At 37.9% G+C, this 461,373-nt stretch carries 407 protein-coding genes, 6 tRNA genes, 4 rRNA genes and 2 riboswitches (2 of these 419 running past the window's edge); of the genes, 164 read left to right on the top strand and 253 right to left on the bottom strand.

Annotated features, from left to right (window positions below; genetic code table 11):
• Positions 1-3,549, top strand: partial view of an ABC transporter substrate-binding protein gene (locus RGQ13_RS14670; RefSeq protein ID WP_348390493.1) — the 3' portion only. The gene continues 1,908 nt to the left of window position 1, outside the view; the window shows 3,549 of its 5,457 coding nt (coding positions 1,909-5,457); its start codon lies off the left edge, out of view; its stop codon occupies positions 3,547-3,549.
• Between the two features lie 22 nt (positions 3,550-3,571).
• Here the strand turns inward: RGQ13_RS14670 and RGQ13_RS14675 are convergent, their stop codons facing one another.
• Together RGQ13_RS14675 and RGQ13_RS14680 are read right to left on the bottom strand one after the other, a co-directional pair.
• On the bottom strand, positions 3,572-4,303 hold the full coding sequence (locus RGQ13_RS14675; protein WP_348393412.1) for a Crp/Fnr family transcriptional regulator: 732 nt from the start codon (positions 4,301-4,303) through the stop codon (positions 3,572-3,574).
• Between the two features lie 195 nt (positions 4,304-4,498).
• Positions 4,499-5,923 (bottom strand): aminotransferase-like domain-containing protein, encoded by a 1,425-nt coding sequence (locus RGQ13_RS14680; RefSeq protein ID WP_348390494.1) that lies wholly within the window; start codon positions 5,921-5,923, stop codon positions 4,499-4,501.
• Positions 5,924-6,082: 159 nt separating this feature from the next.
• On the opposite strand from RGQ13_RS14680, the gene ccoG reads away from it, so the two are divergent.
• Complete coding sequence (ccoG, locus tag RGQ13_RS14685) at positions 6,083-7,444, top strand: cytochrome c oxidase accessory protein CcoG (protein WP_348390495.1); 1,362 nt, start codon at positions 6,083-6,085, stop codon at positions 7,442-7,444.
• 92 nt (positions 7,445-7,536) lie between these two features.
• Here the strand turns inward: ccoG and RGQ13_RS14690 are convergent, their stop codons facing one another.
• From RGQ13_RS14690 to RGQ13_RS14715, 6 genes are all read right to left on the bottom strand, one after another.
• The gene (locus RGQ13_RS14690; protein ID WP_348390496.1) at positions 7,537-7,965 is read right to left on the bottom strand and encodes a hypothetical protein; all 429 of its coding nucleotides are present in this window, start codon (positions 7,963-7,965) and stop codon (positions 7,537-7,539) included.
• A gap of 102 nt (positions 7,966-8,067) precedes the next feature.
• Positions 8,068-10,413, bottom strand: coding sequence for a TonB-dependent receptor (locus RGQ13_RS14695; RefSeq protein WP_348390497.1), 2,346 nt, complete (start codon positions 10,411-10,413; stop codon positions 8,068-8,070).
• A gap of 471 nt (positions 10,414-10,884) precedes the next feature.
• On the bottom strand, positions 10,885-12,255 hold the full coding sequence (locus RGQ13_RS14700) for a sodium-dependent transporter (RefSeq protein ID WP_348390498.1): 1,371 nt from the start codon (positions 12,253-12,255) through the stop codon (positions 10,885-10,887).
• Between the two features lie 44 nt (positions 12,256-12,299).
• Positions 12,300-13,544, bottom strand: a complete 1,245-nt coding sequence (kynU, locus tag RGQ13_RS14705) for a kynureninase (RefSeq protein ID WP_348390499.1) — start codon at positions 13,542-13,544, stop codon at positions 12,300-12,302.
• Positions 13,545-14,128: 584 nt separating this feature from the next.
• On the bottom strand, positions 14,129-15,901 hold the full coding sequence (locus RGQ13_RS14710; protein ID WP_348390500.1) for an LVIVD repeat-containing protein: 1,773 nt from the start codon (positions 15,899-15,901) through the stop codon (positions 14,129-14,131).
• A 158-nt stretch (positions 15,902-16,059) separates the two neighbouring features.
• Positions 16,060-17,580: a sigma 54-interacting transcriptional regulator gene (locus RGQ13_RS14715; RefSeq protein WP_348390501.1), complete on the bottom strand. Its 1,521-nt coding sequence runs from the start codon at positions 17,578-17,580 to the stop codon at positions 16,060-16,062.
• 282 nt (positions 17,581-17,862) lie between these two features.
• On the opposite strand from RGQ13_RS14715, the gene megL reads away from it, so the two are divergent.
• Positions 17,863-19,080: a methionine gamma-lyase gene (megL, locus tag RGQ13_RS14720; protein ID WP_348390502.1), complete on the top strand. Its 1,218-nt coding sequence runs from the start codon at positions 17,863-17,865 to the stop codon at positions 19,078-19,080.
• 20 nt (positions 19,081-19,100) lie between these two features.
• On the opposite strand, the gene RGQ13_RS14725 is transcribed toward megL, so the two are convergent.
• The 5 genes from RGQ13_RS14725 to RGQ13_RS14745 form a co-directional block, all read right to left on the bottom strand.
• Positions 19,101-19,949 carry an RluA family pseudouridine synthase gene (locus RGQ13_RS14725; protein WP_348390503.1) on the bottom strand — a complete coding sequence of 283 codons (849 nt, stop codon included), beginning with the start codon at positions 19,947-19,949 and terminating at the stop codon, positions 19,101-19,103.
• Between the two features lie 47 nt (positions 19,950-19,996).
• Complete coding sequence (gene msrQ, locus RGQ13_RS14730) at positions 19,997-20,593, bottom strand: protein-methionine-sulfoxide reductase heme-binding subunit MsrQ (protein WP_348390504.1); 597 nt, start codon at positions 20,591-20,593, stop codon at positions 19,997-19,999.
• Between the two features lie 30 nt (positions 20,594-20,623).
• Positions 20,624-21,622, bottom strand: a complete 999-nt coding sequence (gene msrP, locus RGQ13_RS14735) for a protein-methionine-sulfoxide reductase catalytic subunit MsrP (protein ID WP_348390505.1) — start codon at positions 21,620-21,622, stop codon at positions 20,624-20,626.
• A gap of 135 nt (positions 21,623-21,757) precedes the next feature.
• A complete protein-coding gene (locus tag RGQ13_RS14740; protein WP_348390506.1) occupies positions 21,758-22,117 on the bottom strand; it encodes a glutaredoxin family protein in 360 nt (119 codons plus the stop codon).
• Between the two features lie 98 nt (positions 22,118-22,215).
• The gene (locus tag RGQ13_RS14745; RefSeq protein ID WP_348390507.1) at positions 22,216-22,767 is read right to left on the bottom strand and encodes a DUF2058 domain-containing protein; all 552 of its coding nucleotides are present in this window, start codon (positions 22,765-22,767) and stop codon (positions 22,216-22,218) included.
• A gap of 241 nt (positions 22,768-23,008) precedes the next feature.
• On the opposite strand from RGQ13_RS14745, the gene pheA reads away from it, so the two are divergent.
• Positions 23,009-24,190, top strand: coding sequence for a prephenate dehydratase (gene pheA / locus RGQ13_RS14750; RefSeq protein ID WP_348390508.1), 1,182 nt, complete (start codon positions 23,009-23,011; stop codon positions 24,188-24,190).
• A 70-nt stretch (positions 24,191-24,260) separates the two neighbouring features.
• On the opposite strand, the gene RGQ13_RS14755 is transcribed toward pheA, so the two are convergent.
• Together RGQ13_RS14755 and RGQ13_RS14760 are read right to left on the bottom strand one after the other, a co-directional pair.
• Positions 24,261-27,344: an efflux RND transporter permease subunit gene (locus RGQ13_RS14755; RefSeq protein ID WP_348390509.1), complete on the bottom strand. Its 3,084-nt coding sequence runs from the start codon at positions 27,342-27,344 to the stop codon at positions 24,261-24,263.
• The gene (locus tag RGQ13_RS14760) at positions 27,344-28,411 is read right to left on the bottom strand and encodes an efflux RND transporter periplasmic adaptor subunit (RefSeq protein WP_348390510.1); all 1,068 of its coding nucleotides are present in this window, start codon (positions 28,409-28,411) and stop codon (positions 27,344-27,346) included. The genes RGQ13_RS14755 and RGQ13_RS14760 overlap by 1 nt, the downstream gene beginning before the upstream one ends.
• A 173-nt stretch (positions 28,412-28,584) precedes the next feature.
• Between RGQ13_RS14760 and RGQ13_RS14765 the strand changes: the two genes are divergently transcribed.
• Entirely contained in the window at positions 28,585-29,325 is a 741-nt protein-coding gene (locus RGQ13_RS14765; protein ID WP_348390511.1) for a DUF748 domain-containing protein, read from the top strand.
• A 196-nt stretch (positions 29,326-29,521) separates the two neighbouring features.
• Here RGQ13_RS14765 and RGQ13_RS14770 read toward each other — a convergent pair whose 3' ends face one another.
• From RGQ13_RS14770 to acs, 4 genes are all read right to left on the bottom strand, one after another.
• On the bottom strand, positions 29,522-30,088 hold the full coding sequence (locus tag RGQ13_RS14770) for a thioredoxin family protein (protein WP_348390512.1): 567 nt from the start codon (positions 30,086-30,088) through the stop codon (positions 29,522-29,524).
• On the bottom strand, positions 30,075-31,202 hold the full coding sequence (gene tyrA / locus RGQ13_RS14775) for a bifunctional chorismate mutase/prephenate dehydrogenase (protein ID WP_348390513.1): 1,128 nt from the start codon (positions 31,200-31,202) through the stop codon (positions 30,075-30,077). The genes RGQ13_RS14770 and tyrA overlap by 14 nt, the downstream gene beginning before the upstream one ends.
• Positions 31,203-31,228: 26 nt before the next feature.
• Complete coding sequence (locus tag RGQ13_RS14780; protein ID WP_348390514.1) at positions 31,229-32,299, bottom strand: 3-deoxy-7-phosphoheptulonate synthase; 1,071 nt, start codon at positions 32,297-32,299, stop codon at positions 31,229-31,231.
• Between the two features lie 487 nt (positions 32,300-32,786).
• Entirely contained in the window at positions 32,787-34,727 is a 1,941-nt protein-coding gene (gene acs / locus RGQ13_RS14785; protein WP_348390515.1) for an acetate--CoA ligase, read from the bottom strand.
• Between the two features lie 318 nt (positions 34,728-35,045).
• Between acs and RGQ13_RS14790 the strand changes: the two genes are divergently transcribed.
• Together RGQ13_RS14790 and RGQ13_RS14795 are read left to right on the top strand one after the other, a co-directional pair.
• The gene (locus RGQ13_RS14790) at positions 35,046-35,510 is read left to right on the top strand and encodes an OmpA family protein (protein ID WP_348390516.1); all 465 of its coding nucleotides are present in this window, start codon (positions 35,046-35,048) and stop codon (positions 35,508-35,510) included.
• 88 nt (positions 35,511-35,598) lie between these two features.
• Complete coding sequence (locus RGQ13_RS14795) at positions 35,599-35,991, top strand: hypothetical protein (protein ID WP_348390517.1); 393 nt, start codon at positions 35,599-35,601, stop codon at positions 35,989-35,991.
• Positions 35,992-36,173: 182 nt separating this feature from the next.
• Here the strand turns inward: RGQ13_RS14795 and rplS are convergent, their stop codons facing one another.
• The 4 genes from rplS to rpsP are packed head-to-tail and all read right to left on the bottom strand — an operon-like array spanning position 36,174 to position 38,128.
• Entirely contained in the window at positions 36,174-36,524 is a 351-nt protein-coding gene (rplS, locus tag RGQ13_RS14800; RefSeq protein ID WP_348390518.1) for a 50S ribosomal protein L19, read from the bottom strand.
• 31 nt (positions 36,525-36,555) lie between these two features.
• Positions 36,556-37,302 carry a tRNA (guanosine(37)-N1)-methyltransferase TrmD gene (trmD, locus tag RGQ13_RS14805; protein WP_405054200.1) on the bottom strand — a complete coding sequence of 249 codons (747 nt, stop codon included), beginning with the start codon at positions 37,300-37,302 and terminating at the stop codon, positions 36,556-36,558.
• A 19-nt stretch (positions 37,303-37,321) separates the two neighbouring features.
• A complete protein-coding gene (rimM, locus tag RGQ13_RS14810) occupies positions 37,322-37,843 on the bottom strand; it encodes a ribosome maturation factor RimM (RefSeq protein ID WP_348390520.1) in 522 nt (173 codons plus the stop codon).
• A gap of 39 nt (positions 37,844-37,882) precedes the next feature.
• Positions 37,883-38,128 carry a 30S ribosomal protein S16 gene (gene rpsP / locus RGQ13_RS14815; protein WP_033078455.1) on the bottom strand — a complete coding sequence of 82 codons (246 nt, stop codon included), beginning with the start codon at positions 38,126-38,128 and terminating at the stop codon, positions 37,883-37,885.
• A 246-nt stretch (positions 38,129-38,374) separates the two neighbouring features.
• Between rpsP and RGQ13_RS14820 the strand changes: the two genes are divergently transcribed.
• Positions 38,375-39,343 (top strand): DMT family transporter, encoded by a 969-nt coding sequence (locus RGQ13_RS14820; protein ID WP_348390521.1) that lies wholly within the window; start codon positions 38,375-38,377, stop codon positions 39,341-39,343.
• Positions 39,344-39,458: 115 nt separating this feature from the next.
• Here RGQ13_RS14820 and RGQ13_RS14825 read toward each other — a convergent pair whose 3' ends face one another.
• Positions 39,459-40,250 (bottom strand): hypothetical protein, encoded by a 792-nt coding sequence (locus tag RGQ13_RS14825; protein WP_348390522.1) that lies wholly within the window; start codon positions 40,248-40,250, stop codon positions 39,459-39,461.
• Positions 40,251-40,311: 61 nt separating this feature from the next.
• On the opposite strand from RGQ13_RS14825, the gene RGQ13_RS14830 reads away from it, so the two are divergent.
• Positions 40,312-40,581 (top strand): hypothetical protein, encoded by a 270-nt coding sequence (locus RGQ13_RS14830; RefSeq protein ID WP_348390523.1) that lies wholly within the window; start codon positions 40,312-40,314, stop codon positions 40,579-40,581.
• Between the two features lie 127 nt (positions 40,582-40,708).
• Here RGQ13_RS14830 and ffh read toward each other — a convergent pair whose 3' ends face one another.
• The gene (gene ffh, locus RGQ13_RS14835; RefSeq protein WP_348390524.1) at positions 40,709-42,118 is read right to left on the bottom strand and encodes a signal recognition particle protein; all 1,410 of its coding nucleotides are present in this window, start codon (positions 42,116-42,118) and stop codon (positions 40,709-40,711) included.
• A 189-nt stretch (positions 42,119-42,307) separates the two neighbouring features.
• On the opposite strand from ffh, the gene RGQ13_RS14840 reads away from it, so the two are divergent.
• The 4 genes from RGQ13_RS14840 to RGQ13_RS14855 all read left to right on the top strand — a co-directional run bounded on the left by RGQ13_RS14840 (position 42,308) and on the right by RGQ13_RS14855 (position 47,380).
• Positions 42,308-43,381, top strand: coding sequence for an SO_0444 family Cu/Zn efflux transporter (locus RGQ13_RS14840; protein WP_348390525.1), 1,074 nt, complete (start codon positions 42,308-42,310; stop codon positions 43,379-43,381).
• A 96-nt stretch (positions 43,382-43,477) separates the two neighbouring features.
• Entirely contained in the window at positions 43,478-44,278 is an 801-nt protein-coding gene (locus RGQ13_RS14845; RefSeq protein ID WP_348390526.1) for a cytochrome C assembly family protein, read from the top strand.
• A gap of 76 nt (positions 44,279-44,354) precedes the next feature.
• The gene (locus tag RGQ13_RS14850) at positions 44,355-45,632 is read left to right on the top strand and encodes an HlyC/CorC family transporter (protein WP_348390527.1); all 1,278 of its coding nucleotides are present in this window, start codon (positions 44,355-44,357) and stop codon (positions 45,630-45,632) included.
• 140 nt (positions 45,633-45,772) lie between these two features.
• Positions 45,773-47,380, top strand: coding sequence for a GMC family oxidoreductase (locus tag RGQ13_RS14855; protein ID WP_348390528.1), 1,608 nt, complete (start codon positions 45,773-45,775; stop codon positions 47,378-47,380).
• A 67-nt stretch (positions 47,381-47,447) separates the two neighbouring features.
• Here the strand turns inward: RGQ13_RS14855 and RGQ13_RS14860 are convergent, their stop codons facing one another.
• Positions 47,448-48,083 (bottom strand): transglycosylase SLT domain-containing protein, encoded by a 636-nt coding sequence (locus RGQ13_RS14860; protein ID WP_348390529.1) that lies wholly within the window; start codon positions 48,081-48,083, stop codon positions 47,448-47,450.
• A 384-nt stretch (positions 48,084-48,467) separates the two neighbouring features.
• On the opposite strand from RGQ13_RS14860, the gene RGQ13_RS14865 reads away from it, so the two are divergent.
• Together RGQ13_RS14865 and RGQ13_RS14870 are read left to right on the top strand one after the other, a co-directional pair.
• On the top strand, positions 48,468-49,400 hold the full coding sequence (locus RGQ13_RS14865) for a DUF808 domain-containing protein (protein WP_348390530.1): 933 nt from the start codon (positions 48,468-48,470) through the stop codon (positions 49,398-49,400).
• Between the two features lie 126 nt (positions 49,401-49,526).
• Entirely contained in the window at positions 49,527-49,874 is a 348-nt protein-coding gene (locus RGQ13_RS14870; protein WP_348390531.1) for a hypothetical protein, read from the top strand.
• 78 nt (positions 49,875-49,952) lie between these two features.
• Here RGQ13_RS14870 and ribBA read toward each other — a convergent pair whose 3' ends face one another.
• The 14 genes from ribBA to trmJ all read right to left on the bottom strand — a co-directional run bounded on the left by ribBA (position 49,953) and on the right by trmJ (position 62,013).
• The gene (gene ribBA, locus RGQ13_RS14875; RefSeq protein WP_348390532.1) at positions 49,953-51,062 is read right to left on the bottom strand and encodes a bifunctional 3,4-dihydroxy-2-butanone-4-phosphate synthase/GTP cyclohydrolase II; all 1,110 of its coding nucleotides are present in this window, start codon (positions 51,060-51,062) and stop codon (positions 49,953-49,955) included.
• A gap of 6 nt (positions 51,063-51,068) precedes the next feature.
• Positions 51,069-51,737 (bottom strand): riboflavin synthase, encoded by a 669-nt coding sequence (locus RGQ13_RS14880; RefSeq protein ID WP_348390533.1) that lies wholly within the window; start codon positions 51,735-51,737, stop codon positions 51,069-51,071.
• Between the two features lie 22 nt (positions 51,738-51,759).
• Positions 51,760-52,902 carry a bifunctional diaminohydroxyphosphoribosylaminopyrimidine deaminase/5-amino-6-(5-phosphoribosylamino)uracil reductase RibD gene (gene ribD, locus RGQ13_RS14885; protein WP_348390534.1) on the bottom strand — a complete coding sequence of 381 codons (1,143 nt, stop codon included), beginning with the start codon at positions 52,900-52,902 and terminating at the stop codon, positions 51,760-51,762.
• An 11-nt stretch (positions 52,903-52,913) separates the two neighbouring features.
• On the bottom strand, positions 52,914-53,369 hold the full coding sequence (gene nrdR, locus RGQ13_RS14890; protein WP_348390535.1) for a transcriptional regulator NrdR: 456 nt from the start codon (positions 53,367-53,369) through the stop codon (positions 52,914-52,916).
• Positions 53,370-53,455: 86 nt separating this feature from the next.
• Positions 53,456-54,712, bottom strand: a complete 1,257-nt coding sequence (glyA, locus tag RGQ13_RS14895; RefSeq protein WP_348390536.1) for a serine hydroxymethyltransferase — start codon at positions 54,710-54,712, stop codon at positions 53,456-53,458.
• A gap of 199 nt (positions 54,713-54,911) precedes the next feature.
• Positions 54,912-55,250: an ISC system 2Fe-2S type ferredoxin gene (gene fdx / locus RGQ13_RS14900; RefSeq protein WP_348390537.1), complete on the bottom strand. Its 339-nt coding sequence runs from the start codon at positions 55,248-55,250 to the stop codon at positions 54,912-54,914.
• A 2-nt stretch (positions 55,251-55,252) separates the two neighbouring features.
• A complete protein-coding gene (gene hscA, locus RGQ13_RS14905; protein WP_348390538.1) occupies positions 55,253-57,118 on the bottom strand; it encodes a Fe-S protein assembly chaperone HscA in 1,866 nt (621 codons plus the stop codon).
• Positions 57,119-57,150: 32 nt separating this feature from the next.
• Positions 57,151-57,675 carry a co-chaperone HscB gene (hscB, locus tag RGQ13_RS14910; RefSeq protein WP_348390539.1) on the bottom strand — a complete coding sequence of 175 codons (525 nt, stop codon included), beginning with the start codon at positions 57,673-57,675 and terminating at the stop codon, positions 57,151-57,153.
• A 24-nt stretch (positions 57,676-57,699) separates the two neighbouring features.
• Complete coding sequence (gene iscA, locus RGQ13_RS14915; protein ID WP_348390540.1) at positions 57,700-58,023, bottom strand: iron-sulfur cluster assembly protein IscA; 324 nt, start codon at positions 58,021-58,023, stop codon at positions 57,700-57,702.
• 9 nt (positions 58,024-58,032) lie between these two features.
• Positions 58,033-58,413, bottom strand: coding sequence for a Fe-S cluster assembly scaffold IscU (gene iscU, locus RGQ13_RS14920; RefSeq protein ID WP_348390541.1), 381 nt, complete (start codon positions 58,411-58,413; stop codon positions 58,033-58,035).
• A gap of 60 nt (positions 58,414-58,473) precedes the next feature.
• Positions 58,474-59,688, bottom strand: a complete 1,215-nt coding sequence (locus RGQ13_RS14925) for an IscS subfamily cysteine desulfurase (RefSeq protein WP_348390542.1) — start codon at positions 59,686-59,688, stop codon at positions 58,474-58,476.
• A gap of 32 nt (positions 59,689-59,720) precedes the next feature.
• A complete protein-coding gene (gene iscR / locus RGQ13_RS14930) occupies positions 59,721-60,227 on the bottom strand; it encodes a Fe-S cluster assembly transcriptional regulator IscR (protein WP_348390543.1) in 507 nt (168 codons plus the stop codon).
• A gap of 173 nt (positions 60,228-60,400) precedes the next feature.
• A complete protein-coding gene (cysE, locus tag RGQ13_RS14935; RefSeq protein WP_348390544.1) occupies positions 60,401-61,213 on the bottom strand; it encodes a serine O-acetyltransferase in 813 nt (270 codons plus the stop codon).
• Between the two features lie 32 nt (positions 61,214-61,245).
• Positions 61,246-62,013 carry a tRNA (cytosine(32)/uridine(32)-2'-O)-methyltransferase TrmJ gene (gene trmJ, locus RGQ13_RS14940; protein WP_348390545.1) on the bottom strand — a complete coding sequence of 256 codons (768 nt, stop codon included), beginning with the start codon at positions 62,011-62,013 and terminating at the stop codon, positions 61,246-61,248.
• Between the two features lie 348 nt (positions 62,014-62,361).
• Here trmJ and suhB point away from each other — a divergent pair, with 348 nt between their 5' ends.
• Positions 62,362-63,165 (top strand): inositol-1-monophosphatase, encoded by an 804-nt coding sequence (gene suhB, locus RGQ13_RS14945; RefSeq protein ID WP_348390546.1) that lies wholly within the window; start codon positions 62,362-62,364, stop codon positions 63,163-63,165.
• A gap of 203 nt (positions 63,166-63,368) precedes the next feature.
• Here the strand turns inward: suhB and RGQ13_RS14950 are convergent, their stop codons facing one another.
• Positions 63,369-64,715 (bottom strand): M24 family metallopeptidase, encoded by a 1,347-nt coding sequence (locus tag RGQ13_RS14950; RefSeq protein WP_348390547.1) that lies wholly within the window; start codon positions 64,713-64,715, stop codon positions 63,369-63,371.
• Between the two features lie 286 nt (positions 64,716-65,001).
• Here RGQ13_RS14950 and cobA point away from each other — a divergent pair, with 286 nt between their 5' ends.
• On the top strand, positions 65,002-65,853 hold the full coding sequence (gene cobA, locus RGQ13_RS14955) for a uroporphyrinogen-III C-methyltransferase (protein WP_348390548.1): 852 nt from the start codon (positions 65,002-65,004) through the stop codon (positions 65,851-65,853).
• 123 nt (positions 65,854-65,976) lie between these two features.
• Here cobA and secF read toward each other — a convergent pair whose 3' ends face one another.
• From secF to RGQ13_RS14985, 6 genes are all read right to left on the bottom strand, one after another.
• Complete coding sequence (secF, locus tag RGQ13_RS14960; RefSeq protein ID WP_348390549.1) at positions 65,977-66,924, bottom strand: protein translocase subunit SecF; 948 nt, start codon at positions 66,922-66,924, stop codon at positions 65,977-65,979.
• A 14-nt stretch (positions 66,925-66,938) separates the two neighbouring features.
• Positions 66,939-68,789, bottom strand: a complete 1,851-nt coding sequence (gene secD, locus RGQ13_RS14965) for a protein translocase subunit SecD (protein ID WP_348390550.1) — start codon at positions 68,787-68,789, stop codon at positions 66,939-66,941.
• A 9-nt stretch (positions 68,790-68,798) separates the two neighbouring features.
• On the bottom strand, positions 68,799-69,131 hold the full coding sequence (gene yajC, locus RGQ13_RS14970; protein WP_348390551.1) for a preprotein translocase subunit YajC: 333 nt from the start codon (positions 69,129-69,131) through the stop codon (positions 68,799-68,801).
• A 61-nt stretch (positions 69,132-69,192) separates the two neighbouring features.
• The gene (gene tgt, locus RGQ13_RS14975; protein WP_348390552.1) at positions 69,193-70,329 is read right to left on the bottom strand and encodes a tRNA guanosine(34) transglycosylase Tgt; all 1,137 of its coding nucleotides are present in this window, start codon (positions 70,327-70,329) and stop codon (positions 69,193-69,195) included.
• 83 nt (positions 70,330-70,412) lie between these two features.
• Positions 70,413-71,453: a tRNA preQ1(34) S-adenosylmethionine ribosyltransferase-isomerase QueA gene (gene queA, locus RGQ13_RS14980; RefSeq protein WP_348390553.1), complete on the bottom strand. Its 1,041-nt coding sequence runs from the start codon at positions 71,451-71,453 to the stop codon at positions 70,413-70,415.
• A gap of 135 nt (positions 71,454-71,588) precedes the next feature.
• Positions 71,589-71,768, bottom strand: a complete 180-nt coding sequence (locus RGQ13_RS14985) for a hypothetical protein (protein ID WP_348390554.1) — start codon at positions 71,766-71,768, stop codon at positions 71,589-71,591.
• Positions 71,769-72,063: 295 nt separating this feature from the next.
• On the opposite strand from RGQ13_RS14985, the gene RGQ13_RS14990 reads away from it, so the two are divergent.
• A tRNA-Trp gene (locus RGQ13_RS14990) sits at positions 72,064-72,139 on the top strand.
• A 161-nt stretch (positions 72,140-72,300) separates the two neighbouring features.
• Here the strand turns inward: RGQ13_RS14990 and RGQ13_RS14995 are convergent.
• Positions 72,301-73,647 (bottom strand): sodium-dependent transporter, encoded by a 1,347-nt coding sequence (locus RGQ13_RS14995; RefSeq protein ID WP_348390555.1) that lies wholly within the window; start codon positions 73,645-73,647, stop codon positions 72,301-72,303.
• 231 nt (positions 73,648-73,878) lie between these two features.
• On the opposite strand from RGQ13_RS14995, the gene RGQ13_RS15000 reads away from it, so the two are divergent.
• Entirely contained in the window at positions 73,879-74,055 is a 177-nt protein-coding gene (locus RGQ13_RS15000) for a hypothetical protein (protein ID WP_348390556.1), read from the top strand.
• Positions 74,056-74,267: 212 nt separating this feature from the next.
• Here the strand turns inward: RGQ13_RS15000 and RGQ13_RS15005 are convergent, their stop codons facing one another.
• Positions 74,268-74,750 (bottom strand): YajQ family cyclic di-GMP-binding protein, encoded by a 483-nt coding sequence (locus RGQ13_RS15005; RefSeq protein WP_348390557.1) that lies wholly within the window; start codon positions 74,748-74,750, stop codon positions 74,268-74,270.
• A 136-nt stretch (positions 74,751-74,886) separates the two neighbouring features.
• Between RGQ13_RS15005 and RGQ13_RS15010 the strand changes: the two genes are divergently transcribed.
• Both RGQ13_RS15010 and RGQ13_RS15015 read left to right on the top strand, forming a co-directional pair.
• On the top strand, positions 74,887-75,240 hold the full coding sequence (locus RGQ13_RS15010; protein WP_348390558.1) for a VanZ family protein: 354 nt from the start codon (positions 74,887-74,889) through the stop codon (positions 75,238-75,240).
• Positions 75,237-76,130: a ketopantoate reductase family protein gene (locus RGQ13_RS15015; protein ID WP_348390559.1), complete on the top strand. Its 894-nt coding sequence runs from the start codon at positions 75,237-75,239 to the stop codon at positions 76,128-76,130. The genes RGQ13_RS15010 and RGQ13_RS15015 overlap by 4 nt, the downstream gene beginning before the upstream one ends.
• Here RGQ13_RS15015 and RGQ13_RS15020 read toward each other — a convergent pair.
• The 16 genes from RGQ13_RS15020 to RGQ13_RS15095 form a co-directional block, all read right to left on the bottom strand.
• Positions 76,127-76,552 (bottom strand): HIT domain-containing protein, encoded by a 426-nt coding sequence (locus RGQ13_RS15020; protein ID WP_348390560.1) that lies wholly within the window; start codon positions 76,550-76,552, stop codon positions 76,127-76,129. The two genes, RGQ13_RS15015 and RGQ13_RS15020, sit on opposite strands and share 4 nt — an antisense overlap.
• 34 nt (positions 76,553-76,586) lie before the next feature.
• The gene (gene ylqF / locus RGQ13_RS15025) at positions 76,587-77,540 is read right to left on the bottom strand and encodes a ribosome biogenesis GTPase YlqF (RefSeq protein ID WP_348390561.1); all 954 of its coding nucleotides are present in this window, start codon (positions 77,538-77,540) and stop codon (positions 76,587-76,589) included.
• A gap of 277 nt (positions 77,541-77,817) precedes the next feature.
• A tRNA-Arg gene (locus RGQ13_RS15030) sits at positions 77,818-77,894 on the bottom strand.
• A gap of 173 nt (positions 77,895-78,067) precedes the next feature.
• A tRNA-Arg gene (locus RGQ13_RS15035) sits at positions 78,068-78,144 on the bottom strand.
• Positions 78,145-78,243: 99 nt separating this feature from the next.
• Positions 78,244-78,320 (bottom strand) — tRNA-Arg (locus tag RGQ13_RS15040).
• A gap of 41 nt (positions 78,321-78,361) precedes the next feature.
• Positions 78,362-78,453 (bottom strand) — tRNA-Ser (locus RGQ13_RS15045).
• Between the two features lie 330 nt (positions 78,454-78,783).
• Positions 78,784-78,978 (bottom strand): carbon storage regulator CsrA, encoded by a 195-nt coding sequence (gene csrA, locus RGQ13_RS15050; protein ID WP_348390562.1) that lies wholly within the window; start codon positions 78,976-78,978, stop codon positions 78,784-78,786.
• A gap of 122 nt (positions 78,979-79,100) precedes the next feature.
• Positions 79,101-80,321, bottom strand: coding sequence for an aspartate kinase (locus RGQ13_RS15055; RefSeq protein ID WP_348390563.1), 1,221 nt, complete (start codon positions 80,319-80,321; stop codon positions 79,101-79,103).
• Between the two features lie 31 nt (positions 80,322-80,352).
• Entirely contained in the window at positions 80,353-82,974 is a 2,622-nt protein-coding gene (gene alaS / locus RGQ13_RS15060; protein WP_348390564.1) for an alanine--tRNA ligase, read from the bottom strand.
• Between the two features lie 24 nt (positions 82,975-82,998).
• On the bottom strand, positions 82,999-83,439 hold the full coding sequence (locus tag RGQ13_RS15065; protein ID WP_348390565.1) for a regulatory protein RecX: 441 nt from the start codon (positions 83,437-83,439) through the stop codon (positions 82,999-83,001).
• A 122-nt stretch (positions 83,440-83,561) separates the two neighbouring features.
• Entirely contained in the window at positions 83,562-87,260 is a 3,699-nt protein-coding gene (metH, locus tag RGQ13_RS15070; protein WP_405054201.1) for a methionine synthase, read from the bottom strand.
• Positions 87,261-87,308: 48 nt separating this feature from the next.
• Positions 87,309-88,220, bottom strand: coding sequence for a homoserine O-acetyltransferase MetA (metA, locus tag RGQ13_RS15075; protein WP_348390567.1), 912 nt, complete (start codon positions 88,218-88,220; stop codon positions 87,309-87,311).
• Between the two features lie 234 nt (positions 88,221-88,454).
• Entirely contained in the window at positions 88,455-89,483 is a 1,029-nt protein-coding gene (gene recA, locus RGQ13_RS15080) for a recombinase RecA (RefSeq protein WP_348390568.1), read from the bottom strand.
• Between the two features lie 908 nt (positions 89,484-90,391).
• On the bottom strand, positions 90,392-91,141 hold the full coding sequence (locus RGQ13_RS15085; protein ID WP_348390569.1) for a hypothetical protein: 750 nt from the start codon (positions 91,139-91,141) through the stop codon (positions 90,392-90,394).
• A 105-nt stretch (positions 91,142-91,246) separates the two neighbouring features.
• On the bottom strand, positions 91,247-91,684 hold the full coding sequence (locus tag RGQ13_RS15090; protein ID WP_348390570.1) for a hypothetical protein: 438 nt from the start codon (positions 91,682-91,684) through the stop codon (positions 91,247-91,249).
• 55 nt (positions 91,685-91,739) lie between these two features.
• A complete protein-coding gene (locus RGQ13_RS15095) occupies positions 91,740-92,144 on the bottom strand; it encodes a hypothetical protein (RefSeq protein WP_348390571.1) in 405 nt (134 codons plus the stop codon).
• A 303-nt stretch (positions 92,145-92,447) separates the two neighbouring features.
• Between RGQ13_RS15095 and RGQ13_RS15100 the strand changes: the two genes are divergently transcribed.
• Together RGQ13_RS15100 and RGQ13_RS15105 are read left to right on the top strand one after the other, a co-directional pair.
• Positions 92,448-93,944, top strand: a complete 1,497-nt coding sequence (locus RGQ13_RS15100; protein WP_348390572.1) for a DUF1254 domain-containing protein — start codon at positions 92,448-92,450, stop codon at positions 93,942-93,944.
• Positions 93,945-94,426: 482 nt separating this feature from the next.
• Positions 94,427-95,737 carry a DUF3427 domain-containing protein gene (locus RGQ13_RS15105; protein WP_348390573.1) on the top strand — a complete coding sequence of 437 codons (1,311 nt, stop codon included), beginning with the start codon at positions 94,427-94,429 and terminating at the stop codon, positions 95,735-95,737.
• On the opposite strand, the gene RGQ13_RS15110 is transcribed toward RGQ13_RS15105, so the two are convergent.
• The 12 genes from RGQ13_RS15110 to RGQ13_RS15160 all read right to left on the bottom strand — a co-directional run bounded on the left by RGQ13_RS15110 (position 95,738) and on the right by RGQ13_RS15160 (position 104,192).
• Positions 95,738-95,995, bottom strand: coding sequence for a hypothetical protein (locus tag RGQ13_RS15110; RefSeq protein WP_348390574.1), 258 nt, complete (start codon positions 95,993-95,995; stop codon positions 95,738-95,740). It lies immediately after the preceding gene.
• Positions 95,996-96,493: 498 nt separating this feature from the next.
• Entirely contained in the window at positions 96,494-96,877 is a 384-nt protein-coding gene (locus tag RGQ13_RS15115) for a DUF6573 family protein (RefSeq protein ID WP_348390575.1), read from the bottom strand.
• A 121-nt stretch (positions 96,878-96,998) separates the two neighbouring features.
• Entirely contained in the window at positions 96,999-97,400 is a 402-nt protein-coding gene (locus tag RGQ13_RS15120) for a hypothetical protein (protein WP_348390576.1), read from the bottom strand.
• Between the two features lie 101 nt (positions 97,401-97,501).
• Complete coding sequence (locus RGQ13_RS15125) at positions 97,502-98,002, bottom strand: ParB N-terminal domain-containing protein (RefSeq protein ID WP_348390577.1); 501 nt, start codon at positions 98,000-98,002, stop codon at positions 97,502-97,504.
• 69 nt (positions 98,003-98,071) lie between these two features.
• Complete coding sequence (locus RGQ13_RS15130; protein ID WP_348390578.1) at positions 98,072-98,734, bottom strand: hypothetical protein; 663 nt, start codon at positions 98,732-98,734, stop codon at positions 98,072-98,074.
• Positions 98,735-98,857: 123 nt separating this feature from the next.
• Positions 98,858-99,295, bottom strand: a complete 438-nt coding sequence (locus tag RGQ13_RS15135; protein ID WP_348390579.1) for a hypothetical protein — start codon at positions 99,293-99,295, stop codon at positions 98,858-98,860.
• 281 nt (positions 99,296-99,576) lie between these two features.
• The gene (locus RGQ13_RS15140) at positions 99,577-100,110 is read right to left on the bottom strand and encodes a terminase small subunit (RefSeq protein WP_348390580.1); all 534 of its coding nucleotides are present in this window, start codon (positions 100,108-100,110) and stop codon (positions 99,577-99,579) included.
• Between the two features lie 58 nt (positions 100,111-100,168).
• Positions 100,169-101,023, bottom strand: coding sequence for a helix-turn-helix transcriptional regulator (locus RGQ13_RS15145; RefSeq protein WP_348390581.1), 855 nt, complete (start codon positions 101,021-101,023; stop codon positions 100,169-100,171).
• A gap of 112 nt (positions 101,024-101,135) precedes the next feature.
• Positions 101,136-101,948 (bottom strand): HNH endonuclease signature motif containing protein, encoded by an 813-nt coding sequence (locus RGQ13_RS15150; RefSeq protein ID WP_348390582.1) that lies wholly within the window; start codon positions 101,946-101,948, stop codon positions 101,136-101,138.
• Between the two features lie 117 nt (positions 101,949-102,065).
• Positions 102,066-102,278: a helix-turn-helix domain-containing protein gene (locus RGQ13_RS20175; protein WP_405054140.1), complete on the bottom strand. Its 213-nt coding sequence runs from the start codon at positions 102,276-102,278 to the stop codon at positions 102,066-102,068.
• Positions 102,279-102,348: 70 nt separating this feature from the next.
• Positions 102,349-102,918 (bottom strand): hypothetical protein, encoded by a 570-nt coding sequence (locus RGQ13_RS15155; protein WP_348390583.1) that lies wholly within the window; start codon positions 102,916-102,918, stop codon positions 102,349-102,351.
• On the bottom strand, positions 102,918-104,192 hold the full coding sequence (locus RGQ13_RS15160) for a tyrosine-type recombinase/integrase (protein WP_348390584.1): 1,275 nt from the start codon (positions 104,190-104,192) through the stop codon (positions 102,918-102,920). Before RGQ13_RS15160 ends, RGQ13_RS15155 begins: the two co-directional genes overlap by 1 nt.
• A 272-nt stretch (positions 104,193-104,464) precedes the next feature.
• On the opposite strand from RGQ13_RS15160, the gene mutS reads away from it, so the two are divergent.
• Positions 104,465-106,993 (top strand): DNA mismatch repair protein MutS, encoded by a 2,529-nt coding sequence (mutS, locus tag RGQ13_RS15165; protein ID WP_348393413.1) that lies wholly within the window; start codon positions 104,465-104,467, stop codon positions 106,991-106,993.
• 71 nt (positions 106,994-107,064) lie between these two features.
• Here the strand turns inward: mutS and rpoS are convergent, their stop codons facing one another.
• From rpoS to RGQ13_RS15225, 12 genes are all read right to left on the bottom strand, one after another.
• Positions 107,065-107,991: an RNA polymerase sigma factor RpoS gene (gene rpoS, locus RGQ13_RS15170; protein WP_348390585.1), complete on the bottom strand. Its 927-nt coding sequence runs from the start codon at positions 107,989-107,991 to the stop codon at positions 107,065-107,067.
• A 69-nt stretch (positions 107,992-108,060) separates the two neighbouring features.
• Positions 108,061-108,870 carry a peptidoglycan DD-metalloendopeptidase family protein gene (locus RGQ13_RS15175; protein WP_348390586.1) on the bottom strand — a complete coding sequence of 270 codons (810 nt, stop codon included), beginning with the start codon at positions 108,868-108,870 and terminating at the stop codon, positions 108,061-108,063.
• Between the two features lie 61 nt (positions 108,871-108,931).
• Positions 108,932-109,510 carry a YqaA family protein gene (locus tag RGQ13_RS15180; protein WP_348390587.1) on the bottom strand — a complete coding sequence of 193 codons (579 nt, stop codon included), beginning with the start codon at positions 109,508-109,510 and terminating at the stop codon, positions 108,932-108,934.
• On the bottom strand, positions 109,507-110,157 hold the full coding sequence (locus RGQ13_RS15185) for a protein-L-isoaspartate(D-aspartate) O-methyltransferase (protein WP_348393414.1): 651 nt from the start codon (positions 110,155-110,157) through the stop codon (positions 109,507-109,509). Before RGQ13_RS15185 ends, RGQ13_RS15180 begins: the two co-directional genes overlap by 4 nt.
• 2 nt (positions 110,158-110,159) lie before the next feature.
• Positions 110,160-110,912, bottom strand: a complete 753-nt coding sequence (surE, locus tag RGQ13_RS15190) for a 5'/3'-nucleotidase SurE (protein WP_348390588.1) — start codon at positions 110,910-110,912, stop codon at positions 110,160-110,162.
• Positions 110,913-110,927: 15 nt separating this feature from the next.
• Entirely contained in the window at positions 110,928-111,980 is a 1,053-nt protein-coding gene (truD, locus tag RGQ13_RS15195; protein WP_348390589.1) for a tRNA pseudouridine(13) synthase TruD, read from the bottom strand.
• Positions 111,973-112,470 carry a 2-C-methyl-D-erythritol 2,4-cyclodiphosphate synthase gene (gene ispF, locus RGQ13_RS15200; protein ID WP_348390590.1) on the bottom strand — a complete coding sequence of 166 codons (498 nt, stop codon included), beginning with the start codon at positions 112,468-112,470 and terminating at the stop codon, positions 111,973-111,975. Before ispF ends, truD begins: the two co-directional genes overlap by 8 nt.
• Positions 112,461-113,168 carry a 2-C-methyl-D-erythritol 4-phosphate cytidylyltransferase gene (ispD, locus tag RGQ13_RS15205; protein ID WP_348390591.1) on the bottom strand — a complete coding sequence of 236 codons (708 nt, stop codon included), beginning with the start codon at positions 113,166-113,168 and terminating at the stop codon, positions 112,461-112,463. Before ispD ends, ispF begins: the two co-directional genes overlap by 10 nt.
• A gap of 2 nt (positions 113,169-113,170) precedes the next feature.
• Positions 113,171-113,449: a cell division protein FtsB gene (gene ftsB / locus RGQ13_RS15210; protein ID WP_348390592.1), complete on the bottom strand. Its 279-nt coding sequence runs from the start codon at positions 113,447-113,449 to the stop codon at positions 113,171-113,173.
• 98 nt (positions 113,450-113,547) lie between these two features.
• The gene (locus tag RGQ13_RS15215; protein WP_348390593.1) at positions 113,548-114,192 is read right to left on the bottom strand and encodes a hypothetical protein; all 645 of its coding nucleotides are present in this window, start codon (positions 114,190-114,192) and stop codon (positions 113,548-113,550) included.
• A gap of 158 nt (positions 114,193-114,350) precedes the next feature.
• Positions 114,351-115,649: a phosphopyruvate hydratase gene (gene eno / locus RGQ13_RS15220; protein WP_348390594.1), complete on the bottom strand. Its 1,299-nt coding sequence runs from the start codon at positions 115,647-115,649 to the stop codon at positions 114,351-114,353.
• A 214-nt stretch (positions 115,650-115,863) separates the two neighbouring features.
• A complete protein-coding gene (locus tag RGQ13_RS15225) occupies positions 115,864-117,501 on the bottom strand; it encodes a CTP synthase (protein ID WP_348390595.1) in 1,638 nt (545 codons plus the stop codon).
• 226 nt (positions 117,502-117,727) lie between these two features.
• On the opposite strand from RGQ13_RS15225, the gene RGQ13_RS15230 reads away from it, so the two are divergent.
• A complete protein-coding gene (locus tag RGQ13_RS15230) occupies positions 117,728-118,147 on the top strand; it encodes a secondary thiamine-phosphate synthase enzyme YjbQ (RefSeq protein ID WP_348390596.1) in 420 nt (139 codons plus the stop codon).
• Positions 118,148-118,178: 31 nt separating this feature from the next.
• Here the strand turns inward: RGQ13_RS15230 and RGQ13_RS15235 are convergent, their stop codons facing one another.
• Genes RGQ13_RS15235 through rlmD form a run of 4 tightly spaced genes read right to left on the bottom strand, consistent with a single transcriptional unit; the run spans position 118,179 to position 123,224 of the window.
• Positions 118,179-118,790 carry a hypothetical protein gene (locus RGQ13_RS15235; protein ID WP_348390597.1) on the bottom strand — a complete coding sequence of 204 codons (612 nt, stop codon included), beginning with the start codon at positions 118,788-118,790 and terminating at the stop codon, positions 118,179-118,181.
• A 9-nt stretch (positions 118,791-118,799) separates the two neighbouring features.
• A complete protein-coding gene (mazG, locus tag RGQ13_RS15240; RefSeq protein ID WP_348390598.1) occupies positions 118,800-119,606 on the bottom strand; it encodes a nucleoside triphosphate pyrophosphohydrolase in 807 nt (268 codons plus the stop codon).
• Positions 119,607-119,638: 32 nt separating this feature from the next.
• A complete protein-coding gene (relA, locus tag RGQ13_RS15245) occupies positions 119,639-121,834 on the bottom strand; it encodes a GTP diphosphokinase (protein ID WP_348390599.1) in 2,196 nt (731 codons plus the stop codon).
• A gap of 55 nt (positions 121,835-121,889) precedes the next feature.
• Positions 121,890-123,224 carry a 23S rRNA (uracil(1939)-C(5))-methyltransferase RlmD gene (gene rlmD / locus RGQ13_RS15250; RefSeq protein ID WP_348390600.1) on the bottom strand — a complete coding sequence of 445 codons (1,335 nt, stop codon included), beginning with the start codon at positions 123,222-123,224 and terminating at the stop codon, positions 121,890-121,892.
• Positions 123,225-123,317: 93 nt separating this feature from the next.
• On the opposite strand from rlmD, the gene barA reads away from it, so the two are divergent.
• Positions 123,318-126,107 (top strand): two-component sensor histidine kinase BarA, encoded by a 2,790-nt coding sequence (barA, locus tag RGQ13_RS15255; RefSeq protein ID WP_348390601.1) that lies wholly within the window; start codon positions 123,318-123,320, stop codon positions 126,105-126,107.
• A gap of 260 nt (positions 126,108-126,367) precedes the next feature.
• On the opposite strand, the gene RGQ13_RS15260 is transcribed toward barA, so the two are convergent.
• The 12 genes from RGQ13_RS15260 to rpoE form a co-directional block, all read right to left on the bottom strand.
• On the bottom strand, positions 126,368-127,600 hold the full coding sequence (locus tag RGQ13_RS15260; RefSeq protein ID WP_348390602.1) for a glycosyltransferase: 1,233 nt from the start codon (positions 127,598-127,600) through the stop codon (positions 126,368-126,370).
• A gap of 20 nt (positions 127,601-127,620) precedes the next feature.
• On the bottom strand, positions 127,621-128,001 hold the full coding sequence (acpS, locus tag RGQ13_RS15265; protein WP_348390603.1) for a holo-ACP synthase: 381 nt from the start codon (positions 127,999-128,001) through the stop codon (positions 127,621-127,623).
• Positions 128,002-128,039: 38 nt separating this feature from the next.
• Positions 128,040-128,783, bottom strand: a complete 744-nt coding sequence (gene pdxJ / locus RGQ13_RS15270) for a pyridoxine 5'-phosphate synthase (protein WP_348390604.1) — start codon at positions 128,781-128,783, stop codon at positions 128,040-128,042.
• Between the two features lie 17 nt (positions 128,784-128,800).
• On the bottom strand, positions 128,801-129,526 hold the full coding sequence (gene recO, locus RGQ13_RS15275) for a DNA repair protein RecO (RefSeq protein WP_348390605.1): 726 nt from the start codon (positions 129,524-129,526) through the stop codon (positions 128,801-128,803).
• 25 nt (positions 129,527-129,551) lie between these two features.
• On the bottom strand, positions 129,552-130,490 hold the full coding sequence (gene era / locus RGQ13_RS15280) for a GTPase Era (RefSeq protein WP_348390606.1): 939 nt from the start codon (positions 130,488-130,490) through the stop codon (positions 129,552-129,554).
• Positions 130,480-131,163, bottom strand: a complete 684-nt coding sequence (rnc, locus tag RGQ13_RS15285) for a ribonuclease III (RefSeq protein WP_348390607.1) — start codon at positions 131,161-131,163, stop codon at positions 130,480-130,482. Before rnc ends, era begins: the two co-directional genes overlap by 11 nt.
• Positions 131,164-132,084 (bottom strand): signal peptidase I, encoded by a 921-nt coding sequence (gene lepB, locus RGQ13_RS15290; RefSeq protein ID WP_348390608.1) that lies wholly within the window; start codon positions 132,082-132,084, stop codon positions 131,164-131,166.
• A 9-nt stretch (positions 132,085-132,093) separates the two neighbouring features.
• Positions 132,094-133,884, bottom strand: a complete 1,791-nt coding sequence (lepA, locus tag RGQ13_RS15295; RefSeq protein ID WP_348390609.1) for a translation elongation factor 4 — start codon at positions 133,882-133,884, stop codon at positions 132,094-132,096.
• Positions 133,885-134,033: 149 nt separating this feature from the next.
• The gene (locus tag RGQ13_RS15300; protein ID WP_348390610.1) at positions 134,034-134,507 is read right to left on the bottom strand and encodes a SoxR reducing system RseC family protein; all 474 of its coding nucleotides are present in this window, start codon (positions 134,505-134,507) and stop codon (positions 134,034-134,036) included.
• Positions 134,508-134,515: 8 nt separating this feature from the next.
• Complete coding sequence (locus RGQ13_RS15305) at positions 134,516-135,523, bottom strand: MucB/RseB C-terminal domain-containing protein (RefSeq protein ID WP_348390611.1); 1,008 nt, start codon at positions 135,521-135,523, stop codon at positions 134,516-134,518.
• A 5-nt stretch (positions 135,524-135,528) separates the two neighbouring features.
• Positions 135,529-136,119 carry a sigma-E factor negative regulatory protein gene (locus RGQ13_RS15310; protein WP_348390612.1) on the bottom strand — a complete coding sequence of 197 codons (591 nt, stop codon included), beginning with the start codon at positions 136,117-136,119 and terminating at the stop codon, positions 135,529-135,531.
• A gap of 60 nt (positions 136,120-136,179) precedes the next feature.
• Positions 136,180-136,758 carry an RNA polymerase sigma factor RpoE gene (gene rpoE, locus RGQ13_RS15315; protein WP_348390613.1) on the bottom strand — a complete coding sequence of 193 codons (579 nt, stop codon included), beginning with the start codon at positions 136,756-136,758 and terminating at the stop codon, positions 136,180-136,182.
• A gap of 256 nt (positions 136,759-137,014) precedes the next feature.
• On the opposite strand from rpoE, the gene nadB reads away from it, so the two are divergent.
• A complete protein-coding gene (nadB, locus tag RGQ13_RS15320) occupies positions 137,015-138,637 on the top strand; it encodes an L-aspartate oxidase (RefSeq protein WP_348390614.1) in 1,623 nt (540 codons plus the stop codon).
• On the opposite strand, the gene RGQ13_RS15325 is transcribed toward nadB, so the two are convergent.
• Both RGQ13_RS15325 and RGQ13_RS15330 read right to left on the bottom strand, forming a co-directional pair.
• On the bottom strand, positions 138,634-139,173 hold the full coding sequence (locus RGQ13_RS15325) for a protein YgfX (protein WP_348390615.1): 540 nt from the start codon (positions 139,171-139,173) through the stop codon (positions 138,634-138,636). The genes nadB and RGQ13_RS15325 overlap by 4 nt on opposite strands.
• Positions 139,073-139,324 carry an FAD assembly factor SdhE gene (locus RGQ13_RS15330; protein ID WP_348390616.1) on the bottom strand — a complete coding sequence of 84 codons (252 nt, stop codon included), beginning with the start codon at positions 139,322-139,324 and terminating at the stop codon, positions 139,073-139,075. Before RGQ13_RS15330 ends, RGQ13_RS15325 begins: the two co-directional genes overlap by 101 nt.
• Before the next feature lie 157 nt (positions 139,325-139,481).
• Between RGQ13_RS15330 and ygfZ the strand changes: the two genes are divergently transcribed.
• From ygfZ to RGQ13_RS15345, 3 genes are all read left to right on the top strand, one after another.
• Complete coding sequence (gene ygfZ, locus RGQ13_RS15335) at positions 139,482-140,474, top strand: tRNA-modifying protein YgfZ (protein ID WP_348390617.1); 993 nt, start codon at positions 139,482-139,484, stop codon at positions 140,472-140,474.
• A gap of 32 nt (positions 140,475-140,506) precedes the next feature.
• On the top strand, positions 140,507-140,995 hold the full coding sequence (locus RGQ13_RS15340; protein ID WP_348390618.1) for an FKBP-type peptidyl-prolyl cis-trans isomerase: 489 nt from the start codon (positions 140,507-140,509) through the stop codon (positions 140,993-140,995).
• Positions 140,996-141,258: 263 nt separating this feature from the next.
• Positions 141,259-142,719, top strand: coding sequence for an amidohydrolase family protein (locus RGQ13_RS15345; RefSeq protein ID WP_348390619.1), 1,461 nt, complete (start codon positions 141,259-141,261; stop codon positions 142,717-142,719).
• Positions 142,720-142,805: 86 nt separating this feature from the next.
• On the opposite strand, the gene RGQ13_RS15350 is transcribed toward RGQ13_RS15345, so the two are convergent.
• From RGQ13_RS15350 to dsbC, 9 genes are all read right to left on the bottom strand, one after another.
• Positions 142,806-143,120: a hypothetical protein gene (locus RGQ13_RS15350; RefSeq protein ID WP_348390134.1), complete on the bottom strand. Its 315-nt coding sequence runs from the start codon at positions 143,118-143,120 to the stop codon at positions 142,806-142,808.
• A 116-nt stretch (positions 143,121-143,236) separates the two neighbouring features.
• Positions 143,237-143,647 (bottom strand): hypothetical protein, encoded by a 411-nt coding sequence (locus RGQ13_RS15355; protein ID WP_348390620.1) that lies wholly within the window; start codon positions 143,645-143,647, stop codon positions 143,237-143,239.
• Between the two features lie 606 nt (positions 143,648-144,253).
• Positions 144,254-144,586, bottom strand: a complete 333-nt coding sequence (locus tag RGQ13_RS15360; RefSeq protein ID WP_348390621.1) for a hypothetical protein — start codon at positions 144,584-144,586, stop codon at positions 144,254-144,256.
• A 4-nt stretch (positions 144,587-144,590) separates the two neighbouring features.
• Positions 144,591-144,833: a hypothetical protein gene (locus tag RGQ13_RS15365; protein ID WP_348390622.1), complete on the bottom strand. Its 243-nt coding sequence runs from the start codon at positions 144,831-144,833 to the stop codon at positions 144,591-144,593.
• Between the two features lie 420 nt (positions 144,834-145,253).
• Positions 145,254-148,097: a PKD domain-containing protein gene (locus RGQ13_RS15370; RefSeq protein WP_348390623.1), complete on the bottom strand. Its 2,844-nt coding sequence runs from the start codon at positions 148,095-148,097 to the stop codon at positions 145,254-145,256.
• Between the two features lie 855 nt (positions 148,098-148,952).
• Complete coding sequence (lysS, locus tag RGQ13_RS15375; RefSeq protein WP_348390624.1) at positions 148,953-150,491, bottom strand: lysine--tRNA ligase; 1,539 nt, start codon at positions 150,489-150,491, stop codon at positions 148,953-148,955.
• Positions 150,492-150,519: 28 nt separating this feature from the next.
• Positions 150,520-151,618, bottom strand: a protein-coding gene (prfB, locus tag RGQ13_RS15380; RefSeq protein WP_348390625.1) for a peptide chain release factor 2 whose coding sequence is annotated in 2 segments (ribosomal slippage) — positions 150,520-151,542 and positions 151,544-151,618 — 1,098 coding nt in all. Because the reading frame shifts where the segments join, the coding sequence is not laid out codon by codon here.
• A gap of 120 nt (positions 151,619-151,738) precedes the next feature.
• Entirely contained in the window at positions 151,739-153,460 is a 1,722-nt protein-coding gene (gene recJ, locus RGQ13_RS15385) for a single-stranded-DNA-specific exonuclease RecJ (protein ID WP_348390626.1), read from the bottom strand.
• Between the two features lie 162 nt (positions 153,461-153,622).
• Positions 153,623-154,357 (bottom strand): bifunctional protein-disulfide isomerase/oxidoreductase DsbC, encoded by a 735-nt coding sequence (gene dsbC / locus RGQ13_RS15390; RefSeq protein WP_348390627.1) that lies wholly within the window; start codon positions 154,355-154,357, stop codon positions 153,623-153,625.
• 297 nt (positions 154,358-154,654) lie between these two features.
• On the opposite strand from dsbC, the gene fldB reads away from it, so the two are divergent.
• The 3 genes from fldB to RGQ13_RS15405 all read left to right on the top strand — a co-directional run bounded on the left by fldB (position 154,655) and on the right by RGQ13_RS15405 (position 157,878).
• Positions 154,655-155,176 carry a flavodoxin FldB gene (gene fldB, locus RGQ13_RS15395; protein WP_348390628.1) on the top strand — a complete coding sequence of 174 codons (522 nt, stop codon included), beginning with the start codon at positions 154,655-154,657 and terminating at the stop codon, positions 155,174-155,176.
• 151 nt (positions 155,177-155,327) lie between these two features.
• Positions 155,328-156,596: an ATP-dependent RNA helicase SrmB gene (gene srmB / locus RGQ13_RS15400; protein ID WP_348390629.1), complete on the top strand. Its 1,269-nt coding sequence runs from the start codon at positions 155,328-155,330 to the stop codon at positions 156,594-156,596.
• A gap of 253 nt (positions 156,597-156,849) precedes the next feature.
• Positions 156,850-157,878, top strand: a complete 1,029-nt coding sequence (locus RGQ13_RS15405; RefSeq protein ID WP_348390630.1) for a S1C family serine protease — start codon at positions 156,850-156,852, stop codon at positions 157,876-157,878.
• Positions 157,879-157,945: 67 nt separating this feature from the next.
• Here RGQ13_RS15405 and RGQ13_RS15410 read toward each other — a convergent pair whose 3' ends face one another.
• The 3 genes from RGQ13_RS15410 to yaaA form a co-directional block, all read right to left on the bottom strand.
• Positions 157,946-159,745 (bottom strand): TIGR03545 family protein, encoded by a 1,800-nt coding sequence (locus tag RGQ13_RS15410; protein WP_348390631.1) that lies wholly within the window; start codon positions 159,743-159,745, stop codon positions 157,946-157,948.
• The gene (locus RGQ13_RS15415) at positions 159,742-160,263 is read right to left on the bottom strand and encodes a TIGR03546 family protein (protein ID WP_348390632.1); all 522 of its coding nucleotides are present in this window, start codon (positions 160,261-160,263) and stop codon (positions 159,742-159,744) included. The genes RGQ13_RS15410 and RGQ13_RS15415 overlap by 4 nt, the downstream gene beginning before the upstream one ends.
• Positions 160,264-160,342: 79 nt before the next feature.
• Positions 160,343-161,116, bottom strand: a complete 774-nt coding sequence (gene yaaA / locus RGQ13_RS15420) for a peroxide stress protein YaaA (RefSeq protein ID WP_348390633.1) — start codon at positions 161,114-161,116, stop codon at positions 160,343-160,345.
• Positions 161,117-161,374: 258 nt separating this feature from the next.
• Between yaaA and tal the strand changes: the two genes are divergently transcribed.
• The 4 genes from tal (at position 161,375) to RGQ13_RS15440 (ending at position 164,987) form a co-directional block, all read left to right on the top strand.
• Entirely contained in the window at positions 161,375-162,328 is a 954-nt protein-coding gene (tal, locus tag RGQ13_RS15425; protein WP_348390634.1) for a transaldolase, read from the top strand.
• A gap of 169 nt (positions 162,329-162,497) precedes the next feature.
• Positions 162,498-162,668, top strand: a complete 171-nt coding sequence (locus tag RGQ13_RS15430) for a DUF3545 family protein (RefSeq protein WP_348390635.1) — start codon at positions 162,498-162,500, stop codon at positions 162,666-162,668.
• Positions 162,669-163,135: 467 nt separating this feature from the next.
• Positions 163,136-163,789 (top strand): PAQR family membrane homeostasis protein TrhA, encoded by a 654-nt coding sequence (gene trhA / locus RGQ13_RS15435; RefSeq protein ID WP_348390636.1) that lies wholly within the window; start codon positions 163,136-163,138, stop codon positions 163,787-163,789.
• A gap of 121 nt (positions 163,790-163,910) precedes the next feature.
• On the top strand, positions 163,911-164,987 hold the full coding sequence (locus RGQ13_RS15440; protein ID WP_348390637.1) for a ketoacyl-ACP synthase III: 1,077 nt from the start codon (positions 163,911-163,913) through the stop codon (positions 164,985-164,987).
• A gap of 139 nt (positions 164,988-165,126) precedes the next feature.
• Here RGQ13_RS15440 and RGQ13_RS15445 read toward each other — a convergent pair whose 3' ends face one another.
• From RGQ13_RS15445 to RGQ13_RS15455, 3 genes are read right to left on the bottom strand one after another with little or no spacing between them, the layout of a single operon-like run.
• A complete protein-coding gene (locus RGQ13_RS15445) occupies positions 165,127-166,146 on the bottom strand; it encodes an ABC transporter permease (RefSeq protein WP_348390638.1) in 1,020 nt (339 codons plus the stop codon).
• On the bottom strand, positions 166,139-167,026 hold the full coding sequence (locus tag RGQ13_RS15450) for an ABC transporter ATP-binding protein (RefSeq protein ID WP_348390639.1): 888 nt from the start codon (positions 167,024-167,026) through the stop codon (positions 166,139-166,141). Before RGQ13_RS15450 ends, RGQ13_RS15445 begins: the two co-directional genes overlap by 8 nt.
• A gap of 16 nt (positions 167,027-167,042) precedes the next feature.
• Positions 167,043-169,163: a tRNA(Met) cytidine acetyltransferase TmcA gene (locus RGQ13_RS15455; RefSeq protein WP_348390640.1), complete on the bottom strand. Its 2,121-nt coding sequence runs from the start codon at positions 169,161-169,163 to the stop codon at positions 167,043-167,045.
• 193 nt (positions 169,164-169,356) lie between these two features.
• Here RGQ13_RS15455 and napE point away from each other — a divergent pair, with 193 nt between their 5' ends.
• Genes napE through RGQ13_RS15485 form a run of 6 tightly spaced genes read left to right on the top strand, consistent with a single transcriptional unit; the run spans position 169,357 to position 173,889 of the window.
• Complete coding sequence (gene napE, locus RGQ13_RS15460) at positions 169,357-169,518, top strand: periplasmic nitrate reductase, NapE protein (RefSeq protein ID WP_348390641.1); 162 nt, start codon at positions 169,357-169,359, stop codon at positions 169,516-169,518.
• A 9-nt stretch (positions 169,519-169,527) separates the two neighbouring features.
• On the top strand, positions 169,528-170,037 hold the full coding sequence (gene napF / locus RGQ13_RS15465; protein ID WP_348390642.1) for a ferredoxin-type protein NapF: 510 nt from the start codon (positions 169,528-169,530) through the stop codon (positions 170,035-170,037).
• Positions 170,034-170,285, top strand: a complete 252-nt coding sequence (locus RGQ13_RS15470) for a chaperone NapD (protein ID WP_348390643.1) — start codon at positions 170,034-170,036, stop codon at positions 170,283-170,285. Before napF ends, RGQ13_RS15470 begins: the two co-directional genes overlap by 4 nt.
• A 15-nt stretch (positions 170,286-170,300) precedes the next feature.
• Complete coding sequence (gene napA, locus RGQ13_RS15475) at positions 170,301-172,802, top strand: nitrate reductase catalytic subunit NapA (RefSeq protein WP_348390644.1); 2,502 nt, start codon at positions 170,301-170,303, stop codon at positions 172,800-172,802.
• Positions 172,803-172,813: 11 nt separating this feature from the next.
• Entirely contained in the window at positions 172,814-173,293 is a 480-nt protein-coding gene (locus RGQ13_RS15480) for a nitrate reductase cytochrome c-type subunit (protein ID WP_348390645.1), read from the top strand.
• A gap of 8 nt (positions 173,294-173,301) precedes the next feature.
• The gene (locus RGQ13_RS15485; RefSeq protein ID WP_348390646.1) at positions 173,302-173,889 is read left to right on the top strand and encodes a cytochrome c3 family protein; all 588 of its coding nucleotides are present in this window, start codon (positions 173,302-173,304) and stop codon (positions 173,887-173,889) included.
• A gap of 85 nt (positions 173,890-173,974) precedes the next feature.
• Here the strand turns inward: RGQ13_RS15485 and RGQ13_RS15490 are convergent, their stop codons facing one another.
• The 4 genes from RGQ13_RS15490 to moeA form a co-directional block, all read right to left on the bottom strand.
• Positions 173,975-174,751, bottom strand: a complete 777-nt coding sequence (locus RGQ13_RS15490) for a hypothetical protein (protein ID WP_348390647.1) — start codon at positions 174,749-174,751, stop codon at positions 173,975-173,977.
• 118 nt (positions 174,752-174,869) lie between these two features.
• A complete protein-coding gene (locus tag RGQ13_RS15495) occupies positions 174,870-175,529 on the bottom strand; it encodes a DsbA family oxidoreductase (RefSeq protein ID WP_348390648.1) in 660 nt (219 codons plus the stop codon).
• A gap of 35 nt (positions 175,530-175,564) precedes the next feature.
• On the bottom strand, positions 175,565-176,110 hold the full coding sequence (locus tag RGQ13_RS15500) for a hypothetical protein (protein WP_348390649.1): 546 nt from the start codon (positions 176,108-176,110) through the stop codon (positions 175,565-175,567).
• Positions 176,111-176,201: 91 nt separating this feature from the next.
• Complete coding sequence (moeA, locus tag RGQ13_RS15505; protein ID WP_348390650.1) at positions 176,202-177,446, bottom strand: molybdopterin molybdotransferase MoeA; 1,245 nt, start codon at positions 177,444-177,446, stop codon at positions 176,202-176,204.
• 271 nt (positions 177,447-177,717) lie between these two features.
• Between moeA and RGQ13_RS15510 the strand changes: the two genes are divergently transcribed.
• From RGQ13_RS15510 to RGQ13_RS15560, 11 genes are all read left to right on the top strand, one after another.
• Positions 177,718-178,929, top strand: a complete 1,212-nt coding sequence (locus RGQ13_RS15510) for a porin (protein ID WP_348390651.1) — start codon at positions 177,718-177,720, stop codon at positions 178,927-178,929.
• A gap of 113 nt (positions 178,930-179,042) precedes the next feature.
• Positions 179,043-179,194, top strand: a riboswitch (molybdenum cofactor riboswitch).
• On the top strand, positions 179,183-180,154 hold the full coding sequence (gene moaA / locus RGQ13_RS15515; protein WP_348390652.1) for a GTP 3',8-cyclase MoaA: 972 nt from the start codon (positions 179,183-179,185) through the stop codon (positions 180,152-180,154). It overlaps the preceding riboswitch by 12 nt.
• Positions 180,155-180,162: 8 nt before the next feature.
• Positions 180,163-180,759 (top strand): molybdenum cofactor guanylyltransferase, encoded by a 597-nt coding sequence (locus tag RGQ13_RS15520; RefSeq protein WP_348390653.1) that lies wholly within the window; start codon positions 180,163-180,165, stop codon positions 180,757-180,759.
• Positions 180,760-180,761: 2 nt separating this feature from the next.
• Positions 180,762-181,301, top strand: coding sequence for a molybdenum cofactor biosynthesis protein B (gene moaB / locus RGQ13_RS15525; protein ID WP_348390654.1), 540 nt, complete (start codon positions 180,762-180,764; stop codon positions 181,299-181,301).
• Between the two features lie 3 nt (positions 181,302-181,304).
• A complete protein-coding gene (moaC, locus tag RGQ13_RS15530) occupies positions 181,305-181,778 on the top strand; it encodes a cyclic pyranopterin monophosphate synthase MoaC (protein WP_348390655.1) in 474 nt (157 codons plus the stop codon).
• 10 nt (positions 181,779-181,788) lie between these two features.
• Positions 181,789-182,043, top strand: coding sequence for a MoaD/ThiS family protein (locus tag RGQ13_RS15535; RefSeq protein WP_348390656.1), 255 nt, complete (start codon positions 181,789-181,791; stop codon positions 182,041-182,043).
• A gap of 1 nt (position 182,044) precedes the next feature.
• Positions 182,045-182,500 carry a molybdopterin synthase catalytic subunit MoaE gene (gene moaE / locus RGQ13_RS15540; protein ID WP_348390657.1) on the top strand — a complete coding sequence of 152 codons (456 nt, stop codon included), beginning with the start codon at positions 182,045-182,047 and terminating at the stop codon, positions 182,498-182,500.
• A 23-nt stretch (positions 182,501-182,523) separates the two neighbouring features.
• Positions 182,524-183,318 (top strand): molybdate ABC transporter substrate-binding protein, encoded by a 795-nt coding sequence (gene modA, locus RGQ13_RS15545; RefSeq protein ID WP_348390658.1) that lies wholly within the window; start codon positions 182,524-182,526, stop codon positions 183,316-183,318.
• Position 183,319: 1 nt separating this feature from the next.
• On the top strand, positions 183,320-184,012 hold the full coding sequence (gene modB, locus RGQ13_RS15550; RefSeq protein WP_348390659.1) for a molybdate ABC transporter permease subunit: 693 nt from the start codon (positions 183,320-183,322) through the stop codon (positions 184,010-184,012).
• Complete coding sequence (gene modC / locus RGQ13_RS15555; protein WP_348390660.1) at positions 184,012-185,097, top strand: molybdenum ABC transporter ATP-binding protein; 1,086 nt, start codon at positions 184,012-184,014, stop codon at positions 185,095-185,097. The genes modB and modC overlap by 1 nt, the downstream gene beginning before the upstream one ends.
• Before the next feature lie 17 nt (positions 185,098-185,114).
• Entirely contained in the window at positions 185,115-185,858 is a 744-nt protein-coding gene (locus RGQ13_RS15560) for a HesA/MoeB/ThiF family protein (protein WP_348390661.1), read from the top strand.
• 147 nt (positions 185,859-186,005) lie between these two features.
• On the opposite strand, the gene rmf is transcribed toward RGQ13_RS15560, so the two are convergent.
• Positions 186,006-186,179, bottom strand: a complete 174-nt coding sequence (rmf, locus tag RGQ13_RS15565; protein ID WP_348390662.1) for a ribosome modulation factor — start codon at positions 186,177-186,179, stop codon at positions 186,006-186,008.
• Between the two features lie 396 nt (positions 186,180-186,575).
• The gene (locus RGQ13_RS15570; RefSeq protein WP_348390663.1) at positions 186,576-186,791 is read right to left on the bottom strand and encodes a DUF3820 family protein; all 216 of its coding nucleotides are present in this window, start codon (positions 186,789-186,791) and stop codon (positions 186,576-186,578) included.
• A 110-nt stretch (positions 186,792-186,901) separates the two neighbouring features.
• Here RGQ13_RS15570 and msrA point away from each other — a divergent pair, with 110 nt between their 5' ends.
• Positions 186,902-187,447: a peptide-methionine (S)-S-oxide reductase MsrA gene (msrA, locus tag RGQ13_RS15575; RefSeq protein WP_348390664.1), complete on the top strand. Its 546-nt coding sequence runs from the start codon at positions 186,902-186,904 to the stop codon at positions 187,445-187,447.
• Between the two features lie 65 nt (positions 187,448-187,512).
• On the opposite strand, the gene RGQ13_RS15580 is transcribed toward msrA, so the two are convergent.
• From RGQ13_RS15580 to RGQ13_RS15590, 3 genes are all read right to left on the bottom strand, one after another.
• Positions 187,513-188,361, bottom strand: coding sequence for a co-chaperone YbbN (locus tag RGQ13_RS15580; protein WP_348390665.1), 849 nt, complete (start codon positions 188,359-188,361; stop codon positions 187,513-187,515).
• A gap of 103 nt (positions 188,362-188,464) precedes the next feature.
• The gene (locus tag RGQ13_RS15585; protein ID WP_348390666.1) at positions 188,465-188,959 is read right to left on the bottom strand and encodes an LURP-one-related/scramblase family protein; all 495 of its coding nucleotides are present in this window, start codon (positions 188,957-188,959) and stop codon (positions 188,465-188,467) included.
• Between the two features lie 8 nt (positions 188,960-188,967).
• The gene (locus RGQ13_RS15590; protein WP_348390667.1) at positions 188,968-189,294 is read right to left on the bottom strand and encodes a hypothetical protein; all 327 of its coding nucleotides are present in this window, start codon (positions 189,292-189,294) and stop codon (positions 188,968-188,970) included.
• Between the two features lie 134 nt (positions 189,295-189,428).
• Here RGQ13_RS15590 and RGQ13_RS15595 point away from each other — a divergent pair, with 134 nt between their 5' ends.
• The 8 genes from RGQ13_RS15595 to RGQ13_RS15630 all read left to right on the top strand — a co-directional run bounded on the left by RGQ13_RS15595 (position 189,429) and on the right by RGQ13_RS15630 (position 200,256).
• Positions 189,429-189,779: a DUF2750 domain-containing protein gene (locus tag RGQ13_RS15595; RefSeq protein WP_348390668.1), complete on the top strand. Its 351-nt coding sequence runs from the start codon at positions 189,429-189,431 to the stop codon at positions 189,777-189,779.
• Between the two features lie 187 nt (positions 189,780-189,966).
• The gene (locus RGQ13_RS15600) at positions 189,967-190,917 is read left to right on the top strand and encodes a dihydroorotate oxidase (RefSeq protein WP_348390669.1); all 951 of its coding nucleotides are present in this window, start codon (positions 189,967-189,969) and stop codon (positions 190,915-190,917) included.
• Between the two features lie 432 nt (positions 190,918-191,349).
• Positions 191,350-194,331: a TonB-dependent receptor gene (locus tag RGQ13_RS15605; RefSeq protein ID WP_348390670.1), complete on the top strand. Its 2,982-nt coding sequence runs from the start codon at positions 191,350-191,352 to the stop codon at positions 194,329-194,331.
• A 220-nt stretch (positions 194,332-194,551) separates the two neighbouring features.
• Positions 194,552-196,114 (top strand): tryptophan halogenase family protein, encoded by a 1,563-nt coding sequence (locus RGQ13_RS15610; protein WP_348390671.1) that lies wholly within the window; start codon positions 194,552-194,554, stop codon positions 196,112-196,114.
• Positions 196,115-196,141: 27 nt separating this feature from the next.
• Positions 196,142-196,873 (top strand): SapC family protein, encoded by a 732-nt coding sequence (locus RGQ13_RS15615; RefSeq protein WP_348390672.1) that lies wholly within the window; start codon positions 196,142-196,144, stop codon positions 196,871-196,873.
• 48 nt (positions 196,874-196,921) lie between these two features.
• On the top strand, positions 196,922-197,923 hold the full coding sequence (locus tag RGQ13_RS15620; RefSeq protein ID WP_348393415.1) for a cupin-like domain-containing protein: 1,002 nt from the start codon (positions 196,922-196,924) through the stop codon (positions 197,921-197,923).
• A 26-nt stretch (positions 197,924-197,949) separates the two neighbouring features.
• Positions 197,950-199,434: a tryptophan halogenase family protein gene (locus RGQ13_RS15625; RefSeq protein ID WP_348390673.1), complete on the top strand. Its 1,485-nt coding sequence runs from the start codon at positions 197,950-197,952 to the stop codon at positions 199,432-199,434.
• 6 nt (positions 199,435-199,440) lie between these two features.
• On the top strand, positions 199,441-200,256 hold the full coding sequence (locus RGQ13_RS15630) for a polysaccharide deacetylase family protein (RefSeq protein ID WP_348390674.1): 816 nt from the start codon (positions 199,441-199,443) through the stop codon (positions 200,254-200,256).
• Positions 200,257-200,337: 81 nt separating this feature from the next.
• Here RGQ13_RS15630 and RGQ13_RS15635 read toward each other — a convergent pair whose 3' ends face one another.
• Together RGQ13_RS15635 and RGQ13_RS15640 are read right to left on the bottom strand one after the other, a co-directional pair.
• Complete coding sequence (locus RGQ13_RS15635; RefSeq protein ID WP_348390675.1) at positions 200,338-202,890, bottom strand: glycoside hydrolase family 3 protein; 2,553 nt, start codon at positions 202,888-202,890, stop codon at positions 200,338-200,340.
• Between the two features lie 12 nt (positions 202,891-202,902).
• Complete coding sequence (locus tag RGQ13_RS15640; RefSeq protein WP_348390676.1) at positions 202,903-204,171, bottom strand: sugar MFS transporter; 1,269 nt, start codon at positions 204,169-204,171, stop codon at positions 202,903-202,905.
• A 366-nt stretch (positions 204,172-204,537) separates the two neighbouring features.
• Between RGQ13_RS15640 and RGQ13_RS15645 the strand changes: the two genes are divergently transcribed.
• The 3 genes from RGQ13_RS15645 (at position 204,538) to RGQ13_RS15655 (ending at position 208,330) form a co-directional block, all read left to right on the top strand.
• Positions 204,538-205,869 (top strand): GH1 family beta-glucosidase, encoded by a 1,332-nt coding sequence (locus tag RGQ13_RS15645; RefSeq protein ID WP_348390677.1) that lies wholly within the window; start codon positions 204,538-204,540, stop codon positions 205,867-205,869.
• A 41-nt stretch (positions 205,870-205,910) separates the two neighbouring features.
• The gene (locus RGQ13_RS15650) at positions 205,911-207,239 is read left to right on the top strand and encodes a glycoside-pentoside-hexuronide (GPH):cation symporter (protein WP_348390678.1); all 1,329 of its coding nucleotides are present in this window, start codon (positions 205,911-205,913) and stop codon (positions 207,237-207,239) included.
• Positions 207,240-207,331: 92 nt separating this feature from the next.
• Complete coding sequence (locus tag RGQ13_RS15655) at positions 207,332-208,330, top strand: LacI family DNA-binding transcriptional regulator (RefSeq protein WP_348390679.1); 999 nt, start codon at positions 207,332-207,334, stop codon at positions 208,328-208,330.
• Between the two features lie 28 nt (positions 208,331-208,358).
• Here the strand turns inward: RGQ13_RS15655 and RGQ13_RS15660 are convergent, their stop codons facing one another.
• From RGQ13_RS15660 to RGQ13_RS15680, 5 genes are all read right to left on the bottom strand, one after another.
• A complete protein-coding gene (locus RGQ13_RS15660; protein ID WP_348390680.1) occupies positions 208,359-209,123 on the bottom strand; it encodes a CBM9 family sugar-binding protein in 765 nt (254 codons plus the stop codon).
• The gene (locus tag RGQ13_RS15665) at positions 209,120-212,026 is read right to left on the bottom strand and encodes a gluconokinase, GntK/IdnK-type (protein WP_348390681.1); all 2,907 of its coding nucleotides are present in this window, start codon (positions 212,024-212,026) and stop codon (positions 209,120-209,122) included. Before RGQ13_RS15665 ends, RGQ13_RS15660 begins: the two co-directional genes overlap by 4 nt.
• Positions 211,986-213,359 (bottom strand): MFS transporter, encoded by a 1,374-nt coding sequence (locus RGQ13_RS15670; protein ID WP_348390682.1) that lies wholly within the window; start codon positions 213,357-213,359, stop codon positions 211,986-211,988. The genes RGQ13_RS15665 and RGQ13_RS15670 overlap by 41 nt, the downstream gene beginning before the upstream one ends.
• Positions 213,360-213,508: 149 nt before the next feature.
• Positions 213,509-214,264 (bottom strand): class GN sortase, encoded by a 756-nt coding sequence (locus RGQ13_RS15675; RefSeq protein WP_348390683.1) that lies wholly within the window; start codon positions 214,262-214,264, stop codon positions 213,509-213,511.
• A 2-nt stretch (positions 214,265-214,266) separates the two neighbouring features.
• Entirely contained in the window at positions 214,267-216,498 is a 2,232-nt protein-coding gene (locus RGQ13_RS15680; protein WP_348390684.1) for a marine proteobacterial sortase target protein, read from the bottom strand.
• 394 nt (positions 216,499-216,892) lie between these two features.
• Between RGQ13_RS15680 and RGQ13_RS15685 the strand changes: the two genes are divergently transcribed.
• Positions 216,893-218,155, top strand: a complete 1,263-nt coding sequence (locus RGQ13_RS15685; RefSeq protein ID WP_348390685.1) for a DUF3859 domain-containing protein — start codon at positions 216,893-216,895, stop codon at positions 218,153-218,155.
• A gap of 225 nt (positions 218,156-218,380) precedes the next feature.
• On the opposite strand, the gene pdsO is transcribed toward RGQ13_RS15685, so the two are convergent.
• Positions 218,381-219,148, bottom strand: coding sequence for a sortase-associated OmpA-like protein PdsO (pdsO, locus tag RGQ13_RS15690; protein WP_348390686.1), 768 nt, complete (start codon positions 219,146-219,148; stop codon positions 218,381-218,383).
• Positions 219,149-219,373: 225 nt separating this feature from the next.
• Between pdsO and pdsR the strand changes: the two genes are divergently transcribed.
• The 3 genes from pdsR to RGQ13_RS15705 are packed head-to-tail and all read left to right on the top strand — an operon-like array spanning position 219,374 to position 222,854.
• The gene (gene pdsR / locus RGQ13_RS15695; protein ID WP_348390687.1) at positions 219,374-220,069 is read left to right on the top strand and encodes a proteobacterial dedicated sortase system response regulator; all 696 of its coding nucleotides are present in this window, start codon (positions 219,374-219,376) and stop codon (positions 220,067-220,069) included.
• Positions 220,070-220,081: 12 nt separating this feature from the next.
• On the top strand, positions 220,082-222,250 hold the full coding sequence (gene pdsS / locus RGQ13_RS15700; protein WP_348390688.1) for a proteobacterial dedicated sortase system histidine kinase: 2,169 nt from the start codon (positions 220,082-220,084) through the stop codon (positions 222,248-222,250).
• Between the two features lie 28 nt (positions 222,251-222,278).
• Positions 222,279-222,854, top strand: a complete 576-nt coding sequence (locus RGQ13_RS15705; RefSeq protein WP_348390689.1) for an SOS response-associated peptidase — start codon at positions 222,279-222,281, stop codon at positions 222,852-222,854.
• 14 nt (positions 222,855-222,868) lie between these two features.
• Here RGQ13_RS15705 and RGQ13_RS15710 read toward each other — a convergent pair whose 3' ends face one another.
• Both RGQ13_RS15710 and ubiT read right to left on the bottom strand, forming a co-directional pair.
• Positions 222,869-223,543 carry a GAF domain-containing protein gene (locus tag RGQ13_RS15710; RefSeq protein WP_348390690.1) on the bottom strand — a complete coding sequence of 225 codons (675 nt, stop codon included), beginning with the start codon at positions 223,541-223,543 and terminating at the stop codon, positions 222,869-222,871.
• A gap of 132 nt (positions 223,544-223,675) precedes the next feature.
• On the bottom strand, positions 223,676-224,149 hold the full coding sequence (ubiT, locus tag RGQ13_RS15715) for a ubiquinone anaerobic biosynthesis accessory factor UbiT (RefSeq protein WP_348390691.1): 474 nt from the start codon (positions 224,147-224,149) through the stop codon (positions 223,676-223,678).
• Positions 224,150-224,293: 144 nt separating this feature from the next.
• Here ubiT and ubiU point away from each other — a divergent pair, with 144 nt between their 5' ends.
• The 11 genes from ubiU (at position 224,294) to RGQ13_RS15770 (ending at position 235,144) form a co-directional block, all read left to right on the top strand.
• Positions 224,294-225,289, top strand: coding sequence for a ubiquinone anaerobic biosynthesis protein UbiU (gene ubiU, locus RGQ13_RS15720; protein ID WP_348390692.1), 996 nt, complete (start codon positions 224,294-224,296; stop codon positions 225,287-225,289).
• Positions 225,290-225,299: 10 nt separating this feature from the next.
• A complete protein-coding gene (locus tag RGQ13_RS15725) occupies positions 225,300-226,172 on the top strand; it encodes a U32 family peptidase (protein WP_348390693.1) in 873 nt (290 codons plus the stop codon).
• A gap of 170 nt (positions 226,173-226,342) precedes the next feature.
• Positions 226,343-226,702 carry a dihydroneopterin triphosphate 2'-epimerase gene (gene folX, locus RGQ13_RS15730; protein ID WP_348393416.1) on the top strand — a complete coding sequence of 120 codons (360 nt, stop codon included), beginning with the start codon at positions 226,343-226,345 and terminating at the stop codon, positions 226,700-226,702.
• Between the two features lie 17 nt (positions 226,703-226,719).
• Complete coding sequence (gene folM, locus RGQ13_RS15735; protein WP_348390694.1) at positions 226,720-227,442, top strand: dihydromonapterin reductase; 723 nt, start codon at positions 226,720-226,722, stop codon at positions 227,440-227,442.
• Between the two features lie 53 nt (positions 227,443-227,495).
• Positions 227,496-228,176 (top strand): GTP cyclohydrolase I FolE, encoded by a 681-nt coding sequence (gene folE / locus RGQ13_RS15740; protein WP_348393417.1) that lies wholly within the window; start codon positions 227,496-227,498, stop codon positions 228,174-228,176.
• 47 nt (positions 228,177-228,223) lie between these two features.
• Positions 228,224-228,484 (top strand): DUF5062 family protein, encoded by a 261-nt coding sequence (locus tag RGQ13_RS15745; RefSeq protein WP_348390695.1) that lies wholly within the window; start codon positions 228,224-228,226, stop codon positions 228,482-228,484.
• Positions 228,485-228,717: 233 nt separating this feature from the next.
• Entirely contained in the window at positions 228,718-229,797 is a 1,080-nt protein-coding gene (locus tag RGQ13_RS15750) for an efflux RND transporter periplasmic adaptor subunit (protein ID WP_348390696.1), read from the top strand.
• Between the two features lie 10 nt (positions 229,798-229,807).
• Positions 229,808-232,894 carry an efflux RND transporter permease subunit gene (locus RGQ13_RS15755; RefSeq protein ID WP_348390697.1) on the top strand — a complete coding sequence of 1,029 codons (3,087 nt, stop codon included), beginning with the start codon at positions 229,808-229,810 and terminating at the stop codon, positions 232,892-232,894.
• Positions 232,895-233,096: 202 nt separating this feature from the next.
• A complete protein-coding gene (locus tag RGQ13_RS15760; protein WP_348390698.1) occupies positions 233,097-233,468 on the top strand; it encodes a DUF3718 domain-containing protein in 372 nt (123 codons plus the stop codon).
• A gap of 307 nt (positions 233,469-233,775) precedes the next feature.
• Positions 233,776-234,399 (top strand): DUF1326 domain-containing protein, encoded by a 624-nt coding sequence (locus RGQ13_RS15765; protein ID WP_348390699.1) that lies wholly within the window; start codon positions 233,776-233,778, stop codon positions 234,397-234,399.
• 79 nt (positions 234,400-234,478) lie between these two features.
• Complete coding sequence (locus tag RGQ13_RS15770) at positions 234,479-235,144, top strand: DUF2182 domain-containing protein (RefSeq protein ID WP_348390700.1); 666 nt, start codon at positions 234,479-234,481, stop codon at positions 235,142-235,144.
• 7 nt (positions 235,145-235,151) lie between these two features.
• On the opposite strand, the gene RGQ13_RS15775 is transcribed toward RGQ13_RS15770, so the two are convergent.
• The gene (locus RGQ13_RS15775) at positions 235,152-235,955 is read right to left on the bottom strand and encodes an alpha/beta fold hydrolase (protein WP_348390701.1); all 804 of its coding nucleotides are present in this window, start codon (positions 235,953-235,955) and stop codon (positions 235,152-235,154) included.
• Between the two features lie 282 nt (positions 235,956-236,237).
• On the opposite strand from RGQ13_RS15775, the gene RGQ13_RS15780 reads away from it, so the two are divergent.
• From RGQ13_RS15780 to RGQ13_RS15800, 5 genes are read left to right on the top strand one after another with little or no spacing between them, the layout of a single operon-like run.
• Positions 236,238-236,732 carry a formate dehydrogenase subunit gamma gene (locus RGQ13_RS15780; protein WP_348390702.1) on the top strand — a complete coding sequence of 165 codons (495 nt, stop codon included), beginning with the start codon at positions 236,238-236,240 and terminating at the stop codon, positions 236,730-236,732.
• Positions 236,733-238,361 carry a formate dehydrogenase beta subunit gene (locus tag RGQ13_RS15785; RefSeq protein WP_348390703.1) on the top strand — a complete coding sequence of 543 codons (1,629 nt, stop codon included), beginning with the start codon at positions 236,733-236,735 and terminating at the stop codon, positions 238,359-238,361.
• Complete coding sequence (gene fdhF, locus RGQ13_RS15790) at positions 238,361-241,252, top strand: formate dehydrogenase subunit alpha (RefSeq protein ID WP_348390704.1); 2,892 nt, start codon at positions 238,361-238,363, stop codon at positions 241,250-241,252. The genes RGQ13_RS15785 and fdhF overlap by 1 nt, the downstream gene beginning before the upstream one ends.
• Positions 241,249-242,043, top strand: coding sequence for a formate dehydrogenase accessory sulfurtransferase FdhD (gene fdhD, locus RGQ13_RS15795; RefSeq protein WP_348390705.1), 795 nt, complete (start codon positions 241,249-241,251; stop codon positions 242,041-242,043). Before fdhF ends, fdhD begins: the two co-directional genes overlap by 4 nt.
• Before the next feature lie 31 nt (positions 242,044-242,074).
• Positions 242,075-242,293: a formate dehydrogenase subunit delta gene (locus RGQ13_RS15800; RefSeq protein WP_348390706.1), complete on the top strand. Its 219-nt coding sequence runs from the start codon at positions 242,075-242,077 to the stop codon at positions 242,291-242,293.
• Positions 242,294-242,417: 124 nt separating this feature from the next.
• Here RGQ13_RS15800 and RGQ13_RS15805 read toward each other — a convergent pair.
• From RGQ13_RS15805 to ndk, 10 genes are all read right to left on the bottom strand, one after another.
• Positions 242,418-242,502, bottom strand: a tRNA-Leu gene (locus tag RGQ13_RS15805).
• A 349-nt stretch (positions 242,503-242,851) separates the two neighbouring features.
• Entirely contained in the window at positions 242,852-244,315 is a 1,464-nt protein-coding gene (gene der / locus RGQ13_RS15810) for a ribosome biogenesis GTPase Der (protein WP_348390707.1), read from the bottom strand.
• Positions 244,316-244,455: 140 nt separating this feature from the next.
• Positions 244,456-245,673 (bottom strand): outer membrane protein assembly factor BamB, encoded by a 1,218-nt coding sequence (gene bamB, locus RGQ13_RS15815; RefSeq protein ID WP_348390708.1) that lies wholly within the window; start codon positions 245,671-245,673, stop codon positions 244,456-244,458.
• A gap of 11 nt (positions 245,674-245,684) precedes the next feature.
• Positions 245,685-246,317 carry a YfgM family protein gene (locus RGQ13_RS15820; protein WP_348390709.1) on the bottom strand — a complete coding sequence of 211 codons (633 nt, stop codon included), beginning with the start codon at positions 246,315-246,317 and terminating at the stop codon, positions 245,685-245,687.
• A gap of 10 nt (positions 246,318-246,327) precedes the next feature.
• Complete coding sequence (gene hisS / locus RGQ13_RS15825; protein WP_348393418.1) at positions 246,328-247,602, bottom strand: histidine--tRNA ligase; 1,275 nt, start codon at positions 247,600-247,602, stop codon at positions 246,328-246,330.
• 136 nt (positions 247,603-247,738) lie between these two features.
• Positions 247,739-248,854, bottom strand: coding sequence for a flavodoxin-dependent (E)-4-hydroxy-3-methylbut-2-enyl-diphosphate synthase (gene ispG, locus RGQ13_RS15830; protein WP_348390710.1), 1,116 nt, complete (start codon positions 248,852-248,854; stop codon positions 247,739-247,741).
• Positions 248,855-248,931: 77 nt separating this feature from the next.
• Positions 248,932-249,864: a RodZ domain-containing protein gene (locus RGQ13_RS15835; protein WP_348390711.1), complete on the bottom strand. Its 933-nt coding sequence runs from the start codon at positions 249,862-249,864 to the stop codon at positions 248,932-248,934.
• Positions 249,865-249,875: 11 nt separating this feature from the next.
• The gene (pilW, locus tag RGQ13_RS15840) at positions 249,876-251,243 is read right to left on the bottom strand and encodes a type IV pilus biogenesis/stability protein PilW (protein WP_348390712.1); all 1,368 of its coding nucleotides are present in this window, start codon (positions 251,241-251,243) and stop codon (positions 249,876-249,878) included.
• Between the two features lie 77 nt (positions 251,244-251,320).
• Complete coding sequence (locus tag RGQ13_RS15845; protein ID WP_348390713.1) at positions 251,321-252,448, bottom strand: bifunctional tRNA (adenosine(37)-C2)-methyltransferase TrmG/ribosomal RNA large subunit methyltransferase RlmN; 1,128 nt, start codon at positions 252,446-252,448, stop codon at positions 251,321-251,323.
• A 222-nt stretch (positions 252,449-252,670) separates the two neighbouring features.
• Complete coding sequence (ndk, locus tag RGQ13_RS15850) at positions 252,671-253,102, bottom strand: nucleoside-diphosphate kinase (protein WP_348390714.1); 432 nt, start codon at positions 253,100-253,102, stop codon at positions 252,671-252,673.
• A 305-nt stretch (positions 253,103-253,407) separates the two neighbouring features.
• On the opposite strand from ndk, the gene RGQ13_RS15855 reads away from it, so the two are divergent.
• The gene (locus RGQ13_RS15855; RefSeq protein WP_348390715.1) at positions 253,408-254,001 is read left to right on the top strand and encodes a hypothetical protein; all 594 of its coding nucleotides are present in this window, start codon (positions 253,408-253,410) and stop codon (positions 253,999-254,001) included.
• A gap of 132 nt (positions 254,002-254,133) precedes the next feature.
• On the opposite strand, the gene RGQ13_RS15860 is transcribed toward RGQ13_RS15855, so the two are convergent.
• Positions 254,134-255,399 (bottom strand): dicarboxylate/amino acid:cation symporter, encoded by a 1,266-nt coding sequence (locus tag RGQ13_RS15860; RefSeq protein ID WP_348393419.1) that lies wholly within the window; start codon positions 255,397-255,399, stop codon positions 254,134-254,136.
• A gap of 413 nt (positions 255,400-255,812) precedes the next feature.
• Between RGQ13_RS15860 and gltS the strand changes: the two genes are divergently transcribed.
• Positions 255,813-257,036 (top strand): sodium/glutamate symporter, encoded by a 1,224-nt coding sequence (gene gltS, locus RGQ13_RS15865; RefSeq protein WP_348390716.1) that lies wholly within the window; start codon positions 255,813-255,815, stop codon positions 257,034-257,036.
• Between the two features lie 178 nt (positions 257,037-257,214).
• Here the strand turns inward: gltS and RGQ13_RS15870 are convergent, their stop codons facing one another.
• Positions 257,215-257,787, bottom strand: coding sequence for a glutathione S-transferase family protein (locus RGQ13_RS15870; RefSeq protein WP_348390717.1), 573 nt, complete (start codon positions 257,785-257,787; stop codon positions 257,215-257,217).
• A 109-nt stretch (positions 257,788-257,896) separates the two neighbouring features.
• Here RGQ13_RS15870 and RGQ13_RS15875 point away from each other — a divergent pair, with 109 nt between their 5' ends.
• Entirely contained in the window at positions 257,897-258,340 is a 444-nt protein-coding gene (locus RGQ13_RS15875; protein WP_348390718.1) for a TipAS antibiotic-recognition domain-containing protein, read from the top strand.
• 125 nt (positions 258,341-258,465) lie between these two features.
• The gene (locus RGQ13_RS15880) at positions 258,466-258,609 is read left to right on the top strand and encodes a CCGSCS motif protein (RefSeq protein WP_348390719.1); all 144 of its coding nucleotides are present in this window, start codon (positions 258,466-258,468) and stop codon (positions 258,607-258,609) included.
• Positions 258,610-258,732: 123 nt separating this feature from the next.
• Here the strand turns inward: RGQ13_RS15880 and guaA are convergent, their stop codons facing one another.
• On the bottom strand, positions 258,733-260,310 hold the full coding sequence (gene guaA / locus RGQ13_RS15885; RefSeq protein WP_348390720.1) for a glutamine-hydrolyzing GMP synthase: 1,578 nt from the start codon (positions 260,308-260,310) through the stop codon (positions 258,733-258,735).
• 196 nt (positions 260,311-260,506) lie between these two features.
• Positions 260,507-261,976, bottom strand: coding sequence for an IMP dehydrogenase (gene guaB, locus RGQ13_RS15890; RefSeq protein WP_348390721.1), 1,470 nt, complete (start codon positions 261,974-261,976; stop codon positions 260,507-260,509).
• 145 nt (positions 261,977-262,121) lie between these two features.
• Here guaB and xseA point away from each other — a divergent pair, with 145 nt between their 5' ends.
• Positions 262,122-263,474, top strand: coding sequence for an exodeoxyribonuclease VII large subunit (xseA, locus tag RGQ13_RS15895; RefSeq protein ID WP_348390722.1), 1,353 nt, complete (start codon positions 262,122-262,124; stop codon positions 263,472-263,474).
• Here xseA and RGQ13_RS15900 read toward each other — a convergent pair.
• Positions 263,471-263,935, bottom strand: coding sequence for a methyltransferase family protein (locus tag RGQ13_RS15900; RefSeq protein WP_348390723.1), 465 nt, complete (start codon positions 263,933-263,935; stop codon positions 263,471-263,473). The genes xseA and RGQ13_RS15900 overlap by 4 nt on opposite strands.
• A 134-nt stretch (positions 263,936-264,069) precedes the next feature.
• Here RGQ13_RS15900 and RGQ13_RS15905 point away from each other — a divergent pair, with 134 nt between their 5' ends.
• Positions 264,070-264,567, top strand: coding sequence for an RDD family protein (locus RGQ13_RS15905; RefSeq protein WP_348390724.1), 498 nt, complete (start codon positions 264,070-264,072; stop codon positions 264,565-264,567).
• 141 nt (positions 264,568-264,708) lie between these two features.
• Here the strand turns inward: RGQ13_RS15905 and lptG are convergent, their stop codons facing one another.
• Both lptG and lptF read right to left on the bottom strand, forming a co-directional pair.
• Positions 264,709-265,773 carry an LPS export ABC transporter permease LptG gene (gene lptG, locus RGQ13_RS15910; protein WP_348390725.1) on the bottom strand — a complete coding sequence of 355 codons (1,065 nt, stop codon included), beginning with the start codon at positions 265,771-265,773 and terminating at the stop codon, positions 264,709-264,711.
• Positions 265,773-266,882: an LPS export ABC transporter permease LptF gene (gene lptF, locus RGQ13_RS15915; protein WP_348390726.1), complete on the bottom strand. Its 1,110-nt coding sequence runs from the start codon at positions 266,880-266,882 to the stop codon at positions 265,773-265,775. Before lptF ends, lptG begins: the two co-directional genes overlap by 1 nt.
• 269 nt (positions 266,883-267,151) lie before the next feature.
• Between lptF and pepA the strand changes: the two genes are divergently transcribed.
• From pepA to RGQ13_RS15935, 4 genes are all read left to right on the top strand, one after another.
• The gene (pepA, locus tag RGQ13_RS15920) at positions 267,152-268,657 is read left to right on the top strand and encodes a leucyl aminopeptidase (RefSeq protein ID WP_348390727.1); all 1,506 of its coding nucleotides are present in this window, start codon (positions 267,152-267,154) and stop codon (positions 268,655-268,657) included.
• 1 nt (position 268,658) lies between these two features.
• Positions 268,659-269,120 carry a DNA polymerase III subunit chi gene (locus RGQ13_RS15925; RefSeq protein WP_348390728.1) on the top strand — a complete coding sequence of 154 codons (462 nt, stop codon included), beginning with the start codon at positions 268,659-268,661 and terminating at the stop codon, positions 269,118-269,120.
• 14 nt (positions 269,121-269,134) lie between these two features.
• Positions 269,135-271,990 (top strand): valine--tRNA ligase, encoded by a 2,856-nt coding sequence (locus tag RGQ13_RS15930; RefSeq protein ID WP_348390729.1) that lies wholly within the window; start codon positions 269,135-269,137, stop codon positions 271,988-271,990.
• A 135-nt stretch (positions 271,991-272,125) separates the two neighbouring features.
• Positions 272,126-273,253 (top strand): DUF481 domain-containing protein, encoded by a 1,128-nt coding sequence (locus RGQ13_RS15935; protein WP_348390730.1) that lies wholly within the window; start codon positions 272,126-272,128, stop codon positions 273,251-273,253.
• Between the two features lie 158 nt (positions 273,254-273,411).
• Here RGQ13_RS15935 and RGQ13_RS15940 read toward each other — a convergent pair whose 3' ends face one another.
• From RGQ13_RS15940 to RGQ13_RS16000, 13 genes are all read right to left on the bottom strand, one after another.
• Positions 273,412-273,576 (bottom strand): hypothetical protein, encoded by a 165-nt coding sequence (locus RGQ13_RS15940; RefSeq protein ID WP_348390731.1) that lies wholly within the window; start codon positions 273,574-273,576, stop codon positions 273,412-273,414.
• 36 nt (positions 273,577-273,612) lie between these two features.
• The gene (gene rraB, locus RGQ13_RS15945; protein WP_348390732.1) at positions 273,613-273,996 is read right to left on the bottom strand and encodes a ribonuclease E inhibitor RraB; all 384 of its coding nucleotides are present in this window, start codon (positions 273,994-273,996) and stop codon (positions 273,613-273,615) included.
• A gap of 4 nt (positions 273,997-274,000) precedes the next feature.
• Entirely contained in the window at positions 274,001-274,750 is a 750-nt protein-coding gene (locus RGQ13_RS15950) for a 1-acylglycerol-3-phosphate O-acyltransferase (RefSeq protein WP_348390733.1), read from the bottom strand.
• A gap of 182 nt (positions 274,751-274,932) precedes the next feature.
• Positions 274,933-277,197 (bottom strand): DNA topoisomerase IV subunit A, encoded by a 2,265-nt coding sequence (gene parC, locus RGQ13_RS15955; protein ID WP_348390734.1) that lies wholly within the window; start codon positions 277,195-277,197, stop codon positions 274,933-274,935.
• Positions 277,198-277,334: 137 nt separating this feature from the next.
• Positions 277,335-277,763, bottom strand: coding sequence for a VOC family protein (locus RGQ13_RS15960; RefSeq protein ID WP_348390735.1), 429 nt, complete (start codon positions 277,761-277,763; stop codon positions 277,335-277,337).
• A 287-nt stretch (positions 277,764-278,050) separates the two neighbouring features.
• Positions 278,051-278,587, bottom strand: coding sequence for a lipid-binding SYLF domain-containing protein (locus RGQ13_RS15965; RefSeq protein WP_348390736.1), 537 nt, complete (start codon positions 278,585-278,587; stop codon positions 278,051-278,053).
• 134 nt (positions 278,588-278,721) lie between these two features.
• Positions 278,722-279,237, bottom strand: coding sequence for a hypothetical protein (locus RGQ13_RS15970; RefSeq protein WP_348390737.1), 516 nt, complete (start codon positions 279,235-279,237; stop codon positions 278,722-278,724).
• Between the two features lie 358 nt (positions 279,238-279,595).
• Positions 279,596-280,153 carry a lipid-binding SYLF domain-containing protein gene (locus RGQ13_RS15975; protein ID WP_348390738.1) on the bottom strand — a complete coding sequence of 186 codons (558 nt, stop codon included), beginning with the start codon at positions 280,151-280,153 and terminating at the stop codon, positions 279,596-279,598.
• A gap of 215 nt (positions 280,154-280,368) precedes the next feature.
• Positions 280,369-282,258 (bottom strand): DNA topoisomerase IV subunit B, encoded by a 1,890-nt coding sequence (parE, locus tag RGQ13_RS15980; protein ID WP_348390739.1) that lies wholly within the window; start codon positions 282,256-282,258, stop codon positions 280,369-280,371.
• A gap of 71 nt (positions 282,259-282,329) precedes the next feature.
• The gene (locus tag RGQ13_RS15985) at positions 282,330-282,917 is read right to left on the bottom strand and encodes a YqiA/YcfP family alpha/beta fold hydrolase (RefSeq protein ID WP_348390740.1); all 588 of its coding nucleotides are present in this window, start codon (positions 282,915-282,917) and stop codon (positions 282,330-282,332) included.
• An 18-nt stretch (positions 282,918-282,935) separates the two neighbouring features.
• Positions 282,936-283,691: a metallophosphoesterase gene (locus RGQ13_RS15990; RefSeq protein WP_348390741.1), complete on the bottom strand. Its 756-nt coding sequence runs from the start codon at positions 283,689-283,691 to the stop codon at positions 282,936-282,938.
• A gap of 27 nt (positions 283,692-283,718) precedes the next feature.
• The gene (locus RGQ13_RS15995) at positions 283,719-284,168 is read right to left on the bottom strand and encodes a DUF1249 domain-containing protein (RefSeq protein ID WP_348390742.1); all 450 of its coding nucleotides are present in this window, start codon (positions 284,166-284,168) and stop codon (positions 283,719-283,721) included.
• Positions 284,169-284,205: 37 nt separating this feature from the next.
• Positions 284,206-284,832 carry an NUDIX domain-containing protein gene (locus tag RGQ13_RS16000; protein WP_348390743.1) on the bottom strand — a complete coding sequence of 209 codons (627 nt, stop codon included), beginning with the start codon at positions 284,830-284,832 and terminating at the stop codon, positions 284,206-284,208.
• Between the two features lie 159 nt (positions 284,833-284,991).
• On the opposite strand from RGQ13_RS16000, the gene tolC reads away from it, so the two are divergent.
• Positions 284,992-286,317 carry an outer membrane channel protein TolC gene (gene tolC / locus RGQ13_RS16005; RefSeq protein WP_348390744.1) on the top strand — a complete coding sequence of 442 codons (1,326 nt, stop codon included), beginning with the start codon at positions 284,992-284,994 and terminating at the stop codon, positions 286,315-286,317.
• A 178-nt stretch (positions 286,318-286,495) separates the two neighbouring features.
• Here tolC and hldE read toward each other — a convergent pair whose 3' ends face one another.
• Positions 286,496-287,923: a bifunctional D-glycero-beta-D-manno-heptose-7-phosphate kinase/D-glycero-beta-D-manno-heptose 1-phosphate adenylyltransferase HldE gene (gene hldE, locus RGQ13_RS16010; RefSeq protein ID WP_348390745.1), complete on the bottom strand. Its 1,428-nt coding sequence runs from the start codon at positions 287,921-287,923 to the stop codon at positions 286,496-286,498.
• Positions 287,924-288,057: 134 nt separating this feature from the next.
• Here hldE and lpxL point away from each other — a divergent pair, with 134 nt between their 5' ends.
• The gene (lpxL, locus tag RGQ13_RS16015; RefSeq protein ID WP_348390746.1) at positions 288,058-288,996 is read left to right on the top strand and encodes an LpxL/LpxP family Kdo(2)-lipid IV(A) lauroyl/palmitoleoyl acyltransferase; all 939 of its coding nucleotides are present in this window, start codon (positions 288,058-288,060) and stop codon (positions 288,994-288,996) included.
• 93 nt (positions 288,997-289,089) lie between these two features.
• Here lpxL and djlA read toward each other — a convergent pair whose 3' ends face one another.
• From djlA to RGQ13_RS16030, 3 genes are read right to left on the bottom strand one after another with little or no spacing between them, the layout of a single operon-like run.
• Complete coding sequence (gene djlA, locus RGQ13_RS16020) at positions 289,090-289,878, bottom strand: co-chaperone DjlA (protein ID WP_348390747.1); 789 nt, start codon at positions 289,876-289,878, stop codon at positions 289,090-289,092.
• Between the two features lies 1 nt (position 289,879).
• Positions 289,880-290,554, bottom strand: coding sequence for an N-acetylmuramate alpha-1-phosphate uridylyltransferase MurU (gene murU, locus RGQ13_RS16025; protein ID WP_348390748.1), 675 nt, complete (start codon positions 290,552-290,554; stop codon positions 289,880-289,882).
• Positions 290,551-291,561, bottom strand: a complete 1,011-nt coding sequence (locus RGQ13_RS16030; RefSeq protein ID WP_348390749.1) for an aminoglycoside phosphotransferase family protein — start codon at positions 291,559-291,561, stop codon at positions 290,551-290,553. The genes murU and RGQ13_RS16030 overlap by 4 nt, the downstream gene beginning before the upstream one ends.
• Before the next feature lie 234 nt (positions 291,562-291,795).
• Between RGQ13_RS16030 and lptD the strand changes: the two genes are divergently transcribed.
• The 7 genes from lptD to RGQ13_RS16065 all read left to right on the top strand — a co-directional run bounded on the left by lptD (position 291,796) and on the right by RGQ13_RS16065 (position 299,828).
• Positions 291,796-294,081: an LPS assembly protein LptD gene (lptD, locus tag RGQ13_RS16035; protein WP_348390750.1), complete on the top strand. Its 2,286-nt coding sequence runs from the start codon at positions 291,796-291,798 to the stop codon at positions 294,079-294,081.
• A gap of 102 nt (positions 294,082-294,183) precedes the next feature.
• Entirely contained in the window at positions 294,184-295,491 is a 1,308-nt protein-coding gene (surA, locus tag RGQ13_RS16040; RefSeq protein WP_348390751.1) for a peptidylprolyl isomerase SurA, read from the top strand.
• Positions 295,492-295,496: 5 nt separating this feature from the next.
• Positions 295,497-296,480 carry a 4-hydroxythreonine-4-phosphate dehydrogenase PdxA gene (pdxA, locus tag RGQ13_RS16045; protein WP_348393420.1) on the top strand — a complete coding sequence of 328 codons (984 nt, stop codon included), beginning with the start codon at positions 295,497-295,499 and terminating at the stop codon, positions 296,478-296,480.
• Entirely contained in the window at positions 296,477-297,286 is an 810-nt protein-coding gene (gene rsmA / locus RGQ13_RS16050; RefSeq protein WP_348390752.1) for a 16S rRNA (adenine(1518)-N(6)/adenine(1519)-N(6))-dimethyltransferase RsmA, read from the top strand. The genes pdxA and rsmA overlap by 4 nt, the downstream gene beginning before the upstream one ends.
• Before the next feature lie 26 nt (positions 297,287-297,312).
• Entirely contained in the window at positions 297,313-297,705 is a 393-nt protein-coding gene (gene apaG, locus RGQ13_RS16055) for a Co2+/Mg2+ efflux protein ApaG (RefSeq protein ID WP_348390753.1), read from the top strand.
• 232 nt (positions 297,706-297,937) lie between these two features.
• Positions 297,938-298,750 carry a symmetrical bis(5'-nucleosyl)-tetraphosphatase gene (locus tag RGQ13_RS16060; protein WP_348390754.1) on the top strand — a complete coding sequence of 271 codons (813 nt, stop codon included), beginning with the start codon at positions 297,938-297,940 and terminating at the stop codon, positions 298,748-298,750.
• 145 nt (positions 298,751-298,895) lie between these two features.
• Entirely contained in the window at positions 298,896-299,828 is a 933-nt protein-coding gene (locus tag RGQ13_RS16065; protein WP_348390755.1) for a Dyp-type peroxidase, read from the top strand.
• Positions 299,829-299,960: 132 nt separating this feature from the next.
• Here the strand turns inward: RGQ13_RS16065 and argR are convergent, their stop codons facing one another.
• On the bottom strand, positions 299,961-300,431 hold the full coding sequence (gene argR, locus RGQ13_RS16070; RefSeq protein WP_348390756.1) for a transcriptional regulator ArgR: 471 nt from the start codon (positions 300,429-300,431) through the stop codon (positions 299,961-299,963).
• A 220-nt stretch (positions 300,432-300,651) separates the two neighbouring features.
• Here argR and mdh point away from each other — a divergent pair, with 220 nt between their 5' ends.
• Both mdh and RGQ13_RS16080 read left to right on the top strand, forming a co-directional pair.
• Positions 300,652-301,584 carry a malate dehydrogenase gene (gene mdh, locus RGQ13_RS16075; RefSeq protein ID WP_348390757.1) on the top strand — a complete coding sequence of 311 codons (933 nt, stop codon included), beginning with the start codon at positions 300,652-300,654 and terminating at the stop codon, positions 301,582-301,584.
• 267 nt (positions 301,585-301,851) lie between these two features.
• On the top strand, positions 301,852-302,478 hold the full coding sequence (locus tag RGQ13_RS16080; protein WP_348390758.1) for an SGNH/GDSL hydrolase family protein: 627 nt from the start codon (positions 301,852-301,854) through the stop codon (positions 302,476-302,478).
• A 14-nt stretch (positions 302,479-302,492) separates the two neighbouring features.
• Here the strand turns inward: RGQ13_RS16080 and ispB are convergent, their stop codons facing one another.
• Positions 302,493-303,464 carry an octaprenyl diphosphate synthase gene (ispB, locus tag RGQ13_RS16085; protein WP_348390759.1) on the bottom strand — a complete coding sequence of 324 codons (972 nt, stop codon included), beginning with the start codon at positions 303,462-303,464 and terminating at the stop codon, positions 302,493-302,495.
• Between the two features lie 323 nt (positions 303,465-303,787).
• Here ispB and rplU point away from each other — a divergent pair, with 323 nt between their 5' ends.
• From rplU to RGQ13_RS16115, 6 genes are all read left to right on the top strand, one after another.
• The gene (rplU, locus tag RGQ13_RS16090) at positions 303,788-304,099 is read left to right on the top strand and encodes a 50S ribosomal protein L21 (RefSeq protein WP_348390760.1); all 312 of its coding nucleotides are present in this window, start codon (positions 303,788-303,790) and stop codon (positions 304,097-304,099) included.
• 15 nt (positions 304,100-304,114) lie between these two features.
• Positions 304,115-304,372, top strand: coding sequence for a 50S ribosomal protein L27 (gene rpmA / locus RGQ13_RS16095; protein ID WP_348390761.1), 258 nt, complete (start codon positions 304,115-304,117; stop codon positions 304,370-304,372).
• A gap of 223 nt (positions 304,373-304,595) precedes the next feature.
• A complete protein-coding gene (gene cgtA / locus RGQ13_RS16100; protein ID WP_348390762.1) occupies positions 304,596-305,765 on the top strand; it encodes an Obg family GTPase CgtA in 1,170 nt (389 codons plus the stop codon).
• A gap of 121 nt (positions 305,766-305,886) precedes the next feature.
• A complete protein-coding gene (gene folA, locus RGQ13_RS16105) occupies positions 305,887-306,378 on the top strand; it encodes a type 3 dihydrofolate reductase (RefSeq protein ID WP_348390763.1) in 492 nt (163 codons plus the stop codon).
• 171 nt (positions 306,379-306,549) lie between these two features.
• On the top strand, positions 306,550-307,152 hold the full coding sequence (locus tag RGQ13_RS16110) for a TetR/AcrR family transcriptional regulator (protein WP_348390764.1): 603 nt from the start codon (positions 306,550-306,552) through the stop codon (positions 307,150-307,152).
• Positions 307,153-307,312: 160 nt separating this feature from the next.
• On the top strand, positions 307,313-307,915 hold the full coding sequence (locus RGQ13_RS16115; RefSeq protein WP_348390765.1) for an MlaC/ttg2D family ABC transporter substrate-binding protein: 603 nt from the start codon (positions 307,313-307,315) through the stop codon (positions 307,913-307,915).
• Between the two features lie 49 nt (positions 307,916-307,964).
• On the opposite strand, the gene RGQ13_RS16120 is transcribed toward RGQ13_RS16115, so the two are convergent.
• The 3 genes from RGQ13_RS16120 to nagX all read right to left on the bottom strand — a co-directional run bounded on the left by RGQ13_RS16120 (position 307,965) and on the right by nagX (position 313,662).
• Positions 307,965-311,114 (bottom strand): efflux RND transporter permease subunit, encoded by a 3,150-nt coding sequence (locus RGQ13_RS16120; protein ID WP_348390766.1) that lies wholly within the window; start codon positions 311,112-311,114, stop codon positions 307,965-307,967.
• A 2-nt stretch (positions 311,115-311,116) separates the two neighbouring features.
• The gene (locus RGQ13_RS16125; protein WP_348390767.1) at positions 311,117-312,304 is read right to left on the bottom strand and encodes an efflux RND transporter periplasmic adaptor subunit; all 1,188 of its coding nucleotides are present in this window, start codon (positions 312,302-312,304) and stop codon (positions 311,117-311,119) included.
• Positions 312,305-312,519: 215 nt separating this feature from the next.
• Positions 312,520-313,662 (bottom strand): transmembrane glucosamine N-acetyltransferase NagX, encoded by a 1,143-nt coding sequence (gene nagX, locus RGQ13_RS16130; protein WP_348390768.1) that lies wholly within the window; start codon positions 313,660-313,662, stop codon positions 312,520-312,522.
• A gap of 140 nt (positions 313,663-313,802) precedes the next feature.
• Here nagX and RGQ13_RS16135 point away from each other — a divergent pair, with 140 nt between their 5' ends.
• The 3 genes from RGQ13_RS16135 to RGQ13_RS16145 all read left to right on the top strand — a co-directional run bounded on the left by RGQ13_RS16135 (position 313,803) and on the right by RGQ13_RS16145 (position 316,944).
• Positions 313,803-315,365 (top strand): sensor domain-containing diguanylate cyclase, encoded by a 1,563-nt coding sequence (locus tag RGQ13_RS16135; protein ID WP_348390769.1) that lies wholly within the window; start codon positions 313,803-313,805, stop codon positions 315,363-315,365.
• Positions 315,366-315,404: 39 nt separating this feature from the next.
• Positions 315,405-315,860, top strand: coding sequence for a tellurite resistance TerB family protein (locus RGQ13_RS16140; protein WP_348390770.1), 456 nt, complete (start codon positions 315,405-315,407; stop codon positions 315,858-315,860).
• Positions 315,861-315,939: 79 nt separating this feature from the next.
• The gene (locus tag RGQ13_RS16145) at positions 315,940-316,944 is read left to right on the top strand and encodes a CvfB family protein (protein WP_348390771.1); all 1,005 of its coding nucleotides are present in this window, start codon (positions 315,940-315,942) and stop codon (positions 316,942-316,944) included.
• Between the two features lie 72 nt (positions 316,945-317,016).
• Here the strand turns inward: RGQ13_RS16145 and RGQ13_RS16150 are convergent, their stop codons facing one another.
• The 4 genes from RGQ13_RS16150 to RGQ13_RS16165 form a co-directional block, all read right to left on the bottom strand.
• A complete protein-coding gene (locus RGQ13_RS16150; RefSeq protein WP_348390772.1) occupies positions 317,017-317,778 on the bottom strand; it encodes a metal ABC transporter permease in 762 nt (253 codons plus the stop codon).
• A gap of 12 nt (positions 317,779-317,790) precedes the next feature.
• Positions 317,791-318,654, bottom strand: a complete 864-nt coding sequence (locus RGQ13_RS16155; RefSeq protein WP_348393421.1) for a metal ABC transporter solute-binding protein, Zn/Mn family — start codon at positions 318,652-318,654, stop codon at positions 317,791-317,793.
• A gap of 40 nt (positions 318,655-318,694) precedes the next feature.
• Positions 318,695-319,921, bottom strand: coding sequence for a hypothetical protein (locus RGQ13_RS16160; RefSeq protein WP_348390773.1), 1,227 nt, complete (start codon positions 319,919-319,921; stop codon positions 318,695-318,697).
• 66 nt (positions 319,922-319,987) lie between these two features.
• Complete coding sequence (locus RGQ13_RS16165) at positions 319,988-320,254, bottom strand: hypothetical protein (protein WP_348390774.1); 267 nt, start codon at positions 320,252-320,254, stop codon at positions 319,988-319,990.
• A 190-nt stretch (positions 320,255-320,444) separates the two neighbouring features.
• Here RGQ13_RS16165 and RGQ13_RS16170 point away from each other — a divergent pair, with 190 nt between their 5' ends.
• Both RGQ13_RS16170 and RGQ13_RS16175 read left to right on the top strand, forming a co-directional pair.
• Positions 320,445-320,867 (top strand): MAPEG family protein, encoded by a 423-nt coding sequence (locus tag RGQ13_RS16170; RefSeq protein WP_348390775.1) that lies wholly within the window; start codon positions 320,445-320,447, stop codon positions 320,865-320,867.
• Between the two features lie 12 nt (positions 320,868-320,879).
• The gene (locus RGQ13_RS16175; RefSeq protein WP_348390776.1) at positions 320,880-321,686 is read left to right on the top strand and encodes a crotonase/enoyl-CoA hydratase family protein; all 807 of its coding nucleotides are present in this window, start codon (positions 320,880-320,882) and stop codon (positions 321,684-321,686) included.
• 37 nt (positions 321,687-321,723) lie between these two features.
• On the opposite strand, the gene RGQ13_RS16180 is transcribed toward RGQ13_RS16175, so the two are convergent.
• Both RGQ13_RS16180 and RGQ13_RS16185 read right to left on the bottom strand, forming a co-directional pair.
• Complete coding sequence (locus RGQ13_RS16180) at positions 321,724-321,990, bottom strand: DUF1145 domain-containing protein (protein ID WP_348390777.1); 267 nt, start codon at positions 321,988-321,990, stop codon at positions 321,724-321,726.
• Positions 321,991-322,046: 56 nt separating this feature from the next.
• Positions 322,047-322,373, bottom strand: a complete 327-nt coding sequence (locus tag RGQ13_RS16185; protein WP_348390778.1) for a DUF2956 family protein — start codon at positions 322,371-322,373, stop codon at positions 322,047-322,049.
• A gap of 230 nt (positions 322,374-322,603) precedes the next feature.
• Between RGQ13_RS16185 and RGQ13_RS16190 the strand changes: the two genes are divergently transcribed.
• Entirely contained in the window at positions 322,604-323,725 is a 1,122-nt protein-coding gene (locus tag RGQ13_RS16190; RefSeq protein WP_348390779.1) for a succinylglutamate desuccinylase/aspartoacylase domain-containing protein, read from the top strand.
• Positions 323,726-324,000: 275 nt separating this feature from the next.
• Here the strand turns inward: RGQ13_RS16190 and RGQ13_RS16195 are convergent, their stop codons facing one another.
• Entirely contained in the window at positions 324,001-324,651 is a 651-nt protein-coding gene (locus RGQ13_RS16195) for a hypothetical protein (RefSeq protein ID WP_348390780.1), read from the bottom strand.
• A 62-nt stretch (positions 324,652-324,713) separates the two neighbouring features.
• Entirely contained in the window at positions 324,714-325,055 is a 342-nt protein-coding gene (locus RGQ13_RS16200) for a hypothetical protein (RefSeq protein ID WP_348390781.1), read from the bottom strand.
• Positions 325,056-325,246: 191 nt separating this feature from the next.
• On the opposite strand from RGQ13_RS16200, the gene RGQ13_RS16205 reads away from it, so the two are divergent.
• Positions 325,247-325,648 carry a DUF6841 family protein gene (locus RGQ13_RS16205; protein WP_348390782.1) on the top strand — a complete coding sequence of 134 codons (402 nt, stop codon included), beginning with the start codon at positions 325,247-325,249 and terminating at the stop codon, positions 325,646-325,648.
• Between the two features lie 78 nt (positions 325,649-325,726).
• Here the strand turns inward: RGQ13_RS16205 and RGQ13_RS16210 are convergent, their stop codons facing one another.
• Positions 325,727-326,266 carry a DUF3237 domain-containing protein gene (locus RGQ13_RS16210; RefSeq protein WP_348390783.1) on the bottom strand — a complete coding sequence of 180 codons (540 nt, stop codon included), beginning with the start codon at positions 326,264-326,266 and terminating at the stop codon, positions 325,727-325,729.
• Positions 326,267-326,537: 271 nt separating this feature from the next.
• A complete protein-coding gene (gene dapA, locus RGQ13_RS16215; RefSeq protein WP_348390784.1) occupies positions 326,538-327,452 on the bottom strand; it encodes a 4-hydroxy-tetrahydrodipicolinate synthase in 915 nt (304 codons plus the stop codon).
• A gap of 132 nt (positions 327,453-327,584) precedes the next feature.
• Positions 327,585-327,798, bottom strand: a riboswitch (Lysine riboswitch).
• A 186-nt stretch (positions 327,799-327,984) separates the two neighbouring features.
• Between dapA and RGQ13_RS16220 the strand changes: the two genes are divergently transcribed.
• On the top strand, positions 327,985-329,028 hold the full coding sequence (locus RGQ13_RS16220) for a methyltransferase (RefSeq protein ID WP_348390785.1): 1,044 nt from the start codon (positions 327,985-327,987) through the stop codon (positions 329,026-329,028).
• A 407-nt stretch (positions 329,029-329,435) separates the two neighbouring features.
• Positions 329,436-330,158, top strand: coding sequence for a two-component system response regulator ArcA (gene arcA, locus RGQ13_RS16225; RefSeq protein ID WP_348390786.1), 723 nt, complete (start codon positions 329,436-329,438; stop codon positions 330,156-330,158).
• Between the two features lie 33 nt (positions 330,159-330,191).
• Here arcA and RGQ13_RS16230 read toward each other — a convergent pair whose 3' ends face one another.
• Positions 330,192-330,524 (bottom strand): Hpt domain-containing protein, encoded by a 333-nt coding sequence (locus RGQ13_RS16230; RefSeq protein ID WP_348390787.1) that lies wholly within the window; start codon positions 330,522-330,524, stop codon positions 330,192-330,194.
• 372 nt (positions 330,525-330,896) lie between these two features.
• Between RGQ13_RS16230 and folE2 the strand changes: the two genes are divergently transcribed.
• The 13 genes from folE2 (at position 330,897) to RGQ13_RS16295 (ending at position 344,409) form a co-directional block, all read left to right on the top strand.
• Positions 330,897-331,823 carry a GTP cyclohydrolase FolE2 gene (gene folE2 / locus RGQ13_RS16235; protein WP_348390788.1) on the top strand — a complete coding sequence of 309 codons (927 nt, stop codon included), beginning with the start codon at positions 330,897-330,899 and terminating at the stop codon, positions 331,821-331,823.
• A gap of 515 nt (positions 331,824-332,338) precedes the next feature.
• Positions 332,339-336,799, top strand: a complete 4,461-nt coding sequence (gltB, locus tag RGQ13_RS16240) for a glutamate synthase large subunit (protein ID WP_348390789.1) — start codon at positions 332,339-332,341, stop codon at positions 336,797-336,799.
• 25 nt (positions 336,800-336,824) lie between these two features.
• Positions 336,825-338,267 (top strand): FAD-dependent oxidoreductase, encoded by a 1,443-nt coding sequence (locus tag RGQ13_RS16245; RefSeq protein ID WP_348390790.1) that lies wholly within the window; start codon positions 336,825-336,827, stop codon positions 338,265-338,267.
• 208 nt (positions 338,268-338,475) lie between these two features.
• Positions 338,476-338,781, top strand: a complete 306-nt coding sequence (locus RGQ13_RS16250) for a hypothetical protein (protein ID WP_348390791.1) — start codon at positions 338,476-338,478, stop codon at positions 338,779-338,781.
• Positions 338,782-339,018, top strand: a complete 237-nt coding sequence (locus tag RGQ13_RS16255; protein WP_348390792.1) for a DUF7661 family protein — start codon at positions 338,782-338,784, stop codon at positions 339,016-339,018.
• A 47-nt stretch (positions 339,019-339,065) separates the two neighbouring features.
• A complete protein-coding gene (locus RGQ13_RS16260) occupies positions 339,066-339,437 on the top strand; it encodes a hypothetical protein (protein WP_348390793.1) in 372 nt (123 codons plus the stop codon).
• A 9-nt stretch (positions 339,438-339,446) separates the two neighbouring features.
• Positions 339,447-339,695: a DUF2164 domain-containing protein gene (locus RGQ13_RS16265; protein ID WP_348390794.1), complete on the top strand. Its 249-nt coding sequence runs from the start codon at positions 339,447-339,449 to the stop codon at positions 339,693-339,695.
• A 17-nt stretch (positions 339,696-339,712) separates the two neighbouring features.
• The gene (locus tag RGQ13_RS16270) at positions 339,713-340,165 is read left to right on the top strand and encodes a YaiI/YqxD family protein (RefSeq protein WP_348390795.1); all 453 of its coding nucleotides are present in this window, start codon (positions 339,713-339,715) and stop codon (positions 340,163-340,165) included.
• 89 nt (positions 340,166-340,254) lie between these two features.
• Positions 340,255-341,520 carry a dicarboxylate/amino acid:cation symporter gene (locus RGQ13_RS16275; RefSeq protein WP_348390796.1) on the top strand — a complete coding sequence of 422 codons (1,266 nt, stop codon included), beginning with the start codon at positions 340,255-340,257 and terminating at the stop codon, positions 341,518-341,520.
• Between the two features lie 98 nt (positions 341,521-341,618).
• Positions 341,619-342,248: a dUTP diphosphatase gene (locus tag RGQ13_RS16280; protein WP_348390797.1), complete on the top strand. Its 630-nt coding sequence runs from the start codon at positions 341,619-341,621 to the stop codon at positions 342,246-342,248.
• A gap of 259 nt (positions 342,249-342,507) precedes the next feature.
• The gene (gene mtnN / locus RGQ13_RS16285; RefSeq protein WP_348390798.1) at positions 342,508-343,218 is read left to right on the top strand and encodes a 5'-methylthioadenosine/S-adenosylhomocysteine nucleosidase; all 711 of its coding nucleotides are present in this window, start codon (positions 342,508-342,510) and stop codon (positions 343,216-343,218) included.
• A gap of 118 nt (positions 343,219-343,336) precedes the next feature.
• A complete protein-coding gene (locus RGQ13_RS16290) occupies positions 343,337-343,759 on the top strand; it encodes a rhodanese-like domain-containing protein (protein ID WP_348390799.1) in 423 nt (140 codons plus the stop codon).
• Positions 343,760-343,782: 23 nt separating this feature from the next.
• The gene (locus tag RGQ13_RS16295) at positions 343,783-344,409 is read left to right on the top strand and encodes a trimeric intracellular cation channel family protein (RefSeq protein WP_348393422.1); all 627 of its coding nucleotides are present in this window, start codon (positions 343,783-343,785) and stop codon (positions 344,407-344,409) included.
• A gap of 193 nt (positions 344,410-344,602) precedes the next feature.
• Here the strand turns inward: RGQ13_RS16295 and RGQ13_RS16300 are convergent, their stop codons facing one another.
• From RGQ13_RS16300 to tyrS, 3 genes are all read right to left on the bottom strand, one after another.
• On the bottom strand, positions 344,603-344,932 hold the full coding sequence (locus RGQ13_RS16300) for a ribonuclease E inhibitor RraB (RefSeq protein WP_348390800.1): 330 nt from the start codon (positions 344,930-344,932) through the stop codon (positions 344,603-344,605).
• 81 nt (positions 344,933-345,013) lie between these two features.
• Positions 345,014-345,571, bottom strand: a complete 558-nt coding sequence (locus RGQ13_RS16305) for a DUF4136 domain-containing protein (protein WP_348390801.1) — start codon at positions 345,569-345,571, stop codon at positions 345,014-345,016.
• 115 nt (positions 345,572-345,686) lie between these two features.
• The gene (gene tyrS, locus RGQ13_RS16310) at positions 345,687-346,886 is read right to left on the bottom strand and encodes a tyrosine--tRNA ligase (protein ID WP_348390802.1); all 1,200 of its coding nucleotides are present in this window, start codon (positions 346,884-346,886) and stop codon (positions 345,687-345,689) included.
• Positions 346,887-347,031: 145 nt separating this feature from the next.
• Here tyrS and RGQ13_RS16315 point away from each other — a divergent pair, with 145 nt between their 5' ends.
• From RGQ13_RS16315 to ggt, 5 genes are all read left to right on the top strand, one after another.
• The gene (locus RGQ13_RS16315) at positions 347,032-348,408 is read left to right on the top strand and encodes an OapA family protein (RefSeq protein WP_348390803.1); all 1,377 of its coding nucleotides are present in this window, start codon (positions 347,032-347,034) and stop codon (positions 348,406-348,408) included.
• The gene (locus tag RGQ13_RS16320) at positions 348,380-349,528 is read left to right on the top strand and encodes an anhydro-N-acetylmuramic acid kinase (protein WP_348390804.1); all 1,149 of its coding nucleotides are present in this window, start codon (positions 348,380-348,382) and stop codon (positions 349,526-349,528) included. The genes RGQ13_RS16315 and RGQ13_RS16320 overlap by 29 nt, the downstream gene beginning before the upstream one ends.
• A 185-nt stretch (positions 349,529-349,713) precedes the next feature.
• Positions 349,714-349,905, top strand: coding sequence for a hypothetical protein (locus RGQ13_RS16325; RefSeq protein ID WP_348390805.1), 192 nt, complete (start codon positions 349,714-349,716; stop codon positions 349,903-349,905).
• Positions 349,906-350,029: 124 nt separating this feature from the next.
• A complete protein-coding gene (locus RGQ13_RS16330; RefSeq protein WP_348390806.1) occupies positions 350,030-351,823 on the top strand; it encodes an ABCB family ABC transporter ATP-binding protein/permease in 1,794 nt (597 codons plus the stop codon).
• A gap of 159 nt (positions 351,824-351,982) precedes the next feature.
• Positions 351,983-353,674, top strand: coding sequence for a gamma-glutamyltransferase (gene ggt, locus RGQ13_RS16335; protein WP_348393423.1), 1,692 nt, complete (start codon positions 351,983-351,985; stop codon positions 353,672-353,674).
• Between the two features lie 54 nt (positions 353,675-353,728).
• Here the strand turns inward: ggt and RGQ13_RS16340 are convergent, their stop codons facing one another.
• From RGQ13_RS16340 to RGQ13_RS16380, 9 genes are all read right to left on the bottom strand, one after another.
• A complete protein-coding gene (locus RGQ13_RS16340; RefSeq protein WP_348390807.1) occupies positions 353,729-354,223 on the bottom strand; it encodes a GNAT family N-acetyltransferase in 495 nt (164 codons plus the stop codon).
• 39 nt (positions 354,224-354,262) lie between these two features.
• Positions 354,263-355,615 carry a sodium-dependent transporter gene (locus RGQ13_RS16345; RefSeq protein ID WP_348390808.1) on the bottom strand — a complete coding sequence of 451 codons (1,353 nt, stop codon included), beginning with the start codon at positions 355,613-355,615 and terminating at the stop codon, positions 354,263-354,265.
• A gap of 158 nt (positions 355,616-355,773) precedes the next feature.
• A complete protein-coding gene (gene ssb, locus RGQ13_RS16350; protein WP_348390809.1) occupies positions 355,774-356,427 on the bottom strand; it encodes a single-stranded DNA-binding protein in 654 nt (217 codons plus the stop codon).
• 308 nt (positions 356,428-356,735) lie between these two features.
• Positions 356,736-357,875, bottom strand: a complete 1,140-nt coding sequence (locus tag RGQ13_RS16355) for a transporter (protein ID WP_348390810.1) — start codon at positions 357,873-357,875, stop codon at positions 356,736-356,738.
• 138 nt (positions 357,876-358,013) lie between these two features.
• The gene (locus RGQ13_RS16360) at positions 358,014-361,235 is read right to left on the bottom strand and encodes an amidohydrolase family protein (protein ID WP_348390811.1); all 3,222 of its coding nucleotides are present in this window, start codon (positions 361,233-361,235) and stop codon (positions 358,014-358,016) included.
• A 180-nt stretch (positions 361,236-361,415) separates the two neighbouring features.
• Positions 361,416-363,641 carry a hypothetical protein gene (locus tag RGQ13_RS16365; RefSeq protein WP_348390812.1) on the bottom strand — a complete coding sequence of 742 codons (2,226 nt, stop codon included), beginning with the start codon at positions 363,639-363,641 and terminating at the stop codon, positions 361,416-361,418.
• Between the two features lie 108 nt (positions 363,642-363,749).
• The gene (locus RGQ13_RS16370; RefSeq protein WP_348390813.1) at positions 363,750-364,367 is read right to left on the bottom strand and encodes a flavin prenyltransferase UbiX; all 618 of its coding nucleotides are present in this window, start codon (positions 364,365-364,367) and stop codon (positions 363,750-363,752) included.
• Positions 364,368-364,430: 63 nt separating this feature from the next.
• Positions 364,431-365,795, bottom strand: a complete 1,365-nt coding sequence (gene mpl / locus RGQ13_RS16375) for a UDP-N-acetylmuramate:L-alanyl-gamma-D-glutamyl-meso-diaminopimelate ligase (protein ID WP_348390814.1) — start codon at positions 365,793-365,795, stop codon at positions 364,431-364,433.
• A gap of 23 nt (positions 365,796-365,818) precedes the next feature.
• Positions 365,819-368,239: a zinc-dependent metalloprotease gene (locus tag RGQ13_RS16380; protein ID WP_348390815.1), complete on the bottom strand. Its 2,421-nt coding sequence runs from the start codon at positions 368,237-368,239 to the stop codon at positions 365,819-365,821.
• 245 nt (positions 368,240-368,484) lie between these two features.
• Between RGQ13_RS16380 and RGQ13_RS16385 the strand changes: the two genes are divergently transcribed.
• The 7 genes from RGQ13_RS16385 (at position 368,485) to torD (ending at position 377,912) form a co-directional block, all read left to right on the top strand.
• Positions 368,485-369,453, top strand: coding sequence for a class 1 fructose-bisphosphatase (locus RGQ13_RS16385; protein ID WP_348390816.1), 969 nt, complete (start codon positions 368,485-368,487; stop codon positions 369,451-369,453).
• A 194-nt stretch (positions 369,454-369,647) separates the two neighbouring features.
• Positions 369,648-372,335, top strand: a complete 2,688-nt coding sequence (locus RGQ13_RS16390; protein ID WP_348390817.1) for an ATP-binding protein — start codon at positions 369,648-369,650, stop codon at positions 372,333-372,335.
• Positions 372,336-372,346: 11 nt separating this feature from the next.
• On the top strand, positions 372,347-373,270 hold the full coding sequence (locus RGQ13_RS16395; protein WP_348390818.1) for a mechanosensitive ion channel family protein: 924 nt from the start codon (positions 372,347-372,349) through the stop codon (positions 373,268-373,270).
• Between the two features lie 103 nt (positions 373,271-373,373).
• Positions 373,374-373,559 carry a periplasmic nitrate reductase, NapE protein gene (locus RGQ13_RS16400; protein ID WP_348390819.1) on the top strand — a complete coding sequence of 62 codons (186 nt, stop codon included), beginning with the start codon at positions 373,374-373,376 and terminating at the stop codon, positions 373,557-373,559.
• A 44-nt stretch (positions 373,560-373,603) separates the two neighbouring features.
• The gene (gene torC, locus RGQ13_RS16405; RefSeq protein WP_348390820.1) at positions 373,604-374,785 is read left to right on the top strand and encodes a pentaheme c-type cytochrome TorC; all 1,182 of its coding nucleotides are present in this window, start codon (positions 373,604-373,606) and stop codon (positions 374,783-374,785) included.
• A gap of 17 nt (positions 374,786-374,802) precedes the next feature.
• Positions 374,803-377,268 carry a trimethylamine-N-oxide reductase TorA gene (gene torA / locus RGQ13_RS16410; protein ID WP_348390821.1) on the top strand — a complete coding sequence of 822 codons (2,466 nt, stop codon included), beginning with the start codon at positions 374,803-374,805 and terminating at the stop codon, positions 377,266-377,268.
• Positions 377,268-377,912, top strand: a complete 645-nt coding sequence (gene torD / locus RGQ13_RS16415; protein WP_348390822.1) for a molecular chaperone TorD — start codon at positions 377,268-377,270, stop codon at positions 377,910-377,912. Before torA ends, torD begins: the two co-directional genes overlap by 1 nt.
• A gap of 304 nt (positions 377,913-378,216) precedes the next feature.
• On the opposite strand, the gene rrf (RGQ13_RS16420) is transcribed toward torD, so the two are convergent.
• The 4 genes from rrf (RGQ13_RS16420) to RGQ13_RS16435 all read right to left on the bottom strand — a co-directional run bounded on the left by rrf (RGQ13_RS16420) (position 378,217) and on the right by RGQ13_RS16435 (position 383,715).
• A 5S ribosomal RNA gene (gene rrf, locus RGQ13_RS16420) occupies positions 378,217-378,331 on the bottom strand.
• Between the two features lie 138 nt (positions 378,332-378,469).
• A 5S ribosomal RNA gene (gene rrf, locus RGQ13_RS16425) occupies positions 378,470-378,584 on the bottom strand.
• A 164-nt stretch (positions 378,585-378,748) separates the two neighbouring features.
• Positions 378,749-381,640 (bottom strand): 23S ribosomal RNA (locus RGQ13_RS16430).
• A gap of 530 nt (positions 381,641-382,170) precedes the next feature.
• A 16S ribosomal RNA gene (locus RGQ13_RS16435) occupies positions 382,171-383,715 on the bottom strand.
• Together the 16S, 23S and 5S rRNA genes form the textbook arrangement of a ribosomal RNA operon.
• A 758-nt stretch (positions 383,716-384,473) precedes the next feature.
• Here RGQ13_RS16435 and RGQ13_RS16440 point away from each other — a divergent pair.
• Complete coding sequence (locus RGQ13_RS16440) at positions 384,474-385,202, top strand: hypothetical protein (RefSeq protein WP_348390823.1); 729 nt, start codon at positions 384,474-384,476, stop codon at positions 385,200-385,202.
• A 77-nt stretch (positions 385,203-385,279) separates the two neighbouring features.
• On the opposite strand, the gene fadA is transcribed toward RGQ13_RS16440, so the two are convergent.
• From fadA to ppa, 3 genes are all read right to left on the bottom strand, one after another.
• Entirely contained in the window at positions 385,280-386,443 is a 1,164-nt protein-coding gene (fadA, locus tag RGQ13_RS16445; RefSeq protein ID WP_348390824.1) for an acetyl-CoA C-acyltransferase FadA, read from the bottom strand.
• A gap of 14 nt (positions 386,444-386,457) precedes the next feature.
• Positions 386,458-388,629 carry a fatty acid oxidation complex subunit alpha FadB gene (fadB, locus tag RGQ13_RS16450; RefSeq protein WP_348390825.1) on the bottom strand — a complete coding sequence of 724 codons (2,172 nt, stop codon included), beginning with the start codon at positions 388,627-388,629 and terminating at the stop codon, positions 386,458-386,460.
• Positions 388,630-388,866: 237 nt separating this feature from the next.
• On the bottom strand, positions 388,867-389,415 hold the full coding sequence (ppa, locus tag RGQ13_RS16455; protein ID WP_348390826.1) for an inorganic diphosphatase: 549 nt from the start codon (positions 389,413-389,415) through the stop codon (positions 388,867-388,869).
• Positions 389,416-389,758: 343 nt separating this feature from the next.
• Here ppa and RGQ13_RS16460 point away from each other — a divergent pair, with 343 nt between their 5' ends.
• Positions 389,759-391,753 carry a sodium-translocating pyrophosphatase gene (locus RGQ13_RS16460; protein ID WP_348390827.1) on the top strand — a complete coding sequence of 665 codons (1,995 nt, stop codon included), beginning with the start codon at positions 389,759-389,761 and terminating at the stop codon, positions 391,751-391,753.
• Between the two features lie 131 nt (positions 391,754-391,884).
• On the opposite strand, the gene RGQ13_RS16465 is transcribed toward RGQ13_RS16460, so the two are convergent.
• The 12 genes from RGQ13_RS16465 to dusA form a co-directional block, all read right to left on the bottom strand.
• A complete protein-coding gene (locus RGQ13_RS16465; protein ID WP_348390828.1) occupies positions 391,885-392,625 on the bottom strand; it encodes a phosphoadenylyl-sulfate reductase in 741 nt (246 codons plus the stop codon).
• Complete coding sequence (cysI, locus tag RGQ13_RS16470) at positions 392,618-394,354, bottom strand: assimilatory sulfite reductase (NADPH) hemoprotein subunit (RefSeq protein ID WP_348390829.1); 1,737 nt, start codon at positions 394,352-394,354, stop codon at positions 392,618-392,620. Before cysI ends, RGQ13_RS16465 begins: the two co-directional genes overlap by 8 nt.
• Positions 394,354-396,168, bottom strand: coding sequence for an assimilatory sulfite reductase (NADPH) flavoprotein subunit (locus RGQ13_RS16475; RefSeq protein ID WP_348390830.1), 1,815 nt, complete (start codon positions 396,166-396,168; stop codon positions 394,354-394,356). Before RGQ13_RS16475 ends, cysI begins: the two co-directional genes overlap by 1 nt.
• 231 nt (positions 396,169-396,399) lie before the next feature.
• On the bottom strand, positions 396,400-397,128 hold the full coding sequence (locus RGQ13_RS16480; RefSeq protein ID WP_348390831.1) for a TIGR04219 family outer membrane beta-barrel protein: 729 nt from the start codon (positions 397,126-397,128) through the stop codon (positions 396,400-396,402).
• A 64-nt stretch (positions 397,129-397,192) separates the two neighbouring features.
• Positions 397,193-398,185 carry a DUF2333 family protein gene (locus RGQ13_RS16485; protein WP_348390832.1) on the bottom strand — a complete coding sequence of 331 codons (993 nt, stop codon included), beginning with the start codon at positions 398,183-398,185 and terminating at the stop codon, positions 397,193-397,195.
• Between the two features lie 35 nt (positions 398,186-398,220).
• Positions 398,221-398,649, bottom strand: a complete 429-nt coding sequence (locus RGQ13_RS16490; protein ID WP_348390833.1) for a copper chaperone PCu(A)C — start codon at positions 398,647-398,649, stop codon at positions 398,221-398,223.
• A 124-nt stretch (positions 398,650-398,773) separates the two neighbouring features.
• On the bottom strand, positions 398,774-399,109 hold the full coding sequence (locus RGQ13_RS16495) for a hypothetical protein (RefSeq protein WP_348390834.1): 336 nt from the start codon (positions 399,107-399,109) through the stop codon (positions 398,774-398,776).
• 39 nt (positions 399,110-399,148) lie between these two features.
• On the bottom strand, positions 399,149-399,358 hold the full coding sequence (locus RGQ13_RS16500) for a PspC domain-containing protein (RefSeq protein ID WP_348390835.1): 210 nt from the start codon (positions 399,356-399,358) through the stop codon (positions 399,149-399,151).
• 197 nt (positions 399,359-399,555) lie between these two features.
• Entirely contained in the window at positions 399,556-400,218 is a 663-nt protein-coding gene (gene pspA, locus RGQ13_RS16505; protein ID WP_348390836.1) for a phage shock protein PspA, read from the bottom strand.
• 11 nt (positions 400,219-400,229) lie between these two features.
• The gene (locus RGQ13_RS16510; protein WP_348390837.1) at positions 400,230-400,526 is read right to left on the bottom strand and encodes a hypothetical protein; all 297 of its coding nucleotides are present in this window, start codon (positions 400,524-400,526) and stop codon (positions 400,230-400,232) included.
• Between the two features lie 369 nt (positions 400,527-400,895).
• Positions 400,896-401,027, bottom strand: a complete 132-nt coding sequence (locus RGQ13_RS16515; RefSeq protein ID WP_348390838.1) for a hypothetical protein — start codon at positions 401,025-401,027, stop codon at positions 400,896-400,898.
• A gap of 151 nt (positions 401,028-401,178) precedes the next feature.
• Positions 401,179-402,165, bottom strand: a complete 987-nt coding sequence (gene dusA / locus RGQ13_RS16520; RefSeq protein WP_348390839.1) for a tRNA dihydrouridine(20/20a) synthase DusA — start codon at positions 402,163-402,165, stop codon at positions 401,179-401,181.
• A gap of 218 nt (positions 402,166-402,383) precedes the next feature.
• On the opposite strand from dusA, the gene zur reads away from it, so the two are divergent.
• The gene (gene zur, locus RGQ13_RS16525; RefSeq protein WP_348393424.1) at positions 402,384-402,818 is read left to right on the top strand and encodes a zinc uptake transcriptional repressor Zur; all 435 of its coding nucleotides are present in this window, start codon (positions 402,384-402,386) and stop codon (positions 402,816-402,818) included.
• 51 nt (positions 402,819-402,869) lie between these two features.
• On the opposite strand, the gene RGQ13_RS16530 is transcribed toward zur, so the two are convergent.
• The 15 genes from RGQ13_RS16530 to priA all read right to left on the bottom strand — a co-directional run bounded on the left by RGQ13_RS16530 (position 402,870) and on the right by priA (position 418,399).
• Positions 402,870-403,082, bottom strand: a complete 213-nt coding sequence (locus RGQ13_RS16530) for a DUF2375 family protein (protein WP_348393425.1) — start codon at positions 403,080-403,082, stop codon at positions 402,870-402,872.
• A 150-nt stretch (positions 403,083-403,232) separates the two neighbouring features.
• Positions 403,233-404,660, bottom strand: a complete 1,428-nt coding sequence (gene dnaB / locus RGQ13_RS16535; protein WP_348390840.1) for a replicative DNA helicase — start codon at positions 404,658-404,660, stop codon at positions 403,233-403,235.
• A 172-nt stretch (positions 404,661-404,832) separates the two neighbouring features.
• A complete protein-coding gene (locus RGQ13_RS16540) occupies positions 404,833-406,356 on the bottom strand; it encodes a SpoVR family protein (RefSeq protein ID WP_348390841.1) in 1,524 nt (507 codons plus the stop codon).
• Positions 406,346-407,644, bottom strand: a complete 1,299-nt coding sequence (locus RGQ13_RS16545) for a YeaH/YhbH family protein (RefSeq protein ID WP_348390842.1) — start codon at positions 407,642-407,644, stop codon at positions 406,346-406,348. The genes RGQ13_RS16540 and RGQ13_RS16545 overlap by 11 nt, the downstream gene beginning before the upstream one ends.
• Positions 407,645-407,661: 17 nt before the next feature.
• The gene (locus tag RGQ13_RS16550) at positions 407,662-409,596 is read right to left on the bottom strand and encodes a PrkA family serine protein kinase (protein ID WP_348390843.1); all 1,935 of its coding nucleotides are present in this window, start codon (positions 409,594-409,596) and stop codon (positions 407,662-407,664) included.
• Positions 409,597-409,815: 219 nt separating this feature from the next.
• Complete coding sequence (locus tag RGQ13_RS16555; RefSeq protein WP_348390844.1) at positions 409,816-410,802, bottom strand: DUF4097 family beta strand repeat-containing protein; 987 nt, start codon at positions 410,800-410,802, stop codon at positions 409,816-409,818.
• 77 nt (positions 410,803-410,879) lie between these two features.
• Positions 410,880-411,380: a hypothetical protein gene (locus RGQ13_RS16560; protein ID WP_348390845.1), complete on the bottom strand. Its 501-nt coding sequence runs from the start codon at positions 411,378-411,380 to the stop codon at positions 410,880-410,882.
• 2 nt (positions 411,381-411,382) lie between these two features.
• Positions 411,383-411,922, bottom strand: a complete 540-nt coding sequence (locus tag RGQ13_RS16565) for an RNA polymerase sigma factor (protein ID WP_348393426.1) — start codon at positions 411,920-411,922, stop codon at positions 411,383-411,385.
• 159 nt (positions 411,923-412,081) lie between these two features.
• Positions 412,082-412,456: a YbaN family protein gene (locus RGQ13_RS16570; RefSeq protein ID WP_348390846.1), complete on the bottom strand. Its 375-nt coding sequence runs from the start codon at positions 412,454-412,456 to the stop codon at positions 412,082-412,084.
• A gap of 120 nt (positions 412,457-412,576) precedes the next feature.
• Positions 412,577-413,050: a YehS family protein gene (locus tag RGQ13_RS16575; protein WP_348390847.1), complete on the bottom strand. Its 474-nt coding sequence runs from the start codon at positions 413,048-413,050 to the stop codon at positions 412,577-412,579.
• A gap of 38 nt (positions 413,051-413,088) precedes the next feature.
• Positions 413,089-413,457 carry a gamma-butyrobetaine hydroxylase-like domain-containing protein gene (locus RGQ13_RS16580; RefSeq protein ID WP_348390848.1) on the bottom strand — a complete coding sequence of 123 codons (369 nt, stop codon included), beginning with the start codon at positions 413,455-413,457 and terminating at the stop codon, positions 413,089-413,091.
• A 28-nt stretch (positions 413,458-413,485) separates the two neighbouring features.
• Entirely contained in the window at positions 413,486-414,814 is a 1,329-nt protein-coding gene (gene hslU / locus RGQ13_RS16585) for an HslU--HslV peptidase ATPase subunit (RefSeq protein ID WP_348390849.1), read from the bottom strand.
• 63 nt (positions 414,815-414,877) lie between these two features.
• On the bottom strand, positions 414,878-415,396 hold the full coding sequence (hslV, locus tag RGQ13_RS16590; protein ID WP_348390850.1) for an ATP-dependent protease subunit HslV: 519 nt from the start codon (positions 415,394-415,396) through the stop codon (positions 414,878-414,880).
• Positions 415,397-415,499: 103 nt separating this feature from the next.
• Positions 415,500-416,066: an SPOR domain-containing protein gene (locus RGQ13_RS16595; protein WP_348390851.1), complete on the bottom strand. Its 567-nt coding sequence runs from the start codon at positions 416,064-416,066 to the stop codon at positions 415,500-415,502.
• A gap of 110 nt (positions 416,067-416,176) precedes the next feature.
• A complete protein-coding gene (gene priA, locus RGQ13_RS16600) occupies positions 416,177-418,399 on the bottom strand; it encodes a primosomal protein N' (RefSeq protein ID WP_348390852.1) in 2,223 nt (740 codons plus the stop codon).
• A gap of 262 nt (positions 418,400-418,661) precedes the next feature.
• Between priA and rpmE the strand changes: the two genes are divergently transcribed.
• On the top strand, positions 418,662-418,874 hold the full coding sequence (gene rpmE, locus RGQ13_RS16605) for a 50S ribosomal protein L31 (RefSeq protein WP_348390853.1): 213 nt from the start codon (positions 418,662-418,664) through the stop codon (positions 418,872-418,874).
• Between the two features lie 162 nt (positions 418,875-419,036).
• A complete protein-coding gene (gene rraA / locus RGQ13_RS16610; protein ID WP_348390854.1) occupies positions 419,037-419,522 on the top strand; it encodes a ribonuclease E activity regulator RraA in 486 nt (161 codons plus the stop codon).
• A 53-nt stretch (positions 419,523-419,575) separates the two neighbouring features.
• Here the strand turns inward: rraA and RGQ13_RS16615 are convergent, their stop codons facing one another.
• Positions 419,576-419,788, bottom strand: coding sequence for an acetyltransferase (locus tag RGQ13_RS16615; protein WP_348390855.1), 213 nt, complete (start codon positions 419,786-419,788; stop codon positions 419,576-419,578).
• A gap of 77 nt (positions 419,789-419,865) precedes the next feature.
• On the bottom strand, positions 419,866-420,288 hold the full coding sequence (locus tag RGQ13_RS16620) for a VOC family protein (RefSeq protein ID WP_348390856.1): 423 nt from the start codon (positions 420,286-420,288) through the stop codon (positions 419,866-419,868).
• Between the two features lie 278 nt (positions 420,289-420,566).
• Between RGQ13_RS16620 and soxR the strand changes: the two genes are divergently transcribed.
• Positions 420,567-421,010, top strand: coding sequence for a redox-sensitive transcriptional activator SoxR (gene soxR / locus RGQ13_RS16625; RefSeq protein WP_348390857.1), 444 nt, complete (start codon positions 420,567-420,569; stop codon positions 421,008-421,010).
• A gap of 50 nt (positions 421,011-421,060) precedes the next feature.
• On the opposite strand, the gene RGQ13_RS16630 is transcribed toward soxR, so the two are convergent.
• The 8 genes from RGQ13_RS16630 to RGQ13_RS16665 all read right to left on the bottom strand — a co-directional run bounded on the left by RGQ13_RS16630 (position 421,061) and on the right by RGQ13_RS16665 (position 432,246).
• Positions 421,061-421,696: an OmpA family protein gene (locus RGQ13_RS16630; RefSeq protein WP_348390858.1), complete on the bottom strand. Its 636-nt coding sequence runs from the start codon at positions 421,694-421,696 to the stop codon at positions 421,061-421,063.
• Positions 421,697-421,915: 219 nt separating this feature from the next.
• Complete coding sequence (gene hutI / locus RGQ13_RS16635) at positions 421,916-423,151, bottom strand: imidazolonepropionase (protein WP_348390859.1); 1,236 nt, start codon at positions 423,149-423,151, stop codon at positions 421,916-421,918.
• A gap of 104 nt (positions 423,152-423,255) precedes the next feature.
• A complete protein-coding gene (locus RGQ13_RS16640) occupies positions 423,256-424,089 on the bottom strand; it encodes a LytR/AlgR family response regulator transcription factor (RefSeq protein WP_348390860.1) in 834 nt (277 codons plus the stop codon).
• 33 nt (positions 424,090-424,122) lie between these two features.
• The gene (locus tag RGQ13_RS16645; protein WP_348390861.1) at positions 424,123-425,238 is read right to left on the bottom strand and encodes a sensor histidine kinase; all 1,116 of its coding nucleotides are present in this window, start codon (positions 425,236-425,238) and stop codon (positions 424,123-424,125) included.
• A gap of 133 nt (positions 425,239-425,371) precedes the next feature.
• The gene (locus RGQ13_RS16650; protein ID WP_348390862.1) at positions 425,372-426,361 is read right to left on the bottom strand and encodes a glycoside hydrolase family 17 protein; all 990 of its coding nucleotides are present in this window, start codon (positions 426,359-426,361) and stop codon (positions 425,372-425,374) included.
• The gene (locus RGQ13_RS16655; protein ID WP_405054141.1) at positions 426,354-427,241 is read right to left on the bottom strand and encodes a glycoside hydrolase family 17 protein; all 888 of its coding nucleotides are present in this window, start codon (positions 427,239-427,241) and stop codon (positions 426,354-426,356) included. Before RGQ13_RS16655 ends, RGQ13_RS16650 begins: the two co-directional genes overlap by 8 nt.
• A gap of 53 nt (positions 427,242-427,294) precedes the next feature.
• The gene (locus RGQ13_RS16660; RefSeq protein WP_348390863.1) at positions 427,295-430,741 is read right to left on the bottom strand and encodes a hypothetical protein; all 3,447 of its coding nucleotides are present in this window, start codon (positions 430,739-430,741) and stop codon (positions 427,295-427,297) included.
• Positions 430,742-430,824: 83 nt separating this feature from the next.
• On the bottom strand, positions 430,825-432,246 hold the full coding sequence (locus RGQ13_RS16665) for a family 16 glycosylhydrolase (protein ID WP_348390864.1): 1,422 nt from the start codon (positions 432,244-432,246) through the stop codon (positions 430,825-430,827).
• Between the two features lie 424 nt (positions 432,247-432,670).
• On the opposite strand from RGQ13_RS16665, the gene RGQ13_RS16670 reads away from it, so the two are divergent.
• The 3 genes from RGQ13_RS16670 (at position 432,671) to RGQ13_RS16680 (ending at position 440,035) form a co-directional block, all read left to right on the top strand.
• Complete coding sequence (locus RGQ13_RS16670; RefSeq protein WP_348390865.1) at positions 432,671-435,403, top strand: glycoside hydrolase family 16 protein; 2,733 nt, start codon at positions 432,671-432,673, stop codon at positions 435,401-435,403.
• Positions 435,404-435,539: 136 nt separating this feature from the next.
• Positions 435,540-438,515 carry a TonB-dependent receptor gene (locus tag RGQ13_RS16675; protein WP_348390866.1) on the top strand — a complete coding sequence of 992 codons (2,976 nt, stop codon included), beginning with the start codon at positions 435,540-435,542 and terminating at the stop codon, positions 438,513-438,515.
• Between the two features lie 200 nt (positions 438,516-438,715).
• On the top strand, positions 438,716-440,035 hold the full coding sequence (locus RGQ13_RS16680) for a hypothetical protein (protein WP_348390867.1): 1,320 nt from the start codon (positions 438,716-438,718) through the stop codon (positions 440,033-440,035).
• On the opposite strand, the gene RGQ13_RS16685 is transcribed toward RGQ13_RS16680, so the two are convergent.
• Positions 440,032-442,251: a Calx-beta domain-containing protein gene (locus RGQ13_RS16685; RefSeq protein WP_348390868.1), complete on the bottom strand. Its 2,220-nt coding sequence runs from the start codon at positions 442,249-442,251 to the stop codon at positions 440,032-440,034. The genes RGQ13_RS16680 and RGQ13_RS16685 overlap by 4 nt on opposite strands.
• Positions 442,252-442,558: 307 nt before the next feature.
• Positions 442,559-443,473, bottom strand: a complete 915-nt coding sequence (locus tag RGQ13_RS16690; protein WP_348390869.1) for a LysR substrate-binding domain-containing protein — start codon at positions 443,471-443,473, stop codon at positions 442,559-442,561.
• Positions 443,474-443,575: 102 nt separating this feature from the next.
• Between RGQ13_RS16690 and RGQ13_RS16695 the strand changes: the two genes are divergently transcribed.
• On the top strand, positions 443,576-443,920 hold the full coding sequence (locus tag RGQ13_RS16695) for a hypothetical protein (protein WP_348390870.1): 345 nt from the start codon (positions 443,576-443,578) through the stop codon (positions 443,918-443,920).
• A 9-nt stretch (positions 443,921-443,929) separates the two neighbouring features.
• Positions 443,930-444,310, top strand: coding sequence for a VOC family protein (locus tag RGQ13_RS16700; protein ID WP_348390871.1), 381 nt, complete (start codon positions 443,930-443,932; stop codon positions 444,308-444,310).
• Positions 444,311-444,387: 77 nt separating this feature from the next.
• On the opposite strand, the gene RGQ13_RS16705 is transcribed toward RGQ13_RS16700, so the two are convergent.
• The gene (locus tag RGQ13_RS16705; protein WP_348390872.1) at positions 444,388-447,453 is read right to left on the bottom strand and encodes a di-heme oxidoredictase family protein; all 3,066 of its coding nucleotides are present in this window, start codon (positions 447,451-447,453) and stop codon (positions 444,388-444,390) included.
• Between the two features lie 344 nt (positions 447,454-447,797).
• Between RGQ13_RS16705 and RGQ13_RS16710 the strand changes: the two genes are divergently transcribed.
• The 4 genes from RGQ13_RS16710 to RGQ13_RS16725 all read left to right on the top strand — a co-directional run bounded on the left by RGQ13_RS16710 (position 447,798) and on the right by RGQ13_RS16725 (position 457,875).
• Positions 447,798-452,705: a carbohydrate binding domain-containing protein gene (locus RGQ13_RS16710; protein WP_348390873.1), complete on the top strand. Its 4,908-nt coding sequence runs from the start codon at positions 447,798-447,800 to the stop codon at positions 452,703-452,705.
• Between the two features lie 405 nt (positions 452,706-453,110).
• Complete coding sequence (locus RGQ13_RS16715; RefSeq protein WP_348390874.1) at positions 453,111-455,198, top strand: putative Ig domain-containing protein; 2,088 nt, start codon at positions 453,111-453,113, stop codon at positions 455,196-455,198.
• A 381-nt stretch (positions 455,199-455,579) separates the two neighbouring features.
• Positions 455,580-457,289, top strand: coding sequence for a glycoside hydrolase family 30 protein (locus RGQ13_RS16720; protein WP_348390875.1), 1,710 nt, complete (start codon positions 455,580-455,582; stop codon positions 457,287-457,289).
• Between the two features lie 16 nt (positions 457,290-457,305).
• Positions 457,306-457,875 carry a phosphatase domain-containing protein gene (locus RGQ13_RS16725; protein WP_348390876.1) on the top strand — a complete coding sequence of 190 codons (570 nt, stop codon included), beginning with the start codon at positions 457,306-457,308 and terminating at the stop codon, positions 457,873-457,875.
• 154 nt (positions 457,876-458,029) lie between these two features.
• Here the strand turns inward: RGQ13_RS16725 and RGQ13_RS16730 are convergent, their stop codons facing one another.
• The gene (locus RGQ13_RS16730; protein ID WP_348390877.1) at positions 458,030-458,635 is read right to left on the bottom strand and encodes a short chain dehydrogenase; all 606 of its coding nucleotides are present in this window, start codon (positions 458,633-458,635) and stop codon (positions 458,030-458,032) included.
• A 165-nt stretch (positions 458,636-458,800) separates the two neighbouring features.
• Between RGQ13_RS16730 and RGQ13_RS16735 the strand changes: the two genes are divergently transcribed.
• Positions 458,801-459,676, top strand: coding sequence for a LysR family transcriptional regulator (locus tag RGQ13_RS16735; protein WP_348390878.1), 876 nt, complete (start codon positions 458,801-458,803; stop codon positions 459,674-459,676).
• Positions 459,677-459,805: 129 nt separating this feature from the next.
• Here RGQ13_RS16735 and RGQ13_RS16740 read toward each other — a convergent pair whose 3' ends face one another.
• Positions 459,806-460,705: a LysR family transcriptional regulator gene (locus tag RGQ13_RS16740; protein ID WP_348390879.1), complete on the bottom strand. Its 900-nt coding sequence runs from the start codon at positions 460,703-460,705 to the stop codon at positions 459,806-459,808.
• 125 nt (positions 460,706-460,830) lie between these two features.
• On the opposite strand from RGQ13_RS16740, the gene RGQ13_RS16745 reads away from it, so the two are divergent.
• A protein-coding gene (locus tag RGQ13_RS16745) for a pirin family protein (RefSeq protein ID WP_348390880.1) crosses the window boundary here: on the top strand, positions 460,831-461,373 show its 5' portion. The gene runs 147 nt beyond the window's last position; 543 of the gene's 690 nt are visible here — the first part of the coding sequence; it begins with the start codon at positions 460,831-460,833; the stop codon falls past the right edge of the window.

The raw sequence follows: 461,373 nt of genomic DNA on the forward strand, positions 1-461,373 counted from the left end.
CCATCACCAGAGATTAACCGAAGTTTAGTTACGCTTGTAAATGGAATACTCATTGCTGTTGCAATAATACTAGCTTGGTGGGCATTAGAGAATATTGAAGATAAAGTAAAACAAAATATGCAAGGTTCTTTACTGGCTGTCCTTAATACAAGTCAAGAGGCATTGAAACTGTGGAGCAGCGAACAAAAAAGGCAACTAAAGAGTCATGCAGTCCACACAGAGGTAATAACCGAAACAAAGCAGCAACTTAAAAACTACCAACAAGGTTTTGAGCTTAAGAATACCGATGAGTTAAAGGAGTTGAGAACTCTCTTTGGTGATTTACAAGAAAGGGGGGATCGATTGGGATTTTTTATCATTGCTCCGGACGGTACAAATATATTTTCAATGCGTGATGCTAATTTAGGCGCGGTCAATCTCATAAAAAAACAGCGTCCAGATTTATTACGCAGGGCATTTAATGGCGAGGCAGTTATGGTTCCGCCTATTCAATCAGACGTCCCGATAGCAGGCGTTTCAGCTATTGCCGGCAGTGTGATGCCACCAACAATGTTTTTTATGGTTCCTGTTAGCGACTTGCAAGGTAATGTGATGGCGGTTCTAGCAGAACGCTTTAATCCACACGGCACCTTCTCTAGTCTATTTCAGCTGGGTCAAATAGGAAAAACTGGCGAAACCTACTCTTTTAACCGGCATGGACAAATGTTGTCTGACAGCCGTTTTTATGGCGATTTAGTAACTACAGAACTCTTACAAACGACAAATAAAAGCATTTTATCCATACAACTGCGTGATCCCGGTGTAAATTTGGTCGCCGGTTATAAATCCAATATCAGCAAAGATAAGCAAGATCTAACCCGAATGGCGAAGAGTGCTATTGCAGGAAACTCTGACCTGGATATTCACGGTTATCGTGACTACCGCGGTGTTCCAGTAATTGGTGCTTGGTCATGGGATGAGTCGCTGGGACTGGGGATAGCAGTCGAGATTGATTTGGATGAGGCGATGGAAGCCTATTATAGTGCTAGGACCGTAGTACTAATGACATTAATAATTACCGTTGTCACTGCAGTTTTTTCAAGTCTGCTGATCATGTTGTTAACAAGCCGCAGTAGCCGGCAATTACTGGCGGCTCAAGCTCAACTTGAACGAAGAGTTGAACAACGGACAAATGATCTGCAGCTAAGTGAAGCTCGATTACAGATGGTGATCGATAATGTTCCTGGGCCGGTCTTTTTCAAAGACGAACAGGGCCGTCACCAGATGGTCAACACTCAGTTTGAACAAGCGACCGGGATCAATCGTGAATTTGCGCTGGGTAAGACTGATTCGCAATTGTTTCCGCCTGCCGTGGCCAATGAGATAATTGAAACCGATAAATTAGTAATTTCGGCAGGTAAAACTATCCAGTTTGAAGAACAGATTCCAAATAAAACAGGAAGATTACACGACTACCTCACCACCAAGGTACCTATAACTTCAGCAACTAACCAAGGGTTGGTTGGCGTAGCGCTAGATATCACCGAGCGTAAACAGGCTGAATTAAAGTTAAAACAAGTTTTATTGGACTTTAACGAACAACGTTATGTATTAGATCAACACGCTATTGTTGGAGTTACTGATCTTAGCGGAACTATCACCTATGCCAATCAAAAATTTGCCGATATCAGTGGCTATCAGGTAGATGAGTTAATCGGAAAAAATCATAACATGCTTAATTCAGGTATACATTGTCACAAATTTTGGCAAGACATGTACCGCACAGTCAAAGCCGGTGGCGTCTGGAACAATGAAATTTGCAACAGAGCAAAAGATGGGAAAATTTATTGGGTTGAAACCACTATTGCCGCGTTTAAAGCCGAAGATGGTAAGCCGACAGCCTACATCGCGATTAGAACTGACATCAGCGCAAGAAAACGCTATGAGGAAAAAATGCAACGGGCAATAGCACATGCTGAAGCTGCAAATATTGCTAAAAGCGAATTTGTCGCCAGCATGAGTCATGAAATCCGAACGCCAATGAACGGTGTGTTAGGAATGCTGGACTTATTGTCTACCAGTGCTTTATCAAACGAGCAACAACATCACGTAAAGATCGCTCAAAACAGTGGGCAAACATTGCTAACCTTGATCAATGACATCTTAGATTTCTCAAAGGTTGAGGCGGGTAAACTTGAACTTGAAGAACTCGATTTCAACTTGCCAGATCTATTAGAAGATATTAAGCAAACATTAGCATTTCGTGCTGAAGAAAAAGGGCTTACATTGCTGCTTGATGTCAAAGGCGTAGAGCATAACATGGTCAAAGGTGATCCAAGTCGATTACGTCAAATAATTTTAAATTTGGTTAGTAATGCTATTAAATTTACCGATGTCGGTAAAATAATAATTGATGCCAAGTTGAAACCACTCAATGCGGAGAACTTACTGTTTGAGTGCACCATAACTGATACAGGAATTGGTATCCCGAAAGAAGCTATTGATGGTTTATTTGACTCTTTTACACAGGTAGATGCATCCACAACCCGTAAATTTGGTGGTACAGGGCTAGGATTAACTATTTGCAAAAAGCTTTGTTATTTGATGCGTGGAGATATAAGCGTCAATAGTGAGCTGGGCGAAGGTAGCAGTTTCAAGTTCAACTTGCTGTTTAAACTCGTTGAGCTTAAAAATACTCCTAAGCTTTCAAACCTACAAGACGTTATTCCGGATACATTGCCCGTCTGGCCCACAAAAGCTAGGCTGCTGTTAGTAGAAGATAATCAGGTAAATCAGATGGTATTAAAAGCTATGTTAAAACGCCTAGGGCTTAGTTGTGATATTGCCGGCAATGGCCTAGAAGCAATTGCCAGTCTTCAAAAAACGCCACCTGATGCACCGTATACGTTAGTTTTTATGGATTGCCAAATGCCAGAACTAGATGGTTACCAGACTACTCTTCAGATACGAACAGCTGTTGCAGGCGAGCTATATTCTACAGTGCCAATTATTGCTATGACAGCAAATGCAATGCAGGGGGATAAAGAAAAATGTCTTACTGCAGGTATGGATGATTACTTGGCAAAACCTTTGAAACCGCAAAGTCTACTCGCAGCGTTAAGAAAGTGGTTGTTTCTATCTCAAAGTCTGAAAAGTACAGGAGATGAATCAAAACTAACTGCGGAAACAAATGATAATTTAACTACTAGGCTATTTTTGGCAGAGAATCTATTGGAGTCATGTGGTAATGATCAACAAATGGCCGTTGAACTTCTTGAAGTATTTATGCTGCACTCAACTATTGATAAAGATGCATTGATACTGGCTTATAATAATGGAGATAATAGTGAAGTAGCAAAACTCGCACATAAAATTAAAGGCAGTATCTCATATGTGGCTGCAAAAACTTTAAGCGAACAAGCTGGAACTATCGAATTAATGGCCGCATCAAATAATACAATTAGGATAGCTGAAATTATGGGGGCATTCATTGATGGACTTAATGTATTGCATGCTGAGGCTGATGCCTGGTTTGATGCTTGTCAGTGTGAATATATAGACAGCAAATAAACAACAATGCCAAATATTTGGATTATTTGGCATTGTTTAATAAAAGTATTCTAGATGGGTCATTAAAAACTAGGTTAACATCTTCTAGCCTGCCACTTAAACCGTTCAGGTCATTTAAATTTATGCTCCCCCGGGAGCTTGTAATTAAGTTTTCCTGTTCTAACTCTTTTAACACTCGGTTTACGCTGGGACGGGCAATACCGCTTAGATCACTTAATTGTTGTTGGGTAATATTTATTTTAGGGTGCACCCCCTTTATTTGAGTACTCTGAGCGGCTAACTCCAACAAATAATAGATGATCCGAATATCTTTTTTATACAGAGGAATTTTTTTTATCTGAAAAAATTTAGGCGAATTAAAACTGGCAATATGAAATAACCAACGGTGGGTTTGGTCGGTTTCATTGCAAAGTAATTGTATTTTCTTCTTCGGGAAAAACAATATTTCTCCGGATTCGATTTCACCTAAGTGAAGAGGGATCTCAGGATGATTATACATAAATAACGCCCCGAGCCAGCTTTGAGCGCCAAACACTGCACAATTTAATGGTTTAAAATCTAGTGATGTTATACATAAATATGATAACCCAGTGTGTATATAGTAGACCCCTCGAAAATAGGGATTGTTAATCGATGCCTCAGTATTTGGCAAGCCCTTAACAGGAATTGCAATTGATAGCAGTTTTTGCTTAAATTCATCGTCTAGTTTACATGGCCAATTTATATCTGCAGCCGTAATCTCGGTACTTATCATCACTTATTATCCTATAGAGCAGAATCTATTATTTCACGTTATTAAAACGGGCAATAACTAACAATTATATATCAATGCAAAAGAGAGTAAAAATATAACTGAAAATATTATTAAAGACAAAGTAAGAAGCGGTTTAAAAAACTACAATTAATAGTAGCGTTTAAAATAGACATTAAAATCAGACTAGACCGACTTTTATAAGCAAGTATCAGTATTGTTCATAGCTAAAATATTACCTAGCTCAATAATCGCCTTTAATCTTTTTCCAACCGTTGGGTGATTAAAACTAAGCCGGATATAGTTACGATAATAATTTGAAATTGAAAATAAGTTACCTGGTGTGATCACGATATCTTGCTTAATCGCTTCATTATAAAGTTTTTCAGTATCTATATTTTTATCAAGCTCAACCCATAAAGCAATGCCCCCTAGTGGAACAGTAAAGCGAATATCTTTAGGCCAGTGCTTTTGTAATGCTGAAACTAGCTGATTTCTCTGATGCTCTAATACAGTGGTAAAGAAATCCAAATGTCTTCGGTAATTACCGGAGCTGATAAAAGTCGCAATCCCTTGTTGCTGGGTTTGGCAACTGGCTAATTGGCTGATCAGTTTCAGCCGAACAACATTATTCTGCCAACGGCCTGCTGCGATCCAACCAATTCGTAAATCACGTGAAAGTGACTTAGAAAATGAACTGCATAAAATCACTCTATTGTAGGTATCCAACGATTTTAATGGCGCCACCACTTTACTAAAAGATAGCTCGCCATATATATCATCTTCAATAATTGCAAAATCATATTGATTGGCGAAGTTAACCAGTTGTTGTCTTGCCGTGCCAGGCATTTCTGCCCCGGAGGGTGTCGCAAAAGTAGGGGTAACAATACAAGCTTTAATTTTCCAGTTCACTAATGCTTTTTCTAGTTCTAAAAGGTCTAAACCAAATTCAGCGGAAGCTGATATTTCAATAACATTAAGCTTTAATTGCTCAAGTAATTGTAATACACCATAAAATGCAGGGCTTTCAACTGCTACATTATCACCTGGCTTGCAGGTAACTAACAGAGCAAGAAATAATGAATGTTGACAACCGGAAGTGATACAAAAATCATCATGATGAAGGTTCAAGTTTCGAAGCCTATAGCGCTCTGATATCTGTATGCGAAGCGATTCTTGCCCTAATGGAGCATCATAGTACATGGTTGCATTATGACTAGTATTTCTTAAAGCCCTACCAATATGACGATTCAACTCAATTAAGTGGCTAGACATACTTTGTTCTGTTGATTTGGGTAAAATATCAAACGCGGCACTACGCAGCATAATGTCATAGAAAATGGATGGTACGGCAACTTCAGTGGGGGTTAATTTAGGGTAAAGCTGTTCAGGAAGAAGATTCTTCGGCTTATCCTGACAGACAAAATACCCTACTTTAGCTTTCGCCTCTATAATCCCTCTCATTTCTAATTCTATTAAAGCACGTATAGCTGTATTTTTAGAAACGTTATGCTCAAAAGATAACACTCTAATCGATGGCAGTTTATCTCCTGCTAACCACATTTGTTGCTTAATCTTACTTTCAATGTAGGCAACTAAACTTTGGAATAAATGCTCTTTCATTTCTAATACCAACGACGAATCTGTACCCATTGTAATTTATTTTATTGTCACTGTCCCGTCACGCTTCGAAAATTTAAAATAGCCGTCATAACTCCCATAGGTAAGTGCGTCATAGCGACAGCATATTTATTGGGGATCATTAATGTGAGGCAATTAATCATGCAAAAAATAGCACCCAACTCAAGTTCAGTAATATTTCAAACCAGTAATATTGATAATAAAGTCTACGTAAAGGAACAAAAAGGCTTCTATCAGCTTATTAGACGAACTTTAGGTTGGTTGTTAACCGTTTTGTTTATTGCTTTGCCATTTATTCAATATAAGGGCCAACAGGCAATATTATTTGATCTTGAAGTGCAAAGTCTGAACTTGTTTTCTATGGTGCTTTATCCACAAGATATGTTTATTTTTGTATTGATTTTACTTTTCTCTGCCTTTGCACTTTTTTTTGTTTCAAATAAGTATGGTCGTATTTGGTGCGGCTATACATGCCCACAAACCATTTGGAGCATGATGTATTTGTGGGTAGAACACAGGGTTGAAGGAAATCGACAACAAAGAATCAAGTTAGACAAAATGCCAGCCACACTGAGGAAGGTGGCGATTAAACTATTAAAACACAGCATTTGGTTTTTGATAGCCGTTATTACTGCCACTGTATTTATGTCTTATTTTGTGCCAGCTCGAGACATATATTTTGACTTAGTAACCTTTAATATTTCGAATTTGGTGTTTCTGTGGATCGTATTTTTTACATTGTGTACTTATATTAATGCTGGCTGGATCAGAGAAAAAATGTGCGAACATATGTGCCCATACTCACGTTTTCAATCGGTAATGTTTAGCAGTAGTACAAAAGTTGTTGAGTATGATACAACCCGGGGCGAGAGACGTGGACCAAGAAAAATCACCAGCAAAAAACCTAATAATTTAGGTGATTGTGTTGACTGTAATTTATGTGTACAAGTGTGTCCTGTTGGCATTGATATTCGTGAAGGCTTGCAATACGAATGCATCAGTTGTGGTTTGTGTATAGATGCATGCGACCAAACTATGGATAAGTTTTCATATCCTAGAGGGTTAATTAAATACAGTGCTAGTATCTCAATTGATAATAAGCAACCGATAAAGTATAGCTATGCATTTATCTTATTAACCATTTCAGCTTTATTTATTTTTTGGTTAAGTCAGCGCAGCCAATTTGAGGTTTCAGTAGTAAAAGACAGAAATGTTTTATATCGAGAAGTTGATGATAGGATGATTGAAAATACCTTTCAAATAAAAATATTTAACAAAAGTAAGACTAATGCAGAATTTGAAATACAACTGATTGGTTTAGACAACTTCACCATAAAAGGCGGTAAATATGTTTCTGTTGGTGCGCAAGAAAGAACTGTTGCTATGGTGTCTGTTTTGTCGCCAAAAGAGTACGACAAAAAATTTACTAGCTTTGAATTCAACCTCGAAGATCTTACTGATAAAAATTTAATTACAGCGAAAACTACCTTTCACGCCCCGTAAGTTGGACGTTATATGCAGCTAAAGTTTGGTCTAATAACAAACTTATTTGACCAAACTTTCTTTAGCATACTAGAGCAAGCTTTTTAAGCTTATTATTTTATCTGTGAAAGCAAATCCGCCATCGACTGTGGCCCTTCAACAATAGTGCTAGAGTAACTGTCAGCAAATTCATTCAGCTTTAACGTATAGTTATAGCCTATTGGTAATCCGCGTTTTTTACCTGCTGCTTCCATCGCTTGTTCAACTTTATAATTAAACGGCGGGCTGATACTAACAAAGTCATAGCTGTCACCTGAAATTTTACGGTACCACTTCATTGGTGGCTCGTTAATTTCTTCGAATACTTCTTCCCACTCTTTCATGTATTTAATAAATTCTACATGCTTGCCCGGGTGTATTTTCCAAATGGTGATGGTATAAATTGCGCTCGGATCTGCTACTGCTTGAGCTTGGTAGCTATTAGATAGAGTAATTGTAATTATTAGGATTAGACTAATCAGTAAACTTTTTAGCGATAACATAATTTGTGTCCTATTTTATAAAATGGTGAGCGTACGTTGCAAATAACAAAGCCCCAACAACCTCCGTTATTAGGGCTTCAAAACGGTATAACAGTGTAGTTACTAGAAGTTATATCCGAACGTTACACCAACAGTACGAGGCGCTTTGTATGAGTTATACACGGTATCATCCATTGCCGCATAAACTGTTGTAGAGGCAATATTTAGCTCATCAGTAAGGTTTTTAGCCCAAACTTGCACTGACCAAGTATCTTCCCAGCTGCGTAACATAAATACTGCATCAACATTACTTTCTGAGTCGACTTGAGTAAGCGGGTCGTTTGAGTTATCGAAGAAGTACTCATCTTGGTACTGGTAGCTAACACTGATACTTGCTTCAGCAAACTCACCCATGCCCCACTCATATACTGCATTTAAGCTAAAGGTGTTTTCTGGTGCGCGGCGCATTTTATTGCCTTTCAAGTTTTCACCGTCAACTTCAAAGTCTTCGGTAAATTCTGAATCAAGAAATCCATAGCTGCCTTTTAATGTTAATCCTTCTGTAACTAATGCAACTACTTCTAGTTCTAAACCGCTTACTTCACCCGTACCGTTAAATACTTGCAAATTATCTGGTGTTGTTGGACCTGTTTCTACCCAAACAGTTGTTTGAATGTCGGTATACTCAGTAAAGAATAACGCACCGTTTACTTGTAATCTGTCAGAAAAACTTCTTGTTTTAAAGCCAGTTTCGTAGTTCCAAGCCGTTTCAGGGTTAAAGGCTATAACAGCTTCTTCCGCTTTTTCCATACCTTCGCCGTTAAAGCCACCAGCTTTATAGCCTTTAGCTACTGATGCGTATAAAAATGTATCGTCGGTTGCTTGATAATCAAGGCTGAAACTTGGAGTCCACTCTTCCCATGAATCATCAGTTTCAAAAGCGTATTCGTCAAATACCCAGTTACCATCAATATCTATGTGATGACCACAACAGTTATCAAAGCGTTTACCACCAGCAGTACCAGAGAAATCTTTCTCATCACGAGACCAACGTAAACCAGCAGTTGCAGACAATTTATCGGTTATTTCATAACTTGCTTGACCGAAAACAGCATAGCTTGTGGTGTCATTTACCGTAGTGTTGTATATATTACCGGTTGTTGTACCCCATTGAGTATCAAACCAATAATCTACAGACTCATTACGATCAATGTCTTCAGTCATATAGAAAACACCGACTAACCAACCTAAAGGACCATCACTAACGTCGGCTAAACGAAACTCTTGTGAGAATTGCTCAGACTCTTCTGCTTTTAAAGATAACCATTCATCATCTGGTTGAATTAATGCTAGGTCTTCTTGATTTTCAACTGTGTTGTCTTCACATGGAAAAACATCTCCAGTGCTCCAATCACCACACCACTCAAACTTTTGGGTTGAGTCAACTAAACCTGCTGCTGCATTTTCATAAATGCTGTAATCATTATCACGGTACGCGGTAATTGAGGTTAAATGTCCAATGCCAGTTGTCCAATCAACTTGTACTGCAAATGTTGTGCTATCTGATTCTTCATCATTATCAACACTGCTTAAATCTTCTCGTTCATCTTCACTGATAAACGCTTCATTACGACCTGCACTGTAGCCAATATGTTTAATTTTAGGAACGCCTTCGGCACTACTTGATGCGGCAGTTACAAGGATCTCTAAATCATCACTGGCAGTATATAATAACTGACCACGAACAGAGGTACTTTCAGCAACATCGGCATCGTTACCTGTATAGGTATTTTTACCGTAACCGTCACGTGTTTTAGATACTACAGAAATTTTACCGGCAACGCTGTCAGATATAGCGCCAGTAATATACCCTTTCGCTTCCATTAATCCATAATCACCAGCGGTAACTTCAGCGCTACCTTCCATATCACCATCTACAGGACGTTTAGTGATAAAGTTAACGGCGCCACCTACTACGTTTTTACCGTAAAGCGTACCTTGAGGACCACGAAGTACTTCTACACTTTGTAAGTCGTATAAATCCATTACCGCGCTAGTACCGCGAGAAATATATACACCATCAATATACATACCGATTGCAGCGGCAGCACCGGCACTTTCAATATCACTACCAATACCACGCATAAATAACTCTGGCTCAGCCGAGTTATAGGCATTCATTTGAAAACCAGGCACCCGGCTTGAAATATCTTCTAAACCATTAATGCGTTCTTCTTTAATTTGATCTGCGCCAAATGCAGACACTGCAATTGGCGTTGTTTGTAAACTTTCAACTTTATGACGAGCAGTAACGGTTACATGCTCAATCGCTAACTCATCTTCTTCAACGTTTTCTGTAGTTGCTTCTTCTGCAAAAGCTGACAGGTTAGTTAAACCTATTGCAAGAGCTACACTCATTGCTATTGGATTACGCATGGCTTTAACCTTTGAAATGTGTTGCATACTCATCTTGTTCTCTCCACCCTTGCTTGAGGGAATTATCTTTTATAATTTTTCTGAATGAATTTATTTTATTAATGAGTTGTTATTATGTTTTTACTCATCTGTAACCACACTAAAGGAGTCAAGCATATAATAAAAATAATTTATTGCGGGTTTGATATATACTTTTATATATATCACTTAATAATCAAAAACTGTTATCAAGATAAATATTTCTCTTAAATTTCAATCAATTAAATTCAGTAAAAAATAAATAACTCGAAGATTATCAAAATTATAAATTCTGGAGTTGTTGGAATTTTATTATTAATAACTCATGTTAATATTTTACTTAAAATTTCGAAACAATTTTATTGTAATTTACAATGATAGATTTCTAATTTTTGTAATAATTAATGGAATTGGTATTAAAAGACAAAAAGGCAGTCGAACGACCACCTCTGAATTAAATTATGGTTAGTCATATAATTCGTATAGCTATAAACCGATAAGTAATACAGCTAGAACGCCAATTGGAATGATATATCTTACCAGCCCTAACCAAGGTTTAAATAATACAGATGATTGCTGAGAAAACTCAGTTTCTACTACCTTCTTCTTCATCACCCAACCACAGAATAATACAATCAATAGCGCATTGAATGGGATCATAATATTAGCGACTGAGTAATCCATTAAATCAAACAACGTTTTGCCACTAAAAAAGTCGATAAACCCTAATGGTTTAAAATCAGCTAATAGGTTAAATGACAGTGCTGCGCCTAAACCTAATACTGCACTGGCAGAGCCTGCTATTAATGTTGCTTTGGTTCTAGTTAATTGGTATTTATCCGTTATAAATCGTACCAAACATTCCAGCATTGATAATGCAGTGGTCAGTGCGGCACCAGCTAATAAAAAGAAAAACAACAATCCAACCCATTGCCCACCAGGTAATTGCCCAAAAGCAATAGGTAGAGTTTCAAAAATAAGCCCAGGGCCACTTGCCGGGGCTAAGTCAAATGCAAATACAAATGGGAATATTGCAAGCCCGGCTAAAAGAGCAACTAACGTATCGGCAAAAGCGACGGTAAGTACCGATTTTGGAATAGAAATATCTTTTGATAGATAACCACCATATGCCATAACACTACCAGCGCCAACACCTAGTGAGAAAAACGCTTGTCCCATTGCCGCCAATACCACATCAGCATTTATTTTTGATAAATCAGGGGAAAACAAATAAGCAAAGCCTTTTGCAAAATCACCGGCTATAGCTGCATAGATAACTAAAAAGATTAATATAATAAATAACATGGGCATCAATAGTTTAACGCTTTTTTCTAGGCCATCTTTCAATCCCTTTGAAATAATAAACATAGTAAAGGCAATAAAACCTAAAAATAATGCAATGCTTTGCGGGGCCGAGCCGGCAACAGATTGAAAGTATTGTTTTGAGCCAACATTATCAATACCTTCAAAGCGATTAAGTAATGACTGCCAGGTGTAATCAACGGTCCAACCGGCAACTACGCAATAATAAGACAAAGCAATAAACGGGATCAACAAACTTAACCAGCCAATCAACTGCCAATATTTACTGGCAGAATTTTTCTCGCGTAAGTCTTCAACTGTAGAAAAAGGATCTTTACCACCTTGCCTACCAATCATTAACTCCGCAACCATAATTGGCCCGGCAAAACACAATAAGGTTAATACGTAAATCAGTACGAAAGCCGCGCCACCATTGGTGCCTACCACGTAAGGAAAACGCCAAATATTCCCTAAACCAACGGCTATACCAATAGTTGCTAAAAGAAAGCTTGATTTTGATGACCAAGTCACCGCTTTTGTGGCTACTGTATTCATTTATTACCTCGTTATTTTATTAATTTTAAAGATAATTATGACTATTAGGTCACTGCATGCTTTTGATTATATACAGCTTCTTGCCATGTGCCTTGCTGCATAATGTCCTTCAACTTAGCAACAGCATCCCAAACATCAACAAAACGAAGGTATAGTGGTGTTAAGCCAAACCTTAAGGTATCAGGTGCTCTAAAGTCGCCCATTACACCTTGCGCAATTAAACATTGCATAATGGCGTAACCATTTTCATGGCTCATGGCTACTTGACTACCACGACGAGCTCTTTCTGTAGGCGTGATCAATTCAAAATTAAACTCCGCGCACTCCTGCTCAATTAACCGCATGAATAAATCAGATAAATTTAACGATTTATTACGAATTTCATTAACATCGGCTCGAGAGGCAATATCAATACCAATTTCAGATACTGCTAGGCTTAAAATACCCTGAGTACCTGAAAGCATTTGATTGATATTACTAGCTGGACGGTAATCTCGCTCAAAGGCAAATGGGGCATCATGTGAATACCAACCCGTTAATGGTTGTAAGGCTTTACCCTGATGACGTTTTGCACAAAATACAAAAGCAGGGCTACCAGGGCCACCGTTGTAATATTTGTAAGTACAACCAATAGCGAAATCAACATTACAAGCGTTAAGATCAATAGGTAAAGCGCCGCCACTATGGCATAAATCCCACACCGAAATAGCACCGCATTCCTGGGTTTTTTCAGTGATTGATTTCATATCGAGTAATCGGCCAGACTTGTAATGTACTTGTGTTAAACAAACCACTGCAACGTTATCATCAATAGCATCTAAAATGCCTTGTTCAGTTTCGGCAAAAACAATTTCATGTTGATTACCAAGTAATTTTACTAAGCCTTGCGCAGTATAATTATCTGTTGGAAAGTTAGACCCTTCCATGACAATCTTTTTGCGTTCAGGGTTAAGAGTTAACGCTGCAGCAAGAACTTTAAAAACATTAATACCAGTAGCATCGGTAACAACAACTTCGCCAACATCAGCGCCTATGGTTGTAGCTAACTTGTCACCAATCGATTGGCTTAAGTTGAACCAGCCATGAATATTCCAGCTTTTAATCAAGCTAGCGCCCCATTGGTCCAACATAACTTGTTCTACTTTTGCCATTGCTTTTTTTGGCATCGCGCCTAATGAATTACCACACATATAAATGTCGTTCGCAGGTAAATTAAATTCATTACGAAAATCAGCCAATACGTCTTGGCTATCTAATTGAATACAATCTTCTCTAGTAATTTTTTGCATGTTTGTCTCACAGCTTAAAGATACGATGGTAATGCATATGACTACCTTATCTGCCTTTGTTACAGGCAGGATACCTAAATATGGTTGTTATTAAAATCATCTTATCGGCATTTGCAATAACTTAAAAATAATATTACACCTCAAAGCTATATTTAATTGATTATAGCTAGAGCATTTTCTAAAAGTTAAATAAGTAAATTTTAACCCCTTTAACCCATAAAGTTACAAATCTACTGCCGTTTTCAACATGGAAGTTGTATATGACGTGGTCACATGGATGTGAAAGAACGGCCCATGGCGATTTGCATTCCTTCATCCGTGAAGTTACAAATCTACTGCTGTTTTCAACATGGAAGTTGTATATGCAATGGTCACATGGATGTGAAAGAACGGCCCATGGCGATTTGCATTCCTTCATCCGTGAAGTTACAAATCTACTGCCATCCATGGCGATTTGCATTCCTTCATCCGTGAAGTAAAAAGCCCCAGATAGATAATCTGAGGCTTATGTGTAAGATCCTGAATCTAGTTCAGGAAGACATCGGTTCGTTCAGGAAGACATCAATATGTTCAGCTAACAGGTGCTATTCAGCTTTTTTTCTTGCTGGCCAAGGTGTTGTTGGCGCTTTAAAGCTAGGCTCACCTAGTACAGGACTAGAAAGTACATAAATGCCGTGATTGGTAAATAACCAAAATAAGTTTCTATCGTATTCAATATATACACTGTGAGATAAATTACCACGAGCATATTCAACAACACGTTCAGTGTTAAACGGCGGAACAAAATAAGCGGTGATCTCAGGATTTTTTAAATCACTCACATCAAATACTTGTAAACCTGCGTTATAAAAGTTGAATGGCAATATATTATCTTTTGGCTCGCCTGGTTGAGTGTAATAACCGGTTCGTTTGGGACCAAAGCTACCACGGCGTTGACAAAAATCAGCAAACTTGGCATCCGCAGGTGGTTTAGGACGAGGTAAAACACCAATTTTAACCGGCTTAGTAGGATTGCTTACATCAATCATGTGAACGTCTTTGTACGGTTCCCAACAGTCTTCATTTAATGGATAACCACTGAAATATACAATACCTGTTTTTTCCACTTGCGAAACATCAATGAAGTCACCTTCAGTGCCAGCAACACTAGGAGCAAAGTTCATATGACTAACTACTTTCAAGTTTTTACTGTCAGTAATATCAACCACATAAAAACCTAAACCGCCCATTGCTGCATAACCATATTTACCGCCGTCTTCTACGGGAGTAGGAATAAATAGAGACATACGTGCTCCCATCCATGAAGTACGATTTCCGGCTCGCGGGTTTTCTTTAAATGCAGCTTCATGCACAGGATCAAAGGCAATTTGTCCAGGCACTGTTAACTGATCTAAAAATTTAGGGTTAGCAGGATCTGACATATCCCACGACTGATAGCCGGCAGAATATAAGTCATTTGGATATTCGGTTAATGAGTAGCTTGCATCAGGCGCTGCGGCTACGTACATGGTATCGCCACCAAAGTAAGCAGGAATATCACGAACACCTGAGCCCTGTTGCTGACCATAAGGTGCATCAGGGTGCTCTACATCTGTTGTACGCTCGGCAAGAAGTTTCCAATCTTTAGGGAGTGGTCCGTTCATTTCATAAACCTTAAAACCTTTTAAATGGTTAGACTTACGAATGGCTTCAACTTTATCTGGCTGGGTACGTTTGTTTTTCAGCAAACCAAAACGGCGCACTTCAAATGATTGTACCATGACATATTTGCCCAGTTTCTCATTAAACTGTATCGATGCAGCGCCAAACATATCGGTTTCATCATATGGGTTTTGGTCAACATCATCAGCACCGTTTGCTCCCCATGTATGACCACGGGTTAACAGTAACTTGGCGTCTTTCGGATTAGTAATATCGAATATTTTTAAATCTCGGCGTACATATTGATAAAGGTAACGGCGACCATCAAAGTCAACGATATTCTGCCAGGTATGAAATGGTTCAACCGTAATTGGGTAATATGCTTCAATGGTCATATTTTTAATGTATTGCTCGGTATCCCAGTAATCTAGGATCCCGTCAAAAGGCTTTCTATCATGACTATCTCGAGTTGCTACAGGATGAGTAAACTCGCCAGTTTTTTTATTTACACCGTAACTGCCTTTAATTGGATCTACAGGCGTTTTATCTACACTTAAACTATCTGATTGAGCTACCCATTTATCTTTAATATTAATATCTTTGGGGTTAGATTTTTCAGCACAAGCGACATTTGTTAATGCAAGAGCAAGCGCGATACTAGAGGCCAAAAGTGGCTTGATCGACTTGGTGAAAGTAGAAATATTTTTAATCGTCATAATTCCTCTCAGGTAAATAAAGGCTTAAGTACATTTATTTATCATGGTATTTATTTAGAGCTTGCATCGATTCTAAGCAAGTTAAACATAACAAGATAATAACAATATACAGATCAGATATAATCAAAAAGTTATACCTGTTCCTGTTAATCTATCTGTTACTTAATTTTATACTGCCTTAGCTTCATCGCAATTTTGTTATGTGATACCTGTAAGCGATCTGCTAATTTACGTGTTGATGGGTATAATGGATACAGTGTACTAAGCAACTCTTGCTCAAATTTTTGTTGAGCCGCCTGCCAACTTTGCATTGCATTATCTTTAAAGTTTAATTCATCAGTTTGATTTTCTGTTTGCTCATCAAATACTATATCTTGTTCTTCAATAATATTGGTTTCAGCTAAGGCAGCAACTCTGAACAATACATTTTGTAATTGTCTTACATTACCTGGCCATGAATAAGCGCAAACCTTTTCTAAAGCACTAGTGCTTAGATGAATGCTTGCTTGATTCACTTGCTTAGCGGCATTGCTAATAAAATGCTCCACTAGCAAAGGAATATCTTCGCTGCGTTGATGTAATGCAGGCAAGTCTAAGTTCAACACATTCAAACGGTAATATAAATCTTCTCTAAAGTCTTTTGTTCTTACCTGTTCAGCTAGATTTTGATGGGTCGCACTGATGACCCTAATATTCACTTTTCGATCTTTTATACCGCCAACTCTGCGTATTTTGAAATCTTGCAAAAATCGTAATAACTTTGCTTGCAAGTACACTGGCATTTCAGCAATTTCATCAAGGAAAACACTGCCACCGTTTGCAAGCTCAAACAAACCCGGCTTACCTGCACTTTGTGCCCCAGTAAATGCTCCCGGCGCGTAGCCAAATAGTTCAGACTCTAATAAGTGTTCAGGTAAAGCAGCACAGTTTATTGCTAGAAATGGTTTGCTCGAACGATTACCGTTATCGTGTAATGCTTTGGCGAGCAACTCTTTACCTGTTCCTGTTTCACCAGTAATTAATACCGGCAAATCTAAGCTGGCAAAGCGCTTAGTTTGGTTTTTAATTTGCTTAATTGTCTCACTGTTGCCAATAATTGAATCAAACCCACCATCTTGACCTTGCTGGTACTGTGAAAGGTGGCGGCCGACATTCGCTAAGCTACGCAGCACGATAACAGCACCATTAATCGCTTGCTCAGATTTGACCGGTGTAATATCTGCATAATACTGCTGATTTGCAAACGTGACTTCTTGAGTAGTCGATTGCCCTGATAAGTAAATTCGTAGTTTTTCTTTAATGTAACGATTAAGAGGCTCACCAATTAGCTGTTCGGAGCTGATATCAAGGGCTGTAGAAACAGCCTTATTAACCATTAAGATCATGCCATTTTTATCAATATCAATTATTGGCTCTGGAATGTTGGCGAGCAGCACCTCTAATTGCTGTGACTTTCGCTCACCCGGAAGTAACTCTATTTGACGAATGGCTTTTAAACCGGATATTTTGATCAGCTCAGGCTCAATAACAGCGAGCGGGATGTGAGTGTCTTTTAATTGCACGTACGTATGGTATTGGCTAACTTCCATTGCCAACAAGTCCCAATTCTGGGCTGCAAACACAGCAAGAATTTCTTGAGCAATGCCAACTCTATCTAAAGACGCAATCTCTATTCTCATAATGCCAACCAAAGGATCACCGTAACAAATTAATTACACTGTAACTTAATTATTACAAGCTGTAAATCACGCTGCTATTAAGGCTTATGTGACAAAAGCAATTTTTACTCCTCTGACATGTACTAAAATTATTACAAAAATAGATATATAAACCTCTATGCAAATCATAACTACTTGATTTTATTAAAATAAATAAACACGGCAAGAAATTTGCATCCTTATAAATAATAAAAAAAAGCAATATCTTTAGTTGCTAGTCAACCTCATAACTCAGAGAAAACGATGAAAAAACAATCACATATAGATACACAAGCAATTCACGCCGGCCGCATTAACGATGAGCAATTTGGCTCTTTAGCTACCCCTCTTTACCAAACATCTACTTTTATTTTTGAAAATGCTGAACAAGGCTCTAGTCGATTTGCTGGTGAACAAGATGGTTTTATTTATACAAGGTTAGGAAATCCTACTACTCGTCAATTTGAACAACGTGTAGCCGCGCTAGAGGGTATGGAAGATGCTGCCGCAACCGCTACAGGAATGGGCGCAGTTTCAGCCGCTTTATTGGCAAATTTAAGTGCGGGTGATCATCTTATCTCGTCCAAAGCCGTTTACGGATGTAGTTATGCGCTAATGGCACATCAATTAACCCGCTTTGGTATTGAAGTAACGTTTGTTGATATGTGTGACGAAAACGAGATTGTTAATGCAATTAAACCAAATACCAAGGTGTTGTTTTTGGAAACACCCATTAACCCCAACTTAGTGGTATTAGATATTGAAATGATTGGTCGAGTAGCAAAGCAACATAACTTGCTTTCTATTGTCGACAACACGTTTTTAACGCCTATATTACAGCGACCAATTGAGTTTGGTATTGATATTGTTATTCATAGTGCCACTAAGTATTTAAATGGTCATGGTGATGTAGTTGCCGGTATCGTATGTGGTACTAAAGAAATGATTGAACATATCAAACTTACAGTGCTTAAAGATATTGGTGCAACTATTAGCCCACATGATGCTTGGTTAATTCTTCGAGGTTTAAAAACGCTACCCATTAGAATGGAAAGACATTGTAAAAGCGCACAACAAGTGGCTGAGTTCTTAGAGCTGCATCCTATGGTGAAATGCGTTTATTACCCTGGACTTAAAAGCCATAGCGGTCATAAATATATTGGTAAGCAAATGAGTGCAGCTGGTGGTGTTATTGCTTTTGAAATTGAAGGAAATTTAGCCGAAGGTGCTCAGTTTATTAATCAGATGCAACTGTTTTCAATTGCCGTGAGCTTAGGGGATGCCGAGTCTTTAATTCAACATCCTGCATCGATGACGCACTCGCCTTATAGCCCCGAAGAACGTTTAGATGCTGGCATAAGCGATAATTTGATCCGGATTTCGGTTGGTTTAGAAAACCCTGAAGACATTATCAATGATTTAAATAACTCATTAACCATGCTAAAAAATAGCAAACTTGAGAATGTAGTTAACTTTAGTTAGGCAATCTATCCAAACTAAAATTAAAGTTTGAGCTTATAAGTATCAGGTAACTTAAATTCTTTGTCCTGCTTTGTGTCAGGACAAGGGATTTTTAAATACACCGCGCACAGCTGTAAGTCTTTTCCCGTAGATCTACTCTCTTCTTCTCCATGCAATCTATCGCCGACAATAGGTAAACCTATACTGGCTAAGTGAATTCTAATTTGATGTTTACGGCCTGTTTCTATAGCAATTTTCACCAGCGAGCGATCACTAATGGCATCATAGTTTAAGCACGTAACATGGCTAATAGCGCTTTTGTCGTCAACGTCTGTATTTATCGTTTGCGGTTGAGCAAGTAATGATTGATTGCCATGCACAATGGCTTGATAGGTTTTTTTAGTACTTCGTTGTTCGAATGCTTTAGTTAAATCTCGAACTGCAGATTTAGTATGAGCAATAATAATTAAACCTGATGTGGCTCGGTCTAAACGATGCACAATGAATGCAGGGCGTTGCGGTTGGAGATGAGTTTCAGTGAAGCGATTAATGGTAGTATGGTCGCTCCATTTTGACCCCTGACAAAGCATGCCATAAGGTTTATACCACACACTGTATGTATGTTGGTCAGCGATCAATATTGCATCATCAACCTCTTGGTTTAAGACCATTGGGTTGTAATACATATGAACAATGTCGCCAGCTTTTAAGGATTTTTTAGCCCTACGTAAGCGACTTGTTGTCTTACCCCTTTGTAACCATATACAGCCTTTTTGCAATGCTTGTTTTACTTGTTGTTTTGGCAAACGAGCAGTACTTGCTAATAACTCTACAATAGAATCATTAGGGTCAGAAATGGTTAGGTGAAACTCTTGAGCGTTATTTGTCATCAAGTTATGCAATTACTAGACTTATTATGTGGGAACTTTAGTATATTTTACCGCTTAAACCAACGTTTGAATTTATCTTTACGTTGATACAGTAAAATAAATAGCATAATAAAATATATGCTCGGCTCAATAATTTCTGACTTTACCGACCAATAAAAATGAATACACACCAAGGAAACTAACAGATAGTTATAGTTATGTAGTGCTTGCCATTTCTTGCCCATTTTTTTTCGGATTTTGCTCCAAGATGTCACGGCTAATAAGAGTATAATCGCATAGGCTAACATACCAATGGTAATGTAAGGACGATCGATAACCTCACCAATAAATAAACTAAAATCAAATTGTAATTCAAAAAATAAAAAATTAAGCATATGCAAGCAGGCATAAAAGAATGCATAAAGACCTAGTAGACGTCTAACATTTATTAGCCAGCCTTGTTTAAAATACTTAGCTACTGGCGATACTAATAAAGTGATCAATAATATGTTTAATGCACTAATACCAGTAAAGTGGATAATTTCTTCAACTGGATCACTGCCTAGCTGGTCTACGATGGCAAGGTAATACATTACTACCGCCGGTATAAATGCAGCAAAGTGGATGATTGTTTTTAACAATAATATTTTAACGAAATTTCGCATTCGAGTTGGTCTCAAGTTATACTAATTCCATTAATAATGCTTTCCAAGGTTCATCCCCTTATACAAGTCTGCAACTTCTTCACCATAACCATTGAACATTTGTGTTTCAATACGGTTACGGGCGAACAAACCACCGCTAGTGATCCTACGTTCACTTGCTTGTGACCACCTAGGATGATCAACTTCAGGATTTACATTGGCATAAAATCCGTACTCATTCGGCGCTAGTTTATTCCAGGTCGTTTTCGGCATTCTCTCAACAAGTTTAATTTCTACAATAGACTTAATGCTTTTAAAACCATATTTCCACGGCGTAACTAAGCGAATTGGTGCGCCATTTTGTGCGGGCAATGTTTTGCCATAAAGACCAACAGATAAAAGCGTTAAATCATTCATCGCTTCATCTATTCGCAACCCTTCTACGTAAGGGTATTTAATTCCACCGCCTAAATATCGATTTGACTGCCCAGGCATTTGTTCAGGATCGTGTAGAGTTTTAAAAGCAACATATTTGGCTTTTGAATTAGGCTGTGCTTTTTTAATAACATCGGCTAAACGAAAGCCTAACCAAGGTATTACCATTGACCAAGCCTCAACACAGCGCAGTCGGTAAATCCGTTCTTCAATGGCAAATCTAGAGAATAATTCGTTGTAATCTAAAGTAAATGGTTTATCTACTTCGCCAGTTATTTTTAACTGCCAAGGATCAACCTTAAAATTTTGTGCAAGCTCTGCTGGTTGATCTTTTTTAGCACCAAATTCATAGAAATTATTATGAGAAATTACCTTTTTCTCAGGGGTAAGCTTATCTGGAATATCGGAGTATTGAGATTTTTTAAAATTTAACGCTTTAGTTTTAAAGGCTGAGGGACTTTCTGCCCAAGCTATTTTGGGCATACTACCAGCAACTAGTGCCGACGCTCCTACAAAACCCAATTGCTTAAGCACTTTACGTCGATCTTTATATATCGCTTCATCAGTTACCTGACTTTCTAATAATGCACTTTTATTTTTTGATTTTATTAACATAGCTTGCCCAATTTCCAAGTCCATTCTTAGCATAACAGACATAGGATTTAGAAGAATACTTTCAAGTTTTTTCCTTTGATAGCAAAAAGGCCGAGCAATGCTCGACCTTTTTAAATCTATTACAGCGCTATTTGATTATGCAGCGACTTGGTCAAGGTATGACGAGATAGTTTTAGACTCATACATCCACTCACTGCTACCATCTTCTTTATCAATGCGTAAACAAGGTACTGTACGCTTTCCACCGTTGCCGACTAACTCATCTAAATGATTGTCTTTTTTAATGTCACGCAATTCAATATTTAAACTATTACGTTTAATGTTGCGACGAACTTTCACACAAAATGGGCACGCGTTTAATTGATATAGACTGAAATTTTCAGTTTGTTGATCAACCGTTTGTTGTGCTGCTGCTTCGCGTTTCATCGCTTTTGGTGAAAATATAAAATTTATCAACAAAATGATACGGCCAATAATAAATCGTAATAAAGCCATGGTGTTCCTTAAATAAAATTAAAAAAATGACCTGATGAACTATTCATCAGATTATATTTGTATTGTAAATATGTTGGTTTAGAAGTTTCTAGGTTTCGTTACCACATTAAATCATCTGGAATTTGATAATCGGCGTACGGGTCATCTTCATCTATGTCATCAACGTCTACTTTTTCATTACTCAGTAGAATGACATTTTCATCTAACGTGGCAATTTTTTCGGCGGTTTCATTGGTAACTACATAAGTGACTCCACTTAATGCACAAATGGCTAAACGGCCATTGATTAATGCTTTTTGTGTGGTGTCGTTTATATAAAGTTTTTTCACTTTGCCATTATCGGTATAGTTGTATTCAACCTCACCGTTAATGCCTTTTATATTATGATGCTCTAGAATTTGTAAAACTCTTTGTTGTAACTCTTTTTCAGCTAACTGTTGTTTTTTCTGCGCATTTAGCTCATTGTCTTTTGCTGTTTTTTCAGCTTTCGATTTCGCTAAGTCCTGCTTTACTTGCTCTTGTAATGTGGCTTCAATAGCCACACCGCTGCGCTTTTGTTTATTCTTTTTACGTTTGTCACTATTCGCTTGGCGAGTTTTTTGTTTAGTCGTTAAACCCGCTTTTAGTAACTGATCTTGTAATGATGACATCAAAAACCTACAAATATCGAAATAATCTATGTTATGGCCGATTATTTTAGCAGAAAAGCATTTATCAGTTGACTCTTTTTCGTTGCATTTATACATTAGGGGAATGAAATATATGATTATCGCGTTTAAATTTATCTTCTTTACCAGCTAATGCTGGAGGATTTTCGTATTTCAAATAAAAACCACGAAAGCCTTCATTACCATGAAGGCTTTTTTTATCAATAAGATTAAGGCGTCAAAAGTGAAAGATAGTTTAGATTTAAATGTTATTCGTAAAGAGATCACCCAATTAGATCAAGATCTTCTCAGCCTTTTTGCTAAGCGTCGCTCCCTCACGTTAAATGTTGCTAAAAGCAAAGCTCACCAAGTTCGCCCTGTTCGAGATCAGCAGCGTGAACAAGAGTTATTAGTTAAGCTTATTCAAATAGGTAAAGAGCAAGGCTTAGATGCCCATTACGTTACCAACATTTTTCAAACTATCATTGAAGATTCGGTATTAAACCAGCAAGCGTATTTGCAGCAATTAAAAAATCCAAATATTAAAACTCCAACCGTAAGCGTAGCGTTTTTAGGTGATAAAGGTTCGTACAGCTATTTAGCCAGTTATCGTTATTTTTCTCGCAGAGCAGAAGAAATAATCGAATTTGGTTGTGCCAGTTTCGATGATATATTGCATCAGGTAGAATCTGGTAATGTTGACTATGGCATGTTGCCAATTGAGAACACCAGCTCAGGCAGCATTAATGAAGTATACGACCTACTTCAACATACAAACTTATCAATTGTCGGTGAATTATCACAACCTATTGATCACTGTTTATTAACTGCGGTTAATACTAACCTTGAACAAATTGATACTATTTATGCGCACGCCCAACCTGTACAGCAGTGTAGTAACTTTTTAAATAAACAAGACGGCATTCGTATTGAATATTGTGACTCTAGTGCACAGGCAATGCAAAAAGCGGCAGAATCAAAGTTAGCCAATGTTGCAGTTATTGGCTCAGAAGAAGGTGGTAAGTTGTATGATTTAATGGCATTAACTAAGTCGATAGCGAATCAAGCAGAAAATCACAGTCGCTTTATTCTTGTTGCTAGAAAACCGGTTGAAGTAGCAGAGCAAATCCCTGCAAAAACAACGCTAATTTTAGCTACCAGCCAAGAGCCAGGTGCGCTAGTTGATTGTTTAGTGGTGTTAAAAAAATATGACATTAACATGACGAAACTTGAGTCTCGCCCGATTCAAGGCAGGCCTTGGGAAGAAATGTTTTACATTGATTTAGAAGCGAATCTACGCTCTTCGGCAATGCAAGATTGTTTGGCTGAACTTACCAAGCTAACCCGTTTCATTAAAGTGTTAGGTTGTTATGCAACAGAGCAAATAAAGCCAACGAATGTACCGGCAAAAGCTTTAGAAGAATAAGTAAAAATAGAAGCGAGAAACGAAAAGAAAAATTCGTTTCTCGTTATATTTAATACTCACTTAGCAATAACTAGCTAATTTGCTCTTCCAACTGCTTGGCAATATATTCCGGTGACTTAGTACCACGACATAACCAATAATATGCACCCGGTACAATAAACAAAGTAAAGATACTCGCTAGCGATACCCCTGCAAAAATTACCACACCAAGTACCATTCGACTTTCAGCACCAGGGCCTACTGCAATAACCAATGGAATTGAACTCATTACAGTAGTAAATGACGTCATGATAATTGGACGTAAGCGTTGCTGTGCACCTTTAATAATAGCATCGGTAAATTCTTCACCCGCATCTCGTAATTGGTTAGCAAATTCTACAATTAAAATACCATTTTTAGCCGCTAAGCCAATTAACATGACGATGCCAATTTGACTGTAAACATTTAAACTCATGCCCATGGCATATAATCCTGCTAAAGCTCCGACAAGAGCTAATGGAACAGTAAGCAAAATTACGAACGGATGGATAAAGCTTTCGAACTGGGCTGCTAACACTAAATAAGTAATAAGTAATGCTAAGGCAAAGATGATAATCATTGAGCTACTACCATCTTTCAATTTTTGTGACTGCCCGGTGTAATCTACTGACGCTTCTGCTGGGAGCTCCTCTTCAACCACTTTGTTAAGAAAATCTAGAGCTTCACCTAAAGTATAGCCCTCGGCTAAATTTCCCGACAAAGTAATACTTCTTAAACGATTGTAGCGATTTAAATAGGTTGACCGCGCATTTTCTTCAAAACTAATTAAATTAGACATTGGCACTAATTGTTCGGTCGCGTCAGAGCGCACATAGATATTGTCAATACTATCAGGGGAACGGTATTCATCTTCATTTCCGGCCAACAAAACATCATACTCTTCGCCCCTATCAATATAGGTAGTTACTCGACGTTTCCCTAACATTGTTTCCAGAGTTTTACCTATATCTCCAACGGTAACACCAAGATCAGACGCCCGGGTACGGTCGATATTAACAAGTACCTGCGGTGACGTTTCCTTATAGTCGCTGTCTAGGCCAATAATGTTCGGGTTATCTTGTGCTTTAGCCATTATTATATCGCGCCAACGGGCTATCTCTTCGTAGTTAGTTCCTTGTAAAACGAAACCAATTGGACGGCCACCACCGCCTCTACCGCCTAAGCCTCCTCGCGTCATAACAAAAGCACGTACATCAGTTACATCACTAAGTTCTTCGTTGAAGCCATTAATGAAATCTTGTGTTGAAATATCGCGTTCTTGCCACGGAGGTAAACCAATGATGGCAATACCACCAGTACCTCTAAAACCAGGAACACGCACAAGTACGCGCTCTAATGTGCCGTCTTCATAATGGCGTAATAATTTTTCTTCGATTTGCAGCATATTGCCGGCATTGCTTTTAAAACTTGCCCCTTCAGCGCCACTCATAATTAAAAATGCACCGCCACGATCTTCTTTCGGGGCATATTCACTTGGCAGCTTATCGAAAATTGTCCACAAACTGGCAAAGGCTAAAAGCATTACTAACACAATCATTAGCGGCTGTTTGATCACCGAAGATAAAGAGTTCGCATAAGCAATTTCAAGCTTGGCAAAATTTCTATCTAACAACTGGCCAAACGACGAGCTACGTTTTCTGTGTTTTAAAAGCTTAGAACACATCATAGGTGTTAACGATAAAGCGGTTATACTTGAAAAAACTACCGCAGCAGCGATTGCTATAGCAAATTCGGTAAATAGTTTACCTATATCACCAGCCATAAAGATCAGAGGAACAAAAACAGAAACCAAGACTAACGTTGTGGCTACAACAGCAAATGCAACCTCTCGACCACCATTAAATGCTGCAGCAAGCGGTTTTTCACCTTCTTCTATGCGGCGGTAAATATTTTCTAGAACTACGATGGAGTCATCTACGACTAAACCAATGGCAAGTACCAAGGCTAATAAGGTTAATAGGTTGATAGAAAAGCCAAGTGAACTTAATACGATCATAGAGCCAATTAACGCAACTGGCACGGTTACAGCGGGAATAAAGGTAGCTCGAATATTGCCTAAAAATAAGAATATCACTAGGATAACCATCAACATGGCAACTGCTAAAGTGTTATAAACTTCACTAATAGACTCTTTGATAAATGTTGACGAATCATAACTCGGGATGATGGTAGTACCGGCAGGCAAGTTAAGCTTTACTTGCTCCATTTCTTCTCGAGCATAATTAACTACATCTATTGTATTCGCCGTTGATTGCTTAATGATCCCTAAGCCAACCATGTTTTTACCATAGCCTCTAAACATAGTTTCATCATCTTCAGCGGTAATTTCTATTGTAGCCACATCAGATAAACGTACTAAGGAGTTATTCTCACCACGACTAATAACCATATTAGCAAAATCGAGATCTGTTTTATAACTGCGAGAAACTCGTACGTTAAATATTCTATCTACGGATTTCACTTCTCCAGCGGGTAACTCTACGTTTTCAGCCAGTAGCGTACTTTCGATATCACTCACTGTAATATCACGCGCAGCCATCGCTTGACGATTAAGAGTAATTTTCATCGCATAATTACGACCACCGCCAACCATAACTTCTGCAACTCCGTTTACCACAGCAAAGCGATCAACTATGTACCGATTAGCATAATCAGTAAGCTCTAGCGTATTGAATATGTCACTTTGTAAGGTAAACCAGGCAATAACATCATCATCATCATTAGCTTTTTTAACTTCAGGAGGATCTGCTTGGTCGGGTAAACGACGTAACTCAGAGGAGATTTTGTCACGTACATCGTTAGCTGCGCTGTCAACATCACGCTCAACGTTAAATTCGATAGAAATTCTCGATTGACCATCTCTAGAGGTAGACTTAATATTTTTAACCCCTTCAATACCACTAATTTTATCCTCTAAAACTTGTGTTATTTTAGTCTCAATAATGGCAGCTGAGGCACCTGGATATGAAGTCGAAACAGATATCACAGGTTTATCGATATCAGGATATTCTCGAAGCGGTAATAATAAGAAAGCAACAATACCAAAAGTAACAATAAGTAAATTTAAAACAGTGGCAAAAACCGGTCTTTTTACCGAAATATCTGACAATATCATTACTTAGTTTCCATGTTTGTTGATGTCGTTTTTACTTGCGAACCATCTCTAAGTTTTAACGCACCTTCAATAACTACATTTATGCCTTCATTGATCCCTGAAGTAACTTCAACAATGCCTGGTTTGCGACGACCTACTGAAATGTCTACTCGTTTGGCTGTGTCATTTTCGATAACAAATACAAAATGCTTGTCTTCGTAAGGTATGACTGCGCTTTCTGGTATCTGTAAAACTTGCGCGACATTACGTTCTAAAATAATACTCATTAACATACCTGGACGAAGTTTATTATTGCTATTATCGATTTCAGCACGAATTTGTATAGTACGAGTAACAGCATCAACTCGGGGTGCGATACTGGTAACTTTACCAATGAAATTTTTACCTGGGTAAGCAACATTGCTAGACGCAACTGTTTGACCAATATTTACTGTTGTTATAAATCGTTCAGGTATGGCAAAGTCGAGCTTAATAACGGATATGTCGTCTAAAGTAGTGATTGTTGAGCCATCATTGATTAATGCTCCTACACTCACTTCACGAAAACCTAATTGACCATCAAATGGAGCTCGTATGGTTAAATTATTTAAAGTCGCCTGCGCACTTAATAGTTGTGCGCGAAATGATTGTACTTTTGCTTTTTGTTCATCTCTTTGTGAAATAGAAGCCGCACTTTGCTCAAGTAAATCTTTGTATCGTTGCAGTTGCGCACTTGATTGGTCTAGATTGGCCTGTAATTCTTTAATTTTTGCTTGTTCTTCAGCTTTAAATAACTCGACTAAAATGTCACCCTTTTTAACTCGGTCACCGTCGTTAAAATGAATCGATTTAATGATGTCAGTATATTGAGCTGTAATAACAACTTCTTCATTAGCTTTAGTTGTTCCTAAAGCTTCAAACTCATCGCTAAACTCTGCCATAATTACAGGTGTAGTTTTAACTGATACCACTCTTGCGCTTTGTGATTGCTTAACATTTGGTTCAGGTAAATTAAGATATGCTAACAACGCAATAAGTAAGCCCGAAAGGATTAATAAAGGTAAGCGAGACGACTGTGTTGATTCCATGAGAGGGTTTTATCCAAAATAATCGGTGTTAATACAATGGTGCAATATACTGCAAGTTACATATTTAAACGATAGCAATACGTTGAATTACACATTTAATAGGTTAAATATTTACTTTCTAAGGCTATAATTATAAAGGTTAAAATCATAACAACAAATTTTTTGGATAAATCATGAATAAACTTGCAGCACTCGCCATTGGCCTTTTACTTTTTTTTGGTGCCATGCTTTGGTTTTTAGCCTCAGCTGACTGGAATGGTTTTGTCCGTTCGCAAATTGAAATTCATGGTTCAAAACTAACCGGAGAAACGGTAACCGTTGATAAGGTAGACATCAAATTCAGCGAAGGCTTTGGCGGTATTTATGGGGTAAGCTTTTCAAATCCAAGTAAATATAAACAAGCGAAAGCATTTTATTTAGGTGAGGTTTCTTTAGATATAGATATGGAATCTATAGGGCAAACTCCTTTTGTTTTAGAGTCGATAGCTCTTAAACAACCACAAGCATTTGTTGAGTTTGATAAGAATGGCAATAACAACTTTAAAGATCTATTAACAGCAATTAATAATCAAATACCTAAGTCTGAATCTACATCAAGCTCTAAAAAGAAAAAAGACAGTAAACCTGAGCCCCGTATATCAATTAATCATTTAGAATTAGCAGGTGTTGCACTGACTGTAGACCTTAGCGAAGTGAATGGTAAAACCTATAACATAGAGATACCTAGTGTGCAGCTTGGTGCTATTGGCGGCGCAGAAGGATTACCGGCGAGTGAGCTTGGTATGGTTATTGGTAATAGCTTATTTAAAGCGATTTCAGCGGCGGCGAAAAAGCAATATAAACAGATAATGAAAGAAAAACTAAATAAGAAAAAACAAGATTTCCTTGAAAAATTAAAGAAAAAGCATGGCTAGATTTTATCTAGCCGTAGTTATTCGTTGTAATTAGTCAAAATGATCTGATAATTATTGGACTTGGCATTGAAGAATTCAACGTCCGGAGTTATTGAGAATTAGGAAACATTTTAGTCACCGCATACGTCAGGAGGTCCTGCGTCTCGCTTAGGATGACGGCGCTCTCTTTGTAGCTTGTACAGGTTGGTATTAGAAATTAGGCATTATTTGCTGAATATTTATACCAAATCATCCAGATATCTTCTGCTAAAGATTGCTTTGGACGCTCAATAATACGCCCTATCTCTACATTGTCAGCATACACAACAAACGTCGGTGTGTACTTAATTTTGCTCTGTTTAGCCAAGCCTGCGGGATCTGACTTATCACCATCTAAAGCTATTAATGAGACACTTGCTGCACTATTTTTAAAACTCTGCAATAAACGTGGTACTTCACGTTCGCTGTCATGGCACCAAGTACCGAAAAACACTTTAATACTGACCTTATCAGCAATCGCTTCTACTGCAGCCAGCTCTTTTTCTGAAAGTTGGTAGTCATAATAATTAGTGGCAAAACCTTCACTACTTTCAAGTAATTGTTGTTTACTGATATCCCCAACAGGGAAAGACTCTTGCGCATCAGATTGCATTGAATATAAAGCCGCAAATCCGATCCAAAACGCAAACGCTAAAAACATGATTGCTTTTTTATACTTTTTCAAAAATGTCATATTTTTATCGCTGTTCTGAGCTTCGTTATCATTTGAATTATTTGTGTTCACGGGCTTTTTCCAATAATGATTTTGATTCTAATAAGAAGTTTTGTGCATCATCGCCAAACCAATTAGCAACTTGTCTAAATTTTGCAATAAAATCGATTTTATTACCTTGTTCAACTGATGATAACAGTTCAAGAAAACGATTGGCAAAACGTTTCATCATCACCACATTCTCAGAGTTGGAGAATATGATATCAGCGTACAGGTTTGGGTCTTGAGCAAATAGACGACCTACCATAGCTAACTCTAAACGATAAATAGGTGAACTCATCGCTAGTAATTGCTCTAGTTCTACGTTTTCTTGCATTAAATGGTAGCCATAACTTACCGTTGAAAAGTGGCGCATAACCTGAACCATGGCCATAGCTTCATCATGTTCTTTAGCACTTACCACATAATTTAATGCGCCCCACACGGTAAATTGATCCAGTAGCCATTGATATTTATCCGGCTGTTCGCCATGACAAACAATAATGGTTTGCTTGATCAAACCAGTTACATCGGGACCAAACATAGGATGCAAACCAACAACTGGCCCCTTGTGTATTGCCATCATTGCCTTCAGTGGTTTATCTTTAATACTGGTGATATCCGCTAAAATACAATTTTCAGGCAGGTTAGATAACTTGTTGATCACCAATTCAGTTAAATTAATTGGAACCGCCACAATAACTAGACCGGCATTAGCTAAAATATTATCTGCATCGTTCCAATCCTCTTTCTCAAGAACGGTTACTTGATAGCCGGTACGAGTAAATAAATCGACAAATACTTGTCCAAGTTGGCCGTTACCACCAATGACTACAATTTTTCCGGCATTAGGATTTATGCATTGATACCCTTGTTCATCTTGAGATGAGTAAGAATCTCGCATAATACGGCGAAAAACATCTTCGACTAAGGGCACTGAAAGATCTTTCGCCCGTGCTTGTTTGCCAAGTTTAGCAAGTAGTTGCTCTTCTCGCTCAGGTGCAAAAATAGGCATACCAACTTGGCTTTTCAGTTCACCAACACGACTGGTTACTTCTCGACGTTTAGCCAGTAAAGTAACCAGTTGTTGATCTATATCGTCGATATCATTTCTACATTGTTGTAGTTTTTTATCAAAAGTTGTCATTAATATTTGCTTTTAATTCTCTTAAATTAACCAATACGTGCAGGCAAAACGTCTTTAAGTTTAGCATGAGTTTTTGCAAATAAATCTTCCGTTGATGCCCAGTCTATACATGCATCAGTTACGGATACGCCATAGGCAAGTTCGCTTTTTGGTAAGTCTGAACTTTGGTTACCCGCATTTAAGTTACTTTCGAGCATAAGTCCAATAATAGATTTATTACCTTCACAAATTTGGTTAATTACGTTTTCAGCTACTAAAGGTTGACGATTATGATCTTTACTCGAATTAGCATGTGAGCAATCAACAACTAATGCTTGTTCTAGTTTCGCTTTAACTAAACTTTGTTCGCACATAGCAACATTGACAGAATCATAATTAGGTTGTTGGCCGCCACGTAAAATAACATGTCCATCAGGATTACCGGAAGTTTTTAGTAGCGCTACTTGCCCTTCTTTATTTATCCCCATAAATCGATGTGAAGAAGCGGCTGACTGCATTGCGTTAATAGCAACACCCAGTGAACCATTAGTACCATTTTTAAAACCAATAGGCATTGATAAACCACTGGCCATTTCTCGATGAGTTTGTGACTCTGTCGTTCTTGCACCAATTGCAGACCAACTGAACAATTCAGCCAAGTACTGTGGCGAAATTGGATCTAACGCTTCGGTAGCTAAAGGTAAACCTAATTCTGTTAAGTAAATTAATAATTCACGTGCAGTTTCTAATCCTTGGGCAACATCAAAGCTACCATCCATGTGAGGATCGTTAATTAAACCTTTCCAACCAACCGTTGTACGAGGCTTCTCAAAGTAAACACGCATAACGATGTATAATGTATCTTGATACTTATCATGCAATGCTTTGAGCTTACGACCATACTCCTTTGCCCCTTCTACATCATGAACCGAACAAGGACCAGAAATCACTAACAGACGAGAGTCTGTCTTATGAATAATGTTTGATATCACTTGACGCGAATTTAAAATAAATTCACGATCTGAAAGGCTTAGTGGTAATTTTTGTTTTAATTGGTTTGGAGTGATTAAGACTTCTTCTGAATTAACATGAACGTCATTTAGTTTGCTATTGTGCATAGTTTTTCCGATATAAGTTTTGTTGTTGATTGAAAATTTTTAAATTAAATAAGATACAGCAGGGGTTACTAAAAAGATTTAGTAATAAAGATAGGTATAGCGATAATATCGGAGGTTTAAATTTTGAATTTGCATATCTTTCTATTAATTATACGAACCAGGAAATACAGTTTTATAATTCATGGCCAAAACTCGCATGCTCTAAAACAGAGCTGATAGCTATTTGTAGCAGCTTTTAGTTTCATCTGGCAAGGTTTTTTTAGATACAATTTGTAATTAGTTATATCAAAGGTGCGAAAAAGTGGCTTCGCCATAACGCGCGAATGAATTCGCGCCAACCAAGTATTCATATTTTGGTTGGTTCGAATTTATTCGGACGTTATCCCCGAAGGGCTAATTTATTAGGACGTTATCCTCGAAGAGCGGAATAACCCCCGAAGGGGATTTATTCCGTCCTTATCAAAACTATCTCATTTGTGTGTATAGACTAACGAAGTAGACGACGTTCGATTAAATCTTCTACGACGCTAGGATCAGCCAGCGTAGAAGTATCACCTAAAGTCCCTAAGTCATTCTCGGCAATTTTACGTAAAATTCGGCGCATAATTTTTCCTGAGCGAGTTTTAGGTAATCCTGGTGCCCATTGAATTAAGTCTGGCTTTGAAAAACTGCCTAACTCTTTCGCAACTAATGCCTTAAGCTCAAGCAGAAGCTCTTCGCTTTCAACTTCATCATGCATCAAGGTTACGTAAGCATAAACACCCTGCCCTTTAATATCATGTGGATAACCGACTACTGCAGCTTCAGAAATTTTAGGGTGTAACACCAAAGCGCTTTCAATTTCAGCTGTACCTAAACGATGTCCAGAAACATTTAACACATCATCAATGCGACCTAAAATCCAATAATATCCATCTTTATCACGCTGTGCGCCATCACCAGTATAATAATAACCTGCACATTGGCTAAAGTAAGTTTTATGGAAACGGTCATGATCGCCGTACAAAGTGCGCATTTGGCCAGGCCAGCTGCCTTTCATCACTAAAGGTCCACGAGCTTCTCCATCCTGTTCGTTACCTTCTTTATCTATAATTACTGGTTGTACACCGAAAAATGGTAAACCAGCTGCGCCAGGTTTCATGCCAGCAGACCCTGGTAGTGACGTAATTAAAATTCCACCAGTTTCAGTTTGCCACCACGTATCAACAATTGGACAATTACTTTTACCAATAATTTCGTAATACCAATGCCAAGCTTCTGGGTTTATTGGTTCACCAACGGTACCTAAAAGGCGCAAGGATGATAAATCTTTATCTAATACATATTCATCACCAATACCCATTAACGCTCTAATGGCAGTAGGAGCAGTGTAAAAAACGTTAATTTTATGACGTTGTATCATATCCCAACATCGACCTGCATCAGGGTAAGTTGGCACGCCTTCAAAAACTAATGTTGTTGCCCCATTAGCTAACGGGCCATAAAAGATATAACTGTGGCCCGTGATCCAACCAGCATCTGCAGTACACCAGTAAATATCACCGTCGCGGTAATCAAATACGTATTTATGCGTCATAGCGGCATATAATAAATAACCACCACAAGTGTGAACCACGCCTTTTGGGGCTCCGGTAGAGCCCGAGGTATATAGAATAAACAATGGGTCTTCAGCGTCCATGACTTCTGGTTCACAAACACTGTCAGCTTTGGCCATAGCTTGCTGATAGTTAACATCTATATCGTTATTCCACGCAACATTACCACCGGTACGCTCAACAACAATAACCGAGTGAACACCTGGACATTCAGATACAGCGGCATCTACATTTGCTTTTAATGGGATAATTTTACCACCACGAACACTTTCATCAGCGGTGATCACCACTTTACAATCTGCCGCTTGAATTCTCGCTTTAATTGATTCAGTAGAAAAGCCACCAAATACTACGGAGTGAACTGCGCCAATACGTGCACAGGCTAACATGGCATAACCAACATCAGGGATCATTGGCATATAAATACAGACTGTATCGCCTTTTTTAACACCACGTTGTTTTAGCACGTTAGCAAATTTACACACTTGCACATGCAATTCTTTATAGGAAATGTTTCTTGTATCGTTAGGTTCGTCACCTTCAAAAATTATTGCCGTTTGTTCTCCACGGTCTTTTAAGTGGCGATCAATACAGTTATAACTAACGTTTAATTGCCCTCCTTTGAACCATTCAATGTCAGCTTTATTAAAATCGATATTACTGACAGTATCAAACGGCTTATACCAATCTAGAAATTCATTAGCTTGTTCTGCCCAGAATTGGTCTGGGTTGGTAATCGATTGTTGATACATTGTTTGATACGTTGCCTCATCCAAATGACTATGCTTTTTTGCAGATTCTTTAATTGGATAAAACTTTTCTAATTCGTTCATTTAATTCGCCTGATGGTGGTCTTTTTATGCCAGCTGATTGTTATTCATTACCATTAACATAGAATACTTTTAACTTTTTATAAATTACATTTTGGTAATAGCATATAAACATAGAATATTTCCAGCTTTCTATATATTCCATTTTCTATATTACATATATAAAAACACAAAATGACAGCGCTGTCATTATATTTTAACAATTTATATACACTAAGTGACCATGCATACTTTCAATATTTATTACATTATTCATCGCAAAATTACGATATCATGTTATAACTTTATATTATTAAAAGAATTTTAGGTTTTAAATTTAAGATGAAAAAGATATCGGCTATCAGCTTACTTATACTAATCAGCGCCTGTCATTCAAATGCTAACTTCAAAAGTGCAAACCTTATTAAGCCTCACCTTGATGCCGAAATTATTGAAGAGCCACAAGCACCGGTAGAAACAATGACCGTTGCAGCACAGCCGTTTGTTTATTTCGATTTCAATTCCAGTGAACTTAATGAAGAAAGCATGCAAATTCTTGATACCCACCTTTCAGCTATGAAAGCACTTGAGACAGGACAAATTGTACTGCAAGGCCACACAGACCAAGTTGGTGGTGAAGACTTTAACTTTGACTTAGGTAAAGAACGAGCTTTATCAGTATGGGTATATTTAGTTAATGCAGGAGTTAACCAAGAACGATTGACTGCAACCACAATGGGCAAAGGCGATCCTAAGCGTCAAAATATTAACCCAACAACAGACCGTCATGTTGAAATCATTTACTAATTAATAAAATTAACAGTAAAATATTTATTACTTTTCAAAGCCAGTAAACAACTGGCTTACTCCTCCTTAAATACATCGATTTAAAGACATGTTAAAAGAATTCAAACCAAAACCTTACGTTACACCTCATGGTTACTACTTAGCCATAGTAATAATCAGCATAATTGCGGCAATTATTAGTCTAGTTTTAGGCTATTTAGTATTTATAAATATCGTTCAGCTTCTGTGCTTTTTATTATTTATAATGGTTTGGTCGGCAAGACATCACCCCTCATTAATTATTACCGAAACTGAAATAGTTAACCGAAATAGCCATACTGTGTATTGGCATTTTCCGGTTTCAGAATATTCGCATATCGATCGAAATGGTGAAATGAGTGTCATTTTTGACAAGCATGGAAACTCGTATGAAATGGCTAATAGTAATTTTACTGATGATCGTTGGCGAGAGATAGAACTAACGTTAAAAGGGATGAAATAGCCCTTCAGACGTAATGTCGTAGCCAGATTTTAATTAGTTCCGGTTACATCGAATAGGGGTCAGAGCAAAACCCTATTAAAATAAATAGGTTTTGGTCTGACCCCGTGCATCTGCACCTGCAAGTTCCATGGCCAAAAAAAAAGGCTGCCCTTAGGCAGCCTTTTTTCGGAACAAGTAATAAATTACTTACCCAACTTCTCTTTAATACGTGCTTTCCTACCAGAAAGTTCACGTAAATAGTAAAGTTTGGCTTGACGTACATCACCACGACGTTTAACTGAAATTTCAGCAACCATTGGGCTATGTGTCTGGAATACACGTTCCACACCTTCACCGTTCGAGATTTTACGAACAGTAAAAGCAGAATGCAATCCGCGGTTTTTCTTAGCGATTACAACACCTTCAAATGCTTGAAGACGCTCTTTATCACCCTCTTTTACTTTAACTTTAACAACTAAAGTATCACCAGGGGCAAACGCTGGTACGTCAGTTTTCATTTGCTCTTGTTCGAGCTGATTAATGATATTACTCATAATACACCTTTATTCCTAGAGTACACTGCTACTATTTGCCGGACTTAGGCTTCTGCTTAATAAGCTTCAGCATTTTATCCTGCTCGGCAGTCAGAGCTAGGTTTGTTAGTAATTCTGGACGTCGAGTCCAAGTTCTTTCTAAAGACTGTTGCATACGCCATTGGCGAATATGTTCATGATTACCACTAAGCAAAACTTTAGGTACAGATTTATCATCCAGAACTTCTGGCCTTGTGTAATGTGGACAATCTAATAAACCGTCAGAAAATGAATCCTGCTCAGCAGATTGATTATGTCCTAATACACCAGGAATAAATCGTGCAACTGCATCGATTAAGGTCATTGCCGGTAATTCACCGCCAGTTAACACAAAATCGCCGACAGACCACTCTTCGTCGATATCCGACTCGATTAGTCTTTCGTCAATGCCCTCATATCGTCCGGCAATAAATACCAATGACTTATGAGTCGATAATTCACGTACACCCGCTTGGTCAAGCTTTCGTCCCTGTGGCGAAAGGTAGATCACATGCGCATCATCACCTGCCGATTGCTTGGCAGCTTTAATGGAATCTCGTAATGGTTGTACCATCATAAGCATTCCCGGACCACCGCCATAAGGACGATCATCAACGGTTCGATGCTTATCGCTAGTAAACTCTCTAGGATTCCATACTTGGAAATCTATTAAGCCATTACGAATTGCTCTTCCTGTCACCCCAGACTCAGTGATAGCAGTAAACATTTCAGGAAACAGGCTTATCACCTCTATCCGCATTTTACTATTAGTCATTGAGTTAGAAACCTGGGTCCCAGTCCACGTCAATTTGTTTCGAATCAAGTGATACACTTTTGATCACTTGTTCGTCAAGGTAAGGAATTAACCTTTCCTTTTTGCCAAACGCATCAGTGCGATTAGCTTTAACTACCAGTACATCGTTTGAGCCGGTTTCCATGATATCGGTTACTTTACCTAGGCTATAGCCAGAGGTATTCACCACATCCATACCAATTAGATCGCGCCAGTAAAACTCACCTTCTGGTAATTCTGGCAGTAGATCACTCATAACTGTAATTTCAGCGCCAGTTCTTAACTGTGCTTCGTTACGGTCACTGATATCAGCAAATTTCGCAATTAAGCTACTTGAATGACGACGCCATTCACTTACTGTTACTGTTAGTTTTTTGCCATTAAGATTTAACACCCAAGGGCTATAATCGAAAATTGCTTCTGGAGTATCGGCAAAAGAATGAATTTTTAACCAACCTTTAATGCCGTAAACAGCACCAATTTTTCCAAGGATGACTTCTTTTTCCATGTTTTTACTAATTCTCTTTATTCAATTTCAATAAGTTAATTAAGCCGCAGAAGCGTCTTTAACTAACTTTGCAACACGGTCAGAAACCGTTGCACCTTGACCAACCCAATGGTTGATACGGTCAAGATCTAAACGAAGTTTTTCCGCTTGACCTTGTGCAGTAGGGTTGAAGAAACCAACTTTCTCGATGAAACGACCATCGCGAGAGTTACGGCTGTCAGCAACAACCACTGTAAAAAATGGACGCTTTTTCGCGCCGCCACGAGCTAAACGAATGGTAACCATACCGTCCTCTATATTTAAGTTATAAAACGAATTTTCCAGACACTTTCTAACCACAAGGGAAAGAAAAGCTCGCAGATTTTACGCTTTTACAGCTAAATTGCAACTTAAATGCAGTCTTAAGTGTAAAATAATCGAAAAAAACAAGCTAAAGGGTAAAATCTACGATAAAATCCGGCCTTGTTTACAGTTTAGTGCTATTTAAGTACTAATTTCAGCAGTTCATCACCGGTTAAAAACATTCTCATTATGCCAACAGCAGAAAACAGCAATGCAAAAGGTTTTAGCTTAGCCTTAACAACAGCAATAATGTGGGGGTTACTGCCTTTAGCCCTTACCAGTGTTTTACAATTAATGGATTCATATACCATCACTTGGTATCGATTCTTTTTTGCCGCCATCATTGTGTCTTTTATGCTTTTTAGTAAGAAAAAGATCCCTATGTCTATTTTTAAAGACAAAAGTTTATTTAAACGTTTGTTTTTTGCTTCAATATTTTTATCTCTAAATTATATATTATATTTATCGGCATTGTATTTTGTACCCGCAGAAACTGCTGGAATGCTAATACAAATGGCACCATTTATGATGCTAGTTGGAAGTATCATATTTTTGAAGGAATCATTTTCTAAAGGGCAAATGGTCGGTTCAATAGTACTAATATCAGGACTATTACTATTCTTTAACCAACAATTTACCAATGCAGGGTCTATCAGCAATGATGATTTCCTGATGGGATTTATTATTATGCTGGGAGCGTCAATAACTTGGGCAACATACGCTATATTACAAAAGAAGATGTTAAATCATTTTAGTTCTAATCAAATTATGTGGTTTATCTATTTGTTTGCTAGCCTATTCTTTTTACCCGTGGCTACACCTGCAGACGTGGGCTCGCTAAATTTAATTGCTTTTTTATTATTATTCTTTTGTTGTGCTAATACATTGATTGCATACGGCACTTTTGCCGAGTCACTTGAGTATTGGCCCGCATCAAAAGTGAGTGCAATATTAGCCATTACCCCATTACTTACGGTTCTATTTGCAACCATTGCGGAGCACTTTTGGCCAAGTATGTTTCAAGCACAGTCTTTAAATGGTTTAGCCTATGTTGGCGCATGTGTCGTAGTTGTGGGTTCTATGCTTACTGCACTAGGTAATAAAATACTTACCAAAGAAAACTTTAGAGCGTTAAAACGCGTTTTAAGATTGTACTAGCTTGAAATAAACTAGGGTCAGAGTCAGGTAAATTACTAACTCAGCCTTTATTTAATTAAAACAAAAAAGCCTGCATGAAGCAGGCTCTTAGAAACTTGACTCTGACCCTAGTTTTTTAGTTTGCGTAATCACTGTAAATAGGGTTTGAATTTAACGCTTTTTGTGACCCTTTAAGTGAGAAGTTATAACCACATAAACCAAAATTACCACGTCTTGCCAATGATCTAACAACTAATGCTGTATCTAAAGGGGAAAAGTTGGCGTAATAACTGCCAGAGTCTTCAACCACAACATTGATTGTTCTTATTTTATCACCATTATTAAATTCAATAACTTCACAACTATCATCGCCTTTTGCACTTGCTTGTGACCAAATTTCAGCATCACGAATCACATCAGCTTGCCAATGCACTATTAGACCTTCATTTTGATCTAGTAGTAAATAAAACTCATCCGGCATTGCTAATAACTGCTGACGTTGAGTGATAAAGTTTACCGTCTTAGTTGCTTGTTGTTCAGCAGCTTGCGCATCTTTGTCTTCAGTAAACGCTGTGTTTATAAAGGGTAGACTAGTGATAATTGCACTAGCAAATAAAATGAAGACTGCAGCAGCGCCAGCAACTTTTTGATTTGCTAATAACCACTTATTTATCAGTAAAGCTAAATCGTTGCTTGCTTGCCTTGCTGGCTGTTTAGCTGGCTGTTCGATGGATTCTGGCTCGGCTTTTGGTGTATAAAAGCTCAACTCATCATCTTGATCGTTTGTCACACCGAACAAACTTGGTTCTATTCGATTTGATAATGGTTTTCGCTCTACTTTTACAGGTTCTGAAAGTTCGCTTAAATCGACAGGACCACAATAACCCATAACGTACACTTGTGGAGTAAATGAAGGTAACGAAAACAAGTACAAACTCGCCATTACGGGCAAGATTAATAACACATAACTGGTGGCCGACGGGATTAAGATGATCAGTAAAAATGATAAAAATATCACAATACTAGAGAGCCATGCAGCACCAGAACGTTTATGGCTATCTCTACAGCGACGTATCCCAGCAGCAAAATATACAAGGGTTATTAATACTAAAAGAATTAGCTTAGCGGCAAGAGAAGATAAAATAACTCCGTTAAATAAAAAGAAAACCGCCAGGCAACAGATGCTGATAGCAAAGTACCGCTCTGAATTATCTAAACCTTTGAAACAAAAAAGAGATTTTATTAACTGCACTTACTGAATGCCTTTGGATATTGTTTTTTTAACTGATTTAAACATACTACAGGAGAGTTATGGATAGCTCAAACCAAGAATAAACAACAAGCCAGAGTAATAACTCTGGCTTGTATATAAAGGTGACAGCAGATTTATTTGCGGAACATTCCGCCAGGGCCGCCCATTCCACCCATACCGCCACCGCCCATACCGCCTGGTGGCATCATGCCCTGCATTGAGCGCATCATTTTTTTCATGCCCCCCTTGCCAGACATTTTCTTCATCATTTTTTGCATTTGGGTAAATTGCTTAAGCAGCTTGTTAACATCTTGAATTTGCGTACCAGAGCCCGCTGCAATTCTGCGCTTACGTGAGCCTTTAATTACATCAGGTCGTTCTCGTTCGCCAGGTGTCATCGAATTAATAATAGCTTCCATTCGAATGGTAACTTTATCATCCATTTGACCTTTAACTTGCTCAGACATATTACCCATACCCGGTAATTTATCCATCATGCCCATCATGCCGCCCATGCTTTTCATTTGAACAAGTTGATCACGAAAATCTTCTAAACTAAAACCTTTACCACTTTTAACTTTTTTAGCTAATTGCTCGGCTTTTTTCTTATCTACTTTTTGCTCTACTTCTTCGATGAGTGATAACACATCACCCATACCAAGAATTCGGGATGCAACTCTGTCAGGATGGAACGGTTCTAAGGCATCAGTTTTTTCACCAACACCCATAAATTTGATTGGTTTGCCAGTAATATGGCGAATAGATAATGCTGCCCCACCGCGAGCATCACCATCGGTTTTCGTTAAGATGACACCTGTTAAAGGTAAAGCATCGTTAAATGCTTTTGCCGTATTGGCAGCATCTTGACCAGTCATGGCATCAACAACGAATAACGTTTCTACTGGATTGATGTTGGTATGTAATTGTTTAATTTCATCCATCATCTCGCCGTCTACATGTAAACGACCGGCAGTATCGACGATAACGACATCACAAAATTGTTTTTTTGCATGCTCAATTGCGCTATTGGCAATCGCGTTCGGTTTTTGAGAAATATCACTTGGGAAAAAATCAACCTCAACTTCACTCGCTAACGTTTCAAGTTGTTTTATGGCAGCGGGACGATAAACATCAGCGCTTACTACCAATACTTTTTTCTTTTCACGTTCTTTTAAAAACTTTGCAAGCTTGGCTACAGAGGTGGTTTTACCCGCACCTTGTAAACCAGCCATTAAGATAACAGCCGGTGGTGTGGCTTTTAAGTCGAGGGCTTCATTTGCTTGCCCCATTGCCGATTCAAGTTCAGTGCGAACAATTTTAACGAAAATTTGCCCAGGAGATAAACTTTTAGATACCTCTTGGCCAACAGCTCTTTCTTTTACATTGGCGATAAATTCACGGATAACCGGTAAAGCTACGTCAGCTTCTAGTAGAGCCATGCGTACTTCGCGCAAGGTTTCTTTAATGTTGTCTTCGGTAAGACGACCACGACCACTGATATTCTTCAGGGTTTTGGATAAACGATCGGAGAGATTCTCAAACATAGTCTAATTACTTTAAATAGTGATAAATCGATATAATGTTGGCTATTATACCCGCACTATTAATAAGCGAAAGCATAAAATCAACAAACCTGTAAGTTGTGTAGTTAAAAGCGTTAGTTTTTCAAAAAACTAGGGTACAATTACTTAATAGTTATAAAAATATTATTTTCAACCGTATAGAAGTACTTTATGGATATTATCACGCTATTAGCAATTAATTTATTAGAATTAACCAATGAGGCAAGTCCTTGGTTGTTACTTGGTTTAATCATAGCCGGGTTGATGAAGTCTTTTGTACCTACGCAAATTTTGAGTAAACATTTAGGCGAAGGAAAGCTCGCCATTGTAAAAGCGGCATTTATTGGTGCCCCACTGCCACTTTGCTCTTGCGGCGTAATTCCTGTGGCCACGCAGCTTAAACGCTCTGGAGCTTCATCACCTGCTACATCAGCATTTTTAGTTGCAACACCAGAAACAGGTGTTGATTCTGTTTCAGTATCCTACGCCTTGCTTGGCCCAATTATGGCGATGTATCGTCCATTTGCAGCAATTTTATCCGCTATATTTACCGGTTTTTTAGTCAGTACGAGTAAAGCAGAAGTAATGGCTGAAACTGATGAAGTTAAATCTTGTTGTACAAGTACTGAGCCGCAGCAAAGCAATGAACAAGAGGCAACGACTAGTTGTTGTGCGTCAAAGACTGCCCCTAAGTCGGATTCAATACTTACAAAATCAATTCAGGGGATTAAATATGGTTTTACCCAGTTAATTGATGATCTAATTATTTGGCTATTTATTGGTTTACTGTTTGCAACATTAGTTCGCACCTTTTTACCAGCAGAGTTTTTATTAAGTTATGGTAGTGGTTTAATTGCCATGCTGATCATGATTGCCATTTCTATACCAATGTACATTTGCGCTACAGCTTCTACACCTATAGCTGCCGGCTTTATACTAGCGGGATTATCTCCCGGCACAGCGTTGGTATTTATGATGGCAGGACCAGCCACTAACATTTCCACTCTAGGGGTAATAAAAAAAGAAATGGGTGGTAGCGTGTTAATACGTTATTTATTAGGAATATCTATTTCAGCAATTAGTTTTGGCTATGGTTTAGACCTTGTTTTAGTTGCTTTTAACATTAGTATTACCGAACAAATGAGCCATAGTCACGAAATGTTGCCTAACTGGTTTGCCCTAAGTTGCACCATTTTATTAGTAAGCATGGCAATTAAGCCATTGCGCCGCTTATTCATTAAATAATATTAGCTATAGAACTTGGTATTTTGTTACTATCTTCAATAAGATAATAAACAATACCTTTTATATTAAATATAAAAAACACATCAGGAGTAAACGGTGGATTTAGTCAGTATTCTCACCATTGCCGTTATCACATTATATGTGGCCGCAGCTTTAGCTGTTTTATCAAAGTTATTTGACACAACAGGTCCGAACCCAAAAGTTTACTTAGCTCTTGGTTGTATGGCTGTTGTTGGACATAGTTTATTATTGTCAAAAAATATCTTTTTTCACGACAATGTGGATTTTAGCTTAATTAATGTTATTTCTTTAGTCGCATTTATTATTTCATTTTCGGTTACATTAATTTCTATTCGCTTTAAAGCCAATTTGATTTTACCTGTGGTGTATGCCTTTTCAGCGATATTACATACAGTTTTGTTTTTTGTCCCTGAAAATCAGCATCTAGTGATTGATCCAACTAAAATCCCTTTAGTAATACATATAACTTTGGCGCTATTGTCTTATGGTATTTTAGTGATCGCGACTTTATATGCTTTCCAGGTAAGCTACATAAACTATAAATTGAAATCTAAAAATATTAGTGCGGTAAATCATTTACCACCTTTAATGCAAGTTGAAGGGCAATTATTCGCAATCATGTTTGCAGGAATAATTTGTTTAATGCTGTCACAAGCAGTGGGGTTAGTGTTTATCGATAGCTTTTTTGCACCAGAATCAGTGCACAAAACACTTTTGTCATTATTTGCTTTAGCTATTTATCTAATAATTATGCGCGGTCATTATAAAATGGGCTGGCGTGGCAATAAGGTATTGGTATTGTCTGTTATAGCAACATCATTGTTAACATTGTCGTACTTTGGCAGCAGATTTGTAAAAGAGTTTCTCTTATCTTAAAAGTTAAGGTATAAGTATATTGTGAAGTAATAAAAAATATTACCTCTACTAGTTTTAGCAACATAGGGCCCCATTTTTGGACAACATATCTACAAGTATGCTTTTTAGCATACTCGGTGTACTCGTTTTACTCTCCGCTTATTTTTCTAGCTCAGAAACAGGCATGATGTCGATTAACAGATATCGTCTTCGCCATTTAGAGCAAAAGAAACATAAAGGCGCAAAACGGGTTAGCAAGTTATTAGCAAGACCGGATCGATTAATCGGATTGATTTTAATCGGTAATAACTTAGTCAATATCGCTGCATCTGCAATAGCGACTATAATTGGCATGCGCTTATTTGGTGATGTAGGTGTTTTATACGCCACGATTATATTGACCCTTGTAATTCTTATATTTGCTGAAGTTACGCCAAAAACGTTAGCGGCGTTATATCCTGAGAAAGTGGCCTTCCCAAGCTCAATAATATTAAAATTGCTGCTGAAGTTAATGTACCCATTTGTGGTGGCATTAAATTGGATCACCAATGGAATACTGATTTTACTTCGCATTAGTCCAGAGCAGCGTGAAGAACACAGCTTAAGCTCTGAGGAGTTGCGTACTGTAGTAAATGAGTCTAGCGCCCTATTGCCTACTCGCGATCAAGATATGCTGGTAAGCATTCTCGACTTAGAAAAAGTAACAGTTGAAGACATCATGATCCCGCGCAGTGAAATTCAAGGTATTGATATTAATGACCCTTGGAAAGATATTCAAAAGCAATTAACTCACGCTAATCATACGCGGGTAATTTTATACCGAGACAGCATTGATGATGTTGTTGGTTATGTTCATATGCGTGACGCAGTAAAAATGCTTTCAAAAAGCCAGTTTACGAAAGCAACTTTATTACGTGCAGTAAGAGAAATGTACTTTATTCCTGAAGGTACTCAACTTAATGTACAACTACTGAAGTTCCAGCATGCAAAAGAGCGCTTAGGTTTAGTTGTTGACGAGTATGGTGACATTCAAGGTTTAGTAACTTTAGAAGATATCTTGGAAGAAATTGTTGGTGACTTTACTACCACAATGGAGCCTGCACCAAGTGATGAAGTTACCGCTCAACCAGATGGAAGTTTCCTAGTTGATGGCACAGCTAACGTTAGAGACATTAACAAAGAAATGGACTGGAATTTACCTATCGATGGGCCAAAAACCCTCAATGGTGTGATACTTGAATATCTAGAAGAATTTCCAGAGCCAAACATCAGTATGCGTATTGCCGGTTATCCAATGGAGATAATCGCTGTAAATGACAACATGATCAAATCAGTAAGGATCATGCCAGAGCATTATCAAATCAGCTCTGAATAACTCACCAATTCGTTTTTATTAAAGCTGCATGTGCAGCTTTTTTTTGCTTTAGTATTTCTAACAAAGAATCTGGTATGACCTCTTGTAAATCAAATATGAATAGAATAGATTAGATTATCTTTTTGTTTTCTAAGTTTTATATGACTGATACCTATGATTTTATAATTATTGGCGGTGGCTCTGCTGGTTGTATTTTAGCCAACCGACTCAGTGAATGCGGTAAATACACAGTCTGCCTAATAGAGCCAGGCGGAAATAATGATAATGCTCTGGTAAACATTCCTATTGGTACAGCAGCCTTAATGCGCTTAAACAAGTTCAACTTCTGCTTTGAATCAACCCCGCAGCCTCAACAAAATGACCGAACTATTTATAACCCTAGAGGGAAAGGTTTAGGTGGTAGTAGTGCAATAAATGCAATGCTATATACCCGTGGTCAACGTGAAGACTACGATGATTGGGCTAAACTAGGAAATACCGGCTGGACTTATGATGATGTACTACCTTACTTTATTAATACCGAATCGCAAGAACGTATAGTAGACAAATACCATGGCCAAGAAGGTGGTTTAAATGTTGCTGACTCACGTTCTTCACACCCCATAGGCGCTGACTTTATTCAAGCTGGTATTAATGCCGGTTATCCATTCAATCCCGATTTTAATGGTGCCAAGCAAAATGGTGTTGGTTATTATCAAACCACCCAAAAAGACGGTCTGCGCTTTAGCGCCGCAAAAGCATTTTTATCACCAATAACAACTCGAAAAAATCTAACAGTGTTAACCCATAGTAAAGTTTCTAAAATTCTCATTAAGGAGAAAATAGCCTATGGCATTCAATACCAAAAACAAAATAGTTTATTAACCCTAAAAGCGAATAAAGAAGTTATTTTATCCGCCGGTGCAATTCATAGCCCGCAATTACTCATGTTAAGCGGTATTGGTGATAAGGAAGAGCTTGAACATTTAAATATTAATGTAGAACACGATTTAAAAGGAGTTGGTAAGAATCTGCAAGACCATGTGGATGCAATTATTGTTAATCGCCATAAAAGAGAAAACTTAATTAGCCTACAGCCTAGACCTTTTATTAATTTAGCAAAACAAACCATACGCTTTTACAAACACAGAACCGGCACGATGACATCGAGTTTAGTTGAATCAGGCGGCTTCACTGCTTTAAATGGTGATGCAAATTCCAGAGCAGATATTCAATGGCAATTAATTGCTGGTGCTATGGATGATCATGGCCGTAATATTAAAATGTTTTTTGAACAAGGCTTATCAATGCACGTCTGTTTATTACGTCCTAAAAGTAGAGGAAGCGTCACTTTAAAAGACAATGATATCGATAGTACACCGTTAATAAATAGCAACTTACTAAGTGATCAGGATGACATTAAAGATATGGTTAAAGCTGTGCGACTAACCCGTGAATTAATGTCGACCCCACCCCTGAATAAAAATAACAGGGGTGAAATATTTCCAGGTGAAACAGTACAAACTGATGAGCAAATCATTGAATTTTTAAAATCAAAATCGAATAATATTTATCATCCGGTTGGTACTTGTAAAATGGGCAAGGATTCTATGGCAGTGGTGAATGAACGGCTGCAAGTGCATGGGGTAGAAAGGTTAAGAGTAGCTGACGGCTCTATTATGCCAACTATTGTCAGTGCGAACACCAACGCCCCATGTATTATGATTGGTGCTAAGGCGGCAGATATGATTTTGCGGGATAATAAATGAAGTGCTAAGGAATTAGGACTGTATATAAAAAAGGGTAGCTTGCGCTACCCTTTCATTTACTAATGACTTAATAAAACATTAAGCGCCATAACCAGCTGCTGTCTAGTTCATCTTGGCAACTCTTTAACTGACCACCGTAAATTTTTGCTCTTGAATCAACTTTACGAGCAACTTTAACTAACCATGCTTTTTGGTTGTAGGTTTTGCGTTTAAAACCGCCCCAACCTTCGTGATAGTTTAAATATTGGCTGTAAGTATCCCATTTTGAAACACCATTCACTTTTTGAGTTTTAGAAATAAACCAACCCATAAAGTCAATTGCATCGTCAAAATCATCACGATCGGCGCCATCATTATCTGATTCACGCATGTAATCATCCCAAGTAAGTGTTTTAGCCTGTGAGAAGCCATATGCACTACTTACTCGTCCCCAAGGAATAAAGCCAAACAAATAATCTCTTGGCGGTAAAGCGTCGGCTCTAAACGAGCTTTCTTGATACATCATACTCATAGGTACATGAATTGGCACCCCCCAACGATCATTCATGTCTTTAGCTCCTTCATACCAACTATGGTGTTCACGAAAAATTTCACAAATATTTTCAGGGTTTTCAGGAGGAGGTGTTGTACAACCACTAAGTTGCAATATAGTGATTATAACAATTAACGGTTTAAATAAGGTCAGCGCAGTATTTTTATTCATAACGACTCAAAAGATGCTGTTTTCTCTAGTTTGACAGAAAATAAAAACTTTTTTAATTTATTTTAGACTTTTATGAACTTTTTTATTTTTCAATGCTCATACAATAGTAGTTTTATTTCTCCTTAGTTTTATTTTAAGCACATAACCTTGGTTACGTGCTTTTTTTTTGTTCATGGAAGAACTATATGCAGAAATGCCATGGACCACTCATTCACATCCATGTGATCGTGGCATTCATTACATCCTGTAAATCATGGCGTATTTTCTGTTTTGTTCACGGAAGAACTATATGCAGAAATGCCCGGGAGGGCATATTTCTGTTTTTGGCCTGAATAAGTTATATTTATTTTTGTGTATCGATTAAAAGAATAAAAAGGAAGCTCTATGGCTGGTACTAGCTTAATAGCATTAATAGATAAAATTGCAGTAGCCCTGGATGACGTCGCATTAATGACAAAAGTAGCGGCTAAAAAAACCGCTGGTGTTTTGGGTGATGACTTAGCTTTAAATGCTCAGCAAGTTCAAGGCGTAAGAGCTGACAGGGAACTCCCTGTAGTGTGGGCGGTAGCGAAAGGCTCATTTATTAATAAACTCATTCTCGTTCCTTCTGCTTTGCTGATCAGCGCATTTATTCCATGGTTAATTACCCCGCTGTTAATGATTGGTGGATTATATCTTTGCTTTGAAGGTGTTGAAAAAATAGCTCATTCATTATTCACCAGTAAAGATGACAAAGAAACTGAACATCAGCTTGATATACAAGCATTATCTGATCCAAAAATTGATATGCTGGAGTTTGAAAAAGAGAAAATAAAAGGTGCAATTAAAACCGATTTCATTTTATCGGCCGAGATCATAGTAATTGCCTTAGGTACTGTTCAAAACAAAAGTATATTAGAGCAAACCAGTGTTGTTTCTTTAATCGCGTTAATCATGACAATTGGTGTTTATGGTTTAGTTGCAGGTATTGTTAAGCTTGATGATTTAGGCCTGCATTTACTCAAACAACCTGTTCAAAACTTCTGGGGAAAAGTTAAACAAATTACCGGTAAAGGCCTGCTAAGTTTTGCACCAAAGTTAATGAAAATTTTAGCCATTGTTGGTACCGCAGCAATGTTTTTAGTGGGTGGTGGCATTATTGTTCATGGCCTCCCTATTGCTCACCATTTTCTAGAGCGAATAGAGTCAAGTTTCAATCTTGCCGTGCTGTCATTGTTAATTCCCCCTGTATTTAACGCAACGGTAGGGATCATTTGTGGTGTAATCACATTAACTATTGTATTAGGAGTCAGTAAAATTTTTCGCAGTAAACAATAAGCTAGCTTTATAACATTCGCCATTGGCAACACTTAATTACCCTATAAGTCTAGTAAGTAACTTTTTGCTCATTTAGATTGTCAAATGACGATTAAATTAGCCACTATTAGATAAGCGAGACATTTTATGAAGTTTTTTTTACTACTCCCTATAACAATATTTTTATTCTCATGTGACTGGGTTGATTCAAAAGTTGAGGAACAAATAAAAACAGCGAAAACGGCTATTGAAGAGACTTCTCAAGCAACGGTAAAAGAAATTAAAACTACTTTAGCTGACACTGAAATAGTTTTACAAGAAAACCTAAAAAAGGCAGAAGACTCTATCGAGAAATCTTTAACTAAAGCAGAGACAGAAGTAACTAAAAGTATTGAGAAAAACAAAACTAAATTTGCTGATGAATTATCTGATACAAAGGCACAGTTGGAAGAACGTGAGAGAAAAACTGAAGAGGCTATTAAGCCGAGTGAATAATACTAACTCCATCAAATAAAAAAGCAGAGATAGCTGTTCCCCTAACTCTGCTTTTATTCAACACTGTCTTATTCAGGCTTATTCAGAGATGTACTCAACAATCTCTAAACCAAAACCAGATAATGAATGATATTTAGTTTGTGAACTCAATAAACGCATTTTATGCACGCCTAAATTCGCTAAAATCTGTGAACCAACACCGACGTTGCGAGAGCCAACATGTTTAGTAACTTCATCAACTTCAATACCTTGGTCTTGCTTGGCATATTTTTCAACTTGTTGAATAAGCTGCTGTGGCGATTCATGTTTACCAAGAAGCACTAGTACCCCACCTTCTTTACCAATTTTTTCTAAGGCATTACCGATTGGCCAGTTATTTTTGCTATCTCGAGTAGAAAATAACAAGTCACGGAAAGTATTTTCTAAATGTACACGAACCAAAGTTGGCTGATCAGATTTGATCTCACCTTTGGTAAGAGCAAAGTGCGTTTGACCGTCAATGGTGTCGGTAAATGATACTAAATCGAATTCACCAAACTGAGTTGGTAATTTACACTCACTAACACGGGTAATAGTGGTTTCGGTGGCATTTCGATATTCAATTAAATCGGCAATAGTGCCCATTTTAACATCGTGTTTTTCAGCAATTAATTCTAAATCCGGACGACGCGCCATAGTGCCATCTTCATTTAAAATTTCAACAATAACGGCTGCAGGCTCACAACCAGCCATGCGAGCTAAATCAACTCCAGCTTCAGTATGACCAGCGCGATTAAGTACGCCGCCATCTTTGGCAATTAATGGAAAAATATGACCTGGTTGAACAATTGAGCGATGGTCGGCATCTTTATCACATGCAGCTAACACTGTAGTTGCACGATCGGCTGCAGAAATACCAGTAGTAACACCACGAGCCGCTTCAATAGACACTGTAAAATTGGTAGTAAATTGTGCGTCGTTTTTATCAACCATTAATGGCAACTTTAACGTTTCACATTTCTCACGTGACATAGGCATACAAATTAAGCCTCGGCCATGAGTCGCCATAAAGTTGATTGCATCAGGCGTAACTTTTTCAGCCGCCATGATAAAATCACCTTCATTTTCACGATCTTCATCATCCATCAAGATAACCATTTTACCAAGTGCAATATCGTTGATAATTTCTTGTGGTGTATTTAATTTCATTCTTTATTAACCTTTTATAAAACCGCTACGCAATAGCAGTTCTTTGCTTATGCCAGTGTTAGCCGGTGCTGTACTTTCTTGCTCTTGGCAAAATAATAATCGTTCAATATAACGAGCAATTAAATCTACTTCTAGATTAACCACTTGCCCTACTTGGTATGTACTAATAATAGTTTGTTCTGTGGTATGCGGCACAATAGTTAAACGAAAACGGTTATTTTCAATTGAGTTAACCGTTAAGCTAATACCATCAACGGTTATTGAACCTTTCTCTGCCACATACTGTTTTAATGAGTCAGCTAACTCAATCCAATACTCAATTGAATTCCCGACATGTTTAATTGAAATAATTTTACCAGTACCATCAACATGGCCACTAACCATATGACCACCAAAGCGTGTAGTTGGTAACATAGCTTTTTCGAGATTCACTTTAGTGCCAGAGCCATAATTGGCAAAGCCGGTGCGAGTTAGTGTTTCAGTCGATACATCAGCACTGTAACTTGCGCCATCGAAATCTACTACAGTTAAACAAATGCCATTAGTGGCAATGGAGTCACCAAGCTTTACATCAGCTAAATCTAGGTTACCGCTGGCAATTACTACTCTTGCGCCAGAAGCGTTTAAGTTAATTGCTTTTACTTGGCCAATGGCCTCTACAATCCCGGTAAACATTAATTTTAACCTTCAGTGAAATTTATTTATTAACAGTCGCAGTGATTTTAATATCAGCGCCTATCATTCGTACATCTTCGATGCTTAATTGTATCGCATCTTGTAAATGAGTTAATTGCTCAATATCAAACAAGCCTTGAGAGTTTTCACCCATCAATTTTGGCGCTTGATATAATACCAGTTCATCAACTAAGGCTTGTGCTAAAAATGCTCCTGCCAAGCGAGCGCCACTCTCAACCCATAAGGTATTTAAACCAAGTTCTGCAAGTTTACTTATTAAATCAGTTAGATCAGCTTTACCTGATCGCTCTTTAACTTGTATCTGTTTAACAAAGTGCGGCCATTGTTGGCCATTTTCAAGTTTTGTGCGAACTAAAATTATAGGAGATTTTTGATCGAATAAAGCTAATGTTGGTGTTAAGCGATTTTGGCTATCAATTATAACCCGAACAGGCTGCCTAACATCAGTTTCTTTTAGGTCATTTGCAATAAAACCTAGCTCGTTATAACGCACATTCAATTTGGCATTATCAATAATAACGGTATCTGCACCGCTTATGATCGCACAACTTTTCGCGCGATAACGTTGTACATCTTGGCGAGCTTCCTTACCTGTGATCCATTTGCTTTCGCCATTTGCCATCGCAGTTTTACCATCTAGGCTTGAGGCCATTTTACAACGTACAAGTGGCTTGTCAGTACTCATGAGTTTAATAAAGCCTGGATTCAAACCTTTCGCCGCACTTTCTAGAACTGCAACTTCAGTGGTTATACCTGCATTTTCTAACATGGTAATACCGCGACCAGAGACTAACGGATTAGGATCTTGCATACCGATCACAACATGTTTAACACCAGCAGTAATTAACCCTTTTGCACATGGAGGCGTTCGGCCAAAATGGCTACATGGCTCTAATGTAACAAAGGCAGTAGCATCTTTTGCTTTATCGCCAGCTTGCTTTAAGGCATTAACTTCTGCATGCCCTTCACCAGCTTTTTGATGCCAACCTTCACCAATAACTTCACCATCTTTAACTAAGACACAACCAACGGCTGGGTTAGGTGATGTTGTATACTCACCTTTTTTAGCCAGAGCAATGGCTCTAAGCATGTAATGCTCATTTAATTGTTGCCTTTTGGCCTTAGATATTTGCGGCGTTTGCATGTAACGTAATCCTATTCGTCATCGCCTAAACGAGCAATTTCTTCACCAAATTCGCGAATATCTTCAAAAGATCGATATACTGAAGCAAAGCGCACATAAGCGACTTTATCAAGTGACTTAAGAACATCCATAATAAGATTGCCTAGCATTTCGCTTGAAATTTCACGCTCTCCTGTAGCTCTCAACTGCGACTTTAATTTGTTAATCGCTAATTCGGTGCTTTCGGTGCTTACAGGACGTTTTTCTAATGCTCTAAGTAAACCGTTACGTAATTTATCTTCATTAAACGGTTCTCTGGAGCCATCGCGTTTGATGATCCTTGGCATGACTAGTTCAGCAGACTCAAAAGTAGTATATCGCTCTTTACAATCTAAACATTCTCGACGACGCCTTACTTGATGGCCGTCAGAAACGAGCCTTGAATCAATCACTTTAGTATCTGTTGCTGAACAAAATGGACAATACATAAAATTCCTAGAATTTTTATTAAATTAAACAAAAAAGCCGCATATAGCGGCTATTTTAATCTAATTTTCAGTAATTTACTAAATGATTATGCGTAAACAGGAAAACGAGAACAAAGCTCGATCACATTCTTACGAACAGTAGTAATTGTATCTTCATTAGATAAATCATCAAGAATGTCACAAATCCAACCAGTTAATGCTGCGGTTTCTGCTGCGCCAAAACCACGACGAGATATAGCAGGAGTACCTAAACGTAGACCAGAGGTAACAAAAGGAGAACGCGGGTCATTTGGAACCGAGTTTTTGTTTACGGTGATATAAGCTCTACCAAGAGCAGCATCAGCATCTTTACCGGTAATGTCTTTATCAATTAAGTCTAATAAAAATAAGTGGTTTTCAGTACCGTTGGATACTACTTTATAACCGCGTTCTTGTAATACCGTAACCATTGTTTTGGCATTATCTAAAACTTTTTGTTGATATTCTTTAAACTCTGGCTGCAATGCTTCTTTAAATGCAACCGCTTTAGCCGCAATAATGTGCATTAATGGGCCACCTTGGCCACCTGGGAAAACTGCTGAGTTTAATTTTTTCTCAATAGCTTCGTCATTACAACCAGAAATAATTAAACCACCACGAGGGCCCGCTAAAGTTTTATGTGTTGTTGTAGTAACAACGTGTGCATGCGGTACAGGGTTAGGATATAAGCCCGCAGCAATAAGACCTGCAACATGAGCCATATCAACCATAAAGTAGGCATCTACTTTGTCAGCGATTTCACGCATTCTTGCCCAATCAACAATACCAGAAAATGCAGAAAAACCACCGATAATCATTTCAGGCTTGTGTTCTAACGCTAAACGTTCAAGTTCTTCGTAGTCAATATCGCCAGTTTCTGGGTTAAGGCCATATTGAAATGCTTCGTAAGATTTACCAGAAAAATTAACATGTGAACCATGAGTTAAGTGACCACCATGAGCTAAGCTCATGCCTAACACTTTTCCGCCAGGTTTAACTAGTGCTTGAAATACCGCAGCGTTTGCCTGTGAACCAGCATGTGGCTGTACGTTTGCATAAGTTGCGCCAAACAACTCTTTAGCACGGTCGATGGCTAATTGCTCAGCAATATCAACGTATTCACAACCACCGTAATAACGCTTCCCAGGGTAACCTTCAGCGTATTTATTTGTTAATTGAGAACCTTGAGCTTCAAGAACGCGCGGGCTACAATAGTTTTCAGAAGCAATTAATTCAATGTGCTCTTCTTGACGAACAACTTCATTACTCATTGCTTGATATAATTCAGGATCAAAATCAGCAATATTCATATTACGTTTAAGCATTGGTTTTCCTCAGTCAACATTTATGTACTAGCGATACTAGTTAGAATTTTTAATGGCAGTATTTTGCCTTAACAGTGAGCAGTTGTATATTAATTTTGCAGCTTGTTACAAACAATTTATTTATAAGATATTGTTTATCGCTGTTTAGGCACATTATAGAAACAAAAAAGGACCTTAAGGCCCTTTCTAAATATTAAATCTAATGATTTTCACTCACCATATTAACGGTGTACTTGGGTATTTCAACCACCAAATCTTCATCGGTAATAATAGCCTGACAACCTAAGCGAGATTCAGGCTCTAAGCCCCAAGCTTTATCAAGCATGTCATCTTCTAGTTCATCACTTTCATCAAGTGAATCAAAACCTTCACGAATGATCATATGACATGTGGTACAAGCACACACTTTTTCACAAGCATGTTCAACACCAATGTTATTTTTAAGTGCTACATTTAAAACTGTTTCGCCAGCGTCAGCTTCTACAACTAAACCGTCTGGACATAATTCTTCGTTTGGAAGAAAGATAATTTGTGGCATGATTAAACCTCGTCTACCGAATGACCAGCTAAAGCAGTACGAATTGAAGAATCCATACGACGTTCAGCAAAAGTCGCTGTAACTTTATCAACCGCCGCTATTGCAACTTCTATTGCTGCAATATTTGACGTTTGACTAATTGTAAGTAAGTTAGAAAGAGCAGAATTTATTTCCGCAAGTTCTTGCTCTGTAAGTAATCGTTCACCATCTGCACCGATGGCAGCAGTAACGCTTTCAAATACACGGGCCGCTTCTACTTGTTGCTCTTTCAGCATACGCGCATCCATATCTTCTTTAGCATTACTCATTGAATCTTTTAACATGGTGATAATGTCATTTTCATCAAGTCCAAATGAAGGCTTCACTTCAATAGAAGACTCGACACCTGTTGATTTTTCCATGGCGCTAACACTTAATAAACCATCCGCATCAACCTTAAATGTTACGCGAATATGCGCAGCTCCGGCAGTCACCGCCGGAATACCTCTTAATTCAAATCGCGCTAATGAGCGACAATCTTCAACTAATTCACGTTCGCCTTGCAACACATGAATCGCCATAGCTGTTTGACCATCTTTAAAGGTGGTAAATTCTTGCGCTTTAGCAACCGGAATTGTAGTGTTACGCGAAATAACCTTCTCGACCAAACCTCCCATGGTTTCTAAGCCAAGAGATAAAGGAATAACATCAAGCAATAACATGTCACTGTCAGGTTTGTTACCAGCTAAAACATCGGCCTGAATAGCAGCGCCAATAGCAACCACTTTATCAGGATCAATTGAGGTTAATGGTGCACGGTTAAAGTAGTTACCCACTTCAGTTCTAACTAGAGGCACACGTGTAGAGCCGCCAACCATAATGACTTCATTAACATCAGCAATGGTAACTTCGGCATCTTTTAATGAACGACGACAAGCACGCAATGTTTTTGCGACCAAAGGTTTAATTAATTGGTTGAAGGTTTCTCGTGTTAACTGACAAGAAAAGTCATCTCCTGACTCTAAGGTTAAATTAACACCAACCTCTTCTTTATCAGTAAGTTGTTCTTTGGCGGTACAAGCTTGCTGTAACACTTGTCGCTCCATTGAATTTGATAAAGGACGCTGCAAGTTTGCTTGTTCAAGAATATGGTCAACTAATACCAAATCAAAATCATCGCCACCTAAGGCAGAATCACCGCCGGTAGCTAACACTTCAAAGACACCTTTAGCTAAACGCAATACTGAGATATCAAAGGTACCGCCACCTAAATCAAATACAGCAATAATGCCTTCTTGACCGCTATCTAAACCATAAGCAACTGCTGCAGCTGTTGGTTCGTTCAATAAACGCAAAACATTAACGCCAGCAATGGTTGCTGCATCTTTAGTACTTTGACGTTGGGCATCATCAAAATAAGCTGGCACAGTAATAACCACGCCTTCTAAGTCGCCGCCTAAAGATTGCTTAGCTCGTTCAACTAGAGTTGATAAAATTTCAGCAGATACTTGCACTGGATTCATTGGCCCACGACGAGTATTTAACGATGGGTGTGAATCTTCACCACAAAACTGGTAAGGCAACGCTGGGTATTTAGTATTAATATCAGTTAATGAACGTCCCATTAGGCGTTTAACTGAAACAATAGTATTTTCAGGGTCGTTTATCGCGTGAGTTTTAGCTGCATCGCCGACTAAAACAGCATTGTTTTGATAGCTAACAATTGAAGGTAAAATATCATTGCCTTGCGAATCAGTTAGCGTTTCTGCTAAACCACTTTTAACACTTGCCACTAAGGAGTTAGTAGTACCTAAATCGATACCTGCAGCTAATCGGTGTTGATGCGGAACAGTACTTTGTCCAGGTTCAGCAATTTGTAATAGAGCCATGTATATATATCTTTTGTGATTAATTTTTTAACTTAGTCAAGTAAATCGTCTTCAATACGATCCAACTCGATTTGTAATTTTTGATAGAACTTTAATTTACGTATCAGTTCACTCGCACTTACATTATCTGTTTGGCTATCCGTCGCTAGTAATCGTTCAACTTGTTGCCACAAATGTTGAGCCTGTACATCTAAAGTTTCTTGTGCTGAAAATATTGCGGAGTCTACATCGCTAGCATGAGCAATGTCACCAAGCATTTCTCGCAGTTCCATTTGCTCCATTAAGAAGCTTACGTCACCAAAAGACTCTTGCTCTAAAGGAAGTTCTGTACCGCGTAATTTTAACAGATATTCACCGCGTAATATCGGTTGTTTCAACGTTTGAAATGCGTCATTTATCTCAGCAGATTTTTGCACTGCTAATAATTGTTCTTGTGAAGAAGAGTGAGCAAAGCGGTCTGGATGGACCGCTTTTTGTAACGTTTGATAAGTAACAGACAGCTCGCTTAAATCGAGATTAAATTTAGCGTCGAGGCCAAATAATTGGTAGTAGTTCAAGGTGTTGCCCGCTAGTTAAATAAGTTAAACGTTAAAGCTTTCGCCACAACCACATTCGCCCTTGGCGTTAGGGTTGGTAAATTTGAAGCCTTCGTTCAAACCTTCTTTAACAAAATCTAGTTGTGTACCGTCAATATGTACTAAGCTTTTGCCGTCAACAATAATATTTACATCATCAAAGTTAAATACTTCATCATCGACATTTAGCTCATCGACAAATTCCAACACATAGGCTAAACCTGAACAACCAGTTGTTTTAACACCTAAACGTAAACCTAAGCCTTTACCACGATTATCTAAAAACGATCTAACACGTTCAGTAGCTGCTGGAGTCATTGAAATTGCCATATTCTTTACCTAGTCTTGTTTTGCTTTATAATCTTCAATCGCTGCTTTAATAGCGTCTTCAGCTAAAATAGAGCAATGAATTTTTACTGGCGGTAAAGCTAATTCTTCTGCAATAGCTGTGTTTTTAATCTCAGCTGCTTCATCAATAGATTTGCCTTTTACCCACTCAGTAACTAATGAGCTAGAAGCAATAGCTGAGCCACAGCCGTATGTTTTAAACTTAGCATCTTCGATAATACCGTTATCATCAATTTTAAGTTGTAGTTTCATAACATCACCACACGCAGGTGCGCCAACCATACCGGTTGCAATTTGAGGATCATTTTTGTCAAATGAACCTACGTTACGTGGATTTTCATAATGATCGATTACTTTTTCGCTATAAGCCATAATTTGCCCCTAAATTCTGTAATTGCACTAGTTGCCCTATGCTACTAGTGCCAAGCGCGACTAGTGTCCTGCCCACTCTACTGTGTCTAAGTCGATACCGTCTTGAAACATTTCCCAAAGCGGTGACATCTCACGTAAGTGGTTTATTGATTTTTGAATAAGCTCTATTGCGTAATCAATTTCTTCAGTGGTAGTAAAACGACCAAAACTGAAACGAATTGAGCTGTGCGCCATTTCATCATTTAAGCCTAATGCACGTAGTACATATGAAGGCTCTAAACTCGCAGAGGTACATGCTGAGCCAGATGAAACTGCTAAGTCTTTTAATGCCATTATTAATGATTCGCCTTCAACGAAATTGAAGCTGATATTTAAGTTACCTTGGTAACGTTTATCTGAATCACCATTAATGAATACTTGCTCCATGTCTTTAACGCCTTCCCATAAACGGTTGCGCATTGCTGTTACATGAGCTAAATCTTGTGACATTTCTTCTTTGGCAATTCGACAAGCTTCACCAAAACCAACGATTTGGTGTGTCGCAAGTGTACCGCTGCGCATACCACGTTCATGGCCACCACCGTGCATTTGTGCTTCTAAACGAATGCGTGGTTTACGACGCACGTATAAAGCACCAATGCCTTTAGGGCCATACATTTTATGAGCAGAAATAGACATTAAATCTACTTTAGATTGCTGCATATCAACCGGAATTTTACCAACAGATTGTGCGGCATCTACATGGAATATAATTTTACGAGAACGACAAAGTTCGCCTATCTCATTAATGTCTTGAATAACACCAATTTCATTGTTTACATGCATGATGCTTACTAAGACAGTATCGTCACGCATTGCCGCTTCTAATTTATTTAGATCAATTAAACCATTTGCTTCAGGATCTAAATAAGTCACTTCATAACCCTGTCTTTCTAATTCACGACAAGTATCTAAAACGGCTTTATGTTCGGTTTTGCTGGTGATTATGTGCTTACCACGTTTATTATAAAAATGAGCGGCACCTTTGATAGCAAGGTTATCTGATTCTGTAGCGCCTGAAGTAATTACAATTTCACGAGGATCGGCATTAATTAAGTCAGCAATTTGATTACGAGCTATATCTACAGCTTCTTCTGCTTGCCAGCCGAATTTATGTGAACGTGATGCTGGGTTACCGAAAAAGCCATCGGTTGTCATGTATTGCATCATCTTTTCTGCAACACGCTTGTCAGCTGGTGTCGTAGCAGAGTAATCAAGATAAATAGGTAACTTCATTAAATTTTCTCTCTCTATAAACGGTGGTTTAATTACCACTCGCCAATAATGTTTCGTGTTGATATCAGAGTGCCTACAGGCTTTTCGCTACTGTTTGATGCATAAACCGCATCTTGACGTTCTGATACTCGTTGTACATCACCTTGGTTAACAAGTTCACTCAAAGTAATGCTACTTAAAAATTCCGCGATTCGATCACTTAAATCGTTCCAAAGGTCATGGGTTAAACATTTGTGACCGCCTTGGCAATTACCTTGGCCGCCACACTTAGTAGCGTCTACGCTTTCATCGACGGCATTGATCACATCACTAACGGCGATGGTTGCAGAACAACGACCTAAACGGTAACCACCACCTGGTCCACGCACACTGCTAACTAAGCCATGCTTACGTAATCGTGAAAACAATTGTTCTAAATAAGACAATGAGATACCTTGTCGCTCAGAAATGTCCGCTAAAGGCACGGGACCAGATTCTGCGTGAATGGTTACATCAAGCATTGCCGTTACTGCATAACGTCCTTTGGAAGTTAATTTCATCGTTTAACCTTAAATTTCAATACCAAATTGTACGTTTCAGTACTTATAATTATTTGTTTTTGGTAGTTTGACCAAGTTGACTAACTGGTATTACAGGCGCATTTTACTTAACCCTGTAAAATAGTCAACTATATACCCGAGTATTTTACTCAAGTATTAACTAAACGGCAAGATTAAATTGTAGGATCGAAGGATTCTTTTTCAGATTTGCGACGATTAGCAGCAGCTTTTTCATCTTCAACAAATTCGCTGACGCGTAATGGCGGAAGTTCTTCTTCACAAACTTTACCACCAACTTCGTTAACCGCCTTTGTCACTTCTTGCAATTTTGAGTCCATTAGTTGTACATGGTCTAACACTCTACCAATAGCTTTAGCGACAGGATCTGGGTTGTCACTTGCTACCGCATAAGCGTCAAAGCCATATTTGCTAGCAAGTTTACTGCGTTCACTTGCACTTGGATCTTTTGAATTACTAACAATACGCCCAGGAATACCTATAACAGTTGCACCTTCGGGCACATCTTTTACCACTACAGCGTTAGATCCTATACGTGCATTTGCGCCAACATTTAATGGTCCGAGTACTTTTGCACCAGCGCCAATAACCACATTATTTTCTAAGGTAGGATGACGTTTACCAGCACTCCAACTAGTACCACCTAAGGTCACACCATGATAAACAGTACAATCATTACCAATTTCAGCAGTTTCTCCGATCACAATACCCATACCATGATCGATAAAAAATCGTCGACCAATAGTCGCACCAGGATGAATTTCTACACCGGTTAACCATCGAAATAATGTGGAAACAGTTCGAGCCAACCATTTTAATTTTCGTTGCCATAACCAGTTTGAGATACAATGTCCCCAGATAGCATGAAGCCCTGGATAGTTGGTTAATACTTCAAATGTGGTTCTAGCAGCTGGATCGCGGTCAAACACACTTTTAATATCTTCTCGAATTCGGCTTAACATGTACATCCTATTAATAGTTTGGTTTATCGAAAATTTAATTAATCTTTGTTTTTAACTGATTTATCAATAGAGGCCAATATGCCTCTAAGCATTTTTAATTCTTTGCCATCAGGGCGAGCACGGTTAAATAAACGGCGAACTTTTGTCATTATAATACCCGGATGCTTTGCTTGAATAAAACCAGTACTTTGCATCGCACTTTCAAAGTGATCATAAAATCGTTCTGTTTCTTCAACCAGTTGATATTTACTTTCTTCTTGCAGCTCTGAATCATTTGAGTCTGATGCAATTTCTTTCTTATCAAATTGTGCTTGCTCGGCTTCTAAGAAGTTCATTCTAATTTCATAGCTGAGAGTTTGTACTGCCATAGCCAAATTTAAAGAGCTGTATTCAGGGTTGGCAGGAATAGCCACATGATAATGGCACAGTTGCAATTCATCATTAGTTAAACCACTGCTTTCACGACCAAATACGAGTGCTACAGGATATTCTTTACCCTCTTGAGCCATTTGTTTGCCACAACCTCTTGGGTCAAGCATCGGCCACGGTAAAGTGCGTGAACGAGCACTAGTTCCTACAACAAGACCACAATCTTCAATGGCTTCTTTCATTGTTGCAACAACTTTAGCGTTGGCAAGTACATCTGTTGCACCGGCAGCTAAAGCTTGTGCTTGACCATTTGGCATTTCTTTTGGATCTACTAAAACCAAATTTTTAAGGCCCATGGTTTTCATTGCACGAGCTGCTGAACCAATATTACGGCAATCAGAGGTATTTACTAAAACAATACGAACGTTATCTAACATGTGTTTTTCTTTGCTGTTCAATTTTCCGCGATTTTAACACACCTTCAATGAATATAAAGCTTAAAATAGCATGAATAGATTACAAAAAAGATCAATTTGTCTAATTGGCTTAGTTCATTTATTTATTAGAAATATAATTTGTTTATAATGAGTTAATCGCCTGTAACCGCCTTTTTATCTTGGGTTTAACTGGCAAACATTTATTTTTGAACTATAAATAATTCTTAATAATACAATTTTAGCTTTGGTTCGCTTTTGTTATTGTCTTTTGGTATACTGCGCGCCGTTTTGTTGTTCCTGTCGGGAGCAACGGTTTAAATTGTTCTTTTTAAAATTAGGGTAGTCATTATGCATCCGATGCTTAATATCGCGATACGCGCTGCGCGTGCCGCTGGTTCTGTTGTTGCTCGTGCTTTCGAAAATACTGATAAAGTAGAAGTAGAAGCGAAAGGTAAATTCGATTTTGTTACAAATTTCGATCTTGAAGCTGAGCAGATTATTATTGATACGTTACGTAAATCGTATCCTGAACATTCTATCGTAAGTGAAGAATGTGGTGTTTTACCTGGTAAAGATTCTGACTACCAATGGATCATCGATCCTATCGATGGTACCACCAATTTTGTTAAAGGCATTCCTCACTTTGCCGTTTCAATAGCCCTGAAAGTAAAAGGGAAATTAGACCAAGCCGTTATTTATGATCCAATTCGTGGTGAACTTTTTACTGCAAGTCGTGGTAAAGGTGCACAGTTAAACAGCTCTCGTATTCGTATTAAGGCTCATAAAGAATTATCTGGTACTATTTTAGCTACAGCTCTACCGTACAAGCAAAAAGCAAGCAGCGATGCCTACTTTGCCATGTACCAAGCATTGTTTAGCAAAGCTGCAGACATCCGCAGTGCAGGCTGTCCTTCACTAGACTTGGCCTATATTGCTGCTGGACGTATGGATGGTTTATTTGAACTTGGTTTAAAACCTTGGAATACTTCTGCCGGTGAATTACTGGTAATTGAAGCTGGAGGTTTAGTGACAGATTTTGTTGGTGGTCATAACCACTCTCAAAATGGCAATATTGTTGCTGCTAGCCCACGCTTATTAAAAGAAATTTTAACAGATGTTCGCCCGCATTTAACGCCAGCGATGAAGCTTTAGTTTCACCCATTCTGATTTGAAGGGCTAAACTCTCAGAGTTTAGCCCTTTTTTTTACTTCATGGATGATGGAATGCAAACTGCCAGGGATCGCTTTAAGTTTGTAACTTCACGGAAGTACTTATCCTCCCGAGCCATGACTGGCGCAAAGGGAGGGTTGCCCAAGGATGGTATAAATTCTGTATTCCGCGTTATTGCGAAGCGACTATTTATAATTAACCAAGATAAGTTCTGTTTGTCTTGGAGCTAAATATTGCACCTTGCCTCGACTGAATAGTGCATTCTCTTCTAACATGATCATAATGTCTTTTTGCCACTCTTCACTGTAAACAGTAGCATTCAATTCAATAGCATAAGCAGTATCATTGTGCAGTAACCTATCACCTTCACCGGCAACACCATATTGTGAGTCCCACTTTCCTATCGTAGTCCCTGCAGCATGACCGTGATACCCGATAGGGTGACTATAAATCATAGGTTTAATACCGCTTAATAGTGCCTGCTCTCGGCTTCTTGATAATATTTCATTACCACTAATGCCTTGTTTAAAGTGACTGGTAAGAATATCTTGTAATTGGTTACCTATTTTGAGTGCATTAGTTATAAATTTTGGCGCTTGTTTTTCTTGTTGTTTTAACACATAGGCATGTTGCTGAATATCAGTATTTAAACGCAAGTAAGTAATACCAAAATCAACATGTAATAAATCACCTGGCAATATAATTAAATCAGGATCTTCACTTACGGCAATATTTTTATATTTCCGTTGTAAACGGATACTTGGCTGAAACCAAGTTTGTAAACCGAGAGCGTTAACTTCATCTCTAAACCACCATACCAAATCGCCTACCGTAGTTTTTCGAGGACGTATAACTTCATTTGAAAATCCTTTTCTAATAATCGTTTTTGTTAACGCCACCATGTTTTTATGTATTTCAACTTCTGCTGCAATTCGAGTTTCTAGCCAACTTACGGCTAACTCTTCTGCTGAGACTACCCTGTTGTGATACTTGTTTGGTAAATAAGAAAACAATAAATCTCTTTCCGTCGCAACTAAGCCATCAGCAATTTCATAGTGTTCACTTTGATTTAATGCAATACGCTTAGGATCTCTCGACTGAATAAGCTCAACTAAAGCTAACATTTGATCTGGCTGAGAGTCTTTATCCCAAGCTTTCTTGAAAACATTGCCAACATCGTATCGCGACATTGCCTCAGCTTTAACGGTCCCATCTTCCATTCTGGAAAATACTAAAATTGTTCTGCGTCTTGCCCCCATCCAAGTTGCTGGTAAAAGTGTTTTTAAAATAGCATCCTCATTATTTTCCCTCGATATGAGTATCCACATATCAATATTAGAGTCTTTCATAAGTTGAGGCATAAGCTGATCTACTCGCTTAGTTAAAATTTCATCTATAACCTTGCTACGATCTTGCATAGATAAAATATTAAATTCTTTTTTTAAATTTTGCTCGGCATATACCCAAGGAGAGTTAGCTAAAATAAGAAATACGCAGACCCAAAGCCCTTTAAACACATTGATTTTTGACATTAAGTTTTCTTTTTAAATTGAGAGATTATTATCGTGGTTGTTTTTCATTCATTTAGCAAGTTGATAATTTCAATCTTAACTGTTGAATTATAGGAACTTATTCTGCTGACGAAGCACGCTAATAACTATTTAGTATAAACAAGTGCATATAGATACTTTATTGTTATTAATAAACCTTTAATATTCACTGTGTATATATACCTGTCGACATTCAAGGTGCAGGCATCAGAATACTTGAATAGCGCTAGAGATAGAGCCCATTTAGATTGTATAAATAAAGGTTAACATGAACAGTTTTAACAATATTACACACAAGTCCCAGTTTAATGCTGGAGAGGTGGCACTGATAGGTGCAGGCCCTGGTGATGCGGAATTACTAACAATTAAAGCAATGCGTTTTTTACAAAATGCTGACGTTGTTATTTATGACCGTTTGGTAAGTAATGAAATTCTAATGTTAGCTCCAGATAATTGTCGCCGAATATATGTTGGTAAAGCCATTCATAAGCATTGTGTTACCCAAGATAAAATTAATGACACAATTGTTGAGTGGGCAAGTAAAGGTAAAAAAGTTGTTCGTTTAAAAGGTGGTGATAGTTTTATTTTTGGTCGCGGCTCTGAAGAAGTAAATTACCTACTAGATCATGGTATTGCCAGTCATGTTATACCAGGTATAACCTCAGCCTCAGGTGCAACCACTTATGCAGGAATACCTTTAACACATCGTGACATTGCTCATAGTTGTAGTTTTATTACCGGTCACTTCAGTCATGATGGTGAATTATCTTTGCCATGGAAAAATTACGCTGATAAAACTCAAACACTAGTATTTTACATGGGTGTTAAAAGCGCAGAAACAATTTCTCAGCAGTTAATTATTCATGGTAGAGATGCAAAAACGCCTGTGGCAATTATTCGAAAAGGCACCCAAAACGATCAACAAGTATGGCGCACAAACTTAGCGGAGTTACCTAACATTGTTGCTGCTAACGAAATTAAGCCACCGAGTTTATTAGTAATAGGTGATGTTGTTAATGCAGTAAATCAGCAAGCATTATCAGATATGAACAACGCTGAGCAACCCGCCTTCTTTGCTCCTAAAGAGTATTCAGAACAATTGCTTTCTAAATTGGGCTAGGTATTCATAACGTCCTAATAAATTAGGACCAACCATGGAACCAACGTGTGGCCGTTTCTCGTTTCTGATAAACATAAAAAAACCAGCCGGAGCTGGTTTTCTAATTAATACTGTTTAGACAACTTACATCCGTAACTCTTCTTGATCAGCACCTTCTTTTTCAATCACTTCAGGCATTAAGTCTTCTTTCGAAATACCTAATGCTAAAGCAACTGTAGAAGCCACATAGATAGAAGAGTATGTACCAACAACGATACCAAACAGCAACGCTGTTGAGAAACCGTGAATTAGTGCCCCACCTTTAAAGAACAAAGCGAGTAATACTAGAAATGTTGTTAGTGACGTTATCATTGTACGGCTTAACGTTTGCGTTAAAGAAATATTAATAATTTCTTCAGGCGTACCTTTGCGCACTTTTCTGAAGTTTTCACGAATCCGATCAGAAACCACAATAGTATCATTTAATGAATAACCTATTACCGCAAGTATTGCCGCGAGTACTGTTAAATCAAACTCTAAGCCTAAGAATGAAAACAAACCTAGTGTTAGGATAACATCATGAGCAAGTGCCGTTACAGAGCCTAGTGCGAAGCGCCATTCAAAACGAAAAGCCACATACACCAAAATACAAATAAGCGCCGTTAACATTGCAAGGCCACCTTGCTCAGTTAGTTCATCGCCTACATTTGCACCAACAAATTCAATACGGCGCATATCAATACTTTGGCCTGTACCTTGCTCTAGTAGTCCTAAAATTTGATTGCCTAACATTTCTGCTTTCACGTTTTCACGCTGGCCTAAACGAATAAGTACATCATTTGAACTACCAAATAATTGCACAACAGCATCAGCAAAACCGCCACTTTCAAGCACAGTACGTATTTTACTTAAATCAGCAGGTTGTTCAAAACCAATCTCTAGTAACGTACCGCCGGTGAAATCAAGGCCCCAATTTAATTTATTGGTTGCTAATGACGTTAGTGATACGACTACTAAGATGATGCTAAATATTGAAGCTAGCTTTCGTTGCGACATGAAGGCTATATTTTCTTTAATTTTTAAAATTTGCATTATATCGTCCTAGCCTAAATAGAAAGTTTATCTATTTTTTTGCCACCCCAAAGTGCATTTACAACAGCACGGGTACCAATAATAGAAGTAAACATTGAAGTAATAATACCAATTGATAAAGTAACCGCGAAGCCTTTAATAGGGCCGGTACCGACAGCAAACAAGATAAGTGCTGCAATCAAGGTAGTAATATTGGCATCGATAATCGTTGAGAATGCTGAGTCATAACCATGATGGATTGCCTGTTGCGGTGTTTTACCTTCACGTAATTCTTCTCGGATACGTTCAAATATGAGCACGTTAGCATCAACCGCCATACCAACGGTAAGTACAATACCCGCCATACCAGGAAGCGTTAATGTTGCTCCCGGAATAAGTGACATAATACCAACGATAAGAACCAAGTTAGCCGCTAAAGCAAGGTTAGCTACAACACCGAATTTACGATAATAAACCATCATAAATATTAGCACCATCGCGAAACCCCAAAGGATAGCTTGCATACCTAACTGTACGTTTTCAGCACCAAGAGATGGGCCTACAGTTCGTTCTTCTACAATCGCAATAGGAGCAATAAGAGCACCAGCACGAAGTAATAATGCTAAGTTTTGTGATTCTGCAGGAGATTCTTGACCAGTAATAACAAATTTACTACCTAAACGCGCTTGGATAGTAGCAACACTGATCACTTCTTGCTCTTGGGTGAACTTTAAGCTGCCATCAGGATTTTTCTCTCCAGTTGCTTTACTTTCAATAAACATTGTAGCCATAGGCTTGCCAATATTATCTTTAGTTGCATTAGAGAAAATACTGCCACCTTTGCTATCAAGATCGATGCTAACTTGTGGACGACTAGTTTGTTGATCTCTTGAAGGGGCTGCGCCGATAATATGCTCACCACGTAACATGATGCGCTTTTTCAATAACTGCGGCTGACCATTTTGATCATTTACTAAAAATGAACCAGGCGGTACGCGGCCATTTACAGCAGCACGAAGATCATGTTCTTGATCGACCATATGAAATTGTAGCGTTGCCGTAGCACCTAAAATTTCTTTTGCTCTCGCTGTGTCTTGCACACCCGGTAATTCAACAACAATATGCTTAGCACCTTGACGTTGTACTAATGGCTCTGCTACACCTAATTCGTTAACACGGTTACGAATAATAGTAATGTTTTGCTGTAAGGCAAATTCGCGAGTTTCTTTAAGTTTGGCATCGGTCATGGTGATTTTTAAAGATAGTTTATCTTCATTATCAACAAACAGGTAATCACCGTAGGTACGCTTTAACACTGATTCTGCATTGGCTAAATCGTCAGCGTTACGAAAGATAATTTCTACGCCATTGCCTGACTCATTCACACTACGATAGCGAATTTTTTCTTTACGTAAATTAGTACGAAAATCACCAATCATGTTTTCTTGAGCTCGGCCCATAGCAGTTTTCATGTCAACTTCCATAAGGAAGTGAACGCCACCGCTTAAATCCAAGCCAAGTTTCATTGGTACGCCACCTAAACTAGCAAGCCATTCAGGCGTTGCTGGGGTTAAGTTAAGCGCAACCGAGTATGCATCACCTAAACTATTTGATAATGATTCATTGGCAGTTTGCTGAGTTTTATAGTCAGAAAAACGTACTAATACTTGGCCATTCGCAAGAGCGGCACTTTGATAAGTGATATTAGCTTGCGCTAATGTATCTTTAACCGCATCCAGTGTTGATAGATCTGCTTGTACGCCTTTCGTTCCCGAAATTTGAACAGCAGGATCTTCACCATAATAGTTTGGTAAAGCGTATAAAGCACCAATGGCGACGATAAACACCACCATCAATGTTTTCCATAATGGATATTTGTTTAACACAACAAGTCCTTATAGAGACTTCATAGTCCCTTTTGGTAGTACAGCAGTAATAGCGCCTTTTTGTACTGTTAATTCAGTACCTTCAGCAACACTAACTACAATGAAATCTTTTTCAGCAGAAACTTTCGCGATTTTACCGACAATACCACCTTGCGTTAATACTTCATCACCTTTAGATAATGCTTCCATTAAGCCTTTGTGCTCTTTAGCACGCTTAGCTTGTGGACGGTAAATCATGAAATAAAACACTACACCAAACACACCTAACATGATCAACATTTCGAAACCACCACCTTGTTGTGGTGCATCTGCCGCGTATGCTTTGCTAATTAAAAAGTCCATAAAATCCTCTTACTACTAATATAAAGTTTAAAAAATTGAAAAATCACAAAAAATTTTGTTTTTATTCTTCTGTTGTTTGTGTTGCATTTAAAACTGGAACTTCTAAGCCACGAATGGCATAAAACTCTTCCACGAATTCATCTAATTTACCTTGCTCTATCGCATCACGCAATCCCTGCATTACTCGTTGATAAAAATGCAGGTTGTGTAAGGTATTTAACTGCGAACCTAAAATTTCATTACATTTATCTAAATGATGTAAATAAGCGCGCGAATAATTTTTACAAGTTGAACAATCACACTGTGGATCTAATGGGCCAGTATCCGTTTTATGACGAGCATTACGAATTTTAACCACACCATCAGTCACAAATAAATGGCCATTACGGGCATTACGTGTTGGCATAACACAGTCAAACATATCAATACCACGACGCACACCTTCAACTAAGTCTTCAGGCTTACCTACTCCCATTAGATATCGGGGCTTATTTTCAGGTATCAAGTCTGTTGTGTGATCTAATACTTTGATCATCTCTTCTTTTGGCTCACCAACCGATAATCCGCCGATTGCATAGCCATCAAAATCAATATCAATTAGCCCAGCAGCGGACACCTTACGTAAGTCTTCATACATACCGCCTTGAACAATACCAAATAATGCAGAAGGATTATCGCCATGTTCAGCTTTTGAACGCTTGGCCCAACGTAAAGATAATTCCATTGATATCTTTGCTTCATCATGAGTTGCAGGGTATGGCGTACACTCATCAAATATCATGACAACATCTGAGCCTAAACTACGCTGTACTTGCATTGAACGTTCAGGAGTAAGCATAATTTTGTCACCGTTAGTTGGCGAGCGAAATTCAACACCCTTTTCAGTAATTTTACGCATTTTTCCTAAACTAAATACTTGAAAACCACCTGAATCGGTTAAAATCGGTTTATCCCAATTCATAAAACCATGTAAGCCACCGTGTTGCTCAATGATCTCTGTGCCAGGGCGTAGCATTAGATGAAAGGTGTTACCTAAAATGATATGAGCGCCGGTATCTTTTACTTCCTCGGTTTTCATACCTTTTACAGTACCGTAAGTACCTACAGGCATAAATGCCGGAGTTTCAACAACTCCTCTATCAAAGGTAAGACGGCCACGACGAGCTTTGCCATCTTTATTTAGTAATTCATATTTCATGTTTTTTCCTTACCATGCAGCGAAACAGGCCACAGGTGTTGTTGAGGTTACGACATCTATAATAAGTTTTTCTTATCTAGATTTTACTGTTTCGTTAAAAACATTGCGTCGCCGTAACTAAAAAATCTGTATTTTTCGGTGATTGCCACTTTATAAGCATTCATCATATGTTCATAACCAGAAAATGAACTTACTAACATTAATAATGTAGATTCTGATAAATGGAAATTAGTGATTAGGGCATCGATTAATTGAAATTCATATCCTGGCGTAATAAATATATCGGTATCACCATAAAACTCGCCAAGTTGTTCATTATTGTTAAGTGCATGCTTAGCGGCACTTTCAAGGGAACGGACAGACGTTGTTCCAACTGCTACAACTTTTTTTCCAGCAGTTCTGGTTGCGACTACTTGCTCCATTACTTCACTACTTACTTCTACATATTCAGAGTGCATTACGTGATCTGCAATATTATCAACTTTAACTGGCTGAAAAGTGCCAGCTCCAACATGTAATGTAACAAAGGCTAGATTTACACCTTTAGCTTTAATTTGCTCAAGTAATTCATTTTCAAAGTGCAGGCCAGCAGTAGGTGCAGCAACAGCACCTGGTTTTTCGTTATAAACGGTTTGATAGCGTTCACGGTCTGAGTTTTCATCTGGACGGTCTATATAAGGAGGTAATGGCATATGACCAATATCTTCCAATATTTCCAATACTGTTTGGTCACTATGAAACTCTAATTCAAATAAAGCATCATGACGAGCAACCATGGTAGCACTCACTTTACCTTCAAGAAGTACTTCATTACCGACTTTCAATGATTTACTAGCTTTTACATGTGCTAAAACGCGATGCTGATCTAATACTCTTTCTACCAACACTTCAATTTTTCCACCAGTCGATTTAACGCCGTAAACACGAGCAGGAATAACCCTAGTATTGTTGAAAACTAACAAATCACCTGGTTCTAACTTATTGATAATTTGATTAAATTTGTGGTGCTCAATATTGCCATTACTACCATCAACCGACATTAATCGGCTGGCAGAACGCTCAGCTTGTGGATAACGAGCGATAAGCTCATCAGGTAATTCAAAGGAAAAGTCAGAAACTTTCATATTCAGCACTAGTTAGATAAAAATAAAAACGCGTAATTTTAGTGCTGAGGCCCAATAATAGCAAGGAAAATGTGCATTACCTGTCTATTGAAGCGATTAAATATAAAAATGAGATAAAGTCGAATAAATTTTAAATCAGCTATTTACATTAGATTCAGTTGAATCACAGTCGGTCTCACTAGTATCCATAGTTTGACCAAAGAAACTTCCAGGCTTAGCGTGTGATTGAACGTAATTAATATCTATTTGTACTTTATTATTGTTTTCCTGCTTTTTAAAGCCGGTAATGGCTGAAATGAATTTGAAAAAATTCATACTTAAACTCCTTTTAAGTAATTAGTTTGTGCCGCACCTTGTTCAAATATTTTTTAAATTTAGCACTTTTATTATTGTTAAGCATTCATACTAGTTTGTAAAAATACTATTTTCAAATTTTTATTAACATTTTATTTACAATAAAATACTACTTCACCTTTAATAGAAAAAGTACCGGTTTGGAGTATAGAGGTTTTGCTTCTGTCAAAGCTGGTGAATTATTAATCGGTTGAACATTTTTATTAAATTATCCCTTTACAGTGAATAAACGATAAGTATAATGCAAAGCCACTGCAGGGGTGTAGTTCCAATGGCAGAACGTCGGATTCCAAATCCGAATGTTGGGAGTTCGAATCTCTCCACCCCTGCCACTTATTTCTTTATCTAGCTTTATCCCATACTTAATTAAATTCTCTGGTTATCTTATATTTATCATTGCATCTGTGCATCTGTGCATCCAAATTTTTACACAAAGCCAAAAACTAACAAACCGCATCACTGCGGTTTGTTTAATTAATTTATAGATGTAAATTTACAATGAATGAATAAACACCGTTGCAATGGCTACAGGACAAACAAACTTGGTATACCAAGGCCAAATTTTCCAAAAGAAGCTATGTTCAACTTGTTCATTACCCTGTTTAATTTCATCCAGTATTTCTTTTCTACTCCAAATCCAACCAACAAATACACAACATAACATTGCAATAATTGGTTGCCCGTATTCAGTTGCTAACATGGCAACAAAGTCGAGCATGAAATCTAAATTAAAAATAATAAACACACTAATAAAAAATATAATAATGCTGATTAAGGTTGTTGCTTTTTCTCGTTGCATGTCGTGGCGTTCAACGGCATAAGATACCGGCCCTTCTAGCATCGAAATAGATGATGTTAGTGCTGCTACACTCATTAATACAAAAAATGCAAAACCGACAAACAATCCCATAGCGCCCATACCATCAAATAATGCAGGTAAAACGGTAAACACCATACTTGGTCCAGCAATTAAGGAACCATCGGCGGCAAATATAGCAACTCCTTGATGTTGTGCTACATACATAGCAGGAATAATTAACAAGCCAGCCAAGAATGCAATTGAAACATCAATTAAAGTAACTTGTGCGCCTAAACTCACTAAATTCTCTTTTTTGGAAATGTATGAGCCATAAATAACCATGACACTAGTACCTAAAGAAAGAGAAAAGAAAGCCTGACCAAGAGCGCTCACCAACAAGTCAGGATGAAAAACTCGCCTTAAATCAGGATTTAAATAGGCTTGCAATCCTTCTAATGCACCATCCAATGTCATTACATATACGATAAGAATAATTAATAGACCGATCAATAATGGCATTAACCTTTTTGACCACTTTTCGATACCGTCTTCTACGCCTTTACGAATTATAAAAACCGTCAAAAACATAAATAGCGCAGTAAATATGAGGTTACGAATATTACTTTGGGTAATTACCCAATCAGCAATTTGTTGTAAACCAACTAACTGTGCAGCGGGCTCGATTGCGTACGACATCATCCAGCCGGCAATAATCCCGTAAAAACTCAATATCAATGCCGCGCAAATGATACCGCCAAAGCCGACTACAAAGGCAAACTTTTTTTGCCAGGCTTTTCTAGACATTTTTTGTAAAGAAGTTACCGCATTAGCCTGGCCATATCGCCCTATTAAAAGCTCAGCCATAAATGCAGGATAAGCCAGACTGAAAGCAAGTATGAGATATACTAAAACAAAAGCTGCCCCACCATTGCTAGCTGTTTGTGTAGGGAACCCCCAAATATTACCTAAACCTACAGCTGATCCTGCTGCAGCTAAAATAAACCCTAAACGTGAGCTAAACCCACCACGTGCTGTTGCCATAATAATCCAGTTTTTTTAATTTTTATAATTTGTGAAAAAATCACTTAGAGGCTAACAATAAAGAAAGATCTGTCTATTAGCAATAAATGCTAACCATTATCATTTGATTAAACTTGTATTGATATCCTTACTAAACATATTATGTATTTCCTGTTAACACTGTAAAATCACTTTCCATTAGAGCCGTTGTCGTATTTTAAACACTAATATTTTAAAAAAACCATTATCATATTGTCGGCCCCCAGATTTGGCAGTACGTTACTATTTGAAACGTTATCTAAAGTAAAAGATATTTGGACAATAGGTGATGAAAGCCATGCGGTGATTGAGTCCCCCCCTAAGTTTAGTACCGTACTTAGAGGTTTGAATCAAATGCTTTTAGCGCTGATGATGTGGACGATAGGTTAATTCAAAACTTTCAGGTACTAGCTCTTACAGTTTCAGAGGCATAGCTATCGCCTTAAAGTGGAGCTCTTACACTCGTATAACTTTAATTTGTATTGCTGTGCACTCAATCACTGGCTGAAGTATTTAATATAGCATTACAACCACTCTCGATGGTTTTGCAGCTGAAGCTGTTGAGCTTGCTAAAGTAAAATTGATATTCTGTTATTCAAATTCTAGTCTTTGAAATTGTTAAACTGAAATGATTGCTCTAATTCAGCTTCACGAATTAGTTTCATCACAGCTTGCAGTTCATCACGCTTTTTACCGGTAACTCTAATTTTATCACCTTGAATAGACGCTTGAACTTTTAATTTACTATCCTTTATAACTTTAACCACTTTCTTAGCAACCGTTTGTTCAACACCAACTTTAAACGATACTTTTTGCGAGTATGTTTTGCCTGAATGAACAAAATCACCAACCGTCATTGCTTTAGAGTCAATTTGACGTTTTGATAATTGGGCACGCAACATATCCAACATTTGTTGAACTTGAAAATCACCTTCAGCTTTAACCGTTACATCAGGATTTTTATATTCAAATGATGCTTCTACACCACGAAAATCAAAACGAGTACTGAGCTCACGATTAGCATTTTCAGTCGCGTTACGTATTTCTTCTAAATCAACTTCAGACACAATATCTAATGAAGGCATAATTAAATCTCTTTAAAACATTATTTAGCTATAGGTTAACAAAGCTGTCTTTTAAGGGCTAGGATGATTTTCAAATTCAATCACAAAACTTTAATCAAGCGTGTTAATATGAAAAAAATTTATAAAAAATACTGCTGTGAATATATCAAATTTTCGTATTTACCTATTAATAGTAATAATATTTAGTTTATTAGCGGTTAACTATACGTTTATCACTAAAATTTTATATCAATACCATTTACTTGATAAAACAGGACACTTCTTCGGATTTTTTCTACTTACGTGGCTAGTAAACTCATTAATAAAAATTGATTTGAAGCTCATCATAATTACTTTATGCGTTTATGCCGGTCTGACAGAGGTTGGGCAATCATACTTAGGATTTAGAAGTGGTCAATTTACTGACTTCATCGCCGATGTATTAGGTTGCTTAACTTATGTATTAATTGTAATTGCCAATAAAAATAAAGCAAAGAAGGAAAGGGTTTGAAAATATTAATCGTTGGTAGAGGTGCTATGGGGTTATTATTTTCTCATTACCTTATCGATCATGATATTAGTATAAAATCGCGTACTAACTCAACTTCAACTACATTTTCTTTCACTAACATTAATGGTTTATCTAAGCAGTGTCATTTTAACTCTGCTTTTGATACAGAAACATCTAATGCAGATTGTATAATCTGCTGTGTAAAATCTTATGACGTTAGTACTGTCATTGCTAAGATTGCTCCTTATATAAATAACCAGTGCCCAATAGTTCTCACAAATAATGGCATGGGTGTCATTGAGCAACTCCAACAAAAACTTAACATTACAAATCCTATTTATGCCTTGTTAACAACGATGGGGGCTAAACGGCTTTCACCTAACCACATAATTCACACAGGGATAGGTAAAAACCAAATGGGTCTTGTGAGTGGTAGTGCTAATGAAGTTCAAGAAGATCTTATAAATATTTTGAAAAGCTCAATACCATCTTTTACGTATTCAGAACAAATAGTAACTCTCCAATGGCAAAAATTAGCAATCAATTGTGCGATTAATGCGTTATCAGCGATTAATGATATAAATAATGGTGAATTAAGTAACCTTAATTATAAAAGCACAATAGAAGATGTAATAAGAGAATTAATCATTGTTGCCGAGCATGAGGGAGTGCCTCTTAACTTTGATAATTTAATTTGTACTATATACGATGTAATTGATAAAACAGCTAATAATAGCTCTTCTATGCGAGAAGATGTTTTGAAAAAACAAGATACTGAAATTGACTTCATTAATGGGTTTATTTATCGGTTAGGGCAAAAACATAAAATTGCTACCCCAACCAATGCAAAGCTCTATAAGCAAATTATAGACTTAACTAATTCAATCTAAGTACCAATGACCTCTTTCAGCATTGGTAGTAATTTTTGCTTCAACAACTCAAGCTCATTTGCTTCATAAGGTTTCAACGGTAATTGTCCCCAAATTGGTTTTGGCCAACTAGGATCATTTTTAAAGCGAACGATGTGATGAATATGTAATTGCGGAGTCATATTCCCCAAAGCTGCAACATTCATTTTCTCGCCATTAAAGCATTGCATCAAAATTTCAGACACTGCACTTGATTCATTAAGAAACTGCAATTGATCTTGCCATTCTAATTGATAAATGTCTTTAACATCACTACGACGAGGAACCATAATAAACCAAGGGTAGTTACTATCATTACAAAGCAATAATCTACATAATGGTAAATTAGCTATTTCTATGCCATCACGTTGTAAATCGCTGTGCAATACAAATTCATCACTCATTATATTTTCCTATAAAATTCTTAATTTAAAAAAATTATTTACCGCTTTTTTTCTTTTTCGGTTTATTTTTACGGCCTCTACCACGCGCTTCTTTTTTAGCTTCACGTTCAGCTATTTTCTGTGCTTGAAACTCTTCAAAATAAATGTTTTCTTTTTCCACCATTTCAGGTGTTTCAAACGTAATATTACCCAACGTTTTGTCGCGAATTTCATTCACTAATATCTCAGATGCTTTATGAAAATCAACATGACCACCACTTCTTACAGCGCCACGCTTACGACCAAGCTCTTCTAAAAACTCGACTTCGTGCTCTGGCAATTTAGTGATCTTATAACGTTCTTTTAATAGTTCAGGGTAAGCAGTCAATAAATATTCAGCGGCAAAACAGGCTATTTCTTCATGATCAAAAGCCGTATCTTTAATACCACCAGAGACAGCAAGACGATAACCACTATTTTCATTAGCAATTTTAGGCCAAAGCATGCCCGGTGTATCATATAAATACACACCGTCTTCTAAACGGATACGTTGTTGAGCTTTAGTCACCGCTGGCTCATTACCAACTTTAGCTTTTGTTTTACCAACCAGAGTATTAATTAAAGTAGATTTGCCTACATTAGGGATCCCCATAATCATCGCATTAATTTGTTTACCTTCCTCATTTTTATTAGGAGCTAATTTTCGAATTAGTGCGGCAATATTTTTAGCACCACTTGCCTCTTCAGTCGTTAACGCTATAGCTTTAACATTATGCTGAGTATGAAAGTAGTCTAACCATACTTTAGTTAACTCTGGGTCTGCTAAATCACTTTTATTAAGGATTTTAATAAGTGGTTTATCGCCACGAATTTCAGTGATCATTGGATTTTCACTGCTAAATGGCAATCTTGCATCACAGACTTCAATAACTACATCAATTTGATTGATAATTTCTTTGATTTCTTTTTGGGCTTTATGCATATGCCCTGGGAACCAGTTTATTGCCATTAGGAAGAATTACTTAGGTATTTGAAAGATACTGATATTTTAGCAAGGAAATGGAAAAGAAACGAGGGGAAAGAAAAAGAAGATAGAAGCTACATATTTTCAAATTCCAGAAAGCAAAAAGCCCATTCTACCTTTCGATAAAATGGGCTTTTCTAATGTGGCGGACGCGGCAGAAGTTTGATTTATCACCGACTGGCTTTTGTATTAGCGCCAGGTACATATATTGTCCATATCACAAAAAGCAAAAAACCGATCAAAAGATCGGTTTTTGCAAATGTGGCGGACGCGGCAGGAGTCGAACCTGCGACCGCCTGGTTCGTAGCCAGGTACTCTATCCAGCTGAGCTACGCGTCCGCGGTTGTTATGATTAAAGTGTTAACGACACTATTGTTACCTCGAACAATACGACTCAATTATTTAGCCACTTTGAGAGAGTGTAATACTAATTTTCATTGCATTGAATATTAGTATATACAATAAAAGCAAAAACCCTATTTTATCTTTCAATAAAACAGGGTTTTCTAATGTGGCGGACGCGGCAGGAGTCGAACCTGCGACCGCCTGGTTCGTAGCCAGGTACTCTATCCAGCTGAGCTACGCGTCCGCAATTGTATATTTAAAGTGTTAACCACACTGTTGTCACCTCGAACAACACGACTCAGATATTTATTCACTTTGAGAAGTGACCACTCCATAAAAGAAGTGGCGGACGCGGCAGGAGTCGAACCTGCGACCGCCTGGTTCGTAGCCAGGTACTCTATCCAGCTGAGCTACGCGTCCGTGATCTGTCGTAAATTATTATGCCAATCATATAAAATGAATGGCGGTGAGCGAGAGATTCGAACTCTCGATCGGATTTAACGCCGATACTCCCTTAGCAGGGGAGCGCCTTCGGCCACTCGGCCAGCTCACCATAATTCACATACTTATTAATGAAGATTCAAGATTTACCTAGCTAAGAATTCCCATAAGTTATACTTACATTTCTTAGCACTGGAGCGCCTTCAGCCTCTCGGCCACCTCACCAATGGCGAGCATATTAATGGATTCGAAAAATAAGTCAACGGATTTTTTTGTCTTTTTTTCTGTTTGCTGATATTTCAAACAAGATGTTTAAATATCAGCCCAATTATATACTGAGTTAATGCTGAAGTTAACATTAAACTAACTTTATTCATTAAATGTATGCAAAAACTTTTAGCAAACTTTTAATGAATTTACTTTGATATATTAATAACGCTAACTACTCGTTACCAACATTATCAGTATTACCTTTTTCAGCTTGTATGCGCATGTAAATTTCTTCACGATGGACAGACACTTCTTTCGGTGCATTTACACCAATACGGACTTGGTTCCCTTTTACCCCTAAAACGGTAACAGTAACATCGTCACCGACCATAAGAGTTTCACCAACTCTTCTTGTTAATATTAGCATCCATATGCCCTCTTAAATTAGAAATCACTATTATGGTAACAAATCTAGGTTCAATTAATAAACAATTAACTAGATTTTTTCCTTAACATATAAGAATTTAGCAAAATTTACAGAAAAAGAGACTAAATAATTGTATTTAATTGAAACTTTTTGTGCAAAACCTGTACCGATCGGGTTAAATTTTCTTCTTTAACCAATACCGATATTTTAATTTCAGCAGCAGATACTAAATATACGTCAATATTATTTGCTAAAAGACATTCAAATAATTTCGCTGCGACACCTGAGTGTGAACGCATACCATTACCAATTGCTGATACTTTTACGACTCGGTTATCACCAAATAGTTCATCAACAGAAAACTTAGCGGTTAAAGATTTAGTAATAAGCATTGCTTGCTGATAATCATGTTGATGAACAGTAAAAGTAAAATTGATTTTATCAACATCTTTAGCTGTTTGAGTGAGCATATCAATTTCAATATCTACTTTGGCTAATAATATTAATAGTTTGCTTCTAAATTGTTCACCGCACTGTATTCCGACAACACAGATCATGGCCTCATCTTTATGACTAGTAATCGCCGAAACCGGATGCTTTTTATCAGCTTGTTGTTCAAAGGTAATGCTGGTGCCCTCTCCTTCGGTAAAGCTTGAAAGCACCCGCAATGGCATTTTATGATTGCCAGCAAACTCAACTGATCGCGATTGCAATACTTTAGCGCCGGAGCTTGCCATTTCTAACATTTCTTCAAAGCTCACATAAGGCAATTTTCGAGCATTTTCGTCTATACGGGGGTCAGTGGTATAGACACCATCAACGTCAGTAAATATTTGGCACTCTTTTGCTTGTAGCGCAGTTGCAATGGCAACGGCAGAGGTGTCAGAGCCCCCTCGTCCTAATGTAGTGATATTGCCTTCATGATCAACTCCTTGAAAACCGGCTACTATCACGATATGCCCTTGCTGTAATTCCTGCAGCATGCGTTGGTTATCAACATTTAATATTCGCGCTTTGTTAAAACGATTGTCAGTTTGCAGTCCAATTTGATGAGCTAATAAAGAAACCGCCGAAAAACCGCGTTTAATTAATGCAATAGAAAGTAAGGCGATAGAGACTTGTTCACCACTAGCGAGTAGCATATCAACTTCACGAGGGGATGGGTTTGGATCGAGTTGATTGGCAAGTTCAGTTAATCGGTTGGTTTCACCTGACATTGCAGATAAAACAGCAACAACTTGATGACCTTGCCGTTTAGTTTTGATGATTTGTTCGGCTACATTTTCAATTCGCTCAAGGGAACCTACCGAGGTTCCCCCAAACTTTTGCACGATAATTGCCATTAACGATTAAGCGCCTTCATAGATTAAAACCCTATAGCTTATCTGCTAACCAAGCTTCTACAGTGGCAAGAGCGTTAGCAATATTTTCAGGTTGAGTACCACCGGCTTGAGCCATATCTGGGCGTCCACCGCCTTTACCGCCAACTTGTTCAGCGACCATTTTAACTAAATCGCCAGCTTTAACTTTGCCAATTAAATCTTTAGTAACACCAGCAATCAAGCTAACTTTCTCACCATTAGCTAACGCCAACATGACAACACCTGAGCCTAATTTATTTTTAAGATCGTCAACCATTTCACGTAATGCTTTAGGGTCACTGCCCTCAACATCAGCTATTAATGCTTTAACACCATTAATATTAATTGCTTGGCTGATTAAATCTGAACCAGCTTGTGACGCTAACTTTTGTTTAAGTTGAGCGATTTCTTTCTCTAATTGCTTAGACTTACTAATTAATTGTTCAACTTTACTTACCGTATTAACCGCATCTGACTTAACTAAGCTGGCAATAGTCGTTAATTTATCTGCTTGTTCGTCAACGTATGTCATTGCTGCAACGCCAGTTACAGCTTCTATACGCCTGGTACCTGCAGCAATACCTGCTTCAGAAGTTATTTTTAATAAACCAATATCGCCAGTACGTTCAACATGCACACCACCACAAAGTTCAGTAGAAAAGCTACCTAGTGTAACAACACGAACTTCATCGTCATATTTTTCGCCAAATAACGCCATTGCGCCTTTTTCTTTAGCGGCTTCAATATTCATCAACTCAGTTTCACGAACATAGTTAGCACGAATGTTATCATTTACTAATTGCTCAACCTGGCGAAGTTCGCTTGCTGTTACGCCTTCAAAATGAGAGAAGTCAAAACGAAGCTTTTCAGGGTCACATAATGAGCCTTTTTGCGTCACATGCTCACCTAAAACTTGACGAAGCGCTGTATGTAATAAATGCGTTGCCGAATGATTTTTAATAACATCGTTACGACGAGCACTGTCTATTTCTGCGTTTGCTCGAGCATTTAATTGAATAGAAGATTCTGCAACACCATGATGAGCAAAGGCATTTCCTAACTTAACAGTGTCGGTAACTTTAAACGTACCACTATCTGTGGTTATTGTGCCAGTATCACCTACTTGACCACCTGACTCAGCATAGAAAGGGGTGTTATCTAAAACAATAATGCCTTTATCACCCGCATTTAATGAAGAAACAGAACCTTCACTATTAAACAGCTCAACAATAGTCGAGCTAAAGCTGTGGTTATCGTAACCTTCAAAATTCGTAGTTTTATCTGATTTTATTTGGTCGTTGTAATCAGTACCAAAATTTGATGCTTTTTGTGCACGTTGACGTTGTGCCTGCATTTCGCTATCAAAACCGTCTTGGTCAATGCTCAATTCTTTTTCACGAGCTATATCGGCAGTTAAATCCGCTGGGAATCCGTACGTATCGTATAACTTAAATACATCTTTGCCAGGAATGACATCACCACTTAAATTAGCAATGACATCATTGAGTAAGTTCATACCACGATCTAAAGTACGGCCAAACTGTTCTTCTTCAATACGCAATGTTTTTTCAATAATTGCTTGCTGTTTAATAAGCTCAGGATATGCTTCACCCATTTGCTCAGCTAAGGCTGAAACGAGCTGATGGAAGAAGTGAGATTTTGCTTCAAGTTTATGACCATGACGTACCGCGCGACGAATGATGCGGCGTAATACGAAACCACGCCCAACATTTGATGGATTAACACCATCGGTGATCATAAAGCTACACGAACGAATATGATCGGCAATTACACGCAAAGATTTATGTTCTAAATCATCACACCCAAGTAAATCTGCCGCAGCTTTAATTAGCCCTTGGAAAATATCTATTTCATAGTTTGAGTGTACGCCTTGCATAATTGCCGCGATGCGTTCAAGTCCCATACCGGTATCAACAGACGGCTTAGGTAATGGCTCCATAGTACCGTCAGCTTGTCGGTTGAACTGCATGAAAACCAAGTTCCAAATTTCGATAAAACGATCACCGTCTTCTTCAGGTGATCCAGGGGGGCCACCCCAAATTTCTTCGCCATGATCATAGAATATCTCAGAGCATGGTCCACAAGGTCCTGTATCACCCATAGACCAAAAATTATCTGACTCAAATTTTTTGTCAGCTGACTTGTCGCCAATCCGAATGATGCGGTCGACTGGAACACCAATTACATTTGCCCAATGATCAAATGCTTCATTGTCAGTTTCATATACCGTTACCAATAACTTTTCTTTTGGTAAGCCAAGTACAGATGTTAAGAATTCCCAACCAAAGTTGATAGCATCAATTTTGAAATAATCGCCAAAGCTAAAGTTACCCAGCATTTCAAAAAATGTATGGTGCCGAGCGGTATAACCAACATTTTCTAAATCATTATGTTTACCACCTGCTCGAACACAACGCTGCGATGACGTCGCTCTGGTATAACTACGAGTTTCAGCACCTAAAAACACATCTTTAAATGGCACCATACCAGCATTAGTAAACAACAATGTTGCATCATTGCCTGGTACAAGTGAGCTACTGGCAACTATTTGATGTTGTTTTTGCGCGAAGAAGTTTAAAAATGCCTGTCTTATTTCGGCACTGGATTTAATCATGGTTGTTATCCAATAAAATATTTATTAATTTAGGTTCATTACCGTGTTTATTTGTTCAAAACTATAACCACGGTATTGTAAAAATCTTACGCGTTTTGCTTTATCTTTTTGATCGCTAATTTTAGGATCAGGAAAACGCTTTTGGTAGGCTTTTTCAGCCTGTAAAAACCAGTCAACTTGTTGACTAGTATAAACGGCGGCTATGATATCACTAGTTAAGCCTTTTTGCTTTAATTCTGCAGCAATATAAATCCAACCATAACCTTTAGCAACTCGCAGACGATACATACTTTCACCAAAGCGTAAATCACTTTGAATATCTTGCTCACTCAAAGCATCTAATACTATTTGTATATCATCGCTATTGAACTCTCTTAACAGCAATTTTTGCATTAACTCTTTTTGCGAATGTTCGCGTCTTGCTAATAAAGAATAAGCGGCCTTTTTAACGTCCTTTTTAATCACTAAAGCATTACTTCAACAGGTATATTTAAGCATATTCTACCTATATTAGGATAAAAAAAATACTACTGGAAACGAGAAAAGGACCTTAAGGTCCTTTTTAATATTGTTAATAAATTTTACGCTTAATCCGGATCATAGCCCAAGTTTGGTGATAACCAACGCTCGGCTTCAGCAATGCTCATGCTTTTGCGAGTTGCGTAACTTTCAACTTGTTCTCTATCAATTTTAGCAACTGCAAAGTATTTACTATCTGGGTGAGCAAAATACCAACCGCTAACTGCAGCACCTGGCCACATAGCATAACTTGTTGTTAATTCCATACCGATGTTGTTTTCAACATCAAGCAATTGCCATATAGTACCCTTTTCAGTATGTTCAGGGCATGCGGGGTAACCTGGTGCTGGACGAATACCTTGATAGTTCTCACGAATTAAATCTTCGTTGTCTAGGTTTTCATCACTTGCATAACCCCAGTAATCCTTACGAATTCGTTCATGAAGATACTCGGCAGTTGCTTCAGCAAGTCTGTCGGCAACTGCTTTTAATAAAATAGAGTTATAGGCATCGTGCTTACTATCATGCTCTTGCACTAATTCATCGGCACCAAAACCTGAAGATACGGCAAAAGCCCCAACGTAGTCATTAACTCCAGAGTCTTTTGAAGCAACATAATCGCTTAAACAACGATTAAACTGCCCTGTTTGTTTCTTAGTTTGTTGACGTAAACCGCAGAGGATATTTAATAAATCACTACGCGTGTCATCAGTAAATACTTCAATATCGTCGCCAACGCTATGTGCAGGGAATAAACCAAATACAGCTTTTGCTTTTAAGGTTTTATTGTTGATAACGTCATCAAGCATTGCATTGGCATCTGCGAATAATTTCTTTGCTTCTTCACCAATCAGTTCATGTTCTAAAATCTTTGGATATTTACCTGATAACTGCCAAGTTAGGAAAAATGGCGTCCAGTCTATATAGTTTCGTACCACATTCAAGTCAATATCATCTAATACTGTTACGCCTAATTCCTTCGGTGTTGCAGGCGTATAGTGCTTAAAACTAAGCGGAAACGCATTTGCTCGCGCATCTTTTAGGGATGATAAATCAGTACGAGGGCCTTTTTTGGCGTAACGTTGTCGTACTGTTTCATATTCTTTCTCTGTACGTTCAACCAATGCACCTTTCAATTCAGGTGTTAGTAGTGAATTGACCACAGAAACTGAACGAGATGCATTGGGTACATAAATTACCGGGTGATCATAATTTTTCTCAATTTTAACCGCGGTATGTGCTTTAGACGTTGTCGCACCACCAATTAATAGCGGCAAATCAAAGTTTTGCCGTTGCATCTCTTTGGCAACATGCACCATTTCATCTAATGATGGGGTAATTAACCCTGACAAACCGATAATATCAACGTTTTCATCGCGTGCTACCTGTAAAATTTTCTCACAAGATACCATAACGCCAAGGTCAATTACTTCATAGTTATTACATTGCAGGACAACACCAACAATATTCTTACCTATATCATGTACATCACCCTTTACCGTTGCTAATAACACTTTACCGTTGCTACTAGCTACAGTCTTTTCAAGTTCAATATATGGTTGTAAATGAGCCACTGCTTGCTTCATTACTCGTGCAGACTTAACCACTTGTGGCAAAAACATTTGACCTTCACCAAATAAATCACCGACAATATTCATCCCGTCCATCAATGGTCCTTCGATAACATCGATTGGACGCTCGGCTTCAAGCCTAGCTAACTCCGTATCTTCAACGATAAATTCATTAATGCCTTTTACTAACGCGTGTTCTAACCTTTTAATTACCGGTAGCTCGCGCCAGCTTAAATCAGCTCCTGCAGCTTTGGTTCCACCTTGTCCACGATACTCTTGTGCTACCTCTAGTAATCGCTCTGTCGCGTCTTCGTCTGTGTTTTGGATAACATCTTCAACAGCTTTTAATAAATCTTTTGGTATATCTTGGTAAATAGCTAATTGCCCAGCATTTACAATACCCATATCCATGCCATTTTTAATGGCATGGTATAGAAACACCGCATGTATAGCTTCTCGTACAGGGTTATTACCTCTAAATGAAAATGACACATTTGATACACCACCAGAGATCATCGCATGTGGTAATGTTTCTTTGATGATTTTAGTGGCTTCAATAAAATCTACGGCATAGTTATTATGCTCATCAATACCTGTTGCAACAGCAAAAATGTTAGGATCGAAAATTATATCTTCTGGCGGAAATCCTACTTCTTCAACCAATATTCGATAAGCTCGTTGACAGATTTCAACTTTTCTATCTTTAGTATCTGCTTGGCCAACCTCATCAAATGCCATGATAATTACCGCAGCACCGTAACGACGGACAAGTTCAGCGTGATGCTTAAATGCTTCTTCGCCTTCTTTTAGGCTAATAGAGTTAACTATGCCTTTTCCTTGTATACATTTAAGGCCTGCTTCCATAATCTCCCACTTCGAGGAATCAAGCATAATAGGTACTTTTGAGATGTCAGGCTCACCAGCAATTAAGTTTAAAAACTTAACCATTGCGCCATAGGAGTCGAGCATGCCTTCATCCATATTGATATCGATTATTTGTGCACCATTTTCAACTTGCTGGAGAGCTACGGCAATAGCTTCATCGTATTTTTCTTCGGTAATTAAGCGTTTAAATATGGCAGAACCAGTAACATTAGTGCGTTCACCAACGTTAACGAATAAACTATTCTCATCAAGGTTCAGTGCTTCTAATCCAGATAATCGACAGGCAATCTTTTTAGGCTCGATTTTACGTGGAGTGATTTTTGCAACGCTGTCCGCTATACCTTTAATATGTGCAGGTGTAGTACCACAGCAACCTCCAACTATATTTAAAAAACCAGATTCAGCCCATTCAACAATATGTTCATTCATATCATCTACGGTAAAATCGTACTCACCAAAAGCATTCGGCAAGCCGGCATTAGGATGAGCTGAAACGGCGAAATCGGAAATATTACTTAACTCTTCTACATACTGTCTAAGCTCAACCGGACCTAGCGCGCAGTTTAAACCAAAGGAAATCGGGTTAGCATGGCGTAATGAGTTATAAAATGCTTCTGTTGTTTGCCCTGATAAAGTTCGACCTGAAGCATCTGTAATAGTGCCTGAGATCATCAAAGGTAGTCGGTACCCTATATCGGCAAACACTTGCTCAACTGCAAAAACAGCTGCTTTAGCATTTAGTGTATCGAAGATAGTTTCTAGCATGATTATATCTACACCACCTTCTATTAAGGCGTTGATAGATTCAATATAGGCATCTTTTAGTTCATCAAAACTAACATTTCGAAATGCAGGATTGTTTACATCTGGAGAAATAGAACATGTACGATTCGTTGGCCCTAACACACCGGCAACAAAGCGTGGTTTATCTGGTGTTGTTAAGCTAATTTCATCTGCTACTTTACGAGCTATTTGTGCTGATACTAAATTTATCTCGCGGCTGATATCTTCCATATCATAATCAGCCATGGCAATAGTGGTAGAATTGAAAGTATTAGTTTCAATTATATCAGCACCAGCAAGCAAATATTGACGATGTATATCTTTAATCACTTCGCTCTGGGTAATTGATAATAAATCATTATTACCTTTTACATCACAATGCCAATTGGCAAAACGCTCGCCTCTATAATCTTGCTCTTCAAATTTATGATCTTGGATCATGGTGCCCATGGCGCCATCTAGCACTAAAATTCGGTCTTGTAATTGTTGTTCTAATAAAATACTTGTTGGAGATTTCACCGTAATAATTCCTGGGTCTGAATTTGATAATTGCTGCTTGTACTAACTTTAACAGTGCTAATTTTCAAGGTTGTATGGAGTAATTTGATAAACATAATAATTCAGCCAATTGCTAAATAATAAACAGCCATGGCTACGCCATTTATTTTTAGGGGCCAAACTCACATCGTCAAATTTAAAATAATTTTCAGGTATGAAAGTTTCAACACCGGCTTTTATATCCCTTTGGTATTCATCAGCTAATGTACAAGCATCGTATTCAGGATGCCCTGTTACAAATACATGTTTTTTATCTTTTGTAGCAACCAGATATACCCCCGCCTGTTCTGATTCCGCTAGAACATTTAGTTCGTTTACGCTTTGGTAAATTGTTCTATCAATTTCACCGTAGCGTGAATGAGGAACAGAAAACTCTTCTTCATAACCTCGAGTTAGCGGTTCCATAGAATCTAATGTTTGATGTCGGTACACACCGGAAAGCTTTTTGGTGCGTAATTTTCTATTTAAACCATAGCGGTAGTATAGCGCAGCATGCGCCGCCCAACATGAATACATAGTTGATGTGACATTTGTTTGAGACCATTCAAAAACTTCTACTATTTTGTCCCAATAAGAAACATCTTCGTAACTAAGCTGACCTAAAGGCGCACCAGTTACGATTAAACCATCGTAGTGTTTATGCTTTATATCATCGAATAAGCAATAAAACTCATCCAAATGCTCTTTCGGTGTATTTTTAGATTCATTTAAGTGCAAACGGACAAATTCAATATTTATTTGTAACGGTGTATTTGACAGCATGCGCAATATTTGAATTTCAGCCTCAATTTTATTTGGCATTAAATTTAATATTGCTACTTGCATAGGTCGAATTTCTTGATTAACAGCCCTATTTTCAGACATGACAAATATGTTCTCATTAGCGAGAACTGCCAGGGCTGGTAATTGATCAGGGATTTTAATCGGCATTAGATTTAACCTAAAGTAGAGCAAAAACTTAATACTACCCAACCAAATAGAAATGTCAACATCTAAACGTATAGACGTCTAAATAAACTATAGATATTATTTTAATTCTCAAGATTCAGTATAATATCCACAAGTACAAACTTATTGCCATCCATGGCAGTTTGCATTTCATCATCCATGAAGTAAAAAAAAACCGCTCAATGAGCGGTTTAATAAGTAATGATTTATTGAATATTATTCAACTTCAGCAACAACTTCTTCTTCTGAATCTTTAGCTGTAGTTAGTAATAGACCACGCAATTTAGCTTCTAATTCTGTTGCCATAGCAGTGTTTTCTGCAAGATACTTGGTTGCATTAGCTTTACCTTGACCGATACGTTCGCCCATACAGCTGTACCATGCTCCAGCTTTTTCAACCATTTTATGTTTAACACCTAAGTCGATTAGCTCACCTAAACTGTTAATACCTTGGCCGTATAAAATTTGGAATTCAGCCTGTTTAAACGGAGGAGCAATTTTGTTTTTAACAACTTTAACACGGGTTTCATTACCGGTAATTTCATCCCCTTCTTTAACCGCGCCAATACGACGAATATCTAGACGAACAGATGCATAAAACTTAAGCGCATTACCACCTGTAGTTGTTTCCGGGTTACCAAACATTACACCAATTTTCATACGGATTTGGTTGATAAAGATAAGCATAGTATTAGATTGCTTAAGGTTACCTGTAAGCTTACGCATTGCTTGTGACAACATACGAGCCTGTAGACCCATGTGACTGTCACCCATGTCGCCTTCAATTTCAGCTTTAGGAGTTAAAGCAGCAACAGAATCGACTACAATTACGTCTACCGCACCAGAACGACTTAACATATCAACAATTTCTAAAGCTTGTTCACCAGTATCTGGTTGTGACACTAATAACTCATTAATGTTTACGCCGAGTTTTTCAGCATAAATTGGGTCAAGAGCATGCTCGGCATCAACAAAAGCACATACTTTACCATTACGCTGTGCTTCAGCGATTACTTCTAAAGTAAGTGTCGTTTTACCACTAGATTCAGGACCATAGATTTCAACAACACGACCCATTGGCAAACCGCCAGCACCAAGAGCAACATCTAAAGCAAGTGAGCCGGTAGAAATAGTTTCTACGTTCATGCTTTGGTTATCTCCTAGTTTCATGATCGAACCTTTACCGAACTGACGTTCAATTTGACTTAGGGCTGCTGATAATGCCTTTTCTTTATTTGCGTCCATTAAAAATCTCCAATGTTTTTCTATTTATCCAGTAGTTATGGAATTAGTATACTGTATAATCGTACAGTATCAACCATTAATTAATATTTTTTTATCTAACGCCAAAAAAGCCAACATAACAATTTGATTTATAAGTAATTAAAACAAAAACTCCGTATCGATATTACTGTTACGTTTATTAAAATAAATATTTAAACAGTACTTAAACTTTAAATTCTAATTTTTTATACAGTGGTTTTAACGGGTAGTTATATTGGTATTAATTGATATCTTGCTTTGCGCTTCGAGTAATAATATTTTACCATCCATATATACTATGAATCACGGCCTATTTTATCTATTTTTCAATTAATTTGCCGTTCTCAGAATAACTTTAATAAATACAAAAGCTAATAAATGACAGACGATCTTTTCGCGCAATCAAATCATACTCCGATGATGCGTCAGGGTGTTAAAGCCTCCATATAGAGCCTTAAAGCCGGCTACATAAAAAACCCACACCCCAACCTACACTAAAAACCAAATTATTCGCTAATGTCACAATATTATAGCCAGTAAGTGTTTTATTCATTTTAGTGATGGTCTATTGATTGGTTTGAAGTTGTTAAGGTTGATACTCTGAGGGTCTGCTTCAGCCATAAGCGGAAGTAGAGCAATCAATAACTTAGTTCAGGTTATGCCACATTGCCGACGGTTTGGTTTGGCCTATGGATATGCAGGCTTCGCATAAACAACGACTCAGATCTTTCGGAAGAATTTAAGTCGATTTCTCCTAAGCAGACGTTCGAAACATCCAAATCCTAGTTTCTTGGCTTATTCGGTTTCGATCTTAAAACAAGGTGTGTTTGAGGGCGGGATACCAGGCTTGATCCGTCCCTTCAGTGCCAATAACAGCCCATTAGCATTTGCTAATGTTCGATATTTACGTGCCTATAAGTAGCCGAAAGAATTGCGACGCTAAATACTCCAATAAAAGTAAAAGCCACCCAATCTAGCAATAACAATAGAATGGAATCTACATAATAAAATTCCGAAAATAAAACATATATAGCTTCCGTTATTAATACAACAAACAGCATACTCAAAAACATCGCGCCTCTAGAACCTTTGGATAAGCTCAATGCGTGAGAAAGTGAAATTTCATTTTTAATCGCAATATGTGGTAAAGCTAATCCCCAGAAAGAGAGTACAACAATGAAACATAACTCCGTCGAAAATTTTAACGCTTTATAAATAACTCTAAGCGTATCTTCTGAGTAACCATCTAAAGCTAAAGAATAAGCCCAATCACTTGAAATCCAATAGAAAGCGAAAGGAAAAAGATAGGTTATTAATATAGCTAACATGTATTTAAATTCTGTTAAGCCTAGTTTTATCCCCAACCTTGGAAAGTTTCCATGCTTATTAACAATCAATGCTCGGTGGATAGTAATAGCTACGTTAGCGTAAATTAAAAATATAAGGACATTGGTTAATAAATACAGAAATCCTAATGCTGATTTTGCATGTGGTACGTAGTCGGGCAATAAATATAGCTCTAGAATAGCTAAAAACGTAAGAGGAACTAGAAGGTATTTTATTAGGGTGCTCTTATGTGTCTTTAATAGATTAATTGTGCCATCTAGAATTACTTTGGTATTTAGGTGGTTTAGTTGCATTTAAATCCCTTTAACCTGTATTGAAAGACTATATATCGCTCTCAGGAGACCTTAACCTTTTCAAGATGTTAAGGTCAAATTTGTGACTATTAATTTTATCTAAATTTATCTCATTAACTCGTGTAATTTATAACTTCGCATTGGACCACACATTATAATCCCACCGCTTTTGGTAGGTGGAAACTCATAACTAGTAGTTAAAAGTATATTCTTTATTTGAGTTCTATCTGCATAAAGATATCCAACGCTATACCCGTTTAAATCTACTTCATTGTACATTTCTTCATCGTCTTTCAAGACTTCATCAAGCTCGACCGACGTTTGCAGGATTAGCTCTTCGTTTTCAAAAAATGATACTCGAAGTTTTGTTGCGGTTGCCCCTTCAATTATTGTTGGGACAAATACAGCTATACCATCTACTTTTTCAGTAGCAGAAGATTGCAATACCTTAGAAAAAGCAGGAAGTTCCTCAAGTTGCTTACTCGATGAACAGGCAATTACTGATGTTGATAGAAGCATTAATATTAATGCGAAATATTTCATATTATTCTTATTGTAACAGGCGGGTTATCGCTCAAATTAGTCTAATGGACATAACTTATAAATTCATGAATTCATCGACATTAGCATTACAGGATGTAAACAACTCTTCGTTATTAAGGGCAGACAAATCACCACAGATAACAGAATAGCCATTCTTTGTAATTTCATCCTTTATAGATGATGTATTATCGTTAAATATTTCATAGAAAGGATTTATATAGGGTGCTAATGGTGAAAGCTGCTCGCCATATTTTACACGACTTGATACAGCTAAACGGACACTGGAACTATGGAACCGCTTACAGGCAGTAGATGCGCTGTCTTTACAGAGTATCAAGCTTGCCTTACCTTTTAATACGTGTTCCATCGTAGCTACATCATTCCCACCTTGGTGATAACCGAAGGTATAACTAAACAAAGAAACTGCTAAAGCTAATGTTGTAATGATAAACGTTTTCATATTAATCCTTTAATTTATTTTTATTTTTTTACTTCCGCTTGTCGCTCTTAACAGACCTTGAGTCGTGTTAATTATTTGTAAACATACAATACATGATGTTATTGTAATTACACAAGTTTTTTGTGGTCGTCACTGACCGCTTAGAGCGATAAGCGGAAGTTAAAAAACTTGCAAGATATTTCGCAATTTGGATGTATGCATACTAGATAAGCTCAGCTTATAAGCTAAACTCTATACATGCTGATAGCAGTACATTAGCGTAATGTAACAATATTTGTGTAAGTCTCTTTATAAGGTAATTTTATGAATCTAAGAAAATCCGTATTAACACTCAGTTTACTCGCATTGACTCAAGTCGCATGTTCAAGTACAGAAAATGAATCTATTAGTAGTGTAAACAGCCTTTCTGTTCCAGAGAATATTACCACGCCAAACATTGTAAGAACTCAAGCCGTTGGTGATTTAAATTTTACAGATGGTTACCCGTCCGATGAAACCATGAGTAAGGTGCAACGCTACATGTTTGTACAGCGTGCTGTTAATGCGTTTGTCGATGGTATTCCAATTAGTTCAATGCATGCCATGCTAGAAGGTGGTAAGTCTCTTGGTGGAAAAGCTAATCAATCGGTACTTATCAGTGAAAGTTTAATAGATAAAAATAGTTTATGGCTTACTCCAAATTCAACAACACCTTATATCTCTATTGAAGTAGATGTAAAAAATGGTCCTGTTGTTTTAGATATAAACAGCGCAGTTTTAGGGCTGGTCGATGATGCTTTTTTCAAATATGTCGGTGATATTGGTTTAGGCAACCCAAAAGATAAAGGCAAAGGTGGTAAATATTTATTAGTACATGACAGCTTTGAAGGTGAAATACCTAGTGGCTTTATTGTACTGAAAACGCCAACTTATCGAAACTGGGTGCCAATGCGTTTAAATAGCACAAAAGATGTAAAACAGTTTAAAGATACGTTTAAAATGCATCCGTTAGGACAAGAGCCTAAGATGGACTTCATCGATTTTAGTAGCGTGAAATATAATACGATTCACGCTAACAACGAAGACTTTTATCGCGAACTAAATGCAGTCATTCAGTACGAGCCTATTACCGCAGGCGACTCACACTACCGAGGTTTAATTGCAGAAATCGGTATTGAGAAAGGAAAAGAATTTAACCCGCAAGGAGAGCAACTAGCAGCATTAAAAGAAGCCGCTGGTATTGCTAATGTTCATGCTCGTAATGAAGCGTTCCGCCCTACCAATAAAGACGTTTATTTTTATGGTGACGATCGAAACTGGTTTTTACCGTTTGGTAGCACCATGTCTCACGAGTTTACCAAAGACGGCAAAGTATTTATTGATGATAAAACAGCCTTTCATTACATAGCGACAGGTATCACGCCATTAATGACAGCACAATTTGATGGTGCGGGAAGCTCTTATCTTGTTACTACGCAAGACGAAAAAGGCGCAGCCCTAGACGGTAATGAAACCTATACTATTACCTTACCACCTACCCCACCAATGAAACGTTTTTGGAGCTTTATGGTATACGACAACCAAACTCGTAGCATCTTGCCGACAGAGCAGCGTTCAGGTGGATTTGATAGCACAGGTGAAGTTGCAAAAAATCAAGACGGCTCAGTAACAGTCACCTTTTCACCTACTAAGCCAGAAGGCAAAGTAAATTGGGTGCAGACACTATCAAATAAAGGTTTTTTCGTGATGTTTAGAATGTACTCTCCAACTCAAGAGTGGCATGACCGAAAATACATGATAGGCGATTTAATCAAACAGTAAAAATGAGACGCCATGAAGGTCAATTTACTTTCATGGCTGACTCAATATAGAGCAATAATCACTCTATTTGAGCTTAAAAGACTATACTTGGCACTGAACGACCGGATCAAGCCTGACATTTTGCTTTCCTTTTTAGAACCAAATCGAATAACGGGAAAGCCGGAACTTAAAAGTTTCAAACGTCTGCTTTCTGGAATCTCCTATAGTTTCCATCGTAAGCCAGTATTAAGATTTTAAGTGGACCTTGAAGAACAATAGCCCAAACCAAACCGTCAGCAAAGTGGCATAAATTGACTACAGTATTGAATCGCAACCCGTCCGCTGCTCGCTCTATGGAGACATTAACCTTTTCAATAAGTTAATGTCAACTTTGCAGCATTAACTTGATAATCTATATCAAGTAGGGATAGCATAGTTAAAGTTTTACGCAACTAATTTAGCTAATAAAGCGTTTTTTGATCAATCAATAATACGGATAAGTAATGACTAGCAAACTTACAATAGGTACATCAGGAAGGATACTAAAGTTTTATCGACTCATAGAGGGGATGACGTCGGACTATATAAACAATGCTGTAATAGAGTACGAACTTAAAGATGGGTTAATCGAAAGTTATGGGCCCTCAACAGGCTTTGACTTAAAGATCGAAGGTAAATTTTACCCACCAAAAGCGATATTGGGTCTGGCCGTTAGTAATTACTTAGGCGAACCTATCCTTGCAAGTCACTTTAGTGGTGGTAAAGGCTCTGATTGTTTCAGGCTGCTTGAATTATTAGATTACGAGATTGTAGATAAATATCTTACCAAAGCCAGGGAAGAGTTGATCACCTATGCTGAATATTCACGACTAGACTTACATAATATTTTTGATGCTGATTCAAATTTCACTGTTGGTTCTGGTAAGTGGGGCTTACAAGGTATTGTAAGATTGAACCCTAGTTTAGGTGATTTTGCTTTTTTAGTAACATTGAAAGGGTCGAATGTTTATCATGATAAATTGAGCAAAGATGGATATTTGTTCTGGTTGTCACAATCAAAGCAAAAATTATCTGATCCAATGATAAAACATTTTATAAATTTTGATCATCATAATAATCATATCTTGTTATTTTCTCGACCTACCGAAGATGATGACTATACATTTTTTGGTAAAGTCAGGTTTGACAGCTATGACCCCAAGAGCAGCGAGCCCGTTAATATAAATTGGGAGTTGGAGAATAAATACTTTCCCAATAGAGTACTTGAAAAATTTGATAGTTACTTGAGCGAGCCCTTTGTAGGTAAAGTTCTCCCTAAGTTAGTTCCTGTAGAGGATGATAAGCAAAGGCCTAAAGCTACCAAACCTAAAACGTCAAAGAAGAGGGCTAAGCCCAATAAAGTAGATTGGGAAGCTAAATGGTTAAGACAAAATGAAATAGGCATGCTTGGTGAGGCTCTTATATTGGAGTTTGAGCGTCACCGTTTGATTGAAGCCGGCTGCGAGGACTTAGCTAATAAAATCCAATACATAGCATCTGTTGATGACTCTGCTGGGTACGATATACTTTCTTTCGATCACAGTACTAGTAACCCTATTCAGATTGAAGTTAAAACAACAACAGGTAGTTTGTATTCGGATTTTTATATAACGGACAATGAAGTTGAAAAAGCCAAAGAGTATGGTTCTAGTTATTGGATTTATAGAGTCTACAATCTTGAATACAAGAGTGGTAGTAAAGTTAGACGCATACAAGCACCATTTGATGAAAAGCTAACTTTAAAGCCTCAAACCTATAAAGCGAAGCTTATATAGTTATAACCAATATGTGTGCTTTGCCTTTAGCTTCAATTGAGTGCCAAACATGCGAGCTTTCTTTCGTTCAAGAATGAGTAGCTCATCTTCTGGGCATTCACTATTCATCGCTACATGTGCTTCAGCTTGCTTTAAACTTCCGAAGTGACAGATTATCTTATCTAGGCTAGATGACTTCACAAATGGCTCTGAATTGCCGTTTACGAGTGATATCCATGTTTGTACTAAAGTCACGGGGACTTTGATTGGCTTATCCATAAGAGCTTGTCCTTTATGTTTACGGAGCCTTAAGCCTAGCAGAATGCTTGTAACTATCAAATTAGGCCAAGTGGAGTTGGTGTGTTATGTTTTAATCATCAAAAATGGATAAGTGATAGAGCATGGATCCAAATAATAATGTGACCCCTGACGTAACAGAAAAACCTAAATACGAACCGGTACCTATATTCGTTACATATGCCCGCCCAAGCAGCCCAAACTATAAACCTGAATCGTTGATAGAGAAGTTCAAGCGTATATATTCAATCAAGATTTGGTTGTTCATTAAGAAGATCAAACGTAAGATCTTGAGGCTGATTAGCTAACCTAGCCGGCTTAAGGTCAATCGTAGACCAAACGGGTTGGACTGTTGTCGAGTGCCACATTGCTGCATATTTTCTATATTAAAAAGATTGTATACGGATTAGCTTTTTTATCGATAACGCTTTGTTAATTTTCACTATGAGTTTACGAATGAACTTTAGCAACTTGTATTCGTTACCATGCTTCACTTTCGTTTGGGACTAGATCAATTAGATCGATCTCGAGCGTCCCTTGTTCAGAATTACCTGATGCCTCCAATTGCGCTCTAACAGGGGCTGTGGAAGTTCCATCCCTTGGAATAACAAGGATACTGTATTGATGACTCATAGAGTTAAAGAAACTCTGCAAATTCAACTCTAGGGAAGTTCCGCAAATGAAAAGAACATCCCAAAGACGTGCATTTTGCTCTTGAAAACCTTGTTCATCAGTGTTTTTTTGCTCCCAATGCACACATAAATTCCACAACTTCTGTGTTAAAAAGACGGGCGCGCCTATTGTGTTGAAGCCATAACCTACATCCGCTGCAGTTTCTGACACATCAATGAGCTCTGAATCCATGATCGATATTATCCTTTTGGTGAAAACGCATCACGCTCAAATAACGAGCTATGAAATAGTTGGCTAAAGTTATCGACTAAGGAGCAAAAACCAACTGTTTTTTGTCCTTTTGAATGACCTGTTAGGCCTTTTTGAAACGCTTAGCTTTGGCAATGCTTGGCATAGCTAGTTGTCTATATGCAACTGTTACATCTTGAAGTTTTATGCCGAATTCTTTTACTTCTTCGTTAGACCAATTATCAGGGTTTAACCAGTATTCTGATTTGTGTTCACAAGCCATAGCTAGCTCTTCATCAATATGCCTTATTGGTATTGCCGCTGCGCCCCAATATTTAACTAATTGAGCTTCTGTTTCTTGATTTCGTTCAGAGCCAGAATCAAGAGAGCGATAATATATTTTTGTTTCTTGAAGTGCAGTTGATATTGCTCGTAAAGCGCTATCTTTCAATTCACGTTTTTCTTTAGATAAAGTAGCAATAGGCCCCATTAGAGCGATTAATTTTGTTACTAAAAACTCAAGCACTGAATTCTCCTTAAAATGCCTAACACCCATTTAAGGGGGTGATAATAGTTTGCTAAAATGTGTACCGAAGCGAAACAGAGCAAACTGTTAGCAGTCCCGCTTTAAACTATTGTTAGGTTTATATTTGCAACCCAAGCTTTAATTACTATATCTAAAGGGTTAACGGTAAAAAGTATAGCTGCCAAACGGTGATTACCATCCATTACACTAAAACCATCATTTATCCTTGTAAGAATTATAGGCGTCGGAATATTTCCATGCTCTTTTATATAGGAAACACATGACTGAAATCTCTCTTTGGTATTTTCTACATTAGCGGTGTCGGTTAGTTTGCCATAAGCGGCATTACCAACAATAGCCGTGGCCATAGAAATACTGCCATTTGTAAATTTACTTTGAGGCAAATTAATATCGATTAATTCCCACGTACAATCAATCCATTGCCGCAAGGTGAAATCAATGCCTAATACATAGCGCCAATTAGTGGCCTGTAAATCATCTTCAACAGTTTTGAATGGCCATCCTTTACCTTCAATTAATGGTGCTAACCATATTTCAAAAACCTCATCAGGCATATTTGGAAAAAACTCACGAGGCTTCATTTTAAACCTAAAGCCAAGCTAAGGAGCGAAGTGCGCAGCACTTTGTCCAGCTTGCGTGTTTTGTTAGGCCTAGTGCGGAAATATGTTGTCATTAAAATTTGCTGCTTTAGCCTGATTTATAACATTTAGTGCTGCAGGGGTAACTTGATACTGCCCCGTAGCAGCATCGAAGTTTACCATGAGATTATCAGTTAGATAGCCCGCCCACGACTCAAAAGGATAGTTTGTACCCTCCGGCGCACTAGCCACAAATTGGTTATAGAACGCCACAGCTTGCGTAGGTGTTAGTGGACTATCTTGCAGAGCTTTAAGAAACCGGAACTGGCTACCAAAAATAGTGTTACTGACATACTTTAAGAAGAAGTGACTGGCTAAGTTGGCTGCATCTTGGTTTTGCGCAGAAAGTTGCTGCATATGTGCACGCATTCCCTCAATCTGCTCTGGTGTGGCAGGTGTGCCTGTACTTTGATTAAGCTCTACTGCTGCCCCACCTGCGGAGACACTTTTGATGCGGCCTATTGCTTCGACAAGTTTATGCATGACGCTACGAATACCGTCACTAAAAATGGCGCATAAAAGTAGCACCACACCCCAAGGTATCATTGTTTCGGAAAATCTAATGAAGTGTTCTGCTTCGGAGGGATGAAGGACAACCAATGCAAGAGGAAGTCCAAGCAAACCAAGAAGCATTGTGTACAAAATAAATTCGACGATTATTGTTAATATTTTCATAGTTCGATTCTTTTGTGGGCCTAACGCCTTACTAAGCGGCGCGAAATAGTTGGCTAAATTTTCCGAGGAACGAGCACGAGCCAACTGTTTAGCATACGTTTGAGTAACTTATACATAGGCTTGCTATAAGTAATTAATTGGCCTTGGTGATTTATAATTTAAGTCGCGGTTTGCACATCTGCAACTTAAACAATTCCATGGTTTAGTTCCGCCACCTTGTAGCCGAATTAATTGTTGTTCTTTATCGTAGCATTTCTGACAAAAAGGTCCGTCCTTTTGATCATCGACTTTTACAAAATAATATGGCTTTTCCCAAATCACTGCTTTTTTTGTAGCTAATTGATTAACCAATTCGGTGATTTTTTGCTCTTTATCAAACAATAGTGCTTGCACATCGGCAAGGTCAATTTTTGCATCAGCTAAAGCACTAATTAATTCAGCAAATTGTAATTTTACTTCTGCCTTTTCAAGGGAAGTGCCACTATTTTTTATTAACCTAGCTATATCTGCAGCAGTTTTTATGCTCCCTAGGGCTGCGCCGATCATTGCTATATCAGTCATGTTATCTCCTTATGTACAATAGTTTTATTAAGTGGAAAAATGTATGGAAGACGGAATTATTACACCTATCAACAAAGTTTATTTTGTCTACAGCAAGCTTGAAGTAAGTGACCCAAGATTAGTCTAAGTGGAAGTTAACTATCTGCTAACGTAAGCTTATCCTACTGATATTGAGGGTATTGTCAATGACCCCAGATAGTATTGGTAGCCACATTAAAAGACTAATAATTAAAGCGAACACAGCCAATGTAATGGCTCTTCAACTTGATCTTAGTGCATCATTAATCATCATCCCTTGGCAATGGTGAGTCGTTTGTACTTTCACCGGCCTCTTTCGATATTTCAGCAATCAAGTTGGTGATAGTCATTGCTCCACCAATCTCGGACTTATCAACAAACAAGGCCAGCATTTTACCTAATTGCTCTTGGATTCGTATTGCTGCACCTAAATCTGTTTCTTTAACTTGCGCTTCTATAAATTCACCATTGAATGATGCAACTTTATGCACTTGTCCATCGCCAAACGCCAATTCAAGCAACTTAAACTGGTTTCGTAACCAATCTTGCTTGGTATAACTTAACTCTTCGAATGCTTTTGCTGATGAACTCTCAAGCAATGACTTGTAGTAAGTCTTAACGGGTACATTTCGCATACATCGTTTTGCTGCGTTATTAATAGTTTGTTGTGTTGAGTTATCGCATTTATAGCCTGCTAACTCATATGCCTCGGATTGTATTTTACCCTTGGCGCATAACTCAGCAAATAACTTTTGTTTTGGGTTAAGTTTAGTTGCCAGGTTAATTGAATCGGTCATCAGTTTTATTCCCTGTGTTGTGTTCGTTGAATTGAGTTCGCATACATCGCTTTGTAGCTTAAAATTGAGACATTTCAATTGCATCCGCCCGGACCCTAGTCCCAAACGGTTCATCTTCGATTAGGTTTTCAGTATTTGAGGCTAGGAACCAGCTTAGGTTTACTTGTTTGCTTTTTCGGGCAACATTTCTCTCTTCGTATCTAAATTGAAGATACTTAACAAAATCGTTCATTGAATCAAAGTTATACATGAAGTCATCTAAAGCAGATAATGTTTCAATAATGGAATCGTTTGGCGTAGGACCAATGTTTACATTAGCGACATCGAGTGACCACTTATGCGCAGTCTCATATAGCTTAATAGCAAACTCAATGTCACCTTTAGAAACCCCATGACCTAATAAATTTGTGGTTATCTCGCTTAACACTTGTGCTTGCCTAATAATATTTACCGATGCCACAGATGATAATCTGTGTTGAGACCGGTGTTCTTGTTCTTTACTTAATGTTCTTTCTTTAATGTTATTTACTTGTGCCATTTTGTCTATAGAGCTCGAGACAAAATGCCTATAGGGCTCAGGACATTTTGTCTCTAGCCTATTAAGGAATAATTTAACCTTATTTGGGTTCAGATATATCACTCTTTCTCGGCCTCCTTTGCTATGAATGTACTTCGTTGTTCTTGATATTAACCCTTTGGCCTCAAGGTCTGATAAAGCTCTATCAACGGTTCTAACATTTATCCCTAGCTGTGCAGCAAAGCCTTTATTGCTTTTGAATATCTTATCTACGGCTTCGCTTAACGATACCAAGTCAGCAAATATCAACCTTTGGGCAAGCGGCCACTCGTTATAGGCTAGGAGCGTTTTGGGTATCCATAGACCTTTGTATTCGGTGTTTTTTTTGTTGTTCATGTGAGACCTTAGATATGCAAACGATACTGCAAAGTCGAATAGGATAAGCGTTGCATCAATGGCCTTAGTGTTAGCCACTGAGCTTTGCCAGCCAATTGTATTCGAAAAAATATCACTTACCTTTCGGTTCGTATATTGACGGAAAGTCTAGAAAGTCATCATGCTCTTTTCTAGCTTTGTTATATGCGGTTATAGCATCATTTTCGTTTCGGAAGCTTCCTAGGTGTTTGTCGCAAAACCTTGCAGTATAACTACCTTTTTTATTTGAGCTAACACCTGCACAGCCACTAGAATTATTTGTTTGCAATGGCCTTTTTATGTTGTTTGCCGACGGAGTAATAACTTGCAAGTTTGTAATTTTATTGTTTAAGCCGTTGCCAAAAATATGATCCACGTATAGCCCAAGAGGAATTTCACCATTAAAGTAAATCCATACAAGTTGATGCTCGGGATACTCAATACCTTTGATTTGTATATACCAATAACTATCTTTCTGTCGTCCTGTTCGAGTTCTCTTGACTGAACCATTTTTAACTTTTATCGAGTACAATTTCCCATCGAAATACTCGAACCTGTTCCTTATTTCTGCACTAAGAAGTGGTGGGGTCGGCTTAACTTTATCAATTCGATAATCAGCGACTTCCCTAATCCTTCTTGTGTGCAGATGCTTAATCCAATCATAAATTTCATAGTTACCACACACGGCCATTTGCTGCTTACTTAATGGACCTAAAATCAATGCATAGACGACGTCTAGCCAGCGATACTTTCGCTCTTTAATGACACAACAAAGTAATCCGTTTACACCTTTATATGCTTTAATTTCTTTGTCACTTGGTATAAGCAATAGTGCTTTGTCTCGAAGCCTTACTGTCCCACGTAAATTCTCGACGCCGGCGTAAGTTCTTATTAGGTTTTGACTCATAGATAGCCTTTTATTCGCCATGTTCTGATGTTATTATGGCGTTGTAGTATTGAAGCGGTTAGTCATCGCATTGTATAAATAGGTCGCTGTCTGGCGGCCTTTTTGCTTTCTGATTAGCTAGCTAATTTGATTAGCACTTATAAAACGGTCTATTTCACCCCTTGTGATGCGGACACAGCGGCCAACTTTAAATGCTTTTAGCTTTCCTGAACGGATTAAATTCCAAAGGTGAGTGCGGCTGATTAAAAGTTCGGCACGTGCATTTTCTAGGGTTAAAATTGATTGGTTCATCATGGCCTCATGTTGTTTGTATTTGTACACTGAGGGCATTATGAGGGGGTAAATTGATAAGATAAATTCAATTTTTTGAGTTTAATTGAGCCGCTATTGTCCTCTTACTTTATTCAGTTGATTTTCGTTTATGTTCAAAGTAAAGAATATGATTATGCATGTTTTGTATAGATGTTAACTCTCGTATGGCTGCTGGTTTACCCTCCGCCACTACCAAGGCCATCAAGCAGTTAATATCGTTTTGGATCTGTTGAACGCCATTACGTTTTATATATTTTTGGTACTCTAATCGCACGGTATCAACTGAACGATGATCTTCATTGGCTACTAACTCCCAAGCTTCCTTTTCCATCATCCCACTTGAGATTAAACGCATACATTTAAAGACTCTTCTGAGTACGTCAGGCTTAGCCTTGTTACCAGCTTTCTTTGATGGATTAATAAATGGCGCTGTTCTTTTCTTTCTTATTAGCTCTTGGCTAGCTTCCATTACAGCGTGGGCATATGCCTTTCCTGCTTCAAGAGGTAAGTTACCTTTCGCTAACAACGCAGTTGCAAAACTGAAAGAATCATCAGGAAAGAACTCGTCCAGGTTTGGTGACTCATAGTTAAAGGTCAAGGTAGCCCAATGTTTTAGGTACATAGATTTCTCTCGATCACAGCCTTTAAATTGCTTCATTATGCCAACGCCAACATAGGTACTACGTTCTTAACAGCTTTAAGTGTATCAAGATAATCACACCATACTTGCAGCCATTCCTTACATTCAGCCTCGTAAGTGTAAAGATCGTATACACCCTGTACGCCACCTTTGGTGTGGCCCAATATAGCTTCGGCAATATCGCTAGGGCATTTCAATTTAGATAAGCTGGTGCGAACGGTTCTTCGTAAGTCATGCGGTGTCCACCGATTAATCTTTAGGTCGGTTCCATCTTTGCGCATTCTCCACATTTGCTCAGTGATTTTCTTTTGCTCCACTGGCTTCCCTAGCCTTTGGGTAAAGACATACTCACTACTTCCTTTATCTATGCCTTTTAAAAATTGGATAGCTTGCGTAGATAGCTGAACAGATCGCTCAACACCTGTTTTGGTTTCAGCTAGATGCCAAATACCTTTATCATAATCAAGTGATGACCATTTCAAAGTACAGGCTTCACCAGTACGACAGCCTGTTAGCAACGTCATCATCAACACACCTTTTTGTCCTTTAGTAAATTTGGAGTCTGGTAGCCAATTAAGCAGCGTGGATAATTCACCATCATTCAGCACTCTTTTTCCCCGAGTGTTTGTTAGCTTAACCTTTTGTAACTTAAAGTTTGATTTCGCCTGTAAGCAAGGATTAACAAAGTCATCATCAAACAATCCCTTACCCATGGAGTAGTTGTAAGCGGCTAAAAACTCTCTTAAGACATTACCTGCTTGTACGCTTGCACCTCGTTCAACAATGGCATCGATCATGTTGTATGCCATTCGGTGAGTTACATCGGCAGCAGGGAGATGTCCAAGAACAGCAACGGCATCATTATTCAACGTTCTTCGTGTTTCATCAGCACCTTTTGTAGTTCGCTTCTTCTCAACATGGCGCGTTAAGTAAAGCTCGCACATTTGCTCGACTGTAAAAGCAAGCTTGGCTTTCTCTTCCTGTTCAGCCTTTCTTTGTGCCCGTTGTTTCTTTCTTTCTTCTAACGGGTCTTTATTTTCAACGGTGCGAAGCTTCTTCTTTTCAGCAAGTAGCATTCTTGCTTCTTTCAAATCAACAGACGGGTAATTACCAAGCTTTATTTGTTTTAGTTTACTGTCCATTCGGTAGCGATAAGTCCAAGATTTAGAGCCTGACTTGTTCACAATAATGCGTAATCCACCATTAGGAGGGGTGTCAGATAAAAAGCCTGATTTTACGTTTTTAACAGCGAGCGCTGATAATGGTTTTCTGTTAGTATTGTTTTCGGCCATGAGATTACTTACCTTAATCTGTGGTTTAGGTTTAGGAGTGTTACAGCACTCCTTAACCGACCAACCTATACTAGCACCAAATACAAACCTACACTAGCACCTACACTAAAAAAAGTTTATTTGCGTGAACGTTGGTGAACAAAGAAAAACAAAGAAAAACAAAAAGACAAGTGACAAATACGGGCACACCCTACAAAAATAAAGAGCTGAGCAACCTAGTGACCAATAAAAATCTAGTACAAAATGAAATAGACTTCCCAAATCACACCCCGATGATGCGCCAATATTTAAAAATCAAATCAGAATTTAAACATATTTTAGTGTTTTATCGAATGGGCGACTTTTATGAGTTGTTTTTTGATGATGCTAAAAAAGCCTCCGAACTATTAGATATATCCCTCACCGCCCGTGGCAAAACTGGCGGTAATGCGATTCCTATGGCTGGTGTGCCTTATCATGCTGTTGAGAATTATCTTGCCAGATTAGTACATATGGGAGAGTCGGTGGCTCTCTGCGAACAAATTGGTGATCCCGCTACAAGCAAAGGACCCGTTGAACGCAAAGTTGTACGAATAGTTACACCTGGTACTATCTCTGATGAAGCATTATTAGAAGACAAACAAGATAACTTGCTTGTTTCTATTTTTGCAATGCAAGAAAAGTTTGGTATTGCATACCTAGATATGAGTAGTGGCCGATTTGTAGTATGCCAACCCAATAGTGAAGAGCAATTACAAGCTGAGTTACAACGTCTAGCTCCGGCAGAGTTACTTTATCCTGAATCTTTTGAATACCTTGATTTAATTGAACACATCAAAGGCAAGAGACGCCGTCCTGACTGGGAGTATGATTTAGATACTGCGGTTAAAATATTAAATAAACAGTTTGGAACCAAAGAACTCGTTGGCTTTGGCGTTGATGATTATCATTATGGCTTAGCTGCAGCGGGCTGTTTATTACAATATGTTAAAGATACTCAACGCAGCGAATTACCGCACATCAGAAGTATTAAAGCGGAAGCTTATGCCCAAGGAGTAATTTTAGATTCAGCAACTCGTAAAAATTTAGAGCTAACGCAAAATCTTTCTGGCGGAATTGATAACACCTTGGCTTCAGTTCTTGATAAAACTGCGTCGCCAATGGGATCTAGGCTATTAAAGCGCTGGTTGCATTTTCCACTAAGGAACATTGAAGCATTAGAAGATCGTCAAAATGCGATTTCTGCAATTATTACTGAAGATATGCAAGGAGATGTTTTTGATACCATTAAGGGCATTGGTGATATTGAACGGATTATTGCTCGTATTGCCCTTAGAAGTGCCAGACCAAGGGATTTTGCCCGTTTACGTAACGCGTTAGGTTTGTTACCAGAGCTTAATCAATTGTTATTGTTAAATTCTCAGCCTTATATGCAACAACTAGCAAAAGTAAGCCGCCCTATTCCGCAATTACATCAATTGTTAGCCAACGCTATTATTGATAACCCTCCGGTACTTATTAGAGATGGTGGAGTGTTAGCTCCTGGTTACAATAGTGAATTGGATGAGCTTAGAAACTTAAGCCAAGGTGCGAGCAATTTTTTAGCTGAATTGGAACAACGAGAACGTGAAAAAACAGGCATAAGCACACTAAAAGTTGGTTACAACAGAGTTCATGGTTTTTATATTGAGATCAGCCGTAGAGAGTCTAATGAGGTGCCTGTTGAATACATCCGCAGGCAGACCCTTAAAAATAATGAACGCTTTATTACTGAAGAGTTAAAATCTCATGAAGAGAAAGTCCTTACCGCACAAAGCCGCTACCTTGCTTTAGAAAAACGTTTATATGATGAGTTGTTTGATCAACTTGCACCGTTTATTGAGCAATTACAAAAGTGCTCTGAAGCTGTTGCTAGTCTTGACGTTTTGAATAACTTTGCCGAACGAGCATTAACGTTAAATTATAATAAGCCGGCTTTAAGTAAAAAACCTGGTATACATATTAATGCAGGTCGTCATCCAGTTGTCGAGCAAGTCACAAAAGACGCTTTTATCGCCAATCCAGTAGAATTGTCTGAACATCGAAAAATGTTGATTATCACCGGTCCTAATATGGGCGGTAAATCAACTTACATGAGACAAACAGCTCTTATTACACTATTAGCTCATGTTGGTAGTTATGTTCCAGCAGACAGTGCCGAAATAGGACTGGTCGATAGAATTTTCACTCGTATAGGTGCTTCTGATGATTTAGCTAGTGGCCGCTCAACATTCATGGTAGAAATGACCGAAACGGCTAATATCCTACATAATGCTACTGAACAGTCATTAGTGTTACTTGATGAGATAGGTCGCGGCACAAGCACTTATGATGGATTATCATTGGCTTGGGCCTGCGCAGAATACTTAGCGATAAACAGCAAAGCATTTACCTTATTTGCCAGTCATTATTTTGAACTTACCGAGTTAGCTGAACAACTAGACACACTGGCGAATATTCATCTTGATGCAATGGAGCATGATGACACAATTATTTTCATGCATGCTGTACAAGAAGGTGCAGCCAGTAAGAGTTTCGGTTTACAAGTAGCGCAACTAGCAGGTGTACCTAAAACAGTGATTAAACGAGCAAAACAACGCCTGCAGGAGCTTGAATTGCAAGCACCTGCAACTGTGATAACAAATCAGCAAGCGATTGAGTTACAACAAGGTATGTTTGTTGAGGAACATCCAATGATTAAGCAATTAAAAGCACTTAACATTGATGATATTACGCCAAGACAAGCGATGGAATTGTTATTCGAGTTGAAAAATAAAGTATAATTCTGTTTCGTAAATAAAGAAGCCAACTTTTATAAAGTTGGCTTTTATTATGAATATAACGTAGTGGTTTATTAGGCCTGGAATAACGCTTCAATCGATAGGTTTTGGGTAGATAATATATCGCGTAAGCGCTTTAACGCTTCTACTTGAATTTGTCTAACTCGTTCACGGGTCAAACCAATTTCATGGCCTACATCTTCAAGTGTTGCCGGTTCATAACCCATTAAACCAAAACGCCTTGCTAACACTTCACGTTGTTTTGAATTTAATTCGTTTAACCAATGCACAATATTTTGCTTAATATCGTTATCTTGTAAGTCAGATTCTGGACCTTGGCTTTTTTCATCAGCAATAACATCTAATAACGCTTTATCTGATTCACCACCAAATGGTGTATCAACAGAAGTAATACGCTCATTAAGTTTCAGCATTTTACTCACGTCAGCTACAGGTACGTCTAATTTTGTTGCTATTTCTTCAGCTGTAGGTTCATGATCAAGCTTTTGAATAAGTTCACGTGCAGCACGCAAATATACATTAAGTTCTTTAACTACATGAATAGGTAGGCGAATGGTACGGGTTTGATTCATGATAGCCCGTTCAATTGTTTGACGGATCCACCAAGTTGCATAGGTAGAGAAACGGAAACCACGTTCAGGGTCAAATTTTTCAACCGCGCGAATCAGTCCTAGGTTACCTTCTTCGATTAAATCTAATAATGGCAGGCCGCGATTATTGTATCTTCGTGCAATCTTAACAACCAGTCTCAGGTTACTTTCTATCATTCGTGCTCTAGATGCCTCGCAACCTTTCAGCGCTTTACGCGAAAAATATACTTCTTCTTTAGCAGTTAAAAGGGGTGAAGAGCCAATCTCACCTAGATACATTTGTGTGGCATCTAAATTTGATGAAGATTCTTCTACAGTTTTTTTTCCATTTTTTTCACTGTCTGCAGATACTTTTGATGCTACAACTGCAGGTTCTTTAACTTTTACCATTGATATCTCCCAATACTAACCGGTTTTATTATTACACTTTCACTTTTTCACTCGCCTCTTATTAGCTGATTATTTATTTCTCGGTAAATACCGTTGTGGATTTACCGACTTGCCCCTAAATCGAATCTCAAAGTGCAACATGGTTTTATCGGTACCAGTGTTGCCCATTGTTGCTATTACGGTTCCTGCTTTAATGGTTTGTTGTTCTTTAACCCGCAGTGTATCGTTATGAGCATATGCACTTAGATAGTCATCATTGTGCTTTATTATTATTAGATTGCCATAACCTCGTAACGCATTTCCCGCATAAACAATAAGCCCATCGGCAGCGGCTTTTATAGGTTTCCCTTTATTACCGCTAATGTCGATCCCCTTATTGCCCTGTGGGGAATTTGAAAAACTTGATATTACTCGACCATTTACAGGCCATATCCAGCGCTTCACTTTCTGAGTGAGGGAAGGTACTTTTACATCAGTGAAATTCCCAGCACTAGATTCACCATACTCTTGTGTTTTTTGATTTGCAACAACTTTTAGACTACTTTTTTGCTCTTTTTGACTAGTTTTAACATTTGATTTACTTGTGGTTGAGCTTGAGCTAGTGGTTTTATGCACTTTTCCCTGTAATTTTAATATTTGCCCTGGATAAATTTTATAGGGAGCAGGCAAGCGATTTAGTTGCGCTATTGTTCTTACATCTTTACCTGAACGCCAAGCAATCGAATACAAAGTTTCTCCAGATTTAACTTTGTGTTGATTGCCGGTCAAAGTATTTTTATTGGTTGGTGTTGTTACTAAAGAGCCTGAAAGGTTCACAACAGGAGCTGGTCTCGTTCTATCGGCACAGCTGAGCAACATTGTCATGGTTGATAATACCATGAACAATAAATATATCCTTTTGCTCTTTAAGTTAAAGTATCCCATTGAAAACTAATATTTTTTAATTAATAACAAAGTATAATGCGACGATTAGAAACACAATAACCCAACCAATCAAATCGACGCTTTCTCTTATCTTAATCTCCATTGGCTTGCCACCCGCTTTGATCAAACCAGCAACTAAAAAGAAGCGTAAACCTCTGCCAACGGTTGACGCAATTAAAAACGGAATAAACAACATTTGCAGGAAACCTGCGCTTAAAGTAAAAACTTTATAAGGGATCGGTGAAAAGCCAGCAATAAATACCACCCAAACCCCATATTCTTTAAACCAATCCATCGCATGGTTAAATTTATCCATGTAATTAAAGTCAATTAAAATTGGTTGAATAAGCGGTTCAAACAATAGATAACCTAGTAAATATCCGACTACACCACCAATTACCGATGAAACGGTTGTAAGTGTTGCTAATTTCCATGCTCTTTCTGGCTTAGACAGCACCATAGGGGCAAGTAACACGTCAGGAGGAATTGGAAAAAACACAGATTCAGCAAAGGTTAATATTGCAAGGATGGCTGGCGCGAATTTATGCTCGGCCCAACGCATGGTCCAATTATACAACGGTGTAAAAATCTTCATAACAAATCGCCTGGAACAAGAGGAACAAATTTTACCGCTTCAATTCTTTGTTTAATAAAGTTATCACCTTGCCTAGTGATTAGTTTTAATACCTGAGCTTGCTCTCCCACAGGAATGATTAGCTTACCACCATCGCTCAATTGGTTGAGCAACTCTGTTGGTATTTCACTGGCGGCAGCGGTAACAATAATCGCTTTATAAGGACCCTTACTTGCCCAGCCTTTCCAACCATCACCATGTTTCATTGACACATTGTGTAAATCAATTTTTTGCAAACGACGCTTTGCCTGCCATTGTAATGTTTTTATGCGTTCAACCGAATAAACTTTGCCGAACAATTGTGCCAAAATCGATGTTTGATAACCTGATCCTGTACCTATTTCTAATACATTTTCATTACCTTGCTGCTCTAAAATAAGCTCGGTCATTTTGGCAACAATATAAGGTTGTGAAATAGTTTGCCCTTGCCCAATAGGCAATGCAGTATTGTCATAAGCCTTATGGGCTAATATTTCAGGTACAAATATATGTCTTGGACTATTCGCAATAGCATGAAGTACAGCGTTATTTCGTATGCCAGAATTGTATAATTGCTGAGCGAGAATCTCACCGCTACGTTGAGATTTACCGCTAATTCGTTGTGTCATATTCATAAACTCAATTCACTCATCCAATCTGTTATTTGTTGCATACTACTGTAAGCAGTCATATCTATTGTTAATGGCGTAACTGATGCAAAACCATTAGAGATTGCATGAAAATCAGTACCTTCACCGCAATCTAATTCATTACCTAAAGTGCCATACCAATATATATCGCGTTTCCACGGATCTGACATTTTACGCATGGTTTCGGCTTTATGTCTATTGCCTAGTCGAGTCACTTTAACGCCCTTTAACTGCTCTAAAGGTAAATCAGGTACATTAATATTGATAATTTGGTCACTAGGTAATGGATGTTGTTTTAGCCGTTTAATAAATTTAGCAGCAACAATAGCCGCGGTTTGGTAGTGCTTTTGATCTTTCCCGACTAAAGAAACAGCAACAGCAGGTAACCCCATATGTCGGCCTTCAGTTGCAGCAGCTACGGTTCCAGAATAAAGTACGTCATCACCTAGATTTGCACCATTGTTAATGCCAGCGACGACTAAGTCGGGTTGACCATCAAAAATTTGACTTATACCTAAATGTACAGCATCCGTTGGCGTACCATTTACAGAGACAAAACCATTGGCTAAAGTTTCTGCTCGTAGTGGATTTAACAAGGTTAAAGAATTACTTGCCCCACTACAATTTCGATCTGGGGCTATAACTAAAGTTTCAGCAAATCTAGCTAACTCATCATTAAGAACCTTGATCCCCAATGCATTTACCCCATCATCATTACTGACTAATATTTTCATCGTTAATTCTTTAAGTTAGTTATTTGGCTCAATATGGCTTTGTGAGATATCAGTATATTGCAACAGCTCTCGTAAAATAGTGGTGGCATAACAGCCCGCAGGTAAAAAGAACGACAACTTTATGGCATCATCAATAACTTCTAATTGTCCGGACTCCAAAAATAAACTTATACTTCTGCGTTCTTGTTTTAAACCAAACTTTGCTAAGCCTTGACAAAACTCATTATAATTACTTGCTAAATCTTGCTCAAAATTCAAAGCTTGATTCGAAGTCGCTATATCCCCAGATCCCCAAAGCGGCGCAGTAATACTAATATCTTTTTCAGCTAGCCGCTTTGTTATCGCTTCATCAACTTCATCTTGAGAAAAGATAGAGCGCGAACCACTGAGCATATAAACATCGCCATTCATTGAAGAACAAAAGTGCTCGCTTTCAATTCGTTCACTAACAAATTGATTAAATAAAAATGACCTTGCAGCCGACAAATAAAAACCGCGTTTCTTCTTATCTTTTACTTTTTTACCATTAAACAGTTCACTCGCAGCAGTTAAGTTATTACCTTGTTGGCCAAAGCGCTGTTCACCAAAGTAATTTGGAACGCCTGAAGATAGTATTTTATTCCATCTTTGCTTAATGTCTTCAATATCATCAATATTTCTAAGCATTAATTCAAAGCGATTACCAATTAATGCACCGGTTTTCAATTTCTTGTTATGACGTTTGTAAGATAATACTTCTACACCTTCGATATTTAAATCGCTAAGATCATATTCAGTTTTGCCTGGCAGATGAATACCAAAGAATTGCTCTGTGACGGCATTTCTATCTTTCAATCCCGCGTAAGATACCAAAGCATCTTTCACTTTAAAGTACTTGGCCAACTGGCGTGCAACAAATAAAGTATTAGCCCCTGTTTTGCGAATATGAATGATTAAATGTTCACCTTCGCCACCTGGCTCAAAAGGCAATATTTCATATACCTTAAAATCGTCAACACAACTGCGTAAATCACCACAACTCTTTGGCTTACCATACAAATAAGCAAGCTCGGTTACTGCATTAGTCATTACTACTCCCTTTAAATGAAGCAGGTTTAAGTAACACCACCGAATGTACAGAGATGCCTTCTTTTCTACCTTCAAAACCTAATTTTTCAGTTGTTGTCGCTTTTACGTTTACATTACCAATTTGCGTTTGTAGATCGTCACTAAGAATTTCTCTCATCGCTAATAGGTGTGGTGAGATTTTTGGTGCTTGCGCCACAATGGTAATGTCTACATTTCCAATTTTATAATTACGTTCCATCATTAAAGAAACAACATGACGTAATAAGATTCGGCTAGAAATGTTTTCATAATCCGCATCGGTATCAGGAAAATGATTACCAATATCTGCAAGTGCTAACGCCCCTAAAATGGCATCACATAATGCATGAATAGCAACATCACCATCAGAGTGGGCAATAAAGCCATGTTCAAATTCTATATTAACACCGGCTAATACTATTGGTCCTGTGCCACCAAATTTATGAACATCAAAACCATGTCCTATGCGCATGTTTCTTCCTTTTGCTGAGTTAAAATAAAAGCAGCTAAATTTAGATCTGAAGGACGAGTAATTTTAATATTATCTTCTCGGCCGCTAACAATAAAACTGTCAACATTGGCAAACTCCATCGCTGATGCTTCATCAGTTATTTCCACTCCAGACTGTAAAGCTAGTTCTATAGAGCGAGTTAATTGCTGATGCTTAAACATTTGCGGTGTTTGCGCATGCCAAAGGTTATTTCGATTTTCGGTACTTTTAATTTGTTGATTCGTTTGACTACGTTTCATTGTATCTCTAACTGGAGTTGCTAAAATTGCACCAGTATCATGTTTAAAACAAAAATGAATTAACGCATCAATATCTTCATGGGTTAAGCAAGGCCGTGCGGCGTCATGCACTAATACCCAAGTTTGTTCATGCATAGCTTTAAGGCCAGCCAACACAGAGTCACTTCGTTCATTACCGCCAAGTACAGTGCTAACTTGAGAATTTTTAGATATATCTAATGTTGAAAACATACTATCGTGCTCAGCTAGAGCAACAATTACTTGGCCAATTCTTGGATGAGATAACAACCGTTCAATGGTGTGCTCAATAATACATCGGCCATTAATTTTAAGGTACTGCTTAGGGATATTTTTACTCATGCGCTTACCAATACCAGCAGCAGGTAAAACAACATAAAGTGAGTCTGTATTAATATTCAAGGTTAATTCTCTGTGGGAATAATGCGGAAAAAAGTTTCGCCGTCTTTAATCATACCCAGCTCATTACGAGCCCGTTCTTCTACTGCTTGCAAGCCATTTTTAAGATCATCAATGTCAGCATAAATCAGCTTATTTCTTTGCTTAAGTTTATTATTGAGTTCTACTTGGCGAGCTACACTTTCTTTTAATTCGAGGTAATCAGGCACGCTGTTTTTTCCAAACCAAAGACGGTATTGGAGTAATACTAAAAAAAGCACCAGCAAAGCAGTGATTATTCGCATAAAGGAATATATATAAATATAATAATTATTATTGTGCTAACTATTATAAATACTAAGGATCACAAGTCCATTAATATTATTGCAAGTCTAATATGTTTTTAATTAAAAATGCTCGATTTCAAAGAGATTGGCAAACGCAAATTACGCCAGTTTATTTGGCAAGAAAGTAATAACTCTCTTAGTGGTAATGTGAGAGGTTGAGTTCGGCTGTTGCCCTGCCACTGATGCCCGCTGCATGCCGCAGTGAACACTTTTTTGCTAGGCTTTAATAAAGTGTAATTTTCATATTTATTCGAAGGTGATTTATGCAAATAAAACCAACCACAATAATTTGTTCTAAATCGTTGATTTTCTTCATCTACCCGGTCGATGCAATCAATCATAATACGAAATTTCTCGCGTTCTTTGATCAGTACAGGTACGACTAAACCTAAACAAAGTTTATTGCTTTGATACCATTTTTGAATGTCGGCATCACTTTGTTCTTTAATGGGTAATTGTTTTGATTGTTTTTCGGTCCAACTGGCATTTTGCAAATCAAGTAAAAGTGGGCTTTGCACAGCTAACATTGAGCCAGCGGTTCGCTTCACGTAATAATTTAAGCTTTTCAAACGAGCTTGAATTTGTTCTTTACTGTTTAACTGAGCATTTGCTAACAGGTTTATTTCACGCTCATACAAAGCGCTACACAGTTCAGAAAACTGAGTAGAGTGCTCCAGTGCGTCAGATAATAAATCATGCATTTACAGTACAGCTCAAAATAACTTCTAATTTAGGTTAAATAGTAACTAATCACATAATAGCCCATACTCGTAAGCTATAAAAGAAAAAGGCTCTTCAATTGAAGAGCCTTTTAAATATTTTACCTGCTAATTTATAAGCTTATAATAACTTTACGTTACTATTGGCCTTTAATTTCGCTACGGCCATTGTAAATAGCCTTATCACCTAAGAACTCTTCAATACGAAGAAGTTGATTGTACTTAGACACACGATCTGAACGACATAATGAACCAGTTTTAATTTGTCCAGCTGCAGTACCTACCGCTAAATCGGCAATAGTCGCATCTTCAGTTTCACCACTACGGTGAGAGATAACAGCAGTAAAACCAGCGTCTTTAGCCATTTTGATAGCGTTTAATGTTTCAGTTAAAGTACCAATTTGGTTAAATTTAATTAGGATTGAATTGGCAATGCCATTATCGATACCACGTTTTAGAATTTTAGTATTGGTTACAAATAAGTCATCACCAACAATTTGTACCTTGTCACCAAGTAAATCAGTTTGATATTTAAAGCCATCCCAGTCAGATTCGTCTAAGCCATCTTCAATTGAAACAATTGGGTATTCTTTACAAAGTTCTGCCAAGAAATCAGAAAATTGATTAGAAGTAAATTGCTTACCTTCACCTTTAAGATCGTAAATACCTTTGTCTGCATCATAAAATTCAGAAGCGGCACAATCCATTGCTAAAGTAATATCTTTATCTAGCACATAACCTGATGCTGCAATTGCTTCTTTAATAACAGCTAATGCATCAGCATTAGATGCTAAATCAGGAGCAAAACCACCTTCATCACCAACAGCAGTATTTAAGCCTTTAGCTGATAAAACTTTTTTAAGGGCATGGAATACTTCAGCACCCATTCGTAATGCTTCGCTAAAATTTGCTGCACCAACAGGTTGAATCATGAATTCTTGAATATCAACGTTATTATCAGCATGTTCACCACCATTGATGATGTTCATCATAGGTACTGGCAAGCTGTAAACGCCTGGAGTGCCATTTAAATCAGCAATGTGCTCATATAGTTCAACACCTTTATCTACCGCAGCAGCTTTAGCAACTGCCAGTGATACTGCAAGAATAGCGTTAGCACCAAATGTTTCTTTGTTTTCAGTACCATCAAGGTCAATCATCAGTTGATCGATTTCGCTTTGTGCTAAAGCACTTTTACCAGTTAAAGCGCTGGCGATTTCATTATTTACCGCTGCAACTGCTTTTAATACACCTTTACCTAAGTAACGAGATTTATCACCATCACGTAACTCTAGTGCTTCTCGAGAGCCTGTTGATGCGCCAGATGGAGCACAAGCACGGCCAAAAGCACCTGACGCTAAACGCACATCAACTTCTACTGTTGGGTTACCGCGTGAATCCATGATTTCACGAGCGATGATTTTTGCAATTGCAGACATATAAACCTCAATGTTATAAATTTTAATAGATAGTAATTTTGTAAGTAATAGCCGTATAGTAAATAGAAAAAAGACAAAAATCTTTTAAATTTCACCTGTTCGAAAAATGTTTTTTTTCATCTAACTGATCACCTTTTAAGCAACAGTTTACATCTAACAAACAAAGCTATAAAAACAATAAAGCCGCATAATATATCGCGGCTTTATATCGTAGTTATTTTTCTTGCAGTTTTTGATGCTCAAATGCGGCAGCAACAAAACTTTCAAATAATGGGTGTCCATCACGAGGAGTTGAATTAAACTCAGGGTGGAACTGACCAGCAACAAACCAAATGTGCTCTGGTATCTCAATCATTTCAACTAATTTTTTATCAGCAGATAAGCCAGAGAAAACTAAACCGGCATCAGATAATTGCTCTCGGAAGTTATTATTAACTTCATAACGATGACGATGACGTTCAAATACGCTGGTACTGCCATAGATCTCTTCAGCTTTTGTACCTTTAATTAGGTGACATTGTTGAGAGCCTAAGCGCATAGTTCCGCCAAGATCTGAGTTACTATCTCGCATCTCAATTTGGCCATCTTCGTCTAACCATTCTTCAATAAGACCTACAACAGGGTGTTCAGATTTAGCATCAAACTCCGTTGAATGTGCATCAGCCATATTAGCAACGTTACGCGCATACTCTATTAACGCCACTTGCATACCTAAACAAATACCAAAGTAAGGAATGTTATTTTCACGAGCATATTTTGCTGTAGCGATTTTACCTTCAACACCACGTTCACCAAATCCACCTGGTACTAGTAACGCGTCAACACCTTGTAATGCTTCTTCGCCCTTTGATTCTACATTTTGAGAATCAATATACTTAATATTAACGGTTAATTGGTTTTGAATACCCGCATGTTTTAATGCTTCATTTACTGATTTATAAGCATCTGGTAGTTCAATGTACTTACCTACCATACCGATGGTTACTTCACCCATAGGGTTAGCTTCTTTAAATAGGACTGTTTCCCATTCATGTAAATCAGCTACTGGCGCATCAATACCAAAACGTTTACAGACGATTTCATCAGTACCTTGAGCCACAAGCATTGCCGGGATTTTATAAATACTGTCAACGTCACGCATTGTGACTACGGCTTTTTCTTCAACATTACAAAATAAAGCAATTTTAGCTTTTTCATTTGCAGGAATAGGTCTTTCACTACGACATACAAGAATGTCAGCAAAAATACCAATTGAGCGTAATTCTTTTACTGAATGCTGAGTTGGTTTCGTTTTAATTTCACCTGAAGCAGCTAAATAAGGAACCAGCGTTAAGTGCATGTACATGGCACGTTCACGGCCTACCTCAACACCTAATTGACGGATAGCTTCAAGGAAAGGTTGTGATTCGATATCACCAACCGTACCACCAATCTCAACCATAGCAACATCGTATCCTTCAGCACCTTCAATTACTCGACGTTTAATGTCGTTAGTAATATGTGGGATAACTTGAATAGTTGCACCAAGGAATTCACCTCTGCGCTCACGAGCTAGAATGCCTTGATAAATACGGCCAGTTGTAAAGTTATTTTTCTTAGACATTTTGGTACGAATAAAACGTTCGTAATGGCCTAGATCTAGATCGGTTTCAGCACCGTCTTCAGTAACAAATACTTCACCATGCTGAATAGGACTCATGGTACCTGGATCAACGTTAATATACGGATCAAGTTTTAGCATGGTTACTTTTAAGCCACGGGCTTCTAAAATTGCAGCCATTGAGGCAGCAGCAATACCTTTACCAAGGGATGATACAACACCACCAGTTACAAAAATATATCTTGTTGTCATTTGGAACCCAGAACTATGGAATTAACAGAAAATTGTTTATTTTAAGTAGATTTAACGTATAAATTTACTTTCGCTACAAGTGTAGCAGGACGGGGCGATATTGTAGCAAAAGAGAAGCCTTTCAACAATAAAGATTTTATACCTATATCTATATAATTTTGCTATAAGATTAATATAATAAAAATTAGTGATTTTTTACAATAATCCAACTTAAATGAAGGGGCTTATGTGGTATCAACAACAAATTATACTTAAGGCGAAAAGCCGAGGTTTTCATTTAATTGATGATGAAATAAATGGCCAACTGCTGCAAATTAAAAATATAGAAGCCGGTTTACTACATTTATTTTTGCAGCATACTTCAGCATCTTTAACAATAAATGAAAATGCCGATCCTACAGTTCTTGGAGACTTAGAGCGACACTTTAATAAATTCGTTCCAGAAAATGCCCTCTACTACCAGCATGATTATGAAGGCTCAGATGACATGCCTGCACATATTAAATGCTCAACTTTAGGATGCCAATTAACCATTCCAATCTCAAATGGCCAATTAGCTTTGGGGACATGGCAAGGAGTTTATCTGTGTGAGCACCGAAATCACGCGTCGCAACGAAGGGTCATTGCAACATTACATGGTGAATGATTATGTTCTGAAAGCATCGTTGCTATTTTTATTAGTCTTTATAACCCCAAGGTGCACTTGGTGGAGTAATAGGTTTAGTTAAATCAAAATCAACTCTAAACTCGCGCCCTTCTCTAACCATTCGGTAGGTAAATTGCTTTGGATATATATACATTTGCCATGTATTGCCATTAGATTGTGGAATACCTTGACTGACAAACAATTCTTTTGAATATTGATCAGCTGGAAATGATTGCACTTGCGCCCACCCCGCGTCCAATGTATGACCGCCATACATAGTGGAAACATCACTGCTGCCATCTTTGTGACGATGATCATGTTTTAACGACAAACCACTGCCTGTTTTAGTTATTATCCAAGTACGAGATGAGTCAGATCCAACATGAAAAGGCACTTGTAATTCAGTGTCCGTACACTTTCTAACATGCATGATTAGTGCTTTATTAGCAAAACTGTCTGACGAGGAATTATCTACAGTAACTTTACCCGCAAATGCTTTACCACAATGTTGTTTTATATTACTAAAAAAGGCATCTTGGCTTTTAATCGAGACCAATGGTGCTTCAGAATTAGCTGATAAGTGAAAGCTTACACTTGCTAGTGTTGTGGTAAGTAGAGTAATAAATGTTGCTGTTTTATTCATAATAAATTCCTATGCTAATTTGGCTTGTAGCCAAAGCTCTTCAAGCTCAATTAAAGTCGATTGCTTAATATCAAGCCTGTTATCAAAATGATATTGTTCGATAAAGTTAAAACGTTTGGTGAATTTCCGACTTGCTTGGCGAAGTAGTTGCTCTGGATCTTGCTCTGCATGACGAGCTAAGTTAACCACGGCAAATAACAAGTCTCCAATTTCTTCTGCAACTAATTCATTATTTACATTAGTAGCTAAAAGTTCATCTTCAACTTCGAGTACTTCTTCTTTTACTTTAGCTAGCACATCTTCAATATTGTCCCAGTCAAAGCCAACATGAGCACAGCGTTTTTGAATTTTTGCAGCTTGTGATAAAGCAGGTAACGCTTTAGGTATATCATCTAAAACTGAGGTTTGCTTGCTCTTGTCTCTGCTTTTTTGATTGCGCTCTTTTGCCTTTTCATTCTCCCAATTAGCTTTTATTTCATCTTCAGATATAAAGTCTGAATTAGAGAATACATGCGGGTGACGGCGAATGAGCTTTTCACAAATGGCACTAACTACATCGGCAAAATTAAACCTTTGTTCTTCTTTACCTAATTGGGCATAAAAAACGACTTGAAATAACAAGTCACCAAGTTCTTTCTCAAGTTCCTCGAAGTCATTACATTCAATTGCTTCGGCAACTTCAAACGCTTCTTCTAGAGTATAAGGTACTACTGTTTGAAAGCTTTGCTTGAGATCCCAAGGACAACCTTTAACCGGATCTCTCAGCTGACTCATGATCCAAACTAGTTTCTCAATTGAAGCAGGACTGTTTAACATTAAAACTCCATTATTGTTATTAGCAATTTTAACTAACTGCGAAGACGCTTCACACTAATTACATCATCAAGTTGATCAATTTTACTTACAAGTCGTTCTAAAACTTGCGCGCTGGCAAGCTCCAATTTAAATTGCATGATATATACACGGTGCTTGTTGTCCATACGAGATGACATATCCAACACATTTACTTTTTCATTAGCAATAATGGTCGTAACATCTCGTAGCAGACCTTGTCGGTCACCAGCGGATATTTGAATTGCGACTTGATAGTTTTGCTGAATTTTATCACCCCATTGCACGTCAACTACTCGCTCAGGCGAATGCTTCAAAGAATTTTGCAGTTGCTCACAATCACTTCGATGGACCGATATTCCACGGCCTTGGGTAATAAACCCTTGAATATTATCTCCAGGCACTGGCTGACAGCACTTGGCCATGTGAGTGAGTAAATTACCTACACCTGAAACGGTGATGCCATTGCTATCCACCTGCTGCTTTTCAGTTTGTTGGCGGATCACCATTTTAGGATCTATTTCAGCCGCAGGTTTTAGCTTATCAAGTTGAAATTGAAGTTGGTGTACGACCTGTAAAACTTTAACTTGGCCACTGCCAATTACCGCATATAAATCGTTAAGATTATTTACATTAAAGCGTTTTAAAATTGGATTAAAATCAATATCTCCAAGTTCATGACGTTGTAATTCAAGCTCTAAGGTCTCTTTACCTGCTTGAACGTGTTTATCTTTGTCTAGATGTTTGAAAAATGCCTGTACTTTAGAACGAGAGCGAGAGCTGTGTAAATAACCTAACCCGGGGTTTAACCAGTCCCGGCTAGGATTTGGTTGTTTGCTAGTTAATATCTCTAATTGCTCACCGGTCTTTAATTTATATGTAAACGGGACTATTCGTCCGGCAACCTTCGCACCAATACAACAATGCCCTACATTAGAGTGTATATAGTAAGCAAAATCTAACGGCGTAGAGCCATTAGGCATATCAATAACATCGCCATTAGGTGTGAAAACATAAATTCTATCTTCAAATACCTCATTACGCAGTTCATCAACCAGCTCTTCTGAGCCAGAAACATCTTCTTGCCATTGCAATAGTTTACGTAACCAATTTACTTTTTCATCAAAACTTCCTGCTTTGCCACTAGCGTTTCCTTCCTTATAACGCCAATGCGCGGCGACTCCCAACTCAGCATCATCGTGCATTTGCTGAGTACGAATTTGCACTTCGACTGATTTCCCCTCTGGACCTAGCACAACAGTATGTATAGATTGATAGCCATTAGGTTTAGGAGTGGCAACATAATCATCAAACTCACTTGCAAGGTGCTTCCAGCTAGTATGAACTACTCCTAAGGCACCGTAACAGTCTTGCAATTCATCTACCACAACACGAATTGCTCTAACATCAAACAGTTGATCAAAGTCTAATGACTTTTGCTGCATTTTTTTCCAGATACTGTAGATATGTTTTGGGCGACCATAAACATTGCCCTTTATGTTTAACAGATCTAATTGTCGTTGGATATTTTCAACAAAGTCACTCATATACTGTTCACGAACTAAGCGCTTATCATCAAGTAGCTTGGCAATTTTTTTATAAGTATTAGGATGCAAATAACGAAATGAGATATCTTCAAGTTCCCATTTTAATTGTCCTATGCCTAATCGGTTGGCTAAAGGAGCATAAATGCTAGCGCTTTCTTTGGCTGCTAGCACCCTACTTTCTTCATCGGCAGTTTTAACAAAACGTAAATTACATACTCGCTCAGCCAATTTAATTACTACGGCACGAACATCTTCAACCATGGATAGTAACATTTTACGGAGATTATCAATTTGACCACTGGCTAATTGAGCCCCGTTAGGTTGCTGTAAGCTGCGAATTGCATCCATTTGATTTACGCCTTTTACCAAGGTGTAAATTGCTTTGCCATAGGTTTCCTCGATTAGATCTAAACCTATTATGTCGGTCTCGATTAAAGGCACAATCATTGCTGCTGATAATGAATCTTTGTCCATATTCAAACCGGCTAGAATTTCTACCATCTCTAAGGCTTTTTGTTGGCACAATAAATTTTCATTAAAATGAACATGTAATCTAAGCCACAATTCCTCTAGGGCCTTATGTTTTTGTTCATTAATATCTAACTCTGCCAACCAAGTATCAAAATTCTCGGTTGAAAGCTGGTGAGATTTCCTCACTGAAACCATGAGTTTTCCTATCTAAGTTTTTTAAAATAAAACAATAAAGTAAAATTGCTATAGCCTAAGGGCGTACAAACAAAGCCATTGTCTCAACATGTCTGGTTTGACTAAACATATCCATTAAGCATATCTTGCTTAGGGTAAAGCCGTTATCAAGTAATATTTTCGTGTCTCTCGCCATAGTAGCGGCATCGCAGGAAACATAAAGTACAGTTTTCACATTAAGTTCTACAATGTTTTTTACCGCATTATATGCACCAGCTCTCGCTGGATCTAATACAACTTTGTTAATTATATTTTCATTATTTGCATTTAACCAAGGCCAATCATTATTTTCGGCATTTAAGTCTGCTTGATAAAATTGGCAGTTAGATAATTGGTTAGATTGAGCATTCATTGCAGCTCGGTCAACCATATCTTGTACGCCTTCTACGCCAACAATGGCATTAACTCGCTTAGCAATCGGTAAACTGAAATTACCAAGTCCACAAAATAAATCGAGAACATTATCATTCGCATCGAGTTCTAACCATTGAATTGCTTGGTTAACCATTTTGGCATTTAAATTTATATTAACTTGCACAAAATCTGTAGTAGTAAATTGTAATTCACAACCACTTACTTTGTAACTTAAGTAATTATCATTCTGCGGTTCGAGAAAATGTAAACCATCATCTTGTTGAAGCGCTACTTGGTATGGTTTGTGCAAATTAAAGTTGTGTAATTTCTGCTTGTCATTATTACTTAGCTTTCTTACTTGTCTAAAAATAACTACTGATACTTCAGCCTTAATAACCTCAATATGTGAAATAGCTTGTTTGCTACTAAAACTGTTTATTAGAGCTACAAAATCTGAAAACTCATCAGCAAAAGTCTCTGGCAGTACCGGGCATCTTTTAATTGGTGTTAACACATTAGAACTTTTTTGACGAAAACCAACTGTGGCTTCGTTTAATTTATTGTATTGAACACCAATTCTTGCTTTACGGCGGTAATGCCAAATATCAGCATGTAGCGCGGGTTGCCAAGGCAAATGCTCAATATTACTGTTTCGGTGAAATAAATCACTTATTTTCTGCTGCTTAAAGGCTAGCTGACCTTCGTAGTCTAAATGCTGTAAATCACAACCTCCACATTGATAGAAGTGCTTGCAGATAGGTGTAACTCTATTAGTAGCAACAACTAATACTTTTTTTGTTTTAGCTCGTAAATATTTTGACTTTTCTTCTGTTACTTTAATTTCTACGGTTTCACCTGGCAGTGCCGACTCAACAAAAATAGGCTTCTTACCCTGACGCGCAACACCATCACCGTTCATATCTAGACTGTTAATCTCAACAGTTAACTGCTGATTCAGATTTTTATTTACAGCTTTGGGTTTATAAAAATTAACCATTTATTATCCAGTTACTCTACAAGTTTCATTAAAAAAGTGCCATTATTGAAAAAGACCTAAAAAAATAATTTTAACACGAATAAGAGCTTAATTATGATCAAAATAACTATCAAGGACTGGGTTATTTTATTTGCTGTTTTACCAACATTAATAATTGGCACAATTTTAGGTGTTTATTTTGCTCTAACTCGCGTAGCAGAAGTAGACAATGTCTTAATTAATAAAAGCAAAAATATTGCTGAAACGATGTCTGTAAGTGTCGCAAACAATATAACAGCTAAAAACCAAGGTAATTTAGAACTATACCTTGACTACATCTATGGAGTTAATTCATCAGAAGTTCTTACTTTACTTTTATTCGATCACGCCAATAATAATTTGTACAACAATAATGTCGCCAATAATTATCCTGATTATAGACTAGATGATGTTACTCAATTAAATGCACCAATTGTAAAAGAAACAGCGGGCACTTTTATTATATACAACCCCGTAATTGTTGTAGGTCTTGTAGACAAAGATAATAAACAACAAAAAAAGTATTACGGTTACTTTGTTATTGAAATAAGCAAAGCTGGTACATTATTCGATAAACAAATGATCATCTTAATTGTACTATCCACTGTCTTTTTTGGTGTTTTTTTATCATCTAACTTTGCCAATAGGTTGGTATTAATTATTTCCGGTCCAGTTAAGGAAATGAATGATATTGTGTTACAAATTCGTCAAGGTGTATTAGGCGCACGTATAGATGATCCATTTGAAGGTGAATTAGATATCCTGCGAATTGGTATCAATAATATGGCGCAAGCTATTGAAGATTACCAACTGGATTTAGAATCTAACATTGATCAAGCAACAAGAGATCTACGTGCTGCTTTAGAGCAATTCGAAATTCAAAATGTACAATTAGACCTAGCAAAAAGGAAAGCCCAAGATGCTAACCGAGTGAAATCTGAGTTCTTGGCCAATATGAGTCACGAGCTGCGAACTCCACTTAATGGTGTCATCGGGTTCACCAGACAAATACTAAAAACTCCACTGACTGAAACTCAACGTGAGTACCTCGGTACAATCGATAATTCAGCTAATAATTTGCTATCAATAATCAACGACATTCTTGACTTTTCAAAGCTAGACTCAGGCAGAATGGCAATTGAGCATATTCCGTTTGGTTTTAGAGACAGTATAGATGAAGCCATTATTTTAGTTTCCGCTGCAGCACATAGTAAAAACCTAGAGTTATCGCTAAACATAAAACCGCATTTGCCCAACTCTTTAATTGGCGATTCATTACGAGTTAAACAAGTGATAATCAATTTATTAGGTAATGCGATTAAATTTACTGATCAAGGGTTTATTAAAGTAGATGTGGATTATGAGATAGAAGATAACTCAGATATTATGATCTCTTTCAAAGTTACTGATACGGGAATAGGTATAAGTAGTAAACAAGAAGAAACTTTGTTTGAAGCCTTTTCGCAGGCAGATAAAAGCATTACACGTTTATATGGTGGTACAGGATTAGGGTTGGTTATTGCTAAACGATTAGCAAATGAAATGGGGGGTGATATTACATTTACTAGCCAACCTCATAAAGGTTCAAGTTTCATCTTTACTTTTAAAACTGAGCTTAATCAATTACCGGTTGATAATATTATTGAACCATTTGAACTTGAACATAAATCAATTTTATATATTGAGAAAAATAACCATAGTAGGAAAGCCACCGAAGCAATTTTAAATCATTGGAATATGCAAACCACTAGTGCAGAAGATATGACTCATTTAAGTGATTCACAGTTAAATCAACATTTCGACTATGCATTAATCGGTCAACAAGTAACAACTACAAATATACCTGATATTCAAAAGCTTATTCAGACTTTATCAGCAAAATCTGAAAAAGTAATAATCGCCATAAACAGTAATTCTCTAAGTCTTAAAGAAACATTTATTAAATCAGGCGCACAATCTTGCATAAATAAACCAATCACCAACAAGAATTTGAAAAATACAATGTTGGTAAAAAGTAGTCAAATTGAAGCCATAACAGATGACAATAAGAAAAACATTATTGAAAAGCTCCCCTTATCGGTGCTTGCTGTCGATGACAACGAAGCAAACCTGAAGCTAATTAATAGCTTGCTCAGCCAAAAAGTAATTTCGGTAAAGTTAGCAAAAGATGGTCGTGAAGCATTCAATTTGTGTCGTCAGGAGAAATTTGATTTAATTTTAATGGATATTCAAATGCCGGTAATGGATGGCATTTCAGCGATGAAAAAGATCAAAGAAGACTCACTAAATGTAGACACTTGTATAACAGCAGTTACTGCGCACGCATTACCTGGTGAGAAAGAGAAATTTATTAGAGAGGGCTTTAATGCTTATTTAGCCAAACCAATTGATGAATCATTGTTAGAAAATATACTTCTTGATCATTCAGGTATAGAAAACCTCAGCCCAATTAAAAATAAACAAAATGTCACTTACATTGATAAGAAAACAACTCTGCCCGATACTTTTAACGGAATTTATGACTGGAATTTATCATTAAATCGCTCAGCCAATAAAATTGATTTAGCCCTTGAAATGTTCACTATGCTAATTCAATCATTACCAGAAATGAAAGTAGCTTTACAGAATAACATCCGCCTGGAAGATTTATCGACGACCAGTGCTTTGGTTCATAAATTAAATGGTGCTTGTTGTTATGTTGGCGTGCCTAGACTAGAAAGAATTGTTAAAAGCATAGAATCTCAAATAAAACAGCAATCGACTCTAGAAATTCTTGAGCCTGAGTTTTTTGAATTATTTGATGAAATTGATGCAGTGTTAGAAAACTCAGATGAATATCTAGAATATATTCAAGCAATTTATTAGTTATACCAATTCCATTAATTATGTGTTCTGCTTTTTAGTGAGGAAAAAGGGATAAATACAAGGCATAAAATTTTATAAGTAGTTATTCTACTTAAAGATTTTATAACGCAGTAGTTATTCATTTTAACAAGTAAAAATGAGCAGATAATTAATGGACTTGGTATTATATGTGTCAAGAGTATGAATCACGGATATATTTTATACAGTAACGAATCACGAAATAGCTATCGAAGCGCAGCGTATTAGAAACTAAAGTAATATTACGACTCTTGATTTAAATTTTTAGCTGCAATCCATTGTGACATATATTTTGTACTCGCCATTGAGTGGTGTTTTAACATCGCGCCGGTAAAGTTTTTTAAGCGGTGCGCAATTAGCTTTTGCTCGGTTTCTGCTATTTTCTTAATTAGCGCCCTACCCAATGCCACGCTATCATAAGTGGAAGTAAGTAAGCTGTGAGAGTCATTTTGAGCATGCTGCCATGTAGTTTCATTGTTATATAAATCAACAGCAGCATTAGCAAAACCATTTACGTCATCAATAATAACTCCTGGCCATGCCTTATCTTTATACATGCCTTCACTACCAACCGATGTGGTAATACTAGGTGTTTGCATCTTCATGGCGTCTAATAGCTTGCCTTTGATACCTGCACCAAATCTAATAGGTGCTAAACATACACGAGCTTGCTCCATGACCAAAGATGCATTGTCGCACCAACCTTTAATAATAAAGCCTGTTTTAGGATTACTTAGTGCAGTAGCTTTTGGAGGAGGGTAAGAGCCATAAATATGTAACTCTGCTTCTGGTAATTGTTTTCTGATCAATGGCCATATGGTTTGCAAATAAAGAACTGAATCCCAATTTGGCGCATGACGGAAATTACCAATAGTCATAAAATTTTTGCGTTCTGCGTAGGCTAAAGTATTTTGAGGCAGTGTACTAAGATCAACCATAAATGGTAAATAGTGTAATAACTGAGCATCAATGTTAAAAGTATTCAGTAATAAATCTATTTCAAAACTAGAAATAATTAATGAAATATCACAACGTAAAATTGCAGCGATTTCACGTTTAGCTAAATCGCTAAATAATAAAGAATTATTTAACTCTTTATTCGCCTTAAGTGCTTGGTGACGGGCATTACGCAAACATTGTAAGTCTTCTGTATCTAATATTTTTAAAGCCGCTGGGCAACTTTTTTCAACCCGCCAACCAAATTGCTCTTCCATCATAAAACGGTCAAACATAACAATATCAGGTTGGTATTCAGTTATGTAGGCATCAAAAGAGTCACAGTTCAAAGTGATCGTTTGACTCGAAATACCTTCATTCGCTAAGTCGATCATATGCTCAGTTTTTTGTGCTGGAGTTGCAAATTCAACCTGCCAGCCTTGCTGTTTATATAAACGCAATATTGACATCATATGACTGCCTGCAGCCGATGAATTTGGTTCTGGCCATACATAACCGATCACTAATACTTTTTTCATAATATATTGCCGAGGGTGTACTAATTAGATAAAACGACAAACGCTAGAGCATATTCTCGCTCATCAGATAAACTAATGTGCCATGAACTAGCGTTTAGAGTGTTGGCTATTTCGAGAGCTCTACCAGAAATCTCAAGCGTCGGTTGACCGGTAGGTAAACTTATAATGTCAAAATTTTGAAAAGAAATGCCATCGGCAATTCCGCGGCCTAACGCTTTTGCGGCAGCCTCTTTACCGGCCCAGCGTTTCGCCAAAAACCGCTCCGGTTGCTTTAAAGTAAGGTAATGGGCATGTTCTCGAGGAGTTAGAACTCGTAACGCCAAACGCGTACGTGCCTTCTCAGCCATATTTGCAATACGACTGATTTCAACAATATCGTTACCAATTCCTACGACCGACATACTTACCTTATTTGCTTTCTAGCCCTAGCTTATACTTTCTAGCTTTTAGCTGTTTGTCTAGCTTCAACCATCAATCGTTTCATATCACGAACAGCTGTATCCAATCCATCAATAGCGGCACGTGCGATAATTGCATGGCCGATATTCAATTCAATAATTTCACCTATAGCTGCAATAGGCTTTACATTAAAGTAATTCAATCCATGGCCCGCATTTACCTTTAAACCTAAACTGTCGGCATATTTTATTCCGTCAGTTAAACGAGCTAATTCTTTTAACTGATCATCTTCAGTAGTTGCGTCAGCATAATGACCAGTATGAATTTCAATAAAAGGTGCACCGGATGCTTTTGCTGCTTCTATTTGTATTGGATCAGCATCAATAAATAAACTAACTAAAATACCAGCATCGGCTAACCGTCCTACGGCATCAGAAACTTTATCCATTTGTCCTGCTACATCTAAGCCACCTTCAGTAGTGAGTTCTTCACGTTTCTCTGGTACCAAACAGCAAAATACCGGTTTTATTCGACAGGCAATATCCAACATTTCATTAGTAACGGCCATCTCTAAATTCATTCTTGACTGTATGGTTTTTGCCATAACTTCAACATCACGATCGTTTATATGGCGACGGTCTTCGCGCAAATGTATAGTGATACCGTCAGCACCAGCATGTTCGGCAACCGACGCTGCATGCGCAGGATCAGGGTACGTTGTGCCACGCGCCTGGCGTAAAGTTGCAATATGGTCAACATTTACACCTAATAAAATATCACTCATAAAAATTCCTTTATTACTTATCTAGCTAGTTTATTGATAAAAAGTTTTCGACTATTTAACGGTTTATTGCCTAAATAGTTTTTTAATACTTGTCGCATCAAGCGCTTACAAGTTAATAATACTTCGGCTTGTTCTAATTTTCCATCACCAATAGTAATTAAATGTGAGCGCTTATAACTGGGTAAATTACATTGGTAATCTGCACTAACAAAACCTTGTTCCTGAATAAAATAAACATCTTCACAATAAGGTTCATTAACATCTAATGGTGGCGATGAAAGCTCTGAAAAATCTAATGACAAACCTAACTCTGCCAGTAAACTCATTTCAAAACGTCGTAGCAAAGGCTCTAATGTATTTTGTTTCAACAATTGTGTAAGGCTATTTTGGTAAAGACTAAATAGATTTTCTAGTGGAATATTTTCAGGAAGAAGACGAACCATAAGCTCATTGAGATAGAAACCGCTATATAAGTAATTACCACTAAGTTGCATACTTTTGTCAGCATGTTCAATTCTAGATAAGTTTTTTAAATCATTCTTACCTTTTATTTCAATCTGCAAATTAGCAAAGGGCTGCAATAGCCCTTTTTTATTTGATTTTTTACCTTTGCCAACATAAACAACAGCACTAACATGGCCATTTTGCTCAGTAAGTAAATTAACTAGCAGGCTGTTATCACGGTAAGGCCTGGAATGCAGAAGATATGCCTGTTGTAAGTTAATGTCCTTATTGACTGCCATGATATATATACTATCTAACTAAGTACTAGCCAGAGTAGTCATCACCATAACCTAAGCTGCGTAATGCTCGCTCATCATCAGCCCAACCAGATTTAACTTTAACCCAGGTTTCTAAAAACACTTGTCGGTCAAATAACGCTTCCATATCTTTACGGGCTTCGCGGCCAATAACTTTAAGTTTTTCGCCCTTATTACCTATGACCATTCGCTTTTGAGAATTTCGTTCAACAAGGATCAAAGCATTGATATGTAAAATACCTTTTTGATCAGATTTGAATTGTTCTATTTCAACAGTTGTTGAATAAGGCAATTCATCACCAGTAAAGCGAATAAGCTTTTCACGGACAATTTCTGACGCCATAAAACGTGATGAGCGATCGGTTATATGATCTTCTGGAAACCAAAAATCCCCTTCTGGTAATGAAGAAAGACATAGTTCGCGAATTTTATCTACTTTGTCGCCTTTAACCGCGCTGATCGGTACAATATCTTGAAAATCATGCATTGCTGCTATTTTTTGTAGGTGTGGTAAAAGCTCTTCTTTATCCTGAACATTGTCAATTTTATTTACTGCTAAAATCGCCGGACGGCCAGACTGTTTTATTTTACTTAGCACTAGTTCATCATCTTCAGTCCACTTTGTGCCTTCAACTAAAAAGACAATCAGCTCGACTTCAGCAATTGAACTACTTGCTGCACGATTCATTAAACGATTAATAGCTCGTTTTTCATCGGTATGTAATCCTGGAGTATCAACTAAAACTGCTTGGCGTGTTCCTTCAGTTAAAATACCTAAAATACGATGACGCGTGGTTTGTGGTTTACGTGAAGTAATACTTATTTTTTGACCTAATAAGGCATTTAACAATGTTGATTTTCCAACATTAGGACGGCCGACTAGCGCTACTAAACCACAGTTATTATCACTTTGGCCATCATTTAAAAATTCGTCTTTATTTAACATCAAGTAGCTCCAACGCTTGCTGTGCCGCCGCTTGTTCAGCTTTTCTACGCGACGTACCCTTACTAATAATAGCTTCTGCGACTGTTTCGATCACACAGCTAATGGTAAATTGCTGATTATGAGATTGGCCAGTCGTTTCAATTACGTCATAAACAGGTAAAGGTAACCTACGCCCTTGTAAGTATTCTTGTAAGCGGGTTTTTGGATCCTTTTGGCTTTTATCTGGATTTATTTTATCTAAACGTTCTGTAAACCAAGATAATACTAATGCTCTGGATGTATTTAAGTCTGAATCTAAAAATGCCGCGCCAATAATTGCTTCAATGGCATCTTCTAAAATAGAGTCGCGTCTAAAACCACCACTTTTCAATTCACCAGGACCAAGTACTAAGTATTCACCTAAATCAAAATCTCGGCCAATTTCGGCAAGGGTTACGCCACGCACTAATGTTGAGCGCATGCGGGTAAGTTCACCTTCAGAGGCTGTTGGAAATTTATCAAATAATACTCGAGCTATTACATAGCCTAATATAGAATCACCGAGAAATTCCAAGCGTTCATTATTATCACCTTTTGCGCTACGATGAGTTAATGCCTGAACAAGTAATTGTTCATTATTAAATTGATAGCCAAGCTTATTTTGTAGGCGGTTTAAGTGTAATGGTTTAGACAATTAATTAATTCCGCCTATACGTGATAAACGAACACCAGAAGGAACCCAAGTAGGTATAAAATCTTGTTGTTTACGTTCAAAATCAAAGCTCATCCAAATCGCAACAGCTTCACCAACTAAGTTTTCTTCTGGAACGAAGCCCCAAAAGCGACCATCAGTACTGTTATCTCGGTTATCCCCCATCACTAAATATCCACCTTCAGGTACTAACCATTCACCTTTTTTAAGGCCCGGTTGATTGAAGAAACGATGATTTTGCGGATAAGTATTATTGTTCACCAGAATTTCATGAGTTTTGTTTGGCATTACCGACTCATAACGCGTTAAGGGCATGCCCATTTGCTGATATTCACCCGTTTGTTTAAACGTGGTTAATACCTGCTCCATTTTAGGACATGGAGCACTGGTATCTGTACATTTCTGCTGAATATAGAGAGATTTATTACGGTAAATAATTCTATCGCCGGGTAAACCAATTACTCGTTTAATATAGTCAATTTCAGGTTGTAGAGGGTATTTAAAAACAACCACATCACCACGTTCAGGCGAACCTATATTTATAAATTTATTACGAGCGACAGGCTCACGCAAACCATAATTAAATTTGTTAACTAAAATAAAATCACCATCAAGCAATGTTGGCATCATAGAACCTGATGGTATTTGAAACGGTTCGTAAATAAATGAACGTAAAATTAATACAAAAGCGATAACCGGGAATACTTGTACTGAAGTATCAATCCAAGCATTTGGCGTGGTAATTTTCTCAATAGCAACTTCATCTAAAGGCTGGGCACATTGTTCTTGTGTCGCCTCTAGATTTAACTGTCGCTTAGGCGCATAAACAAACTTATCTAAAAAATAAACTACGCCAGTTACAATCGTAATAATAACTAAAAATAATGAAAAATACATTGCCATAAGTTCTATTTACTTCCCTAGTTTTAACACAGCTAAAAACGCTTCTTGTGGTACTTCAACGTTACCCACTTGCTTCATCCGTTTTTTACCTTCTTTTTGTTTCTGTAATAGTTTCTTCTTACGTGAAATATCACCACCATAACATTTAGCCGTTACGTTTTTACGCAACTGTTTAACTGTTGTACGGGCAATTACGTTGCTACCAATTGTCGCCTGAATTGCTACGTCAAACATTTGACGGTGAATAAGTTCTTTTAACTTATCGACTAACTGACGGCCACGAGAAACTGAATTCGTACGGTGAGTTATCATTGCTAAGGCATCAACGCGATCGCCATTAATTAAGACATCACAGCGCACCATATCAGAAGCTTCAAAACGAATAAATTGATAATCTAAAGACGCATAACCACGGCTGGTTGATTTCAGTTTATCGAAAAAGTCCATGACCACTTCAGCCATTGGTAGCTCATAATGCACTGCAACTTGGTTACCATGGTAGGTTAAATTCTTTTGCACACCACGTTTTTCAATACATAAGGTAATTACATTACCTAAATGTTCTTGTGGAACCAAAATATTTGCTTCTACAATAGGCTCTCTAATTTCTTCGATTTGATTCACCGCTGGTAATTCACCGGGATTATCTATCGTTACAACCGTACCATTGGTTAAAGCAACCTCATAATTTACTGTAGGTGCTGTAGCGATTAAATCTAGATCATATTCACGAGCTAATCGCTCTTGAATAATTTCCATGTGCAGCATTCCTAAAAAGCCAACTCGAAAACCAAAACCTAACGCCCCCGAACTTTCAGGTTCAAAAAATAATGAAGCATCATTCAAGCTGAGTTTATTTAATGCATCACGGAAGTTTTCAAAATCATCAGAGCTGATTGGGAATATACCCGCGTAAACTTGTGGAGTAACTTTTTTAAAGCCTGGTAATGCACTCTCTGAAGGGTTGCGTGTAAGTGTTAATGTATCACCTACAGGAGCACCGTGAATTTCTTTAATGCCGGCAATAATAAAACCTACTTCACCAGTTTTTAAAACACCGGTTTCTGTTTGCTTAGGAGAGAAAATCCCTACTTTATCAATTTGATGGCTTTGTCCGGTAGACATAACAGTCATCTTATCGCCTTTGCGAATTTCACCATGCATTACACGCACTAACGAAACTACGCCTTGGTAGTTATCAAACCATGAATCAACAATTATCGCTTGTAGTTTATCATCTGGATTACCAACTGGCGGTGGAATATTAGCAACAATGCTTTCTAATACTTCTTCAATGCCAATGCCTGTTTTAGCTGAACATTGCACGGCATCTGTTGCATCAATACCGATAATATCTTCAATTTCTTCAGCTACTCGTTCAGGGTCAGCTTGCGGTAAATCAATTTTATTTAAAATTGGAACTACTTCTAAATCCATATCAAGAGCCGTATAGCAGTTTGCTAACGTTTGAGCTTCAACGCCCTGGCCTGCATCAACTACTAACAAAGCACCTTCACATGATGCCAATGAACGAGAGACTTCATAAGAAAAATCTACATGACCGGGGGTATCGATAAAGTTAAGTTGATAGGTTTCACCATCTCTGGCTTTATAATCTAAGGTTACACTTTGTGCCTTGATGGTTATGCCACGCTCTTTTTCAAGATCCATAGAATCTAAAACTTGGGCTTGCATTTCGCGATCAGAAAGACCGCCACAATGTTGAATTAATCGGTCCGATAATGTTGATTTACCGTGATCGATGTGGGCAATAATAGAGAAATTTCGAATATGCTTCATAAAGAGCTTAAATACTGATAATTAAATTTAAATAATAATGCCGTGATTTTAGCTAATTTCGACGACTGTCGCTATCTTTAGTTGCCTTTTTAAACATAATTCAGCATTAAAACAGTTAAATTATGTTTCAAAGGTTTAAATTATCATGTCTACAGAGGTTTAGAGATGATTACAGCACTGCACTTACGCAGTAATTTGGGTTGTAAATTGTATTGAGTTTGCTGTTTCGCTTGTAAAAACTTAGCAAATAAGTGCCCTAAGTAACCACCTAAAATAGCTAAGACTAAAGCAAAAAATTCATGCATCTGTTGTTGTTCAACTAGAATAAATTGCCCAATTGCTGCAAATAGTATCAGTGTAAACAATGGCAACATATAAACTTGTAAGGCACTGCTAATAATACTTCGTTCTGATAGACCAATAACTACTTCGTCGCCTACTTTCAACTGAGTAGTAGAATTTTCAAAACGAGTCGTTAGTGCTTTGTGAGGGATAGCTTTAGCGATTTGACCACTGCCACAATCATCTTGTTGATTGCAGCTATGGCAAGTAGACTTTATTGTACTTTTTACAGTAACTTGGTTGCCATCTACCGCAACCACGGTGGCAGTTTCTTCTATCATTTAAATGCTCAGTTAAAGCTAATTGATTGAGCAATATTTGCTGCCGTTTTCGCAGGCACTTGCCCTACTACAGTAATTTCATAGCCCTCGCGTAAGCTCGATAATAACACAGTTGCACCAGTTTGATTAACAGAAGGTTGCCTTGGAGGTTCATCACTGGCAATAACGTAAACTGAAACATCAACTAAGCCATCGTTATACATTATTGACTCTACTTGACCTGCAACTTTTTGTATTTTTCTTTTGCTGGTTTTTACTAATTCGAAGCCCTCAGGTAACCAGTTAACTTGCCAAGGAAGTTTAACTTCATCAGTATTCAACATATGCGATTCAGGCAGCTTAGCACCAGTGATTTGTTTCAAAATATCATTAGATTGTTGTGTAATCATCAAATGAGTAAATTGAATTTGTTCTAATAACTCACCCTCACGAGAAATTACTGCTGCCTTCAGTAATAAACCACTTTCAATATCTAACCAAAGCCAATAACCGAAGCGCTGTTTATCTTTACTTTCAAGACGCACTAATTGAGCAGGTCTGCCCAAAATACGGCTCTTGCCAACACCAATAAAATCATAAGTTAATTGTAACTTTTCAATATTACCAAATAGTGCAGCAGGAATAGGACCACTAATACTATTATTGTCCACTGAGTATGGCGAGTGATCCGATTCAAAATAACTGACTACATTATCGATTCTAATGGCTTCTTTACGAGGACCATTTAATAAGGTAATAAGTTCAAGTTCCTGATTATTTTCAATACCGTGTAACCAACGGTATGGCTCAGCTCTATTATTTCGAACAACCACAAAAGACGTATCAAAATTTAACGTCTTCATTGAATGTGCTAATCGTTGTAACCATTGTAATGCAGTTGGAGGTTGCACCTTCTCAGGTACAGCAGCATTTATTTCGGCAGGTTTGGCATCTGTAGATAAGGCTGACTCAGCCTCTTGAGACAAAACTGGCGTTGAAAATAACGCCAGTAAAAATAAGTTTGTAAATAATTTCATTAATTCTATTCAGGTTGGGTTTCAGCTAATTCTTCAGCGCGTTCACTCTCAACTTGTGATTGCAGTTTAATTTGCATATTGTGATCAGCTAATAATGCTTGTAAACGCTGATGACGTTCTACAGTTGATTGCTTTTGTGTCGGCAAACTTTGGGTTGAATAATTATAGCTTACCGGATCTGCAATACCGCCCATTGGTAATGGCTGCCAAACTTGAGTAGGAACCACTTGCCCTTCATCAGAAATATTAGCTTGTTGTACACCAAGAACCATTAATCCTGCTGCAGATGCTGCAATAGCAAATTGTCCTACCGGTCTAGACATTTGAATGACTTTCGCTTTAACCCGTTGTGTTACTGTTGGACGAGCAATCGGAGCTAGTACAGTAGGCTCTGCCGCTATCGCCACAGCAATATTTTCACTTAAATCACGGTCGATAAAGTCGCTACTATCGCCACGCATAATATCACCAATTAAATGATATCGGCTCCAAGTCTCACTTAGTTTGTCATCATGCGATACTTCATCTAATAATGCTTGTTCAACATTATCGTTATCAAGTAATGCAGATAGTGATTCAAACTTATTTTCATTCATAAATAGTACTCATTGATAGCGCTGTTATACATTAACCTAAATTCAACAAAAATAGCTAACCTAGTTTTGTAATAGAGGTTTTATTTTTTTATCTACCGCATCTCGTGCTCTAAATATTCGAGAACGTACGGTACCTACCGGGCAATCCATTACATTAGCTATTTCTTCATAGCTTAAACCATCTAACTCTCGCAAATTAATTGCTGTTCGCAATTCTTCTGGCAGCTGCTCTATGGTTTTAAAAATTAGCTGACGAATTTCATCAGTTAACAATAATTTTTCTGGTGATGCATTCTCTCGTAATGCCTCGCCACTATCGTAAAATTCAGCTTCTTCAACATCTATATCACTTCCTGGTGGCTTTCTAGAACCTGCCATTAAATGATTTTTTGCTGTATTTACCGCAATTCGGTATAGCCAAGTATAAAATGCACTGTCACCACGGAAGTTTCCTAACGCTCGATACGCTTTAATAAACGCTTCCTGAGTAACATCGGCTACATCCGCCTGATTTTTTACATAGCGCGATACCAGATTCATTACCTTCTGCTGGTACTTCTTTACTAACAGGTTAAACGCATTTTTATCGCCATTTTGTACCTGTTGAACCAACAATTGGTCTACATTCTGTTCGCTCATCTGAGCCGTTACTCCTAAAAAACCAAATACTATTTGGTTAAAAACTTATCTCAATGTTTGTTCCAGCTCAGGCAAACACATCAATTAGGACTGAGTGTTTTGTAAAAAGTTCGCATAAAGATGAAAAAAAACTAAAAAAACAACATTTTTGCTGATATTTCCATCATTAAGCTAATATTTCAGCCTATTTTTGCCAATTCCCTTTAAAGTAAGTTAAAATTCAATCTTTAACAAGACCAATACAAAAAACCAATCTATGAATCAACAACATAACTGTGACGTTCTGATCATTGGCAGTGGTGCTGCCGGTTTAACCTTAGCATTAAAACTTGCAGCCAATGCTGATGTTATTCTGTTGAGTAAAGGACCTATTAATGAAGGTTCTACTTATTATGCCCAAGGTGGCATAGCAGCAGTATTTGATGAAAATGATTCCATAGATTCACATGTGTCTGACACATTAATTGCTGGGAACGGTATTTGTGATGAAGAAGTTGTACGCTTTACCGCACAAAATGCCAAAGCGTCTATGCAATGGTTGATCTCTCAAGGTGTCGACTTTGACCAAGAACAAGACAGTAATGGTGACTCGCATTATCACTTAACTCGTGAAGGTGGTCATAGCCATCGTAGAATTTTACATGCTGCAGATGCTACCGGAAAATCTGTACAGTTAACATTAGCGGAAAAAGTAAAACGCCATTCTCGAATAAGAGTTTTCGAGCGCTCCAACGCGGTTGATTTAATCAATAGTAATATAGCTGGTATAAAGCAATGCATAGGCGCCTACATATGGAACCGAAATAGTGAAAAGGTTGAAGCAATTCACGCTCAAAAAACTATTTTAGCAACCGGTGGGGCCAGTAAAGTTTATCAATATACTTCTAACCCTGATATTGCCAGTGGCGATGGTATTGCAATGGCTTGGCGAGCAGGTTGTCGTGTTGCCAATATGGAGTTTAATCAGTTCCATCCAACGTGTTTATTCCATCCAAAAGCCGGAACATTCTTAATTACCGAAGCATTACGCGGCGAAGGGGCAATATTAAGACGCCCTGATGGCAGTAGGTTCATGCCTGAATTTGATGAACGTGCCGAGCTTGCACCTCGAGATGTGGTTGCTAGAGCGATAGATTTTGAAATGAAGCGTCTAGGCGCCGATTGCATGTTTTTAGATATTAGTCATAAAGATAGCGATTTTATTAAAAGCCACTTTCCTACAATTTATGAAAAAACCAGAAAGTTTGGCTTTGATATGACCAAAGAGCCCTTACCTGTTGTGCCTGCTGCGCACTATACTTGTGGTGGAGTTATGGTAAATGAGCATGGTAAAACTGATGTTAACAATTTATACGCAATAGGTGAGGTTAGTTATACAGGTTTACATGGTGCAAACAGAATGGCCAGCAACTCATTATTAGAATGTATTGTTTTTGCTCGAGCTGCAGCAGACCACATTAAAGAAAACCTAGATAGTAAACAAAAAATAAAACGCATACCTGCGTGGGATGAAAGCCGAGTTTCTAATTCTGATGAAGAAGTTGTCATTCAGCATAATTGGCATGAATTACGATTATTTATGTGGGATTATGTTGGTATTGTACGCACTACTAAACGATTAGAAAGAGCACTTTCTCGAGTTCAACTATTACAGGCTGAAATACAAGAATATTATCGCCACTTTAGAGTGAGCAATAACTTGCTTGAACTACGAAACTTAGTCCAAGTAGCTGAATTAATGATATTATGTGCAATGGAGCGCAAAGAAAGCCGTGGCTTACATTACACTTTAGATTATCCAGAGTTGCTTGATAATTCAGGTCCTACAGTTCTTAAACCTTCTAATAAAGCAGCTAAAACATTTAATCCTGAAGCTTAGTCTTTTTTGTATCTCAAAACAATTCGACACAAGCGTCGATAGCCTTCATCGTTTAGTTCATCTTTGAAAATAAACTTATTCAACGGTTTATTTTCTTGGTGTTGATTTAGCGTTTTTGGCTTTATTTCTGTTAACTTCAGAGCACAGCCAAAGCTGAATACCAGACTACCTTGTGTTACCAGATATTTTTTATTTGCAGCCAAGGTTAATATGCCATCATTACTAATGAAAAATGCTCTTGTCATTAAAGTATTAAACTTTAAATGCCAACATAAACAAAGGGTAAAAAATGCTGTAACTGCCGAGCAGAGAAAAATAGTTTGGTGGCTAAGATGTAAGCCAAAATAAGCTAAAATAATAAAGCAGATGAAAAACATCAGCCCCGCTAGGTAGTACGGGACTTGTTTTACTAATGTAGAATTTTGTAAGATAAAATTATACTTTGACTCTTGTGAGTATAATTTGCACCATTGCGCTGAGGGCTTCATCCTTGCATTCCTCGTGACCCATAAACCAAGCAAATAACTCAGGATCATCACATTCAAGTAAACGATCAAAGTCTTGTTTTTGCTGTTTAGTCAAATCATCCCATGCCTCTTCGACAAACGGCATAAATAATACATCTAGCTCTAGCATGCCACGACGACAAGCCCAACGTAATCTAGGTTTATTCTCGGATAACGACATTTTCCATCCAGTATTTAAAAGAGAGTTATTTATAGCGCTATTGTAGCTTTTCAAAAACCTGCTGACTAGCTACAAATACTCTATAATTTATATCTATACCTTGAAATCAAGTTATATAACCCCTATTTAGATACTAACTAAACAATAGTAGAACCTTATGAATCTTCAAACATCTCTTCCCAATATTGAACAACTGCCAGAAAGCTTTGCCGTTATTGTTGATAATATCAGCGCCATATCTGTTACTGGTGATGAAGCAGATAAATATCTACAAGGCCAGCTAACATGCGATACGACACAGTTACCTATTACTAAGTTACTGGTAGGTGGGCATTGCGATGCTAAAGGTAAAATGTATTCAGCATTTCGATTAATTAATCATTCTGATCGCCGTTTACTCATCCAAAGCAAAGGATCATTGGCAAGCTCAATGAAAGAGCTGCAAAAATTTGGTGTGTTTGCCAAAGTTGATATCAGCGAAGCTGATGATTTAAGCTTTATGGCATTAACAGGTAGTAAAGGCGTGGAGTTTATTCAAAAAAACTTTAACGCAGTTCCCGACTCTTTTACTCCCGTCATAACTCATAATGAAGTGTCTGTTATTTATATAGGTGGAACAACTAATAGATACTTAGTTGTAGCCTCAACAACGACCATTAATAAAATGGTTGACTCACTAACAATAGATCTATTTCCAAGCGCGTTGTGGACATTGCTAGAAATCCAATCAGGTTTTGTTCATATGAATGAAAGCTCCGTTGGTGAATACGTACCGCAAATGTTGAATTTACAATTTGTTAATGGCATAAGCTTTACTAAAGGCTGCTACCTTGGCCAAGAAACCGTAGCTCGAATGAAATATTTAGGACGAAATAAAAAAGCATTATTTATCCTTAAAAGCGAAGGTGAAGCAAAATGGCAAGATGAGGCTGGGATCAATGATGATTCAGCTTTAGAAAAGCAAATAGGTGAAAATTGGCGTAAAGGTGGTGATATTATTAGTCACTACGAAGCAGATGACGGCACCATTTATATACAAGCTGTGCTTGCAAATGATACCGAGCAAGATGCAAATTTGCGTTTAAAGCATCACAATGGCATTAAGTTTAACTTAATGACATTACCTTATTCAATACTTGAAGAATCTTAGAAATTAACATTTAAATACAGTCAGGACATTTTATGAAAATAGCGAACAACAAAGTTGTAGTAATGCATTACGCAGTAATGGATAGCGAAGAAACATTAATCGACAGCTCTCACGATTCAAAACCTTTAGCCTTTATCCAAGGTGCTGGTTTTTTAATCCCAGGTTTAGAAACAGAATTAAATGATAAAGCAGTAGGCGATAAGTTTATTGTTGATGTAGATGCAGAAAATGCTTACGGCAACCGCCATGACGAATACGTACAAACTGTTCCAAAATCATTATTCCAAGGCATCGACGATTTAGATGTTGGCATGCAACTTCGTGCTCAAACTGATGATGGTGAACAAACAGTTATTGTTATTGGCATGGAAGATGACGAAATTACTGTAGATGGTAACCACCCTCTTGCAGGCATCGACTTAAAGTTTGATGTAGAAATTTTAGAAGTACGTGATGCAACAGAAGAAGAGATTGCTCACGGCCATGTACATGCTGAAGGTGGCTGTGGTCACGACCATTAATTGTTCTTAGTAGTGTGACATTAATAAAATAAATGAGCGCTAAGTATATGACGATATACTTAGCGCTTTTTTGTAACTAAACCCTACATCGAAAAATATAAATACTCATTCCCGACTAATTTCAACTTTTATTGTTTAGTTGAAAATCCAACTTCCCCATAAAATTCATAGAAAAACTAACACGTTAGGGTAATTGTCATCCAGCTACATCCATGTAAAGTGAATTTTAACCTCACTTTATCAGCGTTAGCTTTGGAGAAAACATGCAGCATGCAATCCGACTTGTTATTTATGCGATCGCACTTCTGATTGGCTTTTCCCCCTTAGCGACTCTCGCTCAAGCGACTGAAACGGAAACAGGACCTGTCCTTATCCGTGGTGGCTGGCTGTTTGACGGAGTAAGCAACACCCGAAGACGCAATAGCGGCATCGTTATTCAAGATGGCAAAATCGTCGGCCTTGATGTTTCCGCAGAGCAACAGAATATTTCGTATGCCAGGGTTATTGAGTTATCCGAGTCAGAAACAATCCTACCAGGGCTGATTGATTTGCATGCCCATTACAACTTGGATCTGGTAGATAATGGACGCGTAGAGGAAGTTGTTCATAACGGTATTATCTTTCTGGCTAATGGCGTGACTTCTACTTGGTCAGCGGGTGAGTTTTACCCTGAACGTGTTATTGCTCAACGGGATCTTATTGAGGCTGGCGATGCCATCGGGCCCCGCTTGTTTGTATCCGGTCCCTATTTCGGTGCCTTTCGCTGTGAGTATCAAGTAAAGGTGGCCAGTGATGAATGTATAGCCTGGCCTAATGATATCTCAGAAAATGAAATTCGAAACGAAGTCGACAAATGGGCCCAACAAGGTGTCGTCAGTATCAAAATAAAACAGGCGACACCTAGCGAAGCAAAAATTCTTATTGAACAAGCACATAAAAATGGCATGACAACGGCTGGGCACCTAGGTAATTACGACGTCGAATATGATGTATCTACACGTGATGCCATAATGATGGGTATTGATCGCATTGAGCATCAGCTTACCCTCGCCCTTGGAACTGACGATCCAAGAAGTGCGGAAACGGATGAAATGGTTAATCTAATGATCAAGCATCAGGTGTATTATGGTGCTAATTTGCAGATGTATGGTGGCATCAATTTGCGTCGTGACCATCTCGCGGAAATGGTCTGGACTGATGAAGCAAAATATTTTACTCCCTATGCTCAATCTCTACTTGAACAGCGTGGTCCTCCCGAGCCAGAGTCAGATGAGAAAGAATTTGCTCAAAGAATAGTTGAGCTCATGTCGCTTTATAAAGAGGGTGGTGAGAACCTTCTGGTTATTGGCACCGATGAGCCTGTGTACACCAATCTTTTACCTGGCTTTGCCTATCATCGAGAATTACTAGCCATGACTTACGCTGGTTTATCTCCTGTTGCAGTTTTAAAAGCTGCGACCATTAATGGAGCTAGCGCGCTAGGTGTTTCCGACAAACTCGGCTCAATTGAATCTGGAAAGCTTGCCGATCTGATTGTGGTCAGGGGGAACCCTTTGGACGATATTAAGGCGACACGGGATATTCGGCTAGTAGTGAAGGACGGAGTGGTTCACGATCCAAAAACTTTACTATTGTCGGCGCAAGGAAAAATAGGGCCTGCAGGACCAGGCGAACACGAGGATTGGGAGCTCAATATTCAACCGCTACGAGCGAAGGCGAGATGAGTGATCTCATTGAACGTGTTGTGGGTAAATTGATTGGGATCTTCTATGGCTGTTTTGTGCCATTTGCTGCCATACGATTAGTTAACTTAATTAAGCTTTGAATTATCCTTCCAGACTTTATAAGTGCACTCTGGAAGATTGTCCCTATCAACTTTATCCATTACCAAAATATTGCACCCTAGTCCTTCAGAAAAACCAGATACATCACCTCCTTCTGCACGATACCAACAATCACATTGCTGATTTTCAGTATATAAGTAATCTATTATTATGTCTGGCTCTATGATGGTTCGCTGGTCACCTGTTGTTGCTTTCGTTAAAGCAACTATAAAGATAAGCAATACGACTATCGCAGCAAAAATTACTAGAGAAAATTTAAAAATGGGTAAATTTATTTGCATAAAATATTGAAAGTTGATGGTCTCTTAATCGCTCTTCGGAGCCGTTCGATTTCAATAACTTACGCTAAATACTGCAACCGTGCAAATTGTGCCACAAGCCACCGAAGAGATTTAAATTAATACTCAATATCACCTACGCTAAATTTTAGAAAATGAGCTTCGAAAGGAACTTCTACAATTCCTTCAAAGGTTTGCTCTTCGCTCTGCTCAAGGTAAATATCAAGCCTCTCTGTATTAACTATATGAAAGGTATCAGCACCTTCTGGATGCTCTCTTTTAAAGAAAGCATTTATGCGAACAAAAGCTGACTTACTTAGCTTTGAAGTGTTGCTAACCTTTATTTTATAACTACATTGATTAGGTATACACTCTTGCCAACTCTCAGTTAAAACCACTGAATCTTCACGCTGATTTAAGAAGCTAATCAGTAGCCATAACACGAAAAGAAAACCAATTAAAAGCAAGGTGACTTTTTTAATTGCTGCTTTTCTTTTTACTTTTCGGCTTATTTCTTCACGAGTTAACATAATATTTAAGTGTAATTTTTATTGTAAAGTATAGTGTGGTGGGCGTCTGTTTATCGCTCATTTTATCCCTTCGTTTTCAATAACTTACGTCAAATCCCGCAGCCGTTCAAATTGTGCCATTAGCTGTATATTACGTACCAAGACAAAAATAAGACAATGCCGATATTAAAACCCCACTGTCCAATAGAGCCCAATAAATATAACTCTCGGCACATTTTAAATAAAGTGTCATTAGTTAAGTTATGAAAGCCTTTTTTAAAAATAAAGTCCATGAACGGTTTATTTCCTGACCATTTCATTTTTATTCGTTTGTATAATTCAGGCTCTATAGTTTTTAATGCTTTGTGAAAGGCGTAATTTTTCACCCAGTATATGCTGTGAAAAACAGCATAAATACTTAAGAAAAAATATATAATAAGTTTAAAGTTATATGAATCTATCATCTATACAGCTAACAGTTTTATTCAGTAGAAAAGTGTATGAAACATCGAATAATTAATCCTTTCCATATGGTTCAAGTTAATAACGACAGTCAATAATGACCGACTGTTATTCGCTCTTAAGCGGCATTAAGTCATTGATTTTGAATAGTCAAATCTAGCTACTCTAACCGCGTTTATTGTAATCCCAGTAAGTTAGCTTATATCCTTCAATAACAACGAAATGGATATGCTCAGTTTCACTCTTGTATATGTATGAAAGATTACATCCATCATCACCGTCGGGGTCTTCTTTTAGATATTTATCATCTAAGTTAATTTTCTTTAAGTGGTCAGTTATCTTTTTAACTACTGGCTTTCTATCAATCGAACAACCGAAAACCTGATTCATTTTGCCATCAACTATGAATATTAAAGCAATAAATAACACTACTGTTGTAGGAGCAATTAAAGCCCATTTGAGAAATTTAATCATAATTGAATCATTGTTCAGAGACATTAGTTCATGCCTTGTCAGGCGATTTACTTAGCCAATATTGAACTAACTCATAAAGATTATACAAAGACAACATAAAGCATATTAAAGCAACCAATGCTGTCGGATAACATAATATTACTAAGTCAGCCTCGTAACCAACATAAGAAAATACTGCACATATAAAACCTGCAATTAGCTCTAATACTGCTTGCTCTAGTTTAGTTTTAATACCTAAATTTACAGGTCTAATATATTTTTTAAACGCCATTAATTATGAACCTTCAATTCCTGAAGTAATTATTAATTCCATGTGCTTATCTACGTCTGCAATTCGCTCAAAGCAGCCTTTAGTATTTGGTTCATTAAAGACAAATACTTCTGACAAAGCGGTCGTAAGAAAAGTCTCTGAGATGATCACTTTGTGCGCATTAGATACATATCTATATTAGAGTTACCTTCTATAGTTAGGTATCTCTAATATAGAGTTGATTACAATCTTATTTGATATTAACTAATCAAAACATATTTGCTGTTTTTCAAAAGAAGAGCAAAATTTTCACACGCTCAGTGGAATCGTGCTCTTATATCAAACTGTCGAAGGCGGTAGTCCTTTTGAGCTCTACCGCCTGCCTCATCTATTTAAACGGCTAACATAACTAAGCAAAGAGCTTATATCTATTTCTAGATGTTACTGGTTTTGTATCAATAGACGGTGTCCAGTGAGGTTATCAACCATAAACAGAGCGTCAATTCTTTCATCTGCTACAACAGAAACCTGATCATCTTTAAATAGATCAATGCCAATAGGTTGTTGCAAATTGATTCCGTTTTCAATGCTTTTCGTACTGACAAATGAACGTTCACCAGTATCTAGATCATAAGCAAAAACCGATTCATGATCTTGTGACGATGCGAGTAAGCGATTGTTATCAATATCAATCACATGCCCCCTGGTGTTGCTAATATCAGGACCACCTTGTACATCTTGAGCAGAAAAAACACGTCGAGCACCAGTAGTTACATCAACAGCCCACAATGTATATGAGGTGCCATAAAAGATAACTTGGTTATTTACTGGGTCAAACGTCATATCGTAGTTGGCATAAAAGTTATTCTGAGCAACGTTTTCTGGCAGCGTAATATCAACAATCGGTGAAACGTCAGTTAATACTTTTTTCTCAATATCCCATGCTAATAGACTAAATCGACCAAAATTTGCTGGTACATCACTGAAATCAATTTGCCTAGCTAAATAAAGTATCTGATTGGCTTCATCCAGCGCCATGGAATCTACATTAAAGTTAGGGTAAGCAATTGTTGCTTTCTCAGTTGCACCTATAAGTACAGTGTAGTCACCGGTATCAACATCAATTTCAAACACTTCCTCATCCGAGCTACTATCATCGTTATAAACAAATAGTGAACTACTCACAGAGTTATAAGTGGCAATTTCAAAAGAAACGGAAGGGTAACTCCCGAGTGTTGTCCAACTATTATTTGCTAAATCAAGGCTATGTACTTGTGCTGCGCTCAAACCAGTGTTTTTTCTATCTAGCCAGTACAGTAAATTATCATCTGAATTTATAACCACTTCTCTAGGCGTGGTTGGTGACAGTGTAGCATCACCAATGGTTAAATCCGGACCTTTAAACTCAGCTGATAGATTAACTGAAGGAAAATTAGCCGCTAATTGATAATGCAACTGTTGCAAATTGGCTGAACTGCCTGAATCAAAAATAAGTTCATTATCAGCAACATTGAACTGGCTCAAGTTATTTGAAACAGCCCCTAAATCATTAAGCTGTGGCTCTAAATCACTGATTGTTTGATTGGCAATATCAAGTACACATAATTTAGGGTATTTATAATAAACCACTGAATGACTAGCTTGATGGTAGCCATATTTATTATAACTCTCTGTCATTGCCTGACAGCCATCATTAACAGTTGTAACTTGTAATATATTACTAAAGTCACAAGGTGCGACATCACAACTAGCCAACTCAACCTCTGCGGTATAGGTTTCTTGAGTATCATCTTTTGCAAATAATACAATTAAGGTATTGTCATCTTTATAATCGACGGATCGGTAGAAAGATCGGCTTGAAGCTGTGATTGTTTGTAAATCGGGAAAGTCCATTTCAATAATACTTTTCAGAGCAATATCGTAAAATATCGGTGGTTCATCTTTCCTATAACGCGTTAATAGTATTTGTCCCGCTGTGCCTCTACTAGTATCGAGCAGCATATTGGTATCATCGTTAACATCATAATCAATATAACCTGCTGAGTCAGGTCCATATAATTCAGTTAATGTGCCCGTGGCGAGCGTTATTGCCATCACTCTAAAGGTATCTTCAAAGTCGTTCCAGTAATACAATAAACTACCATCTTCTGAAAGCACCATGCCTTCCGGCGGATCTTCTTTTAGTTCATCACGAAACTCATCATCATTAGGAAAATCCTCGATGCGAAATTGATAAATAGCCGAAGTATTTGTGCCATCTGCCGTGCGATGTAAAATACTCTTAGTACCATCGTCATAAATATAATAACTACCATCATCATCATTTTTAGCAATCTGTCTTGTACCTGTAACAGCAATGCCTACTCTTTTAACATCAATAGCATCAAGAGTGATATTATCATTACCCGCTGAATACTGAACGTTAAATGCATTTTCACCCATAGCTAAAGGAAGTTCTACAGTCCAGAACCCCTCAGTTTGGTAGGTAATTCTATCGACATCCGTACCGTTAACACTTAGATTTTCTACATCTTGCCCTTGAGTGCCTCTGATGATTATTGAGTCGTTGTCAGTTAGTGAGGAAACTTTAGGGAATACTACATTTACTGAGTAATCAGCATGGTTAACGGTGATAATTACAGAGTCTGTTGCCGTTGCTCCTTCATTATCAGTTACCGTTAATTGGAAAGTAAGGGTTAATTGAACAAGCGTGCTTGGCGCATCAAATGTAGCAGTTGCGGTATCTGCGCTCGTAATAGCTACAGGGTTGCCATCAGTTTGTGTCCAACTATAACTTTCGATAGTTCCATCAGAGTCTGTGCCGCTGCCAGTTAAGGACACAGTTGTCACTTCATTAACCGTTTGATCACTACCTGCATTAGTAGAAGGTGCAACATTCACAGGGTTTACCATGATGGCTATGACGTCTGTTGCCGTTGCGCCTTCATTATCAGTTACCGTTAATTGGAAAGTAAGGGTTAATTGAACAAGCGTGCTTGGCGCATCAAATGTAGCAGTTGCGGTATTTGCGTTCGTAAGAGTTACAGGATTGCCATCAGTTTGTGTCCAACTATAACTTTCAATAGTCCCGTCAGAGTCTGTGCCGCTGCCAGTTAAGGATACAGTTGTCACTTCATTAACCGTTTGATCACTACCCGCATTAGTAGTAGGTGCAACATTAGCAATTGAGGCTTTATTACTATCCTCTTCTCCACCTCCTCCTCCACAGGCAAAAAGTTGAGTAATAAATAACAAAACAAACAGCTGTGTTGAAAATCGTTTCATTTTAAAACTTCCTATATCTTGTTTTAGTCTGATAATGATAAAACCATTAATTACAGACAAATTAGAAAAAAAACTAGGTAAACGAAGACGAACGCCAAGATAATAAAAAGTGATATATTCAGAGCAGATCTATCAAAACAAACATTATATTTACTCGATTTTTTTTACCAAGAGTAATCCATTATTTCAATCACTCAAAAGCGTCGAACCATACAATTGACAGCTTTCAAAATAGTAAGCAATAAATTAAATTAATAGTTTGTATTCGTTATTTTCTGAGATATGAAAGTAAAGGAGAATAACAATCAGGTGAGCCTTTTTTATTATTATTATTTTATCTTTGTAATTACAACATCTACAGATGATTTACAATACAGTATATCAAGCATTGTTGTCTATATGCGATATTAAAGGCTCTCTCCCTTTTGGGTAGCATTCAGTAAACCCTTGATATTACTCAGACTATTTATAGCTCCAAGAGCTAAGGAACAATACTCTCTCAGTGGGGGGGAAGTTATTCAAAACAAACGTAGAGTTTACTGGACAAAATATTTCACAGTATAAAACTCTAATACTTACTTGTTACACTTATGCCAAGTCTGAAGGAGGCCCCTCATCTCGTTCCACTTCTGGGGATGGCGAAGTATTTTTCTAATATGGTATATCTGTTCATGACATAGTCAAAGCCATTAAATAAATATAATACCAAGTCCATTAATTATCTGCCTTGTTTTTATCCGTTTGTCCTCACTAAAAAGTAGATCTCATCATTAATGGAATTGGTATAAATCGCCAGTTAGCAGGCATAAAAAAACCACCTTTAGGTGGTTTTTTTCAATTTACTATAACAACAATTTATTCAGCAACTGGACGCATATGTGGGAACAAGATCACGTCTTTAATTGTTGGAGAGTCAGTAAATAACATTACTAAACGATCAATACCAATACCTTCACCGGCTGTTGGTGGTAAACCATACTCAAGGGCTGTGATGTAGTCTTCATCAAAATGCATAGCTTCATCATCGCCAGCATCTTTTTCTTCAACTTGCTTTTTAAAGCGTGCGGCTTGATCTTCAGCATCGTTAAGCTCAGAGAAGCCATTTGCTAATTCACGGCCGCCAACGAAGAACTCGAAGCGGTCAGTTATGAATGAGTTGTCATCGTTACGACGAGCTAGTGGTGAAACTTCCCATGGGTATTCTGTAATGAATGTAGGTTGGTCAAGCATATGCTCTGCAACTTCTTCAAAAATTTCACAAAGGTACTTACCTGGACCCCAAACGTTTTTACCTTCAGGCTCTTTAACGCCAACTTTCTTAGCAATAGCGCGTAGCTCTTCAAAGCGACCTTCTGGATCTTTAATTACGTCAGCGTCTAAATGTGGCGCATGCTTAATAACTGCATCCATCATTGATATACGCTCAAACGGTTGACCGAAATCGTAGAACTTCTCTTCAGTTACATCGCCGTCACTATTTTTAACTGTATTACGAATAACTGAGTTACCCATAACATCTACAGCTAAGGTACGTAGCATATCTTCAGTAAGGTTCATTAAGTCATTGTAATCAGCATACGCTTGGTAGAATTCAATCATAGTGAATTCTGGGTTATGACGAGTTGATAAACCTTCGTTACGGAAGTTACGGTTAATTTCGAATACTTTTTCGAAACCACCAACCACTAAACGTTTTAAGTAAAGCTCTGGAGCGATACGTAAGTACATGTCAATATCTAAGGCATTATGGAATGTTTCAAATGGCTTAGCTGTGGCGCCACCAGGAACAACTTGTAGCATTGGCGTTTCAACTTCCATGAAACCACGCTCAGTTAAGAAGTTACGAATACCACTAACTATTTGAGAACGGACTTGGAATGTATCACGAGTTTTTTCATTGATGATCAAATCAACGTAGCGTTGACGGTACTTCATTTCTTGATCTGATAAACCGTGGAATTTTTCTGGTAATGGGCGTAATGATTTAGTTAATAATGAATACTCTTCCATATTCACGTATAAATCGCCTTTACCTGATTTATGTAAAATACCTTTAACACCAATAATGTCACCGATATCTAATAAGCCCCAACGTGCTTTAATGTCTTTTTGTACAGCTTTTTCAGCATAAGCCTGAATTCGGCCAGACATATCTTGTAAAACCAAGAATGGACCTCGTTTAGCCATAACACGACCAGCAACAGCATAAGTTACCTGTAATTCTTCAAGCTCTTCTTTGGTTTTTTCACCATGTTCAGCTTGAATATCAGCAGCGTAATGCTCACGATTAAAATCATTTGGGTGGCCATTAGCTGGGCAGTTTTCACGAATGTTATCTAATTTACCGCGACGTTCAGCGATTAATTTGTTTTCGTCTTTTGCTTGTTCTGTCATTTTAATTTCTCAGTATTACGTAAATATTTTAAAGGCCAAATTTTAAGCTGGCTTCAATAAATTGATCTAAACCACCGTCTAGCACTGCTTGTGTATTGCGTGATTCAACGCCGGTTCGTAAATCTTTTATGCGGCTATCATCTAGCACGTAAGAACGAATTTGGCTGCCCCAGCCGATATCAGACTTGCCATCTTCGAGCATTTGCTTATCTTCGTTTTGTTTTTGCATTTCTAGTTCATAAAGCTTAGCTTTTAAAAGCTTCATCGCCGTTGCTCGGTTTTTATGCTGCGAGCGATCGGCCTGACAACTCACCACGGCATTTGTTGGAATGTGAGTGATACGAATTGCCGAATCGGTTTTGTTTACATGCTGACCACCAGCACCAGACGCTCTAAAGGTATCAATGCGTAAATCAGCCGGATTGATATCTATTTCAATATCGTCATCTATTTCAGGATAAATAAACGCTGAAGCAAACGATGTATGACGCTTACCACTCGAATCAAACGGCGATTTGCGAACTAAACGATGCACACCGGTTTCGGTTTTTAACCAACCGTAGGCATATTCACCGGTAAACTTTATAGTACAACCTTTGATGCCTGCAACATCACCATCAGTTTCTTCTATAACTTCAGGCTTATAGCCGTGGGCATCGCCCCAACGTAAAAACATACGTTGGATCATTTGCGCCCAATCTTGAGCTTCAGTACCGCCAGAGCCTGATTGAATATCAAGGTAACAATTGTTTGCATCTTGCGGGCCAGAAAACATCCGGCGGAATTCAAGTTTTGCTAATTGCGTTTCTAAACCATCAATTTCGGCTTGGGCCTCAATTAAGGTTTCTTCGTCTTCTTCTTCAACAGCAAGTTCGATTAATTCGCTAGCATCTTCACAACCACTATCCATGTCATCGATAGTTTTTACTATCAGCTCTAATGATGAACGTTCTTTACCAAGCGCTTGTGCTCGCTCAGGTTCGTTCCATACATCAGGAAGCTCTAGTTCACGATTAACTTCAGTTAAGCGTTCAAATTTTTGGTCATAGTCAAAGGTACCCCCGAAGCACATCGGTGCGTTCGCGAATGTCTTTGATTTGGTTATGTAAAGGATTGACTTCAAACATCAATAAAAACTTAGCTCAAAAACTTAGAAAAATAGTCGCGCATTGTAGCGTAATAACGCTCTACATAAAAGAGTAGAGCGTTATCTTTATATTTATTATTCAATAAAATAACAATTGAATTTACACAGCTTCAATATGATCAACCAAAAGCTGCACTGTTTGTTTGCCTCTAAATTCATTAACGTCGAGTTTATATGCCAAGTGCACCCAGTTGCATTGATTATTAGGCCAGATAGATGTATCAACATTAAATGCGATGGCATCTATGGCTAAATCGTCAATTTGTACCATCAGTTTTAAATGTTTTTCACCAACAATGCGTTGTTGAATAATTTTAAAATTATTATCAAATACTGGCTCAGGAAAATTTTGTCCCCAAGGACCAGACTCTCTTAATAAACTGGCAAACTCTAAATTGAAAGCGTCTTTTGCTAGTTCGCCATCAGACAATATTTTGCCTTGAAGCATATCCGCACTTAACCATTTCTGGGCATATTCATTAAGTAATTGTTGAAATTTATTAAAGTCTGATTTATTAATAGAAAGCCCTGCAGCCATCGCATGACCACCAAACTTTAAAATTAAATCTGGGTGTTGAGAGTCAATATGTTCAAGTAAATCACGAATGTGTAAACCGGGAATTGAACGAGCCGAGCCTTTAATTTCATCGTCATTACCACTGGCAAACACTACCGTTGGCCGATGAAATTTTTCTTTTAATCGCCCTGCAACTATGCCAATAACGCCTTGATGCCAATCATCTTGAAATAAAGCTAATGCTGAAGGTAAATTATCTTCACAAAAGTTCAGCTTTATAAGTACGTTTTCAGCTTCAAGCTGCATGCCCTGCTCTATTTCTCGTCGAGTTTTATTTAAATCATCGAGATCTTTGGCCATTATCCGAGCTTTGTTTAAATCGGTTTCGAGTAAACATTGAATACCCAATCCCATATCATCTAATCGACCTGCAGCATTTAATCGCGGCCCTATGCCAAAACCAAAATCGCTGGCAACCATTTTTTGTTGATTTTTGCCTGCTATTTCAATTAGTGCCTCAATACCTGGGCGCGTAGCTCCTGCTCTTATTCGCTTTAAACCTTGAGCAACTAAAATTCGGTTATTTTGATCCAGGCTCACCACATCGGCAACCGTACCTAACGCGACTAGATCAAGAAGCTGTGCCATGTTTGGCTCAGGAATTTGTTTAGTGTTAAACCAATCATTACTACGCATTGTTTGACGAAGCGCTGCCATTAAATAAAAGGCAACGCCGACACCAGCAAGAGCTTTACTTGGAAAAGTACAGCCATGTTGGTTTGGATTAACAATGGCATCTGCATTTGGCAATGAATTGCCTGGTAAATGATGGTCAGTCACTATCACCAAACAGCCTAATTCTTTCGCTTTAGCAACACCGCTAATACAGCTAATCCCGTTATCAACAGTAATAATTACTTGTGCGCCTTTAGCCACTGCCATTTCACTAATTTCAGGTGTTAAACCATAGCCATATTCGAACCGATTTGGCACAATAAAGTCATGGTTAACCGATCCTAGTAGCCTTAACCCGTCCATCATCAATGCTGTAGAAGTTGCACCATCGGCATCAAAGTCACCTACAACAATAATGCGTTTATTGTCTTTAATTGCACTGAACAATAATTCACAGGCAGTATCTAGCCCCATCAACTTAGAAGGCTTGTGCATGCTTGCTGCACTTTGCTCTAATTGGCTTGGTTCAGTAATACCACGAGATGCATATATTTGTTTTAGTACAGGATGTAGATGTGCCGGCAATGCCGATGTATCGCAATTCTCTCGGCGACTTATTTGCTTGTCCATAAGGGGATCTTTTTAGAGTGGAATTAGTGATAGGTTATCGTATTTAGATAGGTTACGCTCGCTTTTACTTTAACGTCCGATTAAATTCAGACCAACCTACTTTATATTAGAAATAATTAAGGCGCCAAATAGGCGCCTAATCATAAAATAAACAGAATTACATTACCCTGCTTTTTTCACTGAATAGCTCTGAAATATTTGCTTCATTTGCTCAGGTGTTTTGTAACCAGGAAGCATCATGCCATCGTCTAACATAATTGCAGGAGTACCGGAAACTCCAATTTTGCGGCCAAAATCGTATTGTTCGCCCACAGGTAATGAACATACTTTTTGTTCAACCTGAGCGCCGCCTTTAGCATTGGTCATCGCACTTTGTTGATCATCACTACACCATACACTGCGAATGTCGGTGAAAGATTGGCTCTGTAATCCACCGCGAGGGAATGCCAAGTAACGCACGGTAATACCTAAGTCGTTATAGCTGCCCATTTGATTGTGCAATTTACGACAGTAACCACAGGTTAAATCGGTGAACACAGTCATTTGATATTTTTCATCTTTAGCAGGAAAAACAATCATTGAACCTTCGAACTTTTCCATGCCATCAATACGCACTTTAGCTAAACTTTCTTCAGTTAAGCTGCTGATGCCATCTTCAGTAATTTCATATATTTTACCTTGAATTAAAAACTTACCATCAGCGCTGGTATAAAACATGCCTTGGTTAGTAAAGGCTTCATATAAATTTTCCATTTTAGAGGGAGCAATAGACTCTACTTGTAAACCTAACTTGGATAAACTTGCTTTTATCTGTGCTTCGTTGTTTTCAACAGCTTGACTTGGCAATGTGAACAACATAAATGTTGTAGACACAACTGCAATTAATTTTTTTAACATAACTTAATTTCCTAATATGTATTCCGTGTTCAATGCAATTACTAAGGCGCCCTTACAACTAATTAAGAACGCATATAAACATGACCGGATTTAGGTGGGTAAAATTACTTACTTATGCCATCAAATGCAAGATAAACCCTTGCTTTTGATAACTGATTTGCCTATTTACACCTAAATTTACCTACTATTAACACATTATAGTTCATTAATGCCGATATTTACCCGTATTTCACTTTAGCTTATGCTGAATTTTCTGTTAGAATCGCGGGCAAATAAAGTACTGGAAATATCATTATAATGAAAATCGGTTTGTTCTATGGTTCAACTACTTGCTATACCGAAATGGCGGCTGAAAAAATTCAGCTTGCTATGGGTGCAGATCTTGTTGAAATATTTAACATTAAAGATGTACCACTATCTGATTGTTTGCAATACGACATTTTAATATTTGGAATTTCTACATGGGATTTTGGTGAGCTCCAAGAAGATTGGGAGTCGAGCTGGGATGATATTACTAGCTTAAATTTACAAGATAAAATTGTAGCAGTATTTGGTTTAGGGGATCAGGTTGGCTATGGTCAATGGTTTCAAGATGCGTTAGGTATGTTGCATGATCAAATTATTCCACAGGGAGCCAATATTATTGGTTACTGGCCAAATCAAGGTTATGAATTTGAAGAGTCTAAGGCACTAACATCAGATAAAGAATTTTTTGTTGGCCTATCTCTTGATGATGAAACTCAATACGATTTAACTGAACAGCGCATTGAGAATTGGACCGAACAAATACTTGAAGAAATGAGTGAGATACTCGCTTAAACTTTTATAACCAAATGTAAAAATTCGTATTTTTCAAATACTGTATATAAAATATACTATATAATAAATTTTAAGTTCATAACGAAACAACTCTTAATACCTAATTGATTAATCAACTTGGTATAATAATACTCTAAGGTAAATATAATCCATGTTTAAACAGTTTGATCTTGATGACGAACTTGTTGCCGGCACCGCAAAGGCAGGTTTCAAAAAACCAACATCAATCCAAAGTTTAGTTTTGCCAGAAGCTATGGCAGGTAAAGATGTATTAGCATCAGCCCCCACAGGTACAGGCAAAACTGCAGCCTTTATTTTACCTTCTGCACAACACTTATTGGATTACCCAAGAACCCAGCCTGGTTTCCCTAGAGTTTTGATCCTTGCACCTACACGTGAATTAGCAACCCAAATATATCAACAAGCACAGCTATTAACTGAGTTTACCGATATTAAAATTGGTTTAATTACCGGCGGTGTAAATTATGGCTCGCACAAAGAAATATTAACCCAAACCACTGATATGCTGATCGCTACACCTGGTCGCTTAATGGATTACATCGATAACGAACAGTTTGATGCCAGAGACATCGAGATACTAGTGTTAGATGAAGCTGACCGCATGTTGGATATGGGTTTTTCAGACAGCATTAATCGTATCGCCGGTGAAGCACGGTGGAGAAAACAAACATTATTATTGTCTGCCACTTTAGCCGGTGCTGGCATCATTCGTTTTTCTAAAGACTTGTTAAATGAGCCTGTATTTGTTGAATCGGATCCTTCTCGTAAAGAGAAAGCCAAAACTCATCAGTGGCTACATTTAGCCGATAATAAAGAACATAAATTGAAACTGCTTTGCCATATTCTTAAACAAGAAGATGTTAAACGAGCGGTAGTATTTGCCAATAAACGCGAAACCGTGCAAATGCTTGCTGGTGTATTGCAAAGTGATGATTTAAGTAATGCTTGGCTTGAAGGTGAAATGCCACAAGACAAACGCAATAATGCCGTTGCTCGTGTTAAAAGTGGCAAGGTAAATATTTTAATCGCTACCGATATAGCTGCACGCGGACTAGACATTGATGACATAACTCACGTGATTAACTTTGATATGCCACGTAAAGCTGATATCTATGTCCACCGCATTGGCCGTACCGGTCGAGCGGGAAAAAAAGGGACAGCTATTTCATTGGTTGAAGCACACGATATGTTGTCGGTTGGCAAGATTGAGCGCTTTACCGAAGAAATCCTACGTCGCCGTGTTATAGATGAACTGCGCCCTGCTTATAAAGAAGCACGCACGCCAGTTAAAAAAAATAAGACGAAGAAAGTAGTTAAGAAAAATGCAGGACTTAGTCGAAAGTCTAAGGCTGCTAAAAAGGCAAAAAAAGCTAAAAAGGCGAGAAAAAAATCAGCTTAACTTTTCATCTTCTACTTAAGGCTTTAAGAGTATTCTTAAAGCCTTTTTTTTACTTCAGGGACGAAGGAATGCCAACTTAACATGGACCATACTAACGCACCATGTGTTCACAGCATTCATGACTTCCTGTAAACCTTGTTACTAAAGTTTCCTCTCTTCAGGCTAAACACCAATCGGTTAAATGTTAAATATTCCTTTCATTTGTTAATAAACTGCGTACACTCGAATTTTTAGCTCCCAAATTGGAAAACATATGTTTCGTATTTTTTGTGTAGGAATTCTTGCTATTTTCTCTTTATCTGCACTGGCAGATGACTCAGTAAAACAACTTTTTAAAAAAGTAAACGATGGTGTTGTTGAACTCCATGTAACCTCAATTGCCAGCCCTAAACCAGGACAAGTAACTTATAAAGAAACAACGAGTAAGTCTTTAGGCTCAGGCGCATTAATTAGTAATGAAGGTAACATCCTAACTGCGGCACATGTTGTTGGCAAAGCAACAAACATTGAAGTGATTTTTACCGATGGTACAAAAACTTCAGGTCATGTCCTTTGGGTTGATAATTTAATCGATCTTGCCATGATCCGCGCTAGGAAGGTTCCTAGCAACATTAAACCTCTCAAACTTGCTGATGATGGTGGCTACACTATTGGTGAGCAAGTAATAGCTATTGGCGCACCTTATGGTGTAAGTCACAGCTTATCCGTTGGTTATTTAAGCGGCGTTCGTGATAGAGAACTCATCCCTGGAACTGACATAGCACCACGATTATTGCAAACTGACGCATCTATTAATCAGGGTAATTCTGGCGGTCCTTTATTCAATTTAGATGGCGATATTATTGGTATAGTAAGTCACATACTTTCAAAATCTGGTGGCAGTAATGGTTTAGGTTTTGTGGTTTCTGTCGATACCATAAAACAAGTTATCGCTTCTGAACCAAGTGCATTTATTGGTCTTATCCCGCACCTGTTAAATGAGATGGAGTCAAAAGCAATTAATAACCAATACGGTTACGGTATGTTAATTCAGCATGTTGTACCTGCAACGTTGGCTGACAAACTTGGTTTTCAAGGCGGTTATTTAAATGTAATGATTGGTCGTACTCCGGTTTTATTAGGAGGCGATATCATTATAGAAGTAGATGGTGTTAAGCTTAAAAACTTAAAAAGTGCTTTGTCACTTCGAGAGCGCTTTTCTAAGTATAAAAAAGGTGACAAAGTTAAATTCGTTTATTTACGTAATGGCGTAAAAAAAGACGTTACTTGGACTGTTGATTAGTTATCAGAGTAATTAAAAATGGCGCTTATTAAGCGCCATTTTACTTTTACAATAACTACCTTAAAATTTAACCGAATAACTTATCCAGTTTATCTTTTAGCTTATCTTTAGCCTTATTTTCTAATTCTTTTTTCTTTTGCTTTACCACATCCGATTTCAGTAGTTTATTTAGCGACTTGTCAGTGTTATTCAGTAATGCGTCTGCATCAGCGAACTCGGCAGCTTCACTATCACTTATTTTTAAAGACTGCGCGACTTTCTGATTTAGGCCCGCTTGTAGTTTCTTTTGGAAGGTAGAGAGCTTAGCTTTGAGTTGCTGCGAGATAGCCTTGGTAATGATGTTATCTAAATCAGATTTTATGCCATATTTCGGCGAACTTAGCTCACCTTCTATATCAATGTTCAATGAGAATTCTTTAACACTATCTATAGCTGACAATAACGAGCGACCAACACTCGACGTTGATGCGCCAGTAAATCTACTCTGAGATATTTGAAATTTATTAATACTATTTATTGAACTATCTACTAAATTAAATTGCCCAACTCCGGCAAGATTTGCTGATTGCATTGCCAACGAAAAATTATCTTTATCGCGCAATTTTGCATCATTAATTGGTACTTGTGAAAATTGCCAATCACCTTTGGTCGTTGTAGCAACATTATCATTAAATACTTCAGTATTTATCAGGGCGTCACCACCTTTTAATAAATCATCACTACTTACAACTATGATCGTTGGCTTGTTACGATGCCAATGCTCTGCAGTTAATTCAGTAACTTCAAAGTTAAAGCTGCCTTGTGGTAACTCTACTTGAAATAGTGCTTTCTTAACTAGCCAAGGCGGTAGAGGATTTTCATCCACAAAATGAATAAAGCGGCCATAGGATAAACTCTTCTCTATTTCAGCCTGCTCTGCTGCTTTTGTTGCTTTATTTGAATCTAAAAAGGGTTTTATGCGAGTGTATAACTGCTCTGCTGATTCGTAATAATCTCGAGCTTGTTCTCCAAACAAAATATGGGCAAAATCGGCATTATCAACTTTATCTAGCTGATATTTACTTTTAAGTTGTTGCCAATCAGAGTCAGGAGCAGCCTTAACGTCTTTTAACGCTTTAGCCAGTAAATTTTTACTTTGTTTAAGTTGTTGTTTCGATTTTTTTACTAAGGCTTTATCTTGTTTAAATTGCTTTTTAAGGACTTCAAAGTCACTTTTAAGTTTATTAAAATCTTCAATCGATTTTACTTTCGTTTTTGATAATTTTTTAACTTTTGCTTCATAAGATTTTAAAACATCTTTAGACGGTAAATTTTTTTCTATTTGTTTTAGTTTCTGTTTTTCAGCTTTGTAGGTTTGCTCTAATTGTTTACTGGCTTTAACTGTTAATAAATTACTATCGTTGAGAATATCTTTTACATCTGGCAATTGATCTTCAATAGCTGGCATTTGTTTTTCGATAGACTGTCCTGTCGCTGAAACTAATGACGTATCGGAATCACGAAATATTTCCCCAACTGAAGCTCGTTCATTATCAAAAGTTAAACCGGTAATAGATAGTTCTTCAATAAGAACTTTGCCAAATAGGTATTGCCATACATCAACACCTGCACTGGCTGAACCAAAAGCAACAATATTATGAGTTGGCTTTTTGTTGTCGGTAGCTTGTAAGTCGTTAATCGTAACTAATAATGGTAAATAATTTAGTTCAACACTGTTAACATTTACTTCTGCACCTAAATACCAACCTCCAGCTTTTTCAATACTTAACTTTAAAATTGAAGGAGCTAAAAAAAATAATAACGAAAATACCATTGCACAAGTGACAATGAATCCTAGAATACCTTGCCAACGGAAATATTTAGTCATGATGCTACTCCCGTATTGGTTAAGCTTTGATAAATACGGTAAAAACGAGAGCCTTTTAACGCTTGAATAATTTTGAATTTCTCAATAAACGTTTTTACATGATGACGATAACGAACAATAAAATACTGACTTAGAAACACCATTGGGAAAAATAAAATTAGTGCACTAAAGAGTGAGCCTAAAGTTAAGGTATTATGAAAATGAGCAAGTTTAAGTACATCAGACTGATAAAAACTTTGCCATAAATCAGCTAAATTTGGGTTGGTAAGTAAACTCTCACCTACACCAGAAAACGCAGGTGACAATCCTAAAGCCAACACGCTAAATCCAGCAAATGCGACGAAAAATGCGCTTAAGTTTACCCGGACAATAAAAGCAATTAATAACACGATAAGATTATGCAAACTTAGTGTAGGGCTTAAGCCTATGATCATCCCTAAAGCTATTGCCAATGCAATTTGCCTTGGCGAACTTTCAGAATTTAACGCTTTAAATAGTTTTGCCAGTAGAGTTAACACATGAGCTCCTGTTCATCCTTGTAGTGATACCAACTTCTTTTATAAAGCATATACTAAATAAAAAAATTAATGTTCCTAATTACACCTGCTTACGAGTAAATACAGGCACAGCTTCTGTTGATAACGCTTCATTGTAACCATAACCTGCCACATCAAAAGACTTCAATTGCTCTACATCGTTAATTTGATTTTCAATAATATAACGAGCCATAAATCCACGAGCTTTCTTGGCAAAAAAGCTGATCATTTTATATTGACCATTTTTCCAGTCTTTAAAAGCAGGAGTAATAACAGTTGCTTTTAGTTCTTTCTTTTTAATTGATTTAAAATATTCAGTGGAGGCAAGGTTAATTAAAATGTCATCGCCCTGCTCTTTTAATGCCGAATTAATGTTATTGGTAACAACACTGCCCCAGAACTGATATAAATTTGAGCCGCGTGTATTGTCTAACTTAGTACCCATTTCAAGACGATAAGCCTGCATCAAATCAAGTGGTTTTAACACACCATATAAACCAGATAAAATTCTTAAATGTTGCTGAGCAAATTTATAATCAGCGGTGCTAAATGATTTTGCATCTAAGCCCGTATAAACGTCGCCATTAAATGCGAGTACTGCTGGTCTTGCATTTTCAGGGGTAAAAGGCATTTTCCATTCGGTAAACCTTGCAACATTCAACCCTGCTAACTTATCACTAATTCCCATTAATGAAGAAAGATCGGCAGGAGTTAGAGATACACATCGTTTTATAAGCTCTGCACTATGGTCTAATAATTCAGGCTGGCTATACTTATTGGTAGGAAGTTCAGATTCAAAGTCTAAATTTTTTGCCGGAGACACGACTAATAACATAATAATTCACAGTTTTATTTAATGACAGTCAAAACTATATCATGTAAATAACCATAACTTTAACTAACAAAATTAACTTTTTTGTCAGCATTTAAAAAAATATTGGATTATTTACTCTAAAAAGCAATTTAACTCTTGCCATATCTGGTAATTTTGTTACAAATAGTCAAGTGAAATCGCTATTTTCGTATTTTCTCAGTGTAACTCTTAGCTTTTATGAAATTTTATTACAACTTAACTCTAATTTAGGTGGCAACAATGACCTCTCAATTATCTCAACTTAAAGCCATGACAACAGTTGTTGCCGATACCGGTGATGTTGGTGCAATTGCTCAATATCAGCCAGAAGATGCGACAACAAACCCTTCACTTTTATTAAAAGCAGCAAGCATTGAAAATTATCAACCATTACTTACTCAAGCGGTTGCATGGGCAAAAGCACAATCGAACGATAAACAGCAGCAAATTATTGATGCTGGCGATAAGTTATCAGTACTAATTGGTTTAGAAATTTTAAAAGTTATCCCCGGCCGTATTTCAACAGAAGTCGACTCTCGTTTATCTTTTGATATAGATTCTACAGTTGCAAAAGCCGAAAAATTAATCTCTTTATATAATGATGCGGGCATAGCTACCGATCGAATTTTAATTAAAATGGCTTCTACATGGGAAGGCATAAAAGCCGCTGAAATATTAGAAAGCAAAGGCATTAACTGTAACTTAACGCTACTATTTAGTTTCAGCCAAGCACAAGCTTGCGCCGAAGCGGGCGTATTTTTAATTTCACCGTTTGTAGGACGTATTCTTGACTGGTATAAGAAAAGCACTGGTAAAGATAGCTACCCTGCAAATGAAGACCCCGGCGTTGTTTCTGTAACAAGCATCTTTAATTATTACAAAAAGTTCGAATATAAAACCATTGTAATGGGCGCAAGTTTCAGAAACAAAGAAGAAATATTAGAGCTTGCTGGCTGTGATCGTTTAACTATTAGTCCACAATTGTTAGAAGAGTTAGAACAAAACAATGGCCCTGTGGCACAAAAGCTTATAGCAGGTGACGTTTCAAGTATTCGCCCACAAACATTAAGCGAACAAATGTTTCGCTGGCAGATGAATGAAGATGCAATGGCAACTGAAAAGTTAGCCGAAGGGATCCGCGGCTTTACTGCCGATCAAATCAAACTTGAAGATAAACTCGCCAGTTTGTTTTAATTTAGCTCTACATTTGTTGTTTTAACCATCATAAAACAACAATCGGTTAAAAAGTCGCCAAGTGCGACTTTTTTATTATTATTTTGTAACTAAAGTGTTTCATTTTTAAATTTGCTGTGATATTAAGAAGGGGCGTTTTAAAAAATAATAATAAATAAGGAGCTTTAACATGGATCCAATTGATGGTTTAATTCAGTTAATCGAAGGTAAATCGAAAGCCAAAACAAAAGCAGCAAAATGCAAATGGCGTGAGATTGAGCAACTTAAAGAAAAATTAGAACTAGAAAAACAAATAGAATTTTATGACGGCTCTCTAGAGCATCTACTAGAAGAGTATTAACACAAGAAGTTTTCGTTAATAAATTTTATAATTCAAAACCCCGTTTTACGGGGTTTTTTAATTCAGGGATGAATTAACTTAGAATTGCCAGGGACCGTTCCTACGCATCCATGCGTTCACGGCATATACAACCTCCATGTTGAAAACGGCTTGAATTCTGTTAATCCCTCCATATTAGTATTGTATTTTTACCACAGCCAAAATTCAGCGAACACTCGTACACCTTTATTACCAATTAAATAAAATAACATTAAAATATACGATTAAAAATAGCCAGGCCAACCTACCACAAACAACCTAAGTGGCTGATAAGTAACAACAACAACATGGTAAAATAATTCAACTGACTAATACAGACTTTCAGTGTACACTTGTTTAACATTTATTTAATTGAATTAACTTCGCCAACTGGTCATACTAGTCATTCAAAAATTAGTAATAATCGATAAAACAGAAAGCAACGCACTATGGCAACACAAGTAATTAAAAATAAAATTTCACAAGGTTATTCCTTGATTGAGGAGTTGTTAAACTCTATCACTCACGGTGTAGGCGCACTGTTAAGTGTGGCTGCATTAACGTTAATGATTATTGTTGCTAACGATGCCTTAGAACTTACCAGTGCCATTGTATATGGCACAAGTATGATTATCTTGTTTTTAGCATCGACGCTTTATCATAGTGTGACCAACGCATCGGCTAAAAAGGTTCTGAAACTTTTAGACCATTGCGCTATTTACTTATTGATTGCCGGTACCTACACCCCATTTATGTTAATTAGCATTAAAGGTGCATGGGGCTATTCTATTTTGTCAGTGGTGTGGACAATGGCAATAGTAGGAATTTACTTCAAGATTGTTTATAAACAACGCTTCCCTAAAGTATCCCTGTTTACTTATTTAGCTATGGGTTGGCTAATTGTTATTGCCGCCCCCCAAATGATCGCTAATGTCGCTACTGGCGGCTTAATTTTGCTCGCTTCTGGTGGCGCGGCTTACAGCTTAGGCGCAATATTTTACGCAATTAAAAAAATTCCATTCAATCACGCTATTTGGCACGTTTTTGTTCTAGCGGGCAGTATTTGCCACTTTTTAGCCATTTACCTTTACGTTATAGAATAACGCTACAGATAAAGAAAAATAGACGTTAGAATTTAGATTGGTTTATAACTAGTCGTATCTTGTTAGTTCAAGATAACGTATATTTATAACGATAATATATACATCCAAAGTGAATACCTCTATGCAATATGCAGAAATTACTGGTTGGGGAAAATACACTCCTCCAGCAAAATTAACTAATGAAGATCTAACCACATTTATGGATACCAGTGACGAATGGATCTCTTCACGTACGGGTATTCAAGAACGCCGCATATCTCATATTAATACCGCTCATATGTCAGCCCTTGCTGGCAAGCAAGCTATTGCGAGAGCAGGTATAGAAGCTGACGATATAGACCTGATAATAGTAGCAACTTGTACCCCTGATACCTTAGTACCAAACACGGCATCCAAAGTACAAAACTTATTAGGCACCAACAATAGTGGTTGCGTTGATTTAAGCTCAGCCTGTACCGGTTTTCTTTATGCATTACAGACTGCAACCGCACAAATCCGCACGGGAATGATCAATAAAGCATTGGTTATTGGCGCGGAAAGAATGAGTTGGTTTGTAAACTGGGGCGTGCGTGATACTGCGGTTTTATTTGGTGACGGTGCAGGTGCTGTGGTCCTTGAAGCAACAGATAATAAATGTGGTTTATTGGAAGCCAAGTTAGGCTGTGATTCAGCATCTCGAGAGATTTTAAGTATCACTAATTTCGGCACTGATATGGACCGCTATGAAAATCCGCCTGGCCCATTGCAAATTGACTTTTTAGGGCCCGATATTTTTAAACGTGCCGTACGTGGAATGGGTAAAGCTACTGAAGCAGTTATGAGTAAGGCAAATCTCAAGGCTGAAGATGTTGACTTGCTAGTGCCGCATCAGGCCAATTTACGTATCATTGAAACATTACAAAGCAAATTAAAACTTCGTGATGATCAGTGCATGGTTAATATCCAAAAATATGGCAATACTTCAGCAGCAACAGTACCAATAGCTCTTTGTGAAGCAGTTGAACAAGGAAAAATAAAACCTGGTGATGACATCATGTCAGCAGCCTTTGGTGCTGGTTTAACTTGGGGTGCAGCATACATAAAATGGGGCGATAATATCACTCCTAAAAATGATTACGTACAAGAAGAGCAAACATGCGATAAAACAGCGAAAGAGCTTTTATCTATTGCTATTAAACATTGTACCCAAAATACTTAACACTTTAATCAACTTACATAAAATTAAACGAGTTTACCCTTTTCAGGCTAAACTCGTTTTTGTTTTATAAATCCAGATTCTTTAATTGCTATTATACTGATAGTCTTCACACGCCTATGTCCTTTCTAGCTTCTAACTTCTACCTATCACTATCCCAACTGAATAATTTAGCACTTAGCAATAAACAAATGGCAGTCATCGATAATAAAACAGTAAGTTGATAGCTCACATCCTGTAATGTTGCCCCTTCAGTTATTACACTTCGCGCCGCACTCACCAAGTGAGTTAAGGGGAACACCTCAGCAATATTTTGCACGAATTGTGGCGCACCTTCTAATGAAAACCACACTCCTGAAAGTAACATCATTGGCCAAGTTGCCATATTTAATAAACCGCCAACCAGCTCTTCTGATTTACTGCGAGTAGATATTAATAAACCAAGGCTTATTAGGCTCATCGCACCAGCAACTGCAATAAGGAATAAATTTAAGTAACTGCCAAGCATAATAAAGTCGAAGAATAAATTACAGCCGCTATAAACCACCGACACCATAAACAAAACAATAAATAAGCGTGATAATAGCTGGGCGGAAATAAACTCTAACGCCGATAGTGGCGTCGCTTTTAAACGTTTTAACACCGAATTTTTACGATAACGTACAATCACATAACCAACGCCAAATAAGCAGCTAAACATCATATTCATACCAAAAATACCCGGTAAAACCCAATCAATATAGCGAATTGGTTCACCCGTAGTTACCATACGCGTTAAGCCGTCGGCATCATGAATAAATATTTTTTCAACCATGTAGCTTTTCGGAGATTGCTCATTAACCCAATAGTGGTTATGAGTTAAATCAATGATCATGTCAATACCATGCTGATCCAACTTAGGCATGGCTTTATCTAACTGTTTATATTGTACAAAGTCGATGTATTTTGTTTGCATGAAAGGATTGGGCTTTGCAACTTCTACTAAATTTTGCTCTATAACTCCAACTTTATATACCGCTCTACCATCACCTGAAAAGGCAAACGAGAAAATAACCAATAACAACACTGGAAAGAGAATATTCCATGCCAACGATGACTTATCTCTAAAGAATTCCAAATTACGAGCTTTAACGACGGCTGCAAACCTTGAAAACTTAAACATGTCCAGCACCTCCTAATGAATGTCCTGTAAGCTTTAAAAATAAATCGTCTAAATTCGCTGATTTAATATGTAATCCAGTTAATGGTACTGCTAGCTCAATTAATTCTTTAACTGTTTTTTCAACGTTACTGGTCTTAATTTCAACATGGTTTCCGTCAATATTCCATTGCTGTTTTTTGACCCTTTCTTGACTAACATTTTCAATAGGAAGATAAATAAATACTTGCTTAAAATGCCTAGTTAACAATTGTTTAGGAGAGCCTTGCTCGATGATTTTACCGTTATCCATGATCACTATATTGTCACAAAGCTGTTCTGCTTCATCCATATAATGAGTGGTTAAAATAACGGTTTTTCCTTGCGCTTTAATATTTTTAATCAATTGCCAAAAATGTCGTCTCGATTGAGGATCTAAGCCAGTTGTGGGTTCATCTAAAAATACAATTTCAGGATCATTAATTAATGCTAAAGCTAACAATAAACGTTGCCTTTGACCACCCGATAACAGCCGGTTATCACGATCAACAAACTCACTTAAGTCACAAAGTTCTATTAAGGTTTCATTTGATAAGGTTTTTTCATAAAATGAGGAAAATAAATTAAGTGTCTCAGTGACAGTTAAGAAGTCTTGTAAGGCAGTATTTTGAAATTGAATACCAATTAATTGGCTCACATCAGCATCAGCTTGAGTATTATATTTAACTTTACCCGAGGTTTTATTGATGATGCCTTCCATTATCTCAATGGTTGTCGTTTTACCCGCGCCATTTGGTCCTAATAAACCAAAACAATGGCCCTTGATAATATCAAAACTTACATCATCTACGGCTTTTACATCTTTATAGTGTTTGGTTAAATTCTCTACCGTAATGATCTTCATAACTTTACTCAATTAATTATTTTGGGGTTAATTGGTTTAACAGATGAGTGCAAAATTGTTGCAGCAATTTCAACACTGCTTTTTTACCCGTTAATTGAAATTCTTCACAAATTTCAGCGAAGCTTTGTTGCTGAATAACTTTACGTAGCGCGATAGCTAATCCCAAACGTTCGGCTTGTACTTCATCAGTATTAACGACTAGATAACCAATTAAACAACGTTTAATTGCCGGCGCACAGCATGAAAAAACTCTATTACCTTGGGCAAAGTCAGCAAGCGCTTGTAAATCTTGCTTAGAGGGTATGCTTAGATTATCAGCATGGGCGAATATTTCAGACATTAATTGTGTATCTAAATATTTGTATTCATCACTTTTATAATAATGTAAGTCTCGAAAAAACTGCAGTTTAAGTTGTTTACTTAATGGTTCAGCTTGTTCGGTAAGCGGCTTTATTACTAAAGCTGAATGCTCACCACTAGCCGCATCTTTGCTAAAACCAATGCGTGCTATATTAAATTGACATCTAAACCAATAAGATAACAATTGTTGATTAGCACCAAAACTTGATCCAATAAAATCAAAGCCTCGGTTTTTACTGTCACTTGCACAGTAATTTAGGAGTTTTGTACCTAATCCTTGGTCCTGTACCTCTGGATGAACTGCAATGCGAACAACACGCTGAAATCGATAATTAAACGCATCTTCAATACCACAATGCACTAATAATGATTGAGGAATAAAGTGGCCTTTTAGTCGCCTTAACGATTGCTTCACTTTATTGGCTAATTTGCTAGTGACTTCACCTTCAGCAAGCAATAAAGCCACGGCTAAAATTTGTTTATTTTGCTGCTGTATAATTACACTGATACTTGGATCATCAAGTAACATTTTTAAATCACTCGGTTTTGTCTGATAGTGAGCCGTCACTAACAAGGAAAACACTTGATTTAAAAGAACTTCGTTTTTTACTAAATCTTTACTGCTAAGCACCTGATATTGAATAGCTTCTCTGGCGTTATATTTCGCCTTTGGCAGCTCACTATTTAATAATAAGCTAGCAAAAGTAAACTGCTCTAGTGGGTCATTTATCGCCCAACGAATTGGTTCATTGATATGAAAATGTTGACCGCTTGGGCGTGATTCTTTTAGCATTTTTAAAAACTTGCCGCTAAAGCCTCTTCCTGCGCCTTCATAGCCGTGTATGGTCGACACAAATACTTGGCGGTGATAATTTTTAGATAATGATTTCAGTATTGGCAGTGGAATACCTGCCGCTTCATCTACAAGTAATAAATGACAAATTGGTTGCTGTTTTATTATCAAATCCAGCGGAAGAAATTGAACCTCAGAATTTTGGTAGCGAATAACTCTACCTGTTTTTATCGCTTCAGGTAAGCTGACTTGTAGCTGTTTAAAAAAGATATTAACCGCATCAGGATGTGGGGCGGTAATAATAATATTTTTATTACCTTGTTTTAATATTTCACTTGCAGCGATAGCCATGGCACTCGACTTTCCCCGTCCTCTATCAGCAGTAATAACTAGAGGTCTATCGCGATGACCGTTAACAACATTAATAATTTTATCTACGGCGCTCTCTTGCTCTTTAGTAATACATCCAAAATTAAGCTGCGATTTATTTGTATCAAGGCTCTCTGTTACTACAGGAGTATAGGCTTGTATTAAAGGAAGTTTTTTGTCTGATTGTTCGACGCGATAGATTTGCTCAAATTTATCACAAAATGTCATTAATCGTTGACTAAAAGGGCTATTTTTGAATTGTGATTTAGACAGCAATAACACGCATTGTCCACCAGCAATTAATGTCCCCGATAAAGCAGCGAAAGCATCAACATTAAAAGTATCATTAACAGCAAAAATAATATGTTTTTGTTCCGTTCCTAAATACTGACGATAGGTTTTATTATGCACATAAGTGATATCTGAAAACTTGCTAAATTTAGGTTCAAATGAAAAAAATAATGCATCAGGTAATGATTCGTTAATCATTGTATTAGTTTGTTGTTCTAGCCACTCGTTTTCACCTACAAAAATAAACAAACTTCGAGTTCTATTTGCTAATGTTGCCTGTTGAATTTGGGCGAATAACTGCTGATATTTGATTTGACTAACCATTTCATATTTATAAATATTTTTATCAGTTTAACAGGTAATAGGAAATTTTTTATATTCCTCAAGCTAATTTATTATATACATGGCAAAAATCATGAAAATTACCACAAAAAATTACAAAATTTGACTCAAATCAACAACATTTTTTGAAGAGCTACTATACTAATTAAAAAGTTAATGAAAAATTAGAATTATCATGAGTGAAGTAGTCAATTCAGAGCAACAAAAAAAAGATGAACGCAACACCTTTTTATTCCTTACCGTTTTCCTAGCCCCCATATTAGCAATTGCTATTGTTGGCGGTTTAGGTTTTGCCATTTGGATCAGCCAATTAATTTTAGGTCCTCCAGGAGTTTAAGTAAGTTTTATGACAATTAATGTCGATCAATCGCGTCGAAACTTTTTAAGAGGTAAAAAACCAACTATCGCTCCAGCCTTCAGGCTGCCTTGGATCACGAGTGAAAATGCATTTATAAACGATTGCACAAAGTGTAATGATTGTTTATCGGCCTGTGAAGAAAACATTATTGTTAAGGGTCCTGATGGCTACCCAAAAATTGATTTTGACCAAGGTGAGTGCACATTTTGTCAAGATTGCATCACTAGTTGTGAGCAAACATTTTTTAAAGAAGATAAAACAGGGCAAGCTTGGCCGAGTAAATTTAATATAAAAGACAACTGTTTAGCTAAAAATAATGTGTATTGTCAAAGCTGTAAAGACGCTTGTGAAAGCCGAGCTATATCATTTGCTTATATTGATAGTGCAATTCCACAACCGCAAGTTTCTCAAGATTTATGTACCGGGTGTGGTGCATGTATCAAACCCTGTCCAACAAACTCAACAGAATTACTCCTTTTCAAGGAACTAAACCAATGACCGAAACAACCGAATATCATGTAGCAAGTTTTATTGCTCAAGTTGATGTTACTAAAGAAGATGTAGTAAGAAAAAGCATCGAAGCAACACCTGGCGCAGAAATTCATGCCAGTAACGACACCGGAAAAATAGTATTCACTATAGAGGCTGATAATCAACGTATTATTGGCAACTATGCTGACCAAATCAAAGATCAATCGGGCATTTTTACTCTTGCTCCGGTTTACCACCAATATCTAGAAGAATAAGTAGGAATAACTGCTATGAAACTTAACCGCAGAGAATTTATAAAAGCGAATGCTGTTGCTGTAGCTGCAACTGCAGCGGGTGTTGCATTACCTGCATCAGCATCAAATATAATCACCAGTAGCGAAATGACGAAACTAAAATGGGATAAAGCCCCTTGTCGTTTCTGTGGTACAGGTTGTAGTGTTAATGTTGCCACAATGGACAACAAGGTTGTTGCTACCCATGGTGATATTAATTCACCAGTTAACAAAGGTCTTAATTGTATTAAAGGCTACTTTTTATCAAAAATCATGTACGGTAAAGACCGTTTAACTAAGCCATTACTTAGAATGAAAGATGGCAAGTATGACAAAAATGGTGACTTCACTCCAATCACTTGGGACGCCGCTTTTGACATAATGGCCGAAAAAGCTAAAAAAACTTTAAAAGAAAAAGGTCCTACTGCTGTTGGTATGTTTGGTTCAGGACAATGGACTGTGCAAGAAGGTTATGCTGCAGTTAAATTGATGAAAGCTGGCTTTAGAACAAACAATATTGATCCAAACGCTCGTCACTGTATGGCTTCTGCTGTGGGTGGTTTTATGCGTACATTTGGTATCGATGAGCCTATGGGCTGTTACGATGATTTTGAGCATGCCGATGCGTTTGTATTATGGGGCTCAAACATGGCAGAAATGCACCCTATTTTATGGACACGCATTACTGATCGTCGTTTAAGTGCACCACATGTAAAAGTTGCCGTATTATCTACATTTGAACATCGTAGTTTTGATCTTGCAGATAACGGTATGATCTTTACTCCACAAACCGATTTAGCAATTTTAAACTTTATTGCAAATTACATTATTAAAACTGACCGAGTTAATAAAGACTTCGTTAATAAGCATACCAATTTCCGTTTAGGTAACACAGATATAGGTTATGGCTTACGCCCAGAGCATCCGCTTGAGAAAAAAGCCAAAAACAACAGTGCTGCTGATGCAGGAGGTTCTAAGCCTATTGATTTTGATGAATATGCTAAATTTGTTAGTACTTATACTGCTGAATATGTATCAGAATTATCTACAGTTCCGGTAGATAAACTAAACGCTTTAGCTGAGTTATATGCAGATCCAAAAACTAAAGTAACGTCACTTTGGACTATGGGCTTTAACCAGCACACCCGCGGTGTTTGGGCGAACAACTTAGTTTATAACATTCACTTATTAACCGGTAAAATTTCAACTCCAGGCAACAGCCCATTTTCATTAACAGGTCAACCATCAGCGTGTGGTACAGCTCGTGAAGTTGGAACTTTCTCACATCGTTTACCTGCAGATATGGTAGTTGCCAATCCTAAGCATAGAGCGATAGCCGAGAAAATTTGGAAATTACCCGAAGGTACAATCCCACCAAAACCTGGTTACCATGCAGTTTTACAAACGCGTAAACTTAAAGATGGCGAATTAAATTTCTACTGGGTGCAATGTAATAACAACATGCAGGCTGGAGCCAACATTAACGAAGAAGGCATGCCTGGGTATCGTAACCCGAAAAACTTCATCGTTGTATCAGACCCATACCCAACAGTGACTGCTCAAGCTGCTGATTTAATTTTACCAACAGCAATGTGGGTAGAAAAAGAAGGGGTATATGGTAATGCTGAACGTCGTACGCAATCTTGGTACCAGCAAGTTACCGCACCAGAGGGAGCATTCTCTGATTTATGGCAATTGGTTGAGTTCTCTAAACGTTTCCAAATTGAAGATGTATGGCCGGAAGAGTTATTGGCTAAAATGCCTGAACATCGTGGTAAATCAATGTTCAGTGTTTTGTATGAAAATGGCAATGTAAATGAATTCCCATTATCAGAAATTCCAGATGATAGATTAAATCAAGAATCTCGCGATTTTGGTTTCTACATTCAAAAAGGTTTATTTGAAGAGTATGCAGAGTTTGGTCGTGGTCATGCTCATGATTTGGCCCCATATGACAGATACCATAAAGAACGTGGTTTACGTTGGCCGGTAGTTGACGGTAAAGAAACCAAATGGCGCTTCAAAGAAGGCTCTGATCCTTATGTTAAACCAGGATCAGATTACGACTTTTATGGTAAGCCAGACGGTAAAGCAGTAATTTTTGCCTTACCTTATGAACCTGCAGCTGAATTTCCTGATGCTGAATATGACTTATGGCTATCAACCGGTCGAGTACTAGAACATTGGCATTCAGGTTCAATGACTCAGCGAGTGCCAGAGCTTTATAAAGCGATGCCTGATGCAGTTGTTTATATGAACCCTGATGATGCGAAAAAACGTGGTTTACGTCGTGGCGATTTAGTTAAACTTATTTCTCGTCGTGGTGAAGTTGAAACTCGCGTTGAAACGAGAGGACGTAATAAACCACCAAGAGGTTTAGTATTTATGCCTTGGTTTGATGCTAGCCGTTTAGTAAATAAAGTCACATTAGATGCAACCGACCCGCTTTCAAAAGAAACGGATTTCAAAAAATGTGCCATTAAAATAGTTAAAGCTTAAGGAGAATACCAATGAAAAATTCAATTATGACTTTATTCTCTGTAAGTATTTTACTTTCAACAATTGCAGCATTTAGCCATGCTGCAGAGGTAGCAACGTTAAGAGATAACACAAGTATTGATACCCAAAAGCAACCAAAAGCTATGCCAAATGTAGAAAATACTGATATTAAGCATCAGCGTAACTACCCGATGCAGCCGCCGATCATTCCACATAAGGTGCGTAATTATCAAATCGATTTAAAAGTGAATAAGTGTATGTCTTGTCACTCTCGTAAACGTACTGATGAATCACAAGCACCTATGGTGAGTGTGACCCACTATATGGATAGAGACGGTAACTTTTTAGCGGAAGTGTCACCACGCAGATATTTTTGTAGTCAATGTCACGTGCCTCAACTAGATACCGAACCATTAGTTGAAAACACGTTTGTTGACATGGATACTCTGATGAAAGAAAAAGCACAAAAAGCCAAAGCTGAAAAAGAGTAGGTGCAGTTATGAAAAATTTAATCGTAAAAATTTGGAATACACTACGTAAGCCTAGTGTGCACTATAGTTTGGGTTTTTTAGTGATTGGCGGCTTCATTGCCGGAATTATCTTCTGGGGTGGTTTTAACACCGCATTAGAAATAACCAATACCGAAGAGTTTTGTATTTCATGTCATGAAATGGAAGATAACCCTTATGAAGAGTTAAAAACGACAATTCACTTCTCTAACCGTTCGGGTGTGCGTGCTACATGTCCAGATTGTCATGTACCACATAAATGGACTGATAAAATTGCTCGTAAAATGCAAGCATCTAAAGAGGTTTGGGGCAAATTATTCGGTACTATTAATACTCGCGAAAAATTTGAAGGTAAACGCCGACACTTAGCTGAAAACGAATGGACAAGGTTAAAAGCTAATGATTCATTAGAATGTCGAAACTGTCATAACTTTGACTACATGGACTTTACAGCACAAAGTACTCGTGCTGAAGAACAACATTCTACTTCGTTAGCCAGCGGTGAGAAAACCTGTATCGATTGTCATAAAGGTATTGCTCATGAGTTACCTGACATGGAAGGTGTTGAGGGTTGGTAAGCACTAGGAACTAGGAACTAGGAACTAGGAACTAGGAACAGCATTATTTGAAAGGGTTAACTTGATAAGTTAACCCTTTTATTTTTTAACCAGTTAATTCTACCTTATCAATATTATCTAATTGCTTTTCTTGATTGCTAATAAGCCAATCATAAGATTTTGATAATAAGCACAACTCAATTGCAGCAATAATTAACCAAACTAGGCTTATAACGAAATTAAGTACATAATAATCACCAATAACATTTTGAATTCCCGTCAGAGTCAAGTTGGTTATCGTCGGCAAGATACATAATAAAATGAATAAGCGAAAGCTTTGACCCGTTGAAATTCCCCATGACCAGCCAGAGGAACGATCTTCCCCAACGGCTGCATCAGGGAGTGAAATCGACAATCTCGCAAGAAAATATGAAACAGGTAAATATAATACAGTTACAAGCAATACATAGGTAAATGGACTGTCAGTAAAATAGTCTCCTTTGCTGAAAACCCCAAACATGATAAACGCAAACGGTATAGATAAAATACATGCAAACAACCCAAGTTTAATTAGCCTGACTAAAAAATTAGTGTCATTTGAATTCCACCTAAACAGTTTTGTTTGCTCTACTTCTTCATCACTAAGTAAAAAGATTCGATGACAATTCACGGCAGTAATCACACTTACCACCATCAGTACCAACCAATAGGTAAAAACAGCCAAGGTGTTGTGTTGATAAAATTCAACATCAACAAACATCAGCTGACTTATATTTAATAAAATATAAGGCCAGGTTAGTCTCAGTAAAGCTTTGATGCGATAAAACGGTAAGAGAATACTTGTTAAGAAGATATCTGTTATAGGTAGTTTTTTCTTTTCCATGAAGGCGAGCTTCCTTGTGTTGAATGATAATTCATTCAGTAAATTTTTATTATTAGAAATTTAGTTTACTGTTTATCATTTCAAACTCAAGGATTAAAAATTCATGTTAATAAAATAGTTAGCACCAGCTAGCTTCGTTACTTGGCCTTTTAAGTCGCTCTTCAACATTAGCTAACAATACGCGATAACCAACATTACCAAATAATGTCTGTCTGCCATTATCGATAATATAGGATGGGCTGCCCTTTAAAGATAACTGCTTTGCAGTTTGGTAATTATTCATTAAAGCAGCTAAAGCGCTGCCATCAGATATAGTGTTATGTATAATTTCAATATCTAAACCAGCTTGCTCCAATAAAGTGTTTAGCACGTTAATGTCAGATATGTCTAAGCCATCAATAAAGAATGCCTGCCTGAACTTTAACGCTATCTCTATACTTTTATTTCGATCATAAGCTAACTCAACAGCTTTAAGGTACTGATGTGATGTCGCTGATGTTGTTGGCTTTGAGTGCTGCCAAATTTCGGTATTTACCGGTGCATTCTCATAATCACTTGCCGCATTAATTACATGCTTAGCAAACCCTTCAAACCTGCCCTTTTCTTGCCACTGAGTATTAATTTTATTATGTACATCACCAAAAATATCCATGTAGTGATATCGAATTTCAATACGATCGCCAAGTTGATTATTTAATTCATCAACACGACGCTGAGCTATCCATGCCCAAACACACAAAATATCAGTGTAGTAGTCAATAATTAGGGGGGATTTCATCTTCAGAACACCTTTAATACTTCAATATTGAATGTTTATTTAAAATTTACCGTTTTTGTACTGGGGGTATATGTGCGCACCTCTGGCTCAGTCCATTCATCATTTTTCAAATAAGCAGTAGTTACTTTAATATTACCGTTAACTAATGTACTAGTAGATTTAACTTTGGTAATGCCATCGTCTGAGCCACTCACATCTTCATAGGCAATAAAGCTGGTTTCATTTACTACTTCAATTGTGCCTTTGGTATAAAAATCGGCGGTAGTGAAATAATAAAATACCAATGAATTAAGCTCTTTATCCCAAAACATCAGCATTTCACCGCCATACATACCATCATTAATAGAATGTAATGATCTTATCGCTTTGCCGTTTAAAGCTCTTTCCCAAACAGCTACATCCACTACGTGTGGATTACCATCCATCATTGCAAAAGTAGATTCCCAAGAGCCGATGAACTTGCTAAACATCCTTAAGGGTTCAGCCAAAGTTTTATCTTGCTCATCGGCAACCGAGAAGTTAGATATTAAAAGAAATAAGCAAACGAAAAGAGAGCTAAACTTTATTAAAGATAATTTCATTATTGTTTCCAAATATAACCCAACTATTAGTATTTATAGTTTGGCTAAAAAACAACAAAGTTGCAAAAAAGCTATTTATAACGATGCTAGGTTACTGAAACGCAAAAGCAAAAGGTTCAACAAAAACGCTATCCCCTTCAGCCACACTGCCTTGTTCTGAATCCAAAACAATAAAACAGTTAGCTTTACCTAAACTGGTTAAAATACCAGAGCCCTGAGTTCCTGTGGAGGTAACTTGAGCCACACCTTGCTCATCATAAGAAAAAATGGCTCGTTGAAAGTCCATACGTCCCGGTGACTTATTTAACTTAGTGGTACTAATGGCAGAAAATTTGGCTGCTGGTTTAAATGGCATTCCTTGCATTTTTTCTATGCCTGGAATAGCTAATTTATAAAAGGTAACTAATGCAGAAACAGGGTTACCTGGCAAACCAAAAAATACACTGTTAGGCAGCTTACCGAATGCAAAAGGCTTGCCTGGTTTCATCGCTATTTTCCAAAAGCCTACTTCACCAAGTTCGGTTAAAATATCTTTGGTATAATCTGCCTCACCAACAGAAACTCCACCACTAGAAATAACAACATCGGCCTCTTTATCCGCCTTTATAAATGCTTTACGAATCGCTTGTTTATCATCGCGAATAATACCTAAATCAATAACGTTAACATTTAAGCGTTGTAATAATGCGTTTAATGCATAGCGATTGCTTTCAAAAATATCTCCGTCACCTAAACGCTCTCCTGGTGTACGAAGTTCATCTCCAGTAGATAGCAAAGCAACAGTTACCGGAGTATAAACTTCAATAGTAGACACCCCTAAAGAAGCTAACAAGCCAATATCTATGGCGGCTAGTTTATGCCCTTGTTCAAACACTTTTTGGCCGTTACTAATATCTTCACCTTTACTGCGTACATTGCTGCAACGTTCGGTTGGCAACTTCGTAAAAGTTAGTTTTCCATCAACAACATTAGTATTTTCTTGCATAGCCACAGTATCGCAGCAATCTGGCATTTTAGCGCCAGTCATAATACGAATGCATTGACCAAATTCAGTGCGACCAGTAAACGGTTCACCTGCAAAAGAGCGACCTATGATATCTAATTTTGTATTTTCTATTTCATTGATTGATGCAAAAGAAAATGCATAACCATCCATTGCTGAATTATCATTTGGTGGCACAAAAATTGGGGAAATAATTGTGCTTGCCAACACTCTGTCTAAACAATCTTCAATTGCAATAAATTGCGTTTTGTTAGGGGCTTGCACGTTTGCAAGTAACTGCGCTAAGGCGTTTTCAAAAGGCATTAACCCTGGAGCAGAGCAACAATCAGACATAAACACATTCTTTTTTTATCGTAAAATTGTACTTATACTAATTCATAGCTTGCAAAATCGAAAATGATTTTTCACCAACAGGGGCACACAAAGTTACAAAAACTGATTCAAATCAAGTTTTGTTTACAAAGCAAGATGGTGATTAACAATGCGATTACAGAAAGCTACAAAAGATGATTTACATCAAAGTTTAAAAATAAGAATTAGAAGAAAATATGCTCATTAGATCATTATTAAACATTTAAAGCGTAAGCGCTTACCAGGGGAAATCATGAACAAATCAAGTGCATTAAAATTAAGTCTAGTTAGTTTAGGGTTAGCAACCGCATTTACAGCTTCAGCAAATATTGGCGATGATATTTCAAAAGCGGTAAAAGAATCTAAAGTTGATGTTTCATTGCGTTATCGAGTAGAAACTGTAGACCAAGATGGAATAGATGAAGATGCATTAGCGTCAACACTTAAAAGCCGTGTAACGGTAACTACTGGTAAAGTTTCTAATTTTAGCGCTAAAGTAGAAGTTGATGATGTAACAGCAATAGGTAATGACAGCTATAACTCAACTGTAAACGGTGAAGGCACTTATCCAACCGTAGCAGATCCTGAAGGAAGCGAAGTTAACCAAGCCTATTTGCAATACTCTGATGACATGTTTACCGCCACAGCTGGTCGCCAACGCATTGTACTAGATGATCAACGTTTTGTTGGTGGTGTAGCATGGCGTCAAAATGAACAAACTTACGATGGCTACCGTTTACAAGTAACCCCTACAGATAAATTAACTCTAGATGCTAGTTACGTATATAACGTAAACCGTATCTTTGGTGAAGACAGTGGAAAATCTGATTTACACGGCGATATTATTTTAGTTAACGCCAAGTATAAATTTAACAAGCAACATGCATTAACCGTTTTCAATTACAGCTTAGAGTTTGATGGTGCTGCAGCAGGAACTTCTAGCAACACCATGGGCGCAACTTACAATGGTAATTTTGATCTTGGTGGTACTGGCTTAGCGGTTAAAGCAGGCTTTGCCAATCAAGAAGATGCAGGTGATAACCCTGAAACATTTGAAGCAAGCTACATGGTTCTAGAAGCTATGGCAAAATTCAAAAGCTTTAGCGTTGGTGGTGGTGTTGAAGTACTAGGTAGTGATGATGGCAATGTAGCCTTTTCTACACCTTTAGCAACTCTACACATGTACCAAGGTTTTGCTGATAAATTTTTAGGCACACCTGATGACGGTATTGTTGATACTTACCTAAAAGCTGCAACTAAAGTTGGTCCTATTGGCTTATCAGCTGCGTACCACATTTATGAAGCAGATGAAGGCAATGCTGAATACGGTGATGAGATCAACATCGCAGCAACTTATAAAGTTAATAAGCAAATATCTACGTTAGTAAAAGCAGCAAGTTATTCTTCTGATGATTATGCAACTGACACAACAAAATTATGGTTCATGGTAACTGCTAATTTTTAATAAAAAGCTACCAAACAGCCATTAAACCAGTAAAAATTTCAGATAGTGGAATTGATTTTTGGAAGATTTACTCAAAAAGTGGTATTGTTAAGTTAGTTAATATCAATAAGTATATTGATATTTATCGCCGAGCTCTATGTTCTGCCCATGCCATGCATGAATGAACATTGAGCCGTGGCACGAATGCAATTAAGTATTTGCCACCAGGGTTAGCAAGGAAACTTTCTAGCCTCCCGACATTGGAAAGGTGAACATGTTACAAGACAACTTTGGCCGCAGGTTTTATTACCTGAGGCTATCTATAACTGACGTATGCAACTTTCGTTGCAACTATTGCTTACCTGATGGTTATGAATGCGATCACGATCGTGATTTTCTTTCGCTTGCAGAAATTAAACGCTTAGCGGCGGGATTTGCCAGTATGGGTACCGAAAAAATTCGTATCACCGGTGGTGAACCCGCACTGCGCAAAGACTTGCCTGACATTATCCAAGCCTGTAAACAAACTAATGGCATTAATACCGTCGCTATCACTTCTAATGGTTTTAAATTAGTAGAGCATTTACCTACTTGGATAGATTCAGGTCTTGATGCACTAAACATTAGTATTGATTCTTTCGACCCTCGCCAGTTTCAAGCAATTACCGGAAAAGACAAACTCGATGAAATTTTATCAGGTATTGATAATGGTTTGAGTTCTGGTTTTACCAATATAAAAATCAATACCGTATTGATGCGCGAATATAACGCCCATGATCTCAATAGTTTTTTTAATTATGTAAAAGATAAGCCAGTCAGCCTACGCTTTATCGAATTGATGCAAACTGGTGATAATAAAGACTTTTACCAACAGCAGCACGTAAGTGGTCAGCACATAAAAAATCAGTTGCTAGCAAATGGATGGCTGCCAACTATTCGTAATAAAGCTGCCGGACCAGCTGAGGTCTATGCTCATCCTGATTATCAAGGAACCATTGGCTTGATAATGCCTTACGCAAAAGACTTTTGTAATACCTGTAATCGTTTACGCGTTAGCTCTTTAGGTAAACTACATTTATGTTTGTTCGCCGATGAAGGGTTATCGTTAAAAGAACAACTACAGATTGATGATCCTTTACCGCTACAAAGACGAATCATGAGTTTACTCAATGATAAACAAGCCACTCACTTCTTAAAAGAAGGCTTCACCGGTGCAACTAAACATTTATCAATGTTAGGCGGGTAAAAGGAATTATGATGGATTGTTTAGGAATTATCTTAGCCGGTGGCCAATCAAGTAGAATGGGTGAGAACAAAGCGTTTTTAACTTTGAAAAATGACACCATGTTAAGCCATTGCCAATCACTTTTGCAGCAATGTCATTTAGACAAAATTGAAATTTCAGGTAGCAACAGTGGCGGCATTGCCGACTTAGTTGTACAAGGCGGTCCATTAGCCGGCATTCATTCTTTAATTAAAAAATACCAACCACGATCAGTACTTGTTTTACCTATTGATATGCCATTCATTACCGCTCAGCATTTACAAGAGCTGAAACTTAAAGGCACATTAGCTAATAAGGCTTGTCACTACACAAAATGTTCATTACCCGCTTATATTCCAGTAAATGCTCTGCTGAGCCAGTTTTTAGACGATGAATTTAGTAGCCCTCGCTTCTTAGCAAGTGGTAAAGGACCATCATTTAAACAGGTATTTAAATTAGCAAGCTCTCTGAGTGTTGATCAATTTGATCGACAAGTGTTGGTTAATACCAATACCCCAGATGAATGGCAACAAGCTAAAAAACTTATTAACAAAAACATTAAAAGAAAATTAACAAGCAGGATCTAATCATGTCAAACCACGGTGGAGCAGCATTTGTTCCGTTAAACATTGCAGTATTAACTGTTTCTGATACCCGCACTGAAGAAAACGATACTTCCGGACAGGCGTTAGTTGAACGCTTAATTAAATCAGGTCATAACTTAGCTGATAAAGCGATAGTAATTGATGATGTTTACCAACTGCGGGCAATTATGTCGAAGTGGATTGCTGATGAGCGTATTCATGCTGTTTTATCTACAGGCGGAACGGGCTTTACTGCTAGAGATAATACACCAGAAGCTATCATGCCACTTTTTGATAAGCAGGTTGAAGGTTTTGGCGAAGTATTTCGCAGCGTATCTTATGATGAAATTGGCACCTCGACTATCCAATCTCGTGCCTTTGCTGGTATGGCGAATCGAACAGTAATTTGTTGTGTACCGGGTTCGACCAATGCTTGTAAAACAGCATGGGACAAAGTGATCAAAGAGCAGCTTGATGCTAGCCACAAACCTTGTAATTTTGTGCCACATTTGAACTTGGCTGAAACTTGCGAAAGCAGAGACTAGATAATGAATAACTTAACCCATTTAAATGCCCAAGGCGAAGCTAACATGGTAGATGTTAGTGCAAAACCAGCCTCAGTTAGAGTGGCAACTGCGCAAGGTTTTGTTACTATGAGTGCGAAAACATTAGAGTTAATATCTACCGGTAAACATGCAAAAGGCGATGTATTTGCTGTTGCCCGAATCGCCGGTATTCAGGCAGCTAAAAAATGTAGTGATCTAATCCCATTATGTCACCCACTAATGTTGTCGAAAGTACAAGTAGACTTTGAAGTTTTAGCGACCAGTAACCAAGTTAAAATTACAAGTATGTGTAAACTTAGCGGTCAAACAGGCGTAGAAATGGAAGCATTAACCGCTGTTAGTGTTGCGGCTTTAACCTTATTTGATATGTGTAAAGCGGTTGATCCATCAATGGTGATTTCTGATATAAAAGTATTAGAAAAACAAGGTGGTAAAACTGGACACTGGACTGCTTAGGAAAAAATTTATGAACGTTAATATTATTTTTTTTGCATCAATTCGCGAGCAACTTAATTGTGGTGAATTAACATTAAACCTACCAGATACAGATAGTTGTATTAGTGATATCAAAGCCTTACTCATGGCTAAAGGTGAGCAATGGCATGCAGTGTTTAGTTCATCAACATTACTTTCGGCATTAAATCAACACATGGTTTTAGATGATGCCGTGCTTAGCAATAACGATACCGTTGCATTTTTCCCTCCGGTAACAGGCGGTTAAAATGACGATTAATAGCATCAAAGTACAGCAACAAGACTTTGATTTTGCTGCTGAAGTTGATATCTTAGAAGCGAATAATATTACTGATGGTGCGGTTGTGACATTTGTAGGTAGAGTTAGAAATCAAAATGATGGCTGTCAGGTTGAACATTTATTTTTAGAGCACTACCCAGGCATGACCGAAAACTGTTTGGAAGATATATCAAAGCAAGCAAGAGAGCGATGGCAACTTGGTAATATCAGTATTATTCATCGTTACGGGCAACTTGCTCTTGGTGAAAAAATTGTCTTTGTTGGAGTAACGAGTAAACATCGACAAGACGCATTTATGGCTGCTGAATTTATTATGGATTATTTAAAAGTAAGCGCACCATTTTGGAAAAAAGAGCTAACCGAACAAGGAGAACGTTGGGTAGAAGCAAAAACTAATGATAAAAAAGAGGCTGATAAGTGGTAACAGCGCGGGTTCTCCTTTCTTGCTTGATATTAAGTTGTGCAACATACTCAGCTCATGCTGAAAAGCTCAGGATTGCAGTTTCTGCCAACTTTGCTCTTCCTGTTGAAGTGTTAGTTAAAGAATTCAAAAAAACACACCCTTTTACCGAACAAATTTCTGTTGCTTCTACCGGAGTGTTGTACCAGCAAATTCGTCATGGCGCGCCGTTTGATATATTTTTAGCTGCTGACCTTCGCCGGCCGCAACTATTAGAAGAACAAGGTCTCATTTTTGATAAATACCGAAAGACTTATGCTATCGGCCAGTTAGCATTATGGTCAGCAACAAGTGAACAAAATATAAGCTTAGATAATTTAAAAAACTACGATGGTCGAATTGCAGCTGCGGGACCGCATATTGCGCCTTATGGATTAGCGGCAAAAGAAACATTAATGTCTCTGAATTTATGGACCAAATATCATCAGAAATTAATTGTTGGCAACAACATCAACCAAACCTACCAGCAAATACATAGCGGTGCTGTAACCTACGGTTTTATTTCTTACAGCCAATTATTAAACTCTAAGATTGGTCATGGTGTACTCGTTGACGACTCTTTACATCATGCGTTAGAGCAGCAAATGGTTGTTTTAAAACATGCAGAAAATGTTAACTTAGCAACGCAGTTTTTCGAGTTTTTATTATCTAATACAGCGCAAAAAATTATTAGTCAAACTGGTTACTTACCAGCGATTACCATACCAGAACAAGATGAATCAGAATCAACGCCAAAAAATGGCAAGGACAACACTACCGAAATAGCAGTAGCGAGCATTTAGCATGGAAAACATTAATGAATGGCTAGCACTTGCTACCACTTTAAAGCTTGCGACACTGACAACTATAATACTATTGATAATTGGCACACCTTTGGCTTGGTATTTAAGTAAGCTTACCACTCGCTTTAAAGTTTTTATCGAAGCAATCGTTGCTTTGCCACTTGTATTGCCCCCAACAGTGCTTGGGTTTTACTTATTAATATTATTTTCACCTACCAGTGGCCCCGGAAAGTTCATTCATGATCTTACAGGAGCATCTCTTGCGTTTAGCTTTACTGGCATATTGATTGGCTCAGTAATTTATTCCCTTCCCTTTGTAGTACAACCATTACAAAAAGCATTTGAGCAGCTTGGAGACAGCCTAGATGAAGCGGGTGCCATGCTGAGTGCGGGCCCTTTTGATCGTTTTTTCAATATTACCTTTCCGATGACAAAGGCAAGTTTTATTACAGCCGCCAGCTTAGGTTTTGCTCATACTGTTGGTGAATTTGGTGTGGTATTAATGATTGGTGGAAATATCCCTGGTGAAACCCGTGTATTGTCAATCGCACTATTCGATCAAGTTGAAGCGATGAACTACAGCACAGCACATTGGTTAGCGGGAAGCCTTTTAATAGGCTCTATATTGATGCTGGCGCTAATATACCTGCTTAATTTCAAATCTGAAAAATCAATTAAAATAAGGAGCATGTAATGAGCATTGCCCTTAATATCCATTTGGAATATGATAATTTCAGTTTAATAAGCGAAGAGGAAATACCACTCAAAGGTATTACCGGTATTTTAGGACATTCTGGCTCAGGAAAAACCAGTTTATTACGTGTTATTGCCGGATTAAACTCGAATGCAATAGGTACTGTAGAATATGGCGATATTATTCTACAAAACACCGATAGAAACACATTCATTAAAAGCGAACTACGTAATATTGGTTTTGTTTTTCAAGATGCACGATTATTCCCTCATTTGGATGTATTAGGCAACTTGGATTTTGCCGTCAAACGTTGTCAGTCTAGTAGCATGACAATCGATGAAGTGATCTGCTTAACCCAAATAGAACATTTGAAAAAACGACATGTAGGGCAACTTTCTGCCGGTGAAAAGCAGCGCGTTGCTCTCGCTCGAGCAATTTTAGCAGAGCCAAAATTATTATTATTAGATGAGCCGTTAAGTGCATTAGATAATAAAGCTCGAGGCGAAATGGTTGAACTGTTACGTAATATCCATCAACGTTTAGACTTGCCAATGATTTACGTAAGTCACTCAGTCATTGAGATACAACAACTAGCAGATAATGTTCTGGTGATGGAAAATGGCAAAGTGATTCAACGAGGGCATGTACATCAGGTAATTAACCAATTGCATGAAAGCGTAACACACGGTCAAACAATCCAAACATCTCTAAGCTTAAAGATACAGCAACACTTACCCAATTTTGGCTTAACTCAACTCGATTTTATTGATGCACAGCCAGGTAACTCTCGTTTATACACCAATGTTGTTGATAAAAAAATTAATAGCCATTTACGTTGCTATATTCTTGCTACGGATATAAGTATTACTTTACAACAACCGCAAGACACATCGGTGATAAATAATTTACAAGGTGTGATCAATAATATTCAGCGACTGAGTCGTAATTCAGCCCAAATAACGGTTAATGCCTGTGCGCAAGATTTTTTGGTTAAGTTAACTCGCTACTCTGTAGAAAAACTAAAACTAGAAATAGGCCAAACTGTTTATATTCAGTTTAAAGCCAATGCTATTCGCAGCTACTGATAAATCGGACAACAATCATGTTATCTAATCAAGAACAACTAAGATATTCACGTCAACTTTTGCTAAATGGGTTCAATGAGAAACAGCAGTTAGCTTTGAAGAATTCGAATGTTTTAATAATTGGTGCTGGTGGTTTAGGTAATCCTGCGGCTTTATATTTAGCGGGTGCAGGAGTTGGTAAAATAATTATTGCCGATGGGGACACCATCGACGTAAGCAACTTGCAACGCCAAGTAATTTACCAGCAAAAAAATGTTGGCAAAAATAAAGCAGAAGTTATTTGTGAGCATTTAAAAGGATTAAACCAAGAAATTGATGTAGAAGCTATTGATGAGATGATTGATGGAGAAAGCCTAGATTATTACTTACCTGAAGTCGACTTAGTTCTAGATTGTAGCGATAACCTGAGTACTCGTTATTTAATTAATGCAAAATGCATTGAGCATAAAACACCTTTGTTAAGCGCTGCAGCAATCCGTTTTGAAGGCCAGTTAATGTTTATTAACCCAAACGAACTCGACTTTTGTTGTTATGAATGCTTTTATCCAAAAAGCAAAGGCGAGCCAAGTATAAATTGTTCTACCGCTGGCGTATTAGGCCCTATTCTAGGTGTTATTGGTAGCATGCAATCTTTGCAGGCTATTAAATATTTGATCGGTAAAAATGTTAATAGCAATCAAGTCATGCTTTTTGATGGTCTAGCTATGCAATGGCAAACGTTTAAAATATCAAAAAGCCTGCAATGTGGCTGCAAGCATTAACATTAATACCAGTTTCATTAAGTTCGTGATCTTGCTGTGCGAAGTAAAAATGAATATATATTCACAAATAACGATAAACGCGCATTATTTATATAGATAATGCGCGTCTAGTTTTCTGATAAATGTGAATTGATTAATTTTAATTAGTTATTTAAACAGTCCGGTACTTCTGTCGGTCATGGCCTCTCGCCAACCACCGAGCCATTCAGACTTTGCATCAACATTTTGATAGGGACAATTTTCTTTATTTTTACCGCTTAAACCGGCTTGATAGCCATTAGTGTGTGCTCTTCCTAAACGATCGCGTTTTTGTCTTTTCATAGATAGTGACTCCTCTAGATTATTATAATGGTCAGTACGAAACTGAACCTTGAGGTGGTCGAGAAACTTCATGTCGACATCTAATTTAAGATCAATTTTAGCTTGCTTGCAACTGCTTTTTTGTAATTCAAACAGTGGAGACTTCTGTCAAAGCAACAATAACTATTTATGCAAATAGATTAAAAAATCTGTTTTATTTTTTGATTATTTTTTAAACGATTGTTCAATTAAATTAAATTGTAATAAAAACATCATCTTAATTTTTACAGACAAAATACTGAGTTCGCGCCATTAAAAATAGTGTTTATTTTTTAATCAAAAAATAAAATTAAGAACATATAAATCAATCGAAAAAAAGATTGGTGTAATGTTAAAGATAAAAACAGCTTAAGTTTTTTATTCATCTATTAATAAAGGCATCAGCATCGACTCTAAGCCATTAAGTTTTACTTCATAGATTAATGCCAATTGTTCACCCAATTTTCCTTGTGGAAACCCTTTACCATGAAACCATACTAAATAAGGTTCAGGTAATAATAATAATTTTCTTCCTGCGTATTTACCAAAAGGCATAATTTGATTAATAGCAGAGAGTAAAGCTTTGTGATCCATAAGATAATTAGGGCCAGATCTAAATTGATTTTGTCAGCCATAAATATTAGCTTGAATGGTTTATGAAAGGAACCTAATCTTAAAAGTAATATATTTGGATCTAATTATTTATGAATAATACAAAAAACATACAACAGGCCATTGTTGCAGGTGGTTGCTTTTGGTGTATTGAAGCACCAATGCAGCGATTAAAGGGGGTTAATTCTGCAACTTCAGGCTATATGGGGGGTAAAATTAACAACCCAAGTTATCAACAAATTTGTACTGGCACTACCGGCCATGCAGAAGTGGTCATTATAACTTTTGATGCAACCCTTATTAGTTACCAGCAAATACTACAGGTCTTTTTTGCTTTACATGACCCTACTATGCTAAATCAGCAAGGAAATGATAGAGGCACTCAATATCGTTCTGCGATATTTTACCAAAATGAACAACAGCTAAAGTTAGCCAAACAAGAGATAACAGGTCAAACCGAAAGTGGCGAATATAGCGCGGCTATTGTAACCACCTTAGAGCCTGAGCAAGAATTTTACATTGCCGATGAAGTCCATCAACACTATTACGATAAAAACCCTTACCAGCCTTATTGCCAAATTATGATCGCACCCAAGTTGGCTAAGTTGGAAAGTTTATTTAGGGATAAGGTTAAGTAAGGCGACAAGCTGCAAGGCTGCATGGCCCTTAAGCCCTATATCCCTAAAGTCCTATATCCCTACTATTAATACATCATCGCAAAAAGTTTACGACGATATTGCGCCGCCAATTTATCGCCATCAGGCAAGGCAGAAAGAATATCGAGTAGTAACTTTTTGCTTTCACTATCGCCGGCATCAACAAGCAATAATTTATACAGTAAACTAAGCGCTTCATCGACACGGTTTACTTGACTATATTGCACCGCTAACTGGCGACTTAAATCAATATCGTCAGGACTAGCAGTTAATTGCTGCTCTAAAGCTTGTATTTCAGGAGAGTTACTTGCCTCTTGCGCAAGTTCTAATTTAGCGATTAACGATTGATAATAAGAGTCTTGGTCAACCATCGTGATACTTGCTAACAACGGCTCTGCTTCAGTTATTTTACCAAGATGTAAATAAACATCTGCCAGTGCTTTTTTAATATCAGCACGTTCACCATCAATTGCGTAGGCTTGTTGTAATAGTGGCAATGCTTCATTTACTTGTTGCTGCTGTAATAAATCTAGACCTTGAGCTAAAAGAGTATCTTCAGGTTTAGGCAAATATTTACCTAAAAATTCATCAATAGCTTGGTCAGGTTGAGGACCTGAAATACCATCAATGGGCTGACCATCTTTCACCATTACCGAGGTAGGTAAAGCTTGCACACCAAACTGTTGTGCGATTGCTTGCTGAGCTGCACAATCAACTGTTGCTAAAATCATAAAGCTACCTGCACCGGCAACTCTTGCTGCCAACTTGTCTCTTAACTCTACGCTTTCAGGTATTTGCTCTGCCCAAAAATGTACTAAGATAAGTTTAGTTTTTGATTCTTCTAAAATAACTTGTTGGAAGTTTTCAGGGCTAATGGCAATGATATTGTCTGACATTTAACGGCTGTCCTAAATAATAATATTGTTATGCTTAGGTTATATGGGTAGAAGCTCAAAAATCAAGAGATGCAAGCTAGTAATGACAAGTTATTAATGCTTTTTATGATGAGTTGTTATCACTGCCATGATGAACAGCATCTATTACGATTAAAATACATAAGGCGAGTTCGTTTAACTCATCATTTTCAACATTAAGCCCATAAGTATCACTAAATGAAAACCATTTTTTACTCACTTCTGCTACAGCAACTCCTGCTTCAGAAAACTGATATTCATGGGATAAAAAGTTACCTGTTGCAGTAATTTCACGCCCCTCAAACTTGATCGCAAAGCGACTTTTAAAAATTGGCAAAAATGTTTTTACTACTTTAGCTTGCTGACCATTTTTAAAATTAATATAAAATGTAGGACGAAGAGAGATCACCTTTTGCTTTATTTCTGCGAGCTCGTTTGCATTAGAATCTTTTAAATGAAATGTTTTGCCGATACTAAAAAATTTACCATCAACAAAGTAAACAATTTCGTCTTGCTCATTTTTAATTTCAAACTTTTCGGTTAATGATAAAAAGCGCTGTTTTAATTGAAATTTTGCCATTAAGTATTTTAACCCTGTCCTGTTGTTTTTATTTTTTCGTCAACATAGTCACACCAATCATCACTATTTCTGTCAGGAACTTCAGCATTCCCTCTTACATTTAATTTAAATTCAATCACCGACTTCCACTCATCGGAGCCTAAATCAGGACCATGTCCTTGCCCATCTGATGATACTAGTCGGTCTTCAACAAAAACCATCCAAGCCTTTGAGCAAGGCTTTAACGCATTTGTCGCCTTCAGCTCAGCCATTTCAATATCAGGATCTGATGCTGACGTATCCATACAGCCACTCGTTAATAAAACAAAAAGGAAAATAAAAACAGTTTTACTCATGTTATGCACTAAATGTTAAAAGTCATGAATTAACTTTAGCAAAAAATGCTAAATATTCATTATTTCAATTAAAAACAAAACTTTACTAATTGAAGTGTTAAAATAGATACAATAATATTTAATTAGGAATTTCGATGTCTGATAATTTACAAAATTTTTCAACATTTGTTGATACAGTAAATGAAGAAGAGCAATTATTTGCTTTACAAAACGAATCTGGTGATTGGGTTGTTTGTGACTCAGCTGAATTCGAAAGCGCTGATGTTATGCCTGTATGGGCAAATAGCGAAACGGCTCAACAATTTTGTTGTGATGAATGGCAAGACTATAAGGTTGCCAGCATTCATTTAGAACAGTTTTTAGAAGAATGGATAAGTGATCTTAACGAAGATGGCGTATTAGTTGGTGTTGACTGGCAAATAGATGCTGAAGGTACAGAACTAGATGCAATTGAATTTGCAAAACTTTTGGTTAAAGCTCTTTAATTCAACCAAAAATATTGTGAGTTGGTGTTTATACAATTCAGTATAAACACTGTCTTATTTTTTCCTAAAATTAATCTAAATCAATTGTATGTTCAATTTCTTTAATTGGTTACAGTTGATTACAGTTCTTTTTCCCCGCAGCGTTAATATAAATCAATTTAATTTCCTGATTTATTGAGAGCTGGCAATGACAAAAACACAACCGAACAAACCCAATTTATCTTCTACAGTTGCAGAAGTTAATTTTGCTAGTTATATCCTAAATGCCTCCGGCCCTCGTTGTACCACCGAAGCGGAATTACATAACTTAGGTCAATCTGAATCTGCAGCAATAATGACAAAATCATGTACATTGCTTGCCCGAGAAGGTAATCCAGAGCCTCGTTATAAAGCGTTACCTCAAGGTTCAATTCAGTCTATGGGTTTGCCAAATTTAGGCTACAAAGCTTATCTTGATATGCTGCCTAGATTAACTCAATACAATAAACCACTTATCGTTAGCATTTCAGGATTATCTATTAATGATAATGTTGAAATGGTCAGCGCTTTTCAAAAGTCAGCGGCAGATTTGTTAGAAGTAAACTTTTCTTGTCCAAATGTTCCTGGTAAGCCCCAGCTTGGCTATGACTTTGAGCAAACCGACAAAGCACTTGCAGCAATCACCAAATTTGGAGATAAGCCTCTTGGTATAAAACTACCTGCTTATTTTGATTTTAATCATTTTGAAACGGTTGCCAACATATTAAAAAAATACCCCGTTAAATTTATTAGTTCAATTAACTCTATTGGCAACACCTTAGTTATTGATCCTGAAACCGAAAGCCCGGTAATTAAACCTAAAGCTGGTTTTGGCGGCTTATGCGGTAGCTACATAAAGCCAATAGGCTTAGCAAACGTGAATGCATTTAGACAATTACTGCCAAAAGAAATCAGTATTTTTGGTGTTGGTGGTATTTATAGTGGCAGCGATGCATTTGAATATTTATTGGCAGGTGCTGACGCGGTACAAGTCGCAACTTGTTATCAAGAGCAAGGAACAGAATGCTTTAGTCGAATTAGTAACGAACTTAGCCAAATACTTAGCCGTAAAAACTATCAAGATATAAATGATGCTAAAGGTGCGTTGAAACTTCTATAACAAGTATAACCTGTAACTTTTAACTTCAATATCACAGTATAATGGCCAAGTATTGTGGCCATTTCAAACTAGATCCCCTTAGCTCAATACAAATCACTTTCATCATATTCCTTATAAGCAGATCATACCTTAAAAAGCTATTATCTTTACTCCGACCGAAATTTAATAAAATATTAACCAATCATCATCACAACAATAAGTTATTGATTTTTATAAAATTAAACAGGCTTGCTTTCATAAAAAAGTAAATAAAAAGTAAAATAAACGTTAAAAGTTATTGACGAAATGAAAATATTAAATTAGTTTATGTAAGCGCTTACAAAAAATTACAATTTGTTAAGCCTGTTTTTTTAAATAGAAATGTAAGCGCTTACAAAATTAGTTACACAGAAATTCACTAAAAATAAAATAAAGCACTCTGGGGAGAGTAAAGTGAAAACAAGAACATTTAACAAAACTAAACTAGCAACGAGTTTGTCGTTAATATTAGGAGCTTCAGTTATAACTACCACTTATGCGGCTGAAGAAGTTACCGCTGGTGATGATGTAGAAATAATAGAAGTTACCGGTATTCGTGGCAGTTTGACGAAGTCGGTTGACATTAAACGCTCTTCAAGAGGTGTTGTAGATGCAATTTCAGCAGAAGATATAGGTAAGTTTCCAGATACAAACTTAGCCGAATCTCTGCAACGTATTTCAGGTGTATCAATTGATCGTGATAATGGTGAAGGTAGCAAAGTAACTGTTCGTGGTTTTGGTCCTGACTATAACTTGGTAACGCTAAATGGCCGTCAAATGCCAACTGCGAATATCAATGATACTAGTGCTTCTGATTCTCGTTCATTCGACTTTGGTAACTTAGCATCTGAAGGTGTAAGTGCTGTTGAAGTATACAAAACCGGCCGAGCAGACGTTGCAACAGGTGGTATCGGTTCTACGATTAACTTAGTAACAATAAAGCCATTAAATGCAGGGAAACAAGCAGCGGTTAGCGTTAAAGGTGTGCATGATACATCAAGTGAAGATGGCGATAGCTTAACCCCTGAATTATCAGGTTTATATAGTGACACATTCGCAGATGGTAAATTTGGTGTTGCAATTACAGGTTCATACCAAAATCGTCAAAGTGGTTCAGCGCGTGCTGGTGTTGATAACGGCTGGCGCCCGCAAACAGGTGGCGTTGGTGACTGGGGTTCAGTTGGTGAAGGCCCAAATAACATTAATGTGCCAGCTGATGGCGTAACATATGCTGTTCCTCATAACGTATTATATGGTTTCAGTGAAGTAGACCGTACACGTACTAATGGTCAATTAACGTTTCAATATCGCCCTGTTGAAAACTTAACAGCAACACTAGATTATACTTACTCAAAATTAGAAGAAGAGTTAAATCAAAACATTCACTCTGTGTGGATGAGCTTGAACTATGCTGGCGGCTCAGAGTGGACAGATCCGGATGGCGACAATGTTTCTGCGCCAATGATGATCCATGATATTGATGGCCCTTCTGATTTAGTGAGTCAAGTAGAGCAAAGTGCAAAAGTTAATGAAAACGATTCCATCGGTTTAAATTTAGAGTACTTGGTAAATGACAACTTATCTTTTGCCCTTGATTTTCATAGCTCTTCAGCAGAAGCAAAACCTGACAGCATTTATGGTAACAGTAATACTATTCAAATGGCGACTTGGACTCGTGCAGAGACAAAAGTAGACTTCACTTCAGACTTCCCTGTCGTAGAAGTTGCATTCCCTGACGGTACAAACGGTTTAACGCCAGATGACGTTAGAACGACTGGTACAAGTTTCAGAAACAGCTACATGAAATCTGAAATAGAGCAAGTTCAATTAGATGGTACATATGTATTTGATCAAGGCGTTGTTGAAAGTATCGATTTTGGTGTTGGCTTTAACAAAGTAGAGAACCGCAATGCCTTTGCAGTTGCAGAACGCCCTAACTGGGGTGGTACTGGCTCTGCAGACGATATTGACGATCAAATGTTACTTGATAGCAAAGATACCATGAAAGATCGCTTTGATAACATGCCGGGTAATAAATCAAATATGATCAATGAGTTTTGGGCTGTAGATTTTAAAACAATTGCTGATTTAGTTGGCGATTTATATTCAGACCCTAGCGATACTCAAGCCTGGCCATGTGGCACAACTATTTGTGCACCGTCTGAATATACAACAGACAGACGTACAGAAGAAGAATCAACAAGCGCATATTTACAAGCTAATTTAGCGTTTGAAATAGGTGAAATGCCTGCGGCGTTAACCATAGGTATTCGTTATGAGCAAACGGATGTTACTTCAACCACTCTTTTACCAGATGTAGTGAATCTAGGCTGGGTATCTACTAACGAGTTTGAAATTGTACGTGCAGATGATGCGGTATTCTTTAATGGCGAAGGCGATTATGACTATGTTCTTCCTAACATAGATTTTAACATTGAACCTTTAGAAGATGTCATTGTAAGAGCCTCATACAGTGAAACAATTACTCGTCCTGCGTACGGTAATTTAACTGCGGGTAGCCGTTTAAATGAAGTTCGAAATGGTGGTGCAACGGGTTCTCGTGGTAATCCAGGGTTACTACCTGTTGAATCAGAGAATATCGACCTTTCGCTTGAGTACTATTACGGTGAAGCCAGTTATGTATCTTTAGGTTACTTCCAAAAAGATGTTGAACAGGTTGTTGGTAATAAAATAATCAATGAATCTCCTTACGATGTAACTGACCCAGCCTCAGGGGCCCGCTTTGATGCTGCTGTTGCAGCTACTGGTGGCGATTCATCAAATAGTGAAGCAATTCGTGAGAATATAGAACTATCAAACCCAGGTGACCAATACATCATTCCTGCTGCAGGCGGAGCAATGACTCAAATTTGGGGTCATCCAACAGAAAATGGCATCTTAGATGTCGATTTTACTCAACCAGTTAACCAAGGTAGCAATAAAGTAGACGGTTTCGAGTTTGCTATACAGCACTTCTTTGGTGATTCAGGTTTTGGAGCTATGGCCAACCTAACAGTTGTAGATAGTGACATTGATTATGATGATGGTGATTTCTCAGGAAATCAAATTACACCGTTACTTGGCGTAAGTGATTCATACAACATTGTTGCCTTCTATGAAAAATATGGTTTTCAAGTTCGTGTTGCTTACAACTGGCGCGATGACTTCCTACAAGGAACTCATGATGGTCAAGGTCTAAACCCTGTATATGTAGAAGACTACGGTCAACTAGATGCAAACATTAGCTATGAATTTAACGAAAACCTTGCTGTATTTGCTGAAGGTATTAACTTAACAGATGAAATCACTCGCAGTTACGGTCGTCATCAGTTAATGGTTAAGAACATCGAGCAATCAGGACCGCGTTATAATATTGGTATGCGATATAAGTTTTAATATTTAACATATATCAACTAACAAAGCCGCTGCATGCAGCGGCTTTTATACTCATGTGAATAGTTATTTTTGTTTAAATCACATAAATAATTTAAATGGTTATTCACATTAGTATTATCTTTACTTACAAGCTCAACTAAAAGATAGTAGTTAATCTCTAGAAAGTTATAAATAAAAACAAAACGTTAATTAAGTTTTTGGTCTAATTAATGGTATTGATATGAACAACCCCCTTAAAAAAATTGTAATTGTTGGTGGTGGTACCGCAGGTTGGCTAACAGCCGGCATACTTGCTGCTGAGCACAATGCACATCGCGCTGATGGTTTAGAAATCACCCTAATCGAATCGCCTGATCTTAAACCTATCGGGGTTGGTGAAGGTACCTGGCCAACAATGAGAGATACCATCCAATCTATCGGTATTTCTGAATATGATTTTATCAGCTGTTGTGACGTGTCCTTTAAACAAGGTTCACAATTTGTTGGCTGGTGTGACGATACATCTGCCGATAGTTACTATCACCCATTTGTAGCACCACACGGTTTTGGTCAATCAAATTTAACCAAACACTGGCAGCAATCAAAAAACTCAACATCTTTTGCTCATACGGTGAGCTTTCAACCGCATTTATGTGACTATGGCTGTGCACCTAAGCAAAAACAAACGCCTGAATATGCCGCTGTTGCTAATTATGCATATCACCTAAATGCTACAAAATTTGCACAACTGCTGCAAAAACACTGTACTGAAAAACTCAAAGTGAAGCATATCAAGGACCATGTCACTGGCGTGAATGGCAACATTGATGACAATATCCAGTCTATTAGCACCAAACAACATGGCAACTTAACTGCTGAGTTATTTGTTGATTGCTCAGGAAGTTCGGCTATTTTATTAGCTCAACATTACAAAATACCTTTTATCAACAAAAAAGACGTGCTGTTTAATGACACCGCACTAGCAGTACAAGTACCCTATGCCAATGCGAATGAAAAAATTGCATCACATACTATTTCTACAGCACACGATGCTGGCTGGATTTGGGATATAGGCCTGCCAACTCGTCGTGGTGTAGGCTGTGTTTATGCCAGTGACTATATGACTGACGATGCAGCAGAAGCACAGCTTCGAGCTTATTTATCTAAAACACTGCCACAAAATATAATAAAAGAAGCCAAGATTAGAAAGCTGTCTTTTACTCCTGGTTATAGAGAGAAGTTCTGGCACAAAAACTGTGTGGCTGTTGGAATGGCATCAGGCTTTCTTGAGCCACTGGAAGCATCTGCACTGGCATTAGTAGAATTATCCGCCAAAATGATCGCCAAAGAACTGCCCGCTGAGCAATCAATCATGCCAATTACTGCCGAGCGATTTAATCGTCGTTTCCATTATCGCTGGCAACGTATCATTGAATTTTTAAAGCTGCATTATGTGCTTAGCAAGCGCAGCGCAAAATACTGGCAAGACAACAAAGCTACAAACACCATACCTGATCGTTTACAGCAACTGTTGGCTTTATGGCAATACCAAGAGCCAACCTTTAATGACTTTACCGAAATTGAAGAAATCTTTCCGGCTGCCAGCTATCAATACATTCTTTATGGTATGGGATTTAAAACCCAAGTTAGAGCAACATCAAGGCGAATTGATAACGAATTGCTTAGTGAAAAGCTTATAACCGAAAACCAACAGTTATGCCAAAAGTATTTGGCAGGCTTACCGACAAATCGTGAACTAATTGACCATATCATTCATCTTCAAATGAATAAAAAGGTATGCTAATTAATAATTATAAAAACAGGAGTTTCCATGGCGAATCACGCTTTTTTAAATAACGTTGACCATCAAGACCTAAAAATTATTACTGAAAAATCAGAAAAATATGGCAATAATAAAATGTACAGTGCCATATACCCATTTGAGTTTAAAAATGCCCAGGCTGACTACCCTATCTTTTTCTATAAAGATCAAGAGAACAATGCTTATACTGCTCTGGCATTGTTTGGCTTTGAAGGTAAGGAAAATCTATATCTTGAAAATGATAAATGGAATGCCAGTTATATTCCATTAATGGTGGAAAGAGAGCCTTTTTTAATCGGTAAACAAACCGTTGTTGAAAATGGCGAAAGCACAGAAAACCCTGTCATTCATATTGACCTGGATAACCCAAGAGTAAATAAAGACCAAGGCGAGAAAATTTTCTTATCGCATGGTGGTAATAGTGAATACATCAATAAAATCAGTACCACCTTAAAAGCACTACATGACAGTAAAGAGTCTACCGACTTGTTTTTCAGTACCCTTTCAGAGCTAGACCTTATTGAGCCTTTTAATTTAGATATTCAGTTACAAGATGGCTCAAATCATCGTTTAGCTGGCTTTCATACCATCAATGAAGAAAAACTGACCGGACTATCTGGTGAGCAGCTTGAACAATTAAACAAGTCTGGATTATTGATGCTTATTTACATGGTCATAGCCTCTCAGTCTAATATCGGCGGCTTAATCCAGAAGAAACAAGATAAAGTACAACCAAAGTAAATAGTAACTTTTGATGAGGCAGTTGTTATCAGCGATATATTTAGTCAGATAAAACCAGTTGAGCAGGTATCAAGCTGTAGTGCTGAAAATATTCCTGCCAAGGTTTTATCATCAACACAACCTATCATTTTGAAAGGACTGGTAAAGCATTGGCCTATTGTTTGTGCTGCGAATGAATCAAACGAATCAGCGGTGAATTACTTACAACAGTTTTACCAAGGGATGCCGGTAGGAGCAGGCTTTGGTGAAAGTAAGGATAATGGCCGTTTATTTTACAATGATGATTTATCAGGTTTTAATTTTGACCGCAAAACCATTGCCTTAGATGCTTTCTTAACAGAACTGCTAAAACCTGATCAGCAGCCATCCGCAGCAAAATATGTTGGCTCTACTGACATCAATAAGTTGCTGCCAAGTTTTCGAGAGCACAATGATTTACCGGCGTTAAGTGAATTTAAGCCATTAGCGAGCATTTGGTTAAGTAATCGCTCTCGTATTGCTGCTCATCATGATACACCTAATAACATTGCCTGCTGTGTAGCCGGCAAAAGACGCTTTACCTTATTTCCTCCTGAGGAAGTTAAAAATTTATATATTGGTCCGCTAGACCATACACCTGCGGGGCAAGCAATTAGCTTAGTAGACTTTTATGAACCTGACTTTGATCGTTTCCCAAAATTTAAACAGGCATTGGCAAATGCGCAAGTGGCGGAACTAGAACCAGGCGATTGTTTGTTTTTACCCAGTATGTGGTGGCACCATGTTGAAGGCTTAGATAATTTTAATATATTAATAAATTATTGGTGGCAAACAACCAATTTACAGATGGGTGCAGGTATGGATGCGCTTTATCATGCTTTGCTCAACATTAAAGATTTACCTGAGCAACAAAAGCTTGCCTGGCAGGCAATGTTTGAACATTATATTTTTAACGTTGATGAAAATGCCTTAGCTCATATCCCTGAAGATAAACTTGGTATTCTTGATTCAAATTCAGATATGGCTGCTAGAAAAATACGAGCCATGTTATTAAACAAACTTAATCGTTAATCACAACAGTAAACATAGGTGATACAGTGCAAGATAAAAGAATAAAAAAGGTTGTCATTGCTGGTGGTGGAACTGCTGGTTGGATGGCCGCAGCGGCATTATCGAAGCTACTAGGCAAGAACCTTGATATTACCCTGGTAGAATCGGATGAAATCGCAACCGTAGGTGTTGGGGAAGCAACGATACCAACGCTGCAATATTTTCATAAATTATTGAACATTAATGAAGCCGAGTTTTTAAAAGAAACTCATGGCACGTTTAAGTTAGGTATTAAGTTTGAAAACTGGCGTGCTAAAAATGAAGATTACCTGCACGCCTTTGGCGTAACAGGTCAAGATTGTTGGGCTGCTGGCTTTCAGCATTTTTGGCTAAAAGGTCGCCAGCAAGGTATTGCCAGTGATTTTGGTGATTATTGCTTGGAACAAGTAAGCGCGGTAAGCGAAAAATTTGCACACTTACCAAATAACGGCCTTAACTATGCCTATCATATTGATGCAACACGTTATGGACAATACCTTAGAAAAATGAGCGAAGCTCATGGCGTTACGCGTGTTGAAGGAAAAATAGAACAAGTAAAACAAAATCATGAAACAGGCTTTATTGAGTCTTTAAGTTTAGCCAATGGCAAAGTAGTTGAAGGCGATTTATTTATCGACTGTACCGGTCAGCGCGCATTGTTAATTGAAGGTGCATTACACACTGGTTTTGAAGACTGGTCGCATTGGCTACCTTGTGACTCTGCCATTGCAGTGCAAACTAAGTCGGTTGCTGAAGCAATTCCATATACCCGCTCCATTGCTCATGACTTTGGTTGGCAGTGGCGCATCCCATTACAGCACCGAGTTGGTAATGGTATGGTGTATTGCAGTAAATTTGTCAGCGATGAACAAGCCAAAGCTGTACTTGAAGAAAACCTGGTCGGTGAAAAAATTACCGAGCCACGAGTAATTAAGTATCGAACTGGTACAAGGCGTAAACATTGGAACAAAAACTGTGTTGCGGTTGGCCTTTCAAGTGGATTTTTAGAACCTCTAGAGTCCACCAGCATTCACCTTATTCAACAATCAATTGTACGTTTAATGCGGATGTTTCCTCACACTGGAATTAAGCAAACTGATATTGATGAATTTAATTTGCAAACCAAGTTTGATACCGAAACAACCAGAGACTTTATCATTTTACATTATTGCCAGCACAATCGAAGCGATACAGAATTTTGGCGTCATTGTCGCAATATGCCGATCCCTGAGCGATTATCTCATCGTATTGAACTGTTTAAAGAAACAGGGCGAGTATTTCGCAAAAACAATGAATTATTTGATGATTCATGGATGCAGGTGATGATTGGTCAAGGTTTAATTCCTGAAAGTTACCACCCTATTGTAGATAATATGAGTGATGATGAATTAATTCGCTTTTTAGATCATATAAAATCCAATATTAAAGGCACTGTAAGTCAGTTGCCAAATCATCAAGCTTTTATAAAACAGTATTGCAATTCCGGCGATTAAATTTAAATGATGCAAATAAATAGCTCTAAGTTGTATGTTTTAATGTTTGTTGCTTCAGCAATGGCATTACCCACATTTGCTACGGAGCAATTTATTTGGCCTAATAATACCAAAGCCGCCATAAGTCTTTCTTATGATGATGCCTTAAATAGCCAGTTAGATAACGCAATCCCTGCGCTTAATAGCTTAAACTTAAAAGGCTCATTTTATTTAACCCTCAATTCGCCAACAGTAGATGAACGTTTAGAAGAGTGGCGAAAAGCCGCTAAGCAAGGACACGAACTCGGCAACCATTCAATTAATCATGCCTGTAGTGGCTCTTTACCTGGCAGAGATTGGGTTGCGAGTCACAACGACCTTGATAACAAAACCTTTAAAGAGATAATCCAAGAAATTAAAACGGCAAATAGCTTTTTAAAAGCCATTGATGGGGAAAGTATCAGAACGTTTACTGTACCTTGTACAGATCAGCAGGTAGAAAATAAAAATTACGTGCATGCCCTTAAAGATACTTTTGTTGGTATTAAATCTCAGGTTGGTAACATCCCTGAAAATATTAATGCATTTGATGTCATGGATGCGCCGGTATGGGCCCCTACCGGCAATTCAGGAGCTGAACTGATTGCTTATGCAAAGCAAGCAGTTACACACGGCACAATTGCAAATTTTACCTTTCACGGAATTGGTGGCGATCACTTATCTGTATCGACAAAAGCGCATCAAGAGTTATTAAGTTATTTGGCAGATAATCAAGATATCTACTGGGTAGATACTTATCGTAATATTAGCCTACATATCAAACAACATTCATTGCACAAATAATTAATAAACTGGTAATAATACCCTGATATAACTCTACCTAGTGAGTACATCAGAGCAATTATTCACCCGCAAATTTCAACATTACTGACAGTTTATCACTGCCCTATCGGCTTTATTTATCTCAAGCTTAATATTAGCAAATGACAATGTTACTTCATCTTCACTAGACATAACAAAAGACTGATTAATTCTTGCCATATTGGCGCCATTTTGAATAAAGCAATTCAAATCAACACTAAGCTTTTGCCAACTGTTTATCGGCATAGAGCCAATATATTCACTAATATCGACTTTACCCAAACAGTCTTTTTCACAATGCATTTCTAGCATTACTCTCGCAGAAGATATTTGTTCTTTACGCAATTCAAAGGTAATTGCGGCACTCCTTTCAGCATATGAACGGAAGTCTTCAACAAAATTGCTTCGTAAGCTTACAGAGCCCTTACCTTCTCCAGTAAAGGTAATCGTACGAGCGTCTTCCTGAATATCTTTATCCATAGTTTTAAGTTTGATCGCAGGTAATTCAACAATTGAACTTGTTACTTGTTCTGTGTGTTCACCAGAAGATAAATTAATTTCCCATGGTGCTTTTACTGCTTGTTGAAATAATATCAACTCCTGCTTAATCTCACCTTTAGTGACAATCTCATTAAGATCATCAGTTAACACATTATCATCACCATATTTTAAGCCAAAACCATACGGTAATAATGGATCATAATTTTCATCATTGCGGTTAACCACAGTTTGAACCGCTGATTTCGGCCAAGAAAAAGATAATTTTCCTTTAAAGTCATAATTAACAGAACCATCGGGGTTTGAAAATAACACTTCACTTACGCCTTCACCTTCACTGCCCGGTAACCAAGTAGCAACAAAAGCATCTGAGGCATTTAATTCAGCATTTACCCACATCGGTCGGCCAGATATAAACACCGAAACTACAGGGACTCCCTGTGCTTTTAATTTTTGTAATAATGCTAAGTCTGCTTTATTGCCCCGCTGATAATCTAGGTTATCAATATCACCGGTACCTTCTGCATACGGCTCTTCACCAAATACCACTATGGCAACATCAGGTTTAGTTTTAAAGTTACCGTCAACAGCTAATTCAATATTACCACCAGCAGTACTTACAACGTTTTCAAAACCTGCGTAAATAGAACTTCCCCCCGGAAAGTCTGAATTTTCATTACCAGTTCCCTGCCATGTTATAGACCACCCCCCTGATTGCTTGCCGATATTATCGGCTCCATCGCCGGCAACCAAAATATTCGCATTAGGGTTTAGTGGTAATATATTGCCTTTATTCTTCAGTAAAACTAACGATTCCCTTACCGCCTGGCGAGCAACATCTCTATGTTCTTGTGCACCAATCAATTCCACTTTACCTGATACGGCACGATTAGCAGGGCTTGGCTTGTCGAATATGCCGGCACGAAGTTTAACTCTTAATATACGACTTACCGCATCATCAATACGTGCTTGTGGTATCTCACCCGCTTTAACTTGCGAAATAGTGTTTTCATATAATGGTTTCCAAGCATCTGTTGGTACCATGAATATATCTAAACCCGCATTAATGGTTTGACTGCAGTTGTCATTAGTACATCCTGGGATTTGACCATGGCCATTCCAATCACCAACAACAAAACCATCGAAGCCCATTTTGTCTTTTAATACAGTGGTTAATAGATATTTATTGCCGTGATTTTTTTCACCATGCCAACTATTAAAAGATGCCATAACTGACTGTGCACCAGCCGTTAAACCGCCGACATAACCTTGACCATGAATATCAAATAACTCTTGCTCGCTGGCAATATTGTTGCCTTGATCATCGCCGCCTTCAGTGCCGCCATCTCCCAAGAAATGCTTAACCGTTGATATTACGCGACTATCGCCTAAAAAGTCTTTATCTGGATGTCCTTGTAGACCTTTCACTATCGCAGATGAATATTCTCGAACAATCTCAGGATCTTCCGAGTACCCCTCATAGGTACGTCCCCAACGATCATCTCTAACAACGGCAACTGTAGGAGCAAAGACCCAATCAATACCAGTAACCATCACTTCTGTTGCTGTAATTGCGGCAATTTTTTCAATTAATTCAGGATTATTTGCTGCCCCTAAACCAATGTTATGTGGAAACAACGTAGCACCAATAACATTGTTATGACCATGCACGGCATCTGTGCCCCAAATGGTTGGGATACTATTGCCATCAATCGAGTCGTCGATTGAAGCTTGATACATATCTTCTGCTAATTTGATCCAATCACTTGGGGTTGCATGTTTGTCGTTATTAGGAAATGCTCCACCACCATTTAAGTAAGAACCAAAGCCGTAGGTGCGCATATCTTCTACCGTTATATCGCGAATTTCCGGTTGGATCATCTGTGCGACTTTTTGCTCAAGTGTCATTGTTGACAATATATCTTTTATTTTTTTCTCAAGCACAACATCTTGTTTAACGGGTATATCGAGCATTGGCCAAATATCAATATTATACTGAAGTTTAACTCCAGCATCAGCGGTTTTCTCTACATAGCTTTCTTCTGATTGCTCCTTAGAACAACCAACTACAGTAATAAAAAGAGTAGATAGTAATAATTTAATTTGTACATTTTTCATAATTTAGTTCCGCTATTTTGCGATTAATTTTGTTACTGGTTTTGACCCAACCAAACCATAATAAACAATGAATACATAACAAATAATTGGTAGAAAAAAAGACGCTTGTAAGCCAATTAAATCTGCAAAAACGCCCTGTAGAACAGGTACCAGTGCACCACCAACAATTGCCATACATAAAATTCCTGAGCCTTGTGATGTGTGTTTACCTAAACCGATAACAGCAAGGCTGAAGATTGTCGGGAACATAATTGAGTTTGCTAAACCCACCGATAAAATAGCCCACATTGCCAAAGCACCAGATCCCATCATTGCCACAACCAGCAATACACAAGCCACGATTGCATTAAATGCCAACACCTTTCCGGCAGATATTTTTTGCATTACTGCCGCACCAATAAAACGACCGACCATCGCCCCCCCCCAGTAATACGCTATATATTTCGCCGCTTCTGACTCCTCAAGGCTGGCTATATTTGGGTCAGCAAAAAAGCTAACTAAAAAACTACCAATAGAAACTTCTGCACCAACATAAACAAAAATACCTACCGCGCCTAACACTAAATGAGAATATTGCCACGCACTACCGGTAACATTTGAACTTTCATCATGCGCTTGCTCATCTTCAATGTGAGGCAACTTGAGCCATGCGAAGACTGCAGCCAAAATCAATAACATAGCGGCTAGAAACACATATGGCATTTGTACAGCCGCGGCTTTGTCTTGAGCACTTGCTAGTGCACCCGCAGCTTCATTTAAGATTAAATAAGCCCCAAAAAATGGTGCAACCGTTGTACCTAAAGAATTAAACGCCTGAGTTAGTGTTAAGCGTGAAGAAGCTGTTTCTGCTTTACCTAAACAGCTTACATAAGGGTTGGCTGAAACTTGTAAAAGCGTAATACCTGAAGCCAAAATGAATAGTGCCAATAAAAACACAGGATAACTGTGCATTGAGGCTGCCGGATAAAATGCCAAGCAACCGACAGCAGCTATGATCAAACCAGTGACGATACCTCGTTGATATCCATACTGTTTAACTAACTTACCGGCTGGTAATGAAACGATAAAATAAGCGCCAAAAAAGCAAAACTGCACCAACATTGCTTGCGCATAAGATAAATCAAATACCCCCTTTAAATGTGGAATTAAAATATCATTTAAACAGGTAATAAAACCCCACATAAAAAATAATGATGTTAGGGATACTAAGGCAAAATTGTAGTCGCCTGTAGATTGAGATGAGATTTTATTTTCCGTTGACGGAATCGTTGCACCAGCCATAATGTTTCCTCTGTAACCTCTGCTTGGGTTTCAAATATATGGTAAAAAAGATGTTTACCTAGTTTTTAGCGATTGTTTGCGGTTAAATGTTGACCTTTTGTTATTTTAGCGTTAACCTCAAACATGTAAGCGCTTTCATTTATACCACAAAATTGCTCAAAAGCAATTTTTTTTAACAATTCAATGTAAGCGCTTTCATCTGGATTATAAAAATAATAATAGTAACAACAATAATAAACTTACGTACTGAGCTAGCATATCCCTAGCTTACTATTGAGCCGTAAGACGCTAATATTCCTAGACTGTTTAAGGTTTGATGGTCTAGGAATAATTTATAATAAATTAAAACAGGACTTGTCGTCTGCTATGAAGATCTCATTACCACAACGCTCAAAAATGCTAAGCAAAAATTTTCTCTATGGTGTTGCTACAGCATCTTTTCAGATAGAAGGAGGCATTAATTCTCGGTTGCCATGTATTTGGGACACCTTCTGCAAAAAAGAAGGCACAATTTCTGACAAAAGTGATGGCAGCATTGCTTGTGATCATTACAATTTATGGCAACAAGATGTAGAGCTTATTGACCAACTAGGAGTCGATGCTTATCGATTATCTATTTCTTGGCCAAGAGTTATGAATCAAGATGGTAGCGCTAATCAACAAGGCTTAGATTTTTACATTAAATTATTAGATGTCCTTAATGCCAAAGGCATTAAACCTTTCGTAACGCTTTATCATTGGGATTTACCGCAATATTTAGAAGATACCGGTGGTTGGCTAAACAGAGAAACAGCCTATAAGTTTGCTGAGTATGCCAAGTTGGTAACAACAGCATTAGGTAAAAGAGTTCATTCCTACGCGACGTTTAACGAACCATTTTGTAGTGCATATTTAGGTTATGAAGTTGGTATTCATGCACCGGGAAAAGTAGGTAAAGAGTATGGGCGCAAGGCCGCTCATCATATTTTACTTGCTCATGGTTTAGCCATGGATGTGCTCAATAAATATAGCCCAAACAGCATGAATGGTATTGTTTTAAACTTTACTCCCGCTTATCCAGCTACTGACTCTCCAGAAGATCTAGCGGCAACTAAATTTGCTGACGATTATAACAATCAATGGTATATCAAGCCGTTATTTGATGGCTGTTACCCTGATACTATTGATTTACTAAACGATGCTCATAAGCCTGACATAGTTGATGGAGATATGGACATCATTTGTAAAAAAATGGACTTCTTAGGCGTCAACTTTTATACCAGAGAAGTTTTTAAAGCAGATGCAGTTGAACCATTTATGGTTATTCCACCAGAGAATGTTCCGCTTACAGATATGGGCTGGGAAATCTACCCGCAAGCCTTTACTGACTTGCTAACCAGTTTGAATGAAAAATATCAGCTGCCACCTGTTTATATCACTGAAAATGGTTGTGCTATGCCTGACACCATTGAAAACAACCTGGTCGATGATCAAAACCGCATTGGCTATTATCAACAACATTTAAATGCATTGCATGATGCCATAGAACAAGGCGTTAACGTAAAAGGTTATTTTGCCTGGAGTTTAATGGACAATTTTGAATGGGCACTAGGGTATAGCAAACGATTTGGTATAGTCTATGTAGATTATGAAACCCAACAACGCACTATAAAAGCAAGTGGCAAAGCTTACAGCGAGCTACTTGCACAAAGAACTTAATACACCAGAATAATTATAATTATAAATAGAAAGGGTCTGTAATGCTTTCAGTTAAAGAAAAAATGTCATATGGCTTAGGCGATACTGCCAGTAATATCATTTGGCAAACAGTGATGATGTTTTTGTTGGTATATTATACCGATGTTGTTGGTTTAGCTCCTGCCGCCGTTGGTACTATGTTTTTACTAGTACGTGTCGTCGATGCGATCACTGATCCTCTTATGGGGGCAGTAGCGGATAGAACTCGAACTAAATATGGCCAATTTCGCCCTTACTTAGTATGGCTGGCACTGCCGTTTGGCTTAATTAGTGTACTAGCTTTCACTACACCTGATTTTTCTGAAAGTGGTCGTTTAATCTATGCATTTGTAACTTACACATTGCTGATGATGGTTTATACCGCAATTAATATACCTTACTCTGCTCTTGGTGGTGTTATTACTGCAGATCCAAAAGAACGTGTAACGGTACAAACTTATCGTTTTATTTTTGCCATGCTCGGCGGCGCCTTTATAGCCGCCTGTACTATGCCTATGGTGGAATATTTTGGTAATGGCGACAACGCCAAAGGCTATCAATACACCATGATAGTGATGAGTATCATGGGCGTTATTATGTTTTTGCTATGCTTTGCTGGTACTAAAGAGCGAGTAGTCACCCCTGTTTCACAAAAATCTAGTTTTAAAGATGACTTCAAATCACTTTGGAAAAATGATCAATGGCGTATTTTATGTTTAGCGGCTGTATCATTACTTACCGGACAAATATTACGTTTTTCTTTATCCGTTTATTACGTGAAATATTTCCTTGGCCGTGAAGATCTGGTTTCAGCGTTTATTACCCTAGGCATGATTGGCAGTATTGCAGGTGTTGCTTTAGCTCAGCCGTTAGCGAAAAAAGTCTGTAAAATTAAAGCCTATATATCGTTACAAACAATAGCCGCAATTATTTGTGCGTTAAGTTACTTTATTGGTAGCGAACAACTTACTTTAGCATTTGTTGTGTTCTTCTTATGGCGCTTCTTCCTTGAAATGGCAACACCATTACTTTGGGCAAAAATGGCTGATACCATCGATTATGGTCATTGGAAAACCGGTGTTAGAATTACTGGTATCGTATATTCATCGGTAGTATTTTTTATTAAATTAGGTCTCGCCTTAGGCGGAGCTTTAGCCGGTTGGTCTCTAGCTTATTACGGTTATCAAGCCGATATGGAACAAACTGAAGCTACAAAACAAGGGATTTTATTATCGTTTACCTTGTTTCCAGCAATAGGTTCTTTATTAGTTGCTTTCATTATGCGTTGGTACATATTAGATGACAAAAAGGTCGCTGACATACACCAACAACTTAATCAGGCTACTGGTTAATTTGGCTGCAATCATGATACAGTGTCACCCAAAATAAGGTTATAATTTTTCTACTAATTATTTAATTCAATAACTCTAAGGATCAGCGTTAAATGGCCACAATTTATGAAGTGTCGGAATTAGCAGGAGTATCTCTTGCAACTGTTTCGCGAGTAATGAATAACAATGCGAAAGTAAGCGACAAAACGCGAACTAAAGTATTGCAGGCCATGGATAAATTAGGATATAAACCAAATTCTATTGCGCAATCCTTAGCGTCTAATCGTACCAATAGTGTCGGTGTATTAGTTTCTGAATTACATGGTGGATTCTTTGGTTTTATCATGGACGGTATTGAAAACGAACTTCGTATAGCCAACAAGCATATTATTATTACCACTGGTCATAGTGATGAAGCGCAAGAAAAAAGCGCTATTGATTTTTTAATTAGCCGAAAGTGTGATGCGCTAATTTTACTAACAGATTCAGTAGATGATGACTATCTCATTAGTATTTCAAAAACTATCCCGACAGTGCTTGTTAACCGTAAAATAAATGGTATTGCCAATAATTGTATTAGCTTGAATAACGAGCAAGGTGGTTACTTAGCAACAAAGGCATTAATAGAAAAGGGCCACGAAGACATAGCTTACATTGCAGGACCAGACTGGAAAGTTGATTCTCACGATCGTCTTTTAGGCCATAAAAAAGCCCTTACTGAACATAATTTAGCTTATAAAACCGAGCTTTTCTTTCAGGGTGATTTTAATGAAGACAGCGGTTTTGACGGATTTAACCAATTAAAGACAGCAGCAACAAAATTTACTGCAATAGCTTGCGGAAATGATGAAATGGCATCAGGCGCGATGAAAGCGGCAAGAAAACAAGGCTTAGATTTACCCAAAGATCTATCTATAGTCGGTTTTGATAATAATATGTTTGCCAGTTATTTATATCCAGAGCTAACTACTGTAGATAACTCTGCATATTTTATGGGTAAAATGGCAACTGACATTATTTTAAAAAGTGTTTATAAACAAGATGATATTACTATCCAGAATGTATTTGAACCAAAATTAGTGCAACGTAACTCTATCGCTTCAATATCATAAGCTATTAGGTTTAGTACTGCCGTTGGTATTAGTGCAGTTTAATTTTTCCAAATACACTAGCATCAATATAGCCTAGATTTTTATCGCCATTTTTAGGTTTTATATCATCTGATCCTATAAAATGTTCACGTTCTTTACTGCCATCATTATCGCAATAAGCCAACATAAAACCGATAACTTTGCCTTTTGTTAATTTCACGGGTGTATGCTTACCTTTTAGAGTGAAACTATCATCATACAATTTTATAGCTAACTCCCAGGTGATCACATTTTCAGGACTAGCATTTCTTTGCCAGCCACTTTGCACATGTTCATTAAGTAAAATAAAATTAGTACTACCATCTGAGTTTTTAGGCCCGATATCAGCGACTTGGTTATCTAACGCGACATGATAAGCAAAGGCATTAAAACTAAATTGATGTTTACCTCCTGACGCATCTTCATCAATAAATACTTCTAGGCTGTCGTCATCCCAGTATTTCTCAGTCGGGTTTGCATATTGATCAAACAAAACATCATCTCTAATTTCTGCCATTAAATATAAATAATCTTCATCCCAGAGTAATTTGAAACGACCAGAGAAATCGTCACTACTTGGATATTCACCAACAATATGCTTATCAATAAGTGACCATTGTGCTTTATTCCAAGCTTGCTCTGATGCTTTTCCATCAATAGTAATTGCAGATTCAGCTTCAACCACAGCGGCTATATTTTCATCAGCAAGACATTGTATTGCAAAGAATAAACAACACAATGACATAGCTTGTTTTAATCGTGGAAGGTGTTTCATGCGTCGCCCTTTTTAAGGTGAGTAACTATTTGTCCCAAGACACTTGCTTGCGGTTGGTTGGCATCAATTTGGTAAACATCTAACTCCCCTTTTGGGCGCTGTAATGCGACAAATTGGCTGGCGAGTAAATCAGCTTTGAAAAAGTGCGAGTTTCTAGCTTTTAATCTTTTTGAAATTTGTTTTTCATCAACGTCTAAAAATACAAAGCGAGTAACAAAACCAAGTTGTCTGAATTTTTCTCGATGCTCTGCTCGAAGACCAGAGTAAGCTAACACACAACCATTGTCTTTCATGAATTCTTTTTGTAAACAAGCACATATTTTATCAATCCAAGGTCCACGCTGAACATCGGTTAAAGGTATCCCCTTAGCCATCATTTCTATCGAATCTTTTGAATGAAAATCGTCTGCCTCTATGTATTTATAGTTATACTGTTGGCTAACTTGCTTTGCGATAGTTGATTTACCGCAACCACTAACCCCCATTATAATTATCAGCTCGGATTGGGCGGGAATTAATACTTTGACCAGATAATTTTTGCCTGCAACAATATTAGTAATACGATTAGATGTTATATAACTACCATTAACCTGAATCGTTTGTTGGCTTACTTGCTTTGACTTCGTAATCTCAACTTCAAAAATCGAACCATTGAATTTTCTGTTCACAGATAATTTGGGCCAATGCGTAGGTAGTTGTGGCTTAATTAACAAATCACCTTTGTGCCCTACTAGTCCTGCTATACATTCAATCACACAACGATAAAACCAAGACACTGTGCCGGTATTAAATAACTGGCTTGAGCGCCCTGCGGTTCTAGGATGTTGATAATAGGCACCACGATAATAATTAGGAATAAAAGTTGGCAATTGCCCTCGCTGGATAAAATCATCATCCGGTAGCATCTTCCTCATAACTTCAAATGCTTTATCACCCTCACCAATTTTAAATAAACTATATGCATAGAAAATTGCCGCATGATTATAGATAGAGCCATTTTCAGCTGTGCCGGAAAATTTCTGGGTAACTCTACCAACATCTTCACGCATTTTTGTATAACTTGGCGCTAGCATCATAGTGCCAAATGGAGTATCAAGTTGCTGTTTTATTTGCGCAAGTAATTTACCTTTTTGCTCGGTTGATGCCGCCCCAGAAAGTATTGCCCAACTTTGTGGGTTTAAGAAAATCCTCCCTTCTTTATCATCAGCAACGCCAAAGCTTACGTTATCATCTGTAATACCACGGCTATACCACTCCCCTCCCCAACAATGTGTATTAACCGCTTGATTAAGCTGTATTGCAAAAGCACGATATTTTGAATTTATTTCAATTTGATAATCATTACAAATATCTATCCAAGTGTTAATTGCATAGGCACTTGCCAACGTTAACCAAGTTGACACACCTCTACCTTTGTAACCGACCATATTCATAGGGTCACACCAATCTCCTTGTGCGATATAACTAAGGCCTCGTTCATCTCGTGCGCCAATTAACCAGTCTAATGCTAATTCAATATGCTGCTTGACTGTTTGCTTATTTGGGTTATCAGCAAAGCCAACTAATTGATCTAGTAATGCTAGGTCATTTGTTTCATTTAAGTATGCTTGAATGCATATAGGAAGCCATAAACAGTGGTCAGTGTGAGGCACTTGATTGATGTATTTCAAGCTTGCATCAGGATGAATTAAAATACCATCAGGCATCTCTCCTGTCTGGTATTGCTGACTCAATGCAGTGATGAACGCTTGGCGTGCGGTGTTTGGCGCAATATAACTCATGCCAAGGTTATCTTGTAAATAATTACGAGTTTGAGGGTCGGTTGTTAAGCGGTTTACATCACCAAGATAAAACACTTGTCTGGGCAGCCAATGATTCACAAATTGATCTAAAATATTGTCGCCTGTATCAATTTTTATTGGGCCAGAACTTTGCATTACATAATGTTGATAATTATTTTTTTCTTGGTCAAAGCATAATGTTTTGCCAAAGTATCTATTTTTAATTTCTGATACTTGCTGATCATTAGATGCAGGACCAAATAAAAAGCGATAGTTCATTCTCTGCTCAGGCTGAAAACATTGTTGATATTGCATGACCGCAGCAGGCACTTCATATAATGAATTTATTTGCTTTAATGCATAAGCTTTTATGCCATCTGGGAAAGATACGTCGCTGTTGCCCTCAAACACTTTTTGATTACAACACCACGATGTCGGAACCGTGTCGGCGATAAAAAAGGTTTTTTCTTTTAAATTATGTCGTGCAAAGTACTCTTCAACTTTTTGATAAGGGCTGATACAAGTAGCAATGATCGCATTTAACTCTGGGAAAAAGTCTGCCGATTGATTCATCCACGACATATAGCCAATAGTGAAATAAGGATAAATACTGATATTACGCACTTTATTGTCTAAGTTGGTAACATTTAACTCCCACATTTCAATCGCATCAGAATCGCTAAGAGTTACCATTATGGTAACCTCAATATTTAGCGCTTCAATGCGCCATTTAATATCATTTTGGCCAGCTGAAAAACAAAAATAATCGAGTGAGGTTTTTGTTGGTTCAAATGGCGCTGAAAACACTTCACCAGTATCATCATCTTTAATATAAAAAAATCGCCCCGGATGATTGGCATAATACGCATGCTCTGGTTGCATAAATGTTTTTGCTTCCAGGTTTGGTGCATAAGCGTATTTACTTGGCTCTGGCTGCATAAATTGACCTACTGCATAACCACGACAATTAAATTGCACCATCATGTATTTATTCCACAAAAAACCACCTGCCTCAGGCATTTCAGTCGGACTATATAGTTCTACGCGCTGGCCTTTTTTATCCACATAAACTAGCTCATCTTTAGGCTTGTTCATTGCTGATAGTCTCTTGTTTTTGATCATTCAGCTGACCTTGGATATCTATAATTTTGTTATCATTTAATGGATAGAGCCGGATCACAAATACTGAAATTAATGCAAAAATGGCAGGTAGAAGTGTCATTAACAATACAATGCCGTGTTGTGACTCCAAGCTTTGAGCTTGATTAGCTACATAACCTAAACTTGCAAGTAACCAACCCATCATAGCGCCGGCTAACGCTCCTCCTAATTTTTGCGCGAATGCCGCTGCAGAGAAAATCATTGCCGTTGCTCGCCTGCCAGTTTTCCACTCTGAAAAATCTGCTGTATCAGCATACATAGAAAAGACTAATGGCGACTTAGGCCCTAGACAAAAGCCAATGGCTATTTGTAATGAAAAGATAAGCCAAAGTTGGTCTTTTTGAACAAAATAAAATAACGCCGACAATACCGTTACAGCGATCATTAAAATGAACAATAATGTTTTTTTATCAAAGAATTTTGTCAGTATTGGCGTACTCGCCGCCCCAACACCTAAAGACAGCATATAAGCTAAGCTAAAACTGCCAATTAAGTCCTCTCGCTCAACAAAATACTTAAAATAAAAGGTGCCTGAACTGCCCCGTAAAGTGATGGTCATCATGATAATCAATGCTAAAGAAAACAGTATTAGCCAAGGTTTATTGTTAAATAAATCTTTAATGTCTTGCAGAACGGGGGCACTCTTCTCGGCTACAGGTTGAATGCGTTCGGTGGTAGAAATAAAGCTAATAAAAAATAGTGCTGCGGCGACAACCCCATAGGTCAGCATAGTTAATTGCCAACCTAATACTTGATCAGCCCCACCATAATAATTCACCAATTCAGGTGTTAAATAAGCAACTAAGCTTCCTCCAGAAAAAGCGCCAATAAAACGAAAACTAGTTAATAAGGTACGCTGTTGGCTATCACCAGTAATAACGCCAAGTAATGCTCCATAGGGCACATTAATAAAGGTATATGCCAGCATCATAAATATATAGGTACAGTATGCCCAAGCCAACTTACCACTATCATCAAGATCAGGTACCGTAAAAGTTAATACGCCGGCAGCAACTATCGGAATAATCCCCCAAAGCAAGTAAGGTCTGAACTTTCCCCAGCGAGTTTTTGTTCTATCAGCAACTGCGCCCATTAGCGGATCAGAAAAGGCATCAATTAAGCGAGTAACCAGCATCATGGTTCCTACAGCACCTGCAGATAACCCAAATACATCGGTATAAAAAATGAAAAGAAATACGTCAAATACGCGCCAATAGAAATTTGAAGCGACATCTCCGCAGGCATAACCCGCACTTTCTTTTATTGAAAATTTATTATTTATTTGTTGTTTCATTGATTGTTCACTTATATACCAGTACAAAAATGTAAGCGCTTACATATAAGTTAACAATTTATTTACAACTTGTAAATAATATTCAATATGAAATGTAAAATGCCCATCAGGGTTGATAGGCATTTAAGGGGAATACCAATTCTATTAAGCTAAAACGTTAAGGAAATATTCTGTCTATACTTTTTCATCAGCCTCGCCCCTTGCTTAGCTATCAATGTCGATTGCGGCATATCTTCAACAGGTAAAGCTTCAATAATATATCTTAACGGAGTATTTGCTGCGTCACTATCAAATGGAAAGCAAGTTACTAGTAGTAAACGCTCGTATTCAGTTTGCAGTATGTCTACTTCATCAATATCAACAACGCTTATTTTATGTATTTTGTAACTATGCTGCTCTCCAGAAATGCTTTCGAGAATCACTTCTTCCGTTGGGTTTAAATATTGTAGAAGGCTAAAGTGAGTATCTCTATGCCCAGATATAACTAATGTTCCCTCTTCACCCGGCTGTACACTTAAATGGCTTAGTCCAGGGCCAAATGCCAATGCCTGTCCAGAGTCTCCAGCGAGGACAATTTGCTCATTGCCTAAAGTTGGAAAATTAATTTTAGCCACCGGATGACTATCAAACCAAGGCCATGGTTTTTCTACATTGTCTGCGCTACTTTGTTGCCAAGCTTGGCTCAAAAGGTATTGTGCGAAGTACGCTTTAATATGAATATAAGATGCACTTACGATACAAGCTAAAGCAATTATCACAAATATTGTTTTCAATAATTTGAGCAAATTTTTTTGGTCTTTCTCAACTTGATTCTCTGTTTTTTTAGCTTCGAACAGTGTTTGGTCAGAAGCAATGCTCTTTAACTTCGATAAATCGGTAACTGGAATAAATTTAATATTACTCATCTTTATTCCTTTATTGTCAGTTTGTTATTAAGCTTATAATTGCTTAGGACTAATTTATGATATTGCCTTCTAGAGCAAGTTGCCAACATACACAGACCAGTGATTAACAGCATTAATACTCCAACCTTGAATAATGCATTGGCATTGGTTGCGGTTTGGGCCAATGGAATTTTTTGAGTTGAACCTTTTGGCATGGCATTAGGTACAGGACGTTTTTTCAATATGTCAGCAAGCTTTCTACTTGGCGTTTTTTCAACGGCAACGAAACTTGTGTATTTTGATAGCAAACGGTTATTAATTGCTATTTTTGTGATCTTATCAATGTATTGCTGTTTTTCTGCTCTGTCATTGCTGTCGTATAGCTCATAAGTAAGGTGTTTAATTTTTTGTCTTGCCCACCAAGTGGCTATTCCGGATTGCTTCATAGCACTATTAACAGGCATGTCTTGCAACCAAAGTTGCTGATTAATTTCACCGCTCACGGTCATTGGTGCAGTGTTATTCAACAAAGAATTTGACGGCCAACGGGCACTGATAATAAGAGGCTCTGTTGCGTATAAGTCAGGAATTTTATTAGGTAATAATTCAACCTGCTCACTTGGCCAGTTAATGTTTATATCAGTCAGCATTGGTTGAGCAATGCGATTAAATAGAGCATTCATTTTTTGCTTAACTTCACCAACATTGCCAACATAACTAAAAGACCCACGTCCAAGTTCAGCTGCGCGTTCCATAAAATGGCTATTCGGCGCACTACCGATCCCTACAGTATGCAACCTAGAATCATAAAGCTTCGATCTTATGATACGAAATAACTGCTCTTCATTACCAACACTACCATCGGTAATAAATACTATTTGTCTAATATAGCCAGAATCAGAAGATACACCTGTAGCGGCTTTTAATGCGCCTACCATTTCAGTGCCTCCATTGGCTTGTAAACTACTTATCCAATTAATAGCTCTATTCACAGAGCTCTTTGAGGCAAATTCTGATTGATTAAACAGCGTTGTATAAGTTGAATTAAATTCAATGATATTGAATCTATCAGTAGGCGTTAGTTGCTTAACGGCAAAATTTAATGCTTGCTTAGCTTGTTTAATTGCAACACCGCCCATTGAGCCTGATGTATCGATGATGTAGATCATTTCTTTTGGGATAGTAATGCTAGTTTTCAGTGCTGTTGGTGGGGTGATCATAAATAGACCATAATCATAGCCGCCTTTGCTTTCTTTAAAGTATGCAGCTTGTGGCCTGGAGCTTTCCTTTATCGTCCAATTTAGGACAAAATCACGATTCATAACAATGCAGGAATTGGTAAGTGAAATTTTATGAGTTTGCTCTTTTTCAGAATGATTTATTTGATGATAATCGCTGTTAACTTCAGACAAGGGCAAACCAACATCTAAATTAATTGATATAGATGCTTTTTGACCTAAATGTTCAGGTACTTGCAAAGGCGTAATTCGCGATGTATCAGGTACGGTAAAAGTATTAACAGACCAACCTAAGCCTTGTTTTATATCTATTGGTTGAGTTTGTTGCTCTAATTGCTTTGCTGTTTGCTGTTGTTCATATTTTAGTTTTTTTTCAGTGTACTCTTTTGGAATGTACCTTGGCGTTATCGTTAATGGCAAACGTAAACTAAAAGTATTGGCAAGCAATGGTACCTGTTGCAAATAACTAATTTTAATTTTAATTATTTCACCGGGGGGAATGTTTGCCACTGAGGTAGTAAACATATTCGGCCGTTCCTGCTCAACCAAACTGGCTTTTTTACCTGCCTTTTTTGCTACATCGTAGGTTTTCTTTGCCTGTTTACGCTCTTGAATTTCGGCTTTAATAAACCGCTCGCCTATCCACATTTCCATATCATCAACGGCAGCACCTTCAGTTAAAGGAAACACATAAATTCCTTCTACCCAATCATTTGACGTATTGATAAAGCTTTGAGTAACAACCACTCTTGCCATCATGGCATTAACATCAATTTGATAATCACTATCAGTAACTAAAGAGTACACTACTCCCTGCTCGCTTTTAAGAAACAAACTACCAGATTCAACAGCGCTATAATCAATTTTTTCTGAGTATTGTGTAGAACTTGAGTTTGCAGTGGTATTAGCGCTTGCATAAACAACAAAGCAGCTGACCAGCATCGAGCCGACAACAAGATAAGTAAGCCAGAGCGCCGTGCTAGTTAAATAATATTTCAATAAGGGTTTAGGTGTCATAACGTTTCTCCATAGGTTATGAGCTTATTTAAGCGAAACTTTATGACCTAAAAGGTAGATAAATATGACTGATAGATTTTGAATAATGATCAATTATGACTGACAGTACAGCACAGGAAGCAAAGTAGAAAAGAACAACTCCAATGAGCGACGCAGCCTAAGTCCATATATTTAAGCGCCGCACTTTAAACTTATTAAAAATAAGAAGGAATTGTGAACACACAATTATCTTTAATTATATCTAGTACAAAAACTCCACGTCAGGCAAGCAGCTTGGCGTTAAGCTAGCTTTATTTAAATTTTGCCACCATTAAATGTTTCACAATTGTTAACAAATATAATTTTCTAGATATGGTTTATTTGATGTTCACCTAAAAGAGGACTGTTACTGAACATGGAAAAGATGTTTCTACCACTCAATGGCGTTATGCAAGATAGTGCTAAGTTAACCGCAAATAACTTATCGTTAATCTTTTGGCTTACCTGGCCATTTATACTCTTTAATATTGTTGATCCTTATCTGTTAACAGATTTAACCATTTCAAATGCACCAGCGATAGTTATATATGGGATTGCGTTACTTTTACTCTCTGCCATTACAGCTTTTAATTGCCATCAAATATTTCTGCTAAAAAGCGAGACAAAAAGCAGTCTTAGTTGGTTGCACTGGGGAAGTAGAAATACCTGCTTTTTATTTAAGTTCTTACAATTAGGTGTTGTCAGCACCCTGTTATTTATGCCGATGATAATCGTTTCAGGGTTATTTCTTGTGAATAATTACGACAAACATTCTGCCTATATAGGCCTGTTCAACTTTTGTGCAATGCTACCGGTTGCTTATTTTATTGCTCGGTTTTCTTTAGTTCTACCTGATGCCGCGGTTGGCAAGCAACGTTCACTGCGGTGGTCATGGCGAGTGAGCAAAGGGCATAGTCTTAGGTTATTCCTATTATTAGGCTTTATTCCCGGTGTTTTAGGCTTCGCATTACATTCATTAACCGAAATCATTACCAACGAATTTATTGTTGAGTGTATTGATACTTTAATTTATCTCGTTATTGCCTTGATGGAAGTTTGTTTTTTGTCTGTTTCATATCGCTATATTGTCAACCACAATGCTGATCCTGAAAAGGCTGAAATGCCGAAACCGCAAAAAATGTCAAAAGCAGAAAAGCTCTTTAATAGCCTTATAGTGATATTGATAATTTCAATCGGGACGTTTCTGTTTGTTATTAAGAACGTTGAAACCGAGCCCTATATTGTCAGTTATGGCTTAATTAACACCGATGTGGTTGATATCAATCATCTAACAAAAGATGAGACGTTTTTTGTAACCCGTGATGGCTATGAGCAATCGATTACCCGTATATCAAAACAAATTGGCACCGAGTTTGGCATCGAAGTATATATTCCAAAGGGATACTCTGATAAACCGTTGCAGGTCGAGTCAGGTTTTATTTTTCCTAAACAAGGTTTGTTGGACCCAGAACAAGGCCGAATTTTTTCCGATCTTGAAATAATTGAATTTGAACCCGGAAGCTTTCAACCATTTAGTTATATTATTGAAGATGATTGGGAAGCAATCGCCGGTATGTGGAAATTCCAGCTAAAAATTGATGGTGAACTAACCATTGAAAAAGAGTTTTTGCTAGAGTAATACAGGGGCTGAGAATGCCACTTATTAGCTCCTAAAAAAGTTCAGGAAGCCATTATTTCTCTCCACAATAAGCTTCATTTGCTACCACACCACGCTAGTGTTTGTAATTATAATACACTGTATACATTCTTATATGTATAGTTACAAGCGACACAAAAAAGCCATTTATCTGTTGATAAATGGCTTTTACTTGGCGGGAGACTTTTCGGTTCAAAAAATGTTAAATTACAAATTTGCTTGTTTGGCCACCTCCTCACTATCTACTTTTAATTTCATTACTACACGTCGGTCAAAGTAATTCACTTCAGAGGCGATGGTTTCATCAACGGGGGCCATTTCACCAAAGGCATTAGTAAATATACGCTGTTCGCCTATGCCTTCATCAAGTAATAACTGCTTAACGCTGGCAATACGTTGCTCAGCTAATTGAAGGTTTAGTTGTTCATCACCTTGTTTGTCGGTATAGCCAGACAAGTCGATATTTAAGTGTGGTGAACGTTGTAAAACTTGCGCTAATGCTTTTACCTGCTGTTCATAATGAGGTTCAATTACGCTTGAGCCTGTTCTAAACATTAAGCTAACTAATATGTTTTCTACTTGCGCTTTTTCACTGTTTTCATAGCTGTTGGCAATATTCATTACTTCTTGTTGATATTGCATTTCAAGGTTTTTCATTTCACCATTATGCTTATGCTTTGCATTGGTGGCATTAAGCTGTTGTTTTTCAACTTGTATTTCAAGAGCGCTTATTTCCTCTTCTGCCAGCATGTTTTTAGCAATAAAATCGCCGGCAATAGCTGTAATGAATGCCCCAGGAGGTCCGCCAAATATCCCACCGATAATTGCGCCAATACTTACCCCTACTTTTTCTTCTGTTGGGATTTCTTCAATATGCTCAATAATGTTTTTTTCTTCTGCATACGCTTGTGGAGCAATCAAAGAGGTTGTGAGTATTAGCGAGCTAAGTGCTATTGCTGTCATTGTCTTTTTCATAATGTTTACCTTTTTAGTTAATGTAGATACTTAAGTTGCAGTTAAGTTTTTTTGCCCTAACTTTCAATGACTTCATTAAACTCGATAAAAATGACAATCCAATTATTCTAAAATGAACTTTTAACGCGCAATTATGACCAATTATGATGATTAGCCTGTTATCCTTAACAATTGAAACATTTAAGATATATTGGCGTAATACAGTCCAACAACTAAGAAAAAGAGATGATGAGCAAACGAATTGCAATTGTTGAAGATGATGAAGCGATCAGAGAAAATTATGCCGACGCTTTGCGTAAACAAGGCTTTGTGGTGCAAACCTATAAAAACAAGCAAACAGCTATCGATGCGTTTGAATTATCGCTGCCGCATTTAGCCATTTTAGATATAGGGTTGGAAGATGAATATGATGGTGGTTTTGATTTATGTCGCTATCTGCGTGATAAGTCTGAAACGTTGCCGATTATATTTTTAACCGCTCGAGATTCAGATGCAGACTTAATTAGTGGCTTACGTTTAGGCGCTAATGACTATGTAAGTAAAACAATGAGCTTTGCCAATTTAAGTGCCCGTATACATGCTATTTTGAATTACCTCAAATTTATCGATAAGCCGATAATCGAAAATAAAGTAGACCGCGGCGAGCTCTGTATCAATAAAGATAGATTAAGCATTCATTGGCAAGACAAATTAATAAACACCACCATTACTGAATTTTGGATGGTTTACTCTTTAGCTTTAAATCCAGGACATGTAAAAAATAAAGAGCAGCTAATGACAGACGCCAATATAGTCGTTGATGACAACACAGTTACCGCTCACATCAAGCGCATTCGTAAAAAGTTTGCCTCACAAGATAGCACCTTCAATTGTATCGATACAGTATACGGTATGGGGTACCGCTGGCATGATGGGAAATAAGGGATTATCAGTTTGCGCTTAAGCATCACCATAAAGTTAATGTTTTTTGCCAGTTTTTTACTGGCTATTCCAATGATAGGTTACAACTATATTTGGGATATGGAAAAACACTTGCGCAAAGGTCAAGAACAAACCTTAATGAACAATGCTAAGGCACTGGCAACAGCATTACATGAGCGCGAGAATTTATTTAATAATCAGGCCAGCTATAAAGATGCCTTGGTTAAAGGCAAAGATTTTTTTCCAAGTGAAATTACTAAAGCAATAAAGCTGGATGGGCTTGAAAATGACTGGCTCGAACACGCTAATAGCAAAAGCATTAACCGTTATAACCACCTTAACCAAATTAACTCTACTCTTAGCGAAGCAGAAGTTAGCTTAAATTTTAGTTCGCAAATAGGTCGATATAAAGACTATGTATACGCAATATTAACAGTTACCGATGACAAGGTATTATTTCGCCCTCAAAATGCTTTATCGGTTATTGAAAATGATCATATTGAAATAGCAACGCTTGACCAAAACCAAGAATTTTCTCGCTATGTGATAAGTAACCATAGCCCCGGATGGGTTAGCGCATTTAAAATGCCCAAAGCAGATGTAGATACTCCCCCACAAAATGAAACCGCAATACAAGGCCAATGGCAATTAACCAAAGACGGCTATATTGTCGAACTTAGAATTAAAAAAGCATTACTCGGTGAAAAAGTAGGTTTTAGTATTACCGATGTTGACTCATTTAAAAAACCAATTCAAAAGGTTGTTATTGGCACCGCTGATACTCAAAACTCTAATGACTTAGGTACACTTACGGTGCCTTCACCCAAAATTGAAAGTATTATTAAGGCCATGGGGCGCAGCCATTCAAAAATCAGTGTTGTAGATAAGCATCAACAACTGTTAACTGAGCATGGTGATATTCAAAATGCGGCTGGAGATTGGTCTGATAATAATTTCTATCTTGAAAAAGACACTTGGTTTAGTCAAATAAGAGACTTGATCATTAACCCTTTTTATCAATACTTTTTAACTAAACCACCAAAAATATTCACCATTGAACAGTTTGAAAATCGCCGTCATAAAAACCGTCATGTTCAGACAGCAATTGACACCGGGAAGCTAACCTCAATGTGGTGGACCACCAATGATAATAAAGCGGTTATTTTGTCTGCGGCGCATCCGATTTATGTCGACAACCAAGTAAAAGGTGCGGTAATTGTTGAAGAAACAACCCATGGTATTCGCAGCATTCGTAATAAAGCAGTTGAAGGTATATTACTGACCAGTATTTTCATTTATTTATCGGTAGCGGCATTATTTCTATATACCCTAAGGTTGTCATTTCGTATTCGTAAACTACGTAATCAAACCGAAGCCGTAGTTGATGAGCAAGGTAAAATAAAGTCCAACTTACCCTCTACCAAAATAAACGATGAAATTGGTGATTTATCAAAAAGTTTTACCAATATAATTAGCCAACTTGGCCAATATAATAACTATCTACAAAATATGTCTTCACGTTTATCACATGAACTAAAAACGCCAATATCTGTGGTACGTTCATCACTTGAAATGATGGAAAACCAGCAATTACCACAAGACAGTCAAGTTTATATGAAGCGCGCAAAGGATGGTATAAACCGTTTAAATTCAATGTTAATGGCAATGAGTGAAGCAACTCATTTAGAGCAAGCATTGGCAACATCTGAGCGTGGTGAATTTGATCTTGCCGCTTTAGTTGAGGGTTGTAGCCAAAGCTACCAACAAATATATCAGCAACAACAGTTCAATATCAATATTACTAATAAACCCATATTTATTAACGGCTGTGATGAGCATATAGCGCAACTCTTTGATAAGTTAATATCGAACGCTGTTGAATTTAGTAACAACGGTGATGATATTAAGGTTAATTTAGCGCTAGAAAATAGCAAGAAACAGGTTATGTTATCGATAGAAAATAAAGGCACTTTATTACCAGAAAAGATGCAGGCTAATATTTTTGATGCCATGGTTTCTGTGCGTACTGAAGAGCAGAAAAAACAGCCTCATTTAGGCATTGGCTTATATATTTGTAAATTGATCAGCGATTATCACAATGGCACTATCATTGCTGAAAATTTATCAGATAAAAGTGGCGTAAGGTTTATACTTACTTTACCTGTAGCCCGATTAACTTAGATAATAGTAATGTAGAAAATATCAATTTATGTGTGGACGATTTTCAGTAAATAAACAGCAAATAGAGTCATGGGTGACCAGCAATTTACTCAGTCCATTTGCGTGTGCTGATAATAGTGACTTATGCCCTAGCCAATCGGTAAGTACTATAATAGAGACAGGTGGAGAACTTGCCCAGCAAGATACTTTGTGGGGGATAAAGCCAGCATGGGCAAATAAGTTGTTAATTAACGGACAAGCTGAAAGCATTACTGAAAAACCAACCTTTAAGCAGGCTTTTAAAAAGCAGCGCTGCCTCATTCCATTTTCAACTTGGTTCGAATGGAAAACTGATGAGCAGGGAAAAAAACAGAAATATCAGTTTGCTAATAACACCACAACGCCATTATTGATGGCAGGGATTTATTATCAAGCTAAAGATGGTGATAAGCCTTTGCTGGTCACGTTAACCACCGAGTCTACCGAGCAATGCTCTCAATATCACAGCAGAATGCCACTAATAATTGCACCGAACTCTGTAAATGAATGGTTTAGTGATGATATAGAATTAGTTGCACCATTGCTGGCAACGATAGAGCAACCTTTCCAAATAACAGCGGCTTAAAGCAGCTTTGTGAATTAGTTTGCTTTTATTTCTTTTGAGTAGTCGTCTTGCTCAATAGAAAATTCTTTAGAATGGGTCATGTAAGGATGGTCTTCTAAAAAGATCTCAATGGCACGTTTTACTTTATTACCGATAAAATCAATTTTGTCATCAAAGAAATTTTTACGATGATCTTCAGAATCAAAAATACCAATTACATCACCGTCTGGTCCAAATATAGGGCAACAAAGCTCCGATTTAACTTTCGCATCACAACGATAATATGGACCGTCGTGGGTATCAACATCTGGAATATAATATTGCTGTTTTTCCATGATCACACGAGTATTAATCGACTTTTCTAAGTGCTCTTCTGAGATCTCAAATTCAGCTTTACTCATTTCACCGTTGTAAACGTACTTAACCAACTTGTCGCCATGGCGAAGGTAAATACCAAACCACAATACATCAGATTTAATGTGGATCCAGCGCACCAAACGGTTTAAACGAGCCAGTAAATCTAACAAATTAGCTTTCTGTTCAGCGCTATCAATATATTGCATTAAGTCATAGGTATTTCCTGCAACCTTATAGATTGGACAAGTACCGTCTGCGTTTAACTCAGGCTCAATATAAGTTAACAAATGATCATGGTTATCAAGGGTGTTAATTGGCTCATAAAGAACCCCTAATATGTCAAATAATCGCATTTGCTTTACCTATAAAATGTTATGTTAATAAACCATTAATTTAGATGTATAGACGTCTAAATGAAAAATCTATTATACAGAAGATTGTTCTGATGCCAACACATTTTATTATTTAGCAGAAAACAGAAACAATTATAGTATTTCGGCGTAGGCGACAATTGGCTTAGTTAAAAGCTCAGGAAGCTGATTAAGCTCAACTCGATCGAGTAAATTTTTTACTGCAAGCCCTAACTCAACATCACCTTCAATCAATAACTTGCGTTTAAAAAACAAGGTGTCAGGGTCAATAGTTTGTGATGCTAATAAAACAAATGAATTAAAGTCTCCGCTGATCACTACATCGCTATTTAGTTGTGTCTTGCTCATATGACTAACATTGATTTTTTCATCCTCGACGGTAAAAAACCAAGACTTATTGAGGTCAGTTACTTTTATTTCTAGGAATACCTCTTCTAAAAAATCTAATTCGCCATCTTCAAGTTGCTCTTTAAGTGCGTTATTAATCGCAACAGTAATAACCTTACTTTGAATTGAACCAGGAACAATATGACTTGATACATGAGCTATTTTAGGCAGGATTTGACAAAGTTTTTTGGGAAGTTTCATAGGTTCTAAATAAAAGGTTAGTAGTTTCAATATAAACAAGATAACAAATTATAAATATCTATTGTTTAATCCATATCAAATATATATCTAACTGATTAGTTAGAATAATCTCGCATAAAAATAACTAAGAGTATGATCTTCCCCATGGAATTACTTTGCCCAGCCGGTAGCCTGCCTGCAGTAAAAACAGCCTTAGAGCATGGCGCTGATGCAATATTTATCGGCATGAACAATGAAACTAATGCTCGCCACTTTGCCGGCCTTAATTTTAACGATAAACGAATTTTGCAAGCCGCCAACTTAATTAATCAAAAAAATAAAGACTTACATATAGCCATTAATACCTTTGCCAAACCTGGTGAATTCAGACATTGGCAATATGCCGTAGATAAAGCGATAGATATAGGTGCAAAAGCATTAATTATTGCTGATATGGCGGTACTTGATTACGCTGCAGATAAATATCCAGATGCTGAAATTCATCTTTCAGTGCAAGCTTCTGCCACCAATAAAGCTGCGATTGATTTTTACAGAAATAATTTCAATATTCATCGCGTTGTATTGCCTAGAGTATTGTCGCTTCAACAAGTAAAACAACTGTCTCGTCAAACTAACATTGAACTTGAAGTCTTTGCTTTTGGCAGTTTGTGTATTATGGCTGAAGGTCGATGTTATTTATCTTCTTATTTAACTGGTGAAAGCCCTAATACTGTTGGCGCTTGCTCGCCAGCAAAATATGTCGACTGGAAACAAACTGAAAATGGCTTAGAGTCACGTTTAAATGATGTATTAATTGATCGCTACCAAGACGACGAAAATGCCGGCTACCCTACTCTATGTAAAGGTCGATTCAAGGTAGACGATAATCTTTACCATGCCCTAGAAGAGCCAACGAGTTTAAATACTATTGATTTAATTCCTGAGCTTGCCAAAGCAAATATTGCTTCGGTAAAAATTGAAGGCCGACAACGCAGCCCTGCTTATGTTGCCACGGTAACTCGATTATGGCGACAAGCTATAGATTGCTATAAAAAAGATCCTGAAAACTATAAAGCTGATCCAACCTGGATGAGCGAGCTTGGTAATATTTCTGAAGGCTCACAAACAACACTAGGTGCCTATCACCGCAACTGGCAATAGAGGAAAAGTAATGAAGTATTCATTAGGTGCAAATCAATTCTATTGGCCAAAAGCAAAGGTTGAAGAATTTTACCAACAAGCAGCATATTCAAATGCTGACATTATATACTTGGGCGAAACTGTTTGCTCAAAACGACGAGAGCTTCGCCAAAAAGATTGGCTTGAGCTTGCTAAGGAATTAGCAAATTCAAATAAACAAATAGTATTGTCTACAATGGCACTTTTGGAAGCCCCGTCAGAAGTATCAATACTTAAAAAATATTGTGATAACGGCGACTTTATTATTGAAGCAAATGATGTTGGCGCAATTGAGTTTTGCCGACAAAACAGGGTTGAATTTGTTTGTGGACAGGCAATAAATGCCTACAACGCCCCTGCTTTAAAGCGCTTAATTAATATGGGAATGCAGCGCTGGGTAACACCGGTTGAGTTAGGCCGAGATTGGATCAAACATACCTTAGATGATTTAGCCAACCAAGGGCTACGTGACAAGTTTGAAGTTGAAGTTCAATCTTATGGGTATTTACCGTTGGCCTATTCTGCTCGCTGTTTTACTGCAAGAAGTGAAAACAAAAGTAAAGATGATTGTCAGCTGTGTTGTATCAATTACCCAAGCGGGCGAATTGCCGACAGCCAGGAAGATAAACAACTGTTTGTATTAAATGGAATTCAAACTATGTCAGGTGATTGTTATAACTTAAGTAATGACATAACAAGTATGAAAGACTTGATAGACATAATCCGTATAAGCCCACAAGCAGAAGATACGTTCACTGTACTGGATGATTTTATAGCTAAAGAACAACAACCAACATTTGAAAAACTACCAAACAATCATTCGAATGGTTATTGGCATCAAATCGCTGGAATGGACACTATTTAAACAACTTCACCAAAAATGAACAAGAGTATAATTTTACTCTTGTTTCCCCTCCGTAAAATCATTATCGATCGTTTCATTGTATCTACAAGTTGTTATACTAAAAAAAAGCATTGATAGAGATAAGCATGAGTTCGGTTCAAAATATACGAAATAAAACCAATACATTAATAATGGATGACGCAACCATTGATATCATCAACTTGCGCTTACGTACCTATATTGGTTTTAACCCCGAAGAGATAAGTAAACAACAAGACATCGTTATTAACGCACGAATTAGCTACCCAGCAGGAAATGCTTGCACTACTGATGAAGCAGCACAAGCGTTAAACTATAAAACAATTACCAAAAAAATGATAAGCCATGTTGAAGGTGGAAACTTTAAACTGTTAGAAAAGTTGACTTCAGATTTATTAGAAATTGCCATGACTTCCAAACTTGTAACCTTCGCAAAAGTTACCGTAGAAAAGCCGCATGCGTTGCGCTTTGCTGATTCGGTATCACTTACCTTAAGTGCCAAGCGTAAATAATTTGTGGTAGGTAATTTATGATAGACAATGCAATAGTTATCACCGGTGGAGGGCAACGATTAGGCTTGGCATTCGCAAAAGCCTTACATAGTAAACTTACGCCTGTAGTAATTACCTATAGAGCTGAACGTGAGTCAATAACTGAACTACAAAACCTTGGCATAATCTGTATCAAAGCGGACTTTTCAACCGATGAAGGCGTTGCTAACTTTAACCAATTCATTCAAAGTAATTGTTCTTCGTTAAAAGCGATAATACATAATGCGTCCGACTGGTTAGCCGAAAGCGCCGCAGTTTCCCCTAGTGAAACAATGCAAAGTATGATGCAAGTCCACGTACAAGCCCCCTATCAGCTTAATTTATTCTTGCAGCCTTTATTGGAAAATTATTACCTACAAACATCTAACGCAGCTGATATAATTCACTTAACTGACTTTGTAGTTGGTAAAGGCAGTAAAAAACACATAGCATATGCCGCAAGTAAGGCTGCATTAGCCAATTTAACACTTTCTTTCTCTGCCCTCTTAGCACCTAAAGTAAAAGTAAATTCTATTGCACCGTCGTTACTTATGTTCAATGAAAACGACAGTGACAGCTATAAACAAAAAACTTTAAAAAAATCATTAATGCAAATAGCCCCAGGTGAAATTGAAGGGGTTGAAGCAGTACAGTACTTACTAAACAGTAGGTATATCACCGGCCATACACTACACTTAAATGGTGGCCGACATTTAGCTTAAAACCATAAAAGCTAAACTAAGTATTAATAACTGAGAAAATTATAATGAATAGCATGCAAGCAAAAAAACTAGCTAGCATTAGTAGCAACAAAGCAAGCAGTCCTGCGGCTAAAATTGTACAAAAAGCATTAATAAATGCCGGTTTAGAAACGCCTTTGCAAAGTAATAACAAACTCAGTAATGATGAAAAATATCAAAAGATAAAGCAATCATTCACTGATATTTGTGACACTCTAGGGTTAGACTTATCCGACGATAGTCTTCAAGAAACGCCTCATCGTATTGCTAAAATGTACGTGCAAGAAATTTTCTCCGGTTTAGATTACAGTAACTTTCCAAAAATTACTGTCATCGATAATAAAATGGCTAATGATGAAATGATTATGGTTAAAGACATCAACCTAACCAGCACTTGTGAACATCACTTTGTCACCATAGATGGCTTAGCAAAGGTTGCTTATATTCCTGGTGATAAAATTATTGGCTTATCTAAAATCAATCGTCTGGTTCGCTTTTTTGCCCAACGGCCACAAGTACAAGAACGTTTAACTCAGCAAATTTTGATCTCATTAAAAGCACTATTAGACACAGAACATGTTGCGGTAACAATCAATGCCGTGCATTATTGCGTGAAAGCTCGTGGCGTTATGGATTCAAATTCAAGTACCACAACAACAGCCTTAAGCGGTTGTTTTAAAAGTAACCCCTCGACTCGCAGCGAATTTTTGCAATAATATTTATCCCATTTGGTATAAACATTCCCCCTTTATATGGAACGCGTATGAAAAAAATTAAAAATGAACAGGCTTTATTAAAAATAGCCCTTAGTGTAGGTGAAAAATACGCAATAAATAGAGGTTTTAAAAGTTTTGGTGCAACCGATGCATCCAAACAAAAGATTGAAGCTTTATATCGTTTGTTAGTACAAGATAAATTAGTTCATCCACTTCCAGAAGATAAAGAAGATTTATTAAGTATGAAGCATAAGCTTGCGCTGTGGATACAGAAACAACTTCCTGAAGGTCATGAATTACTAAAATAGATTTACTATCTGATATCAGTTTATATACTCACTGATATCAGATAAATTAAATAGAATTAGGTGTACTTAATTCTATTTTCACTAAATAAGTGCCTGCACCGAAACATCTGGCAACATTTTATTAACATTTAATATAGCTATATTAGTTTTGAACTCTTAAAATAAGCGCCTAAATCTTCCCTTAACCATATTAGTTTGGTTATTTATACTGCTTAACACTATTTGGACTTACCATGAACTTTAAACCCTGGTTAATTACCTTGTGTCTGTTATCTCTTGCCTTGTTCAGTTTATACCAATACAAGCAATTACTTATGTCTCCTAATGCCGCAGAACAACATTTTGAACCCGCTGCAACCGTAGATGCAGTCACAGTATCTTCCATTTCATTTCAAAAAAAAGTACAAGTGAATGGTGAAATAAAAGCAATAAAACAACTTGAATTAAAAAATGAGTTAGCAGGAAAAATTATAAAACTAAATTTAATTTCCGGCAGCAAAGTATTCAAAGACCAAATTCTGATTGAAATACAACACACCCAAGAAAAAGCGCAATTAATAGCGGCTAATGCCCAATTAACCTTAACTAAAAATAGCTTAACACGTTATAAAACCTTAAAAGAAAGTAACGAAGTTAGCCAAGAATTAGTAGATAACGCAGAATCAGGTTTTGCTACCGCACAGTCTAACGTCATTTTATTGCAAGATAGTATTGCTAAAAAGATTATAAAAGCCCCATTTGACGCAGTAGTGGGTATTAATGAACTAGAGTTAGGGCAATACCTTGATAGTAATACCTCAATAACTACATTAGTTGGCGTTAATGATTTTATTTGGGTCGATTTTTCACTCCCACAAACTTATGACGACTTAGCAGTTAATACTGAAGTTATGCTCAGCAAAGTTGGCTCTGATGAATTACCAGTCAGAGCTGAAGTAATAGCAATTAACCCAAGCTTATCGGCTAATTCTCGACACTTAAAATATCGCGCGAAAGTATTAAAATCGACATTACCTCTACGACCCAATACGCTAGTAAATGTTAGCGTCCCAGTTTCAGCTAGTAAACAACAAATAGCCATTCCTGATCTAGCTCTTACTCATGACCAGTTTGGTGATTACGTGTTCGTGCTCCAACCTCAAGATGACGGAAGCTATAGAGCAAAGCGTCAAAAAGTAATTGTTTTAGTACGAGTAGCTGAGCAAGCAATCATTAGTAGTGGCTTACAAAATAAGCAGATCGTAGCAACGGATGGTGCTTTTAAGTTGCAAGAAGGTATGAAAGTATTTATCAATAAACTAATTGCGGATTAGGGTAAGTATTATGTTTAAGACCTTAAAATCTAAAAACAGTTTAATGGATGTGTTTGTACACCGACCAGTGCTATCGATTGTATTATCAATTGTTATTTGTCTGTCGGGTCTATGGGCAGCATTTAGCATACCGGTGATCCAATTTCCACAAATGGAGAGTTCATCTTTAGTTATCGAAACCTACTATACGGGCGCATCTGCCAAGGTGGTAAAAGGTTTCATCAGTGATCCTATCGAACGCGTTGCTTCGACCATACCTGGTGTTGATTATGTCGATTCGGTTACTAGCTCAGGAACAAGTAAGGTAACAGCTTGGTTGAAACTCAATGAAGATAGTACCAGAGCGTTAGCAGAATTGAATACTAAGCTAAGTCAGATTAGATTTGAATTACCAGAAGGTGCGCAAGATCCATCGGTTTCAGTGGTAAGAACCGACCGCTCTTTTGCAGCATTTTACTTAAATGTTGACTATGGCGACCTAAATAAATCGCAGGTATCTGATTATTTGAATAGGCAAGTGAATCCAATTTTAAATAATGTTGATGGGGTACAACGAGTACAACTAGAAGGTGGTCGAATTCCTGCCATGCGAGTTAACCTAGATACTGCTCGTTTATCTACTTTTAACCTCAGTACTGATGAAGTTTTTAATGCCCTGAGAAATAACAACTCTATTGCCACCATGGGTTATAGCCAAAATACCAGACAACGTATCGACATAGTCACAAATTCACAACTCTCAACAGTTGCTGAATTTGAAAACCTTGTGGTCAAGCGTATAGACCAAGATGTTATTTATCTAAAAGATATCGCAGAGGTATCTTTAGGCGCTGAAGAAGCAAATTTAAGCGCCCGAATAAACCTTAGTGACACAGTTTATATTTCAGTATGGCCATTACCTGGCGCAAATGAAATAACTATTGGTAACGGTTTGTATAAAGCGGTTGATCAAATTAACTTAAATTTACCATCTGGTATGCATATTGATTTTGCCTACGACGGTACGTTGTACATGCGTGATGCATTGAAAGAAATTGTTATTACATTATTAGAAACCGTTACGATTGTTGGCTTGGTAGTACTTCTTTTAATGGGTTCGTTTAGAGCTGCTTTAGTACCCTTAATCACTATACCTATTTCTATTTTAGGCGCTATTGCGGCAATGTCGCTAATGGGGTTTTCGTTAAATTTACTAACTGTATTAGCCATTGTATTATCTGTTGGCTTGGTTGTTGATGATGCAATTGTTGTTGTTGAGAATGTCTCTCGGTTTATGCGAGAAGGTATGACGAGAAGACAAGCAGCATTACTAAGTTCAAGACAACTACTTGTGCCAATAATCTCAATGACATTAACTCTTGCTGCCGTATACGCACCGATAGGCTTCTTGTCAGGACTGACCGGAATGTTATTTAAAGAGTTCGCCTTTTCGCTAGCAATAGCGGTTATAATTTCGGGCATTGTTGCTGTCACATTATCGCCAATAATGAGTGCTCACGTATCAGCTAAAGGTGGTCAAGAAAGTAAACTTACAATCAAGATAAACAATATATTTACTACCTTGCAAAATACTTATGCAAAAGCATTAAAGAAAATTTTTACGTTAAAATATCAAATACCCTTCATTGCCATCGTGGTGAGCTTATTAACGATACCTTTTTATTTATTTTCATCAAAAGAATTGGCGCCAATAGAAGATCAAAGCCAGATTATTATAATGATCCAATCTCCAGCTCAGTCATCACTTGATTATAATATTAAAAATACGGTTAAAATGACTGAAAGCTTACTGAAAATTCCAAATACAACAGAAATGTGGCAGGTAGTTTTTGGCTCAGGTGGGTTTGGCGGCCTAGGTTTTGTAAAGCCACATCAGCGTGATGAAAACATCGCTGAGCTTGTTCCTTCGGTGTATATGGACTTGGTTAAAAATCCAGGGGTAAATTCACTGCCAATATTACCACCATCTTTGCCTACTGCGGGGCAATTTGATATTGAACTTGTATTAAAGTCATCATCTTCATTTGAAGAAATGAAAGTATATGCCGATCAACTTGCTGATGCGGCACTTACAAGTGGTATGTTCTTATTTGCTCAATCTGACCTGCAGATAGATTTACCTAATATAGAATTAACCATAGACCGAAGAAGGCTAGCTGATTTAGGACTAAATTTTGCTGAGGTGAATCAACAATTAAGCGTATTTTTATCAAGCAATTACGTTAACCGCTTTGATTTAAATGGTAAAGCCTATCAAGTGATACCTATGGTTGAAAATGAAGTGAGAGGGAAGCCTGAGAATATTTTGAATTTAACCATTAAAGTTCCTAATGGAGAATTCGTTCCGGTCTCCAGTTTTGCCACTTTAAATTGGATCACAGGCCCTAGACAGCTTACGACTTTTAGCCAGTTAAATTCCGTAAAAATTTATGGCGGTGTATTACCGGGCATAAGTAAAGAACAAGCATTAACAGCCATTGAGAAAGTGGCTACAGACATTTTGCCAAAGTCATATAGTATAGATTACGCCGGAGAATCAAGACAAATTAGAAAAGAAGGCAACACCTTAATGACAGTGTTAATGGTTTCTTTGATTATTGTATTTTTGATTTTAGCAGTGCAATTTAATAGTTTTAGCGATCCTTTAGTGGTATTGCTTGGATGTGTGCCACTAGCTCTTTCTGGCGCTTTATTATTACCATTTATTGAACTAACCACCGTCAATATTTATTCGCAAATAGGCCTAATCACACTGGTTGGACTTATAACTAAAAATGGGATTTTAATTGTTGAATTTGCCAATCATGTGCAAGAACAAGGAAAGAGTAAACTCGAAGCTGTAATTGAAGCCGCTACCACAAGATTGCGACCAATTTTAATGACTACTGGCGCTACTGTTTTTGGCCATTTCCCGTTAGTACTTGTTACAGGAGCAGGAGCGGAAGCGCGAAATAGTATTGGTATCATATTAGTTGCAGGTATGCTTATTGGAACAATATTTACATTAATTGTTTTACCAATATTTTATTTATGGTTTGCAAAGAAGCGCGATAAACTAACCGGTGATGAATTACTTTCAGCACATGCTTTTACATAGCCTACCTCCAATAAACGCTTCGCATTTGAAGCGTTTACTTTATAAATGATATTGCCTCAACTCTCCCCGTAATTAATTAACTAAAAACCGGCTAAAAGCATAATATTTACTATACTTAGGTACCCCCTTAGCTTTTGTGCTCTGGTAATCCTCTGCACCTGCTAAGACAGTATGTTGTTCACAATTGGTAAAGGAGGGTATTATGAAGTTTGCCAATTTGTCGATTTTAGCCCTATTAATAGGGGCATCACCTGTAACTTTAGCAAGTCAATATAAGTTTGTTGCTACTGATAATAACCCGTTAACTAAAATTTGCTTGGCGGCCGTTCAAGACAACCTACTTCGTTACACGCGGGTGGTTAAAAATAATGGCTTTACTTATCAAGTAATTGCCAATCACCTTAAGTGCAATGATCAGAATATTGCTGATTTTGCTTATTCTTATAATTCAATACGAACGGCAAAATTTATTAATGTTTATAGAAAACATGCAGTTTCTTTTACCGAAATAGCGGTACATAGTTCGAGTAAAGGTCCGCATGATATTGAGGTTATTTATATTACTTCAAAGTAGTTAAATAGTAATAAGTAAATAAATTAATGGCTTATACCAAGTCTACTAATTATCTGCTCATTTTTACTGGTTAAAATAAATAACTACGGCGTTATAAAATATTTAAGTAGAATAGCTACTTATAAAATTTTATACCTTGTATTTATCCATTTTTCCTCACTAAAAAGTAGATCACATAATTAATAGAATTGGTATTATACAATTAGCTTTGTAGACGGCTGCGAGTCAAAAAAACTACTGTTACCTTGAGAATAAAGATTTGTATTTTTTGGACTATACTTAACCCACTTTTACAAAGGAGTTAATTATGTCTAACGAACATTCTTGGGCATTATCCATGCACCAGATTGAAAGTTGTAGCTGTAGTCATGGGTGTGGATGCCAATTTGCAGGTTTTCCTACTAGTGTAAATGGTGGCTGTGATGCCATTTTAGGTTGGCAGGTTATAAAAGGCCATTTTAACGAGTTAGATTTGTCTGGCTTAAAAGCTGTGTTTGTTGCGATGTGGCCAAAAGCTATGCATGATGGCGAAGGTAAAGGCGCACTGTTTATTGACCGAGCAGCCAGTGAAGAACAAGTAACCGCTTTAGCGACTATTTTTTCAGGTCAGGCAGGTGGTATGCCTGTTGAAGCCATAGCAACATTATTTTCAGAGTTTGAAGGGCCAATAATTAGCGATATTGCAATGGATCCACAAGATCATACCTCTACCGTTTCTATTGCCGGCATTTTAGAAACAGGTCAGGCACCGCATATAAATCCAGTAACAGGTGAGGAGAATAAAGTTCATATTACCTTCCCTGAAGGCGGTTTTATGTGGAATGATGGCTTTGCGGGGAAAACAACAACGCTGAAGGTCGAGCATGGTAATTTAGCGTTTAATTATTCAGATACCTTTGCCGCAAAAGCAATTGTTAATTGGCCGACTTAATCAAATTGGTTTAATAGTACTGTTGCAAAACATAATTAATAAAGGGTTAGTATTAATAACCATAGGACTGCTCATATATATGAGTTGGTATTATATGCTTTATGGTATGACCATGAACATGGAACCTGTGGCTACTTGGTCTTCTGCTGACATTGCCCTTTTATTTATGATGTGGGCCATAATGATGGCAGGAATGATGCTGCCGTCTGCCCTACCTGTTATATTACTTATTGATAAATTAAACCAACAACGCCAACAACGAGGAGCTAGCTATACGCCCACTATATTCTTCTCTCTTGGTTATTTAATTGCTTGGGCTATTTATAGTGTTTTTATCACTATTATTCAAACTTGGTTACATCACCTCGAATTACTCAGCCCGATGATGGATAGTGCTAATTTACAATTTAGTGCCATTATTCTTATTATTGCCGGTATTTATCAATTCACCCCTTTTAAACAAAATTGCTTACAACTATGCCGATCTCCTTTAGCTTTAATATCAGGAGACTGGCAAGAAGGCATAAAAAGCGCGATCAGTTTAGGATTAAAGCACGGTAGCTATTGCGTGGGCTGCTGTTGGTTTTTAATGGCAATATTGTTTGTAACAGGTGTGATGAATTTACAATGGATATTAATACTAACCTTGGTAGTTTTAGTTGAAAAAGTAGTACCAAAAGGTGAGGTAGTTAGTAAGTATTTAGGAGCGTTACTTATTATGCTTGGGCTTAGCTATTTATTCTAAAAAATTATCAATTGTTGCCATTATTCTTTATAAATTCAATAGAGTGCTGATTAAACTCTTGCGGCTTTTCTACATTACATACATGCCCACAATTACTAATTTCAGTAAGTTGACTACGACTATGTTTGGCAACCATTTCTTTCACTGGTCGCATAAACATATGATCATTTTCACCCATCAAATATAACGTTGGTGTGTTAATTTCATTCTCTTTGTAATACTTCATTAGTGGATTTACATCTGCGGCAAGTTTAAACCAACGTTTAAACTCTTTTTGACAAAGCTTCTTCGCATCTTTAATAAACATACCACGAGATTCAACCTGACCTTTTTGCGGCATTAAAATATAGGCAAATAATCGGTATAGCCACATATAAGGCATTACATGTTTAAAAAAGTCACCAATTTTAACCAGAGTATTAGAGCGAAAATCAAACCGTGTGACTGCGCCGCCTAAAACCATTGTTTTAACTCGACTAGGTGCAAGCTCTGCCAATTTTTGAATTAATATTGTGCCAAGTGAAATACCAACAAAGTGTGCACCTTTAATTTTTAAATGGTCGAGCACTTGCACAATATCTAGTGCGACATCATTAAAGGTATAGCCATGTTTTAGCATTTCTTTGAAGGTAACCGCAGCCGAACGACCATGACCTCGTAAATCAATAAATACTAAGTTGAAATGCTTCTTATATTCTTTAATTTGCTTAAACCAAATACTTGAGCTGCCGCCAGCGCCATGCACAAAAACAACCCATTCTTTGCTGTCTGGGTGTAAATAAGTTTTGTGATAAAGCATTGCTGCGTTCATATATAGGCCATTAATAAATCAATGCGCTAATCATACCATGTAGATTTTAGTTATTAGTACAACTTTTATAAATTTTAAATAAATAAGGACTGATGATAATAAGAAATAAAATTGCTATTTTTTAATTAGTGTCGCAACCAAAACTTTAGTGGTTACTAAATACTAAATAGACGCTATATTAATGAAATATGCATTTAACACTTTCACTTAATAGATCAGAAAAGGTATATAATAAAAGCATTAAGTCGGAATAATTCAACCGGTTCGAGATGAGATAAAACCATGACCATTGACGAAATAAAAAAGAAAACGCAGCAAATTGTTGCAAATAAAAAATCCTTACCTGGTGCTCTGTTACCTATTCTTCATGATATTCAACATGAATTTGGTCATATACCTGAACAAGCATTATCTATAATTGGTCAATCATTAAATCAAACCGAAGCAGAAATTTTTGGCGTGATCAGCTTTTATGCCCATTTTAGAATGCAACAGACAGGTCGACACGTTATAGAAATTTGTCGAGGTGAAGCATGCCAATCTATGGGGTCAAAGTCGCTAGAGCAAGCAGCTCAATCTCAGCTTGATATTAAATATAACCAAATATCAAAAGATAATAACTTCACCTTAGAGCCTGTTTATTGCTTAGGTAATTGTGCTTGTGCACCCTCAGTAAAAGTTGCCGAAACAGTTTATGGCAGAATGGATAGTGAAAAATTTGCAAGACTTACCGACAAGCTTAGTACTTATAAGATTAATGTTGGGGAGATTGTTTAAATGACTACTACTGTGTTTATCCCTAGAGATACTACGGCATTATCAATGGGGGCTGACGATGTTGTACAGGCGCTAAAGTTTCAAAGCAAAGCTATAACTGATGATATAACAATCGTTCGTAATGGCTCGCGTGGATTATTTTACTTAGAGCCCCTGGTAGAAGTGATGACGCCAAAAGGGCGTGTTGCTTATGGTCCGGTACAAGTTGAAGATGTAGAGTCATTACTTGCCCAAGGATTGTTAGATGGAAACAGCGACCATCCATTGTATTTAGGCTTTACTGAAGAAATTCCCTTCCTTGCTAAACAACAACGTTTAACGTTTATCCGTGCAGGTATTATTGATCCAACAAATATTGATGAGTACATTGACCATAGCGGTTTTTCCGGATTAACAAACGCGTTTGCGATGCTCGACCAAGATAATGACAACGGCCGACAAGCAATAGTCGATGAAATCAAAACCTCTGGTTTACGCGGACGAGGCGGCGCGGCATTTCCAGCAGGTATAAAATGGCAAACCGTATTAGACGCTAAAGCAAAAGCACCCGAGCAACAAAAATACATTGTGTGTAATGCCGATGAAGGCGACTCAGGTACATTTTCTGATCGTTTATTAATGGAAGCCGATCCTTTCTGTTTAATCGAAGGCATGATCATTGCCGGACTAGCAGTAGGTGCTAGCCAAGGCTATATTTATTTACGTTCTGAATATCCACAAGCTAAAAATATTTTAGAGCAAGCGATCACTATCGCCTACCAACAGCACTATTTAGGTAAAGACATACAACAAAGTGGTCAAACATTTGATTTGGAAGTAAGAATAGGCGCCGGCGCTTACATTTGCGGCGAAGAAACGTCACTATTAGAAAGCCTTGAAGGCAAGCGAGGTTTAGTACGAGCCAAACCGCCATTACCTGCAATCGAAGGCTTATTCGGTCAACCAACAATCGTTAATAATGTGATCAGTTTGGCCTCAGTACCAATTATTATGGAAAAAGGTGCGCAATATTATCAAGATTTTGGCGTTGGTCGCTCGCGCGGCACTCTGCCCTTTCAATTGGCTGGCAATATTAAACAAGGTGGTTTAGTTGAACTGGCATTTGGTACAAGTTTAGCTGACTTAGTTAATGATTTTGGCGCAGGAAGTTATAGCGGTAAGCCGATAAAAGCAATTCAAGTAGGAGGCCCGCTTGGCGCCTATTTACCTGAACATCAATGGCCGACTGAACTCGATTACGAAGCGTTTGCAAAAATGGAGGCGGTATTAGGTCATGGTGGCATTGTTGTTTTTGATGATAGCGTAGACATGACGGCACAAGCGCGCTTTGCTATGGAATTTTGTGTAGCAGAATCCTGCGGAAAATGTACTCCATGTCGTATTGGCTCCGTCAGAGGCGTAGAGGTCATCGATAAGATGACAAAAACTCATCAAGAACGAAGTGAAAAATCTACTGAACAACTTGCTGAGCTTAATACACTTTTAGTTGATCTTTGCGATACTATGACCGACGGCTCGTTATGTGCAATGGGAGGTATGACACCTATCCCTGTACGTAGTATTCTCAACCACTTTAGCGATGATTTTGTAGCTACAACGGATAAATTCAATGTTAAGGAGACAAACTAATGGTTGATATTTATGATCCGAGAGCGGACCAAAACCAAGGATTAAACTCTAGTAATCTTAATGATTTAGGCACGCCATTTGTTGATTCATCGCAACAGGTTACATTAACCATCGACGGTCAGAACATATCGGTACCAAAAGGCACCTCGGTGATGCGTGCCGCTGCTTTGTTAAATATCGCGATCCCGAAACTTTGTGCTTCAGATAATCTCGAATCATTTGGCTCATGTCGTTTATGTGCAGTAGAAATAGATGGCCGTAAAGGCATGCCGGCTTCGTGTACAACACCCGCAGAGCAAGATATGCAAGTGTTTACGCAAAACGCAAAAATTGCGCGTTTACGTAAAAACATCATGGAATTGTACATTTCTGATCACCCTTTAGACTGCTTAACCTGCCCAAGTAATGGTGACTGTGAATTACAAGACATGGCAGGTGCTGTTGGTCTACGTGAAGTGCGCTATGGTTTTGATGGTGACAACCACCTTGATGCTGCTAAAGATACTTCTAACCCTTATTTTACCTTCGAACCGAGTAAATGTATTGTTTGTTCTCGTTGTGTTCGCGCCTGTGAGCAAGTACAAGGAACCTTCGCGCTAACCATTGACGGTCGAGGTTTTGATTCAAAAATATCAACCGGTTATAACAACGACTTTATCAGTTCAGATTGCGTTTCTTGTGGCGCCTGTGTGCAAGCCTGCCCAACGTCAACGTTAACTGAAAACAGCATTATTGAACAAGGACAACCCGAGCACAAAGTTACAACAACCTGTGCTTACTGTGGCGTTGGCTGTTCGTTTGATGCTCATATGCAAGGTGAAAAAGTTGTGCGTATGGTGCCGACAAAAGATGGCGAAGCCAACCATGGCCACTCTTGTGTGAAAGGACGTTTTGCTTTTGGTTATGCCACCCATCAAGATCGTATTACCAAGCCGATGGTTCGGGATCATATCGACCAAGCTTGGCGCGAAGTAAGCTGGGATGAAGCAATACAGTTTGCCGCAACTAAATTAAAGAGTATTCAACAAAAATACGGAAAAGATAGTATCGGCGGTATTACTTCTTCTCGTTGTACCAATGAAGAAACTTATTTAGTACAAAAATTAATCAGGGCTGCATTTGGTAACAACAATACCGACACTTGTGCTCGTGTATGTCATTCACCAACAGGCTTTGGTTTAAAAGCGACACTTGGCGAATCAGCAGGTACGCAAACTTTTGATTCAGTAATGAGCGCGGACGCCGTTTTAGTGATTGGTGCTAACCCAACCGATGCGCACCCTGTTTTTGGCTCTTTATTAAAAAAACGCCTACGCCAAGGGGCAAAACTTATTATTGCCGATCCTCGTAAAATAGATTTAGGTAAAAGTCCGCATGTGCATTTAGATCATCATTTACCTTTACGACCTGGCACCAATGTGGCGTTTATTAATGCGATGGCTCATGTCATCGTCGATGAAGGGTTAGAAGATAAAGATTTTATTGCACAGCGCTGTCAAACCAATGATTACCAACAATGGTACAGCTTTATAAAAGATCCTCGTCATTCACCAGAGCATACTAGCGATATTACAGGTATTGATGCTAACGATTTACGCCAAGCCGCACGTATTTATGCCACCGTTAACAATGCCGCGATTTACTATGGATTGGGGGTTACAGAACACTCCCAAGGCTCAAGCATGGTAATGGGTATTGCTAACTTAGCGTTACTTACCGGCAACATTGGTCGTGAAGGCGTTGGGGTTAATCCATTACGAGGTCAAAATAACGTGCAAGGGTCATGTGATATGGGCTCGTTTCCTCATGAGTTGCCGGGGTATCAACATGTGGGTAATGATCTATTTCGAGAAAAGTTCGAGCAGCATTGGCAAGTAACGTTAGATGCTGAACCCGGCCTGCGTATTCCAAACATGTTTGACGCTGCGATTGATGGTACGTTCAAAGGTTTATATTGCCAAGGTGAAGATATCGCTCAATCGGATCCAAATACCCATCATGTACAAGCGGCATTAGGCTCATTAGAATGTTTGATCGTACAAGATATTTTCCTTAATGAAACGGCAAAATTTGCCCATGTATTCTTACCAGGCTCGTCATTTTTAGAAAAAGATGGCACGTTCACTAATGCCGAGCGACGCATTAATCGCGTAAGAAAAGTGATGACACCATTGGCTGGATTAGCGGATTGGGAAGCCACCATGGCTCTTTCAAACGCACTTGGCTATGAAATGAATTACCAACATCCTAGTGAAATTATGGACGAAATTGCCGAGCTAACACCAAGTTTTAGCGGCGTAAGTTATGAGAAGCTCGACCAACTTGGCAGTATTCAATGGCCATGTAACGATGAAAACCCTATTGGCACGCCTACCATGCATGTAGATAGTTTCCCGATAGGTAAAGCTACCTTTGCGGTTACCGAGTATGTTGCCACCAGTGAGCGAGCAAACCGAAAATTCCCATTACTGTTAACCACGGGGCGTATACTTTCTCAATACAATGTTGGCGCACAAACTAGGCGTACCGATAATCAAATTTGGCATGACAAAGATGTGTTAGAAATTCATCCTCATGACGCTCAGGAACGCGGTATTGTTGATGGTGACTACTTAGGCATTAACAGCCGCAGTGGTGATACCGTACTTATTGCCAAAATTACTGAGCGAATGCAACCGGGTGTGGTTTACACCACCTTCCATCATCCAGAAAGTGGTGCCAATGTTGTTACAACTGATAATTCAGATTGGGCGACAAATTGTCCAGAATATAAAGTTACTGCGGTGCAGGTCAATAAGGTTTCATCACCTTCAAAATGGCAAGAGCGTAATAAAGCATTCGATAAAGCGCAAATAAATTTTCTGCCGAAAAAGAAAAAAATAACGCAATGAATGTTCAGCAAGTAACGAGAAAAATTAGAACTACAGCGCAAACCCAAGAGGATACTGATTGGGTTGTTAGTGAGCAAGCGATAGCATTAGTGTATAACGGTATTTCACATGCCGTTATGATGGCAACACCTGCTGATTTGCATGACTTTGCCCTGGGTTTTAGTTTGAATGAAGGTATTATCGAACGTGCAACTGACTTATTAGATTTTGAGATCAATGAGCAAGCTCATGGTATAGAGCTAGACATTACCCTTAATTCTCGACAATTCTCAGCCTTAAAAACCAAACGTCGCAGTTTGGCTGGAAACAGCGGCTGTGGTTTGTGTGGTGTAGAGTCGTTAGCACAAACCATAAAACAACGCCCCAGCCTACCGCAAAGCTCGTTGGTCAGTTTAGCTGCATGTAAAACAGCTATTGAGCAATTTACCGATAAGCAAGCACTGAAAAAGAAAACCGGTGGCGTTCATGGAGCGGCATTTTGCTCAACAACGACAGGTGAAATATTGTTGATACGCGAAGATGTAGGACGCCATAACGCCCTTGATAAGTTAATTGGCGCATTAGCAAAAACTAACAGTGAATTGACTTTAAGCGCAGGCTTTATATTAGTGTCTAGCCGAGCGAGTTATGAAATGGTTGATAAAACCATTGCCTCAGGCATTCCTCATTTAGTGAGTATGTCAGCGGCCACTAGTAAAGCAATTGATTGGGCCAAACAACATCAATTAAACTTAATTGCCTTTGCGAATAGCAATCGACAAGTTATCTATGCTGATAACTCAAATGCCTAGTTAATCAGATAAAATTCAGAGAAGTATATTCATGACCATTAGACTAAATAGCATTATCAAAATGTGTAATCAAATATCCGACAATATTGGCCATCATCTAACGCCAATACAAGCGGCAGATAAAGTAGTAAATCACTTAACGCTATTTTGGGCTAAATCAATGAAAGCCCAATTGATACAGTACTACCAAAATGATGGCGCAGAGCTTAATGATATTTCAAAGTTGGCTGTGGAAAAATTGAGTCAATAAACATGTAGGGGTAGTTTTGCGAATTTAAAGGATATAGACAAACTGTAATTAAATTTCAGGCACAAAAAAACCAGCTATTAGCTGGTTTATTGTGTTCTTAATTTTATATACAGAAATTAAGAAATGGTACCGGTGGGCGGACTCGAACCGCCACGCATTGCTGCAACGGATTTTGAATCCGTCGTGTATACCAATTTCACCACACCGGCATCAAATGCCAACTAAGTTAGTTGATGCTTGGCATTATAGGTTACTTAGGTGAACTCGCAAGCGTTTTCTTTGTGTTGTTGTTCATCTGCTTATGTTTTATACAAATAAAAGGTTTGCATGAATAAAAACATCTTTGCGATCTCTTTTACATTTGGGTAACAGCGTTAATTTTTAGTTAGTGTATTATTAATAACAGTTAACTTTTATAGTTTTCTTCCCTGAAATGCTATTTTTATGCCACCTCCTTAGGTGGCATTTTTTTTGCCTGTTGTTTATGGATTCCAACCACTTTTTATAGCCTAGATCAGAAAGGCGACTGTTATAGTCGCCTTTATAATATTAATCAATTTACCTTTTCTTAGCTTTTGCTTCGTCGCTCCAGCCTTGAGTTTCACGTTCTTTTTTCTTACGTTCGGTATAAGTTAATTTACGTTTACCAGCAAACGGATTAGCCGTTCCTCTGAATTCAACTTTGATAGGTGTTCCCATAATTTTAAGAGATTTACGGAAATAGTTAATTAAGTAACGTTTATAAGATTGCGGTAAGCTGTCTACTAGGTTGCCGTGAATAACAATTAATGGCGGGTTATAACCACCTGCATGAGCATATTTCAACTTAACTCTGTTACCACGTACTAAAGGTGGTTGATGATCAAACGCAGCCATCTCTACGATTTTGGTCAGCATAGCTGTAGAAGTACGCTTAGTCGCTGAATCAAATGCTTCTTCAACTGATTCAAACAAGTTACCTACGCCGGTACCATGTAATGCCGAGATAAAGTGTATACGAGCGAAGTCGATAAACCCTAAACGGCGATCAAGCTCTGATTTAACTCGGTCTTTAATATCTGTGTCTAGGCCATCCCACTTATTAATAACAAGTACTAATGAGCGACCTGATTCTAGAACAAAGCCTAGCAGGCTTAAATCTTGATCGGTAATACCATCGCGAGCATCAATAAGCAGCATTACTACATTTGAGTCTTGAATAGCTTGCAAGGTTTTAATAACCGAGAATTTCTCGACGGCGTCAGTCATATTTTTACGACGACGTACTCCGGCGGTGTCAATTAAGGTATATTCACGATCTCCACGTTCCATAGGGATGTATACACTATCGCGCGTTGTACCAGGCATGTCATAAACTACAACACGTTCTTCACCTAATATACGGTTGGTTAAAGTTGATTTACCTACGTTAGGTTTACCAATAATCGCTAATTTTATTTTGTCGTCTTGTTGAGTTTCTTCTGAATCATCAAATTCTTCGCCTTCGGCTAAGTTGATAATTTTGGTTTCTTCAGTTTGAGTAGAAAACTCTTCAATATATGGTGCTAACGCTAAATTAATTAATTGAGTAACACCGCGATTATGCGCAGCAGCAATTGGGTGTACTTGACCTAAGCCAATATCGTAAAATTCAGCAACCGCAGAATCTGCATCAACGCCATCAATTTTATTGGCTACCAAGAATACTTTTTTGCTTTGTTTACGTAAATGCTCACTAATAGCGATATCAGCAGATGTAGAGCCCGTACGAGCATCTACCATGAACAACACTGCATCAGCTTCTTCTATGGCTAATAACGATTGCTCAGCCATTTTTGCATCAATGCCTTGCTCATTACCTTCAATACCACCAGTATCAATAACAATGAACGGCAAGCCTTCAACGTTCGCTTGGCCATATTGTCGATCACGGGTTAAACCAGGGTAATCGGCAACTAACGCATCACGTGTGCGAGTTAAGCGGTTAAATAATGTTGATTTACCAACATTGGGACGCCCTACTAGGGCTACAACAGGAAGCATGGCTACCTCAAAAAAATTGACTACTGAGTATCAAAAACTCAATAAAAATAAACAAACGACGGCCCCACATAAAATGTGGGGCCGTCCATAATTTTAGCAAATTGTCAGAAAGACGACAGATTAATTATCGTTTTCTTATTTTACTCGGCACTTGCCTTAATAATTTCTGGTGTTTTAATCACTTCTAAATCACCATCGCGGCTTTGTACATATAACAATCCTTCATGCACGATAGGCGTTACATAAATACCGCTTGAATCAACTTGATGACGGGCAACGATTGTGCCATCAGCTTTATCGATCCAATGTAAATATCCTTCAAAATCACCAATCACCACATAATCGCCAACGCTTACTGCGCCAGTAGTACCGCGATTGGTAAGAGCTAAATTACTCCATAACTCCATACCAGAATTACGATTGATCGCGTATAAATGACCTTGAATATCAGTGGCAAAGATTTGGTTACCTGAAATTGATAACTTACGGAAAGACGAATACTTACGCTTCCATACTTCACGACCACTGCGCAGGTCAATTGCAGCTAAATTGCCATTTGATGAAATTGCAAAAACTTTATCACCGAAAATAACAGGTGTTACATCTACATCTACAATCCGCTGTAATTCAGTCGAGCCACTTGGTTCACCTATTTCTTTAGTCCAACCTTGCTGGCCATTTTCAATTATATAAACACCAACTTCGCCTGAAGCTAAACCAACAAATATTCCACCAGAGTTAATGGTTACACCACTTACACCACGTAATGATAAAGGCGGAACAGATTGCTCTGCTTTCCACACTTCTTCACCTGTGGTTACATCTAACGCCACTAAAGCGCCAGAAGCTGTATTAATGATAACTAAGTTGCTATCAAACTCAGGCTTAGAAATAACTTCACCAGGAACTTTAGCTTGCCACTCTAGCTCACCAGTTTCTGCATTTATGGCGAAGACCTCACCATTTTCACTGCCCCAAACTACTTTGTCATAACCTGTAGACGCACCACCGGCAATACGAGCAGATTCGCGATCATCGAAGAAGCCACGTTCGTCATTAACGTCACTTAAATCTATAGACCAAAGTTCGTCACCAGTCTCTAAGTCAAGCGCGTATGCATCGCCCAATCTATCGGCGACAAACACTTTTCCATAAGCGATTGCAGGAGATAAACGTGAAAAATAATGCTCAACACCATCACCTATGCTTTCATCCCAAATAACTTCAGGTTCAAAAAGTTCTTCAATTTCAGTTAATTCAGCAAATGCCGGTAACTCTTCTTCATCATCAGATGAACAAGCGACTAAAGCACCAGAAAATAATAAAGCAGTTAAAATTCGTTTGTTAAAAAATGTCACAAAACTCTCCATTAACCGGCTACATTAACAGCTAAATCATCCAATTTAATTTGTAATGTTGGATTAGCTTGTAAACCACCAGCATCGGCTGCTGCTTGATAAGCTGCACGAGCAAGTTCGCTGTTACCCTGTTTAAGGTAAGTGTCACCTTTAATTTCTTCAATACTTGCTTTAAAAGTTTCAGGCATTGTTTGTGCTAAAGTAGCTAAGGCATTATCGAACGCTTCAAGTTGTACTTGTACACGAGCTAAACGTAGGTATGCAATTGCTTTAATGTTTTCATTTGCAGCAAGTTCAGCGGCTTTCTTTAACTGAGTTTCTGCGCTAGTAAAGTCTTTATGCTCAACAGCATCTTTAGCTAGAGCAAATGCAGCAAAAGCTGAGAATGCGGTAGATGAATTAGCATCAATAAATGCTTGGGTATTTAATCTAAAATCAGCTTCTTCACTTTCAAAAGCTTGCATAGTTTGTTGGTACTGGTAAGAAGCAACTTGTTGAGCTTCTATAACGCTGTCTTGATAGTAGTTCCAACCAATAAAGCCACCTAGGCCAATGACTAAACCAGCAATTAATGAATTACCATTTTCTTTCCAATAACCTTTAATCGCTTCTACTTGTTGCTCTTCAGTTTGATACGTTTCCACTGTTCTACCCTTAAATTAATTCTTCTAATAACTGTGCGACATTTGCAAATGGCACCGTTTGTTGTTCTTTACTTTCACGCAGATACTTAATCGTAGCTTGTTGCTGCTCTATTTCAGAATCACCTAAAATAATCGCAACCAACGCACCTGATTTATCTGCACGTTTCATTTGTTTATTAAATTTACCACCGCCACAATGACTTTGAATGCGGATGCTAGGCACCTCATCACGCCATTGCTCGGCCAATGTTACTCCAGCAAGTTCGGCACTTTCGCCAACCATAGCTACATATACATCTGTAGTTGCTCGAATATTATCTAATTTATCTAATTCAGTAAGCATTAATACTAAGCGCTCGATACCCATAGCAAAACCGACTCCAGGAGTTGCTTTACCGCCTAACTGCTCTACTAAACCATCGTAACGACCGCCAGCACAAACAGTACCCTGTGCGCCTAAGCTATCAGTTACCCATTCAAACACTGTACGGTTATAGTAGTCTAAACCACGAACTAATCGTTCATTGATATTATATTTAATACCTGCAGCATCTAAACGTTGGCATAAATTAGCAAAGTGTACAGTAGATTCCTCATCTAAGTATTGTGACAACTTAGGGGCATCAACTAACAAGGCTTGCACATCTTTATTTTTACTATCTAACACACGTAGCGGGTTTGCGTGCATGCGACGTTTAGAATCATCATCTAGCTTATCTTCATGCATAGTTAAAAACTCAACTAATGCATCACGATAGTCTGCTCGTGCTTGATTTGATCCTAACGAGTTCAACTCTAGTGTGACAAAATCTTCGATGCCAAGTTCCCGCCAAAGTCGAGCACTTAACATAATAACTTCTGCATCGATATCTGGCGTTGCAATACCAAAGCTTTCAATACCAAACTGATGGAACTGTCGGTAACGGCCTTTTTGCGGACGTTCGTGACGGAACATTGGCCCCATATACCACAATCTCTGCTCTTGATTATAAAGCAAACCATGCTGGTTACCAGCACGCACACAACTTGCAGTACCTTCAGGGCGTAAGGTCAAGCTGTCGCCATTTCTGTCGTCAAAAGTGTACATTTCTTTTTCAACAATATCGGTTACTTCACCAATACCACGTTTAAAAAGGCTGGTTGATTCAACAACCGGCATACGAATTTCTGCATAACCATAATTACCGGCAACGCGACGCATTGCATCTTCTACCATTTGCCATTTATTGGTTTCACCGGGTAAACAGTCATTCATACCACGAATTGCTTGGATCGCTTTACTCACTTTTGATGTTCTCATCAGTTATGCCAACCGTATTTAAACCATTGGCAATTTATTAAATTAAAGGCGGCATTATAGGGTAAAAGTGCTCATTCTTACAACACATAACGCTATTAATACTGCTAAGCCTGTTTCCTCTTTACAGTTCTTTAACGTCTATTTTATTATTTGTGTCTAAAAGGCTGGCACGAGCTCGAATTTTTTTCTCAAGCGTATCAACAATATTGTCATTATCAATACGTTCTCGTTGACGTTCACCGTCTAGATAAAAGCCACTTTTACGGGCACTACCAGTTAAACCGATATCTGAAACAGTTGCTTCACCTGGACCATTAACTACACAACCAATAATAGACACGTCCATAGGAGTGATTAAATCTTCTAATCGCTCCTCTAAAGCATTAACTGTTGAGATAACATCAAATTCTTGACGTGAACAACTTGGACAAGCAATAAAGTTGATGCCGCGGCTGCGTAGTCGTAACGACTTTAATATATCGAAGCCAACTTTAATTTCTTCAACCGGATCTGCTGCTAATGAAACACGTAACGTGTCGCCAATACCTTCGGCTAATAACATGCCCATGCCTACAGATGATTTAACTGCTCCAGAGCGGAAACCACCAGCTTCGGTAATGCCTAAATGTAATGGGTTGTTTATTTGCTTAGCTAGTAAACGATATGCCCCAACAGCTAAAAATACATCTGAAGCTTTAACACTTACTTTAAATTGATCAAAATTAAGCCTATCAAGAATATCAACATGCCTAAGTGCTGATTCTAATAGCGCTTCAGGGTTAGGCTCTTTGTATTTTTCTTGTAGGTCCTTTTCTAAAGAACCACCATTTACACCAATTCTAATTGGAATATTTTTGTCGCGAGCTGCTTCAACAACTGAGCGAATTCGATTTTCGTTACCAATATTGCCTGGGTTAATACGTAAACAATCAACGCCATATTCAGCCACTTTTAAGGCAATACGATAATCAAAATGAATATCAGCAACCAAAGGGACTTTAACTTGCTGTTTAATTAATTTAAATGCCTCTGCGGCATCCATAGTTGGGACGCTCACCCGAACGATATCAGCACCAACATTTTCTAATGCGCGAATTTGCGCAACTGTGGCATCTACATCTGTGGTTAAGGTGTTGGTCATCGACTGCACAGTAATTGGTGCATCACCACCTACAGGTACATTTCCCACCATTATCTGCGTGGACTTACGACGTTTTATTGGGGTTTCACTAAACATAATTACTCAATAATTTGGCCAGTTTTACTTGACCTAATTTCATCTATTTATAACTCAGGTTTTGTCAAAAGCTTTAACTATGACTTGGGCCAAGTGAACTTGGCTATTTGACCTTGCTGAAATTGGCTCATATCAATAGCAACTTCATTATAATCTATTGACACCAATTCTGGTTTACCTAATGTAATTGAAAAAGGTGCTTTGCCATTCAGGGTCATAATATAATCAGCTTTTTTAATGCCCCAAGCTAAACGCTCACCATTGGCATCAAAGATATTTACCCAACAATCGCCTGAAAATTGAAACACTAGTCGCTCTAGTTGAACCATTTCTTCTACAAGGGGTTCTGGCTCTACAACTGTATTTATTTTATTTGCTTCAACAGCTGCGGTGTCTGGGTTATTAGCTATGTGTTGCTCAAAAGCTTTATCAGCTGGCTCTTCTTCAATATTTTCAGCTAACTCTTCAACAACAGGTTCTATGGCAGAACTGCTCTCTTCTGTAGTCATATCTGCTGTTGATATTGGTTCTAAAATAGAAGCCGGTTGACTTTGCTCTGTATTACTTAAGGCCGGTGTGGCTTCTTTTAACTTAGATTCTTGCCACCACCAAACAATAAATAATGCTACTAAGGAAAAGCCAATTGCATAAATGATCATCATTAAACGATTGTTTTCAGCTTTTTTACGGGTGCTTTGCGAGAAGCTTTTCATCTCATCGCCTTGCTTTTCAGCTACCGCTAACATTTCATAACTGGCAATAATATCAGTTTGACTTACACCAACAAATTTTGCGTAGTTTTTTAAATAACCACGTAAAAATGTTGCCGGCATATTAGTGTCAAATTGTTCGTTTTCAAAATCTGTAATTAGTGCAAGGCGCAGGTTTAAATGCTCAGCAACTTCAGCTTCTGATAGCCCTAATGCAATTCGAGCATCTTTTAACATCTGGCCTGGTCCTATAACAACAATATCATCACTGATATCAATAGGTTCTTGATTGTCGCTCATATTCAGTCTAATTATGGTTTCGTTAATCTAAGTACTTGGCCAACATTGATGCTCTCTTTTGTAAGATCATTCCAACGACGAATAGTACTAATGGTTATGTTATATTTCACTGATATTTGATATAAATTTTCGCCCTTTTGTACGGTATGTACGGGGTTATCTAAATCAGCAATACTAATACTTTTCTGTGCTGGAGCAGGTGTTTGAGCTTTAGTTGCGGTATTAACCTTTGGCTTAGCACTTGCCACCACAGTTTTAACTGGCATTGATTTAACCGGCACTGTTTTAGGTGTATTATTTACCTGTTTAGAAGCGGGTTGTGAATGCCCTGTTTTTGGCTTCATCTGAGTATCAATTTGGCTATTCTTAGCAATACTCTGACCTGTTTGTTGAGCAATAGTTGCATCATCAACTAACTTTTCATTAGAAAAGTTAATGACAGGTTCTTTTTGCTTAAAACCATCCGATTTGATTTGATTTGGTTTTGCTTTAGTCAGCACCACCACAGGTTTTTTATTGATCTTAACACCAGAATTAATTAGCTTGTATTTTCGGTATTTAAGCGCTAAATCATCAGCTTCAATTTGCACCAACTCATTATCTAAATATGCTTTAGCTTGGCTTGAATCAGGGAACATTTTAAGCAGCATTGTTGCGTAGTTATTCGATACGTCTTCGTTACCTAATTTTTTCTGTACTTTAAAAGCTAGAGCTATTGCTTGTGGAGTAAATCGTCTGGTTGCTAATTCAAATCGACTTAAGTAATTAGCACTTTTTTCATAACTGCCTTTTGCATATTGCAATTGCGCCATTTGCATTAAACTTGATGGACTATTCGGACTATGGGCAATACTGCGCTTTAAGGCATGTTCAGCTTTTGTATATTGTTCAACTTTTAAATGACAAAGGGCAATGTTTTCATAACTTTCTGAAACACGAATATAGGTTGGTACTTCAATCGCTTTCAAAAAATATTTTTCTGCCTCGTCTACGCGGTTTTGACGGCATAAGAATACGCCAAAATTATTTAATGTGTCGGCATCTCCATCTTCTATAGACAAAGCTTGTAAATATGAATCTTCAGTTTTTTCAAACTCGCCAACGCTTTCATAATAATGAGCAAAAGCGGTATAAACATCGACAAGGTTTGGAGAATACTGCTTGGCTTTTTCTAAGTTAAACTTAGCTTGTGCGGTATTACCCATCCTTAAATAGCCTAATGCTAAAGAAATACGAGTTCGGGCAATTTGATCATCACTAAAATCTCGTTCAACAACAGGTTTATCTTCAGAAAAGTTCTGGGTAACGCAAGCACTCAGCCCTGCAAGGGCTATAAAAATGAATGTTATCTTTCCTGTATATTGTACTAATTTTCGCATACGGTAACTCACTGGTGTATTTGTTATTGTTATAAAGCGGGTGACACTTAAATCAGTGTACCCTGCTATTAAACCTATTACACCATTTTCACTGAAATTTCGTCAGCTTGCAGCTGTTTTTTAACGCTGCGTTTAGTTCTATCAAATACATCACCTGCCAATTGACCACAAGCAGCGTCAATATCCTCACCCCTAGGGCGACGAGTTATTACTGTAAGGCCATAACTTTGTAGAACTTTATCGAACCTGTCGATACGAGAATTGCTCGGTCTTGAGTAAGGAGAGCCTGGATATGGATTAAATGGAATTAGATTAATCTTACTTGGCGTACCTTCTAGTACTTTTGCTAGTTCATGTGCTTGCTCAGTTGAATCATTTATGTGATCTAACATCACGTATTCAACAGTCACTTGTTTATTCGCTTTTGAACCATCAATATAGTTACGACTGGCTGCCAGAAAATCTTCTAACGGGTACTTTTTATTGATTGGTACCAATACATCACGTAATGCGTTGTCTGGTGCATGAACAGAAATAGCTAAGGCACAATCAATTTTTTCTTTCAACATTGCTAATGCAGGCACAACACCTGACGTGCTTACCGTTACACGGCGTTTTGATAAGCCATAACCTAAATCATTTAAAAACGTATCTAATGATGGAATAAGGTTTTTCATATTAAGTAATGGTTCGCCCATCCCCATCATTACAATGTTGGTAATAGGTCGAGTGCCGGCTATACGGGTAGCACCAATGTCGTTAGCTACACGCCATACCTGGCCGATAATTTCAGAGACATTTAAGTTACGGTTAAACCCTTGTGTGGCCGTAGCGCAGAATGTACATTCCAACGCACAACCCACTTGAGAAGACACGCATAACGTAGCGCGCTCTTTTTCTGGGATCCATACTGTTTCTACTTCTTGGCCACCTTCAAGCAGTAATGCGTACTTGATAGTGCCATCTTCTGAAACTTGTTTTTCTGAAATGGTTGGCGCTTTAATTTCACATATTCGTGCAAGCTTTTGCTTTAATGCTTTATTAAGGTTGGTCATTTGCTCAAAATCTTCATAACCAAAATGGTAAATCCATTTCATCACTTGGTCGGCACGAAAGGCTTTTTCGCCAATAGACTCGAAAAACTCGCGCATCATCTGATGATCAAAATTTAATAAGTTAACCTTTTTTACAGCATTGTCGGTCATGTAAATCTCTTCACTTAATATTTCAAAGGGGGGCGAATTGTACACTTTTCAAGCAAGTGAAACAATTTAGCTTTGTTATGATTTTGTTACAGCCGGTAACATTTAAGTTAACAGCCCTTAAAACAACAAAAGGATTTTACCTTAAACAGTAAAATCCTTTTGTGGAACATGCTGAGGTTGTTAGAACCCCGTTGCTTGCTCCTAGTTCAGTGCTCGTTTAAATTAACGAGTACGTGAACAAACTTCTTCGTCAGAAAAGAAGTAAGCAATTTCACGTGCAGCAGATTCTAAAGCATCTGAACCGTGACATGCATTTTCGTCGATTGACTCAGCGAAATCGTGACGTAAAGTACCAGCAAGTGCTTCAGCAGGGTTAGTTGCACCCATGATTTCACGGTTTTTAAGAACAGCGTTTTCGCCTTCTAAAACTTGAACCATTACTGGACCAGAAGTCATGAAGTCAACTAAAGCGCCAAAGAAAGGACGCTCAGAGTGTTCTGCGTAGAAACCTTCAGCTTTTTCACGGCTTAAGTGCATCATTTTAGCTGCAACGATCTTAAGACCAGCAGATTCAAAACGGTTGTAGATAGAACCAATTACGTTTTTAGCAACTGCGTCTGGTTTTACGATAGAAAAAGTACGTTCGATAGCCATGATAGCCCTCTATTAATTATGTATATTCAAAAATTGGCGCGATTATAGATTAAATCCACAACAATTACATTAATTAATTTGTTGTGGAATTGTTAACTTATTCGTAATTAAATTTAGTAAATGACAGAATACGATTAAATGCCAATAACATTATATACCCTTGCTTACTCGAGATGCATGTTTCAATTGCTTTTAACTACCACTGATACCTTGCTCTTTGAGGTAAAACCGGCATAGGTAGTAACTTCATACTTTATTAGGCATTATCTACTATAGAATAAAAACAATAATTAGACGTCAATAACATGTACCAACATATTAAGGCCTATAGATCTTCATTGTTATTTATCGGTTCAGTATTCATTTTATGCTCTTGCGCTAAACCGCAAGAGCAACTCCAACATGACAGCCAAATTCAAGTACTAATACCAGATATTGCTCCCTCTGATATTCAACACGAATTGACTGAAATTGAAATAAAAGAAGTTGAATTACCCGATAACAATACAATGCCACTAATCGCACGACACTCAACCAATAACAATATACAACAGGACAACAACGTTGATACTAGTGCTCCGGCTAATTTGGGATTCATTATTAACCAAGAAATATGCCGAGAAAGTATCGTTTCCTACAAAGTGGCCGATGAATCTGGTTACATTAACACTCACAGGACTAAAGCTCAGGCTCAAGCAACAATAATAGAGGTTAATAACAAACAAATAAAACTAATGATCAGTGGATGGTATAGCCGTGATAAAAATTTATATCATTGGCAACCTTATTTAAAGGAGCAACCAATGATGGGCTTAATGAGATTAGATAAGGGAAAAGTCTATTGGGATGATAAGACTAACTGGTACTTGTGCAGCTTTAACGCAGGGGAAATCATCTAGTGGCCGTTTGCATTCCTTTTTTTACAGGATGTAATGTATGCCATTTTCACATGGATGTGATCAAAATGGTCTTCCCTGAAGTAAAAATCCCGACTGATGTCGGGATTTTTTGCTTATACGATTACGAATCGATTAAGCGCGAGCGGCTATAACATCACCTTCAGTAGGTGTTTCAAGTTCACCTTCTGATTTAGCAACAATAGTATTAATAGCAGTGTCACCTACCACGTTAGCCGTAGTACAGAACATGTCACAAATACGGTCAACAGCAGCAACTATTGCTAATGCTTCAATAGGAAGACCAAAAGTGCTTAGACAAATACCGATTGAAACGATACCACCACCAGGAACACCACCGGCACCAATTGATAGTAATAATACAGTAAAAGCAAGAGGTAACATTTGCTCAGCTGACATTGGCATACCGTATGCGTTCGCAACAAACATTGTAGCAATAGTTGTGTAAATTGCAGCACCTGACATATTCATAGTCGCGCCAAGAGGAACACCAAAACCAGCAACTGATTTAGATACACCAATCTTCTCAACTACCGTACGTAACGTAACAGGGATAGTAGCGTTTGAAGACGCACTTGATAATGAAAACATGATTTGTTCACGGATATGCTTGATAAACGTTAGTGGTTTAATACCTGTAGTTAAGTAAACAACTACAGGGTAAACAACCATGAACATAAAGATGAACATTGATACCACAAGGCCAATATAACCAGCTACAGCAAACATTTTACTTGAATCTAAAGTTGCGCCTAAAGAAATCATTAAGAAGAACACACCGTATGGTGCAAGTGACATAACTAAGGTAATTAGCTTCATCATGATTTCATTTGCCATTTTAAAGGTACGAATAGCTGGACCACCACGCTTATCAAGTGCTTGGATTGCAATACCTGTCATGATAGCCATAAAGATAATCTGTAACATATCGCCTTTTGCAAACGCTTCAAATGGGTTTGACGGGATAATGTTAATAACCATTTGCCACATGTTAGGAGTTTCAGTAGCTGCAAGTGTTACAGCTTCTGCGTGCGCACCTAAGTTAACACCAACACCTGGCTGTAACCATGAAACAATTGCAATAGTACCGGCGATCGCAAGAATAGTATTGATGATATAGAAACCAAACGTTTTAGTCCCTAAGCGACCAAAGCTTGATAAATCTTTTAATTCACATATACCACAAGTGATAGAGATGAACACTAACGGTACAACGATTAATTTAATCATTGATACGAACATACCACCTAAACCACCAGCAGCTTCGGTAGTAAATGAAGCCATTGCCCATGACGGAGGAATTACGTATTGAATCATCGAACCGATGATTAAACCAAAAATCAAACCAAGGAAAACCTTAGCTGATAATGAATTTTTTATTGCGTTCATTATTTAACTCTACTTTTATGGATATAATTTGAATGACTCAATCATAATGAATTTAATAAGTATCTCTAGTAATAAAGCCCCTATAAAAACAAATCAAAACACTCTGAACACTCCATTCCAACACAACAAAAACACTAGTTAACACAACAACAAAAAACAGTTACACATCCAAGTAAAACTCATGGAAATTGTAATCCTAAAATGAGCAACATTTAGCCCATTGAACAATTAACAAGCAATAAAATATGACCGTAAAAATGATAAAAAAGACATTATTGCTAAAAAAACTTCCAAAAAGACTCTTTAGCTAAAACTTTGTTCTATAGTTAATGAGACCACTCAGTTAATGAGCTTATCCAACCCATGAACATAAACATAAACGAATATTTTAAAGGTTAATAAATATGAACAATGTCATTGAAGTGGACGCTATTGAATCTCTAATTATTGCTATTTTGGTGTTATTTATAGGCCGTTTCATCAACTACACAGTTAAACCTTTGCAGCGATTCAATTTTCCAGAGCCAATACTAGGCGGTTTAGTTATTGCAATTTTTATCACCTTTCTACACACAAGCGGAACAACGATAAGCTTTAACTTACCTTTGCAAGATACTTTTATGATGTTGTTTTTTTCAACTGTTGGTTTGTCGGCAAGTTTTAAATTGCTTGCCCAAGGCGGCGCAAAGGTATTTATATTTTTAGGCGTTGCCTCTTTATATATTATTGTTCAAAACGGAGTTGGAGTCGGCCTTGCATCCTTACTAGGGCTTGAACCACTAATGGGGTTAATTGCAGGTTCTATTACTTTATCAGGAGGGCACGGTACTGGTGCAGCTTGGGCAGCAACATTTCAGGAAATGTACGGCATTCAAACGTTAGAATTGGCGATGGCTGCAGCAACCTTCGGTTTAGTTATGGGGGGTATAATCGGTGGCCCTGTAGCACAACGAATAATGGATAAGAACGGCTTGGAATCAGAATTTGGTAAAGGTGGTCATCACCATGACACTCATCCTGAGCTGGTTACTTACAATCAATTAGAAGAGGACAAAGTTACCGCTAAGAAAATTACTGAAACATTATTCATACTATTAATATGTGTTGGTGGAGCAAAGTACTTTAAGGGTTTTATTGATTCTTTTGAGATCAAATCTTTGATGATACCCAATTTTGTCTACGCACTGTTTATTGGTGTGATTATCACTAATGTTACTGAATCGACCAAAACCTATAAAATTAATAACGAAACTGTTGATATTCTTGGTACGGTTTCCTTAGCGTTATTTTTATCCATGGCGTTAATGAGCTTAAAACTTTGGGAAATTTTTGACTTAGCCGTTCCACTACTTATTATTTTAGTGTGTCAAACCATTATGCTAGCGTTCTTTGCTTATTTTGTTACCTTTAAGTTTATGGGCAGAAATTATGATGCGGCGGTGATGGCCGGAGGCCATTGTGGTTTTGGTATGGGAGCCACGCCTACTGCGGTGATGAATATGGGGACATTAGTTTCAAGGAATGGACCTTCGCCACAAGCCTTTATGGTTGTTCCAATTGTTGGCGCATTCTTTATCGATATTGCCAACTTAATAATTTTGCAGGGTTATTTAGCCTTTATTGGCTAGTGAAAACTCAAACATTTAATGATTCAAAAATAAAGCGCCCTATAGGCGCTTTTTACTTCAGGGATGAAGGAATGCAAACTGCCATGGACCTCTCCTTAACATCCATGTTATCGCGGCATATACAACTTCCATGTTGAAAACGCTCTTAAGTTTGTAACTTTAAGGTTTATAAACCAAGTTAGTCTCTTGGGTCTGTTTCTATAACTTCTTCACGATTACTATTATTTTTATAAAACTCTAATAATGTAGGGAAAGCGGTAAAATCTACCAGCGGTCTAAAATGTGCCCAATCAATTAAACAATACAAACAAATACTGGGGTAGTGCCATTCATTAAAGTCTCCTGCAACGCACTGTTTTTCTAGTTCGGCAAACACAGTATCGGTTCGTTGGCGTTGCAAGTTAAAAAACATTTTATCTTCGCTAGTATCTATCTCACTACGGCTTAGTAAAAACATCGACACCAACGAGTCACTAATTGAGTCAATTAAGGTTAAGGTATTTTCTTGTTGCCAAGTAATTGGTGTTAATTCAAATTTATCGGTTATATAACGATGTATCACTCTTGAATCAAAGATATTAACGTCATTATCAACTAAAAAAGGTACTTTTAAGGTTGGATTCTTAGCAATTAAGACTTTGCGATCTTCACCTGCAAATATATCCATCACCACAAAATCAACCGGAATACTATGAGTAAACATGCGAATGCGGCGAACGAAAGGAGAAGTAGTTGAACCATACAGAATCATTGTGTGTCCTATTAAAAGTACCAATTTATAATGCTTAGCGCATTACTATAGCTATAGTTAAGGCATTATGGCAACATTGCGCCATAAAAGTATACAACAGGAAAAATACATGAGCGATGTAAATAAAGACGTAAATGATGAAGAATTTGAAAATGCAGAATTAGAACGCCAAGAGCAGTTAGCGCGTGATCGAGTTGGTGACGATAAGGTTGATCAACGACTTGAGCAATTAGCTAACTTAAGTATAGAAGATACCATGGCCCTTAAAGAAAAGGCAGATGCTTTTAATACTCAAATTGCACAAGCTACTACTTTTGCTATCGACTCTGATGAAATGCAAGCAGTAGTACAACACTATCTTGCTTACACCACGTTTGCGTTATCAACTTTGCAAAAAAAATCAGTACTTATTAGCAAAGAAAAATTTAACGCCATGGCAAACAGTATTGCTAATGATGCTGATCAAAAAGCAAATTTTGAGCAGTTCTCTACAGGGTTTTCTAAAACTTTCAGCGATGCAATGCTGCATTACGCGCAGAAAAACCTGAAATAAAGTACAGATCAGATTTAAATGCATGCTTGTTACAAATTAGTACACCCTAATACTTGAGTGTTTTACTCGGGTATTATAAGATAATAACCAAGTAAAACACTCAAGTATTAAAAAGGTAAATTATCATGTCGATTTTAAATGTATTCAAAAGCAAAAAAACAGAAGATAAAATAACTGAAGAGCAAGAGTCAGCAAAAGAAGCAACAACACAAGAAACCAAAAAAGCAAAACATGGTGAAGATGGTGTTTGTTGTGGTGGTTGTCACTAATCGCGATTTAGAAATGTAGGGTCAGAGTAAAGTAAACTAACAAACTTGACTCTGACCCTACTTTAAACAAAAAAGCCAGCTGACGCTGGCTCTTTTATAATAAGTAGAATTTACCTTACTTATTTATTCCCACTCGATAGTTGCTGGTGGTTTACCAGAAATATCGTAAACTACCCGAGAAATGCCATCAATTTCATTAATGATCCGGTTAGAAACTAGGCCTAAGAAGTCGTAAGGTAAATGTGACCAACGCGCTGTCATAAAATCAATGGTTTCAACACAACGTAATGAAACAACCCAATCATATTTACGAGCATCCCCCATAACACCAACTGAACGTACTGGCAAAAATACGGTGAATGCTTGGCTTACTTTTTTGTATAAGTCATGCTTGTGTAATTCTTCAATAAAAATAGCATCGGCACGGCGTAATAAATCAGCATATTCTTTCTTCACTTCACCTAAAATACGAACCCCTAAACCAGGCCCAGGAAACGGATGACGGTAAAGCATGTCGTAAGGTAAACCAAGCTCTAAACCAATTTTACGTACTTCATCTTTGAATAATTCACGCAATGGCTCAACTAACCCCATTTCCATATCGTCAGGTAAACCGCCGACGTTATGGTGAGATTTAATTACATGTGCTTTACCTGTTGCTGATGCTGCAGATTCGATAACGTCAGGGTAAATAGTACCTTGCGCTAACCATTTAGCATTTTTAAGTTTCTTTGACTCTTCATCAAATACTTCAACAAATACGTTACCAATGATCTTACGTTTTGCTTCTGGCTCACTTTCATCGGCTAAACGATCTAAGAATCTATCTTCTGCATTCACATGAACGATTTTTAAGCCAAAGTGATCACCAAACATGTCCATCACTTGTTGACCTTCATCTAAGCGAAGAAGACCATTATCAACAAATACACAGGTAAGCTTATCGCCAATAGCACGCTGTAATAACATCGCTACTACTGAAGAATCAACGCCACCAGATAAACCAAGAATAACTTCATCGTCACCAACCTGCGCTTTCATTTTGGCAATAGCATCTTCAATAATAGAAGCAGACGTCCATAACTTTTCACATTGACAAATATCAACCACAAAGTGCTCTAAAATGCGCAAACCTTGTTTAGTGTGAGTTACTTCTGGGTGAAATTGTACGCCGTAGAATTTCTTATCTTCATTGGCCATTGCTGCATATTTACAGCTTGGCGTTTGTGCAACAGTAATAAAACCTTCAGGGATTGCTGATACTTTATCACCATGACTCATCCATACGTCTAATAACGCATTGCCATTTTCACCAACACTATCTTCAATAGCATTGAATAATGCAGATTTACCAATTACTTCAACCGCAGCATAACCAAACTCTTTATGTTCAGAGCCTTGTACACCACCGCCAAGCTGCTCAGCCATGGTTTGCATACCATAACAAATACCAAGAACGGGTACGCCAGCATTAAATACGTACTCAGGTGCACGGGGTGAATTATCTTCAGTTACAGATTCTGGTCCACCAGCAAGGATAATACCTGTAGGATTAAAGCCTTTAATTTGCTCTTCAGTTACATCCCAAGCCCACAGTTCACAGTAAACACCAATTTCACGAACACGACGAGCAATAAGCTGCGTGTACTGAGAACCAAAATCTAAAATTAGAATTCGATGATCATGAATATCTTGACTCATTAGTCTTTTCTCTTTTTCAATAGAGCATCATTACATTTAAACAATGCTTTTAAAATTAATTATAAACACCCAAATTTTTATATTTAGAGTGAGAATTTTTGTTCTATTTCAGGTTTTAGTGCACGGAGTTTAGTTTACTAAATGAGTACACTAACAACCTGAAATTGGGCAAAAAGGCCGCTATAAATTAAAAATTTTAGCCTAAGCGGTAATTTGGCGCTTCTTTTGTGATTGTTACATCATGTACATGCGACTCGCCCATACCTGCTGCAGTAATTTTCACAAACTGTGGTTTAGTACGCATTTCTTCAATATCAGCTGAACCAGTTAAGCCCATTGCACTGCGAATACCACCAATCTGCTGATGAATAATCGCTGCCATAGGTCCCTTATAAGCCACACGACCTTCAATACCTTCTGGTACTAACTTGTCAGCTTCATCAGATTTTTGGAAGTAACGATCTGATGAACCTTCTTTTTGGTTCATTGCGCCAAGTGAGCCCATACCACGGTATGACTTGTAGTAGCGGCCTTGATAAAGTTCAACTTCACCTGGTGCTTCTTCAGTACCCGCAAGCATTGAGCCAACCATTACACAGTGTGCACCTGCAACTAATGCTTTAGCGATATCACCAGAAAAACGAATACCACCATCGGCAATTACGGGAATATCAGTACCGGCTAAGCCTTTAACCGCTTCAGAGATCGCAGTGATTTGTGGAACACCACAACCAGTTACGATACGAGTAGTACAAATTGAACCAGGGCCAATTCCTACTTTAACTGCATTAACACCAGCGTCCGCTAGTGCTTTTGCACCATCAGCAGTAGCTACGTTACCAGCAACAATTTGTAAATCAGGGAATGCTTGACGAGTTTCTTTTACTCTATCTAAAACACCTTGTGAATGTCCGTGTGACGTATCAATAAGTAAAATATCAACGCCAGCAGCAACTAACGCAGTGATGCGTTCATCGGTACCAGCGCCAACGCCAACAGCAGCACCAACACGTAAACGACCAAGTTCGTCTTTACAGGCGTTAGGTTTACTTTCTGCTTTTTGGTAATCTTTTGCTGTGATCATACCGATAATTTCAAAATCTTCATTAACTACTAAGATTTTTTCTATGCGGTTGGCGTGCATTTTGTTAAGAATTTCTTCACGTTCTGCATTTGCTTTTACCGTAACCAGCTTATCTTTAGGTGTCATTAAATCAGAAACTTTCTTTTCTAAATCTGTTTCAAAACGTAAATCACGTGAGGTAATAATACCAACTAGGTTATTGTCACCGTCAACAACAGGGAAGCCGGAGAACTTTAATTCATCAGCAAGGTAAAATACTTCGCGAATGCTAATATCTGGACTAACTGTAACAGGATCTGTCACAATGCCACTTTCATACTTTTTAACTTGACGAACATTGGCAGCTTGTTCTGCAATGGTCATGTTTTTATGGATAAATCCTAAACCGCCTTCTTGCGCTAAAGCAATAGCTAAACGGGCTTCGGTAACAGTGTCCATAGACGCTGATAAAATAGGCACATTTAATTCAATCTTACTAGTAAGTTTGGTTTTAAGGCTTGCAGTATGGGGTAAAACCGTTGAGTGGGCTGGTACTAATAGTACATCATCAAAGGTTAGGGCTTCTTGGGCTATTCTTAGCATTGCAACATTCTCGCTTATGTGGGAGTCGTACTCCAATAGATAGGAGTAATAATTGCGAATGGATTTTAACCACTTTGCCCGCTTAGGTAAACTTAAATTTTGTAAAAACACGTATTTATTTTAAAAATAGTCATAAAAGCAGCCAATGAACCAATTAGAACAGAGCAAACAGCATATATTACAGGTAAGTGAGCTTACCAAAAAAGTACGTTTTATCTTAGAAAGTGAGCTAAGAACCCTATGGTTATGTGGTGAAATATCTAATTTCATCGCTGCTGGCTCAGGTCATTGGTATTTATCGTTAAAAGATAGTAAAGCACAAGTGCGCTGTGCCATGTTTAAAGGCAATAATCGTTATACTCGAATTAAGCCTAAAAATGGCCAACAAGTATTAGTAAAAGCCAAGGTTTCACTTTATGAGCCTCGTGGTGATTTTCAATTAATCATTGAACAGATGGAAGATGCTGGTGAAGGCTTACTTCGTCAGCAATTTGAGTTATTAAAGAACCAGCTCCAAGGTGAAGGTTTATTTGACCAGCGTTATAAACAGCCTATTCCTGATTTTGTAAAAACCGTTGGCATTGTCACCTCAAGTACAGGTGCCGCGATTAAAGATATTCTTACTGTATTAAAGCGCAGAAACCCAAGTATTGAAATTGTCATCTACCCTACTCTTGTACAAGGTGAATTAGCTGCAGAACAAATCAGTGATGCTATCTACAATGCTAATGAACGCGATGAATGTGATGTATTAATTGTCGGTCGAGGTGGAGGTTCGCTTGAAGATTTATGGGCTTTTAATGAAGAGCCGGTAGTTAGAGCTATTTTCGATTGTGACATCCCAGTGATAAGTGCTGTAGGTCATGAGGTCGACACCAGCCTATCTGATTATGTTGCCGATATGCGTGCACCTACACCTTCTGCAGCGGCGGAATTAGTATCAAGTGATAACCAACAATTAATTACGCAAATAAAGCACTATCGCCAGCGTTTAACTCACTTAATTAAACAAGCAGTGCAAGATCACAAAGCTAACCATCAGTACTTTAATCATCAGTTAGCGCTAACTAGTCCGGTTAAACAATTGCAAAACCAACAACAAAAAGCAGATGATTTAACCATGCGTTTAAACCGAGTAATGAGCGAACAACAAACGCAGATAAACAACCAAGTAGCATTACTACAACAACGATTAGCGAGTGCCAATCCAAAGCAACAAATACAATTAGCGAAGGTGAAACTTAGCGATTTGGCTAGTCGCTTAACCAGATCGCAATTACAAACTAAAGATAACAAGCAACTTCAACTTGCTAAACTTGCCCATAACTTAAACATTGTCAGCCCACTAGCAACCATAGCCAGAGGCTATTCAATTACCAGAGATTCTCAGGGTAAAATTGTGAAGCAGGTTGATAATATTAGTGTCGGAGACACCATCAATACGCAATTATCAAATGGCAAAATTGAGAGTAAAGTTATTAAAATCACTCAAAATTAAAGCCAGCGCCTTACTTGCTGGCAATATTTAATATATGCATCGCCAAAGATCTTAGTTAATGCTCGTTCTTCTGGTTTAATTTGAAAGCGGCTCATAAACCAGATAAAAACAGCAAGCCAAAGAAAGGCAACTAAGCTCTGCATTTTAATTGCCATTGCCAGCAACATTATGGCAAAACCTAAATACATCGGATTTCGAGTAAATTTATAGATACCAAAATTAACCAATTGTGACGCTTTGTTGGGGTTCACCGGATCAACCGTAGTGTTTGCTTTTCTAAAACAATATATCCCTAACAAAATAATCAATGCTGAGATAACAAATAGAACACGGGTTGTGTAATAAACCAGAGCTGGGTCTACCGAAAAGTAGATAATAGGGTTTGGCGAAAAATACATGGCCAACGCCGAAAAAAATACGACTAACACTGGTGGTATTTTTAATTCTAAAAATGAAAGCAACACATGCTCCTTTAACAACTATATTTATTAACAATAATGTACCTAATTGCTTAGATTTTTGGAACTGCATTGTCTTTTTTTACGTAAATGCTACACTTGCGCCATTATAGGTTCAGGTATATTTAGTAGTATTTATGGAAACATTTCCTCGCGCAGGCTTTAGACGCCGTATAGGCTCATACGTTTATGACTTTTTATTATCAATAGCTGTTTATATGTTTTCCGGAGCCATTGCATTCGTAATTTTTGCGCTTTTATTTGCCCAAGGAACTATTGATAATCAAGGCTTTGAGCATGCCATAGATTTAAAAAACAACTCTGTATTATATGAATTTTTAATTACAGGTTGGGGCTTTTTCTGGGTTGGTTTTTTCTTTGTTTTCTTTTGGGCAAAAAGCGGGCAAACAATTGGCATGCGTGCCTGGCGTTTACGAGTTCAAAATGTTGATGGTAGTAAAATATCGAAGAAAACCGGCGTTAAGCGCTTGTTGTTTACCTTGTTAGGTTTAGGTAATTTGGCAGTGATTTTTGATCGTAAAAATAAGTTATCACTACAAGACAGGTTTACCAACACCGAAGTTGTAGTGCTTAGTTTAGAAGCCAACAAAGCACGTACTGGAGAGTTAAAGTAGTATTATAATTTGGCTGAACACTTGCTAAACTAAGCGAAATGCAGCCCAAACTACTCTCTAAAAAAGAACGCTGTCATCCTTGAGGAGCATAAGCGACATCAGGGACCTACTGACGCGCGCAGTGACTCCAAAAAGAATTTATTAAGCTTTGCGTCTTAGCAAATACACCGCCACCATTACAAATAACAAACTTGGTAGTACTGCGCCAATAATTGGTGGTAACTGAAATGTTTGACTAATAGAGCCAAACATACGGTTAGCAAAATCGTAAGCAATACCAGTACCTATGCCCATCATAATTCTGGCCCCCATGGATACAGAACGAAGTGGTCCAAAGATGTAAGACAAAGCTACTAATAACATTACCGCGACAGTAATTGGTTGCATCAGCTTGCGCCAAAATGCTAGTTCATAACGGCTAGTATCTTGGTTGTTTTCTTCTAAATAATCTAAGTAACTGATCAATCCTTGCACTGATAACGCTTCAGGCTTTACCGTTACTACACCCAACTTTTCCGGGGTGAGTGATGATTTCCATTCTTTAGTGCTTTCATTGGTATTATTGATACGTTGCTCTGCGAAATCAGAAACTTTAATATCATGCAATAACCAATGGTCTTCTACCCAATTTGCGCTTTTTGCGGTTAACCATTGCTGCATTTGTAGGTTTTGATCGAACTTATACAACGATATGTTTTTTAAAGTACCCGTGTCAGCTACCTCAGTAATATGCACAATAAGTTCGCCATCTTTAGCCCAAACACCACTTTTGGAAGATATTAAACTTCCCTCAGAAATCGCCTGCGCTCTTAACTCTCTAGCCGTAGCTTCACCTTGCGGAGCTAACCACTCACCCACCGCCATACTCATTAAAATCAAGATAGCCGCGGTTTTCATCACTGATTTAATTATTTGTATTTTTGATAAACCAGCCGCTTGCATTACCACCAATTCACTATTACTGGCCATCATGCCTAAACCAATTAAACCGCCAACTAGCGCGGCCATAGGAAAGAATATTTCTATGTCTCTTGGCATTGCATAGAAAGCATATAGAGCAGCATCGAGCAAATCATAACTACCACGACCAATCGCTCTCATTTGCTCGACGAACTTAATAATACTGCTTACGCTAACTAAAACTGCGAGAGTTAAAAAAGTTGTAGTTGCGATTATTTTGCCAATATAAATATCTAAAATACGCATTAGGTTTTGCTCCTAGACATTTTGGCTTTTAATCGTTTACCACTGCCTCGGCTTTTTATCAGTAAAGACCAGCCTAAAAATAGAGCGGTTAAATGAATTGGCCATAAGCCTACCTCAACAGCAATTTTACCGTCATCCATGGCCGATCGAGCGCTAGTCAACAAGATGAAATAGCCTAAAAACAACAATAGCGCAGGAAACATTTTGGCAAATTTACCTTGCCTTGGATTAACAACACTTAACGGTACTGCAATTAGCGTTAAAATAAATACAGAGATTGGAAATGAAAAACGCCATTGCACTTCAGCAGCAGCTTCATGAGAAGGGTTACTCAATAGCTGCAGGGTCGGAATAGCACTTAACTTACGTAAACGTTCTTCTACTTTTTGATCTTTAATTTGCATTTCATAATTAGCAAAAGATAGCGTTTGAAACTTATTATTTATATTATTTTTTTGATAACGGTTACCCATGTCTAAAATTAACCGATGGGCACCACTTTCATCTTCAATAACCTTGCCCTTTGCTGCATAAATAACATTGACTTGATCTTGCATACCATCATCATTCTTAGGGAGTTGTGCGACAAAGACCTTTTCTAATTCATTATTTTCATTTATTTTTTCTATAAATACTACGGCTTCATCGTTGTTAGTTTTTTGGAATCGCCCCGCCGACAATGCAGCAATACCAACATCTTTAGATAATTGTTCTTTTACTTGATACTCGGTTTCAGCGGCTAAAGGAGAAAGGTAAAGAGTGAATGCACCAGTAATAACTGCGGTGATAAATGCAATGACCAGCGTCACTCTAACTACATACCACTCACTAACACCACAGGCATGCAACACGGTCATTTCGTTTTCAGCGTAAATACGACCATAAGCCAGTAAAATACCAAGAAAAAGGCTAAGCGGTAAAAGGATGCCCATAAGGTGAGGAATAGTCAGCCCCATAAAGGTTAAAACCATTTGTGCAGGGAAGTCACCATCGGAAGCATCGCCAAGTATGCGCACAAATTTTTGGCTAATGAATATGGTCATCAACACAAAGAAAACACCTAGTTGTGTTCTGCCTACTTCATTTAACAAATATCGAAAAATAATCACTGATTTAATCCAAAAAACTTAGTTTTTTTCTGACAACTGGGCAATTTTTGAGTAAACTTACCGTTTTTATATATAATTAATTTTGGCTACGATTAGTAATCAAAATGCAACAGCGCTGAATCTAGCTATAATAATAGCCTAAACAGCCAGAATAAAAACGAAAGGCCTTATTTAGTCTATCTGCTAAAGGCAGATTTTAGCAAGTTGAAACTGACAAATAAGCCAAAAACAAGCAATTAAACATAAAGTAAGTATAAATAGGAGTGTTCATGGAGTTCAGTGTAAAAAGTGGCAGCCCAGAAAAACAACGCAGTGCCTGCATCGTAGTTGGTGTGTATGAGCCACGTCGTTTGTCAGCTGTAGCTGAGCAACTTGATGAGATCAGTGGTGGTTATATTTCTAACCTATTGCGTCGCGGTGATCTAGAAGGTAAATCAGGTCAGATGTTATTATTACATCAAGTACCTAATATTCTTAGCGAACGCGTTTTGTTGGTCGGTTGTGGTAAAGAACGTGAGCTCGATGAACGCCAATATCGTCAAATTATTAGTAAAACAATCAGCACTCTTAATGAGACAGGTTCAATGGAAGCAGTTTGTTTCTTATCTGAACTTCATGTAAAGGGTCGTGATACTTACTGGAAAGTACGTCAAGCAGTTGAAGCCACTCAAGATTGTTTATACAGCTTTAATAGCTTAAAAACTCGTAAAGAAGAAGCACGTCGTCCGCTTCGTAAAATTGTATTCAATGTGCCAACTCGTCGTGAATTACCTATGGGTGAGCGTGCAATAAACCACGGTTTAAGCATTGCTGCTGGTATCAAAGTATGTAAAGACGTAGCTAACTTACCACCTAATATCTGTAATCCAGCGTATCTTGCTGAGCAAGCTCGAGAGCTAGCGACTAACAATGACAAAGTAAATACTCATGTCGTTAATGAAGCTGAAATGGAAAGCTTAGGAATGGGCTCATACCTTGCAGTGGGCCGTGGTAGTGTGAACGAATCTTTAATGAGCGTAATTACCTACAATGGCGCTGGTGATGACTCAAAACCTATCGTTCTTGTCGGTAAAGGATTAACGTTTGACTCAGGTGGTATTTCATTAAAACCAGGCGAAGCCATGGATGAAATGAAATATGACATGGGCGGCGCAGCTGGTGTACTAGGTGCAATGAATTCATTAGTGCAACTAGATTTACCAATTAACGTTATTGGTGTATTAGCCGGTTGTGAAAACATGCCTGATGCTAACGCTTATCGTCCTGGTGATGTACTAACAACAATGTCAGGCCAAACTGTAGAAGTATTAAATACAGATGCCGAAGGTCGTTTAGTTCTTTGTGATGCATTAACTTATGTTGAACGTTTCGAACCAGAGCTTGTTGTAGATGTTGCGACATTAACAGGTGCTTGTGTTATTGCTTTAGGTGCGCATGCAACTGGCTTATTAAGTTCTCATAATCCGCTTGCTCATGAGCTATTAAATGCTTCAGACCAAAGTGGCGATAGAGCTTGGCGTTTACCATTATGGGACGACTATGCTGATCAACTAGACAGCCCGTTTGCAGATTTTACTAACTTAGGTGGGCGCGCAGCAGGTACCATTACTGCAGGCTTATTCTTATCCAAGTTTACTAAAAAGTATCATTGGGCTCACTTAGATATTGCCGGTACTGCATGGCGTGGCGGGGCTAATAAAGGCTCAACAGGTCGCCCGGTTAGCATGCTTACCCAGTTCTTGTTAAACCGAAGTGGTCAAGAGCAAGGCGAATAACATGACAAGTCAGGTTTTCTTCAATTTACTCGACGCAAACAGCGACATTGAAAGTGAACAAGATCACCTGTCTGGCTATTTAAACTTGGCCTGTGTAAAAGCAGCAAGTTTTTATCGCCAAAATAAACGGGTTTTTATCTTTTGTGATGACCAACAAATGGCGCACAAAATTGATGAATTATTGTGGGCGTTTGATGCCAACAGTTTTGTACCACATAATTTACCTGGTGAAGGTTTACATAGTGGTTCACCCGTTGAAATAAGTTGGCAAGCGCCAACGAACAACCGAAATATATTAATTAATTTGTCTAGCCAAGTACCAAGCTTTGCCAGTCAATTTTCACAAATCATCGACTTTGTACCGACAGACGAAGCGCTAAAAAAATTAGCTAGGTTGAGATATCGTGCATATCAACAACTTGGCTTTAATGTAAGCGCAACTCCGGCTGTACAAGCTGCGTAAATAAATAGAAGACCATGGAAAAAACATTTAATCCTGCTGATATCGAACAAACACTTTACTCTTCTTGGGAAGAGAAAGGTTATTTTAGTCCTACTACCGAAGGTGATGGCTACTGTATTGCTATCCCACCACCTAATGTAACGGGTAGCCTCCATATGGGCCATGCCTTTCAACAAACGATCATGGATACTTTAATCCGTTATCAACGTATGCAAGGTAAATCTACCCTTTGGCAAACAGGTACAGATCACGCGGGTATAGCTACGCAAATGGTGGTTGAACGTAAAATTGGCGCCGAAGAAGATAAAACACGTCATGACTATGGTCGTGATGCATTTATCGATAAGATTTGGGAATGGAAAGAAGAGTCAGGCGGCACAATAGGCAAACAAATGCGTCGCTTGGGTAACTCTATCGATTGGGGTCGTGAACGCTTTACTATGGATGCAGGCATGAGTAATGCCGTACAAGAAGTATTCGTACGTTTATATGAAGATGACCTTATATACCGTGGCAAGCGCCTAGTTAACTGGGATCCAAAATTGCACACTGCAATTTCAGATTTAGAAGTTGAAAACAAAGACAAAAAAGGCCACATGTGGCATTTCCGTTATCCACTAGCTGATGGTGTTAAAACAGCTGATGGTAAGGATTACATTGTTGTAGCAACCACTCGTCCAGAAACAATGCTTGGCGACACAGGCGTAGCAGTAAACCCTGATGACGAACGTTATAAAGACTTAATTGGTAAAAACATTTTATTGCCATTAGTAAATCGTTTAATTCCAATTGTTGGCGATGAACATGCTGATATTGAAAAAGGTACGGGTTGTGTAAAAATCACTCCTGCCCATGATTTTAACGATAATGAAGTTGGTAAACGTCATTCATTACCACTAATCAATATTTTTGATAACAATGCGAATATTTTATCTGCAGCTGAAATTTATGCCAACAACGGTGAAGTTTCTACCGCTTACAGTCCTGCACTTCCGCAAGAGTTTGCCGGTATGGACCGTTTTGTTGCTCGTAAAGCGATTGTGGCAAAATTTGAAGAACTTGGTCTATTAGATGAAGTTAAAGATCATGATTTAACTGTGCCTTTTGGTGATAGATCTGGCGTGGTTATTGAACCATTACTTACTGATCAATGGTACGTGCGTGCAGAAACATTAGCTCAACCAGCAATTAAAGCGGTTGAAGATGGCGATATTGAATTTGTTCCTAAGCAATATGAAAACATGTACTTTGCTTGGATGCGTGATATTCAAGATTGGTGTGTATCTCGTCAACTTTGGTGGGGTCATAGAATTCCAGCCTGGTATGACAATACTGGCCGTGTTTATGTAGGCCGTAGCGAAGATGAAGTACGCGCTAATAATAACTTAGACACCTCAGTAACACTGTCTCAAGATAATGATGTATTAGATACTTGGTTCTCTTCTGCACTTTGGACTTTCTCAACATTGGGTTGGCCAGATAACGAAGAAGCGATGAAGAAATTCCATTCTACTGATGTATTAGTAACTGGTTTTGACATTATTTTCTTCTGGGTTGCCCGCATGATAATGATGACCATGCACTTTGTTAAAGATGAAGATGGCACACCACAAGTACCTTTTAAAAAGGTTTATGTAACTGGCCTTATTCGTGATGAAAATGGCGATAAGATGAGTAAATCAAAAGGCAACGTAATCGATCCATTAGATATGATCGACGGCATTGGTTTAGAAGAGTTACTGGAAAAACGTACTGGTAATATGATGCAGCCAAAGCTTGCACAAAAAATTACTAAGTTAACCAAAAAGGAGTTCCCTGAAGGCATTGAAGCCCACGGAACTGATGCATTGCGCTTTACTTTAGCAGCATGTGCATCAACTGGTCGTGATATCAGTTGGGACATGAAACGTCTTGAAGGTTACCGTAACTTTACTAATAAATTATGGAATGCCAGCCGTTATGTATTAATGAATACTGAAGAGCATGACTGTGGTGTAGCCGGTGGTGAGATGGAGTTATCTCTTGCTGACCGTTGGATCATTGGGCAATTTCAACAAACAGTGAAAACCGTGCATGAAGCATTCGATTCTTTCCGTTTCGATATAGCCTCACAAGCATTATATGAATTTACTTGGAATCAGTTCTGTGACTGGTACTTAGAATTAACTAAGCCGGTATTGTTTAAAGGTAATGATGCGCAACAACGTGGCACTCGCCATACTCTAGTTACCGTTTTAGAAGCATTACTTCGTTTAATGCATCCAATCATGCCTTACATCACCGAGACCATTTGGCAACGTGTTGTACCCCTTACTAATGCTAACTTCAGTGAAGACAGCATTATGGTACAAAGCTTCCCACAATTTGATGAAAGCCAACTAGATCAGCAAGCGATTAGCGATTTAGAATGGGTAAAAAGTTTCATTATTGCTATTCGTAATATCCGCGGTGAAATGGACATTGCTCCGAGTAAACCCTTACCAGTTTTCCTGAAGGGTGTAGATGCAGAAGATGCTCGTCGTTTACAAGATAACAAGCCATTTTTAAGCGCTCTAGCTAAACTTGAGTCTATTGAAGTGTTGTCTGACAATGATAATGGTCCAGTTTCGGCAACTGCGGTAATTGGTGACATGAGCGTGCTTATTCCAATGGCGGGTTTAATTGATGTTGAAGCGGAGCTAGCGCGTTTAAGTAAGGCGGTTGAAAAGCTTGAAAAAGATGTAGCTCGTACTCGTGGTAAATTGAGCAACGATAATTTTGTTAGTAAAGCACCTGCTGCGGTAATAGCTAAAGAGCAAGAAAAACTAGCCGAAGCTGAATCTATGCTAGCGAAATTAGCTGAACAAAAACAGACGATTGCCAACCTGTAATTTACTAGTGAATAACGTCTAGTTTACTTCTAACAGCTAAATTAAGGTCAGTTTTATACTGGCCTTTTTTTTTGCCTTCACTCAAGTTATAGTAGTCTGATACACCTTGATAATAATGATTAATCCGTAGTTAATATGAAATTAAAATCCAAGCTCTCTTCCGCTATATTATTTGCGACTATGGCAAGTACTACTTTGCCTTGTTTAGCTAATGCAGAAGAAATCTCAGTAGCACCAGAGTGGCCAATTAATGTTCCTACTGTCCCGAAAGAATTTGATTGGATATTGCTAAAAAATGGTGAGCTAGTTGCTGGTGATATCATTTCCATGTATCAAGATGAAGTCGAGTTTGATAGTGATGAATTTGGTATTGTTACCATTAAAATGAAAGACATCGCCCAGCTTAGATCAAAAGATGTAATGAGTATTCGACTGGATAATGATGAGATCCATGAAGGACAATTAATTGTCACTGAAGACAAAGTGTCATTTATTGATAGACCAGAAGTATCAATTCCAAGAAGTACCTTATTAACCGTTGCTGCATCAGAGCATAGTGATGAGAGTTTATGGGATGGTAATATAAGCTTAGGTATGAATTTTAAAAGTGGTAACTCAGAGCGTTTTGATTATACCCTGCAGGCCAACGCCAGACGAATGACATCAACATCAAGAACGATGCTAAATTACACTGGAATTTTTGCTGAAGTTGAAGACCCTGACACGGGTGAAACAGTTAAAACAGAAGAAAACCATCGTTTCAATGCTTCATACGATTGGTATTATTCAAGAGAATACTTTTTCCGTTTACCCAGCTTTGAATACTACACCAATGAGTTTACCAATATTGAGCACCAAGTCACTTTAGGTGTCGCCGCTGGTTATATTATTTATGACGAACCAGATTCAAAATGGGATGTATACGCTGGTCCAAGTGTTCAATATACAACTTTTGAACAAGTTGCTGTAGATGAAAAAGAAGATGACACTACACCAGTTTTAATTATTGGTACTAATTATGAACGCGATATAACCGACGATATTGAATATGTATTTCAATATAATGCAAAATTTGTTAGTGAAGAGTCTGGCTCAGTAATTCATCATTTAGAGACAGGTATTGATATTGAAGTTGTTAAAGATTTTGATATTGAATTAAAAGCGATAATTGATCGAGTAGAAGATCCTATTCCAGATGAAAATAACGTGCTGCCTGAAAATGACGATATTCTATTAATTGTCGGTTTAGAATATTCGTTTTAAAGTTCTAAAAGTTCTAAAAGTTCTAAAAGTGTGAACATATTTTAGAACGAGACATATAAAAAGTACAAAAAAAGCGCTTAGTTGCGCTTTTTTTTGTTCACGGATGAACTATATGCAGAATAACAAAGGAAGGTATATATTCTATTTTGTGGAAAAATTTATTCATTTGCATCAGGGTCGATACCATTACGTATCTTTTCCATACGTTCTAGGTGTTGATGATGAGCTTTCAATGCTTTATTACCAAAAATAGCAATAATGGCTATTACAGGAATTAATAATGCCAATATCTGTGGTTGAAATACCTTAGCTATCCAATCCATAATACCCTCGCAATTATTTTAGTGAATAAGGAAGACTTATTCTTCGAAATAAGTTCCCCAACCATCGTAATCTACATTACACTTTTTCGCCAGTTCAAACATCGCTTTGGTTTCAATCTTGATATCTTCTTCATCGAGATATTGTTCAGTTGTAATGTCAAACGCAAAAACACGGGCACCATTTTCTAATACGGCTTCTTCTGGCTCTTCTACTTCTAAACCCAGTTTAAAAGCAGCAATTGCAGCAGACTCAAGAACTTCAAAGCTTGAACTGGCAAAGTGATGTTCAATAGTATGCATTGCTTCATCGTTTGAGCCATCTTCAAGTAACTCATTTACTAACGCTTCTGTGTGCGCGTACCACTCTTGTAATTCGTTTAACTCTGCTTCATTTAATGTTACGTCGCTTTGCTCAGTCATCTGTTTATCCTGCTTTTGCTGTTTCTACATTAATTAATTCGTTGCCCGCTTCAATACTAATATCAGTAATTTTATCAAGCATCAATTCATGGGTACTATTAGCAATATGACGAATTGACTCACGGGAGCCTTCATCGATGTTAATTGGATCCATAAATTCAATTATCATTTTACCGTTATCCCAACGGTTCAAATCAACCATATTGTGAGTATTACTGACACATACCGGCACTATTGGAACGCCAGCTTGCTTTGCAGTATGAAAAGCTCCGGTTTTAAAAGGTAACAAACCACGGCCATAACTACGCGTTCCCTCAGGGAAGAGCCATACCGAAATTTTTCGTTCTTTAATTTTATCGGCTGTCGCAGAAATGGTGCCATGGGCTTTAGAGCGATTATTTCGATCAAGTAAAATATTTCCAGTGAACCAATACATTTGCCCAAAAAATGGGATCAAACGTAAACTCTTCTTACCAACACTTACTGTGCGTTTAGGTAAGCTAGCGCTTACTGTAAAAATGTCATAATTATTTTGATGATTAGCAACATAGACAACAGGACCTAATTCTTCTATTTCTTTTGGCATTTTGATCTCGACATCAATACCAAAAATTTTTGCTAATGCGCCAACAAACTTAGCCGTATAATGTGCTTTATTGCGGTTAAACGGTATTAACATACACATAAAAATTGATACAGTACAAATCACTAAAAGTGCAATGGTTACTAATAAAATACGAACAGCTGCTAACACGTTGTGCCTCATAAAAATCGATAAAACAGAATAAGGGCGCAATTATACACACAATTAGTTAAGACTGCTAAATTCAATGTAGTAACCAAGCTAATTGAATTCCACTCTTCCTTCCCAAAAGTAGAATACCCCTGAAATAGAAATATTTCAGGGGTATTAAATGGGTAAATTATGAGATTTTATTAAGTATCAGACTCAGCGCCAACTGTAATGCTTTCTACGCGTTGTAAACCACGAGGAAGTTTATTCCCTCTACGGCCTCGCTCACCTCGATAATGTTCTAAATCGCTCGGTTTAAGCGTTAATTTACGCTTACCAGCATAGAGCGTTATTGGATCATCCAAACCAATAATATTCAAAATAGTGACATATTCTTCACGAGCTTTTGCACGCGCAGTAGGGATGCCAATAATTTTATTACCCTTACCTTTACTTAGCTGTGGCAAATCTTTTAACGGAAATAATAACATTCTTCCTTCAGTCGTAATGGCAAGACATAACTGGTTGTCAATATCATTAACTTCTACTGGCGTTAAAACATGAGCGCCTTGAGGTAAGCTCAATAATGCTTTACCGTTTTTATTTTTCGAAACCATATCAGTAAAATTACCAATAAAACCATAACCGCTGTCAGAAGCTAATAAGTATTTTTGCTCATCGCTAGCCATCACCACTTGCTTAAAGGTTTCACCGGCAGTTAAATTGAAACGACCAGTTAATGGTTCCCCTTGGCTTCTTGCAGAAGGTAAGGTATGCGCATCGGTGGCAAATGCCCTGCCGCTAGAATCTATGAATACTGCGGGACTATTGCTCCGTCCTTTGGCTGAACATAAATATTCATCGCCCGCTTTATAACTTAAGCCTGGTGCATCAATATCGTGACCCTTTGCAGCTCTTGCCCAACCTTTTTCAGACACCACAACAGTTACAGGCTCTGATGGCATTAAATCTTTTTCGTTTAGTGCTTTAGCTTCACCACGTACAATCAGTTTCGAGCGACGATCGTCACCATAATCTTTTGCAGCAGCTAGAATTTCTTTTTTCATTAGCGTATTCATCCGCGCTTTAGAGCCTAATGTTAGCTCTAACCAATCACGTTCGGTCGCTAATTCATCTTGCTCTGCACGGATTTTAAACTCTTCAAGTTTTGCTAATTGGCGTAATTTTATTTCTAAAATTGCTTCTGCTTGCGTTTTACTTAATGAGAAGCGGCTCATCAACTCCGCTTTAGGATCATCGTATTCACGAATAATCGCAATTACTTCATCAATATTTAGATAAGCAACCAATAAACCATCTAGAATGTGCAAACGAGCTAATACTTTATCTAAACGATATTGTAATCTTCTGCGAATAGTTTCACGACGATACTCAATCCATTCAGCTAAGATTTGTTTTAAATTTTTAACCGCTGGACGATTGTCCAAACCTATCATGTTTAAGTTAACACGATAGTTTTTTTCTAAGTCTGTTGTGGCAAAAAGGTGCTGCATTAATTGTTCAATATCGACACGGTTTGAACGAGGTATGATCACTAATCGTGTTGGATTTTCATGATCAGACTCATCTCGCAAATCAACTACCATTGGTAGTTTTTTGGCAGTCATTTGTGCGGCAATTTGCTCTAATATTTTTCCGCCAGAGGCTTGATGAGGCAATGCGGTGATAACAACATCACCTTGCTCGACATCATAGACCGCACGCATTTTGATGCTACCACGACCTGTTTGATATATTTTTTCAATATCATTTTTAGGAGTAATAATTTCTGCATCAGTAGGGTAATCTGGCCCTTGAACATGCTCAAGTAATTCACTTAATTCTGCTTTCGGTTGTTCAATTAAATGTACACAAGCATTAGCCATTTCACGGGCATTATGCGGAGGAATATCTGTTGCCATACCAACAGCAATACCGGTAATGCCATTAAGCATAATATGAGGTAAACGAGCCGGCAGTGTTTTTGGCTCTTTCATCGTGCCATCAAAGTTTGGTGACCAATCAACAGTGCCTTGGCCAAGCTCAGATAATAGTAATTCACTAAATTTTGATAATTTCGATTCGGTATAACGCATTGCGGCAAACGATTTAGGATCGTCTGGTGCACCCCAGTTACCTTGACCATCAACTAATGGGTAGCGATATGAAAAAGGCTGGGCCATTAATACCATAGCTTCATAACAAGCTGAGTCGCCATGTGGGTGAAATTTACCTAACACATCACCGACTGTACGGGCTGATTTTTTATATTTAGCTCCGGCATGCAAGCCGAGTTCGCTCATTGCGTAAATGATCCGTCGTTGCACAGGTTTCAAACCATCACCAATATGTGGTAAGGCTCGATCCATGATCACGTACATAGAGTAGTTTAGGTAGGCATCTTCAGTAAATCGTCTAAGTGGGAGTTGTTCAATCCCATCTAAACTCAATTCGATCGCATCAGACATAACGAATAGTGTTCCCTTTAATGGCAGTACAATCTGCTAGCTAGTTTGTTATTATTATAATTAACTTGGTTATATAACTACTTTATCGCAATTTTGATATACACAAAATAGAAATTGTGAATAAATTATGAATTACGCTATTTTTTACCGTATATTTTCTCGGCAAGTTCCACATCCCAAAAACTTGCCTCAATTTTATGGCCATCAAGGTCTACTACGAAGCAGCCATAATATGGTTCACCATATTCGCTTCTAGGCCCAGGTTTACCATTACAAGTTGCACCAAGCGCTAAAGCTGAACGATAAAACTCTTGCACTTGTGCTTTATTTGTAGCCATAAAACCAATATGTGAGCCGTTTCCAACCGTAGCTGTATTTTGATCAAAAGGAATTTGCAGCCAAAATGTTGGGTAGCCATTTTTACCATAGGCCACTGCTTGTTCATGCTCAACCACACGATCAATATCTAAGATAGGCAATAATGCATCATAAAATACTGTTGCTTGTTGTAATTGATTGGTGCCAATAGATATATGGCAGAGGGTTTTATCAGCTTGTGTAATCATTTTCAGCCTCGAAATAAGTGTACTGTATCGTATTGTACTACAAATCTAGGCTTGAACTGATTCAGTAAATAGTATTTTCATAATGCAATGTTTCGAAACAATTAACCCCGTCATTGCGGCGAACTAGTGCAGGATGCACGTAGGTAGAGTAATGCATGGAGCAATTACCGAGGCCGCAACCTCGTTTCGGATATAACAAGCCTTTAAACGATAGACCACAGTATGCTCAAGGAGGTCCCGTGTAAAAGCATCACGGGATGACGGTGAACTGTTTATAGAGCTCTAAGTTAATTCAAATGTTCGCTTTTGGAGAAGCGAGTACCCTTCAACATAGCGTGTAAATTTACGCCGGTTTTTGTTGATTGGTATAGAGTTATATCGCCAATTTCCTCTCCATTTACAATAGAGCCATTACCGCTTGCATCAACTTCATTATCAAAAATCCAGCCTTCTTCGGTAAATTTTTCTAAAGACTCTATGGTATTAAATACCAAAATTGTATTTACATCTTTACCGCCGATCCCTACACCAACGCCACTCTCAAATACGTCCATATAAGTTCTTTCACCAGTTTCGTTATTATAAACCGCACCATGACCAGTCCCGGTAGATACAACCAATAGGTTAACTTCTGCAGTACTGAATACTGCAAATCCTGGCGCATCATTAATTTCGGTTAATGCCCCTGGGCTAATTTCTTCAATATTACTGATTTGATTCATATGATTATTAGCCATTGAGTATCTTGTATCAGCAATAGATGAACAACCGGAAACGGCAATAGCAATAGCAATAGCAATGAATAGTGAAAAAATTGTTTTCATAAAGCACCTTACTTTTTAGATTGTTTTTTTATCCTAAATGTATAAGGTAATTATAAATTTTATTGAAAAATTAAGATCAGTAGATTTGTTAGTGTTATGTTTCTTAAATGTAACTCTGAAATAATAAATAGTGACTAATTTAACCTGTCACTTTGCCAAAATCGTGCACTTTCAACAGAGATTAATGTAGCTTGCCCGTCTATGTTAACTTGATAAATTTTGATTGCTCTTGCATTTAAGCTGATTCTAGGATGTAAATCCATCAAACTCTTATCATTAATAATCTTGGCATAAGTGATAAAACTTTGTATTTCAGCATCATTTAAAAACAACACGATGAATCGACTATTTGGTTTACTCACCAATTCAGTATCTGCGAGCAAGTAATAATTAGCACCATTAACATTATTATGAATAACGCCAACACCTAGACCTTCTGGCAGTTTAATTTTGTTATTTTTTTGATTTGAAAATATAGCATAGCCAGAAACGGCCCTTAATTTTTGAATTAAATCAGGTTCAACTTTGTCAATTTGAGCAATAGTTGAATCACGTATATTTAATATCTCAGCTCTTTGATGACCCGCAGGTGGTCCTGAACTTGTACAAGCCCATAAAGTTAATATTAGAGATAAAACAATATACTTCATTTATAACCTTCAAATTTTAATAACTGTTATAAAATTTTAGCACTGCAGAAGATAAACCTTTCATGGCATTTCTGCATATAGCTCTTCCCTGAGTATTATAAACCTAAAACCATCCATGGTGGTTTGCAATCCTTCATCCTTGAAGTAAAACAGAAAATACGCCATTTTCAATAAGGATATTGTATATGCCGCGCTAACATGGATGTTAATGAGCGGTCCCTGGCATTTCTGTATATAGCTCTTCCCTGAGTATTACAAACCTAAAACCATCCATGGTGGTTTGCATTCCTTCATCCTTGAAGTAAAAAATGGTAACCATTTTCATGATCACCATTTCAATATTTCGATTAATCTTGAATTAATTTAATTCATCATTTTTAACGTATTTGGTGCCTTTAACAGTGGCTTGTAATGCTAAGCCAGTTTCAGTTAACTGGTATACCGTTATATCGCCAATAGTAACACCACCACCAACTTCACCACCTTTTTCATCAGCTTTAGCTGCAGCATCTGCTTCAGCGCCAAAAGCCCAACCTTCTTCAACAAACATATTCATCGACTTGGCAGTATTGAATACAAACACCGCTCTAAAGTCTTTAGCGCCTAGGCCGAAACCTAGACCACCTTCATACATATCCATATAGGTTTTAGCGCCAGTTTGATTATTATTTACCACACCATAACCACCACCAGCGGCAACAAAAATAAGATTAATTTGGGCATTACTAAACGTTGCATAACCTGGAGCAGACTTGATGTGGGCCATAGCCCCAGGGCTTGCCTTTTCTACGTCAGCAATTACTTGGTTATTCATAGCTGCAATTGCAGATTTTTGTTCGGCTGGTGTATCACCGGTAGCTGAACAAGCGGATAAAACTAGAGCGGTGAGTATTACAAATAATTTTTTCATCAACATTACCTTTTTATTATTACTTTAACCTTCAGCGAATTTATTAAATAACTCACTGAATTAACTAAACTTGTTAACTAGTATAGTTGTTAATCAGATGTTGTCTGTATGTAAATAGTGTTAATTTGTAAAAAAAGTGTAATTGGGGATATATATGAAGTTGGAGCCTAGGCAATACGGGGATTGCCTAGGGCTCTAATATTTACTAAAGTTTTAATTTATCAGTCAAAGTCGACTAAATTTCCTTTATCTTGCAACCATTCTTTTCGATCGCCAGCGCGCTTTTTCGATAACAACATGTCCATCAGTTCCATAGTTACATCAAAATCATCAACCGTAAGTTGTACTAAACGTCTGGTGTTTGGATCCATAGTGGTTTCACGAAGTTGTAATGGGTTCATTTCACCCAAACCTTTAAATCGTTGTACGTTAACTTTACCGCGCTTTTTCTCAGCTTCAATTCGGTCAAGCACGCCATCTTTTTCTTGCTCATCTAAGGCATAGTAAACTTCTTTTCCAATATCAATACGATATAAAGGTGGCATGGCAACAAATACATGACCAGCTTGCACTAATGGTAAAAAGTGCTGGGTGAATAAAGCACAAAGTAATGTGGCAATATGTAAACCATCGGAGTCGGCATCCGCTAAAATACAAATTTTTCCATATCTTAACGTTGATAAATCTTCCGAGTCAGGATCAATCCCTAAAGCAACAGAAATATCATGAATTTCTTGCGACGCTAAAATTTGCCCTGATTCGACCTCCCAAGAATTTAGGATTTTACCGCGTAAAGGCATAATCGCTTGAAAATCTCTATCACGAGCCTGTTTAGCACTACCGCCAGCAGAGTCACCTTCGACTAAAAATAATTCGGTACGTTCAGGCTCGGCAGAACCACAGTCGGTTAACTTTCCTGGTAAGGCTGGGCCTTGTGTTACTTTTTTACGAACTACCTTTTTACTAGCTCGCAATCGACGTTGCGCGTTCGATATACAAAATTCTGCAAGTGCTTCCGCAACTTCTGTATGTTCATTGAGCCATAAACTAAATGAATCTTTTACTACGCCCGAGACAAAGGCTGCACATTGACGTGATGATAAACGTTCTTTAGTTTGTCCTGCAAATTGCGGGTCTTGAATTTTTACCGAGAGGATATATGAACATTTATCCCAGATATCATCAGGGGTTAATTTTATACCGCGCGGAGTTAAGTTTCTAAATTCGCAAAACTCTCGCATAGAGTCGAGCAAGCCTTGACGCAATCCATTTACATGGGTACCACCTTGAATGGTAGGAATTAAGTTAACATAACTCTCACCAACACTTTCACCGCCTTCAGGTAACCAACACACAGCCCAATCTACAACTTCATGCTTCGATGAAAATGCGCCAATAAACGGTGAATCAGGTAAACAAATATTATCTTTTAGTGCTTCAACTAAGTAATCTTTTAAACCATTTTCATAACACCATTGATGTTTAGTGTTAGAGACTTTGTCATTAAATTTAATATTTAAGCCAGGACAAAGTACCGCTTTCGCTTTTAAAATATGAATAAGTTTAGAAACTGAGAATTTGTGCGAATCAAAATAACTGGCATCAGGCCAAAAACGAACTCTAGTACCGGTGTTGCGTTTACCAACCTCACCAACAACAGTTAAATCAGAAACTTTTTCGCCATGTTCAAAAGCCATCTCAAACACTTGTTGATTTCGCTTAACAGTAACTTCAACACGGTTAGATAATGCATTTACAACGGATATACCTACACCATGTAAACCACCAGAAAACTGATAGTTATCACCAGAGAATTTACCACCTGCGTGCAATCGGCAAAATATTAATTCAACGCCAGGTACACCTTCTTCAGGATGTATATCAGTAGGCATACCACGACCATCATCAATAACTTCTAATGATTGATCTTCGTGCAGGGTAACCTGAATATTTTGGGCATGGCCGGCTAATGCTTCGTCGACAGAGTTATCGATTACCTCTTGACCAAGATGGTTAGGACGTATGGTATCAGTGTACATTCCCGGACGGCGACGTACTGGATCTAAGCCACTTAATACTTCAATGGATTCGGAGTTATATTGATCAGTCATGAATTCTTCTAGTTATTTTATTTTCGATAACAACGTTTATATTTTTACTTTAGTTAACCATTTGAATCAAGTTAACTGTTCGGTTTATTTAGCTGAAAAAAATTAACAATATCGGGTAGCATTTTGCTAAAGTTAATAAAGCTATGATCGCCATCTTGTTGTACGCAAAGTTGGCTTTGCTGGTATTTATCAACTGCTTGTTGATAATCTAACACTTCATCACCTGTTTGTACCATAACTAAAAAGTTTTTTGCGTTAATTTTATCTATTTCAAATTTCTTTAAGTGCTGCATATGTTCAACAGTTACTCGATACACTTCATTGGTATATGGGTTGGTTTGCTCACCAAGAATATCTTCTAATAATTCATAAGGTTTTACTGCAGGATTTATCAGTACAGCTTTAAAATTGTATTTATCAGATAAGTAGGTTGCAAAATAACCGCCAAGAGATGAGCCAGTCAAATACCACTGGCATTGCAAATCTTCTTCAATAATATTGCTTAATTGCTTTATTGCAGCATTAGGATTTGATAATAATTGCGGACAAATAACCTCAACATTAGGAAAGTATTGTCGTATATATTGCTTTGTAATTTGTGCTTTTAGAGATTGTGGTGAGCTGTTAAAACCATGGATCACCAGTATTTTTTTCTTCATTTTAATTCTGCTAACTATTTATTTTGATAAATGATTAATGGAGGTTTCTATACGACCATTAGAAAACAACTTTAATAAACGATAACCAGGCCCTATATTTAACGCGGCAACACTATCAACTTTAGGGTCAAATTGAATAGACGTAGCAGGGCAAGTGTATAGTGGTGCAGAATGTAGATCATCTTCGGCTATATTTAAGCCTCGGTGTATGTGACCACAACAAATTGCTTTTATTGAGCTATTTTGGCTAACTGCTCGCCAAAATTCCATCTGATTTTTAAGACCATGTTTATCAATAAAGTAGTCAACATCAATAGCGTGATGATGCATGAAAATTAAGGTATTTTCACTTTCCGTACTGATATTTCGAATTCTATTTAGTTGTGTTTCGCTTACCAAACCTGCCGGAGTTGAACTTTTAGAATCGATTAACTGTAAGCACCAATCATTGATTATTATATTTTTGTCTTGTTGAATATTTTTTGCGGTTAGGTGCTCACTTAACAACTGAAATTCATCGTGATTTCCCGCTAACCAATAAACAGGACAACTAAGGTTGCTCTCAATAACAGCTTGGTTAAATAATTGATAAGATGCAACGCTATGATCTTGAGTTAGGTCTCCGGTAAAGATTGCAGCATGCAAATAATCTATATTAGCAAGCTGTGCAAGTACTCTAGATAAATTTGTAAAAACATTATGACCATAATGCATACCATCTTTTGTCGAAAACAAATGGCAATCAGAAAATTGGGCGATAGTTACATGATTCATGGATATTTTAGCTTTTATATTTTAATACTATTTTATTTTCACTTGTATATTAGCTTTACCTTCAGTTAAGCATAGGTGAAGCCATTCAGTGAGAAAGTGTTGAGTTTGCTGCTTTTCATCAGGTAAGTGCATTTCCTGATTGGGGTAATCATATCGAGGTTTAATTTGTTTAATATATTGGTTTTCTATGACTTCAGCTAGACGAGCATCATGATAAATGCGTATCGTCATGCTTGGCTTTGGCAAGTGTACTTTGCTAGATAAAGATTCGGCTTGGCTAATAAGCTGTTTAAACTCGACTAAATGGGTATATTTAGTTTTCTCTATGATAGCTACTTTATATTCAAGTACATCGGTGATAAAAAAATATCGCTCATCAGAAACCTCATCTATATCCCCTAATAAGCGGGTTAATAGCATATAGTTTTTCTCAAACGATTGATCAAGCCCTTTTAAACTGGGGCGATATTTAGCCATTTATATAGATATCCAATAATTTATACTGATAATAAATTTAAACGAGCAGCTTATGATTTAATGCCAGCCACTGTAACCCGATAATTGTTGATGCATTATTGATTTTACCATCATTTAATAAATAAAGGGCTTCATCTAAAGTCATTAAATGTGACTTTATATCCTCATTTTCTTCTTCAAGACCTGAAATCGTTCCGTTAACTACATTAGAAAGATCCATTAAAGCTACATACATGTATAATTTTTCACTTGTCCCCCCCGGGCTTGACAAGTAATTCATGACATGGCGCAATTGGCTTTTATCAACAGTAAGGTTTGCTTCTTCTTCTGCTTCTCTAATAGCTACATCTATTGGGCTTTCATTTTCGGCAAACATACCGGCAATAAATTCAAAACACCAAGGGCAAGGCTCAGTTCGAATTGCACCAGGGCGAAATTGTTCTATTAATAATAATTTTTTGTTAACCGAATCGTACGGAATTAACACAACAGCATCACCACGTTCAAAAACTTCCCTAGAAATTAAATTTCCCCACTGTTCATTAAATAATCTATGTTTAATTTGATATTGATCAATACGAAAAAAGCCCTGGTACTTAATATCGCGTGCCTTAACGGTGACATCGTCAGAACAATATTGTGTAATTTTGTAACTTTTACGCATATTTTGTAATACTCTTTAGCTATAACAATGTGTTACAAAAAAATTCTGTTACACTTTAGTCAAGGTGAATTGATTTATTATTGTTCAGCATAGCATTAAAAACCGCTACACTAACTAGCAAATATAACGCAGTTTGTGTAACTAATGGAAAAGAAACTCATGACAAACAAACTTAACTCTTTATTTGTTGGTGTTGTGTTAGCTAGTACTAGTTCAGTAGTAGCCGCGCAAGATTTACAAGAAATATACCAGTTAGCACTACAAAATGATCCAACGTCATTAAAAGCTGAAGCTCAGTTTAAATCGGCGCAAGAGATAATTGAACAATCTCGTTCAGTGTTAATGCCACAATTAAATGCTATTGCCTCTTTCGGCACACAAGAAGTTGAAATTGATGGTACAACATTCCAAGACTCTGAAACCACTAGAGTTGCTTTAAACTTGAATATGCAACTTTATCATCACAATAGCTGGTTAGGTTTAGATACGGCGAAAAAACGTGCGCACCAAAGTGATATCAACTATCAGTTTGTTAAACAACAATTGATCACTCGCGTAACCGAAGCCTACTTTAATGTATTAGCCGCTTATGATGGATTAGACTTTGCCCAAGCGGAAAAGAAAGCCATTGAACGTCAATTAGAACAAACTAAACAACGATTTTCTGTTGGCTTAACTGCTATCACCGATGTTCATGAAGCACAGGCTCAATTTGATAACTCTATTGCTGAAGAAATTCGCGCGCAAAACTCGGTTTATACCACAGAAGAAATTCTTCGTGAAATCACTGGCTCTTACCCAAGAGATTTAAACGTGTTAAACACCGAACGTTTTAGTGCCGTTATGCCAACGCCAAGCACGGCTAATGACTGGCAAAAAATGGCGGAAGCAAAGAACTTACAATTAATTTCACAAAAAATTAGCATGGATATATCAAAAGAAGCCATTGATATCGAAAGTGCCGGTCATTTACCGACTCTTAGCTTAACCGCAAGTATTGGTCAAAGTGATATTGATGATGATTACGCAGCATTAACCTCTTATGAGCAAGATGATCAATCAATCGGTATTCAATTAAATGTACCAATTTATTCTGGTGGCAACACCAGTTCAAAAGTTCGTGCTGCTCAACATGACTACGTAGCCGCAAGTCAAGATATGCAGATTACTTATCGTGGTATAGTGCGTGAATCTCGTAATTCATACAATACTATCGTTGCAACAATTTCAGGTGTTAAAGCGTTTGAGCAGTCGGTAATTTCAGCTGAAAGTGCGTTAAAAGCAACTGAAGCAGGTTTTGAAGTTGGTACTCGTACTATTGTTGACGTATTAGAAAGCACGCGTAACTTATATAATGCTAAGCGTAATCTATCGACTACTCGTTACCAATACATTACTAACATGCTGCGTTTAAAAGAAGCTGCGGGTACAATTTCAGAGCAAGATATTGCTGCAATCAACCAAGGTTTATCGGTAGCACAATAACTTTACTAAAGTTTTTAAAGAAGAAAGGCGACTCTAGAGTCGCTTTTTTGTTGTTCTGAACTTGATTAGCTCGAATTTATTTGAACGTTATATAGAGACCCTGAAACGAGTTCAGGGCTAACCTCGTTCCTAAACCTTAAGACCCTGAAACGAGTTCAGGGCTAGCCTCGTTCCTCGGCTAGTCTTCTAAACGGATAGTATTAATTATTTCGGTGGTTGAGATACCTTCTTCAAAGTTAAGCACTTGTACTTCTCCGCCAGCAGCTATAACTTCTTTACCGCCAGCAATATCTTCAACTTTATAATCACCGCCTTTAACCAAAATGTTTGGTAATAAGTTGGCAATTAATCGTTGTGGTGTGTCTTCTGAAAAATTTACCACCCAATCAACTGCACCTAAGCCCGCTAAAACAGCCATACGCCTGTCCATCGGATTCACCGGACGTCCACTTCCTTTTAGGCGCTTAACCGAGTCATCGTCATTAATAGCAACAATTAATCTATCACCTAATTTACCAGCATGGCTTAAATAAGAAACATGGCCCGCATGTAAAATATCAAAGCAACCATTAGTCATAACCACTTTTTCACCACGCTGCTTGGCTTGTGTGATCATTATTTTTAATTGCTCTTCACTTACCACACCTGAACCACTTTCTTGACCTGAGGAAATCGCTTGGGCTATCTCAACTTCACTAACGGTTGATGTACCAATTTTACCAACCACTACACCGGCAGCAATATTAGCTAACGCGCTAGCTTCACTAAAAGAAGAACCCGCGGCAATGGACAAGGCTAATGTAGCGATAACAGTATCGCCAGCACCGGTAACATCGTAGACTTCCTGTGCTTGCGTAGGTAAATGTAACTCTTCTTCATTTGCTCTAATTAAAGTCATACCATGTTCTGAACGAGTTACTAACAATGCTTGCAAATCAAGTTCAGCAAGCAACTTTTGTCCTTTTGCTACTAACTCAGTTTCATCCTTACAAGGTCCAACGACTCCTTCAAACTCAGATAAGTTTGGTGTGATCAAAGTTGCACCTTTATATTTTGAAAAATCAGAGCCTTTTGGATCAACCAGAACTGGTATATCGTTTTTCTTTGCTAAGGCAATTATTTCACTTACGTTGGATAACGTGCCTTTATCGTAATCAGATAACAATAGCAGGTGATGCTGCATGATGTTTTGCTCTACTAAATTATTAAGTTCAGTTTTATCTAAATGATGAAGTGATTCTTCAAAGTCTAAACGAAGTAATTGTTGATTACGGCTTAATACTCTTAACTTAGTAATAGTGGGAACATCAATGCTACGAGAAAATTTACAAATAACATCCATCGCGGATAAATTAGTATCTAAGCTTTCGGCAACATCATCATCACCAGTAAGCCCCGAAAGCGTTACTTGCCCACCAAGGCTGGCAATATTTAATGCCACGTTGGCAGCACCGCCGGGTCTATCCTCATGATTATTAATCTTAACCACAGGTACTGGCGCTTCAGGTGAAATTCTACCTGTAGAACCAGACCAGTAACGGTCTAACATTACGTCACCAACGACTAGAACTCTGGCTTGATTAAAATTTGGGATATCTACTTTCATACTGGTTTCCAAAATGGATATAATAGCTGAATATACAGAATACTAGCTCGATACTTCAACTGACGCCTAGACAGGCAATTATTTGTGTTATTGAGTATAGTGTAACATAAGCTTTTCAGTGAGTTGATGAAACCTTGAGCAAAAACAAAGTTATACAAGAAAAATTTAAACTTAGCTTCCTATTGCCAAAATATTGGCTGACTTGGTGTGGCGTTTTAATTTTATACACCATTTCCTGGTTACCTTATAGAATGCAACTTGCCATGGGCCGTATTGTTGGCCGCTTAATGATGAAGGTTAGTGGCACACGATTAAAAGTAGCCAAGAAAAATATAGATGTTTGTTTCCCACAACTTTCTGAACAAGAACGTCTGATAATGCTTAAAAAGAATTTTGAAAATACTGGTATTGGCTTATTTGAAACAGGTATGGGCTGGTGGTGGCCAGATTGGCGGGTTAAACGAAAAATTAATGTTTCCGGTTTAGAGCATTTGGAACAAGCAAAAGCTGATGGCAGCGGCATATTATTGCTTACGTTGCATTACCTAAGCTTAGAATTTTCAGGACGTGCAACTGGTCATGTTCATCCAACCGTAGCTTTTTATCGTCCCAACCATAATGAATTAATGGAGTATTTTCAGCATAGCGGTCGTTCCCGTTCTAACAAATACATGATCGACAAAACTGACGTTAAAGGCATGATAAAAGCGCTTCGAGCAAAAGAGACTTGTGTTTATTTACCCGACCAAGATTACGGCCGAAAACGTTCCATTTTTGTACCTTTTTTTAATGTAGAGCACACAGCCTCAACTATTGGAACTATGTTGTTCGCTAAAGTTAAAAATGTAAAAACGGTAATGTTGATCCCTAGACGTTTACCTGATGATAGTGGCTATATTCTTGAATTTTTACCGGCACTTGAAAACTTTCCAAGTGGTAATGATGAACAAGATATTATCAAAATAAATCAGCTCGTAGAACAGGCTATTATGCGCGAGCCAGATCAATACATGTGGCTGCATCGTAGATTTAAAACCCGGCCGAATAAAACTGATCCTAAGTTTTACGATTAAAAACAACTAGGGTCAGAGTCAAATTATTTAATTTAAAAAGGGGTCAGTACCCTTTACTACTTAAACTAGTAAAGGGTACTGACCCCTTTTTATTTATTTTTGTGCTGAAATTAATTCATATGCGGCTTGAATGTCTTGTGCTTTTTGTTTCGCATCTTCCATCAACTCTGGCGGTAAACCTTTGGCAACAAGTTTATCGGGGTGATGCTGAGACATTAATTTTCGATAGGCCTTTTTAATCTCTTTATGATCTGTATTAGCGGTAACACCCAGTATTTTGTAAGCATTTTCCAGTTGACTTTTCGCTTGCTGAGGGGTTTGATTCCCCCCTTGATGGAACTGCTCACCTGCAACAATTCTATCTAACAGAAAGTCTAACTCACGAGCCGATATACCTAAACTTCTCGCTATCTTGTGGAGAATTTGGCGTTCTTTAGGATGCAGTTCTCCGTCAGCAAATGCAGCCTGAATTTGAATTTCAATAAACATTTGCAATAAATCATGTCGACCAAAACAAGAGCTTTTTAGTTGTCTTAATTGCTTGTCTAACTCAAAAAATTCCTGCTTACCTTCATTAAACGCCTGCCTGGCAATCGTTTGGGTATCTTGATTTAACCCCCAACGTTTCATCGCGCCGTTGGCAAAGGCAATTTCGTCTTCTGTGACCCGCCCACTTGCTTTAGTTATGTGGCCCATTACCGAAAAAGTAGCCTTAAAAAAAGCATTTTGACGATCACTGTCATTTTGTTTATTAAAGGCATTGAAGTCCATGCTCATACCTTGGTCAAATTTATGGCCTATCCATAAACCAAATATTGCACCAAAAGGTCCGCCAGCAAAAAAGCCTAGCGCAAAGCCTAAAATTTTTCCCCCAATTTGCATATTACTTTTCCATAACTTGTTTATTAATTTGTGTCAGTCGCTCTGGTGTTCCAACATCACTCCATAAGCCTGAATATAAGCTGCCGCTAATATCATCATTTTTCATCGCAGCAATTAAGATGGGTGCTAATGGCGCTTTTTCAATCTTCAAATCAGTAAATAATTTAGGCTGATAAAGTCCAATACCGGAATATGTGTATTTATTGTTAAATTCTTCGCCCCACTTTAACTTGTCATTGTTAAAGGCAAAATCTCCTTTGGGATTATGCTCAGGGTTTTCGACCAAAATTAAATGGGCTAGTTCACCATTTTTTAATGAAGGTATTTGCACAAATGGGTATTGACAATAAATGTCTCCATTTACAATTAAAAAAGGCTCACTTCCTAATAGTGGTAATGCGTTAACAATACCTCCCGCGGTTTCTAACGCGCCATCAAGCTCTGCGCTATATTGAATCGAAACCCCAAACCCTTGTCCACAGCCAAAATAGTCTTCTATCTGATCACCTAACCAAGCATGATTGATAATGATATCAGTTATCCCTGCAGCTTTAAGGTTATTCAAGTGATGTTCTATTAAAGGAATCCCAGCCACTTTCAATAAAGGTTTTGGGCAATTATCGGTTAGAGGCTTCATTCTTTCACCTCGCCCTGCGGCTAAAATCATTGCCTTCATACTCTAGCCTTTTGCTGGCTAGCAAGCTTAGTAATACTTGGTAGTACTTTACTCTTAACTAAATTGCTTAAAAAAGTTAACTCTGGATACTTGGCCGCAATGTCTATTATATAAGATAGAGTTAATGGAATATCTTTCAAATATCCAGATTTCCCATCGCGATGATATAAACGCGCAAAAATCCCACTCGCCTTTATATGCCGTTGCAGTCCCATAAAGTCAAACCAACGCGTAAATTGCTGATAACTAACATCGACTTTATTATTCAAATAATAATTATGAACATGTGGTTCAATCAATTCATCTTCCCAACGGACATAGCAATCTCTAAGTAATGAAACCAAGTCATAGGTAAATGGCCCTTTAACAGCGTCTTGAAAGTCTATTACCGCAATATCACCGCTAGCAATTAACATTAAATTACGACTGTGAAAGTCGCGATGTACCGTCACTTGTGGTTGCTCTAACGCACTTGCTATTAACAAATCAAAGCATTGTTGAAGTTGCTTGGTTTCATCAATGGTTAAACTGATATTTAAATGTTTGTGCACTAACCAATCGCTGAAAATATCCACTTCTAATTGTAAAAATGGAGCATCATAAACAGGTAAAGGCCACTGTTCTTGTGCTGACACCTTTTGGATTTTTGGTAACAGCTTTATCGCTTTTTCATATAGAGCAGCTATCGTCGTTTCATCGAGTTTGTCACTCAATAAAACATCGCCAAAATCTGATAAACACATGAATCCATTTGCTTCATCATAATGAATAATTTCAGGTACAATTAAACCGGAAGAACGAAAACTATGCGCTAAACTTACAAAAGCTAAATTGTTTAATTTCTCTGGTGGCGCATCTACGATGATATAGCTATTTTCATCTAGAATTAAACGGTAATACACTCTGAAGCCCGCATCACCAGATAAAGGAGCAATATTGAGTAATTCATCTGGAAAAATATGCGCGAGCCAAGTTCCAAGTTTTTGCTTACGAGTAAGAGCAGACAATTAAAACATCCAAGGTTTAATGTGAATAAATTAGAATTAACTACAATATACCTTAATGAAAAACACTAAAATATAAATTGTTGAATTATTAGTAAAATTATTGTCAAAAGCTATGTTAAACTAATGATTAATACTATTGTATTGTAATAATAATTAAAAAATCTGTCATAATTCTATTATTCTTAAAGTTAAGAATTTTGCAGATCACAGCAGCATTTATTTACCGGACTATGCATGCCACACACCCGTAGTTTATTTTTTGTCGTTTTATTAGGCGTAAATAGCTTCGCTATTGCAGCTGAAGATGACACTCAAGCATTGATAATCAAGTGCCCTATTCCTGTTCCAGAGCCTATTACTTTAGAAAACCCAGAACAGCTCGATCACCAATCAATTTTAATAGAATCTAAAAAATCATACGTTGAGAAAAATCAGTCAACCCGCTTTTCTGGAGGAGTAAAATTAGCCTCCGGAGATAAGAAAATAGCCGCCGACGAAATATTAGTCGATCGAGTAAATGGTAAAATATCGGCTACTGGAAATACTCGTTTTCAAGATAACTCAATGACCATCAATGCCGATAGTTTAGTGGCAAGTTCTATTGAAAAGAAAATGATTCTTTCAAACTCTCAATATCAGCTACATTCATCACCAGGCAGAGGAACAGCTGAAGAATTAAAAATAAGTGAGCTTGGAGCAAGTTTAGTTGACTCAAGTTTTACCACCTGTACTGAACCTGTGCCTGACTGGCAAATATCGGCAAGCGAAATTAATTTATCAACAAAAGATAATGAAGGTGAAGCTTGGAACACTGTATTTAGAGTAAAAGATGTTCCGGTATTTTACCTTCCTTATTTCAACTTTCCACTTACCGATGAACGTAAAACAGGTTTTTTATATCCGACTATTTCTTCTTCAAGTAGTAAAGGTGCTGAGGTTGGTTTACCTTTTTATTGGAATATTGCCGAGAATATGGACGCCACTATCACACCAATTCATATGTCTGAACGTGGCACGCAATTAAACACCGAATTCAGGTATTTAACCGGACAGCAATTTGGTCAAATAGATCTAGAGTATTTAGATAAAGACAAAGAGCTAATAAATAATGATGACGCTCGTTATTTGGCAAGGTACCAACATGCTGGTACTTTTGCTGAAAATTATCGTGTGTATGTTGATTACAGTGATATTAGTGATGACAATTATTTAGTTGATATTGGCAGCAAGCAATTTAGTAAATCTGAAGCCTATTTATGGCGCATTGGTGAGCTTTCGTATTTTAGTAATAACTGGCATTCAACAGTTAAGGTACAAGATTTTAAAGTACTAGGCGATAATAACCCTAGCTACCGAACTTTGCCGCAACTTGAATTGGATGTGTATCAACCGTTAGGGTTCCTTAATAGTACTTTTAATATTTATAGTGAATACTCTCATTTCGACATATCTAATGAAGATCTTCCGACCGCAGATAGACTACATGTAGAAACAGGGTTATCGATCCCATACTCAAAGCCTGGGTGGTTTATTAATTCTGATTTTAGGGTAATGCATACTGCCTACCAACAAGACAATGTGGAAAATGTAAATCTTACTACTAGCTTAAATCTAACTGAAGAAGCCGATCGTACATTACCAAAAGTTCGAATACACACTGGTTTAAACTTTGATCGTGACACAAGTTTTTTAGTCGATGATATGACTCAAACATTTGAACCACAAATTCAATATTTGTATATTCCAGAAAAAGATCAAAACGATATATTTATTTATGATACATCACCACTGCAAGACGACTTTGATGGTTTATTCAGAGATAGACGTTTCAGTGGTTTAGACCGTATTGCGGAAGCAAATCAAGTATCATTTGGCGCTACTACTCGAATTTTAAATCAAAGCAATACGGAACTATTTCACCTAAGTGTAGGTCGTATATTTTACTTAGATAATAGTAGCATTTCCTTTGATGAAGAGGGAACTCAAGAAGATTCTTCTGCCTTGGCAGCAGATATGTTCATCCAACTAGCCAGGCGTTGGCAATTTAAATCCGATATTCAGTATGATACAAAGAACAGTCGAACAGATAAGAGTCATGTCAGTATTGATTATCGTAAAGATAATCGTAATATTTTTCAGTTAAGCCATCGCTATATTGAAAATGTTTCAGGAGTGCAAATTGAACAAGCATCAGCGTTATCAAGTTTTCCAATTAATAAAGACTGGCAAGTTGTTGGCAGGGTAACACATGACTTAATAAGAAAACGTTCGCTTGAAGCGTATGGGGGGGTTCAGTATGAAAGCTGCTGTTGGGCCATTCGCTTTGCTGTTTATCGAAATATTAATACTAATTTAGATGAGCAAGATTTCGATAGTGAAAATCGCGATGAATTTGATAATGGTTTTATGCTACAGTTTGTTCTTAAAGGATTAGGTGGAAATCAAAAACCACTTCCTATAGATGATATGTTAGAATCAGGCATATTTGGTTACAAACGCCCGTACTTTCTAAGCAACTAAGCCATGTTTTGGCCAACATTAAAAGTAAAATAGATTTTTAAGACGTTAAAAAATTCAAATAAATTTAACAAATTCGAAGTAAATAACCGTAGATTTTATTCCATGAAAACAATAATCAAAATTGCCTTTATCATTTCAGGCATAGTAAGCAGCGCTGTTACAACATCTGTTGTCAATGCAAAAGAGTTAGAATTAGATAAAGTAGTCGCTGTTGTAAATTCAGGTGTTGTGCTTGAATCGGAAATCAACGAGCTAGTAAATAATGTTAAAAAGCAGGCTTTAGCTGAAAAACAAAGTTTACCATCGGATGCAGCCCTTCGTACCCAAGCCATGGAAAAGTTAATTAACGATAGTTTATTGATTCAAATGGGCGAGCGTATGGGTGTTCAAATTGGTGATGCTCAATTAGATACCACGATTGCATCAATCGCTAAAGATAATGGCGGTATGACTACTGAACAATTTAGACAAAAACTAGTAACTGATGGCGTTAACTACGAAAGCTACCGTGAAGGTATTCGTACTGAGATGATCACTAACGAAGTTAGAAAAGCTAACGTCCGTCGTCGTGTTGCCATTAGCCCACAAGAAATTTCAAACCTTGTAGAGTTAATGAAAGAACAAAAAAATGCTGATATTGAATACAATATTGGTCATATATTGATTAGCTTTCCTGATGAACCAACTCAAGATGATTTAGTTGATGCCAAAGACAGAGCGGATAAAGTTATTAATCTGTTAAATACAGGCTCAGACTTTAAGAAAATCGCTATTGCTTCTTCCGGTGCACCAAGTGCTTTAGAAGGTGGTGATATTGGTTGGCGTGGTATTAATGAAATGCCAACCTTATTTGCCGAATTAGTTGATGGCAATAAAAAAGGCGAAGTATTTGGACCAATCCGTACAGGTTTAGGCTTCAACATAATTAAAATATTAGATATTCGCGGTAAAGAAACGGTTGAAGTAAGTGAAGTGAAATCACGTCATATTTTAATTAAGCCATCAATTATATTATCTGAAGATAAAGCAGAGAAAATATTATTAGATTTCTTAACCCAGATAAAATCTGGTGAAGCTGATTTTGATGCCTTAGCACGTGAACACTCTGAAGGCCCAACAGCTACACGTGGTGGTGACTTAGGTTGGTCAGATCCAAACAGTTATGACCCTGCATTTAAAGAAGCATTAGCGACGTTAGAAGTTGATGGATACCATCAACCATTTCGGTCATCTTTTGGTTGGCACTTAGTGCAATTAACCGGCCGAAGAACTTTAGATGCAACCGATCTAAACAACGAAAATCGTGCCTACAACCTACTGTTTAATAGAAAGTTTGGTGTTGAAGCTATTCGCTGGATGAAAGAAACCAGAGATGAAGCATACATTGAAATTTTTGACGAAGAAGACTGATAATGATGGTTAATAAGATTGCCATAACCCCTGGCGAGCCCGCAGGTGTTGGTCCTGATATTTTAATACAACTGGCCCAAGAAAACTGGCCAGTGCAACTTGTTGCAATTGCTGATCCTGAAATGTTAGAGCAGCGAGCAAAGCAATTAGATTTGCCTTTAAAGGTTAATATTTATGACGCAGCAAGGGCTTCAAAGGCACACCAAGCAGGTGTCCTTGAAGTTTTACCGGTAAAGTTGGCTGAACCGTCTCAGCCCGGAATATTAAATGCCAACAATGGAGCCTATGTTGTTGAAACATTAAAGCTTGCTTGTGAAGGTAATATGTCAGGTGAATTTAAAGCAATTGTTACAGGTCCTGTTCATAAAGGCTTAATTAATCAAGCAGGTATTCCCTTTAGCGGTCATACTGAATATTTTGCTCAACAAGCTAATTGTATTGATGTTGTTATGATGCTTGCAACTGAAGGCTTACGAGTGTCATTAATGACAACTCATATTCCTCTAGCTTATGTATCTAAAGCGATAACTTTTGAGCGAATTCAAAAGATCACTCGTATACTACATAAAGATCTGAAGGAAAAATTTGGCATAAAAGAACCAAAAATTTATGTATGTGGCTTAAACCCACATGCAGGCGAAGATGGACATTTAGGCAGAGAAGAGATTGAGACAATTATTCCTGCTATAGAATCTCTACGTGAAGAAGGTATGCATTTAGTTGGTCCGTTAGCAGCAGATACAATTTTTCAAACTAAATATCTAGATGATGCAGATGCGGTTTTGGCTATGTATCATGATCAAGGCCTGCCAGTACTTAAATATAAAGGGTTTGGCGCGTCGGTAAACATTACCTTAGGACTACCCTTTATAAGAACCTCTGTAGATCACGGTACTGCCATTGAACTTGCCGGCTCATTAGATGCCGATACAGGGAGTTTCAGGGCAGCTATGAATAATGCAATTAATTTGGTACAAAATCAGCAATGAGTAATAAAAGCCATTTAGGTCATCAAGCCAAGAAGCGCTTTGGCCAAAATTTTTTACATGACGATGCCGTAATAAGCCGCATTGTTGACGCTATAAATCCATGTTCTGGTGAAAACCTAGTTGAGATAGGTCCTGGTCTAGGTGCTTTAACTGAGCCGGTGATTGAAAGAGCTGGTGATATTTCAGTAGTTGAGCTTGATAGAGATCTTGCCCACCGATTGCGCCATCACCCTTTTATTGCAAAGCATTTAACCATTCATGAAACTGACGCATTAAAATTTGATTTTGCTACGCTTGCCGATGAGCAACCATTAAGAATATTTGGTAATTTACCTTATAATATCTCTACACCGTTAATATTTCATCTTTTGACCTTTAAAGATAAAGTTAAAGACATGCACTTTATGCTGCAAAAAGAAGTCGTAAACAGAATGGCGGCAGGACCTAACTCTAAAACTTACGGGCGTTTATCAATAATGTGTCAATACTATTGCCAAGTAATGCCGGTGATGGAAATTGGCCCTGAAGCATTTCAGCCACCACCTAAAGTTGATAGTGCAATCGTTCGGTTAATTCCACATAAAGAAATTAAGTTCCCTGCTAAAGATGTGAAATGGTTAGAGCGTGTAACCCGAGAAGCTTTCAGCATGCGTCGGAAAACCATTCGTAACAGCTTTAAAAAACTTATTAGTGCTGAACAGTTAGAAACATTAGGCATAAAAGCCAGCTTAAGGCCTGAAAATTTGAGTTTGCACGATTATATTACTGTTGCGAATTACTTAACGGACAATCCGCCAGAGTTGTAATACCAATTCTAAATGGAGATATTGCTATGGAAACAGAACACGGGACACCAGGTCAACTAGTTAAAGTTTCGACACAAGTCGACTTTATTGAAGAGCAGTCTGACCAATATCAAGACCGATATGTTTTTAGCTATACAGTCACCATAGAAAATAATAGTAATAAAACCCTACAGTTAATTTCTCGTAGTTGGTTAATTACTGATTCAGATGGTAATAAAGTATCTGTTGAAGGTGATGGCGTTGTTGGTCAACAGCCAATTTTACAAAGCGGCCAACGGTATCGTTATTCTAGCGGTTCAATTATAAAAACTCCATTAGGTACCATGGAAGGCTTTTATATTATGAAAGACTTACAAGGTAATAAGCATAAAGTAACTATTCCTGTTTTCGGCCTTTCTATTCCGAATATAGTTAATTAACCTCAGTTCTGGATAATGAGTGCTTGATACCAGCAACAAATCAATCACTTAACAATTAATGTATGAATTGAAAAAGGCTAAAAATTATTATTCCATATCAATGCTTCAATTTTTTCGATTATCAAGGCAAAACAATTGTGAATAGTGGGCTATTTACGGTTATTTTAACGCAGAAAATCGGAAAAATAGATGTATTGAGCAAGTGCTGCTTATCCAGAGTTGAGGTTAGCTGATGGCTATTTATTTGCTCGGTGATATTCAGGGTTGTCATACTGAATTATGTCAATTAATGAAACTTGTTAATTTTGATCTTAACACCGATCAAATTTGGTTTACCGGTGATTTAGTAGCGCGAGGCCCTGATTCGTTAGCAACATTGAGGCTGATAAAATCGCTAGGCAATAGTGCCAAAGTTGTTTTAGGTAATCATGACCTACATTTACTTGCTGTTCATGCAGGTATCAAAAAAGTTAAAAGAAATGATCTTGTAGATGAGTTACTTAATTCATCTGATATAGATGAGCTAATGGATTGGCTTGCACAATATCCGCTTGTAGAACAACTTCCCAATGAAAATGCCTATATGAGTCATGCGGGTTTACCGCCAGAGTGGCAACCTGAAGATGCTTTAGCACAATCAAACTTTGTACAAGAAAGAATATCGGGTAGCGAGCGTAACCATTGGCTTAACTCGATGTATGGTAATACGCCAAATAGTTGGTGTAACGCCCAAACTGAAGAAGAGAAATTTAGATATAGTGTGAATGCCTTAACCCGTATGCGGTTTTGTTTTTCTGATGGCTCATTAGAGTTTACCAGTAAAGGATCCCCTATTGATAACCAAGACACCAACCTTTCTCCTTGGTTTAAATTATCTAAATCGATCGGCACAACTCAATGGGTATTTGGCCATTGGGCAAGCTTAAATGGTGAAGTAGATAATCCTAATATTTACGCACTTGATACCGGCTGTGTTTGGGGTGGAAGATTAACTATGCTGCGTTGGCATGACAAAAAAATATTTTCAGTTCCTGCACAACTATAAACATGCTCCCCCTTCCTGACGAAAGTCAGGATCTCGTTTCTCGTTTCTCGTTTCTCGTTTCTCGTTTTTAAAGTATTAATATTTTTCTTTGTTAAACACAAATAAACTCATATACTTAAATGAAATTTATAATTTGGGAATCTTCATGGCTAGAGAGCAATTTGGCATTTGTGCCGAGCCAAATTTACACAGTTATTATCTGATGTTTAATGTATTAGATAATAAAAACAAATTTATACGTAAAGCACTCGCAGCTCTGCCCGAGTTATTTGACGATTACGCAGATCAATTTTCAGAATCAAATTTGAATGCTGTTATAGCCATTGGTGCAAGTTATTGGGATGAATATTACCCTAAGGCAAAACCGATTGGATTAAAACCGTTTGCTCATATGCAGGTCGAAGACAGATTTGCACCAGCAACTAATTATGATTTATTTATAGAAATTCGCAGTGATCGAGCAGACGTAAATCATGTGGTAAGTACCAAAGTTTGTGATTTATTAAATGATGGGGTTGAGCTTGCTGAGCAAGTAAAAGGTTTTCGTTATTTAGATGGTAGAGATTTGACTGGCTTTGTCGATGGTAGTGAAAACCCTAAAGGTATGCATAAGCGTGAAGTTGCCTTAGTTAAGGAACAAGACCAAAGCGAGTTCACTAAAGGAAGTTATCTTCACATCCAACGTTATCGCCATAATATGAATTTATGGCAAACGCTCGAAGAAAAGCAGCAAGAAGATATTATCGGTAGAACCAAACGCGATGACATCGAATATGCTTCTGAAGATAAGCCGCATACAGCTCATATCAAGCGTACTAACTTAAAAGATAATAATGGAAAATCATTAGAAATAGTTAGGCAGAGTATGCCTTATGGACACATGAAAGTTCAGGGCTTATTCTTTGTAGCATATTGTCATACGCCAGAAAATTTTGAGTTACAGCTTAAAAGCATGATTGAAGGTGACGGCCATGGTAACTTTGATCACTTACTTAAATATACTCAAGCTGAAACAGGTGCTGCATTTTTTGCTCCATCACTAGATTTAATTGCAGAAATTGCCGCTGAGGAAAAATAGTAGTAATTCGTACAATACAATTAACAGAATTAAAACCGACCGTGGTAATTAAAAGTTAATTCATCCCTCAATCAAAAAAGCCGACAAATGTCGGCTTTTTCATAAATTTAATTTCTAGCTACAGGCTAATTATCAATACATCTTCTGAAACAATAAATTTAACTTTTCTTTAGTTACTTCAATATCGCCAACAGCAGTTGGGGCGATAAAGATAGTATCATCACCGGCTATTGTACCTAATACGCCATCAGCCTTACTTAATGAATCAAGTAAGCGGGCAATCAATTGGGCAGCACCTGGGCTAGTACGAACGATGATCATTACATCATTACTTTCAATATCTAGTACAAGTTGTTTAAGTGGGCTTTTGGCTGTAGGCACGCCTAACTCAGCAGGTAAACAATAGACCATTTCTTGTCTGGCGTTGCGCGTTCTTACCGCACCAAACTTACTGAGCATACGTGACACTTTCGATTGGCTTATATTATCAAAGCCTTCACTTTTTAATGCGTCAACTATGTCACCTTGAGAACCGAACTGTTCTTGTTTTAACAGATCTTTAAATGCATTTACTAATGCTTCTTGTTTTTGTTGTGAGCTCATATTGTTGTCTTTTACCCTGAAAAAATGATCATTGTTAAGCTTATCTTACACATAGTGAATAACTAAACTAAAGTATCATATCAGCCTTTGCTCTGTTATGACAAAATAGTTTGTAATTTAGAGCACAATTGGGTATCTTCTGTGCCATTAAAAATAAAGTAATTACTCAACTAATCAAACGGTAGTTACTTCACTATATAAATAATATTTGGAGAGTTTCATGAAAGTTGCCGTTTTAGGTGCTGCCGGTGGTATCGGTCAAGCATTATCATTATTACTAAAAACTCAATTACCTGCTGGTTCTGAGCTATCTTTATACGACGTTGCGCCAGTAGTACCTGGTGTTGCAGTTGATTTATCTCACATCCCTACAGATGTTACTGTTAAAGGTTACGGCGCTGACGCTTTAGGTGATGCATTAACAGGTTGTGACATTGTGATCATTCCTGCAGGTATGCCACGTAAGCCTGGTATGGACCGTGCTGATTTATTCGCAGTTAACGCTGGTATCATTAAAACTTTAGCAGAAGGCATTGTTGCTAACTGTCCTAAAGCATTAGTTGGTGTTATTACTAACCCAGTTAACGGTACTGTGCCAATTGTTGCTGAAGTATTCAAAAAAGCAGGAACATATGAAGCTAACCGTGTATTTGGTGTAACTACTCTTGATGTTATCCGAAGTGAAACATTTATTGCTGAGCTTAAAGGCTTATCAACTTCAGATGTTAAAGTGCCAGTAATTGGTGGTCACTCTGGTACAACTATCTTACCTCTTCTTTCACAAGTTGAAGGTGTTGAGTTTACTCAAGCAGAAATTGATGCATTAACACCACGTATTCAAAATGCTGGTACTGAAGTTGTTATGGCTAAAGCTGGTGGCGGTTCTGCAACATTATCAATGGGCGCAGCTGCTGCTCGTTTTTGTATGTCTTTAGTTAAAGGCTTACAAGGTGAAGACGTTATTGATTACGCCTACGTTGAAGGTAACACTGGCGATGCTACATACTTCGCTCAACCTGTACGTTTAGGTAAAAACGGTGTTGAAGAATACCTACCTTACGGCGAGTTAAGTGCATATGAAGAAAATGCTAAAAACGAAATGTTAGCCACTTTAAACGCTGACATTAAAGAAGGTGCTGATTTTATCGCTTAATTTTAACGATTAATCACTCTTATAAAAACCGGCTTATTAGCCGGTTTTTTTATTTCAGGGAGGAAATAACTTAGAATTGTCAGGGATGGTCTGAACTCTGCTATTGCCAAATGATTTAGCGCTATCTTCCAACCTATTAGTAATATTGATCTACACTTATACATTAATTAAATTAAACAATTTTACTCAGTCATAATGTTAGAAAAATTCATTAACTTTGCATTAATGCCCATATTTTATCTACAAGGTATCAAGGTACGAAAGTCTTTGCCAACCTTACCTGAACCCGTAGGTTTACGACAGGGATTAAGTGGTGTTGGTAAACAATTGAAATTATTAATTATTGGAGATTCAGCTGCTGCAGGAGTGGGGGTTGAGCATCAACGTAAAGCTTTACTAGGTAATCTAGTCAGCAACTTAGAAAGTCATCATCAAGTTAATTGGCAATTGCATGCTCAAACTGGAGCAACAACTATAGAGACAATTAAAGAGGTTGATAATATTGGAAAACAAAAATTTGATGTGATCATAACGTCATTGGGAGTTAATGACGTTACCTCGAGGATCAGTGCAAGAGAATGGCTTACTAAGCAATTACAGTTAAGAGAAAAACTAATTGCTAAATTTAGTCCTAAACTATTAATATTAAGCTCTCTTCCACCAATGGGAAAAATTCCCGCTTTACCACAGCCATTACGTTGGTATGTGGGAGCAAGAGCTGAAGAGTTCGATCAATTATTACAATTAAGTTGTCACGGCATCACCCATCATTTACCCATTAAAATAGGTAGCATCAGCGATATGATTGCTAAGGATGGATTTCATCCAAGTGCCGGTTTATATAAAATATGGGGGCAGCAAGTTGCACAGATGATTCGTGAACGGGTAAATTAAATATTTAAGGTTATTTACGCGTTACGATCTACAGATAAATGTGCAAGAGCGATTAGTGCCTGCTTGTATTCAGACTCAGCTAAACAATCTAATGCTGCAATAGCTTTCTCAGCTTCTTCTTCAGCCATTCGTTGCGTTAACTCTAATGCACCGGTTTCACGCATTGCTTTTAATACTTCATCAAGATGATCCATGCCATTACCCGTTTCAATAGCTTCTCTGATCATTACACGCTGAGTTTCATTACCGTTATGCATAGCATGCAATAATGGTAATGTTGGTTTTCCTTCAGCTAGATCATCACCAACATTTTTACCCATTTCTTGGGCATCAGCAGTGTAATCAAGCAAATCGTCTATTAATTGGAAAGCTGTACCTAAATGCATGCCATAAAGGGTCATTGCCTTAACCATATCTTCTGATTGCTCAGTAACAACAGCAGCAAGGCGAGTAGCAGCTTCAAATAACTTAGCAGTCTTGCAATAAATTACCTGTCTATAACTCTCTACCGTTGTGTCAGGATCGTTACAATTCATTAATTGCAGAACTTCACCTTCTGCTATTACGTTAGTTGCATTAGAAAGAACTTTCATAATGCTCATATCATCAAGAGTAACCATCATTTGAAATGAGCGGGTATAAAGAAAGTCACCAACTAATACACTGGCACTATTACCAAAAAGTTCATTTGCTGTTTCTTTACCACGGCGCATTGATGATTCATCAACCACATCATCATGTAACAAGGTGGCAGTATGAATAAACTCAATAATAGCAGCCAAACAAATATGTTTTTCTCCTTGGTAGCCCATCGCACGGGCTGCCAGTACAGTTAATAGTGGGCGAATACGTTTACCACCAGAGTTAACTATATACATACCAAGTTGGTTTATCAGCACAACGTCAGATTTTAATTGCGAATAAATAAGTGTATTCACAGCACTCATATCATGGTTGGCAAGTTCTTGGATTTGATTAATGTTCATAGTTTATTGGTTTGTAATTATTGTTTAGGTAATGAAATAAATGATTATTCATCTACTTTTTATATAGGCGATGATTTTACACTATTTTACCTAAGAGCAAAGATATCTATGCAAAATAAGTATAATTAGACTGCAATTAAAGCCCTTATTCACCCTGCTTTGGGTCAATAAAAAGCAAAGGTAACTTTTTGTTATTTATTTTTCGTAAATAATTACAGTAAATTTACTAATTGGGCTTGCTAAGCCCTAAATCTTCGCGTAGAATCCGCGACCTATTATTTTAATTTGTGCGTCACTATTAATGGCGCAGTACGGAGTAGCAAATGTACGCTGTATTCCAAAGCGGTGGTAAACAACACCGTGTAAGCGAAGGTCAAACTGTTCGCTTAGAGAAACTTGAACTAGAAATTGGTTCAACAGTAGAATTCGAAAATGTTTTAATGGTTGCTAATGGCGACGACATCAACATCGGAGCACCTTATGTTGCCGGTGGTAAAGTTACAGCGGAAGTTGTTTCTCAAGGTCGTGGCGATAAAGTTAAAATCGTTAAATTCAAACGTCGTAAGCATTCACGTAAGCAGCAAGGCCACCGTCAGTGGTTTACTGAAGTGAAGATTACTGGCATCAACGGTTAATAGGAGTAGTTAAAGATGGCACATAAGAAGGCAGCTGGTAGTACTCGTAACGGTCGTGATTCAGAAGCGAAACGTTTAGGTGTTAAACGTTTTGGTGGCGAGTCAGTTTTAGCGGGTAACATTATCGTTCGTCAACGTGGAACTAGATTCCATGCTGGTACTAACATGGGTATTGGTAAAGACCACACTCTATTTGCTTTATCAGATGGTAAAGTACAATTTGAAGTTAAAGGTCCTCAAAGCCGTAAGTTCGTATCAATCATTGCTGAATAGTCAGTAGCGATAACGAATATAAAAACTCGCTATTTAGCGAGTTTTTTTTTGCTTAAATAATTAAACTTTATAATTGAATTTCAAAAATTAAGTTTAGTTACGAAAAGTAACTGTTTCTAATTAGTGGTTTTTTTAATCACTGGTTATACTAATACCTATAATATTAATTTATTGATCAATATATTAGATATATACATTTATGTTTGGAGCTTAATTAAAGCTAATGAAATTTGTAGATGAAGTTGAAATTCGCGTTGAAGCCGGTGACGGTGGTAGCGGGTGTGTAAGTTTCCGTCGTGAAAAATACATTGAATACGGTGGACCTGATGGCGGTGACGGTGGCGATGGTGGCGAAGTATACTTAGTTGCTGATGAAAACCTGAACACGCTTATCGATTATAGGTTCGAGCGTTTTCATAATGCCCAACGTGGCGAAAATGGTAAAGGTCGCAACTGTACTGGTAAGGGTGGCGTCGATTGCATTCTTAAAGTTCCGGTTGGTACCCGTGTTATCGATGAAGACACTGGCGAGCAGATTGGCGATTTAACCAAGCATAAACAAAAACTAATGGTTGCTAAAGGCGGCTGGCATGGTTTAGGTAATACTCGTTTTAAAAGTAGTACTAACCGTGCTCCTAGACAAAAAAGTTTAGGTACTCCTGGTGAAATTCGTAATTTAAAACTTGAGCTATTGCTTCTAGCCGATGTTGGTTTATTAGGTTTACCAAACGCGGGTAAATCGACTTTAATTCGCAGTGTTTCCGCAGCAAAGCCAAAAGTTGCAGATTACCCGTTTACAACCTTAGTACCAAACTTAGGTGTAGTACGTTTAAATTCACAGCGCAGTTTTGTTATAGCTGACATTCCAGGACTTATTTCTGGCGCAGCTGACGGTGCAGGTTTAGGTATTCAATTTCTTAAGCATTTAGAACGTTGTCGTATGCTTATACATCTTGTAGATGTATTACCTGCCGATCAATCTGATCCTGCAGAAAATGCCTTAACTATAATTAGAGAGCTTGACCAATACTCTGAAAAATTAGCTGGCAAGCCTCGTTGGTTAGTCTTTAATAAACTAGATTTATTATTGGAAGATGAAGCCGAAGAAGTAATGCAGCGCGTAATTAAAGCATTAGATTGGCAAGGCGATGTACATAGTATTTCAGCGTTCAACCGTGAAGGAACTACTGAGTTAACGAACAAAGTAATGACCTTTATTGAAGAGCTTCCAGAAGAAATTGTGGAAGAAGAAGTTCCAACTGAAGATGTTGAGTTCAAATGGGATACGTATCACGAAGAAACTATTGCTGGTTTTGGTGATTTATCTGACGACCTTGATGATGAAGATTGGGATGAAGATGATTACGATGTGGAAGTAGAGTACCGTAAGTAACAATTACTCTCCTGCTACATTTAAAAGCCAGACTGTATAGTTTGGCTTTTTTGTTTTTAAAGCTCTTAAATGTTTGATATTCTAGCGTCATCAAAAACATATAATTCAATAAGAGTTTTTCATGACCATATTATCTATGATTGTTGCTCACGCCAATGGCCGTGTAATTGGTAAAGACAATCAAATGCCTTGGCATATGCCTGCCGATTTAAAATATTTCAAACAAACCACATTAAAAAAGCCAGTAATAATGGGGCGAAAAACCTTCGAATCAATCGGATTTCCATTACCAGGTCGTCGAAACATAGTAATTAGCCGCGATGAAAGTTATCAGGCAGATGGTATTGAAACTGTAACTTCTGTTGATGCTGCATTAGACCTTGTCACTGATGTAGAAGAAATAATGGTGATAGGTGGTGGCAGCATATACCAACACTGTTTAAAAGCAGCACAGCGGCTTTATATTACCGAAATTGACCTAGCTGTTGATGGTGATACCCTCTTCCCTGATTATAATGCAGAAAATAATTGGCAGTGCGTTAAACAAGATGCGCACTGCGCTGATGATAAGAATCCTCACAACTACAATTTTAAAGTTTACGAGCGTATTTAAATTAAACTTATTCTTGATGATGTAGCCTGTGTTAAACTAAGCCAATACGACAAACTTTCACTTATTGGAATTAAATCACCATTCCCATATAACAGCTTGTAGAAATTAGTTATTTTACAACCGACCCATTGGTCGGTTAGAATGTAAAGAATTATGCTGAGGTAGTAGTTTATGAGAGATGCCGATCAAACTCGTCAAAAAATATTAGAAGTTAGTGCTGATGAGATCCATAAGCATGGTTTCACCGCTACTAGTTTATCGGCAATTATCAAACGCTGTGAAATTTCCAAAGGTGCTGTGTATCACCACTTTGCCAATAAAATGGAATTAGGATACGCGGTTTTTGAAGAAGTCTTCACTCCAATGTTTTTAGCCATGTGGCAACCTGCCGTTGAAGTTGAAGACCCAATCGAGGGATTATGTCAGTTTTTTACTCAGATGAGTAAAGAATCTAGTTGTGATGAAATCGTTTGTGGGTGTCCTTTAAATAACTTATGTCAAGAAATGTCAGGCATTGACGAGGGTTTTAGACTCAGAATTTTAAATATGCAGCAGCAACTCAATCAACTTATCTCGATAAATTTACAACGAATTTCCGCACAATTACGCCCTGAAATAGACGTCACCCAAGTAGCCTACTTTATTGTTGCCAGTTTTAATGGTTCATCAAACTTAAGTAAGAGCTCACAAAACAAAGATTTGTTCGATAAAGTAATTAATGAACTTTGTTTATACATTCGTAGCCTAAGAAAAAATAACAAACCTACCCAATAGCTCATTGTTTTAGCACAAAATAGTATAACTAATATTTACTAATTATTTACATACCGCACGGTCGGTATGTAAAATAACAGCAATTATTAAAAATAATATATTTATTTTAACTAGAATTAACCTAGTGATCTCAGTTCACATAAAGAAACAAGGAATGACCATGAAACGATTATTCGTAATTTCCCTATTCATCATTATCAGCTTTAACAGTATTGCAGTTGAGGAACAACTTTCACCATATAACGTGATTAACAATACAGGGAATAATTTATTTACCCGAATTGCTACCGAGCAAGAGTTGTTAAAAACATCTCCTGAGGTAATGATTGAAATTGTTGAGCAAGAATTAATGCCAGCGATAGACTATAAATATGCGGCATTCAAAATTTTGGGAAAACATCTCAAAAAAATGAGCAAAGTTCAAAAACAAAACTTTATTATTTCAATGCGAAGTTACTTAGTTAAAACTTATGCAACAGCCCTTAACCAGTATAACAATCAAGTAGTAAGCTTTGAGCCAGAACGCCCAACCAATGGAGCAAAGATTGTTCCGGTAGATGCGATTATTTCTAATATTAATGCGCCAGACATCACCATTACTTTTCAAATGCGTCAAAATAGAAAATCAAAGCAATGGAAAGCTTATGACATGATTATCGAGGGTGTTTCTTTATTAGCAACTAAACGAGCTGAAATTAATAGCCGTATTGCTAAAAGTGATATTGATCAAGTAACTCTTGAGTTAGCTGTAATAAGAAAATAGATAAATCAAAAGGGATTGAATTCACAATCCCTTTATTCAAATCTTTGCTTTAAGCTTCCACCTCGTGAGTTAGTACTGGCTCAGCAGATTGGTAAGAATGCTTTCTTTTAAACAAGCTTTTTATATCTGTAACAACGATATACAAACAAGGTATCAATAATAACGTTACCACAGTAGCAAACAATACACCGTACCCTAATGATACAGCCATGGGGATCACCATTTTCGCTTGCATACTCGTTTCCATCATAATTGGTACTAAACCAATGAACGTCGTTATTGAGGTAAGCAAAATAGCCCTAAATCGACTACAACCAGCATCGACAACGGCAATAATAGGCTTAATACCTGCTTTTTTAGCATTGTTTATATAATCAATCATTACCAAAGAGTCATTTACGACTACACCAGCAGCCGCAATAATACCCAGAATAGATAAAGCACTTAAATCAATCCCCATGATCATATGGCCAAGTACTGAGCCAATAACACCAAATGGGATCACTGACATAATAATAACCGGTTGGCTGTAGGACTTTAATGGCACAGCTAATAAGCTGTAGATAATCAATAGTGAGATAACGAAGTCACGAATTTGGGTATTTTGACTTTCTATTTCTTCTTGAATTTTACCTGCAACTTCACTTTTCACCATAGGATACTTTTTAAGCAAATTAGGCATGTAATTTTCACGAATGTCCTTGGCAATCTCAAATGGCTGAGCTTGCTCTGCATCGACATTTGCCCACACATTAATAGTGCGATTACCATTTTCTCGACGAATTTGACTTACGCCGTCAGTAACGATTATATCTGCGACTTCAGATAATGGAATTTCTGCACCATCAGAGGTTTGAATTAATACATCATCCACATGGCCTATTGAACTTCTATCCTCTAATGGATAGCGCACCATCACTTTAACTTCTTCGCCATCACGTAATATTCGCTGCGCTTCAAGACCATAAAAACTATAACTAACTTGTGAAGCAACATCTCTTAACGTTAACCCCATAGAATAGGCTAACGGTTTCAGTTTAAATTGTACTTCTCGAGCAGAATTCATTCGAGAGTTATTTACATCACTTACACCTAGCAATGTGTTCAATTTAGCTGTTAACTCTCTTGATGCTTGGATGAGCTGTGTCTCATCACTCCCTTCTAAGCGGAAACTAATATCACCATCATCTCTATCATTACCAAATAGGTTATCTTGAGTATTTAAGCTTTTAACACCTGGAATTAACGGCATATTGGCGCGCCAGCGATCAGCCAGTTCAAACGTATTCATTGGACGTAACTCTGGGTCAATTAGTTTGACCATGATACGAGCAGAGGTTCTTCGTCTTAAATCCACCTGCACATCTGAAATCATTGCAGTACCAAATTCTTCTTCAATTTCAGCATCTACTTCAAACAGAGATTTCTTAATTGCTTTAATTGCCGATAATGTGGCTTGCTCTGATGAATCTAAGTTCATTTCTAATTGAATTCTTGGGAAGTCATGAGGGATTTTTGGTTGACCAATAAATCGTACTAACCCCCCTTGAAACAAACCAGCACAAATCAACATAAATGCAATAAATGTACAAACGACTACATAACGATATGTCACTGCTTTTTGTAAAAATGGACGATATTTATTTTCAATAAAAGCACGTAAATTTCGATCAATAAATGCTCTGAACCGATCTAGCGGATTCTTAGGATTAAATACTTTAGGTTTCATCCGGGCTAAATGGGCAGGAAGTATTAATTTAGACTCAACTAAAGAAAAAATTAAACATAAAACTACAACAAAACCGATTGATTTACCGAATGCTGACGTTGGGCCGTCATCGAATAAGAATGGTAAAAATGCGGCAATCGTTGTTAAAACTCCAAACGTGGCAGGCATAGCAACCCGCTTCACTCCCCGAATAACATTATCTAAACTGTGACCTTTTTCTTCCACTTCACTATGGGCACTTTCTCCCATTACTATGGCATCATCGACCACGATCCCAAGTACAAGAATGAAAGCAAACAAACTAATAACATTAACCGTCACATCAATCATACCTGTAGGCATAAATAATAAGGTACCTAAAAAACAAACTGGTAGGCCCATCATTACCCAAAACGCTAATCGTACTCTCAAGAAAGTCGCCAACATTAAGAACACTAAAATGCCACCACCTATGAGGTTATTGAACATTAAATCAAGTCGACCTTCTAGATATTCCGTCATGTCTACCCAAGTTTCTAAATGAACGCCTTCTGGTAATTGATCTTGCTTATCATCAATGTACCTATTTATAACTTTAGCAACATCAGTAATACTTTGATCATTGGCAGCACCAATAAAGAAAGTGACTGAATTTTTTCCATTAAATTTGGAATATTGAATACCTTGTTCAAAACCATCAGAAATTTGTGCAACTTCACCTAGTAAAATAGTCGAACCATCTGCACGGGTGATTAACGGCAGGTTTTCAAATTCATGACCTATATAAGCCTGATTTTCCACCCGTAAATTTATATAACCATTTTGGGCACGGATCTGTCCCGCTGACATATTGCGCGACCAATTTCTCACGGCATCAGCAACTTGTGAAAACGAAAGCTTATACTCTCTAAGTTTGTCTTTACTGACTTCTATTCCAATTTCATAGTTCAAGCCGCTATAAAATTCCGATACATTGATTAGCGGTAACTGTTGAATTTCATCATGAATTTTTCGGCCAAAGTCCTTCAGTTGCTTCTGGCTCATATCCCCATACAAGCTAATATATTGCACTTCTTGACGCAGTTTAATACGTTCAACTGTAGGCCTTTCCATACCAGCTGGGAATGATGAGATAGAGTCAATTTGCGATTTTACTTCTTCTAACACTATTTGTGGATCGTAAGTTTCACTTACCCTGAACCAACCGTAAGATAAATTACGATTTGAATAGGTGATCATCCTCTCTAAGCCTTGTACAGACTCAAGTGCCTCTTCAACCTTTATGGTTATACCTTCTTCCACTTCTTGAGGTGCAGCACCAGGATATACAGCTTGATATTCAAGCCAATTAATTTCAACTTGCGGGAAAAATTGCTTACGAATTGTCCCCATCGTTAATAGACCACCAATAATAATGATGATCATCAATAAATTTGCAGCTACAGGGTTTCGGGCAAACCAAGAAATAATGCCTTTATTTGTATCAATCATAATTACTGACCTTTTTGCGCTATTTGCGTTTCAGCATTTTCAAGTTCATCATCTTTCTCAGTATCACCACTAACCAAGGCAAGATTCATTCCAGATACAGGAAAATCAAGCGCTGAAGTGATCAATAATTCGCCTTGTTCAAGACCTGCAGAAATAACAACTTTGTCTCCTTGTTGGCGTACAATTTCTACCGTTTTATAACGCAGTTTATGTTCACTGTCTAAAACAGCTACCTGGTTGGCAACAACTAAATGTCTAGGTACCAATACAGCAGAGTCCATATTAGCACCCGCGATATGAGCATTTACATAAGTACCATATCGAATTGGCGTAGTGCCACTTTTTAAACCGTAAGGGTCTTCAATTTCAGCAACTAAATAGTTCATTCGTGAACTATTATCGATTACTCCTTCCGAACGCGCTATTGTCGCGCGCCATTGCTGCTTTTTACCTGAGTAGTCACTAGTTAATAAAACTTCAGCTTGTTCACCATTAGCCAATAAAAATTGAATTTGATTATCTGCAACAGGTAACCTTACCTTCGCAATCGAGATATTAAGTAGCTTTCCTATTTTACTCCCTACACCAACAAATGAGCCTAAGCCAATTTCACGGTTGGCGATCATTGCATCATATGGGGAAGTAATTTTTGTTCGTTCTAAATTTCTTTTTGCTCGCTTTACTGCAGCTTGAGAGGCTTTCACTCGCGCCATTTCTTGTGCTAGTTGAGGTTTACGCAAACTAAGCTCTGTAGGGGATGTATCTTTAATTCTTTGCCACTCGCGCTCTGCTACTTTGCCTTGAGCTTTTTCTAGCTCTAAAGATGCTATTGCAGAGGCGTAACTTGCCTGAGCTTCAATGAGTGCAGCTTCATAATCGCTTGGATCAATTGTTGCGAGTATGTGGCCTTTTTTAATAAAACCTCCACGCACAAAATCATCTGACAATGACATTATTTGGCCACTTACTTGAGCGACCATTTCAGTTTCATATTTAGGCTGCACTACACCATAGGAAGTCACATCTAAGTTTATCGGCATAACTTCGACTTCTTGTACCGCTACAATTGGAGTTAAATCAACATTCTTTTTTTCTTCAGGCGGTTTTTTCATCGAAGAAAATACCATCATTGCACCAACTCCAGTAATTAATACAATGAAAGGTATAATAATTTGTTTCTTTGTGGCCACAGCTGCTCACCTTAGTAATTCTACTTATCTGAGTGTATGGTAACAAAATGTTAAAAAATGTAACCAAGCAAGATGTTACGAGGTATTACAAATTATATGTATGTACAAATTTGAAGTCTTGATTGGTACTTCTAAGTTGACTCAAGGATAAATTTAAAAAGCCCATAAACATCGTTTATGGGCTTTTTCTAATTGATGATGTGAAAGGAAGTTAACTAAACTTTAATAAATATTTTGTTACGATACATCCATGCGAGCAACAGCCATTGCAATAATAATAAAAATACAATAGAAAATAACGCCTGCCAGCCCTCACTCAAAGGAGACAAAACCCCACCAAATAAGCTATTAACCATATACTGCCAATTTACCAAAGCAGTGCCTAAATAAATAATAATAGAGTTCATGCCTATAATGGCAAAAGGCTTAGCCCACGTTTGCCAGTGTTGCATATCAATCAGCCAATAAAAAAGCGATAGAAACAGTACGCTCCAACCACTTGTGACTAATACAAATGTAGGTGTCCACAATGTTTTATTTACCGGTAATATAGAGTTTAATAACCAGCCTAGGCTTAATGCAAGCACTCCTATAATCAATAAATTACGTAGCAATACTTTAGGAAATTGTTTTTGTACACTCATTAATCGGCCAATAAACACACCGACTAAACAATTCAATATAGAGCCTAAATTTGACAATAAGCCTTCAGGATCAACGGCTAAGTTTTGGTAGCGAATCCCTGGCATCAAGGTTTGATCTACCCAAGCATTAATCGAAAACTCGGGGCCTAAATTACCACCACCAAAATCACCTATACTAACGAACGATAATATTAACCAATATCCAATAAATATCGCGGCGGTTATATACAGCTGAGTTTTTGTTTTAAAGTGCCAAACCAGCATAGCAGCAACAAACCAGGCCAAACCGATACGACCAAGCACGCTTACATACCTTATTTCACCAAAATCTGCTGGAATACCTGTACCCCAGCCATGATTATAAATTACTCCTAATAAGAGTAGTAAAACTAAGCGTTTTACCGCGTGGCGATACTTCTCATTTCTCTGCTGTTTAGGCAGTCCAGCTATCGGTTTGGCAGCAAGACCTAAACTCACACCGGACAGTAAAATGAACAGCGGAAATATTAAATCGTAAAACGTAAATCCATGCCAAGTTGAATGCAGCATTTCATTAGCGGCCAAATTAAAAAAAGACAGGCCGGTGATTACAAATAACGCTGAAAATAGGCCTTCAGCTCCTAGGATCCAAAACATGTCAAAGCCTCTTAGAGCATCTATCGACAGTAAGCGTTTAGGTTTTTTTATATTTATTTCGGTTTCAGTATTAGACATTTAGGCAATCTTTGACTTCAATAGGACAAACTAATCTATACTAAGTAGGAAATATTTACAGCAATTAAACAATATCTATATCGCATAAATTATGATTATATAATCCTTTGCGAATGTATATTTATGGGATACCCCCGGTAATGCTTAGAAAAATATCGATAAATACATTAATGAAATGGTCATGGTTTCTTTTGACGTTATTAATGATAATTATCACCATAAGTTATCGCTATTTTGTTGAAATACCGACTGAAGAACGGGCTGTTCAAAAGCTTTATAAACGTGAATTAAACGCACTTTATTACTCTCTAACGCAAACATTTAATAATTTATACATGATGAACAAAGACTATGCGCTTTGGGACGACACTTATGCATTCATTGCCGACCAAAACAGCGAGTATTTAATCAGTAATTTTGCCGATCAAACATTTATTAACTTAGGGATTGATGCGGTATTTATAGTAGACCATAACAATAATATCCTGTTCAAGAAAGGTTGGGATCATAGTCGTGAAAAGGCTCTGGTGTTCAGTAAATTAGATGACAATGGAAAATTCTCAGCCACTAATTTACTCAACTTTAACAAGGGTGGTGATGCCAATCCAGTGGGTATGTTCAGCACAGAAAATGGCGCGATGATATTTAGCATTTCCAATATTACCGATACAGATGCGAGAAAACCAAGTACCGGAAAAATGATATTTTTCCAGCGATTTGATCAAAACACGGCGGATATTCTCAGCAAAGAAACGCAACTGAGCCTTACAATCATTCCCTTTAGCCCTAAATATAAGCACACACAAAAAATAAATTTGATGCTGCAAGATAAAGATATAAAGGCATCTGATTATTGGTTGGTGGAGGACATTAATCAACAGCCTTTATTCGTGCTTAATGTGAAGCACCAACAAAAATACGATCCGAAAATTTTAACCTCTGAAATTGTCATCTCAATAATGGTGCAGCTAAGCATTTTAGCGTTTATGTACTTGCTGATACGACAACTGTTTTTAAAAGCAATTAAAAACATCAATAATGAAATCACCGCCATGGCGAATACTAAATCTATTGCGCCAATAGAAAGCCAGACAAAAATTAGTGAATTTCAATTTTTTTCAACCGAATTTAACCACTTGGTTAACACGGTAAAAGACCAGCAGCTGCAATTGGAAAAACTCAGTACAACAGACTCTCTCACCCAAGTTCCCAACCGCTTGGCATTTGAACAACATTTTGCCAAAGAATGGGCACACTTACATCGTAATAATATTCCCTTTGCTATCGTAATGTGTGATATCGATTATTTTAAAAAATACAATGATTCTCTCGGTCACTTGCAAGGCGACGAAGCTCTTAAACAAGTTGCAAAAGCATTAGCTATGTCAAGCCGTCGAATTAATGATATTGTTGCCCGCTATGGTGGAGAAGAGTTTGTAATATTGTTCGGAGGTATAGATTTTTCGGGTCTACAAATGAAACTAAATGAAATTATTGAGAGCATTAACGCCCTAAATATCGCTCACCCTGATTCAGACATTGCACCGCACATCACCTTAAGTTTGGGGGCAACATTAATGACTCCCGTAAGAAACATTAATGAAAAGCCTAACCTGATCCGCGCGATGAGTATTGCCGACAATGCTCTTTATCTTGCCAAAAGCAAAGGCCGCAACCGCGCCGAAATTGCTATTGATAAATAAACGACTACAATCAAAAAAACACTTATAAGAACGCCTATTATGCTCACAAGAATCCGAATTTTTATTAGAAACCTACAACAAGACACCGTTGTAAATAACACCCTTTCCTTAGAAATTGCCACTGCTGTTCTATTGTTTGAAGTAATGCGTGCCGATCATAAATATGAAGACGAAGAAAAAGTAAAACTAATTGAGCTATTACAGCACCACTTTCAATTGGATAAAAGTGAAGTCAATGATGTCTTAGCTCTTGCAGAAGATGAATCACACCACGCTAATGACTTTTATCGCTACACCACTTTAATTAATGAGCAATACGAACTCAGTGATAGAATTAAAATTGTAGAATTATTATGGCAAGTTGCATACGCCGATGGACATTTAGATGTGATTGAAGAGCATATTATCAGGCGAATCGCTGATTTATTGCATTTACGCCATGGCGAATTTATTCAATGTAAACTAAAAGTGCAAAATCAGCATACTGACAAGTAAAAAGATATCACCTGATTTAAAGCTCCGTGGTACAATTGCGCGAAATACCCAATTACAACAGTAACCACTAGGAATTCCAATGGCCGACATAGGTAAAATCAATACGCTAAGAGTTGTTAAGCTCACAGAATTTGGCGCTTACTTAGATGGTGCTGATTTAGGTGAAATACTGCTACCAACACGCTATTTGCCAGAGGGTTGTGCAGAAGGTGATGATGTTGTTGTATTTATTTATTTTGATTCTAATGACCGCATAATCGCTACAACCGAAACACCTAAAGGCCAAGTCGACGATTTTGTAAGTTTAAAAGTAATACAGGTAAATGATACCGGTGCTTTTCTAGATTGGGGCTTACCTAAAGATTTGTTGGTGCCTTATAATCAACAACAGAACAAAATGGTTGTTGATAAGTACTATTTAGTTCGGATTTATCGTGACGTTCAAACTGATCGTATTGCGGCTTCGAGCAAATTAGATAAATATCTAGATATCTGGCCAGCGAACTATGAAATTGGTGAACGCGTTAATTTAATCATTGGTGATAAAACCGACCTTGGTTTCAAAGCAGTTATAAATGATAAGAATTGGGGTTTATTGTACGACAATGAGATATTTCAACCGTTAAGAGTTGGTAAAAATATCTTAGGTTATGTTAAAACTATGCGCAGCGATGGCCGAGTAGATTTAACCTTAACACGCCCTGGCATTGGTAAAGTAAATGACTTTGCCCCAACATTCATTGCCTACTTACAAGATAATGATGGTTTTAGTGCAATCAACGATAAAAGTTCACCAGAGCTTATTCAAAAAACCTTTGGTGTAAGTAAAAAAACCTTCAAAAGTACGATTGGTAATTTATTCAAACATGGCCGCGTTAGTATTGAAGCTGACGGTGTTCGTTTTATTAAAAACCCACAGCCGAAAAAACTAGGTGCAGTATCAAAACCGAATAAAGGTAAAGGCAGCCAAGATAAAAGTAGTGGTGGAAATTCCAACAAACCTTTTACTAAAAAGCCACAATCGAGTAAACCGAAAACTTATAATAAACCAGCTAGCAATAAAGCGAATCCGTACAAAAAATAGCTCTAAATAACGTTTGAGATTTTATTAATGAGATAAATGGGCGCCTTGGCGCCTATTTTTTTTAAGGAATGGTTAAGCCTTTATTAAAGAGAATTTATTCATCAGCAAAGTAACAATAACCGCCACCAGAGCTAATGCCCACACAATTGCCGCACCGCTTGGCAAATCCCATGTGGCAGATGCAACTAAACCAATTAAGTAAGCTAACACCCCGATAAGGTAAGCAAAGCGCATTTGAAACCTTATCAGTTTTACGGTAGCCAAGGCTGGAATAATCAAGGTACTGAATACCAGAAACACGCCAACCATTTGTACTGAACTAGTAATTGCAATAGCAAAAATAAAGTAAAACCACTTGCCAGATAATAGCCTTGGTTTAAACACCATAAGTGCAACAATAGCTGCATATAATACCATGTGCAGATATAAGTCAGAAAAGGTAACCCAGAGGATCTGCCCTGATAATACTTGTTTTAATAAATCACCGCCGTGCGGATCATTAGCTAGCAGTAAAAAAGCGCCTGTTGCCGACAATACATATAAACAGCCAATTAATGCTTCTAACTGCTGTTTAGCAAATCGTTCAAATAAGGCAATAATGCCTGCACCACTTAGAGCGAAAAAGGCTGCAACAATATAACTTGCTCCTGGTAGGTGATGACCAATATCAGTTGTTTGTACCACTACTGCGCCAAGCCCGGCAATTTGAGCAATGGCTAAATCAATAAATATAATACCGCGCTTTAATACCTGATATCCCAAAGGCACATGTGTGCTAAGCACTAATAGGCCAGCAACAAGAGCAGGTAGTAAAATATCGATTAATTCAACCATTAATTATTAGCCTTATTGTTTTTGCGATGCAAGTAATAGCATTGAAATATGCTGTTCCATCAGAGAAAATAGATCTTTAGCGTGTTTATTCCCCCCGACCGTATAAGGTAACTGTAGACTTAAAATATCGGTTTTATCCTGTAACCAGTTGGCGGCTTTTTCATCTTGATAGCCGGTGTAAACCACAAGCTTTACTTGTTGCTGTTTTACAATATCAAGCACACTGAGCAAATGTGAACTAGTTGGTGGTAAACCTGGCTTAGGCTCTAAGTCCCCTACTTGCTGCATGCCTAAAAATTCAAACATATACTTAAACGATGAATGATAGGCAATTACTTTTAGCCCCTTTAATGGTTTAGCCTGTTGTTGCCATTTAGCCGTGGCTGTTTGCCAACGTTTAATGAAATCATTTAGATTATGCTGATAAACCTCACTATTCTTAACATCTAATTGCACAAGTTTAGCTGTAAAGGCTGTTGCTAAATCAGCAACTCTAAACGGGTCTAAATGCACATGCGGATTACCTAATTCATGTACATCGCCCATAGAGCGATCTACCTTAACTGGTATATCTAAATTTTCAACATGATCAGAAGCTAAAAATAAGCCTTTTTCAGTAGATTGCACATCGAGGTTATTTGACTTCATTTGTAACATGGGCAACCACCCTATCTCTAAGTCGGCGCCAGCACAAATAACCACATCAGCACGGCGCATTTTAGAAATTAGGCTAGGCCTTGCTTGTACAAAGTGTGGGTCTTGTTTAGCTGTTGTCGCACTAAAGATATTTGCATCGTCTGCTGCCAGCTCTTTTGCCAATGCAGCATATTCAGGTTCGCAGGCAAATATATTCAGTTGTGCCTGTGCGGGTAGCATAGCTGCCAGCAGTATTGTACAAGCTAAGCCAAGCTTATGTTTAAAATTGATGTGCACCATGTGCTCCTAATGCCATATTAAATTGTAACGTCACTTGATCGTCTGTGAAGTGTTCTGTTGACTTATCTTGGCTGTACTGCAACCTTATTGTTGAAAAGTGCGAATGTCGATATTCTAACATTGCCGTAGATACTTTAGGCTTAAAACCATCTGAATATGGTTCATCAAAATCAATTTCAGAATAGCGTAAACCTGCCGCCCAATTAGGAGTGAATTGATACACACCACTCACATAGTAACCAGTGTGTTCAACGTCAATTTCATCATGATGATCTTCATCAAACACATTTATATGTTCTTCGTGTTCTTCTTCATGGTGTAACTCACCTTTTTCTTCAACCAAAAAGTACTCAGCCGAAAGCGTAAAATTTTGATATTTATAATTACCGTTCGGTGCCCATTTCCATGTAGCATCTACAATGTAATAATCTTTGTCACCGCTAAAGTCACAAGCGCCAAATGCTTCACCATGATCTTCTTCATGTTCTTCATCAAGAGCGTGTGGTTCGTGTTCATCTTCACCATGGTCATGGCTACTACAATGGGCTTCGTCATTTTTAAAACCAATATATGACGCCCCTACTTGCCAGCTATTAGATTCATTAAAGTCACCACCTGTTTTAACAAATAATGAGTGCGCACCTATGCCTTCACCATCGGAATAAGCAGGCATAGTTGCGCCTTTAAACACTTCGGTGCCTAGCTCAATATATGCGTCTGTTGGCGCTAACCAAGATAAACGAGCACCATCATCATAATAATGGCCATTCATAAATGCTCGATAAACTAATGGTCTGTCAGCAAAGCTGTCGGTGTGTGTATGCTTGCCATTTAAATAACCTACATTTGATAAAAATCGTCCAGCGCGAAAAGATAAATCATATGGCATAGCTGTGGTTTGAATAAATGCTTCTTCAAGTTCAACTTCAGTTTCACCATCATGCTCATCTAATACCATAGTTACTTTACCGAAAAACATATCATCGATAGGCGCACTAATAGCAATTTCTGTATGATCGGTCCAAAAACCGTTTTTTAAACCCGCGGCATGGTCATCAACACCGTAGCCGGCAATACCTTGAAAATCTTCACGGTCGGTATAACCAACATTGATAATAGCACTTACATTAATATCGTCTGTAGCTGCATTTACTTGCGCAGCCGCAACACCTAAAACTACCGCAGTAGTTAATTTACTTAATTTCATTAAATTGATCCTAAAAATTTGGTATTAAATTACTCAGCAAATGTTGAGTAACGTTAAAAATATAATTTATAGGGTGTTGGGCGGTGCTCGTGAAGAATAAAACCTAATGCTTACACTAAGTTTAGATAGGTACTGTGGTACATGGATTGAAGTCGAGTGATAAGGCTCTAGAGTTTGCAAATCGCCATCAATATTATAATCATCATCCATAACAGACGATAAACAAACCTGACAGTGAACATCTTCAATTGAAAAGTCGTGCTCGGCTAAATGACTACTTTGAGCTAACGGCGCAAACAATAAAATAGCTGCAAGAAGAATTGCAGATAACATCTTATTGTTTTGTTGGAAGCGTTTATAAATCATAGTCGTATAGTTTAGAGCGTTTTGTCGATTTAAAATGAAGGAACCTAACGTTTTGTTATAATATAACACTTTAGAAATTAAACCAAACTAATTTTGTTATGTCTGAGCTGAAAAATAGTATAGGCTGACCCTATCATAATAATAAAAGATAATAGATATGACGACATCACCTCTTGTTCTACCCATGATTACATTGATGGTGCTTACCGCAGTTGTTTGGGTATACATGTATATATTAAGGTTACGCTATGTTATCGCTCATAGAATCAGTGCTCAAAAACTAAATTCACCTGAAAAAATTCCAGAGCTCTTACCTGAAAAAATAAACAGGCCGGCGAATAATTTAAAAAACTTATTTGAGCTACCGGTAATTTTTTATGGGCTTATTCTTTTAGCATTAATCACCGAGTTAAATACACCAAGCATAACTTATTTAGCATGGGGGTTTGTTGGCTTGAGAATAATTCATAGTTTTATTCAATGTACCAACAATAACGTTATGCAAAGGTTTAAAGTGTACATGTTAAGCGCTATTTGTTTATGGGCTTTATTAGTAAATATTTTTATCATTTTAATTTAATGGAATAAGAAAGTGACTGAGCAACTAATTACCTTAAAGATCGAAAACAATATAGCAATGGTTCACTTAAATAGAGCTGATAAACATAATGCTATCGACATGGCAATGTTTCATGCATTAGATAAAGTAAGTAAAAAATTACGCAAAAACAAAGCAATAAGAGCAGTCTTTTTGTGTGGCAATGGCGAAGATTTTTGTAGTGGCTTGGATGTAAAGTCAGTGATGAATGAGCAATCGAACATTCTAAAGTTACTTTTCAAATTCATACCTGGCAGTTCAAATCTCGCGCAAAGAGTCAGTACTAACTGGCGTAAAATTCCAGTGCCAGTTGTGGCCATAATTCAAGGACGATGTTGGGGTGGTGGATTACAAATAGCCCTTGGCGCCGACTTTAGAATAACTTCGCCAGATGCTTCTTTATCGATTATGGAAGCTAAATGGGGACTTATTCCTGATATGGGAGCAAACCTTGCACTTAGAGAGTTAGTTAACATTGATGTTGCCAAGCAATTAGCAATGACCGGAAAAACAATTACTGCCGAGCAAGCGCTTAATTACGGATTAGTCACACAAGTTACTGATGACCCCTATCAAGCAGCGATTGAATTTATTGAGCCATTTATAGAGCGTTCACCCGACTCTGTCGCCGCAGTTAAAAAGCTTTATAACAATAACTGGAATAAAAAGTCTTGGCATATGCTCGCTAAAGAGAGTTGGTATCAAATAAAAGTTATACTAGGAAAAAATCAACAGCGAGCTGTAAAAAAACAACTAAAGCCAGATCAGGCTAAAGATTTTGACAACCGACAAAACTGGTAGTTTTATCGATTGTTGATTCAGCTATCAGGGTAACTGACTAAGCTTTTTTATCAGCTTTTTTATCAGCTTTTTTCTTAGTTAAGTGTAAAAGATGAACGCCGCCAAATATAAATATTTGCAGGTAATGCTTCATGTTGTCACCTTCAGCTTCTTCTACTCTTTTCTTGAATAGAATACATTCAACTAAATGAGCTATAGGTAACACGATAAGCACCCAATGAAGAATGCTCTCTAAGCCTTGTTCAAATGGCACAACTAAATTGTAAAAACAGGCTAACCACAAAGCCACAATGATTAATTTCATATACACTCCTAAAAAATTTCGTTAATTTTAAGCCAAATAACATCTTTGTAGCAAGTTTATATACTCAATACAATATAAGCAGCAAAACCTAGCCAAGATAGGCCTAGCAAAAGCCAAGGTAACTTCGATTGTTGTATTTCTTGGGCAGCCGTTTCAGTTGCTTCGCTATTTAGCAGCTTAGCTTTTTTCTGTTTTTTCTTAGCTTTATCAGCATCTCTAGCTTTTACTTTTTGCTGTTTTTTATATTGCTCAATGCCCTTTTGGATACCTTGCGCAATTAACTTTGTTTGCTCTTTAGTTTGTCCAGGTTTTTGTGTGCTTTTAGCAATTACCTCTGCAGACTTTACCGTTTCAGCAGATGGACCTTTAATATTTTGATTCAAATTTTTTACTCTTAATCATAAAGTGAAGTAATCGGTAAAATACAAACTGAGCAAAATAACTTACCTTCCCTTCATAGTTGAATAACAGACTTTAAACTAAGACCAAAGATAAAAAAAGAAAAATCAACGCCTGGATAATAACAACATCAAGATAAGCGTTAACTCAAATTGATTACAGCACTCAAACACCGTAACATCATACAAATATGTACCTCTAATCTGGCTAATCCATGAATAAATTTTTCAAAGAACATTTAACTGTCGCATCGAACGCGTCGGGACGAAAAATGCACGTCCCAATTTATCGCTTCAAAGGGGAAGAGCCAGGCCCTAAAGTGTATATTCAAAGCTCGATACACGGCGCAGAAGTACAAGGGAATGTGGTTATCTATCACCTTATCGAATACTTGAAAACCACCAAGATCCGCGGGGAAATAGTTTTGGTACCTAACTGTAATCCAGTCGGCACTAATATCAAATCTGGTGAATATACCTTAGGACGCTTCGATCCCATCAACGGTCAAAATTGGAATCGTGGCTATTACTTTAAAGAAGAGTTAATTAACGACTTTGTTGATACGGTAACTGCAGATGATTCATTTGAACAGGTAAAGCATGCCTTTAGGCAGCAAGTAAAAAAAGCCATCGAAGCCGAGCTGAGTAAAACTTGGGGAATTGGTTTAGCTCCGCGTTTAAATCTTCAATTACAAGCCCAAGCGTTTGATGCCGATATCGTGATTGATCTGCATAATGGTCCAGTGGCAACTCGCCATATTTATGTGCCGGAATATGCCAAAGAATCGGCGAAACATTTTAATATTCCACATGTGATATTCATTCCCAATCAATTTAATGGCGCGTTGGATGAGGCCATGTTTTGTCATTGGTGGACGTTGGCTGACAAGCTTTCTAAAAAATTTCCGCAACAAAAATGGCAGATCCCAGTTGAAGCATTTACCTTGGAAATGGGCAGCCAGGAAGTCATTGACTTTGACTCTGGAAGTTATGATGCCAAGGGTATTTTGACCTACCTGAATTATAAGAACAGCCTTATTGACGCGAACCTTAAACCAGAAAACATTAATCGATATGCGGTATTTCTTAAAGATTATAAAATTTTATACACCCAAGAAGGTGGAATTATAGAATACAAAGTTAAACCCGGACAGCACGTAAAACAAGGTGAAGTACTGGCGAAAGTACTAAATGTAGATGACTTAGATAATGACAATGCGGTAAGTTATATTTATGCACCTGAAGATCTAATCGCCATCCTACACTTTCCCTCTGCGTCGGTATTATGTGGCACGCAATTGTATAAATGTTTTATTAATTATTTTCCGTTACCTTAATAAGCATTATTTTCTGAAAAGGATATTTTAGTCAGATTATGCGACGCACTGACGATTTATTGATACATAAAAGCAGCCCTAATTAGACTATTTTGTGCCATAAGCGGAAGTAGAAAAAATGCGCCGTCATCCCACACGAGTGGAGCGAGATGAGGGACCTCCTTCAATGATTCTGTGGGTCTGCAAAGTGCCAATCGGAGACGGTCGCTAACGCCACAATCTTCGGTTTGTAATAGTTTGCTAAAGTGTGAAACGAAGTGGAATCGAGCAAACTGTTACGGGTCCGACTTTATTGCTTTAGCTTTACTCTCCAGCAAATACAAACTTAATTTAGTAATGAGTAAGAACGAAACTATTTGGAATAATGAAAAATACATGGCAATTATCGATTGCTCTTTATTAAAGGCATTCAATGCTTGTTTTTTATTTTTCAATTCAACATTTTCCCGATACATATCAATGTCGGATTGAGATGGTTCAAAAAGTTTGTAAGCTCCAGAATTCAGTTTGTATTGAATTAAAACTCCTTGACGCCAATAAATTATTTGAGCAAAGCCTCTATTGTTTTTTTCAGCGTGATCCTTGTACGTTAGCTGAAATATCTCTGCAGAGTTAACTTTTTCTGTTGCCATTGCGTTAAGTAAATTATCTGTAGCTATCAATGTTTGACTAGAAAATACATGTAGTCCAATGGATAAACAAAAAATAAATAAAAATTCATTTATTGTGGTCGCTGGTTTCTTAGCTTTTTCTGTTCCATTGGCACAATCAGTCAGCGACTTTGCATAACCAATTGGTAATAAAATGGACAACAAGATTATTAAAAACCAATTTACAATCCAATTACTGATTAAAATTGGAAAAATAAACTTTCCAATAAATGGAATAAAAAAAAGAATGTAGCAAATAGCCAATAAATACTTCATTACTCTCCTGTAAAGCTAACAGATTATTAAAAAGCCTATGACAGCTTCTCGTTCATAAGAGCCTAATTAATTTGTAAAACTTGATATTGAGCATTATGGTTTTGAGGCCCTTTTAATTGATGTAAAACTACGACTACACTATTCATGTCAGCTTTTACTTCAGCGTGCCTACCGTAGATAACTTTGAACTTGTTGTCGGCTAATTCACCGCTCAATACTTTTTTAACATCCAACTCATATAAGTAGAATGTAGCCCAAGCATCACACCCTCCATCAATACACATCTTAGTGGACTCAACACCAGTATCAGAAAGGAATTTCAAATCAGCCACGACTTTCAAATCTTCAGATGAATACGCACTTAATGATATTAAGGCGCTTAACACTAGTGCGATGAATTTCATTGAGTTCTCCGTTCTGCCAATGACCGCTGCTCCCTCAAAGCCGCCATAGAGCAGCTTTAAATATTTGTAAATATACAATACATGATGTTATTGTAAAATAACAAGTTTTTAGTAATAGTCCCCGATCACTCAAGGCGGTTAATTATCGTTGTTACTTTATAGAGTCAGAGGATATATCGAGCTTATTAAATATGAAAAATTTAGAAATTAGCCAGTTCATTCACGAATATTGTAGAGCCTTCCGTCCAGGTAATATTAATGAAATAATAAAGTATTTTCATTATCCGACGACCATGCTAGTCAACGGAATGAACATACATGTTGCAAGCTCTGTTGAGCTGGAACCTTTACTAAGCAGTGGGCTTTCTGATATGAAATCTAAAGGTTTTTCATATAGTAAAATTCAAGATTTATATATCCATAGCTTGTCGGAAAAGATTGCCATTGTTAGTGCAAGTTACATACGATTCAAATCCGACGATACTGCACTCGAAGAAATTGCTGCTACGTACACTATTTTTAAGGACTCTGAGTTGGGGTGTGGAATAGTAACTATTATTGCCCATGAATTAGATAAAGTGATAGGTAAGTAATATAATGAAACTTTCACAGGCTGCTGTGAGCGAATTACAGACGATTTAATCATTATGATCTAACATCCTATATTCTAGTTAGGGTTTTACAATATAAACATCGTATTTCACATAACTAACATTAGCTCCAGTCTCTACCCATTTATTAATAAAAACAGCATCATTCATCCACATGTATTTCTCACTAGTGGTATGAAAAGTAGGGCTAGTAATGAAGTAAGCATCAGTACCTGAAGTTGCTTGTCCTTTCTCACGTTTTTCAGCACCAGTTTTATAGAGCTTGGTGCGACCTGTATACTTAATGTAAATAAGAGAGTTATCATCCATTCTAATTGTGCATCGAACATCAAGCATTCTAGAGCCGTTGGGGAGAACCTCTAACCAATCCCCACAAGGGTTAATGAGCTTCCCTGTCGATCCATCTGTAGTTGTCAACCATCCACTGGTCACATTAAAAATAAAGCGGTTTTCATCAACTTTCTGTGCTGGTGCAAGATTGGCCTGATAACTCATTACGTACTCAAGAGTCGGTGCAGATGGACTTTTAGCGAACACATTTTGTACATCATATATAGTTATGACGATTAACGTGAAGCTAACGAACATTAAACGTAGCATCGATATTTCTCCAAGTTCAACCTTCGGACTCGATGTTGCATATTCTTTATCAAAATACTTTCTTCGAGGTTGAAATAATTGAATCACTGTTAATTGAGTTTTAATTCACAATTAACGGTTAGTATAGAATATTTTTCTTTTGCTTTATTTTTAAATAATAAAGTTGTTTCAAATATATAATTACAATCAATCTATGACCGCTATTGGCACAAAGCTGGCCACCTCGCCAGCGTTGAACACTTGTTTTTTGAGCGTTATTCTTTAAGTTTAATTACTTAACCAAACGTAAATTAGTACGGCTTTGGCAAAGCCAATCGGTAATAGCTGAATCTGCTGCTAATATTGCTTTATCTGATTCAAGTTCTAAATGAGTTAGAGGCGCACGTAAAGTTGGCGTATTTAGCACTGCTTGTTTGTGCATTAACACTTTTACAGGAACAGGGTTTGCCACTTCAAACAATGAAGATATAGCGTTATTCCATACAGGAACAAGGTTAGTGCCTTCGCCGGCTAATGATTTTTGCACATATAAATTTGTGGCTTCTGGCCATGCATTAGCACATACAGAAACTAAGCCAATTGCCCCAACAGGAGCTAGATAAGGTATAAGAGTATCTTCGCCAGAAAACATTTTCATTTTTGGCGCAGCGGCTGCATAGGCCAGAAACTCATTAATGTCACCGCTGGCTTCTTTCATCGCCCATAAATTTTCATGTTCTGCTAAGTTTTTAACTGTTTGTGCTGGAATGCTAATACCAGCGCGCGATGGTACGTTGTATAACATACAAGGATATTTTGCTGCATCTAGTAATGCAGTAAACCATTGAGTCTGCCCTATTACACCTGGTTTTGCATAAATAGGTGCAGTTAATAAATAGCTGTGTACGGGTAATTTATTACAAGCGTTAATCCACTCAATTTGATCTGGAAGATTAAATGCCCCTACAGAAACCATTAAAGGTACTGTGGGTTTTAAGTCGCAAACAAACTTTACTATGTTTAATTGTTCACTTTGTCCAATGGCAAGGCCTTCACCTGTACTACCACAGATTAAAATACCATTACCCGCTTGTTGTTGGTCGTCGACAATTTTTGCCAAACAGTCATAGTCTACTGCGCCATCTTGATCAAAAGGCGTAACTAATGCGGTCCATAGGGAAAAATCATTTAGTTGAAACGTTGTCATATTAAATCTCATTACTTATTAATAATATAGCTATTATCAATTTTTATTATTAAGCATATTTATACCGAACACATAATTAGTGGAATTGGTATTAGAGAAAGGGAGAGAGGAATTTGCACAGCTGTAAGTGCAAAAACCAGAAGCTCTCCACTTAAACTTAAACCGCCTACCTTGTTATGGAAGTTGATTATGTGCTGTTAAGTGACAGCCGAAGGGATTCAACCCATTCGTCCGACACAAGTGTTACCTTTTTCACTTATGCCTCGGCGTTAATCCCCCTCATTATCTATCATAGGGATAAGGCCCCTAAAGATAACTACCTGGTTAACGCTCCTCTTCTGAACCCTAAAATTAGGGTCGTTCAATGTTGGCTATTTAATCATCTAGTTAATTCTTTTTCAATGTTTTGGCCCTGAAAAAGTGAATCAATTTGGGAATATGATATATAACTGCGCTGTTTTATGATTATTTCCTTTACTAATCTATGCTTAATTAAGAAAATAGCGTTTAAATATTTAATTGAGTTTACTTAATGTCATTATCCAATCCATCACAACTGTTACTTAGAAACGAAGATTTACTAGAAAGTACCAATCCACTAGTTGTTGGTTGTCCTGATAATGAATTTTTTACTCATCTGCAAAGCGCTGCGCCACAAGCAACTGTTAGCTCCTACAATGTTAATTTTGCAGAATATCAAAGCATCAGCGCAAAACATGGAAGTAAGATCAGCTGTCAATTTAGTGAGCAGTACAAAACAGAACAATCACACGACTTGGTGATTATCTATTTTCCAAAATCGAAAAAAGAATATCAGTTTTTGCTCGCTATGCTGGCACCAACACTAACTGAAAATGCTGTAATTTTAGTAGTTGGTGAAAAAAAGGGTGGTGTTAAGTCGGCTATAAAATTAAGTACTGATTATACTCTCAACTCTAGTAAAGTAGACTCTGCAAGACATTGCTTTTTATTTGACATTACCTTTAATAACCATGTTCCTGAATTTAATTTAGACTCTTGGTATGAACGATTTAGCTTAACTATAAATAATACTGAAATTCAGGTGGCATCATTGCCTGGAGTGTTCAGTAACGGCGAACTAGATAATGGTACTCGTTTATTGTTAGAAAAATTACCCAGCAAAATTTCAGGTAAAGTGTTAGATTTTGGCTGTGGTGCAGGCATTATTGGTTGTTTTGTTAAAAAATTATACCCTAACACTGAAATAGAAATGCTTGATGTAAATGCATTAGCCATTGCTAGTGCGAATAAAACCCTTCAACTAAATAATTTATCGGCAAAGGTTTATGCATCTGATGGGTTATCTAATGTAAGTGGTAAATACAATGCAGTATTATCAAACCCGCCATTCCATCAAGGTATTAAAACTAATTACCATGCAACAGAGCTGTTTTTAAAGAGCATCAAGAAGCACCTGCTAAAAAATGCCACGCTAACAATTGTTGCTAATAATTTTCTAAAGTATGCTCCAATTATTAAAGCAGAGATTAATCAACCTGAATTATTAGCCAATGAAAAAGGGTTTGCCATTCATCATTGCCAACATAAATCTTAGTTGCAGCTTTTAACTAAAGTAACCAACAGCTTAAAAGATCGTTAATTAGAGGTTAATAGCTACAAGCTATTAACCTAAATGCAATCGTATATTTTCCAAATTCATCTATAACTAACCTAAAAAACCCTTGCTGTTTACAATTTGTTGCAAATTCAATTTTTCCACATTCAATTTTGATACATTTATTTAACGTTATATTTCATAAGCTTAAGTCGAAAACAGACTACCTCATTTACATATTTTAACTTACATTTTTACAACAATTTCACCATTGTATACTTGGCCACTTGCTCTATCATATGCAACATATATTTTTGAACAGAAAATTGATTGTCTGAAATAGCAACGTTTTCTGAACAACAAGTAAGCAACCCTTACTTGTTAAAGTTTATTTTAAAGAGGTAGATATGATCAACCAAGCACAAACTAAAATTTTAATCGTTGAAGATGAAGAAGTAACACGTTTAAACCTAAAGAACTTATTTGATGCTGAAGGTTACAATACTTTAATTGCAGCAAATGGCGAAACCATGAGTCAGCAATTACAAGATAACGACATTGATTTAGTATTAATGGACATCAATCTTCCTGGCAAAAATGGTTTATTACTAGCTCGTGAGTTGATTGAAAATAAAAATACTGGCTTAATCTTTATCACTGGTCGCGATAGCGATGTAGATAAAGTATTAGGTTTAGAAATTGGTGCCGATGATTATATCACCAAGCCATTTAACCCTCGCGAGTTAACTATTCGTGTACGTAATTTATTAAAACGTATGTCACAATCTGAAAAATCAGCACCTGCGGTAGATACTGCGATGATTCAATTCAATGAATGGCAATTAGATCCTAACTCTCGTCAAATGACGTCACCACAAGGTAATACTTTCCCTATTCCTCGTGGAGAATATAGAGCGTTGCGTTTATTAATGGCTAATCGTGGAAAAATCGTAACTCGTCAAGATCTTATTCAAGAAATGACTGGTCGTGATTTACGTGAAAATGACCGTACTGTAGATGTAACAATTCGCCGTTTACGTAAGCATTTTGAAACAGATGCAGCTAGCCCAGAATTTATTAACACCATTCATGGTGAAGGCTATCGTTTTGTTGGCAATTTAAACGCTTAATTACCACCATCGCTTTAAATGAAAATGGCTAGCTTACGCTAGCCATTTTTGTATCTGTTCTATACTAATTTTATTCAGTTCTTGCAACTCATCTAAATCTTTCGCTAACAATACAAATTCTTGTTTAGAGTATTCTGCATTGCCAGCTTTAGCAAAAACTTGCTTCAAGCCAGTATTACCCGATGCCGACTTTAAAATATGGCAACTTTCTTGCCAAAGGGTATAATCTTGATTTTTGATCGCATCCCTTAATTGATTTAAATATATTTCTGATTGTTCAATGTATAAATCAACGGTTTGATTAAACACTTCGCTTCCCAACACATCCATGTACTGTTTAATTAATTCTTTATCAAGAAATTCCATTACTTCTTCTCCGGGAAATATCTAAGTGAAACTTAATTATTAAATAATTTAAAAAAACATAGCATGAAAAATAATCATTTGCTGCAATAAAATACAGCAGTTACTAACAAAGTACATTTTCGCAACTAAATACTCACAACATCTTAGTTATGTTAACGTTCTAATACAGTTAAATCGCCTCCAATCATTGATTTTAGCTTGTAATTCATTCAAAATAGCCGACCTTTTTTACTTGGTCTTTAAAAAAGCATATAAGTTTTTCTTTTAAACTCTAAAAAAAGATAAAACAATTGGCGAAATTCCGTTAAAATATGCGCCTTAAAAACACAGCAATTTGTAAATTAACGAATACTTACAGGAAATACGATCGATATGTCTACATCAATGCCAGATATAGCCAACCAAACCGCGGCGCAAACCGAAGGTACTCTTGATAGAGTGGGTATGGGTAATATTGAGATGCCAGTAATGGTTGCAGCTAAAGATGAAGCAGAGCGAATGGTATCTGCTCATATTGATGCTTTTGTTAATTTGAATGATCCAAAAGCGAAAGGCATTCATATGTCACGCTTGTACTTATTGCTTGACGATTTAGCAAGTAACAACACTCTTACTTACCAAGCACTAACTGATTTGCTTAACGAGTTTATTAGTTCGCATGCAGACTTAAGCGATACCGCACTGGTTAAGTTTAGTTTTGATTACCCTATGCGAAGAGAAGCATTAATCAGTGGTAAAAAAGGCTGGCGTGTATACCCTGTAACTATTGTCGGTAAAATTGAACAAGGTAAATTTGATATTGAACTATGCATTGATATTGCCTATTCATCTACTTGTCCATGTTCAGCAGCTCTTGCTCGCCAATTGATTCAACAAGCTTTTGCCAGAAAATTTGAACAACAAGACAGTGTTGCTAAAGAAGACGTCCAGCAATGGCTTGGAACTACTGAAGGCATTGTTGCAACACCGCATAGCCAGCGCTCTATTGCTGAAATCAAAGTTAAACTAAATTCACAGGTAAGCTCTTTCCCAATTACCGACATTGTTGATACTGTCGAAGCTTCATTACAAACTCCCGTGCAAGCAGCAGTTAAGCGTGAAGATGAGCAAGAATTTGCTCGTTTAAATGGTCAAAATTTAATGTTCTGTGAAGATGCTGCTCGTCGTGTTCAACATGCAATGAATTTAATTGAAGGCTATGATGACTTTTGGGTTAAAATTAACCACCTTGAATCTTTACATGCTCATGATGCAGTAGCCATAACTACTAAAGGGATTAAAGACGGGTATAAAGCTTAAATTTTACTTTAACCTTATAGTCAACTTTATAACATCCATGTTAAATTGGCATTCCTTCTTCCCTGAAGTGAGCCAATTTTATAACATCCATGTTAAATTGGCATTCCTTCTTCCCTGAAGTAAAAAGCAGCTTAATTACTGCTTTTTTTATGTCCAAAAGCCAATCTGTATAATAATTCACCACTTCGGTATAACTAAATAATTAATTTTTTATTTATTTTTAGCCCAAATGGAATAACAAGCAAAAGTTTCCATAGTTGGGAACAAATCTTTCATACCCTTATTTTTACTGGTTTTTGTAAAAAACTAAAAAAATAGCTTTCATACAAATGCTCGAAAATACCGACAATACCTGAAGAGTAATAACTCTAATTTCTGTTGACCTTTGCCTAACATCCTTATATCTTAGAAAGTTCCCCCGTTGGGATTTGCAATAATTATTCACCTTTTAAATATTAATATTCTATTTATTGCGTAGGAAATCGCCAACGAGAAAGTATTCAGGAGAACAATGCATGCAACTTTATGATCCCAATTTTCAAAAAGATAATTGTGGTTTTGGTTTAATCGCCCATCAAGAGGGTGAAACGAGTCATAAGCTAATTAAAACTGCGATTTCAGCATTAGATCGTATGCAACATCGTGGTGGTATCGCTGCAGATGGTAAAACTGGCGATGGCTGTGGTTTGCTAATGCAAAAACCAGACAGTTTTTTTAGAGCAATTGCAGAAGAAAACAATTGGAACTTAAGTGCTAAATACGCCGTTGGTACCGTTTTCTTAAATCCTGACCCTGTAAAAGCTGAGCTTTCGAAAAAAATTCTAAGAGAAGAACTCGAACAAGAAACTCTAGAAATCGTGGGCTGGCGTGTTGTGCCTACAGATTTGAATGTATTAGGTCCAATTGCTAAAGGTAATTTACCAGGCATTGAGCAAGTTTTTGTTAATGGCCCTTCTGGATGGCAAAACCAAGATTTTGAACGTCGACTCTACATGGCAAGACGCCGAGCTGAAAAACGCATTGAAGACAGCCGTTTTTATGTTGCTAGCTTATCGTGTTTAGTAACTATCTATAAAGGCTTGGTAATGCCGAAAGATTTACCAAACTTTTATTTAGATTTAGCCGATATTCGTATGCAATCAGCAATTTGTGTATTTCATCAGCGTTTTTCAACTAATACCTCACCACAGTGGCACCTTGCCCAACCATTTAGATATTTAGCCCATAATGGTGAAATTAATACCATTAGTGGTAACCGCCAATGGAGTCGTGCACGTACTTACAAGTTTAAAACTCCACTAATTCCTGATTTACAATCTGCAGCACCTTTTGTAAACGAAAGTGGCTCAGATTCATCATCATTAGATAATATGCTTGAGCTATTTATGTCTGGCGGTATGGATTTATACCGAGGTATGCGTTTATTAATGCCACCAGCATGGCAAAATAATCCGGCAATGGATGATGATATTCGAGCATTCTATGAGTTCAACTCTATGCATATGGAGCCTTGGGATGGTCCGGCAGGTATTGTAATGACCAATGGTCGTCATGTGGCCTGTAATCTAGATCGAAATGGTTTACGTCCTGCCCGTTATGTACGAACTAGAGATGGTTTTATCACTCTTGCCTCAGAAGTTGGTATTTGGGATTACGGTGAAGATGAAGTAATAGAAAAAGGTCGTGTTGGGCCAGGTGAAATGCTTTCAGTTGATACCTACACAGGTAAACTACTGAAATCTAGCGATATTGACGATGATTTAAAAGCTCGTCACCCATATCGAGAATGGCTAAATAATAATATTCGTCAGCTAGTTCCGTTTGACAAGTTAGAAGCGGAACAAATCGGTCAAAGGGTATTTACCGATCAGCAGATGAATGAATATCATAAATTGTTTAATTACTCATACGAAGAAATTCAGCAAGTAATTAAAACTATGGCTGAAAACGGTCAAGAAGCTACCGGCTCTATGGGTGATGATACACCAATGGCGGTATTATCAAGTAAATCACGTACATTGTACGATTACTTCCGTCAGCAGTTTGCCCAAGTAACTAATCCTCCAATAGATCCATTACGTGAACGATTTGTCATGTCTTTGGCTACCTCTGTTGGCCGTGAACACAATGTGTTCAATGAAACTACGGGACACGCTGATCGTGTACAATTTGATACTCCGGTATTAATGTACACTGGTATTAAACAGCTTCGTGAATTTGATCCTGAGCATTATCATTCTGAAACAATCTGTCTGAATTATTCAGCAAGCGAAGGCTTACAACAAGCAATTGAGCGCATTTGTGACGAATCTGAGAGCTTAGTTCGTGACAAGAATACAGTTATTCTGATTTTATCAGATCGTGAAATTGCTAAAGATAAGTTACCAATTCCGGCAGCTATGGCTGTGGGCGCAGTACAAAAACGTTTGGTTGATCAAAATTTGCGTTGTGATTCAAACATAGTTATCGAAACAGCGTCTGCTCGTGACCCTCATCACTTTGCCGTATTGTTTGGTTTAGGTGCTACCGCGGTTTATCCATTTATGGCTTACGAAACTATCGAAGTTTTAGTCGAGCAAGGCCAAATTGATGTTCCAGTAAGACAAGCAGTTGAAAATTACCGTAACGCTATTAATAAAGGGTTGTTGAAAATCCTATCTAAAATGGGTATTTCAACTATTGCTAGCTACCGTTGTGCTGGATTGTTTGAAACAATTGGTTTGTCTGATGAGATCATGGATTTATGTTTCCCTGGCATTCAAAGCCGAATTCAAGGCAGTAAATTTAAAGACATTGAACAAGATAATATTAACCTTGCTCGAAAAGCTTGGTTACCGCATCAAAAAATTACCCATGGCGGCTTATTAAAATACGTTCATGGCGAAGAGTATCACTGTTTTAACCCTGATGTAGTATCTAGCTTGCAACGTTCGGTGCAAACTGGCAATTACGAAGATTACAAAGTGTATGCTGATGCTGTTAACTCAAGACCTCCGGCAACATTAAGAGATTTAATCGGCTTTAAAGCAGATACTGACTCAATCAAAATTGATGAAGTTGAAGCTGACACTGAAATGTTTAAACGTTTCGATAGCGCAGCAATGAGTATTGGCGCATTGAGCCCTGAAGCTCATGAAGCATTAGCCATTGCAATGAACCGCTTAGGTGGTTATTCAAACTCAGGTGAAGGTGGTGAAGACGCGAGTCGTTTTGGTACGGTACGTAACTCACGTATTAAACAGATTGCTTCAGGTCGTTTTGGTGTAACTCCGCATTACTTAGTGAATGCTGATGTATTACAAATTAAGGTAGCACAAGGTGCTAAACCAGGTGAAGGTGGTCAACTACCCGGCGATAAAGTAACTCCGTTAATCGCGAAACTACGTTTCTCGGTACCAGGTGTAACGCTTATCTCTCCGCCGCCACATCATGATATTTATTCAATTGAAGATTTAGCACAATTAATTTTCGATTTAAAGCAAGTAAACCCTAAGTGTATTGTTTCGGTGAAGTTAGTGTCTGGTCCTGGCGTTGGTACTATTGCCTCAGGCGTTGCCAAAGCTTATGCCGACTTTATTACAATTTCAGGCTATGACGGCGGTACCGGTGCAAGCCCGTTAACTTCGGTTAAATATGCAGGTTGCCCTTGGGAATTAGGTTTAGCTGAAGCACATCAGTCGCTAGTGGCCAATGGCTTACGCCATAAAGTGCGTTTACAAGTTGATGGTGGTTTAAAAACTGGTGTTGATATTGTTAAAGCTGCAATTTTAGGCGCAGAAAGCTTCGGTTTTGGTACTGCACCGATGGTTGCATTAGGTTGTAAATTCTTACGCATTTGTCACTTAAACAACTGTGCAACCGGTATTGCTACCCAAGATCAATTGTTACGTGATGAATACTTTAAAGGTTTACCCGACCAAGTAATGAATTACTTCCGCTTTATTGCGCAAGAGGTTCGCGAAATACTAGCAACATTAGGTGTGGCATCATTGACCGAATTAATCGGTCGCACTGATTTACTAGAATTACTTTCAGGCGTAACAGCTAAGCAACAAAACCTAGACCTATCTGGCATAGTGGCACCTGTTGTAGCACCTGAACATACCGCTCTTTATCAAATTGAAGCTAACCCTGCATTTGATAAAGCAGTATTAAACAACAGTATTTTAGCGCAAGTTCAAGATGCGATTCTCGAGAAATCTGGCGGTGATTATTACTTTAACAGTAAAAATACTGACCGTTCAGTTGGTGCCCTAATTTCAGGAGAAATTGCTCGCCATCACGGTAATCAGGGGATGAGCTCGAACCCAATACACCTACACCTAACAGGTACTGTAGGGCAATCATTTGCGTGTTGGAATGCTGGTGGCCTTAATATTACACTAACTGGTGATGCTAACGACTACGTTGGTAAAGGTATGGCTGGTGGTACAGTAACCATTATGCCGCCAAAAGGTGTGACTTATCAAACTCACTTAACACCAATTATGGGAAATACCTGTTTGTATGGTGCGACCGGTGGGCATTTGTATGCTGCTGGTACTGCAGGTGAGCGATTCGCGGTACGCAACTCTGGCTGTAATGCTGTAGTTGAAGGTGCTGGCGATCATGCTTGTGAATATATGACTGGCGGTATCGTAACCATTATTGGTCAAGTTGGGCTTAACTTTGGTGCCGGTATGACTGGTGGTTTTGCCTATGTGCTTGATGAAGCGGATGATTTAGATTCACGCTTAAACGGCGAATCTATTGAAATTCTAGAGCTTAATGATTTGTCGATTCATCAAGAGCATCTTCGTGGTCTTATTAACCACCACTTTGAAGAAACAGGCAGTCTTAGAGCAGAATTTATTCTCGAGAATTTCAGCGATTTTGCACCGAAATTTAAACTAATAAAACCAAAAGCCACTGATGTTAAAACATTATTAGGCCATCGCAGCCGTTCATCAGCTGAGTTAAGAGTACAGGCCCAGTAGGCACGTTTTATAGGTAGGAAAGTTTATGAGTAAAAATGTTTATCAATTTATAGATGTAAAAAGAATTGATCCACCGAAAAAAGCTATCGATTTACGAAAAGCTAATTTTGTAGAGATTTATCAGCCCCTAAGTGATGATCAAAGTGCTGGTCAAGCAGATCGTTGTTTAGATTGTGGTAACCCTTATTGTGAATGGAAGTGTCCAGTACACAACTATATTCCACAATGGCTGGAGTTAGTTACTGACGGTAAAATTTTAGAAGCAGCTGAACTTTGTCACGAAACCAATTCATTGCCTGAAATGTGTGGTCGAGTATGTCCACAAGACAGATTATGTGAATCAGCATGTACCTTAAATGACGAGTTTGGTGCAGTAACTATCGGTAATATTGAAAAATATATTACTGACTCAGCGTTCGCCCAAGGCTGGACTCCAGACTTAAGTCATGTGGTGTCTACAGGCAAAACGGTTGCAGTTATAGGTGCAGGCCCGGCAGGTTTGGCTTGTGCTGATGTGCTAACACGTAACGGCGTAAAAGCTGTCGTATATGATAAACAAGCAGAAATTGGTGGCTTACTAACCTTTGGTATTCCATCATTTAAACTTGAAAAAGATGTTGTTGTACGTCGTCGCAAAATATTTGAAGGTATGGGTATTGAGTTTAAGCTTAATACAAATGTTGGTACGGACATTAGCTTTAGCGACATTAGCGAACAATATGATGCAGTATTTTTAGGTTTAGGCACTTACACCGACATGACTGGTGGTTTTGATAATGAAGCCGCTCCAGGGGTGTACAGCGCGTTAGACTACTTAATCGCAAATACTCAAAAAACCATGGGCATTACCGAAAACGTTAAACCTTATACAAGCTTTGCCGATAAAAAAGTTATTGTCTTAGGTGGTGGTGATACCGCAATGGACTGTGTACGCACAGCTGTTCGTCAAGGTGCTACAGAGGTAACTTGTGCTTACCGTCGTGATAAAGCAAATATGCCGGGATCACCACGCGAAGTACAAAACGCAATTGAAGAAAGTGTTAATTTTGAATTTAACATTCAGCCTTTAGATGTAGCTGTTGATGAACAAGGTAAAGCGTGTGGCGTTAAGTTTGTAAAAACTCAGCTTGGCCAACCAGATACTAATGGCCGTCGCAGCCCAGAGCCTATTGAAGGTAGCGAGTTTGTTATGGAAGCAGATGCAGTAGTAATTGCCTTTGGTTTCTTACCTAGCCCACCACAATGGATGAAAGATGCCGGTGTTGAAATTGATTCTCGTGGCCGTGTTTTAGCCACTGAAAAATCGAGTTTTGCTATGCAAACCAGTAAACAAAATATCTTTGCTGGTGGTGACATGGTGCGCGGTTCAGACTTGGTTGTTACTGCTATAGATGAAGGTCGAAAAGCAGCAATGGGCATATTAGATTTTGTTTTAGCAGAAGAGTTAATTCAAATACAGCAAGCTTAATTTTCAAGTTAGAAAACTATCATCAAGGCGGGTTTACCCGCCTTTTTTGATCATGGATGAGCTATATGCAGAATTCCCATGGATGGGAAATATTCTGTTTTGTACCTATTATTCCAAGTCCATTAAATAATTAGTGACTGTCTCTTTTATTGATAAGTTGGTTGCAAATAAGTAAGGTAGGTTTAAAAAATAATAAGACAAGTTAATAATGAAAAAACAAATTAAAAAATTATCACCTCACCAAAACGGTAAAGTATTCGGAATTTTGATGGCGGTTGCTACCTTACCAATGTTTATTCCGATGTTTTTAATGATGATGGCAGTGTCACCAAGCATGGATGCCACAGGAAACCAAATTGCCTTTCCATCATCTATGATGATTATCTTTCCATTTTTCTATCTAATATTTGGCTATATCTCTGTTGCAATTATGTGCCTAGTTTATAATTTCATACAAAAGTTCATCGGTGGGTTTGAATATGAAACCAGTGAGCAGCAAACTGCGGAGCTATAAATGCAGAAACCCAATAAACTTATATTTGATGTATTCGGTAAAAAAATGTCGGTCCATAGGAAAAATAATGAATGGTTATTATTTATCGAATCAGATGTTGGCATGCGCGTAAGAGTTTATGATGTTATCATCCCCGCAGATCTAGAGGTGGCTAAATTAGGCACTTATCTTGATGATATTTATCATGAATATTCTAGTGATAAGCATCCAAAAGTTTTGCTATTGAAAGACTTTTAATTTCAAGTTTAATATTATGATAAAAAATACTAAGCGTCATGCTATGCTTGACTTTAACTTCATGTAGTTCATTAGAAGTTAGAACTAATGCCGGCCCATTCTTACGGGGAGAAATTAGTTCTAACGTGGTTGAGCAATATACTTTACAAGAAATAAGGCGCTATGGTGGTGACTCTCTAGCTAGCGTTACCTCTTCACAATGCATACATCAAGTAGAAAAGCAGGTAACAAAGTCTGATCATTTACCTGCAAATAATCAATTTTCAAAATCTCATTTGATCAGAGAATTGCAAGTAAATACCCAATTTCAAGGCGGCAACGCTCTTGTGGTAAATAGCTGTAACATTGCTGCAAATGCTGACTGTTACAAGTATATGCAATGTAATGGCAGCGCATACTGGGTAGAGAGTGGTAAATAAGGATTAAAGTTGTCTACAATTAAGTTTTCAACAGCACAAAAAGATGGTTTAGTGCTAAAACTGCAACGCTACTTTGAAGCAGAACTCGATCAAGAATTAGGTCAATTTGATGCTGAATTTCTATTAGATTTTTTTGCCAAAGAAATGGGCGCCGTTTATTATAACCAAGGGTTGTATGACGCTCAGGCAATATTAAATGATAAAGTAGCCGACATTTCTGATGCTATTTATGAAATAGAAAAACCTACTGATATTTAAACCGAGGCATAGAAGTTATGAAAATTTGGGTGGATGCCGATGCTTGTCCAGTAGTAATTAAAGAGATTTTATTTAAAGCAGCCGACCGAACACAATTACAAATCACTCTATTTGCTAACCATGCAATGCGAATTCCCCCTTCAAAATACATCTCTTTTGTACGAGTGTCTTCTGGTTTTGACGTTGCCGACGATGAAATCGTCAAACGAGTAGAGCAAGGCGACTTAGTGGTTACTCAAGATATCCCACTTGCTTCCGAAGTAATCGATAAAGGTGCTACAGCGTTAAACCCTAGAGGCGAACTTTACACTACAAGTAATATTCGCGCTCGTTTAAACATGCGAGACTTTATGGATACTATGCGAGCCAGTGGTGTTCAAAGCGGTGGACCACCGCCATTAAACCAAGCTGATAGACAAGCCTTTGCGAATAATTTAGACAGGTTAATTACTAAATATAAACAAAGCTAAATTATAGAATTAAATAAAGCGAATACTTGTTGATTTTTAATTAAAAGATTATGGTAAATAAACTTAAAATAATAACAAAAGTAAGCGCAATGACCTCAGCAGGATTATTAGATAAAACCACAATACGTGAGCAACTTTGGTTCAAAGTCATTATCAGTCTATTTGCAGGATTTATAATTGGCGCATTGCTGGGTGAAAATTTCGCTTATGTAGAACGAGAATTAGCGTTATCTATTGGTGAATGGATAGCTCTTCCTGGGTATATCTTCATGACTTTGTTAAAGTTTGTGGTAATACCGCTAGTGATCAGTTCGGTAATATTAGGTATTTATCAAGGCCAAAACAATAAAGCATTAAGCACTGTAGGTTTAGGGCTGATGTACATCCTCTGCACTTCAGCTTTAGCAACTGGATTAGCCTTTTTCTTAGCGGGAATTATCGAGCCAGGCAGTGCAATAAATAATAGCTTCCTTGGCGCTCTTGCAGAACACGATGTAAAACAGTTAAACGTTATTGAACATGGTGTTATTGGTATTATCAAAGGTATTTTTCCTGATAACCTGTTTATGCATATGAATAATACCGATATGTTGCAGCTTGTCGTGGCGGCAATGATTATTGGTTTTGCCTTGTTAAATATGCCCAAAAAAGACACTAAGCCTTTAGTTGACCTGATGCAATCAATTCAAAATGTATGTATGACCATTGTACTGTGGCTAATGAAATATACGCCAATTGTTGTTTTTGGATTGATTGCCAACACAGTCATTAATAAAGGCCTAGGTGCGATAACCGCAGTATCATTATTTTTCCTTAATGTTGTTATTGGGTTATTGGCACTACTGATAATTTACATGTTACTTGTTACGTTTTTAGGTAAAAGAAATCCTTTCACTTTTATGAAGAATAGCCGTGAAGTTATGGCACTTGCTTTAGCAACCTCATCATCAAGTGCCACTATGCCTGTGACCCTTAGGGTTACTGAAGATATTCATAAGGTTTCTCCACAAGTAAGTCGTTTAATTATTCCTCTTGGCACCACCATCAATATGGATGCAACGGCTATGTACCAAGCTACGGTGGTATTATTTATTGCACAAGCATTTGGTATCGATTTATCAACAATGCAGCTCGTATCTATTGTTTTACTCGCAATTGTTGCTTCAATAGGTGCTCCTGGAATTCCGTCATCCTCTATTCCTATACTTGCTGGTACTCTTGCCAGCCAAGGGTTGCCGGTTGAAGGTATTGCCTTGATATTAGGGGTAGATCGGTTATTAGATATGGGTAGAAGCGTGGTGAACGTAACTGGTGACATGACCGCAGCAACCATTTTAGATAGATTTATAAAATAGTCTTATAAATTTTATTTTTCATTAGCTATACGGCTCGTTTTACGGCAAAATATTGGCTATATAACCGTATAAAAATTCACTTTATTTTAGGGCCACCGATGTCTGATCTATCTACCGCTATTAAGCAAATTAAACAAATGTTAGCAATGCAAGATGCTATGAATACTCGTGTAAGTGATACATGGCGAGCAGACAACTACGAGTGGTATCGTGCCATTTGGGTTGAGTGTGCTGAAATGCTTGATCACCACGGTTGGAAATGGTGGAAACATCAAGAGTGTGATGTACCCCAAGTACAATTAGAGCTTGTTGATATTTTTCACTTTGGTTTATCTTTACGCTTAATGAAAGAAAACAATGTCGACGCAATAGCTGAACAATTAGCGACTGAACTACAACAATCTGTTGAGCATACTGACTTTAAACTAGCGTTAGAAGATTTAGCTGCTGCAGCTGTTGCCAATAAAGATTTTGATGGCAAAAGCTTCACTGCCTGTATGTCATTGATGAAAATGGACTTAAATGAGTTGTTCCGTCAATATGTAGGTAAGAATACACTTAACTTCTTCCGTCAAGATTATGGCTACAAAGAAGGCACATACATCAAAATCTGGAATGGCAAAGAAGATAACGAAGTACTTGCTGATTTAGTAACATCTCTTGATACTACATCTGATGATTTCCAAAGCAACGTTTATAATGGCTTAAAAGCGGCCTACCCTGCATAAACAGGCTTTATCATTTGTTATTAAAACGGGGTAAATATTCCCCGTTTTGTTTGAAAAAAAACTGTGATTTTTATACCAATAGGGTGCTATTAAACTCACAGGACCTAAGAAATTAAAGCTGTTCTATGGTGATAACTCTTTCTCGCCGGCATCAAAATAAGTTACTGCTATTATCTAAAAAGTCGCGGATATTCGTATTATTTAATGACTAAACGGGTATAATTGCCACCATAAAATATCAGTTAAAAAGAGTATCGTTATGAAAGCAGGCATCATTGGCGCTATGGAGCCAGAAGTTGCAATTTTAAAAGCCAAACTAGAGAATTTTGCCGAGCACCAACATGCCGGTTACAACTTCTTTACCGGCAACATTGATGGTACTGAAGTAGTACTGGTGCAATCAGGTATTGGTAAAGTTGCCTCAGCATTAGCTACAGTATTAATGATTGAAAAATTTTCACCAGATTACATAGTCAATACTGGCTCTGCCGGTGGCTTTGAGCAATCACTTAAAGTTGGTGACATTGTGATCAGCTCTGAAGTTAGACATCATGACGCTGATGTAACAGCATTCGGTTATGAAATTGGCCAACTACCAGGCATGCCTGCCGCATTTTTACCGCATCCTACTCTAGTAACAGCTGCGCAAGCAGGTATAGATAAACTTGTGGGTATTAAAACTTTAACTGGTCTTATTACCACTGGTGACACATTCATGACTAAAGATGATGATATTGCCAAAGCCCGTGCTAATTTCCCTACGATGGCAGCAGTTGAAATGGAAGGTGCAGCAATCGCTCAAACATGCCATCAATTCAATGTGCCATTTGTAGTAATTCGTTCAATGAGCGATATTGCTGGTAAAGAGTCCCCTACATCATTTGAAGAATACCTAGAAACCGCATCAGTCAATTCTTCTGAATTAGTGATGAACATGCTTACTGAATTAAAAACTAAATCATTAAATTAAAACGATATTTAAGTAATTAAAATAAAATCCTGATTTATAATGTCAGGATTTTTTTTGCTTTTATAATCAAAATTAAATGCTACTATTTGTTTAACGTTATTAAAAATAGAGAATTTTCGTGTTTCGATACCTTGTTATTATCTCTTTAACTATATTGACAGTCGCTTGTGGTAACTTTGGAAAATTTGAAAAGCCACCAAAGGTCAAGGCACACTTAAGCTCTGAAGTTAGCCAACAACAACTATTAGACATGCAAAGCAGTAATGAACATTTTTTGCTACTTGATGTACGTAGTTCAGAAGAGTTTTCAGATGGTCATATTCCAGATGCTCTAAATATTGCTCATACAGAGTTAGTCACTAACCTCAATAATCTTTTTACTTTCAAAGACAAAAACATCGTCGTTTACTGTCGTTCTGGTCGACGTGCAGGAATAGCAATAGATATATTAAAAGAAAATGGCTTCAAGCATGTTAGCCATTTAACTGGCGATATGAATGCTTGGCAAGCAGCTAACATGACAGTTAAGACAGAGCACTAACAATGGATGATATTGCTAGCCCTATCAGTACCTTTATCTATTTTGCCGACATATTTGGTGTCATTGTTTTTGCTTTATCAGGTGCGCTAATGGCGGGCAGATATAGACTTGATCCATTTGGAGTTATGGTATTGGCTGCTGTAACAGCAGTTGGTGGTGGCACAATTCGCGACATAATCTTAGGAGCACCAATATTTTGGACTGTGCAAAATGAATATGTTGCCATAATTTTTGTGACTTCATTATTAACTATTTTGCTGATCAGGCAGCCGAAACTTGTGCCAAAACGATTTATGCACGTTGCCGATGCCTTTGGCTTAGCATTATTTGCCGTACTCGGTACGCATAAAGCATTAAGTTATGAGCAAACCATTCTGACTTCAGTGATTATGGGCACTATAACCGGTGTTGCCGGCGGTATGATCCGCGACATTATTTGTAATCGAATACCACTTATTTTACGAAAAGAGATTTATGCTCTAGCCGCCATGCTAGGTAGCTTTTTATTCGTAGGGTTTACTTACGTAGGCCTATCGGAGCCTATCGCTGGATCTTTGGCAATGGTAGGTGCATTATCTTTGCGCTTAGCTGGGATTTATTGGAAAGTGTCATTACCGGCGTTTCATTTTGATGATGAATTGAAAGACTAGATAGCCTTTCAATTATTGATTGGTATGCTTTTATACCAAGTCCATTAATTATTTGTTCATTTTTACTGGTTAAAAAAAATAACTACTGCGTTATAAAATCTTTAAGTAGAATAGCTACTTATAAAATTTTATGCCTTGTATTTATCCATTTTTCCTCACTAAAAAGCAGCTCCCATAATTAATGGAATTGGTATTAGTCGTCTTGTTGGACACCCCAACCATCATTATAGCCGTTATATTTATTCGCTAACTTTTCGAATTTTTCTTCCATTGCCACGATATTTTCGTAACTTGGTAGCATTTCTACTTGGCAATCCACATCCCAGATATTTGGTGTTTGATCAGGGTGAACTTTAACCGTAGCATTCATATCACTACTAAGCACAAATTCAGCTAACGCTCTTGCGTCTTTTTCTTGTTCAAACAGTTGGAAAAATTCAACGGTAAGTGGCTTGCTAAGATCAATACCTGCATCTTGCATTTCGGCTAAGACTAAACCGTTTTCATCGTTTGGAAATGTCATTAAATTGCTCATTAAGCTGATATATTAGCGCTATTATAGCGCTCTATATTATTTATTAGAAATTAAATATACTGATTGGTATTACTGCTTAATTTCAGGAGGAAACTGAGACAAAATTAACTGTACGGCTTCAATCGTCTCTTGTTGATTTTCTTCGCTGGTATCTTCAGGATCTAAATCTAATTTTGTATAGCCTCTAAATATTGAACGTTTTTTGTCACTGTCCAATACATCCAATACCAACATAGATGTACGTATATCTTTGTTCAATACAGCCTGTTCATTTTGACTACAACCTAAGCATGCTTTCACGCCTTTATTGTACTTCTTTAATTCACTTAAACTATTACCCACTAGAAAGTAACTAATGATCACATCAGCTTGTTCAAATTGTGTATAACTAAAATTCTGCAGTTCCATTTGCTTTTCAACAGCAAGTTCAATGCGGTTACGTTGAAAATCACTCATCTCTTGCAGTTCGGTAAATTTAGACTCTCGAGGAAACAAACTGTAGGTTTTCACAACAGTAAAATCAAATTCATCATTAAAGCTGGTTTCAGTGCTCGTAGAGCAACCAGTAATGAATAAAACACTGCAAAAGAAGCTGGTCACTAAGATTATTTTTTTTATTGTTAGCATGAAGTTAGCCATTAAGAATGATATAAATATGAAACACTAAGTTTACTTTACGTGAAAAGTAGATAAAAACAAGCCAGTGCTAACACTGGCTGGAATTATTTAGAATATTAATGATTTAGCTAAGCGTTACTTTGGCAAATTTACGTTTACCGATTTGATAAACAGCTGTTGTACCGGCCAGACACTGCAATTTATTGTCAGAAACTTTGTCACCATCAATTTTAACTGCACCTTGTTTGATCATACGCATAGCCTCTGATGTACTCACGGCTAAACCTGCATCTTTAAGTAAATTAGCAATACCAATTGCGCCATCAACCGTTGCTAAAGTTTTTTCATCAATTTCATCAGGCATTGCACCTTTTTGAAAACGGTTAATAAACTCTTGATGGGCAGCTTGTGCAGCGTCTTCGTTATGGAAACGAGCAATTAGCTCTTTCGCCAATTCAATTTTCACATCGCGAGGATTTGAACCTTGTGCAATGTTGTCCTTATACGATTGAATTTCACTTAATGGTTTAAAGCTAAGTAAATCGTAGTAGCGCCACATTAATACATCAGAAATTGACATGATTTTACCAAACATTTCTGTTGGAGAATCTGTGATACCAATGTAATTACCTAATGATTTCGACATTTTTTGTATGCCATCTAGGCCTTCAAGTAATGGCATCATTAATACGGTTTGTGGTCGTTGCCCTTCACCTTTTTGCAATTCACGACCCATCAATAAGTTAAACTTTTGATCGGTTCCGCCAAGTTCTACATCAGACTCTAAAGCAACTGAATCCCAACCTTGTACCAATGGGTACATGAATTCGTGAATTGCAATCGATTGACCTTCTTTAAAACGCTTCTTAAAATCATCACGCTCCATCATACGCGCAACAGTTTGACGTGAAGCTAGCTTTAACATGCCTGCAGAGCCTAACTTATCCATCCAAGTAGAATTAAATTCAACACGGGTTTTAGCAGGATCTAGAATTTTAAATACTTGCTCTTTGTATGTTTCAGCATTCGCTAAAACATCAGCTTCAGTTAACGGCTTACGAGTAACATTTTTTCCAGTAGGATCACCAATCAAGCCAGTAAAGTCACCAATAAGGAAAATAACTTCATGACCTAATTGCTGAAACTGACGCATTTTATTGATCAACACGGTATGACCCAAATGTAAATCTGGTGCCGTTGGATCAAAACCCGCTTTAATTTTTAATGGCTTGCCTGTTTTTAACTTTGCTAGCAATTCATCTTCAAGCAAGATTTCTTCTGCGCCACGTTTGATTTCCTCAAACGCTTGCTCAATATCGGTCATTTATTTCGCCTTTTAGTAATTCATCTACCCAATGTTTAGTTCAAGAACGCAGGGTTATTTTAATCTTAATGTTCGAATTCTACTGCAAATATACGGCTTGTGGGAACCCTAGGGTTGTGAGTTTTTTAATTTTTTTGGTATAGTATTGTTAGCAAAGTTATCGACAACCACCTTATATAGCAGTAAAGCATTGATTAAATTAAAAAATATATTCTTAGAGCTCCCTAAAAAACATCAGCTGATGATCAGTTGCTGCAGCTTATTTTTATTAGTTTTAATAGTTTTTCCTTCAGAGAAAGCTTCAGCTAGCCGAAATAGTCAAAATCCAGCAATTAAAGTGGGCAAAACTTACGCATTAGAAATTCCTGAAGAAACTCAAGTTGCTCTTAAAAAAGCGGAACATAACAAACCTGATCCAATTTCGTGGCAAACAGCTACGGTAAAAAGTGGTGATTCTTTAGGTAAAATTTTTAAACGCTTTGGTTTTAGCGCGGCAACAACACATGCGGTTGATAAAACTGAAGGCGGTAAGTCATTACGCAAACTTAAAGTTGGCGATGAAATTCAAATCGCCAGTAATGATGATGGTGAACTGTTAAAAGTAAAATACAAAAAATCAATAACTGAAACGTTAATGGTTACTCGTACTGATGATAGTTTTGAAAGTAGTGTTGATGAAAAACAAATTGAAACTCGTATTGGTTATGCACAAGCAACTATCAAAAGTAGCTTTTGGAATGCAGCCTTAAACGCCGGCATGAGCAATAATCAAATAATGAACCTAGCGAATATATTTGGTTGGGATGTCGATTTTGCCTTAGACATTCGCGAAGGTGACACTTTCAGTGTGATGTATGAAGATCAATATGTTGATGGCGATTTTGTTGGCCATGGTAATATCTTAGCCGCTGAATTCATTAACCAAGATGAAGCTTTTAAAGCAGTTCGTTTCAAAGATGGTGAATACTACGCTGAAAATGGCGACAGTATGCGTAAATCGTTTTTACGAGCACCTGTTAGTTTTCAATACATCAGTTCAAGTTTTAAACCTAAACGTTATCACCCAATTCTTAAACGTGTAAAAGCTCATAATGGCGTAGATTACCGTGCACCTACGGGTACTCCAGTTAAAGCTGCAGGTAACGGCCGTGTAATAGCCGCTACTTATAATAAATACAATGGTAACTATGTATTTATTCAACATGCCAACAGCATAGTGACTAAATACCTACACTTTTCTAAACGAGCGGTTAAAAAAGGTGCAAGAGTTAAACAAGGTCAAGTAATTGGTTATGTTGGCTCTACGGGTTTATCACAAGCACCACATTTACATTACGAATTTTTGTTAAACGGTGTTCACCGTAATCCACGTACAGTAAAATTACCTGATGCTGAGCCGATTAATAAAAAATATAAAGCTGAATTTGCCGTGGTCGCAAAACAAGCTTTATTAGAATTAGAAAACTCTAAACAAACATTAATTGCAGCCACCGATGATGTGCAGCAAGGTGTTAGTGAGTAGCTCTGATAATGGCCAATATTACATTGGTATTATGTCAGGAACCAGTGCCGATGGAATTGATTTGGCACTGGTGCAATTCGAAGAAAATAGCCACCACTTAGTCGCTTCTTACTTTCAAGCGTACAATAAAACTACCCAAAATCTGATCACCTCATTATATACGCCAAGTGATAATGAGATTGATCGTATGGGCGAGCTAGATAAACTATTAGCCAAAGAGTTTGCCTCGGCAATCAATGCCTTCTTGATTCAACAAAATTTATCGAGTGCAAGTATTATAGCAATTGGAAATCATGGTCAAACTATTAGACACCGACCCACATCCAACGCACCATTCACTCTTCAAATAGGCTGTAATCAAACCTTAGCCTGTTTAACCGGAATTAGAGTCATTGGTAAGTTTAGAGATAAAGACATTGCTCTTGGCGGTCAGGGCGCGCCATTGGTTCCTGCTTTTCATAAGGCACTTTTTTCTGCAACTAAACGTAATGTTTGCGCAGTAAACATTGGCGGTATTAGTAACATTACTTTTTTACCAAAAGATCATAAACAAAATATTTGTGGCTTTGATACTGGTCCAGGTAATGCACTACTTGATGACTGGTACCGAAAGCATCATGAAGATTGTCCACATGGCATTGATATTGACGGTAAATGGGGGTTAACGGGCAAAGTAAATAAGCAGTTATTAACTAACATGTTGGATGATCCTTACTTTTCTATGCCAACACCTAAAAGCACTGGTAGAGAATACTTTCATTTAGATTGGCTAAAAACTATTAACCATATTGATCAGGTATCGCCTGCGGACGTCCAGGCAACACTACTTGCTTTAACTTGTAAAAGCATTGCCCATGACTTAGATAAATTATGCTCAAACGCTGAGGTAATTCTATGTGGTGGCGGAGCTAATAACCCAGAATTAGTCAAGCAACTAAAAAAATTATTACCTGAACATTGTATTACCACTGCAGAAAAAAAAGGCGTTGATAACGACAGTTTAGAAGCACTAGTTTTTGCATGGCTGGCTTTCGCTTTTGACAATAAGATTCCCGGAAATCTGCCTGAAGTAACGGGAGCAAAATCAAACTGTATTTTAGGTATCAGTTTTACTCCTTAACTAACGATAAAAATTTTCTAAGAAATATTACTTAGCTTTAGTAACCCGTATGATTTCCAAGCTTCGCACGCAGCAATTTACAAACATCCATTTAACATTTGAACTAAACCAGCCCTGAATTGTCTATATTTTGTACAGCACTATTTACCCGAATAGCTCATTACAATTCATCAAAAGGGGGATTTATGGATTTAGACAAAGTACGCATCGGCATGGTATGTGGCACACATAAAGGCAGCGGCACAGTAACCTGGGTTGATGGAGCTACACAAACGGTTTATTTAAGCGACTTAGTCGATAACCACAACATCGAAGTTGGTATTGAAGAAATTATTGACGATCCTCAAATTCACAACCATGACGATTTTTATTACTAACCTTCCATAATCACTATTAGATTACCTCCGGCTAATAAAAAGTAGCCGGACTGCAATTTCTTATATCTCAATCACCTACGATTAGCTATTATCAAAATACAATAACTTATTAGTGATCGTAACTATGCGCCACGGGCAACATTCAACAACTGAAGCGGACAGCTTCAATTGGAAAATAATCAAACACGTTATTCCCTATTTATTTGAATATAAACGGAGAATCTTTAACGCGTTAATTTTTATGATCTTAGCAAAACTTGCCAGTGTCGGTTTACCCTTTATTTTAAAATACATCGTTGATGACCTGGATACATCAGCAAATGATGCCAGCGCATTGGTAATTGCTCCAATAGCTTTGGTAATTGCTTATGGAATAGTACGGTTTTCAAATGTATTGTTTGGTGAAATTCGAGATACGCTATTTGGTCGTGTTACCGAGCGCGCTATTCGCCGCATTGGCTTAAAAGTTTTCCAGCACCTGCACAGTTTAGATTTAGAGTTTCATTTAAACCGCCGTACAGGCGGTTTATCTCGTGATATTGAACGTGGCACCAGTGGTATTAACTTTTTAATGCGTTTTATGGTGTTTAATATTATTCCTACCCTGTTAGAAATTGGCCTAGTTGTTTTCATCCTGTTTTTCAATTACGGCATCAATTTTGCGGCTATCACCTTAGCTTCGATAATTATTTATGTTGGTTATTCGGTAAAGACAACTGAGTGGCGAACAGGCTTTGTTCGCCAAGCGAATAAAGCTGATTCAGCAAGTAACTCACAGGCCATAGATAGTTTAATTAACTACGAAACTACAAAGTATTTTACCAGCGAAGCCTATGAAGCCAATCGTTACGACAATGAACTGGCTGACTGGGAAATTGCCAAGCGTAAAAACCGGCTATCACTGTTTGTATTGAATGGTGGGCAGGCATTGGTCATTGCCACTTCGATGACCGCAATGATGGCGCTAGCAGCAACACAAGTAGCAAATGGTGAAATGACTTTAGGTGATTTTGTTTTAATAAATGCTTTTATGATGCAAATTTTTTTACCGCTTAATTTCTTAGGTTTTGTCTATCGAGAAATGAAAGGCTCGTTAGCCAATATTGAGTTGATGTTTAACTTGCTTTCTATAAAGCCCAAAGTTGTTGAAAAAGAAGACGCTGTTGCTCTAAAAATTAGCAATGGCAGTGTTGCTTTTAACGATGTTTCATTTAAATATCATAGTGACCGTCCTATCCTAAAAAATGTGAATTTTACTATTAATCCAGGCGAGAAAGTCGCAATAGTTGGCGCCAGTGGTGGCGGTAAATCAACATTGGTGAAATTGCTATTCCGATTTTATGACTTATCGAGTGGCTCAATAAAAATTGATGGACAAGACATTAGTTCACTCACTTTTAATTCACTACGCAAAGCTATCGGAATAGTGCCGCAAGATACGGTGTTATTTAACGATAACATTATTGAAAATGTTCGCTATGGTAAGCAAGGGGCAAGTGATGAAGAGGTACTGAATGCGATAAAATTAGCGCATTTAGATGGATTTATTCAGTCGCTACCTGAGGGTGTAAATACCATGGTTGGTGAACGAGGCCTGAAATTATCTGGGGGAGAAAAGCAGCGAGTAGCTATAGCACGTACCATCCTTAAAAAGCCACCTATTTTAGTGTTTGATGAAGCAACCTCATCATTAGACAGCAAGTCAGAGCAAGCAATTATGAGTGCCCTTAAAGAACTGTCACAGGGTGTTACTAGCATGGTGATCGCACACCGTTTGTCCACCATTAGTGATGCAGATAAAATAATAGTTATAGAGCAAGGTGAAGTAGTAGAGCACGGCTCCCACACTCAGCTACTTGCACAAAATGGCTCTTACGCTAAGCTATGGACAATTCAACAGCAAAATGAAGATGAGTAGAAAACGATGAACTTCAAATTAATAATTATACCTGCCTGTACCGTTTTCTTTTTAGCGGCCTGCAATGATGGAAATGAGATGAGTTCAAATGACGTTCCAATTGAGGTTTCAACTGACAATAGAATTGTTTATGTTGGCGAAAACAATGAAGCAGTTACTATGAGGGAAGATGGACGTGGCGATCGTGTCGTCAACGCTCCTTGGGCAACTCGTTCGGCGGTGCTTGCAACTAATGGTATGGCAGCAACATCTCATCCTTTAGCGAGCCAAATTGCCATAGATATTCTAAAAAAAGGCGGTAGTGCTGTAGATGCGGCTATTGCAGCTAATGCAGCAATAGGTCTAATGGAGCCAACAGGTAATGGTATTGGAGGTGATTTATTTGCCATTGTTTGGGATCCAAAAACCGAGAAACTGCACGGTTTGAATGGTTCAGGTCGCAGTGCAAAAGGTCAAACCCTAGCTGATTTAAAAGCAAAAATTGGTGATGTTAGTGAAATACCTAATTGGGGCACTGCGCCAGTAACCGTTCCGGGTACAGTAGATGCCTGGTATGAGTTACACGACAAGTTTGGCAAAATTTCAATGACCGATAACCTCGCGCCAGCGATAAAATACGCAAAAGAGGGTTTTCCTGTTACTGAAGTGGTTTCTTATTATATGGGTATATACCAAGCCCGTTATGAAAAACTATTTGCCGCAGGTGAAATAGAAGAAATCGCCAATTATCAAGCGACTTACCTTATCGATGGAAAATACATTAAAGAAGGGCAGATATTTAAAAACCCAGATTTAGCCAATACTTTATCGATGATCGCCAAAGGTGGCCGAGCTGCGTTCTATAAAGGCAAAATCGCAGATACTATCGATGCTTATTTTAAACGCATTGATGGTCCTCTACGTAAAGAAGATTTTGCTTCACATACCAGTACATGGATAGATCCTGTGTCAGTAAATTATCGTGGTGTAGATGTATGGGAATTACCGCCAAATGGGCAAGGCATAGCTGCGCTGCAAATGTTAAACATACTTGAAGGATATGACTTAAAAGCTATGGGTCATAATAGTGCCGATTATTTACATGTTATGACTGAAGCGAAAAAACTCGCCTTTGAAGACCGAGCACGCTTTTATGCTGACCCAGATTATTACAATGTTCCTTTAGATGGATTGTTATCAAAAGAGTATGGCAAAAGCCGCCGCGCATTAATAAATATGGATAAAGCAGCACTAGAAGTTGATCATGGAGATCCAAAACTTCTTGAAGGCGATACCATATACATGACGGTAGCGGATAAAGACGGCATGATGGTGTCACTTATTCAAAGTAATTATCGTGGTATGGGTACTGGCCTTGTTGCCGATGGGTTAGGTTTTATTTTTCAAAACCGCGGTGCACAATATTCTTTATCTGAAGATCATCCAAATGTTTATGCTCCAAACAAGCGCCCTTTCCACACTATAATTCCAGCGTTTATGACAAAAGATGGCAAACCATTAATGAGCTTTGGTTTAATGGGCGGCGCTATGCAACCACAGGGACATGTGCAGATGGTCGCAAATATCATCGACTTTGGTATGGGAGTACAACAAGCAGGTGACGCTGCTCGATATCACCACAACGGTTCTACCGAACCTACTTGGCAAGCAAGGATGAAGGATGGCGGTGTGCTTGAATTAGAAAGTGGTGTGAAAGCCGATGTAGTAAGAGAGCTGCAAAAACGTGGTCATAAAGTAAATATCACCAGTGGTCCATTTGGTGGCTATCAAGCGATATGGTTAGATCCTAAAACGGGTGTTTATCATGGCGCCAGCGAAATGCGTAAAGATGGCATGGCGATAGGATATTAAAGTACTATTTTTATAATGAGTTGTGCTCAGAGGGTTGAGCGCAACTGTTATTGGTTATTCTGACAATTGAAGCTCCATTTGTAGATCATCCATCACATACCCTTCACCAATATCTGCACAAACTTCGCCGGTATTTGTAAAACCAAACTTATAGTATGCGGCAATAGTGTCTCTATTGTTTTTATTCACCGTTAAGGTAATTTTACTAAGGTTATTTTCTTCTGCCACCTTTTTAATAAATGCCATTGATAACTTCCCTAGGCCTAGGCCTCGTTCAGCAGATTGAATATATATTTTACTTAAAAACAGCTCGCTAGCTTTCAATTGCACGCCTATATAGCCAACAATTTCCCCTTTATTCTTAACCAAATAATATTGGTAATTATCATCGGCTATTTGCTCAGCAATAACTTGCTTTGAATTAAACTTTTCAAGCATGTATTCAACTTGTTCTATACCGATTATCGATGTGTAATGCTCAGTCCAAATTATTCGAGCAACAGTAACAACTTCATCTAAGTCTTTGTCCGTTGTAACTAAATGGAACATATTTTTACCTTTATAATGAGATAATACCTGCACTTAAACCTATGTATTGAGATAATGAATAAATACCAAAGCTATCGCTGTTGGACAAATAAATTTCACGTACCAAGGCCAAACTTTCCAAAAAAAACTATTTTCGACATCATCATTGCCTTGCTGTAGTTCTTTTAATATTTCATTCCTATGCCAAATCCAACCGACAAAAATACAGGCAAGCATGGCAATAATAGGCTGTCCATATTCTGTTGCTATAGTAATAACTAACCCAAGCAATACCTCTACATTACTAATAATAGCGGCGCTTATTATAAAAATTACTCCGCCAATAATCATACTGGCTTTTTTACGTTCCATATTATGGCGTTCAACGACATAAGATACAGGTGTTTCAAGCATTGATATTGAAGATGTTAAAGCGGCAATAGTCATCAATACAAAAAACGTAAATGCGACAATAGAACCAACAGCTCCCATGGAACTAAACAAGCTAGGCAGAACAACAAAGACCACATTTGAACCTGAAATAAGACTACCATCTTCAGCAAAAATGGCGACCCCCTGTGCTTGCGCCACGTACATTGCTGGAATAATTAATAAACCAGCTAAAAAAGCGATAGAAACATCAATCAAAGTGACTTGTGCACCTAAGCTGATCAAATTTTCTTTTTTTGAAATGTAAGATCCATAAATAACCATAGTACTGGTGCCGATAGATAGGGAAAAAAACGCTTGGCCCAATGCACTAATTATTAAATTTGGATCTAATGTTCGAGTAAAGTCAGGGTTTAAATAGGCATTAAGACCTACGCTTGCACCTTCTAATGTAAACACATAAACGATCAAACATATTAACAGCCCTATTAATAACGGCATTAATCGGGATGACCATTTTTCGATACCTTCTTTAACGCCTTTTCTGATTATATAAAGTGTTAAAAACATAAAAGACGCGGTAAAGAACAAATTTCGAATTAGTGAATCTGTCACTACCCAACCAGAAATGGCGTCCAAACCTGCTATTTGGGTTATTGGTTCTATAGCAAATGACATCATTCGGCCGGCGAGAATACCATAAAAACTTAAAATTAAAGATGCAAATATAATACCGCCAAAGCCAACAATAAAAGCAAAGCGTTTTTGAAATAATGTTCGGGATAGTTTTTGTAAAGAAGTAACAGCGTTAGCCTGACCATAGCGGCCAATCAATAACTCCGCCATAAATGCGGGGTAAGCTAAGGAAAAAGCTAAGATCAAATAAACAAGTACAAACGCTGCGCCACCGTTATTCGCGGTTTGTGTGGGAAACCCCCAAATATTACCTAAGCCAACGGCAGAACCAGCTGCCGCTAAAATAAAACCAATACGGGAACTGAACTCACCTCTTACATTTGCCATAAATACCGTCTTTATTTTCTGATCAACCTGAAGTTAGTGTACACAAAAAATACAGTTTGGACAGCACTTCGAGTTTAGACTGTCTATATTGGAATATTCCAGCAGATACAAAAAAGGCCTGATAGATCAGGCCTTTGTTCTTAATAATTTAGCGCTATTTAGAAGGGAATATCATCATCAAAATCCATTACAGGCTCTTGAGGATTCACTTTAGGAGCTTGTTGTTGGTTTTGCTTTTGAAAGCCACCTTGTTGTTGGCCTTGCTGCTGATAACCGCCTTGTTGAGGAGCTTGTTGTTGGAAACCTCCACCCTGTTGAGGAGCTTGTTGCTGATAGCCCCCCTGTTGCATACCTGAATTTTGTGCTGCTGCTGCAGGTTTGCTGTATGTATTTTGTTGTGCTGCTGGCTTGTTAAAACCGCCTTGTGGGGCTTGTTGTTGGAAACCACCAGCTGAAGCGCCTTGGTTTGCACCACGTGAATCTAACATTTGCATTTCGTTAGCACGAATTTCAGTAGTGTATTGATCAACACCCTGAGCATTTTGCCATTTACGCGTTTGTAAACGACCTTCAATGTATACTTTTGAACCCTTTTTCAAGTATTCACCAGCAATTTCAGCTAAACGATTGTTAAATACAACACGATGCCATTCAGTGATCTCTTTTGGCTCACCTGTTTGCTTGTCTTTCCAGCTTTCAGATGTTGCAACTGTTATGTTACAAATTGAACCACCACTAGGGAAAAATTTAACTTCAGGATCTTGTCCTAAGTTACCTACAACTATTACTTTATTAACACCACGACTGGCCATGAAAAATCCTGTTTTTACTTTAAATTTATAATAATAACTCGCCGATAAGGAGTGTGTACGAGCTACGCAGTTTACTTTTTATTATCCGAATAATATATTTAATATCTTCGAATTTAGTCGATCAGTGTATCACTGAAATTTAATTTTAAAAAGCGATAAAGCAGACTTAATTGGCATTTATAAAAAGGTGCTTGAGTACAAAACTAATACCATCCATGCTGATTTCCATTCCCTCATCCCTGAAGTAAAAAAAAGCCTTAATATAATCAACAATTAAGGCTTTTTTAAAAATAAAAAATTTGTAAAAATTAAAAGCTCAATTGCCAACCTAACGTTGCCTGCCAATCCGTTTTAAGTTGCGTGCCTTCAAAGTCTTGCTCTATTGGCTGAGAGTATTCGAATGAAATTTGTTGATTTTTCAGCATACCATCAATGAAACCATAATTTGCCCCTATAGCCCAGTCAATTTGGCTAACGCCACGTTGCTTAGGATCTGCAGTTGGCATCATCATAGAGTTTAATCGTTGATCATGACCTGAATAGTTGCCTTTATCTAAATAGCTTAAACGCATAGATAAACTTAATGATTGATTAACGCCATAACCTACCCAGTTATGCCATTGAATTTTATCACCGGGTTTATAATCGGCATCATTTTCTTCAATAGCTGTTTCATAGTTTATCTGTGTACCTAATTGCCATTTATCAACATCATAAACATAAGTATAACCAGCAAGAATATTGGTAGTGTCCGTGCCTAGTTGCATTGGGTAACCCATAAGGGTTTCTTCACCCATCATGTTGTTACGAGTTTGATCAATATCCCCTGTTGGTAATCGCACTCCTAAAGTAAAATGACTACGGTAATTGTCACCATTAAAGCCATTAATTAATGCGCTAATAGAAATATCTGCTAAGCCATCACTTTCCATTTCCATAGCATGAGTCATCATTGGCATTTCTGTCATGCCCATGCCACTGTTCATACTAGTGCCCATATCCATCTCAGAATTCATACCCATCTCACCTTCCATAGGCATTGATGGCATTAATGAAGTCATTTCTTGGTCAACAAAGTTTGCCATAACCATCAAAGTTAAATTACTCGTTGGTGCGTACATTAAACCAAGCATGTGCATATTCATGGTCATTTCTTCAGGAACCATAGCGTAATTCTGCAATGCACCTGTCGCGCTTGTGCTCGATGTACCTGTTTGTAAACCCTTCATTTCCATGGTCATGTAACGATAAGATGCCATCCAGCCACCTTCATGGTGTAAATGATCACCCATTACTGAGATTGGCGTTTTTGAGGCTGGTATGTTCATTTCACCATTTTCATCTGGCATATGATGATGCTGATGTTGGTTTGCCTGACTTGAAAAGCTAGTGGCAGCAAACAGAGATAAAAGCACTAAAGTAGATTGGGAAATTTTAAATATTTTCATGAGCGTTTTCTTATTGTTAAACAAAGCAGTAGAGATTTGTAAAAAACAAGTTAACAGGCTAAGAAAGGTTTGAATAGTAAAAATTAAAACGCCACCACATTATTTGTGGCGGCGTTGATACAAATCAAACGTTAGCGTTTACTGAAAGTAGAACGGTTCACGTTTATTATCGTAGTTACCAATCTCATTCATTGAGTCGGCATCATAAATACGACCATTAATCATTACATGGCTGACTTTATCACTTACACGAATGTCTTTTGCCACATCACCATCTACAACTATGATATCGGCAAGCTTACCGGCTTTTAATGAACCAATGCTTGCGTCTAACCCTAAATGTTTGGCTGGGTCGATAGTAGCTGTGCGCAATGCTTGTAAAGGCGTCATGCCTCCTTGCGCCATCATCCACATTTCCCAATGGGCCGCTAAACCTTCACGTTGGCCATGAGCACCAATGCCAACTAAAACGCCCATATCTTGCATTTCTTTAGCGACACTTGCCACGCTGAAATGATTATAGTGATGATGAGGTGCTGTAGTTCGGCGCATTGCACGGGGAGCTAAAACATCGGCAGGAACATACTTACTTAAACGCGGGTGTTTCCACACTTCGGTTTTATCATACCAGTAATGTTCACCTGAAATTCCACCGTAAGATACAACCAAAGTTGGTACATACGCAGTTTCAGATTGCTGCCAGAATTGACGAATATCATCATAGATTTTTGCTGTTGATATTGAATGCTCTAAAGATGTGTGACCATCAGCAACCATAGATAAGTTATGCTGCAGTAATGACCCACCTTCAGGCACAACCATCATGCCCATTTCACGACCAGCCTGAATAATTTGTTGACGTTGATTACGACGTGGTTGGTTATATGATTTAACAGAAAAAGCACCAACTTTCTGTAAACGTTCAAGCTGGAATTTTGCATCGTCTAAGCTATCAACATGTGAGGTATAACCTGCAGCTGATGCACCGTATAAAATACTACCGGTAGAAAAGATACGCGGGCCAACAATATCACCAGCTTTTTGTAGCTCACTGGCTGCAAAAATTTCAGTGGTATCGTTAGACGGATCGTGAATAGTCGTAACACCTAATGAAAGTGTCGCGTAGTTTTTCCAGTTCTGTTGCGGAATTATTTCACTTGAGCCTTGTGGGCCATGCGCATGGGCATCTACTAAACCTGGCATTACCGACTTTCCGGTAACATCAATAATTTCAGCATCACTAGGGATAGTGACTTCACCCTTTTTACCAACCGCTTTAATATGTTTGCCTTCAATAAGGACTACACCGTCAGTAATAACTTGCTCACCTTCCATTGTGATAACTGTACCGCCAACTAACGCGACTAAGCCTTTTGGTGCATCGGCTTTTTTACTAAAGCCTAATGAAGTAACTGTCGGTTCAAAATCTTCATCAGCCTTATAACCAATATCAAACATGCCGTTTAAACTTGCTTGGTATAAGTCTGGGCCTAAGCTCCAATAAATTTCATCACTGTTAGCATTAAAGCTAATGCTTTCGCCTGCACGAACAGAAAGTTTACGAACAGGAATGTTCTTTGCTTTTGGACCAATATTAATTACATCACCGCGTTCAATTAGCGGTGTAACAAATACTTTAAAACGTTCAGCAAATGCTAAATATTTACCATTAGGAGCAACTTTAAATTCAGTCGCATATTTACCGGTATAAAGAGTTTTGTCGTTTTGACCATCTAAATCAACACGAGCGAGTTCTGGCATTTCACCATAACGCTGTACATAAATGCGATCGTTTCTATCAGCAAATTGCGGCGCACTACCATTATCTGTAACTAATGTTGCTTTACCGCCTTTAGCTGGTACTTGATAAATACCAGGGTTTAAGCCCCATTTGGGATTGGTGATGTAACCACCTTCTACTTTCGAATAAACCACTGTTTTGCCATCAGGCGAAAAAGTAGCTTCTACATATTTACCTGGTTCAGATAATAAATTTTTACCTTTACCTGATTTAGCCGAAACTACACGAATGTTACCTTGTTTATTATCATCCCACGTTGAGAAAACAATTTTCTTGCCATCGCGAGAGAAGCTTGGGTTAAGTTCAAAGTGATCGGTTTGTTTGGTTAAGCGCTTTGGCTTGCCATCAGGTAATGAGCGAGTATAAATATGGCCTAACGCTTCAAATAATACTTTTTTACCATTAGGAGATATTTCAACGTCACGAAGCATTTTTACATCAAAGTTATCGATATCAATGTTTTGGCTAAAGCGTAATGCTTTTTGCATCTGTTTTTCAGCAGTAACGTTAAACTCGATAATTTCCGATTCTTTATCTTCAAGGTTTAGCTTGTTAATTTTACCGCCAGCCCAAAAGATGATCTCTTCATTATCTGGTGTCCAAGCCATTGTTGGGTATACGCCATGAATAGCCCAAGTTTCTTGCATGTCCCTGTCTAACTTGTTGTATACAGGTGTTTGTTCACCGGTTTTTAGATCATAAATAAATAACGTACTTTGAAAGTCTACCCGTGAGATATAAGCTATTTTTGTACCATCTGGTGATGGTGTTGGACGAATTGCGCCGCCACGACCAGAAAGAATTACTTCAATTTCACCCGTTTCACGATCAAGTCGCTTAATTTTATAAATACCCTTTTCACTATCCTTTGAATAGTGAAACGTTTTACCTGGGGTTGCGTCTTGCGAAAAGTATACGTACTTACCGTCTGGAGAAAATGCTGGTTCACCTAAATCTTTTTGCTCATTTGGGCGTTTGGTAAGCATCATGCCTTCACCACCGGTTTTGTGGTACATCCACACCTCACCAGCACCTAATGAACGACTACCAGTAAAATGTTTACGAGCAACAATGTAGTCACCATCAGGTGACCATGCCGGAGAGTTAATTAAACGGAACGTTTCGTTTGTCACGGCAGTTTGGTTTGAACCATCAACTTCCATTACCCAAATATTATCACCGCCGCCTTGATCTGACGTAAAAGCAATGTGTTTGCCATCAGGTGAAAAGGTTGGTTGCATTTGCCAAGCGATATCAGAGGTAAGTACTTTCGCATCACCACCACTTACCGGCATAATATAAATATCACCGAGTAAGTCAAAGACAATATTTTTGCCATCAGGGCTAATATCAACGTTCATCCAAGTACCTTGGTTAACGTTTACTTTTGCAGTAATAAATTCACCTTGTGGTTCATCCACTACCCACTCAGCTTTTTTCTCTTCTTTGTTTGCAACTTCTACAGTTTCTTCAGCAGAAAAAGCTGATGTAGATGCCAGTAAAACACTTAGTGTTGCAGCAATAATTGAAGGTTTTGTTTTCATTTTTAAAAATGACATGTATCTGCCCTATTTCGTTCTTATTTAACTAGTTAACATTAACTAGGATATTTAGTTGCACAAAATAGAACACATTGAAGACAAGGTGTAAAGAAAGGTTACAAAGTGGTGATCATTTTTAAGGTGAATAACTGAGTTTTAGCGATGAGTTACTGCGTATTGTAAATAAACCCATTTTCCTTATTCGGTTGGTTTAATCTCATTTTTAAATAATTTAACTTTAGCCGATAATTTAGTCTTCGCTATATTGATAATTTCAATAAATTTAGGATCATCTTTTATATCATCTAACAGTACCCAGTTATCGAGTAAATATATGTCGTCGTAAAAATCATTTTCAACAAATAGTTCATGTAAGGCTTGAATTGCTCGCTCATTATCACCTATAGAAGCTAACATAGTAGGTAGAATTATTCCTGACATCATTAAATCAAACCCTTCGACACTCTCAATATAAGGGCGAATTTTTTTATTTAATATTTCAGCTCTTGGATCCTCTGTTTTTCTCAGTGCGAAAGCTAAATAACTCGCTTCGTATACTTCATTATTGATCTTACTATTAGGATCTAACAAATGAGGATAATATTTTAAAATTAAATTGATGGCCTGATCATATTTTTTTTCATGAACTAACGCGGCAGCCTTTAGCCACTGAACGCTTTCTTTAGTTTCATCTTCCATGAACTCATATATGCGATTTATAAACTCCTTCTCAGTTAATACTCCTTTATGAATTTCAAAACTACTTAGCGCATATAACATAAGCCCAACACTACGGGGATGAGTACCATATGATGTTATGTTTTCATAAATCCTTTGTGCTTCATTGATATCTCCTAACGCTAAATAAAAGTAGAAGTTTGCATCTTCGCTAAAGCTACTTGATTTAATATTTGAACTATTGATAATTTGCCAGGCCTTATCCCAATCCCGCCCAGTAGTCCAAAAATGATAAACCGCACTCGCCGTAGTTATGGTTTCATTAGGATTAACTTCTAACATTCTGTTTAAATAATTCTCTGCTTCTAACAAGCGCCCATCGAGCAATTCAATGTAATACAATATAGTGAGTATTCGTGGAGAAAAAGGGTCAAGACTTAATGCTTTAAGTGCATATTTCTTGGAAGCATCGGCACTTTTAGACGAATTTTCAATAAACTCCTCCGCATATAGTATTCCAATCCCCATGTAAGCGTCAGCATAATTGGGGCTAATGTTAATCGCTTTTTGATACATCTCCTCAGCTTTTATTAGTTCAGCTTTGTTTGCGTAATAATCGCCAAGTGAGGTATAAATCTCAGCGCTTTGATTGGCCTTATCCATAAAAGGTTGCAACAATACCCCTGCATTGAATAAATAATCTTGCATAGTTAATGTAGAATTTATCTCCTGAGCAGAGTAAGTATCCAGTAAACCAGATATGGCCAATTGGTTGTTCGGGTCTATGGCTAATGACTTTTTAAAAGCCTGCTCAGCATTATCAAGAGCATCTGGAGTTCTTGCTCGCAAATGATAACGCCCAAGTAGATAAGCATCTTGTGCTTCAGGATTAAAAGTTCCGTGTTCAGTTAGGATAGATTCTTGCTCATTTAACAAGGTGAGTTTTAACTGTGTTACAACTGCTGCTGAAATTTCATCCTGAATTTTAAATACATCATCAATTTCATAATTATAGGTTGCAGACCAAAGGTGATAACCATTATCTGCTTGGATAAGCTGAGCAGTAACTCTTAGCTTTGTACCTGATTTTCTCACGCTGCCTTCAAGTACGTGTTCAACACCTAGTTTGTTGGCGATTTCTTTAATGTCCATATTCTTATTTTTAAAGAAAAAAGAGGACGTTCTTGCTGCAACTTTAAGTTGCTTTATACGAGCTAATACATTCAATAACTCTTCTGATAAGCCGTCAGAGAAATACTCTTGTTCTGGGTCATTACTCATGTTTACAAAAGGGAGAACAGCAATAGAGGTTACTTGTTCAGGAAGAGAGTTATTTGAAGCTTGTTCACTTGAATTTGTTCCAGGGGAATTAATTTCAGGCACATTTTGAGCTGCATTGTTTTCAGAAAAATATGCTTCATGAGTTAAAAAGACGACTGCAATAGCCATAGCTGCAATGATACCAAAATCGAGCTTTCGCCCGGTAATATTGGTAATAGAATCATCCACGACAACTTCTTTGCTGCGTTTTATACCTTCTGGAGTGAGCTCAAATGCCCATGCGAATAAACAGGCAATAGGAAAGCCAACAACAAGGAAAACAATAATAACCGGGGTTACCCATTCGGGCAGTTTTAGGTGTGGTTCAAGTACAGTCACTATCTGAATAATTAACCAGGCAGTAATTAGATATGCTGTAGCAACTTTAAATACGTTACGACGTTTTAGTTCCTTAAAAACGGTCACGTGTATCCCTTTGTTATTTTGGATTTTATTTAATAAATAAAGCTTAGACTAATACAACAAAGTTTGGTCAAAAAATCAACAAATAAAATTTAACAAAAGTACAATTAACTAATTCGAATAGCCCCAGCGCGGCATGATTGTTTGCTCAATGCCGATATGATCAAGCATGCGGCCCACCATAAAATCGATTAAATCATTAATTGATTCAGGATTGTGATAAAAGCCTGGAGCTGCAGGCATTATGGTAACGCCCATTTGCGAAAGGCTATGCATATTAGCTAAATGAATGGTTGAGAATGGTGTTTCTCTAGGTACCATAATTAGCTGTCCACGTTCTTTAATGACGACATCTGCGGCGCGTTCAATTAAATTGTCACTCATGCCCTGGCTTATTGAGGCGAGTGTTCCTGTTGAACACGGACAAACTATCATTTGTTTTGGTGCGGCTGAGCCTGAAGCTACCGGAGAGAACCATTGCTCTTTGCCAAACACAGTAATTTGCTCAGCTTTGGCTTGGTATTTGTCGATTAAAAATTTAGTTGCTGCCTCTGGGTTGGCAGGTAGTTTAACGTTTACTTCAGTATCGAGTACCACGCGAGCTGCACTGGAAACAAGAACATACACTTGATAGTTAGCCGCAACTAAGCATTCTAGTAGACGTAATGCGTATAAAGAGCCTGATGCACCGGTGATTGCTAAGGTGATTTTTCCGTTAAAGTCTGCCAAGTGTATTCTCGTTTAGTTTGTTAATGGATCCCCGCATACGCGGGGATGACGATGAGAGAGGATTTAGCTTCTAGCTTCTAGTGTTTCTATCAGCTTAGTATGAAAACTGCCAAAACCACCATTACTCATCACTACAATATGATCGCCTGCTTTTGCTTCTTTAGCAACTAACTCTACCAACTCAGCAATGTCATCTTTACATTGGGTAGGGGCTTTACAATCACTTATTAAATCAGCCACTGACCATTTAACATTTTCATCTTGATATAAGTAAACCAAATCAGCATCATTTAGTGATGCTGCAAGTGTATCTTTATGAACACCCGATTTCATCGTATTTGATCTTGGTTCTAACACCGCAAGTATGCGTTCACTCTCAACTTTAGCCCTAAATCCTGCTAGGTTTTTACTTATCGCTGTTGGGTGATGGGCAAAGTCATCATAAACGTTAATTCCGTTTACTGTTCCAACTAATTCTTGTCTGCGTTTGGTATTCACAAACTCACCTAAGGCCTCAATTGCTACATGGCTCGGCACACCTGCATGCCTTGCAGCAGCAATTGCCATTAATGCATTATCTATATTGAAATCACCAATCAAGTTCCACTGCACAGTGCCTTGTAATTGCTGATTAAAGTACACTTTAAACTCGCTTCCATCAGCATTAATTTTATCAGCAAGCCAGCCTGAATCATCACTTGAAAATTCAACCGGAGTCCAACTACCCATAGCTAAGGTTTCTGTTAATGCTTGATCGTTTTTAGGCGCAAGCAGTAAACCGTTACCTGGCACCATTCTCACCACATGATGAAATTGACGCTGAATATCTTTAATCGAGTCAAAAATATCGGCATGATCAAATTCAAGGTTATTCATTACTAACGTACGAGGACGATAATGAACAAACTTAGAGCGTTTATCAAAAAATGCTGTGTCATATTCATCGGCTTCAATAACGAAAAATGGTGAATTACCAAGTCTTGCCGATGTATCAAAGTTTTGCGGAACACCGCCAATTAAGTACCCAGGTGTTAAATGTGCGTACTCTAAGATCCAAGCCAGCATTGAACTAGTTGTAGTTTTACCGTGAGTACCAGCAACGGCCAAAACCCATCGGTCTTTTAATACATTTTCTAATAACCATTGTGGACCGGAGGTGTAAGGAATATTTCTCTCCATTACATACTCAACCATAGGATTACCGCGTGACATGGCGTTGCCAACAATCACCATGTCAGGTTCATCTTTTAGGTGCTCGGCTTTATAACCTTGCATTAATTCAATGCCCAACTCTTCTAGTTGGGTGCTCATTGGTGGATACACATTGGCATCGCAACCTGATACTCGAAAGCCAAGTTGTTTTGCTATGGCCGCTATACCGCCCATAAATGTGCCACAAATCCCTAAAATATGTACGTGTTTGCTCATTAAAATCTACTTACTGTTATTGTTTAGCGCGAAGATGCTCCAATAGGAGATCCTGGAGGCATACTAACCGGCACTTCATTGATGATAGTTTTACCTTGTTGCAAACTAAAAGCAATCTGTTGTTGTAACAAATGATATTGCGGATACAAAGAATTGCTCTTGAAATGATATGAGGTTTTGCCTTTTAACCACGATTGTAAGTCAAGCAGGTTTGCATAGACTTGGCTACGAACCTCGGCAACTAACTTATCGTTATGAAACAAAGCCAACACACTATCTAAAACTTGTTGATTAATACGCTGTTGAACAGCACTGCTTAAACCTGATTTACTATCTTGCTTGATGGTAGCAATAATAACTTCAGCAATTAAATTGTGCACCGATGGAATGCGATTATCTAGCATATGCTGCTGATTTAAACGAGCAAGTCTTTGTGGAGTTAGCATCAAAGACAAGGTATATTTTGCACTTGCTTGCGCTGCTGTTACCGGGTCAAATGAAAGCGAAGTATTTGAGCGAAAGCTTTCGCGAGACCGATAATAGCCATAAGCTTTCGGTGGTATGAGGCTGATAATATCATTAGATAGCGTTAAAAATTCCGGCTCTAGTGTTGCTAACAAAGCATTAATTGCCGCTTGTTGTTTTTCTGCTGATACAACAGATTGAGCAATGTCATCTTCACCTTTCACTGCATAAGAATAATTAACACCGGCAATTACTTTGGCTGCAGCTTCAACTTGATAACGATGAAAATTGTAAACAGGTACTAAAGTATCTTCAAGTTCAGAAAACGGTGTTCCCTGCTCAATGCTGTTAATACCAAAGTTGCTCAATGCTTTCGCTCTAACAGCCATAACTCTCGTTAACTCAGCGACCGGATCTTCACCATTATCCCATAAGTGCCCTGACGCTTCAGCGCCTCCTTTAGGACGAGAATCAGGATCAGACATATATTGCAGCCCTTGCTCTTTAGCTGTTTTTATTACCTGTGCTAAACCTTGTTGCTCATTATTAAAATCAGCATAGGCGTAATTAATTACATGTTTATCCCATACACCAATATCTGCGGCATAAGCATTTGATAAATCAATATCCCCTTGCGCATCTAAAGTAATTAACGGGTGTGGATAATCCATTACCGAGGCGCGGTTATTCACACTAGCAGAAAAATTATGCGCGATACCCAAAGTATGACCAACTTCATGAGCAGATAATTGACGAATGCGAGCTAAGGCCATTTCTTTTTGCTCTGTAGTATTAACATCGCTACTTTTAAATGGTGATGTTAAACCTAGAGCAATTAAATAATCTTGGCGTACTCGTAGTGAGCCTAAAGTAACATGACCTTTAAGTATTTCGCCTGTGCGAGGGTCAACAACTGATGCACCATATGACCAACCACGCGTAGCACGATGAACCCATTGAATAACGTTATAACGAATGTCCATAGGATCAGCATCTTCTGGTAACATTTTCACCTGAAAGGCATTTTTATAACCTATCGCTGAAAATGCCTGATCCCACCACAAAGCACCATCAATTAATGCCGAACGAACTGGCTCTGGTACACCAGGATCTAAATAGTAAATAATAGGTTCAACAGCTTCACTTAATTCAGCATCAGGATTTTTTTTGGTTAATCGATGTCTAGGTATAACTCGTTGTAACAATGGTGCATCAATATTGCTCGCGTAATCAGCATATTCTACTGACCACATTCCAGAGTATGTATGAAATTTTCTTGGTTGATATTGCGCATCAGGCAAGCGTATTAATGAATGATGAAAATTTACAGTTACAGCATTTGCATCAGGCGTTACAGAACGCAGATGTTTGCCTGCATCTTTACCTTTAAAAGTAACAATTGCTTCTAATTCAGTATTATCAACAAATGCTTTAGTGCGTTTTTCATATAAACCACTACGAGTAGCATCAATAGAATAATTGCCTTGCTTGCTAGATTTTAAGGAAGCACTAAGATTGTGAATATCGGATAAAAGAAATGGGGTGTAGTCGATAACAACTTTGTTGTTTATGACTTTTTCTACTTTAAAGCCCCAAATAATAGAGGTCGCAAATGCTTCATCTATAGCTTGACGCTCTAAGGTATTATCACTGTCAGCACGATAATAAGTATTAAGTTGACGTAAAAAAACTTTATTTCCGACTTTTTCAAACTGTACTAAACGAGTTTGCCCTAACTGTCCACGATCTAAACCAATATCGTTAGATCCAAGCCCATGCGGCATACTACTTTGAAATAAAAATTGTTGGTTAAAATCTGAAATTTCTAGGTAAACATTACCGGTTGAACCATCTAGATAAAATGGTATAAATCCTGAATGGAACGTTTTGTTTTCTTTAAAATTTTCACTGGCTTGTGCAAATTGATTGCCAAATAACAGTGTAAATAAAAACATGAGAGCGATAGAGTATCGTTTCATATTTAACCCCTGAGTAATAAGTGATGTATCGCAGCTCTGCTTTGCAATTTTTTGCAAATTAAATACTGCAATTATTTTTGACCCAATATACCTTAATTTGCCCTAAAATAATTTAGGTTATAATAAATTAGTCATTAGAATAGTTAATTTGTACATTTGCTTAGAGTTTTACTACAGTTTTTAGTACAATGTCGCGATAAAATTTAATTAGCTTTCATCCAAACCCACAAAAATTTAGGTATACCATGCAACGAATTGCTCCCGCACTGCGCGAAGATAATGTTCCTTTAGATCTGATTTCATTAATAAAAACCATCCTTGCAGCTACCAAAGAAATTTCTTTTCGTGTTGGCCAAGGACAGTTAAGTGGTGTTTTAGGATCTACTTTAGATGAAAACATTCAAGGCGAAGTACAAAAACAATTAGACGTTGTTGCCAACCAATTATTTAAAGACATTACCTTAGAGTCTGGCTTTGTAAAAGCAATATCATCTGAAGAAGAAGATACCTCTGTTGCCGGCAATGAAGATGGCAAATATATTGTTTCTTTTGATCCACTAGATGGCAGCTCAAACATTGAGATTAACTCATTAATTGGAACAATTTTTTCAATTATGGAAGCGCCTGAAGGTATGAGTGCTGATAACCCTGACTTATTTAAGCAACCTGGTACTGCTCAGGTTTGTGCTGGTTATGTATTATACGGACCATCAACAATGCTTGCACTTACAACAGGTGCAGGTACTCACTTTTATACATTAGATAAAACCCACGGTAGCTACATGCTCACTGAGCGTAATGTTAAAATCGCTGCAGAGACCTCAGAATTCGCCATAAACATGTCAAACCAACGTTTTTGGCAAGCTCCAATGCAAGGCTACATTAACGATTTAGTTGCAGGATCAGACGGCCCTCGTGAACGTAATTTTAATATGCGTTGGATAGCTGCAATGGTAGGTGATGTACATCGCGTATTAGTTCGTGGTGGAATTTTTACTTACCCTGCCGACAACAGAAATCCGAACAAACCAAACAAATTACGTTTAATGTATGAAGCTAATCCAATGAGTTTTTTAGTTGAACAAGCTGGCGGCTTAAGTGTTACTAGTGAAGGCCGTATTATGGAAATTCAACCAACCGATATTCATCAGCGTGTTGAAGTTATTTTAGGTGCTAAAAACGAAGTTGAAAAGTGTTTGAGTTACTACAAGTAGGAAGTGTTTATACTATGATTTGATTTTTAATCAATTCATTCATCCATAATAAATCCAGCTAAGTGCTGGATTTATTGTTTTTAAAGGGTAAAAAATCGCCTTTTATTACAGCTATTTACTAGCAAAATCAGCAATCTAATACATACTAATAATTAATATAATTTTATAATAATAAATATTGGTTGAGATTGTTTATGAGTTTCCCACCTAAATACAGCTTATCGCCTATTAGAATATGCGAGTACATACCTGCTTTATTTATCATTTTTTTACTTACTGTCAGCTGGCAGTCATTGGCATTTGCTGATGCAAAAAAGGCCGACGACAAGCCTGTCATCGAAACAGCTAAGCCGGATACACTTCAGACTCAACCGCTAGAAAAAGATGAAACAAAACATCCAGATAAAGAATTAACAAGCACAGCTGAAGAGAAAGTTGAACCAAACCCAGACAAAGAATTAACAAGCACAGCTGAAGAGAAAGTTGAGCCAAATCCAGATGAAGATAATATTGAGCTGGGTATCGATGAAACCGGTGAAGGTGATATTGAATCACAAGAAATAGCAGAGCAAAATGACGAAGAGGTTGAATATACACCAGAGCCAGTAAACTCTGAATATCTTACCGATAATAGCTTAGAAATGTTTGAAGCCGAATTTTATAACCTGCAAGATAAAATCGCAAGTTTCAGCCGAACTGCTGATGATTATGAAGAGCTTTATAGTCGAATGCGTCCGGTCATAGCTGAAAAGACAAGGCAGCTGCATGAAAGAATAAAACATAAAAATGTTGATTTAAAGTTGCTTACACAAGTAAAAAACGATGAAGAATTTATTAAACTTCTTAGTTTGACTCGTGAAATTAAAAACTTTTATTTGCTCCGCCATAACATATTTGTTGAGGCCACAGATGAATTTAGAAGTTTACTGACAAGTACCAAATTAAATGGCATTAATGAAGCAAAACTAGAGTTTGATTATATTAGTTTGCAAATGTTAATCATCTTTAAAGCAACATTCCAACGGGTAATTGAAGTCCCAGAAAGGTTCAGTTCAGCTCCGGTAGATATTTTTATCAATATAGTGATGATTTTCTTCGCTTTTGTGGTGTTAAAAAAATGGCAAAGCTGGGCAAAAACAGGTTTGCCTATCTGGCGACAAAAAATACTGGCGACTAGGCCAAGAACCGCAGCAAGAATGAAAGCGGCGCGAGCAATTTGGTACCTTGAGAATACACGCACTCCCATAGAATGGTTACTGTTTATTAACTTTATTTTAAGCAGTATCGACATTCTCCAAATACAAATTTTAATCGATGTTATTAGCACGTTAGCATTATGGATTTGTTTAACTTATTTTGTCTTTAGCTTTCTTAGCAAAATGATTGAACGAGGAAAACAAGGCGTTTTAAAGAACATCAGTAGCAAACAGTCAAAATCTTTGAAATTAGCTGTTTGGTGGGTAGGTTGGTATAAACTGTCTTTTGAACTAACGGCTATTTTCATCGCCAACGGTACAATTTTCTCTTGGCTCGAAACCCTATTTTTATTTTTATTGCTGCCTGTATATATATTTTTTATTTTGCAATGGCGAAACGATTGCTTCAACTACATTGATGAAGAACGTGATGCCCCAGCGATGATTAAAAAATTAATTACCGAGCGCACAGGTATCAAGGGCTTCTTTTTTGCCAATATAGCCCTAATTTTTGTTGTTTATTTCTTTTTTACAAAAGTTTTTTTAAGCTTAATTTCAAGAGTCGAATCTGGAAGAAGAATAACAGCTGAAATTTATCGTAAAAAACTAGTAAACGATAACACTGAACTATTAGAGAAAACCAAATCGGCCGCCAATTTATACCCCGAACTTCATGATATTTTAATCGATAGTGATAAATCCAATATTGACTCGGTTTTTCAAGGACCAATTAGCAAAGTTATCAATATGCTAGAAAACAATGAACGAAGTCATTTAGCCGTTACTGGTGAACGAGGCATTGGTAAGAGTCATTTTTTGAAATCTTTAGCAAAACAACATGGTAAGGCCATTATTATTAATTGTAATGAAGACTTTGGCGACCTGTTAAATTCAATGCAAGAACAACTTGGCTTAGAACAAGAAAACGTTAAAACGTCTGATATTACCAAAGCCATTAAAGAGCAAGGCATTGATTTGATTTTATTAGATAATTGCCATCGATTTTTAACTTCAGAAGCAAGTGGCCAAAGAGAAATACGGCGCTTATATGGCTGGATTAATGATTTAAAAGGTTTAGCCCTTTGGGTACTTAGTTTTGATAGTAGCTCGTGGAGCCTGCTTAATGCTTTAGGCATAGCTACCGGCTTCTTTTCAACAAGTATTCAGTTAAAAACCTGGACTGAAGATCAAATTAGCGCATTATTTGAACAACGTTGTAAAGAAGCCGAATTAGATATCGATTTTGGGCAACTCATTATTCCTAGACAACTCGCTGATATTGAGCATGATTCAATGGAAGCGAGAAATAAATCTGGTATTTATCGTATTATTTGGGGCTACGCTGATGGTAATCCTGCAATAGCCTGTCGCACATTTGCAAATTCAATTATTTTCAATGAAGGTAGGCTAATGGCCATACTCCCCGCCTATCCTGATAATAAAATTATTGAACATTATGATATCAATTCGCTTCTTGTACTTAGGGTATTGTGTCAATTCGGTCGTTGTAGTGTTAATGACATAGTAAAGAACCTTCGTCTTAATGGCTTAGTGGTTAATAGCGCCTTATCTGCATGTGTGGCACAAGGAATTGTTGAACAAGTGTCAGGACGCTATCAAATAACTTGGCTATGGTTTAGATCTGTATCTAAATATTTAGCCCGTCAAAATTTATTAACCCGCTAAAGGATAAAATTATGCAGAGTACAAGAATATCTTTTTTTATAACTAGCGTATTAGGGTTTCTAACTGTTTTATTTACTTTACCGGTAAAAGCCCAAATGGCAGTGCCCGATTCAAAAGAGTTGCAGGTAATTTCTACTCTTGCTGAAGTAGTAAAACCGGGCGGCCTTTTTATGTCGGTAATTTTATTTATTGTCGTTTGGGCCATTCTGAAGGTGGTGAAAACCATAGTAAATGATTTAAGTGAAGTGTTTGCTGAACGACGTTTACTTTTGCAAAAAGCATTAGTGTTCTTCCAATTCCTAATTTATTTTTTTGCTATTTCAACATCAGTGCTAATGAGTTTTGAATTCAGTAAAGAGTTGTTAGCGATCTTAGGTGGTACTCTGGCTGTTGCAGTGGGTTTTGCGATGAAAGATCTCGCCGCGTCCGTTGTCGCTGGGATCATTATTATGTTTGATAGGCCTTTTCAAGTGGGTGACAGAGTGTTATTTGGCGGCGAATATGGCGATATAGTGGCTATCGGTTTACGTTCAGTTAAAATGAATACCCTCGATGATAATGTAGTTACCATTCCAAACAATACTTTTTTAAACCAACTGACGTCTTGTGGTAATTACGGCGAATTAGACATGCAAGTTGCAATAACCTTCCATATTGGAGTGGATGAAGATTTATCGCAAGCTCAAAAAATTATCCGAGAATGCGCTGCATTAAGTAAATTTGCATATTTAAACAAGCCAATAACAGTACTACTTTGCCAAGTTCTGACAAATAATTTCATTGCGTACAAGCTCACGGTTAAAGTTTATGTTTTAGATACTAAATATGAAAAAGCGTTAGAAACAGACATTACTTTACGAGTAAATGAAGAGTTTAGAAAAGCGAATATTTTGGCACCGACGATGCAAGTGAGTAATACGATTCAAAGAGCATAAATATACTTTTAACCTTGTCACAAATGATTGGTATTTTTTAAATACCAATTTAAATTATCTACTACACTTAAATGTAATATTTATAATAACTTGAGGTTAAATTGTGGCAGAACATGAATCTACTTCTGAAGTATCAAATACAAATAACAACACGCAAGCAAAAGAATTTAAGGCCTTTTTGTTTATCATCATTTTCTTTTTTCCAATTATTACAAGCATAGCAGCTGGTGGCTATGGATTTATTATTTGGATGTCACAAGTTATTTTAGGCCCTCCTGGCCATGGTTAATACTCATTTTTTAAACATAAAATAAAACATTTTTAGGGATTGCCATGCTTAAATCATTTAAAGATTTCTTTTCTATTATTAAAAAACCAAGCGTACATTATAGCTTAGGAACGTTAGCTTTCGGTGGCTTTGTTGCTGGAATTATATTTTGGGGTGGCTTTAATACCGCTTTAGAGATTACCAATACAGAGAAGTTTTGTATTAGCTGTCATGAAATGGAAGACAATGTTTACCAAGAATTGAAAGGCACGGTTCACTGGTCAAATCATGCTGGTGTTAGAGCTACGTGTCCTGACTGTCATGTGCCACACAACTGGACTGATAAAATGGCGCGCAAGATGCAAGCATCTAAAGAAGTTTGGGGGAAAATATTTGGCACGATTAACACTCGCGAGAAATTTATTGCACAGCGAGGTCGATTAGCTCAAAACGAATGGGACCGATTTACTTCAAATAATTCTTTAGAATGTAAAAATTGCCATAATTATAACTCTATGGATTTCACCGCAATGAGTGAACGAGCTAAAGTACAAATGAAAATGGCAGCGGAACGAGATCAAAGCTGTATCGATTGCCATAAAGGCATTGCTCATGAACTTCCAGAAAATATGGGCTCAGGTGAAGGGATGTTGGCCGAACTTGAAGCTATGGCGACCAATAGCTTTGACGAAGGTGAAAGCTACTACAGTGTACGTCAGTTAGCCTTGTTTGAAAATGAAGGGTTAAGTAAAGATGCCGGTGAGTTAAATGCAGCGACTAAAGTTACTATCCTAGAAAATACTGGCGATGCAATGAAAGTAGAACTGAGTGTTTGGCGTAAAAACAAAGGTTTTGGTCGTGTTTTATACGAAGATTTCGCAATGAATATAAACTCAGGATATTTAACACCAGAAGTCGCTCAGTCAGAAAATTTTGTTACGGTGACTGGTGAAGAAAAAGAGGATGATTTAACCGGACTTCCATGGCAAGAAATTAAAGTTGAAGTGTGGATGAGGCCACAATCTCTCGCTGATTCAACTGACGATTTATGGCTATATGCAGGATCAACTTATGATAAAACCTGTAGTGTTTGTCATTCACAGCCTGCAGTTAACCATTTTGACTCGAACACTTGGCCTGGCATGTTTAATGGTATGTTGTCATTTGTAAACCTCGATGGTGATACCCAAGCATTAGTACTTAAATATTTGCAGAAACATTCTTCCGATTTTAACAAAGCTCATTAAGCAGTAAGGGAACTAATATGGCAATTTCAAGACGCTCGTTTTTAAAAGGCATAATGGTAACTAGTACTGCTGGTTTAATTGGCCCTAGCCTACTGTCAGTTGCAAAGGCAGCTGGAAGCAATCCCGAAGGAACATGGAAAATTACTGGCTCTCATTGGGGGGCATTTCGTGCAAGAGTTTTAGGGGGTAAAGTTCAAGAGGTTAAAGCATTTGAGTTAGATAAATATCCAACGGACATGCTAAATGGAATTAAAGGCATAATATACAGCCCATCACGTGTTCGTTACCCGATGGTTCGTTATGACTTTTACTTAAAAAGACATAAGAGTGATACTACACAACGGGGTGACTTCCGTTTTATTCGTGTCACTTGGGATGAAGCCCTCGACATGTTTTATGAAGAATTAGAACGAATTCAAACGACTTATGGCCCTTCAGGCTTATATGCTGGTCATACTGGCTGGCGAGCTACAGGTCAAGTACACTCTTGTGGTAATCATTTATTTAGATCTATGGCAATGCATGGCAATTACGTGCGAAAAGTTGGTGATTATTCTACCGGTGCTGGTCAAACAATTATGCCTTATGTTCTCGGTACAACAGAGGTTTACGCACAGGGCACTTCATGGGAAAACATTTTAAATCAAAGTAAGATTGTTGTGCTTTGGGCACAAGATATCCATAAAAACTTACAGGTTGGTTGGAACTGTGAAACCCATGAATCTTATGAGTATTTAGAAAAACTCAAAGACAAAATAGCGAAAAAAGAAATTCGTGTGATCAGTATTGATCCGGTAAAAAGTAAAAGCCAAAACTATTTAAATTGTGAGCACCAATATGTAAACCCGCAAACTGATGTCGCTTTAATGCTTGCTATAGCACACACCTTATATACTGAAGATCTACATGACAAAGAATTTATTGAAACTTACTGTTTAGGTTTTGAAGAATTTGTACCTTATTTACTTGGTGCGGCTGAAGATAAATTAGAAAAAACACCTAAATGGGCAAGTAGTATTTGTGGCATGAAAGCTGAAGATATAAAGCAGCTTGCTAGGGACATGGCTGGTAGTAGGACTCAACTACTATTTGGTTGGTGTATTCAACGTCAGCAACATGGCGAGCAACCGTATTGGATGGGCGCAGTGTTAGCGGCAATGTTAGGTTATATTGGTCTCCCAGGAGGTGGTGTTAGTTATGCTCATCACTATTCTGGTATTGGCGTATCTTCTAGCGGTGCAGCAGGTCCCGGCGCGTTTCCCGGTATCCCAGATTCAGATGAGCATATAAAACATAAAAGTGATGACTTTAAAGGAGCAAGTGCCACAATTCCTGTCGCAAGATGGGTGGATATGATTTTAAATCCTGGGAAAACTATTGAAGCAAATGGCTCTAAAATTACTTACCCTGACGTTCATATGGCAGTATTTTCAGGTAATAACCCTTGGCACCATCATCAAGATAAAAACAAGATGAAAAAAGCATTTCATAAGCTTCAAACGGTTGTCACTATAGATTATAACTGGACTGCCACATGCCGATTCTCAGATATTGTTTTACCTGCATGTACTCAATACGAGCGTAATGATCTAGATTTATATGGCAGTTACTCTGCGAGAGGGGTTATTGCCATGCAAAAACTTGTCGACCCTTTATATCAATCAAAAACAGATTTTGAGATCTTTACCGAATTTTGTAAGCGCATGGGTAAGCATCGTGAATACAGCAAAAATAAAACAGAAATGGAATGGGTTAAAGAACTTTATGACGGCTGTGTAGCAGCGAATAAAGGTAAATTCGAAATGCCTGACTTTAATAAGTTTTGGCAAGATGGCTTTGTTGATTTTGGCAAAGGCCCTGCTTGGACCAGACAAGAAGATTTTAGAAAAGATCCAGAGCTTAATTCTTTAGGTACTCCTTCTGGTTTCATTGAGATATTTTCAAGAAAAATAGATAGGTTCGGTTATGACGACTGTAAAGGCCATCCCATGTGGATGGAAAAACTAGAACGTTCTCATGGGGGCCCTGGTTCAGATAAATTTCCTGTTGCACTTCAATCTTGTCATCCAGATCAAAGGTTACATTCACAGATGTGTGAATCTACAGAATATCGCGAAACTTACTCGGTCCAAGGCAGAGAGCCAATTTACTTAAACCCTAGTGATGCAAAAGCTAGGGGAATTAAAGATGGTGACTTAGTTAGGGTATTTAACGAGCGAGGGCAGTTACTTGCTGGTGCTATAGTTTCTGATAACTACCCTAGTGGTGTTGCTCGTATTTATGAAGGCGCATGGTATGGTCCTGTTGATGAAACGATAGGATCTATAGATACTTATGGCGATCCGAACACCTTAACAATGGATGTAGGTACATCACAACTTGCACAAGCATGTAGTGCATTTACTTGCTTAGTTGAAGTAGAGAAGTTCGAAGGTAAAGCACCTGAAGTTACCGCTTTTAACCAACCAACTGAGATGGGTTAATGATAGATAAAGAATTAATTGAAACCAGAGCAAGTATATTATGGTGGTTTTCTACCGTTTTAAGTAATGAGTTAAACGAACAACAGTTTAATTCTTATATTAATGAACAAGGCGCTAACCTACTTAACCAGCTTGCAACAGAAGATAAACTGGCCGAAGCGATAAAATCCATTCAACAGAGTTTACAGCTGTTAAAAAACAAACCCCATCCACATTTAGAATGTGCTGTTGAATTCACCCAATTATTCTTAATGGATGCAAAAAAAGGAGCTCCGCCTTATGCTTCAGTTTATTTGTCAAAGGATGGGTTAATGTTTCAAAAGGCACATGATGAAATGTGTGCCTTACTGCAAGAGCAAGGGTTAAGTGTTAATAAAACATTTAACGAGCCCGCAGATCATATTGCTATTCAACTAGATTATCTAGGCAACTTAATTCTTGCATCGTTAAATGCAACGGATAATACAGAAGCTTGTGATAAACAGCTGCAATTTATTAATAACAATCTAATGAATTGGCTACCTAAATTTATCTCAAAAATTAATCAAACGGATAATTCCGGTTTCTATCAGAACATATTAAAGGTTTTAAGTTCTTATCTTCTTCTTGAAGTAGAGTTTTTAAAGGAAGAAATAAACGCATAGTTTAATAACTTACACCACGTTATCCTCGAAGAGCTTTTTTAGAAGCACGTTGTGAATTAAAGAGATCCCATCCAAAAGCACGATGGGATGACGGTGTGTTTTTTCTAAGTATATTTGAGTAAACACGGTGTTTATTAATTTAAACCACGTCATCCTCGAAGAGCTTTAGCGATGTCGGGGACCTCATCAGGCAGTGGCGTGCATCTATTGGAGCGCTGTGCTATGCCTGCAAAGAAGCAGGTTTTGCTAAGCTCCTAAACGAAAAAAACCCTTCGCGTGAGCGAAGGGCTTTTCGGAATTAGGAGCCTAGCAATGACCTACTCTCACATGGGAACTCCCACACTACCATCGGCGCAACTGCGTTTCACTTCTGAGTTCGGCATGGGATCAGGTGGTTCCACAGCGCTATTGTCGCTAGACAAAAGCTTTTACGTTATTTATATTCTGAATTCACTTCAGAATTTTCTAAACGTTAAGATAAATTAACTTTATTAAAATAATTTATCTTAAAATTTAGAGTAAAAAGCCCGTCGATAGACGGGCTTTTTGAATTAGGAGCCTGGCGATGACCTACTCTCACATGGGAACTCCCACACTACCATCGGCGCAACTGCGTTTCACTTCTGAGTTCGGCATGGGATCAGGTGGGGCCACAGTGCTATTGTCGCCAGACAAAAACTGTTGGTTCTTACGAACCTGTTATTCGACGTATCGAATAACGAATTTGGAAAAATCGATATTAAACCTGTATCTCAAGTATTCTTTGTAATGCGTGAATCTCTTTAAAAGAGTATCAGACCATACAATCTCTCAAAGCAAAACTGCTTGGGTGTTGTATGGTTAAGCCTCACGGGCAATTAGTATCAGTTAGCTCAATGCCTCACAGCACTTACACACCTGACCTATCAACGTTGTAGTCTCCAACGACCCTTTAGGGGACTTAAAGTCCCAGTGAGAACTCATCTCAAAGCCTGCTTCCCGCTTAGATGCTTTCAGCGGTTATCAGTTCCGAACGTAGCTACCGGGCAATGCCACTGGCGTGACAACCCGAACACCAGAGGTTCGTCCACTCCGGTCCTCTCGTACTAGGAGCAGCCCTCTTCAATTCTCAAACGCCCACGGCAGATAGGGACCGAACTGTCTCACGACGTTCTAAACCCAGCTCGCGTACCACTTTAAATGGCGAACAGCCATACCCTTGGGACCGACTTCAGCCCCAGGATGTGATGAGCCGACATCGAGGTGCCAAACACCGCCGTCGATATGAACTCTTGGGCGGTATCAGCCTGTTATCCCCGGAGTACCTTTTATCCGTTGAGCGATGGCCCTTCCATACAGAACCACCGGATCACTATGACCTACTTTCGTACCTGCTCGACGTGTCTGTCTCGCAGTTAAGCTGGCTTATGCCATTGCACTAACCGTATGATGTCCGACCATACTTAGCCAACCTTCGTGCTCCTCCGTTACTCTTTGGGAGGAGACCGCCCCAGTCAAACTACCCACCAGACAGTGTCCCCAAGCCCGATTAGGGCCCTAGGTTAGAACATCACGCATACAAGGGTGGTATTTCAAGATTGGCTCCACCACATCTAGCGACGCGGTTTCAATGCCTCCCACCTATCCTACACATGTAGGAGCAATGTTCACTGTCAAGCTATAGTAAAGGTTCACGGGGTCTTTCCGTCTAGCCGCGGGTATACGGCATCTTAACCGCAAATTCAATTTCACTGAGTCTCGGGTGGAGACAGTGTGGCCATGATTACGCCATTCGTGCAGGTCGGAACTTACCCGACAAGGAATTTCGCTACCTTAGGACCGTTATAGTTACGGCCGCCGTTTACCGGGGCTTCGATCATCAGCTTCGCTTACGCTAACCGAATCAATTAACCTTCCGGCACCGGGCAGGCGTCACACCGTATACGTCATCTTTCGATTTTGCACAGTGCTGTGTTTTTAATAAACAGTTCCAGCCACCTGGTTACTTCGACTCTCCGCTGCTTACCTCGTAAAGAGTTCACAATAGAGAGCGTACCTTCTCCCGAAGTTACGGTACTATTTTGCCTAGTTCCTTCACCCGAGTTCTCTCAAGCGCCTTAGTATTCTCTACCTAACCACCTGTGTCGGTTTGGGGTACGGTTCCTATATATCTGAAGCTTAGAAGCTTTTCCTGGAAGTATGGCATCAACAACTTCAACTCCGTAGAGTCTCGTCTCGTATCTCAGTGTTAATAGCGACCCGGATTTACCTAAGTCACCCACCTACATACTTTCACATGGACAACCATCGCCATGCTTGCTTAGCCTGCTCCGTCCCTCCTTCGCAATATATAGAAGTACAGAAATATTAATCTGTTTCCCATCGACTACGCGTTTCCGCCTCGCCTTAGGGGCCGACTTACCCTGCCCTGATTAACATGGGACAGGAAACCTTGGTCTTTCGGCGGGGGAGTTTTTCACTCCCCTTATCGTTACTCATGTCAGCATTCGCACTTCTGATACCTCCAGCAAACCTTACGATTCACCTTCAACGGCTTACAGAACGCTCCCCTACCACTTGAACCTAAGTTCAAATCCGCAGCTTCGGTGCATAGTTTAGCCCCGTTACATCTTCCGCGCAGACCGACTCGACTAGTGAGCTATTACGCTTTCTTTAAAGGATGGCTGCTTCTAAGCCAACCTCCTAGCTGTCTATGCCTTTCCACATCGTTTCCCACTTAACTATGACTTTGGGACCTTAGCTGGCGGTCTGGGTTGTTTCCCTTTCCACAACGGACGTTAGCACCCGTAGTGTGTCTCCCGCATATCACTCATTGGTATTCGGAGTTTGCAAAGGGTTGGTAAGTCGGGATGACCCCCTAGCCTTAACAGTGCTCTACCCCCAATGGTGTTCGTGCGAGGCTCTACCTAAATAGATTTCGGGGAGAACCAGCTATCTCCCGGCTTGATTAGCCTTTCACTCCGACCCACAAGTCATCACCGCATTTTTCAACATACGTGTGTTCGGTCCTCCAGTTGATGTTACTCAACCTTCAACCTGCCCATGGGTAGATCGCCGGGTTTCGGGTCTATGCCCTGCAACTAAACGCGCAGTTAACACTCGCTTTCGCTACGGCTCCCCTATTCGGTTAACCTTGCTACAGAACATAAGTCGCTGACCCATTATACAAAAGGTACGCAGGCACCGGACTAAATCCGGCTTCCACTGCTTGTACGTATGCGGTTTCAGGTTCTATTTCACTCCCCTCACAGGGGTTCTTTTCGCCTTTCCCTCACGGTACTGGTTCACTATCGGTCAGTTAGGAGTATTTAGCCTTGGAGGATGGTCCCCCCATATTCAGTCAAGATTTCTCGTGTCCCGACCTACTCGATTTCACTATTAGGTTGTTTTTGTGTACGGGGCTATCACCCTGTATCGCTGTCCTTTCCAGAACATTCCACTAACGCCCAAATAGCTTAAGGGCTGATTCGCGTTCGCTCGCCGCTACTAACGAAATCTCGGTTGATTTCTTTTCCTCGGGGTACTTAGATGTTTCAGTTCTCCCGGTTCGCCTCGCATAGCTATGTATTCACTATACGATACCTGCCTTACGACAGGTGGGTTCCCCCATTCGGACATCTGTGTCTATAGCGCCTTTTATCGGCTTAACACAGCTTTTCGCAGATTAACACGTCCTTCATCGCCTCTAACTGCCAAGGCATCCACCACATACGCTTAGTCACTTAACCATACAACCCCAAAAAGTCTTGCAACTTCAAGAATGCTCGGAGACTAATCCGAACTAAGTTATAGGTCTGACATTTTCACGCATTCAATAAGAATGTTGGCAACCTACGTTGCCAAACCCACAGTAAACTGTGAGCCTTGAGTAAGAACTAATTACATAACGATAAGATATGTAATTAATAATTTGAGTTGTTGTATAAAACAACTCAGTGATAAACAACAAGTTGTTTATCGTGATGATTTGCTGACGTTATAGATTGGAGATCTACAACACAAATCATCGGGTTTAATATCAGCTTTCCAAATTGTTAAAGAGTACATTAATGCGCGCATTCGGCATCATTGTTGGTTAAAAACCAAAGATAACTGCTCTTATTGCTAAGGGCGCTTATCTTTGATTTCTTATTTCGGCACACTGGCTCCCGCAACAAGTACGGGATGACAGAGCGTACCGCTCAGTCAGTTATCATGTAATTTGTGTGAACACTCGCGAAACTAACAAGTTAGCTTCCATTAAGTTGTCTACTTAAGGTAAGGAGGTGATCCAACCCCAGGTTCCCCTAGGGTTACCTTGTTACGACTTCACCCCAGTCATGAATCACAAAGTGGTAACCGTCCCCCCGAAGGTTAAACTAGCTACTTCTTTTGCAACCCACTCCCATGGTGTGACGGGCGGTGTGTACAAGGCCCGGGAACGTATTCACCGTGGCATTCTGATCCACGATTACTAGCGATTCCGACTTCACGGAGTCGAGTTGCAGACTCCGATCCGGACTACGACAAGCTTTGTGGGATTCGCTCCACCTCGCGGTATTGCTGCCCTCTGTACTTGCCATTGTAGCACGTGTGTAGCCCATCCCGTAAGGGCCATGATGACTTGACGTCGTCCCCACCTTCCTCCGGTTTATCACCGGCAGTCTCCTTAAAGTTCCCGACACTACTCGCTGGCAAATAAGGATAGGGGTTGCGCTCGTTGCGGGACTTAACCCAACATTTCACAACACGAGCTGACGACAGCCATGCAGCACCTGTCTCAGAGTTCCCGAAGGCACTAATCTATCTCTAGAAAATTCTCTGGATGTCAAGGGATGGTAAGGTTCTTCGCGTTGCATCGAATTAAACCACATGCTCCACCGCTTGTGCGGGCCCCCGTCAATTCATTTGAGTTTTAACCTTGCGGCCGTACTCCCCAGGCGGTCAACTTATCGCGTTAGCTGCGCTACCCACAGATCAAGTCTACAGACAGCTAGTTGACATCGTTTACGGCGTGGACTACCAGGGTATCTAATCCTGTTTGCTCCCCACGCTTTCGTGCCTCAGCGTCAGTATTTGTCCAGGTGGCCGCCTTCGCCACTGATGTTCCTTCCAATCTCTACGCATTTCACCGCTACACTGGAAATTCCACCACCCTCTACAATACTCTAGCTTGCCAGTTCAAAATGCAGTTCCAAGGTTGAGCCCTGGGCTTTCACATCTTGCTTAACAAACCGCCTACGCACGCTTTACGCCCAGTAATTCCGATTAACGCTCGCACCCTCCGTATTACCGCGGCTGCTGGCACGGAGTTAGCCGGTGCTTCTTCTGTTGCTAACGTCACAGCTAGCAGTTATTAACTACTAACCTTTCCTCACAACTGAAAGTGCTTTACAACCCGAAGGCCTTCTTCACACACGCGGCATGGCTGCATCAGGCTTTCGCCCATTGTGCAATATTCCCCACTGCTGCCTCCCGTAGGAGTCTGGGCCGTGTCTCAGTCCCAGTGTGGCTGATCATCCTCTCAAACCAGCTAGAGATCGTCGCCTTGGTAAGCCTTTACCTTACCAACTAGCTAATCTCACTTGGGCTAATCTATGAGCGAGAGGTGCCGAAGCGTCCCCCCCTTTGGTCCGTAGACATTATGCGGTATTAGCAGTCGTTTCCAACTGTTGTCCCCCACTCAAAGGCATATTCCCAAGCATTACTCACCCGTCCGCCGCTCGACGCCGAAGTAGCAAGCTACCTCTCGTTTCCGCTCGACTTGCATGTGTTAAGCCTGCCGCCAGCGTTCAATCTGAGCCATGATCAAACTCTTCAATTAAAAAGTTGTTACATTTGAAACAAGACAAGCTTGTTTCTACTCAATGAATTCTGAATGTTTCGTCTAACCAGAAGCTGGTTAAACTAAAACGTACTAATTAACTTCATCGCTAAATAAAGATAATTAATTTGTTTGTGTGTTCATTCATCATTAAGTGATTTCGATACCGAGGTATCTATGTTGTAAATCAATCTTAATGTGAGTGCCCACACAAATTGCATGATAACTAATTGTTAAAGAACCGTTCTTATTAGAACGAAGAGCTAATCGCATTCGTTAGTCTCTTTGCTTCAATCCGGCTAGTAGCCTTGCTTGAAGTGGATGCGCATTGTACGTCATCCAGTGTTGATGTCAACAGTTAATTTCAGTAATTTAGAATTTAATTGTTGTCGTTTGTAACTCGGTAATTTCTACCTTAATCACTACAAACTATCTACACTACTACCGCTGGTTGCTCTGTCAGTAACTATCTTGCTACTTGTCGAGATTCCCTGTGGAAGTGGATGCGCATTTTAGGGATTTTTGAGCTGCCGTCAACACCTTTTTGCAAATAAATTGAAATAAATGATTATTCGTTCACAAAACATACTAACAAAGGAATTTACCAACAAATCTCTTACATACAACCTTAAAAATTTAACATCGTTTTTACTCAAATGGACTATTGATTAAATATTGAACTTATAGTTAGATATATGTACTAAAAACTATAAGGCTTAAAAAAGCCGTAGATTTGCTAATATAAGTGAACAAAAAAGATGAAAGCGCTATTAATTACCCTAACTCTACTACTAACGAGCAATATTGCTTTAGCAGGAGATCTACAATCAAAAGAAAAATTCCTTAGCCGATTGCTTGAAAAACACGTTGATAAAAATATTTCCGTGGAACGAAGTGTAAGCAGTTTATTGAAAAGTTATCCATCAGGAGAAGAAATAATATTAGACACTGCATTTACAAAGTACCCTAACAAGTACAAACAAATAATCCGCGGTGCGTTACATGCTAACCCTAATTACAGTGAAGATGTTATTAAGTTCGCATTAGAGCATGAAGTGGCTTCTTGCTCCCAAATAATCAAAACAGCAATTAACGCAGAGCCGGCTTATGCAGATGATATTGTATTAGTGGCAAGTAAGCTTCATCCTGAAGATAAGGATGCAATATTCAGAATGGCATTAAAAACTAAACCAGTAATGGCATCTAGTATCGTAAACGCTTCAGCAAAAAAATATCCGAATGATTTTATCAATTATATAGCTATGGCATTTGAAGAATTACCAGAAAGGTTCATTTCATTATTAGATAATGCTTTTAATAATTTTCCAGAGCAAAGTAATGAAGTTGTAGAAATTGCAGTTAAGTCTTTAGACAAAGAACATGTAAGAGCCATTATAAACAATGCAGTTAAATCAGGATTAAGTGAAAAACAAGCCACAGATGCCGCGATTAAAGGTGGTGCTGATTTAGTTGCTTTAAATATGTAAGTCTATTATTACTAGGTATATATAGTTAAAAGGGAAGCTGATAGCTTCCCTTTTTCATTTTCAAATTGCGTAAACAATTATACTCTTTCAAACACTGTTGCGATACCTTGTCCTAGCCCGATACACATAGTAGCTAAACCGATATTGGCATCATTTGCTTCCATAAGGTTTACTAGCGTACCTGAGATACGAGTTCCAGAGCATCCTAATGGATGACCTAATGCAATCGCGCCACCATTAAGGTTAATTTTATCATCAAGAACATCCATCATATCTAATGATTTAATACATGATAACGCTTGTGCTGCAAATGCTTCATTAAACTCAGCTAAATCAATATCAGCTGTAGTTAAGCCTGCACGTTTTAATGCTTTCTTAGTAGCAGGAACTGGACCAAAACCCATAGTTGCAGGATCGCAACCTGAAACACCCATTCCACGTACCTTTACTCTAGGAGTTAAGCCAAGTTCTTTTGCTTTACTGGCAGACATAACTAACATAGCACTTGCACCATCTGAAATAGCGGAAGAAGATGCAGCTGTTACCGTGCCATTTACAGGATCGAAAACAGGGCGAAGCTTAGATAAACTTTCTGGGGTACATTCTGGTCGAATAACTTCATCTTGAGTAAAAACTTTTAATGTTCCATTCTCATCATGCCCTTCTACTGGCACTATTTCATTATCCCAACGACCTTCAACTTGTGCTGCATGGGCACGTTGATGAGAGCGTGCAGCAAATTCATCCTGCATTTCTCGAGTGATACCATGTTGACGACCCAACAGCTCAGCCGTTAAGCCCATGTTTCCCGATGCTTTGGCAATGTTTTTTGATAAACCAGGCGCAAAATCGACATCGTACATCATCGGCACATGGCCCATATGCTCGACACCACCAATTAAAAACACGTCACCTTGGCCTGCCATAATACTAGTACTGGCATTATGTAGGGCTTCCATAGATGAACCACATAAACGGTTTACCGTTACACCACCAATTTGTTTTGGTAGATTAGCAAGTAATGCAGCATTTCTGGCAATGTTAAAGCCCTGCTCTTTAGTTTGTTTTACACAACCCCAAATAACATCTTCGATGTCATTAGGATCTAACTTTGGGTTACGCTTTAAAATCTGCTTCATTAAACTTGCAGATAATTGCTCTGCACGAACATTGCGGAACATGCCGCCCTTTGAACGCCCCATAGGTGAGCGAATACAATCGATAATAACTACTTCATTCATAATAATTCTCCGCTCTACTTAGCTGTTTTAACGTTAGTGTTGAAGTATGACTTGCCAGAAGCTGCCATTTCTCGAAGACCATCGGTTACTTGATAAATTTCACCTAAATGAGCAAACTTGTCTGCTGTTTCGATGAATGCTTGTAAGCCAACAGTTTCTAAATAACGAATTGGACCACCTCTAAATGGAGGGAAGCCTAAACCATATATTAAGCCCATGTCCGCCTCGGCTGCAGTTGCAACTACGCCTTCTTCTAGACATCTAACTGTTTCATTAACCAGTGGGATCATCACTCGTGCAATAATCTCATCATTAGTAAAATCAGTTTCTGCTGCACAAATAGAGCTAAATAACTCTAACGCCTTTGCGTTCACTGCTTTTTGTGGACGCCCTCGTTTATCTTTAGAGTACTCATAAAAGCCAGATCCAGTTTTTTGACCTAATAGTTTTTCGTTATATAAAACACTTGATGGGTCGTTGGTGATTTTTGCCATACGTGTAGGGAAACCCGCAGCCATAACATCTGTACAGTGATCAGCGGTATCTATACCTACAACATCCAATAGGTAAGCCGGGCCCATTGGCCAGCCAAACTGTTTCTCCATTACCTTATCTACTTTTTCATAATTAGCACCTTCAAGCACTAATTGAGCAAAACCTGAAAAGTAAGGGAATAACACTCGATTAATATAAAAACCAGGACAATCATTAACAACAATTGGTGATTTACCCATTTTTGCAGCATAAGCGACAACAGCAGCAACCGTTTCGTCAGAAGTGTCTTTACCACGGATAACTTCAACTAACGGCATTTTATTTACCGGGTTGAAAAAATGCATGCCACAAAAACGCTCTGGCTTTTCGATGCTTTCGGCAAGTAAATCGATAGAGATAGTCGATGTATTAGAAGTAATAATGGCATCATCGCTAACATTGGCTTCTACTTCTTTTAAAACAGCAGCTTTTACATTAGGGTTTTCAACTACCGCTTCAACAACAATATCAACATCTTTAATACTGTCGTAAGTTAATGTAGGAGTAATATTATTTAATGTTTGCGCCATTTTTTTAGCGTTCATTCTGCCTTTATCGACAGATTTAGTTAATATTCCGGCAGCTGTACTTAAACCTAAATCTAGAGCAGCATTATTAATATCTTTCATTACAATTGGTGTGCCTTTATAAGCAGATTGGTATGCAATACCGCCGCCCATAATGCCAGCACCTAATACCGCGGCTCTTTCAACTTTCTTGGTCGCAATTTTGGCTGCTTTTTTGGCCTTACCTTTTACTACTTGATCAGCTAGAAATAAACCTACTTGTGCCGAACATGCATCAGTTTTAGCAACTTGTCCGAAGGCAGAATTTTCTAGTAGCATTGCTTGAGTTCTATCTAACTTAACTGACTCTTCAAGCAGGTTAGCTAAAATCATCGGTGCTGGGTAGTGCTTACCAGCTTTAGCGAAAATCATGCCTTTAGCAGTATTGAAACTCATCGCATGTTCAATTGGCGTTAATGCAACTGGTACTAACTTCTCTTGGCGCTTGGCTTGCCAATCAAATTGTCCAGATATTGCATCTTTAAGCATCTCAATTGCCGCTGACTTAAGGTTTTCAGGTGCAACCACTGCATCAACAGCACCAAACTCTAACGCTTTTGCGGCTTTGTATGGCTTGCCAGTAGTCATCCACTCAAGTGCATTATCAATACCAATTACTCGAGGTAAACGAACCGTACCACCAAAACCAGGAATAAGTCCTAATTTAACTTCAGGTAAACCAACGCTTGCTGTTGTATCTGCCACTCGGTAATCACACACTAAAGTAACTTCACAACCACCACCTAACGCAAAACCATTAATGGCGGCAATAGTTGGCATATTGAGATCTTCAAACATGTCGAAAATATCACTGCTGCTTTTAAATACGCCAGCAATTTTATCGTCAGGAGTTTTAAATAATTCGGTAAATTCAGTTATATCCGCACCAACAATGAACGTTGATTTGGCTGATGTTACAACAACACCTTTCGCTTCTGAACATTCGCCAATAGCAATAATGGCGTTTTTATATTCTTCTAATGTTGCTATATTTAATGCGTTTACTGATCCTTTTGAATCGAAACACAACTCGACGATGCCATCGTCAAGTAACTGGGCAGAAAGGCCATTGCCTTGATAAATCATGCCAAAACTCCTTAGCTTTATGAGGTTTTTAAAATACTTTGATCAACAATTATAATAAAAATGAATAGTAAAATATCTTAATGGGTATATTTATAGATGCTTGAGTTTGCCTTGTCTAATAAAGCAAAGCAACCATTTTTTAAAACGACCGTTTAAATCCAGCGTTTAATTAATTATTTTAAGCAAAAAAAACCCACTATTTATAGTGGGCTTACTAAGATAAATCATTATTCAAATTTAGAATGCTGGTTTATCTTCAGTTTCTTCGTAACGAGCAACACTTGAGACAACTTCATCGCGAGCAGCTTGAGCATCAGCCCAGCCTTCAATTTTAACCCATTTGTTTGGCTCTAGATCTTTGTAATGTTCAAAGAAGTGAGAAATTTGGTTTAATAAAAGCTCTGGCATTTGAGTTGCTTCATTAATACCACGGTAAATAGTTGATAATTTATCAACAGGTACCGCTAGAATTTTTGCATCTTCACCAGATTCGTCAGTCATGTTAAGTACGCCAATTGGACGACAACGAATAACCGAACCTGCTAATAATGGAAAAGGAGTAGGTACTAATACGTCTACTGGGTCACCATCTAGCGATAAAGTGTGAGGTACATAACCGTAGTTAGTTGGGTAGTGCATACAAGTTGACATGAAACGGTCTACAAAAATTGCACCTGATTCTTTATCTACTTCGTATTTTACCGGATCAGCATGTGCTGGTATTTCGATGATAACGTTTATTTCTTCTGGTAAGTTCTTACCAGCTGGTACACTATTAAGGCTCATGGCTCTTCCCACTTAAGTACAATATTTAAAGGGCGTTATTATAACGACTTTTAATTAAAATTCGACATTTTCTCAGCAAATAATTGAAAACTTTAGTCTAATAACCATAAATTTTCCTGTTACCAATTCAAAAGTTAACTATTTTTTAACAATTTTAGCTACACTTTTATTATTGGTAGGAGTAATGTAAATATTGCTTCTATATAAAAAAGTGTTTTTTGTCGTACTCCACCGCATTGTTTTGATGTCTATACGGTAGTGTTTTTAAACATGAATCGAATATAACAATAGAAAGCCACAAAAATGACTTTTGTGGCCAAAAATAATAATAAACGGGGATTTTATGGATAACATGCTTTACTTGCCACCAGTTCTTGGTGTTGTAGGCCTAATTTTTGCTTTCATTCTTTATAACATAATCAAATCATATGACGCAGGCGGCGAGGCATTAAAGAAAATTGCTGACCAAATACATCTTGGAGCCATGGTGTTTATGCATCGTGAATATAAGATGCTATTTGTATTTGCGGCTATATTATTAGTTTTACTTTACGTTTTCGTAGATCCCAATACAGCGTTAGCATTCTTTGTTGGTGCAGTATCTTCAGCACTCGCTGGCTATATTGGTATGTTTACCGCAACAAAAGCAAATGTAAGAACAACCAATGCTGCTCATGAAAAAGGCGCAGCTCCAGCCTTAACTGTTGCCTTTTTTGGCGGCTCAGTAATGGGGCTGTGTGTTGCATCTTTAGGTTTAATTGGACTAGGCACTTTATATTGGTATTTTGGCGGTGATCCAACAACAACTCATTACATTCATGGTTTTGGTATGGGGGCTTCTTCAGTTGCTCTATTTTCACGTGTTGGTGGTGGTATTTTTACCAAAAGTGCCGATGTAGGTGCAGATTTAGTTGGTAAGATTGAAGCCGGAATTCCCGAGGATGACCCAAGAAATCCAGGTGTTATCGCCGATAATGTTGGCGATAATGTTGGCGATGTAGCTGGTATGGGATCGGATATATTTGAATCATATTGTGGTTCAATGATTGCTTCCATTGCCATTGCATCAACCATGGCTGTTGAAGCTTTAGGTGATCGTTCAGCTCTTATGGCATTACCATTAATGCTCGCATCAGTAGGTTTGATTTGTTCAATTTTAGGGATTTTATTGGTTAAATCAATGTCTGGTAGTAAAGCTGAACTTGCACTACGTGCCGGTACTATATTTGCTGCGGTATTATTTATTATTGCAGCCTACTTCACTATACAATTTTTAGGAATTAACGCTAATGTTTGGGGTGCGGTATTAGCCGGTGCAATTGGTGGGATAATAATCGGCTTAGTAACCGAATATTATACATCTAGCACACCAGTAAGAAAAATAGCTCAGGCAGGAGAAACAGGTCCTGCAACGGTCATGATAACAGGGCTCTCTGTAGGTATGGAATCTGTTGTTGTTCCCGTATTAACCATATGTGCCATCATATTTGCATCAACGCAAATGGCCGGTTTGTATGGCGTCGGTATTGCCGCAGTTGGTATGTTAGCCACAGTAGGTATTACCATGGCAATTGATGCCTATGGTCCAGTTGCTGATAATGCTGGTGGTATAGCTGAAATGGCGGGACTTGGCGAAGAAACTCGTAAAATCACCGATTCATTAGATGAGTTAGGTAATACCACAGCGGCCATAGGTAAAGGTTTTGCCATTGGCGCGGCTGCGTTAGCAGCATTAGCAATTATTGCTGCTTATGTTGAAACAATGACGATAAAAATTCCTGATTTCAGCTTGCACTTAGGCGATCCTCAGGTACTTATTGGCTTATTTATTGGTGGTATGGTGCCATTCTTAATTGCCTCTTTAACGATGACAGCTGTTGGAGATGCTGCATTCGAAATGATCCATGAGATCCGCCGTCAATTTAGAGAAATAGAAGGTTTACTTGAAGGCAAGGCTGATCCTGATACTGCTCGTTGTGTTGATATTGCCACAACCGCTGCATTGAAAAAAATGATTTTACCTGGCGTAATAGCAGTAAGCGTACCGGTAATTGTTGGTTTCGGTATCAGCCCACAAGCACTTGGCGGTATGTTAGGCGGTGCTTTATTAGGCTGTGTATTAATGGCTCTAATGATGGCGAATGCTGGCGGTGCTTGGGATAACGCTAAAAAGTATGTTGAGAAAGGCAATCTTGGCGGTAAAGGCAGTGATACTCACTCGGCAACAGTAGTTGGTGATACCGTTGGTGACCCGTTTAAAGATACTTCTGGTCCTTCAATGAATATCTTAATTAACGTAATGGCAATTGTTTCATTGGTAATTGCACCAGTGTTATAGCTGCAAGCTGCAAGCTGCAAGCTGCAAGCTGCAAGCTGCAAGCTGCAAGCAGTATAAAATGAAGAATGCCAGTGTAAATATTTACACTGGCATTTTTAATAGTTTATTCAGGCGATAATTTACGATTATAGCTATATCCCATCGCCATCAGTGTGCAGCCCACACTCGCGTTGCATACCATTAAAGCGAGTATCTTGCTCATCCATTTGCGCAGACAGTGGCAATGTAGAATGTTCGTCTCCTACTGATACATAACCTTCATTCCATAATGGGTGATAGGGTAAATTATGCTTGGTTAGATATTCATGTACATCTTTATTACTCCAATCAATAATCGGATGTAACTTAAACCGGCCACGTATAACTTGTAATACTGGCAGTGACTTTCGATGATCCGTTTGACTGCGTCTTACACCAGAAAACCAAGTGTTAGCACCAATTTCATCTAAGCCATTTTCTAACGGCGTTACTTTATTGGTTAAGTTATATTGTTTTAACTCTGCTTCACCTTGCTGCCATTGTTCACCATGTCTAGCACGTTGCCAAGCAGGTGAAATATCAGCTCGAAAGACCTTTAAGTTTAAATTCAAGCGATCAGTTAGCTCATCAATAAAGCGATAAGTTTCTGCGAACAAATAACCAGTATCAGTTAATAATACCGGGATGTCTGGCTTTAACTGCGTCATCATATGCAGCATTACCGCTGATTGAATACCAAAGCTTGAGGTTAGCGCAAAATTATTTGGCAGGTGTTCAAATGCCCATGCGACCCGCTCACTGGCACTCATTTTTTCAAGCTGTTCATTCCAATTTTTCAATAAGGTGTCAGGTAAAGACGCTGGAAACCTGTTATTGACTGCTAAGTTAGCCATGGAAATCCCTTTTGCTTATTATTACTTCTTTAACAATGCCTTCACGTATTACAAAGTCACCAAAACATTCTTGTTCATTTCGTTTTTCAACCCATAAGCCAATTAGCTCATCTAAATGACTTAACACCTGTGAAGAGCTTATATTGTCTTGATATAGTTTTGGAACACGAGTGCCGGCAACGTTGCCGCCTAAATACATATTATATTTGTCTGGGCCACGACCAACTAAGCCAACCTCAGCAAGCATTGCTCGGCCACAACCATTAGGACAACCCGTTACCCGGAAAATAATGTGCTCATCAGCAATATTATGCTTTGCTAATAAACCTTCAATGTCTGTCACATAACTAGGTAAAAAGCGTTCTGCTTCTGCCATAGCCAATGGACAAGTAGGGAAAGCCACACATGCCATAGAATTTTGGCGTTGATTAGATTGTGTAACATCAATTAAACCATGCTCAACGGCGATACTTTCAATCACCGACTTTTGCTCTTGAGATACGCTAGCAACAATCAAGTTTTGATTCGCCGTCATACGGAAATCACCTTGATGAATTTCAGCAATGGCTTTTACACCACTTTTTAGTTTGGTCTCAATAGTGTCTTTTAAACGACCATTTTCAATAAATAGAGTTAAATGGTGCTTATTATCGATACCTTCAACCCAACCAATTTTATCGCCACGATTAGTGAACTCGTAAGGACGAGACTCCCCAAATTTAGCACCCGCGCGCGTTTCAACTTCATCTTTAAATGTATCAATACCGACTCTATCCAGAGTATATTTGGTTTTCGCATTTTTACGATTTACTCGATTCCCCCAATCACGCTGTGTAGTAATAACCGCTTCAGCAAATGCTAAGGTATCTTTAAGTTCGATAAAACCAAAGTCATCAGCCTTTCTTGGGTAAGTAGAGTCATCACCGAAGGTCATGGCTAAACCACCACCAACTAACACATTAAAACCAATTAGCTTTTTACCGTCGCTAATCGCCACAAAGTTTAAGTCATTAGCGTGCACGTCAATATCATTATCTGGCGGGATAACTACAGTAGTTTTAAATTTACGAGGTAAGTAAGTACTACCTAGAATAGGTTCAACTTCTTGCCCTGGTGTTTCTTCAATTTTTTCGCCGTCAAGCCAAATCTCAGCATACGCACGAGTCTTAGGAAGTAAATGTTCACTAATTTTGATAGCCCATTGGTACGCTTCTTGATGCAAAACAGACTCAACCGGGTTAGAGGTACATAATACGTTACGGTTAACATCACCAGCAGTCGCAATAGCATCTATACCTATTTTATTAAGCGTTTGATGCATCAATTTAATATTAGGTTTTAACACCCCATGAAACTGAAACGTTTGGCGAGTTGTCAAACGAATACTGCCATAAGAGGTGTGCTCATCGGCAAATTTATCTATAGCTAACCATTGGCTAGGAGTAATGATGCCACCAGGCATTCTGGCTCTAAGCATTACATTATGCAGAGGTTCTAACTTTTGCTTGGCACGTTCTGCTCGAATATCACGATCATCTTGTTGGTACATGCCGTGGGTACGGATTAATTGAAAGTTATCTGCTGTGAAACCACCGGTAATTTCATCTTGTAAGTCTTCAATTATCGTGCCACGTAAATGATTACTTTCAGCTTTAAGGCGCTCATTGTCGGCATGCTTACCTTGGACCACATTCGGGTTTTGTTCAATTTTTTCGGCTAAAATAGACATTAATATACATCCTTCTGATAACGCTTATTAATGCGTAATTGCTTTAAATAATCTTCGGCTTGCTCTACAGTTTTATTACCGTGCTCACTAACAATTTCAACTAAGGTTTGATGAACATCTTTAGCCATACGCGACATATCACCACAAATATAAAAGTGTGCGCCGTTTTCTAACCAACTAAATAACTCTTTACCATTGGCTTTTAACTTGTGTTGTACATAAACTTTTTCAGCTTGGTCCCTTGAAAAAGCCACGTCTAAACGAGATAACACGCCTGATTTAAGGTAGCTTTGCCACTCAACTTGATATAAAAAGTCTTGGGTAAAGGTCTGATCGCCAAACACTAACCAGTTATCACCATTTGCTTCTTGTGCTTCACGTTGCTGCAAGAAAGCTCTAAATGGCGCTACGCCAGTACCAGGGCCAACCATAATAATTGGTGTATCGGTATTTTCAGGTAAACGGAAGTTGTTATTGTGCTCAATAAATACCTTTACTTGGTCGTCTTCTTGCAAGCGTTCAATTAAAAACCCTGAAGCACTGCCTAAGCGACGTACAACGCCTTCGGTTGTTTGTTCAACGTAGTCAACCAAGCCAACAGTTAAGTGAACTTCTTCTTCTACTTCTTCCTGGCTTGATGCTATTGAATATAAACGCGGCGTTAAGGAGGCTAGACTATCAACCAATGTCTGCGCAGATAAAGTCGCAGGATAAGTAGTAATTAAATCGATAAGCTGTTTGTTATTGATGAAGTCGCGTAAGTTATCAGCATCAGTCAATAAATCCGTAAGAGTTTGGTTGTTAGCCAGTTCTGCCCATTTAGTAATGACTACTTTACTTAAACCGGTTACTTCAAGCTTCTCTTGTAAAGCTAACTGCAAGCTTACTTCTTCACTATTTACAGTGACAAATTCAGTTAAATCTAAGTTAAGCGCATTAGTAATTGCTGCAAGCAAAGGTTGATCATTAACAGGCCAGATACCTAAAGCATCGCCTGGTTGATAGGTAATTCCCGAACCTTCTAGATCAATTTCAATGTGCTGTACAACTTTATTCGAATCTCGACCAGTAATTTTCTGATTAGCAACAATAGTGGCTAAAAAAGGATTCTCTTTGCTATAAGTGCTTGCGCCTTCAGCTATAGCAACATTTCCCAGAGGTAAGTGCACTACCTCAGCAGTGCTAGAAACTAAAGTTTCGGCAACGTGCTTTAAATTTTCTTCTTGCCAAGCTTTAGCTTGAGCAATGTAATCTACATCACAATCTATACGTTCACTGATACGTTTAGCGCCAAGCTTAGCTAATCTTTCATCAAAGTCTTTACCTGTTTGACAAAAATATTCGTAGCTTGAATCACCCAGTGCTAATACTGAGTACTGTAATGAATCTAATTTAGGGGCTCTTTTTGAAGCTAAAAACTCATGTAAAGCCATAGCATCATCCGGTGCTTCACCTTCACCATTAGTGCTAGCAACAATTAAGATGTGCGTTTCCGATTTTAATGATTTAGGTTTGTAATCTGCCATATTTACTAAGCTGGCATTAATGCCTTGGCTAACAGCCTCAGCATGAACCTGCTGGGCAACAGCTTTTGCATTACCTGTTTGCGAGCCGAACAGAATAGTTAGTTTACCAGCGGGACTGACACTAGCTTGCGGCATCACTTCGCTTGCTGGGCTTTCGCTTTTAGCCGCCAAATAGCCACTTGCCCAAGCAAGTTGCAATGGCGAATATTGATGAATGACTTGCTGCAATTGTAGTAGTTGATCACTACCTAAACTTGCTTGTATATCATTATTGGCTTTTACCAACATGGCGTTTATCCCAAATTACATTAATTTTACAATGGGTAAAGGATATACAGGCTTAAGAGAAACATAAAAGAATAGATAACGATTTTTTATTCCAAAATAGAATATCGGTTCGTTAGGTTGAATCGTTATAAGATAGAGCAGTAATTTTATTTCAAAGAAAAATTAAAAAAAGAAATCCTGAACAGTTCTGCTGTTCAGGATTTTTAATTATAAAGGTGCCAAGAAAATTTATTAGAAATGAACTTCTACACCAGCAAAGGCACCATCAAACTCTAGATCAGCATAAACATCATCTAGGTCATCTAACTCAAGATCTACTACGCGATAACCAGCTTGAAGATTTACATCTACCAGCATATTATCAAGTAGCGCGTAAGAAACGCCTAATTGGTAATCAGCTAAAGTATGATCATCGATACTTAAAAAATTCCCCTCTGCAAAAACACTTAAACCAGTGCCTGGAAAGGCAACTTGAGCAGAAGCGTAAAGCATAGGAATGATTTCTTCTACAGAATCTTCATCTAAACCCATAGTATCACTGGTAAGTAGTTCACCTTCGAAGTCTTTGGCAGTTAAACCAAAATCAAAAGAAAACAAACCATTATCAAATAGTTCGTAATATAAGGTGTAATCTGTGTAAGTAAAATCAACCTCTGAACCTTCAACCACTAGGTTTGCAAATTCGTTGTTTGTATCAACTTCTAAACCTTTAGTCATTAATTCTGAATGAGCAATTTTAATGTTCGGAATAAATGGAACAGGATGTTCAAAAGCAATATAAAATCTACCTTGTGATTCATCTTTAAAGTTATATTCGATTAAATCGTTGTTATCACCATGGCTACCTTCTGCAGCCATATCCCACCCCTGAGCACCAACATAAACACCGATAGCATCGGCGGCAGCTGTAGTACTGGTTAACAACATTAGCGAGCTAATTAACGCAGCTGTTTTTTTCATTTTTTTACCCTGTTTTATTATTAATAATTATATGTTTTTATTATTACTTATCTTAGGGGGGTGATTACCCCTGGCTTAACAATTCTCTTAAGTCGATCAAAGCAGCATTCGCTCTGGAAATATAATTTGCCATAACTAAAGAATGATTAGCACCAATTCCGAAGCCGCTACCATTTAAAATCAAAGGACTCCAAACAGTATCCTGAGTAGCTTCTAATTCTCTTATTATTTGGCTCACACTTACGGTGGCGTTTTTATTTTCTAGTACATCAGCAAAATCAACTTCAATAGCTTGTAGCATATGCAACAATGCCCAACAAGCACCACGTGATTCATAGAATACGTCATCAATTTTCCACCAACTGGTTTTAACGATAACCGCAGATGCTGAAAATGTAGACTGCACGGCATTTTTGTCACCAGCTAAATCAGTATTCAGTTGGTTACGGCCAACACTGGCACTTAAGCGTTGTGAATAACTACCTAAACGTTTTTCTATTTCACGTAAATAGTCACGAAGATTATCTGCGCGCGCATAAAACTGTGCATCTTGAACTAATGGATCAGCTAGATCTTGACGATATGCATATAAGTCTTCAATTGCTGAACTGTATTCACCTTCTGCACTTGGGATAGCCCAAGTATTCGCATCAATATTAAATTTTGGCTGTGCACCTTTTAAGTGTTTATTCTCGAGAGATTGAGATTGTGAACGGCTAAATGACTGACGCATTACTAAAGACATATCGCGTACCATTTCTAGCACGCCAAACTCCCATGCAGGAATGTTATCTAAAAATAGAGATGGTGGAATTTTGTCATTCGATAAATATCCGCCGGGTTTATCCTGTAATTTTTCTGCAACTCTAATTAAAGTAGTTGTTGTCGTGTACCCTACCACAGGTTTTACATTAGCAACTTTAGCGTCGTTAACGGCCTGTTCACGAACATCAAAAGAGCCCGGTTCGAAGCTCCAAAATACACCCAAAATATAGAACAGAAACACCACAATGATTGACATTATGGAGATAGATTTAAACGAGAAATTAAAAGTCATAATTTTTCCTTTAGTGATGACGTTTTTTTGTTTTGTTACTTAAGCCCTTGTACAGGCACTTCAATGATAACATTTTCTTTATTATCAAAATGTAAAGTCATAGTAATTGTTGTTTCAGCTTGTAATGGTTGCTGCACATTAAACACCATAATGTGATATCCGTGTGGTTGTAATACTACTTTGTCATTGGCATTTATCACAATAGAATCAACCTGCTGCATTTTCATCATTTCTGCTGTCATGATGTGCTCATGCATTTCAATTCTCTGACTGATATCTGACGTGATAGACGTTAAAGTAACGGACTTTTTCGATTGGTTTGTTAACGTCATATAAGCAGAACTGATTGTTGTACCAGGAATGCTTTCTCTAACGTATTGCTCACTCACGCTAATGTCTGCTGCCAATAAATTGAATGAGAGTAATAAAGATAAGGTGGCTGTAATGGAGAAGCTTAATTTCATACTAATGAACCAATAAGGTGTAATTAGCTGAATAATCGCCTATTTCAACAGTTTCGACAATAACAATCTGTTAATTAAATTAAATAAATGTTAATTCAGCACTATCATTACCGAAATTGACAAGTTAATCGGTTATCGCTTTTTGTCTTGTGCATGCCCAAATAACGACAGCGATCAAAATTATTGGCCAAAAAACGCCAACTCCAACCATTAATACGCCACCACAGACTAACAATACAGCAAAAATAATTGTACCGAATACACTTAACACTATTGCTAATGCTGCGATGACTAATAACACAGCAACAATTGCAGATAAACTTATTACCTTTAACGGCTCAACCTCGTGTTGATCCATATAAAAGCTGATATTAAACAACTCAATTAAACTGATGCCAAAAACATAAGTTAGTATCAATGTTGCAAAAACAGCTAATAATAACGATTTAAAAAATGTCATATTTATTCCTTAGCTAACACAGTTCAATTTAAACTATTACTAGTAACGACTTGGCATTAGTAAAGCGGCAACAAAATAAGCAACGATAGTTGCTAATGGCATCATAAAGCCAACTATTACAACAGCGGCTCTTACGCCAAATCTAGGTAATTCAAAATGACGTGCAAGACCAGCACAAACACCACAGATTTTTTTATTAACAGAATCTTTGCTTAATGGGCGTTCAACATGGTATTTATTGGTATTCATAACTTACTCCTAACAAGTAAACTTTATTTGTATTTAATTTCGTTTAAGCTTGTACGTATCTTGCGATACTAAACACGCCAGCACCAATAAAAAAGGTTGCTACTGGTACAAGCCACAATGTAAAAATTATTGAAAATGGAAACATAATTTATTCCTACTTTCCCTTTCCTGCTAATGGTTTATGGAAGTTAATAGCCTTAGCCATTAACTACTTTTTTCTTCATTTGTTGTAATTGCTCTTCAATCAAATCTTGATTTTCAAGCTCTGCAAACTGGCTTTCTAAACTTTGGTTTTTGCCAAGGTCATAGGCTTCTACTTGAGCTTCAACTTCATCAACTTTTTGCTGGTAACGTTCAAATTTTGCAATCGCATTATCAATGTTGCCGGTGTTAATTGTTTGACGAGCTTTCAATCTAACTTCTGCAGATTTTTGACGCAGCGTAAATGACTCTTGGCGACGTTTAGCCTCAGCTAACTTTTCTTGTAAACGGCCGCAATCATCCTGCACACCAGCTAGCATTTCATCAATGCTGATCATCTCTTGTTGAAGAGACTCTAGTTCTTGTTCACATTTTTGTTTTTCAACTAATGCACTGCGCGCTAGATCTTCACGACCTTTGGTTAAAGCAAGCTCTGCTTTGTTATTCCAGTCAGTAACTTTAGTTTCTAAGCGACGTAATTTACGAGTTAGAGTTTTCTTTTCAGCAATGCTTTTAGCTGCTTGTGAACGAACTTCAACTAAAGTTTCTTCCATTTCCTGTATTATTAAACGAATTAATTTTTCAGGGTTCTCAGCTTTTTCTAATAAGCTATTAATATTGGCGTTAATGATATCGGTTAATCTTGAAAACATACCCATGGTGTTGCTCCTTATTCTTCTGGTGAATCTTCTTCGTTTAGTTTTGTTGTTTCAGAAATACTTACAGTTGGTAAACCTTTTTCTGAAGCAAATAATGAATCTATTGTAAAGTTGCCAACTTCTTGTTCGATGCTATTGGCTACTTGTTGAGTTACTTGATAAAACACAGCTTTAGATTGTTGAGAAACGATCATTTCAATGGCGCTTTCAAGTGACACAAGTTCTTCCGCTTTAGCAGATGTTGCTGCCATTGCACTTGCTGCCATTAATGCTGCGAATACTGATGCTTTAGTAGTTAACGTGTTCATGTTTCAATCCTTAGTTTACTTATCTAACAACTAGGTAGTAGTTAGTATTTGTTGTAAATTTTGCTAATAATGATTTATACGTTACAAGTGTTGTGCCAACTTTTATTTATTTTTTAAACGGTTGTTTTCAAAGGGGTTTAAACAAACTCTAATTCTCAATGGCAAATTTAACATTTAATTAACACATCACTGTTTAGTGTTTTTAACCACATAATTAGTTAATTTAACCATCTGTATTTAATTAATTTAAACACAGCAGAATTTAGAGAGTGATAACTAGCTGGAATATCAATACGCAAGCGTATAGACAGAGATTTTAGGGTGTAAAAAAGAAAGTAAGATTGGATCTAAAAGGAGAATAGATGGAAGTTAAATTCGCAGGAAATTTTCACTTTCGCTTGGTTGAATCGGCTCTTCAATTAAGCTAACCACTACAGAACAACCGATTAAACATAATACCGGTAGTAAAAGCATTAAAAACATTGCAACTAAACTGAACATATCATTTCCCCAAAATTATGACGTTATTAGTTAGTCGCAAGAAGTAAGGAAAAGGTTTAGTTTTTATAACATTTATTTTACAAATAAAATTATCCCCATTCACTAACGTAATAGAACAAATGAGGATTTGTTGAATATGAACAAAACTGATCTAAATGGAAATAGGAACGTTTTCCAGTTTACCCGTTAATGCAAAGGCTTCACGCAACACATTGGAACTTGCACCCTCGCGTCCGGCATTCTCGCTTAAATATCTACGATAACGTCTAGCTCCTGGTAATCCATTAGTTAGGCCCAACATATGGCGTACTACATGCCATACTCTCCCGCCATTTGCGACGTTACGATCAATATAATCACACATCGCATCAATAACTTCTTCACGAGTTATTATTGGTTTTTCATCTGTGAAAATAATCTGATCGGCCTGACTTAACATATAAGGGTTTTGATAAATTTCACGACCAATCATTACGCCATCAATATGTTCTAAATGCTCAACGCTTTCAGCCAACGTTTTAATGCCACCATTGATTGAAATATCAAGATGGTTGAAATCCTGCTTTATTTGATAAACGCGAGAATAATCTAACGGCGGAACTTCACGATTTTGCTTTGGACTTAACCCACTTAACCATGCTTTACGGGCATGAACAATAAAATGCTCACAACCGGCTTTACCAACAACTTCAACAAAACTGTGTAAAAATTCGTAGCTGTCTAAATCGTCAATGCCGATCCTCGATTTAACCGTAATTGGAACTTTAACTGCATTTTTCATAGTTTGTACACACTCAGCGACAAGTTCAGGCTCTGCCATTAAGCATGCGCCAAAGCGACCATTTTGAACCCTGTCTGAAGGACACCCAACATTAATGTTAATAGCATCATAGCCGTGCTGCTCGGCCATTTTCGCGCACTCGGTAAGTGCTTTAGGATCACTACCGCCAAGTTGCAGCACCAATGGATGCTCCTCGGTGTTGTAAGATAAATAATCACCTTTACCAAATAAAATAGCCCCGGTAGTAACCATTTCGGTATACATCACCGTGTGGCTAGATAATTGGCGTAAAAAATAGCGACAGTGCTTATCGGTCCAATCAAGCATTGGCGCGACTGAAAGTTTTTCTGAAAACATAGCGTTGAATAACTCTGAAAATTAACAATAAATATGATGATAAAAATTAGCGTGAATTATAAAGTAAAAACCGTTATTTAACAAAGCTACAGCCCTTTTCACGCTCAAAAATAATCTGCTACACCGCAGATATTAATATCTACTTTTATCGACTGCTTTACTGGCAGGACATTTTCGCTGTGGTACACTATAAAAAAATAACGAATTATCGAATGAAAATGAACGCTCAACAGCTTTTACAACAAGCCCGATTAACTTGTCAAAAATCAGGTGCTCGTTTAACAACAGCACGTGAACAGGTATTTCTGTTACTTGCCGAAAATGACGGCGCTATTGGTGCTTATGATTTATTAGAGAAGCTACAAACTGTCGAACCGGGTGCAAAACCTGCGACTGTTTACCGAGCTTTAGATTTTCTCGCGGCGCAAGGTTTTGTACATAAAATTGAATCTATTAATTCGTTTTTGTTATGTGATCACTTCAGTGAATGCAATCACCCGGTACAATTATTAATTTGTGATAATTGTGGAAATGTTGAAGAAATTCAATCGAACAATCTCGATTTAGCGCTAAGGGCTATGGCAGATGCCAGTGGTTTTAGCATTAATAAGCAGGTAGTTGAAGCACACGGCAAGTGTAAAACCTGTCAGTAAATAGATAATTTTATCTATGTGACAGTATCTAGGTAATTTAGCTCAAATTTTTTAAGAAAATATTGCTCTATCGCCAAGTGAATTACGAACTTGGCAATCACCATCTAACACCGCAATAATTATTTTATCATCCCGGTATGAGCTTGGAAAAATCACTCTATCATCTGTTTGAACTTCTAAATTATTTAGTACATCTGAGCAAATAGACGTCATGTCATTTTGATCATAATACAACACAGTGACCGTACTGGTTTCGCTTCCCATCACATTATCCCTTTGATTTCTAATAATTTAAAAACTTTAAGACGGTTACTGCCTGTTAACCGTTGTTTAAAGCCTTTCTAATAATATAGTAGGGGAATGTCAGAGTGTCTATTTTGATCAAAGAGTTTTACTATGAACGACAATTCAAAGTTAATCTTCATCCATAATTCCACCAGGGCCGGCAAAATTATCAAAACGTGAAAATTGGCCTTGGAAGGTTAACCGTACACGACCAATTGGACCATTACGTTGCTTACCTAGAATAATTTCAGCAGTACCTTTGTCAGGAGAATCGTCGTTGTAAACTTCATCACGATAAATAAACATGATCAAATCGGCATCTTGCTCAATTGAGCCTGACTCACGTAAATCTGAGTTTATCGGTCTTTTATCGGCACGTTGCTCAAGACCACGGTTCAACTGAGATAATGCAACAACAGGTACTTGTAATTCTTTTGCTAAGGCTTTTAATGAGCGTGATATTTCTGCAATTTCCAAGGTTCGGTTATCACTAAACTGAGGCACTCGCATAAGTTGTAGATAATCAATCATGATCATCGATATACCGCCGTTATCTCGGGCAACACGTCTAGCGCGAGAGCGAACTTCAGTAGGTGTAAGGCCTGCTGCATCATCAACAAACATTTTACCTTTTTCCATCAACAATCCCATTGTCGATGAAAGGCGTGCCCAATCCTCGTCGCCCAGTTGACCAGTACGAATTTTGGTTTGGTCAATACGCCCAAGAGACGCAAGCATACGCATCATGATTTGATCGGAAGGCATCTCTAGTGAAAATATAAGCGCGGGTTTATCTTGCATCATTGCTGCATTTTCAGCTAGGTTCATCGCAAAAGTGGTTTTACCCATTGATGGTCTTGCTGCAACAATAATCAAATCAGAAGGCTGCAAACCAGCGGTCATTTTATCAAGGTCAGAAAAGCCAGTAGAAACTCCAGTTACACCACCATGTGGTTGGCCGTAAAGTTTTTCTATTTTATCTACAGTTTTTTCCATTACTGAGTGAATGTTTTCAGGACCTTCTGATTTACTTGCACGCTGTTCAGCTATTTGGAAAACTTTTGACTCGGCAAAATCAAGTAACTCACTACTAGGTCTACCTTGTGGATCATAACCAGCATCGGCAATTTCATGGGCAACTTTAATTAACTCGCGCGTAACAGCCCGCTCGCGTACGATATCTGCATAGGCGCAAATATTGGCAGCACTAGGTGTATTCTTCATCATTTCGGCAAGATATACAAAACCGCCAACATCATCAATTTGCTGCTGATTTTCTAAGCCTTCAGATAGTGTTATAAGGTCAACAGGGTTGCCTTTTTCAATCAGCTCACCAATGCTTTCAAAAATAATTCGATGCGCACGAGAGTAGAAGTCATTACTAACAACACGCTCAGCAACATTATCCCAAGAGTTATTATCTAGTAATAAACCGCCTAGCACAGATTGCTCAGCTTCTAATGAATGAGGAGCAATTTTAAGCTGATCAACTTGTTTATCATTTGCGTTCTTAAAGTCTTTTTTAAAGTCTCTTTTGAATTCTTGCTTTTGCGCCATTAGTACTTGAGTTCCACATCGAAAATATAATTGGTTTATCATACAAAATACGATGCTTTTATATGAATGACTATTATCGCTAATTTAACTGTTCAATTTAAGCTATTAATGAAGATAATTGAAGAAAAACTTGATTAGTTGTGAAAATTAACCAAATTGATATTGAAAGCGATTAAGGTTCAAGCTCTTCAGGACAATGGCTTAATATTTGAGTGTACATTTCTTTGTCTTGGGTTACTAAATTAACATCAAACTGCCATAAGTAATGTAAATGCTTTATTACTTCGTCTTTAGTATCAGCTAAATTAACATTATTTTGCGGAATATACTCCAACGTTAACGAACGATCGCCTTCAATGTCAGCGTTAATAATCTGAATGTTCGCTTCAATATGACTCAAATCATACTGCTTAGCCAATGCAGTGCGAATTTTTTGATAACCTTTATCATTATGTATCGATGTCACTTCTATGTGATTTTGTTTGTCATCATCAACGAGTTCAAAAAATTTGAACTCGCGTATAAGGTGCGGTGAAAGGTACTGGCTAATAAAACTTTCATCCTTATAATTTTGCATCGCTGATTTCACTGCCTCAAGCCAATTGCTACCGGTAAGTTGTGGAAACCACTCTTTATCTTCATCACTTGGGTGTTCACAAATACGGCGAATATCAGAATACATGCTAAACCCCAAGGCATATGGGTTTATTCCTGTATATTGAGGCGAATTATATGCGGGTTGATTAATGACACTTGTGTGGTGATGTAAAAACTCCAGCATAAACTTGTTCGTTAATAAGCCTTCATCAAAAAGATGATTAATAATGGTGTAATGCCAAAAACAAGCCCATCCCTCATTCATTACTTGGGTTTGTTTTTGAGGATAAAAATATTGCGCAGTTTTACGCACTATACGTACAATTTCTCTCTGCCATGGCGTAAGTAAAGGGGCATTTTTTTCAATGAAATATAATATATTTTCTTGTGGTGATTCAGGAAAAATACGTTCATTGCTACTTTGTTTATCTCGTTCAGTATTATTGTTATCTAACTTTTGCCACAATTGATCCACTTGCGATTGCAAATACAGTTCTCGCTCTTGTTGTTGCTCCAGTTCTTTCGCCAGTGACATTTTTTGTGGTCTTTTATAACGGTCTACTCCGTGGCTCATTAACGCATGGCATGCATCCAAAGTGGCTTCTACTTCATTTATGCCATATGTTTGTTCACATTGATGGATATAATTTTTAGCAAACAATAGATAATCAATAATAGAGTCCGCCTCGGTCCAGGTTTGAAATAAATAATTACCTTTAAAAAATGAATTATGACCATAACTTGCATGCGCCATTACCAATGCCTGCATGGTTAAAGTATTTTCTTCCATCAAATAAGTAATACAAGGATTCGAGTTAATCACTATTTCGTAGGCTAAACCCATATGACCACGCATATAGTTTTGCTGTGTTTGCAAAAAGCGCTTACCAAAACTCCAATGATTATATCCAATCGGCATACCTACACTGGCGTAAGCATCCATCATTTGCTCGGATGTAATCATTTCAAGCTGATTTGGGTAGGTATCTAGGCCATAAAATTTCGCCACCCGATCGATTTGTTGTTTATACTTTTCCAAATAGTCAAAGGTCCACTCGGCACAATCAGGTAATTTATCAAAGCTAAAATCAACGGCCATATTGCCCCCAACCAGCGTTAATATTTGCTGTTTTTTTAAATAAATCTCTAAACACGGGATAAATATCTGCCACCTCAGTAATTTGCCTCATGGTAAAGTGTGGGTATTTATCAATGAGTCTTTGATACTCCAACCATAACGATTTGGGCTCATTATTATTTATCTCTATGTAACTATAAAATCGAATTATCGGCAGTATCTTATTAGCCAATAGTTGATAGCATTTTGGCGTATCGTCCTGCCAATTATCCCCGTCAGAAGCCTGTGCTACATAAATATTCCAGTCTTTCGAGTTATAGCGTTTTTTGATGATTTGATAGAGTAATTTAAGTGCGCTGGAAATGATGGTACCGCCAGTTTCTTTTGAATAGAAAAAATTTTGTTCATCAACTTCTTTAGCCTGGGTATGGTGGATGATATACACCACATTAATAGTTTTATAATTTCGCGTTAAAAATAAATACAGTAAAATATAAAAACGTTTCGCCATATCTTTCGTCGCTTGTACCATCGAGCCAGATACATCCATTAAACAAAACATGACCGCTTTTGAGGAAGGAATAGTTTGTTTATCGTAGTTTCTATAGCGTAAATCGAAGGTATCAATAAACGGTACTTTCGCTATTTTATCTTTCAGTATTGCTATTTTTTCGGTTAACTGTATTTTTGCTGCTGATTGGTCTTCATTTTTTTGCTCAAGTAGTACAAGCTGTTGCTGACAATGTTTAAGCTGTTTACGTTTATCACTCGTCATTACCATGCGTCTTGCGATAGAGCCTTGTAATGACTTTACAATATCAATATTGGCAATAGCGCCCTCATTGCAATAACCAGCGCGTACAGTTTTGTAGTCGATAAGTTTATCAACTTGATTGAATTGCAAATTGGGTAGTTCTAAATCGTCAAACAGTAAATTTAAATACTCGTCTGCCGAGATAGAAAAAATAAAATCATCTTCTCCTACACCACTATCACTTGCGCCACTTTCACCAGTCCCTGTGCCTTGAGAAGTCTTTGGCCTTGGTATTTTATCGCCTTCACTAAACTGGTCATTACCTGGATAGATTCGCTGCTTAATACCCCCCTCACCTTGTTTAAATGTAGGCTCCGATAAATCTTTTTTAGAAATACTGACATCCTCATCAGACTGATGGTCAGTTACTTTACGACGATTAATAGATTCAGCTAATGAGTGTTTAATTTGACTTTTATAACGACGCACGAATCTTTGGCGATTGGCCATAGATTTGTTTTTTGCATTTAAACGTTTGTCGATAAAAACAGCCATTTAAAACTCCCCTTACATTAAGATGATTTCCTAACTCGTAAGTACCATTCTGACAATAACCGTACTTGTTTGGCGGTGTAGCCTTTGGTGATCATTCTTTGCACAAATTCATCGTGTTTTTGTTGGTCTTGTGAAGATGACTTGGTGTTAAAAGAAATCACCGGTAACAAGTCTTCGGTATTGGAGAACATTTTTTTCTCTATCACAGTTCGAAGTTTTTCATAACTGGTCCAAAGCGGATTTTTGCCGTTATTATTCGCCTTAGCTCTTAAAACAAAGTTGACAATTTCATTACGAAAATCTTTCGGGTTAGAAATACCTGCTGGCTTTTCAATTTTTTCCAATTCAGTGTTTAAGGTCGAACGGTTTAGTATTTGCCCTGTGTCGGTATCGCGATACTCTTGATCCTGAATCCAAAAATCGGCATAGACGACATACCTATCAAAAATATTTTGCCCATACTCTGAGTAAGACTCAAGGTATGCTGTTTGGATCTCTTTTCCAATAAACTCGATGTATTCTGGGATCAAATAATCTTTGATAAACTCTAAGTAGCTATCAGCTACTTCTTTCGCTAATTGCTCTCGCTCAATCTGCTGTTCAAGTACATAAAACAAATGTACTGGATTTGCTGCTATTTCAAGGTGATCAAAATTAAACACCCGAGCAAGAATTTTAAAAGCAAAGCGAGTAGACACACCCGACATTCCCTCATCAACACCAGCAAAATCTCGATACTCCTGGTATGATTTTGCTTTAGGATCAGTATCTTTTAATGATTCACCGTTATAGACCTTCATTTTAGAATAAATGCTTGAATTTTCTGGCGAGAATAAACGAGATAAAATAGAAAATTGCGCTAAAATACTTAACGTAGATGGAGCACATTGAGCATCACTTAATTCACTGTTATCAAGTAGTTTTTGATAAATTTTGACTTCTTCTGACATCCTTAAACAGTATGGAATTTTGACGATATAAACCCTATCGAGAAACGCTTCATTGTTTTTATTATTTTTAAAAGTTATCCACTCAGACTCGTTCGAATGAGCCAGCAACACGCCAGAAAATGGCAATGCAGAAAGTCCTTCGGTTGAATTGTAATTACCTTCTTGGGTTGCCGTTAACAATGGATGTAATACCTTAATTGGTGCTTTAAACATTTCAACGAATTCCATTAGCCCTTGGTTGGCCCTACATAGCGCACCTGAATAGCTGTATGCATCAGCATCGTTTTGAGCAAAATGCTCTAGTTGTCTAATATCTACTTTACCGACAAGTGATGATATATCTTGGTTGTTATCATCGCCGGGCTCTGTTTTTGCGATGGCAATTTGATCGATAATAGAGGGGTGTAATTTCACCACCTTAAACTTTGAAATATCACCATTAAACTCATGCAACCGCTTAACTATCCAAGGTGACATAATTGTATTCAAATACCTTGACGGGATGTTGTAATCTTCAGTGAGAATTTTTCCATCAGCCTCAGGATCAAATAAACAGAAGGGGTGATCATTTACCGGACTACGTTTCCCATTAGCACTCAGTACATAGATTGGTAATTGTTGCATTAGCTCTTTAAGCTTTTCTGCTAATGAAGATTTACCTCCGCCTACGGGCCCTAACAAGTACAAGACTTGTTTCTTTTCTTCTAGGCCTTGCGATGCATGAGTGAGATAAGACACTATTTGCTCAATGGCTTCTTCCATACCAAAAAATTCAGCAAAAGCAGGATAGCGAGTGATCACCCGATTAGAAAAGAGCCGACTTAATACTAGATTTTGCGAAGTATCAATTAATTCTGGTTCACCTATTGCAGCTAATAACCGCTCTGCTGCATTGGCATAGGTTAATTTGTCATTACGACAAAGCTCAAGGAATTCAGTTAACGTTAGCTCCTCTTCTTTAGCTAAGTCGTAGCGGCTCTGATAATGTTTAAAAATACTCATATTCGCCCCCGCAATTTATTGTCTTCTTAGTGTTAGACCGGAAAAAGGACGATTTTATAGCGCAAAAAGTAAATTATTTTGTAAACATTTGATTTTTAGGGGTGGGATAAGTTCATAGAAATAAAATAATATAGTTTGAAATTAGTAACTTAATTAAGACTCAAGTCTTTTTCAAACTATATTCATTCATTTCTATTTGGCAGGTTTATTTTCTAATGGCTAATAGTGAAGTTTTACGTTACCAGATACAGTTGACATTTTAACTGATGCGCTGCCACTTCCAGCTTGAGTTGATAATTTAGAATGCGGCCCATATTTGGCCTTTTCCACTTTATCATCAGTTAATTTATTAGTTATGCGACCGCCTGCATGCGAATCAACTTTAACAGATGCATTAACATTTTCTTGTAAAACTAGGTCTAAATTACCACTTACAGAAGACATTTCTAATAAGCCATCATCATTAAGTTCAAGTTTAGCAACTACATTACCACTTACGCTTGAAAGCTCTGCATCAATAACATTGTTTAGTCTAATCTCTAAGTCACCAGAAATTACATTGGCAACAACTTCTTCGGCAGTACTGTTTACGTCTATATCGCCACTAACCGCATAATATTCTAATCGGCCGGCAGAGCCATCATCTTTGATATCACCACTAACGGCAGACAAACTTATACGGCCATTAATAGATTTAGTGTCAATATCACCACTAACCGTTTCAATATCTACTCGATTACCGTTTAGCTGCTTCAGAATAACATCACCACTGACCGTTTTAGCTCTTACATCATTATTAACATTGCTTATTTTGATATCACTTGAGACACCTTGGAAGCTTATTTTAGCCCCTTTAGGCACTTCAATAACGATATCGGTTTCTTGCTCGTCATGATCCCAAAAACTATTATTCATATGTGCAGGCATTTTAACTTGCACAATAACATTGTCACCATCGGCTTTTAGAATAAAATCAGTAGCTTTATCATCTAACTTTCCTGTCACCCAAACTTGGTTAGTAGCTGTTCCTTTAATTACAACTTTTCCACGTAAATTATCAATACTAATGTTTGCGTTTTCACTAACAGCTAACTTTTGATCAACGTCTTTCGCTAAAGCAGGTATTGCTAACGCCAGTAAAAAAATAGCTCCGCTGATCTTTAATGTCGCTAAGGTGTTCTTTAGGGTATTTCGATAAAACTTCATAAATTTCTCGGTATCATTACTGATTTAAATTATTTATATTTCTTTAGCTATTTTGTCTGCAACTAAATTGTTTGCCGCTAAATTGTTTGCCATTGAGGACTATACAGTTGCTCAATTAAATTCAGCTCTTGTTGCTGCGTCCATTTCAATAGATTTAGTAAGTCGGCATTATTCGGATCATCTGCTAGAGCATTTATTAATGACTTTCTAGCTGAATCTAATTCATTAAATTGTGATTGAATTTCTACTGGTAATTCTTTTAAGTCTGGCTCGCCAAAAGTAACTAACATACTATTTTTTTCTTGACTGTATTGTTGTTGAATAACATCTATAGCACTTACTTCTGCGACTTGTACTGATGTATTGGTATTAATATTCCAAGTAAGGAGTACAGCTAAAGCTACTGAAGCGGCCCAAGCATAAGGAGCAAAATGGGGCTTTTTAGGAGCACTAACTTGTTGAGAGTTATGCTCAATAGCATGTTCAATTCCTGCCCACAAATCACGCTCAGGCTTAATATCTTTAGCAAGATTATCTATTTGTGTTTGTAATTGTTGATCTGATATTGGCTTGTTCATAGTTACAACCACTCTTTTAATAAAGTTCTAGCTCGGTGGAAATGAGATTTACTCGAACCCACCGCCATATTTAACATTGTTGCAATTTCTTCATGTCTGTAGCCTTCGACGGCAAATAATACAAACACAATTCTAGCTCTTTCAGGTAAACGTAAAATCATTTTGTCTAAGTCAGATAAGTCTTCAATTTCATTACCTGCTTGCTCAGCCTGAGGGTTATCTTCAATACTGAAAACTTTTTGTACCCAACTTTTTTGTTTACGCATATGGGTTAACACGGTGTTAGTTGCCACCGAATGTAACCAGGTAGAAAATTTGGCATCACCACGAAAATTCTCTATTTTTAACCATACCTGCACGAATACTTCTTGCGCTACATCATCGGCTTGGTCACGACTAGACAACATACGTAAACACAACGCATAAACTCGACCAACATGTAACTTATACAAATGGTTAAATGCGCTCCGATCGCCGGCCTTGGCGTTTGTTATCCATTCATGCTCTTGTTTTTGTGCAAAAACATCTTCGGCATTTATCACTGTGCTTGGTGCAGACAAATTATTTAAATCCTAAAGGGCTATATTGTTTTTCATTAAGTAAGATGCAGTATCTATTAAAAAGGTTTAGATCATATCTAAATATATTTTTTATTATTAACATATCTAATAATAACGACACTTAGAATAGGAAGTGAAGGATTATTTTTGCTTTTGAGGACAGGTTTTAATACTAAGGACAACGAATAAACCAATGGCTAATAATGCAGTAGTTGCTAACTTTCCATAGATATTTGGTACTGCTAATAGCACCGAGAAGCTACCAAAAATAAGAATTGAAAACACCGCAACTAATTTAGCTTTTTTAGGGATACAGCGATTTTTTTGCCAGTTATTGATAATTGGGCCAAACAATTTATTGTCAATTAACCATTTGTGGCAACGCTTTGATGATTTAGCAAAACATGCTGCTGCCACTAATAAAAACGGTGTGGTTGGTAATACAGGTAAGGCTATTCCAATAATAGCTAAGACAACAAATCCAAATCCGACGGCTAAATAAAGAAATCGTTTCATTGATGTTACCTTAAACATGTAATTATCTACGCCCGTAAAGATGCGGCATGCTGTGGGAAATAAACTAGGGTCAGAGTCAAGGTTTGTTGTTAAAACTTGACTCTGACCCTACTTTTTAATTTATACGTATGGGTTACTTTCGCGGTACTTAATTTGCATACCTTGTAAAAAGTTGCGCATCACTTGGTCTTTACATTCACGATAATGCTTATGGCCTACCTTTCTGAAAAAGGCACTAAGCTCAGACTTACCAATGCGTAAATCAGCTAACGCTAGAATAGCCAGCATATCTTCATCATTAAGGTTTAAGGCGATTTTAAGTTTACGTAAAATAATATTATTATTTAACTTACTTTCAGCTTTTGGCTGTGGGCCGTCTCGTTTTCCACGGTTTTTATTGATTAAACCATTTAAAAATGTAGCTAATTGGGTATCAGTTAAATTGATATATTTATCATCATCTTCTTTACGTAGCCAATGATGGTATTTTTCAATATCTACTTTCAATTCAGCTTGCGCGAATATAGATAACATAGTGCTATCATCGTAATTAAATACAAAACGAATGCGGCGTAAAATATCGTTGTTAGTCATTTTTTCTCACTGTTAACAGTTTAACTTACTGAACTAAATTATTGAATTTGGGTAATGTCGATCATTGCTTCTCGGCTATGACCAGTATGTGCTAACGCATCAATATACTCTTGCCAAAGGCGAGCTTTATTATGAGCATACTCTTGCAGTAGCTGAGCGCTGTATATGGCACTGTGTTGATCATCAAAGTTCATCCGAAAACCATGTTTAGCCAATGGTTCTATGGCTAATAATTTAACCATTTTTTTATGACTAACCGGTGCTTTGGCTTGACCCTTTTGGGGCGTTTGTTCATTAGGAGAGTATACACGCATAAATTCATAACTTAGGCTTTGGCTAAAATTATCAGCAAAACTTAAGGTAAGAAAATTTGTCTTTTCATTTAAGACCAACTGAGTAACTTGCATGTACTCTCCTTTTTAACAAATAAGGTGATTATAGAATAAAGCGACTTAAATCTTCATCTTTAACAAGAATATCAAGTTTACCTTCAACATAAGCTTTATCAATAACAATTGTTTCACCTGATTTAGCATCTGCTTGAAAAGATAACTCTTCAATTAAGCGTTCCATCACAGTATGAAGCCTGCGGGCACCAATGTTTTCAGTAGTTTCGTTTACCTGCCATGCGGCTTTGGCTATTGCTTGGATACCGTCTTCAGTAAATTCAACTCTTACACCTTCAGTAGCCAACAACGCAATATATTGCTCAGTTAATGACGCATTAGGCTCAGTTAAAATACGAACAAAATCTTCAACAGTTAACGCTCGAAGCTCAACACGAATTGGCAAACGACCTTGTAATTCAGGTATCAAATCACTTGGTTTAGCCATTTGAAAAGCACCAGAGGCAATAAATAAAATGTGATCCGTTTTTACCATACCGTGCTTTGTGCTCACTGTAGAGCCTTCAACTAATGGTAGTAAGTCACGTTGTACACCTTCACGAGAAACGTCTGGTCCTGAGGTATCGCCACGCTTACAGATTTTATCGATTTCATCAATAAATACTATGCCATTTTGCTCTACTGCATAAATCGCTTTCTCTTTTAACTCATCCGGATTAACCATTTTACTGGCTTCTTCTTCTTGCAGAGCTTTAAACGCATCTTTAATTTTTAATTTACGTTTTTTGGTTTTATCTTGCGACATATTTTGAAACATACTTTGCAACTGATTAGTCATGTCTTCCATACCTGGAGGAGCCATGATTTCCATGCCTACTTGCTGTTGTGCCACATCAATTTCAATTTCTTTGTCGTCTAACTTACCTTCACGTAATTTTTTACGGAATACTTGACGTGTTGATGAATTGTCAGATGCTTCATCTTCACCAAACGAATTTTTCGGATTAGGAATAAGTACATCTAAAATGCGTTCTTCTGCTGCTTCTTCAGCTAGATGTTTAACACGAGTCATTTCTAACTCTTTTGTTAATTTAACTGACATATCGGCTAGATCGCGGATTATAGTTTCAACTTCTTTACCAACATAACCCACTTCAGTGAACTTTGTTGCTTCCACCTTAATGAATGGGGCATTGGCAAGTTTAGCTAAACGACGGGCAATTTCAGTTTTACCAACACCTGTTGGGCCAATCATTAATATATTTTTTGGTGTAACTTCGGTGCGCAACTCTTCATTAAGTTGCATACGACGCCAGCGATTACGAAGAGCAATTGCTACCGCTTTTTTAGCGTCATTTTGGCCAATGATATGGCAATCTAATTCGTGAACAATTTCACGAGGAGTCATATTAGACATGGAAAAGTCCTCTTTGATACAGGCTATTACAGTGAGTAAAAGCCAATATCATTGGTAATAAGTTTAAATTTCGTCGATGGTTTGATTTAAGTTGGTAAATACACAGATATTACCGGCGATTGTTAAAGATTTTTCAACAATCTCACGCGCTGACAATTCAGTATTTTCCAATAAAGCTAACGCTGCAGCTTGAGCATAGTTTCCACCTGAACCAATAGCAATTAAGTCATCTTCAGGTTGTACAACATCACCATTACCCGTAATGATTAATGATGCCGTTTCATCGGCTACTACAAGCATAGCTTCTAGTTTTCTTAAGGCACGATCACTGCGCCAATCTTTTGCTAATTCGACAGCAGATTTAGTAAGGTGGCCTTGGTGCATTTCAAGTTTACTTTCAAAACGCTCAAATAAGGTGAAGGCATCGGCAGTACCACCAGCAAAACCGGCTAGTACTTTTTCATTATATAAACGGCGTACTTTTTTAGCATTGCCTTTCATTACTGTGTTGCCCAACGATACTTGACCATCGCCGCCAATACATACTTTACCGTTGCGTCTTACAGATACGATAGTAGTCACATTAAACCTCTATAAATAAAAACGAGGTGTCTTCTGCAAATAATTACAGAACAGACACCTCGGAAAGAATCTTAAACTATAGATGGGTTCAGAAATTAGTTTTTCAAGTCCAAAGCCATATTTGACAGTAATTGATTTTGTTACGCTTTAACTTATGTTTGGCACTTTCAGCCATGCGCTTACGCTCAAATGGTCCGAGCACGACTTTATACCAAACACCATTTTTACCATTGGTTTTGCGGATGTTCGATCCTAAACCGGCAAAGGCAATATTGGCCTTCAACTCTTCTGCTTGTTGTTGCTTTCTAAATGAGCCACATTGCATTTGATAAGGGCCCTTTTCTTTAACTTCATAATCACCTACTTCAACCTCTTTATTTTTAAGGCCATCCATATAGGTCCATTTTTCAGTGGGAATTTCTGGCAAAATATCTTCAATGACAGCTGTTTTTTGATCTGACATTTTAATTTCAGCGACCTCAACATCAGGAGCATTGTCACTCATGAAGTTTAAACTAAACACAAACCCTGATACTAATACCACAATAATGGCGAGGATTATCAAAGGTTTCATCGATGGTTTTTGCGCCTGCTTTTTAGCCTTAGGCTTGTAAGGATTTTTCTTTTTTTTGGTTGCGCGGGGGCGAGCAACATAATCTTGGTGAGCCATAGCACTCTACAATTTTTATAATTTAGGAAAGTATGTTTCTTATAGCTACCATTTTTAACGAACCAGACACCAATGTACAGCGTTTGTTTTACCTAAATAATTCTAACTAATTACCAACTCAATTCTTGTGGATCAATATCAATACTCCAACGCACCTTTGTGTTTAACTCATGGGTCGATATATTGGCGAGTATTTGCTGTACAGCACGATGTAAATCTTTGCGTTCTTTAGCTTGTAACAACAGATGAAATCGATATTTACCCGCTTTCTTTTCTTGTGCTGCCGCTATAGGTCCACTCACCATACAGCCGCTAAAGTCTTGCTGGCTTACGTCTCTAAGCAAAGTTTGTGGAGTGCTTGGATAATTTGCTTCGGCCCTAAATAATGCCTGAAAAGCAAATGGTGGGATCATCGCTTGCTCGCGTTCAATTAATGCGTATTTGGCAAAGTGCTCATAACCGTTTTGTACTAAGTCTTGTAATAACGGATGTTCTGGGTATTGAGTTTGCACCATAACTTTACCGGGTTTACTTTCTCTTCCTGCACGGCCAGAAACTTGCACTAACAGTTGTGCCATATGTTCTGGCGCTCTAAAATCATAACTAAATAGCGCACCATCAACATCTAACACAGCAACTAAGGTTACATCGGGAAAATGATGACCCTTAGCGAGCATTTGGGTACCCACTAGTATTTGGTGCTCTTTATCACTTACCTGTTGTAATAATTTGGCAAGCTCTCCTTTGCGACGAGTACTGTCCCTATCAATTCTTACTGAAGAGTAATCCGGGAACAATTCAACCAAACGTTGTTCAAGTTGCTCAGTACCTTGTCCTAAAGGTTTAATGCGCACGCTACCACAACTATCACACTGTCTGACAATGCGTTTTTGACTGCCACAATGATGACAGACCAATAAGCTTTGGCCCTGATGCAAAGTATATGGTTTATTACATCGTTGGCACTCACAAATCCAATTACATTCCTGACAAGAAATGGCAGGCGCAAAACCACGTCGATTTAAAAATATAAGTACTTGTTCGCCGCGCTTTAGCGTGTCTGCAATGGCTTTTTTCAGTGTACCCGACAGGCCGAACTCAACTTGCTCTCTGGCCATATCAATTAGTGAAATACTTGCCTTGTTACTTTTACCTGCACGTTTAGTTAGTTGATGATATTGATACTTACCGGTAAGAGCATTTTGTAATGTTTCCAACGAAGGTGTAGCGGTTCCCAATACAATCGGAATATTTAATTGTCGAGCTCTAAGGATGGCAATATCCCTTGCATGATAACGAAAGCCTTCTTGTTGTTTTAGCGAGCCATCATGTTCTTCATCTATAATGATGATGCCGGGCTTCACCATTGGCGTAAATACACCAGAGCGGGTTGCAATAATAATTGCCGCTCTACCTTGCTTAGTTTGATGCCAAGTTTGTAAACGCTCGTTATCGTTTAAACCGGAATGGTGCAACACTACAGGCACGCGAAAACGCTTTTCAAAACGAGATAATGTTTGTGGGGTTAAGCCTATCTCAGGTACCAGCACTAGCACTTGTTTATTTTTCAGTAATACTTGCTCAATTATTTGCAGGTACACTTCAGTTTTACCACTACCGGTAATACCATCAATTAAATGACATGAAAATCCATCAAGCTGTTGGTTTATACTGCTCACAATTAGAGATTGTTCAACGGAGAGTTGTGGCTTATCACTATGATTTACCGAATTATCTTTGCAAACAAAAGGCTCTTGCTTAACCGCTTGTTCAACAATAAGCTCTTTGCCAAGTAAGGCATTTAATTGCGCTTTGCTATAACCGGCCATTCTTATTTCAGGCCAAGTAAGCTCATCATGCTCACAAATAAACTCAAGTAATGCTTTTTGTTTTGCAGCAGATTTTTTAAAGCCTTTAACAACGAGTTCAAACTCATCATCAGTTAAACTTGAATTTTTCAACCAACAAGCAGGAGGGCTTAAATCTACGGGTTTAATTTGTCTTAACAATACCGGTAATGCTTGAGTGACTACATCGCCAATGGGATGGTGATAATAGCGAGCACACAGACTTAAAAAATCAACTTGTTGGCTAGATAATCGTGACTCATCACTTAAACGCTCACTGATAGGTTTAAGCTTTTTACTATCAACATCACATTCATGGCTTACCGCAAGTACTACACCAATCAAATTACGATGGCCAAACGGTACCAAAACTCGATCGCCTTTTTTAAAGTTCACCTGTATTAATGCTGGAGGCACTGAATAGGTAAAACTTTGGCGCATAGGTATTGGTAATGCGATTTGTAAGTAAGTTAACTGATTATCCAAGGTGTTGGTCTAACTAATATTATTTTAATTTATTCTGACGAGTTAAAGGCATTTTGCCAAGCTAATTTATAATTATTATTTGACTGATATTTAGAGGTAATTTCGAATATACTGAGACAAGGTAATAAATTGGTTGTTTTTTAACTATTTTAGTTGAATATCCGTTCTTGATCCCGTATGATCCGCCAACTTAAATTGTAACTCGTATGGTACTTGGCAATTGATCAAGCGGCGATACGGCCTTAAAAAATAGAGGTTTTCCATGAAAGAAAATATCCACCCAAATTACACAAGCATGAAAGCAACTTGTTCATGTGGTAACGTTATTGAAACTGAATCAACTCGCGGTAAAGACATTTACTTAGACGTATGTTCTGCATGTCACCCGTTCTACACTGGTAAGCAAAAAGCTGCTGAGACTGGTGGTCGTGTTGATAAATTCAACAAACGTTTCGGTGCTCTTAAGACTAAGTAATAGCCTTAAAACCCGAACAAAGAAGCACCTTCGGGTGCTTTTTTATTGCCTAAAATTTAATTACTCCGTAACAACTTAAAATCTTTCCTTGTTCCTTCATCACTAAGCGTTATACTAGAATTAATTCAATTACTTAACCCACCGGTTAAGATGGAGTAAATCATGGAATATAACACCTCAGAACTATGTAATTTATATGCTGACTCAATAGATGTCTTAGAGCCTATGTTAAGTAATTATGGCGGGCGCAGTTCTTTTGGTGGCACTGTGGTGACCATTAAATGTTTTGAATCTAACGGCATAATTAATGAAACCGTAGAACAAGATGGTACCGGCAAAGTATTAGTCATTGATGGTGGCGGTTCTACTAGACGAGCTTTAATCGATTCTTATATCGCTGAATCTGCCGCTAAAAATGGTTGGGAAGGTATCATTTGTTATGGCAGTGTACGGGAAGTAGATTTACTCGAAGAAATAGAACTTGGCATTCAAGCTATGGTTTCTATCCCTGTAGGTAGCGATGATACTAATATAGGTGAAAGCGATTTAGCAGTAAACTTTGCTGGTGTGACTATTCTTCCGGATGATCATATTTACGCAGACAATACTGGTATTATCTTATCGCAAGATGCTCTCGATATTGATTAATAAAGATGCCATGGCATTATTTTGCCATGGCTCTTTTGATGTAAAAGATAATGTTATTTTTGACTTCGATAATCAGGGTCCATCCAACAACGGGGTAACTCCTCGCCCGAAAGAAAAAGCAAGTCGGCTTTATTAAACTCTTCTGGATCTTGTAACTCTTCACCTGCCTGATATCTACCTAAAACGTGTTGATGAAATAAATTTGTTAGATCACTAATATCGCTAACATCAACCATATCGCCATTATTTCTGTTTTTTAAAAACATAAGTCACCTCTGTAATTAAAAATTAGCCACTAATACCAAGTCCATTAATAATAGTATAGTAATCAAACGTGAATTTTTCACTCGTCATAGCAATTGCGCTCTTTCGGTATATCAGTTAAATACTCAACAAATTCGACTTCGTAGCCACTAGGATCAACAAAATATACATTGTTACGATGGACTGAATCAGCGCCATCTTTTGCTATTTCAAAACCAGCTTTTGCTAATCTTTCGATCAAAGTACTAAGATTACTCGTTACAAAGGCAAAATGAGCAAGTCCAACTTGATGACCACTAAGATCTCGATTTGCGCCAACACCATCATCATTAAATGTTAGGTACTGATACTCATCACCAAAGTGCAGCCAGTTTCTTGGTTTACCATACCATAGCGCCTCACCGCCTCCTCGCACCTGCCAATGTGGAAAAGCAGCTTGATAAAAATTTAACGTGCTTGGAATATCTTGTACGACTAGATTTAGGTGTTCTAAATACAACATAGGTTGTCCTTCTTGTTCTGTTATTGTTCTACTCTTGCTCTTGAGAACTTTAAATAATGAATTACTTGTTGTGCATTGTTTGAATAAATAAATGGCAAAATGCGCTGATGTAGGGATGTGTCTTGTCCTTATTATTTAACGTTAGGTTTCTTGCTTGGGCTTTAATAGTAGTCATAATGTTGCTCCTTTTTAATAATTGCGCCCATCATAAAACCTCAACCAAACTTGAGGTAAAGTGTTTTTTTCATTATTATGAAAAAAACTTTTTGGTATTAATTATGTTAGAAGAAGCGAATCTTGCTGTAGGTACTGTTGCCAAACGATGTGGCGTTAAAGTTTCAACCTTACATTTTTATGAAGAAAAAGGGTTGATCCGAAGTTGGCGAAATCAAGGTAATCAAAGAAGGTACAAAAGAGATGTTTTAAGGCGCATATCAGTTATTAAAGCCGCGCAAAAAATGGGCGTGAGCTTAGACGAGATAAAAACTGTGTTTGCGACATTACCTGATAAACGCACGCCGAATAAAGATGATTGGGCCAAACTGTCTAAAAGTTGGCAACAACAACTGAATCAACGTATTGCTTATATGGAAAAATTAAGAGATTCATTAACAGGTTGCATCGGTTGCGGTTGCTTATCGATGACAAAATGTCCAATTTATAATCCTGAGGATATACTTGGTGAAAACGGCATTGGGCCGTTAATTTTAGACAAAAATTAATGAGGCCAGAAGCAAACACTTCTAGCCTCATTGAAATGATATAATTTTATCTATGCTTCATTAGGCATAATTTTCACTTCAACGCGGCGGTTTAACGCTCTGTTGGCCGCGGTATCGTTACTCACAATAGAACGAGATTCGCCAAAACCTTTAGTACGTAAACGACTCGCTAAAATATCTTGGTGCATTAAATACACTTTAACACTTTCAGCACGTTGCTCAGATAGCTTTTGGTTGAAGCTTTCACTGCCGCTACTGTCGGTATGACCTTCAATTTTTAATAGTGTTTTATCGTATTTACCTAGCACTTTAGCAACATCATTTAGCGTAGTATGAAAGCTCGAAGTGATATTTGACTGGCTAGAGGCAAAAGTAATGTTGGCTGGCATGATCAAGCGTAAGTTATCACCTTCACGTACTACCTTTATACCTGAACCCGCAAGTTCTTGACGAAACTCTTCTTCTTGCTTGTCCATATAATCACCAACAGCAGCACCGGCAAGTGCGCCAATGGCTGCGCCCCATACCGCGCGTTTATTTTTATGGTTACTGGTCGATTTACCTATTATTGCGCCGGTAATTGCGCCTATTGCAGCGCCTTTTCCTGCATTTGAAGAAGTAGATGCACAACCAGAAAAGATTAATGAAAGTGCTAAAAGCGGAAAGATATAATTTTTCGTTGACATAAAAGAGCCTAAGTTTTTAATAATTATGAATTGTCGACATAGTAACAAACAAAGCTGAACATGAGATGAACGAGTTGGTATATTTTTCAAAATAAATGTAAAAAAACATTAATTTATCGAGGATTTCAAGAATGAATAAGTGTTTGACTAATTTTTGAACAAAAAAGCGCATAACTATTTTTCACAGCTATGCGCTTTCAACAATTTATGATTTTAAACTTAAATAACTCGCTTACCTAGCTTGTATAAAGCCGCTAATGGATTAACTCCATACTGATAACAAAGCTCTGCGGGTTGCTCAATATCCCACATGGCAATATCGGCGTTCATGCCTACGGCTAATTCACCAACTTTATCATCAATACCTAACGCCCTTGCGGCATTACACGTAACACCAGCTAATGCTTCTGTAGGGGTTAACCTAAATAATGTACAGGCCATATTTAACATTAGCTGAATCGAGTTAATTGGCGATGAGCCAGGATTTGCATCACTGGCTATAGCTATTCGTACGTTGTTTGCCCGCAACATTTCAATTGGTGGTAACTTTGTTTCTCTTAAGAAATAAAATGCCCCAGGTAATAATACGGCGACCATACCACTTGCTTGCATAGCTTTAACACCAGCATCAGATAAATACTCGAGGTGATCACTTGATAAGGCATTATATTTTGCAGCAAGTTCGGTGCCGCCAAGATCAGATAATTGCTCAGCATGTACTTTCACTCTAATGTTATGTGCTTTTGCCGCACTAAAAACAGCTTCAGTTTGCGCTAGAGAAAATCCAATACCTTCACAAAACACATCAACTGCATCGGCTAAGTTTTGCTTGGCAACTGCGGGGATCATTTGCTCACAAACAAGCTTGATATACGCGTCGGCATCATCTTTATATTCAACGGGTAATGCGTGCGCCCCTAAGAATGTTTTTTGCACTGTAACCGGCAAACTTTCACTTAATCGGTTTGCTACTTTCAACATTTTTACTTCGGTATCTAAATCCAAGCCATAGCCAGATTTAATCTCTAAACTTGTTACACCTTCATTATGTAAAGCATTAAGGCGTTTGTAAGCACTTGCAAACAACTCATCTTCGCTTGCTGTACGGGTAGCTTTTACGGTTGAAACTATTCCACCACCACTTTGTGCAATTTCTTCGTAACTCGCGCCTTGTAAGCGCAGTTCAAATTCATTTGCACGGTGTGAGCCATAAACAATATGAGTATGACAATCGATTAGACCTGGGCTTAACCATTGACCTTTACCGTCAATGACTTCAACTTGGCTTTCATCATATTCAGGAAGTTGTTGTTTATTGCCTAGCCAAACAATTTTGCCGTCGCTAATTGCTAATGCGCCGTCTTCAATAGCAGCATAAGAAGTACCGGCTTGAGTCATGGTGGCAATATTTACATTGATAAAAAGTAGTTGCCAGTTGGCACTTGGTAAGGTCATTTTAAATTCCAGTTACAGCAATAATAAGCGGAATGTAGCGTAAAAAGCCTCTGCATGCAAGGCTTGTATATACAAGTATGCTATTTGGGTTTCTTGTTAAACATTTACATGTCAGTTAAGAAGCTCTTAATAACATCTCGGTAATTGCGACTTACTTTTACTTGATCATACTCACCAAGTTTAAGAAAAAATTCCCCTTTAGTGTGGGGTATGACTTTTTGAATAAAATTAAGGTTTACTATGGTAGAGCGATGAACACGCTTGAATATATTCGGATCAAGTTCTTTTAACAGGCTTTTTAACGTACTGCGCTTTATATGGGTGACGCCATCGGCATGTAAACAAACATAATCGCCAGCAGCATCTATCCACTCAATCTCAGATTGCTTTAATAAAGTAATGTCATCTCGATCTTTGATCACGACTTTCCGCTCTACAATGCCTGAGGTCGAACTTGTTTGGCTATCGGCTACTTCAGGATCAAGAGGAAATCTAATATCAACATTTTCTCGCTCGTTAATACTATCTATGGCACCGATAATCCGATTTTTATTATCGGTATTATCGCCACTATTAAATCTAATTAAGGCACGTTCAACCGCTCTTTTGATATGATCTTCGTCTATTGGTTTTAAAATATAATCAACGGCATGAACATCAAAAGCGTCTAACGCATATTGCTCAAACGCAGTAGTAAATACCACCATCGGCACAACATCAGTTTGTAGTTTTTTAATCACTCCGAAGCCATCAATGCCCGGCATTTGAATGTCTAAAAAGATAATATCAGGCGCTAAATCCATCGTCGCTTGAATTGCTTCCCGGCCATTTTTGCATTCGGCAATTATTTCCAGCTCAGAAAACTTATTCAGTTTTGAACGCAGAAGTTTAAGTGCTAACGGCTCATCATCTACTATTATCGCTTTTAGTGTATTCATAAGTTTTTTAATATATTAATTTAAATATTATATCTATGAGTCTGCTTGTGGCTCATAAGGTATTTTTATCGTTGTTTTTAGGCCACCGGCTGCCGAGATATTCAATTCGAAAGAGTAGTTATGTTGATAAAGCACTTTTAAGCGTTCATCAATATTGCGTAAACCGACACCACGACCTTGAGATATTTGCAATTTACTTCGACCCATTTTAATCCCTGAGCCAGTATCACATATTTCAAGGTTTAGTTGATTATCAACAACCTTCGCTTTTAGGCTAATGGTACCGCCGTCTTCGTTTTGAGCAATCACATGTTTCATTGAATTTTCAATTACGGGTTGTAATAACAAACTTGGAATTTTGGCCAGCTGAGCATTTTCATCTATTTGAAAATCAAGTTTTAATCGCTCGCCAAACCGAGTTTTTTCAATGTCTAAATATAAGTTTAGTGCATTGATTTCATTTTTTAAGGCAATTTTATTGTCTGGATTATGATCTAAAGAATACCGCAAAAATTTACTTAACTTAACCGTCATACTTTGTGCAATAGTAGATTCTTCCATTTCAATTAACGAATTAATTGCATTTAGGGTATTACATAAGAAGTGAGGGTTTAGCTGATAACGCAACATTTTAATTTGTGCATCTCTTGCTTCAGTTTGTGCTGAAATCCTTTTCAACAATTCGGCTTTTGCTTCGGCTTCGGCGTTAAGCATTATACTATGTTCCAGTTGCAATAACTGATAGTACTTAACTCCATGTACTAACGCAGCCCAACTCAGATAAACCAAAATACTGCCAAAATACCAACCACCAAAATCAACCCAAATATCATACTCAGGGGTCATCATGATAAATGCTTGCATGCGAGCAATAGTCCAGGCAAATGATGTTATCAATACCCCTAGAATTAATACACTTAACCTTCTTCTTACTGAATGTTCCCAATATTTCATATACACAAAATACAACGGTATAGAAAGTAATAAACCAAGCGCTGATTGTAATAGTGTATGAGCAACATTTTCCCAATTAAGCTGGGCGTACCAAAGTGTTAATGTGGATAGACTAATTAAACAGATAAACAGCCAGTAGCCAAGCTGTAGAAACCAAAATTGATAGGTGGGATTATTGGTAATTTTATTGTGCATTTACTGTTTTGCTCTTAATGGTTATTTAAACCATTTATCAATTTATTATTATTTTGTTTTATTGATAAATTAATCCTACTTAAGTTGATGATTTAAAGCTAGCTGTAAATCATCAACTTATGAAACTATTTCACTAGCAAGTTTCAGCTAATTCAATAACAGCAGGCTTTACTGCATAGAGATTTTCCATCACCAACTTAGGTTTACGATCAACCGTAAACAGTCCCCAATGCTTTTCCGGCTCTTGCGGATGTGGAGAGCCTTTCCAAGGCTCATCAAATGCTTCGAACACAAAGGTAAGGATCATTTCTTCATTAGCCCATGCAAGCAGTTGCTCGTAATAATTTGCTTGTAGTTCCTGTGATGCATTCCAGGATTCAATACCTCTACCATTTGACTGTGTTGTCCAGCCTGCTTCAGTAATAACCACAGGTTTGTCAGGATAATGATGAGCCACTGAATGATAATTTTGTTTGGTGTACTCTAACGCGTCATCTAAAGTTCGATACTCCCACGCAGGGTAGGTATGAATAGAAATGAAATCTAACACTGCCACTAAAGGCGCTAACTTGTCGGTCCAAGGGACGTAATTTTCACAAAAAGTGACCGGCTGCGAAATAGAGCTTTTTATTCTAATAACGTAATTCACCAAACTGTCTACTGACACCATATGATCAGTCCAGTCGACACTGGCTTCATTACCAACAGACACCGAAAAGACGATATCAGTATAACGTTTAGACAACTCAATTAATTTTTCAACCTGACGACAATTCGCATAACGGTTTTCAATCAACGTTTCAGCACTAAAGTTAGCTCCCCAAGGGCAATTTGGATTAGTCATTTCTGCAGCCATATCTACACCTAACATGACTTTAAAGTCGAGTGCTTCCGCTTCGATAACATTCAATACAATTTCTGCATGAGGTCCACAGTCATACAACCTGAGATATTTCCAATTTTGCGATAAAATTAATAAATCTTCTTTAACTTGTGCATGACTTGGATAAATACCTTCTCTTGGGTTTTGTCCTTCTCGGTAGCCTGAATAACAAATAGCATTGTCGTGAACTATATCCAGTGAATTAATACTTTCTGTTTTTTTATCATTAGTGTTAAACATATTTAAGCTTTCCATCTTTATCCCACAAGCCCCAATAGGCACCAACATCACCTTCATCTGCAACTTTCCATGTTTCATCAAACGATGAAAAATAAAAAATTTCAATATCTTCTTCTGCAGCCCAAAGGTAAGTATTAATAAAATATTTAATCGCATTTTCTGTAGACGGTATAGCTCCGCGCTCTGCTGTGCCTACATTTGGCCAACCTGTTTCGGTAATGATCACTCGCTTACCATTACCCGCTTTCACAGCGCGGCGATACATGTCTTTCATGTAAAGTAATGAATACTCAGCAGGACACCCTTCCCAAAATGGATAGCAATTAGCTAAAATCACATCGCAAACTTCGGTAACTTGCGGATGATCTTCAAACTCAAAATAAGCATCAACATAACCTACTTCGATATCAGGTAAAGCCTGTTTAGCACGAGTAATATAATCAATAAGTTGTGCTTCAGTTAAATCACCTCTGAGTAATACTTCATTACCTACAGCCAATATATTTACGTGCCCAGATTTGGCAACTTCTATTGCATTAGCAAGCTCCAATTCGTTATTAGCAAGGTCGTCGTCTAACCAAACACCTACCATAGTATTTAGGCCACTTTCTTGTGCTATTTTGGGTATTTGTTCATTACCTTCGGTACATGAAAAAGAACGAACCCAATTAATGTTTGGCTGAATTATTTGTAAACGTTGACGAATTTGTTGCTCACTAATTTGTGTGCCTGGGCCCTGCCCTTCAACATAAGGACTGAATGAAATACCATGGATTTTCTCCTCTAATATTTCACTAGCAATAACACGTAACTCAGCAGTAGTTAAATTTGTAAAACTAATGCCAGCTAAAGACATGTAGTTATAAGGTTTCTTTGACACCTTAATCTCCAGATTATTTTTTAATATAAGTCAAAATTGTTGGTAAACAGTAGTTAATCAAGTAACTGTTTACTATTCATCACTAGTGTTAATTGTTGTATACAGCCATTTTTGGCAAACAACTCAGAACTTAAGTTTTCTGGCAACATCAACTCTTTAATAACTTGCTGGGTACCATCTTGAAAAGTAATAGTTAACGACTCTTCGCAGCTATCATCAAGTTGATAAACAATTGGTACCTGACACCAAGTAAACGCTAAGCTTTGTTTAGCTAAAGCAATTTCTTGCCAGTTGCTGTTTATATCTAAATAACGGAACTGCTCTGCATTGGAAATGAACTCACATTGACGTAGTAAATTAGGCAAAAATTGCACCGAGCCACCATTTACTCTAATTCCAAACTCACCGAAGCGAGCCAAAATTTCTTCTTTAACTTGCCCTGTCATACCAGGTTGTTGAGCACCAGCATGCTTAGGTGTGTGTGAGTATGGATCCGTTGGAAAGGCACCATATTCTTGTGGTGTTTTATTAAAGCCAATACCCTCACGTACTTTGTAATATAAACTTGCTAATTTATGACAAACCTGTGCATCTTCACCTCGCTCAACGGCATTGAAAAAGTTTTCTTCAACCGCTAATAAAAGCTTAGAAACCATGTGCCAGTAGATGCAGCCTAAACCTTCAAAGCCAAACATTCCGCCAGAGCGACCGGTGAATTCTTGATGATTAAATACTGTTTCATACAATTCCTGCATGGCGCATTGACTGCTAATGAGTGCATCACCGTATTGGCTGGATAATTGTTCTATTTGTGTGTTTAAATCACTTACATTGTTAAAGTCAGCATTAAAACGATATACCCCATCTTCATCTTTTTCGATAATACGAGTATCTTTTAGCGCCAGCATTTCTCCTAAAATAGGCAGCGCAGAAACCTGCTCTTCAGAAACAGTATTTTTTTCTAAAAAGCTTGGTAAATCACGATCGGGATAGAGCATGAAAGTCTGTTGATCTTGTCTATAGACAGAACTCTCAAACAGGGTTTCCACAACATTAATGACTTGCTCAGAGTTAAGAGTACCAGCACTAAGAGCCGCAACCTGACCTTCGAGCATAGGGTATAAGGTATCAATACTTACTGACTCTTGCCCTAACGCAAGTAGGTTGTAAGCATTATATAAGCCGTCTTCGCGTTTATTTGCCGTAATAGTGTGATCTATTGCCATTAATGCATCTGCAAGCATAGTGCTAATGGCCGAGATTGGTTGTTCAACTTGTCCAGAAAAAGACTCTTGTTTATAAACCTGTTGACGGTATTGGCTGGCAGCATTTCCAAGCTCTTCTAAACTTTCGTAACGCTGTTGGGCAGTGAGTGATTTTTCGCCCAACAATGGCTGCATTTTATCAAGTGCCCCCGCAGTATCAGCGAACCACTGACTCACTTCTGTCGAAATAGCCACGGTCCCTGTTTCATCTGCGAGCAGTTTTTGTAAGAAGCAAATGTAGCGACGTAAGTAAGACAAAGTCACCATAGATAAGCCTTGACCAACTAATGCGTTGTTAGCGTCATTCCATTCAGGTCTTTGGGTATTTAGCCAAATGCCACCATCAACAACAAAGTTGCCTAATTTACTCAGTAATGTAACCAGTAACTTCTCTAATAAGCTAACCAGGTAAACATTGCCACTTTCATCAAGTAGTAACTTTCCATCAGCACCGATGCTCTCAACTCTTTGTTCAATTTTATTTGCTAAATCGTCATCATAGGTGACGGTATCTTTTGCATTTTCGACTAAGTCGGCAAATGGCTTAATTCGATAAGGAACATTGGCATAACTAAAAATTGGTTTTCTTAAAAGCTCAGCCAAACGTTGTGGATGAAATTGATTGGAAAGCTCAAGCATTTTCTGCAAATAAATGATCTGATGATCGCCCCAATAACCAATATAACTCCATGGATCACTAGCATCTTCCACTTCCCAGTCTATGCCTTCTTTGGTAATGCGATATGGGTTATAGCCATCAATTGTTGATGCATTAACAAATTTTGCTATTACATTTTCAATAAACTCAGGATAACTAAAGGTTAATGCTTCCCAGTTTTGGAAAATATCTCGCCAGTTGCCCTGATAGGTAAGCAGTTTGTTGTTATCTTCATCAACAAGTTTAATTGCAAACTGATTCCAAGGACGGCTTGGGTCGCCATGGCGGCGTCCAAATGAAATAGGTAGGTATTCATAACAAAGACGTTCGAACTGTGGATCATCTAGCTGTTTGATAGTAGCTAACAAAGCTGAAAATTCTTGTTTTTCTGGTAAGGCTAATAATAGCGACTCATGTCGTGAATACACATCGCGATTGAATAAGCTAACAGTTGCTGAAAAGTCCTTAGTGGTAATTGCATACTGATCATCAAAGGCACCGCCGCGCAATAGGTTAAACTGCACATTAGCATAGTGATGTATAGAGACATGTTCTTCACCAGTTAGCTGAAATGCATCACCAGAGGCCATTATTCTTGCAAGGTCATCACTGCCTGCATCAATCGACTGTTCTATATTCTGTGCGATTTCATCTTGGCGGTAAAGTTGCTTCCGTAGTGCTACAGTTTGAGTTTGGCTTTGTTCAACATTTGCAACCATTTGCCACTTCTGCTCACTACCCGCTGCAATTTCTAACTGAGTATTAACCAAATAGGCGCCGCGAATACCACGTTTGTGCGGTTCTGCAGCCAATATTTTACCAGACCGAAATGCATCAATTTGCTCTGTTGATAACAACACCTTCGCATTAGTTAGCCCTAAACAGAAAACGGTATTAGCTTTTAATGACTCACAAGGTTCAGCTCTGTCAGTAATACCTGAAAACAGAGTAAAAAATGCCAGACCAGTTTTTGGGTCTACTTCTGTCCACTTGTAGGCATCGACTAAATTACTTGAGTTAGTTTGAGTAAAACGTGGCGTACCTGCTGGCAAAATATTTTGTAAACCATCAATTAAGTCAACGGTTACATCTTTAACACCATCATTTAATAATTCACATTGACGAACAAAACCAAATTGGTCGCTCACCTGCCAGGTATAACGAAACGTTAAATGCAAGTCATGATTAATCTCTTCAAAGCAAAGCTTATTACCCAATACATTTTTATAAAGGTTACGCGTAAGGTCAAAGCGTTCATCATGTTCTTTATTAAACGGTTCCCAATTAGCTTTCGAACCTTTCTTTATTACTTTTAGTATGGTTTTACTGCCGGTATGAAGGTTACTTTCGTGTATTTTATCTACCGTAGTATAAGGAAAAAGTGCAGTATCGGGTGATACCCTTCCTGCAGTAAGACCACCTGTAGATGAAATAAATAACCAATGGTCACTATTGGATATAAGGCTGATAAAAAACGGATCCATTTGATCCATATTTTCAATGGCATAAAACCTTTCGTTTGCTAGGGTGACAAATTCACCGCGAATCGCTTTATAATTTGTGTCGTTCATAATCATGTTCTTTCCCGCCTGAATATTTAGGCATGTTAATATTGATAAATGTAAATTCAGAACTGTTGCTGCAACACTTGCTGCTTGTTCTATATTTTCTCAATGTTATTTTTATTTTGTTTTTTAAACACTCGAACGTAGTCAATTTCCATTTGTAATGGAAAAACACTATCGTCAATTGGTCCACCAGCTCGTCCCCACATGCCACCAATGGCTAGGTTCAAGATAAGGTGATAAGGGTGATCATAAGGCCAGGATTTCCAGTCTGTCTCTTCATTAGAGTAGAAAAAATATGGTGTTTCATCGAAGAAAATGGTGATGGTTTTTGGAGTCCACTCAAGTGCATAGGTATGAAATTCAGTGTCAATATTTTGGCCTTCAACACTTGATTTTCTTTGTTCCCAATTTAACCAATAATACGCTTTATTATGTACCGTACCGTGAACATTTTGCATGTCGTAGCCAACATGTTCCATGATATCGATTTCACCAGAGTTAGGCCATGCATCACAATTGGGATTGCCTTGCCAATCTTCATTTTTAGCGCATTTTGTTGCATATTTGTATGGGTCGCTTGGTAACATCCAAATTGCAGACCACGAGCCTCGACCTGCTGGTATTTTGGCTCGTACTTCGGCGCGACCATAGAGAAAATCACCTTTGCCTTGAGAGTGTAATCTAGCAGATGTATATTCGGCGTTGTTATAGCTTTCTTTATGCGCCTCGATGATGAGCTTGCCATCTTTTACTCGTACATTTTTCGCACGAGCGGTATACGCTTGATCTTCGTCATTAACTTTTCTTGCCGGCCAAACATCAAAATTCCATTTGCTTTGATCCGGCGTGCCATCAACGTCAAACTCATCCTGCCAAACCAATTGCCAATCTCTAGATTTAATATGCTTTTTTTGAACTACAATGGCATTTAACACTGGTTCGCCTTTAATAGCGTCAAAGTGGATATCCAACATTCCATTTGTAACCTGTACTCCAGTTACCGTTCGAACTAAAGCTGAGTGGTGTTTACCATCGCGGGCAAGCCTAATATCAAGGGTATCGATAACTTTTTTACTTTGCGCAAATACATTAAAAACTCGACTACCTACTGCAATATCAGCTGGCTCAGCAAATTTAAACAAAATGTCATACACACCATTTTCAAGCGCCTTGCTCAGTTGTATATCGCCTTCACGATAGCTATGGTAAATATGGCTATCTTGAGCACCTTTTATTTGTTCAATTACGCCTGTTTCAGCCTTCAAGGGCAAATCATCTCTCTGATAGCTGATACCATCATTGCCAAGGTATGCTTTACCGCCAAAGTTAACTGCCCAAGCAACAGAATTATCCGAACCTTTCATACTGGCTTTATCCATAATACTCGCAGCTTCTTGTTTTGCCGACTTATTAGCAGCAACTTGCTCTTCGCTTTTAGAACAGCTCGTAGTAACGCCCAAATTAAGCAGAACAAAAAATATTAAACGTAGCGTTGTTTTTGTTGTATTTAACATATCAATACTGGCCCCAGAATCTTAGCGTTTGCCTATTACAAGCATTCTTATATAAATCCGACAATAATCTATGCAATATGTAACGCAATACAAACAAGTTAAAACGGACTTGGCTTGCGACCAGAAGTACTAGCCCTAATTTGAATTCGCTTAGAAAGCCAATAATAAGCGACATTTCATAGGCTTAATCATCGCTATAAACAGAGTAAATTTAACCATTTAGTCCGCTTCAACTTTTCACTAATCCGCTTTACCGTATTTCAATACAATTTAAATTTTTACTGTGCTAACACTAGGCTAAGACATTAATAAATTGTTAATGGCCGTATTTAGAATATTTAACATTTAAGATGGTTAAAACATAATAATTACCATTTAAATCGTTATTTAAATATGTGGATTTCAACATCTCTGGGGAGAGAACATGACTACAATAGGCAGCGCTAAACGTAAGTCACGCGCAATTGCATCTTTAATTGGTATATCAGTAACATTAGGCCTTGCAGGCTGTGATGAAACAAATACCGATACAGATTTTAAATCGATTGATACCAGTGCACCAGTAAGTGATTGGCAAATGGTATGGAGTGATGACTTTGACGGTGATTCGATAGATTCAAGTAAGTGGTTTCATGAAGTAAATTGTACTGGCGGCGGCAACCAAGAAAAGCAATGTTACACCGACAGTGCTGAAAACTCGTTTGTCGCTGATGGTATGTTAAATATTATTGCTAAACCAGCTGAAGAAGATTCACCGCAGCCTTATACCTCAGCAAGATTAAGCACCAAAGGCTTAGGCGACTTTAAATACGGTCGTTTTGAAATGCGCGCTAAACTACCATTTGGACAAGGCTCTCACCCAGCATTTTGGATGCTACCTACTGATGACGTTTATGGCGGTTGGCCAAATTCAGGTGAAATTGACATTTTAGAAGCAGTTAATTTAAAAACTATTGATGATGAAGGCGTTACTGAGTCAAAGGTAATTGGTACTTTGCACTATGGTAAAGATGCTCCTAATAACTCTAAATCGGGTAAAGAATATTTAATGCCAGATGGTGCTAACCCTGCCGATGACTTCCATACCTATGCGATAGAATGGCAAGAAGGTGAAATGCGTTGGTATGTTGATGGTTATTTATATCAAACACAAATGGCATCACAAGTTCGTTACAACTCTAAAGATCAAGCGGTTGGTTTAACTCATCGCGGTTGGTTTACTGAATATTTTGATATTATCAGTGGTGACCTAGAAACTCACTGGGATGCATCTCCTTACGATCAAGAATTCCACATGTTACTTAATTTAGCCGTAGGCGGTACTTGGGCCGAAAATGTTAATGACGGTGGTATTGATCCAGCAGCGTTTGTTAATGGTCAAACTTATGCAATTGATTATGTTCGTGTATACGAGTGTTCTGTCGATGTTGAAACAGGCAAAGGTTGTGACACTATTCGCTCTGGTTATAAATCTGAAGAAGATGCATTAGTACTCGGCGCCGCGCCGCTACCTAAGCCACCTTCAACGGGCATACCTGTAAACTTAACGATTTTTTCAGATACTGAAAATCCTAGCTGGCCAATTTGGGGAGACAATGGTGATATTGATCCAACAATCCAAACTGAAGAAGATGAACATGGCGCCGTAGTTGAATTCTCAATTGGCGCAACACCCACTGTAATGGGCTTTAACGTATATGAGTCGGAGTCACCTCTTGGCTTTGACGCCTCACCCATGGTGAGTGCTGGTAACGTTAGCTTTGACATGAAAGTTGTTTCGCCACCATCTGATGCAAGCGCAACTTGGCACTTTAAAATCGAATCTAATGGACAAGGTGGTGAAGAAGCAGAATTTGAATTAAGTGAAGGCAATGAAGGCATAGCTCCTGTAGTTGGCGAATGGCAAACTTATACATTCAGCTTGCAATCGTTATCTGATGCGGGCCTTGATCTGTCAAATATTGACGTATTAATGATTTTCCCTTCTTGGGGTGCTAGTGCCGGTGCAGTGTATCGCGTTGATAACGTGACAATAGCTCAGGAAGGCGGTCCTGGTTTACCTGAATTAGTATTGTTTGAAAATGGTCCACATGCTGAATGGCTACCATCGAATTGTTGTGCTGGTGATGTACCAAGCGAAGAAACTGATGATGATGAACATGGTAATACCATTGAATTTGTTATTGGTGATACAGATACAGTAGTGGGATTTACACCTAGTGATTTAGAAAAGTCGTTTGATGCAACAGCGATAATGTCTGATGGTGTAGTGCAATTTGAGATGAAAATAATTTCTGCGCCAACGGATACAGACGCTGCTTGGTTTATGAGTATTGAAAGTACTGGTGGTATCGAAAACGGTAACATTGGCGAGAAGGTTGAAATCGCTTTAAATTTGAGTCAAGAAGCTGCCGTTCCAGTTGTTGGCGAGTGGCAGACCTACACGTATACACTGTCTGAGCTAGTTGCTATTAACCCTGACTTCCTTGTCGATGACATCACAACAGTATGGATATTCCCTACATGGGGAAAAGGAAATGGCGCAGTGTTCCGCATTGATAACGCAAAAATTTACTCTCCAGGTGGAGCAAGTGAGCCAAATGGAGATGATAACTCTTCAACACCTGGCTTAACCCTATTTGAAGACGCTACTGCATCAGGTTGGGCGAAGTGGGATTGTTGTAGTGATACCACTCCATCAATTGAGCTTGATGATGACGCGCATGGCAATACGGTAGAATTTTCTATGACTGGTAGCACCGCTGAAACTGTTATGGGATTTAATTCTCGTACAAGTGATGGCGGGGCTGGCATTTCTTTTGATGCTTCCACTCTAGTAGGCAACGGCGTCATACAATTTGAGATGAAATTGATAACACCAGCAGATGATGGTGACGTAGCTTGGAAATTGAAACTTGAATCTAATGGTGGCGAGCAAGGTAATCCCGAAAAAGAAAAAGAGTTCGACTTTACCGAAAGCAACGAAGGCGAAGCGCCAGCCCTTGGTGAATGGAAAACATACACCTTTAATTTAGCTGATTTATATGCTGAAGGTTTTGATGTAAGCGCCATTGACGTAGTCATGATATTCCCAGCATGGGGTACCGGTGCGGGTGCAGTTTATAGAATCGACAACCTAAAAATTGCTAATCCATAGCAGCTCAGCTGCCAAGTAAATTAAAAGAATATTAATGTGCAACGTATGACTGACAAACAAAAACGCCAAATACAAAACAGCTCATACGTTAGCAACACATTGAAAATAAATACTTAAAAAAATAAGTAGGAAAATTATGAAACAAGTTAACTTTAGTAAAAAACGACTTGCAGTCGCAATATCTATGTTACTAGGTACAGGTGTAGTAACACCAAGTTATGCTGCAGAAGAAGAAACAACTGCAGCAATTGTTGAAGACGTTCAAGAACAAGAAATCGAAGTTATTGAAGTATCAGGTATTCGCGGTGCTTTAGTACGATCTATGGACTTAAAACGTGATAGTTCTGGTGTGGTAGATATCATTTCAGCAGAAGATATGGGTAAGTTCCCAGATACTAACCTTGCAGAATCTCTACAGCGTATTACCGGTGTATCGGTAAGTCGAACAAACGGTGAAGGTAGCCAAATAACCGTGCGTGGTTTTGGTCCTCAGTTTAACCTTATCACTTTAAATGGTCGTCAAATGCCAGGGACAGGTAACACTCGTTCTTACAGTTTAGAAAACCTATCGTCAGATGGTATAACTGAACTTGCCGTTATTAAAACAGCAAGAGCGGAAAACCCTAGTGGTGGCATAGGTGCAATTGTTAATATATCAACAATAAAGCCATTAAATAGCCCAGGAGAAAAATATACTCTTTCGGCTAAAGCCATGCATGATACATCAAATGAAGAAGGTGATGATGTAACACCTGAATTAAGTGCGGTGTACAGCAATACGTTTAATGATGAAATGTTTGGTTTCGCTTTATCTGTTAACCATCATCAAAGAGATTTTCAGCAACAATCTGCAAACATTCAAGGCTGGCAAGCAAACGTAGCTTTACCCGATTTAAATGCTGAAGATGTAGTTGATGCCAGACCTGTCGATATGGCAGGTAACCCTATCGGGCCTCATTTTTTTCCTCGCGACATGAATTACGGCTTTGCTGATACAGAGCGTGAAAGAACTAACGGCTACGTTACCTTTCAATATGCACCTACAGATGATTTGGTTTTAACATTTGATTATACCGCCACAAAAGCGATTACGGCCACTAACTCACTTGGTTGGGGCATGTGGAACGATTATGGCGGCAACATTAATAGTTATGAGTTGGATGAGAATGGTACCGCCATTTATGCCGATATTAGTGGTAACGATGCTTCTTTTACCTCATCAAGAGGTACAACCGAAGTAGAAGAAGAGTCTTTAGGCTTTAACTTAGAATGGCAAGCCACAGAAACATTACACTTCGAGCTGGATTATCACAACTCAAGCAATAAAATTGATAATGGCGCTGATGATGGTTTAGGTAGTGTGGGCTCGTTAGTACTAGGCTCAGATCAGCTTAATACTAAAATATATGATTACCGCACTGGTGAAATTCCTCATTCTCAAATTTTTTGGAAAAATGGTACAAACACCTTAGATCCTAGTGAAATTGACTCTCACTTTAGCCAATTTGTGCATTCGCCTGGTGAATCAGAAGTAGATCAAATACAAATCCATGGTACATGGGAAAATTATGAGTTTGATATTCCATTAGTCAATGTGAAGTTTGGTATTGCAAGAACTGAGCAAGAAATAGGTGGCTCGAATGCATGGAGTGGCTTGATTGGTGGCTTCGGGTTCAATCCAAATTACACAGCAATGTTGCCTGATGGTATGTTTAATTACCATACTACTGGTGGCTTCTTAGATCAGTTTAGTGGTGGCGGTAGTGATATTGGTTATTACTATACGTTCGACTTTGACGAAGTTGCGGCTCGCTCTGCAGCATTTTTGACTAATGAAGAGCTCGGTGGCAATGATTATTTTGAAGCCACTGCCTACCACGATATGGGCACATATGGACAAGGTGCAGTTGAAGAAGAGACCAATAGTGCTTACGTGCAATCGCAATGGGAATTTGAACTGTATGAAATTCCTGTGCAGGTAAACGTTGGTGTTCGATATGAAGAAACTGAAGTTACCAGTATCGTATTGCAAGATGTACCAACTTCCGTTTGGTGGAAAGGTGGTAGTGAGTGGCATACACAATACCTTGATGGTGATAGCAACTTATACAAAGATACGGGTGAACACGATGTGTTTTTACCTATGCTAGATATTAAAGTAGATATCACCGATGAACTTGTTGGACGTGTTTCCTGGGGTCAAACAATAGCTAGAGCACCTCTTGGTAGCCTTGCTGGGGGTTTAACTTTATCTGGCAGTCCAAAAGTTGGCTCTCGTAACGGTGGTTCAGGTAATACCAATTTACAACCATATGAATCGACAAACTTGGATTTAAGCATTGAATATTATTACGCTGAAGGTAGTTATGCACAAATAGGATACTTTAAAAAAGAAGTTGAAAATTTCATTGGTAACCAAATTAACTCGCAAACAATCGATGGTTTCAATGATATTTATCAAGGGCCTCGCTGGCAACAAGCGGAAGCTGATTTAGTTGCCAATGGTATACAACCAACCAATGACGCTATTTTTCAGCAAATTCAAGACAATGGTTCGGCTTTAAATGAGCAAGGTTATCTTGTACCAAATGCAGATGATCCGTTAATACTTTGGGATATTTCACAACCATTTAATAATTCAGAAGAAAAAGAAGTCGACGGTTTTGAACTTGCCGTTCAACACTTATTTGGTGAAACCGGATTTGGTGTTGGCGCAAATGCTACCTTCGTTGATGGTGATGTAGAATTTGATATTGATAGCCTAGATCAGCAATCGCCTCTTGCAGGTTTAAGTGACTCAGCTAACTTTCAAGTATTTTATGAAAAATATGGCTTGTCGGTAAAATTTACCTATGCATGGCGTGATGAGTATCTTATTGGTGTTGGGCAATCTCAAGGTTCTTCTGATAACCCACCACAATTTGCTAAAGAATTTGGCCAATTGGATATGAGCATTAACTATGACATCAATGAACGCTTTACGGTGTTCTTTGATGGCCTTAACTTAAATGATGAAACTGAGCAATCTTTTGGTCGTTACGAAGAGCAATTCTTAAGTGCTCGTCAATATGGTCCTAGATACACTTTAGGTGCTCGTTATAGCTTTAAATAACAGTACTTTAAAAAGCTAAGCAGTTTTAGTTTGTACCATTAAATAGGCCTATATTGCTTTTTGCGATATAGGCCTATGATGCATATAGGGTTTATCTCCCAGTATCCTTATATGCATCACCCTTCACATTCAGTTTTAGCACCTATACAAAACCGGTAAAACCCAACTGAATGGTTAAGCTAACCAGAGGTAAATGAGTAATGTTAGTAAAAAAAATCACTATTTTTATAATGATCATACTTTCATGCACATTATTTTCTTGCGGTGGTGGAAGCAATCCTTCCACACCCGATGAAATACTTCAGGTTGTACAGCCTGAGCCAGAACCTGAACCTGAGCCTGAACCTGAGCCTGAACCTGAGCCTGAGCCTGAGCCTGAGCCTGAGCCTGAACCTGAGCCAGAGCCAGAAATCAATAACTTCACGGTTAATGAACATTACATCCTTAAGGACGGTTTGCCCTTTAACGTTAAAGGTGTTGTTTATGTACCGGGTTATCCTGGTCATTTGCCCTGGGAGTTAGAAACATCAAAGCAACTTTCTGCTGAGTTGCAATATAGTATTATACAAGACATTACCGATATTAAAGCGATGGGCGCCAATACGGTTCGGTTTTGGGGCACACCAGCATACAGCTACTATGCGCTTAAAAATATTGGCGGACTAAACTTCATTCAAACTATTTGGCTAGACGGAAGTGTTGCTGATTTTCAAGATGCTCAATTTAAGAAAAATAGCAAAGCATATATTAAAGCGGTGATTGACCGTATCTACAGCGTTTATACTGATAATAATCCCCCCCTGGTAGCTTACCTTATTGGCAATGAATTAAGTGAACAAAGCATTAAAAGTACAAATACAGCTCACCCAGAAATAAATCAATACCAAGGGATATATATTGCTACTGGTACAGGTATAAATGCCACCGAGGCGTTCATCGCCGAAATGGCTGATTATGCATTAAGTTATGAATTTTCACAGTATGGCAAACGTTCATTAGTCTCTTATGCCAATGATATACGTACTGCTTATCATGTTGAAACTCCCTTTCTGGATTTTCGCAGTCATAATGCTTATTCATATGCTGTGCCATATTATCGACCATCAACATTACCCGGCAGCGCAACGGGCACTTACTTTCAAGGCTGGCTTGAGGAATTAAAATCACGACATCCAGACATGCCTTTGTTGATTACTGAAACTGGCTTAAGTGTTTCGCCAAATGCCTACCGAGTCGGCGCCCCCAATTACGGCTATGGCGGTAATACAGAGGAAGATCAAAAGAACGGCTTATTGCAAAATTTAAATGATGCTCAAAGCACTGCATTGCCTGTGGCGGGCGTTGTTATTCATGAATATTTAGATGCATGGTGGAAATTTAGTTTAGAAGATTCATATACACAAGATCCGAATGATATTGAAGAGTGGTTTGGAATAGCAAAACTTAAAGATTCTGGTTATTGGTACAGCACAGAATTTAGGGATGTATATTTTGAAATTAAACAACTTTGGCTTGATTAAAAAATGGAATCACGTTTGCATTGAGTGTTGATGTTCAATGCTCTGACAAACCAAAACAATAGCGTTAAAAACAATAGATATATACCGTAAATACCACCACCAGATGATTTATTCTCAGTAGTACGGGGAATATAATCGTTATCTATGATCTCAACTTTAGCACTGTCCGTGTTGTGTTTACTAACTAGTTTAATGTTAAAGCTTTCAATACTTTCAGCTTCTTCATCATCAATAACTTTCAATTCAAGAAAATTGCTACTTTCTCCATGCTCAAACGAGAGGCTTTGTTGACTAATAACATAATCGGCATCTCGGTTGGTAGTTTGGTCTTCAACTTCTATTGATGCAGTTAATGTATTTACATTACCTTGCACTCGTTCAATTTTAATTTGTATGGTGCCCGTGTGTTCATCAAAGCGGTAAACGTTTTGGCTAAACTGTAATTTGCCGACACCATTACTGTTTAGAGTAGGATTTTCATTATTATCAAGTTCGTCCAGGTTATTTACACCATCATAGTCATAGTCATTTAAATCATCACTTCCATCACATTGCGTTGGTGGACTCCAATCATATACCGTTTCAAATAGTTCAAAATAACGCAGTTGCCAGCAGTAAATTGGGTTATTTAATAAATTCAAATAGTCCCACTCATTTAAGTGAAAAAGTGAGGATATATCATGTACATTATTTGCATTAATATTTAACCATCTTAGTCTTGTTAAATTTGCTAACGGCGATAAATCTGTCAAAAAATTATAATATAAATTTAACGTGTGTACATTTTCAAATGCTGAAAGTCCAACAAGTGAATCTATACTTTTTATCCTGCAATCAAGATCATTAATCATTCCTGTATATGGATAAATATCCTCAGGATAAAGATCATTAATGCAAGCTTGCAAAGCCTGATCATGTAAAGTTAGTAAGGTGTTCTGTGTTAACGTTAATTTGGGGCTGTCTTGATATAAGTTCTCAGCTTGAAATCGAACTAAATTAAGCGCGTAACTTGCATCGGCGCTTTCCAAAGTATTGCCTTTAGCTATACCACAAGGTAAAAATTCACACTCCTGATCGGGATTAGAAAACTGATATATTTTATTAGTTGTTGAGAATACGCTTTGGTATGCCATAACTGTAACAAATTGATTATCAACGCCATAACCTAGAGCAAAGTCAAAGGTAACACCTTTATGTGGATCTTGCTGACGGGAGTGATGTAAGCCTAAGTTATGTCCCAATTCATGGGCCGCTACATAGTCAGATTTATCCAAGGAAATCGCACTATACATTTTATCTGCAAACCGTACGACACTCCCGTTCTCGCCGTTAGCCCATGCATAGCCGGAATTTGATGAATTAGATGAAACACTTAAAAACATCACCATATCAGCGGCTGTTTCATAACGAAGTTTTCTAATTTCTGAAAATATAGGTGAGCTCGCTTTTGTTATATCTTTTAGTGCCGTAAATAAACTTCCATCACTGGAGTAGTCAACCTCTAAGGTTGCTGCTAATTGTATATTTATATATACGCCACTATTGAAAAATATCTGATTGGTAACGTCAATAATATGGTGGATCCTAGTTATTGGCTCATTATTAAATTTAGCTCTAACATCTTGACTGTAAACAAACAGAATATTGATATTTGCTATATTTGCGATAACCTCTGCTTTATCGTGTTTTGATGATGTTACATTGCTGGTCGTTTTTGCTTTCTCCCTGAAGCCAACTGATGGGGCTTCAGTCCTTGAGATTGGGATAATAAAATCTTCATTCGTTGAGTTGATGTTTTGACGCTCTTCAGTAATTGTTCCTGTATTATCAACACCCTCTAATAAATAGGTTTTTTCATCTGTAGCAATAAATCCATAAAATGAATTCTTTCCTATCGTTAAGATCAGTGGGTATAGCTTATTTCTCAATGTAATCTCACCTATATAGGCATTACTACCATTAGCATTGGGCTTAATGCGTTTAATTGTAGCTAAGTAGCTAAGTGAGTTATTAATAGGGAGAGTGATAGTCGCAGTAGGGGATAACTTTGATAACTGAATTCGATTAAGCGTTATTCGCTTCGAAAGGGAAAAACCATCTTCATTTTTTGGATAATATTCTATTCCTTCTTCATCCCACTCAACTATCTGCCATAAATTGTCAGCATAGCCGGGAATAGATACTAATAATAAAATTAAAAATAAGTGAATTTTCAACAGATGAGTTCTTTCATTGTTATCACTTATTATTGTTATTTTGGTGTGGTTATTTCAGATTCGTTTGTGCCCTTGGTAACTTCACTAAATTATAGTACAACAATTGGATTTTTAAACTTATTTCGATTCACATAATGATGGAGGTACACGATATGAGAATCGAAAGTAGAGCACTGTATTGAACAACTGCCGAGAGCAACGCATCAAGTAGTTACCTAAATAGGAATAACCAAAGAGCCATTTATTTAATTGAGTTTAAAGTGATTTATGCCCCTTAAAAACTTTACTTACCATCTCATTATTATCATTAGCGATTTACCTTTAGATCGGAAAATGACTCTAGTAACTTAGGCACCAACCAGTCTTCGAATAATTTCACTTTATTCCACGAAAACTGTTGTTCCGGCGCGACAAGATAAAGTGAATAAGGGCTTTTACTAGAGTAATTGAGTAACTTAACCAATACGCCAGCACGTAAGTGTTCCATTACTAGACTACTATTTACTAACAAAAAACCGCGACCTTGAACGGCACTATCAATCAAAGGCAATGCGTCATTAGCTTGAATTACAGGCACTAAGGTTTCATATTTAATATTTATGCTTTTGCAATAATCTTGAAATTTCTCCTGTATTCCAGCACTCATATCCTCTATCCATGGTAAACGAAATACTTGTTCAGGATCTTCTCTATTAATGTCAGCTAACAGCTTTGGGCTTGCAACAAAGATAAGATTATCATCATAGATTTTCTTCTGTATTAAATCAGAATAGCCACCTCTTCCCATACGAATTGCCAAATCAATACCTGATTGCTTAAAATCAACAAGTTCACTGGATGGCGCAAGTTGTACCATGATTTCAGGATGTAACTTCTGAAACTCCTGAAGCCTGGGAATTAACCAAAGCGAGCTAAATGAATGTACTGTAGATATACGTAATACTTGTGGGTTTTGGTCACCAGTAACACTTTGTATACCGGAGGAAAACTCTTCAAATGCTCTTTGGATGAAAGGCAATAATGTTCGGCCTTTCTCGGTAAGCATTGTTTGTTTATTAGAACGTTCAAATAATTTCGATTGTAAGTTCTCCTCCAACAATCGTATTTGTTGACTGACTGCCGCTTGCGTCACATTAAGTTGTTCGGCAGCTTGCTTAAAGTTTTTAGATTGCCCAGCTGCCAGAAAAAATTGTAGAGATTTTAATGGAGGTAAATATTTCATACTTAAGATTTTATTAATCGCACTTAATTTTATATCGTTTGTTTTTCAAGCTTATCATATCTAATCTGTTACCTAAACCTAAGAGATGAAACGAGAAGAAACATGAAAAACATATTAACAAAATCATTTAAAAACATAGCATTAATTAGTATTTATTTATTTTGCAACCTAGCGATCGCAGAACAAATCACTATAGATGCAGCGAACAACTATCCTTATAAAGATCTAATTAACCGAACAAGTGATGTTAAAATTATCTACATCACCAACAATGAAAGCTTTAGCTGCAAAGTTGAGGTAGTTTTAGACAAGATGAAGTGGGTGTCTACGGAAAAGAAAATTAGCAAAGAATTTTTTAATAATGATCCTTTATCTAATTGTCTATCGTCAGAAAAAGCAAAACAAATACTTTTTCAAACGTTTCTTGAGTTTGGACAAGGGTTATAAGAAGTTTCCATGAACTTAAATCAAGTTACCTTACCGGTTAATGATATGGATAAATCGACTGCGTTTTATCGTAATTTGGGGTTTACCCAAATAGTAGATACACCGCATTATGCTCGTTTCGAATGCCCTGAAGGCGACTCAACATTTTCACTTTCATTGGAGAATTCTAAATTAGCATGTGGTGCTGTGATCTATTTTGAATATGAAAAACTAGATGAATGGGTTAAAGAATTACAGGCTAAAGATTTTATCTTTACTCAACAACCAACGGACCAAAGGCATTTATGGCGAGAAGCTGTATTGCATGACCCATCAGGGAACAAAATAAAACTATACTGGGTAGGTGATAATCGCATTAATCCACCTTGGCGGGTCGAAATGCGTAGCTAAAAAAACCAACTTACATAAATAAAAATAAATCATTAATATAAGTTGGTACACGCTGGGATTCTGTTATTTAAATGAGTTTATAGTGAGTTTAAAAAGCTCCGCAAAGCATCTTTCTCGGCTGTGCTAAGTTGTTGATATTTCACTTTAGAAGCTTGCGATTCACCGCCATGCCAAAGAATTGCTTCCTCTATACTGCGAGCGCGACCGTCATGCAAATAGCTGTGCACCGGAGTACACTCTTCATTGCCTTGCCCGCCAATGGGGTTAATTACTCCACCGGTAACACACGCAGATAAACCTATACCCCATAATGGAGTTGTGCGCCACTCAGCACCTGTTGCTAAGCCTTCGCCCAGGTTATCGGCCAAGCCTTCGCCCATGTCATGTAATAACATGTCAGTGTAAGGATGAATTGTTTGCCCCACCAACTCAGTTAATGGATGATGTTCACTGGTTGTCATTGTGTCAGTATGACAATCATTACAACCAATCGTTGTGAATAGTGCTTGTCCATTTTGCACTTGTGCATCATCCAAACCTCGTTGCGCTCTTACCCCTAATAAAGAGATGTACTTAACTAGATTATCTAAATGTTGGTCAGCTAACTCAATAGTGTTTACGCCACACTCGCCTCTAGATTGCTGGTTTACTCCACAGTCTGGGTTAGAAAGAACACTGGTCATCACCCCCATATCGGTATTAAGCGCGCCGGCAGTTTGATGTTTAACGCTAGATGTTGCCGCTTTCCAGCCGAATCGCCCCAAACGAGTTTGTCCGGTTACTGGGTCTGTCACTTTTTGTGCTTTACCGGAAATACCAAACGGCGCAACTTCATCATTGACATCTGCAAGGGCCAAAATTTGTTCTTCTGGTATTGCTTCTAACAGACCTAGGCCAACTAACTGCGGCGCAATACGAGCAGAAAACTTGGCTGGTGTACCGGTTGAAAATTGATAATTTGGTGAACGCAAACCATTTGATTCGGTCCAGGCTGCTAATGAGACCGTACCCTCGCCTTGCACACTCCCCGTATTAGTTGGTTGTAATACACTACCCCGTTCAGCATCTGGTTCACCATTGCTATCAGCAATTTTAAATACCCACTTATCAAGATTTACACCAATTTCAGCAGGTGCTGCGCGGCCGTTTCGTTCATGACAATTCGAACAACTATCGTTAACAAAATGAGTGCCTGCTTTACCACTCAATTCAGCAAAGGTACCGTTAGCTGGGTCTTCATCATGTTGACCATCAACAAATGAAGTATGTAAAACACGACGGCCGAGTACAAATGGTTGACCATTAACGCTAGATAAATTGGTGGCCATTTGCATAAAGTGATCGTTTGGCTCATTGGTGTATTGATAAGGTAAAGTCGTATTGCCACCTAACCAACCGCTTTGTTCAATAGGATGAGAGTTTTCACGTTCAGTCGATTTAATTGCAAAGTCACCCACGGCTTTCCAAGGAACCATGCCGCCTTTACCAACTTGATACAGATAAGTTGTGCCGTAATAGTTAGTTCGACCTTCAGGTACACCATCAAGAAATTGGCTTACTTCAATTTCCATGTGTTGGCCTATGGCCAATGGCGAAACACTGCCATTTAAAGCTCTATAATCATTAATGGTGAGAGAGTATTTGTATTGGTCTCCTGATGTACTGGTTTGCTCTAGATCATTGTCATAAGTACCATGGCCTTCGACCACTACTTCAGGTTCATAATTACCGTGGTATTCAGCAACGGTATTCATACCTGAATACCAAGCTCTAAATTCTAACGCTTGTAGTTTCCACTCTGACACCCACTCTACTTTAATACTTGAGCCGCCTTTGGCAACATAATCGGTAAATTTAAAACGCGCGGTACGATGGGTCCAATAATGTGAAAGGTAATGATCATATTGTTGAAAATGATCTTCTTTGGCGTGACGATCTCGACCTCTATCGGCAAATTTAGTAATAATAGCTTCATTGGTCTCATAAATAATTGCCGGCTCTTGCTCGGTAGTGGCATTATATAAAGGTACGATATCGCCAAGAGATACATCGACGCCATAAGGTTGAACATCCCAACCTTCTATATTACTGCCGTTGGTATCGCCAATGGCTGCATCATTAATAAAGTAATATAATGGTCTACCTTTGTATGCCGCTTGCAAAGTGCCATCATCACGTACAACTGTTGTTAAATTTATTACTCCATTAGCCACTTCATCGGTAACCAACAATGGTGGCCAATTAACCGCACAGCCTCCGTTACAAGTGCTTCCAGTCTGCTCCAAATCATTATCAAATACATAGAGTGTAAACCCTTGGTTTGGTGCATCTTTACCTGCAATTAAGATTTCATTAGCAACATCAACTTCTATTAACTTACTAGGTTCTTCCACCACAATGGCACAACCAGTTGCATCAACCTCGACAGACGGTTCTGTATCTGGGCAAACATCTACAGTATCTAATATCCCATCGTCATCAGTATCAACTGGATCACTATTAACGGGCTGTACATCCCAGCCATTCACCCGACTACCATTTGACTCACCAATAGCCGCATCATTAATAAAGAAATATAGTGGTCTACCGTTATAAGCAACCTGAAAAGTACCGTCATTACGTGCCACGGAAGTTAAATTCTCTATCCCGGAAGCCAATTCATCTGTTACCAATAATGGTGGCCAGTTAACCGCACAGCCATCAATACAACTACTTCCTGATATATTTAAATCATTGTCAAACACGTATAAGGTAAAGCCAGGGTTTGCTGAATCTTTACCGGCAACTAAAATATCATTAGAAATATCAACTTCGGTTAATCCACTTGCGATTTCCACAATGATAGCGCAGCCTGTTTCATCTACTTCGTCGCTTTCGTTTGAATCAAGGCAACTATCAACAGAATCAAAAACGCCATCATTATCTAAATCTAGTTCTTCAGTTTCAGTATTATCTTCTTCTGTAGAGTTATCTTGCTCATCTGTAGGTGTAGTATTTTCGACCGGAGGAGTATTCTCAATTTCAGCTTTATCACTGCCCCCACCTCCACATGCCGTTAATAGGGAAAATAAAAATATGACAAAGCAATGCTTGAAGTTAAAACTTATGTTTTTAGGTAATTTATAAATTTGCAGTAAGTTCAAAGCTGCTCTCCTAGCTCAATAATTGTAATTTTGTTTTACCTCACAATATTCCTGACTTTTATTTAAACAAGCTAAAAAAGGCAAAACGGACTACCAATGAGGTAAAACGGAAACCTTGCAGTATTTCCCACACGCAGCCTAAGTACATAGCGCTATTTTTTGTAATTAAAATATTGATTTATACGACTAAAATCCCGTAATTTTCCACTTCACCGTGCCTGCAATACCCCTTCATCGCTTTAGCATTGCCTCTTAAAAATGTTTGTTACATGGTCATATTGCATATTTTTATTCTTATAAATTAAACAAACAAAACGTATATAAATAAATCGGTGGGGAAAGAAATGACTTTAGTAACCAAGAAAGTCCATCTTAGAAAAACATTGCTGACGGCGAGCTTAGCTTTAGCCTTAACAGCGTGTGATGGAGATAGTTCGTCTAATGATGTAGAAGTATTAGATGACCTAACTGTAGCTACAAATAGCGCACCTACAATCCATAGTAGCGCTGCATTAACAGTTGCAGCAGGCCAAATGTATACCTATGAATTTGTAGCAGACGATCCTGATGCAAGTGATACGGTTCATATCTCCGCCGAAACATTGCCAAGTTGGCTGAGTTTTGAAGCAGCTACTGGTTTGCTAACGGGTACACCTGGAAATTCTGACGCTGGCGAGCACACAATTGTTTTAGCAGTAAGCGATGGTACTGATGTAGTGAAACAAACATTCACTATAACCGTAACCATGCCTCCTATTGTTATTACCGGTAGTGTTATTACTAATGCTACCGCTGATATTGAATATAGCTACACCTTAGCTGCTACTCATGATGATGATGCAGCATTAACATTTTCTGCAACAGTATTACCTGTTTGGTTATCATTTGATGGCACTACAGGTATTTTATCTGGTACGCCAACGGCAGAAGATGTAGGTGAGCATACGGTTACGTTAATGGTTAGTGATGGTGGTGCTGATATTGTTAAAACATTTACTATTACAGTCTCTCTAGTTCCGGTAGAACTTGCTCCTCCAGGTTATATTTTTTATTCAGACAATGATGACTCTTTCCCTATCCAATATTGGGGAGATACTTGGGGTTCAGACACCGTATATACTGACCAATCTACCGATACGACTTACCCTAAAACATTAGAAATTTCAAAAAGTACTGGCTGGGGAACTGTTGTGGCTTGGGGCAATGACCCTGAGAATGCAATTGATATTTCAGCATATAGTAGTGCTAAATTTAAAGTTAAAACGGATACCTTTACTTCTGTTGAAGTTCTTGTTCAAAGTGTAACACTGCCAGAATCTAAGGAAGTTTATAACCTTGCATCAGGAGTAGATTTAGGTAATGGCTGGGTGGAATTGGAGGTTACCTTACCTGGTTTTACTGACATGACATGGTTTGCTCTTAACTTTATTGGCGATTCAGGTACTACTGTTTTCTTAGCTGATGTGTATTTCGGTACATTAGATGCAGAGCCACCTGTTGACCCAGTTGACCCAGTTGATCCTGTTGACCCAGTTGATCCTGTTGGTCCTGTTGACCCAGTGGATCCAGTTGATCCTGTTGTTCCGGTTGAATCAGTGGTTAATGCTGGTTTTGATGGTGGTGACACTGATTGGGTTATGCCGGCTTCTGGTTCTATTATCTCCGAAAGTGACAATAACGTTTTCCAAGCTATGGTTGACACAGCCGGTAATGTTTGGGACGTTAACTTAAGCCAAGTGATGACGCTTGTGGCAGGTCAACCTTATACGCTTACCTTTAAAGCAAAAGCAGATGTTGTTCGTACTATTGTTGCTGGTCTTGGTTTTAACCATGATCCTTGGACAGCGACTACCGAAGATGTAACATTAACAACAGATTGGGTTACTTACACTTATACCATTACGCCTGAAGTTGGTGATGATAATAGCCGAGTACTATTTGATATGGGCGGGGAAGCTGGAAATGTTTACCTCGACGATATCAGTGTAGTAGCAGTAGGTGAAGAACCACCTGTTGAACCGCCGGTTGAACCACCTGTTGAACCTCCTGTTGAACCTCGTACCCCTGGTGAATCAGGAGATGGTGCTACAACTACCACCACTCTGGGCGTTGATTTTGAAGGACCACAACTAACTTGGGGATCTTTTGATACTGCTAAGGTGCAATATGTTGCTAACCCAGATACCAACGGGATCAACACTTCAAATACCTCTGCTTTGTTCGATATTCATCAAGGTGACGGCGAGTGGATTGGCGCAAGAACCGAAGGTATCGATAATTTCGCTTTAGAGTTAGCAAATTGTGTTGTGAAGGTCGATGTTTACAAAGACACCATTAGTGCCGTTGATGTGAAATTTGAAAAACAACATGGTGATGGCTGGGGCTCTCATGGCTCAATATCTGCTACCAATACAGTAGTGAACCAATGGGAGACATTAACGTTTGATTTCTGTCACATGATTGGTCTACCTGAAAATGACGATATTGGTGGTTTTGCTATCTTTCCAGATAGAACGAATGCTAGAAGCCAAAATACATTGAACTACGTTGATAACATTACTTTCACCGACGGTGTTTCTGAACCGCCAGTGGAGCCGCCGGTTGAACCGCCAGTTGAGCCTGGTGCTGAATTAGTGATTAATGCTGGTTTCGATGATGCCGCAAGTTGGGTTATGCCGGGTACAGGTGCGATTATCGCCGAAGGTGACAATAACGTTTTCCAAGCTACTGTTGATACAGCAGGTAATGTTTGGGACGTTAACTTAAGCCAAGTGATGACACTTGAAGCAGGGCAAGCTTATACGTTAACGTTTAAAGCTAAAGCAGATGTAGCTCGTACAATTGTTGCAGGCCTTGGTATTAACCATGATCCGTGGACGGCAACGACTGAGGTAGTAACATTAACAACCGATTGGGTTACTTACACTTATACCATCACGCCTGAAGCTGGTGATGATAATAGCCGAGTACTATTTGATATGGGTGGCGAAGCTGGTAATGTCTACCTGGACGATATTAGTGTAGTAGCAGTAGGCGAAGAACCTCCTGTTGAACCACCAGTTGAGCCACCTGTTGAACCACCTGTGGCAGACTTAGTAATATTTGCCGATAATATTCTTGAAAGCTGGCCTGTATGGGATTGTTGTGGTGGCTCTACGCCAACGCTAGTTGATGCCGGCGGTACCAATGGTAATGCCGTAGAATTCAGCATAGGTGTAGCTCCTACTGTTATGGGCTTTATTTCCCGTGCAGTTGATGGCGCAATTAATCCAATGCAGTATGATGCAACATCGATTACGGAAACAGGTACGGTTTCATTTGACTTAAAAATGACTGCATCTCCTGGTGATACAGCTTGGCAATTAAAACTTGAAAGTGATGGCGGCGCTACATTTGCACAAGTTCCTTTATCAAGTAGTAATGAAGCTCATGCAGCGCCATTATTAGACACTTGGCAAACCTATACGTTTAAAATTGCAGATCTTGCGACTGCGGGCTTAGACGTAACTAAAATTGATGTACTTATGGTATTCCCTGATTGGGGTACTGGTGAAGGTGCCGTGTACTTAATCGATAATGTGCGTTTTTCAGCTAGCGAAGAACCGCCTGTTGAACCACCAGTAGATTCACAAATTGATCACCCATTAAACTTTGAAGCTTTGGATGTTGATTACACCCTAACCGACTTTGGTGGTAATACCTCAACATTAGCTGCCGATCCGGCAGGAGTTCATGGCACTGTTACTATGTCAGTTAAATCTGATTCTGCAGAATTATGGGCTGGTACTACTATGGGAACTGATTCTGGATTTGCAACAGCAATTTCAATTAATCCGTCTAACACCACGAATACCATGAAAGTTTGGGTATATTCTCCAGATGCAGGTATACCGGTACGTTTGAAAATTGAAGATCATAACGATAATACTCATACCGTTGAAACTGAAACTGTAACAACAGTTGCCAACACATGGGAAGAGCTTACTTTTGATTTCAATACTGAAGCGCCAGGGACAGAGCCTTTAATTCATGCCGACTGGGTATTTGATAAAGCTTCTATCTTCTTTAATTTCGGTACTGACGGTGCAACCGCTGGTGAGAAAACTTACTACTGGGATGAAGTTAGCGTAGTAACATCTGGTGAGCCACCAGTAGAGCCTCCAGTTGAACCGCCTGTTGAGCCACAACCTGATGAGATTGTTATCTTCGATGAAACCAATCGTACTGACTGGTTAGCATGGGATTGTTGTACGGGTTCTACCCCTGCAATAGCTGTTGATGACGTTGACCACGCTAATACTATGGAATTTAGTATCGGTGGCGCTACGGTAATGGGCTTTAGTGCTCGAGCAGATCATGGTGCAGTTGGTGGCATGCCATTTAACGCCAGTCCAATTACTGCCGATGGCGTGCTTAGCTTTGATTTAAAAATGACTGCATCACCTGGTGATACTGCATGGATGCTTAAAGTAGAGAGTAATAATGGTGCGAGTTTTGCCGAAGTTAATTTATCAACGAGTCAAGAAGGTCATTCAGCGCCTATATTAGACACGTGGCAAACCTATACCTTTAACCTTGCCGATTTAGCAACAGCTGGCCTTGACACAAGTGCTATCGATGTTGTTATGGTATTCCCAGCATGGGGAACTGGCACTGGTGCGGTATATCGTATTGATAACATGGCTATTTTAAATAGTGGCAATGACGCGACACCGCCACCACCGCCAGCTTCGGGAAGCCAAATTGATTATCCATTAAACTTTGAAGCTTTGGATGTTAATTACACCCTAACTGACTTTGGTGGTACTACCTCAACATTAGTAGCCGATCCTGCTGGTACTCATGGCACTGTTGCTATGTCTGTTAAATCTAATACTGCCGCATTATGGGCTGGTACTACGATGGGAACTGATTCTGGATTTGCAACGCTACTTCCAATCAATCCTTCTAACACCACCAATACCATGAAAGTTTGGGTTTATTCTCCAGATGCTGGTATAGCAGTTCGGTTGAAAATTGAAGATAGTAACGATGTTACTCATACCGTTGAAACAGAAACGTTAACCACAGTTGCAAATACTTGGGAAGAATTAACCTTTAACTTCAACAATGAAGCAACAGGTACAGAGCCTTTAATTCATGCCGACTGGGTATTTAATAAAGCTTCTATATTCTTTAACTTCGGCACCGATGGTGCAACCGCTGGTGAGAAAACTTACTACTGGGATGAAGTGAGCGTAGTAGTAAACTAACCCTCAAACTTTAAAAGTTGAGTATAAATAGAAAGGCTTACAATGCATATTGTAAGCCTTTTTTACATCAGGGAAGATGGAATGCAAATCGCCATGGATGGCACTAGATTTGTAACATCAGGGAAGATGGAATGCAAACCGCCATGGGCCGTTCATTCACATCCGTGTGTTCACGGAAAATACAACTTCCTTGTTGAAAACGGTACTAGATTTGTAATACGTATAAAAAAACATTCTCCACAATCTACCAAAAAACGACAGTGTCCATTTTAACTCACACTACCCCCCTCCTTAACGCATTTCTATTGATTAACTTAACAATCAAGTTAAGTTGGTATAAGCGCTTTTATATGGCCATAACGAATTCAACAATAACTAATTCAACAAAAAAGATGACATTTACTTATGATGAATATTAATTTTAAATTATCACTGCTTTTAGCCAGTTTAACTCTGGCTGGTTGTGGTGCTGATACTCCGTATGGGGATGTAAAAAAAACACCGGCTGATAGTACGCCGGTTGATAATGCCCCCATTGATAATACTCCTGTTGATAATACGCCGATCAATAATGCGCCGACAATTACGAGTACAGCCAATGAAAATATTTCAGTAGGCGGAGCTTACAGCTACACTGTAACAACAAGTGATTCTGAAAATGATTTGTTGGCTGTTAGTGCTACAACATTACCGGTTTGGTTAAGTTTTGATAATATTACAGGCTTACTTTCTGGTACCCCTACAATTGACGATTTGGGTGAGAGTAGTGTTGTTATTACGGTAAATGATGGTGAATTTGAAACGAGCCAGTCATTTACCATTACCGTCGTTGATGAAGTTGAGCCACCAGTAGAACCGCCGGTTGAACCACCAGTAGAGCCGCCAGTAGAACCGCCGGTAGAGCCGCCGGTTGAGCCACCGGTAGAGCCACCGGTTGAACCAACAGGTGATTCGTTTTACTTTATCTCCAGTACAGAGACTAGCGATGTTAACTTTGATGAAACGTTGATCAATGAATGGAGTACCGGCTCTCAAATAGCTGGTGATATCATTTATAATGACATCACAAGTTGGGAAATATCCTCAGGTAGCAACTCACCTGAGGCTGGAAACTGGGGAACTGTGTTAGCGTTTGACGGCGGTATTAATGGCGACCTTAGTCTATTCACTACTTTGCAGCTTAACCTTGCCACAACCGGTGGCTATTCTAGCTATGAAGTTGCGATTGGTGCAAATGGTGTGGTTTCAAAAGTAATCGTACCTGTTGATGACAGCAACCCTGACTGGCAAAATGTTAGCGTTGACTTGTTCGATTTTGCTTTAAACCTTTCTGCCATTGACCAAATTGCTGTCTATGGTATCGGCGGCACACCTGCTGTATCTAAAATCTATATTGCAAATTTGGCCATCTACGCTGATAAAAGCATTAGTATCGATAGCGACCTTGAAAACGACTTCGTCTTTATCTCTTCTAGCGAGAGCGTTGTCAGCGATTTAATTGTTGATGATGACAACAATAGTGCCGTGGGTAATGTTATTTTTGGTGAATGGAGCACAGGTACTCAGATAGGTAATACTACTTATGATAATTTAAATGCTGTTGAGCTTACCGCTGGTGGTAGCTGGGGTGCTGTTCTGGCACTGCAAGGCGATATATCTGATGGTACAAACATCGATAATTATGATGTTGATCTAGCAAAATATACCAACATTAAATTTAAAGTCGCTTCATCTGGTGCTTTTGACCGATATGCAGTATCTATTGTATCAACAATTGGCGGAGCAAACCCGGCACAGGAGGTTGGTTTTGGATTAGCTGAACAAGCAGAGTGGAATGATATTGATATTAATTTACAGCAGTATGGCGTGAACTTATCTAACGTTAGTCAAATTGCGGTATTTGGCGTATACACAGATGGAGTGTCGTCAAATCAAAAATTATATATTACTGATATGACCATGTATGACAACGGCACTAATCCAGCGGCCAAACCAAGCACAGATGATAAATTCGTACTTCTTACTTCTTCTAATGAAGATGTAGACTTACGCGTTGATGATAATAACTTGGTAAACGAAGGCAATATCACCTTTAGCGATTGGTCTACCGGCTCAACGCTTGCCGGGGACGTTCTTTATGACGGCCTAAATGCTTTTGAAGTAACAAAAGGAGCTGGCTGGGGCACAGTATTGGCCTTAATGGGTGATATTTATGGTGGCGTGCAAACTTATGAAATTGACGTGGCTAAATATCAAACCATTAACTTCAAAGTGGCTGCCACAGGTTCTATGAACGCATTTACAGTAGACTTCATTGTTGATGGCGCCGAGCATAAAGTACCGTTAACTGTTTCAAGTGCTTGGTCTGAAGTAAGCATAAACATCGCGGATATACCGTTGAACATGACTAAATTAACTCAAATAGCAATATTTGGAGAAGGCGGTAATGCTGGTGATAAATTGTATGTTACTGATTTAAACATATCAAAATAGCATTGCCACAAGTTTACTTAACTGTAATAAAGTTAATCGAATTTAGTTCAAAATAGCATTAATGAAAGTCCAGCTGCCGCTGGACTTTTTTTACATCAAGGATGAGGGAATGCAAATCGCCATGGACCGTTCCTACGCATCCATGCGTTTACGGCATACACAACTTCCTTGTTGAAAACGGCAATAGATTTGTAAATTAAGGATGAAGGAATGCAAATTTCCAGGGAGGGCTTTAAATTTGTAATTTATCCGCCTTACCGCTGCAAGAATCCACTTTAGCGCAATACCATTGTTTTGATTTCCTGATCACTAGATGATGATTATTCAATCATATTTTCGAAATAGAACTGTTATGTATTTTTGCGCAGGTTAAGTATTAAGATGAAAAAATTTAAAAAAAATATCGTGTTTGCGACAATATCTTCCATTACCTTTATTGGCTGTATTGTGCAAAGCCTGGCAGCACATGAGCTAAAAGTTTCGTCTGATATTAATTATCAGCTGGCAACGACTGCAGAAATATTCCTCACCAGTGAAGCCGGTGATAAAATTGCCCCACAGCAAAATCTTGCATTTATCCAAGGTAAGCCAAGTGGCACTGTGCTTGAAGTAAGGCCTGACATTGTAAAACAAAAAATTATTGGAATTGGCACTTCTTTTACCGAATCTTCTGCTTATGTTCTCGCCCATCTAGAGCAGGACAAAAGAGCCGAAGTTATGGAGAATATATATGGTGAGACGGGTGCTAATTTTTCTTTAGCTCGTACCCATATTGGTGCCACTGACTTTGCTGTAAACGGCAAGTATTCGTATGCCGAAGTAGCAGGAGACGTCGAGTTAAAACACTTTAACATCAATGTTGATCAAGACGGTTTCAGCAAGAAACAACATTCAGGCATAAAAGATGAGAGCTATGATCTATTACCAATGATCAAGCAAGCCTATGCCATTAAAAATAAACAAGCAGACAAAGACCTAAGAATTGTTGCATCGGCATGGACAGCTCCGCCATGGATGAAAGATATTGAAGACTGGTACATCAAACCTACGGCTGAAAATAATCATCAGGGTAGCGGTGGTAAATTAAAACCACAATATGTTTCTACCTATGCTGATTACATTGTTAAATATTTGGATGCTTATCAACAACAAGGCATCGATATTTGGGCGCTTACACCTGTTAATGAACCTCATGGCAATAGTGGTCAATGGGAAAGCATGCATTTTACTCCGCAAACGCAAAATACCTTTATCAAGGAGCACTTGGGCCCAAAACTAAAAGCAAGTCCCCATGAAGATGTAAACCTACTTATTTACGATCAAAATCGTGATGGTATAGAGCATTGGACCGATGAAATTCTAGGCGATAAAGAAACAGCTCCCTATGTTTATGGTACGGCGGTGCATTGGTATGAAAGTAGTGTTGAAGTAAATGAAGATGTATTTGATCGAGTTCATGAAAAGTTCCCAGACTTTTCAATTATTCATACCGAAGGTACTATTGATGATTTAGGCAAAGTTGCCCCCAATGGCATTTTAGATCCGGTTAACTTTACCGAAAAAAACTGGTTTAACAATGACGAGTTCTGGTGGAATGCTAATGCGACAGATTGGGCATATACGGCTACCTGGGCACCAAAAGCTGAAGATCACCCAATATATACCCCGGTGCATCGCTATGCGCGAAATATTATCGTTAGTCTCGATCATTGGCTTGAAGGCTGGATAGATTGGAATATTGTATTAGATCAAAATGGTGGGCCTAATCATGTAGGAAACTACTGTGGTGCGCCAATTATGATTGATACTAACACCGGTGAAGTTTATTACACGCCAATTTACTATGTGCTTGCACAGTTTAGTAAAACCATTCGCCCCGGTGATAAAGCATTACAAGTTAACAAGCAATTAGACAACTTGGAAGAAGATGCATTTCACGCAAGTGCCGCTATTAATGATAATAACCTAGTCAGTGTGCAATTGTTAAATACCACCAAACAGCCAATCATCTATTCATTAAAAATAGGTAGTCAGTATGCGAAAGTATCTATTGCGGCCAATGCAGTGCAAACGGTTCGAGTTCAGTTATAATTTTTAAGCATATAAAATGAAAATACATCCCTTTCAAATATTAGCTTTGCCAAATGGTGCAAAGCTAATATTTACCCCCTGCCCTGGCACTAAATTGGTGAGTCTTGAAGATTCAATACTGCAGTTAAAGAAAAATCAAACCTCAATGCTAATCACCTTAATGCCAGAGGAAGAGATGGTAGCAAACGATGTTATTGCATTGCCGAGTATTTGCCATAAACATCAAATCACTTGGCTTCAGCTTCCAATTGTTGATGACGAAGCACCTGCAAGCGCATTTGAATTACAGTGGCTTAAACATAAACAGAGCATATTAGATGAAATAGTTAACCAAGGCGTAGTGGCGGTGCATTGCAAGGGTGGCACAGGCAGAACGGGAACAGTTATTTCGATGTTACTATTGCAGCTTGGCTGGTCAGTCTGCAAAATAGTTAGTGAAGTACAAGCGATTAAGCCTAAAGCTTTGAAAATTCAAGCTCAATTAGATTATTTAAATACGCAGTTAGTAAATACAAGGCACCGCATAAATGCCGTATCGTATCTTTCTGAAGAAAATAAATCGACTTCTCCAGAGAAGACATTTTAAACATTCAAATCCCGCTTCACTAGATATTCTATTTCGTGCTAAAAACAGGATAATATGAGGGCAAAATGCCTGGCTTCGTCCCCTCCTTAGTTCCATGTAGAGTAACTCAATAATTTGTGAGAAAGCCTACAAAGTAGACTTCCCTCAATGAATTTTATGCATCAACAAAAATAACTTCGCCATTAATAAAACCATCTACTGAGCGTTCAAAAGCTTTACCTACTAATGCTCCAGGAACAGGTTCAAAACCTGGCATCATTTCACCGTATACATCCCATGCTTCAGCTAATACAGTTGGGTTAACAACATTAATACGGGTATTTCTAGGCATTTCTAAAGATACACATTTTACAAAAGTATCGATTGCACCACTTGCTGTTGCATCAGCAATTGCAAATGGAATAGGTTTCACATTTAAAATACCACTGATCAAAGTAAATGAACCACCATCTTTAATATACTCTTGACCAATTCGTACTAAATTTATTTGTCCCATCATTTTGCTCATAATGGTTGTCATCCATTGCGCTTCAGTCATTTCTGTAAATGTAGCGTATTCACAAAATCCTACAGTATTAACCACAGCATCGAAATGACCGACAGTTTCATATAAAGATCTTATAGATTGTTCATTAGTAATATCAACGATATGGTCAACATTACCAGAGCGTCCTGCAGTGATAACCTTATGGTTACCTAAACCAGTTAATGCCGCTTGACCCATTTTTCCTAACGCACCGATTAAAATAACTGTTTTCATTTGATTCTCTCATTTTAACTTCTACCAATTTGGTTAAATTGATTTGATGAATAAATAGTAAAGAGTTAGTAAAACAATTAGAAACAATCATTCATTGTAAGTGATACAAGAAAATATGGTTATGTGCTACATTGACAAAAAATTGCAAGGTAGTGGTAATTAAATGTGAGTAAGTTAGACCGATTAGATCTTAAACAATTAAGGGTATTTCAGGCTCTAATACGAGAGCAAAACGCATCAAAAGCAGCAAACCAATTAGGGCTAACCCAACAAGCCGTAAGCGAGCACTTAAAAAAATTACGTGATGTTTTTGATGATCGATTGTTTCTTAGGAAAACAAATGGTTTTGTGCCAACACCATTCGCTGAAGATTTATCTATAGGCGTAGACAAACTTTTAAATGATTTTACCGCACTCTTATCACCGACAAACTTTGATCCTAAAACAATCTCTGGTACTTTTGTTATTGCAGCAACCGATTATGCCCAACAAGTAGTATTACCGTCGTTAATCTCAATACTCAGAAAACAATCGCCTAAGTTAAAGTTAATAGTTCGTGATTTTGAGTTAGATAAAATTCATGAATTAATGGAAAGTGGAAAAGTTAACTTAGCGATCGCATTTCCTGACTATATTCCAGATAACTATCCTATCGTAAAACTTTTTGAAGAACATCACGTATGTGTAGCCTCACCAAATGCATCTATCGCACATAAAAATCCTTCTCTTACTGAAATTGCAAATTATCCAAGCATCATCGCTTCGCCTTCTAGGCCAAACTTTAAAGGATCTATTGATGACTGGTTTAAGAAATTTGGCTTAAAACGAAATGTCGTGGTATCAGCACCGTGTTTTTCTATCGTGCCAATGTATCTAGAAACAACAGACTCAATAGCTTTTTTGCCTTCAAGAGCGATAACAGGCTCTAAACTTATAGAAATTAACCTAGAGCAGTCACCTGATAAATTTGATGTTATTGCGGCTTGGCATCCTCGCTACAATGACGACGCACTGCAAAAATGGGTAATATCATTACTGTAAATTGAGTCGGGAATAATCTAGTAAAATAGACCACAAATGTAGAGCAAGCTTTTCTAAAAAAAGACTAAAAGATTAAAAAGAGCAAGACACTAAATCAAACTCAAAGCACTATAATAAATTATTATCATTTTACTTCAATGCATCGACATACAGCTTTGTTACAAAATTTAAGAAGGCTTTAACTTTAGGTATCTTGGCTCTATTACGAGGATAGAGGGCATAAATATCAATGTCTGTCATACCCCAATCAGGTAGAAGCGTTACTAACTTTCCAGAAGACACCTCTTCTCGGGCAATGTATTCTGGTAACACTGCAATACCTAACCCATCAATTATTGATTGTTTAAGAACTGAAAAGTCATCAACTAATAAGCGTGGTTTGCAATTTATAGTGTGCTCTTCATTTTTTGTTGAAACTAATGTTAACTTTGAATCATTATTTAGAGGATTCATTATTAGCAACTGATGTTGAGTTAATTGATCAACAGCTATAGGTTTTCCATGTTTAGCAACATATTCAGGGCTTGCAAATAATCTTCGCGTAACTGTACCAAGCTTTTTAGCTATCAACAGTGAATCATTTAATTTCCCAATACGGATCACAACATCAAACCCTTCTTCGATAAAGTCTATACGTCGATTAATTAAGTTAAGTTGAATCGTTAAGTCAGGATATTGGTGCATAAATTCAGCTAGGGAAGGTCTTAGGATTTGTTGCCCCGTGGCAACAGACGCCCCAACTTTTAAGTTACCTTTATAGTTATGTTGCAACTCAGAAATACAAGCTGTCGCTAAATCCAACTCTTCATGTACTCGTTTACAATGGATTAAATAACGTTTTCCTGCCTCAGTTAAATGTTGAGCGCGAGTAGAACGTTCTAGTAAAGTTATGCCAAGCTTCTGCTCTAAGCGAGATACCTTTCGACTAACATTCGCTTTAGGGATCCCCAACCTATCAGCAGCAAGGGTAAAACTGCCCATTTCTACAACAGCTAAAAAAACCATCATATCATTCAAATCGTGTTCCACAGGCAATCCCATTGTTGTTATAAATGAGATTATCATATCAATTTTCATGCATTTATTAAACAGTGATAGCCGTCTATTATTGTTTGCATAAAGCAATTAGCAATAATTAATAGTTGGAGAAAATTATGGATGTACTAAGTAAAAATTCGTTACCGTTAGGCGGCTTTGCAGGATTAACTGAGCACCGTTTAGTTACTGACCGTCGTGTGTTTGGTAGTAGAAAAGCACCGAACACATTCGATGGAATTGGAAACTTTGTTTATCTTGCAGATGCACAGTTTAACCCTAATGGTGAAACCCATATGCATCCACATAAAGAAATAGATGTTATATCAATAATGATGAAAGGTCGTGTAAGCCATGAAGGGTCTTTAGAGCATGGCCAAAGCTTAAAAACTGGTGAAGCTCAAGTTCAAAGAGCTGGTGGTGAGGGGTTCACACATAACGAAATCAACCCTGATAATGCAAAGAATCGTATGTTGCAGTTATGGGTATTACCTGATGAATCTAAGCAAGCAGCTAATTATAAACATTACACATTAGCAGCCAATGGCGTTACTCGTATCTATGGTGGTAGCAAAAATCAAAGTAAAACTTTTGATAGTGAAACAATTATAGACGTTGTAAGACTTGCATCAGGTGAAAGCATAAAATTTGACCAAGAAATA

The sequence above is a fragment of the Thalassotalea psychrophila genome, from assembly GCF_031583595.1.
GTDB classification, from domain to species: domain Bacteria; phylum Pseudomonadota; class Gammaproteobacteria; order Enterobacterales; family Alteromonadaceae; genus Thalassotalea_A; species Thalassotalea_A psychrophila.

Coding starts and splice junctions, on each gene's coding strand:
- RGQ13_RS14675 (WP_348393412.1), bottom strand. CDS start 4,303: ATGATAAGTACCGAGATTACGGCTGCAGATATAAATTGGCCATGTAAA.
- RGQ13_RS14680 (WP_348390494.1), bottom strand. CDS start 5,923: ATGAAAGAGCATTTATTCCAAAGTTTAGTTGCCTACATTGAAAGTAAG.
- ccoG (WP_348390495.1), top strand. CDS start 6,083: ATGCAAAAAATAGCACCCAACTCAAGTTCAGTAATATTTCAAACCAGT.
- RGQ13_RS14690 (WP_348390496.1), bottom strand. CDS start 7,965: ATGTTATCGCTAAAAAGTTTACTGATTAGTCTAATCCTAATAATTACA.
- RGQ13_RS14695 (WP_348390497.1), bottom strand. CDS start 10,413: ATGAGTATGCAACACATTTCAAAGGTTAAAGCCATGCGTAATCCAATA.
- RGQ13_RS14700 (WP_348390498.1), bottom strand. CDS start 12,255: ATGAATACAGTAGCCACAAAAGCGGTGACTTGGTCATCAAAATCAAGC.
- kynU (WP_348390499.1), bottom strand. CDS start 13,544: ATGCAAAAAATTACTAGAGAAGATTGTATTCAATTAGATAGCCAAGAC.
- RGQ13_RS14710 (WP_348390500.1), bottom strand. CDS start 15,901: ATGACGATTAAAAATATTTCTACTTTCACCAAGTCGATCAAGCCACTT.
- RGQ13_RS14715 (WP_348390501.1), bottom strand. CDS start 17,580: ATGAGAATAGAGATTGCGTCTTTAGATAGAGTTGGCATTGCTCAAGAA.
- megL (WP_348390502.1), top strand. CDS start 17,863: ATGAAAAAACAATCACATATAGATACACAAGCAATTCACGCCGGCCGC.
- RGQ13_RS14725 (WP_348390503.1), bottom strand. CDS start 19,949: ATGACAAATAACGCTCAAGAGTTTCACCTAACCATTTCTGACCCTAAT.
- msrQ (WP_348390504.1), bottom strand. CDS start 20,593: ATGCGAAATTTCGTTAAAATATTATTGTTAAAAACAATCATCCACTTT.
- msrP (WP_348390505.1), bottom strand. CDS start 21,622: ATGTTAATAAAATCAAAAAATAAAAGTGCATTATTAGAAAGTCAGGTA.
- RGQ13_RS14740 (WP_348390506.1), bottom strand. CDS start 22,117: ATGGCTTTATTACGATTTATTATTGGCCGTATCATTTTGTTGATAAAT.
- RGQ13_RS14745 (WP_348390507.1), bottom strand. CDS start 22,767: ATGTCATCATTACAAGATCAGTTACTAAAAGCGGGTTTAACGACTAAA.
- RGQ13_RS14755 (WP_348390509.1), bottom strand. CDS start 27,344: ATGATATTGTCAGATATTTCGGTAAAAAGACCGGTTTTTGCCACTGTT.
- RGQ13_RS14760 (WP_348390510.1), bottom strand. CDS start 28,411: ATGGAATCAACACAGTCGTCTCGCTTACCTTTATTAATCCTTTCGGGC.
- RGQ13_RS14765 (WP_348390511.1), top strand. CDS start 28,585: ATGAATAAACTTGCAGCACTCGCCATTGGCCTTTTACTTTTTTTTGGT.
- tyrA (WP_348390513.1), bottom strand. CDS start 31,202: ATGACAACTTTTGATAAAAAACTACAACAATGTAGAAATGATATCGAC.
- RGQ13_RS14780 (WP_348390514.1), bottom strand. CDS start 32,299: ATGCACAATAGCAAACTAAATGACGTTCATGTTAATTCAGAAGAAGTC.
- acs (WP_348390515.1), bottom strand. CDS start 34,727: ATGAACGAATTAGAAAAGTTTTATCCAATTAAAGAATCTGCAAAAAAG.
- RGQ13_RS14790 (WP_348390516.1), top strand. CDS start 35,046: ATGAAAAAGATATCGGCTATCAGCTTACTTATACTAATCAGCGCCTGT.
- RGQ13_RS14795 (WP_348390517.1), top strand. CDS start 35,599: ATGTTAAAAGAATTCAAACCAAAACCTTACGTTACACCTCATGGTTAC.
- rplS (WP_348390518.1), bottom strand. CDS start 36,524: ATGAGTAATATCATTAATCAGCTCGAACAAGAGCAAATGAAAACTGAC.
- trmD (WP_405054200.1), bottom strand. CDS start 37,302: ATGCGGATAGAGGTGATAAGCCTGTTTCCTGAAATGTTTACTGCTATC.
- rimM (WP_348390520.1), bottom strand. CDS start 37,843: ATGGAAAAAGAAGTCATCCTTGGAAAAATTGGTGCTGTTTACGGCATT.
- rpsP (WP_033078455.1), bottom strand. CDS start 38,128: ATGGTTACCATTCGTTTAGCTCGTGGCGGCGCGAAAAAGCGTCCATTT.
- RGQ13_RS14820 (WP_348390521.1), top strand. CDS start 38,375: ATGCCAACAGCAGAAAACAGCAATGCAAAAGGTTTTAGCTTAGCCTTA.
- RGQ13_RS14830 (WP_348390523.1), top strand. CDS start 40,312: ATGATCAGTAAAAATGATAAAAATATCACAATACTAGAGAGCCATGCA.
- ffh (WP_348390524.1), bottom strand. CDS start 42,118: ATGTTTGAGAATCTCTCCGATCGTTTATCCAAAACCCTGAAGAATATC.
- RGQ13_RS14840 (WP_348390525.1), top strand. CDS start 42,308: ATGGATATTATCACGCTATTAGCAATTAATTTATTAGAATTAACCAAT.
- RGQ13_RS14855 (WP_348390528.1), top strand. CDS start 45,773: ATGACTGATACCTATGATTTTATAATTATTGGCGGTGGCTCTGCTGGT.
- RGQ13_RS14860 (WP_348390529.1), bottom strand. CDS start 48,083: ATGAATAAAAATACTGCGCTGACCTTATTTAAACCGTTAATTGTTATA.
- RGQ13_RS14865 (WP_348390530.1), top strand. CDS start 48,468: ATGGCTGGTACTAGCTTAATAGCATTAATAGATAAAATTGCAGTAGCC.
- RGQ13_RS14870 (WP_348390531.1), top strand. CDS start 49,527: ATGAAGTTTTTTTTACTACTCCCTATAACAATATTTTTATTCTCATGT.
- ribBA (WP_348390532.1), bottom strand. CDS start 51,062: ATGAAATTAAATACACCACAAGAAATTATCAACGATATTGCACTTGGT.
- RGQ13_RS14880 (WP_348390533.1), bottom strand. CDS start 51,737: ATGTTTACCGGGATTGTAGAGGCCATTGGCCAAGTAAAAGCAATTAAC.
- ribD (WP_348390534.1), bottom strand. CDS start 52,902: ATGCAAACGCCGCAAATATCTAAGGCCAAAAGGCAACAATTAAATGAG.
- nrdR (WP_348390535.1), bottom strand. CDS start 53,369: ATGTATTGTCCATTTTGTTCAGCAACAGATACTAAAGTGATTGATTCA.
- glyA (WP_348390536.1), bottom strand. CDS start 54,712: ATGCTTAAACGTAATATGAATATTGCTGATTTTGATCCTGAATTATAT.
- fdx (WP_348390537.1), bottom strand. CDS start 55,250: ATGCCACAAATTATCTTTCTTCCAAACGAAGAATTATGTCCAGACGGT.
- hscA (WP_348390538.1), bottom strand. CDS start 57,118: ATGGCTCTATTACAAATTGCTGAACCTGGACAAAGTACTGTTCCGCAT.
- iscA (WP_348390540.1), bottom strand. CDS start 58,023: ATGGCAATTTCAATGACTCCAGCAGCTACTGAACGTGTTAGATCGTTT.
- iscU (WP_348390541.1), bottom strand. CDS start 58,413: ATGGCTTATAGCGAAAAAGTAATCGATCATTATGAAAATCCACGTAAC.
- RGQ13_RS14925 (WP_348390542.1), bottom strand. CDS start 59,688: ATGAAGTTACCTATTTATCTTGATTACTCTGCTACGACACCAGCTGAC.
- iscR (WP_348390543.1), bottom strand. CDS start 60,227: ATGAAATTAACTTCCAAAGGACGTTATGCAGTAACGGCAATGCTTGAT.
- cysE (WP_348390544.1), bottom strand. CDS start 61,213: ATGTACATGTTAAGCCGAATTCGAGAAGATATTAAAAGTGTGTTTGAC.
- trmJ (WP_348390545.1), bottom strand. CDS start 62,013: ATGTTAGATAACGTTCGTATTGTTTTAGTAAATACCTCTGATTGCCGT.
- suhB (WP_348390546.1), top strand. CDS start 62,362: ATGCATCCGATGCTTAATATCGCGATACGCGCTGCGCGTGCCGCTGGT.
- RGQ13_RS14950 (WP_348390547.1), bottom strand. CDS start 64,715: ATGTCAAAAATCAATGTGTTTAAAGGGCTTTGGGTCTGCGTATTTCTT.
- cobA (WP_348390548.1), top strand. CDS start 65,002: ATGAACAGTTTTAACAATATTACACACAAGTCCCAGTTTAATGCTGGA.
- secF (WP_348390549.1), bottom strand. CDS start 66,924: ATGCAAATTTTAAAAATTAAAGAAAATATAGCCTTCATGTCGCAACGA.
- yajC (WP_348390551.1), bottom strand. CDS start 69,131: ATGGACTTTTTAATTAGCAAAGCATACGCGGCAGATGCACCACAACAA.
- tgt (WP_348390552.1), bottom strand. CDS start 70,329: ATGAAATATGAATTACTAAATAAAGATGGCAAAGCTCGTCGTGGCCGT.
- queA (WP_348390553.1), bottom strand. CDS start 71,453: ATGAAAGTTTCTGACTTTTCCTTTGAATTACCTGATGAGCTTATCGCT.
- RGQ13_RS14985 (WP_348390554.1), bottom strand. CDS start 71,768: ATGAATTTTTTCAAATTCATTTCAGCCATTACCGGCTTTAAAAAGCAG.
- RGQ13_RS14995 (WP_348390555.1), bottom strand. CDS start 73,647: ATGGCAACAGCACGTGGTGGGTTTAGCTCACGTTTAGGGTTTATTTTA.
- RGQ13_RS15005 (WP_348390557.1), bottom strand. CDS start 74,750: ATGCCTTCATTAGATATTGTGTCTGAAGTTGATTTAGAAGAAATACGT.
- RGQ13_RS15020 (WP_348390560.1), bottom strand. CDS start 76,552: ATGAGTGATGAATTTGTATTGCACAGCGATTTACAACGTGATGGCATA.
- ylqF (WP_348390561.1), bottom strand. CDS start 77,540: ATGGCAATAAACTGGTTCCCAGGGCATATGCATAAAGCCCAAAAAGAA.
- csrA (WP_348390562.1), bottom strand. CDS start 78,978: ATGCTAATATTAACAAGAAGAGTTGGTGAAACTCTTATGGTCGGTGAC.
- RGQ13_RS15055 (WP_348390563.1), bottom strand. CDS start 80,321: ATGGCAATTATCGTGCAAAAGTTTGGGGGAACCTCGGTAGGTTCCCTT.
- alaS (WP_348390564.1), bottom strand. CDS start 82,974: ATGATTAAATCCAGTGCCGAAATAAGACAGGCATTTTTAAACTTCTTC.
- metA (WP_348390567.1), bottom strand. CDS start 88,220: ATGCCGATTAAAATCCCTGATCAATTACCAGCCCTGGCAGTTCTCGCT.
- recA (WP_348390568.1), bottom strand. CDS start 89,483: ATGGACGCAAATAAAGAAAAGGCATTATCAGCAGCCCTAAGTCAAATT.
- RGQ13_RS15085 (WP_348390569.1), bottom strand. CDS start 91,141: ATGCAACTAAACCACCTAAATACCAAAGTAATTCTAGATGGCACAATT.
- RGQ13_RS15090 (WP_348390570.1), bottom strand. CDS start 91,684: ATGAAATATTTCGCATTAATATTAATGCTTCTATCAACATCAGTAATT.
- RGQ13_RS15095 (WP_348390571.1), bottom strand. CDS start 92,144: ATGAAAACGTTTATCATTACAACATTAGCTTTAGCAGTTTCTTTGTTT.
- RGQ13_RS15100 (WP_348390572.1), top strand. CDS start 92,448: ATGAATCTAAGAAAATCCGTATTAACACTCAGTTTACTCGCATTGACT.
- RGQ13_RS15105 (WP_348390573.1), top strand. CDS start 94,427: ATGACTAGCAAACTTACAATAGGTACATCAGGAAGGATACTAAAGTTT.
- RGQ13_RS15110 (WP_348390574.1), bottom strand. CDS start 95,995: ATGGATAAGCCAATCAAAGTCCCCGTGACTTTAGTACAAACATGGATA.
- RGQ13_RS15115 (WP_348390575.1), bottom strand. CDS start 96,877: ATGGATTCAGAGCTCATTGATGTGTCAGAAACTGCAGCGGATGTAGGT.
- RGQ13_RS15125 (WP_348390577.1), bottom strand. CDS start 98,002: ATGAAGCCTCGTGAGTTTTTTCCAAATATGCCTGATGAGGTTTTTGAA.
- RGQ13_RS15130 (WP_348390578.1), bottom strand. CDS start 98,734: ATGAAAATATTAACAATAATCGTCGAATTTATTTTGTACACAATGCTT.
- RGQ13_RS15135 (WP_348390579.1), bottom strand. CDS start 99,295: ATGACTGATATAGCAATGATCGGCGCAGCCCTAGGGAGCATAAAAACT.
- RGQ13_RS15140 (WP_348390580.1), bottom strand. CDS start 100,110: ATGACCGATTCAATTAACCTGGCAACTAAACTTAACCCAAAACAAAAG.
- RGQ13_RS15145 (WP_348390581.1), bottom strand. CDS start 101,023: ATGAACAACAAAAAAAACACCGAATACAAAGGTCTATGGATACCCAAA.
- RGQ13_RS15150 (WP_348390582.1), bottom strand. CDS start 101,948: ATGAGTCAAAACCTAATAAGAACTTACGCCGGCGTCGAGAATTTACGT.
- RGQ13_RS20175 (WP_405054140.1), bottom strand. CDS start 102,278: ATGCCCTCAGTGTACAAATACAAACAACATGAGGCCATGATGAACCAA.
- RGQ13_RS15155 (WP_348390583.1), bottom strand. CDS start 102,918: ATGAAGCAATTTAAAGGCTGTGATCGAGAGAAATCTATGTACCTAAAA.
- RGQ13_RS15160 (WP_348390584.1), bottom strand. CDS start 104,192: ATGGCCGAAAACAATACTAACAGAAAACCATTATCAGCGCTCGCTGTT.
- mutS (WP_348393413.1), top strand. CDS start 104,465: ATGATGCGCCAATATTTAAAAATCAAATCAGAATTTAAACATATTTTA.
- rpoS (WP_348390585.1), bottom strand. CDS start 107,991: ATGGTAAAAGTTAAAGAACCTGCAGTTGTAGCATCAAAAGTATCTGCA.
- RGQ13_RS15175 (WP_348390586.1), bottom strand. CDS start 108,870: ATGGTATTATCAACCATGACAATGTTGCTCAGCTGTGCCGATAGAACG.
- RGQ13_RS15180 (WP_348390587.1), bottom strand. CDS start 109,510: ATGAAGATTTTTACACCGTTGTATAATTGGACCATGCGTTGGGCCGAG.
- RGQ13_RS15185 (WP_348393414.1), bottom strand. CDS start 110,157: ATGACACAACGAATTAGCGGTAAATCTCAACGTAGCGGTGAGATTCTC.
- surE (WP_348390588.1), bottom strand. CDS start 110,912: ATGAAAATATTAGTCAGTAATGATGATGGGGTAAATGCATTGGGGATC.
- truD (WP_348390589.1), bottom strand. CDS start 111,980: ATGACTAATGCAGTAACCGAGCTTGCTTATTTGTATGGTAAGCCAAAG.
- ispF (WP_348390590.1), bottom strand. CDS start 112,470: ATGCGCATAGGACATGGTTTTGATGTTCATAAATTTGGTGGCACAGGA.
- ftsB (WP_348390592.1), bottom strand. CDS start 113,449: ATGCGAATAATCACTGCTTTGCTGGTGCTTTTTTTAGTATTACTCCAA.
- RGQ13_RS15215 (WP_348390593.1), bottom strand. CDS start 114,192: ATGCATGATTTATTATCTGACGCACTGGAGCACTCTACTCAGTTTTCT.
- eno (WP_348390594.1), bottom strand. CDS start 115,649: ATGTCTGCAATTGCAAAAATCATCGCTCGTGAAATCATGGATTCACGC.
- RGQ13_RS15225 (WP_348390595.1), bottom strand. CDS start 117,501: ATGACAACAAGATATATTTTTGTAACTGGTGGTGTTGTATCATCCCTT.
- RGQ13_RS15230 (WP_348390596.1), top strand. CDS start 117,728: ATGTGGTATCAACAACAAATTATACTTAAGGCGAAAAGCCGAGGTTTT.
- RGQ13_RS15235 (WP_348390597.1), bottom strand. CDS start 118,790: ATGAATAAAACAGCAACATTTATTACTCTACTTACCACAACACTAGCA.
- mazG (WP_348390598.1), bottom strand. CDS start 119,606: ATGTTAAACAGTCCTGCTTCAATTGAGAAACTAGTTTGGATCATGAGT.
- relA (WP_348390599.1), bottom strand. CDS start 121,834: ATGGTTTCAGTGAGGAAATCTCACCAGCTTTCAACCGAGAATTTTGAT.
- rlmD (WP_348390600.1), bottom strand. CDS start 123,224: ATGGTTAATTTTTATAAACCCAAAGCTGTAAATAAAAATCTGAATCAG.
- barA (WP_348390601.1), top strand. CDS start 123,318: ATGATCAAAATAACTATCAAGGACTGGGTTATTTTATTTGCTGTTTTA.
- RGQ13_RS15260 (WP_348390602.1), bottom strand. CDS start 127,600: ATGAAAAAAGTATTAGTGATCGGTTATGTATGGCCAGAACCAAATTCA.
- acpS (WP_348390603.1), bottom strand. CDS start 128,001: ATGTCGGTCGTAGGAATTGGTAACGATATTGTTGAAATCAGTCGTATT.
- pdxJ (WP_348390604.1), bottom strand. CDS start 128,783: ATGAGTGATATTTTATTAGGTGTAAATGTTGACCATATTGCAACTTTA.
- recO (WP_348390605.1), bottom strand. CDS start 129,526: ATGGCAGTCAATAAGGACATTAACTTACAACAGGCATATCTTCTGCAT.
- era (WP_348390606.1), bottom strand. CDS start 130,490: ATGTTAAATAAAGACGAATTTTTAAATGATGGCCAAAGTGATAATAAC.
- lepB (WP_348390608.1), bottom strand. CDS start 132,084: ATGGCAATGTATTTTTCATTATTTTTAGTTATTATTACGATTGTAACT.
- lepA (WP_348390609.1), bottom strand. CDS start 133,884: ATGAAGCATATTCGAAATTTCTCTATTATTGCCCACATCGATCACGGT.
- RGQ13_RS15300 (WP_348390610.1), bottom strand. CDS start 134,507: ATGATAGAAGAAACTGCCACCGTGGTTGCGGTAGATGGCAACCAAGTT.
- RGQ13_RS15305 (WP_348390611.1), bottom strand. CDS start 135,523: ATGAAATTATTTACAAACTTATTTTTACTGGCGTTATTTTCAACGCCA.
- RGQ13_RS15310 (WP_348390612.1), bottom strand. CDS start 136,119: ATGAATGAAAATAAGTTTGAATCACTATCTGCATTACTTGATAACGAT.
- rpoE (WP_348390613.1), bottom strand. CDS start 136,758: ATGAGCGAACAGAATGTAGACCAATTGTTGGTTCAACAGGTACAAAAT.
- nadB (WP_348390614.1), top strand. CDS start 137,015: ATGAATCAACAACATAACTGTGACGTTCTGATCATTGGCAGTGGTGCT.
- RGQ13_RS15325 (WP_348390615.1), bottom strand. CDS start 139,173: ATGATCCTGAGTTATTTGCTTGGTTTATGGGTCACGAGGAATGCAAGG.
- RGQ13_RS15330 (WP_348390616.1), bottom strand. CDS start 139,324: ATGTCGTTATCCGAGAATAAACCTAGATTACGTTGGGCTTGTCGTCGT.
- ygfZ (WP_348390617.1), top strand. CDS start 139,482: ATGAATCTTCAAACATCTCTTCCCAATATTGAACAACTGCCAGAAAGC.
- RGQ13_RS15340 (WP_348390618.1), top strand. CDS start 140,507: ATGAAAATAGCGAACAACAAAGTTGTAGTAATGCATTACGCAGTAATG.
- RGQ13_RS15345 (WP_348390619.1), top strand. CDS start 141,259: ATGCAGCATGCAATCCGACTTGTTATTTATGCGATCGCACTTCTGATT.
- RGQ13_RS15350 (WP_348390134.1), bottom strand. CDS start 143,120: ATGCAAATAAATTTACCCATTTTTAAATTTTCTCTAGTAATTTTTGCT.
- RGQ13_RS15355 (WP_348390620.1), bottom strand. CDS start 143,647: ATGTTAACTCGTGAAGAAATAAGCCGAAAAGTAAAAAGAAAAGCAGCA.
- RGQ13_RS15360 (WP_348390621.1), bottom strand. CDS start 144,586: ATGTCTCTGAACAATGATTCAATTATGATTAAATTTCTCAAATGGGCT.
- RGQ13_RS15365 (WP_348390622.1), bottom strand. CDS start 144,833: ATGGCGTTTAAAAAATATATTAGACCTGTAAATTTAGGTATTAAAACT.
- RGQ13_RS15370 (WP_348390623.1), bottom strand. CDS start 148,097: ATGAAACGATTTTCAACACAGCTGTTTGTTTTGTTATTTATTACTCAA.
- lysS (WP_348390624.1), bottom strand. CDS start 150,491: ATGACAGAACAAGCAAAAGACGAAAACAAATTAATCGCTGAACGTCGC.
- recJ (WP_348390626.1), bottom strand. CDS start 153,460: ATGGACAAGCAAATAAGTCGCCGAGAGAATTGCGATACATCGGCATTG.
- dsbC (WP_348390627.1), bottom strand. CDS start 154,357: ATGTTAAAAAAATTAATTGCAGTTGTGTCTACAACATTTATGTTGTTC.
- fldB (WP_348390628.1), top strand. CDS start 154,655: ATGAAAATCGGTTTGTTCTATGGTTCAACTACTTGCTATACCGAAATG.
- srmB (WP_348390629.1), top strand. CDS start 155,328: ATGTTTAAACAGTTTGATCTTGATGACGAACTTGTTGCCGGCACCGCA.
- RGQ13_RS15405 (WP_348390630.1), top strand. CDS start 156,850: ATGTTTCGTATTTTTTGTGTAGGAATTCTTGCTATTTTCTCTTTATCT.
- RGQ13_RS15410 (WP_348390631.1), bottom strand. CDS start 159,745: ATGACTAAATATTTCCGTTGGCAAGGTATTCTAGGATTCATTGTCACT.
- yaaA (WP_348390633.1), bottom strand. CDS start 161,116: ATGTTATTAGTCGTGTCTCCGGCAAAAAATTTAGACTTTGAATCTGAA.
- tal (WP_348390634.1), top strand. CDS start 161,375: ATGACCTCTCAATTATCTCAACTTAAAGCCATGACAACAGTTGTTGCC.
- RGQ13_RS15430 (WP_348390635.1), top strand. CDS start 162,498: ATGGATCCAATTGATGGTTTAATTCAGTTAATCGAAGGTAAATCGAAA.
- trhA (WP_348390636.1), top strand. CDS start 163,136: ATGGCAACACAAGTAATTAAAAATAAAATTTCACAAGGTTATTCCTTG.
- RGQ13_RS15440 (WP_348390637.1), top strand. CDS start 163,911: ATGCAATATGCAGAAATTACTGGTTGGGGAAAATACACTCCTCCAGCA.
- RGQ13_RS15445 (WP_348390638.1), bottom strand. CDS start 166,146: ATGTTTAAGTTTTCAAGGTTTGCAGCCGTCGTTAAAGCTCGTAATTTG.
- RGQ13_RS15450 (WP_348390639.1), bottom strand. CDS start 167,026: ATGAAGATCATTACGGTAGAGAATTTAACCAAACACTATAAAGATGTA.
- RGQ13_RS15455 (WP_348390640.1), bottom strand. CDS start 169,163: ATGGTTAGTCAAATCAAATATCAGCAGTTATTCGCCCAAATTCAACAG.
- napE (WP_348390641.1), top strand. CDS start 169,357: ATGAGTGAAGTAGTCAATTCAGAGCAACAAAAAAAAGATGAACGCAAC.
- napF (WP_348390642.1), top strand. CDS start 169,528: ATGACAATTAATGTCGATCAATCGCGTCGAAACTTTTTAAGAGGTAAA.
- RGQ13_RS15470 (WP_348390643.1), top strand. CDS start 170,034: ATGACCGAAACAACCGAATATCATGTAGCAAGTTTTATTGCTCAAGTT.
- napA (WP_348390644.1), top strand. CDS start 170,301: ATGAAACTTAACCGCAGAGAATTTATAAAAGCGAATGCTGTTGCTGTA.
- RGQ13_RS15480 (WP_348390645.1), top strand. CDS start 172,814: ATGAAAAATTCAATTATGACTTTATTCTCTGTAAGTATTTTACTTTCA.
- RGQ13_RS15485 (WP_348390646.1), top strand. CDS start 173,302: ATGAAAAATTTAATCGTAAAAATTTGGAATACACTACGTAAGCCTAGT.
- RGQ13_RS15490 (WP_348390647.1), bottom strand. CDS start 174,751: ATGGAAAAGAAAAAACTACCTATAACAGATATCTTCTTAACAAGTATT.
- RGQ13_RS15495 (WP_348390648.1), bottom strand. CDS start 175,529: ATGAAATCCCCCCTAATTATTGACTACTACACTGATATTTTGTGTGTT.
- RGQ13_RS15500 (WP_348390649.1), bottom strand. CDS start 176,110: ATGAAATTATCTTTAATAAAGTTTAGCTCTCTTTTCGTTTGCTTATTT.
- moeA (WP_348390650.1), bottom strand. CDS start 177,446: ATGTCTGATTGTTGCTCTGCTCCAGGGTTAATGCCTTTTGAAAACGCC.
- RGQ13_RS15510 (WP_348390651.1), top strand. CDS start 177,718: ATGAACAAATCAAGTGCATTAAAATTAAGTCTAGTTAGTTTAGGGTTA.
- moaA (WP_348390652.1), top strand. CDS start 179,183: ATGTTACAAGACAACTTTGGCCGCAGGTTTTATTACCTGAGGCTATCT.
- RGQ13_RS15520 (WP_348390653.1), top strand. CDS start 180,163: ATGATGGATTGTTTAGGAATTATCTTAGCCGGTGGCCAATCAAGTAGA.
- moaB (WP_348390654.1), top strand. CDS start 180,762: ATGTCAAACCACGGTGGAGCAGCATTTGTTCCGTTAAACATTGCAGTA.
- moaC (WP_348390655.1), top strand. CDS start 181,305: ATGAATAACTTAACCCATTTAAATGCCCAAGGCGAAGCTAACATGGTA.
- RGQ13_RS15535 (WP_348390656.1), top strand. CDS start 181,789: ATGAACGTTAATATTATTTTTTTTGCATCAATTCGCGAGCAACTTAAT.
- moaE (WP_348390657.1), top strand. CDS start 182,045: ATGACGATTAATAGCATCAAAGTACAGCAACAAGACTTTGATTTTGCT.
- modB (WP_348390659.1), top strand. CDS start 183,320: ATGGAAAACATTAATGAATGGCTAGCACTTGCTACCACTTTAAAGCTT.
- modC (WP_348390660.1), top strand. CDS start 184,012: ATGAGCATTGCCCTTAATATCCATTTGGAATATGATAATTTCAGTTTA.
- RGQ13_RS15560 (WP_348390661.1), top strand. CDS start 185,115: ATGTTATCTAATCAAGAACAACTAAGATATTCACGTCAACTTTTGCTA.
- rmf (WP_348390662.1), bottom strand. CDS start 186,179: ATGAAAAGACAAAAACGCGATCGTTTAGGAAGAGCACACACTAATGGC.
- RGQ13_RS15570 (WP_348390663.1), bottom strand. CDS start 186,791: ATGGATCACAAAGCTTTACTCTCTGCTATTAATCAAATTATGCCTTTT.
- msrA (WP_348390664.1), top strand. CDS start 186,902: ATGAATAATACAAAAAACATACAACAGGCCATTGTTGCAGGTGGTTGC.
- RGQ13_RS15580 (WP_348390665.1), bottom strand. CDS start 188,361: ATGTCAGACAATATCATTGCCATTAGCCCTGAAAACTTCCAACAAGTT.
- RGQ13_RS15585 (WP_348390666.1), bottom strand. CDS start 188,959: ATGGCAAAATTTCAATTAAAACAGCGCTTTTTATCATTAACCGAAAAG.
- RGQ13_RS15590 (WP_348390667.1), bottom strand. CDS start 189,294: ATGAGTAAAACTGTTTTTATTTTCCTTTTTGTTTTATTAACGAGTGGC.
- RGQ13_RS15595 (WP_348390668.1), top strand. CDS start 189,429: ATGTCTGATAATTTACAAAATTTTTCAACATTTGTTGATACAGTAAAT.
- RGQ13_RS15600 (WP_348390669.1), top strand. CDS start 189,967: ATGACAAAAACACAACCGAACAAACCCAATTTATCTTCTACAGTTGCA.
- RGQ13_RS15610 (WP_348390671.1), top strand. CDS start 194,552: ATGAACAACCCCCTTAAAAAAATTGTAATTGTTGGTGGTGGTACCGCA.
- RGQ13_RS15615 (WP_348390672.1), top strand. CDS start 196,142: ATGGCGAATCACGCTTTTTTAAATAACGTTGACCATCAAGACCTAAAA.
- RGQ13_RS15630 (WP_348390674.1), top strand. CDS start 199,441: ATGATGCAAATAAATAGCTCTAAGTTGTATGTTTTAATGTTTGTTGCT.
- RGQ13_RS15635 (WP_348390675.1), bottom strand. CDS start 202,890: ATGAAAAATGTACAAATTAAATTATTACTATCTACTCTTTTTATTACT.
- RGQ13_RS15640 (WP_348390676.1), bottom strand. CDS start 204,171: ATGGCTGGTGCAACGATTCCGTCAACGGAAAATAAAATCTCATCTCAA.
- RGQ13_RS15645 (WP_348390677.1), top strand. CDS start 204,538: ATGAAGATCTCATTACCACAACGCTCAAAAATGCTAAGCAAAAATTTT.
- RGQ13_RS15650 (WP_348390678.1), top strand. CDS start 205,911: ATGCTTTCAGTTAAAGAAAAAATGTCATATGGCTTAGGCGATACTGCC.
- RGQ13_RS15655 (WP_348390679.1), top strand. CDS start 207,332: ATGGCCACAATTTATGAAGTGTCGGAATTAGCAGGAGTATCTCTTGCA.
- RGQ13_RS15660 (WP_348390680.1), bottom strand. CDS start 209,123: ATGAAACACCTTCCACGATTAAAACAAGCTATGTCATTGTGTTGTTTA.
- RGQ13_RS15665 (WP_348390681.1), bottom strand. CDS start 212,026: ATGATCAAAAACAAGAGACTATCAGCAATGAACAAGCCTAAAGATGAG.
- RGQ13_RS15670 (WP_348390682.1), bottom strand. CDS start 213,359: ATGAAACAACAAATAAATAATAAATTTTCAATAAAAGAAAGTGCGGGT.
- RGQ13_RS15675 (WP_348390683.1), bottom strand. CDS start 214,264: ATGAGTAATATTAAATTTATTCCAGTTACCGATTTATCGAAGTTAAAG.
- RGQ13_RS15680 (WP_348390684.1), bottom strand. CDS start 216,498: ATGACACCTAAACCCTTATTGAAATATTATTTAACTAGCACGGCGCTC.
- RGQ13_RS15685 (WP_348390685.1), top strand. CDS start 216,893: ATGGAAAAGATGTTTCTACCACTCAATGGCGTTATGCAAGATAGTGCT.
- pdsO (WP_348390686.1), bottom strand. CDS start 219,148: ATGAAAAAGACAATGACAGCAATAGCACTTAGCTCGCTAATACTCACA.
- pdsR (WP_348390687.1), top strand. CDS start 219,374: ATGATGAGCAAACGAATTGCAATTGTTGAAGATGATGAAGCGATCAGA.
- RGQ13_RS15705 (WP_348390689.1), top strand. CDS start 222,279: ATGTGTGGACGATTTTCAGTAAATAAACAGCAAATAGAGTCATGGGTG.
- RGQ13_RS15710 (WP_348390690.1), bottom strand. CDS start 223,543: ATGCGATTATTTGACATATTAGGGGTTCTTTATGAGCCAATTAACACC.
- ubiT (WP_348390691.1), bottom strand. CDS start 224,149: ATGAAACTTCCCAAAAAACTTTGTCAAATCCTGCCTAAAATAGCTCAT.
- ubiU (WP_348390692.1), top strand. CDS start 224,294: ATGGAATTACTTTGCCCAGCCGGTAGCCTGCCTGCAGTAAAAACAGCC.
- RGQ13_RS15725 (WP_348390693.1), top strand. CDS start 225,300: ATGAAGTATTCATTAGGTGCAAATCAATTCTATTGGCCAAAAGCAAAG.
- folX (WP_348393416.1), top strand. CDS start 226,343: ATGGATGACGCAACCATTGATATCATCAACTTGCGCTTACGTACCTAT.
- folM (WP_348390694.1), top strand. CDS start 226,720: ATGATAGACAATGCAATAGTTATCACCGGTGGAGGGCAACGATTAGGC.
- folE (WP_348393417.1), top strand. CDS start 227,496: ATGCAAGCAAAAAAACTAGCTAGCATTAGTAGCAACAAAGCAAGCAGT.
- RGQ13_RS15745 (WP_348390695.1), top strand. CDS start 228,224: ATGAAAAAAATTAAAAATGAACAGGCTTTATTAAAAATAGCCCTTAGT.
- RGQ13_RS15750 (WP_348390696.1), top strand. CDS start 228,718: ATGAACTTTAAACCCTGGTTAATTACCTTGTGTCTGTTATCTCTTGCC.
- RGQ13_RS15755 (WP_348390697.1), top strand. CDS start 229,808: ATGTTTAAGACCTTAAAATCTAAAAACAGTTTAATGGATGTGTTTGTA.
- RGQ13_RS15760 (WP_348390698.1), top strand. CDS start 233,097: ATGAAGTTTGCCAATTTGTCGATTTTAGCCCTATTAATAGGGGCATCA.
- RGQ13_RS15765 (WP_348390699.1), top strand. CDS start 233,776: ATGTCTAACGAACATTCTTGGGCATTATCCATGCACCAGATTGAAAGT.
- RGQ13_RS15770 (WP_348390700.1), top strand. CDS start 234,479: ATGAGTTGGTATTATATGCTTTATGGTATGACCATGAACATGGAACCT.
- RGQ13_RS15775 (WP_348390701.1), bottom strand. CDS start 235,955: ATGAACGCAGCAATGCTTTATCACAAAACTTATTTACACCCAGACAGC.
- RGQ13_RS15780 (WP_348390702.1), top strand. CDS start 236,238: ATGACCATTGACGAAATAAAAAAGAAAACGCAGCAAATTGTTGCAAAT.
- RGQ13_RS15785 (WP_348390703.1), top strand. CDS start 236,733: ATGACTACTACTGTGTTTATCCCTAGAGATACTACGGCATTATCAATG.
- fdhF (WP_348390704.1), top strand. CDS start 238,361: ATGGTTGATATTTATGATCCGAGAGCGGACCAAAACCAAGGATTAAAC.
- fdhD (WP_348390705.1), top strand. CDS start 241,249: ATGAATGTTCAGCAAGTAACGAGAAAAATTAGAACTACAGCGCAAACC.
- RGQ13_RS15800 (WP_348390706.1), top strand. CDS start 242,075: ATGACCATTAGACTAAATAGCATTATCAAAATGTGTAATCAAATATCC.
- der (WP_348390707.1), bottom strand. CDS start 244,315: ATGCTTCCTGTTGTAGCCCTAGTAGGGCGTCCCAATGTTGGTAAATCA.
- ispG (WP_348390710.1), bottom strand. CDS start 248,854: ATGTTTAGTGAAACCCCAATAAAACGTCGTAAGTCCACGCAGATAATG.
- RGQ13_RS15835 (WP_348390711.1), bottom strand. CDS start 249,864: ATGAGCGACAATCAAGAACCTATTGATATCAGTGATGATATTGTTGTT.
- pilW (WP_348390712.1), bottom strand. CDS start 251,243: ATGCGAAAATTAGTACAATATACAGGAAAGATAACATTCATTTTTATA.
- RGQ13_RS15845 (WP_348390713.1), bottom strand. CDS start 252,448: ATGACCGACAATGCTGTAAAAAAGGTTAACTTATTAAATTTTGATCAT.
- ndk (WP_348390714.1), bottom strand. CDS start 253,102: ATGGCTATCGAACGTACTTTTTCTATCGTAAAACCAGACGCAGTTGCT.
- RGQ13_RS15855 (WP_348390715.1), top strand. CDS start 253,408: ATGTACCAACATATTAAGGCCTATAGATCTTCATTGTTATTTATCGGT.
- gltS (WP_348390716.1), top strand. CDS start 255,813: ATGAACAATGTCATTGAAGTGGACGCTATTGAATCTCTAATTATTGCT.
- RGQ13_RS15870 (WP_348390717.1), bottom strand. CDS start 257,787: ATGATTCTGTATGGTTCAACTACTTCTCCTTTCGTTCGCCGCATTCGC.
- RGQ13_RS15875 (WP_348390718.1), top strand. CDS start 257,897: ATGAGCGATGTAAATAAAGACGTAAATGATGAAGAATTTGAAAATGCA.
- RGQ13_RS15880 (WP_348390719.1), top strand. CDS start 258,466: ATGTCGATTTTAAATGTATTCAAAAGCAAAAAAACAGAAGATAAAATA.
- guaA (WP_348390720.1), bottom strand. CDS start 260,310: ATGAGTCAAGATATTCATGATCATCGAATTCTAATTTTAGATTTTGGT.
- guaB (WP_348390721.1), bottom strand. CDS start 261,976: ATGCTAAGAATAGCCCAAGAAGCCCTAACCTTTGATGATGTACTATTA.
- xseA (WP_348390722.1), top strand. CDS start 262,122: ATGAACCAATTAGAACAGAGCAAACAGCATATATTACAGGTAAGTGAG.
- RGQ13_RS15905 (WP_348390724.1), top strand. CDS start 264,070: ATGGAAACATTTCCTCGCGCAGGCTTTAGACGCCGTATAGGCTCATAC.
- lptG (WP_348390725.1), bottom strand. CDS start 265,773: ATGCGTATTTTAGATATTTATATTGGCAAAATAATCGCAACTACAACT.
- pepA (WP_348390727.1), top strand. CDS start 267,152: ATGGAGTTCAGTGTAAAAAGTGGCAGCCCAGAAAAACAACGCAGTGCC.
- RGQ13_RS15925 (WP_348390728.1), top strand. CDS start 268,659: ATGACAAGTCAGGTTTTCTTCAATTTACTCGACGCAAACAGCGACATT.
- RGQ13_RS15930 (WP_348390729.1), top strand. CDS start 269,135: ATGGAAAAAACATTTAATCCTGCTGATATCGAACAAACACTTTACTCT.
- RGQ13_RS15935 (WP_348390730.1), top strand. CDS start 272,126: ATGAAATTAAAATCCAAGCTCTCTTCCGCTATATTATTTGCGACTATG.
- RGQ13_RS15940 (WP_348390731.1), bottom strand. CDS start 273,576: ATGGATTGGATAGCTAAGGTATTTCAACCACAGATATTGGCATTATTA.
- rraB (WP_348390732.1), bottom strand. CDS start 273,996: ATGACTGAGCAAAGCGACGTAACATTAAATGAAGCAGAGTTAAACGAA.
- parC (WP_348390734.1), bottom strand. CDS start 277,197: ATGTCTGATGCGATCGAATTGAGTTTAGATGGGATTGAACAACTCCCA.
- RGQ13_RS15960 (WP_348390735.1), bottom strand. CDS start 277,763: ATGATTACACAAGCTGATAAAACCCTCTGCCATATATCTATTGGCACC.
- RGQ13_RS15965 (WP_348390736.1), bottom strand. CDS start 278,587: ATGAAAACAATTTTTTCACTATTCATTGCTATTGCTATTGCTATTGCC.
- RGQ13_RS15970 (WP_348390737.1), bottom strand. CDS start 279,237: ATGAAGTATATTGTTTTATCTCTAATATTAACTTTATGGGCTTGTACA.
- RGQ13_RS15975 (WP_348390738.1), bottom strand. CDS start 280,153: ATGTTGATGAAAAAATTATTTGTAATACTCACCGCTCTAGTTTTATCC.
- parE (WP_348390739.1), bottom strand. CDS start 282,258: ATGACTGATCAATATAACTCCGAATCCATTGAAGTATTAAGTGGCTTA.
- RGQ13_RS15985 (WP_348390740.1), bottom strand. CDS start 282,917: ATGAAGAAAAAAATACTGGTGATCCATGGTTTTAACAGCTCACCACAA.
- RGQ13_RS15990 (WP_348390741.1), bottom strand. CDS start 283,691: ATGAATCATGTAACTATCGCCCAATTTTCTGATTGCCATTTGTTTTCG.
- RGQ13_RS15995 (WP_348390742.1), bottom strand. CDS start 284,168: ATGGCTAAATATCGCCCCAGTTTAAAAGGGCTTGATCAATCGTTTGAG.
- RGQ13_RS16000 (WP_348390743.1), bottom strand. CDS start 284,832: ATGCGTAAAAGTTACAAAATTACACAATATTGTTCTGACGATGTCACC.
- tolC (WP_348390744.1), top strand. CDS start 284,992: ATGACAAACAAACTTAACTCTTTATTTGTTGGTGTTGTGTTAGCTAGT.
- hldE (WP_348390745.1), bottom strand. CDS start 287,923: ATGAAAGTAGATATCCCAAATTTTAATCAAGCCAGAGTTCTAGTCGTT.
- djlA (WP_348390747.1), bottom strand. CDS start 289,878: ATGCAAATTGGGGGAAAAATTTTAGGCTTTGCGCTAGGCTTTTTTGCT.
- murU (WP_348390748.1), bottom strand. CDS start 290,554: ATGAAGGCAATGATTTTAGCCGCAGGGCGAGGTGAAAGAATGAAGCCT.
- lptD (WP_348390750.1), top strand. CDS start 291,796: ATGCCACACACCCGTAGTTTATTTTTTGTCGTTTTATTAGGCGTAAAT.
- surA (WP_348390751.1), top strand. CDS start 294,184: ATGAAAACAATAATCAAAATTGCCTTTATCATTTCAGGCATAGTAAGC.
- pdxA (WP_348393420.1), top strand. CDS start 295,497: ATGGTTAATAAGATTGCCATAACCCCTGGCGAGCCCGCAGGTGTTGGT.
- rsmA (WP_348390752.1), top strand. CDS start 296,477: ATGAGTAATAAAAGCCATTTAGGTCATCAAGCCAAGAAGCGCTTTGGC.
- apaG (WP_348390753.1), top strand. CDS start 297,313: ATGGAAACAGAACACGGGACACCAGGTCAACTAGTTAAAGTTTCGACA.
- RGQ13_RS16060 (WP_348390754.1), top strand. CDS start 297,938: ATGGCTATTTATTTGCTCGGTGATATTCAGGGTTGTCATACTGAATTA.
- RGQ13_RS16065 (WP_348390755.1), top strand. CDS start 298,896: ATGGCTAGAGAGCAATTTGGCATTTGTGCCGAGCCAAATTTACACAGT.
- argR (WP_348390756.1), bottom strand. CDS start 300,431: ATGAGCTCACAACAAAAACAAGAAGCATTAGTAAATGCATTTAAAGAT.
- mdh (WP_348390757.1), top strand. CDS start 300,652: ATGAAAGTTGCCGTTTTAGGTGCTGCCGGTGGTATCGGTCAAGCATTA.
- ispB (WP_348390759.1), bottom strand. CDS start 303,464: ATGAACATTAATCAAATCCAAGAACTTGCCAACCATGATATGAGTGCT.
- rplU (WP_348390760.1), top strand. CDS start 303,788: ATGTACGCTGTATTCCAAAGCGGTGGTAAACAACACCGTGTAAGCGAA.
- rpmA (WP_348390761.1), top strand. CDS start 304,115: ATGGCACATAAGAAGGCAGCTGGTAGTACTCGTAACGGTCGTGATTCA.
- cgtA (WP_348390762.1), top strand. CDS start 304,596: ATGAAATTTGTAGATGAAGTTGAAATTCGCGTTGAAGCCGGTGACGGT.
- folA (WP_348390763.1), top strand. CDS start 305,887: ATGACCATATTATCTATGATTGTTGCTCACGCCAATGGCCGTGTAATT.
- RGQ13_RS16110 (WP_348390764.1), top strand. CDS start 306,550: ATGAGAGATGCCGATCAAACTCGTCAAAAAATATTAGAAGTTAGTGCT.
- RGQ13_RS16115 (WP_348390765.1), top strand. CDS start 307,313: ATGAAACGATTATTCGTAATTTCCCTATTCATCATTATCAGCTTTAAC.
- RGQ13_RS16120 (WP_348390766.1), bottom strand. CDS start 311,114: ATGATTGATACAAATAAAGGCATTATTTCTTGGTTTGCCCGAAACCCT.
- nagX (WP_348390768.1), bottom strand. CDS start 313,662: ATGTCTAATACTGAAACCGAAATAAATATAAAAAAACCTAAACGCTTA.
- RGQ13_RS16135 (WP_348390769.1), top strand. CDS start 313,803: ATGCTTAGAAAAATATCGATAAATACATTAATGAAATGGTCATGGTTT.
- RGQ13_RS16140 (WP_348390770.1), top strand. CDS start 315,405: ATGCTCACAAGAATCCGAATTTTTATTAGAAACCTACAACAAGACACC.
- RGQ13_RS16145 (WP_348390771.1), top strand. CDS start 315,940: ATGGCCGACATAGGTAAAATCAATACGCTAAGAGTTGTTAAGCTCACA.
- RGQ13_RS16150 (WP_348390772.1), bottom strand. CDS start 317,778: ATGGTTGAATTAATCGATATTTTACTACCTGCTCTTGTTGCTGGCCTA.
- RGQ13_RS16155 (WP_348393421.1), bottom strand. CDS start 318,654: ATGCTACCCGCACAGGCACAACTGAATATATTTGCCTGCGAACCTGAA.
- RGQ13_RS16160 (WP_348390773.1), bottom strand. CDS start 319,921: ATGAAATTAAGTAAATTAACTACTGCGGTAGTTTTAGGTGTTGCGGCT.
- RGQ13_RS16165 (WP_348390774.1), bottom strand. CDS start 320,254: ATGTTATCTGCAATTCTTCTTGCAGCTATTTTATTGTTTGCGCCGTTA.
- RGQ13_RS16170 (WP_348390775.1), top strand. CDS start 320,445: ATGACGACATCACCTCTTGTTCTACCCATGATTACATTGATGGTGCTT.
- RGQ13_RS16180 (WP_348390777.1), bottom strand. CDS start 321,990: ATGAAATTAATCATTGTGGCTTTGTGGTTAGCCTGTTTTTACAATTTA.
- RGQ13_RS16190 (WP_348390779.1), top strand. CDS start 322,604: ATGAATAAATTTTTCAAAGAACATTTAACTGTCGCATCGAACGCGTCG.
- RGQ13_RS16195 (WP_348390780.1), bottom strand. CDS start 324,651: ATGAAGTATTTATTGGCTATTTGCTACATTCTTTTTTTTATTCCATTT.
- RGQ13_RS16200 (WP_348390781.1), bottom strand. CDS start 325,055: ATGAAATTCATCGCACTAGTGTTAAGCGCCTTAATATCATTAAGTGCG.
- RGQ13_RS16205 (WP_348390782.1), top strand. CDS start 325,247: ATGAAAAATTTAGAAATTAGCCAGTTCATTCACGAATATTGTAGAGCC.
- RGQ13_RS16210 (WP_348390783.1), bottom strand. CDS start 326,266: ATGCTACGTTTAATGTTCGTTAGCTTCACGTTAATCGTCATAACTATA.
- dapA (WP_348390784.1), bottom strand. CDS start 327,452: ATGACAACGTTTCAACTAAATGATTTTTCCCTATGGACCGCATTAGTT.
- RGQ13_RS16220 (WP_348390785.1), top strand. CDS start 327,985: ATGTCATTATCCAATCCATCACAACTGTTACTTAGAAACGAAGATTTA.
- arcA (WP_348390786.1), top strand. CDS start 329,436: ATGATCAACCAAGCACAAACTAAAATTTTAATCGTTGAAGATGAAGAA.
- RGQ13_RS16230 (WP_348390787.1), bottom strand. CDS start 330,524: ATGGAATTTCTTGATAAAGAATTAATTAAACAGTACATGGATGTGTTG.
- folE2 (WP_348390788.1), top strand. CDS start 330,897: ATGTCTACATCAATGCCAGATATAGCCAACCAAACCGCGGCGCAAACC.
- gltB (WP_348390789.1), top strand. CDS start 332,339: ATGCAACTTTATGATCCCAATTTTCAAAAAGATAATTGTGGTTTTGGT.
- RGQ13_RS16245 (WP_348390790.1), top strand. CDS start 336,825: ATGAGTAAAAATGTTTATCAATTTATAGATGTAAAAAGAATTGATCCA.
- RGQ13_RS16250 (WP_348390791.1), top strand. CDS start 338,476: ATGAAAAAACAAATTAAAAAATTATCACCTCACCAAAACGGTAAAGTA.
- RGQ13_RS16255 (WP_348390792.1), top strand. CDS start 338,782: ATGCAGAAACCCAATAAACTTATATTTGATGTATTCGGTAAAAAAATG.
- RGQ13_RS16270 (WP_348390795.1), top strand. CDS start 339,713: ATGAAAATTTGGGTGGATGCCGATGCTTGTCCAGTAGTAATTAAAGAG.
- RGQ13_RS16275 (WP_348390796.1), top strand. CDS start 340,255: ATGACCTCAGCAGGATTATTAGATAAAACCACAATACGTGAGCAACTT.
- RGQ13_RS16280 (WP_348390797.1), top strand. CDS start 341,619: ATGTCTGATCTATCTACCGCTATTAAGCAAATTAAACAAATGTTAGCA.
- mtnN (WP_348390798.1), top strand. CDS start 342,508: ATGAAAGCAGGCATCATTGGCGCTATGGAGCCAGAAGTTGCAATTTTA.
- RGQ13_RS16300 (WP_348390800.1), bottom strand. CDS start 344,932: ATGACATTTCCAAACGATGAAAACGGTTTAGTCTTAGCCGAAATGCAA.
- RGQ13_RS16305 (WP_348390801.1), bottom strand. CDS start 345,571: ATGCTAACAATAAAAAAAATAATCTTAGTGACCAGCTTCTTTTGCAGT.
- tyrS (WP_348390802.1), bottom strand. CDS start 346,886: ATGACCGATATTGAGCAAGCGTTTGAGGAAATCAAACGTGGCGCAGAA.
- RGQ13_RS16320 (WP_348390804.1), top strand. CDS start 348,380: ATGATGTGCAGCAAGGTGTTAGTGAGTAGCTCTGATAATGGCCAATAT.
- RGQ13_RS16325 (WP_348390805.1), top strand. CDS start 349,714: ATGGATTTAGACAAAGTACGCATCGGCATGGTATGTGGCACACATAAA.
- RGQ13_RS16330 (WP_348390806.1), top strand. CDS start 350,030: ATGCGCCACGGGCAACATTCAACAACTGAAGCGGACAGCTTCAATTGG.
- ggt (WP_348393423.1), top strand. CDS start 351,983: ATGAGGGAAGATGGACGTGGCGATCGTGTCGTCAACGCTCCTTGGGCA.
- RGQ13_RS16340 (WP_348390807.1), bottom strand. CDS start 354,223: ATGTTCCATTTAGTTACAACGGACAAAGACTTAGATGAAGTTGTTACT.
- RGQ13_RS16345 (WP_348390808.1), bottom strand. CDS start 355,615: ATGGCAAATGTAAGAGGTGAGTTCAGTTCCCGTATTGGTTTTATTTTA.
- ssb (WP_348390809.1), bottom strand. CDS start 356,427: ATGGCCAGTCGTGGTGTTAATAAAGTAATAGTTGTAGGTAACTTAGGA.
- RGQ13_RS16355 (WP_348390810.1), bottom strand. CDS start 357,875: ATGAAAATATTTAAAATTTCCCAATCTACTTTAGTGCTTTTATCTCTG.
- RGQ13_RS16360 (WP_348390811.1), bottom strand. CDS start 361,235: ATGTCATTTTTAAAAATGAAAACAAAACCTTCAATTATTGCTGCAACA.
- mpl (WP_348390814.1), bottom strand. CDS start 365,795: ATGAGCAAACACGTACATATTTTAGGGATTTGTGGCACATTTATGGGC.
- RGQ13_RS16380 (WP_348390815.1), bottom strand. CDS start 368,239: ATGAAACGATACTCTATCGCTCTCATGTTTTTATTTACACTGTTATTT.
- RGQ13_RS16385 (WP_348390816.1), top strand. CDS start 368,485: ATGCAACGAATTGCTCCCGCACTGCGCGAAGATAATGTTCCTTTAGAT.
- RGQ13_RS16390 (WP_348390817.1), top strand. CDS start 369,648: ATGAGTTTCCCACCTAAATACAGCTTATCGCCTATTAGAATATGCGAG.
- RGQ13_RS16395 (WP_348390818.1), top strand. CDS start 372,347: ATGCAGAGTACAAGAATATCTTTTTTTATAACTAGCGTATTAGGGTTT.
- torC (WP_348390820.1), top strand. CDS start 373,604: ATGCTTAAATCATTTAAAGATTTCTTTTCTATTATTAAAAAACCAAGC.
- torA (WP_348390821.1), top strand. CDS start 374,803: ATGGCAATTTCAAGACGCTCGTTTTTAAAAGGCATAATGGTAACTAGT.
- torD (WP_348390822.1), top strand. CDS start 377,268: ATGATAGATAAAGAATTAATTGAAACCAGAGCAAGTATATTATGGTGG.
- RGQ13_RS16440 (WP_348390823.1), top strand. CDS start 384,474: ATGAAAGCGCTATTAATTACCCTAACTCTACTACTAACGAGCAATATT.
- fadA (WP_348390824.1), bottom strand. CDS start 386,443: ATGAATGAAGTAGTTATTATCGATTGTATTCGCTCACCTATGGGGCGT.
- fadB (WP_348390825.1), bottom strand. CDS start 388,629: ATGATTTATCAAGGCAATGGCCTTTCTGCCCAGTTACTTGACGATGGC.
- ppa (WP_348390826.1), bottom strand. CDS start 389,415: ATGAGCCTTAATAGTGTACCAGCTGGTAAGAACTTACCAGAAGAAATA.
- RGQ13_RS16460 (WP_348390827.1), top strand. CDS start 389,759: ATGGATAACATGCTTTACTTGCCACCAGTTCTTGGTGTTGTAGGCCTA.
- RGQ13_RS16465 (WP_348390828.1), bottom strand. CDS start 392,625: ATGGCTAACTTAGCAGTCAATAACAGGTTTCCAGCGTCTTTACCTGAC.
- cysI (WP_348390829.1), bottom strand. CDS start 394,354: ATGTCTATTTTAGCCGAAAAAATTGAACAAAACCCGAATGTGGTCCAA.
- RGQ13_RS16475 (WP_348390830.1), bottom strand. CDS start 396,168: ATGTTGGTAAAAGCCAATAATGATATACAAGCAAGTTTAGGTAGTGAT.
- RGQ13_RS16480 (WP_348390831.1), bottom strand. CDS start 397,128: ATGAAAAAAACAGCTGCGTTAATTAGCTCGCTAATGTTGTTAACCAGT.
- RGQ13_RS16485 (WP_348390832.1), bottom strand. CDS start 398,185: ATGACTTTTAATTTCTCGTTTAAATCTATCTCCATAATGTCAATCATT.
- RGQ13_RS16490 (WP_348390833.1), bottom strand. CDS start 398,649: ATGAAATTAAGCTTCTCCATTACAGCCACCTTATCTTTATTACTCTCA.
- RGQ13_RS16495 (WP_348390834.1), bottom strand. CDS start 399,109: ATGACATTTTTTAAATCGTTATTATTAGCTGTTTTTGCAACATTGATA.
- RGQ13_RS16500 (WP_348390835.1), bottom strand. CDS start 399,358: ATGAATACCAATAAATACCATGTTGAACGCCCATTAAGCAAAGATTCT.
- pspA (WP_348390836.1), bottom strand. CDS start 400,218: ATGGGTATGTTTTCAAGATTAACCGATATCATTAACGCCAATATTAAT.
- RGQ13_RS16510 (WP_348390837.1), bottom strand. CDS start 400,526: ATGAACACGTTAACTACTAAAGCATCAGTATTCGCAGCATTAATGGCA.
- RGQ13_RS16515 (WP_348390838.1), bottom strand. CDS start 401,027: ATGTTCAGTTTAGTTGCAATGTTTTTAATGCTTTTACTACCGGTATTA.
- dusA (WP_348390839.1), bottom strand. CDS start 402,165: ATGTTTTCAGAAAAACTTTCAGTCGCGCCAATGCTTGATTGGACCGAT.
- zur (WP_348393424.1), top strand. CDS start 402,384: ATGAACGCTCAACAGCTTTTACAACAAGCCCGATTAACTTGTCAAAAA.
- RGQ13_RS16530 (WP_348393425.1), bottom strand. CDS start 403,082: ATGGGAAGCGAAACCAGTACGGTCACTGTGTTGTATTATGATCAAAAT.
- dnaB (WP_348390840.1), bottom strand. CDS start 404,660: ATGGCGCAAAAGCAAGAATTCAAAAGAGACTTTAAAAAAGACTTTAAG.
- RGQ13_RS16540 (WP_348390841.1), bottom strand. CDS start 406,356: ATGGCCGTTGATTTTAGCTTTGATAAATTACCTGATTGTGCCGAGTGG.
- RGQ13_RS16545 (WP_348390842.1), bottom strand. CDS start 407,644: ATGGCTGTTTTTATCGACAAACGTTTAAATGCAAAAAACAAATCTATG.
- RGQ13_RS16550 (WP_348390843.1), bottom strand. CDS start 409,596: ATGAGTATTTTTAAACATTATCAGAGCCGCTACGACTTAGCTAAAGAA.
- RGQ13_RS16555 (WP_348390844.1), bottom strand. CDS start 410,802: ATGAAGTTTTATCGAAATACCCTAAAGAACACCTTAGCGACATTAAAG.
- RGQ13_RS16560 (WP_348390845.1), bottom strand. CDS start 411,380: ATGAACAAGCCAATATCAGATCAACAATTACAAACACAAATAGATAAT.
- RGQ13_RS16570 (WP_348390846.1), bottom strand. CDS start 412,456: ATGAAACGATTTCTTTATTTAGCCGTCGGATTTGGATTTGTTGTCTTA.
- RGQ13_RS16575 (WP_348390847.1), bottom strand. CDS start 413,050: ATGACTAACAACGATATTTTACGCCGCATTCGTTTTGTATTTAATTAC.
- RGQ13_RS16580 (WP_348390848.1), bottom strand. CDS start 413,457: ATGCAAGTTACTCAGTTGGTCTTAAATGAAAAGACAAATTTTCTTACC.
- hslU (WP_348390849.1), bottom strand. CDS start 414,814: ATGTCTAATATGACTCCTCGTGAAATTGTTCACGAATTAGATTGCCAT.
- RGQ13_RS16595 (WP_348390851.1), bottom strand. CDS start 416,066: ATGGCTCACCAAGATTATGTTGCTCGCCCCCGCGCAACCAAAAAAAAG.
- rpmE (WP_348390853.1), top strand. CDS start 418,662: ATGAAAGAAAATATCCACCCAAATTACACAAGCATGAAAGCAACTTGT.
- rraA (WP_348390854.1), top strand. CDS start 419,037: ATGGAATATAACACCTCAGAACTATGTAATTTATATGCTGACTCAATA.
- RGQ13_RS16615 (WP_348390855.1), bottom strand. CDS start 419,788: ATGTTTTTAAAAAACAGAAATAATGGCGATATGGTTGATGTTAGCGAT.
- RGQ13_RS16620 (WP_348390856.1), bottom strand. CDS start 420,288: ATGTTGTATTTAGAACACCTAAATCTAGTCGTACAAGATATTCCAAGC.
- soxR (WP_348390857.1), top strand. CDS start 420,567: ATGTTAGAAGAAGCGAATCTTGCTGTAGGTACTGTTGCCAAACGATGT.
- RGQ13_RS16630 (WP_348390858.1), bottom strand. CDS start 421,696: ATGTCAACGAAAAATTATATCTTTCCGCTTTTAGCACTTTCATTAATC.
- hutI (WP_348390859.1), bottom strand. CDS start 423,151: ATGACCTTACCAAGTGCCAACTGGCAACTACTTTTTATCAATGTAAAT.
- RGQ13_RS16640 (WP_348390860.1), bottom strand. CDS start 424,089: ATGAATACACTAAAAGCGATAATAGTAGATGATGAGCCGTTAGCACTT.
- RGQ13_RS16645 (WP_348390861.1), bottom strand. CDS start 425,238: ATGCACAATAAAATTACCAATAATCCCACCTATCAATTTTGGTTTCTA.
- RGQ13_RS16650 (WP_348390862.1), bottom strand. CDS start 426,361: ATGTTTAACACTAATGATAAAAAAACAGAAAGTATTAATTCACTGGAT.
- RGQ13_RS16660 (WP_348390863.1), bottom strand. CDS start 430,741: ATGATTATGAACGACACAAATTATAAAGCGATTCGCGGTGAATTTGTC.
- RGQ13_RS16665 (WP_348390864.1), bottom strand. CDS start 432,246: ATGTTAAATACAACAAAAACAACGCTACGTTTAATATTTTTTGTTCTG.
- RGQ13_RS16670 (WP_348390865.1), top strand. CDS start 432,671: ATGACTACAATAGGCAGCGCTAAACGTAAGTCACGCGCAATTGCATCT.
- RGQ13_RS16675 (WP_348390866.1), top strand. CDS start 435,540: ATGAAACAAGTTAACTTTAGTAAAAAACGACTTGCAGTCGCAATATCT.
- RGQ13_RS16680 (WP_348390867.1), top strand. CDS start 438,716: ATGTTAGTAAAAAAAATCACTATTTTTATAATGATCATACTTTCATGC.
- RGQ13_RS16690 (WP_348390869.1), bottom strand. CDS start 443,473: ATGAAATATTTACCTCCATTAAAATCTCTACAATTTTTTCTGGCAGCT.
- RGQ13_RS16695 (WP_348390870.1), top strand. CDS start 443,576: ATGAAAAACATATTAACAAAATCATTTAAAAACATAGCATTAATTAGT.
- RGQ13_RS16700 (WP_348390871.1), top strand. CDS start 443,930: ATGAACTTAAATCAAGTTACCTTACCGGTTAATGATATGGATAAATCG.
- RGQ13_RS16710 (WP_348390873.1), top strand. CDS start 447,798: ATGACTTTAGTAACCAAGAAAGTCCATCTTAGAAAAACATTGCTGACG.
- RGQ13_RS16715 (WP_348390874.1), top strand. CDS start 453,111: ATGATGAATATTAATTTTAAATTATCACTGCTTTTAGCCAGTTTAACT.
- RGQ13_RS16720 (WP_348390875.1), top strand. CDS start 455,580: ATGAAAAAATTTAAAAAAAATATCGTGTTTGCGACAATATCTTCCATT.
- RGQ13_RS16725 (WP_348390876.1), top strand. CDS start 457,306: ATGAAAATACATCCCTTTCAAATATTAGCTTTGCCAAATGGTGCAAAG.
- RGQ13_RS16730 (WP_348390877.1), bottom strand. CDS start 458,635: ATGAAAACAGTTATTTTAATCGGTGCGTTAGGAAAAATGGGTCAAGCG.